Below are 461,373 nucleotides of genomic sequence, written 5' to 3'. Positions count from 1 at the left end.
ACTTTTTCAAGATCTGCGCTTGCATAATAATTCACAAAAGGCAAGTATTCTCCTTTTCTGGTTTTAATTTCATTTTTAGACATTTCAATTTGCTGTAACATAATACGTAACTCTTGATTGTTTTTTAAAGCAGTATCAATTAATGAAATTAAATTTTCATCAGAAAAAAAGTCTTTCCATTTTATTTTTGCAGTATTTAGGGTATCTAAAGATTCATTTTTAAAAGTAACAGGAACATTTTTGTTTTCTTGTATGATTCCTTTTTGAGTTGGAGCACAAGAATAAAATGTAATTACTGAAATGCTCACTACAAAAAATATTCTTTTAAATATTTTATTTTGATTGATGCTATTTTTCATCTTTTTTTCTTTTAGTAAGATTTTTTAAACGTTTTTTAAGTTCGCTAATTTTAGAAGCATTTTCTTTACTTAAATGCTCGCTTTCAGACATTCTCATCATTTCTTCTGAAATAGGCTCGCTAGCTTCGTCTTTAATAAGATTTTTTCCTTCTGACATTTTAGCAAAAATGTAATACAAACCAGGGATGACAAGAACTCCGAAAATGGTACCAATAAGCATGCCTCCCATAGCAGAGCCTCCAATTGTTCTGTTGCCAATTGCACCTGCTCCAGTTGCAAAAACCAATGGAATCAATCCTGCAATAAAGGCAAAAGAAGTCATTAATATAGGTCTAAATCTAGCTTTAGAGCCTTCAATAGCCGCTTCCAAAACGGTAGCTCCTTGCCTTTGTTTTTGCACAGCAAACTCTACAATTAATACCGCATTTTTCCCTAATAGACCTACCAGCATAATAATTCCAATTTGTGCATATACATCGTTTGCTAATCCCATTATTTTTAAGAGAGCAAAAGATCCATAAATGCCCACAGGAAGCGAGAGAATTACAGCAAGAGGCAATAAAAAACTTTCATATTGTGCCGCTAAAACTAAGTATACGAATATTAAAACAATTATAAAAATAAGTACAGATTCATTGCCTCTGTTTGCTTCATCAAATGATAATCCTTCCCAAGCAATATCATAGCCTTTTGGTAATTCTTTTGCTGCGACTTCTTTGATGGCTTTTATGGCATCATCACTCGTGAAATTTTTTGAAGGCAATCCCCTTATTGATGCTGAATTGTATAAATTATATCGTGTAATTTCATTTGGACCTAATTTTTTTTCGACACTCATAAATGCAGAATAAGGCACCATTTCACCGGTTTCATTTTTTACAAACAATTTTTCTAAATCTGATGGTAAACGTCTGTATTCAGGAGCTGCTTGAGTATATACTTTAAAGAATCTTCCAAAACGAATAAATCCTTGCTCGTACGTACTACCAATTAAAATATTGAGATTTTCCATAGCTTTTCCAATGGAAACGCCTTTTTGCATCGCTATTTTATTATTGATTTTTAACTCATATTGAGGGTAATTTGCCGAAAAGAAGGTAAATAAACCAGAAAGTTCTTCGCGTTTTGACAAAGCATCCATAAAATCATTATTTATTTTTTCAAATTGATGATAATCAGTAGCGTTTGTTTTATCTAATAAACGAAGTGCAAATCCTCCTGAAGAACCAAATCCAGGCACTGCTGGCGGCTCAAAATATTCTATTATAGCGCCTAAATTTTTGGTTTTTTCTTCCAATTCTTCCATTATTTCATGAACTGAATGACTTCGCTTAGACCAAGGTTGTAAGTTAATTAAACAGGTACCAGCGTTTGAACCACGTCCTTCTGTCATGATTTCGTAACCAGCTAAAGACGAAACAGATTCAACACCCTCAGTTTCTTCACAAATTTTTTGAAGTTTTTCAGCAACATCATTGGTGCGCTCTAAGGTTGCTCCTGGAGGTGTTTGAATAATTGCATAAATCATTCCTTGATCTTCATTTGGAATAAAACCTGCAGGTAACACTTTGTTTGTAAAAAAAATACCTGCACAAAAAATGACTAAAATCCCAAAAGTTACAATTCTTCTAGCAACAATTTTGTTTAATAAGATGATGTATTTTCCTGTAAGTTTTTCAAAACCATTGTTAAACCAGCTGATAAATTTATCAACTAAAGACTTTTTCTTAGGTTTGCCATGATTGTTTTTTAGCATCATTGCACACAAAACTGGAGTCAACGTAAGTGCTACAATTGCTGATATGATAATAGAACCAGCCATTGTAATGGAAAACTGACGATAAAAAACCCCAACAGGACCTGTCATAAATGAAATAGGGATAAAAACCGAAACCATTACCAATGTAATTGCTACAATGGCTCCGCCAATTTCTCCTAAAACAGCATACGAAGCTTGGTAAGGTGTTACGTTTTCTTCTTCCATTTTAACATGGACAGCTTCTACCACAACAATGGCATTATCAACTACAATACCAATTGCCAATACTAGTGCAAAAAGGGTGATTAAGTTAATGGACAACCCAAATAGTTGCATCACAAAAAAAGCTCCAATAAGCGAAACAGGAACCGCAATAATTGGAATTAACGTAGAGCGCCAATCACCTAAAAACAAGAAAACAACAATAGCAACTAAAATAAATGCATCTCTTAATGTGTGCAAAACTTGCTCAATTGAAGCATCTAAAAAGTTAGATACATCATAACTAATTTGAAAATCAATATTTGGAGGTAAATCAACTTTTAGCTCATCTAATTTTGCTTTTACCTCTTTTATAACATCACTACCATTGCTTCCAAAGGTTTGTTTTAATACAATTGAAGCAGATGGTTTCCCATCAAGATTTGAATAAATATCAAAAAATTCACTGCCTAATTTTACATCTGCAATTTCTTTAAGTTTGATAATTTCACCTTCTTTATTTGCGCGAATAATAATATCTTCATATTGTTCAGGTTCATTATACCTGTCTTGATAGGTTAATACATACTCTAATGATTGTGATGTTATTCCTGAGCTTTGCCCCAAACGGCCTGGTCTTGCCAAAACACTTTGTTCTTGCATAGCTTCTAAAACTTCTTCTGCTGAAATATTATAGGCACGCATACGATCTGGTTTTAACCAAACTCTCATGGCATACTTACGACTTCCTAAAATTTGTGCACTTGCAATACCATTTATACGTTGTATTTCTGGAATAACCTTGGTGTACGCATAATTATAAAGAAATTTTTCATCATTATTTTTATCTGAACTAGACAGGTTCACATACATTAACATACTTGGCTGAACAGGAGTAATGATAACGCCTTCACGTTGAACCAATTCTGGTAACAAAGGCATTACTTGGTCAACACGCGTTTTTACTCGAACTACAGCTTCATTTGGATCCACACCAGGTTCGAAAATAATTCTAATAGTTGCTTCTCCAGCACTAGTTGCATCCGAAGCTATATAACGCATATCTTGCACGCCATTTATAGCGGTTTCTAGGGGATTAACGTTGAATTCACTAACACCTCAGCACTTGAACCAGGATATGCAATAAATATATTTACAGTAGTTGGCGCAATTTGGGGAAATTGTGAAATAGGCAATTGTTTAATTGCAAGACTACCAATAAAAACTATAATAACCGAAATAACAATTGCTAGAACGGGTCTTTTTATAAATTTACTAAACATGTTTTTTAGATTTTAGAGTTGTTATTCTGCATATAGATTTAAGCTTGATAAGACCGATTCTGGAGCAACATATTCTGTATGAATTTTTTCTTTATTTTTTACCATTCTTATCCCATCAAGCAATATTTTATCGCCTTCAGAAAGTCCTTTTTTAACAAGGTATAAGTGGGGTAATTCTGCTTCAATAATAATTTCTCTTTGAACAACTGTATTGTTTTTATCAATCACAAAAACATATTTTTTGTCAAGAATATCAAAAGTTGTTTTTTGAGGGATGATGATTGCGTCTTTATAAGGAACTTTCATTAAAATACTGCCTGTTTCACCGTGTCTTAAAACACCTTCAGGATTTGGGAATGTTGCTCTAAATGCAATGTTTCCAGTTTCGTTATTAAATTCACCTTCAATGATTTCAACAATTCCTTTTTGATTAAAGGCTTTGTTATTTGCCATTAAAAGCGTTACGGCTTTTTTAGTGTTTTTATCATTACTCATTATGTAGTCTAAATATTCAGATTCAGGCACATTAAAATACACCCACATTTTACTATTATCAGATAGGGTTGTTAATAATTCACCTTCATCTAAAAGACTACCTTGTCTTACATGGAGATGGTTCATAATTCCACTAAAAGGCGCTTTTATATCTGTAAAACTCAAGTGAGTTTCTGCCAAGGAAACCTCAGCAAGTGCTTTTTCATAAGTTGCTTTTGCTTTTGCTAATTCGTTTTTTGACACTACATTCCCTTCTTCTAAAAGTTTGGTATTTTGGTATTCAATTTTAGCAATTTTAGCTTCAGCAGTGGCTTTTTGTAAATCTGCTTTGTAAATATTTGGCATAATTTTAAACATTTTTTGCCCTTGTTTTACAATTTGTCCTTCATCTACAAAAACAGTTTTCAAATATCCTCTTTCAATAGCTCTTAGCTCAATGTGTTGAATGGAATGAATTTGACTCACATAATCTTTTGTAATTGAAGTATCTTTTTTAATAGGATTTGTAACTAAAAATTTTATAATTTCTTCTTTATGTTCTTTTTTTGTGTCGCAACTTGTAAGGATTGATAGAGTTATTAAGCTGACGAATAGGAGATTATTTCTCATAATATAATTTTATTAGAAAATATTTTTAAATGTGAGTAAATAAGAGAATTGACCCGTTTTTGGGAATCAATTTCTTTGTTTGAATTTTGTTAATTAAAATGTAATCAATTAGAAAGGTTAAATAAAAATCTAACCAATTTTAAAGAAGTATCAAATGATAAAAACCTCAAATATAACGTGTAGTCGTAAAGAGTTTTTGTTGAGGTAATTTTTAAAGCGTTGTCTATTTCCTTTGGGTATGTATAACCAATCTCTATATGAATATGATTGAGAAATAAATGAAATAGAATCTTTGTGTTTTGGATGTTTTTGACTAAAAACTTCTTCTTCATTCTCTTCAGTATTTTCAATATTTATATTTTCAGAAAATTGAAGTTTTTTACCTTCTTTTTGATAAGGACTGTAAAAAGGTTGAATGAAATCTTGAGAGGAATGAACTAATGCTTCAGTAAAATGAGTAGAAAATATAAATGACTTATTGTTATTGTTCGCATTCAGGTTTGTTAAAACCAGCAATAAAGTAATAAATACAAATAAATGCTTCTTAAACATCGTGCTCAATTTCGGTGGGCAAAAGTATACTAATCCAACAACACTAGCAATATGATATTGTATATAATTTTTAAAACAGAAAATTTTTACGAATCTTGATTTTTTTTACACGTGTAATTTCATTATTGCAATATTTTTTAATTTGTTTTTATTGTTTTCAAAAAAACATTTTTGTAAAAAGTTTTTTTATGACAATTGCAAGATGTTACGAAAGGGAAATATTCAAATAAATTAACATAATGTTATGAAATTAGGGAGGTACATTTGCCTTCCAGTTTAAAGCAATTCTAACGCTTTTTTTAATTCAAACAAATTTTAACATGAAATTTGCCTTCAGCTTCTTTTTAGTCTTTCTTTTTTTATCAACATCAACTTTTTCGCAAGAAGTTTTAGAAAATAAAGTTCCAAAAAGGATTTATACAACTAAAAAACTAACAAAAACACCAATTATTGATGGTGATGTTTTTGATGAAGCTTGGAATGTAGTTGAATGGTCATCAGATTTTACTGAAAAAGATCCAGATGAGGGAACTCCTCCAGCATTTCAAACCTTATTTAAGGTCATTTATGACTCAAAATATTTATATATAGCAATTAGAGCCTTAGATGATCAACCTAGTTTAATTCAACAAAGATTAAGCAGAAGAGATGGTTTTGTAGGTGACAGAGTAAATGTAAGTATTGATAGTTATCACGATAAACGAACTGCTTTTGTTTTTACCACAACAGCAGCAGGAGTAAAAGGCGAGGAAATTGTCACGCAGAATGGCCAAAATTGGGATGATAGCTGGAACCCTATTTGGTATACAGATGCGAAGGTCGATGATAAAGGATGGACTGCCGAAATGAAGATTCCCTTTAGCCAATTACGATTTGGGAATGCTAAGGAACAAATTTGGGGATTTAATATTAATCGCACTATTTTTAGATTGCAAGAAAAATCGCTTTGGCAAAGAATCCCAAACTCTCAATCTGGTTCAATAAGCGAAGCTGGTGAGTTGCATGGTCTAATAGATTTGGTTCCTCAAAAGCAATTAGAAATTCAGCCTTTTACTGTTTTACAGTATGATCGTTATCCGGCTGAAGCTGGCAATCCTTTTAGAGATGGAAGCGATTTTAAAATAAATGGAGGTTTAGATGCAAAAATTGGAATTACAAACGATTTAACTTTAGACCTTACAATTAACCCAGATTTTGGACAAGTAGAAGCGGACCCTGGTGCAATTGCATTAGATGGATTTCAAATATTTTTTAAAGAACAGCGTCCGTTTTTTGTTGAAAATAAAAACATCTTCGATTTTGAATTTGCTAACGGAAGAGATAATCTTTTTTACAGCAGAAGAATTGGTAGAAATCCGCACAGAAGAGCCAATTTATCAACAGGCGAATATTCAAAAGAACCCATAAATTCAACAATTTTAGGCGCAGCAAAATTCTCTGGAAAAACTCAAAATGGTTGGTCTATTGGTCTTTTAGAGAGTGTAACTTCAAATGAATATACAGAAATAAGGGAAGTAAATGGAAAAACTAGAAAAGAAATTGTAGAACCTTTAACCAACTTTATAGTAACAAGAGCTCAAAAAGATTTTAATAAAAGAAACTCTTTTATTGGCGGAATTTTTACAGCTACTAACAGAAATTTAGATGGTAATTTTTCAGAATTACATAAAGCTGCTTATACAGGTGGGTTAGATTTTCAACATAACTGGAAAAATAGAGAATTTTATTTTCAAGGAAATGTAATTTTGAGTCATGTATTAGGTAGTAAAGAAGCTATTACAGAAACTCAACAAACTTTACGTCATAATTTTGGCAGAGTTGATGCGGGTCATGTAAGCATAGACCCCAATAAAACTTCATTAACTGGTACTGGGGGAAGAATTGAAATAGGGAAACAAGGAGGAGGAAATTGGCGTTATGATGGTGGTTTTATTTGGAGATCTCCAGAATTAGAGTTAAACGACGTTGGTTTTTTACGTCAAACAGATGAAATGATTCAGTTTTTTAATTTAAAATATTTATGGCAGGTTCCAACTGAAATATATAGAGATATTGATTTGAGTTTGGAACAAAATTCAACCTATGATTTTGATGGGAATCATAATAGCTCTGAGTATAAATTAGAGGGTAAAGTAAATTGGATAAATAATTGGTGGACAGAATTAGGTTTTGGCCATAAACCTGTTAATTATGAAAACGCTTATCTTAGAGGTGGTCCACGCTGGCGTTCTCCAGAAAGGAACTATGTCTACTTCTATTTTGGTTCTGATAAAAGTAAAAAAATGAGTTTCACACTTGGTTATGTTGATAGTAAAACAAAAGAAAGTGTAAGAGATTTTAAGAAATATATTTTTAGAATGGATTATCAACCATTTGATGCGCTTAGTGTATCTCTAAATACTGAATTTGAAAAAGTAATAGACAAATCTCAATATGTTGATGAAGCAGATTATAATTCTGTAAAACGGTATGTTTTAGGAACAATTGATAATCAAAGTTTATCGACAACTTTACGCTTAAACTATAGCTTAAACCCAAATTTTTCTATTCAACTTTATGGTCAACCATATATTTCTAGAGGAAGATATTCTGATTTTAAGGTTGTAAATAATTCAACAGCATCAAGTTTTAATGAAAGAGTTTCTATGTATAATCAAAATGAAATATCCTTAACGAATGATATCTATAATGTTGATGTAAATTTAGATGGAAATATAGATTATACTTTTAACAAACAAGATTTTTCTTTTGTACAATTGCGTGCAAATTTAGTTGCAAGATGGGAATATATTCCCGGCTCAGAGCTGTTTTTTGTTTGGGCCAGAGGAGGTGTTACTTTTGATGATCCAAGAACTTCTTTAACAAATAGTTTAAGAAATCAAATTACAAGTAACAAACTAGAAGACACTTTTTTAATAAAAGCTACTTATAGATTTGTGAAATAATTAGGTTTAAAAATTCTAATCTATCACCTTTATTGAACTCGCAATAAATCGCCCGTTTTTAATATTTCCTGAAATTTCGCCTTTTCTGATTACCTCACAAAAACCGGTATGCTCCTCATGTGCATCGCCAAAATCATCAATACCAAAACCATCAACAAAATAAGCTTTGTCATCAATTTGAATAGCCAAACTACATCCATTTTCCGAATCTAATCCAAATTGACATTGTCCACAAGAGACTTCTGCATTTTGTTTGATTTCATTTTTGTTTCCACAAGAAGCTAAAATCAATAAACTTAAAACGATTATTTTTTTCATGATGTGCTGTTTTTAAAATTAATATTTATTTTGTAGACAAAATTGCATTTCTGAAAATAGAGACAATCTGTTATAAGTTTTATTATCTGGATGCTAATTCACTTTTAATTCTTTTCATCAGCATAAACTGCAAAGGAAGTATGCCACCGCAGGAAATACCAACTACAAATAATGCGACGGAAGTTCCAGTATCTTCTTTCGTTACCATTCCATAAATAGCCATTGATAACAATAAAGTGATGACAGAAATTAAAGCAATTGTAATCATTTTTATTGCTCTTAAACTCGCCTTTAATTGACCTGTTGTCTTATTTTTAAAACCGTCGTCTTTCATATTTTCTTTTTATTCACAAAAGTGCAAACTGCCAACTTATTTCCCATCCCAAGAATCGCGCAATCCAACAGTTTTGTTAAATACTAAATTGGTGGTAGTAGAATCATTATCAATATTAAAATATCCCAAACGTTGAAACTGAAAACGTTCGCCAATTTTTGCAGATTGCAAACTTGGTTCTACAAATGCAGTAATGATTTCTAAAGAATTAGGATTGATAAACTCCATATAATCTTTGTCTTTATGTGAATCTGGCGCTTCGTCTAAAAACAATCTATCATAAGCTCTTACTTCTGCTTTTATAGCGTGTTTTACAGAAACCCAGTGCAAAGTGCCTTTTACTTTTCGTTTGCTTTCTTCGGTGTCCATTCCAGATTTTGTTAACGGATCATACGTGCAGTAAATCACCGTAATTTCTCCGTTTTCATCTTTGTCACAACTAGTTGCTTTAATGAAATAAGCATTTTTTAAACGAACTTCTCCACCTAATTTTAATCTAAAGAACTTTTTATTAGCTTGCTCTTTAAAATCTTCACGTTCTATATAGATTTCTCTAGAAAAAGGAACTTCTCTGCTTCCAAAACCATCTTCATAATCATTATACTCAGCGGTTAAAAACTCTTCTTTTCCTTCAGGATAATTGGTGATTACCACTTTTACAGGATCTAAAACGGCCATTACTCTGTGTGCAGTTTTGTTTAAATCCTCACGAATTTTAAACTCTAAAAGCGCCACATCAATACTATTTTCACGTTTAGATACTCCAACAGTTTCTATAAAGTTTTTAATAGATTCGGGTGTATAACCGCGTCTTCGTAAACCAGAAATAGTTGGCATTCTCGGGTCGTCCCAGCCAGAAACAATTCCGTTTTCTACCAAAGTTAACAATTTACGTTTGCTCATAATTGTGTAACTCAAATTCAAACGAGAAAATTCACGTTGTTTTGGCACAAAAGGATATTCAGCTTTACTATAATCGTGCACATTATCTTTAAACCAGTCGTATAATTCTCTGTGAGGTTTAAACTCTAAAGAACACAAAGAATGCGAAATTTGTTCAATATAATCACTTTCACCATGCGTCCAGTCGTACATTGGGTAAATGCACCAATCGTTGCCAGTTCTGTGATGCGTTTTAAACATTACCCGATACATTAAAGGATCACGCAATAACATATTTGGCGAGCTCATATCAATCTTTGCTCGCAACGTATGTTCCCCTTCTTTAAACTTTCCATCTTTCATCCCTTGAAATAATTCTAGGTTTTCATCCACAGAACGATTTCTAAAAGGACTGTTTGATCCAGCTTCGGTTGGCGTTCCTTTTTGAGCACGCATGTCTTCCGAAGATTGAGAATCTACATACGCTTTTCCGTCTTTGATCATCAAAATTGCCCAATCGAACAATTGCTGAAAATAGTCTGAAGAATAACATTCATTTGCCCAAGAATAGCCAAGCCAAGAAATATCATTCTTAATGGCATCTACATATTCTTGTTCTTCTTTTGCAGGGTTTGTATCATCAAAACGCAAGTTTACAGGCGCATTATATTTTAAACCCAAACCAAAACTAATTCCAATTGCTTTTGTATGACCAATGTGCAAATATCCATTTGGTTCTGGTGGAAAACGAAAACGTAAATTCTCTTTTGGCATTCCGTTTGCCAAATCCTCTTCAATAATTTGCTCTAAAAAATTGAGCGATTTCTTCTCTTCAGACATCATTTTATACGAAAAAATTAAGGTGCAAAATTACATATTTTTATGCAGTCACCTTCTTCAATTTGTAACAAATTCGTAAATTAACCATCTAATAACCAAACACCATAAACTATGAGCGATCAAATACGAAACTACACCTGTCCAAAATGCGAGAATAAAACCTACAAAGTTGGAGAATTAAGAGCAACAGGAGGATTTTTCTCAAAAATCTTCGATATTCAAAATCAAAAATATACGAGTGTAACTTGCAAACGTTGCACATACACAGAGTTTTATAAGACTAAGACAAGCGGAATTAGCAATGTTTTTGATTTTTTCACCTAATAATTTTGGTTTTTAGCGATATTTCATCCGTAAGGGTCCGTCGCGAAATAAAGTGTATAAAATATGCGAAGTAATTTTGTTGTTTTTAAAGGCACAAAATGTGATAATAGCAGTAGTTACTTGAATATTTTGTAACAAAGAAAAATAGCAAAAGAACAAGTATAGATGTATAGGTTATTTCGTGACAGACCCTAAGTAAAGAAGTTACTATTTAATTTGGGCGTTCCCTTGCAGGTCGTGCTTTCCGTTCTATCTTTTTAGTTTTTTTTTCTTCGCTCAAAAAAAACAACTAAAAAGGATGCCACTGCAATCACTAACGCGGACATTCTTGTCAGTTAAAGTTTTCTAAAATGGAATTTAATAATTGTTTTTTATCGTATTTTTGCAGTATATGAAAGACGATGCTAAAAAACCAGATTTGGTTGTTTTTAACGAAGAAACGCAAAAATACGATGCTGCTTTAAAACCTTACGGAACATCCGCAAGTTCACCCGTAATAAAGCCAACAAATACAGCTACTTGGACGGCAGATGGTGTACGACGTGTAAATAAAATACTCAAAGGTAAGTTTGACGAAGTAAAAAAAGAGTACGAATTATTGATGGAAAATTTCAATATAATGACATGTTATACAATGCTAAATTTGGTTTTGAACCAATTATAGGCGAAACATATCATTTGTATGTAAATAAAAAAGAAGAATTATTTTTATCAATTATAGAACCTAATCAATGGGATTTAGAGCACAAAGGATCGTTTAGATTAAACTCTGATAAAATGTGGGAAAAGGTTGAGAATAGTATAAATGAAGAAGACTAAATGGGCATTATACAAGTAAATAATATAAAACTCTATGCAAACCATGGATGTCTAGAGGAAGAAGAGAAAATAGGATCAGAATATAGGGTTGATGTCGAAGTAAAAGCCAATTTAAGAAAATCTTCAAAAACCGATGATTTGACGGATACAGTAGATTATGTCCATTTAAATCATATTGTAAAGGAAGAAATGGCAATTCGTTCTAAACTGCTAGAAGAAGTGGCACAAAGAATTTTAAATCGTTTTTTCAAAGAATTAAAAATGGTTCAAAAAGCAACAGTTTCTGTGGCAAAAATAAATCCACCAATTGGCGGAAACGTAGAAGAAGTTGTTATAATTCTAACAAAAAAACGATAAAAGCAAAAAACACTTGCAATAGTTGTAAATTTGCGTAAATTTGCAATCCTTAAAACAGCGTCTAAAGTATTAGAATATTGTTTTAAAATTTAAAAGGTGTCTTGGCCGAGTGGCTAGGCAATGGTTTGCAAAACCATCTACAGCGGTTCGAATCCGCTAGACACCTCAAAAATAAAAACCCTAATTTATATTAAATTAGGGTTTTTATTTTTACCCACTTTTTTGAACACATCATTTGAAAGTCTCTTTTTTGTCTATTTCGTCGAGGGCTCTTATATTCTGTAATAACCTGATAAACCTTTAGATTTTTCTTAACAAAAAAACATCTTTTTTTTCTTCATCTTTGTAAATATCAAAATCTATTTGAGTTTGATGCTTTCAAACATTGTTAATTGATTATTTTTATAGATAATTATGAATGATTTAAATTTTTAAGATGAAGATATATCGTATAGAAACAGGTAATTTTAAATTAGATGGGGGTGCAATGTTTGGAGTTGTACCAAAATCAATTTGGCAAAAAACGAACCCTGCAGATTCTAACAACTTGATAGAAATGAGTATGCGTTGCTTGCTTGTTGAAGATGGAAATCGGTTAATTTTAGTAGACACTGGTTTGGGCGAAAAACAATCCGATAAATTCTTTAGTTTTTATTATTTATTTGGTGGTTTTTCTTTGGATGCTTCGCTTGCCAAACTTGGTTTTCATAGAGATGATATTACAGATGTTTTTTTAACACATTTGCATTTTGATCATTGCGGAGGTGTTATCCAAAGAGATAAAAATGATATGCTTATTCCGGCTTTTAAAAACGCAAAAGTTTGGTCTAATGATAACCATTGGAAATGGGCAACGGAACCAAATCCAAGAGAAAAAGCCTCGTTTTTAAAAGAGAATATAAATCCTATAAAAGAAAACGGACAATTAAATTTTATCCATAGAAACGCAAAAGATCAAGTTGGTTTTGATGTTTTGTTTATGGATGGTCATACAGAAAAACAAATGTTGCCAAAAATAGAATATCAAGATAAAACCTTGGTTTTTGTGGCAGATTTGTTGCCTACAATTGGGCATATTCCGTTGCCTTATGTAATGGGTTATGACACAAGACCTTTGTTAACGATCAACGAAAAAGCTGCTTTTTTAAAGGAAGCTGCAGATAATAACTACTACCTTTTTTTAGAACATGATGCAAACAACGAAATTTGTACTGTAAAACACACAGAAAAAGGGGTGCGATTAAATGAAACTTATAAATTTACGGATATATTTAATTAAATAGAATGAAAAGTACAAAACAAATTTTATATACTGCTTTAGCAGTTTTGGCATTTACAGGGTGTAAATCCATTGCAAATATTTCTGTTCCTACAGGATCCACAGTCGCTATTTCTGCAACCGCAAAACAAATGCCATTAACAGATGATGAAAGTCAAAATTGGCAGCATCTAGACTTACTAAAAGATTCGATTCCGGGAATGAGCGTAGAGAAAGCATACGCTTTTTTAACAGGAAAAAAGGGGACAATTGTTGTTGTTGGTGTCATCGATTCTGGAACCGATTTAACACATGAGGATTTAACTACAAATGCCTGGATTAACCCAAAAGAAATTGCAGGAAACGGGATTGATGACGATAAAAATGGTTTTATTGACGACATCAATGGATGGAACTTTTTGGGATCAATTTATATAGAGAATTCTGAGTTGAGTCGTATTATTGCAAATCCGTCAATTGTAGATGCAGCAACAGCAGAAAGAGCAAAAACTGCTTTTGATATCAAGGTTAAGGAAGCAGAAATGAATAAAGAAAGATATGGCCAAATGTTAGCTGCGGTTTCAAACGCAGATAAAACCATAAAAACGCATTTAAATAAAACAGCGTATACAAAAGAAGATGTTTTAGCAATTACATCAACAGAAGAAACCATTGCACAAAGTGCAGCAGTTGCTGGCCAGATGTATAGTTTTGGATTAAGTTCTTTGCAACAAGCGATTGATGAACTTACAGGTCTTGTAGAAACTGCGGATGGTTTGTTAAGTGCTACTGCAACTCAAAATAATTACAGAACTGTTTTAGGTGATAATGAAAACACCATGGAAATTACTATCTATGGTGATAATAAAGTAGGTAATACCATAAAATCTGAAGCTCACGGTTCTCATGTTTCTGGTATTATTGGTGCAGTTAGAAACAATGAAGTGGGTATGAACGGAGTTGCAAATAATGTAAAAATTATGGCAGTAAGAGCAGTTCCTGACGGCGATGAGTATGATAAAGATGTTGCATTAGCAATTCGTTATGCAGTTGATAATGGCGCAAAAGTCTTAAACACAAGTTTTGGCAAAGGGTATTCGCCTAAGAAAGAATGGGTTTGGGATGCCATTAAATATGCAGCTTCTAAAGATGTTTTAATTGTAAATGCAGCAGGAAATGATGGTAAAAATATTGATGAAGAACTAACTTTCCCTAACGATTCTAAAGATTTAAAAACTGAAATTTCAGACAATGTAATTACAATCGGCGCAATGAGCGAATATTACAACGAAAACTTACCAGCCAATTTCTCTAATTACGGAAAAATAAATGTTGATGTTTTTGCGCCAGGAGTTCAAATTTATTCTACAACTCCAGAAAATGAATATCAGAAATTTAGCGGAACTTCAATGGCTGCTCCTTCAACAGCAGGCGTTGCAGCGTTAGTCCGTTCTTATTATCCAAAGTTAACAGCAAGTCAAGTAAAACATATTTTAATGAATTCTGGAACCTTAATTACTTTTGATGTTATTAAGCCAGGTTCACAAAGTAGAGAAAATCCGACAGGAGAAAAAGTTCCGTTTACAGATTTATCAGTTTCTGGTAGAGTTGTAAATGCTTACAATGCTTTATTAATGGCAGACAAAATGGTAAACGGTAAATAATCAATTTAAAAAATAATCAATTATGAAATTTTTTTATCAATAATTTTTGCTTTTATGGTCCTTGTTTCTTGCAGTGAAACAAAAAAACTAACCTACATGCAAAGTGATTCAAATGTAATACCAGCGTATTGGCAGCAACATGTAGCTTACACTATGGATATTGACATGGATGCAAACAACTATCAATATAAAGGAAAACAAAAGTTAGTCTACACAAATAATTCACCAGATGAATTAACTAAAGTTTTTTATCATTTGTATTTTAACGCCTTTCAACCAGGTTCTCAAATGGATGTTCGCTCTTTAAATATTGCAGATCCAGATGGAAGAGTTGGAGATAGAATTAGTAAATTAAAGCCAAATGAAATTGGGTACATAAAAGTGAATACATTAAAACAAAACGGCGCAGCGGTTACTTTTGAAACTGTAGGTACAATTTTAGAAGTTACTTTAAATAAACCAATTAAATCTGGCGAAAGCGTAACTTTTAATATGGATTTTGATGCGCAAGTGCCTGTTCAAATTCGTAGATCGGGAAGAAACAGTAAAGAAGATGTGGCATTTTCTATGGCGCAATGGTACCCAAAAATGGCAGAATATGATTTTCAAGGATGGCAAACGCCACCTTACATTGCAAGAGAATTTCAGGGAGTTTGGGGAGATTTTGATGTAACACTTCATATTGATAAAAGTTTCGTTGTTGGTGGAACAGGATATTTGCAAAATCCGCAAGAAATTGGACATGGCTATGAAGATAAAAACAAGGAATTAAATTTGCCAAAAGGCGATAAATTAACTTGGCACTTTAAAGCACCTAGAGTTCATGATTTTGTGTGGGCTGCAGATCCAGCGTATATTCATGACATTTTTAAAATGAAAAATGGCATTGATTTACATTTCTATTACAAGAAAACGTTAGATGAGAAATATTTAAAATACTGGAAAGACTTGCAACCAAAAACAGCTGAGTTAATGACATATTTTAGTGAACATGTTGGGCAATATCCATACAAACAATACTCTGTAATACAAGGTGGAGATGGTGGAATGGAATATGCAATGGCTACTTTAATTACTGGTCAAAGAAGTTATGGTAGTTTATTTGGTGTAACTGCGCATGAAATGGCACATACTTGGTTTCAATTTTTGTTAGCCACCAACGAAAGTTTTCATCCTTGGATGGATGAAGGTTTTACTTCTTATATTTCTAATAAGGCAGAGAATGAAATTTTAGAAGAAGGTAAAGAAAATCCACATTCAGGTTCTTATAAAGGTTATAAAAATATCGTAAATAGAGGTTATGAAGAATCATTAGCTACTCATGCAGACAGATACAATACAAATTGGGCATATAGCACAGCTAGTTATTCTAAAGGAAATATTTTCTTATCGCAATTAGAATACGTAATTGGGGCAGAAAATGTTGCAAAAGGAATTAAAAAATATTTTATTGATTTTAGCTTTAAACATCCAACGCCAAATGATATAAAACGTACCATGGAGAAAGTTTCTGGTATTGATTTAGGTTGGTATTTAAATGAATGGACTCAAACTACCCATACCATAGATTATGGTATAAAATCGGTTGAAGAAAATGAAATCACCCTAGAAAGAATAGGGCAAATGCCAATGCCAATTGATGTAGAAGTTACTTATACTGATGGTACAAAACAAAGCTATAACATTCCTTTAGAAATGATGAGAGGCAGCAAACCAACAACTGCAATAGTTCTAAAAGATTGGGGTTGGGCATACCCAACATATTCATTTAACGCTGTAAAAACAGTGAAATCGGTAGCGATTGATACGTCTAAATTAATGGCAGACGTAGATGATGATAACAATGTTTTTGAAATAAAGTAAAAAGACTCTAAAATACAGATAAGACCTTTCAGATAGTATAATTTGAAAGGTTTTTTTATTGAATAAATTGATTAATTCTTTCATTTGGGATGAATCCTTTTAAGATTAGAAAAACACCACAAACGACTAAAATAATGCCCATAATTCTTTTTATTCTGTAGGTTAAAATAGGTGTCATCTTATTTTTTAGCTGTTTTGCTAAAAATATTTTACCTAAATCAGTTACAAAATACGTTAAAATAATTACTGCAAAATAACTAAATATTGCATTCTGATTCATATTTAACGTGGGGCCAATTAATAAAACAGTTCCCAGCCAGAAAGCTAAAACGCCAATATTTATAAAGTTTAAAAAGTATCCTTTTAAGAATAATTTTAAATAGTTGTTTTTGATACTAGGAACTTCAATGTCTTTTACAGAGGCTAAACTTTCTTTTTTACTTTCTTTATCAAGGTACGTAATTAAACCGTAAATAATCATCACCAAACCACCAATAAAAAACAATCTTGGATCGTCTTTAATTTTTTCTAGCAAGGATCTGCTGCCATAATACGCAATTAAAATAAAAGAAATATCACCTAAAACAACACCTAAATCAAAAGTAATTGCAGCTTTAGCACCTTTTAAAATACTAGTTTGAATGAGCATAAAAAAAACGGGGCCAATCATAAAAGCCATGAAAAACCCAATAAGAATAGCGTTTTTGAAATCGTAAATATCCATTGGCTAAAAATACTATTTTTTAATTAAAGGATAAAAAGAAAGGATGGAAAAACCATCCTTTCTTATTGAAATGTATTTTTAGAAACTGTTTGTAAATTTGTTTAAAACCTAGATCAAACAATTTCCCAATTCAAGAATTAAACGGTTTTAAACGTCATCAAAATCAATTGTTATTTTTGATGTTGTTGGATATGCTTGACAGGTTAAAATTAAACCTTCTTCAACTTCACTATCCGTTAAAATAGAATTCTTAACCATCACTGCTTTTCCTTCTGTAACTTTACCTAAACAAGAACTGCAAACTCCGCCTTGACAAGAGTATGGTGCATCCAAATCATTACGCAAACTAGCAGCTAAAATACTGTCTGTTTGCTGCATTGTAAATGTCGTTTCTTCATCATCTAAAAGAACTGTAATTTCTGTGGTTCCTTCTTTAATTGCTGATGTTGCATCTTCGTCTACAGAAACTATAAACAATTCGGAATGAATATTTTCTTTGTCTATTTTGTGATTTTTTAACGTTTTAGAAACTTCTTGAATCATTTCTTCTGGGCCGCATAAAAAAGCAGCGTCAAAAGTAGTTTCCTTGTACATGTTTTTTACAAAATAGGTGGTCACATTTTCGTCAATTCTACCTCTTAAAACATTTTTTACATTTTCTCTACTTAAAATATAATGCAATTTAAATCTGTCAGAAAAAGATTCTTTAAGCGTATTTAATTGCGTGTAAAAAATAGTATCCGCAATAGATTTATTACCATAAATTAAGGTAAAATTTGATGTTGGTTCATTTTCTAAAACAGATTTCACCATTGATAAAATTGGTGTAATTCCCGAGCCAGCAGCAAAAGCTATATAGTTTTTGTTCGTTTCTGGGTTGAGTAAAAAGCGTCCTTCCGGAATCGAAATTTCAATTTCATCACCAACTTTAAAATGAGAATTTGCGTAAAAAGAAAAAACTCCTTTTTCAACTGCTTTAATAGCGACTCTAAGTTCGCCACTTTGTGGAGTGGAACAAATAGAGTAGGCTCTTCTAACTTCATCTCCTCTAATTTCTTGTTGTATTGTTATATATTGCCCCGAAATAAAATTAAATTCTGATTTTAAATGTGGAGGTATGTTAAACAAAACAGAAATCGCACTTGCGGTTTCTTGTTTTACTTCTTGTATCTTTACTTTGTAAAATGTTGCCATTAAGAATGTTTTACACCAAATTATTTTCTATTAAATATTCGGCTATTTGAACTGTGTTGGTTGCTGCTCCTTTTCGCAAGTTATCAGCAACAATCCACAAATTTAAGGTATTTTCTTGAGATTCATCCCTTCTTATTCTACCAACAAAAACTTCATCTTTATTATGCGCATTTATTGGCATCGGATAAATGTTGTTTGCTAAATCATCTTGCACAATAATTCCCGGAGTTTCGTTTAATATTTTACGAACTTCTGTAATCTCAAAATCACTATGAAACTGAACATTTACAGATTCAGAATGTCCACCAGCAGTAGGGATTCTAACCGCAGTTGCAGTTACAGAAAAAGAGTCATCACGTAAAATTTTCTTAGGTTCTTTTACCAATTTCATTTCCTCTTTTGTGTATCCGTTTTCTAAAAAAACATCACAATGCGGAATTGCATTTCTTCCTATTTTATAATGATACGCCATTTCGCCAATTATACCAGCTTCTTCATTTTCTAATTGTTGAACCGCTTTTACACCAGTTCCCGAAACAGATTGATAGGTAGAAATTACCACACGTTTCATTTTATATTTTTTGTGCAAAGGCGCTAAAGCCATCACTAACTGAATCGTTGAACAATTAGGATTCGCAATAATTTTATCATCCGCAGTTAACACATCACCATTAATTTCTGGAACCACCAATTTTTTAGTAGGATCCATTCTCCAAGCCGAAGAATTGTCAATAACCGTTGTGCCAACTTCCGCAAATTTTGGCGCCCATTCTAAAGAAGTATCACCTCCAGCAGAAAATAAAGCTATATCTGGCTTCATCTTTACAGCATCTTCTAAAGTTACAATGGTATATTCTTTCCCTTTATAGGTCAATTTTTTACCAGCAGATCTCTCAGATGCAACAGGTATTAATTCTGTTATCGGTAAATTACGTTCTTCTAATACTTTTAACATTACTGTGCCTACCATTCCGGTTGCACCAACTACAGCTATTTTCATTATAAATGTATTTAAAGTGCAAAGATGCTAAAAAAAGAACCGAAATAAATTACTTAAGATGTTATAAATAAGTCAAAGTTTAAAATTTCAGCAATTTTTTTTTTGATGTTTAGAATTAAACTTTTTTGAAGCTATTTCCTGCTTTCCGCACTCGCTTTTTTTGCTGAAAAAGCAAAAAATAGCTCAAACAAATGCTTCAATCAGGGCTAGACTTGTTTACTAGCTTTTCGTTTTTGCCTGCAATTATCAGAAAAATCTGTTAAATCTGAGTCAAAAAAACTAACTTTGCAATCAATAAAACAAATCGTTAAACCTAATTAGTATAGCATGCAACTGTACAATAAGTTAAGCGCTATAGAACGCGCTGCATTAATTGATGAAGCAGGTAAAGACCGCATCACCATTTCTTTTTATCAATATTACAAGATAGAAAACCCACAATTATTTAGAAACAAGTTGTTCTTAGAATGGAATCCATTGGATGTTTTAGGAAGAATTTACGTTTCTTACGAAGGCATCAATGCGCAGCTTTCTGTTCCTTCCGAAAATTTTTACGCATTAAAAAATCAATTAGATACCATTTCTTTTCTAAAAGATATTCGTTTAAATGTAGCTATAGAACACGATAACAAGTCGTTTTTAAAACTCAAAGTAAAAGTTAGAGACAAAATTGTTGCGGATGGTTTACATGATGAAACTTTTGATGTTACCAACAAAGGCGTTCATTTAAATGCCAAAGAATTTAATGAAATGTTAGCAAATCCTGATACTATTTGTGTGGATATGCGAAATCATTATGAAAGTGAAATTGGTCATTTTTACGGTGCAATTACGCCTGATGTTGATACTTTTCGTGATTCTTTAGCTATTATTGAGGAAGATTTAAAAAATAACAAAGAAGATAAAAATTTATTGATGTATTGTACTGGCGGAATTCGTTGCGAAAAAGCATCTGCATACTACAAGCACAAAGGTTTTAAAAATGTTTTTCAATTAGAGGGCGGAATTATAGAATACACGCGTCAAGTAAACGAAGAAGGTGTAGAAAATAAATTTATTGGTAAGAATTTTGTGTTCGATCATAGAAGAGCAGAAAAAATTACAGAAGATGTGCTTTCTAATTGTCATCAATGTGGAAAACCTTGTAATACACATACCAATTGCGCAAACGAAGGCTGTCATTTATTATTTATTCAATGTGATGGATGTTCCGAAAAAATGGAAAACACCTGTTCTACAGCTTGTCAAGAAATTATTCATCTAACTTATGATGAACAAAAAGAACTTCGCAAAGGAAAATACGCAAGTAATAAAATCTTTAAAAAAGGACGTAGTGAAGTTTTGAAGTTTAAGAAATAGCACTTTCATATAATATTTTAAAGACCTCAATTTTGAGTTTTTTTTTGTCAAAAATTTAAGTTTTGCCTCTCAATAAGATTTCATATATTTACTGATTAGACTTTATGAGATTGTGTTTTTATATCAATCTGATAATCAATTATTAATCCAAATAGTGGTTCGTTTTATGGTGTTCGTTTCTAGTAGCAGGTTACTAAAAACTATCAACCAACAACTAACAACTAATAATATATAATTACATGGCATGTGGAAGTTGTGGTACAACAGAAAATGGAGTACCAAAAGGTTGCAAGAGTAATGGTAATTGTGGTACAGGAACTTGTGGAAGTGGTAGTGAAAAACTAGCTGTTTTTGACTGGCTTTCTAACATGACCTTACCCAGTGGAGAAAAGCGTTTTAATATTTATGAAGTCCGTTTTAAAAACGGAAGAAAACATTTCTTTAAAAATACAGAGAATTTAACCATTTCTATGGGTGATGTTGTTGCTGTAGAAAGTTCTCCCGGTCATGATATTGGTATTGTTTCTTTAGGCGGAGAGCTGGTTAGGGTGCAAATGAAAAAGCGCAATATTACTGAAGATCATGAAGATGTTAAGAAGATTTACAGAAAAGCCTCTCAAAAAGACATCGATATTTGGCAAGCGTCCAGAGATAAGGAGGAAGAAACCCAAAGACGGGGAAGAGAAATTCTTGGAAGATTAGGTTTGCAAATGAAACTTTCTGATGTAGAATATCAGGGAGACGGAAACAAAGCTACTTTTTATTATACGGCAGAAACAAGAGTAGATTTTAGACAATTAATTAGAGATTTAGCAAGTGCATTTTCTATTCGTGTAGAAATGAAACAAGTTGGTGCAAGACAAGAAGCCGCAAGATTAGGTGGTATTGGTTCTTGTGGTAGAGAATTATGCTGTTCTACTTGGTTAACAGATTTTAGAAAAGTGTCAACATCTGCAGCACGTTATCAACAATTGTCATTAAATCCTTTAAAATTAGCAGGACAATGTGGTAAGCTTAAATGCTGTTTAAACTATGAATTAGATAGCTATTTAGATGCTTTAAAGTCGTTTCCAAAACAAGAATTGGTTTTAAAAACCGAAAAAGGAGAGGCTGTTTTTATTAAGATGGATATCTTTAAAAAACACTTGTGGTACACGTATAAAGAAGAGCGTTTTAAATGGTTTAGATTAACGTTAGATCAGGTTCAAGAAATTATTGAATTAAATAAAAAGAACGAGAAATCTATTTCGTTAGAAGAATACGAATCTGAAATAGAAATTCCTAAAACGGTCAATTTTGAAGATGCAGTTGGTCAAGATAGTTTAACACGTTTTGATGAGCCAAAAGCAAGTAAGCGCAGAAAAAATAATAGGAATAAAAAACCAGTTGTAGCCGCAGTAAATTCACAACGAGAAAACACGAACAAACCGCAGCAAAACAGAAATCCAAATCCGAATAGGAAACCAAGACCAGCTTCTTCGGACGCAAATGCTGTTCAAGATGTGGTTAAAAAGAAACCACAGAAAAGAAAACCTAGACCTGTTGCAGAGGATGCAAATACAACAAAAGATAGTGTACAAAAGAATCCTCAGCCTAGAAAGCCAATACCCGCTGTAAAACCAAAAGGTGAAGTAAAATTAAAAACCGAAGTAAATCCGAAGGTGGCAGATTCGTCAAATCAGCCAAATCAACCAATAGGAGAAGGTGCTAGTGCAAATAAACCAAGAAGAAACAATAGAAATAGAAAAAATAATAAACCTAAAAATGGAGAGAATCCCCAAGAAAAATAGAAGTTTTGGGTTTTTAATTCTGCTTCTTTTCTTTGTTTCTTGTAATGATAAAATTGAGTTTACCCAATATAAATCAGTACCAGGATCTTCTTGGCAAGCCAATAAAAACATTTCTTTTGAGTTTACTGTAGAAGATACAATTTCACCAAAAGATTTGTTTATTAATATTAGAAATAATTATGAATATCCTTTTAGTAATTTGTATGTGATTACAGAATTAAATTTCCCTAATGGAAACAAAATTGTAGATACTTTGCAATATGAAATGACCGATGAAACGGGTAAATTTTTAGGAAAAGGATTTGCAGAAATTAAGGAAAATAAATTATTTTATAAAGAGCAAAAAGTGTTTCCTACGTCAGGAAAATATCTACTAAACATACGTCATGCAATGCGTAAAAACGGAGAAGTCAAAGTAATTCCGTTTTTAGAAGGTGTGCAAGATGTTGGTTTAAGTATCGAAAAAATAAAAGGAGATGAGTAAAAAAGAAACAATAAATTTTAAAAAGTACCTACTATGGTTTTGGGGTATAATATTTGGCGGATTTACAATTATCATATTTATCTTTTTGTTTGCATCTTGGGGCTATTTAGGGGAGCTACCAACATTTAAAGACTTAGAAAGTCCGGAATCAAATCTTGCAACAGAAGTAATTTCTTCAGATGGTGTTACCATTGGTAAATATGCAAAAGAAAACAGAACCCCTGTAAAGTTTAATGAGTTGCCAGATAATTTAGTGAATGCACTAATTGCAACAGAAGATGAACGTTTTTACGAACATTCTGGAATAGATTTTAGAGGCTTAACAAGAGCAGTTTTAAAGCCAGGAAGTGGCGGTGCGAGTACCATAACGCAGCAGTTGGCAAGAATGTTATTTACTGGCGAAAAATCTAGAAATAAAGTTAAAAGAGTACTTGAAAAAGTAAAAGAATGGGTGGTAGCCACAAAATTAGAAAGCCAATATACAAAGCAAGAAATTATTGCAATGTATTTAAATAAATATGACTTTTTAAATCAGGCAGTTGGTATTCGTTCTGCAGCCAGAATTTACTTTGGTAAAGAACCGATAGCTTTAAAGTTAAATGAATCTGCAATGTTGGTTGGGATGCTAAAAAACTCATCTTATTTTAATCCTTTACGAAGAGCAGAGTTGGTGAAACAAAGAAGAAATGTTGTTTTATTGCAGCTGTCTAAAAATGATTTTATTACTGAAGGAGAGAAAGTTAAGCTTCAGCAATTGTCTTTAGGTCTTAATTATACGCCCGAAAGGCATGATGTTGGTTTAGCGACTTACTTTAGAGCACATTTGCAAAAAATGATGCGAACTTGGGTGCAAGAAAATCCAAAACCAAATGGCGAGCAGTATGATATTTTTAGTGATGGATTAAAAATTTTTGTAACCATAGATTCAAGAATGCAAAAATATGCAGAAGAAGCTGTAAGTGAGCATATGGCTAATTTACAGAAGCACTTTTTTGAGGAACAAAAAAGAAATAAGACAGCACCTTTTTATGATTTAGATGCTGACGAAATTGAAAGAAGTTTTGAAAGAGCTAAAAAGAGTTCAGAAAGATATAGACGTTTAAGAGTAGTAGGGAAATCATCCAAAGAAATAGATAAAATTTTCAATACAAAAACAGAAATGAGCGTTTTCTCTTGGAAAGGAGATAAGGATACAATTATGTCTCCTATGGATTCTATAAAATATTATAAGTTCTTTTTACGTTCAGGATTATTATCAATAGAACCACAAACAGGTCATATAAAAGCGTGGGTTGGTGGTATTGATAATAAACATTTTAAATACGATGCGGTAGCCCAACAAAAAAGACAAGTAGGCTCTACTTTTAAGCCATTTGTATACGCAACAGCAATAAATCAATTAAGAATGTCTCCTTGTGATGAGTTGCCAAATACTCCGTATACAATTCCAAAAGGAAAATATGGAATTCCGCAAGATTGGATGCCAGAAAATTCCAATGGAAAATATGGAGGAATGATTACTTTAAAGGATGCATTAGCAACTTCTGTGAACGTAATTTCTGCAAATTTAATAGACAAAGTTACACCAGAAAATGTTGTGCGTTTAGCAAAAGCGGCAGGTATTGAAACAGAAATTCCGGCAAATCCATCACTAGCACTTGGTGCTGTGGAATTATCATTATTAGAAATGGTAAGCGCTTACAGCACATTTGCCAATAAAGGTTTGCGCGTTAGACCTATGATTATTACAAGAATCGAAGATAAAAACGGAACAGTATTAAAGGATTTTACGCCACAAACTCAAGAAGTTTTAAGTGAAGAATCGGCATATGTAATTTTAGAATTATTAAAAGGGGTAACAGAATCTGGATCTGGTATAAGATTGCGATCAACGTACACTTCAGGTGGAACGGCTGTTACAGGTTTTCCTTATTTATTTACAAATCCTATTGCGGGTAAAACAGGTACAACTCAAAATCAATCTGATGGTTGGTTTATGGGGATTGTGCCAAATTTAACAACGGGTGTTTGGACGGGTGGTGAAGATAGAGCGGTGCATTTTGCAGGTATTTCAAAAGGTCAAGGAGCAACAATGGCACTGCCAACTTGGGCTTTATTTATGAAAAAATGTTATGAAGATAAAACTTTAAAAATAAGTAAAGAAGATTTTATAAGACCAGAAGAACTAACTATTAATTTAGATTGTGCAGGAAAATCGGAAGAGGAAAAGAATACAAATACTGGTGGGGACACCAATTTTTAAAGGATATAGACTTAGATTAGTATTGCATAAACTACTTATAAAATATTAAAATATGATAAACAAAAAAGTAAACAATGTTCAAGAAGCTTTAGTAGGTGTGAAAAACGGAATGACTTTTATGTTAGGAGGTTTTGGTTTGTGTGGTATACCTGAAAATGCAATTTCTGAATTGGTAAAATTAGATGTTAGAGAGGTTACTTGTATTTCTAACAATGCTGGTGTTGATGATTTTGGTTTGGGTTTATTGCTGCAAAATAAGCAAATTAAAAAGATGGTTTCCTCTTACGTTGGTGAAAACGATGAATTTGAGCGCCAAATGTTATCAGGAGAATTAGAAGTAGAGTTAACGCCACAAGGAACTTTAGCAGAAAAATGTAGAGCTGCTCAAGCGGGGTTTCCTGCATTCTACACCCCTGCAGGATACGGAACAGAAGTTGCGGAAGGAAAAGAAACGAGAGAGTTTGACGGGAAAATGTACGTGTTAGAGCAGGCATTTAAAGCAGATTTCGCTTTTATAAAAGCTTGGAAAGGCGATGCTGCTGGGAACTTAGTTTTTAAAGGAACATCAAGAAATTTTAATCCGAATATGTGTGGCGCTGCAACAATTACTGTTGCAGAAGTAGAAGAACTAGTTCCCGTTGGTGAGTTAGACCCTAACAATGTTCATGTTCCAGGAATATTTGTACAGCGCATTTTCCAGGGTAAAAATTACGAGAAAAGAATTGAACAACGAACAGTTCGTGTTTAACTTGAAAATGCTTTAGTTTGGTAATTTGATAATCTGAGGAATGATAAAAAAGGTTATTTTAGATTTTATCTTCAGATTTTCATTAAAAGAATTACTTATTCTGAGTTCGTTAGAAGTAATAACAGATTCGCGATCTCTTCTCAGGTTTTTAGAAGTAGAGCTTCTATTGGGGCAAATAATAGAGAAGCAAAAAATGCAGAGAGTAAAATAGATTTTATTCAAAAATTTAAAATTGCAGCAAAAGAAAATGACGAAATAGAATACTGGTTATAACTTTATGAAACATCAGAGTTTTGCCCAGATCTAGATGAAAAAATGTTTAATTATTTAACGGTAATTATTAAGATTCTAAATAAAATTATTTCAACTTTTAAAGGTTAATTATCAAATCTATTAATTATCAAGTTAATATTATGTTAGACAAAAACGGTATTGCAAAACGAATTGCACAAGAAATTCAAGATGGTTTTTACGTAAACTTAGGAATCGGAATTCCGACTTTGGTTGCAAATTACGTTAGAAATGATATTGAAGTAGAATTTCAATCAGAAAACGGAGTACTTGGAATGGGACCTTTTCCGTTTGAAGGAGAAGAAGATGCAGATGTTATAAATGCCGGTAAGCAAACGATTACCACAATGCCAGGTGCCAGTTTTTTTGATTCTTCAATGAGTTTTGCGATGATTCGTGGCAAACATGTGCATTTAACAATTCTTGGTGCCATGGAGGTTTCAGAAAATGGCGATATTGCCAACTGGAAAATTCCAGGGAAAATGGTAAAAGGAATGGGTGGTGCTATGGATTTAGTGGCATCCGCAGAAAATATTATTGTTGCCATGATGCACACCAATAAAGCAGGTGAATCTAAAATTTTAAAACGATGTTCATTGCCTTTAACAGGGGTTAGTTGTGTAACCAAAGTGGTTACGAATTTAGCAGTTTTAGAGGTTAAAAATAATGAGTTCCATTTATTAGAGAGAGCTCCTGGGGTTTCTGTAGAAGAGATTAAAAATACAACAGAAGGTACTTTAATTGTAAATGGAGAAATACCAGAAATGGTGCTATCTTAAATTTTTTTGCTAAAAGAAAGAAACGTTACTTTATGAATAAAAAGCGATAAGATGAAACTATTTAAACAAATATATTGGTTAATCAATCCATTATTAATAGTTGTTTTTATGCTGATAACTGAAAATTTTTTCGAAATTGATGAAATAGTAATTAGTACTTCAATAGCAGTAATATTAGCTTATATTTTGTCACCAAGAGTAAAAGTTGTAGAAAAACAGCATGGAGCAGAAGAACAAATAAAATGGCTGCTTTTCAAAAAAGTATTCATTAATAAAATTTAACGAGCGAACTAAAATAAGAGTATTTCTTCCTTCTGGGAAGAAGTAAAGACAGGCCTTCATGAAAATAATATCATACAACGTAAACGGAATTAGAGCAGCCTTGAAAAAAGGTTTTATTGATTGGTTACAAGCTGCAAATCCAGATGTAATTTGCATACAAGAAACCAAAGCTCATAAAGAACAATTAGAGCTTTCTGAATTTGAAAATGCGGGCTATCCTTATCATTATTGGTTCTCAGCACAGAAAAAGGGGTACTCTTCAGTAGCTATTTTTTGTAAAGAAAAACCAAATCATGTTGAATATGGAACAGGAATTGAATCTATGGATTTTGAAGGTAGAAATTTACGTGTAGATTTTGACGAAGTTTCTGTGATGAGTTTGTATTTACCTTCGGGAACAAATTTAGAAAGATTAGATTATAAGTTCAACTATATGGATGAATTTCAAGAATACATCCATAATTTAAAGCAAGAAATTCCGAATTTAGTTATCTGTGGAGACTATAATATTTGCCACGAGGAAATAGACATTCACAACCCGAAAATGAAAGGAGTTTCTGGGTTTTTACCCGAAGAGAGAACTTGGATGGGCGCTTTTATCCATAACGGATTTATAGATAGTTTCAGGTATGTGAATCCGGATGCACAAGAATATTCTTGGTGGAGTTATAGAGCAAATTCTAGAGCTAATAATAAAGGTTGGCGTTTAGATTATGCTATGGTTTCTAGTCCTTTGAAGGATAAAATTTCTAGAGCTTATATTTTATCAGAAGCCAAACATTCAGATCATTGCCCAATAGTATTAGAATTAGATATATAATTTATGAAAATTTTTTTATTTCTGCTACTTTTTAGCCTTTCTATTTTTTCTCAAAAAGAAAAAAACAGTACAGTAAAGGTCAAAATTGATACTTTATCATTAGTTAAATCTGAAACCAAAAAAATTATTGAGCCAGATTTGTTTTCTAGCGAGGATTTAATAACGATGGATAGCTTGTTGGTTGATGAAAAATTTAATTCTGCATTAGTAGATAGTTTGGAATATGTTATTGATGATAAGGATATTATAGGCACTACTGCATCAATTTTAACGACAGATTTATTAAAGCAACGCTTATTAATTTTAAACCAGAAAACGCCTTTTAATTTAGCCTATAATCCGGGTTTAGAAAAAGTAATTAATAGTTATTTGTCATCCCGAAGAAAGTATTTTCCTCAGTTGTTAGCGAGAGCAAAGTATTACTTTCCGATTTTTGAGCAATATTTAGATGAGTATGATATTCCTTTAGAAATGAAGTACTTAGCGATTGTGGAATCGGCATTGCATCCTCAAATAAAATCAAGAGCAGGTGCGACTGGTTTATGGCAATTTATGTATGGCACAGGAAAACAGTTTGATTTAAATGTAAGTTCTTATGTTGATGAACGTCAAGATCCTGTAAAATCAACAATTGCAGCTTGTCAATATTTAAGTCAGTTATACAAGATTTTTGGCGATTGGGATTTAGCATTGGCAGCTTATAATTCTGGACCAGGAAACGTTTCAAAAGCGATACAAAGATCTGGAGGCAATAAGAATTATTGGAATATAAGACCTTATTTACCAAGAGAAACAGCAAGTTATGTTCCTGCGTTTTATGCTACTATGTATATTTTTGAATATGCAGAAGAACATGATATATATTCAGAACTACCTCAGTTTTTTAACTTTGAAACAGATACAATTCGGGTAAAAAGAACAATTGGTTTTGATCATATTACAGAAATACTAAAAGTAGAAGAAAACGTAATTTCTTTTCTAAACCCTGTTTATAAATTAGATATAATTCCTTTTATAAAAGATCATAATTATGCGTTAAGGTTACCAAAAGATAAAATTATTGAATTTTTAGAAAAAGAAAAAGAAATTTATGCATTAGCTGAAGCTGATGAAGCTTCAAGAGAAAAACCTATGCCTAAGTATTTTGAAATGGATAATAGTATTCGTTACAGAGTGAAAAATGGTGATTTTTTAGGGAAAATTGCAGAAAAATTTAGTGTGAGAGTAAGCGATATTAAACGATGGAACACGTTAAAAAACAGTCATTTAAGAATAGGTCAAAGGCTTACTATTTTTTCAAGGAAGGCCTCTGCAGCACAAATAGAAACAACAAGTAAAAAAAAGACATCGGCAACAGGAAAAGACGACTATGAAGTGTATATTGTGAAAGAAGGTGACTCACTTTGGACTATTTCTAAAAAATTTAAAAATGTTTCTATTGAAGAAATTAAAAAGTGGAACAATATTTGGAGTGCTAAGAGTTTAAAAACCGGAACTAAACTAAAAATTTATAAAAGCTAAACCCATGAAAAAAATATTTTCTATTCTAGTAATCACTATTTTGTTATCCTCTTGTGTAGGTAATGACAAGGTTATATTAAAAGAATCTATTGGTAAATTAAATAAAGTGATGGTGGTTGCTAAAATTAGCGATTGGACAGGTGATGTGGGTAAAGAAGTGCGTAATTCTTTTGGAGAATTAATAGTGGGTTTACCACAACCAGAGCCTATTTTAGATGTTTCTCAAGTTGCGCCAAGTGGATTTAGCTCTATGATGAAAGCGAGCAGAAATATTTTAATTATTTCAGAAAGTAATAACGAAGGTTTTTCTGTAAAAAACAATATATATGCGCAACCACAGACGGTTGTTTACGTTCAAGCAAAAGATGATGCCGGTATTATAAAACTCTTACAGAAATACAAAAAAGAAATTAAAAGTATTTTTTTAGAAGCGGATGTAAAATTTACGCAAAGTATCTTCGAAAAAGACAAACAGGATAATACGCATTATAAAACACTTCAAAATTTAGGCATTTCTTTAACCATACCTACGAAGTTTAATATTGTAGATGATACAGGAGAATTTCTGTGGTTAAGAAATCATTTAACAAGCGGAATTGCAAAAACAGGTAGCAATAATATTTTAGTATATTCAATTCCTTTGACTGATGAAAGTAAAGTTGCAGATAATATTGTTGCGGTTAGAGATAGTATTGGAGAAAAATATATTCCTGGTACGGATGCAGAAACACAACACATGATTACAGAAGAAGCCTATACGCCTTTTACTTTTGATGCTGTTATTGATGGAAAAAAAGCGTATGAAACTCGTGGAAAATGGGAGGTAAAAAATGATTTTATGGCTGGGCCTTTTCTAAATTATACTATAATTGATAAAAAAAACAATAGATTAATTATTTTTGAAGGATTTACATACGCACCATCCGTAAACAAAAGAGCTTTTCTTTTTGAATTGGAAGCCATTGCAAAATCGATGAAGATTAAATAGTGGAATTTAAAATATAAATATAGAAAGTCTAAAACGTTAAATTTTAGACTTTTTTTTATGTCCTATTTACAGTCAAAAGCTTATTTCCTATATTTGAAAATCAATCAATAAACAATTTTAATTATGGAAATGAATTTTTATATCTTTTTTTTAGCGGCTTTAGTTCCGTTAGTTATTGGTTTTGTTTGGTACGGTCCTTTATTTGGGAACGCTTGGATGAAAGAATTAGGATTCACTAAAGAATCTTTAGCAAACAAAAACATAGTATTAACTTTAATTTTGAGTTACGTGTTTAGTTTATTTCTAGCAATTTTTTTGTTACCTGCAACCATACATCAAATGGGTGTGTATTCCACTTTAGCAGGAGAACCAGGTTTTGCAGAAAGTACAGGAGAAGCATTTACGTATTTCCAAGATTTCTTATCAAATTATGGTGATCGTTTTAGAACTTTTAAACATGGCGCACTTCATGGAGTATTATCAGGGTTGTTTTTAGCCATGCCAGTAATTGCAATCATCGCAATGTTTGAGAGAAAGAGCGTAAAATATGTGGCGATTAATGCTGGATATTGGATTGTAACGCTAGCAATTATGGGTGGTTTAATTTGTCAATTCGGAATGTAGTTTTATATTTAAAAATAAAGAATGCCGCTTTTAACGGCATTCTTGATAAACTTATAATTTGTATTAATACCCAATTTTTGCTCTAACTCTTTTTAAAACTTCATTTGCTACAATTGTAGCTTTTTCTGCTCCAATTTTAAGTGCATCATCAATTTCATTTTTGTTTTCCATAAAATGAGTATATCGTTCTCTAACTGTGGTGAATTTCTCTACAATTAATTCATAGAGTGCTTGTTTTGCATGACCATACCCATAATTTCCACCTTCATAATTTGCTCTCATTACAACAATTTGTGCATCCGAAGCTAGTAATTTATAAAGCGCAAATACATTATCTATATCAGGGTTTTTAGGGGCTTCTAAAGGAGTACTATCCGTTTTAATCGCCATTATTTGTTTTCTTAGTTTTTTATCCGTCAAGAAAATATTAATGATATTATTTCTAGATTTACTCATTTTTCCACCATCAGTTCCAGGAACTAATTCTGTGTGTTCTTGTATTTTTGCATCAGGAGCAACTAAAGTTTCGCCAACAATGTTATTAAATCTGTTTGCTACATCACGCGCCATTTCTAAATGTTGTAATTGATCTTTACCAACAGGTACAATTTCTGCATCATATAATAAAATATCGGCTGCCATTAACATTGGATATGAAAATAAACCCGAATTCACATCTTCTAATCGATCTGCTTTATCTTTAAAACTATGTGCTAATGTTAACCGTTGATACGGAAAAAAACAGCTTAAATACCAAGTTAATTCTGTTACTTGAGGAATATCACTTTGTCTGTAAAAAACAGTTTTATTGATGTCCAAACCGCAAGCTAGCCAAGTAGCAGCAGTACTATACGTATTTTCTCTTAATTGCTTTCCGTCTTTAATTTGAGTTAAAGAATGCATATCAGCAATAAATAAAAAAGCTTCATTTTTAGGATCATTTGCCATTTTTATGGCGGGTAAAATAGCCCCTAATAAATTTCCTAAATGTGGTGTTCCGGTACTTTGTACTCCAGTTAAAATTCTAGACATTAAATTGTGTGTTTTGAGATCTATTTGCACAAGAGTCATATAATTAAACGCTCTGCGAGCACAAAAATAAGGTTTTGTTTAAGAAAATCAATAAACAAAAGAATATTCCTATTTTAGCTCTTTGTTACAAATAATAATTAACCTTTAATAATTTGTGTGAAGTATCTAAAAATACCTTTTCTTTTAATTTGGCGAATTTGGTTTTACACTTTAATGATTGTAACGATTTTAGTTTTGTCTCCTTTTATGTTGTTGTTCTCTTTTAAAGAAGAACAGTATCATCTCTTTTGGAAAGTTGCCAGAATTCTGTCTAAAGTTTTAGTGTACGGAATGGGTTTTCGTCTAAAAGAACAAAATGATCAAATTACGGAAATTGATAAAAGTTATATGTTTTGTCCAAATCATGCCTCATTAATGGATGCTTTTGTGTTAATTGCCTTAAGTAAAAACCCAATAGTTTTTGTTGGGAAACATGAGTTGATTAAAATACCTGTTTTTGGTTTTTTTTACAAGAAAGTTGTAATTGTGGTAGATAGAAGCTGTTCTGAAAGTAGAAAAAGAGTATATGAATTGGCTAAGAAAAGATTGCATAACGGTACAAGTATGGCTATTTTTCCTGAAGGATTAGTACCTACAGAAAACATTGTTTTAGCGCCGTTTAAAAATGGTGCTTTTAGTTTGGCTATTGAATTTGAAATACCAATAGTTCCGCAGGTTTATTACGATTGTAAACGATTATTTTCTTGGGATTTTTTTAAAGGAAGTCCAGGTATTTTTAGAATTCATCAGCATGCATTTATAGAAACTAAAGGGTTGACATTGCAAGATATGGAGAAACTGAAACAGCAAGTTTTTAACATCATTGAAGACGATTTATTGAGTGATAAAAAATATATGAACGATACAAATAGACCAAATAATGAGCGAGAGTTTAAATCACCGTTATAGTACTACAGAAGAGAAATTAAATGTGCTTTCTCATGGTTTAGGATTGGTTTTAAGTGTCATTGCTTTTCCTTTTTTAATACTTAAATCGATAGAATTTACAGGTTTTTGGGAACCAATAAGTTTTATTATTTACGGTTTAAGTTTAATTATTTTATATGCAGCTTCTACTTTTTATCACGCAGCAAAAACTCCAAAGAAAAGAAGAAGACTAAATATTTTTGATCATTCTGCAATTTATGTCCTAATCGCGGGTAGTTATTCTCCGTTTTGTTTAGTTGGCTTAAATTCTAATTTAGGCTGGTATATGTTTTTATTTGTGTGGCTTTTTGCTTTAACGGGTGTTATTTTAAAACTCTTTTTTACTGGCAGATTTGATAAAGTTTCTACAGCAATGTATTTGTTAATGGGTTGGCAAGTGTTATTCTTTATTAAACCCTTAATGCAAAGTTTAACACCGGAAGGCTTGCAGTTTTTAATTGTTGGAGGTGTTTTTTATTCTATCGGTGCTATTCTGTACTCCATAAAAAAGATACCTTATAATCACTTTATTTTTCATGTTTTTGTTTTGTTAGGAAGTCTCAGTCATTTTATAGCGATCTATAATCTTTAAAAATTACCATTTTTTAAAAGGATTTTTGCTTAAACTTGAGTTGTAATATTTTATATTCCCTGTAACTTCTTTGCCTAACCAAGAGGGTTTTTTAAATTGCTCGTTTTCAGAATTTAATTCGATTTCTGCAACAATTAACCCTTGGTTATCGCTGTAAAACTCATCAACCTCAAAAATATGATGTTCACTTTTTACATAAAACCGTGTTTTATCAATAATTGAAGGTTCGCACAATAAAAGTAGTTGTTCGGCTTCTAAAATATCAATTTCTTTTTCCCATTCAAAACGTGTTGTACCTGTTGTATTCGATTTTCCTTTAATTGTTATAAAACCTTTATCATCTGCAATTCGAATTCGTACGGTTCTATTTTTATCAGAATTTAAATACCCTTGTTTTAGCAGTTTTTTCTGATAAGCTTCTGTTTTAAAATCTTCATTTTCCACTAAAAATTTTCTTTCAATTTCTAAACTCATAAACTCTTTTTATTTTCGTACACACCAAATATAAAATCAGAATTATTTTTTTCAAATATTCATCTTCCAATTTAAAAAGATTATCCAAAATTTTCTCTTTTTCATCATTTAATTCATAAAAGTGATGTGATATATCTCTCAGGGCACTCATTAATAGATTTCCCCCATAAGGTTTTTCTAGAATTGTATTATAATTTTTATGGATTGAAAGCATTATACTCCCAGAATCAATGCATTCGGAAGGATCTGCTATAATCATTCTTAATATACCAACTCCTCTGTATTTATTTTTATAAAATTTACTTCTAAATCTTGTTCTAAATTTTTTTGGAATTATAGCAATTGCATCATTTATTGCATTAATTTGATTCCTAGGGAATTGGTGTCTTGTGGTGCCAACAAATTCATTAATTATTAATAGTCCGTCTGGTTTTAAACTATGTTTCATTTTACCTGATAAAAAATATTCAATATTATCAAAATGATGTAAAGAAGATTTAAAAAATATGATATCAAAATCATTCTCTTTAAAATCAAAAATGTCAATGTTCTTTGCAATAAATTTGATATTTGTAATGTTTTTTCTTTTGCACTTTTAGCAGCAATTTTTAATAGATTATCCGCAATATCCACACAAACAATTTCTTTAAAAATAGTGTTATGTTCTGCTAATTCTATTTCTCGATTACTGATACCAGAACCTAAAGAAAGGAGTCTTAATCCAGATTTATCCTTTAGAAAATCTTGAGTTAGAAAATCTATATAGTTTTGATCTTTTTTTCCTGTAATTAAAAGATTCCAACGTTCTAAAACTTTAGGGATTGACCAAAAATTTGAAGAAATAAAAGAAGTATTATCAAAAGCACTTTTTGTCCTTTTTTCGTTATTAAAATTAAATTTTGAAAATAAAAAACTACTTCCTCTTTGTCTTATTTTGAAATATGTATCTATAAAATCGTCTAACGTAATTAGCTTCATTGTTTATATTTTTCTTGTAAAGAACAAATTTTTATTCTTCACAAGTATTAAAAATCTGTAAATAAATATAAAAATACATTTTTTTAAATTTAGTTTGTTTCAAAATTAGTATTAATAATTTTATAAAAAACTATCTTAGTATTTCTAAATGATTTATAATTTGTACTAATATCAGTATTAGTGAGTTTTGTTTTAATTAATAAATATCTTTGGGAATTAAAATTAAAATAATGAAGAAACTTTTATCAATATACATCTTGTTTTTCTTTGTAATTACAAACGCTCAAATAAATTACAGCAATTCTTGGGAAGATTTCTACTCATATAATAATGTAAAAGATTTTGTAAAAGTGGATGCTATTATTTACGCTTTGGTGGATAATGCTATTTTTACTTTTGATGAAACTACGTTAGAAATTAAAAAACTTTCGTCAATTCAAGGTTTATCGGGTGAAACCACTTCCTCAATTCATTATAATGCTACTTTTAAAAGATTGATTATTGGCTATCAAAACGGATTAATTGAAGTAATTGATGAGAATGAAAGTGTTACAATTTCATCAGATATTATAAATTTTAATCAAACAGGTGAAAAAAGCATCAATCATATTTCTGAATCTGGAAACACATTATACCTTTCTACACCTTTTGCAATTGTGGAATATGACATAGAAAAGCTAGAATTTGGAGATACTTTTTTTATAGGAAACAGTTCAACATCTTTAATTATAAATAAAACAGTCATTTCTGATGGAAAAATTTATGCGGTTACAGAAGATGGAATTTTTAATGCAACTTTAACTAGCAAACTTTTAATTGATTTTAAGAATTGGCAACAACAATTTATAGGTCGTAATTTTAACGACATTTCACTTTTTAATAATAAATTATATGTTTCAGAAGGCTCTAAATTGTTTCAATTCAACAATGGTATATTAACGCTAGTAAGAGATTTCTTTGAACGAATAATTGGCTTAAAATCTTCGAGTACTAATTTAACAATTGCTTTAAATAAAAAAGCGATCGTTTTAGATTTAAGTCAAAATGAACTTGCTGAATTTACTTCAAACCTAGAATTCGATTTTACATTATTAAATGCTTTTTATGAGAATAACACTATCTATTTAGCGACCAAAGAATTCGGAATTTTAAAAACCAGTTTTGCTCAAATCAATACGTATCAAGAAATTCATCCGGAAGGTCCTTTATCAAATGATGTTTTTTCAATAGCAGTAAAAGATAATAATCTTTGGGTTGTATATGGTGGTTATGACGGAGTTTATGGACCTATGCAAAAAAAACAGGGGTTTAGTCATTTTGATGGAGAAAATTGGATAAACACAAAATTCAATCCAGCATTTCCTGTTACTGATTTAAATTATATTTCTATTGATCCTGCTGCAGAATACAAAGTATATATAAGTTCTTTTGGAGACACAGGCGCTATTAATAGTGTTTCTACAGGTGGTTTATTAGTCGTAGAAAATGATGAAATTAAAACGTTTTATAATCATTTAAATAGTCCTTTGCAAGATATAGAACCTTTATTACCAAATAGAGTTACTTTAAGAATTAGTGCATCGGCTTTTGATAGTCAAGGTAATTTATGGGTTACTAATATTGGTGTATCAAATGAGTTGAAAAAGTTTTCGGCTTCTGGCCAATGGTCTAGCTATGATATGTCATCCGTAAAAACAAGCAGCGCTTTTGGTCTAAGTGAAATGGCTATAGATAGATCAAATAGTATTTGGTATGGTTCAAGAAGAAATGGCGTTTTTGTGTTCAATGAAAATGGCAATAGAAAAAGAGCATTAACTGCAACACCAAATCTTGGGAATTTGCCAGATACAGATGTGTTAACAGTAGCTGTAGATAAAAGTAATAGAGTTTGGTTGGGTACAAGATCTGGCATGGTTGTCTACAGAAATGCTGCTGGTGTTTTTGATGCAGATATTTTAAATGCTGAACCTGTTATTATTGAAGAAAACGGAGTAGGAGAGCGCTTGTTGGGAGATCAAAGAATTAATACAATAACGGTTGATGGTGCCGACAATAAATGGTTTGGAACGGATAGTGGTGGTGTTTTATACACAAACCCATCAGGACAAAAAACTTTAGCAAACTTTAGCAAAGTAAATTCTCCTTTACCGTCTAACAAAATTTTAAAAATTAGAACAGATACCTCAAACGGAAAAGTATATTTTGCTACAGAAAAAGGCATTGTTGCATATAATAGTAAAGTTGCAACTTTTGGTGAGGTTTTAGGTGATGTTTACTCATACCCAAATCCTGCGTTAAAAAATCATGAAGTCATAACGATCGATGGTAGAAATGGAACCCATTTACCAAAAGGAACAAATGTAAAAATACTTGATGTTGCAGGTAATTTAGTTTATGAAACCAATGTTGTAGAAGGGCAAGAATTGCAAGGTGGTAAAGTAGTTTGGAACAAAAAGAACTTAGCGGGTAAAAAAGTGGCATCGGGTATTTATGTTGTCCTTTTAGTAAATGATGATGCTTCGGAAACAACAACAACTAAAATAGCGATTGTAAATTAATGGCAGTTGTAACTACGAACGCCATTGTTTTAAGTTCACTAAAATATGGTGATACCAGCTTAATTGTAAAATGCTACACACAAGAAGAAGGTGTTAAAACCTATTTAATAAGAGGTGTTTTAAAACCAAAAAAATCCGGATTAAAAGCGGCATACTTTCAGCCTTTAACGCAACTAAGAATTGTAGCCAATCATAACTCAAAAAATACTTTAAATTCTATAAAGGAATTGCAAGTAATACATCCGTATAAAACATTTCATACAGATATTGTAAAACAATCAGTAGTGCTTTTTTTATCAGAAGTTCTGTCTAATTCAATTCAAGAGGAAGAGCAGAATTTAGCGCTTTACGAATATTTAGAAACGGCTTTTATCTGGTTAGATGTGCATGACAGAGTTGCAAATTTTCATTTATTATTCTTACTGAATTTAAGTGGGTTTTTAGGTTTTTACCCTGATACATCAGATAAAAACAAAAAAGGATTTGATTTGCTAGAAGGTATTTTTTCTGATAACATTCATGAAAAAAATGTGATTTCAAAGAACGATTTTTATCAATTTAAAAAGCTGTTAGGCATAATTTTTGATACACTAGAAAATGTTATTTATAGCAAAGAGGAAAGGCAGCTTGTTTTAAAAGTAATCATACAGTATTTTAAATTACATTTAGACAGTTTTAGAAACCCAAAATCTTTACAAGTCTTAGAAACCGTTTTTAGTTGATGATGAAGTTTACCGTTTTAGTATTTGTTGTTTTTTTTAGCAGTGTAACCTTTGCTCAAAAAATAAAAGTTTTAGATAAAAAAACCGGAAAAAAAGTAAACAATGTTACTATTTATAATTTCGACGCAACCATTAGTTTAACCACAGGTTCTGACGGTTTAGCTGATGTTTCTTCATTTAAAGACGATGAAATAATTCTGATTTCTCATTTGTCTTATTCGATGATTAGTATAAAAAAATCAAATTTAGAAAAGCAAAATTTTATTATTTATTTAACCAAACAGTCAGAACAATTAGATGAAGTTGTAATTTCTGTTTTTAAGAAAGAAGAAAAAACGAAAAGAATTGCAGAGCAAATTGCTGTACTTTCATCCAAAGATATTCAAAAAATTTCTGCTCAAACTTCTGCGGATTTATTAGCAACGATTCCTGGAATTAAAGTTCAAAAATCGCAATTTGGGGGAGGAAGCCCTGTAATTCGAGGAATGGAATCGAACAGAGTTTTGTTGGTGGTTGACGGCGTTAGAATGAATAATGCTATTTATAGAAAAGGACATTTGCAAAGTTCAATTACCATTGCTCCAAATTTATTAGATAAAACCGAAGTAGTTTTTGGACCGTCATCTGTAATTTATGGTTCAGATGCTTTAGGTGGTGTAATTCATTATTATACAAAAACACCTAAATTATCTGAAGAAGATAAAGTTTCCAGTCAATTATTTTCAAGATTTTCAACCGTAAATCAAGAAATTACAACCAATGTTTCGGCAGAATTAAGTTTTAGTAATTGGGCGTCTTTTACAAGTGTTTCGTATTCAGATTTTGGCGATTTGAAAGCGGGTGAAAATAGAAATCACGGATTTGCTGATTGGGGAAAAGTGTTTTACTATTCAGAAAATGTAAACGGAAATTACGAGGAAAACCCTACGAAGAACGAAAACCCAAATTTTTTAAGAAATACAGGTTATAATCAAACGGATGTGTTGCAAAAGTTCTTTGTTCCATTGTCTAAAAATACCGATTTAAAAATTAATTTACAATATTCAACATCTTCAGATATACAAAGATTTGATCGGTTAACAGAGTTAAAAGATTTAACGGATGTATCGTCTTTAAAGTTTGCAGAATGGTATTATGGGCCTCAAAAAAGATTGTTAATTTCATCGCAATTAGACATCAATCCTTATAAAAATTGGTTAGAAAGAGGTACCATAACTATTGCTTATCAAAACCTTCAAGAAAGTAGAATTCAAAGAAAATTCGGGAGTTTAGATCGTTCTTACAGAGAGGAGAAGGTAGATGTTTTTAGTGTAAATGGAGATTTTTCTGTGCCTTTAACAGATGATGATAGAAGAACATTATCTTATGGTTTTGAGTTTGCTTATAATGATGTTTCTTCTAATTCTTATGGTAAAACTTTGAATATTTCAAACGGAGAAATTAATGGTTTTTCGAATGATTTTAAGGTGCAATCTCGCTACCCTGACGGTGGAAGTGAGTACTTAAGTTCTGCATTTTATATCGATTACAGGCAAGATATTAATCCGAAATCAACTTTAAATTCAGGAATTAGATTTACGAATACAAATTTACATGCAACTTGGGTAGATCAAACGTTTATACAACTTCCAGAAACAGAAATTAGCTCAAATAACTCTGCGGTAACAGCAACTTTAGGCTACGTTTACAAGCCTGCTAGAAATTGGCAATTAAATAGTGTTTTGTCTTCTGGGTTTCGTTCCCCAAATATTGATGACGTTGGTCGAGTTCGTGAAAAAAGTGGGGACGTAACTGTACCAAATATCGATGTAAAACCAGAGTTTGCCTATAATGCAGAGGTTGGGATTCAGAAATATTTTAATAATAGAAAATTCCGTTTAGGAGCAAATATTTTTTATACATTATTAGACAATTACATCATTAGAGATCATTTTACCCTCAATGGAAGTGATCAAGTTTTATTTGATGGCGAATATGGCAATGCAGTTGCCAATCAGAATAGAGGAAATGCTTTTATTACAGGATATACAATTAGTTATTTAGGAAAAATTTCTAATAGTTTTAACACATCAGGATTCATCACTTATACAAAGGGAAGAACCTATGATACGAGAGAACCGATGTCTTCCATTCCGCCTTTATTTGGTCAGTTTGAGGTTAATTATATAAAGGATAAAATAGAAGTTGGTGCCGCTTTAAGGTTTAATAGTAAGAAAGATATTGCAGATTTTAATTTTACTGAGGGAATTGACAATCACGATTTAACTCCGGTTGTTGATGCCAATGCAAACAATGATGAGGACATTTATTCTGGTACGCCAAGTTGGGTTACTTTAGGCATAAATGGGCGTTATTCCGTAACTGAAAACTTTTCAGTACTAGCAAGATTAGATAATATTTTTGACGAACATTACATCGAATTTGCTTCAGGAGTTTCATCTCCAGGAAGAAATTTATCGCTTTCTTTTGTGGCTAATTTTTAAACTATTTTTTCCTGTCACCTTCTTCGGTAAAATTATCAGATAAAGATTTTTCTGTTTTTATAACACTTACAAGAAGTGATAACATAACTAAAATCATAGGCTGCCAAGTTAATTCTTGCACAGAAATAGAGGCTAAAATTAGAGCAGCTAAAAAGGAAATACCTGCGTAAATAAGAAAATTTTTGTTAAATGTGCTGTTAGCGAAGCTCCAAATATCTTCATTTAGCATTGCTTTGAAAGTTCTGTAACCATATATTTTGTTGATTTTTTTTGGCGGAAATTTCCAAAAAATAATACTCAATAAAAATAATAAACCATTTGTGGTTAAAACGTATGTAACTGGATTCATCTATTCTAAGTTTTTTAATTTTGCTACTGCTACTGCTACTGCTACTGCTACTGCTGCTTACTATTTCTTCGGTCTCATTAAACCTTCTTGCGCAAAAGAAGCAATTAATTTACCTTTTCTTGTATAAATATTACCTTTACTTAAACCTCTTGCTCCAAAAGTATTTGGGGATTCGGCAGAAAACAACATCCAATCATTAAACTCAAAATCTCTAAAAAACCACATAGAATGGTCTAAACTTGCCGTTTGTGTATTGCCAAAATTATGTTCTTTTGCATTTGGGTTAAAGGCCGCGTTTAGTATATTATAATCCGAAATATAGGTTAATATTTGATGTTTTAAACGCAAATCCATTTTAGGGATATCGCCTTTTAATTTAAACCAAATCTCTTCTTTAGCCGGTAAGTTTTCTGGTTCTAAAGGATTAGGAACTCGAACAGGTTTGAAATCTATTGGACGCTCAATACTTAAAAAATGCTTGATTCGTTTTGGTAAAAAATCTCCAAATTGAGCAACCATATCTTCCCAGCTTACTAATTCTTCTGGTTGTTTTATGTTGCTTCTCATTGCTGTTTGATGCTCAAAACCATCTTCTTTTTTGTGAAAAGAAGCAGACAAAATAAATATAGTTTTATCATTTTGTTTCGCGGTTACTCTTCTAGTGGAAAAACTACCACCATCTCTAATTTCTTCAACATGGTAGTTTATAGGAATCGTTAAATCGCCCGCTTCTAGAAAGTAAGAATGCAATGAATGTAAAAAACGATTCTCCGAAATTGTTCTATATGCCGCGTTTACAGCCTGCGCTAAAACCTGACCTCCAAAAACATTAGGACTACCAATTGTAACACTATCCCCAGAAAAGGTATTGTTATTAATTTTTTTTAAATTTAAAAGATCTATAAGCTCTTTGCTATTCTTCATTGGGATTGTTTGCGTTTTTAAATGGAAATTTTTGATGAAAAGGCGTAGGTTGTATACGTTGCAAAAATAGCTTTAAAATTCTGTTTGTGATGCTTTTTTTGTGACGAAAATACATGGTTAAATCTCTTGGTTCTGCACCAACTGAACTTTTAATTTCGCTGGCAGTTCTGCCAAAATTGATGGTTTTTAATCTTTTACTGATGGCAATTTCGATATAATCGTATAACATTCTTTGGTAAATTGCATACTCTCTATTTAGTTCGTAGTCAATACCAACAAAATGTGCATCTAAAGAATTTTGATTGATAACCCCGGATATAAAACCAACGATTTTATGGTTTAACCAATAGGTTTTTAAAATATAGTTTTCGCCAAACTTTTCTTTGAGGTTTGTATAGGTTTCCAAATTAAAATTGCCCAAATTAAAATCGGCATTCGAAGCTACTTTTTTATACAAAGCAGTCATTTCTGGCAATTGATTTACTAGGTCTTCTTTGGTTACTTCTTCAATTGTTATAGCGGCACTTTGCTTATGCGCTTTGCGTGCTTTTACTCTAAATTTGGTTTTCATTGATGCTAAATAATCATCAAAATTTTGCCAATTTTCATCCAAAGTTAAAACCATATTTGGTTCTACAGAAAAAGGATGGTAATTAAAGTCTTTCAATTCATCGGTAATTAAAAGCGATTCGTTTATAAAATCCTTTAATAGAAAAGCATCAATTTTTAGTTTTTTATCAGCATTTGAAAAATGTAAAATTGCTTTCGCTAATTTTTTAATTAGGAGTTTTTTATCTTGCTTTTGTTTGATAAAAATTCCATGTTCCCCGCTAACAAAGGTATTACCGCAAATTAATAATTTTAGCGGTTTTTTATCTGGAATGATATGAAACTTTCTTCCTATATTTTTTAATTTTCGTATTAAAATTTCAATATCATTTTTGATGGTATCGATATAAAAATCAACAATTTGAATGGAAGCAAACGCGATTGGTTTTTTATCCTTATCAATTAAAATAATGTAAGAAAAAATGATGTCAGGATGATTTTCTTCAATCGCTTTTAAAAAACTTCGATGAAAATAAACGTTACTTTCACAATCAAGATTGCGCCAGATTTCATCAGAAATTTTATCAACTGAAGAAAAGAATAATGCGCTATTTGTATTTGAGCAGAAATTCAATATTTATTTATAAGAGTGTTAAATTTTCTAAAATGATTGTTTTCTATATGATCAGCTTTTTTGTTTTTTCATTAAATTTTGACAGACAAAAATCAAGAAACATTCAAATTATTTTAAAGTTATAAAGATGATGAAAAAAACCGATTTTAGAAATTTTAGTTTTCAATAGAAGTATTTTTTTTTATATGTTCTGCCGTACCATAATAATATGCCAGTAACGGGTAAACTTGCAGATAGTAAACTAGCAATAAAAGCGATAATTTTTCCGACAATTCCTCCAGTTGTATCAATATAAATGTCATAATTCATCCTTACTATTTCATCCAGAATTATAGCCTTTTCGTACTTGCTATAAATAGCTTCAGTTTCTATTTCTTATAAGAAGTTTTGATTAAAAAAACGAAAATCAGCATCATAAAACAACCGTTTTCTTTAAGAAATTTCTACATAAATACTTTGTGCTTTTGTTTCTGGGTAATGAAGCTCAAAACTAATTGCATTCGGATTTTCTTTTTGTAATCTTGGAAGTAATTTTATAAGAATACGAGTTGTTAATTTTATAATTTAAAAACAGAAAAGGATAAATTACTTAAATTCACCTCTAGTTTCTTGGATCAACGGCACAATAATGATTGGTGTGCTTGTTTGGTGGTTATTGGTTTAGTTGTAGCTGTTTTTCTTTTGATGAATAGCTATAAACTTAAGAATTAATTGTGTACTTCAATCTAATTTAGATTCACTTTATTATTAGACTTTCTTTGCTTAATTTTATCGAAATCATTCTAATAATACCCGTTGTGCATTTAAACAATATTGACTTTTAAATTGTTTATATTCCTATTAAAAACAAATTTGTTAATGTATTGAATGATAGTTAGTGCTGTTAATTTTGAGAGAATTCTTGTCTTAAAACCTTCAAAAGTTTTCGCATAATTATTCCGTATTTTAAACTGGTCACAAAGTTGAGAAAACAAGGTCTCAATTCGTTTTCTTTTCTTCCTAAAAATATACGTTTGTTTTTTGTAATTCTGTTGATTTTTACGCATTGGAACTTCTAATTTAATTTGTTTACTCTCAAATAAATCTAACTGATAGTCAGCACTTAGGTATCCTTTGTCCCCTAAAACCACACAGTTATTAAACTGATTTTTAATGTCTTTTAAATAATGAATATCATGTACAGAAGCTTTGCTAATATCAAAACTTTTAAACACGCCATCAATAGAACAAACAGCATGTATTTTATAGCCATAATAATGCATGTTTTGACTAGCACAATAACCTCTATTTGGGGCTGAATAAAAGTACTCTTTACAAACTTTACTTCTCCCGCTTCTTGAGAGTTTTACAATCTCCAAAGGCATACTATCTACTACATAATAGTTTTCAAACTCCGTGAACTTATTGGAGAGTTGAGTTCTTATAAATTCAATGGCAAAAAATAATTTTCGCTTCCGTTTATTGTAAACTGATCGCTCTATTTTAGCAAACAAATATTCTGGAATATCCCGAAACAACTGACATTCACTGTCTATACCCATATATTCTGCTGTTAAATTCATAGCGATTAATTCAATGTCTTTTAGTTTTGGTTTCCTGTTTTGACGTAAAAATTGTTCCTTTTCTGTAATTGTGGCTAAGACTTCTAAAATTTTATCGTAATTTGCTCTAAAGTTATTCATCGTATTTAATCGATTGATTGTCAATTAAATATACGACTTTTAATAGTCAAATGAATAACTTTTTTTAACTATTTATAATGCACAACGGGTTAATAATAAAACACGCTTAATGAATCAGTTTAATGTTAATTTTGGATATTTATTTGAAGACGCCCTTATCGACGAAATAAAACAAATAGGTGTTTACAAAGAGTTTGTTGCTGATACAACAATAATTGAAATAGGAGATTATATCAAAACAATGCCATTATTACTTAACGGAGCCATCAAGATTTTACGAGAAGATGAAAATGGTGATGAATTGGTGTTGTATTATTTAGAAAAAGGAGATACTTGTGCCATGACACTTTCTTGTTGCATTAGGCAAACTAAAAGTAAAATTAGAGCTTTAGCAGAGACAGATGTAGAAATACTTTTGTTGCCAAAAGAAAAAATGGCAGAATGGTTAAGCGCTTATAAAACCTGGCAATCTTATATTTTGCAAAGTTATCATAATAGAATGGATGAACTTTTAGATGCGGTAGATACGATTGCTCTTTTAAAAATGGATGAACGCCTTTTTAAATATCTAAAAGACAAAGCAATGGTTACCCGTAGTGATGTTTTACAATTAACCCACAAACAAATTTCGGAGGATTTACATACTTCTAGAGTCGTTATTTCTAAGCTTCTAAAAAAGCTTGAAAATGAAAGTAAAATTCAGCTTTTTAGAAATAGTATTAAAGTTTTAGAATTGTAACATAAGTATCCGTATATTAATTAAATACATCTTATTTTTGTAAAAAGAAAGATGAAAACAGTTACTCTTTTAATTGTATTTGATTTCTTATCTAGTTGTAAAGATGCTCAAAAGCCATTTTATGATGCAAAAAAAACAGTTTTAAACGCGCAAGATTATACAGGTAAAAAGTTAATGCAAAAGAACTGTTATGTTTGTCACAGTCCTACTACAACTTAATAAAATATTCTTAGACATGAGCAAATTTTTAGAAATCATACAGCAAGATAAACCAGTATTAGTAGATTTTTTTGCTGAATGGTGCGGACCTTGTAAAATGATGAGTCCGATTTTAAAAGAAGTAAAAGATGTTCTTGGTGATAAAGTGTCAATTATTAAAATTGATGTTGATAAAAACCAACCGTTGGCAGCTAAATATCAAGTTAGAGGTGTACCAACTTTAATTTTGTATAAGTCAGGCAAACAAGTTTGGAAACAATCTGGAGTTGTCCAAAAAAAGGATTTAGTTTCAATTATAAATAGTTTTAGTTAATTTCAGTCAAAAATCACTTGTATTTTTACAGTTGATTCTTTTATTAATTTAGTTGTACATGATAGATTTAACCGAGGATTTTTGGGATAATAAGTACAAGGGCAATAAAATTGGATGGGATTTGGGTGAAATTTCGCCGCCATTAAAAACCTATTTTGATCAATTATCTAACAAAGAAGTAAAAATTCTAATTCCTGGTGGAGGTAATTCTCACGAAGCAGAATATCTTTTTAATAAAGGTTTTACAAATGTTTACGTTGTAGATATTTCTAAAACAGCGATTGAAAATATTAAAAAAAGAGTTCCTGCTTTTCCAACAAATCAATTAATACAAGCCAATTTTTTTGATTTAGAAATGCAGTTTGATTTAATTATAGAGCAAACTTTTTTCTGTGCAATCAATCCTAATTTGCGAGCAACATATGCCTCAAAAATAAATGATTTATTAACTGAAAAAGGAAAGTTGGTTGGGTTGCTTTTTGATGCAAAACTAAATGAGGATCATCCACCTTTTGGTGGAAATAGAAAAGAATATATTCCTTATTTCGAAACTTATTTTACACTAGATGTTTTTACAAAATGTTATAACTCGTTTCATAATAGACAAGAAATGGAGTTGTTTGTAAAGCTTGTAAAGAAATAAATAGAATATTTTAATCCAGGCCTCAAAGGTTTTTAAAACCTTTGAGGTCTGGATTTTAAAAGCTAAAAAGTATACTGTGAAAAGCAGAGAAATTGCGGCCAAGTTTTGTAATTGGTGTTTTTCCAAAGTCTGCTTGGTTTGTAAACGAAAAGTTTAAATGACTGTTATACCTAGTGTTAAAAACATTTAAAACAGCCAATCCTAAAGTTACATTTTTTAGCGGTTTTCCTCCAAAACGAATATCTAAAATTTGAGACCCATTTGTTGCAGTTTCTCCAAAAATTTCAGAAATGTGATCTTTTTTATTAAGTTTTACGTTAACTAAACAAGCGCAAAAAACAGTGCTAATTACAAAGGCAGCATTGTTATTAAAAGTATCAGAAAATAATATTGCTATTAAAATTTCTGAACAAGAGTTTAACAAAGCAAAAGCAGATTATAATCAAACAAATGCGATGTTTTTACCAAATATTTCTGCAAGTTATACAGGTATTTCTAAAACAAATCCATTGATGGCTTTTGGAAGTTATGAAATATATGATAATAATGTATTTCAAGGCGATGCAAATGGTTATGTAATTGGCGCTCAATTAAGTTGGGATATTTTCAAGGATCTAAGTGTTTTGGAATGGCTCAAAAAAGTAAAGCGTAGTTTGAGGAATCTAAATTGGAGTACAATTACTTCAATTAAGTGGTGATATTTTAAATGTTACCTTTTAATACATGACTTTTATCATATTTTAAAATAGATGGAATTATTAATTTTCGACATTAAATTAATTGTTGTGAATCTATCTTTTTAATTATGTCTGCTTCTGCTTTGAGGCTCAAATTTTGAACCAGCATTTCCTAAGCTATTAAATTTCCATGTAAAACTTAACATTGCATATTGATTTAAAACAGTACTTGAAGAATCCTGAATATAATCTTCAGTAGCAACTCTTCTTGCATTTGTGTTTTGATCTAAAATATCATAAATTCTTAGGCTAATTGCGCCATTATCCTTTAAAATAGAATAACGTAAGGTAGTGTTCCAAAACCAAGCACTTCTTTGAAAGCCAGTGGCAATATTTGGATTGTAATTATAATTTACATCATTCAACCATTCAACTTTCTTAAAAAAATTGGTCGACGTTGCTACTGTTACGTCATGATTAGTGAAATTTCTATTGCTAAAACTTTCAATATCATAGGTGTTTTTACTGAAAGAGACCGTGTAAGAAGGTCTTATTGTTACTACTCCATCCCAAGAAAAGTCGAAACCAATATTCGGAGAAATAGAGGTTATTTTACTAGAATATTGTACGCCATTATTAAAGTTGATGCTTTTATTATAATCACCAAAAACTCTAAATTCTGTTTTTAAGCTTCCAAAATCTTCCCATTTTTTTGTAGAACTATAACTTCCGCCACCTCTTATATTCACAAATCCATCTGCGTTTGCATAGCTAGTTTCTCTAATTAATGTATTCGGATTAATAATTGTATTTGCAACAACATTATCATTCGTAAAAGAAATATTTCCATAAGACCAAAAACCTGTTCTACTTTGCCAATTAAAGTTAGATGCACCTAGTCGAATAGTATGTGTTTTAGAGGGCGATAAAGCAGGATTACCCGTAATGATATTTAGAGGATTTGATTCATCTCTAAAAGGTTGTAATTGAGATAAACTTGGGGTTGCGTTTCTAAAATTATAACTCAGCCTATAACGACTTGTTCTATCTTTTTGATATCGCGTACTAAAACCATACTCTAAATTATTAAATTCTCTTACTAAGTTTGTTTCAGGTCTTAAATAATCCCTGTTTTCAAGCGTTCTATTATTAAAGGCAAGTTCTGTTGACGCTGACCATTTTTCATTTTTAAATTCTAATTCTACACCCGGTCTACTTATTTTATCAGAGTATTTAAAATCGGTGCTTAAAAGGTTGCTGAAACTTGTGTAATCATTTGTAGTTTTGTCAAAATCGAATGTGCTTCTTTTACTTGTTGTTTTTGTGTTTCCAACAGTATAATCAATATCTAAATATAATTTTCTTGCTATAATTGGGAGGCGATACGTAACTTGACTAGCAAGTTCTTTAATATCTGAAATTCCGTCTGAATATTGATCTCTAATGATTTGATCTGGATTTGATCCATAAATGTTGGTTTCTGATTTCACAAAATCGTCCGTTAAAGTCTTTCTTAAATTTGCAGTTAATTCAACTCTTACAAAGGCTCCTTTGCTACCAAATTTTTTAGTTAAGTTAATTTCATTGTCAAACCTTTCTCTGTCAGAATCTGCTATTGATCCAATTTTAGAGTCATTTGTTAAGGTTTTACTATTATTTAAAGTTTCAGATTGGCTGTTAAATCTGTTGGTGTTTAAATTTCTATTCAAATCAGTTTCAATATCAATTCTAAAGGTACTATCTATTTCAATTTCAAAATCGATACTTGCATCATGACTATCACTATCGTTTAAAGAAGTATTTTCAGAACGTCTAAAGAAGCTTGTTCCGTCTGATAAAAAAGTTTCTCTATTAGAAGTAGATTTATTATCAGAAGAACTGTTTTTGTAAAAATAATCACCAGAAACTTCAAATATTTTCCCAAAGGAATTTATATAGTTTGCACCATAATTATTGGAAGTTACGATGCCTTGTCCGCCACCAAAACTTCTACTATTTCCGCCAAATTGCAATCGCTGATTTCCAAAACTAAAACCAGGAGAATTAATATTATTACCACCAGCTAAAATACCAATTCGTTCACTTTGTTTGAAACGAGTAATCATTCCTGCATATTCATTTCTGTTGTTTGTACCGGCACCTGCTGCAACTTTACCAAAATACCCTTGGTTATTTTCTTTCTTTATCGTAAGATTTATGGTTTTATTTTCACCATCAGCATCTTCACCAGAAAAAGCTTCAGCATTGGTTCTTGTATCCGTAATTTGAATTTTTTCTATAATATCTTTCGTTAAATTTCTAGTTGTAATCGTTGGATCATTCCCGAAAAAAGGTTTTCCATTTACTAATATTTTATTTACTGATTTTCCGTTTACAGTAATATTACCCTCTAAATCGACTTCTAAACCAGGTAATTTTTTAAGCAAATCTTCAACATTTGCATCTGCTTTTGTCTTAAATGATTTTACATTAAACTCTAAGGTATCTTTTTTGATCGTAATTGGTGCGCTAGATTTTATAACTACGCCGTCTAGAAGGCTCGAATTTTTTAAAAATAAAGTCTCAATATTTTGATTTTTAACATCAATAATTTTCACGTATGGTTTAAATCCGATAAAAGAAACCACTAGTTTTATTTTTGAATCTGATGTTTCTCCTGTAAGATCAAAAACACCTTTTTCGCTAGTAATAGTAAAAGAAACGATGCTACTATCTTTTATTCTTTCTAGATGAACAGTTGCAGATTGTAGCAGTTCTTGGTCATCTTCCGATTTAACGATACCATTAATTGTGAATTTTTTAGTTTGAGAAAAGGCAATTGCGCTTATAAATAAGAAGCTTATAAAAAAAATCTATGCATAATATACATGTTGGGTTTAAGAGTATAAATACTCCGCTGGGCAAATATTTAATTAATAAAGGAACATTGCCTCCCCTTTAACAGAACTTTATGAGTTTTTTAACGAAGTTAAACAGGCTTTTTTCCCGCAAATCAGGGCAGTCTGCATTAAACTAAAAATTTAGAATGAAGGTTTTTGGAGGTTGTAGAATATTAACTTTATTAATGTCTTTTTTTAAATAAAACCAGACAGTCTCTTTCTATAATAAAGTTGATCATACAATTCTAGGTATTTTAAATTCAACCAAAACTTTGAAGTAAATCGTAACAGAATTTATTTTTGATAATTTATTTTTTATTTCCGCATTAATTTTTCGAAAGCAAGAGGTAAAAGTCTTTCTAAAAATTTAGGGTATGCCTCTTTGGATGGATGCAAACCACCATTTGCAACCAAAACATGATTGTTTAATCCTTGTTTCATGATGTCTGTAATATTCAAAAAAGTAATATTTGTTTAATTTCAATAAGGTTTGGCAAAATCATTGTATTTTTTTACACCATCAGAAATAGAGGTGTTTCCGTTCCCGAAGTAAGATTTTCTAAATCTATGGCGTCTATAAGTGTTAAAGTCTACCTCTTTTATATCATCAAAATTAGGAGTGTTTATAATGGTGTAATAGACAATGATAATTTCACCATTATAAAGCTCTTCTTCGAATTCTGATATACTTCCGCAAGAGAAAAAAACAGAAATAAATAGGATTAAATTTTTTCTTCATTAAAATTTTATCACATTTTTAATGATTTAATTACAAAAAAGAATTTAAAATTATTTAAAAGCGTTCAATCCTGTTACATCAAAACCGGTAATTAGTAGATGAATATCGTGTGTACCTTCGTAGGTAATTACACTTTCTAAATTCATCATGTGACGCATAATTGAATATTCGCCGGTAATTCCCATTCCGCCTAACATCTGTCTTGCTTCTCTAGCAATATGTATTGCCATATCTACATTATTACGTTTTGCCATAGAAATTTGAGCAGAAGTAGCTTTTCCGTTATTTTTAAGAACACCTAATCTCCAAGCTAATAATTGAGCTTTTGTAATTTCGGTAATCATTTCTGCTAATTTTTTCTGTTGCAATTGAAACTGACCAATTGGTTTTCCAAACTGTTCACGTTCTTTACAATAACGCAAAGCGGTATCATAACAATCCATTGCAGCCCCAATTGCGCCCCAAGCTATTCCATAACGAGCTGAATCTAAGCATCCTAAAGGTGCTCCTAATCCAGATTTATTTGGCAATAAATTTTCTTTTGGTACTTTTACGTTATCAAAAATAAGTTCACCTGTTGATGAAGCGCGTAAAGACCATTTATTATGAGTTTCTGGTGTAGAAAAACCTTCCATTCCGCGTTCTACAATTAACCCATGAATTCTACCTTCTTCATTTTTAGCCCAAACAACCGCAACTTGTGCAAACGGTGCATTAGAAATCCACATTTTTGCGCCGTTTAAAAGATAGTGATCTCCCATATCTTTAAACTTCGTTTCCATTCCTGCAGGATTTGACCCATGATTTGGTTCTGTTAATCCAAAGCAACCCATCCATTCTCCAGAAGCTAATTTTGGTAAATATTTTTTGCGTTGCGCTTCATTACCATATGTATAAATAGGATACATTACTAAAGATGATTGTACAGAAGCTGTAGAACGAACTCCAGAATCTCCGCGCTCAATTTCTTGCATAATTAATCCGTAAGAAATTTGATCTAAACCTGCACCACCGTATTCTTCTGGAATGTAAGGTCCGAATGCACCAATTTCTGCCAAACCACCAATAATTTGTTTCGGGAATTCTGCTTTTTGAGCGTATTCTTCAATAATAGGAGAAACATCGCGTTTTACCCAATCACGGGCAGCTTCACGAATTAATTTGTGTTCTTCGGTTAATAAATCGTCTAAATTATAATAATCTGGAGCTTGAAATAAATCAGGTTTCATATAGTTTGTCTGTTTAAAATGATGGTTTTAAGAAATTACAATTTTTATAAATGTATAATTTTTAACAAATTTATTAAATATTGTTTAATTCTATAACATTTTTTAGTTAAAAATAGAAATTAATTTTTCATTAAAAATACGTAATTTTTGAAGTTCATGGATATAAACTGCTAAAAAGTTATTGATTTGATTTAAGTTTGTATTGATGAAGTTTACCTTAGGAAAGCAAGAGCGATTAAAAAGCAGAAAGTTGATAGGACGGTTGTATGCAGAAGGCAATTCTGTAAAAGCTTTTCCGTTGCGGATGATGTATTTGCAAACGTTACATACGTCTAATTTCCCTGCACAAGTTGGCGTTTCTGTAGCTAAAAGGAATTTTAAAAAAGCGCCTGATAGAAATCGGTTAAAAAGATTAATGCGTGAAACGTATCGATTGCAAAAAGGAATTGTGTACGATAATTTAGAGAATCCCTATATTTTTATGATTTCTTATATTGGGAGAGAAGAGATGCCCTATGAAGAACTCTTTTCTAAAATGAATAAATTACTAACTTTATTTATTGAAGAAGTAAAAAATAAATCAGATGAAAAAATTTAAAATAAAAAAGGGAATACTTATAACTTTGGCAGTTGGAGCGATTTTTTTGTCATTTTCATTCCAGTCTAAATTCTTTGAAATTGCTAAGCAGATAGAAATATATAATACACTTTTTAAGGAATTGAATATGTATTATGTTGATGAAATAAATCCTGCGGAATTAACCAACAGAGCCATTAAAAACACCTTAAAAGATTTAGATCCGTATACTAACTTTTACAACGAACAAGATGTAGAAGATGCAAAAATTAGAAGAGAAGGAGAATATGCAGGAATTGGAGTTGGCGTTTACTATACTAAAAACGGCATTCAAATAAGCGAGGTTTACAAAGGATATGCTGGAGATAAAGCGGGTTTAAAAGCAGGCGATATCATTACTTCTGTAGATGGCCAAGCGCTAAAAGATATGGAAAGGGAGCAACTTTCTATGTTTTTAAAAGGAACGCCGGATACAAAAATGGCAGTAGAAATTGAGCGTCAAGGAAAAATTCTTAAAAAGGAAATATTAAGAGAACAGGTTGAAATTAATCCCGTGCCTTTTTATGAAATGATTGATGCAGAAACAGGGTATATTACATTGACTCAGTTTAATGAAAAAGCATCATCCGAAGTAAAAAAGGCGTACCGAGAATTAAAGAAAAAAGGGATGACAAAATTGGTTTTTGATTTACGCTCAAACCCTGGTGGTTCTCTTCAAGAAGCTATAAATATATCAAACTTTTTTATTCCGAAAGGAAAAGTAATTGTGACCACAAAGGCGAAGATTAAAAAATGGAGCAACACCTACAAAACTACAAATGATCCTTTAGATTTAGAAATTCCGCTGGTTGTTTTAGTAAATGGGCGTTCTGCATCGGCATCCGAAATTGTAAGCGGTTCTTTGCAAGATTATGACCGAGCGGTAATTATGGGGCAACGTTCTTTTGGCAAAGGATTAGTGCAACGCTACAGAACTTTAACATACGGAACGCAATTAAAATTGACAATTTCTAAATATTATACACCAAGTGGAAGATGTATTCAGGAGTTAGATTATACAAATTGGGATGATAAAACAGGCAAAGTTCCTAAGTTTTCTGATAAAGGAATTAATGTTTTTAAAACGGAAAACGGAAGAAAGGTGTACGATGGCGGTGGTGTTTTGCCAGATATAGAAATTGAAATATCAAAAAAAACGGAAGCTACAGAAGTTTTAGTAGGCTCTAAAGCTCTTTTTAATTTTGCGATTGATTATTTTTATAAAAACCCAAAAATTGAAACCGTAGAAAAGTATCAGTTTTCAAATGCTGATTTCAAGAATTTTACAAATTATTTAGTTTTAGATACCACTTTTGTGACCAAGCAAGAACGTTTGTTTGAAACCGCATTTTTATCGATAGAAAACACAAGTATTTCTAAAGAATATCAGAAAATAAAAGAAAAATTGTTTGAAGATAAAGTTGAAGAAATATCTAAAAATCAAGATATAATTCAAGTATTGTTAGAAGAAGAAATTCTAGAGAAATATTATTACAAAGAGGGTGTTTATGAGCACCATTTAAAAAATGATTATACAATAAAAGAGGCCGTTAAGTTGCTTCAAAACCAAGATAAATACACCCAAATTTTATCAGGGAAATAATTTATATTTACACCATAAAATTACAGATGTTAGAAACTAAAAATATTGAAAGAACAAGAGCTCAGGAATCTACAAATGCCATAGAAAAATTATATATTTCTATGCGCCACTTATTTAGTAGAGGCTTTTACAAGCCCATGGGAATTTCTGGAGAAACTTTACGAAAATCACTTTTACAACTAAGACCAGAAATTTATGGATCTATTGCAGAAGATAGAGCAGAATTAAATGGATTAATATATATTATAGAAAGGCTACCAGAAGGAATTGAAGAATGCCAATTTATAAATTTAACCGCAGATGAAGGGTATAAAAACTCTCATTTTGAGGCTATAATTCCGCCAAAAAGAAGAAGAAACTGTTATCGAATAGACAAAGATCAAATGAATATTGAGATAACAAGAGGAAGATCTGAAATCTACGATATTCTTACACATTTAACTTTTTTGTTTATAGAATCGCATAAAATTCAGGCAAGAGTTTCTTTGAATGAGGGCGAAGACTTTATAAGAGAATGGAAACATTTAGAAGATATTGTTTTAAATAGAAAGGTAATATCAGAAAAAGAGAAAGAAGTTTTAATTGTTCATTTAGGGAATATTCTAGGCAGAACCTACGAAGAAGTCTCTAGAATTTACAAAGTTTTTAGTTCAGAGAAAAATCCACATAAATTTTTAATCTAATTTATTGGTTAGGTAAATTAGCAATAAAAGAAGTTTTTGAAGATAAAAAGAGAACTGTAACTTTTAGTTCTGTTTTAATTGAAGAAATTGGACATCATATTTATGGAGAAATTTGGGCAAATGAGATAAAAAGTACCTTAAAAAAACATGACCTTTTAAAAAGACCAATTCACATAATTAGTGCAAATATGCACAGTGTGTTAAATTCAATTTATGCAAAAGGTGCTTTGCCAAAAGAAGCAAAAAATCTTAAAGGCTTTGAGTTATTTCAGTTATTAAGTAATGTAGATAGCAAACCGTTACAGAAAAAAGTAAAAAATTACGCTTCCCATAATGGCTTAATTTATATAGAAGATACATCAGGAACAAATATTAATGTACAAATAATAGATACTGATAAAATAAACTTTGATGTTTCTTCGTTTACAAAAGAGCACTCTTTAAACGAACATGCTGTAATTATAGTTATGGATTACGCTTTTGGAGAGCAAGCGTATGAAACTATGGATGAATTATTGAAGCCGTATAATACTGATAATGATAAGATTTTTTTAGATGTAAAGTCGGTTTCAATTATGGGTAAAGCGGGTATCTTAGAAGGCGGAAAAGGAGATATTATGATTCCTGATGCACACATCTTTGAAGGAACAGCAGATAATTATCCGTTTAAAAACGAACTTTCTAAAGAAGATTTAGAAGGTTTTGGTGTAAAGGCGTTTGATGGATCAATGGTTTCTGTTTTAGGAACATCGTTACAAAACAAAGATCTTTTAAAGTTTTTTCACGATTCTACATGGAATGTAATTGGTCTAGAAATGGAAGGAGCACATTATCAAAAAGCAATACAATCTGCGTCTAGGATTAGAGGAAATATATCCGAAAATGTAAAAGTGCGTTATGCATATTACGCTTCTGATAATCCATTAGAAACAGGTGCTACATTGGCTTCTGGAGGCTTAGGGATGACTGGTGTTACCCCAACCTATGCAATTACACAAAGAATATTAGAGCAAATTTTTTAATACTAAATATTGATTTTTCAACCAAACTAAACAAATGTCAACAAATCAAAAGAGCAACGAAGAAGAGGTAGATTTAGGCTCTTTATTTGTAATTATTGGAAAAGGTTTTTCTAATTTTTTTAATTTTATAGGAAATATCTTTAAAAGTTTATTTCATGGTATTGTTTCTAGTTTAATTTTTTTAAAAGAAAACAGTATAAAAATAGGTATTGCAGGAGTTATTGGTTTAACTGCCGGTATCTTTTTAGAAACTACAACATCTTCTAAATATGGTTCAGATTTACTTTTAGAACCAAATTTTAAAAGTTCTAGACAATTGTACAACAACATAAATTATTACAATGACTTAGTAAAACAAAAAGATACAGCAACACTTCAAAAAACCTTTAACTTAGATAAAGAGTCCGCAGCTTCCCTAAAGAAGTTTGAAATTGTGCCTTTAAAGATTGATAGCGATCTAATTGATGCTTACAACGATTTAATATTATCTGTTGATACATTAACGATTAAGAGTTATGAGTATAAAGATTTTAAAGCTGCATTTACAGATTATGATTATAAAGTTCATAAAGTAACGGTTATTGCAGAAAAAAATAATGTTTTTGATAAATTAGATGATGTTATAATTTCATCCGTGGTTGATAATAAATATTTTAATAGATTAAAAGTTTTAACTAACGAAAATTTAGATAGAACAGATTCTTTATACCGAGAAAGCTTAACACAAATAGATTCTTTAAGACAGGTTTATATGCAAGTAATGCTTGAAGAAGCAAAAAAATTAACTACAGGCACAAGTATAGATTTAGGTGGTGAAAAAAGAACCACAAAAGAATTAGAATTGTTTGAAACCAATAGAAAAATAAATCTTGATTTGGAAAAAATTGCCAAAGAAAAATCTCAAAAATACGAAGTTATCAATGTCATCTCTAACTTTCAGCCAGTTGGTTATGAAATAAAAGGAGTAACTAAAAACAAAGGGTTTTTATTAGGTATTGTTGGTGCAGGATTTATGATTATTTTTCTTCTTTTGCTAAAAGTAAATACTTTTCTAGAAAACTACAAAAAATAAAAAAGATGCAAACAGTTCTCATAACTGGTGGAGCAGGTTTTATAGGTTCTAATTTTATTCCTTATTTTCTTGAAAAGAACCAAGAAATAAACATTGTAAATTTAGATTTATTAACATACGCCGGAGATTTATACAACTTAAAAGAAGTAGAAAATTCCGATAGGTATTTTTTTGTAAAAGGAGATATTTGTGATAGAGTTTTGTTAGAACAACTTTTTAGTAAGTATAATTTTTTAAGTGTTATCCATTTTGCAGCAGAATCTCATGTAGATAACTCAATTAAAAACCCGGATGCGTTTGTGAAAACAAATGTTTTTGGAACGTTTAATTTGATTGATGTTGCAAAGAATTATTGGATGGAAGCACCATTCAAGTTTAAAAAAGGGTTCGAAAACACTAGATTTCATCATATATCTACAGATGAGGTTTATGGATCTTTAGGAGAAACTGGTTTTTTTACAGAGTTCACTCCTTATGCCCCCAACAGCCCGTATAGTGCTTCAAAAGCATCATCAGATTTTTTAGTAAGAAGTTATTTTCATACCTATGGTTTAAATGTTGTAACGACAAACTGTTCTAATAATTACGGCCCAAAACAACATGATGAAAAGTTGATTCCAACCATAATTAGAAAAGCAATTTCAGGAGAAAAGATTCCTATTTATGGAGACGGAAAAAACATTAGAGATTGGTTGTATGTTTTAGACCATTGCAGAGGTGTAGAGTTTGCTTATAGCTGGGGAAAAGCTGGAGAAACGTATAATATTGGTGGCAAAAACGAGCGGAATAATTTAAATATTTCAAATACGATCTGCGAAATTTTAGATCAAGAAAAACCTAAAGAAAAATCGTATAAAGAACAAATTAGTTTTGTAAAAGATAGACCAGGACATGATTTTAGATATGCTATTGATGCAACAAAAATAGAAGAAGAATTGAGCTGGGAAGCCCAAGAAAATTTTGAATCTGGAATTAGAAAAACAATTAAGTGGTATCTAGAAAAATACAATAAATAATGAAAGGAATCGTATTAGCAGGAGGATCAGGTACTAGATTACACCCATTAACATTAGCTATTAGCAAACAATTAATGCCGGTGTATGATAAACCAATGATTTATTACCCCATTTCTGTTTTGATATTGTCAGGAATAAGAGAAATATTAATTATATCTACACCTCAAGACCTACCACTTTTTGAAAGATTATTGGGTGATGGAAAAAAATATGGTTGTGATTTTCAATTTAAGGTTCAAGAAAAACCAAACGGTTTAGCAGAAGCCTTTTTAATAGGTGAGGATTTTATTGGTAAAGATAGCGTTGCGCTTATTTTAGGAGATAATATTTTTTATGGATCAGGATTGCCAAGTTTATTAAGGTCAAATAACAACCCAGATGGAGGTGTTGTATTTGCTTATCATGTTACAGATCCAGAACGTTATGGAGTTGTGGAGTTTGATGAAAATTTTAAAGCAATTTCTATTGAAGAAAAACCTTTAAAACCAAAATCTAATTTTGCCGTGCCGGGTATTTATTTTTATGATAATAGTGTAGTAGAGATAGCTAAACAGATACAACCAAGTATAAGAGGAGAGTTAGAGATAACAGATATAAATAAGACATATTTAGAAAAAGAAAAACTTCTGGTAACAGTGCTAGATAGAGGAATTGCTTGGTTAGATACAGGTACTTTTGATTCTTTAATGCAAGCCGGTCAGTTTGTGCAAGCTATTGAACAAAGACAAGGGTTAAAGATTGGCTCTTTAGAAGAGTCTGCTTATAGAGCGGGTTTTATAACCAAAAAAGAAATGATAAAAATAACAAAGCCCTTTTTAAAAAGCGGTTATTCACGTAATTTATTAAAAATTTAATGATAGTTAGAGAAACAGGATTACAAGATTGTTTTGTAATAGAACCCACAATTTTTGATGATGGGAGAGGAAGTTTTTTTGAATCATTTAATTTGCAAAAGTTTCAAGAAAAAGTAGGATTAAATATCAATTTTGTGCAAGATAATCAATCAATTTCTCAAAGAGGAGTTTTACGTGGGTTGCACTTTCAAAAAGGAGAGTTTGCCCAAGCAAAACTAGTAAGAGTAATTAAAGGAAGGGTGCTTGATGTTGTTGTAGATATTCGAAAAAACTCCGAAACATTTGGACAGACATTTTCAATAGAATTAACAGGTGAAAATAACAAACAGTTATTTGTACCAAGAGGTTTTGCACATGGTTTTTCTGTTTTAGAAGACGATACTATATTTTTTTACAAGTGCGATAATTACTATCATAAAGCATCAGAAGGTGGAATTTTGTTTAATGACAAAACTTTACAAATTGATTGGAAACTAAAAAAAGAGGAAATTTTGTTGTCTGAAAAAGATACGTTTCTAAATAGCTTAGATCACTTATAAGACAAAGGATATTTCAAAATTAATAGTGTTTTATTTTTGAAATTAATCGGATAAAAATAATTACTAAATGAAAAAAGCATACTGTTTAACGCCTGTTTACGATGATTGGGAGAGTTTTGAAGTGCTTCTCATGCACATAGAAAAGTTACAGGAAAAATATTCTAAAAAATATACATTTTCAATTGTAGTTATCAACGATGGTTCTACTAATGAGAAAAGTATAAATTCTTCAAAAATTAATATTTGTACCCTAAATCTTAAAATTAATATTGGTCATCAAAGAGCCATTGCAACAGGACTTCAATTTATTTACAACGAAGTAGACCAAAAAGATTATGTGATTGTAATGGATAGTGATGGTGAAGATAAACCCGAAGATATGATGCTCTTACTTGAAAAAGCTGAAAAGGAGCAAAATAAAAAAATTATTTTCGCACAACGAAAAAAAAGGCAAGAGTCTGTTATGTTTAAGCTGGGATATATTGTTTATAAAAAGTTATTTTATTTTTTTACAGGTCAAAAAATAAATTTCGGAAACTTTAGCATTATTCCTGAAGCACTTTTATCAAAAGTAGTGCATCAAAAAAATATTTGGAACCATTATTCTGGAGGAATAATACAGTCTAGAATTCCGTTTGATAAGATTTTATTAGACAGAGGAAAAAGATATCACGGCGTTTCAAAAATGAATTTTTATAACCTTACGATTCATGGTTTGAGTTCTATTTCTGTATATTTCGATTTTTTATCTTTAAGGATATTAAAATTTACTTCGTACGGAATATTACTTTGTTCTGTTTCAATTGCATACATATTGTCCCAAAAAATATTTACAAACAATGCAATTCCAGGATGGGCATCAAGTTTAACCCTTATTCTTGCAGGAATAATGCTTCAATTATTTACGGTAACTTTAATAGTATTATTATTGCAATTAAGCTCTAGAAAAAACATTTCAGTACCAAATTCAAAAATATATTTAGATTTTATTGAAAGCATTTGTTATGGAAAAAAGAAATAAAAAAAGTATCTAATAATATCAGTAGCTTTAATTTTATTGATGTTTCATTTATCCTATGGTTTTGAAATTATTTTACCTAGCAATATAAATTGGTTGATGACTGTTTATCATGATTGGGGACAACATTACTTAGGTTGGGCCTACTTTCAAAAAGAACCATGGCATTTGCCCATTGGTGCAATTGAGAACTACAATTTCCCAGCAGGAACCAATGTTGGTTTTACTGACTCTATTCCATTATTAGCAATATTCTTTAAAACGATTTCCTTTTTATTACCTGAAACATTTCAATATTTTGGAATTTGGTTTTTATCATGTCACTTGTTAATGGGTTATTTTACTTTCAAGGTATTTAATTTATATACAAAGAACTATTGGTTAATCGTATTGGCTGTTCTTTTAATATCTTTTAATCCGGTATTAATGTATAGAGTTATGCACCCAGCTCTTTGCGCCCAATGGCTAATTATGGCCTCAATTTATTACTACTTAGTAAAGCCTTTAAAAGAAAATGTTCAAAATATTAATAAAAAACAATTATTAATTCTTGTTTTAAGTGCTCTTATAAATCCGTATTTATTTTTGATGATTATTGGATTTTCTATTATACTACCTTTCAAAAACTATTATTTTGATAAATTGATTTCCTTAAAACAAGTTTTTTACTACATTTTTTCGGGACTTTTTATGGTGTTTGTTTGTTGGTTTTTAATTGGAATGGTTTCATTTAGTACTGCTAAAACTATGGAAGTTGAAAATAGTTATGGACTTTATGGTTTTAATTTAAATTCATTTTATAATTCTTTTGGTTGGTCTACTTTTTTTCCTACAATAAAAATATTTTCACCAAGCCAATATGAAGGTTTTTCTTATTTGGGATTAGGTTTTTTTATTATAATAATTATAGGTGTGATTTACCTGTTATACTCAATAATCAACAAGTCAGTTCAAATAAAAAAACAGTACAAATTTATTCCCTTTTTCTTGCTTTTGTTGGTGACTATTATTTTTGCAATAACAAATAAAGTAACAATCAATGATTCTTTATTATTTGAATATTATTTACCTGAGTTTATCGTTAAAATAGGAAACATATTTAGAGCTAGTGGAAGGTTTATTTGGATTTTTTATTACACTCTATTTTCGTTTTTTTTAATTGTATTTTTTAAAATAAAAATTCATAACAGAATTAAAGTGTTTTTGTTAATTGTTATTACTTTAATACAGTTTTATGATATTAAATTATTTTTAAATAAGCAGATTGTTTCAGGTAACTATGAAATTAAGCCTCTAAATGAAAAGAAATGGACTGAAATTTCTTCAAATTTTGATAAAATTATTACTTACCCTCTTTACAATAATAGTTTAGGATACAATTTAGACTATCAGGATTGGTGTTTTATTGCATTAAAAAATGACTTACCAATTACCAACGGATACGTAGCAAGAGAATCTGGTGATAAAAACGTTATTTTTCAACAAAAAATAAAAGACAAAATTAAACAAGGAGAAATTAATAGTAACGAACTTTATATCACTACATCTCAATATTTATCAGACTTTAATTCCTTAATTTACAATCAAAAAGTTCATGTCGGTTTTTTAAATGAATTTTATTATATCTACTCAAGAGATAATAAGAATATGCTTAATCATGAATTTGAAGAAATAGAATTGTATAAAGCGGATTCTTTATTCAATAAAATCAAAGAATTAAGTAAAATACAAACTATAATCAAACCAAATATTCAAGAAGATATTATTCAATATAATATTGAAAACCTCTCGTTTAGCAATAATATTTTAAGTATGCAAGGTTGGGCTTTTTTAAAAAATAATTTAGCTAAAAATGATAATTCTGTTTTTATTTCATTAACAAATAACCATAAATCCTATTTATTTAATACTATTAAAAACGAAAGACTAGATGTTGCCACTCATTTTAAGAATGAAAATATTAAAAATACTGGTTTTAAAACTGTTTGTTATACAGATAAATTAATACTAGGGATGTATTCAGTTTTAATTGGTATCGCTTCAGATGACAATATTTTATTTCAGTCAGCAAGTCAACAAATAATTGAAATTAAAAAAGAAATACAGGCAATCGTTTTAACATCACTTCCAGAAAATTCTGATAATATGAAGTATAATATTGAAGGGGTTTCTATGGATCAAAATATGATTTCAATAAATGGTTGGGCTTTTATAGTAAACAAGTCATCTGTTGATTCTAATATTAAAATTATATTAGAAGGTGAAAATATAAATTATTCAATAAATGTTTTTAACATTAATCGTCCAGACGTTACATCTCATTTCAATCAAAATATTAATTTCGATAATTCCGGTTTTAAACTAGTGATTAAAAAGAAAAATTTAACAAAGGGAATTATAAAATTGGGATATTGATTACTAATGAAAATGAAAATTCATATTTTATGAGTACCAATAAAAAATAAAAATTTAGAAGGATTCTTGTAAGTTTGGTAATAGTTTTTAAAAATTATCTGCGTTAGAATTGTAAGTAATCATAAAGAATGGCTCTTAAAAAAAATTCGGTCGACTTAAAATATTTTATTTCTGGTTCTTTTTACACAGGACTTTCAAGTGTTTCGGGCTTAATGGTGCCCTTGCTCGTGGTTCCTTATATTATTAGCAAAGTAGGCTTAGTAAATTATGGAATATCTGCGGTTGCGTTTTCAATTTCGTTTTTTTTTCTATGATTATTGATTACGGTTTTTACATCACTGGCGTCAATAAATTATCAAAAGAAGAAAACAGTACCAATGTTTCAAATATTATTACCAATATTATCTACACCAAAAGTTTTATCTTTCTTCTAATTCTTCCTGTAATTTTAGGTATTTATTTTTTTACTATTACAAAAAATCTAGAATGGGGCGTTTATCTATTTTCTTTATGCATTCCATTATCATCAATACTAAATTTAAGTTGGGCACTTCAAGGCTTGCATCAAATAAAAGCATGGAGTTTACTTACAATTCTTGGTCAGATATTTTATATAATTTTGATCTTTCTTTTTGTTGATGAACCAAATGAAGTAAAAAACATCAATCTGTTTTATGGTTTTGGTGTTTTATTGACTGGCTTTACCTCAATTTTTTATTTAAAGAAAAAATATAAATTAAAATTTAATAAAATTAATTTTAATTCAATTTTGTTGAATTAAAAGAAGGATATCATTTTTTACTTTCAAATATTGGAAACTATGTATCATTATATTTTTTAAGTCCATTATTAGGTTTTCTTATTTCTTATGAAATGGCGGGTGTGTACTCTATTATCGAAAAGATATATAATTTAGCAAGAAAGCCATTCTCAATTTACCAAACTTTTATGCTTCCAAAAATATCGCAACAAATTCAAATTGACAAAGAAATTGCCAAGAAAACTATAAAAAACACTTATTTTTTTGTCATCCTTTTTATGTTCATTGAGGTTGTTTTAATTTACTGGTTTAGAGAAGAAATTATCGAATACTTTACTTTAACAAATGTGAGTCTTTTAAAAAACTTACTAATTTTTTCTTTAATTGGTATTGTTTTGGTCATTGTAAATTGTCCAATATTCTTATATTTAACGGCTTTGGATAGAAAACAAGTTTTAATGAGAATCTCACTTACTGCTCCTGTATTTGGAATTATTTTTGGGGTTGCTTTTATTTATACATTTGGAATTACAGGATCTATATTTACAGTTATTTTTATAGAACTCTATTATACGGTAAGTTTGTTGTTAATTTACAAAAAAGATAAGTTGACGAAATAGAAAGCCGGATACACCCAATAAAAACCAATTAAAAGATATGAATTACGAAGAAAAGTCAAAAATTTATTATTCAAATATTAGACACGATCTTATTGCGTTTTTTGATGAAAGAAAATATTCAAAAGTCCTCGAAATTGGAGCGGCATATGGAGAAACTCTTTATTATTTAAAAGAAAAATCTCTTGCAGATGAAGTTATAGGAATTGATTTGTTTGAAGACCAAGAAAATAAAAACAATTACAAAAAAATTGATAAATTTATTTTTGGAAATATAAATGAAATTGACCTTTCTGCGTATAATAACTATTTTAATTTTATTTTGTTACCAGATGTGCTTGAACATATTTACGACCCTAAAAAAACATTGAGTATTGTTTTGGATTTACTAAAAGAGGATGGCGAAATTTGTGTTAGCATGCCCAATATACGTCATTATTCAGCATTTGTTAATATATTTTTAAAAGGTGATTTTAAGTATGATGAAATCGGAATTTTTGATTACACCCATGTTCGGTTTTATTGTAAAAAAAACATACAACAATTGTTAGAATCATCTAATTTCCAGGTTATTAAATCAGAGGGCTCTATTAGGAATTTTAAAGGTAAATCATTTGCTAAAACGATCAACAAGCTGACTTTTGGATTGTTTGAAGAATTTTTATCAACGCAGTATTTTTTTATGATTAAAAAGCGATAATTATCATATTTATAAAATCAGAAATAATTATCTGTGTTTCCCATTTAGACCTTCTTAAAAGTCTTAAAAGAACCAATTAAAATATACGTTTATGTCTTTACCTAAACTTTCAGTAATCATTGTAAATTATAACGGACTACCTTTTTTAAGGGATTGTTTTAATTCGTTAAAAAATCATTTAGTTGGAATCTCTTATGAAATTATTGTAGTTGATAACGATTCAAAAGATGAAAGCTGTAACTTTATAAAAACAAATTTTCCAGAAGTAAAACAAATTGAAAGTAAGATAAATTTAGGGTTTGGAAAAGCGAACAATTTAGGGGTACAAAATGCATCCAGTGAAACTATTTTGTTGCTCAACAATGATACCATTCTTCTTGATAATCTACTTCCTGCAATTGATACTTTATATTCTAAGCCAGAAAATGGAATTGTCGCAATTAATATGGTTGATGCTACTAAAAAATACATTTGTGCTGTAGGAAGATTTCCTTCTCCATTAAGATTAATAAAAATTTCATTTTTAAATGACCTAAGGAAAGAGTTTAAAGTAGGTCATTTTGACAAAATAGTATACGAAGCGGATTGGGTTTCAGGATCATTTATGTTAATGCGAACAGCAGATTATAAGGCTGTAAACGGTTTTGACTCCGATTATTTTATGTATGTTGAAGATGTTGATTTGTGTAAAAAAATGAAAAATTTAGGCAAAAACTGTATATTTCAATCAAACCTGAGCTACATTCATTTTGTTGGTTTTAATCAATCAAGAGAAATAAATTTAATTAAAGGTTATAAATTATATAGTGAGAAGCATTTTAGTTATTTAAATAGTATTTTAGCCAAAATTTGTTTGAAAATTAATTATGTCTACAAAAAAAACTTTAAAAATATTCGTTGATGGGTATCTGTTAAATAAAGAACATCAAGGTACAAAAACCTACATACGAGAGTTATATAAAGAGTTTTCAAAGCAAAATAAAGATGTATTAATTTATATTGGATGTTTTAAAGATATAGCTTTAGAAAAAGAGTTCTCAACATTTAGAAATATAAAGTTTATCTATTTCAAACAGTCAAGTAGGGTTTTAAGGATGTTTTTTGAAATTCCAAAAATTATTTCTAGTAATAAATTTCAATATGCTCATTTTCAATATGTAATTCCTTTTATAACCACAAAATCATGTAAATATATTGTAACAATTCATGATATCTTATTTAATGATTTTAAACATTATTTTTCTGTTACCTACAGATTAAAAAGAAATTTTTTATTTAGATATAGTGCAAAAAGAGCGGATTTTTTGTTAACCGTGTCAAATTATTCAAAAGATAGAATTAGGTCTTATTACAAGCTAGATACGAAAGAGATTTTAGTTACGCCAAATGGAGTTAATTTCGAATATTTTCAAGAATTCAATAAAAATAAATCAATTAAATATATTGAAGATAAATTCGGAATCAAAAATTATATACTTTATGTAAGTAGAATTGAGCCTAGAAAAAACCAACAAAGTTTGTTAAAAGCTTTTTTAGAAATTGATTCAGAAGATATTCAACTTGTTTTTATAGGAGTTAAATCAATAAAAAATAAAGAATTTGATGCTGTTTTAGATAACATGAATTCAAAATATAAAAGCAAAGTTCATGTATTGCAAAATATTTCTGACAAGGACTTATTCTTTTTTTACAAAGCTGCAAAAATATTTGCATATCCATCTTTGGCCGAAGGTTTTGGAATACCTCCCCTTGAAGCTGGAGCTTTAAAGATTCCAGTTGTTTCATCAAATAAAACATCCATGAAAGATTTTGATTTCTTTTCTCCAAATTTAATAGATATTGATAAATTTGATGCTTTTAAAAAACGTTAAAGAATGTTTTAATCGAAAAAAATGAGCTTCACTTAAATGAAGTTCAAAATGCAATTAAAAAAAGATATACTTGGAAAAAATCATCAGATATTATTACTGATATTTTGAATAATAATGTAAAATGAATCGAAAACTAAATAAGCCTCATTAAAAGGTTTATTTATTGTTGATTTTAAAATAATTTTGTAGTAAAATGAAATCTTTTTAAAAATAAATATTAATAAAACGTATTTTGCTTTAAGTTTATTCTTGTTAATTCAAATTTCAATTTTTGAAGTTCATTATGGTATTTTTCTTTTATTAATTTTTATTTGCTTCTCAAAGGTTTCTAACAATTTATTGAACATCCTTTCATACCTGCTGATTATACTTTTTATCACTGTTATTTCATCGTTTTTTCAAAAACCTACCCTCTATAATTTTATTAAAGATTTTGCCTATTTTACTAAGCCTATAGTAGCTTTAGTAGCAGGATATTTATTGGCAAAAAAAATGTATGACTTTTCAAGTTTTTTAAGGGTTTTCATATATTTAACTACTGTTATTTCAATTTATCACATTGTTTCTATTTTAACTAGTGTGGATTTTTCTTCGGCATCAGTTAGCAAAATTAGAACGATTGGTGGAATTTCTAATTTGGCTGAAGTGGTTGTTTTAACTATTATTATAAGCTCTTACAAATTTAACTTTTTAGACGTTATTGAAAACAAATTAGTAAAAAAAATAGTTTTCAGCATAGTCTTAGTGTCGTTTTTTCTATACTTTTCAAGAACAATGGTCGTTGCTTTAATTATTTTATTATTAGCTGTTTACGGATATGTAAAAATTACCTCAAAAGGACTCAAATATGGATTGCTTGTTTTTTCTAGTTTTCTGTTGTTTTATATTTATTTATTTAACGCAAATATTCAACGTGAAAAACCAGGATTAGAGTCATTTTTATATAAAATGAAAATCGCTCCTTCAGAGATATTTACACCTGTTAGGAATATTGACCCCAACAATCATGCGTATCTCTGGGATCATTGGAGGGCATATGAGGCAACATTAGCAATAGATCAAATAAACACTCCCGTAACTTTTTTTATTGGAAAAGGAGCGGGTTCTATGGTTGATTTAAAATTTAAAGTATATCTCGGAGATTCCGAAATGAGATATATCCCAGCAATTCATAATGGCTATGTAAATATTTTTTTTAAAACAGGTATCATAGGGATTGTAATTTATTTACTTTTTCTTCTAAATATTTATTTATTTGCATACAGTAAGCATTCATCTCAAAAAACAAGAACAATAAATAATTTAATTGCTGGTTTTGGTATTTATTTTATATTTTCTTCGCTAATTATTGGGGAATATATAATATTGAGGATTTTTATATGTTTATAGTTGGGGCATTACTGTTTTTTAGAAATGAAGTTGAAATTGAAATTGAAATTAATTTGGTAGAAGAATGAAAATAGGAATTATTGGCACAAGAGGTATTCCAAATCATTATGGTGGTTTTGAGCAGTTTGCAGAAAATTTGGCAACTTTTTTAGTAGAAAAGGAGTGCGAGGTTTACGTCTATAATTCTTCTAATCACCCCTATAAACAAACCGTATTTAAAGGGTAAATATTATACACTGCAATGATCCAGAAAGTAAAATGGGCACGATAGGACAGTTTGTGTATGATTTAAATTGCATTTTAGATACAAGAAAACGAAATCTAGATATTATTTTACAATTGGGGTACACGAGTAGCTCCATTTGGTCTTTATTTTTCCCTAAAAAACCATTAATTATTACTAATATGGATGGTTTAGAGTGGAAAAGAAGTAAGTATACTTATTTTGTAAGGGTTTTTTTAAAATATGCCGAAAGGTTGGGTGTAAAATATAGTGATTTTCTGATTTCAGATTCTGAAGGAATAAAAAAATACATAGATAACAAATATCAGAAAGACTCGAAGTTTATAGCATACGGCAGTGCAGTAGTTTCCGAAATTGATGAAAGTGTACTGGCTAAATATAATTTAGAAAAGTTAAATTACAATATGTTAATCGCTAGAATAGAACCAGAAAATAATATTGAAACCATATTAGACGGCGTAGTTCTAAGTGAAATAACCAGTCCTTTTTTGGTAATTGGTAATTATAATAGCAACAGTTTTGGCAATACACTAAAAGATAAATTTAAAAATCAAAAAAACATTAGATTTTTAGGTAGTATTTATAATAATAATGAATTAAACGCTTTAAGACATTGCTGTAATCTTTATTTTCACGGACATTCAGTAGGTGGTACAAATCCATCTTTATTAGAAGCTATGGGTTCTGGGAGCTTAATAATTGCACACAATAATATCTTTAATAAGGCAGTTCTTAAAGAAGATGGATTTTATTTTTACACGCCAGAGGACGTTAGTTTTTATTTAAAAAATAAAAATAAAGAAAACGAGAGTCTAAAAGTTGAAAATAATAAGTTAAAAATAAAAGACCAGTACGATATTAATAAAATAAATAACACCTATTTTACTTACTTTCATGAATGCCTTTCAAAAAATTAAAAACTACAATATTTTTGAGGTTTTACTTGCCTTAATTCTAATAACAATGCCTTTAGGGTTTGCTGTTAATAGCATTTCAATAATTTTATTTTTATTGATAACAATATATTCTGCAATAGTTAAGGGGTTTAAATTAGAATTTAATACATTAAATATATTATTTTTAGGCTTCTATATTTTATGTTTGTGCTCTTTGTTTTGGACAAATAATCTCGAAACCACTAAGGAAGGTCTTATCCGATTTTTATCCTATTTAACAATACCCCTAGCCTTTATTTTAAATAATACGAAGATTAGAAGTAACGTTGTTTTTAATGCATTTTCAAAATCATTAGTTGTGAATGGGGTTTATGCTTTAGCACTAGGTGTCTTAAAAGCTATCCAAAATAAAGATATTGGTTATTTGTTTTACCATAAATTAAGTAATAATTTAAGCAACATGAATGCAATTTACCTATCTGTATTTATGAGTTTTGGAATAGCCTATTTCTTAAATAAAAAAATAAAATCGAAACTTGATGTTTCTTGTATTATATTTTTGAGCTTGTTTTTAATCTTATTATCTTCAAAAACAATTATAACAATTACCTTATTTTTATCTTTAACTTTAATTTTTAAAAAGTTTAAATTCAAAAAGATTAGTTTACAAAACAAGGTAATTATTGTTGTTGGTTTTTTGGTTTTATCAATAGCATCTTTAAATTTTTTAAATAGATTTAAATCAGAATTTGATACCACTAAAATAGGTGAGGTTTTACATAAAAAAGATTTCGGACATGTATATCTTTGGTCAGGATTAGGTTTAAGAATTTTTCAAATTAAAGCCTTTACGGAAATTTTAGTTGAACAAAACAATTTTTTCTTAGGTTCAGGATTAAATAATTCTCAAAAGAGTTTAAATGAAAAATATTTAGAATATAATTTATATCCAGATTTTCTTAATTATAATTATCATAATCAATATGTACAAATTTTTGCTGAACTCGGTATTGTTGGTTTGGGTTTACTCTTATTAATTGCATTTTTAATTTTAAAAGATGGCATTAAACATAAAAATTATTTTTTAATATCTTTTATTATATTGATATTAGTGGTTTGTATTACAGAATCATTTTTGTGGCGACAAAGAGGAATGGTTTTTTTTATTACAATAACTTTACTATTTAATCAAAGAAAAAAATATTCTATTTGAAACAGAAAAGATCCACACTAATTAGACCTATAATAATCGTTATTGATTTATTTTTAATTAACGGTGTAATCTTAATTGTTTCAGATTATGAGTATTTAAATTCCCCCTTTTTATTATATATTATAATTTCATGGTTATTTATTGCGTATTATACAAAATTCTATAACGTATATAGATATACGCATATTACAAGGTTAGTCACATTAATAGTATCACAGTTTTTTATTTTTTCATTAGCATACCTTAGTTTTTTTAGTCTTTTTAGAGAAGGAGAGGTTATTGATAATCAGTTGGTTATCTATCTGATGATTATTTCCGCAATAATTTTTTTTAAGTTTTTTATTTTCTTTCTTCTAAAAAAATATAGATCTGAAGGTAAAAATTATAGGAATATAATTCTTTTTGGAGGTATTAATTCTGCAAGAATGCTAGAAAATTTATTTCACAATAAAAATGATTTGGGCTATAAGTTTTATGGTTTTTTTTCTGATAAATCATTTGAGTCAAAAAAATATCTTGGTTTGTTAAAAAATGGATTTAATTATGTTTTAGATAATAAAATTGATGAAATTTATTGCGATTCATCACAAATTTCTGAAATCTTTTTAATTAAAATAAGGCAATTTACAGAGAGTCATAAATTAGAATTAAGGCTAATACCAAAAAATAAAGCTATCTATAGTAAAGGTTTTATTTTAGAATATTTTGGAACTATACCTATTTTAAAACCAAAGCCACTGCCTTTTGAAAGAATTGAAACTCATCTAGTAAAAAGAATTTTCGATATTTTTTTTGCTTCAATTACGTGTTTAATTATCTTATCCTGGCTGCTTCCTATTCTTTGTGTAATTATTAAATTTGATTCAAAAGGTCCGTTATTTTTTAAACAAAAAAGAGATGGCTTAAATGGTAAACAATTTCTTTGTTACAAGTTAAGGTCAATGAAGATAAACAGTGAATCAGATAAAGTGTCAGCGTCTAAAAATGATAAGAGAATTACAAAAATTGGTTTCTTTTTAAGAAAATCTAGCTTAGATGAGTTACCTCAGTTCTTTAATGTGCTATTTGGAGACATGAGTGTAGTTGGACCAAGACCCCATATCAATATTCAGACTAAAAAGTATGAAAATGAAGTTAAAAACTATTTAGTAAGAAATTCTGTAAAACCAGGAATTACAGGATTAGCACAAATTAGTGGTTATAGAGGAGAGGTGGTAAAAAAATCTGATATAGAAAATAGAGTTCGTTTAGATATCTTTTATATAGAAAACTGGTCTTTTTTTTTAGATATTAAAATAATAGTACAAACTTTTTTAAATTTTTTAAGAAAGAAGAAAAAGCTTATTAAAATAATGAATGAAAAACTAGTATTAACATGTTCAATAGTTCTTTTCGAAGAAAGCTTATCGGATTTGCAGAAAACAATAGATTCTTTTTTGCAAATGCCATTTAATAAAAAACTTTATTTAATAGACAATACTTCAACTAGGTTTTTTGAACATGTATTTGCAGATAAAGACATAGAGTATATTGCTGTTGAAAAAAATGTTGGGTTTGGTTCCGCTCATAATAAAATTATAAATAATATTAAATTTCTTTCTAAATATCATTTAATTTTAAATCCAGATGTTTCATTTGAAGAAAAGGTTATTCCAAATTTAATTATTGAGTTAGAAAAAGATAAAAACTTGTCTATGATAGCCCCAAAAGTTTTGTTCCCTAATAAAACTCATCAATATTCATGTAGAAGATATCCTTCTTTACAAGAATTGTTGGCAAGAAGGTTTACTTTTTTAAAATCGATATTTAAAAAAGTTATTTTTAAGGGCACTTATAGGGATAGAGACTTGAATGAACCTTTCTTTGCAGAATACATTACAGGTTGTTTTCATCTTTATAAAACAGACGATTTTGTAAAACTAAAAGGTTTTGATGAACGGTATTTCTTGTATATGGAAGATGTAGATATTTGTAAAAAAATAGACATTCTAGGGAAGAAAAAACTATACTATCCAAAAGAAGAAATTATTCATGTATTGAAACAAGGTTCTTCAAAAAGTTTAAAACTATTTTTTTATCACCTTTCATCTGCCATCAAATATTTTTTAAAGTGGGGTTTTTAATTAAAAAACAAAATTGACATTCTTTATAAATTGAGTATCCAAAGAATTTAAAATATATTTGCAGACACATCAACACAACAAACATGAATGTACTTATTTTAGGTTCTGGAGGCAGAGAGCATGCTTTTACTTTAAAATTATTAGAAAGCAAGAAAATTAATCAAATTTTTGTAGCTCCAGGAAATGCAGGAACTCATAAAATAGCAACAAATTTACCTGTCAGTGTTTCTGATTTTGAAGCGATTAAAAAAGCTGTTTTAGAAAACGATATTAAAATGGTTGTTGTTGGTCCAGAAGTGCCCTTGGTAGAAGGGGTTCACGACTTCTTTTTAGCCGATAATGAGTTGAAAAATATTTCTGTAATTGGTCCTAAAAAAGATGGAGCTTTATTAGAAGGCTCAAAAGATTTCTCAAAACAGTTCATGCAAAAGCATGGAGTGCCCACAGCGCGTTATAAATCATTCACAAAGGAAAACCTAACAGAAGGTTTTACCTTCTTAGAAACATTAGAACCTCCTTTTGTTTTAAAAGCAGATGGTCTAGCGGCAGGAAAAGGTGTGTTAATTCTGAATTCTTTATCCGAAGCAAAATCCGAATTAAGAGAAATGGTTTCTAACCATAAATTTGGCGAAGCGTCATCTACAGTGGTTATCGAAGAGTTTTTAAAAGGAATAGAATTATCTGTTTTTGTGTTAACGGATGGTAAAAACTATAAAATTTTACCATCAGCAAAAGATTACAAAAGAATAGGTGAAGGAGATGCTGGTTTAAATACTGGCGGAATGGGTGCAATTTCTCCCGTTCCGTTTGCCGACGAAGCTTTTTTACAGAAAGTGGAAGAATTAGTTGTAAAACCTACAATTGCTGGTTTACAAAAAGACGGAATTGATTACAGAGGTTTTATTTTTATCGGATTGATGAATGATAATGGTAATCCTTCTGTGGTTGAATACAACGTAAGAATGGGAGATCCAGAAACGGAAGTTGTGTTGCCAAGAATTGAATCTGATTTATTTGAGTTGTTTGAAGGAGTGGCTAATCAAACTTTAAATGAAAAGTCGTTTTCTGTAAGCGATAAAATAGCAACAACGGTGATGTTGGTTTCTGGTGGATACCCAGAAACGTATGAAAAAAATAAAGAAATTATAGGTTTTGATACCGTTCATGAATCTATTGTTTTTCACGCAGGAACCACTATGAAAGAAAGTAAAGTGGTTACAAGTGGGGGCAGAGTGATGGCTGTAACTTCTTTTGGAGATACGATAGAAGAGGCTCTAGCAAAATGTTATAGAAGCATCAATCAAATCCATTTTGATAAAATGAATTATAGAAAAGATATTGGTTTTGATCTGCTATAAATTTTAAAACTATCTTGCTTTTTCAACCGTAAAAGAAAATTCTGAGCCTTTGTTGTACGTGCTTTTTAGCAAGATGTTTTGGTCATGGGCTTCAATAATATGTTTTACAATAGAAAGACCCAATCCAGAGCCACCTTGTTCTCTAGACCTACTTTGATCAACTCTATAAAAGCGTTCGAATAAGCGCGGAAGGTGTATCTTTTTAATGCCTTCGCCGTTATCTATAACTTTAACGATAAACTTTTGATTCGTATAACTTTCTGCGCCAACAATAGTTGTTCCGTTTGGTTTTCCATATTTTATAGAGTTCACAATTAGGTTGATAAGCACTTGTTCTATTTTTTCAACATCAGCTTTTACAAAAACAGGGAACTCATAAACTTTATCAAATTGAAGTGTAATATTTCTTTTTTTAGCTTTCATTTCAAACAAATCAAATACATTTTGGATGAGTTCAAGAATATTAAAAACTTCGAAATTTATCTTCATACCATCATTTTCCAATTTGGAAATCATGTCTAAATCTTTAATTACAGCTACTAATCTTTCTACACCTTTATTAGCTCTGTCTAAATACTTCATGCGTATTTGTTTGTCGTTAACGGCACCTTCCATTAAAGTTAAAATATAACCTTGTACCGTAAAAAGAGGTGTTTTTAATTCATGAGCAAGGTTTCCTAAAAAGTCTCGTCTAAAGGAATCTCTGTCGGTTAAGCTTTTAATTTCCAATCGTTTACCTTCCACGAACTTTTCCATTTTTTTAGAAAGTATTTCTATATCTGTTGTGGCACTTTCTTTTTTAAGATCCTTTACATTTAAGAATGAAATATCTTCATATATTTTTTTAAACGACTGTAAATAAAGTGTTCTGTTCTATATTGGATGATGAAAAAAGAAATTAGGAAAAAAGAAAGTATAGAAATAATAATCGTAAAAACACCAAAGTATTCGCTTATTATAAAGTAGGATATTACACCTATAATTACAGAAAGCGATGTTAAATAAACTGCAGACCAAAGAGCATATGAATATGTTTTTTTTATTTTCAAAATTTGTTTGTTAATCTGCGCCTTCTAAAACAAATTTATATCCAACTCCTTTTACCGTTTTAAAGTGGTCATCACCAATTTTTTCACGAAGTTTTCTAATGTGCACATCAATTGTTCTGCCTCCAACAACAACTTCATTTCCCCAAACGGTATCTAAAATTACTTCTCTTTTAAAAACTTTTCCCGGTTTAGAAGTTAGCAAAGAAAATAGTTCGAACTCTTTTCTTGGAAGTGCAATTTTTTTGCCTGCTTTATAAACAACATATTCATCTCTATCAATAACAATATCACCAATTTTAAAAGTTTCCTCACTTTCTGTTTCGGTTTTTAGTCTCCTTAATAAAGACTTTACCTTACTTACTAAAACTTTAGGCTTAATAGGTTTTGTAATATAATCATCTGCACCAGCTTCAAAACCTGCAACCTGAGAATAATCTTCGCCTCTTGCAGTAAAGAATGTAATAATTACATTTTCTAATGATTTAATTTTTCTAATTTTTTCGCAAGCCTCAATGCCATCCATTTCTGGCATCATGATGTCTAATAAAATTAAATGGGGGATATTTTTTTTCGCAATTTTTATAGCTTGCTGGCCATTTTCGGCAGTAAAAACTTGATATCCTTCATTCTTAAGATTATACCCAACTATTTCTAGAATGTCTGGTTCATCATCAACTAATAAAATTTTAATTTCACTTTTATTCATAATCTTTTTGAATGTTGAATATCAAAAATACAGATAATTCTAGTATAAAGTTAGGTTCTTAACAATCATTTAATCTTGGCTTTTTTAATTTACTTTTAAATAACATAGGATATTCTAAAAAAAAGGCAGTTACTTCTATTAAATTAACAATTAATTAATGGGTTGTTAATCAGTGTAAAAGTTAATTATTTGTTATATTTACAGCCAATTCAAAAATCAAATCACACATGAAAAAAAACTACATTTTTACTTTATTGATTGCACTTTGTTTAACGGCAGTTTCTTTTGGGCAAGTATCTCTTCCTCATTATGATGGGTTTGATTATACTGTAGGAGCAGATTTAGGAGCTCAAACAAATTGGGAGAATTTTAGTGGTACTGTAAATGAAATTGATGCAGTATCAGGGAGTCTTTCCTATGAAGGATTAGAATCTTCAACAGGTAATTCAGTTTATTTAGAAGGATTGTCGTATGACTCTCAAATTTTGTTTTCGGAAGTTACTTCTGGAGAAGTTTTTTCTTCATTCATTATTAAAGTTACAGATATATCTAAAATGACTGATTATACTGATGGTGGATATTTTGCTATGTTTGCTTCGGGTACAACTTCTTTTAATGCTCGTTTATGGGTACATCCTGCTACTAATCCAGTGGCAAGTACTTTTAATTTTGCAATAACTAATGGGAGCTCAGGCACAGGTTTTGGCTCTGATTATAATGTAGATGATGAAATATTAATTGTGATGAGTTATAATACAACATCAGGGGTTATGAATGCTTGGATTAATCCTTCTTCTTCAGATTTTGAAGGAAGTACAGCTCCTACTGTTACATTAACAGATACAGATGCAACTCCCAATGCAACAAATAGATTTATTTTAAGACAAGATTCTGTTGATGAAACACCAGGAATGATTATTGATGAACTTAGACTTGGAACAACTTGGGCATCAGTTACACCAGCTGCTGCTGCTGCATCCGTAAAAAACAATTCAATCGAAGGTTTTGCAACCTATCCAAACCCAATTACAAATAATAGATTTACTATTTCTAGCAATAGCAATGGTAAAAAAGAACTTGTTATTTTTAATGTTTTAGGTAAGAAAGTACTTTCATCTAGTTTTTCTGGAGTAAAATCTACTATTGATGTGTCTGCTATTTCTGCGGGAATCTATATTTTAAAAGTTACAGAAGCGGGTAAAACAGCTTCTAAAAAGTTAGTAATTAGATAATATCTTACATTATTACATAAGTATTCTTATTTTAAAAGCTCCAAATTAATTTTTGGAGCTTTTTTATTTAGTATCTTTATCTTGGAAAAGAAAAATAATTTGCTATGAATCTTACCTACAACATAAACGATATCCTTTTTTTAGATATAGAAACGGTGCCTCAAGAAGAAAATTGGAGTTTACTTTCTAAAAGTACTCAAGAACTTTTTGAAAAAAAAACACAGTACCAAAGAAAAGATGAATATACTGCTGCACAGTTTTATGAACGTGCGGGGATTTGGGCAGAATTCGGAAAAATAATATGTATTTCCGTTGGCTATTTTGTGGACATAAAGGAAGTGAAGCAATTTAGAATTACCTCTTTTTTTGGAGATAACGAACACCAACTTTTAACTGATTTTAAAGTGTTGTTAGATAAACATTTCGCTAAAAAAGCGAATGTTTTATGTGCGCATAATGGTAAAGAATTCGATTTTCCTTTTATAGCTAGAAGAATGATTGTGCATCAAATAGAATTGCCTAAAAAACTAAATTTATTTGGTAAAAAACCATGGGAAATTCCGCATTTAGACACGCTAGAGCTATGGAAATTTGGTGATTACAAACATTATACATCACTAAAGTTATTAACTTCTATTTTAGGAGTTCCCTCGCCAAAAGATGATATTGATGGTAGTGAAGTTGCAGGTGTTTATTACAAAGAAAAAAATATTGATAGAATTGTTACCTATTGCGAAAAAGACACCATTGCCGTTGCACAAATTTTATTACGTTTTAATAATGAAGCCTTATTAAAGGACGAAAATATTATTCGAGTTTAGTTGAAAACAATTGTATTATGAGAATTGTATGGAATCAAAACGCTTTAGATAGTTTAGATAAAAATATAAATCATCTTAAAAAGAATTGGTCGACAGATGTACTTGTAAATTTTTTAGATATTGTAGATGAAAAGGTTGAGCTTTTAAAAACTTACCCTGAAATGGGAATAATTTGTGAATTCAAACCAATATTTCGTCAATTGGTCATTACAAAACACATTACACTATTTTACGAAGTAGAAACTGATGAAATTTATTTACATTTATTTTGGTTAAATTTCAGCGATTCATTAGAATTACAAATGCTTCTTTCGTAACATTTTCATTGCTTCACTGTGTTCTATTATCCTACCTGCTTTTTTATCTGCATTAGATTTTTCTAACTCCATTATCAAAGCTTCACTAGGAAATAAGATTTTTGAAATTGTAAAAACCTCATTCGCGGTAAATGTTTTAGTTTTTAATTTTCGGTAAAAAACTTGTTTTGACATTCCTAAATTTTGGTAAATAAAACTTATCTTAAAAGGCGAACTGTCTAAATAGTCTTTTAATTCATCTAAAAAAGTATTATATTTTGATACTATTTGTAGCATATTTTAGTATATTTTTGTGTTGTTATTAACAAATATAGTAAATATATTTAATACAATTAATTTAAAATATGCGATTTTTATTAGAGTTAAATAGAGGTTTTAATCTTCCTGTTTCATAGAAAGTTCAAACCAGCGCTCTTCTTTTTGTTCAATTGTAGTGATAATTTCTTGTAACTCTTCAGATTTTTTTGCAATATCATCAGGCTCAATCTCTACATTTAAAAATTGGTTCTCGATGGATGCTTTCCTTTTTTGAAGTCTTTCAATTTCTACTTCTAAAGCACCAAATTCCCTTTTTTCATTAAAAGTTAAGGTACTTTTGGTTGCTTTCTTTTCGGTTTTTTCAACGACTATTTCTACAGGTTTCTCATCTATTGTTTCAACAGGATCAGAACTATCATATGCTCTAAAATCAGAATAATTTCCAGGAAAATTTTCTACAATTCCTTCGCCTCTAAAAACGAATAAAGCATCTACAATTTTATCCATAAAGTATCGGTCATGCGATACTACTAATAAGTTTCCAGGATAATCTAATAAGAAATTTTCTAAGACGTTTAGGGTTACAACATCTAAATCGTTTGTTGGCTCATCTAAAATTAGAAAGTTAGGATTCTGAATTAAAACGGCACATAAATAAAGGCGTTTCTGCTCTCCACCAGAAAGTTTTTCAACAAAATCATATTGTTTCTTTTTATCAAACAAAAAGCGCTCTAAAAGTTGTGAAGCAGAAATTTTTCTTCCTTTTGTTAAAGGGATAAATTCACCAAATTCTTTAACAACTTCAATTACTTTTTGACCTTCTTTTATGTTGATTCCAGATTGTGTGTAATACCCGAATTTAACAGTTTCTCCAACTACAACTTTACCTCCATCAACTTCGTTTTGTTGTGTAATAATATTTAAGAAAGACGATTTTCCCGTTCCGTTTTTACCAATAATTCCTATACGTTCGCCACGTTTAAAAATATAATCAAATCCGTCTAAAATCTTTTTATCACCATAAGATTTGTACAATTTATGAAGCTCTAAAACTTTGCTTCCTAAACGTTCCATATTTATTTCTAGTTGAACTTTATGGTCTAGTCGTCGTTGACTAGCTTTTTCTTTTATCTGATAAAAATCATCAATTCTAGATTTAGATTTAGTAGTTCTCGCTTTTGGCTGTCTGCGCATCCAATCTAATTCCTTTTTAAAAAGGTTTTTAGCTTTGTCAGTAGTAACTTGTTCTAGTTGAATTCTTTCTTCTCTTTTCTCTAAATAATACGAATAATTACCTTTGTATTTATAGATTTTACCTTCATCTAATTCTAAAATTTCATTACAAACACGTTCTAAGAAATAACGGTCGTGGGTAACCATAAAAAGGGTTATTTTCTCCTTAGCAAAAAAGGATTCTAGCCACTCAATCATTTCTAAATCTAAATGATTGGTTGGTTCATCCAAAATTAAAAAATCGGGCTTACTAATTAAAACAATAGCTAACGACAAACGCTTTTTTTGCCCTCCAGAAAGGGTAGATATTTTTAGCGATAAATCATCTAATTTTAATTTAGATAAAATTTGCGTGTATTGCGTTTCAAAATCCCATGCATTGTATTGCTCCATTAACTCAAAAGCATTTTGATATGCTTCTGTATCATCAAGATTTTTTAATGCTTTTTCATATTTATTAATAACAGAAAGGATAATATTATCCGTAGCAAAAATAGTTTCTTCGATGGTTAAATCTGGATTTAAAACGTCATTTTGCGCTAAATAAGCAATAGAAACATCTTTTCTGGTTACAATTTGTCCAGAATCTGGCACATCCAAACCGGCAATAATATTAAGGATAGATGTTTTTCCTGTTCCGTTTTTAGCAACAAAGGCAACTTTTTGGTCTTTATTTATTCCAAAAGAAATGTCTTGAAACAAAATACGTTCACCGTAAGATTTAGAAATGTTTTCTACTGAAAGATAATTCACAAGTAATATTTTTTGCAAAGAAACAAAATCAACAGCTAATTTTAAGGATTTAAAAAAATCATTTTTTAAACCGTTATTTTACAACAATAAAGCATTGTTTTTGTTTTGAAACTATTTTTAAAATCTCTTAATTAATACTATCTTGCACGTACTTAATTGAAAAAATAGTATATGAAAATTATAGTACCAATGGCCGGAATTGGATCTCGTTTAAGACCACACACACTTACGGTACCAAAGCCTTTAACCGTTATTGCAGGCAAGCCAATTGTACAACGTTTGGTAGAAGATATTGCTTCTGTGATTGATGAAAAGATAGATGAAATTGCTTTTGTAATTGGTTCAGTTGCAAAAGGTTTTCCAAGTGATACCAAAGAAAAACTATTAAAAATAGCAAAAGAGTTAGGTGCAAAAGGGGCTGTTTATATACAGGATGAAGCTTTAGGAACGGCACATGCAATTTATATGGCCAAAGAATCTCTAAGCGGCCCTTGTGTTGTTGCCTATGCAGATACTTTATTTAAAGCAGATTTTACGTTGGATGTAAATGCGGATGGTGCAATTTGGGTAAGTAAAGTTGATAATCCAAGTGCATTTGGAGTTGTAAAGGTACAAGATGGTTTTATTACCGATTTTATAGAAAAACCAAAAGATTTTGTTTCTGATTTAGCGATTATCGGAATTTATTATTTTAAAAGTGGTGAAAAATTATTAGAAGAAATTCAATATCTAATTGATAATGATTTAAAGGAAAACAACGAATACCAATTAACAAATGTTTTAGAATCTTTAAAACTACAAGGGGCAAAATTTATTCCAGGAACTGTAAGTGCTTGGATGGATTGTGGTAAGAAAGATCCAACTGTAGATACAAATAAACAAACTTTGGGTTTTGAATATGCAGCAGGGAAAAATTTGGTTTCTTCGGATGTTGTTTTAAATAATTCAGAAATAATTCAACCCTGTTATGTTGGTAAAAATGTGGTGTTAACAGATACTAAAATTGGCCCATATGTTTCTATTGGTAAAAATAGTATTGTAGTCAATTCTACTATTGTAAACTCGTTGATACAAACTAATGTAGAAATTTTGAATGCCAACTTAAACAATGCGATGATTGGAAATTATGCAAAATACAACGCGAAATATTCTTCTGTAAGTATTGGTGATTATACCGAGTTAATGTAAGTGATTCAAAGAAAAGAGAACATAGAACACAAAAAAGACAGGCTGTTTAACTATTTTAAATTGGCTCTTTTTTCTTTTTTTATTTTTCTTTTTTCAATTGATAGTATCGCACAAGATAGTATTCCTGAAAAGGAAGATGTAACTGAAGAAACTGAATTAAAGTTTCAACAATTCTTTTTTAAAGCATTGTCAGAAAAATCGATTGGAAATTATCAAAAAGCAATTGAAAATTTAGAAAGCTGTAATCAGATTTTATCCAACGATAGTGCTGTTTTTTTTGAGTTTTCTAAAAATTATTTATTTTTAAATAATACATTTTTAGCAAAAGAATATATAGAAAGATCTTTAGCAGAACAGCCTACTAATAGATGGATGCTTTCGCATTTGGTAAAGATTTATCTAAAGGATAACAAGTATGCAGAAGCTATTAAAACGCAGCAAAAAATAGTTGCAATCAATCCGAAGGAAAGAGTCTTTTTAGCAAGATTGTACGTGTATAATGGTCAAATTAAAGAAGGAATTTCTTTAATGAATACTTTAGAAAAAGAGTATGTATTGCCCTCTTATTTGAAAAAGTTAAGAGCAAACTTAGAAAGTAAAAAAGAATATTCTGTAAAAAAAAAATCAGATGATCAAGAATCAGGCGAAGAAGATGTAGAGGAAGAAAATCCTATTAAAGAAGAAGCACTATCAGCAGATTTAAATGTTTTAATCAATCAATTTAAAACTGATAAATCATATAAAATAGTAGAAGAAATTTTAAAAAAATCTATCGAAAATTATGATGATTTATTGAGGTTTAGTGAAGAAGGAATGGCGCTTTTTCCTGCACAAGCCTATTTGTATTTTGTAAACGCCAAAGTTTTAAATGATACCAAAAATTATAAAAAGGCGTTAACCATATTACAAAGTGGTATTGATTTTGTTATCGATGATAAAATGGAAGCCGCTTTTTATTTAGAAATAGCAAAAGCCAATAAAGGTTTAGGAAATGATAAAGAAGAAATGAAATACCTGCAAAAAGCTAAAAATTTAAAAAATTAATACATGAAGTTTTTAAAATATATTTTACTTTTAATGATTGTTTTAACCTCTTGTAAAACAAAAAAAAATATGATTGATGCCAATGCAATTGCAAAAGAAATTTCTGCGAAAAAAGTAGCAAAAAAACATATTGCCGCCAATTTTGATAAAAAAACGGTAGACGCTAAATTAAAAGTAAACTTTAATAACGGCAAAATAAATCAAAGTTTAACGGTTAATTTACTAATTGAAAAAGACAAGGTTATTTGGTTAAAAGGCACTAGGTTTATAACTATTTTTAAAGCGAAGATTACCCCTACTTCAGTAAGTTATTATTCCCCTTTTGCTAAAAATTATTTTGAAGGAGATTTTTCAATGATTAAGCAATTATTGGGCGTAGAAATTAATTTCGAGCAATTACAAAATCTATTCTTAGGACAATCTTTACTTAATGTAAAAGAAGAAAATCAAGAATTACAAATTGTAAATAATAGGTATATTTTATCGCCAGAAAAACAAGCAGAATTGTTTGATATTTTCTTTACAATTAATCCTTCGCATTTTAAATTAGATGAACAATCTGTTATAAATGTTGCTAAAAACTTACGATTAGATGTAAAATATCCTTCGTATAATTTAATAAATAAAGTTGTTTTTCCGTCAGAAATTAATATAAGAGCCAATACATCAGATTCTTTTACAGATATTGATATTATTTATAAAGCGGTTGAATTTAATACCTATTTAAAAATGAGTTATGATATTCCTAATGGTTATAAACGTTTAGAATTTTAATGAATACTCGTAAATTTCACCTCCTCTTTTTGTCAGTCTTTCTGATGAATATTACTGTATTTAGTCAAACTCGATACGAGTTAGAATCTAAGCGGATAAAATATAAAACAGCAATTGCGCAGCTGAATACATTACTTTTTAATGAAAAGAAAAAAGAAAAAAATGCATTAGAAGATTTAAGAGATATCAAACTAAAAATTGATGCTAGAAACAAGCTTATCGCAACGATTAATTTAGAAGCAAAACTTTTATCAAGAGGGATTGTAACAAATCAAAGGAAAATAAACAAACTCAATAAAAAACTTACAGATTTAAAGGCGGATTATGGTGAAATGATTTTTAAATCATACAGAAGTAAATCGCAACAAAGTAGAATGATGTTTTTATTGTCTTCACAAAATTTTTATCAGGCATATAAACGATTAGAGTATATGAAACAATATACTTCTTTCAGAAAAAAACAAGGCGACGAAATTATTGTTCAAACAAATGTTATCAAAGTTTTAAAAGATTCCTTATTGTATCAGAAAAGGGTAAAAGACACTTTAATCTTATCAGAATTAAATGAAAAAAAGGAAATAGAAAAGGATAAAAGTGAACAAGAAAGTTTAATTACAGAGATAAAAAGAAAGGAAGGCAAGTATAAGAAAGAATTGCAAAATAATATAAAAGAAGATAAAAGAGTTGCCGCTAAAATTGATAAAATCATAAAAGATGAAATTGATAAAGCAAACAGGCTTGCGTTAGCAAACGCTAAAAAGAATAATGTTTCTGCGCCCGTTAAAACTTCTAAAAATGAATTTATTTTAAGTCCGGAAGCAAAAGCGCTAGCCGCCGAGTTTGAACAAAATAAAGGCAGGTTACCTTGGCCAGTTAAAGAAGGTTTGGTTGTAAGAAGGTTTGGAGAGCAGCCACACCCAACTTTTCCGGGAATTTCTATAAATGGCACAGGCTTGCACATTGTTACCAGCAAAGGAAGCAATGCTGAGGCTATTTTTAGTGGCGAAGTTTTAAATATTTTATTAGGTTCTGGAGGGACAAAAAATGTACTTATTAGACACGGTAATTATATTACTTCTTATAATAATCTAGAAAATACCACTGTTAAAAAAGGTGATAAAATTGTAACAGGACAAATAATTGGTAAAATTTTTACTGATAAAGTTACGGCAAAAACAACTTTAATTTTTGTACTTTTTAAAAACACAACACGCTTAAATCCTGCTTCTTGGATGTTATCGAGATAACTAGCTTTCTTGCGGGTAGTATTTGATATTTTTTTGTAGAATTATGGAATTCGGCACCGTTATAAATTCGTTTTTAGCCGTTTTTAGAGTGATGAAAAAAGCGCCGATATCTTTAATCTCTCCATCAATATTATAGTCTTTTTCTAGGATGGTAATTTTATCTCCAATTTTTACAGGGTAATTCACAAATAAAATGATACCTGCTGTAATATTTGATAAAATAGACCATTGTGCAAAAAAGGCAATTCCTAAAATGGTTAAAAAAGAAGAAATATAAATTAATAATTGTTTTTCATCAACACCCCAAATAAAAGCAGTGATCACAATTAAAGTTATGTAAATAAGTATGCTTATTACTTTATTTGTTAGTAAAATTCTTGCTTTTTGAAAACCAAATTTTAATTGAATTTTACCAAGCGATTTTGTAATTAATAAACGCAGTATAAATGCTAGAATAAAAACAATAAAAGATTCTATAATTTTATATTGATTTAAAAGTTCCATTTTTTATATTATTAATTAAATAAAGCCTTTAAAGCTGTTGCTTCACTTGGATTTAATTTACCTGCTAAAATTAAGCTTAATTGTTTACGTCTTAAAGCGCCTTCAAAACGTTCTATTTCTAAAGGGGTTTCTGGGTTAATTTGGGGTATAGCAACCGGTTTACCTATTTCATCTACTGCAACAAAAGTATAAATACCTTCATTTACCTTTGTTCTTTGTCCAGATTGTCTGTCTTCTATCCAAACGTCTACATAAATTTCCATTGACGATTTAAACGCTCTCGAAACTTTAGCTTCTATAGTTAATACACTTCCTACGGGTACAGATTTATTAAAGGCAACATGATTTACAGAGGCTGTAACCACAATTCTATTAGAATGACGCCTTGCAGCAATACTACAAGCTCTGTCCATTCTTGCTAATAATTCTCCACCAAAAAGATTGTCTAAATAATTAGTGTCTCCAGGTAAAACTAAATCCGTTAGAACTGTTAATGATTCTTTAGGTGTTTTTGCTTCCATATAAAAATTTCTGCAAAGATAGGTATAGCGCCTAAATAATAGTTACTTTTTCACTAATAACCAGGCGTCTGCAGAAACACTTTTTTGTATTCTATACAAACTATTAATTGCGTCATTTCTGTCTGTAAAACTTTCAAAAGAAACCTCTGTTAATCCCCATTTATTAACACCAATAATTTTGGAATTATACCCTAGTTCTTTAAGTTGAGTTACTTTCTTGTCTGCATTTTCGGTAAACTGAAAAGCACCAGCTACCACATGAAAAGGTTTTAAAATTTCTATTTCTTTAACGACATTTAATTCTATCGTTGGCAACGGATTTGCTATTACAAAAGTAGCAGATTGAATTTTTTTCTCAAGTGCCTTTTCTTGATTCGCTAAAATTGATTGTTTTTCGTTTTGTTGATATAGGTTATTACCAACGAAGCTTAAGGTTAATAAAATAGCTGCAGTCGCCGCATACTTTATAAATGTAGGAATCCCTTTTTTATCCTCTGTATTTTGAACAGGAATTAAAGTTTTTACTTGTTCTTGATATCTTTTTATAGATACGGGTTCAATAGGCGATAAACCAAAAGATGCCGTTAAATAATTAACGGTTTTATTTGGCTCAAAAATAATTTGCCCTCTTTCATTTAGTACTAAAACACCAACAGAACCAATTTGTAAAGGTATTGTTTGTATTTCGTTTTTCCATTCAATAACAGCTAAATCGATGACTTTAGAGGCTTTTTCAAAAGAAATATTTTCTGATGTAGCAATGTAATTAGCCAATAAACCGTCATTTTCTTTTAGATGACTATTAAAAGTAATCTGTTTTTTTGGTGGATATAAGGTATTAGAGGCCTCATCTATTTTTGCACTAATTTTATTGGTAACAAAACCTCCAAAATTTGGAATAATAATACAATTGTATCTATATAATAAGTCGTTTATGTAGTTGGCTATATTCATATTAACAAATATAGAAGTTTTGATGTTTTGTAAAACGGATTCTCGTAAATTTTATTAACAATTATGTTATATATTAGTACTCAAATTGTTAAATATTGAAAGAAGAAAAATTACTTGCAATTCTAAGATTGCAAAGAAGCAGAGCTATTGGCGATATTTTAGCTAAAAAGCTCATTGTTAAGGTGGGAGACGTTGAACAAATTTTTAAAGAAAAATCAACTAGTTTATTAAATATTAACGGCATAGGAAGTCATGCAATAACTCATTTATTTGATAAGAAAAATATAGAGCTTGCAGAACAAGAACTTGCGTACATCCAAAAAAACAAAATAGGATATACTTATTTTTTAGAGGATGAGTATCCTAAAAATCTTCTTAATTGTATAGATAGCCCCATATTATTATTCAAAGACGGAAATATCAACTTAAAAAATGATAAAATTATTTCGATTGTTGGTACAAGAAATATGAGTTCTTATGGACGGGATTTTTGCAATAAACTGATAGAAGATATAGCAGAGTTTACTCCTATAATTGTGAGTGGTTTTGCATACGGCGTCGATATTTGTGCGCATAAAGCGGCTGTAAAAAATAAGTTGCAAACTATTGCAGTTTTGGCACACGGTTTTGAGCAAATTTATCCAAAAGTGCATAAAAAATATATTAATGAAGTAAATGAAAATGGGGGTTTTTTAACCGAGTTTTGGCATGAAGAGGATCCTTTAAGAGAAAATTTTTTAAAGAGAAATAGAATCGTTGCAGGTATTTCTAAAGCAACAATTGTTATAGAAAGTGCAGAAAAAGGAGGTTCTTTAGTTACTGCGGATATAGCCAATTCTTATAACAGAGATGTGTTTGCTTTGCCAGGAAGAGCAACAGATATTTATAGTAAAGGATGTAATAATTTAATAAAAAGTAACCAAGCAAATTTGCTCACATCATCAAATGATATTATAAAAATGCTGAATTGGGATTTATCAGAAAAACCAAAAAAATCAATTCAAAAACAATTATTTATCGAGTTAAATGCGAGCGAACAAATTATTTATGAGTATCTCCTAAAAGACGGAAAGCAATTACTAGACATTATTGCTATAGATTGTAATATTCCGCTATTTCAATTGTCATCAACTTTATTACAAATGGAATTAAAAGGAATTATAAATCCTTTACCAGGTAAAATGTTCGAAATAATCTAAACAAAATCCTTACTTTTGAGGAAATTCAGCAGAGAAGATGGTGGTAAATAAAAAATTGATGTCCAAGAAAAAGCCCACATTTCCAGTAAATGAAATGCTTCATGAGTATCTAAAGAAATACAACAGAAATATAGGCACTTCTCTTTATTATGACGATTTATTACGTTTTCAAGGCTCAATTATTGTCTATGATAAGAATGACGAAGACACCCTTTGGGTACGAACCTATTATTCTCAGTATGATAGAGAAGAGATCGATCGAAATTTAAAGGAAATTTACGCAAGGTTGCATTCAGACGGTAATTTAGAGAGTATTCCCTTTTTAACGGTGGATGCTATTGATTATTGTACGTTTGGGAATTCAAAACCATTTAGAATAAAAATCAGAAATATTTTAAATGATAACTTTACGTATTTCTATGTAAAAAAGGCCGATGCGTCTCGTATTTACGGTTTGGAGTTAGAGCATATTTTGTCGCCACATAATATGAACTTTTTAGTTTATAAAGATACGTTAATAGAAGAGCACATTGCAGGGATTCCTGGAGACGATTTTATTAGAGATATTTTACCAAAATGTACAGAGCTAGAAAAAGCTCAAATCGCCAAAGAGTTTGTGAAATTCAAGGAACGTTGCTTAATACGCTTGCTCGGCGATATGCGTTCTTACAATTACGTAATTACCCCAATACATGATTTTGACCAGATTATATATAAAATTAGAGCCATAGATTTCGACCAGCAATCTTTTGAAGGAAACTTAAAAGTGTACAACTTGCAGTTTATGAAAGAGAACTTTAAAATGATAGAAATGGTGGGTAAAAAATTACAAAACGATTCTATCCGACAATATAAAATAGAAGAACGTTCTTTTATGGCCAAAAGAATGATAACAGCACCAAGAAGAACTACACGTTTAATAAAATGTATGAAAGCAGACACGATTTCTTTTCCTGAAAATGTGGACCTTTTAAAAAAACAATTAGTAAAATATGTTGGTGATGTTAAGTTTAAAGATTGCAAAAATATGGGTGAAATTTTAGAAGCTATTTTAGCTTTTGTAAAACGTAATTACCTAAATATTAGTAATAAAGACTTGTTTTGATTCGCAGTGTATTTTTGTACTTCTTTATCCTTCTTGTAAAAACAGAAACCTTAATTTTAAAATAAATACTTTTTGAAGCTATTTCCTGCTTTCGCTACTCGCTTCACGCCCAGAAGCGAGAGAGCTCAAACAGGCCGATCAATCAGGGCTAAGCCTATTTACCAGATTTTAGTTATTTCTTACTTCGAATGCTTTCAATAACAACCGTCAACAAAATTAAACTTCCCCCAATAAAAGTATTGAAACTAGGAATTTCATTTACAAATATAAAGGCTATTATAATTCCGAAAATAGGTTGAACACTGCTTATAATACTTGCTGTAGCCACAGAGAAATGTTTCAAGGAATGTACCATCATCGTATGGCCAATTGCTGTAGTTAGTAATGCAACTAATACTAAAAGAGGCAACTGACTTTCAAAATTCGAAAAATCGCTAAAAAATAAAACAGGAATTAATAACACAGAGACGATGATCATTTGATGCAACATTAACATGCTGCCATTGTACTTTTTCACATGTTTTTTTAAAGTAAGATTTCTAAGAGAATAACAGAAAGCAGATGAAATTCCGAATAGAATTCCTTTTAAATGATCATTTTCTAGAGATAAATCGGGTACAAGAATATACATACCAGTTAACACTAAAACAGCAAGAAAAATATGAATAGGATTTAACTTTTGCTTTGTAAAAAGAGGTTCCAGTAAAGCTGTAATTACAGGAAAAGTAAATAAAGAAAGCATTCCTAAAGCTACGTTAGATAATTTTAAAGCAATAAAATAGGTAATCCAATGTGCACCCATAAAAACACCGCTGACTACAAAAGAACAAAAATCTTTTTTAGACTTTATCTTTAAGTCTACCTTTTTAATCCTGCAAAAAATATAAATAAAAACAGTGGCAAAACTAGCTCTGCAAAGGATAATAACTTCTGTTGGCAAAGCAATATATTTTCCTAAAACTCCAGAAGTACTTATAAAAAGAGTTGCTAATAGTAAAAGTAATAAATTATTATTGTGTGAGTTTTCCATTAAATTTTATTTCTTTTTTTTCTGATAAGAAAAGCAATAATTATATAAATAAATCCGGGAATTCCAATCCAAACAATTTCACTGCGAATAACTTGAACACCTTGTTCACTAAAAAATCGAAAAATCCCTATCGGTGAAACTTTTATAGGTGTAAAAGGGAAAAAATAACGAGTATTATCAAAGGGAGAAAAAAAGGCGACTCCATATCCACCATTTGTCAAAGCATCCAAAATTGAGTGAGAAGCTCCACTTAAAAAGAAAAAAAATAGTAAAAAAATTCCTTTTTTACTAAAAAATTGTTTCCTGTAAAAAATAGCGGTCATTAAAGCACTAAACAACAATGCAAAAAGAAACGAATGAGAGAATCCTCTATGTCCCCAAAAGCTGCTGTAAGGAACTTCAAATAGAAAGCCAATGATATCTGCATCTGGAATTATAGCACAAACAATTGCAATTAAAATTAATTTCCAAGTTCGCTGGTTTCTAGAAAAACTTTTTCCTAAAGCGATAGCGATAAATGCATGCCCAAATAGTGAAGCCATTCTATATTTTTTGCAAAATTTCTAATGCTATTTTTACAGTATCAATTTTAATGAAAGTAATCAGTAAACGCAATCCGTTATTTGTTTCTTTCTCTTTCATCACACAGTTTTTACCGTTTTGCTGCACATATTTTAGCATTTTTGAAAAAGCTTCTGTATGATAAAATTCACTTTGCTGGTTCGCAACAAAGTAGCCCATCATTCTTTTTTGCTTAAGAATTACTTTCTCTAAACCTAATCCTTTTGCGATCCATTTAATACGAACTGAATTTAGTAAATCTTCAACTTGTTTTGGAATTTTTCCAAAACGATCTATAATTTCAGTTTCAAAAATTTGTAGTTCTTCTTCTGTTTCTAAATTCGATAATTTGCTATACAAACTCAATCTTTCTGTGATAGAATTGATATAATTATCAGGAAATAAGATTTCGAAATCAGTATCAATAGTCACCTCTTTTACATATTCTTTTGGTTTTAAAGTATCGGTTGGATACAATTCTTTAAATTCATTTTCTTTCAATTCCTCAATAGCTTCTTGTAATATTTTTTGATAGGTGTCAAACCCAATATCGTTGATAAACCCGCTTTGCTCGCCACCTAATAAATCTCCTGCACCACGAATTTCTAAATCTTTCATGGCAATGCTAATTCCGCTTCCTAAATCAGAAAATAAAACCAACGCTTCGATGCGTTTTCGTGCATCATCGGTCATCATATGAAAAGGCGGAGTTATGAAATAGCAGAACGCTTTTTTGTTAGAACGACCAACTCTACCGCGCATTTGGTGTAAATCAGACAATCCAAAATTATTTGCATTATTAATGAAGATTGTGTTAGCATTTGGTACATCTAATCCACTTTCAACAATAGTTGTAGAAACCAAAACATCAAATTCATTATTCATAAAACCAAGCATTAAACCTTCTAGTTTTTTGCCTTCCATTTGCCCATGACCAATTCCGATTTTTGCAGAAGGCACCAATCGTTGAATTAAACCAGCAACTTCTTTAATGTTTTCAATTCTATTATGAATAAAGAAAACCTGTCCTCCTCTAGAAATTTCATAAGAAATTGCATCACGAATCGTTTCTTCCGAAAAACGAATTACGTTTGTGTCGATTGGATGCCTATTTGGTGGTGGGGTTTTTATAACTGATAAATCTCTTGCGGCCATCAAACTAAATTGTAAAGTTCTTGGAATCGGAGTTGCAGTTAAAGTTAGCGTGTCAACATTTTCTTTCAGTGTTTTTAATTTATCTTTAACGGCAACACCAAACTTCTGTTCTTCATCAATAATTAATAAACCCAAATCTTTAAATTGTAATTTTTTATTGGTGAGTTGATGTGTTCCTATAATAATATCTATACTTCCGTCATTTACGCCATTAATTGCCTCCGATTTTTGTTTTGCAGTTCTAAAACGGTTTAAATAATCAATTTTGATTGGGAAATCTTTTAATCTTTCTGTAAATGTTTGGTAATGTTGAAAGGCCAAAATTGTAGTCGGAACTAAAATGGCTACTTGTTTGCCATTATCAACAGCTTTAAAAGCGGCTCTTACTGCAACTTCTGTTTTTCCAAAACCAACATCGCCACAAACCAATCGATCCATAGGTTGTTCCTTTTCCATATCATTTTTTACATCCTGCGTAGCTGTAAATTGATCTGGCGTATCTTCATACATAAAACTACCTTCTAACTCGTGCTGAATATGGGTATCTGGACCAAAAGCAAACCCTTTTTCAAGTTTTCGTTTGGCATATAACTGAATTAAATTAAACGCAATATGTTTAACTCTCGCTTTTGTTTTTTGTTTGATTTTTTTCCAAGCACCAGAACCTAATTTGTAAATTTTTGGTGCTTTGCCGTCTTTACCATTAAATTTAGAAATCTTGTGAAGCGAGTGAATACTTACATATAAAATGTCTCTTTCTCCATACACCAACTTAATGGCTTCTTGCTTTTTGCCTTGGACATCAATTTTTTGCAGACCACCAAATTTTCCAATTCCGTGATCCATGTGCGTCACATAATCGCCAATTTCAAGTTTGTTTAATTCTTGCAAAGTGATGGCTTGCTTTTTAGCGTAGCCATTTTTTAATCGGAATTTATGATAGCGTTCAAAAATCTCGTGGTCTGTATAACAAACTAATTTTTGCTCAATATCTACAAAACCCTGGTATAAAGGAAGAACCAATGTTTCATAATGCACTTCTTGGTCTGCATCATCAAAAATATCGTGAAAACGTTTAGCTTGTTGGTCATTTGCACAAAAAATATAATTGGTAAAACCTGCTTTGTGATGCTCATTTAAATCTTCAATTAACAAATTAAATTGTTTGTTAAATGCAGGTTGAGGTTTTGTTTTGAAAGCAATTTCTAATTTTTCATCAGATTTTGAGCCTCCAAAATTCACTAAAGAAAAGTCTTTTAATTGATTTTTGATAAAAGTTCCATCACAAAATAATTCTTCTGGTTTTCCGTGTTTTACTTCTTTGGAAACATCCGCAAAAGCTTCTTCTGCCTTTGTATAGAATTTATCTAGTTTTCCGGAGATTAAATCTATATTTTTAGCAAAAACAACCGTTTCTGACGAGATGTATTTTAGAAAACTTTCTCTGCTTTCTTTTAAATTTTTGTTCTCAACATTGGGCATGATAGCCATTTTTTTTAGCTTTTCTTTAGATAGTTGTGTTTCCACATCAAACGTTCTAATACTATCAATTTCATCGCCAAAAAATTCAATTCTGTAAGGTTCATCATTAGAGAAAGAAAACACATCAATAATTCCTCCCCTTACAGAGAAATCGCCAGGTTCTGTTACAAAGTCTACACGTGTAAATTTATATTCGAATAAAATTTCGTTTACAAAATCGAGAGATAAGTTCTCGCCAACAGCAACTTTTAAAGTATTCTTTTCAAGTTCTTTTTTAGTTACTACTTTTTCAAATAACGCAGTTGGATAGGTAACAATGATTGCTGGTTTTTTACGAGAATTAATTCTGTTTAAAACTTCAGAACGCAAAAGAACGTTTGCGTTGTCTGTTTCTTCTATCTGATATGGTCTTCTGTACGAACCAGGATAAAAAAGCACATTTTTTTCACCTAATAATTGTTCTAAATCATTTAAATAATAGGCAGCTTCTTCTTTATCGTTAAATATTAAAAGGTATGGTTTTTCTGATTTTTTAAAGGTCTCAGAAATCACAAAAGACAACGATGAGCCTACCAAATTCGTAATTTGAAAATGGTTTTTGTCTTGTTGAAGTGCTTTAATTAACTGCGAAACATTCGCAGATTTTTGGTATTGATTTACAATGTTCTGCTTACTCAACGTAAAATATTTTATGCAAATGTACTATGTAATTGCATAAAAAGCCAAATTGAACTTTCTTTTATTAAAGAATACAATATATTTGTTAATTAAGAAGTTGTCATTTTAACAAATCCCCATTAAGAATGAAATCAAAATTATCGATCGTTTTTTTATTTTTTTTCTTGTCCACATTGGTGATGAAAGCACAAAATAGCGAGAACAAATGGACTTTTGGTTTAAGCGCTGCTTCTGCTTTGTATTTTGAGCAAGATGGAAAAAAGGTTGGAGGTACTTTTATAAACCAAACACCTAGAGTTAGTATTTCTAGATATCTTTTTAATAATTTAACGATGGATGCATCTTTTTCTACTTCAGTTTTAGATACTCAAGAATATACTTCATTAGATGGTACGATGCGTTACGATTTTGGCGCTTCGTATGAGAATGTTGTGCCTTATGTGTTGCTAGGAGGAAGTTTTATAACTGCTGACCAGCTTACGCCTACATTAAATTTTGGAGTTGGTAACACGTTTTGGTTTTCACCTAGTTATGGTGTTAATTTTCAATTGATGTATAAATTTTCTGAAGCTAGATTTACAACTCAGTTTTCTCATTTTTATTCTTCAATTGGATTGGTTTATAGTTTTAAGCCAAGAAATATGAGCATGAGATTGTGGGATAGAAAACACTAGGTTTTAGTGGTTTCATTTCAAATACTTTTTTAAAACAATACTCATTTTATTGCTGTTGATATACCCGTTTACTTGAGCATCAATTTCAAAATCTGAATTTAAAATAGTTGTTGTTGGATAACTTATTTGTCCATTAATCGACCCTAATTCTTTTGCCAATTCATGCATTCCTGATTTAGTTCCTGATGGTTTGTAAACAAAAGTTTTTCCTAAAAACGTAATGTTGTTTTTACCTTCCGCATTTAGGTTTACAAAATAGAAATGATCGTTTAAAAAACTAATTATTCTTTCATTTTTAAACGTTTTATTTTTCATACCATAACAAATATTACACCAATCGGTATAGATAAATACGACGATTGGTTTTGGATTTTGTTGCTGTAATTTTTCCACTTCAGGAAACGTAAATATTTGCAAGTCTATATTTTTAGATTGGGCGTTTGTTGAAAAATACCCAAAGAAAAAAATAAGAAGAATAGTTTTTTTCATCTGTTAAATATCAAAAAATGGTGTAACGAATACCCGCAAAAGCTCTAATGCCTTGGTTGGATGCGTATACGTAACTTGGGTCAAAAGCGAGTTCTGGGTTCTGCTTCGTATCCACACCAACATCAAAAGGATTGCCTGCACTGTTAATACTATTTGCCGCTGGTGTAAAGTTTAAGAGATTTTTTACGCCACCATAAATTTCCCAACTATTCGAAAACTTTTTGGTGATTTGTATATTTTGGATGCTATACCAAGTTGAATATGCTGCTCTTTTATCATTTTTGCCCAATAAAGGCAATCGCATTGGGCCGTATACATTTCCTGTATAATCGAATGAAAAGCTGCTATTAAACTTGTAAGAAATACTCCAAACTCCACTAAAACTTTCGGTTAATAATTGTCTAGTTTTTATGCTGTTTTCAGTGACAGAAACATCCATTAAGGTAGCGCCAGCATTGACTGCTAAACCATTTGTGAATAAAATATCAGTATTTAAAGAAATTCCTTTAGAAATTGAAAATCCGTTTAAATTTGCATAAATTATCTTATTCGAATCTGTTTCGTAGTCTGGCAGAATCCTGTTATTAAAATAGGTGTAAAAAGTACTTGCATCTAAGGTGATAAATGCGTTTTCTGTATTAATTTTTTTTACATAATTTAAATTTGCATTCCAAGAAGTTTCCGGTTTTAATTCGCCTTTAAATTCAACTTCTCTAGCGCCTGTTAATGCTGCGTGATCTTCTGTAAAAACATTGGCAACTCTAAAGCCGTTGCCAATGCTTGCTCTAAAAATATCTGCATTATCTTTAGAATTCCATTTATAATTTATCCTTGGCGAAAAGATATTTCCATGCACACTATTGTGATCCCATCTAGTGCCCAAAAGCAGTTTATTTTGTTTGTTTAAACTGATTTCATCCTGCAAGAAAATCCCTGGTAGATGGGTTACAGAAGGCTGATTTACAACTCCATTTTCATCAATGGTTGCAAAAGTGTTGTCATCATAAAAGGTATATCTGTAAGCTAAGCCCACTAATAAATCGTGGTTTTCTTTAATTTGTTTGTTGTACACAAATTGCCCAAAACCAATTAATTGTTCTGCAGTATACATATCCGATCCGTAAAAAGAATCTTGATAATGGCCATTTGCGCTAAACTGAAAATTAATATTTTCTGATGTTGGCAATTGATACGTACCAAAAGTTTCCCAACGATTTGTATAAATACTTTCCCCGTAAATTTGATCAGATCCTCTAAATTCTTTATCCCAATCCATCTCTCCACCCCAACGATCTTCGTATACATACCTGGCTGCAATTGTAAAAACTTTGTTACTTTCTCTTTCAAAATTAATTTTATTGAAAAAGGAGATTCTATTTTGTAGTGTTAAATCTGTAAAATTGTCCTTATTATTGTCAATTCTATTCTGAAAATTAAAATGATTAACACCTAAAAGACCTTGAGTTTTTTCTGATAAATTATAGCGTAAACCTATATCTATATTTGTTTCTCCCCAAGAACTAGCAAAAGTATCTGTTGTTAACTTTGGTGAATTTGATGGTTTTTTAGTGATGATATTTATAATGCCACCAACTGCTTCAGAACCGTATAAAGTAGAAGCAGGGCCTTTAACAACTTCAACTCTTTCAATTAAAGCTTGTGGAATTCCGGTTAAACCGTAAACTGTAGAAAGTCCGCTAACAATAGGCATTCCGTCAATTAAAACAAAAGTATAAGGACCTTCTAAGCCGTTTATGTGAATATCGCCTGTATTACAAACGTTGCAATTTAATTGCGGCCGAACGCCGTTTACATTTTGCAAAGATTCAAAAATAGAAGGAGTGGGGTTTTTCTTAAAAAATGTTTGGCTATAGACTTCTACAGGCACAGGACTTGCTGTTTTTGAAACAGGTCTTAAAGTTCCGGAAATTACTATTTCATCCAAAGAATTGTCTTCGGATAAAGAAAAATTTCTAGTTAACTTTTGATTATTTCCAATTGCTATTCCTACTGATTTTGTTTGATACCCAATGCTACTAATTACCAGAATGTAGTTGCCTTTTGGAATATTTTTTAGTTCGTAAAATCCATTTTTATCCGAAGTAATGCCAATTTTAGTTTTTTTTAAATAAATATTTACAAAAGGTAAAGCTTCAGAATCGCTAGAAATCGATCCTTTAATAGAACTATTTTGAGAAAAAATAATACTTGAATTTAGTATTCCTATACATAAAATAATTTTTTTAGTTTCATTTAGTTTTACATATTTGACAAATATAAAATAATTTTTAGTCTTACCTAAAAAATGTTTTATATAAATCAAAATATTGTATCTTTGTAGTATAATTAAAGAAATGTTTAGTCAATCAGAAGAAAATTACCTAAAAACAATTTATCATTTAAGTTTAATTTCAAACAAAGGAATTACTACAAATGCGATTGCTAAAAAATTAGAAACCAAAGCTTCTTCTGTAACGGATATGGTTCAGAAATTATCAGAAAAAGAACTGATCATTTATAAAAAATACCAAGGCGTAACGTTAACTGAATTCGGAAAAAAAACAGCCGCAAACATTGTGCGAAAACACCGATTGTGGGAAGTTTTTTTGGTGGAAAAATTAAATTTTTCTTGGGATGAAGTGCACGATGTTGCAGAACAATTGGAGCATATAAAATCTCCAAAATTAATTAATCAATTAGATGCACTTTTGGGTTTCCCAACACATGATCCTCATGGAGATCCAATTCCTGATAAAGACGGGCATGTAAACATAGTTGATAAAATTCTTTTATCAACCTTAAATAAAGATGAAAGTGGTGTTTGTGTTGGAGTAAATGATTCTTCATCAGAATTTTTACGGTTTTTAGATAAGAAGAAAATTATGCTAGGAAAAAAAATTAACGTTCTAGAAAAAGAAGATTTTGATGACTCTTTATCCATAGAAATTGATGGAGAAAAACTGTCAATCTCAAAGAAAATAGCAAATAACTTATACATAAAGAAGTAAAAGAAAGATGAAAAAATATATAATTTTAATGTTCTTTATAACCATTTTTTCCTGTAAAAAAGAGGCTAAAAAGAACGGGAAATTACAAGTGGTTACTACAACAACTATGATTACCGATTTGGTAAAAAATATTGGTGGCGATAAAATAGACATACAAGGATTAATGGGAGCAGGTGTAGATCCGCATTTATACAAAGCAAGTGAAGGAGATGTGAGTAAATTCTTTAATGCAGATGTAATTGTGTATAATGGATTGCATTTAGAGGGAAAATTAGAAGATGTGTTCGAGAAAATGCGTCAACAAAATAAACAAACCATTGCAGCTTCTGATGCTCTTGATACCGCTACGTTAATCGGCTCAGAATATTTTGCATCGAATTACGATCCGCATATTTGGTTTAGTATTACCAATTGGGAAATTATTACACAGTATATTACAGATAAGTTATGTGAGCTAGATGCTGAAAATGCAGCAACTTATAAATTAAACGGATCAAACTATTTAAAAACATTGGCGTCTTTAAAAACGGTGATAACCGCACAAGTAAATTCTCTTCCAATAGAAAAGAGAATTTTAGTAACAGCGCATGATGCTTTTAATTATTTCGGAAAAGAATTTCAATTTAATGTAGTTGGCTTACAAGGCATATCTACGGCAACAGAAGCAGGCGTAAAAGACGTTCAGAGAATAGCGATTTTTATTGAAGAAAAAAATGTGAAAGCCATTTTTGTAGAAAGTTCAGTGCCAAAAAGAACTGTGGAAGCTTTGCAAGAAGCTGTAAAAGCAAAAGGTAAAGAGGTATTGATTGGAGGAACTTTATATTCTGATGCTTTAGGAAGTTTAGGATCAGCTGAGGCTACGTATGTTGGAATGTACAAACACAACGTTAAAATTATTGTTAGCTCTTTAAAATAAAACGAATGGAACCACAAAAAATAGCGATCGCTGTAGATGATTTAACGGTTGCATATAATTATAAACCTGTTTTATGGGATATTGATTTAGCGATTCCTGAAGGTGTTTTAATGGCAATTGTGGGTCCGAATGGTGCAGGAAAATCAACTTTGATAAAAGCTATTTTAGGAATTATTGATCCAATTGCAGGAAGTGTTTCTATTTATGGAAAACCGTACGACAAACAACGAAAATTAGTAGGCTATGTTCCTCAAAAAGGAAGTGTAGATTGGGATTTTCCAACCACAGCTATAGATGTGGTAATGATGGGAACTTACGGAAGTTTAGGTTGGATTAAAAGACCTGGCAAAAAAGAACGAAAAACAGCATTGGAGTCTTTAGAAAAAGTAGGGATGCTTTCTTTTAAAGACCGACAAATCAATCAATTATCCGGAGGGCAACAGCAACGTGTATTTTTGGCGAGAGCTTTAGCGCAAGATGCTGAAATTTATTTTATGGATGAGCCTTTTCAAGGGGTAGATGCCACAACAGAAATCACGATTATCAATATTTTAAAGGAATTAAGAAAATCAGGAAAAACAGTGGTGGTTGTGCATCATGATTTACAAACCGTGCCAGAATATTTTGATTGGGTTACGTTTTTAAATGTAAAAAAAATAGCAACAGGTCGCGTAAAAGATATCTTTAATGATGATAATTTGACAAAAACGTATGGGATAAATTATAAGGTGAGTGTACAAAAGTAGATTTTTTTAGAATGGAGACAAGAAACAAGAGATAAATTTTAGCGTTTATAAATTAAATATTTATGTTTTATAGACTAGTAGTAATTATATAAGTTATTAGCAAAAAATTAAAAACCAAAAACTAAAAACCTAAACCATCGATTTTTCAGAATACATAAAGCTCGTTTTTACAGATTACACCTTACGGACAATAACCTTAGGGACGGCAATATTGGGTGCAATTTGCGGTATGTTAGGTAGTTTTGCAGTATTAAGAAAACAAAGTTTATTGGGCGATGCTATTTCACACGCAGCTTTACCAGGAATTGCAATCGCTTTTTTAATTACAGGCACAAAAGAAACCAATGTATTATTAATTGGCGCTCTAGTAAGTGGTTTGTTAGGGGCATTTTGGATTCGGGGAATTACCAAAAGAACGCATTTAAAATCAGATACGGCATTGGGTTTAATTTTATCCATTTTCTTCGGATTTGGAATGTTATTACTAACCTATATTCAAAAGTTGCCAAATGCAAACCAATCTGGCTTGGATAAATTTTTATTCGGACAAGCAGCAACTTTGTTGGCAAGAGATGTTTGGTTTATGGCGATCGTAACTTTTATCTGTTTAGTGGTTTTGCTGTTGTTTTGGAAAGAGTTTAAAATTTTATTATTTGATGCCGATTATGCGAAGACTTTAGGCTTTAATATCCAACGAATTGATATTTTAATAACCTCATTTATTGTAGTTGCAATTGTTTTAGGTTTGCAAACTGTGGGGGTTGTATTAATGAGTGCAATGCTATTAGCGCCAGCTGCAGCCGCAAGACAATGGACGAATAGTTTAGGAGTTATGGTAGTTCTGGCGGCGTTTTTCGGAGCTACTTCTGGAGTTGTAGGTACTGCAATTAGTGCAAGTCAGAATAATTTATCAACCGGACCCGTAATTGTTTTGGTTGCAGCAGTTTTTGTGGGATTCTCTTTTATTTTTTCTCCGTCGAGAGGATTATTATTCAAACAAATCAGATTTATTCAGAATAGAAAAGATTTACAGTTACACAAAACATTAGCTTTTATGTTTGAGATTGTTGAAGGTCACGAGAATATTTCGCATCCACATGCCGTGAAAATATTAAATAATTTTCAGGGTTATACAAGAAAATCACTGGGAAAATTAGAAAGAAAAGAATATATAAATGTAGAAGGTTCCATGTGGTCTATGACGCTAAAAGGATATCATTTTGCAGCAAATTTATACAATCAACAAGGAAACGAAAATGAGTAGTGCTCAAATAGAAATACAATTAATTGCGAGTATCGTAGCTATTGCCTGTGCAATTCCGGGTACCTTTTTAGTGTTGCGAAAAATGGCGTTAATTAGCGATGCAATCAGTCATTCTATATTACCTGGTTTAGTGTTGGGTTTTTTCATCACACACGATTTAAATTCGCCGTTATTAATTGTTATGGCAGCATTATCCGGTGTAGTTACAGTTATTTTAGTTGAGTTTATTCAGAAAACTAAATTGGTAAAAGAAGATACTGCAATTGGTTTGGTTTTTCCAGTGCTCTTTAGTATTGGCGTTATTATGATTGCAAAAAACGCCAATGATGTTCATTTAGATACGGATGCCATTTTATTAGGAGAATTAGCTTTTGCTCCTTTTGATCGGTTTTTAGTTGATGGATTCGATCTAGGTCCAAAATCTCTCTGGATCATAGGAACTATTTTATTAATAACCATAGGTTTATTATTTGCTTTTTTTAAGGAATTAAAAATTAGCACGTTTGATGCCGGTTTGGCAACAGCTTTAGGTTTTTCGCCAATCATGATTCACTACGGATTAATGAGTGTTGCCTCGATAACGATTGTAGGTTCTTTTGATGCCGTTGGCGCAATTTTAGTAGTAGCCTTGATGATCGCGCCAGCAGCAACCGCCTATTTATTAACCGATAATTTAAAGAGAATGTTAGGTTTATCGGTGGTATTCGCCGTTTTTTCAGCGATTGCGGGCTATTGGTTAGCGCACTGGTTAGATGCTTCTATTTCTGGCTCTATGACTACAATTTTAGGATTTGTATTCTTAATGGTGTATTTATTCGCTCCCAAAAGAGGTTTAATTTCTGTGTTATATAGAAATAAACAACAGCAAATAGAAGTCTCATTATTAACTTTTTTATTACACTTAAATAATCATCAAGAAGTAAGTGAACGTCATATAAATCATTTGAATGAACATATTAATTGGCGACGTGTAAAATCAAAATCTGTGCTAGATTTAGCTTTAAAAAACAACATGATAATGATCGAGGAAAGTGTTATTTCTTTAACGGATAAAGGAAAGAACTTTACCGATAAAGCAATTGATTATATTATCACCAATGATCATTCTAAAATAGAATCTATAAAAGATAATTTCTTTTTATTTAGAGGATAACAAACGCTATATTTTGTATTTTGCAGTAAAAATAGTACTGTGCAACAACCATCAACCTTTCAAGTTTACAATGCTTCTGCCGGAAGTGGAAAAACATTTACACTTGTAAAAGAATATTTAAAAGTCTTATTGAATTCTGAGGATATTTTCACGTTTCAGAAAGTATTGGCAATTACTTTTACCAACAAGGCTGCTGGTGAAATGAAAGAACGCGTACTTTCTAATTTAGAAGATTTTGCGGACGGAAAAGAAAATGATTTACTCAAAATTATTCAGCAAGAAATTACGATCGATAAAGCTACAATTCAAGTTCGGAGTAAAAAGATTTTAGAGGTAATTTTACAAAATTATTCGGCTTTTTCAATTACTACGATTGATAGTTTTACGCATAAAATCATTAAAAGTTTTGCCTACGATTTAGGTTTACCGCTTAATTTTGAGGTTGAAATGGATGCAATTTCTCTTTTAAATGAAGCCGTAGATGTGTTGATTTCTAAAATAGGCACTGATAAAAAACTCACAAAATTACTAATAGATTATTCTTTAGATAAGACGGATGATGACAAATCTTGGGATATTTCTAGAGATTTAAATGAATTTGCAAAAGTACTTTTAAATGAAGATGATATTAAGCATTTTAGGGTTTTAGCGGATAAACAATTAGAAGATTTTACGAATTTAAAATCGAAACTTTTTACACATCAAAAAGATTTAAAAGTAGCTTTAAAAAATATTGGAATAGCTTGTTTAGAGTTAATTGAAAACCATGGTTTAGAGCATAAAGATTTTATGCGTGGAACGATTCCTAAATTCTTTTCAGATTTGAGTGCAGTTTCTGTGAAAATCGATTTTCTAAAACGAGGAGAAACTATTGAGAATGCGATTGAAAACAATCAATATTATTCAAAATCAACATCCGATGTTATCGCTTCATCTATTGAAAATATTGTTCCAGAAATCATCAATTTATATAAAAAAGCAAATGATATTTTTAGTCAGTTTTTAATGAATAAATTGGCCTTAAAAAATATTATTCCGTTAGCGGTTTTAAATAATATCAACCTAGAGTTAGAACAAATTAAGGAGGAGAATAACATCAGATTAAATGCAGAATTTAATCAACTAATTTCTGATAATATAAAAGAACAACCTGCGCCATTTATTTATGAAAGAATTGGGCAGCGTTTTCAGCATTATTTTATTGACGAAATGCAAGATACTTCCGTGTTGCAATGGCAAAATTTAATTCCTTTAATTGATAATACATTAGCGCAAGAAAACGGTAATTTATTGTTGGTTGGCGACGGTAAACAAGCAATTTACAGATGGCGAGGCGGAAAGGCAGAACAGTTTATAGCCCTTGGTTCTGATGCCGAAAACCCTTTCTATATTCCAAAAGAAATTAAGAATTTAGAAACTAATTTTAGAAGCTATTCTGAGGTTATTAATTTTAATAATTCTTTTTTTCAGCATACCTCAAATTTTCTTCAGAATGAATCGTATAAAACCCTCTTTTTAGAAGGAAATAAACAAGTAGAAAATAGTAAAAAAGGCGGATTTGTTTCACTTACTTTTCTGGATAAAGAGGAGGATAAGGATGCTAACAAAGTAAAATATCCGAAGAAAGTTTTAGAGAAAATTAATCAACTAAAAGATCGTTTTGCTTTAAATGAAATTTGTGTTTTAACGCGAACGAAAAAAGACGGAGTAGCAGTTGCAAATTATTTATCAGAAAACGGAGTTGATATTATTTCATCAGAAACATTACTGATACAAAACAGTATAAAAGTTTGCTTTATTATTGACGTTTTAAAGGTTTTACAAAACCCTAATGATGAAGAAACACGTTTTGAAATGCTGTATTTTTTACATCAACATTTACAAGTAGAAAAACCAAAACATGTTTTCTTTAAAGAGTTTGCAAAATCTGATAATGCAACTATTTTAGAATCCTTAAAAAATTACGGAGTTTCTTTTGAAATTTCAACGTTTCATCAATTGCCTTTTTACGAGAAGATAGAAGAAATTATTAGGGGTTTTAACTTGGTAAATTCTTCGGATGCGTATGTGCAATTTTTCTTGGATGTGGTTCTAGAACAGCAAAGAAAGTCTACAGACATTGGTGCTTTTTTAGAGTTTTGGGAAATCAAAAAAGAAAAATTAAGTATTGTTGCGCCAGAAAGTGCAAATGCGGTTCAGATTATGACGATTCATAAATCGAAAGGATTAGAATTTTCAGTGGTTATTTTTCCTTGTGATGTAGATGTTTATAGACAAATAAATCCGAAAGTTTGGTTGGATGAATTGCCAGAAAATTATGACAATTTCAAAGAATTGTTGGTCGATTTTAGTAAAAGCTTAAGCGAAGTAAATAGCAGAGGTTTAGAAATCTATAATCAGCAGAGAGAAGAGCTAGAATTAGATAATTTTAATTTGCTATATGTTGCTTTAACGAGAGCTGTAGAGCAATTGCATGTAGTTACAGAAAAGAGAATATCTATAAAAGGAGAAGAAAATACAAATTTTTATTCGGGTGTTTTTATCAATTATTTAATTCAGAATAATCGTTGGGATGAGGATGTTTTAGAATATTCTTTTGGTAATGAAATGCGAGTTAGTGAAAGAAAGCAAGAGATTTCACTAACAGAAGTGCATCAGAAATTTATTTCTACTCCGTGGCAAGAACACAACGTTGTTTTGTTAGCAAGCGCTTCAAAATTATGGAACACAGCGAAAGGAGAAGCTATTAATTTTGGAAACTTATTTCATGAAATGTTGGCGAAAATTACCATTAAAAATGACGTCGAAAAAGTGGTTGAGCAATATCAGAAGCAAGGATTCATTGATGAAATGCAATCCTTGATTATAAAAAAGACTATAAATGCGGTTGTAACGCATCCAAAACTAGAAAACTATTTTTCAAAAGATGTCATTATATACAATGAGAGAGAAATTGTAGATGTGGACAATCAAGTTATAATTCCGGATAGATTGGTTTTTACTGATAAAAATGAAGTTGTAATTATAGATTATAAGACTGGGAATCCTTCAAACGAACATCATCAGCAGTTATTAAAATACGAAAGAGTTTTAAAATCAATGAATTTTAAAATTGATAAAAAAATATTAATTTATATGAATGATGAAATTGATGTTGTTGAAGTATAATCAGAAAAAATAAACTTTGTAACTTTGTAATTCCTAAATAAATAATAAATGTACGGTAAAATTAAAGATACTTTAAATAAAGAAATTCAAGAACTAAAAGACGCAGGTTTGTATAAGTCAGAAAGAATTATAATATCGGCTCAAGATGCTGTGATTAAAATTTCTACTGGCCAAGAAGTAATTAACTTTTGCTCAAATAATTATTTAGGGTTATCAAATCATCCAGAAGTAATTCAGGCTGCAAAAGATACAATGGATACACATGGTTTTGGGGTGTCTTCTGTTCGATTTATTTGTGGTACTCAAGATATTCATAAAAGATTAGAGCAAAAGATTGCTAGTTTTTATAGAACAGAAGACACCATCTTGTACGCAGCAGCTTTTGATGCAAATGGTGGCGTTTTTGAGCCTTTATTATCCAATGAAGATGCTATAATTTCTGATAGTTTAAATCATGCTTCTATTATAGACGGAGTTCGTTTGTGCAAAGCAGCTCGTTATAGGTATAATAATAATGACATGAGTTCTTTAGAAGAGCAGTTAATTGAAGCGAATAAACAAAATCATCGTTTTAAGATTATTGTTACTGATGGTGTTTTTTCTATGGATGGTATTGTCGCGAAACTAGACGAGATTTGTAATTTAGCTGATAAATATGACGCTATGGTGATGGTTGATGAATGTCATGCAACCGGTTTTATTGGTAAAACAGGCCGTGGAACTGTCGAACTTAAAAACGTAATGGACAGAGTTGATATTGTTACCGGAACTTTAGGAAAAGCTTTAGGTGGCGCAATGGGCGGTTACACAACAGGGAAAAAAGAAATTATTGAAATTCTACGTCAACGTTCAAGACCTTATTTATTTTCAAACTCCTTAGCGCCTGCAATTGTTGGGGCTTCATTAAAGGTTTTTGATTTAATTTCTGAGGACACTTCTCTTCGTGATAAACTAGAATGGAATACAAATTACTTTAGAGCAGAAATGGAAAAAGCTGGTTTTGATTTAGTTGGGGCAGATGCAGCGATTGTTCCTGTGATGTTATATGATGCAAAGCTTTCACAGACGATGGCGAATAAATTATTAGAAGAAGGTATCTATGTAGTTGGTTTCTTTTTTCCAGTAGTTCCTAAAGAAAAAGCTAGAATTAGAGTACAGCTATCAGCTGCTCATGAAAAAATACATTTAGACAAAGCTATATCTGCATTTATCAAGATAGGAAAAGAATTGAAAGTTATTTAAAATTAATAAAAATTTGTAGTTTTATGAATATTTTGTATGTTTGTTAATAAGTTTTAAGAACTTATTTTGGTTATAATGGTAATAAATAACTTTTAATTTAAAAAATTGGATAATGAAACAATTAAAAATAGCTGTGATAGCTTTACTTATGCTTGCTTTAGGTAGTAACGTAAATGCTCAAGACGAAAACAACCCATGGGCTGTAAGTTTTGGCGTAAATACTATAGATTTTTATGCAGGATCTGATTTTGGTGATCAAATGAAAGACTTGTTAGGTAATAGTGACTGGAATGTTTTGCCGAGCATTTCTAGAATTTCTGCTGAAAAGTATCTAGAAAAAGGCTTTTCTTTGCAATTAGCAGGATCTTTGAATAAGATTTCTACCTTTAAAAGTAAAGATGATTCTGATTTTCTTTACTATTCAATCGGAGCTAATGTAAAATATGATGTAAATAATTTAATAGGAGATACTTCTCAGTATTTTGATCCGTTTGTTTATTTAGGAGGATCTTATGTTTCTGTAGATTCAGAAAGTGAAGGTATGCTTAATATAGGCCTTGGATTTAATACTTGGTTTAATGAAAACGTAGGTTTGAGTTTTCAACATGCAACGATTACTGGTTTTTCTGACCAAGTTGCAAGGCATTACCAATCTTCTTTAGGCTTAGTTATTAAATTTGGAGGAACTGGTGCTGATGGCATAAATAAAAATTTGTAATTTTATAAATATTTTGTATGTTTACCTTTGTTAATAACTTTTAAGAACTTACTTTTGCACGTAATAATAACGAACTTTTAATTTAAAAATATGATAATGAAACAATTAAAAATAGCTGTGATAGCTTTATTTATGCTTGCTTTAGGTAGTAACGTAAATGCTCAAGACCGAAACAACCCATGGGCTGTAAGTTTTGGCGTAAATACTATAGATTTTTATGGAGGAACTGATTTTGGTGATCAAGTGAAAGACTTATTAGGTAATAGTGACTGGAATGTTTTGCCTAGCATTTCTAGAATTTCTGCTGAAAAGTATCTAGAAAAAGGTTTTTCTTTGCAATTAGCAGGATCTTTGAATAAGATTTCTACCTTTAAAAGTAAAGATGATTCTGATTTTCTTTACTATTCAATCGGAGCTAATGTAAAATATGATGTAAATAATTTAATAGGAGATACTTCTCAGTATTTTGATCCGTTTGTTTATTTAGGAGGATCTTATGTTTCTGTAGATTCAGAAAGTGAAGGTATGCTTAATATAGGCCTTGGATTTAATACTTGGTTTAATGAAAACGTAGGTTTGAGTTTTCAACATGCAACGATTACTGGTTTTTCTGACCAAGTTGAAAGGCATTACCAATCTTCTTTAGGTTTAGTTATTAAATTTGGAGGAATTGATACTGATGGAGATGGAGTATATGATAAAGATGATTCGTGCCCTGAAGTTGTGGGTTTAATAGAATTTAATGGTTGTCCAGATGCGGATGGGGATGGTATAAAAGATTCTGATGACGCTTGTCCTACTGTTGCTGGTTTAGCAGATATGAACGGTTGTCCTGATGCGGATGGTGACGGAGTTGCTGATAAAGATGACATGTGTCCTAATTCTAAAGGAACAAAAGCTAATAAAGGTTGTACAGATACTGATGGTGACGGTGTTGTTGATAAAGATGATAAATGTGCTAATGTTGCAGGACCTTCTGCTAATAATGGATGTCCTTGGCCAGATACGGATAATGATGGTGTTTTAGATAAAGATGATAATTGTAAAGATGAAGCTGGACCAGCTTCTAATAAAGGTTGTCCTGAAGTACTTATAACTCCAAGTCAAATTGCTGCTTTAGCAGAATACAGTAAAGGTCTTGAATTTGCTTTTGATAGAGCAGAGGTAAACAAGTCAACAGCTGAGAAATTAGATAAAATATATGACTTAATTAGTCCCGTAAAAGATGTAATCTTTGTTATAGAAGGTTATACTGATAGTATTGGTAATGCTGGTTATAATCAATATTTATCTGAAAGAAGAGCTGTATCTGCAAAAGCATATTTAGTTGAAAAAGGTTTTGATGCTAAAAGATTAGAAACTTTAGGATTTGGAGAGAAAAATCCTCTTACAAGTAATAATACTAGAGCAGGTAGAAAAGACAATAGAAGAGTTGATGTTAAGTTAACTGAATAAGTTTTTTGATTTTACTTAAAAATAAATTAAAACTCCGCTCATCTTGAGCGGAGTTTTTTTTAGAATTTTTTTAACTAAAAAGAATTTTTAATTAAAAAATAAAGTACCTTTGCACCTTAAAAATTAAAGTGTAAATTTCACAACTAAAATGTGATTTTAATATAAATACTAATAATTTAATTAGATACAAAATGTCTACAGCTAGAGGTAAAGTTTCTCAAATAATTGGACCAGTTATTGATGTTGAATTCAATACTGAAAACAACGAACTTCCAAAAATTTACGATTCATTAGAAATTAAAAAAGCAGATGGTTCTATTTTAGTTTTAGAAGTACAACAGCACATTGGTGAAGATACTGTTAGAACAATTTCTATGGATGCTACTGATGGGTTACAAAGAGGGGCAGAAGTTATTGCTACTGGTAGTCCTATTCAAATGCCTATAGGAAATGATATCTATGGACGTTTGTTTAATGTAACTGGAGATGCAATTGATGGTTTAGGTAATTTACCAAAAGAAGGAAAAGATGGATTGCCAATTCATAGATCTGCACCTAAGTTTGAAGACTTATCTGTATCTACAGAAGTTTTATTTACAGGTATTAAAGTGATTGACTTAATTGAACCATATGCAAAAGGTGGTAAAATTGGTTTATTTGGTGGAGCAGGTGTTGGGAAAACTGTATTAATTCAAGAGTTAATTAACAATATTGCAAAAGGACATGGTGGTTTATCTGTGTTTGCAGGTGTTGGAGAAAGAACTCGTGAAGGAAATGATTTACTTCGTGAAATGTTAGAGTCAGGTATTATCAAATATGGTGATGATTTTATGCATTCTATGGAATCAGGTGGATGGGATTTATCTAAAGTGGATAAAGAAGGGATGAAAGCTTCTAAAGCTACTTTCGTTTTTGGTCAAATGAACGAACCTCCTGGAGCTCGCGCAAGAGTTGCATTGTCAGGTTTAACGATTGCGGAATACTTTAGAGATGGAGCAGGAGAAGCTCAAGGTAAAGATGTACTTTTCTTTGTTGATAATATATTTAGATTTACACAAGCTGGTTCAGAAGTGTCTGCACTTTTAGGGCGTATGCCTTCAGCAGTAGGTTATCAGCCAACATTAGCAACAGAAATGGGTGCAATGCAGGAGCGTATTACATCAACTAAAAAAGGTTCAATCACATCTGTACAAGCAGTTTATGTTCCTGCAGATGATTTAACAGATCCAGCACCAGCAACAACATTTGCGCATTTAGATGCAACAACCGTATTGTCTCGTAAAATTGCAGAATTAGGTATTTATCCTGCTGTAGATCCTTTAGATTCTACTTCAAGAATTATGTCTGCTGCTATTTTAGGGGATGAGCATTATAATACCGCAACAGCTGTAAAAGAAATTTTACAACGTTATAAAGAATTACAAGATATTATTGCAATTCTAGGAATGGAAGAATTATCTGAAGAGGATAAATTAGTAGTTCATAGAGCAAGACGTGTACAACGTTTCTTATCTCAGCCTTTTCATGTTGCTGAACAATTTACAGGTATACCAGGGGTTTTAGTTGATATTAAAGACACTATAAAAGGTTTTAATATGATCATGGATGGTGAGTTAGACAAATATCCAGAGGCAGCATTTAACTTGAGAGGATCAATTCAAGATGCAATTGATGCAGGAGAAAAAATGTTAGCTGAAGCTTAAAATTAAAAGATATGTTTTTAGAAATTGTAACACCAGAAGCTGTTTTATTTTCATCAAAAGTTGATTCTTTTTCTGTACCGGGTTTAGATGGTGAATTTCAAATGCTGAATAATCACGCACCAGTAGTTTCAATTTTAAGAGAAGGTACTGTTAAGATTCATTTGCATACTCTAGAACATTTGGAGATTGATATAATTAGCGGGAAATTAGAACCTCATATTGATGATGATAAAATCTTAACGCTGGCAATAAAATCAGGAACTTTAGAATTAAAAGATAACAAAGCTATTATTTTGGCTGATTAATAAGTTTAAATTATAAATTATAGAATCTCAAAACAGACATGTTTTGAGATTTTTTTGTTTTAAAAAATAATACAAATAAAAAAACATCTTTAAAAAGTAAAAATGTTTTTTCTTAGAAATCTTCCCAACGAAAGGAAGTATTATTTCAAATAATTCATATTTCAAAATTCGCAAATATTATGAGATTTATGATCAGGTAAAACACCCTAAATCAAGCTGGTAAAACACCTGTTTTTCTGATTTCACATATAAATATATTGTATTTTATATCGTATTTTAGTTTTAAATTAATCCAAAATTGTTACTTATGAATTCTAAAATAAGAAAATTTTGTTTACAAAGGTATCTTTAATTGTAATGATAGCGCATTTTATATTTATTGGAGGTTTAATATGGAGCAATCGAATTCAGAAGTAATAATTATAGGAATTTCTACAATTTTAATATTGTTGATTACTATAGGTATTGTGTTTCTTTTTTCAGTTTTTCAAAAAAGAAAGAACGAACTTTTAGAAGCACAAGAAAGAGCAAAAAAGGCCTTTGAAAGAGTAATAACTGAAACTCAAATAGAAATTAGAGAATAAACTTTAAGAAATAGTAGTTGGGAGGTGCATGATAATATTGGTCAATTATTAATATTGGCAAAAATTCAATTGTAGAGTGCTACTGAAGAATATATTAAAGAAGTTTCCGAAACAATAACAAGAGGTTTAACAGAGGTATGTTCTTTATCAAAGTTAATAAACCCCGAAGCTATAAATAATATTCAATTGAAAGACGCTGCTCAATTGGAAATAGATCGTTTTAACCGTTTAAATTTTTTAGACTCGAGCTTAGCTGTTTTAGGCGATGAAAAGAATATTGATAAAAAACACGGGATTATTATTTTTAGGATTTTACAACAATTCTTCTCAAAATGCAATTAAGCACTTAAAAGTATCTACTTTAAGAGTTATTTTAGATTTTAAGGGAGATACTTTAAATATTATGGCAAAATATTATGGAATAGGTTTTTCTTCGGATGCTAAAAAAGACGGAATAGGTTTGATAAATATTAAGAAAAGAAGCCAATTAATAGGTGCAGAAATTAATTTTGAGTCAGAAAAAAATAAAGGAACATCATTAGAAATACATTATAAATTATGAAATAATTTACAGCAGTTATTGTTGATGATCATACACTGTTATCGCAAGCAATTCAAACCATGTTGAACACGTTCGAAAAGTTTAATGTGTTGTACACTTAAAAAAATGGACAAGAATTATTTGATATATTTTCTGATTATGAAAATATACCACATATCGTTTTAATGGATATTAATATGCCAATTATGAATGGTTTAGAAACTACGGAATGGGTGACTAAAAATCATCCAAAAGTAAATGTAATGGCACTTTCTGCAGAAGATGAGGAGTTTACTATTTTAAAAATGTTAAAAACTTCTGCTGCTGCATATTTATAGAAAGGCACGGAAAAGCTTCTTTTAGAAAAGCCTTAATTGAAATTGCAGAAAACAGATTTTATCACACAAAAAACGTAACAAATATTTTAATGAATTCTCTTTTAGGGAATGAAGTGAAAGAAATTGATATTACCGATAAAGAACATCAATTTTTAAAACTTTCGTGTACAGAATTAACCTACAAAGAAATTGCTTATAGAATGAACTTAAGTCCCAAAACAATTGATAATTATAGAAATAGTTTGTTTTGTAAATTAAATGTAAAAAATAGAGTCCGGATGGTTACATATGCTATAAAAAATAAAATTTACACTCTCTAAAAATGTCGTAAATTTACATCATGGAAGAAACTAATAGACAAAGAAAAATTGCAGGAGTTTTGCAAAAAGATTTGGTAGATGTGTTGCAAAAAGCGGCGCAAGATGGTATGAAAGGAGTTATTATTTCTGTTTCTAAAGTACATGTTACTTCAGATTTAGGAGTTGCAAAAGTATATTTAAGCATTTTTCCATCAATCAAAAGAGATGAAATAATAAAAGGTGTTGTTTCTAATACGGTTTTAATTCGCCATGAAATGGCAAAAAGAACTAAAAATCAATTGCGTAGAATGCCGGAATTGTTATTTTTTGGTGATGATACACTCGATTATATAGAAAAAATAGATAATTCTTTAAAAGGAGGAAACGAAGATCCTATTAAAAATCCAGAAGTTTTACCAAGACGTAGAAAACAATAAATTCAAACAATTTAATTGGATTTTTCTCTATACATAGCCAAAAGATATTTATTTACCAAGACGAGTAATAATGCCATAAACATCGTTACTATCATTGCTTCATTTGGCGTAATTGTAGGCTCTTTGGCGCTTTTTATTATTCTTTCTGGTTTTTCTGGTTTGCGAACTTTTAGTTATACTTTACTTGATTCATCCGATCCAGACATTAAAATTACATCAGTAAAGGGCAAATCTTTTTTTATTACGGATGATATTAAGCAGATCATAAAAAAAAATCAATCTATAGCAGCAAGTTCTAAAGTTATCGAAGAACGTGTTTTTTTAGAATATACTGATAAAAGTGAAATTGCTTACATTAAAGGGGTTGAGGATAATTACTCAAAAATTACACAAATAGATGCTGTTTTAAGTCAAGGTATGTGGCTAGATACTGCCTATGTAAATACGGCAGTAATTGGCAGAACAATTGCAATAAAATTATCTTTAGGCGTTAGAAGTTATGGCGAGCAATTACAAATTATGGTTCCGAAACCCGGAACGGGATTTATAAACCCCACGAACGCATTTTATAAAACGGAAGTTCAAATTGTTGGTTTGTACACGGGTACAGAAGAATTTGAAAGTAAGTTTGTCTTTGTAAATTTATCTCAGGCAAAAGAGTTATTAAATTTTAAAGAAAATCAAATTACAGGGTTGGAATTAAAATTGTTTGATGCTACACAAGCATTTGCAATTTCAGAAGAACTACAAGTAAAACTTGGAGATTCTTTTAAAGTACAAACCAAAGAACAATTAAATGAAGTGTTTTACAAAGTTATAAATACTGAGAATTTTGTTTCTTACCTTATTTTTACCTTGATTGTAATCATCGCATTATTTAATGTCATTGGCGCCATTATTATGATGATTATTGATAAAAAAGATAATTTAAAAACGCTTTTCAGTCTGGGAGCAACTGTAAAAGAAATCAAAAAAATATTTGTGCTTCAAGGTTTTTTATTAACTTTTTTTGGGATGATAATAGGTTTAATAATTGGAGTAATTTTAGTTTTTCTACAGCAAAAATTCAGCTTGTTTATGATTACTCAAGATTTGGCTTATCCTATTGAGTTCAGATTCTCAAACCTATTAATTGTGATGATGACTATTATAGTTCTAGGTTTTATAGCTTCAAAGATTGCAAGTAGTAGAATATCAAAAGAGTTTATTGAAAGGTAAAATTAATGAAAAAATATTTAATTTTTATTACTTTCTTTTTTTTTGCTTCCAAAATGACTGGACAGCAAAAACAAGAATATTATAAAGAAGTAGATAAAAAGAGTGTTGAAAGTTATTATTTACGATATTTTGTTGAAGTACCAGATTATTGGTTTTCATATAAAACGGACCCTAATTTAATGGCGCATTCACCAATTGAATTTAAAGATAGCATTAATTCTAAAGATATTTTTCCTTCTGTAATTATTAGAAAAAATATTTTTAAGGGTAGAACTCTTGAAAAAAATTTAAAAGCGTTTTTGAGATTTTATAAAAATACGTACCCAAAATTTCAATATATTTTAGTAGAAGCAAATCACAAAATGTATGGAAATATTATAATATAAAATTTAGCTTAATAAAGATAAAGGGAATAGAGGTCATAATGGCAAGTGTTTTTAGTATTAAGAAAAAAAATTATATTTTCTTTTATTCAAGTTCCGATTCTAATTTTGATAGATATTTAGATGAAGCATTAAACATGGTAAATTCTTTTAAAATTATTGAAAATTGATAAAAATAAAGAGTGTTTAATATTGAGGAATAATCAGATTCCCAAACATTTCTTCTACTCCATCAAAAGCTGCAAATACATCCTTTGCATCATCAGAAGTGACCATTTTTGTTCTATATTCTTTAAAATGAGGAATTCCCTTAAAGTAATTAGTATAATGTCTTCTAGTTTCTACAACACCTAAATGTTCACCTTTCCAGTCAATTGCCATTTGTAAATGTCTTCTTGCCATTTCTGTTCTTTGAGCAATTGTAGGTTTTGGTAAATACTCTCCGGTTTCAAAAAAATGTTTTACTTCATTAAAAAACCAAGGATAGCCAATAGAAGCTCTACCAATCATAGCGCCGTCTAAACCATATGTATCGCGCATTTCCATCGCTTTTTCTGGGGTCGTAACATCGCCGTTTCCAAAAACAGGAATGTGCATTCGTTGGTTGTTTTTTACATCAGCAATTGGTTTCCAATCTGCATTGCCTTTATACATTTGTGCACGAGTTCTTCCATGAATAGAAATTGCAGCACAACCAACATCTTGCAAACGTTCGGCAACTTCTACAATTCTTATAGAATCATGATCCCAGCCCAAACGTGTTTTTACAGTAATTGGTAAATTTGTGTGTTTCACCATAGCTTCTGTGAGAGAAACCATCAAGTCGATGTCTTTTAGAATTCCTGCGCCAGCACCTTTTGAAACTACTTTTTTTACAGGGCAACCAAAGTTGATGTCAATAATATCTGGATTCGATTTTTCTACAATTTCAATAGTTTGTAGCATCGATTCTAAATTAGCGCCAAAAATCTGAATTCCTACAGGTCGTTCTTTTTCGTAAATGTCTAATTTCATGATGCTTTTTGCAGCATCTCTAATCAATCCTTCAGAAGAAATAAATTCTGTGTACACAATATCTGCGCCATTTTCTTTGCACAAAGCTCTAAACGGAGGATCTGAAACGTCTTCCATTGGTGCCAATAATAATGGAAAATCTGGTAATTCTATTTTGCCTATTTTTACCAAGGTAAATTATTTTTGTGCAAAATTAGTGTTTTTATTTGTTAGAACCCAAATTCCGTAGCATCCTAAAAATAATTCTTCAAAAGGGCCAAATTCATATCCGAAAGTAGGAGTTCTGTCAATACAAAAACTTATTATCCGCCCAAAACCTAAACCTAACAGAAAAATCATATTTGTTGGTATAGCTGTTTTTAAGTAAGGGTTTTTAAAAACACCTAATATCCAAAGAATAGAAAAGCCTACATACAAACCCATAATCGCTTTAAAGAAATTATATTTGTCAATGGTATTTTCATCAAACAGAAATAATGGAGGAGGACGTGATACAAATCTATTTATAACAGAGTGGCAAGATTAAAATGGCTTGGACTAAAGAAAAAATATTAGAGAATATAGAAGTTTTAATGCGCAGCAAATTTGAAACTCCGCAACAAGCTTTCATGTATTATGATAGTGATAAAGACGGTTTATTATCGAAAGCTGATTTTAAAAATTTATTAAAAGAAGCCAAAGTCAGTGTTATAATCAGAGGTTTGGTTGCTGAGTTTATGATGAAAAGTTTTGATCAGAATAACGATAATACCGTAAGTTGGGAAGAATTTCAAGAAGCAATTAAAGAATCAGGAATAAAAAAGTAAATAACACCCTTTTTAAATGTATTATTCTCTGTAATTTTTAATCAACTTGATTAAGTGATAGGAACTTAAAGATTAATAAAATGGGTGCAAAAGAAAATATTTTAAAAGACATTCATATTTTAATCAATCAAAAATTTAAATCGCCAGAAGAAGCATTTACTCATTTTAATAAAGACAAAGATGGTCGTTTAAACAGAGACTAAATTAAAGCGCTCTTAAAAGATGCCGGTTTTAGCGTGCTTTTAAGAGGAGTTGTTGCTGGCGAAATGATAAAAGGCTAGGATAAATCTGGAGACGATACCAATAATAAAGACCAATTTAAAGTTGCTATAGCAGAATTGGATAGCGTTTACTAATTACTCTAATTCCACAATAACTTCATTTTTTCTATTTAGCAATTCGAAGGGTGCGTTGTATCCTAAAAAGTAAAAATTGGCAGTATATTTTATCCCGTTCTTGTCTAGAGCTGCCATCAATTTTTCTTTGTAATCTTTTATTTTATCATCATTTGCCCAGCCATTAAATGTAATTGCAGCAACTTTTTTGGCAGGCATTTCTGTAAATTGGATAGCACCATTGTTTGGCTTAGGTAAAGTCTCTTTCGTGTATTTTTTTGGCACTAAGAACATCATTGTGGTTGCATCATCAATTGTCATAGCTACAGGGGATGTCATGGCTATTTTTTCATTTTTGTTATTTCCTCCAAAAATATAACCTGCTAAAATCGAAAACCCTTTGCTGGAAGTTTCTTTATAGGTGTTGTTTGAAAGCTTTACAGATGTAAAAAGCGATGCTTCATAAATTCTAATTTCGAAATCACTATAGTTTTTCACCACTTTATAAGGATACTTTTCAATATTTTTTTGACTGTTCATAAAATACAGTTGAAATATGATGAAAAGGATAGCAACTAGGCCTAAAACTATAAATAAAACTTTCATTTTCATGGTGCTTAATTAAGTACTAAAAATAGTGATTATTTAACATATATTCGCTTATTTCTTAAGGAAAAGGCATTCGTTTATAAATCTATTATTTTAATATTAATTGTGCAATATAGACTTGTTTTTCCCTTCTATAAATTTGAATATTTTGCAAAAATGTTTTATTGCTTCTGCTTTTTAATTAGCTTATATTTGCGGACATTTTAGAAATCAAATTTAACAAATGAAGAATATTAGAAACTTTTGCATTATCGCGCATATTGATCATGGTAAAAGTACGTTAGCAGATAGATTGTTAGATTTTACGGGCACTGTAACTGATCGTGAAAAAAAAGAACAGTTACTAGATAGTATGGATTTAGAGCGAGAACGTGGTATCACCATAAAATCGCATGCCATTCAAATGGATTATACGCACAATGGCGAACAATATATTTTAAACTTAATTGACACTCCAGGTCACGTAGATTTTTCTTACGAAGTTTCGCGTTCTATTGCCGCTTGTGAAGGTGCTTTATTAATTGTGGATGCAGCGCAAAGTATTCAAGCGCAGACAATTTCTAATTTATATTTGGCTTTAGAGAACGATTTAGAGATTATTCCGGTTTTAAATAAAATAGATTTACCATCAGCAAATCCTGAAGAAGTTACAGACGATATTGTCGATTTATTAGGGTGTAATCCAGAAGACGTAATTCATGCGAGTGGAAAAACAGGTTTTGGAGTTGAAAATATTTTAGAAGCAATTATTAATAAAATTCCTGCTCCAAAAGGGAATCCAGATGGACCATTGCAGGCTTTAATTTTTGATTCAGTTTACAATTCCTATAGAGGGATAGAAACTTATTTTAGAGTTTTAAACGGAGAAATTAAAAAAGGACAACAAATTAAATTCATGTCAACCGGCAAAAATTATTTTGCGGATGAAGTTGGAACGTTAAAGCTGTCTCAGGTTGTAAAGAAATCGGTAAAAACTGGTGATGTTGGTTATTTAATTACAGGTATTAAAACTGCAAAAGAAGTAAAAGTTGGTGATACAATCACAGATGCTTTAAACCCAACTACAGAGAGAATTGATGGTTTTGAAGATGTGAAACCAATGGTTTTTGCGGGTATTTATCCGGTGGACACCGAAGACTTTGAAGAATTACGTTTTTCGATGGAAAAACTACAATTAAACGATGCTTCTTTGGTTTTTGTTCCAGAAAGTTCTGCCGCTTTAGGCTTTGGATTTAGATGTGGATTCTTAGGAATGTTGCACATGGAAATTATTCAAGAACGTTTAGAACGTGAGTTTAACATGACCGTTATTACAACGGTACCAAACGTTTCTTACCACGCGTATACAAAGAAAAATCCGGAGGAAATTATTATTTTAAATAATCCAACAGATTTACCAGATCCATCAAGATTAGATAGGGTAGAAGAACCATTTATAAAAGCTTCAATTATTACAAAATCAGATTTTATTGGTCAAGTAATGAATTTGTGTATCGAAAAACGTGGACAAATTATAAATCAAACGTATTTAACAACAGAAAGAGTTGAACTTACTTTTGAAATGCCTTTGGCAGAAATTGTATTTGATTTTTACGATCGTCTAAAAACAGTTTCTAAAGGATATGCTTCTTTTGATTACCATCCAATTGGTATGAGAGAATCGAAATTAGTAAGAGTAGATATTTTATTAAATGCACAACCTGTAGATGCACTTTCTGCACTTTTACATGCCGATAACGCCTTTACAATTGGTAAAAAAATTGTAGATAAGTTAAAGCAATTAATTCCGAGACAACAGTTTGATATTCCTATTCAGGCCGCAATTGGAGCTAAGATTATTGCAAGAGAAACTACGAAAGCGTTGCGTAAAGATGTAACTGCAAAATGTTATGGAGGAGATATTTCTCGTAAACGTAAACTATTAGAAAAGCAGAAAAAAGGGAAGAAGAGAATGCGTCAAGTTGGGAATGTAGAAATTCCGCAAGAAGCATTCATGGCGATTTTAAAGTTGAATGATTAAAATTTAGAGTGTAAGAAGCTTAGGGAAGATCCAAAACTTTAAAAACATACTATTAGAAAGAAACCTTTTTTGAGAAATCAGAGAGGTTTTTTATTTGAAGCTTTTTACTGCTTTCCATTATATATTTTTTTGAAAAACAAAAAAAGGATGTCTTTTTAATCTGGGCTAAACTTGTTTTCAAACGCATTAGCAAGAACCCATCATAAGAAGTAAGTTTAGACTATTGACTGCGCAATAATGACAAACATGTTTAATTTTAATGATCCAACCATTTTCTAAAATCTGAAGTTGTATTAGAACTGGTTATTACTTTTTCTTTGTAGTTTTTGATAGAAATTAATAATCGATTTTTAAAATGACTTTCTATTTTCTCGATAAAATCGATATTTATTATTTCACTTCTATTGATTTTAAAAACTTTTTAGGGTTTAATTGTTGATGTATACTTCCTAGATTTTGTGAAATTGTATGTCGTTTTCCTATAGCATCATTTACCAAGCAGAAATCTCCAGAGGCAGCAATTAAAGTAATATCAACAGCATTTAATAACTGAATTCCTGATGCTTTTTTAATCACAAATCGTTTTTTGTAAGTTGTATATTCTTCTTGTAATGCAGATTTTAAAGCATCAATGGTTGAAGTATTTAAAGTAGTATAATCACCTTTATTAAATAAAGATTGATATTTTAAAATGGCCTTATTAAAATCGTCTTGAGAATAGGGTTTTAGAATGTATGCTATTCCGTTTGTGTTAAATGCTTGGAATAAAAACTCAGCGTGAGCAGAGCAAAAAATAATAGGCGTATCAATTTCTATTTTAGTGAATAAATCAAAAGACAAACCATCTAAGAGTTGAATATCAGACAAAATAAAATCATAAGAATTTTCTTGAAGTAACTGTTTACCGTCAACAATAGTGCGTGCCCAGTCTTGTGAGATTTTTATATCAAAAAAAGTATCTAAACACTTGGTTAGTTTTTGATATGCAGGAATTTCGTCTTCTAAAATTAATATTTTCATTTTTGTTCTTTTAAGTCATTGCAAGTTTACGAAGCAATCGTTTAGTTTAAAAAAAAACAGATTGCTGCAATTGTTCCACATTCGTAATGACGCTTAACTACTCAATTCAATTATTGGAATAAAAACTTCAAACTTTTTGTCCATATTATGTACTTGTATTTTTTCATCCGAAAGTAATTTGTAACGTGCTTTTAAGTTTTCTAAACCTGTTCCAAAAGATTCGTTTTTAGATGCTAATGTAGCTTTTGGGTTGGTAATAATTAACCATCCTTCGTTTATTAAAATAGCTGTTTTTATTACATTTTTTCCATCAGATTTATTGTGTTTTACTACATTTTCTAACAAACTTTGCAAAGCGCCTGTTGGAATGTATTTATCAACTAAAGAAATATTTTTCTCGATGACAAATTCATAATCTTCTCCAAATCTGGTTTTCATCAGAAATATATAATTTTCTGCGAATTCAATTTCGCTAGTAAGTTCCATAACTTCAGCGTCTTTTGTTTGGATTAAATACCTATATATTAAGGACAATCTATTAATATATTCTTTTGCTTTGTTAGGATTGCTATCAATTAAACTATCTAACGTATTTAAATTATTGAATAAAAAATGAGGATCTATTTGTGAACGTAATAATTTTAATTCGTTTTCTTTTTGCTGTTTTTCAGCTTCAATAATTTGTGTTTGACTTTCGTAGAATTTTTTAATTAATAAAATCCCCAAAGGAAAACTAGTCATATCAACAGCATTATACAAGCCACCAATTAAATAAGAGCCAATATTTTTAATTGAGCTTAAATTTGCACCTGCAGTATATCTCCCAACAATATTATCTAAAGTTCCTATAACTGTTAGTAATATAAAGCTAGAAATAAAAAACAGAAAGTAGTTTTTTTATCAACCAAAAAACTGGGGACTATTTTTTGAATAAAAACCAAAATAATTACAATCGATAAAATGGTATCTGTTGGAAAATCAACTAAATACTCTATCAATTTATTATCTTCTTTATAGTAATCGTAACAACCTAAAATTACAGTTGTTCCATAAACGATGGCAAGAATTATCCAATCAGATTTATTTAATTTTGTGTTCATAATTTAATTTTTTTTGATAAAATAACATAGAAAATCCTATAGCAGTTAAAGCATAGCCATAAATTAATCTATGAGGAATAAACCTTCCAAAATAAATAATAAGCGTTGCTAAAATTATAATAAGAATACCTAATTTATTTATTTTTAAAAAGTTAAAACTCAAAATTAGTAATCCAAAATTTAAGATACTTGGTCCAAAAGAAATAAAAGGTTTCCAAATGGATGGCACTTTAGCAATTTGATTCGCAAATTCTTGACGAATTTCTTGTGTTGGTTGGCTCCACCAAATAAAATCTAAAACACACATACCAATTAAACAAACAATACCAATTAATGCAATTGGAGTTCCAACATAACTAAAAATTTTGTTAGGAAAATTTATCACTTGTGGAATCATAAAAACAACACCAATTAAAATAAACCAATGTGTAAAATCGATTGGTTTTAAGGAATAGACAAATTCATTTCCTTGTGCCAATAGAATTTGTGCAGCAACTTGGAGTATCAACCCTATAATAAAAAGTGTTTTATAAATCATTTTTACAAACTTAAAGATTATTTATTTTACATTTTTTAACTTCCAACTTTAACTATCATCATTTATTCTATCTTGTTCATCTCTATTGGTTTTTCTTCCAGATTTTTTCTTTCCGAATTTATCGCCAAAACTATAGGTAAAACGCAATTGAATATTTTGTCTAGAACCATTGCTCTCTACTGCTGCTGTTCCATTTCCATAATCTATAGTACCTACAAAACCTCTATTTAGCATTTTATTAAAACCAAGATTTGCTTTTAGTTTATCGTCTAAAAAAGTTTTACCGAAAGAAAAATCTAGCTCTGCAAACCAATCTACTTCAATTTGATCTTCTAAAGCACCAGTTCCATAATTTCCACTAATTTCAAAATTAATATCCCAAGGTAATTGGTAGCTTGCTTGTAAAAACCAAATTAAGTTCCATTTATTTAAATCTACGCCAAAAGATGACGATTGAAAATCGGTATTGGTAACAATAATACCTGTGTAACCATCTAAACCATCTACAAAATTTACAGGTGCAAACAACCTAAAATTCCAATTGGCATTGTTTTCTACATTTACAACTTGTTGCCTTATTTGCGCAGTTTCATTGTCTTGTTTTATCAAATCGAAAATAACATCATCAGTTTTACTATACCCAATTGTAAAAAAAGGTTGTCCTTCGTAAGTTAAATTAAATTGGTAATTATTAGTATAAGAAGGAGTTAATCTTTGGTTTCCTTGACTTGCAGAAAAAGGATCTAAAAATGTTTGAAAAGCATTTAAACTACTATAAGAAGGTCTTTGAATTCTATAGCTATAAGATAAACTTGCGCCTAAAACATCTGTCATTTTTCTGCTGATAGAAGCACTTGGAAACAATTTTTGAATTGGTCTTTTTAAAACTTCTGTAGTCAAAGAGCCATTTTCCGTAAATATTGATGTGCCATCTGTATCACTATCTTCGTAACGCAAACCTCCAGAAAAAGACCATTTACCAGCTGTAGCATTTATTTTAGAATATGCAGCAAAAATAGTTTCATCAATTAAAAACTGGCTACTTAAACTATCAATTTTTCTAAAATTTCCAGTATTATTTAAAATTTGAGATTCTAAATCGTTGTCTGTTGCTACATCTGCAAAACGAGAGCCAGCACTTATTTTAAGATTGTCTGAAAACGTTTTTGTATAATCTAAACTATAGGTTTTTATGTTGTATGTTCCATCTTGTATATATTTTCTGTCAGTAAAAGGAATTGTGCTTCCTGCAACATCATATAGTGTGTTGGTGTTGTCACTTACAAAATCGATGTACGTAAAATCAACTAACAATCTATCAGTTTCAGATTTGTATTCGTAATAAGGATTGATGCTATAATTGCTCCTTTGTCTATTAAAACTATTTTCAGAAAATAATGTATTTACTGAGTTTTCATCAGAAATAACAGTTTTACTAGAGGCAATTCTGGTAGAGTTTCTTGTGTTTAAACTTGCGCCAATTCCAATAGAATTTTTATCATTTAAATAATAATCCATACTGCCGCTAATTCTAAAATTATCAGGATCATAAGGTTCTTTAGTAACTTGGTCATAGGTTTCATTACCAACAGTTCTTAGCAAAAATAAATCTTCTCTAGAAGTTGGCTGAGAATACCCAATGCTTGTTTGCCAATTTAGTTTGTTTTTATAACTAGCAATTGAAAACCCAGAACCCCACTCAAAACCTTGGTCTTCTCCAACCCAAGTATTTGCACTTCCATGAGTGCCTAATTTTACGTTTTTCTTTAAGATAATGTTGATAATTGCTCCAGATCCAGAAGCTTCATATTCAGCACCAGGTTGTTCTACAACTTCAATTTTTGATATATTATCTGCAGGAAAATCACGTAAAAGTGTTTCTACATCCATATATTCTGTAGTTTTTCCGTTGATAAGGATTCTTACGCCTCTATTTCCAGCAATTGAAATTCCGTTATTTGTAACCAAAACTCCAGGAACTTTACGCATAACATCTTGTAGGTTTGTGTTTATCATTTCTGAATTTTCTAAATCTACGATTAGCTTTTCTGCAGTTTGCCTAATAATTGGTCGTTTGCTTTTTACAACTATTTCATTTAAAGTTTGACTTTCCTCTTTTAAAGTGATGTTATACGTTTTGTTTTCATTTAATGTGAATTCATCAATATTTTGAGTTTTAAAACCCAACATCGAAAATTGAATTTTATAGTTCCCTGCTGCTATTTTATCAAAATTAAATTCTCCTTTATCATCAGAGACAGTTCCTTTTGGATTTGCTTCCTCGCCAATTTGATACAAAACAATATTTGCGAATGGCAGAGATATGTTTTGGTCATCAACAATTTTTCCTGAAATAGCGTGTTGAGAAAAGGTCGTTAAAATTCCGAAGAATACAATAAAAATACTGGTTGTAAAAAGTTTCATTTGGTTGGTTTTTAAAAATGGCTCCTCAATTTTTTTTAAGTTGAGGTTTCTATTAGTTTGTCATTCCTGTGGAAACAAGAATCTAAAAAGAATTGCTTTTCTTTTATAACACTTCAAAAGTGGCTATTTTGTTACAAAAGAAATATCAAATTCTGATGAAGTGGGTTAAATTTCGGTTAAACCAGAATTTCTTTTCTATAAAAGTTAAGACGCTTAAAATCAAAAAAAAGTTTCCTGCATAAAAAAATGCTTCGAGAAATTCGAAGCATCTTTGAAATTATTAACGTAAAACACTAATTAAAGTACATCAATTTATAAGTTATAGTAGACACAAAAGTGCGATAAAAAAGTGTTCACGACATTTAATCTCTTCCTCCTAAAACTTGCAAACCCCAATATAAAAGCATTGCTAAAGAGCCCAAAGCAGCCACTAAATAGGTTCTAGCGGCCCATTTTAAGGCGTCTGTAGATCCTGCTAATTCTTCTTGAGAAACCATATTTTTATTTTTTAACCAAGCCAAAGCTCTGTTGCTTGCATCATATTCTACTGGTAAAGTGATAAAGCTAAAAATTGTACCTAAGGCCATAAAAACTAAACCAGCAACCGCAACCATAAAGCCAATTCCCGTTTGCCCTGAACCTGCGCCTAAAATAAGACCACCAAAAACCATCCATTGTGAAAAGTTTGAAGTAAGGCTTACAATTGGGACTAATTTTGAACGCATTGTTAGCCATTCGTATGCTTTTGCGTGTTGTACAGCGTGTCCACATTCATGGGCTGCAACAGCCGCAGAAGCAGCGTTTCTTTGGTTGAAAACAGCTTCACTTAAATTTACTGTTTTATCAGCAGGATTGTAATGATCTGTCAATCTACCAGGAGTAGAAATTACTTTTACATCATAAATACCATGATCTGCTAACATTTTTTCAGCAATTTCAGCGCCACTCATGCCGTTTCGTAACTGAATTTCAGAATATTTTTTAAATTTCTTTTTAAGTTTATTACTCACTAACCAACTTAATAAAGAGATTACACCTATTAAAATATAAAATCCTATCATAATATATACTGTTTTAAAAATTTAGTTCATTTTTGTTCTGCAAAATTATAACATAAAGTATTCCAATTTTAATTTGGATAAAAAAAATGCCAAAATGTCAAAAAAACCGAACATATTAATCGTTTATACAGGAGGAACTATCGGAATGATTAAAGATTATAAAACAAATGCATTAAAAGCGTTTGATTTTAGTCGTATTTTGGAGAAAATCCCTGAATTAGAGCAGTTAAATTGTGTCATAAAAAGTATTTCTTTTGATGTTCCTATAGATTCATCCAACATGAACACTCGATATTATAAAGATATTGCAGTCATTATTGAAACTAATTACAATGATTTTGACGGATTTGTAATTTTAACAGGTTCAGACACGATGTCTTATACTTCTTCTGCCATAAGTTTTATGATAGAAAACTTACAGAAACCAATTATTTTTACAGGATCTCAATTGCCAATTGGAGATTTAAGAACAGATGCAAAAGAAAATTTAATTACTTCTATAGAAATTGCCAGCGCCAGAAAAGACGATAAACCAATTATTTCTGAAGTTTGTTTATATTTTGAATATAAGTTATATAGAGCGAATAGAACTACAAAAATTAATGCAGAACAATTTGAAGCTTTTGCTTCTATGAATTATCCGCCTTTGGCAGTAAGCGGTGTGCATTTAAACTTTAGTGATCATTTTATTTATAAACCATCAGAAGAAAAAAAGAAATTAATTATTAGAAAAAATCTTGTAACAGATATTTTAATCTTGAAACTATTTCCGGGGATTACAGAAAAGGTTGTGAAAAGTGTTTTAAATACAAATGATTTAAAAGGAGTTATTTTAGAAACGTATGGATCTGGAAATGCGCCAGATGAAATTTGGTTTTTAAACCTATTAAAAGAAGCAATTTCTAAAAATATTAGAATTATTAATGTTACCCAATGTTCTGGTGGAAATGTAATACAAGGTCATTATGAAACCAGTATTGCATTAAAACAAATAGGAGTTGTTAGCGGAAAAGATATTACAACAGAATCTGCGGTAGCAAAATTGATGTATTTGTTAAATGAAAATCTTACGTTAGAAAACTTTACTTTTTACTTTGAAAAGTCTTTAAGAGGTGAAATTACGAATAAATGAAGCTCTTAAATTCAATCGATTTAATAAAAAAGAAACATTTCTACAATAAAAGTGCTAAAAAAACAGAAATTGAACAAAATAAATTTTTTTATGCATAACATTTTTTGTTACTTGGCAGTCTCTTATATAAAAGGGTCTAGTTTCTTAAAATTAATAAAATATTAAGAATCTTAATTTTTCTTTATTTGAGACGAAAATTATATCTTTAACCCGTTAACTATTAAAATTAATTTATAACAGAGATGAAAAAAGTAGTAAATGCCTTATCTGTAACAGGATTTATGTTTTTTGGAGCTATTCAATCAACTTTCGCTCAAGAAGCGGCAACAGAAGCAAAAACATTTCACCAAATCTTAAAGCAAAACTTTATAGACGGTGGCCCAGGATTCATGGGAATTGTATTAGTAGCATTAATCCTAGGGTTAGCTATCGCCATTGAAAGAATTATTTATTTAAACATGGCAACTACAAATACTAAAAAATTATTAGCAAGTGTAGATGACGCCCTAAGTTCAGGTGGCGTAGAAGCAGCAAAAGAGGTTTGTAGAAACACAAAAGGACCTGTTGCATCAATTTTTTACCAAGGTTTAGACAGAGTTGATGAAGGTGTAGAAGAAGCTGAAAAAGCAGTTGTTTCTTATGGAGGAGTTCAAATGGGACAATTAGAGAAAAATGTTTCTTGGATTTCTTTATTTATCGCCTTAGCACCAATGCTTGGTTTCATGGGTACTGTAATTGGTATGATTGGAGCATTTAATGATATTGCGGTTGCGAATGATATTTCTCCAGCAGTTGTTGCAGGTGGTATTAAAATTGCATTATTAACTACAGTATTTGGGCTTATTGTAGCTATTATTCTTCAAATTTTTTATAATTACATCGTTGCAAAAATCGATAGTATTGTAAATAGTATGGAGGATGCTTCTATCTCTTTGGTAGATTTATTAGTAAAGTATAAAAAATAAAACTCAATATGAAAAGTAATAAAATTTTAAATATTTTAATTGCTGCCATTGCTCTTATTGGAGGTGTTCTTTTTATAAGAGTTCTTATGGAAGATTCTGTAGCAATAGAAGAGAGTGTAGATTTACAAAATAGTTTAGTAAGTCCATTAATATCTTTCTCTTTTTGGTTATTCATAGCAGCTGTTATAGTAACAATTGGACTCGCTTTTTGGAGTTTAATTAGAAACCCAGAAAATTTAAAGAAAACTTTAGCAGGATTAGCTGTGTTGTCAGTTCTTTTGCTTGTCGCTTATTTCTTGTCTGATAGTGATGTAGTTTATGATGCAGCAGGAAAGATACAGCCAGGAGGAGAAGAAGGGTCATCAATTAATCGTTGGGTAGGAGCAGGAATATGGTATAGCATTATCTTAGGTGGTTTTGCTAGTATATTCTTTGTCTGGGATTTAATAAAAGGATTAATCAAATAATAAAAATATGGCAAGAAGAGAAAATCCAGAAATTAACGCAGGTTCTATGGCAGACATTGCTTTTCTGTTATTAATTTTCTTCTTAGTAACAACGACAATGAATGTAGATTCAGGTGTCTCTAAGAAGTTATCAGAAAAACCGCCACCAGATTATGTACCACCAATTATTAAAGAGAAAAATATATTTATAGTTCTTATCAACAGAAACAATGAGTTATTGGTTGAAGATCAAAGAATGGATATAAATGACTTGAAAGCCGCCGCTATGGACTTTATTGATAATGGTGGTGGAATTGGAAATGCAGAAGAAGATGGTACACCAGGTAAAGATTGTGACTATTGTGAAGGAGAAAGAAGTGACTCTTCATCAGATCATCCAAATAAAGCGATTATATCTGTGCAAAGCGATAGAGGTACCGAATATGGCACCTATATTAAAGTGCAGAATGAGCTTCTTAGAGCATATACAGATCTTAGAAATAGATTGTCTAAGAAACGATACAATGTCTCATATGATGAGCTAGAAGAAGCTTATGATAGTGATAAGACGAATGAAGCTTTAAAGAAAAAAGTTGAAGATATTAAAACATCATATCCTCAGATTATTTCTGATGCGGAACCAACATCTTAATTAATATTAAAATTTAATATATGTCTAAATTTAGAAAGAAGAAAAAAGGAATGCCAGCTGTAAATACTGCTGCTTTGCCGGATATCGTTTTTATGTTATTATTCTTCTTCATGGTAACAACTACTATGAGAGAGACAGATTTAAGAATTGAAAACCCAAGATTACCAAGTGCTTCTGAAGTTAAAAAATTAGAACATAAAAGTTTGGTATGTACTATTTATGTTGGTAAATCTAAAGATCCTAACAGAGATGGAGTTGGTTATAATAAAATTCAATTAAACGATAAAATTGCTTCTGCAGATCAAGTGCCTGCATTTATTATAAATGCAAGAACTAAAGTATCGGAAGCAGAAGTTCCTTTTATGACAACTTCAATCAAAGCTGATAAAGAATCTAACGTTGGTACTATTACAGATATTAGATTAAAATTAAGAGATGTTAATGCTCTTAAAATTAGTTATTCTGCATCGAAAGGCGGTGGAAATTAACTATAAAATAAAGTTTTTGAAAGAAAGGGTAGTTCTTACGAATTACCCTTTTTTTGTGCTTTGAATTTTAAAAATTGCTAGATTTAAAGTTTTAATTTTTTTCATAAAAACTATATTTTGTTGTGAATATGGAATTTTTTTAATGGTTAAAAAATGTATTTTTTAATTAAGTAAAGAAGATTTATTAACAGGTAATTATCTAAACTCTATTTGATAATAGTAGCGAATTTAGAAGGGAAAATTCTTTTTGATGCATAGTTTTATGTTTTATAGTGTTCCTTAATTTATGTAATCTGATAAATTTGCTTTGAATTCAGGATGTTTTTAAAATGGAATTACATGAAAATTTTATTTATTATGATGAGCTATTATTTTTAAAAATGATAAAACGACTATAAGTCAAACTGAATAAACAATAAAGGAGTATTTTTTATATTTTAAAGTGTGTTAAAACTTTAAGTTAAAAAGTATTTATTCTTATAAAATCGATATATTTGAGAACTTAAAATAATCTGACTTTTAATGAAGTTAATGCACTATATATTTTGTTTATTAATTTTTCTCCTTTTTTCAATAAAAAGTAATTCTCAAGAAACGTTGCCTATTTACCAAGACTATCTTTCGGATAATTTGTATTTAGTTCATCCATCTGCAGCAGGAATTGGTAATTCTAGTAAATTGCGTTTTACAGCAAGACAGCAGTGGGCGGGTATGCTAAATGCTCCAGCTTTACAAACGATGAGTTTTCATACAAGACTGGGTGAAGATTCTAATGCGGGTTACGGTTTTGTTTTATTTAATGATAAAAATGGATTTCATTCTCAAAAAGGTTTGCAAGGTTCGTATTCTTATCATTTGCCAATGAGTAACGGTGCAGTTTTTAACCAACTTTCTTTTGGGTTGGCCTTTACATTTGTGCAAAATCAATCAGATCAAAGATCCTTTACTGGAGATAGAGCAATTGCAGCAATTATAGAGAGCACAAGTTATTACAATGCGGATTTTAGTATGGCATATCATTTAAGTGGTTTTTCATCCTATTTTACAATTAAGAATTTACTGTTAACAGCTAAAAATAATTTGAATGTTCAAGAACCTTTAGATTTAAGAAATTATGTTTTCTCTACGGGATATTATTTCGGAGAAGATCTTGCTGTACAATTTGAACCTTCCGTGATGTTTCAGTTTAGGGAGGGAATAGGTGAAAGGATTGCTGATTTTAATGTTAAAGCCTATAAAAATATTTCGAAATCTCAACTATGGGCAGCACTTTCGTATAGAAGAAGTTTTGATTCTAATGCTATTGAAAATTCTCAATTTATATCTCCAATAGTTGGTTTGAATTATGAAAATTTAATGTTTTCTTATACGTATACAAACCAGATGAATGAGACAGTGTTAACAACATCAGGCTTTCATCAAATTTCTGTGGGGGTTAATTTATGGACAAAAGAACCAAGAGCAGCGGCCTGTCCTAATATTAATTCTTCGTTTGGAGGATTTTAAAATTCCTTTTCATCAATTGTTATATACATATTCTCTTTAGATAGAAGTGTTTCTAAAACGTCTTTAATTTTATTGATGTAAAATTGATTGGTTCCGTTTATTAGATCAATATTTAATAGTTTATATTTTTCTAAAATAGCTTTGGTTTGTCTTGCCACGGCTTCTCCTGAATCTATTATTTGCATTTTATCACCAACAATTTCCCGGATGTGAGGTATTAAATAAGGGTAATGGGTGCACCCCAGAACTAAGCAATCTACGTTTTCCTCTAGCATTGGTTGTAAATAAGAGGTTAACAGTTGTTTTATTTCTGCTGAATTAATTTCACCGCTTTCGATCAATTCTACTAAACCTGTACCTATTTTTTCTTTAATTACTATTTGCTGCCTAATGGTACTAGATGTTTTTTCAAATAACTCGCTAATTAGCGTACCTTTCGTTGCTAGTATCCCAATAATATTTGTTTTTGTTTTTAAGGCTGCAGGTTTAATCGCAGGTTCAATGCCAATAAAGGGAACTGTATATTTCTTTCGCAGTATTTTTATAGCATTTGTAGTGGCTGTATTGCACGCTACAACAATTAATTTACAGTTTTGTTGTAAAAGAAATTCGGTATTTTTAATGGACAAATCTATAATTTCTTGTGTACTTTTTTCTCCATAGGGAGCGTTTTTACTGTCAGAAAGATAAATAGTGCTCTCCTTCGGTAAAAGTGCCTTAATTTCTTTCCAAATTGAGGTGCCACCAATCCCAGAGTCAAAAATGCCAATAGGTAAATTATTTGATTTCATAATACTGTAAAAATAAAAAACCTACTTTAAAAAGTAGGTTTTTTATTTTAATTAATCCGTGGTTTCTTAGAAACCTAATTTTGTTTTTACAGCTCCAAAAAGATCATCTCCTTTAGAAACTAATAAACCTTTACCAAGTGAAGCATCTAAAACATATAAAATACTTTTAGCGGCTGCGACTTCTTCAATAGCTTTCTGAGCTTTTTCTATGATAGGTTCTAGGCCTTCAGCTTGTTTCTTTTGCATTTCTTGATAGGCAGTTTGTCTTAATTGCTCATATCTTGCTCTCTCTTGTTGAACTTCTTGCGCTCTAGTCTCATTTATTTCTTGAGTTTGAGTGTTTTGTTCAGCTGTATACTTCTTCATTTTGGCATCTAATTTTTTCGCCATTCCTTCAATCTCATCCTGATAAGTCTTACCAAGCTTTTCGATATCTTGTTTTAATTTTTTAGTTTGAGGCATTTCAGCTACTAGTTTTTCAAAGTCAATATGACCCGTCTTTTGTGCATTTGCAACACCACCCAAACCTAAAGTAAACACAGCAATTAATAGTAACGTTTTTAAATTTTTCATTCTTGTTTTAATTTAATTATTATTCCTTTTTTGATTTAATTATTTTCTTTTTTTCCTCTTCTTTCTTTTTCTAAGCGCTTCTTTTTCTCTCTTAATATTTTTCTTTGTTCTTCTCTTTTTTTAATCAGATCGGCTCTTTTTTCTGCAATAGCTACCTTTTTAGCTTTATTTTCTTCTACTCTTTTTTCAATAGCTTCTACTTTTTTATCTTTAGCTTCTTCCCTAATCTCAATAAGGTCTTTTTGTCTTTCAGTTAAATCTTCAGTAGGAATTTCTGACCTTTTGTTTATCTTTTCCTTTTTTTCCTCTGATAATCGAGTTCTATCTATCGAGGATAAAACAAGTTCGCTAATATCGTATTTTTTATTTGAATAGAGCATAACCAATTCACTTGATTTGTCAAATACAAAATCATATTTTTTCCTTGCAGCTATACTTTGTATTGCATTATAAACTTGGTCTTGAATAGGCTTAACTAATTGTTTTCTTACCAAAAACATGTTACCATTTGGACCAAAATATAGCGATTCTAATCTCCTTAATTCAACTTGTTTTATTTCAATTTCTTCTTCTTTCTCTTCAATTAAATCTTTCGTTAAGATTGCTTTCTCGTTGGCTAAGTCAGATTTTAAAACTTCAATATGACGTTCTTGTTTATCCAAGTTATTTTTCCATTTAGCTATCTTGGTATCTAAAGTGTTCTGGGCTTGCATATATTCTGGAACATTTTCTAGAATATATTCCATATCAATATATGCTATAATTTGACTTCTCTGCGACCAAAAATTTGTTGCTGTAAATAAAAGAACTAGTACTGTAAATATTTTTTTCATTTGTATGATGTATTAGAAAAAACCGTGCCAAAAAAACGATGACATTACAAATGTACAGTTTTTCTAGAATTGTCTTCCGATGATAAAATGTGTTTGCCAGCCAGATTTTTCAGTGAATCCTGGCAGAGGGTCGAAACCATGCGCAAAATCTATACCCAATAAACCAAATGCAGGCATAAATATTCTTACACCTACTCCTGCTGATCGTTTTATTTCAAACGGATTAAATGTTTCAAAATTGTCATAAGAATTACCACCTTCTAAGAATCCAAGAGTGTAAATAGAAGCGGAAGGAGCATCCGTTATAGAATACCTTAATTCTAATTGAAATTTATTGAAAATTGTACCCCCTTCGGCAGATGATAATCTATTGTTTTCATACCCTCTTAAACCTACAGTTTCTCTACCATCTAACTGAAACTGAGCAATACCGTCTCCACCAACAAAATATCTTTCAAAAGGATTTTGACCTAGTTCAGAATTATAGAATCCTAAATATCCCATTTCTGCATTGGTCATTAAAACTAATTTATCCGTAAAAGCAGTATACCACTTACCTTTTGCGGTAAATTTATAGTATTCTAGCCATTTATATTTTTCTTGAGTTTCTAAATTATCATAATCTTTATTACTGAATAATGAATATGGTAAAGTTGCTTTTACCGCAAAAGAGAATTCTGATCCATAAGTAGGGAAAATTAAACTTGGTCCTGCCGAATTTCTAGTAAAAGCAGCACTATAAGACAAATTATTTAAGGTACCATTATTCAAAATATTTGCACCTACTCTAAAGCCATAATTACTTAAATTAAAACTTTGGTAACTGACCGTTTGAGATAGTTGAAAATAGTCATCTGGCCAATTTAAACGCTGCCCTAAGCCTAAAGAAGCACCGATAATACCCAAACTTTGACTTTTATCTACATCGCCAGTTTGAAAATTAAATTGGTATTGATTTGAAGAATAAACAGAAAATGATAATGATTTCGGTTTTCTACCTCCTAACCAAGGTTCTGTAAAAGAAAAGCTATACGTGTTAAATGTTCTGCTTGTTTGCAAACGTAGCGCTAAGCTTTGACCATCTCCCATTGGTAGTGGTTTATATGCTTCTTTGTTAAAAATGTTTCGGATAGAAAAATTATTAAATGACAAACCCAAAGTACCAATAAAGGATCCACCACCATAACCACCTTGTAATTCAATTTGACTACCACCTTTTTCTACAACTGTAAAATCGATATCCGCAGTCTTATTTTGATAATCTGGCACTACATCTGGCGTTACATTTTGATCGAAGAAACCTAATTGACCAATTTCTCTAATAGACCTTATAATTGCACTTCTACTAAATAGGTCTCCCGGTTTTACACGTAATTCTCTGAATATTACATGATCATTAGTTTTATCATTTCCTGAAACTGTAACTTTCTTAATACGTGCTTTTTCGTCTTCTCTAATTCTAATTTCTACGGTTATAGAATCATTCTGTACCCTTGTTTCAACCGCATTTACTTGAGAGAACAAGAAACCATTGTCTTGATATAACGTAGATAAATCTTCGGATGTTGGTTTCCCATCACCTTTTACACGTTCTTTTAAAACAGCACCGTTATAAACGTCACCTTTATCTATTCTTAAAACAAGTCTTAATTGCTCATCGGTATATTCTTTATTACCAACAAATAGAATATCAGCAAATCTATATTGTCTTCCTTCTTCTAAATCAATATTTATATTAATAGTATTATCATCATTCCAAGATATTTTATCACTTAAAATACGTGCATCTCTAAAGCCTAATCTACTGTATCTATCTAAAATGCTTTCTAAATCTTCTTGATACTTTTCTTCAATATATTTTGATCCTTTCCAAAAGCGACCAAAAAACTTTCTTTTGGTATTAGACATTTCTTTTCTAAGGTTTTTGTCTAATAGTTTTTTATTACCTGTAAAAACAATGTCTTTAATTTTTATTTTAGATCCTTTATCTATGAAAACCTTCATATTAACAGTGTTAATGTCTGAAGTATCCGGTTGCACGTCTAAATTAACTTTTGCTTTTAGAAACCCTTTGTCTGTATATTTTTTTGTTATATAGTTTTTAGTGGTTACTATTAAATTATCGGTAAGCATCGCACCTGTTTTTAACTCAGCATCCTTTATAAGCTCTTTTGCTTTCGATTTTTTTATACCAACAATTTTAACCTTATTTAACTGAGGTAATTCTTGCACATCAAACTGCAGGTATACAGCATTCGAATCTATTTTTGCTAAATAAACATCTACGTTGCTAAATTGTTTGCTTTCGTATAATTTTTTTATAGCGCTTGTAAGTTTGTCTCCTGGCAATTTTATTGCCTGACCATCTCTTAAACCCGTAAAAACCTTTACAGTTTCTTCGCTAAATTTTTTTAATCCGGTAACAGTAATCCCTCCCAAAATATATTCTTTTCCTTTTTCAAAGGACATATTTTGGTTCGAAGTCGTATCTATTTTTACAATTGATAAACTGTCTTTTTCTATTTGTGCGTTTGCATTAAGATTAAAAAAAAGTGCAAAAAGCACTAGTGTTGCAGAAAATAATTTCATGTAAAATTTATTCTGTAAGTTGTTCGCTTGTTTTTCCAAATCGTCTTTCTCTATTCTGGTACTCTATGATTGCTTCATAGAAATGTTCTTGTCTAAAATCTGGCCAAAGTGTATCTGTAAAATATAATTCGGCATACGCCATTTGCCATAATAAGAAATTACTAATGCGTTGTTCTCCACTAGTTCTTATCATTAAATCAACGTTGGGCAAATTAAACGTATATAAATGGTTATTTATAGTATTTTCATCAATTTTTTCTAAATCAAGCTCTTTATTAACAACTTTTTTAGATATGTTTTTGATTGCTTTAACAATTTCCTCTCTAGAACCATAACTTAAGGCCAAAGTTAAAGTGATTCGAGTATTGCTTTTGGTTAGTTCACGAACATCTTCTAAAGTTTTTTGAGCTTTCTCTGGTAAACTTTCAATATTACCAATTGCATTCACTTTTACTTCGTTTTTTTGAAAGGTAGGTAGTTCTTTTTTGAGTGATTGTATAAGTAGTTTCATTAAAGCATCTACTTCCATTTTAGGGCGACTCCAATTTTCTGTTGAAAAAGCATAAAGAGTTATTGCTTCAACTCCTATTTCAGCAGCAGTTTCTATAGATTCTCTTACCGCGGTTAGTGCATGCTTATGACCAAAAATTCTGCTCATTCCTTTACTTTTAGCCCAACGGCCATTACCATCCATAATAATGGCAACGTGTTTTGGAACTCTTTGTAAATCAATTAGTAGTTTTTTATCCATATATTATAATCCGTTTGTGTAACAGGCTGGTCTTCCAAAAGTGTAAATTAATGAAAAACCTGTAAACATATACCAATCATTCCCTGTGCCCCCAAAATTTAGTTTTGCTATTTTCTCGTTGTTGTAATCTAAATCATCTTCAAAAGTATATCTAAATTTTGTTTCTAATGCAAAAGCAAAAGAACCAGATAATTTTGATTTAAATCCTACACCAAATGGAATTGCAAATGAGTTTTTAGAATTGTATTCATATTGATCTGGCTGTGGCTCAGAAGTTATATACTTATAGTCAAAAGCTGCGAATTCTAAAAGAATATATGGTGTCCAAGTTTTACCAGGTGTTGATAAATCATACTCGTAAAAATTATATTCTAAACCCACTGCCAATTCGTTTATTGTATTTTTAAAATTTAAGCCTCGATCTCTTCTAAAATCTGTGTCTGCATCTAAATCATTTGCTTTTATAGGCAAATAACTGTAGGTTGCTCTTAATGCCATTCTTGGGTTCTTATTGTATTTAAAAAATGCTGCGCCTCCAATTTTATTCGGATAGATATAGCTAGTTCTACCGATATCTCCAGCAAAATTAGATCCACCAACAGAGATTCCTACTTCATACATTTGCCCCAATGAAACATTAGAAAAGCTTGTTAAAATCACTAATAAAATACAGTTTTTCATCCTAAAAAATAGCGAGCAAATATAAGTATTTCAATTTGCTTTAAAAAGTTAATATTCAGTCTTTTTTGAATAACAACAATTTTGGTGTTTTATTGCAATTAGTTTGTTAAAGATTGGTCTCGTTTCTAGTATCTTCTCCCCATAATAATTTACTTCTTAAAGTTTGTAAAAAAGACTGATTGTTTGGAGTAATCGTCTTAATACTAAAGTTTGCTTTTTCTATATATACCTTTGTGTTTTTTGGTACAGAAGTGATTCTAGAATCTAACGAAATTAAAAAATCTTTTTCTCTAGAATCTATGGTTAGTTGAATGCTAGTTTCATCAGAAATCACCATAGATCTTGCATTTAAATTATGAGGAGCAATGGGTGTAATAACTAAGTTTTTGGATCCTGGCGACACTACAGGTCCGGCACAACTTAAAGAGTAACCTGTAGAGCCTGTAGGTGTTGCGATTATTAAGCCATCTGCCCAATAATTTGTTAGATATTCTTTATTTAAACAGGTTCGAACACCAATCATAGAGGTGGTGTTTTTTCTGGCAATTGTAACCTCGTTCAATGCAAAATTAAGTTCGTTAAATTCCTTTAAAACGGGCACTGTTTTTATTGAAAGTAAAGTTCTTTCTTGAATTGTGTATTCGCCTTTTAAAACTAGCTCGACACTTTCTTTTATTGCTTTTTTGTTGATAGTCGCCAAGAAACCTAATCGGCCAGTATTAATGCCTAGAATAGGAATTCCTAAGTTTCTTATATAGGTTACCGCTCTTAATATTGTGCCATCTCCACCTAAAGTAAAAATTGCATCAAAAGAGTTATTTAAATCAGAAAAATGTGAAAAGGTTGGATATTTTTTTTCTAAAACATTTCCTTCAATCAATAAATCGTAAAACTGTTTTTCAATAAAACAGCTAATATTGTGGTCTAGAAGAACATCCAGTAAAATCTGAATTTCTTTCTCTGCAGAAATTGAATAGGATTGACCGTAAATTGCAACTTTCTTCATTTTTTTTATTGATTGTCTTTGAAAAAATACTAGAATTAAATTTTAATAAAACCAACTGATGTGATTACATTTCTAGGTATTTTTGTAAATATTCAGATCTATTTTTTAAATCCTCTAAGTAAATGTCATTTTCGTGCGTAGAAATAATTTCATAATTATATCTTCTAAAAGTATGCATGATTTCATTGATTTCATTAGAAATTACTTTTAAAGTTATCTGTACAAAATCATCTTGTTTTTCAGAAATATAGATTCCTAAAATTTTGCCTCCATTTGTTTCTACAATTTGAGTAACTTCACTCATAGAATAATCATTTTCTAGTTTTTCTACAATTAAAGTTTCGCTTTCTTCATGCATAAAAGGGCTTGCCGAAAAAATTTCTATGACATCGGTCAATTCATAATAACCGATGTAATTTTTATCAGCATTTAAAACCGGAATTATCGTTGCATTATTATCCGCAAAAATCTTTATCAGTTCTAAAGCAGTTGCCTTTTCTTTAGCAAAAAAAGAGCTAAATAAATAACTATAGCTTTCTAAAACATCCTCTTTATTTTCGATAGTTTGTGCGTCATCCTCAGAAAAAGAGCCTAATAATTTATCATTTTCAACAACAGGAAAATGCGTTATTGGAAGGTTTTTAAATAGATTTTGTGCACTTTTTACACTGTCGTTTAAACGAAGTGCTGTGATATCTTTTAATATGTAATCGTTCGTGTTCATTCTTTACGAATATAGGATAAAATGATTTAATGAGTTACCTTTACAGCCTAATTTTATAAAATGACAAAGTTAAGCGTAAATATTAATAAAATTGCAACTTTACGTAATTCTAGAGGTGGTAATGTGCCTAATTTACTAAAAGTTGCTGCAGATATTGAAGAATTTGGCGCAAACGGAATTACCATTCACCCAAGACCAGATGAGCGACATATTCGGTATCAGGATGCACGGGACCTAAAACTAACGGTTAAAACCGAGTTTAATATTGAAGGGAATCCGGTGAAATCTTTTATGGATTTGGTTCTAGAAGTAAGGCCAACGCAAGTTACTTTAGTGCCAGATGCTATAAATGCAATCACGTCTAACGCTGGTTGGGACACAATTAAACATCAAGCTTTTTTGAAAGAAGTAATTGCCGAGTTTCAGAAAAACGGAATTAGAACTTCTATTTTTATTGATACGGATGCAAAGTTGATTGAAGCTGCTGCGCAAACAGGTGCAGATAGAATTGAATTGTATACAGAATATTTTGCAAGCGAGTTTGATAAAGGAAATAAAAATGCGATAAAACCTTACACGGATGCAGCAATTTTAGCTCACAAATTAGGTTTAGGAATTAATGCGGGTCATGATTTGAGCTTGGATAACATTAAATTCTTTAAAGAAAACATTCCTAATTTGGCAGAAGTTTCAATTGGTCATGCATTAATTACGGAAAGTTTGTATCTTGGATTGGAGAATGTTGTAAATATGTATTTGCATCGATTGAAGTAATATTAGTAAGCAGTTTTCAGTCTCAGTTCTCGTTAGCAGTTCTTAGCAAACCTAAGAATCTCTGTTTTTTTATCAGTGAAACGCTCTGCAATAATTATAAAAACAAAAATGTCAAAAAACCCAATATTACATTCTATTATTCAAGGAGAAGGTTTTCCGTTATTAATTTTACATGGTTATTTTGGTGCAAGCGATAACTGGAAAACATTGGGAAATCAGTTTGCTGATGATTTTCAAGTTCATTTAATTGATCAAAGAAACCACGGAAGAAGTTTTCATTCGGATGAATTTAATTATGAAGCTTTGGTGGGTGATTTGTATGACTATATTCAATATCATCAATTAGGAAAAATTTATTTAATTGGCCATTCTATGGGCGGAAAAACAGCGATGCTATTTGCTGTAACGTATCCTGATTTGGTTGATAAACTAATTATTGTTGATATTTCGCCTAAAGAATACCAGCCACATCATAACACAATTTTAGCAGGTTTAAATTCGGTTGATTTTGCAATTCATACTTCTAGAAACTTAGTTGAAGCACAATTGGCTGACTATATTCCAGAGATTGGAGTTCGTCAATTTTTGATGAAAAATTTGTATTGGAAAGAAAAAGGACAATTAGACTTTAGATTTAATTTACAATCGTTAACAGAGAATAATTTTGAAGTTGGTAAACCGTTGCCTGTAGGTTTAACTTTTAAAAACCCAGCCTTGTTTTTAAAAGGAGAGAAATCTGGTTATATTATTTTATCAGAACAAATAATTATTGACAATTACTTCTCTAACAACAAAGTTGTAGAAATTTCAAATGCGGGTCATTGGTTGCATGCAGAAAATCCGAAAGATTTTTATAAGGAAGTTTGCGTTTTTTTAAAATAGAAAAAAAGAAAGAGCTATTAAATAATTATTGACTCTTTTTTTTGGTTGAATTTTTTTAAGGATTTGTAGACCACAAAGCAGCACTTTTAAGCATTGCTCTTCTTGGTAATTTTAATCCGGCAAGAATTAATTCGGCAAAATCTTCTGGTTGTAAAACACTTTCTTCAGAATCTTTATTTGCAATTCCTAAATCTATAGACATATCCGAAGCAATTGTACTTGGTGTTAATGTGCAAACTCTAATATTATTTTTACGCACTTCTTTCATTAAAGATTCCGACATGCCAATTACTGCAAATTTTGATGCAGAATAAGCAGATGTATTTGCGTTACCAGTTAAACCAGCCGTAGAAGAAATGTTAATAATATCTCCTTCATTTTTGGCAATTAAATAAGGTAAAACTTCTTTAGTAACATAATACATGCCCATTACATTAGTTTGAATAATTTGGCTCCATTGCTCAACTTCCATATCATTAAACGTTCCGAAGGCAGCAGTTCCTGCATTATTTACCAAAATATCTACAGTCTCAAATCGTTCTATAATACTTTGTATTCCTGCTTTTACTTCTTCATAATTACCAACATCAAATACTGCATAAATAGCTTTAACGCCAAGTTTTTCTATTTCAGAAACCGTAGTTTTTAAAGTTGCTTCATTTCTGCCAGTTATGGCAACATCAATACCTTCTTTTGCAAATGCGATAGCTGTAGCCTTACCTAAACCTCTACTGCCTCCAGTTATTATTGCTTTTTTATTTTTTAAATTTTCATTTTTATATTATTTTAGTATCCGTTTTATTTGTAAAACCCCTTGTAAAGTTAAGTCGTTTATATACTATTTAAGAATTTTTGGGATGAACTTAACAGTATTTTATTATTGAAGAAATGAAATTTTTTTAAGCAGGTTGTGTTTGTGACATTGTAATGAAAAGAAATCTTTAAACTTAAACCTGTTTTACATTTACTTTAAATTCAGGCGCTTCCACGAATTGAAAAGTTACAGAAGCAAATTTAAGTTTGCCATTAGAACCTTCTGTTTTTTCTAAAATATTTATAGATAAAGCTGTTTTTGTGGCTCTTTGTTTGTTATAACTTACAACATATCGCAATGTAAGTTTAATCCAGTTATCATTAGCAATTAAAGAAACCATAGGGTCGGTTTGTGGGCGTCTTCTAATTTATATTTTTGTTGTAAAACAGCCTATTCTTCTTTAAATCGCTATTTTAAACTAGCTTCAATTTCCTTTCCCAAATTTTCTAAAATTTCGGTTTCTTTTTTATAATTACTTCCAAACTGAACAGGTGCTTTTATTTCATTCCATAAAAAAGGAAAATCGCCACTGTAATTAAAAACAAGTACTTTATCCACAAAACTGTTGGCAACTATAACAATTCGGTCCTTGTATAAATCGCAATCATCACATTGGTCAGTTTACATAATTATGGTTTTTAAAACTCCAATATCTATAACATCACCTTTAATTTAGCCTAATTGAACTCTATCTCCGGTTTTATAAAAATCTCCAAATATAAAGGTAAGCCATCCAACAAAAGAACCAATCACTTCTTTCAGGGCAAAAGAAATTCCCGTTCCTTCCAACCACAAGCGCTAATGAAAAACCGCCCAATTTATCACTAAAAGAAATTCCGATTAAAATGATTGAAAAAAAATAGCCAACAAAACTCCCAATTTTTTTGGCTTTGTATGTATTATCAATCTCACTAATTTTATTAAAAAGTTTTTTATGGTAATTTTACTATATACCAAATAACTAAAACACTTATAACAATCGTTAAAAGTTTTACTATTAGTGGGTTATCAAATAATAATTCTAGTTTTTTCATTATTTGTTTTCTTCTTTATGAATGCTTACCTTAAATCTTGGTGCTTTGTAGTTTTTATCTAAATAATTGGCAGGTATTGTAACCATATTACCATCTCTTGCAGCTCTGTAATGTGGAGATAAAATTTCGATACCAACTTCATTACAACAATCTTGTATATTTTGATGCAAATCTGAATAAATACCTGCTTGTTTATTAGGGTTTTTTGTGTAGGCATTAATTTGATAAGAAACGTAAAAATCGTCTAGACTAGTTTGCAACACAAAAGGGTTTGGGTCTTTTAACAGCAAATCTGTTCTATCTGCAGCTTTTAAAAGTGTTTCGTGCATTAATTTCCAAGGAACATCGTAACCAATTGTAATGGTTGTATGTAAAATTAAACCATCGCCATTTTCGCTTTCGTTACTATAATTAATTGTATGACTGCTCATTACAGTAGAGTTTGGAATAGATATGATTTCGTTTTTCGTAGTTTTTACACGGGTTACCAACATCGATTTTTCTATAACATCACCAAAAACTTCACCAATTTTTACACGATCGCCAATTTTAAATAAACGCATATAGGTTAACACAATACCTGCAATTATGTTAGACAAAGAACCTGCAGAACCAAAAGTAAATAAAAATCCTAGAAATACAGAAACGCCTTTAAATATTGGGGATTCACTTCCAGGTAAATAAGGAAAAATAAGCACAAACATAAAAGCATATAAAATTACTTTTAAAATTTGAAAAGTTGGGTTAGCCCAATCTGGATAAAAACCAGAAAGTTTTAAATTTTCTCTTTCAATTTCTAATTTTAAAAAACGAATTCCTTTAATTGTATAATTAAAGACTAAAAAGATTACAATAATTGTAAAAAGATTTGGTAAAAAAGCCCAAATACCATAAAGAACATTTTTAAGAGGATTTAAGAAATAGCCAAAAAGAGTTTCTGCAAAATTTTTGGTCCATGGGAAAAAACCAAAAATAATTGGTAATGCTATATAAATAAGTAATATTATAAAACCCATTTTAAAATAGTGTTAATGCTAATAATAAATTTTACTAAACTTTTTGCATCAAAAAGAGTGTAGGTTTTTATATTAAACCCATTTATTTTTTATTTTCTTGTTCAAGTATTTTGTTTGCAGACCATTTAAATAATTTAACACAATATTTTATTAAAAATAAAAAGATAACAATTATTAAAAGTGCTAAACCAATTTCTTTTAAAAGCGTTATTAAGCTCGTTTCCTTTTTATAATTTAAAACGGCATTTTCTATAATGTTTTTGTAATGTATTGCTAAATCTTCTTTAGTGGTGTTATTCCAGATAGCATCATTATCGGAAATACTTAAAATAATTTTTTCATTATCAACAATGTCTATAATTGTTTCAATTTCTATTATTTTTAGTGAGGTGTTATTAAATTTATTATTATCAGTAAGTTTTTTTATTCTTACAGAAATGGCTTCAGCTCTATCTGAAGCAGAAAAACTTCCAAGTCTACTATAAATAATAAATAAAGTGTCTTTAAAAAAACCAGTTACAGGAAACCCTTTAGCGTTCTTTTTTAAAGATGCTATTTTTTCTTTTTTATCACTAATTCTTTGGTTTTCTTGGTCTTTTAAATCTTGTAATTTCTTTAATAGTTCTTCTTTTTGTAAGTTATCAGCAGTAGTTAAGGAGTTTAATTTATCTTCTAATTCTATTTTTTTTAGAGAATCATTAATTCTTAGTTGCTCTATTTGTTTAATTTTTGTACTATAATCTTTTAATAAACTAGTGTTTATAGAATCTCTTTTCTTTAAAGAATCTTTTTTTACAATTTGTAAGCTATCTATTTTTAGATTGTTTTCTTGGGCATTAGCAGAAATACTAATAAAAAAGAATATTCCTAAAAAAGCAATTGTAATATTTTTAAAATATGACATTATAAAATAAATATTAATTCGTGGTTTGTTAATTTAAATAACTGATATAAAATAGGTTAAATTCATTTTAAATCGCAGCAAATATATATAATTAACATCAATAAATTAAATTGTAAAAACGTTAAAAAGTATTATTTTTCTTTGTTTTTATAGAAATTAATATAGCTGTTAAAAGAGATATAAAGATAAAAGTTAAAGAAATCCGTTCTGATATTTTAAGCCAATTTGCAACAATTAATTTAAAAGACACAAAAAATACGATACTTTAATAATTTATACTTTTCTATCATATTTGCTAAAAAAAAGTATTTAGATCGCAAGCCTATAATTGTAAAAATATTAGAGCTAAATATAATAAAAGGGTCTGTTGTAAATGTATAAATTGAAGGAATACTATCTAAAGCAAAAAGAATATCTCTAAACGCTATAATTATTAAACACTCAAATAAGGCAGTAAAAACATATTTACCATTTATTTTGGTTAAATATTTATCACCATCTAAAATAGTTGATATTTTAAAGAATCTTGCAACTTTTTCACCGTTTTATTTTCATTTGCTACATCTTCTTCTTTTAACATTTTAAAAGCTGTAAATAATAAAAACAATCCGAAAAAGACGGCAATACGGTTAGTTTTATCTATTAATAATAAACCAAAACTAATTAAAATGGCTCTAAAAATAATGGCTCCTAACGTTTTGGAGATTAAAGAAATATGGAGTCGGGAAAAATAGAATTAGAATTTATAGATGTGTTTTTTTTAGTTCTATTTTTGGAAAATCAAACAGAACGGCTTTTTAATATGATTTTTAAAAAAAAAATAAATGCGAAAACAAAAACGATGCGAAAATCGTCATTTAAATAACCAAAAATCAAAATAATTTATGATCTTAGTTTTTTGATAATTTTTTCTAATACTTCAGCTGAAATAGGTTTTGTTATAAAACCTTTAATCTCAGTGTATTTTTTTGATCTTTCCAAATCTATAGGGTCAATTGAAGAAGTAACCATATAGATTGCAATTTCTTTATTAATTTCGTGCTTTATCTTAGTGTATTCTTCTATAAACAGAAAGCCATCCATCACAGGCATGTTAATATCTAAAAAAATTATATCTGGCAACAAATTTGGGTTTCCTCTATTTTCCTTTATATAATTATAAGCTTCTTCACCATCAGGAAATGTTAATACATTATCAGCTAGCCCCTTTATTTCTAATATTTTTTTTACAAAAAATTTGTAAATTTCATCGTCGTCTACGATACAGATACTTTGCTTTTGGGACATATTTTATTTTTAAAATGTTACAGTAATCGTTGTTCCTTTATTAACTTCGCTATTACATGAAATAGTTCCTTTTAAAGATTCAATTTGATTTTTTATAATATACAAGCCAACTCCTTTTGAGTCTTTATGTCTGTGAAAAACTTGATTTAATCCAAATAATTTATGTCCATGTTTTTTTAAATCAATGCCAAGTCCGTTATCTGTGATTTTTAATTCTATTTTCCCTTCATTTATTGTAGTTGTCACTTCTATTTTTGGAGGTCTTTCTGGTGACGAATATTTTAAAGAATTGCTAATTAGATTAATAAATATACTTTCCAAATAAGATTCATTATATTTAATTGTATCTGTAGCTGAGAAATTTGAAGTAATCACCGCATTTAGTCTACTAATTTCTTCGGATATAATTTCTTCTGTTTTTTTTAATTTTTCACTAAAATACAAGGTTTTAATCTCTATTTTAGATTGTTTTGTCTCTTTTATTTTAATTGCTTCAATTAATGTATTTAACGTTTCAGATAAATGAGCAATTACAGTTCTAAATTTACCGAACGTAAACTCTTTTTCCTCTGTTGTTTCACAAGTATCATATAAATCTAATAGAGAATTTAAATTACTAACAGGTGCTCTTAAGTTATGTGAGGCAATTTGAGCAAAATTTGCCAATTGGTTATTTTGTTCTGTTAGTTTTGTAATGTCTACCCCAACACCTAGAATGGCAATAATATTATTATCTTTATCTTGTATAGCGCTAATACTAACTTGCATAATTAAAGAACTTCCGTCTTTTTTTATACACCTCCATTTTTTGGGGTGAACATTGTTTTCTTTAGCTATTGTAGTAAAAATATCAAAACCATTAATTTCTTTATTGTATTCTGTAGAAAACTCTTTACTTAGTTTTAAAATTTCTTCTTTATCATGAAATATAGCAGGAGTTTCTTTATTTACTAATTCTTCACTTTTATATCCTAACAATGTTTCTGCACCTTCATTAAAATAAGTAATTATACCATTTGTATCTGTTCGTATAATTGCAATAGTCCCCGAATCCAATATAGCATTCAATTCTTCATTTACTTTATTTAATTCAATTTGCGCTACTTTAACAGTATTAATGTCTTGAAAAATTCCATAAAATCGAACGCATTTATCATTTATAAATTCAGCTTGCCCAATAGCTCTAACCCAGATGTCTTTTCCTTTTGTAGTTACTATTTGTAGCTCCTCATCCCAAGGAATGTTGTTTTCAATACAATTAGCAACTACTTCTGTAATTTTATTTCTACTATAACCTTCCTTGTAAAATTTTATAGCGTTTTCTAGAGAGGGAATATAGTCGTCATCCGTATTGTGAATTTCTTTAGTTATTTTGCTCCAGAAAAGTTGTTGATTGACTAAATCTACTTCCCAGACTCCAATTCTTGCCACCGAGTTCGTTCTTAGTAAATTTTCTTCAATTCTTTTTTTTCTACTTCTTTTTTTCTACTTCTTTTTAAATTTCTTTAATTCTATGTTTAAATTAGTTAGTTCTTTGTTTTTTTAAATATTGGCCGAAACATAAAGAAGACAATGGCAAAAAGTGAAATGGATGTTAACCAGAGAAAAAAGTATTCCAGTTTTTTAAAAAAAGATAATCTATTTTCAGAAAATTTTTTGTTATACTCATTTACTATTGCATCCATTGTAATTAAAAATGGCTTCTCGTTATTTTCTACCGTTTCTAAAAATTGAGTATAAACAGCTTCATTATCAGGGTTTTCTATGAACTCACTATAAGAAGTAATGATCTTATTAAAATAGGATGTATTTTTTTTAAAAAGAATATTTATAGACTCACTATTATTAAGTAGTAGGTTTTTTTGTTTAAGGTAAACATCTGCTTTTTTAAAGCTTTCTATAGCTTTTTGCAAATTTGATATATCTTGGATGCGAGAAGGACTTCTGTTTACATCATTCAAATATAAAGTCAATTTAGTAATTTGTTGGCTGTACATTCTTTGTTTACCTGCAATATTTATCGTTTCTCCATTAGAACTTTGTTCAGAAATGGAAATACTAACAATTATCTGATTAGCAATAATTATCAGAATAAAAAAAACAAGCAGTATGTTATATTTGTTCTTTCCCAATTTTATAGGGGTCTTTTGGATTTATACTAAATTTATAACGTTTGATAAAAAAAAAAGAGACTTGCTGTGTTTTTTTGTGGAAAACGTTAGTATTCAAAATTAGAATAATTGTTTAAATAAACTATTATTTAAATAAATATTTTTGCAAAATGGTTTAAAGATGAAAAAATGGTTAAAAAAGAGGTTGTTAACTATAGCTACCTAATGTAGTTTTATAAAATTGGTATTTGTTTATTTCTAAATAGTGCAGCAGTTAAGATTAATTTTTATTACTTATTTGATATTTTAAAAATCAGAATTAAAACAATTAAAGTAAGAAACTTTATATTTGATGCGTTGTAACTTTACAACTTTACAATTACAATAAAATGAACATAGAAAACGCACAAAAACAAGTAGATGATTGGATAAAAAGTCACGGAGTACGTTATTTTAACGAATTAACGAACATGGCGCAATTAACAGAAGAAGTTGGTGAAGTTGCTAGAATTATTGCAAGACGTTATGGAGAGCAAAGTGAGAAGGAATCAGATAAAAATAAAGACTTAGGAGAAGAATTAGCAGATGTGGTTTTTGTAGTGTTGTGTTTGGCAAATCAAACCGGAATTAATTTACAAGACGCTTTCGAAAAGAAATTAGATATTAAAACAAAACGCGATCATGATCGCCATCAAAATAACCAAAAATTAAAATAATGAGCTTTATTCAAAATTTTACAGCAGGAGCAAAGATCGTTTTTGAAAGAGTACAGACCAGAATTTTCTGGCAAAACTTTGCAAAAGTTGCGATTCCCTTTTTTATAGTTGTTACGTTAATTTCATTGCTGATAAATAGCTGGGCAGAAATATTTTCAGGTGATTTTACAGCCGTAGCTGAAGCTAATTTTAATGACGGAAAATGGGAAACCTTCTTTGGTTCTAAACTATTTTTTAGTGCTTTTTATGCGTTGTATGTTACCAATAAAAAAATGAAGTAATGTATTTGTTAAGATAAGTAACACATTACATTTCGTTTTAAAAATCAACTTTTTTTTGTAGTAAACTTAATTTAACTCGAAGACACATTTCTAAAGATAGATGTCTGTTTTAGCTTGGTAAAGACCAATAAAACTTATGGTAATCAAGGTTCATTTAAACTTATTTCCAGAATAGTTGAGATAGTTTTATAGAATATTTTAATAATCTACCTATTGGCTTTTAATATTCTTTTAAAGTAAAAATCCATCGCTTTTGACGATGGGTTTTTTATGCTTGTAAAATTTTATTAACGAATTTGACTGCGTAATAAACCAGAAGCTACTTTTGTAGAATGGATATTTACATATAATGCATCATTTGTAACTTTCGTTTGGTTTTCTGCACTTAGCGTTAAACTTTTTGTGCTAATTAATTGAGCAGTATTTGTCATGTCTAAATTCAATAAAACTCCGCCATTTGCACTAGAAGCACCGTTATGAATATGACCAGCGGCAATTGCATCCGTAGGGTCTAAATCGTTTATAATAACTTTATAAAACATTTTTGCCCCTACAAGTATAATGTAAGCAGTTCCTGTTTCTGTTCTATCCATCACCATCGGTATTGAATTGGAATTATCTAAATTAATACTAAAAGATTCTCTTAACATTTTTAATTCGGTATCATTGTTATTACTGTAGCTAACCAAAAATAAACTGATATTTAGCATTAAAAATAAAGTTTTCTTCATAATTGAATTATTAAATGGTGTTGTCTACCTCTTTTTCAAGTCTTTTTTCGACTTGTTAAGGTTTTTATTATTTTGTTGAAATAAAAGTTAAACAATAAAAACATGTGCTATGGAATGTTTATCTCTGTGTTTTGGAAAATAGAGATATTTTTAAATCGAAAAAGCTGAAGTAATTTGTCTAAAGTAATTATTTAATATGATTATAGGTATTTGTTTATATAATTCAATGAAATTTATCTGTAGGTACAGATTTAGGCATAAAAATTATTTTTAAAGATTCCAGAATTAGAATTTATATGCCTTTTTAAAAGAATTACACACAAAAAATGACTCTAATCCAACTTTAAGAAGGAAAAGAATCATTTTTTAGGAATTTAAAAAATTTATCTGAGCAAACTGCTCATTTTTAAAGTTAGTCTATTTGAATCAAATCAATAGTACTTTCTTTTACTTTCTGATTCAGCTCTTTTACGCCATTGTCAAACAATGAATACAATTTCTTTAATTCAATATCAATTTCTGCAACAATTTCATTTTTAAAATCGATTGCTGGCTGGGTAGGAGCGAAGTTGCCAATACTTGTAAGTGAATTTAAATGTGCTAATTTATTATTTAAACGGATAGGGAAATTTAAAGGATCTTGCCCACTTTTAGATTTTGTTTGATACAAGGTTTCCTCAATCTTAGTCATATCTTTTAACAAAGTATCCGCAAAATCTAGCAATTCCTTGTAAGCTTCCTTGTCTTTAATCGCTTTCTTTAAAACAGCAACCTGACCTCTCACTTTTTGTACGTTTTTTAGGCCTTTATGAATCTCTGTCATTTTTGTATTGATGTCGTTTATAAAATCAAATTGCGCTTTCATTTCACTTTCAGTAGCCTCAGAAACAGGGTTTTTTAAAATAGTGAAAAGTTGTGTTTCTTTAACTCCGTTAACCGCTAATTCAACTTTGTAATTTCCTGGTAAAGCCATTAAGCCGTCTAAAGAAGCCCACCACAAAATCATTCCTTCTACTTTTTCTGCCCCAGGATGCGTCATATCCCAATTAAAAACATTGTTTCCATCTTCTATTTTTAATTCTTCTTCCCCTTTTTCTTTGTCGGGTTTTGAAGCATATTTTTTGATAAGCACATCATTCAAACCAAAGAAAGAAATAGAAATAGAATCCTTTTCATTTACTTTCTTGATAAAATAATTTACAGCTACTCCGCCTGCATGATTTGTTCCTGCAGTTCTCGATGTTCTTCCATTTCCGCCAGATAAATTATACGCATCTTTTGGCTTGTATAAAACCATTTCTTTCTTTAAAGTTGCTTCGGTTAGTTGATGTAAAGGCGTTAAATCATCAATAATCCAAAGTGAACGACCTTGCGTCGCTGCAATTAAATTATCGTCTTTAATGGCTAAATCCGTGATTGGTACAATTGGTAAATTTTGCTGAAAATTTTGCCAGTTTTCACCGTCATCAAAAGAAACATACATACCTCTTTCTGTACCAGCATATAGCAACCCTTTTCTCTTTGGATCTGCTCTTAAGGCACGCGTAAAATCTTCATCTGCAATTCCGTTTGTAATTTCTATCCAAGTTTTACCATAATTTTCTGTTTTGTAAATATATGGTCTGTAATCGCCTGTTTTATATTTTGTACCAACAATATATGCGCTACCTTTTGTAAAAGGATTTACCTCAATACAATTAATCATCATCCATTCTGGCATTTTTTTAGGAGTTACGTTATCCCAAGTTGTTCCATTATTTTTACTGATATGCACTAAGCCATCATCAGAACCCGTCCAAATTAGACCAGGTTCTAAAGCTGATTCTGTTGCGGCAAAAATAGTTCCGTAATATTCAACACCTGTATTGTCTTTTGTAATCGGACCTCCAGAAGGACCTAATGTTTTTGGGTCGTTCCTAGTTAAATCCGGACTGATAACTGTCCAAGATTGTCCTTCATTTTCAGTTGCATGCAAATGATTAGATCCTGCATATAATTTCTTTTTATTATTTGGAGAAAAGAAGATTGGAAAATTCCACTGAAAACGATATTTAAAATCTTCTGCGCCATGGCCCATTGGGTCGTCTGGCCAAACATTTATAGCTCTAGTTTCATTTGTTTTGTGATTTACTCTTGTTAAAAGAGCACCATAACTCCCTCCGTAAACAATATCATCATTTAAAGGATCTACAGCAATATGAGCACTTTCTCCACCAGCAGTTTCTTGCCAATCAGATTCTGTAATAAATCTTCCAGAAGTTCTATGAGAAATTCGAATAGTAGAATTGTCTTGTTGCGCAGCTAAAATTCGATACGGAAAGTGATTATCTGTAGTAACTCTATAAAATTGTGAAGTGGGTTGATTGTTCATTGTGCTCCAGTTTTCGCCTGCATCAAAAGAAACTTGTGCGCCACCATCATCACCAATAATCATTCTTTGATTATCCTCTGGGGCAATCCATAAATCATGATGATCTCCATGCGGCGCATTGTAAGTTTTATAGGTTTTACCACCATCCGTAGATTTGTGATAATTTACATTTAAAACATAAAAAATATCTTGGTCTTGCGTGTCTGCATAAATACGTGTGTAATACCAAGCTCTTTGACGTAATTTCCTTTCAGAATTGATCAGCGACCAAGTTTTTCCTGCATCTGTAGATTTGTAAACTCCGCCTTTTTCGTTTTCAATTAACGCCCAAACAATATCAGAATTTACGGGCGAAACGGTTACACCGCTAATTCCCCAAATGCCTTTTGGCAAACCTTTGTTTTCAGAAATATTCGTCCAAGTTTCTCCACCATCAGTACTTTTATACATTGCAGAACCTTTACCGCCAGAAGATAAGCTGTAAGGAGTTCTTCTAACGTCCCAAGTGGTAGCATATAAAATTCTTGGGTTATTAGGGTCGATAACTAAATCAATTGCGCCAGAATTTTCATCAGAAAACAAAACACGTTTCCAGTTTTCGCCGCCATCAATAGATTTATAAACACCTCTTTCTTGCGTTGGTTTGTATAAATCGCCCAAAACTGCAGCAAAAACAATATCCGCATTTTTTGGATGAATTCTCATTCTTGGAATGTGTCTTGAGTTCTTTAAGCCGATATGTTTCCACGTTTTACCTGCGTTTTCAGATTTCCAAATACCGTCTCCAGAAGAAACATTTCCACGAACTGTTTTTTCTCCCATTCCAACATAAATTACATTATTATCAGATTCAGAAACGGCAACTGCACCCACAGAACCTCCAAAATAATCATCAGAAATATTCTGCCAAGTATTCCCAGCATCCGTAGTTTTCCATACACCACCACCAGTAGCACCCATGTAAAATAAGTTAGCCTTATTAGCAACACCAGTTACAGTGGCACTTCTTCCGCCTCTAAACGGACCAATATTTCGCCATTTTACGGCACTAAAATATTCGTTAGAAACTTTGGTAGATTTTTTTTGTGCAGTAACTTTGGCATTCGCAGATAAAAAAATGCAAATTGCTAACAAAAAAATTTTTTTCATGTTGGTTCGTTGTAAGTTTGAATGTTAAAAATAAGAATTAAAATTGGGTTACAGAATGGACATATTGTTAAATGTTTTAGCGGATAAAAAAATAAACGAAAGTATTACCATTTCTGGTTCTAAGAGCGAATCGAATAGATTGCTGATTTTACAAAAACTATTTCCAGAAATTTCTATTGAGAATTTGTCAGATTCTGATGATTCTGTGCACATGCAACACGCACTTTCTACAAATGATGAAATTGTAGATATTAGTCATGCAGGTACAGCAATGCGTTTTTTAACCTCTTATTTTGCGGCAAATAATGGCAGAGAAACGGTCCTTACAGGTTCTGAAAGAATGCAAAACAGACCCGTAGAAATCTTGGTAAATGCACTAAAAGATTTAGGTACAACTATTACTTATGAAGACAAAGTTGGGTATCCGCCGATTAGAATTCAAGGAACAAAAATTACCAAAGATAAAGTTCAAATTCATGGTAATGTAAGTAGCCAATATATTTCTTCATTATTGTTGATTGCTGCTAAACTTGAAAACGGATTAGAAATAGAATTGATTGGTAAAATTACTTCTGTGCCTTATATAAAAATGACCTTGAGTCTGTTAACGCAATTAGGAATTGAAAATTCTTTTGAAGGGAATATAATAAAGGTTTATCCGAAGAAAGAAATACAAAAACAAACAGTTGTTGTAGAATCCGATTGGAGTTCAGCAAGTTATTTTTATTCAATTATTGCGTTGGCCGATGTTGGTTCAGAAATTAATTTATCAGCCTATAAAAAAGAAAGTTTACAAGGCGATTCATGTTTGGCCGAAATCTACCAACATTTTGGGGTGCAAACTACTTTTGGTGAGAATTCTATCAACCTAAAAAAAGTAAAAGTAAGTGCTAAAGAAACTTTAGAAATAGATTTAAAAAACGCGCCCGATATCGCTCAGACAATTGCAATAACTTGTTTTGCCGAGGGTATTGCTTGTAATTTATCAGGTTTACATACGTTAAAGATTAAAGAAACAGATAGATTAGTTGCTTTGCATGATGAATTATCAAAATTAGGAGCTATAATTTCTGTAACGGATATAAGTTTACATCTAGAAAAATCATTAGTAATTAATGAAAATATTGCTATAAAAACCTACAATGATCATAGGATGGCGATGGCTTTTGCACCTTTGGCTTTAAGAGTTCCTATCAAAATTTTAAACGCTGAGGTTGTTACCAAATCTTACCAAAAATTTTGGGAGGATATGCAACAAATAGGTATTAAAATAGGTTCACTATAAATATAAAGTACCAAACACTTGACAACGCCTATTCCGATATCGTATATTTGCCTCTTTTATAGCTAAATATACATATGAAATTATCACAATTTGATTTTGAATTGCCAGAGGAATCCTATGCAGTGTATCCTGCAGAACATAGAGATGAATCTCGTTTAATGGTGTTAAATAGAAAAGACCAAACTATAGAACATAAAATGTTTAAAGACATTATTGATTACTTTGAAGAAGGTGATGTAATGATGTTAAACAATACAAAAGTTTTCCCAGCAAGAATGTTTGGAAATAAGGAAAAAACTGGCGCAAGAATTGAAGTTTTCTTATTAAGAGAACTAAATGCAGAGAATAGATTGTGGGATGTTTTGGTAGATCCAGCAAGAAAAATTAGAATTGGTAACAAATTATTTTTTGGAGACGACGAGAGTTTAGTAGCAGAAGTTATAGACAATACCACTTCTAGAGGTAGAACTTTACGTTTTTTATATGACGGAAGTTATGAAGCTTTTAGAGAAAAATTACTAGAATTAGGGCAAACTCCTTTGCCAAAATCAATCAATAGAGAAGTAGAAGCTATAGATGACGAACGTTATCAAACAATTTATGCAAAACATGAAGGCGCAGTTGCTGCACCAACAGCTGGTTTGCATTTTTCTAAACACTTATTAAAGCGGTTAGAAATTAAAGGAATTGATTTTGCAGAAATGACGTTGCATGTTGGTTTAGGAACTTTTAGTGCTGTAGAAGTAGAAGATTTATCGAAGCATAAAGTAGATTCTGAGCAAATTGTAATTCCTGCTGCAGCTGTTGCAAAAATTAACCAAGCAAAAATTGATAAAAGAAGAATTTGTGCAGTTGGTACAACCGTAATGAGAACGGTAGAGTCTTCAGTTTCTTCAAAACAAGAATTAAATGCTTTTGAAGGATGGACGAATAAATTTGTTTTTCCTCCGCATGATTTTAGCATCGCAAATAGCATGATTACAAATTTTCATCCACCAAAATCTACATTAATGATGATGGCTGCTGCATTTGCAGGATACGATTTTTTAATGGATGCTTACAAAGTTGCCATTAAAGAAGGTTATAAATTCTCTACATATGGAGATGCAATGCTAATTATATAGGTAGCTTTTATCAATTAAAATTCAAAAACTGACAGTTTATAATTGTCAGTTTTTTTTTATTTTGGGCGTTCCCTAAAAAGGTCGCGCTCAATGTCATTAAGTTAACGATTTAAATAACTGATATTCAGATAATTAAATTAGTTATATTCAAATTAATTTCGTATATTTAACTGATAATCAATTAGATGTAAGATGAAAAAAAACACCTATTTTTATTTTTAAAAAGATCGGTAAAGAAATTTTTAGTAGTCAACTTAAAGAAAGCTTTAGAGTTTCAGAAAAAGATTTTACAAGAACAAGAAAACAATCCTTTTCTACAACCTTATTACTTATGATGAATTTTTTAACAAAAAGCCTTTCTATAGAAATAGAAAACTTTGTAAATCATTTAAGACGAGACTGCGGTCTATTAAGTTTAAAATCTTTTACAAAAAGTGCTTTCGTGCAATGTCGTAAAAAAATACAACCAGGAGTTTTTAAAAAATTAAGTGAGATGCTCATTGATGAATTTTATACCGATAATGAACTAGGAATAAAATTATGGAATGGATTTAGAGTTTTAGCAGTTGACGGTTCTTCCATTACGCTTCCCTTTACAGATGAGTTGAAAGGTATTTACGGTCTTGTAAAAAATCAAACAGATACAGGCGTCGTTCAAGCAAGGGTTTCTGTACTCTATGATGTTTTAAATAAGTATGTTTTAGATAGTCAATTATCACCAAAAAAAGAGGGAGAAAGGGCCTTAGGATTGCTACATTTGGTAAAAACTAAAGCACGCGACTTGATTATTTATGACAGAGGATATCCCTCTTATGATTTTATAAATACGCATTGCATAAAAAACATCGATTATTTGATGCGAATTAAAACAAGTTTTAGTGGCGTTACTAAAACTTTTATAGCCAGTAATAAAACAAGTCAAATTGTAGAAATTTTCCCAAGTAAAAACGCTGTTGTATCTGATAAACAATATGATAGAAATACCCCGATAAAAGTGAGATTACTTCGTGTGAAATTACCCAGCGGAGAAACAGAATTATTAATCACCTCTTTATTAGATAGCAAGAAGTATCCTAATAAAATATTCAAGGAACTATATTTTAAAAGATGGGGTGTAGAAATTTTTTACGATGAATTGAAAAACAAATTAAAAGTAGCGCATTTTTCAGGCTATTCCAACCAAAGTATTTTACAAGACTTCAATGCAGCTATATTCATTAGTAACGTACAGACACTAATCGTCAGCGATTTAGAAGATGAAATAATAGAGCAAACAAAAAACAGAAAGTTAACTTATAAAATAAACACCAATTTATCTTATGGCTTTTTGAAGAATAAAATAGTATCCTTATTTTTCTCTAATACAGATATGGAAGCTATTGTGGAGCAAATTAAAATACTGTTCAAACAAGAACTAGTCCCTATAAGACCCAATAGATATTATCAAAGAAATATAAGGAAATATGTTAGAAGAGAGAAACCGAAAGTTACTAAAAATCAAAAAGATAGCATATGAAAATCCCTTAACTTAATGACATTGAGGTCGCGCTTTGCGTTGTACCTCTTTATAACTGCCATTGTTTAGTTTATTTTTTTGTAAACTGTGGCAATCTCATAAAATCTAGCAATGATGCAGATTTAAAAAGGTTATAAAAAGGATGCCACTTCAATCGCTAACGCAGAGGTACTTGCAAAAGACAATCATAAGCTCAAATTATATGCGTATTTTTGCAGAAATAAATCTTCAATTTTTTAAAACTTTAAAGTAATATTTTGGACAACAAGAAAGACATTAGAGCCTTAACTAAAGAACAATTACGCGATTTTTTTGTAGAAAATGGCGATAAATCATTTCGTGGAAATCAAGTTTATGAATGGCTTTGGAGCAAGTCTTTGCATACCTTCGAAGACATGACCAACATTTCTAAAGAAACCAGAGAAATGTTAGAAGCAAATTTTGTAATCAATCATATTAAGGTTGATTCCATGCAAAAAAGTGCAGATGGTACGATCAAAAACGGAATTAAATTACACGATGGTTTTATAGTTGAATCAGTTCTAATTCCGACTAAAAAAAGAACAACCGCTTGTGTTTCTAGCCAAGTTGGTTGTAGTTTAGATTGTAAGTTTTGTGCAACTTCTCGTTTAAAAAGGATGCGTAATTTAAATCCGGATGAAATTTACGATCAGGTGGTAATTATTGATAAACAAAGTAGATTATATCACAATCGTAAACTAACAAATATTGTTTTTATGGGCATGGGCGAACCCTTAATGAACTATAAAAACGTGATGAAATCTATAGAAATGATCACTTCTCCAGAAGGCTTAGGAATGTCCTCAAAAAGAATTACAGTGTCTACTTCTGGCGTGCCAAAAATGATTAAAATGATGGCAGATGAAGAAGTGAAATTCAATTTAGCCGTTTCTTTGCATTCTGCTATTGATGAAGTTAGAACATCTATAATGCCTTTTAATACCAACTTTCCTTTAAAAGACTTGAAAGAATCTTTAGAATATTGGTATGAAAAAACAAAACGAGAAATTACCTACGAATATATTGTTTGGGAAGGAATTAATGATAAAAGAGAAGACATCACGGCATTGGTTGAGTTTTGTAAAGCTGTACCTTGTAAAGTTAATTTAATAGAATACAACCCTATTGATGATGGTGAATTCCAACAAGCTAGTTCATCAGCCATAAATAATTATATTTCTAATTTGGAAATGAATGATATTACGGTAAACGTAAGAAAAAGTAGAGGTAAAGATATTGATGCTGCTTGCGGACAATTGGCAAATAAATCATAAAAATTTTAGCTATGAAAAATTTTATTATTAGCATATTAATTTTAGGTTCATTTAGCTTATCTGCTCAAGATAAAAAGAAATCTTTTTGGGAAACAATTAAGGGTGAAGAATTAGAAACGTCGATAACATTTTTACCTGTTGGAAGTCATACAAAAGACTTTGATTTTTTAGATGTTTGGTATACTAGTTATAATTATAAAAGTATAGAATTAGCTGTTTTTAAAAATTCGTATGACTTTTTTACAATTGCTCTTATTTACAAAAGGCAAATAAAATTAATAGAAAAGCTTAATTTTATTTATGGGTTTGGAATTATGCATGGTTATGGTGGTCGACTTCAAGATGTAACAGGAATACCATTTAGAAATACTTTTATATTTAATGGTGAAATAAATGGTACTGGGGGTATAAGTTTAGATTATAGAATTGCTAAAAAAATTAGCGTTCAGCTAAATGTTTCTCCTGTTGTTCTAGTTTATGGTGTACGTTTTATACTTTAATTATATTTATAAAAAAAACAGGATGAAACCAGTAGAACTTATAAAACTTCCCATTAAAAAGGAGATGGAACTCTTTGAAAGAAAATTCAAAGATTCTATGTTGTCTAAAGTTCCGCTTTTAAATAGAATTACTTTTTATATTGTTCGTAGAAAAGGAAAACAAATGCGACCAATGTTTGTTTTTTTAGTGGCAAAAATGGTTTCTGACGGTGGTTTTGACGAACGAACCTATCGAGGCGCATCCGTAGTAGAGTTAATTCACACAGCAACTTTAGTGCATGACGACGTAGTTGACGATAGCAACAGGCGTAGAGGGTTTTTCTCTGTTAATGCACTCTGGAAAAATAAAATCGCAGTTTTAGTAGGCGATTTTTTATTGTCTAAAGGATTATTATTATCGATCGATAACGAAGATTTTGATTTGTTAAAACTGATTTCTATCGCAGTTCGTGAAATGAGTGAAGGCGAATTATTACAGATAGAAAAAGCAAGAAAGTTAGACATTACAGAAGATGTTTACTTTGATATTATCCGCCAGAAAACAGCTACTTTAATAGCTGCTTGTTGCGGAATCGGCGCTGCTTCTGTTGGCGCAAAACAAGATACTGTGCAACAAATGCGAAAATTTGGAGAATACATAGGTATTGCTTTTCAGATAAAAGACGATTTGTTTGATTATACAGACGATAAAATTGGCAAACCTACCGGGATTGATATCAAAGAACAAAAAATGACCTTGCCTTTAATTCACACTTTAAATACCTGTACTTCTGAGGAAAAAAGCTGGTTGATAAATTCAATTAAAAAACACAATAAGGATAAAAAACGTGTAAAAGAAGTGATCGATTTTGTAAAAGAAAATGGCGGTATAGAATACACTACAAATAAAATGTACGATTACAAAAATCGAGCTTTGGCTACTTTAGAAAGCTACCCAGAATCACCTTATAAAAGTTCTTTAATAATGATGATTAATTACGTTGTAGAGCGAAAGGTTTAGTTTTATATTTTGGCTATTTAAGTGTTTTTAATTTGATAAATTTTTATAAATTGGTGCAAATTAAATGCTATGAAAAAAATACTTTTTGCTATTTTAATTTCCCTCTTTTGTTTTTCTTCCATAAAAGCTCAAAATGCTTTTGATATAATTTTTACACAAAATTCAAATCAAGATAATAAATGCTCCTATTTTAATAGTTATTTCAAAAACAAACCTAAAGAAGTTGGTTTTTCTATCGTTCGGGAAAATGATAAATTATATTTTAAGGTAACAGATGAAGCATGGGCAATGAACTTGTTTAAAAAATCTGGTGACGGAATTGCCATCGATGTGGTTGCGAAATCTAGATATGAATGCGATAAAAATATAGATGATACTCAGATAAGAGGTGTTATTTTAGAGCCTGTTTATGCGCAACAATTAGTTAGAGGGTTTAAACCTACTAAAGGCGATCGATTTGAAACGTTTGTAGGCACTGTTCCGGAAAACTTGAGGGATGAAGAATTAGAATTTAACATACTGTTTTTAAACAATAAAGTGCTTTGCAGATATCAAAGTGTCTACAATCTAGAATCGTATCCTTGGGGTTTATTAGATATGGGTGTTTATTTGGATTCACTTACGTATAAATCAGAAAGAATAACAAGTAGCAATGATAAATTTAGCACGAAATACAAGAAATTAAATTTTGTAATTCCGTTTCAAAAAAACAAATCATCGTATTTACCAGAAGATATAAAACCCTTATATGATTCTTTAAAATTGACTAATTTTAATATTAAAAAAATAAATATAAAAGCATATTCTTCTATTGAAGGCAGTTTAGAAAGAAACTTAGAATTGCAAAAACAACGTGCAAATAGTATTGCTAAATCGCTACAATCCTTCCAAAAACCGGATATAGTTACAGAAATTTCATCATCAGAAAATTGGGTGGAGTTTTTAAATGATATTACTACAAGCAAGTATGAGTATCTAAAAGAACTCTCAAAAAAAGAAATCAAACAAAAATTAATTGGTGCACTTTCTGCTGGTTTAGAAGTGTATTTGCAAAATCATAGAAAAGCAGTTATTATTCTTGATTTAGAAAAGAAAGATAAATACAAGGAGATGACCACTAGTGTTTTAATTTCTACTTTTAATAAACTGATTGAAGATGAGAATATTGAAGAAGCATTAGTTGTACAAAACTCACTTTTTGAGAAATTAAAGGATGAAAATTCACCAGATAAATTAAGAGAATTAAATGTACCAAAGCAAGTAAAGTTTATACCTGTTTTAACAAAAAACAGTATGTTTAAATATTTGTTGAATGTAAGTTATGCTAAAATTGCTTTCGATGAATTAAAATCACTTGAAAAAATAGATCCAAAAAACGGAAGAATAAAATATAATTTGGTGGTTTTAAAATTTGTTATTTGGAGAAATAATTGGGAACAAATCAAAGATTCAGATTTTAAAAACGAAATTATAGGTCTTAAAAATCATGAAGTTAGTACACCTTTAATTGACAGAATGTTGGTAAACTTTCATATTGTAAAAGCAGAAAAAAACTTGAAAGCAAGAAAGTATGACGAAAAAGATGTCTCTGTAGAATTTATAGTAGACAGCTATGAAAACTTTAATTTATCCGATTATGATTATTTAAGCTTAGCGCAATTTCTAACGTATTATGCTAATATTGATGATGCTACAGATTTGTTAGAAGAAAAAGTAAGAACCATTACTATAGATGAAGATTTATTGTTCTATTATCTAAATTTAACAATCACTAACAAATATAATGTTGCTTCAAAAAATTACAGAACAATTATGTTAAACTCAATTAATATGAACAGAGAAAGGTTTTGTAAATTGTTTAATTCTTCTTTAGATAACGGTGTTACTTTTCAACTATTAGAGAATGAGTATTTAAGAAAAACATACTGTGAGAATTGCGAAAAGGAGTAGTTTATAACTCTAATAATTCCTCAACAAACTCTCTAGAATTTGATAATCTTGGTACTTTATGCTGTCCGCCAAGTTTGCCTTTATTTTTTAGCCAATCATAAAACAAACCCTCTTTTGCCACATGAATTTTTGGCATTGCAAGTGTTAAAGAGTTGTACCGTTTTGCTTCATAATCAGAATTGATAGACTTTAAAGCATTGTCTAATAATTCGGTAAAATAGTTCATGTTTTCAGGTATTTGATTAAACTCAATTACCCATTCATGACCACCACTTTTTTTATCCTTCATAAAAATAGGACCTACCGTATAATCCGTAATTAATGCATTTGTTTTTTCACAAGCTAATTTTAAAGCATCTTCTACATTTTCTATATTTAATTCTTCGCCAAATACATTTATATAATGTTTTGTTCTTCCTGTAATTTGAATTCTAAAAGGGGATAACGAGGTAAACCGAATCGTATCGCCTATTAAATAGCGCCACAAGCCACTATTGGTAGTAATAATTAAGGCGTAATTAACTCCTATTTTTACTTTTGATAAAGGAATTGTTTTAGAACTTTCTCCTTTATATTTTGACATCGGAATAAATTCATAGAAAATTCCATAATCTAACATCAACAATAATTCTTTAGAATCGTTTCTATCCTGAATTGCAAAAAATCCTTCGGAAGCATTATAGATTTCATAATACTTAAAATCCGCTTTCGGAATCAGTTTTTTATACTGTTCTCGATATGGATTAAAGTTTACGCCGCCATGAAAATACACCTCCAAATTAGGCCAAACTTCTGTAATATTATTTTTACCTGTTCTTTCTAAAACCCTGTTTAAAAGCACCAACATCCAACTTGGTACGCCAACCAAACTTGTAATATCTTCATGGATGGTTTCATCAATAATAGCTTCCATTTTGGTTTCCCACTCGGCCATTAAAGCAACTCCTTGACTAGGGGCAGAACTATAATCTGCCCAAAACGGTAGGTTTTCTGTAATAATTGCAGACAAATCGCCAAAGTAAGAATTGTTGTCTTCGTAAATTGCAGAGCTTCCGCCTAATTTTAAACCTTTGCCAGTAAACAACTGTGTTTCCTCATTGTTGTTGATGTACAAACACAACATGTCTTTACCGGCTTTCATGTGGCAATATTCTAACGCTTCATCACTTACGGGTATAAATTTACTTTTTGCATTTGTAGTTCCGCTAGATTTTGCAAACCATTTTATAGCTGTTGGCCAAAATAAATTTTGCTCCCCTTTTCTGCAACGTTCTATTAAAGGCTCTATACTTTCGTATTTCTGAATTGGAATGTTTTTAGCAAAATCTTTATAATTTTTGATGGATGAAAAATTATATTCTTTTCCAAATTCAGTATTTTTTGCAGTTGAAACGAGCTTTAATAAAAGTTCTTCTTGCACATTAATAGGGTATTTTAAAAATAGCTCTATTTGATGCACTCGTTTTCTTAAAAACCAAGAAATTATAGAATTTACAATGGGAAAAGCCATGGATAAAGTTGTGTTTTTTACGTACGTTTGTGAGGCATTAAAAATACTAAAAATTGGTTATGGAATATCAAGGAGTCCTAAAAAAAATGAAAACTGAAAATTTAGCGGAAATTCAGTATTATTTAGATATGAAATCTGATTTTTTGAATGTTAATCAGTTGTTAAATAAAGAGATAACTATACGTTTTGTTACCTACGAATGTTTAAATTGTCACTTAGAAAAGAAAATTTACAGACAAGGTTTTTGTAAAAATTGCTTTTTTGAGATTCCGAATGCCGCAGATTGGATTATGAGACCGGAATTAAGTACCGCACATTTAGATATTGAAGACAGAGATTTGGCTTATGAAAAATCGGTACAATTACAACCGCATATTGTGTATTTGGCAAATTCTAGCAATGTAAAAGTTGGTGTAACTAGAAAACAGCAAATACCAACAAGATGGATTGATCAAGGAGCGCATGAAGCCATCGAAATAGTTGAGGTGCCAAACAGATATTTAGCAGGAATTACAGAGGTTGCCTTAAAGAATTATGTTGGCGATAAAACCAATTGGCGCAAAATGCTTAAGAATGATATTGAAGATGAAAACTTGGTGGAGTGGAGAGAGAAGTTAAAAGAGTTTATTCCTGATGAAGCAAAACAGTATTTTATTGAAAATAATTCGGAAACTCACATAAACTTTCCTGTTTTAAAATATCCAGAGAAACCTAAAAGTTTAAATTTAATTAAAACGCCAAGTTACACGGGTAAATTAGTTGGAATAAAAGGTCAATATTTAATTTTTGAGGATGAAACTGTTTTTAATGTGAGAAGTAATGAAGGTTTAGTTGTTTCCATAGACGTGTAATTTTTCTTCTACGCACACAGTAACAAAGAAAGCATAGTCTTTGTGCGAGATTCTGCGGCAAAAATCCAGAAAAGAGAGTTTTAATATCAGTGAATAAATGGAAATAAAAAACGCTGTTGAAAAACTATAAAGAAGCAATCAGTTTTTCTAAAATAACTTCAACCCCAAAATTATCATTGTTTTCCGTTTCGTAGTTTGCAAGTTCTTTAATGTCTTTGTGCGCATTTTTCATAGCAAAACTAAAGTCAGCTTCCTGCATCATTTCTATATCATTATGATAATCACCAAAAACCATCGTTTCTTCTTTGGTAATATTTAAAAGCTTTTGAAGCTCCCTTAAAGCATTTCCTTTGTTCGCTTTTTTATCAGAAATATCTAACCAATTTTGACCAGAAATTTTTAACAAATAATCATCTTTTAAATGCTGTATTGCCGGATAAATAAATTCTTCTGAAGAATCAAAATGATAAATTGCAATTTTTAAAACAGGTGTTGTTTTTGCAACTTTCATTAAGTCATCAACTACTTGAAAACTGTAATAATATTCTTGAAATAAAGAAATAAAACGTTCGTCTTTACTCTCTATAAACGCAGAATTTTGTGAACACAAAACCAAATTGGCATCTTTTATGCTTCTTAAAACCGGAATAATACTGGTAATTTTTTCTGAGGCTAAAGAAGTTAATAATAGAATTTCTTCACCCTTCTTCGCAATTGCACCATTTTCTGCAATAACATGAATATCATTTTTTATGCTAGCTAATTTATCAACAATACTATTGTGTTGCCTACCACTTGCGGCGCAAAAATAAATGTTACGTTTTTGTAGTTCTTTAAAAAGATTAAAAAATTGCGGACTCACTTTACCCTTTGAGTTTAACAAAGTTCCGTCCATATCAGAAACTACTAATTTCACTTTAGAAAAATCCATCATTTTATCTTGAGGAATCTCTAATTACTAAATCAGTTTTTATCACTTTAGTGACAATTTCTGTATGTTTTTTCTCTAATTTATCAATCAAAATTTTAGCAGCAGTTTCTCCCATTTGTTCTCCATGCTGACTAATAGTTGTCATTTTTGGGCTGGAGTGTCTTGCCAGAATTCCGTTAGAAAACGCAATTACAGATAAATCCTTTGGTATTTCAAGACCAGATTTTAAACCTGCTTTCATAGCAGCAACTGCTGCAGATTCACCAGTTGTAATAACTCCATCAATTTTATTTTCTTTATAAAAAGGAATCAAAATAGCTTCGTATTCTTTGTAATCTTTGTCTAAAATATTAACTACCAACTTCTCATTAAATGGTAAACCAACATTTTCTAACCCTTTTTTGTAACCCAATAAACGCTGTTCGCCAATATGTAAATTACTTAATGTAGATACAAAAGCAATATTTTTATGCCCTGTTTTGTATAAATGTTCAACAGTATTTAAAGCACCATTAAAATCATCAGTAATGATTTTATCACAATCTATTGGCGCTGCAACTCTATCAAACATCACAATGGGAGTGCCATTTTCTATTGTTTCTTTAAAATGATTAAATTCTTTTTTAAGTTCGGTTTCTTTAGACATCGACAAAATAAAACCATCGATACTTCCATTAGAGAGCATTTCTATAATTTCAACTTCTTTAGTATAAGATTCATTTGAGATACAAGCAATTACTTTATATCCTCTTTCTAGAGCAGTTTTTTCAATTCCTTTAAAAACCTGTGCAAAGAAATACTTTAACATTGTAGGAATAATTATTCCAATAGTTTTGGTGCTTCTATTTTTTAAACTTAAGGCATTAAAGTTTGGTTTATAATTATGCTCTTTGGCATATTTTTGAATTTTTGATTTGGTAGCTTCGCTAATTTCATAGCTGTCATTCAGTGCTTTAGAAACAGTAGAAATAGAAACATTAAATTCTTTTGCAATATCTTTTATCGTAAGCTTTCCCATGTAAACAAAATTAAATACGAATATATAAAAATATACTCACTCATTTTTCAATAAATTATTAAATTGTAAGCTTTGTCACTCTTATTTTTTTTATTTCATAAATTAAAAAAGAAAATACTACAAAATATTCAATAGCTACCAACCATAAATTTTCTTTCCAAGGGAAATTAGAGTATCCTTGATAACTTAAAATAATTACTAAACTCCAAACTATAGGGAATTTATATTTTGTAAAAACCGATAAAACTATTGGTGTTGCCAAATACCAAGGGTGAACGGTTGTTGCTGTAAAGTAATAGAAACACAAACCAAATAAAAGGGCTGTTATCAATTGAACTAACGTTATGTTTTTTCTGAATAAACTAATTGTAATTATAAAAAGGATGGTTAAAATTGTCGTGATTTTTCCGATTAATACAATTTCATTCCAACCTCTAAAAAGGAAACCAATAGCTCTAAAAAGGTAATAAAAACTTGCGTTAAATTCAAATTCTGTAAACCATAAACTAACCGAACTTTTGTAGTTTGTAATTAATTTTGATGTGTAAAAAGGAAGAAAAAATAGTGCTGTTGTTCCTAGTGTTATAGCATAAAATAACAAGAGCTTTTTCATTTCTGTAAAGGCCGAAATCCATTTTTTTAGAGGTGTTTTTATTACTATTATTTCTTTTTCGTCAACCGGTTGCTTTATGTTGTTCGCCAGGATGCCCCCTTTTACAAACCATTGATAAAACAAGGGTAAAAATAATAACGGAATTAATTTTATAGAAATAGAACAAGCGATTAAAATTGCGGCTAAAATCCATTTTTGTTGCTGTAATTTGTATAATCCCCAAATTAAAAAGAAAATCATTACAGATTCAAAATGTAAATTCCCCGTTAATTCTATAATAACAAACGGATTTAAAGCATACCAAAAAATATTTTTTACAGGAAGGTTTAGATTTTCTAGAAGTTTTTTTCCAAAATATAAAATTCCAATATCAGCAAGAATAATGAGCAACCTTAAAATGATAACTGAACCAAAAATGCTTTTACTAGAAAATAATGCTGCAATTAAAAAGCACAATTGATTTAAAGGTGGATAATTTGTATAGTGGCTTCCATTTAATTCGCCCATTCCATGATACAATTCTGACGCATCAGAAATTGGGTAAAACCCTTGTTGAATAAAGGTTTCGGGCAAAGATAAATAAGGGTTAAAACCTTCTAAAATCATCCTTCCATCCCAAATAAATCGATAAAAATCTTGTGATAGATTCGGAATTGAAAACAAAAATATCAGCCTAAAAAGAATAGAAATACTTGCTAAATTAGTAAAAGAAAGAGTGTTTTTTTTCATTAAAAGATAAAAACATCCAAAGAGAAAAACCCACAAAAATGTGAGTTCGTAAAACGCTGTTCTTTCTAAAAAATAGGCAAATAAAAAATAAAGAATTGTGCTTATTAAAGATAGTAGCGTAACTTTATTTTTTGAGACAAAAGACATTATGCTTTAGAAAAAACCGACTTGAAAAAGACATAACCAAACCCCACAAAAAGCATAAAGTGAAAAGGAAATAGTCCAAAATCTCCTCCTTGATCACCAACAATAAAGGCGCTGTACATTCCAAAAACAAAATATAAGGCTAACATTCCTTCTAAAATTACGTGAATAGATGGTTTTTTCTTGATGTATTTGTTGTTTTTCCATCCATCTTTTAAAGTGATAATATTGAATTTTGGTGTTCTAACAAATTCGCTTTTTTTGCCAAAATGACCCTCTAGAACTGCAATTGTATTGTGTAATGAAAATCCCATTGCAACAGAAAAGAATGTTAAAAAAGCAAATATATATTTAAGGAAATTTTTAATTCCGTTGCCAAAAATGTTTTTGTACATATACCAATAGCAAACAAAAAATATTAATGAACTCATTACAAAAAAACTCATTATATAAAAGTAATTTTTTAAATGTGCGTACTCATTTTTAATATATAACATTGGTATACTTAAAATGGCCACTAGAAAAATACAAATAAACATAGAGCTATTCAATAAGTGTAATAAACCATGAATTTTTGTTTTGACAGAAATATTTTTACTAAGAAGAATGCGTTTTGCCATTTTTTGAAAATTCTCAGCTCCACCTTTATTCCATCGAAATTGCTGAGTTCTTGCCGCGCTAATAACTACTGGAAGTTCAGCAGGAGTTTCTACTTTCTCAAGATATTTGAATTTCCAATTTTTAAGTTGCGCTCTGTAACTTAAATCGATGTCTTCCGTAAGTGTATCCCCTTCCCAATTGCCCGCGTCGTATATGCATTCTTTACGCCAAACACCTGCAGTTCCATTAAAATTTATAAAATGGCCTTGGCTATTTCTACCTACTTGCTCTAAGGTAAAATGCGCATCGAGCATAAATGCCTGAATTTTTGTAAGTGTAGAGTAATTTCTGTTAATATGACTCCATCTTGTTTGAACAACTCCTATTTGGGGATCTTTAAAATACGGAACAGTTTCATACAACCAATTTGGTTTTGGTAGAAAATCTGCGTCAAAAATGGCAATAAATTCGCCTTTTGCTGTTTTTAAGCCTTCTTTCAAAGCCCCAGCTTTGTAACCTTGTCTATTTGTTCTTCTAATATGTTGAATGTCAATCCCTAATTCTTGAACTTTTTTAATATACTTAGAAGTCATTTCTATAGATTCGTCTGTAGAATCATCTAAAACTTGAATTTCTAATTTCTCTTTAGGATAGTCTATTTTAGCTATGTTTTTTAATAAACGTTTCATCACATACAACTCGTTAAAAACGGGTAGTTGTATTGTTACATAAGGAACCTCTTCTGGATTTGTGAAGTCGAATTTAACTGAGTTATCTTGTTTGTTTTTGTATTTTAAATAATTTATAAGTAAGTTTAATTGCGCAACTGCATACATGAAAATGAGCAGTAGCGAGACCGTGTAGACGATAATAATAAAATATTCTAAAAACATTATTTAAAACTGTATTTAAAAATCCAACCTAAAATTTTAATTCCTGCAAATATAGTACCTTTTATTGTACCGGATACTTTAGAAACACCAATTCTGTTTCTATATTTCACAAAAATTTCTGTATATGTCAATTTTTGCTTTAATGCTTTTAATTGCATCTCCACAGTCCAACCATACGTCTTATCTTGCATATTTAATGCTAGTAATTTATCATATTTAATAGCTCTAAATGGGCCTAAATCTGTAAATTTTGCTCTAAACAAAAGCTTCATTAAAAAGGTTGCAAGCCAGTTTCCGAAAATTTGTTGTGGCGTCATTGACCCTTTTTCACGTAATTTTTTTACACGAGCTCCAACTACAAAATCAATATTGTCATTTATAATCGGTGCAATAATTGCTGTTAATTGTTCTGGGTAATCGGAATAATCACCGTCCAAAAATACAACAATTTCTGGTTTTATTTTTTGTTTTTCAATGTAATCAATTCCTTTTAAACAAGCATAACCATATCCTTTTCTTGATTCTTTTAAAACCGTTGCACCTGCATTTTGTGCATTTATTTCTGTATTATCAGTAGAATTATTGCTAATAACAATTATTTCATCCACTATTTTGGGGATGTCGTTAATAACTTTTGTAATAGCATCTTGCTCATTATAAGCAGGAATAATAACTTTTATGATTGGTTTCATTTAGCTTAAATCACTCAGGGTGTTTTCTTTTTTAAAGGATGATAAATCTTTCCATTCACGTAGCTTTTTTCCGTCCTTAAATTTGGAAGCTTTTATTAATTTACTTTTCTGATATATTAAACAATTCCCATTTGTCTAATTATTTTGCAATTAATATTTATGATGTACTTGTCCGTTTTTATCATAAAATAACCACCAATCATCTTGTTTCTCATATTGAAATGACCTTTTTTTTGAAAGAATTCGGACTGTAAAAGTACCAATATTTTGTTTCTAAATTATCTTTAAAAAGACCTTCTTTTTTCAGGTTTCCGTTTTTGTAATAGAATTTTCAATAATCAATTTTACTATTGTTTAAAATACAACCTTCTTTTTCTATTTGTCCGTTTGCATAGAATTCTTTTTGATATTTCTTTTGATCAGAAAAAAAATAGTGACTATGATATAAATGATAAAAAAATGTTTCATTTTTAGGAGTTATTGCAGGCAGATAACCTGAGTTTTCTCATAGATGCACTCAGAATTTTAAGCGATGTTAATTTTGATTAGAAACTGTTAACTAAATACTTATTTTTTATTAATTAGATTCATTAAATCAACATCATTTCCTAATAAAATTTCTGTAGGATTTATTCTCCCGTCTTCTGGCCCATTTTCTAATTTTAGAACTCCTCTTGGGCAAACCGCAGAACAAATTCCGCAACCAACACAGCTAGAACGCACAATGTTTTCACCTTTTTGTGCATACGCTCTAACATCAATTCCTTGTTCACAATAGGTAGAACAATTTCCGCAAGAAATACACTGTCCGCCATTGGTTGTAATTCTAAAACGCGATTTAAAACGTTGCACAAACCCTAAATAAGCAGCTAAAGGACAACCAAACCTACACCAAACACGGTTACCAAAAATAGGGTAAAACCCTGTACCAATTACACCTGCAAACCAAGCACCAATTAAAAAACTATAGGTATCTTTTATCCATTGAGATTTAATGCCTAAAAAAGATTGTGCTCCAGAAAAATAGCAATACAAAGTAACTACGGTCATCAATAAGGAAAATGCTAAAACAGAATGAATTAACCATCTTTCCAATTTCCATGATTTTAATGTTTTGTCTGAGTTTTGTCTGTAAGGATCACCTAAAGTTTCTGCCAAACCTCCACAACCACAAACCCAAGAGCAGTACCATCTTTTACCAAAGAAATACACCATTACTGGCACAATTACTAAGGTTAATACAATTCCCCAAACTAAAATAAAAATCCCAATTCCGCCGCTATTCTTAAGGCTTTCTATATTCCATTCGAAGAAAAAATCATAGTCTAAAGGAAAGGCATTTTTAAAATCGTATCCCGGCATATTTAAGCTAGTCATTATTTCCGGAATTAAAAAAGCAAATACGATTTGAAAAAATAAAACAGAAGTTGTTCTTACAATTTGATATTTATCATGTCTGTATTTAATGTACATCCTTGCACCCATAACCAACATAATGGTACAATATAAAAATCCGTAAACAAACCATTGACTAGCATCACCGCCATTTAAAAAGTTGCTAATTGGATCAAAAATAAACGTCCAGTTTACCACGTAATCTGGTCTAAAATACAGCACTAAATAAAAAGTAACTAAATAAACAAGTACCAACCAAGCAATCCAGCCGCGATTTGTGGCAGATTCGTGGTAAATTCCGTCGTTTTTTATACCCGGTTTTCCTAATAAAATTAGATTTGGAAGGATAAATAATAACGCTCCGATAATTCCCAATCCAAAAGTTAAAAACCAAACGAGACCGGGGTTTTCTTTAATAAACCCTTTGCCTGATTTTTTAGCTAGTTCGTAACTTAAAGAATGAGGTTTTCCAAAAATTTTATATGCATATTGCTCACTTTTTTTAGCCCAATTTTTTTCTGCGCTATATTTTGCAATTTGTGCATCATAATAATTATTAGAGGTTTCAAAAGCCGCTCTTACTTTGCTTGAAAATTCAAAAATATTAATATCATTAGTAATAACGATTGCTTTAGAAAGTTCTGCTTTTATGATTTCACTTTTATATCCTTTATCAGAAATATAAGAATTTAATTCCGGTTGAGTTAAGTTAAAAGAGCCTGTAAAAACGGATGCCGTAAAGATCGTTAATCCAATAATAAAGATTATTAAACCTAGGTTTTTTATAAATTTCACAATAATATTTTAGTTTTATGATAAATTGATTTGGTTGATTTGGTTGATTTTTCACTAATTAATACCCTTAAATACTGAATATTCTTTTCCAACTTTTCTTTTTTAATTGGATATTTGTATTGTTTTCTTGATTGAATTTCGCCACAATTTCCGCTTCGTGTAATTTGTAAAACTCAGGGTCAAAATTTGCATCCGTCAGAAATTCTAGAACATGTTCTATAGGTTTATTTTGGGAAAGCCATTTGTCAAAAATTTCATGTCTCATTCGAATCCCGAAGGTATTAATCCCTAAAAATTGTCTAGAAGTTGCATCATAAGAAATTGTAATACATTTATTTTCTTTTGGATGCTGCCACTGAAAATAACTTTCATTTTCTTGCTTAGTTACTTCACTAAATACCCAGCCATACGTTTGGTATTCAATGTCTAAAAATTTGGCTGAATTAAACCAATGACCCGGTTTGTACTCGGTTTTATTGTCGCAGATTGTTTGTGCAACCGTTTCTCCCATCATTCTTCCTGTGTACCAAACCGCTTCAATAGTTCTTCGTTGTCCAATCGGTTCTTTTTGTTCTGCACAATCGCCAATTGAAAAAACATCAGCAATATTTGTTTCTAAAAAACGGTTGACTAAAACACCCTTTTTTGTTTCAATTTTTGAATTTTTGAGAAAATCTATATTCGGTGTAACGCCGGCAGTTAAGCCAACAACATTACAGGCAATTTCTTCGCCAGTTTCTTCAATTATCACGGATGTTACTTTGCCATTTTCATCCGCTTTTATTTCTTTTAAATTGGTGCTTAAGCGCAAATCTATATGATGTTCTAAAATATGTTTATTAATCATTTCTGATTCTTGCGCAGGTAAAACTCCGTTCCAGAAACTATCTTCTCGAACTAAAAAAGTAACCGGAATTTTTCTACTTATTAGCATTTCTGCTAGTTCAATTCCTATTAATCCACCACCAACAATTACGGCTCTTTTACAAACTTCATTATTAGGTGCGTGTTTTTCTAAGTTTTCTAAATCTTGTTTATGATACATGCCCATAACACCCACTGAATCTTGACCTTTCCAACCAAATCTATTAGGTTTCGAACCTGTGGCAATAATTAATTGGTCATAATAAATTGTTGATAAATCTTTAAATTCTAATCTTTTTTGATCTGTATTAATGGTTTCTACCAAACCTTCTTTTAGATCGATGCGGTTTTTATCCCAAAACCAATTTTCATAAGGTTGCGTATGCTCAAATTTTTGATGGCCCATATACACATACATAAGGGCAGTTCTGGAAAAAAAGTATTTGGTTTCGGCAGAAACTACCGTAATTTTTTTATCAGAATTTTTTCTAATATGTCTTGCAGCAGTAATTCCGGCAATTCCATTTCCAATAATTACAATATGTTCCATAGTTGGTTAATTTCTACTTTTAAGTCGATGTTAAAGTTAAGACCTTAATGGTGAAAACTAATTTAGAATAGTTATAAATAAAAAAATACCTAAAAACATGTAAGTATTTAGCTATTGTAAAGACTTGTTTATACTAATAGTTAAGTTATAAATTTATCCTAAGAATGAAAAATAGATTTTTTAAGAGTATCTGTATTGCAACCTTACTTATTAGCTTTAATACTGTTGTTCAATGAGATGATACTATAAAAAGTAATATACAAACCGATACGCCGTTAAAATGATTAAGCAAAGGACAGTGAGATATTAAGCTTTTTAATATCTTATATAAGGAAACAAGAGGAAGTTATATTGGAGTGAATTCTGATAAAGCAAAAGAAACTTATTTTACATCAACCGTAAATGTTTTTACAGGAATTTCTGATAACAACCGCTTAAATATTGGTTTGTTGTTAGAATATAGATCAAATACGATAAACGGAAAAAGTATAACCGCTGTTTTTAATTTGGCGCAGGATGCTAGTTCAATAAATGGCTTGTCTTCTTTTGCGCCGGCTGTAAAATGGCAGCCAATTTCAACTATTGGCAATTTCTCTATTCAAAGTGCGTTTCATATTCCTTAAATTGAGGATGAATCTGATGTGAATGGTGTATTTTTAGATAAAGCTGCATTTACATTTTAAAATCGTTTTTTCTATGATCATATCTATCCAAACGGAAAATGGCAATTATTTATGGAGTTAAATACCGAGTATAATTTTGGCGAGGAAGCTAGTTTTGCAAATAATACTTTTGTGCTAGCTCCGGGTGTTTTTATGAGTTATTTTCCAAGGGATAAAACGACTGTTTTAGGTTTTGTGTAACATTATTAGCGAATAGGAGACTTTATGCAAGACCATACATCCGTTGGTTTAGTAGAGAAATATCAATTAAATACCACCTTAAATCTAGAAGTTTTATTCAGCAAGTTTATAAGAGGAGATGATACCGGTTTAAGGCAAAGTTTTAACGTCGGTTTGAGACCGTTGTTTTAATTAAAATTAGTATTTTTAGGAGATTTATGAAAACAACAAAACTTCTATTTTTACTACTCATCTTTTTGCAAATATCCTGCAAAAGTCAAACGAAAAAAATTAACGGATTAAGTTTTGTGGCTTCAAGAGATAAAATTGATACTACACACACAAATCCGGTTTTAAAGATTCAAAGCAATTATGTAGCTTTGATGCCTTTTGGTTTTATAAAAGAATTAGCATCACCCAAAATTACACACAATACAGACAAACAATGGTTTGGAGAAACCAAAAACGGTTTATTGCAATATGCACAAGAGTTTCAAAAGAATGATGTAAAAATTATGGTGAAACCACAAATTTGGGTTTGGCGCGGAGAATTTACGGGTTTAATAGAAATGCATTCTGAAGAACAATGGAGAATTTTAGAAGAATCATATTCAGCATTTATTTTAACATACGCAAAAGCTGCACAAGAAATACATGCTGATATTCTTTGTATAGGAACAGAACTAGAAAAATTTGTGATCAACAGACCTAATTATTGGCAAAAGCTGATTAAAGAAATTAGAGAAATTTATAAAGGAAAATTAACCTATGCCGCAAATTGGGATGAATTTAAAAGGGTTCCTTTTTGGGGTGAAGTCGATTTTATTGGCATTGATGCATATTTTCCGTTAAGTGATAAAAAAAACCCAACCGTGGCAGAATTAGAAATTGGTTGGAAGTCTCATAAAGAAGAAATTATGAGAATCCAGAAGCAATACAATAAACCAATTTTATTTACAGAATTTGGTTATAGAAGTGTCGATTACAATGCAAAACAACCGTGGTTTGTAGATAGGTTAGAAGGCAATGTGAATTTACAAGCACAGGTAAATGGCTTGCAAGCAATACACAATCAGTTTTGGAAAGAAGATTGGTTTGCTGGCGGCTTTGCTTGGAAATGGTTTCATAAACACAGCGAAGTTGGCGGCGGAAATAACAATAGATTTACACCACAAAATAAACCAGCAGAAGACCTAATTAGAAAATTATATCAACAATAATTTATTTGTGAAGCTGAAACAGTTACTTTAATTTTCTTTCTTTTTTGGAATCTTCTTTTTCTCTTCTTTTCACAAGAAATAATTCCCTTATTAGATTAAAATTTAAGGAACAATAAAGACTAAAACTTCCATTTTAAGAAAAATCTGAGAGATTAAAATAATGTGCTTGGTTCTTAGGGATTTAAATTAATAATAATCAAAACAATTTTAAAGTAGGCTTAGGTTTTTCGGATTGACTAGTGTTTTTGATCTAAATTTAATATAAAATTCCTTCCTTCTTTTTGATAAAGCCTTAATTTTGCAAAAAATAAAATTTAGATGAGCACTTTTGCAATTGGCGATATTCATGGCGGATTAAAAGCCTTACTTCAGGTTTTAAATAAGTTAGAAATTAAGGAAGAAGACACACTTATTTTTATGGGCGATTATGTAGATGGTTGGAGTGAATCTGCCCAAGTCATCGATTTTTTAATCAATCTTTCAGAGAAGTTTAACTGTATTATACTTAAAGGAAACCATGATTTTTGGTGTCAAAATTGGTTGAAAAGTGATGTGGTGCATCCGTCCTGGTATATGCATGGTGGCAAAGAAACGATGGAGAGTTATGAAGGCTTTCCGGATGAAAAAAGGCACCAACATCTACTTTTTTTAGAAAATTTGCCTTTGTATCATTTAGACGTTCAAAATAGGTTGTTTTTACATGCCGGTTTTACTTCTGTTCATGGTGTTGAAAATGAGAAATTTAAAGAACTTTTTTATTTAGACAGATCGCTGTGGGAGATGCTTTTGGTGATGGATAAAAACATCCAAAAAGTCTCCATGTTTTATCCGAAGAGATTGTTGCATTACAAAGAAATTTACATTGGTCATACACCAACAACGAACTACAACGAGCCTTTGCCAATGAACATTGCCAATGTATGGAATATTGATACAGGTGCTGCCTTTAAAGGAAAAGTAACGGGAATAAATATTGATACAAAGGCCTTTTTTCAAAGTGATAATTTACCTAGTTTATATCCTGGGGAAAAAGGGAGGAATTAGTAATTTAATTTTTTTCTAAAGTATAAAATTCTTGTTTGATGAAATTTTTGGGGAAATGTTCATCACCGTCAAAACCTAATTCTAGATCTCTACCAGAATACGGAATGTAATTTATTTTGAAAATATAATCCCGAATGCTTAAAGTTATTGCATAATTAACACCACTGATTATTTCTTTTGACAACTCTTTTGCATGATGTCAAATACGCATTTTTGTGTTTTTTAAAAAATAGTTTAAAAAACTATAATCCCAATTAATATTTTGCGTGATTTAAATGACCATTGGTAATGTTAAAGAAATGAACTAGCGCAACATCTTGTGCACAAAAGCCGCCAATAATTGCTAACGGAATGTATTTTATAGAACCGTAGATTAGCGATTCCATCCAACGATAACGCAAATGAGCGGCAAAACCTATATGTTTTACAGAGTGATGCACTTTGTGGAAACTCCAAAGAAATTCGAATTGATGCAACAATCTGTGCGTACATCATTGCACAAAATCCACCACCACAAAAAAGATTAAAATTCAAGCCCAAAAAAGAAGCGCGTTGATTTGTACTAATTGAAAATTAGCAATTGATATATTTACAATTCCTAAAATATCATTAAACAATTGTGCCGCTGAATTTGACAAGGCAGGCAGTACAATTAAGTTTAATAAAAATAACATCTTTAACAACAATACAATATATCAATAAGTTTATTTTTAATAGAAATATAAACAATATTAAAATTAGTTTAATTTAAAATGCACAAAGGGTTTATATAGTTTTAAAATATGTGCCTACTCTAATTTGGTTTTCGGTTTACCCGTATTTTTTTAAATAGCAACCAATAATTAAGAAGCAGTTTTAAATAGATGCTTTTTAGATTCTATTATTTTTTATATTAAGAGCTGTTGCTTTAAGTATCAAATTATGTATTTTTAATTTAGTGAAGTGCAAAGTATTCGTATTCAGTTTTATAACTTTCGAAAGCTATTCTTTTTTTTGGATTGGAATGTTCTTTCTGAAAAAGTAGAAACAAGCTTAGATCTAGGCTAAGCACGGGGAAAGAAGAAAATAGAATACTTTTAAAAGTCGGAAGTTATACTAGTTTGCAGTTGTAAATAGGCATACTACATAAATAATGTTTAGAAAAACACCTATCAGTTTTTTGAAACGGTAAGTGTCCTTTTGGATTATAAAACTTTTATTACTTCTTTAAAAAGTGTAATCATTTTAGGTTCTGCTTTACCTGCGATGGCAATAATTTCTGCAATATTAACAGGTTGTAAATTTTTAGGATCACATTCGTCTGTTAAAACGGAAATAGCAGCACAAGGCAAATTAAGTTGCTTGGCAACAATAACCTCTGGCACAGTGCTCATACCAACAGCATCTGTTTCTAAAATTTGCAACATTCTGTATTCTGCTCTCGTTTCTAGTTGAGGTCCTAAAACACTCGTGTAAACTCCTTCATGCAAAAGAATGGTATGTTCTTTAGCAATGTTTTTTATTTTTTGGTTGATTTCTTTCGAGTACGGTTCTAATAAATCGGCAAAAATGTTACCAAAATCATTAGCGCCTTTAAAAGCCAAAGGCGAACTTCCTTGTAAATTTATGTGGTCGTTAATCAGCATTAAATCGCCTTTTTTGTAGGATAAATTAATTGCTCCTGCCGCATTCGAAATTAGTAAGTTTTTAATTCCTAAACCGTGCATTGTTCTAATTCCGTAAGTAATTTCCCAAGCATTATAACCTTCATATAAATGAAACCTACCGGCCATTACAAGTACTTTTTTTCCTGACAATTCTCCATAAATTAATTTTCCAGAATGGAATTCTACTGTTGCCACAGGGAAATTGGGAATGTCAGCATAGGCAATTTCTTTTTCAATTGAAATTTCTTGCACTAATTTTCCTAAACCTGTTCCTAGCACAATCCCTATTTCTGGCTGTGTAATTCCTTCGGATTTTAAAAAATCGATAGTTTCTTGTAATTGTTGTTTTTTCATTATTTTAAAAATTGTTGAAAAGCAGGATGGTGTTCAATATCTTCAAAAACATCCACATCATTCAGTTCTTGTAACAAATGTACTTTTTTATCTTTTAAATCTGCTAAAGTATCTTTTCTAACAGATGAAGTTCCCCAATCTTTATTTTTAAAAATAGCTGTATGCAAGGAATTCATTCCTAATAAATAGTAACCGCCATCTTCTGCAGGGCCAATAACAACATCATTAGTATCTAATTCTACAAATGCACTTTCAATAATTTCTGATGTTAAATCACACAAATCACTTCCAATAATTAGTACTTTTTGATACCCAGCATCAAATCCGTTTTTAAAAGCATGTAGCATTCTAATTCCTAAATCTTCTCCAACTTGTTGGTGTTTCTGATAACTGTTTTCATCCCAAATATCTTCATATCTGACTTTTACGGAATAATATACCGCTTTATCAGCTGTAACTTTGGCTGAAACATTACACGTTTTTTCTAATAAAAGTTTATAGATTTCTAAAGCAGTTTCATCACCAACAGTTTTTGCTAAACGTGTTTTTGCTTTTCCTAATTCAGGATTTCTAGTGAAAATTAGTAATAGATTTTTACTTTTTAGATTTTTTATCATTGATAAAATAAATTGTGTTTTAAATTTTTTACCACATAGAAACATAGGTTTTATGTTCTGCACCTATGTATGATAATTTTCATTTGCTTTTTTTATTTATAGTTTTAATACGTAACAGTAATCACTAAAAACTGCTAATGCTAAATGCGGACTATTTTACTGCCAACAACTAATACACTTTCTCACCTTCTTTCAACCATTTACTCCAACCTTCATTAAAAGTATGCACTTTTTCTGTGGCGTTTCCGAACGCATCAATCACCTGAAAATCGGCATTTTTCCATTCAAAAATTCCACCGTACAAATTATAAACATTCATGTAACCTTCTTTGATGAGTTTGTCCGCAATTTTTTCTGAACGAATACCCAAAGAGCAATACACCACAATTTTAGTGTTTTTATCTTTTGGTAATTTTTTTAAAGTCTCTTGGATTTTAAAATCATCGTAACCAACAAAAAGAGCATCTTTTATATGACTGACATTATACTCTTTTTCTTCTCTAGCATCTAACAAAATAGCCTTCGTTTTTGGCATTGCTAGTGTTTCCACAGACATATAAGGAACATTTTTGTTGTTCCATTTATTTAGCAGTTTATCTAATTTTTTCTGCGCAAAAGTAGTTGAACTAACGACTAAAAAAAGTATTAAAATTTTCTTCATTTTAAATTTATAATTGAATTCCGAATCCTTGTAAACCACTTTCAAATGTGGGTAAAATTTCTGTATTATCCCAAATTCCGGTAACAATGGTTCGCGAATATTCTTCTGGAAGCAATCCATTTTGCATCAACTTACTTGTTAGTTTGAAATTGTAATTTAATGTGTGATGTGTAAAGTTAAACAAATCATTCGAGTCTTCTAAAATTACATACCAAACATTAGGATTTCCGTCATTTGCAGGCATTCCAATAACACCAGGGTTTAACCAAAGTTTATTTTCTTCTTGATGGTAAAAAGGCAAACCACAATGACCAGCAATGAGAACATCAGAATCTGTTGCATCAAAATTTGGTTTTTTAACTTCCCAGTCGGTGGATTTAAATATAAATTCTGATACATTAAAATACGAACCATGAACAACAGTTATATTTTTACCAGCATATTGAAAATTGATATGATTTGGTAACGTTTTTAGAAATTCTAAAGAATTTTCTGATAATTTACTTTGCGCATACGGATACCATAATTGTGAAAAACCATCACATCTAGAACCTTCTTTAAATTCACAGCCACAATCTTGAGCATTTTCTCTTAATTGGATTTCTACATTACCAACAATACTTTTTGCGCCCCATAATTTAAACAGTTGCACGGTTTCTTCTGGTTGAGCGCAATAGCCAACAATATCTCCTGTACAAATACAGTTTTCTGGCGCAATATTCTCTTTTTCTGAAATTTGTTTCAAAGCCTCTAAAGCTTGTAGATTGCTGTAAATTCCTCCAAAAAGGATTATTTTACCTGGTATTTTACCTAAATTCTCTATTTTCTGACCCATTTCGGAATAAAATATAACATGTTACAACTTAAAATTCCCCAAACATTTACCCAAAGTAAATCTGCGTACTTCCCTTTTGTGAAAATCAAACTTTCTGGAAATTGATTGAAAATTAATAAAATTCCGAAGATTAATCCGCAGAAAACACTTAAATAAAAGCTAATTTTTGGTACTTCTACATTCCAAAAAATAAAAATAGGCGTGAGGCCAATTACCATTGTTCCAGAAATGGTCGTTGCTGATAAAATTTCTGCTCCAAAAAATACAGGAAGCGTTCCTAAGACAGCAATTACAATCATTGCAATTCTTCCAAAGGAAACTGTTTTTTTAATCTTTAAATCGATTGCTAATAGTTTAGAAAATGACGAAAAAGTGGAATCTAATGTGGAAGCCGCAGAGGTAATCATAATAAAATTAATGACTAATAAAATAACGACGCCAAGGGCTTTTCCAACTTCAACAGCAGCCTGTCCTTGCATGCCTTTTTTTTGTGCGTAAATCCCTATAAAACTGAATAAAATAATACAAATTGCACCTAAAAAACTCGCCCATAAAAAACTTTTTCTTGTTACTTTGGGTGATGAAATAAAACCTCTGTCTGTTAAAACAGGATCATGAAATGGATAACTAAAAGATTGAATAATCGCTGCGAAAAATAGGTTTAATCCCAATTCAAAGCTCCAAGTTCCTGAGTCTATAACCTCTTTGGATGAAAAGTCATCCGTAGAAAAAATAGTTCCTAAAATAATGATTAATAAAACAGAGAATAATACCATTTGAATAACATCCGTGAAAATAGAGCTACTTAAACCGCCTTTTATAGCGTAGGCTAAGGTTAAAACTGTAAATACAATAATTGCCCAGTAATAAGGTGTACTTCCTTGTTCTCCAAAATAAGTACCAATAACCATGGTATTGCTCCAAACTTCATTAAATAACCTAAAAGCTATTAAAATAGAAAAAATTGCCATCGCATTTTTTCCGAATTTAGAGATTAGAAATTCGTGGATGCTTTTAAAACCTCCTTTTGTTCTTAGTTGATAAATAATAATTCCGGCAACGGCAAACGAAAGATAATATGCAGCATACGCAACGCCTCCAACTAAACCAAAACTTAAACCAAGATTTGCTGCATTGGTAATACTTTTAGCAAAAATCCAAGAGATGATTAAGCTGCCCATTAATACCAACGTATTTGGAGCCTTTTTTTGATTCACAGCTTTAAAGAACTGGTCGGTTGTTTTTGCTAGTGGTGATAAAAAGAACAAGATTAAACTTGATACTATAATCAACGCCCATTGAAAAGCCCACCCCAAACCTGCCGAAGGGAGTGAGTTCTCACTCATATGAATAATTGATGTTATCATGTTTTCTCTTTTTATTTATTTTTTTCACAACAGTTTCACTCCTTTGGAGCAATTAAGGGAGGCTTTTTATTCGTTCCACCAAACTTTTACGTCTAGACTATTTCCATTTGTGGTCGTTTCTGCCACTTTATAATTTTCTTGATTTAAGGTTGCTTCTTCAGCAGGATAAGGCATTCTTGCCGGAATATTGCCGTTGTTTAAACTTGCTGAAACTTTTTTTAGAGCAGGGAAACCTGTTCTTCTATATTCAATCCAACCTTCGTAGCCGTAAATTACAGAAGCAATCCATTTTTGGGTAATAATTTGTTGTAAAGGGGTTTTCCCAATAGCATTAAAATTAGCATTCCCAGTTAAATAGTTTGTCGGTAAGTTGGTATTCCAATAGTCAAATGCTTGTGTAACGCCTAAATTATATAAAGTTTCTGCGTTGGCATTTATCAATCCTTTTTCAGCAGCTTCTGCCAGTAAAAAACTAGTTTCCCAAGCAGTCATAAAATTAGCGTCTAAAGAAGAGGTGTCTTCTCTAAAAGCATTTCCTGCTAAAGAATAATCAGACAAAGCTATTGAAGTTGATGATGCATCAATTCCGTTAATTAAGCCATTAAACTCATTGGAAGTTGAGTTTGAAAACGGTCTAAAAAAAGTAGTAATTCTAGCATCATTTAAATTGATCAAAATTTCTTCCATCGTTTCAGAGAGTACAAAATTATTAAAATCGCCTACTCGCAATTGTGCTAGTCTAAAACTGTTTGGTTCTGTATTTGTAAAATCAAAAATGGCATTTTCTATATTATTTTTGATATAATTTCCCTCAGTAAACAATGTTTGCAATTCGGAAGAAACATTTACTTTACCCGAAATTCTGATGAGATATTTTATTTTTAATGAGTTTGCAAATTGTATCCAGCCGTTTAGGTTTCCATTGTATAAAATATCTCCTTCTAAAGGTATAGAACCAGTATATGCATTTATTGCTGCAATTGCTTTATCTAAATTATCTAAAATTCCGTTTTCATTTTGATAAATAGCTGACTGTAAATCATACGCTGGTGTTACCGATCCTTCAATTCCGTTGAAAGCTTCAAAATAAGGAACATCACCAAATAAATCTGTTAATCCAGCTGCCATATATGCTTTTAAAATCAAGGCAGGTCCTTGATAAACGGCAAAAGCCTGATTTTCTTTGGCTTGTTTTAAAATGATTTCAGTATCGCGTAAATTGGTGTAAAATATTGGCCAAGGATTACCGCCTAATTGTGGACTTTTTAAATCGTGTCTGTCAAATAAATTAAAGTCTAATGCGGTTCTGTGTTGCGCTAATAAATCGCCCGCAACAAAACCTTCATAGCTCATGTTTTCGCCAAAATCGTAAATTACTTGTCTTAATAATAAATTGGGTTGCACAAAAACAGGTGCATTCGGATTAGTATTTATTTCTTCAAAATCTTTGGTGCAACTGATGAAGTTAACTCCTAGAATTGCAAATATGTATATAAATTTTTTCATGTTTTTTAAAAATTAAATGCTACTTTAAAACCTAAACTTCTGCTGGTAGCGTAACTCATATCTTCCACTCCGCTTACAAAACCATTTCCTTGAACCGCTAATTGCTCTGGATCAAAATGTGGATTTTCTGTAATCACAAACAAATTGTTTCCTATAAAAGAAAAGTTCATTGTAGAAACATCTTGTAATCCTAAAAAACCTTCATTTAAATTCAACGTATAACCAATTGAAAACTGACGTACTTTTAAAAACGAAGCATCATAGACATTATTTTCTTCGTGATTTCTATCGTAAAATTTTCGGTAATAGCTTTCTGCAGAAACAGCAATGGTGTTTGGTTGTCCTGTATTTACGTTTACTCCTTGCGCTACAATTCCAGTATCTGGTCTAAAAGAAGTTTCTGCTAATTGGCCGCCAACATTACCTAAAGCGCTAGTTCTAGAAACAATTTCGCCTCCTTGACGCCAATCAAACAAAAAACTAGCATTCCAATTTTTGTATTGAAAAGAATTACTCCATCCTAAAGTAAAATCAGGATTGTAGTTTCCTAATTTCTGTAAAGTATTGTCTGCAATATAACTTCCATTATCATCAATTAAAAACTGACCTTCAGCATTTTTTTTATATCCTGTTCCGTAAAAATCTCCAACCTCTCCGCCTTCTTCTACTTGAAACCAAACTGTTTGATTTGCGCTGTCATAAATTCTGCTATACGCTAATGTTAAACGACCGTTTTCTTGCGGCAAATCTTTAATGACCGATTTGTTTGTTGCAAAATTAAAAATAGTATTCCATGTAAAATTTTTGTTTTTAATAGGTGTTCCGCCTAAAATAATTTCTACACCCGTCGTATTTACTTTTCCACCATTTACAACTTGTTGATTGTATCCTGATGAAATTGGAATGGGTAAAGAAATAATTTGATCTTTTGTAGTTGCATTATAATACGTAAAATCTACACTTAATCGATCTTTAAAGAATCTTACATCTGCACCAAATTCATACGAAGTAGTAACTTCTGGTTTTAGGTTTGCATTCGGGATAAAATTTTGATTGCTAAAAGTAGGTTGTCCGTTAAAGGTTGTTTGTGATACAAAAGCACCCGAAGTTTGATATGGATTCGTATCATTACCAACTTGTGCAGCACTGGCTCTTAATTTTGCAAATGAGATGTTTTCTGGTAATTTTGTATAGTTTGATAAAATAAAACTCGATGAAATTGATGGATAAAAGAACGAAGTTCCATCCACAGAAAATGGAGTTGCTAATGCACTAGACCAATCATTTCTGCCAGTAATATCTATATATAAATAATCTTTGTAACCCAATTTTGCAATTCCGTACAAAGAATTAATTCTTTTTTGAGAATTAAATTGAAAAACTTCTATTGGAGACGCTGCATTGTTTAAACTAAAAATACCAGGTTGCGCCAAGTTTGTAGTTTGACTCTGTTTGGTGGATGCTTTTTGGTCTAATCTATTTCCTCCAAAAGAAGTATCAAAAGAAAAATAACCAAAATTATTTTTATAGTTGAGTAAGAATTCGGTGTTTATTTCTCTATAAAAAACATCGTGTTCTGCATGGGCTCCGTTTTTAAAGCGATTTGAACTAAAATTACGTTTAAATTCTCTTTTTTCTGATGAATAATCCATTCCAGAACGTAGAGAAATACTCAGGTTTTCAGTGAATTTATGGTTTATAGCAACATTTCCAAAAAGACGGTCTCTATTAAAAGAATTGGTGTTTTCTTGTAAAATAAAAAAAGGATTATCAAAATACGTATAGTTAAAAGAATACTGCTGAACACCTTCTAAACCAGGTTGCCAATAGTTTCTTAAACTGTTGATATTTAAAGAACGCGGACCCCAGGCAACCAAAGAGTAATTTACATTTTCACTTCCGTAACCATTTGCAGGTCTATTGTCACTACTAGAATTTACGTAGCTCACAGAAGAAGTTATTTTTGTCGTTTCTGTCGGATTAAAATTCATCTTTAAAGCCACCGTTTTTCTATCTAAATTTACTCCAGGAATAATAGATTCACTGTCTAAATTTGTAAAAGATAGGCGATAGGAGCCGCTGTCAAATTCATCATTTATAGAAATATTATTACTCGTTGTAATTCCTGTTTGATAGAAATCTTTTAAATTATTAGGGTTTGATTTAAATAAAGTGGGCGTAATTGGCAAACCATTATATAGAGAAGTGTCTCCACCACGAACAATAGTTCCATTTGGCAAGTTAACAGGAGAATCAAATTGCGCAATCAAGTTTCCTGTGTCTAATCTTGGTCCCCAAGAATACGTAATATTATCATTAATTCCGTTGCCTAAACCATTTCCATATTTAAAGTTATCAGAATTTCCTTGTCCATATTCATTTTGAAAATCAGGCAAACGAAAAGCAGTATCAAAAGTAATAGAAGAATTGATGCTAATTCCTAAACCTTTTTTTTTCGTTCCGTCTTTTGTTTTAATCACAATCACACCGTTAGAAGCTCGAGTGCCATAAAGCGCAGCAGCACTTGGTCCTTTTAAAACCGTAACAGATTCAATATCATCGGCATTTACTTCCATTGCGCCGTTTCCAAAATCTATTTCTTGAAAACCTGCAGCAGCTTCATTGGTAAAATTAAAAACGGTGTTGTTGTTTATGGGCGTTCCATCAACCACAAAAAGCGGATTATTATTAGAAAAAGAAGCTTCACCCCGAATGGTTATTTTTGATGATGAACCAACACCTGTTGCACCCTGAGAAATGGTAACTCCGGCTAATTTACCTGCTAAATTATCTAAAAAATTGGGTGTTTTTATTTCGGAAATATCTTTAGATTTTATTTCTTGAACTACATAACCAAGTTCTTTGGTGTTTCTATTTACACCCAAAGCAGTAACTACAATTTCGTTTAAATTAGTTTCTATTTCGTCTAATTGAATGTTAATAACTGTTTGATTACCAATGGCGATTTTTTGAGTTTTATATCCTAAAGAAGAATAAGTTAAATAAGTGTTTTTCTCTAAAATTTCGATGCTATACTCTCCGTTAATATCAGAAGTTGTTCCGTTTCTTATTGAGGACGAAATACTAACATAAGGAATTTTTTCTCCTGTATTTTTCTGTGTAATTGTACCCGTAATTTTTATTTGTGAAAAGCTATTGCTCGCAAAAAGCAATAGAACCCACATAAAAAAGTGTTTCATTTAATCTTTTTTTGTGTAAAATAAATTTGATTTTTTATTGATTTTAGAAATCAATATAGACCCGAATTACGCAAAAATAGATGGGGAGCCTTTGTTGAAGTTTTGTGAAAAAGAAGTTTTGTAAATGTAGATTTTGTACTCAAAAAAGATATTTTTAATACTAAAGAATAATTGATATAAAAGTTTTAAAATTGATAATGAAATTCCTTTAAAACTATTGATGATGCTCTCTATATCTTCCTTTGAGTCAAGGTCCATTAACAGTTCTAAAAACTGTATTTCTAAATTTTTAGAATTTGAAATCGAAACAATTGAGGCATGCAAACGATTGGTTTGCCAAGGTAATTTCAAGAAAGTTTCTGTATTAAAATGCTCTTTTTTAATTCCCATTAAATAGAAACCACCGTCTTTTGTAGGACCTAGAACCAAATCGGTTTTTTCTAATTGATGCAAAGTATCAATTAAATGATGGGTTTTTAAATGCGGCGTGTCGTTACCAATAGTAATTATATTTGTAAATCCCTTTTTAAAGACTGATTCAATAGCGTTTGAAAAACGTTCGCCAAAAGAGCTTCCAATTTGTTGCTTTTCGGTAAAATGAAAAAATGTAATTCCAGATTTTTCTACCGTTTTTAAGATTTGACGATTCAATGCAGAAAAAACATCCACAGAAAGAAACGATTTTCTCTCTGCTTCTTTTTTAGCAGAATTTGCAAATAATAATATGGCAGTTTTGGTTTTCATTTTTATTTTAACAACAGCGTATGCTCCTTAAGCAATTAATTAAGCAACAACTCCTTGACAGCTGCTTCCTGCGCCAGCAGTGCAACCATAACAATGTTGATTGATTATGATATTTCTGTCTTGTAATAATTCTTCGTTATAATCTGAAATATGTTTAACTTTACTCGCGACTTTTAAATTTAACATCTGATTAAAATCGCAGTCATATAACCAACCATCCCAACTTATAGAAAGCGTATTTGTGCACATTACATTTGCAACGGCGGCAGGATTGTATGCATCTACCAAAGAAATCATATAATCTTCATAATTTTCTGAAGCAATTAAATAATCTAAAAAACGACTAATTGGTAAATTGGTAATTGCAAAAAGATTATGAAAATTAATATCAAAATCACCTTTTAGCGCTTTTTTGAAATCATTTTCTAACGCCGTTTGATCTCCAGGTAAAAAAGCTCCTGAAGGATTGTATACTAAATCTAATTTCAAATCAGAACCTTCTAATCCATAACCAACGGCATTTAGTTCTTGTAATGCTTTTATTGATTTATCAAAAACACCATCACCACGTTGTTTATCTGTTTTTCCACGTGTCCAATGCGGCATAGAAGAAACCACATGCACCTTATGTTTTTTGAAAAACTCAGGCAAATCGTGGTATTTTTTATTTGCTCTAATAATTGTTAGGTTAGAACGCACAATGAAATCTTTAATTCCGGCTTTGGATGCTTCTTCTACAAACCATCTGAAATTAGGATTCATTTCTGGTGCGCCACCAGTTAAATCTAACGTATGTGCTTCTGTTTTTTTAATGACTTCCAAACATTGTTTCATGGTGCCTAAAGTCATGATTTCTTTCCTGTCTGGGCCAGCATCCACATGACAATGAGAACAAACTTGGTTGCACATATATCCCAAATTTATCTGTAAAATTTCTAGTTTCTTAGGGCGTAAAGGAAACTGATTTGTTTCTTTAATTTTTTCAGCAAAAGTTGGTAATTCTCCGTTTGCGAAAATTCCTTCAGAAAGAATTTCCATTTGACGAGATGTATTTGCGATATCGTTATTTCTTGCTTTTAATGATTTTGTAGCCATATATGCTGAACTTGTTTCAGTATCTTTTTGATGAAATTCTGAATTTATGTTTTAATTCTTTACTTTATTTAAGTAGAAAACTTTGGTTTGGTTTTTTTTTGATGGATTTATTCTAATGATTTTTTTTATTTTCGAAAAATCGATTTTGAAGAAGAATTCCTCAGAGTTTGTCTATGTATTTTTTTAGAAATTAATTACTTTAAGATCCTTCGTAAAAACTCAGGATAAGCGATTCATACATTTTTGCTAAAAACAAAAATGGTTCTCTGCTTACATTTCTAACTTGTTTACCTTATTCATCATTTGAACACCGTGAACCAAGGTTGCACCACTTTTAATTGCTGCACCAACATGAATCGCTTCCATCATTTGTTCTTTGGTAATTCCGCGTTGCAAACCATCTTTTGTATACGCATCAATACAATATGGGCATTGTTCTGTATGCGCAACTGCCAAGGCAATTAAAGACTTTTCGCGAGCCGTTAAGGCTCCTTCTTCAAAAACTTTTCCGTAATAATCAAAAAACTTATTTCCTAGTTCCTCGCTCCATTCTGTTATTTTCCCAAATTTTCTTAAATCAGCAGCATCGTAATATGTTTTTGACATGTGTTTTTTTCTTTTTAAAAAGCGAAAGGTAATAATTTATTTGCTGTTTAAACTCCAATCATATTTCAAATAAGAGATTTTAGCATTTGCGTTTATTTTAGTTTTAGAATAGGTATTTAAATACGCTATTAAAGAACTTTTTTTGGTAAAATCATCTTTAAACCAATCAAAAATTGAAGAAATCTCAAGGGTCTCTTTCGAAATTTTATTTCTTGATGAATCGTTGATGAAGTCTTTCATTAATCTCGATAATTCTGAATCTATATTTTCTTCTGTAAATGCAATATTTGATAACTTCGGACAAGAACCAGAAGCGCAATTTACACCCACATGAATTCTTGGGTCGAATACTGTTTTACGTAAAATTTTGTGCTCTATATAATCTAGCGTATAGATTTTGTTTCCAACTTTTGCAAACGGAATTTTCCAAGCCGAATTTCCTTCTTGTTTGATATCCATAATTGATTTTAGTGGATAATTTTCTATGATAATTTTAATTGTGTATGCGTTATAAGCATTTATCCAAAAGGCTCTTTGTTTATTTTCTGACCAAGTTTTTTCTGGAGAAGTTTTTTCTAAATAGGAAATATAGCTATCTAATTTAGCCTCGTCAATTTTGAAAGATTTGTAATCTACAATTCCGTTTTTAGTTAAATTTTTCTGTAATAAATCATCAAAAACAGTAGTTTGTGCATGTAGTTTTAATACAAATAAAATGACAACTAATACTAAACCTATTTTTTTCATTCTTATTTTCATTTCTAAATATATAGACGAAGCTAGTTTGAGTTAATTACAAAAATTACTCTAAAATTTCTTCACCAACTTTTAAGTTGAATCTTTTTCTAAAAAGAAAAACAACTCCATATAAAATAGGTGTATCCAAAATCGCAATAATTACTTTAAAGAGAAAACCACTTATTAACAAAGATGTAAAAATATACCAAGGAAGAATGTTAAAAGAGCACAATAAAACGAGTACTGTAAAAGTGTCTATAAATTGAGATGCAAATGTAGAAAAGTTATTTCGCAACCATAAATGTCTGCCTTTTGTGATGTTTTTCCAGAAATGAAATATTCTTATATCTATAAATTGAGCAAATAAATAAGCAATCATAGAAGCAAAAACTGCCAAAGGTGACAAACCAAAAACTTGATGAAATATTTTGTTATTAATTGGTGAATTTTCAATTGCAGGAGTAAAATCTGCAATTAAAATAATGGTTATTGAAAAAAAGGAAGCAAAAATCCCTGCAATTACTACTTGATTTGCTTTTTTCTTTCCATAAATTTCTGATAGAATATCTGTAATTAAAAATGTAATTGGATACGGTAAAATTCCTACAGAAATTTCAAAGCGATACAATCCAAAAGGTTCCCAAAAAAAAAATTTTTGAAAGATTAAATTTGATGCTACTAAAGAAGCTATAAATAATGCAGCAAGAATTAAATAAATACTATCTGCTAATTGTTTGTCTTTTATTGTCATTATGCGAATTTAATACATATTTTATCAGCTTTAAAGACCTAAAAGTAAATTGATAGGTGTAGCCCCGATTGCAGCAATTGTTTGAGCTCTTTTTGTTTTTACAAAAAAGCGAGTGCGAAAAGCGGGATTAGCTTCCAATAAAAATGATTATTTTTGCCGATAATTAAATGAATAAATAGTTGTTAAAATACATATTTTATGAAAGCATATATTTTTCCTGGACAAGGAGCACAATTTACAGGAATGGGATTGGATTTATACGAAAAGTCTACTTTAGCGCAAGAATTATTTGAAAAAGCTAATAAGATTTTGGGGTTTTCAATAACCGATATTATGTTTGAAGGAACTGCAGAAGATTTAAAAGAAACGAAGGTTACGCAGCCAGCAATTTTTTTACATTCGGTAATTTTAGCCAAAGTTTTAGGGGCGTCATTTCAGCCAGAAATGGTTGCAGGTCATTCTTTAGGAGAACTTTCTGCTTTGGTTGCAAATGGAGTTTTATCTTTCGAAGACGGCTTAAAATTAGTTTCTAAACGTGCTTTAGCAATGCAAAAAGCATGTGAAATAGCACCTTCTACAATGGCCGCTATTATTGGTTTAGAAGATAATATAGTGGAGGAGGTTTGTGCTGCAATAGTCGGAATCGTTGTTGCTGCAAATTACAATTGCCCAGGTCAATTAGTGATTTCTGGAGAAATTGAAGCGGTAGAAAAAGGGTGTGTAATATTAAAAGAAAAAGGTGCGAAAATGGCAGTAATATTACCGGTTGGTGGAGCGTTTCATTCGCCAATGATGGAGCCAGCAAGAGAAGAATTAGCAGCTGCAATTGAAGCGACTACATTTAGTAAACCCACGTGTGCGGTGTATCAGAATGTAACTGCAAATGCTGTCACAGATCCTGATGAAATTAAGAAAAACTTAATGCTACAATTAACTGCGCCTGTAAAATGGACCCAATCTATACAAGCAATGATTGCTAGCGGAGCAACTGAGTTTATAGAAGTTGGACCTGGTAAAGTTTTACAAGGTTTAATGCGCAAAATTGATAGAAGTGTTGCTGCTACTGGAGCTAGTTTTGAGTAGTTTTAGAAACAAGACTTAAAAGAGACAAGAATTTTGATGCAAAATTTATTGCGGTAGTTTTATATTATTGGATATCAAAAAAATCCCAATTTCAAATTTGAAATTGGGATTTTTTAAAAAAACAGAACCATTTTAGTTCGTTAGAATTAAGTCTAGGTTCTCGATTTTAAAGGCGAAGCTGTCTTATTTCTTTATCTTTTTCTGTCTTTCATTCAACAAGATAGGTTCTCCATACCCTAATTCTTTCATGCGTTCTAATTGCGTTTCGGCATCACCCACAACTAGCCAAATCATTTTATTAGGATTCACATATTTGTGAGCCAATTCTTTAATTCGCTCTTTCGTTATGTTGTTAACTGTATTTTCTTGGTCTTTAACATAATCAGATTTTAAACCATAAGCACTCATGTCAGATAGCATTCGTAATTTTGCTCTATCAGTTTCAAAAGCTCTAGCATTACTTTTAATTAAGAAACTTTTGGTAGTTTCTAAATCTTTATCAGAAAAAGTAGTTGGGTATTCTTCTAAAATTTTCTTCACTGCTTGTGCAGATTCTAAAGTAACATTACTTCTTACACCGCTAGAAATTGTAAAATTTCCTTTTGCTTTTGTGCCAGAAAAACCAGAACGAATTCCGTAGGTATACCCTTTTCCTTCACGCAATTCTTGCGTTAGTCTAGAAGCAAAACCACCACCGCCTAAAATATAATTCATTACAGAAGCCGCGTAATAATCTTTATCCGTTGCTGCTAAGGCTGGTGCACCAAATTGTAAAACAGATTGTTTTGCATTCGGAATGTCATAAAAATAGACGACAGGTTTTGTTGGAGCATCAGGAGTTTTATAAACAGGAATTTTAACTTCTTTGGCCATCCAATTTTTGTTCAAACTTTCTAAAGAAGCGACTACTTTTTCTTTTGATATGTCTCCAACAACCAACATTTTGGCAGCAGAAGGAGAAATATAATTTTTATAAAATGCTTTAAGATCTTCAATAGTTATTTTTTCTACGGATGTTAAAGTTCCTAAAGTATTTTTAGAACGAATATTGTCTTCTCCGTAAATCAACTCATTGTACGCATTGTTTGCAACAGCATTCGGATTTCCTTCTTCTTGACGTAAATTTGCAATTGTTGCTTTTTTTAATAAGTCGAATTCTGTTTCATCAAACCTTGGTTCTAACAGCATTTCTTGCACTAAAGCCAATGTTTTGTTGTAGTTTTTAGCTAAAGTTGTTCCGCTTAAAGTAATGTTTTCAGTATCAGAAGAAATATAAATTAAAGCGCCTAATTCTTGAGTTGCTTCTTCTAGTTCTTTAACTGTTTTATTTTTAGTTCCTTTGTTTAATAGACCTGCAGTTAAATTGGCAACGCCTAATTTATCGAAAGATTCTAATAACTGGCCGCCATCAATAGTAATATTAAAACGCACAAGTGGTACTTCGTTGCTTTCAATTCCGAATATCTTTAAACCATTTTCTAAACTACTTTCATATACTTTTGGAACCGCTAAAGAAGGAGTTTCACCATAAGGAGGTTCGATGCTTCTATCAAAAGTTGAAGGAGTTTTTTCATACGTTGCAGCAATTTTCGGGTCAAATTTTTCCTCAGCTCCCGTTACAATTACTTCTTCCACAACATCCGCTAAAACAGCACCTTTTAAAGCTAAATCAGCCACGTTTTTAGGAACAAAACTAGTAGCAATGTAATTTTTATTTTTGAGGTATTGGTTATAAACACGCATCACATCTTCTTTGGTTACAGCGATTGTGTTTTTTAAATCTTCCGTTACAAAACCAGGATTCCCTGTATAAGTATTGTAGGAAGCTAAACCCGTTCCTTTGCCTAAAGCACTAGATAAACTGCTGTAAAAATTAGTTTCTTGACCCGCTTTTATTCTGTTTAAATCTTTTTCGGAGATTCCTTTTGCTTCAAATTTTTCAAACGCTTTTTCAATTCCGGCTTTTATTGCGTCTAATTGTATGCCGTCAAAAGCTCTTACTAAAAGTTGTGTTTGTCCTGCTAATTCAGAACTGTAATTATACATTGTTGTGTTTGATGTTAATTTTAAATCATCAACCAAAACTTCATTTAATGGAGCAGATTTACCGCTGGATAAATACTCAGTTAAAACCTCTAAAGGATAAGAATCTGGATGATAAGAAGCTACCGTTGGCCAAGCCATTGTTAATTGAGGTACTCTAGCAAAGTTGTCTTCATAATAAAAAGACTTAGTTTCATCTACTTTTCCGGCTCTTTTAACAAGCGCAGGAATTTCTTCTGTTCCTTTAGGAATTTCTTCAAAATATTTGTGAACCCATTTTGTAGCTTGCTCAATATCAATATCTCCAGATAAAACTAAAGTAGAATTATTTGGAACATACCATTTTTTAAAAAATGTTTTTACATCGGCTAAAGTTGCATTTTGCAAATCTTCTAAAGATCCAATTACTTGCCAATTATAAGGATGATCTTTCGGATATAAATTTTTGTCAATTACATATTGATTATGTCCATAAGGTCTGTTGTCATAACTCTGCCTTTTTTCATTCTTAACAACTTGCTTTTCTTTTGCCAAAACTTCGTCTGTAACGGTGTTTATAAACCAGCCTAATTTATCGGCTTCTGCCCAAATCATTTTTTCTAAACCATCTTTTGGTACCGTTTGCAGGTAATTTGTTCGGTCTCTAGAAGTAGAGCCGTTTGCACCAGAACCACCAATTCTTGCGCTCATTTTATCTAAACCTCCTTTTCCTAAATTTTCTGATTCTAAGAATAATAAGTGTTCAAATAAATGTGCAAATCCAGTTCTACCTTCAATTTCTCTAGCAGAACCAACATGAACCATCAATTCTACGGCAACCACAGGATCTGATGTATCCACATGAAAAACGACCTCTAGACCGTTATCTAGTTTTATTTTTTGTAGTTGATGCTTAATTCTGGCGATTTCTCTCCTTTTTTTTCTTCGGATGAATTTTTACATCCTATAAAAATAGTGGTGAGTATAAAAGTAATAAGTATTTTTTCATTTGAGTTTGGTTTTTATTGATGAAAGTTACTAAAATGAAAAGGAGAATTGCATTCTATTTTGTTAAATTAAATTTAAAAATTATTTAAACAGTTAATTTCTGATTTTTTATTCAGAATTCCAATTTACTGTTAACAAGAATAAACGTAAATTTGCAGCTTCTTAAAAAGAAAATAGATGCAATACAATCACTTAGAAATTGAAAAGAAATGGCAGGAATTTTGGGCAAAAAACCAAACTTTTAAAGCCAATAATGAATCGGAGAAACCTAAATATTATGTGTTAGATATGTTTCCTTATCCGTCAGGAGCAGGTTTACATGTTGGCCATCCTTTAGGCTATATTGCAAGTGATATCTATGCGCGTTACAAACGTCATAAAGGTTTTAATGTATTGCATCCGCAAGGATATGATTCTTTTGGTTTGCCAGCAGAACAATATGCAATTCAAACAGGGCAACATCCAGCGCAAACAACCGAAGAAAATATTAAAACATACAGAAGACAATTAGATCAAATTGGTTTTTCTTTCGATTGGAGTAGAGAAGTGCGTACTTCGAGTCCGGAATATTATAAATGGACGCAATGGATTTTTATCCAATTATTCAATTCTTGGTATAATAAAGACACAGATAAAGCAGAAGATATTTCTACTTTAATTTCTGTTTTTAAAAAGGAAGGAAATACAACTGTAAATGCCGTTTGTGATGAAGAAATTAGTTCTTTTTCTTCGGATGAATGGAATGCGTTTTCAACCAAAGAACAAGAAGAACTTTTATTACAATATCGTTTAACTTTTTTATCGGATACAGAAGTAAATTGGTGTCCTGATTTAGGAACCGTTTTAGCAAATGATGAAATTGTAAACGGAGTTTCCGAACGTGGCGGTTATCCTGTTGTCAGAAAAAAGATGACACAATGGTCGATGCGAATTTCTGCATACGCGCAGCGTTTGTTAGATGGTTTAGAAACGATTGATTGGCCACAACCATTGAAAGAATCTCAAAGAAATTGGATTGGTAGAAGTCAAGGTGCAATGGTTTCTTTTAAAGTAGATTCAGGTGCTGCAAAATTAACATCCGAAGTAAAATTATCGTACAAAGAATTAGAAGCTTTAAAAGAATTGCGTTTAAATTTATCAAAAGCAGAAGCAATTCTTTGGGATGAATTAAAAAACAAAAAAGGCGCAGCAAAATTCAGAAAAAAATATACAATTGGTACATTTTTAGTGGATTATGTGTGTTTAGCAAAAAATATAATTGTTGAGTTTTCTGGCAAAGAAGAGGAAGCCGCAAGATCAGAGTTTTTTACAAGTGAAGGATTTAATTTTCTTCGTTTTACCAATCAAGAAGTTATTGATAACGTACTGGCTGTTGTTGCTAAAATAAACAATACAATTCAGTTTTCAAAACCAATTGAAAAGTTAGAAAGTAAAGACGATGCTACTCCGGTCGCAGTAGAGAATTCTTATAAAATTGAAGTTTTTACAACAAGACCAGATACTATCTTCGGAGTAAGTTTTATGACATTAGCTCCAGAACATGAATTAGTTGCAAAAATTACTACGGATGCACAAAAAGCAGCCGTTCAAAATTATATTACAGCAACTGCAAAACGTTCTGAGCGTGATAGAATGGCAGATGTAAAAACCATTTCTGGCGCGTTTACTGGTGCGTATGCAATTCACCCTTTTTCTGGTGAGAAAGTACAAATTTGGATTGGAGATTACGTCTTAGCAAACTACGGAACAGGCGCAGTTATGGCAGTTCCTTGTGGTGATCAGCGTGATTACGATTTCGCAAAACACTTTAATATTCCGATTCCGAATATTTTTGAAGGAGTTGATATTTCGGAAGCTGCGCATACTGATAAAGACGGAACGAAAATTGCAAATTCAGATTTTTTATCAGGATTAAAATATAAGAAAGCATTAAAATTAGCCATTTTTGAAATGGAGAAACGTGGTTTTGGTTACGGAAAAATAAATTACCGTTTGCGTGATGCTGTTTTTAGCAGACAACGTTATTGGGGAGAACCTTTTCCGGTATATTATAAAGATGGAATGCCACAAATGATTGACGAAAAACACTTGCCAATTGTGTTGCCGGAAGTTGAAAAATACTTACCAACGGAAGATGGGAAGCCACCTTTAGGAAATGCAACAGAATGGGCGTGGGATTCTCGTGGAAAGAAAGTAGTTTCTAATGAGAAGTTGAAAAACAAAACAGTTTTTCCTTTAGAATTAAATACAATGCCAGGTTGGGCAGGAAGTTCTTGGTATTTTAATAGATATATGGATGCTACAAATTCAACCGAATTTGCAAGCGAAGAATCTTTAGAATATTGGAAAGAAGTAGATTTATATATTGGAGGTTCTGAACATGCAACTGGCCATTTATTATACGCACGTTTTTGGCAAAAATTCTTGTTTGATAAAGGAATTGTGCCTGTAGATGAGTTTGCGAAAAAACTGATTAACCAAGGAATGATTTTGGGAACATCTGCTTTCGTGTCTATTTTTGAAGGCAGTTTTATCGCTGAAAACGACGATTTAATTAGTACTACGGATACAAAAATACTTTTTAGTAAATCAGTTATTGATGTTATCAATAAAAACAGCATTCTTTATTATGATTTCTGGAATGAACCTACAATAAATGATGATGGAATTATAGAAAAATATCACGTAGCTGAGGCGGATCTTTTAAAAGTGAAGAATTTATACGGAACTCTTTTAGAGCTTGCAAAAAAACTAGGCTTTAAATCTATTTTATGGAATAAAGAAGTTTTAAAAGTGCGTTCAATTCATGCGGATGTTTCTTATGTAAATTCTTCGGATGAATTAGATTTAGAAGCGTTTAAAAATTGGAGATCAGAATTTAAAGATGCAGAATTTATTATAGAAGAAGATGGTGCTTTCGAAGTTTCTCGTGAAGTAGAAAAAATGTCTAAGTCTAAATATAATGTTGTAAATCCTGATGATATTGTAACTCAATATGGTGCTGACAGTTTGCGTTTATTTGAGATGTTTTTAGGTCCTTTAGAGCAAGCAAAACCTTGGAATACGGCAGGTATTTCTGGAGTTTCTTCTTTCTTGAAGAAATTGTGGAAGCTATATTATAACGAAGAAGTTTTTGAAGTTTCAGAAGAAAAAGCAACATCAGAAGAATTAAAAGTTTTACACAAAACAATTAAAAAAGTAGAAGAAGATATCGAGAATTTCTCTTTTAATACGTCTGTTTCTACCTTTATGATTGCTGTAAACGGTTTAACTGCTTTAAATTGTAACAAACGTGAAATTTTAGAACCTTTATTGGTTTTATTATCGCCATATGCACCTCATATTTCAGAAGAGTTATGGAGTCAGTTAGGAAATAAAAAATCGATTTCAACAGTTGATTTCCCTGTTTTTGATGCAAAACATTTGGTAGAAAGCGCTAAAAATTATCCTATTTCTTTTAACGGAAAAATGCGTTTTACGCTAGAGCTTCCGTTAGATTTATCAAAAGAAGAAATAGAAAAAGCAGTTTTAGAAAACGAAAAAACGATTGCACAACTAGAAGGTAAAGCTCCTAAAAAAGTAATTATTGTTCCTGGAAAAATCGTAAACATAGTAAGCTAGAGGCGCAGCCTTTTCAGGTTATTAGTTTGTTTGTAAAATGTCATTTCGAGGCATGAAGCGATCTGCTAGTCGGTTTCTATAATTTATTTGTCATTTCGAAAAGTGTCTTTTTAGGCGATTGAGAAATCTCATTTAAAAAAATCGAAAGATTATTACTGAAACTTGATTTAGTAAGATCGGAATACATCAAAAAAAAATAAAAAATAGTGATTGATTTTTACGAAGTTATTGGTTTAGTTGCTGCGTTTATAACAACAGCCTCATTTTTGCCACAAGTTTTTAAAACCTATAAAACAAAAGATACTTCAGGACTTTCTTTAACAATGTACACAACCTTTTTTATCGGGATTGTTTTATGGTTAATTTACGGCATTCATTTAAGGAGTTTGCCAATGATTTTAGCAAATTCAATTACAGCAATATCATCTTTGTTTTTAGTGGTTATGAAATTGAAGTACAAATAAGAAATGAATTTTTTATAAAAAAAATGAAAGTCATTGCAAATTCTGTGATGACTTTTTTTATTCTGCATAACTTCATAATTTTAGATTGATTTTCTATCAATAAAAAGCTACTTTTGAACAAACTTGAATTTAATGACAACTACTAGACAAAATGGAAGTTTATACACCAGCTTTCAAAAGAATATTGCGACTATAGAATTTGGGCATCCTGCAGGTAATTCTTTTCCAAGTGAATTGTTAGAAAGACTTACAAAAGAACTGAATTCAATTGCGAAAAACGATATTATTTCTGTAATCATTTTAAAATCCGAAGGAGAAAAAGCGTTTTGCGCGGGTGCTTCTTTTAATGAATTAGTTGCTATTTCAAATTTAGAAGAAGGTAAAAGATTTTTTGCTGGTTTTGCGAACGTACTAAACGCCATGAGAACTTGTGGTAAACTTATTATTGGTCGAGTTCAAGGAAAAACTGTAGGAGGAGGAGTTGGTTTGGCTGCTGCCTGCGACTATGTGTTGGCAACAGAAAATGCAGCAATTAAATTGTCAGAATTTACGATTGGTATTGGTCCTTTTGTAATTGAACCAGCCGTAAAACGTAAAATAGGAGTTGCAGGTTTGTCAGAATTAACTTTAGATGCTACCGATTGGAAAAATGCTTATTGGGCAAAAGAAAAAGGGTTGTATGCTAAAGTTTTTGAAACGATTAAAGAATTAGATGAAGAAGTAGAAATATTTGCATCGAAATTAGCATCTTACAATCCATCGGCTTTAGCGGAGATGAAAAAGGTTTTATGGGAAAATACCCAAAATTGGGATGATTTATTAGCCGAAAGAGCTGCTGTTTCAGGAGAATTGGTTTTATCAGAATTCACTAAAAATGCGTTGGCCAAATTCTCTAAAAAGTAAACTTGAAAAGTTTATGCTGAACTTGATTCAGTATCTAAAAATACTGAAAGTATTTAAAAAAATATAAATGAAAATTGTATCTACAAATATTGGTGAACGAAAGGAAATCATTTATATGAGGGAGAAGGTAACAACGGGTATTTTTAAATTTCCTATTAATACGCCTGTTTTTTTAGATAAGGAAGAAGTAAAAGGAGATGCAATTTGTGATCGTGAAAATCATGGAGGAATTGAGCAGGCTATTTATGGATATTCTCTAAAACATTATGATTTTTGGAAACCTTTGTATCCGAAGTTAGAATGGAGTTTAGGAATGTTCGGAGAAAATTTAACAATCGATGACCTTGATGAAACAAAAATTCATGTGGGTGATACTTTTAAAGTTGGCGAAACAATTTTAGAAGCAACCTTGCAAAGAAGCCCATGTTATAAATTGGGAATTCGTTTTAACACTATGAAAATTGTAAAACAATTTTGGAATACTACTTTTTGTGGCGTGTATTTTAAAGTGCTACAAACAGGTTTTGTAAAGGTTGATGATGAGTTTATACAAATAAAAAGCTGTCCAGAAAATTCAACAATTGCAGACTTATTAATAAAAAGAAAAAAAGAAGAAGGTATCTAATGAAATTCGAGAAAACACATTTAGTACTTATTGTATATGCATTTTTACCCTTTTTAAATCTAATTTATTTGGTAGATTATTGCTTTGAAGTTGCAAATTTATCAATAATTACAGGACTTACAATTTATTTGCCATTGCTTTTCTGGTAATCACTTTTTATGATTTGTATAATTTTTCTATCAAAAGATTGTCGTTTAACTTTATGCCTTTGCTAATTATTCTCATCTTTCATATTTCTTTATTTGCATAAAATATCAAAGAAAATTTTTGTTTAAAAATAAGAAAATATTCTTTAAAAATTCAATGGGAGTAGAGATAACCTCAAAAATTATACTATTTACTGATAAAACTCTTGAAGTTAAACAAGCTTTAAAAAATGAAGTTTGTACTAAAAAAGGAACCTATTATTTTAAAAATGATTCACTTTTCTTAAATAAAAATGATGGATCTTTACATGATGTAGTTTTTGATAGTATTTATTATTTTATTTTTTAATAAAAACAGAAAATTTATGAATTCCGAATAATAAAAAATTACTAAATTCTGAATTAGAGAAATAGGTTTTTCTTTAAATTAGGCTTATTAATTGCGGTTAAAAAATAAAAGAGCAAAAAAAAAGGATGAAATGCAAAAATTATAAAAAAAATATAATTTAATGTTTTTTTAAAAAATATTAAATTACCTTTACTTGTGATTTTTAAGTAAGTCACACTTTTTCTTTTTCATAGCAATTTTCCCACTCAATTTATTGAGTGGGTTTTTTAATTTTTAACAAACAAAACCTCAAAATTTCTATGGTAAATTGATATTTATAAAATATCTTTGCAGTCGATTACAAGAACTATGGATTCAATAGCAATTTCAGAGACAAGAACATCAATGAGTGCACTTTTTTCAGACTTAAAACAACTCACAAAAGTTGGTCTTTCTTTAAGTGTGGTTTTTTCTTCGGTTGCAGGTTATTTATTAGCAGTAGACACTATTAATTACACTACGCTTTTATTACTAGCTTTAGGGGGTTTCTTTATGGTTGGTGCATCTAATGCTTTTAATCAAATTATTGAGAAAGATACAGATGCAATTATGCTTCGTACCCTAAACAGGCCTTTGCCAACGGAAAGAATGTCTGTAAATTTTGCAATGGCAATTGCTATTCTATTTACGGTTTTAGGAATTTCAATTCTATATAGTATCAACCCAAAGACCGCTTTGTTTGGTGCAATTTCAATTTTCTTATATACTTGCGCTTACACTCCTTTAAAATCGGTAACACCATTGGCTGTTTTTGTGGGGGCAATTCCGGGTGCTATTCCTTTTATGTTAGGTTGGGTTGCAGCAACAGATCATTTTGGTATAGAAGCAGGGTTTTTATTTATGATTCAGTTTTTCTGGCAATTCCCACATTTTTGGGCAATTGGTTGGTTGCAATTTGAAGAATATAAAAAAGCAGGATTTAATATGTTACCCATGAATACCAAGGATAAAAGGGCTGTAAAACAAATTATTTTTTATACGCTTATAATGATATTGGTTTCAATCGCTCCAGTATTAAAATTATCAGGAAATTTTTATATTTATCCAGCAACCGCAGTAATTGTTGCTTTATTAGGGGTAGTAATGTTATATTATGCAGTTCAGTTGCATAAATCAGAAAAAAATACAGATGCGCGAAAACTAATGTTATCTAGTGTTTTGTACATTACTGTTGTGCAAGTTATATATGTAGTAGATAAATTTTACATTAAAATATGGTAGGAGAACAAGTTTTAAAACAAGAGTATATAGTCGCTAAAAAGAAATCTGCAAAACCAATGTTATGGATTTCTATGATTAGCATGGTGATGTTTTTTGCAGGATTAACAAGCGCATACGTAATTAGTATGAATCGTAATGATTGGGTTTCGTTCGATTTGCCACAGTCATTTTATGTAAGCACAATTTTAATAGTAGCAAGTAGTATTACATTATTTTTATCACAAAGGTTTTTAAAACAAAACAAAAGGCAATTGTCATTAATTTTGTTAGTTGTAACATTACTTTTAGGGATCGGTTTTGTTTGGCAACAATATGTTGGTTTTAATCAGCTTAAAAGTATTGGGTTGTTTTTTACAGGTCCGGAAAGTACAGTTTCAACTTCATTTATAATTGGGATCACTTTTATGCACGTTTTGCATTTGTTTGCCGGTCTAGTTGTACTTTTGGTTGTTATTTATAATCATTTTAAATACAAATACAAACAAGACGATATGCTTGGTTTTGAACTAGGTGCAATCTTCTGGCATTTTGTAGATCTATTATGGATTTATCTATTTTTCTTTTTCTCTTTTATTAAGTGATGAAAAATAGTTATTTTTACAATCTAAATTAAGCATTAATTAACAGAGAATATTTATGGAAGCAAATATTGCTACACCTTCAGACGGGAAAAACACTTGGAGCGGCGGAGGAGTTAGCCCATTTGGGTCAAGTTATGGTAAAATGATGATGTGGTTTTTTATCGTTTCTGATGCGTTAACCTTTTCAGGGTTTTTAGCAGCTTACGGTTTAACCCGTTTTAAATTTATAAATTCATGGCCAATTGCAGACGAGGTGTTTACGCACGTGCCATTTATACATGGGAATTATCCTATGTATTATGTGGCTTTTATGACATTTGTACTGATTTTTTCTTCAGTAACGATGGTAATGGCTGTAGATGCTGGTCATAAAATGCAAAAAAGTAAAGTAGCTTGGTATATGTTTGCGACAATTATTGGAGGTTTAATATTCGTAGGTTCTCAAGCTTGGGAATGGAATACTTTTATTAATGGATCTTATGGGGCCGTAAAAACGACCAATGGTAAAGTTTTGCAATTTGTAAAAGATGGTCACCAAATAGCGTTATCAGACTTTGTTGTTGGAAATAGAATGGACGAAAGAGTAACGCACACCAAAAAGAATGGTTTATGGTTTGTTAGTGGTGAGGAAGTTCCTGAATATTCATTAGCTCAAATTACAGCTTCTTACAAAGCAGATCCTTCTGTACAAATTAGGATAGAAAAAATTGATTTAGATACTAAAAAGAAATATATTCTTTCTAGAGAAAAAGGTCTGGCTGAATTGGCAAACGGCCAAAAGGTTGTGGAAGGAGCTGACTTAAATGCAAATGAGTACGGAAAGACAATCTTCGCTAACTTCTTTTTCTTTATTACTGGTTTTCACGGTTTTCACGTGCTTTCAGGAATCATAATTAATATCATTATATTCTTTAATGTTTTGATCGGTACTTATGAAAAGAAAGGGCACTACGAAATGGTAGAAAAAGTAGGATTATATTGGCACTTTGTAGATTTAGTTTGGGTATTTGTATTTACTTTTTTCTACTTAGTTTAATTATAAAATAATAGCAAAAGATGGCACACGCACACGAATCTAATGTAAAAAGGATATGGATGGTATTTGGTTTACTATCTGTAGTTACAATTGTTGAAGTTTATTTAGGAATTGTAAAACCAGAAGTTTTACATTTAACAAGTATTTTAGGTACAAGTCCGTTAAACTGGATTTTTATTATACTTACGCTATTAAAAGCATATTATATTACTTGGACTTTCATGCACATGGAAGGAGAAAAGAAATGGTTTAGACGCGCAGCAATTTGGACTGCTCTTTTTCTAATCTGTTATTTAGTAACATTGTTTTTAATAGAAGGCGGTTATCTGCACAGTACATTAGCACCACTTGTAAAATGGTAATTTAAATACAAAGAGGTGGTTTTAACCACCTCTTTGTATATGCTACATGTTGTAAAATAAATGCCCAGAAAAAACATAAATAAAATAGTGTTATTTTATTCTTGTTAGCGGTAAAAGTTTATTTAACACAAAAATTAATTTGTATTATAACAACAAACTAATGAAATTCTTAACAAAAAAAAGAGTAGTTCTATTTTTACTTTTTATTTTCCCTTTAATCTGTTTTTTACTCCTTTCTTTAGGTGAAAATAATTTCAAAAAATTACCCATTGTAAAGGCTAATATTATTGATGTATATGAGATTGACGCAACAAAAAGTACTCAATTAAAAGAGAATGTAACGATTGTTTGTTTTTTAGGAAATGATGTAAACTCGAACAGGTCTGGTCTTTTTAATTTAAATGAAAAGATTTATAAAAAGTTTATAGAGTATAAGCAGTTTCAAATCTTAGCAATTTATCCAAACGGAAAAGAAAAAGAAGTAGAGAATCTTAAACAAGAAATTGGTGCTTTTACGGATATGCAAAAATGGGTTTTTATGGCGAGTTCAAAAGAAGAAATAGAAATTTTTTATGCAAGTTTTTCGTATGATAAACCACTTGTTGATTTGGCCTCTTCGAATGCTTTTTTAATCGATAAAAAGGTTAATTTACGAGGGAGATTGAATGATGAAGACAGTAAGGATGGAAAACTTATTGGGTACAATATGAATTCAGTTTCTGTTTTAAATGGAAAGTTAAAAGATGATTTAAAAGTGCTTTATTATGAGTATTATGCGGCTTTTAAAGAGAGAAACGAGAATAAAGCGGATAGAAAAGAAGTAGGTTTATGAATAAAAAATATTCTTATATAGGTATTGCTTTTATCATATTGCTGTTTGGTATTTATACGGTTCCAAAGGTAGTAGATCGTTTTAAAAAAACTGATTTGCATACTTTTAATAAAGTACCAAACTTTGAATTTATCGATCAGGAGGGGCAAACGATCACGAATAAAACCTATGAAGGTAAGGTGTATGTTGTTGAGTTTTTCTTTTCTACGTGTCCGTCTATTTGTCCATTAATGAATCAAAAAATGTTAACGATTCAAGATTCATTTTTTGGAAATCCAGAATTCGGAATTGCTTCCATATCGATTACTCCAGAAATTGATACTCCAGATATTTTAAAGGAGTATGCGAAAAAAAATGGAATTACGCATAAAAATTGGCACTTATTAACGGGTAAATCAGAAGAAATTGTATATGCTTTATCAAATCAAGGTTTTAAATTATATGCAGGAAAAGGAGATGCAGATCATGCGGGCTTTGAACATTCAGGCTTATTTGCTTTGGTTGATAAAGAAGGTAATATCCGCTCTAGAAGAGACGAATTTGGAAATCCGATTATGTATTACAGGGCTTTACAAGAGCAAACATTTCCAGATCAAATAAAAGAATTAAAAGAAGATATTAAATTGTTGTTGAATGAATAAGCTAGCGCAAGAAAGAAAATATAAAAAAATTATTACCACTTTATCAATTATAATTCCAATTGCTGTGGCAGCTTTGTTTGGGGTTAATTTAAAGGATTTAGGTTTTAATGTGGAACCTCTTACTTTTTTACCTCCAATTTATGCCTCTATCAACGGGCTAACTGCGGTTCTTTTAATTGCTGCTGTAATCGCTATAAAAAAGGGAAACAAAAAATTACATGAACAATTAAACACTTTTGCAATTATTTGTTCTTTGCTTTTTTTGTTGATGTATATCGGATATCACATGACTTCTAATTCAACAGAATTTGGTGGTGAAGGAACCATTAAATACGTGTATTATTTTATTTTAATTACTCATATTATGCTGTCAATAATTATAATTCCTTTTGTATTATTAACTTACATGAGAGCTAAATTAGGTAACTTTGCAGCGCATAAAAAAATAGCGAAAATTACTTTTCCTATGTGGCTATATGTTGCTGTTACAGGTGTTGTGGTTTATCTAATGATTTCTCCTTACTATGTTTAAAAAAAGAATACTTAGTTGTTTTTTAGTGTTTGTTTTTACTATAAAATCATCTTACTCGCAGTGTGCCATGTGCAAAGCAGTTTTAGAGAGTGGCGATTCAGGTTTGGCTGAAGGTGTTAATAATGGAATTTCTTATTTAATGGTTTTTCCTTACTTATTAATTGGTGGCTTATTTTTTACTTTATATCGATACAAAAAAACCAAGCTAAAAATTAACAATCTAATAAGAGTAAATTTATGTAACATAATTTACTTTCGGTCGTCTTATTTATAATACTGCAATAATTTTCTTTTTAGACGGTATGTAAATATAAATCAATCAAAAATAAATACGTTTTGAAAATTAAACTTATTCTATTAGTAGCTCTTTTCATTTCTGTAGCTACCTTTTCGCAAAAAAAATGGACTCTAAAAGAGTGTGTCAACGAAGCTTTAAGAAAAAACATTTCTATACAACAAAACAGGCTGAGCCTTGAACTGGCTAAAAAAGATGTAGAAATAGCCAAAGGAAATTTTTTGCCAAATTTAAATGCAAATACTGGAGGTAATTTAAACTTCGGAACTGGTTTTGATCCTGTTTCTCAAAATAGAATAAACACAACATTTTTTGGGGGTTCTGTTAATGTTAGTTCGGGAATTACCGTCTTTAATGGATTTAGAAATACAAATACATTTAAACAAGCCCAATTAGGCGTTGAATCCGGTTTGTTAGATTTAAAGAAAATTGAAAATGATATCTCTTTATTTGTAGTAAATGGATATTTAAATATTCTTTTTGCAAAAGAAAATTTAAACGTAGCTGAAGTTCAATACCGAATAAGCAAAACACAAATTGAAGCAGCACAAAGTAGATTTAATTCAGGTGTAATTCCTAAAGGCGATTTATTAAACACCCAGTCTACTGCAGCTACAAATTTACAATCAGTAATTGAACAAGAAAATTCTTTAGATCTTGCATTGCTAAATTTAGCACAATTGTTACAAGTAAATGTTGCGGGATTTGATATCTCACCTATAAATGTTGGAGCACCTTCTGCAGATTTATTTTATAAAAATTCAACATCAGTTTATGATAAATCTTTACAAACCATGCCAGAAATTGCAAGGGCAAAATTAGCAATTGAGAATGCGGCTTTAGGAATTGAGATTACTAAATCTTCTTTTTTACCAACCGTTACAGCGTCTGTAGGATTATCTACAAACTACGGATTTAGTCTAAAGTTACCTGACGGATTTTCAAATACACCAATTATAGATCAATTTAATGATAACTTTGGATATGGATTGGGTTTTAATGTAAGTATCCCTATTTTTAATCGTTTTCAGACTAAAAATAGGGTAGCACAATCTGTGATCAACAAAGAAATTTTTGAAACAAGATTAGAGAGCGAAAAATTATCTTTAAAACAAACTATAGAGCAATCTTTTTTAGATGTTAAAACAGCTTTAAAATCTTACGAGGCAGCAACTATTTCTTTAGAAGCACAAAACGAAGCATTCAAAAATGCACAAGAACGTTATAATTTTGGTGCAATGACACAGTTTGATTTTGATCAAGTAAGAACGCGTTTGGTAAATGCCGAAGGAACATTAATACGTTCCAAATACGATTATGTTTTTAAAACAAAAGTATTACAATTTTATTCTGGAGATTTAGTTTTAGAATAACAATTATAAAAATATAGCATGTAAACCTCACTAATTTTAGTGAGGTTTTCTTTTTAATTTATCTTTGTAAAAATAGTATAGATTTTGAGTATAATTTTAAACATAGAAACAGCCACAAAAAATTGCTCTGTAAGCATTGCTGATAAAGGCAAGATTTTAGCAATTAAAGAATTAAATAATGGAAATTATTCTCATGCAGAAGTTTTACATCCATTTATTGTAGATATTTTAAGAGAAGCTAATATAACTTCAGATCTTATTGATGCTGTTGCCGTAAGTAAAGGGCCAGGTTCTTATACAGGTCTAAGAATTGGAGTTTCTGCTGCAAAAGGGCTCTGTTTTGCTTTTGATAAACCTTTAATTTCGCTTGATACTTTAACATCTCTATCGCATTCAATCGCTATTGATAATGGTTTTATTGTACCTATGATAGACGCACGGCGAATGGAGGTATATGCCGCTGTTTTTAATCAAAAAAATCAATTTATTAGAGAAATTAAAGCAGATATAATTGATGAAAGTTCCTTTTCTGAATATTTAAAAATCGGTAAAGTTTATTTTCTTGGCGATGGATCTCAGAAATGTAAAGAAACAATACTACATGAAAATGCTATTTTTGTGGATGATAAATTTCCATCAGCAAGAGAAATGGCACAATTGTCTTATGATAAATTCAAAATAAGCGACATGGAAAATGTCGCTTATTTTGAACCTTTTTATTTAAAAGATTTTGTTGTTATACCGGAAAAGAAAAAGAAACCTACCTTCTAATAATTTTTATTTGTTGATGTTTACTCTGTGCGGATATGGAATATCAATTCCTGCAGCGTCTAATGCTTCTTTTACTTGTTCCGTAACATCAAACTTTACAGTCCAATAGTCTTCCTTTTTAACCCAGCCACGCGTAAATAAATTAATAGAACTATCTTCCTAATTCTGATAAAATTACGCCAATAGCAGGCTCTTTTAAAACTAACGGATGAGAATTGAGGATCCCAAAAAGAATCTCTTTTGTCTTTTTGATATCAGAAGCATAGCCAACACCAAAAGTAAAATCTACGCGACGTGTTGCTTTCGTGCTATAATTAACAATATTGCCATTAGAAAGAGCTCCATTAGGAATTATAATCTCTTTATTGTCTGTTGTATTTAGTTTCGTAGTAAATATTTCAATTTCTTTGACAGTACCACTTTGACCTTGTGCTTCTATAAAGTCGCCAATTTTAATAGGTTTAAAAATTATGATTAGAACACCACCAGTAAAATTAGCAAGAGAACCTTGTAAGGCCAAGCCAATTGCTAAACCACCGGCAGCTATAATTGCAGCAAAAGAAGTTGTAGTAATTCCTAGTTGAGAAATTACAGTAATAAATAATAGTATTTTTAAAATCCAACTTCCAAGATTTCCTAGAAATTTTTGAAGTTTAAGATCTACACCCTTGTTTGCCATTATCCTTTTTGATGAACTTATGACAATACCAATTAGAAATAAACCAACGACTAAGATAAAGATTGCTACAATTACACTTGGTATATATTCTAATAATGAATCCTTTAAATCGGCTATATATTTCTCCATTTTATAAATTTTAATCAGTAAAAATAATAGAATATTTAAAATTGTCTAAATTTACGAAGTTAGATTTTTTTATAAAATTAATATTTCGAAAATAGCTATGATGGCAAGAATTGATTGAATGTATAAAATAAACTTATTTTTTGCAGAATATGCTCCGTATATTTCTGTAGCAAAGGCACAAACTAGTACTTAGGTGGTAATATCTGATTTTTGTGTTTTGATAGATCAAAATAAATCTGCAGCTAAAAAATCATCATATAAACCTTAAGTTTGCGACTAGAACTTTAATTTCTTCAGCGATCTCTGTGCTTTTTAAACCAAATTCTTAGATACCTTTTGGGTGGTTAGACCAATATTTATTGCCATAAATTATATAGATGGAGGAGGACAATAAAGCCAATAAGTAGTATTTGTGTAATTTCCATAGTGTAGGCTTGAAATAAATTATTGAATAAAAGAGATCAAAGCCAATTAATAATATTTTGGTTTACATTCTTACTTAAACTTAAAAGTACTATGAATAGAAATATTTCATTTTCTATTAGAAATCCGTTTTGTGATTTTACATAATTGGATTTTATCTTTCGTATTAAAATAAAATCTGTTAAGGTGGTTAGAACTTTGTAAAAGGAACTAAGTTTGGATTACCTTTTAACGGATATTAAAAATTTATTGAAATAAGCTGCAACTATTTTTTTGATTTAATTGGCGGATATTAACTTTATATGTTAAATTAATGTTACCAAATTGTTTGGAAATTGTAATAAATGTGTTATATTTGTAAAAGTAATGTTAACTCTAAAATTAAATCTTTATGAAAAATATAATCACAATCTGTATGCTTAGTATAGCAGCAATAGGATATACTCAAGAAAAACAACCTACTTTTAAAGCAGAAGGAGATTTAGTAAAAGCTACTTACTATTATGAAGATGGATCTGTGAAAACAGAAGGTTATTTTAAGGATAAAAAATTACTGGCGAATGGATTCGTTTTGATAAAGATGGAACTAAAACAGAAATAGCTTTTTATAAGAGTGGTAAAAAAGTAGGAAAGTGGTTTATATGGTCGAAAGATTCTTTAAAAGAAATAAATTATGAAAATAATTCGATTGCATCTGTTAAAGATTGGAGAGCAGAAACTAGTGTTGCCTATGGTAACGAGTAAGTAAAGTTATAGAATATTTATAAAAAGGCTCATTAAAATTTTTAATTTTAATGAGCCTTTTTATTTGCTAGAATTTACGTTTTAACTATTTAATCAAAGTTTAACTTTTTAGTTCCTCTGGGTGAATCTTTACTTAGATTGAAAATGTTGGTGTTGATCTTTTACAGAATTATTAAAATAGTATGAGGAGTAGCTATCGTTTAAAAGTATTGTTTTTAGAAATCATAAGATTCCCGATAGATAGACATGATTTTATATGAAAATAAAGAGCGTAGACTTAATTTTTTAGAAGAAATTTGGATAAAGAGAGACTTCTTTTAAACGGTTAGATTGTTCTTGATACAGAGATAGTTTTTATGATAACTCATAATGAATGCAGATTAGAATTTAAATAGACTTTTGATAATTAATATATTTATAAACCATTTGTAATAATTCCATTTAAAACTCTAGTTGACTTTATTATTACCTAGAATCAAGTCCTGTTGAGCTAAACGTTATCTTAATATTATTAGCATCTATAAAGTTAAAGCTACTCATAAAAAAGAGGAGTTACTTGTTTATAAAGCAAAGAAAAAGGCGTCTAGAAATAATTTCTAGACGCCTTTTTCTTTGTGTTTTCTTTTACTCTACAATTAAAGTAAACGGAATACTATATTTTACGCCTACTGGTTTTCCTCTTTGTCTACCAGGTTTCATCTTTGGTAATTGTTTCATCACCTTTATTACCTCATCTTCAATTTTTGGATGTGGCCCTCTAGCCTGTACGTTTACAATATTACCATTTTTATCAATTTTAAATCCGATAAATACTCTTTTTCTACCTGAAGATAAACCTAATTCATTCGGTAATTCAGCATCAAATTTTCTAGAGAAATGCTTCTGCACCATTTGGCTAAAACAATCTTTTAATTCATCTTTACTTCCTTTACAACCTGGGAAAACAGGTACATCTTCTATGATCATGAAACTAACGTCCTCTATAACTTCTTCACCCTCGTCAATTTCTACGATTTCTGTAATTTTTACAGCTTTCGTTTCATCCGTTTCGGTAGTTTCTATTACAGTTTCGATAACTTCTTTTTCATCCTTAACAACCTCAATTATCTCTGGTGCCGGTGCCGGTGGAGTAGCTGGTTTTACAGGTTCTACTCTTTCAGTAATCGGAATATCTTCTTCCATTTCTGCATTCATATTAACAGTACCTAAGTCACCATAGGATTTGTCATATGTTTTCTGTTCTATAGCAGCGTAAGCAACAAAAAGGGCTAAAACAAGACCAATTTGCATAAAAATTTTGCTGAAATTTTCTAAATTCGATTTAGGATTTTTCTTAATTTCCATTCTTAAAAAGTTTTTAATAGGTTGCTAATTTAATTAAATTATTGTGTAAAATACAAGTCTTATCGTTAATTAATCTGTTTTTTTTTAACAAATAGATTAAAAATCAATAAAGCCAATAGAACTCCGCATGAATTTGCAAAAGCATCTACATAATCTCCTGTTCTGTAACTTGTTAATCTACTCTGTAGTACCTCAATTATTATGCCGAAAATAATACAGCAAATTACAATGAAATATTTTTTTCTGGTTTTCTGTAATAAGCAAATAACCAGGAGATTCCTAAAGCAAAATATGCAATACTATGATACGCTTTATCAATATTAATAATGTTTATCTTAGAACTAGGTAATTTTAGAAGACTTAAAACAACAATAGTGATACTAATGATTAATGCAATTATAAAAATACTACCCTTTAACAAGTTTTTGATACGCTTCAGCATTTAGTAATTTTTCAATTTGGGAGTTATCAGAAATTTCTATTTTTATCATCCAGCCTTTGCCATAAGGATCTGTATTTACTAATTCTGGGGCATCTTCTAATGTTTCATTAAAGGCAATAACTTCACCAGACAAAGGCATAAATAAATCTGAAACTGTTTTTACGGCTTCTACAGACCCAAAAACGTCTCCTTCCCCTACGGTGTCGTCTAAACTATCAACATCTACATAAACAATATCTCCTAATTCTCCTTGAGCAAAGTCTGTAATTCCTACAGTTGCAATGTTTCCTTCAATTTGAATCCACTCATGATCTTTGGTGTATTTTAATTCAGCTGGAATATTCATTTTATTTTAATTTTATTGATTTATTTTTAATTTCCTCCTAAGTTGTAAACTATGTTAAACCCACCATTAATTGCCTGTCTAGGAAAAGTGGTAGAAATAGCATATTTAGATGTTTGATGATTGTAATAGAACGATGCGGTTAAATTACTATTCAATCTATAATCTGCGGTAAATTTAATCGAAAATAATTTCTGACCACCACTAATTTGATCATTATCTTCATCTACATATCTAATTTGTGTTAAATTGTCTCGTAAAGAAACATCTGCTCTAAAATTTATATCACCTTTTAAGGTTGTTTTTTTACCAGTAAAACGGGTATTCATTTTAACATCTTTAAGTACATATCCAAAACCAAAAATATATTCGGTGCCTGCAATATCGGTTAAGGTACTATTGTTAAAATTCATGGTTAAAGTTCTGTCTTTTTTGATTTCTCCTCTTAAAGAAAAGGAGTTTTTCATTTTCATATCCAATTTTATTAGGGGAGAAAATTCGTCAACCAAAGTAGCTGCCGCAACTAATCTTTGCGATTCGTAATTACCCGCGGTATTTGTTTCTGTATACGCGGTTGCATCAGTATACTGCAAGTTATTTGTAAAACTAGAAATAGTATAAGACGATCTATAACCATGCGAAACTACAAATGTTGCAAAATTCTTCTTAAACCAATCAAATTTCATTAATCCGTTATAGCGTAAAGTCCAGTTTGGTATTGGTATGTTTCTAAATAAACTTGTATTTATTTTAGTAGGACTTTTTCCGGAATAAGCAGCCATAAATGAAGGTAATAAAACTTGTTGACTGTTTGCACCAAAACCAGCAATTGGTGCGCCAGTTTCGGCAGCTAATCGATCAGAAATAATACTTCTATAATCTTTCATTTTCTGAAACAAAGCATCTCCATTTGTAAATACTGTTGAAAGCATAGAGTGACTTGTACTGAAATTTCCTGTTTCAAAAGCAGGTGTTTCTTCAAAAACATTTTTACCTTCTATTAAATCTATTTGTTGAGAAATATCTGAAGTATTAATTTTATTACCAATTACATCTATATTTAAATCTTCAATTGGTTTAAGTGTTAAGGTATAATCTAATTTATTATAATGTGTTCTGCTAAAAGTTTTATTAAAATACTCGCCACCATCAGCTCTTGTAACTAACCAGCCATTTTCTAAAGCTTTGTTTCTAATATCAACTTGGCTACCAAAAGCGAATGAGGTTGGTGCGCCACCAAAAAAACCAATATCTTCTTTATAACCTTGCAAGTATTGTCCGTTATTTTCGGCATAACTTATTTTACCTTGTTTAACGGAAGTAACAATATCCCAAGTTGTTTTTAAAATTTTCTTACCAACAGGCAATTTTTTGTCAGGTTTTATTCTTGCGGTATTTTTATCTTTTGCGTTTTTACGCTGCACTTTTGTAAGTAACAATTTTTCAAAACCTACTTTTTTGTAGAGTTTATCAAAAGTAAAGGTGGTGTTTATATTATGCGTATTCGCATTCTGAATTACATTTCCAATTTGTTCTACAACTGTTTCATCTTGGGATGAAACTTGCCAATCAAAATCTGCTGTATATGCATAATCTGCTTTCATAAAGCTTAAAAAAGGAAACTTTTCTAAAGGTAAATTATAGGTTGTATTTAATTTTTGATGATAATGGTTTGGTCTTCCTGTATTGAAGAAATCGTCAAAAATTTGTAAATCTTCTCCGTTTCCAAACGCATCATACATGTAACTATTGGTGGCATTAAAGTTTAATTGTAAAGATTTTGTTAAATCGAAACCAATAGCATAATCCCAATCGAATAAAAATCTACGTTGTTTTAATTCTGGCTGAGCAGATAAACCTTCAACTAAATTTCTAGATTGTTGTTCATTATAACTTCTATTAATTCGAGAGTTTACAGCTAATGTTTGCGGAACAGGATTAAAGTTTAAATCTTTGATAAATTTCCAATAGTTACTTTTAAAACTTTCCGAGTTTTTAAAGAGTTCAATAGATTTTGAGTTAAAGTTGAAATTATAACCTGCAACTGCACTAACATTTTCGCTAATATATTTTTCTATATTATAATCTCTATGAAATTCTGTGTTATGAGAATATGAAACGGCTAAGTTTTCTACATCATAAAACTTAGATTTTTTGGTAGAATTAGGATTTCTATTCTTTTTAACATTGATAAAACTAATGCTTGTTCTTTTGGTATAATCCTGAGAATTATTGATGTTTTCTAGCGCCTTTTCTTTAGCAGTTCCCGCGGGCAGGTTTTCAAGAAAAACTTTTGCATCTGTATATTGTACATCTTGGTATTGAGGATCGAACTTTGGATCAATAAATTTTTCTCCAATACTATAACTCATAGGCAGTTGAATTCCCCATTTTTGCGGAGTTAAAACTTTGCCTAAATTTATGGTGGTTGCCACATCGTATTCTTTGGTTTCATCTAGGCTACGCTGGTTTACTCTGTCTTGTACATTACCAAAACCAATTGTTCTTACACTTCCGGAAAGCGATACGTTTGCAACATCCGCAAAATTAGCATCCGCACTCATAACAGCAGCCCAACCAGCCTTATTATCAAAACCAGATGAACGCAATTCATTAAACCAAACCTCACCGCTTTTAGCTACAACACCGTTGTTTTTTAAACCAAGCATTATAGTTCTTAATTGCGCTAAAGTTGGGTTCCCTTTTACACTAATTTTGTAAGGTAAACCTTCAGTTTGAGAAGTAGAAGTATACAGTACATTTATGGCGGCACCAATACCATCTCTTTCTAGTTTTACGCGACCAAAAGTTTCTATTAAAGCATCTAAGTTGTTTGCTTCTGGCCAAATATCAAACTGTCCATTACCACCAGAACTTACCGTTAAGGGTACTTCTATTTCATAATAGTTGTCATTTAAATCTGTACCTAATCTTATTACACCATTAAAACCTGGATCACCTTGTAAATGCATAAACATTTTAAGATTTTTAAAACGTCTTAAATCTACACTCATGTTTTTATAGATAGCTCTTGTTGTATTTGGTTCTAAATTAGTTACTTTTAAAGTTACAGATTGTTCATTTTGCAATTGCACAGTAGTACTACCTTGCAAACGTTCTCTTTCAATTCCAGGCGGCTGAACATAGCTGCCATTATTTTGCTCAATACTTACAACACCAACTTCAAAACCTTCTAATTCTGATTGCGTTAGTTCTCTATCAGGATTTATTGTTGGATCGATCGTTCTGGCATAACGTCTCCAATCTCCACGAACCAAATCTAATTCGCCAAAACGAACTACAATCGGAATTTTAAAATTAGTTAAAAACATTCTTACAAAACGGATGCTATTAAAATCAGAAATTCCCCCTACAGAAGTTCCATTTCTAATGGGTACTCTAAATTGATACCATTTTGTTTGCTGTGTATTTCCGTTTTCTAAAGTTACAGAAGTTGTTTTTTCATCAACAATATAATTTCTACCTTTTACTAAATTAGCCTGATTCATAGAAATTTTATACTCATAATAACTCTCAACAGTATTCATTGTTTGATCTCTGTTGATGTCTTCTACATCTGGATATGTTGTAGAGGATATTGGGTATGTTTCTGGCGATTGATTTAACGTTGGCGAATTCCCTTGTGTATTATTATAGTCTTTATATCTTTTAAGTACGGATGCATCAATTGCATCTAAATCTGCACCTCTAAAAAATTTAAAGTTATCAGAAGCGATATCATTTGGGTTTAGACGATTAAAATTAATATTTAGATTTAATGAGTCTGATAATTTCTGTAAATGTTGTTGTTCTTCAAAATCATTTAAACCATCAAAACCTAAATCTTGATTCGTTCTTGGAGCATCTTCTTCGTTAAACGCATAAATGATCGATGGATTTCTTGGCACATCGCCCCAGATTGTACTATTTACATTTGATCCGTTAACTTTAAAACCATCTTCTGGTAAACCGTTTTCGAACATTTTACGATTATCCTTTACGATGTCTTCAGAAATGTTTCCTAAATTAATATATAAATCTCCAACTTGATTATTTAAATTAGTAGGATTTATATTTTCAGGCAAACCTTCTGCAGTTGTAATAGAATAATTTTGATAAGGATCCATGATCCAAAACTGAATAAATTCAACATTGGCTTGGTCAAAGTTATTTGTGTTTAAAGGGCGCATAACTCCACCCCAGTTTTCATTCGGTCTTTTAAAAGTCCCGTCAGTATTAACGTCGTTCTCTAATGTATTAAAATTATAAGAACCTCTTTCTTGCGGAAAATAAGCTAAATCTAAAGTTCTTACCAAAGAATTTTGCGTAATATCTAATTGCACATTTGGGAATAATTCTCTATAATTAATCTGTCTTGTTTCGGCTCTAGATAATTCGTCAGCATCAATACTTGCTGGCGTTTGGCCTATTCCATAAAAAATTTGATCAATACTATACCAGGCTAATTTTCCTCTTTTATAATTGTATGATAAATCGCTACTTTTTCCATTAAAAGTATCATTTGCGTCGTTTCTAGGTGTGCTTGCTTCATACCAATCTAAAGGCGATAATAAACTTATAGGTATTTGAGATGCTTCAAAATCATCTATATAAGAAGTCGCAGCGCCCGCAACATCAATTCCACTTGGAGTTCCTGGCAATAAATAAGCCATATCTGCTCTCACAGAAAAATTAGACGGAACATCAGTATCCACAAATGGCAACTTATTTACCATTTTTGTAAAATAAGGAACCTCTGAAGAATAATCGATATTAAAACCTAACATGGTATTATCTATGGGCTCAGCGCCAAAATTCACTTTAGGTGTTAATGGTCTTTCATTAATATTTAAAATTGTTGCTCCAACAACAAAATCATCAGAAAATGTATGCTCAATATCTACACCCATAAAGGTTTTTCTTTGCTGATTAAATACGGCATTATTTTCTGTAGATACATTTATGGGAGTTCCAGAAGCTTGTAAACCGGGATCTATAATTTGTACACGTCCTAATTGATAATCTACAACAAAATCGATCCCTTCTACTAATTGTTTTCCTCCTGCAGTAACTTTTACAGAACCTCTAGGCACGTTGAAAGCATTAATAGAAATTCCTCCAGAATTTTCTGATTTAAAATATCCTTTCAAGAAATATTTATCTTTATTCTGAAAGTTATTTTGAATATGGATTTTGGTGTTTAAATACAGCTCTTTAAATAAGTACGTTTCATCTGCTGTATTTGTTAATTTATCTGCTAAATCATTTCCAAAAGGCTCTGGATTCGGGAAAATAACATATCCGTTTTGTGAGTTAACGGTTATTCCTTCTACATAGTCAAAGAAACCATCCGCAGTTCTAAACTGACTTTGGTCTAGTTGATCTAAGCTTAAAACCTGAATTAAAGGCGTGTTTGCAATATCTGTAGTTTGTGCATTTTGCAACACATTGGATGGTATGCCTGTTGCATCGTCTCTATATTGAATTTCAAAACGAAAACCGTCTTGTGTTAAGGGATAAGCACCTAAAGCATAGATGTTTTTCATCATTAAACGCCACGTAGGGAAAGATTCTTCACCACCATTTGCAGCATCTCTTTTAGTGGTTAATATTTCACTTCGTAATAATTTTACTGCTAAATTTTGTGGTGCTTGAATTCCATCATTCGAAAATTCACCTACTTTAAAAGATTTTTTTGTACTTCCGGTTACACTTCCTGCAACCGTATATTCGTAGGCAACAGCTAAAACTTCACCATCGTTTAATCTTCTATTTAAAGAAATATATCCTAATTGCGAATTTAATGTGAACTCATTTGTACTTAATCTTCTTGCATTTTCAAGGATAGAAAAATCGGTTCCTTGTTCCATTTGAAATGAACCAGTTAAAGTGTTGTCAACTGCAGAAACATCTCTAATTCCGAATAAAATAGATGGGTCATAAATATTGTTAGCATTGTTTTGAGGCAGATTTAATACTTGACCGTTTGTACTAATACTTACAGGATTCGTGTTTATCACAGTTCCCTTATCATCCACTAAATTTTTATAAGTAGAATTTACATTATTAGATTCTCCAATATCTGCAAGCGCAACAATACTTCTAAAACCTTCTGTGCTGGCGTTTCTGTTAGTTACCCAAACTTCAATTCTTGTAATATTAACTTGACTACTTATTAATGGGTAGTTTTTTAGAGAATTTGAATAATTATCGATAAAAAATTGTGATAAGAAAAAGTGCCTGTCCGTATCGTAGTCTGTTGTTCTTAGCTCAAAAGGTTGAATGGATGCACCTGCTTGTGCAACTATCGTTTTGCTTTCAGAATTTTGCTGAGAGAAAACGGCGGTAATGTTTGTGTTTCCAAATTTTAATTTTGTTTTAACACCAAATAAACTTTGAGCACCATTTATTAAAGAGTTTTTAATGGGCATTTCAACATTACCAGCTTCTATTCCTTGCAAAATTGCATCTTCTGAGTAATTTACATCACTTAATGATGGAGGTATAAACTCTACTCTTACTAAATTTTGAAAATCGAATGTAGATTGTGTATCATAATTTGCGGTAAATGTTAAGCGTTCTCCTACTTGGGCTCTAATACTTACATTAATTTGCTGATCAAAATCAAAGGTAAAACTACTTCTGTTTTCTTCTGATATTTGAGGGTTTTCTGTATTCTGATAAATAAAACCAAGTTTTAAATTTAAACTTCCAGTTGGTGTAAATTTTACAGTATTTCCACCAAAAATAGTTTCAAAGAACTTAGAATTTATGTAATAAGAGGGCAATAAATCTTTTTGTGCATCTAAAGAGCCTTTCTTTTTACCATTTGTTGCACTTACTTTATCTTTAAAGTATTGCAACATATCTCGCTTTAAACGATATTGTTGATACTCTTTTTGTGTTAAAAATATAGGTATTTTTGTATAATAATCACCAATTTTCTCAACGATTACGTATCTGTTTAACTCTTTATCAAAAATGACTTCCTTTTCTGCTAAATCATCTAAAAAAAGGCTTCCGCTTTGCGTGTGATTAAAATTGTATTTTAATTCTAAAGTGTCTTTTTTCACCTCAGTAGAATCTTTACCTTGGGTGCTTTGAGCATAAGTAGACGCCTTTACTGCGAAAGTAAAAAGTACTAATAAAAGTATTTTTTTTAATGATTTAACCAAATTACTATAAGTTTTTTAAAGCTAATTTTATGATTTTTTCTACAGAAGCATCTGGGTTTTCTTTTAAAACAGCGGTAATAATTTTATCAGATTGTTTTCTTTGAAACCCTAAAACCTCTAAAGCAGATAACGCTTCATCCCTATTCGTATTGCTCGTTCTCACAGAAATTTCATCAATATTAAACGTTTTTAAAATTTTATCTTTTAAATCTACAATGACTCTTTGTGCAGTTTTTATGCCAATCCCTTTTACAGATTGAATTAATGGTACATTTTCTGATGCAATTGCATTCTGTATTTCTTCGGATGTCATAGAAGAAAGCATTGTTCTTGCAATGCTTGGACCAACCCCAGAAACAGAAATTAATAATTTAAAAATTTCTCTTTCTGTTTTATTGATAAACCCAAAAAGTGTGTGGGCATCTTCTCTTATTGATAAATGCGTATATAAAACCACATTTTCATCCGAAGGTAAACTAGAAAAAGTATTTAAAGAAATATGTAATAAATACCCAACACCATTGCAATCTACAACAACTTCTGTTGGACTTTTTTCCACTAATCTTCCTCTAACTTGTGTAATCATAACTTATTTTTCTGGGCTAAAGTAATAATTTATTTTAGGTTTGTTGTATTCAGCTATATAAATGACAGAAAAAAGGTGCTAAAAAAGGAGCAAATAGAATAGGGAATAGAAAAGACAATAGAAAAAGAGAATAGAGTAGGAGTCGTTTTTCTACTCTCTACTCTTTAGTATTGTTTTTTACCTCTAGAATCTATACTCTTTGATTTTGTCTTTAGAATCTATCCTCTACAAATTATTTATTCTTTTCTCTTTGTTGGGCATCTACACAAGCTAAGGCTGCCATATTTACCATTTCGTCGACACTAGACCCTAATTGTAAAATGTGTACCGCTTTACTTAATCCTAAAATCATCGGACCAATAGATTCAGCTCCTTGCACTTGTTTTAATAGTTTATACGTAATGTTTGCAGATTCTAAATTAGGAAAAATTAATACATTTACTTTTTTACCATTTAATTTAGAAAAAGGAAATTCTTTTGCTAATAACTCTGCGTTAAGCGCAAAATCTGCTTGCAATTCTCCGTCTACAACTAAATTAGGATAATGTTTATGCATAAAAGCAACTGCCTCTCTAATTTTTTTGGATGTTTCTGTATTTGAAGAACCAAAATTAGAAAAAGACAACATAGCAACATTTGGTTTCATACCAAACATTTTGACCAAACCTGAAGCCATTTGAGTTGTATTTATCATGTCTTTAGCCGAAGGATTTATATTGATTGTGGTATCTGCTAAAAATAAAGGACCTTGTTTTGTTAACATTAAGTTACAAGCGGCTATTTTAGAAACTCCTTTGTCTTTTTCAATAAGTTCTAAAATTGGTTTAACCACACTTGGATAAGGTCTCGAATACCCAGTTATTAAAGCATCCGCTTCATTTTCATTTACCATCATTGCAGCAAAATAAGTACGCTCGCGCATTAATTTTGTTGCTTCCGATAAAGTTCTTCCTTTACGTTGTCTGTTTTTCCAATACGCTTCTCCAAAACGTTTTCTACGTTCTTCTTCTTCGTCTGTTTTTGGATCAAAAATTGGCACATCATCAGTAAAACCAATTTCTTCTTTTAGTTCTAAAATCGACTCTTTTCGGCCTAATAAAATAACTTTTCCAAGTCTTTCTTCATGCACTCTTTGAGCAGCTTTTAAAACATCTAGATGATCTGCTTCTGCAAAAACAATTCGTTTTAAATTGCTTTTAGCGCGGTTATGAATCATTCTAATTTCTTTGCTTCCAGAACCAGCTCTTTCCATTAATTCCTCGCGGTATTTTTCCCAATCTGTAATTGGCTCTAGCGCAACTCCGGAATCCATTGCTGCTTTTGCAATTGCTGGCGGAATTTCATAAATTAATCTTGGATCAAATGGCTTCGGAATGATGTATTCTCTACCAAACGACAAGCTAACTTCATCATATACAATATTTACTTTTTCTGGCACAGATCTTTTTGCCAAATCTGCTAAAGCATGCACGGCAGCCATTTTCATTTCTTCGTTAATCTTCGTAGCTCTAACATCTAGTGCACCTCTAAAAATAAACGGAAAACCTAATACATTATTTACTTGATTAGGATGATCAGATCTTCCTGTTGCCATAATAATGTCTTTTCTTGTTTTAATAGCTAAATCGTAGTCTATTTCGGCAACAGGATTCGCCATAGCAAATACAATTGGGTCTTTTGCCATTGATAACAACATTTCTGGAGAAACCACATTTCCTTTAGATAAACCAATAAAAACATCTGCATTTTGCATAGCATCTTCAAGCGAGTCTAAATCTTGATCTGTTGCAAATTCTGCTTTTTGAGAAGTTAAATTATCTCTATCTTTTCTGATAACACCTTTGCTATCGCACATTACAATGTTTTCTAATATTGCACCTAATTTTACATACAAACGGGTACAGGAAATTGCAGCTGCACCTGCCCCATTTACTACTATTTTTACCTTAGAAATATCTTTATTGGCAATTTCAATAGCGTTTTTTAAAGCAGCCCCAGAAATTATAGCCGTTCCGTGTTGATCGTCATGCATTACAGGAATATTCAATTCCTCTATTAATCTTCTTTCTATTTCAAAAGCTTCAGGAGCCTTGATATCTTCTAAATTAATTCCGCCAAAAGTAGGCGCAATCGCTTTTACAATTTCCACAAATTTATCAACATCCGTGGCATCAACTTCAATATCAAAAACATCAATATCAGCAAAGATTTTAAAAAGCAATCCTTTTCCTTCCATTACTGGTTTTGATGCTTCTGGGCCAATATCTCCCAAGCCTAAAACAGCGGTTCCGTTAGTAATTACAGCCACTAAATTTCCCTTAGAGGTATATTTGTAAACGTTTTCTCTATCTTTTGCTATTTCTAAACAAGGCTCTGCAACGCCAGGTGAATACGCAAGTGCTAAATCATGTTGAGTAGCGTATTTTTTAGTTGGTACAACTTCAATTTTTCCAGGTTTTGGTTTTGCATGGTATAATAACGCCTCATGTCTTTTTCTAGAATCGCTCATAAAATATTTGTTTCCTTATTTATAACTTACAAATATATGCTTTTCAGCGACGGAGAAAATTATTATTTGCTTCTTTTAAAGAGTTTTGTCTATAAAACAGGGGTTTAAAAGTTTAATTCTTTTGTGATATTATTTTCAGAATATCTAATATTAAAATAATAAGTTGTTAAATTGACTTCAAGTTGTGCAAAAGAATCATTATTTGTCCAACTAATATTTAATTCGTTTTTTTCGGATTCTTGAATGCTAATAGTGCCAGAAAATGCTTTTAGGGTATTTCTTAAACGCATTAATTTAAGCTGATTTTTTAAAAGATAGTTAAAGTGATATAAGTACCTAAAAGTAATTTCATACAATCTTTATTTTTCTTAGAGCGTCTTAAGATTAAGGCCTTATTATATCTTGTTTAACAAAATTTATTCCTTTTATTGTAATAGAAACTTTATGTTTGCGTCTGTTAACTATAACGAGCTATGAAAAAAATCACTTTTCTATTCTTCCTTTTTATTTCGGTAACTTTTGTTGGTCAGGTAAAAGGAAAAATTACAGACTTAAATAATAATCCGCTTTCTTTCGTAAGTGTGTATTTTGATAAAACAGTTACGGGTACAACCTCTAATGATAATGGAGAATATATTTTAGAACTTAAAAATAAAGGGAAACATACAGTTGTTTTTCAGTTTTTAGGGTACAAAACTTTAAAAAAGGAGGTTGATATTTCTTCTTTTCCTTTTGAATTGAATGTGAAACTAGATGAAGAAAATGTAGAATTGACAGAGGTTTTAATTTCTACAAAAGACAACCCTGCAAATGCAATTATTAGAAATGTAATTGCGAATAAAGATAAAAACACTGATAAATTTGCCCAATATACAGCCAAGTTTTATTCGCGTGGTTTGTATAGAATTAAAGACGCACCAGAGAAATTTTTAGGTCAGAGTTTGGGCGATTTTGGCGGAGGATTGGATTCTACAAGAAGCGGAATTATTTACCTCTCTGAAACTATTTCCGAGATCAAATATCAGAAAAAGCCAAAAAATTTTAAGGAGAATATTATTGCATCAAAAGTTAGTGGGCGCGATAATGGCATTAGTTTTAATCGAGCAGAAGATGCAAATATCAATTTTTATGAGAATAGTGTGGAGTTTGGTAATGATTTAATTTCGCCAATTTCTACAAATGCTTTTAGCTACTATAATTACAAATTAGAAGGTACTTTTTATGATAAAAATGGCAAGCTCATCAACAAAATAAACATCATTCCGAAACGTAAAAATGACCGCGTTTTTAATGGCTCTTTGTATATTGTAGAGAATGATTGGGCTTTGTATGGCGCAGATGTTACAGTTACAGGTGCTCAAATTAATATTCCGGTGGTTGATGTTTTAAAGCTGAAACAAAACTATAATTATTCTGATGAAAATGACGCATGGGTTTTAATCAGTCAGAGTATCGATTTTAAAGTAGATTTCTTCGGATTTAAATTTGATGGTCGCTTTTCTTCTGCATTCTCTAACTATAATTTTAAACCCAATTTCACAGAGAAAACCTTTACAAATGAAGTCTTAACTTTTGAAAAAGAAGCAACAGAAAAAGATTCTGTGTATTGGAACAAATTAAGACCGGTTCCTTTAACTATAGAAGAGGTGCAAGATTATGTAATTAAGGATAGTATAAAAATGGTACGTAAGTCTAAAGTGTATTTAGATTCTATAAATAAAAAACAAAATAAATTTAGTTTTCTTTCGCCTATTATGGGCTATACGTTTCGTAATTCGTATGAAAAATGGTCTATTTCTTATGACGGATTGATCAATGATTTAGGTTTTAATACGGTGCAAGGTTTCAATACTTCAGTTGGCGCAAGTTATTTTAAAACGCTAAATGATACTGGTAAATGGTGGAATGTTGGCGCAAAATTAAATTACGGTTTTTCTGATGAAAGGGCGAGACCTATTCTCTTTTTTAACAAAAAATGGGACAATATTACAAAACCTAGATTGGCTATTTCTGCGGGTGTTACAACTGCCCAATTTAATGATAGAGAACCAATTTCGGGGTTAGATAATATGATTCGTTCTTTGGTAAGAAGACAAAATTTTATGAAGATTTACGAAAAAGAATTTGCTAAAATTGGATATTCAGAAGAAATTAAAAACGGAGTTTATCTTTCATCTTCTTTAGAGTATGCTAATAGAAAGCCACTTTTTAATACGAGTAATTATTCTTTTGCACGTCAAAGTATGACCGATCCTTATACTTCTAATAATCCTATAAATCCGCAAGATTTTACAAATGCGAGTTTTACTGAACACAAAATTGCAACTCTAAATATTGGTGCAACTTTTATCTTTAATCAAAAATACTTATCGTATCCGGATAGGAAATTTAATGTTGGCAATAATAAGTATCCAACGTTAAATGTGAATTACAGAAAAATCTTTGGAGCTTCGAATTCTGATTTAAATTCTGACTTATTTCTAGCCAACTTATCACAAGATGTAGATGCAGGTAATTACGGAAAATTAGTCTATAATTTAAAAGGAGGAATGTTTCTAAAGCAGAAAAACATTGCTTTTATGGACAATTTGCAGACCAACGGAAATCAGCTGGTTTTTATTACAGGCAATCAATTAAATAATTTTGGCTTGTTAGAATATTATAAGTTTTACACCAACGACAAATACGCAGAAGCACACGTAGAACATAATTTTAAAGGCGCTATTTTAGGTAAAATCCCGTTACTTAATAAGTTGAATTTCCATTTAATCGGTGGCGCAAAAACGTTGTTTATGGCAGATAGAAATCCGTATTCAGAATATTCTGTAGGTTTAGATAATGTTGGTTTTGGTAAATGGCGTTTTTTAAGAGTCGATTATGTAAAATCGTTTCATGCAGGAATTAAAAATGACGGATTTTTATTCAGATTGAATTTATTAAACTAAAACTTTATCTTTGTTGCTGATGAACATAAAAACACTTTTTTTCGGAATTACAACAGATTTTGCTGGCGCATCAGAATTGCAAATAGTTGTTGAAGAAAATATATCCATAAAAGATTTTAAATACGTTTTAAAAGAAAGATTTAATCAATTAGAAAATGTTAATACGTATGCAATTGCTGTAAATGAAGCCTATGCAACTGATGATGTAATCATCAAAACTGGTGATGTTGTTGCGGTTATTCCGCCTGTAAGTGGTGGATAGGAAGTTGGTACTACTCTTTCTAAAGGTAAGAAAATTTTGTACAGATTTACACAGTGAATTTCTGTGTTTTTCTTTTTGAGGAGCAGTGAAATAAAAAATCTACTTCTTTAAATACTTATAATCCATATAAAAAGTTCCAAAAGGAAGAATAGAACAAAGTAAAATGATTCCTAAATCTTTGACATTCCAATTCATTTCTTTTTTAAGCATGATTGCTAAAATAATATAAAGCATAAATAAAACGCCGTGAGGCATTCCAAACATTTTTACATAACTAGGGTCGTTTAAAGCATATTTATAATACAAGCCTAAACTCATCAATAATAAGTAAGAAATTCCTTCTAAAAAACTAACAACTCTAAAGATATTTTTCATGTATTTGTTTTTCGTCATTAAGAGCTTGACCCCTACAATTGGGTTTAAAAAGCAATCTGTTTAATTTAGAAGCAGGTTATTTACCCTAAAACTCTTATACAGACGTTTTATTTTTTTTTACAAAAATACAATTTTGTTTTCCTATTTTTGTATGAAATATACCGAAACTGATTCAGTTTTTCTTAAAATAATGAGAACTTCAATTAAAATAACAACAGAAAAGTTAGATTTACAAGAATGTTATCAATTTGTAGAAGACGATTCTTGTGGCGGAATTTCTGCATTTATTGGTACTGTTAGAAATGATACGCAAGGAAAAGAAGTTGTACAACTAGATTTCTCGACTTATAAGCCAATGGCAATTAAAGAAATGCAAAAAATTGCAGATTTAACGTTATCAAAATTTGATATAAAAAAAATTGCTATTCATCATGCCGAGGGAATGCTTCAAATTGGTGATATTCCTGTAATCATCACTGCATCCGCAAAACATAGAAAAGCCGCTTTTTTAGCCTGCGAATTTGCAATTGATATTTTAAAAGAAACAGTTCCTATCTGGAAAAAAGAACATTTTTCTGATGGTGAAATTTGGGTAAATGCACATCCGTAGGGTTAGTCTTCAGTTATCAGTCTTCAATTATCATTTTTCAGTCTTTAGTTTTCAGTCGCGGTGCTCAGTGTCAGCAGGCAGGCGTAGTTTACGTAACAGTGAGAAACTGCTACCTGATAGTGAAAAATGCTAACTAATTTACTTACTACTAGAAACGGTCCTTCTACTCTGTATCCATAAGTAAAATTGCAGTCCAAATAAAATTGCTCCAGCCAATAAGTGTGTTGCTTGTGTTCCTATAGGGAATTCTGCATAATACATTAAAATTCCTGTTATGGTTTCTAAAAAGATTAGGAAAACAATCCAATTTACCAGTTTATAACCTAGATTTTTAATTTGATTGATGTAAAACAGTCCGAAGTTTACAAGTACAATTGCAATGGTAAAAGATCTATGAAAATAGAATTTAAAACTAGGATTCATCAAGCTATAATTCTTGTTTTCAAAACCAAACTGTTTTACTTGTTCGTCTATAAATTGTCTTACTTGCGTACCCATGGCAACCTGAATTAAAGAGAAAATTACAGAAATAATTAATAATTTATTAAATAACGAGTTGTAGTTGTATTTCTTTTTATCAGTAGAAATGATGAATTTTAATTGTAACAGAAGACCTATAATTATCAAACCAATAATCATGTGAACGGTTATTAATCCTGGTTTTAAATTGGTGTCAACTACGATTTTGCCCATTACAGCTTCTACCAACATTAAGAAAAAAGCAGCGTAGGCTAGTAGCGGTATTCTTTTATCTTCTTTCCAGAATTTAGATGCGGCATAGATTAAAAACAAGAATACAAAACCAGAAAGTACGGTTGCTAGTCTATTTATATATTCTGTCCAAGTATGAAATTTATTAAAAGTAGCATAATCGTGTTTTACGTACCTTTTCCAGAGTTTTATGTTGAATTCTGCTTCAGTTTTAATATCTTTTTCAGCAACAAATAAAACTTCGTCTTTTATAATAATATAGCCTTTTTTAAACGTTGTATTTGGTTTCCATATAATTTGGTCTTCCGAAGTGGGCGGTATGTAATACCCAAAACATTTTGGCCAATCTGGACAGCCCATTCCAGAACCCGTCATTCTTACAATAGAGCCTGCCAAGAAGATTAAATAAACAGAAATAATAGCAATTTGTACAATTTGTGGGAACCTATTTTTCATCATTTATAATATTTCTACAAAAATACGGCAAAAAAAAATCGTCTAAAAATAATTTAGACGATCTTTTTTCTGTAAAAAATTTTAAAATAATTAGATTACTCTAACGTCTACTGCATTTAAACCTTTTCTACCTTCTTTAAGATCAAATTCTACTGCATCGCCTTCTCTAACCTCGTCGATTAAGCCTGATACATGTAAGAAATACTCTGTTTTTGTTCCATCTTCGATTACAAATCCAAATCCTTTAGATTCATTGAAGAATTTTACTGTTCCGTTTTTCACTTTGATAAATAATAAATGTTAATAATATTCAAATATACATATTTTAAGTGTTTTTTTTTAATTTTTAATAAAATCAATGTTTTTTTTGAATAAAATTTTTTTAAAAAATTACAAAAAATTTATGAGATGACTATTTTAAGAATGTCAATATAATCAGGACTTTAAGCTTTTTTTTTATTTTAAAACACTGTAAAACAGTTTTTTGAAAAAAAAATTAAAATCACTAAAAAATCAAAAAAGTTCCATTTTGTTAAAAACTTCATGGGTTTTGTGGATAAGTATGGCTTTCATTTTGGAACAAAAAAGTCCATCTTTGTAGGAGTCGTTTTATAGCGATTTATTAAGTTTTAATAACACTCAAATTTCAACAATAAATGTCTTTTAAAGAACCAATTTTACAACCAAATGATAATCGCTTCGTGATTTTTCCTATTCAACACGATGATTTATGGGAATGGTACAAAAAACAACAAGCTTGTTTTTGGACTGCAGAAGAAATCGATCTACATGCTGATATTGTAGATTGGAATACCAAATTAACGGATGATGAGCGTTATTTTATCAAACATATTTTAGCATTTTTTGCCGCTTCAGACGGAATTGTAAACGAAAATTTAGCAGAGAACTTTGTGAATGAAGTACAATACTCTGAAGCAAAATTCTTCTACGGATTTCAAATCATGATGGAAAACGTTCATTCTGAAACTTATTCTTTATTAATAGACACCTATGTTAAGGACGAAGTAGAAAAAGATAGATTATTTAGAGCAATCGAAGTTTTTCCTGCAATTAAGAAAAAAGCAGATTGGGCTTTAAAATGGATAGAATCTGATTCTTTTGCAGAGCGTTTAATTGCTTTTGCAGCCGTTGAAGGAATTTTCTTTTCAGGAGCATTTTGTTCAATTTTCTGGTTAAAGAAAAGAGGATTACTACCAGGATTAACTTTTTCTAACGAATTAATTTCTAGGGATGAAGGAATGCATGCTGATTTTGCGGTGCATTTGCATAACAATCATATTGTAAATAGAGTTTCTCCAGAGCGTATTAGAGAAATTTTAATCGACGCCTTAAATATTGAGCGTGAGTTTATTACAGAGTCCTTGCCTGCAAGTTTGATTGGTATGAATTCTAAGTTGATGACGCAATATTTAGAATTTGTTACAGACAGATTGTTATTAGAATTTGGATGTGAAAAAGAATATGATGCTACAAATCCTTTTGATTTTATGGAAATGATTTCTTTGGAAGGAAAAACGAATTTTTTCGAAAAAAGAGTTTCTGAGTATCAAAAAGCGGGTGTAAAATCGGGCGGAACAGGGAGTATAAGTTTTGATTCTGATTTTTAATTTAGTTCCTTTTTAGAAACTAAATTCCCTATGAAAAGAATTCTGTAAATTCTGATATGCACTATTAGGATTATAAAGTTAAACTGCCAAAATGTGGATGTTTTGGCGGCTATCATAATTAAGTTTAAAATAAAACCAAACAACCCAATGTACGTATTAAAAAGAGATGGCAAACAAGAACCAGTGATGTTCGATAAGATCACTGCAAGAGTTAAAAAAATGTGTTACGGATTAAACGATATCGTTGAGCCCGTAAAAGTTGCAATGCGTGTTATTGAGGGCTTGTATGATGGTGTAACCACATCCGAATTAGATAATTTAGCAGCAGAAACTGCCGCTACAATGACAACTGCACACCCAGATTACGCAAAATTAGCAGCAAGAATAGCCGTTTCTAACTTACATAAAAACACCAAAAAATCATTCTCAGAAACCATGGATGATTTGTATTATTATGTAAATCCACGTACAGAAAAGAAAGCGCCATTGTTGGCAGACGATGTGTATAAAATCATTAAAGACAATGCAGAAAAATTAGATTCTACTATTATTTATAATAGAGATTTTAGCTACGATTACTTTGGTTTTAAAACTTTAGAGCGTTCTTATTTGTTAAAATTGAACGGTAAAATTGCAGAACGTCCACAACATATGTTAATGCGTGTTTCTATCGGTATTCATAAAAATGATATTGATGAAGCAATTGAAACGTATGAGTTAATGAGTAAAAAATATTTTACACATGCAACGCCAACATTATTTAACGCGGGTACCCCAAAACCACAAATGTCTTCTTGTTTTTTACTACAAATGCAAGACGATAGTATTGAAGGAATTTACGATACCTTAAAACAAACTGCAAAAATATCACAATCTGCTGGTGGTATTGGTTTGTCTTTGCATAATATTAGAGCAACAGGTTCTTACATTGCAGGAACAAACGGAACATCTAACGGAATTGTGCCAATGTTAAAAGTATTTAATGACACGGCACGTTATGTAGATCAAGGTGGAGGAAAACGTAAAGGTTCTTTTGCAATGTATTTGGAGCCTTGGCATGCAGATATTTTCTCCTTTTTAGATTTAAAGAAAAATCACGGAAAAGAAGAAATGCGTGCAAGAGATTTATTTTACGCAATGTGGATTTCAGATTTATTTATGAAACGTGTAGAACAAGATGGGGATTGGACGTTGATGTGTCCTCACGAATGTCCTCATTTATATGACACCTATGGTGAAGAATTTGAACGGTTATATACAAGTTACGAAGTTGCGGGTAAAGGAAGAAAAACGATTAGAGCACGCGAATTATGGGAGAAAATCTTAGAATCTCAAATTGAGACAGGAACTCCTTATATGTTATACAAAGATGCTGTAAACCGTAAAACAAATCAGAAGAATTTAGGAACTATTCGTTCTTCTAACTTGTGTACAGAAATTATGGAATTCACAGCAAAAGACGAAGTTGCTGTTTGTAATTTAGCATCTATTGCATTGCCAATGTTTGTTTCTGAAAAAGAAAACGGAGAGAAATTTTTCAATCACAAAAGATTATTTGAAATTACTAAAAAAGTAATTCGTAATCTAGATACTGTGATTGATATGAATTACTACCCTGTAAAAGAAGCAGAAAACTCCAACTTTAGACACAGACCTGTAGGTTTAGGAATTCAAGGTTTAGCAGATGCTTTTATTCAATTGCGTTTACCATTTACCTGTGATGAAGCTAAAAAATTGAATCAAGAAATATTTGAGACCATGTATTTTGCGGCTGTAACTTCTTCTATGGAATTAGCAAAATCAAAGGGACCGTATTCTACATTTAAAGGTTCGCCAATGTCTGAAGGAGAGTTTCAGTACAATATGTGGGGAATTAAAGATGAAGAGTTAAGTGGAAATTGGGAGTGGGCTAAATTGCGTAAGCAAGTAATGAAACATGGAGTTAGAAACTCATTGTTAATGGCGCCAATGCCTACTGCATCTACTTCGCAAATTTTAGGAAACAATGAAGCTTTTGAGCCGTATACTTCTAATATTTATACACGTAGAGTTTTATCTGGAGAATTTATTGTTGTAAACAAACATTTACTAGAAGATTTAGTAGAACTAGGTTTGTGGGATAATGATATGAAAGAAAACATTATGCGCGCAAATGGTTCTGTGCAGCATATAGAGTCTATTCCTGCGGATTTAAGAGAATTATACAAAACAGTTTGGGAATTGAGTATGAAAGATATTATAGATATGGCGCGTCATAGAGGTTATTTTATAGATCAATCTCAATCTTTGAACTTGTTTATGAAAGATCCAGATTTTGGTAAATTAACTTCAATGCATTTCTACGGATGGAAATCTGGCTTAAAAACAGGAATGTATTACTTAAGAACAAAATCGGCAGTAAATGCAACGCAGTTTACAGTTTCTAAAGAAAAAACAGAAGAGGTAATTGAAGAAAAACCAATGAGTCCAACCGAATTTAAAGCAATGGTGGATGCTTCTAAAAACGGAGCGCCAGACGATGATTGCGAGATGTGTGGTTCTTAAACTAAAACTTCATTGCGAGGAACGAAGCAATCTATTTATTATATTATGTTGTGATTTTTTAAAATAAAATTTCATCAAATTAAAACTTGACAAAAAGAGAAGTAGAAATACTTCTCTTTTTTTGTAAATTCGATAAAAATTAAAAGTGATGATGAACTGGGAACAACTTCTTTCTTTAAAACGTTTTGGCGATACACAAAAACGCCTAAGAATTGCGCAAGACGAAACTCGTTTAGGTTTCGAGGTAGATTTTGATAGAATTATATTTTCATCGGCATTTAGAAGTTTACAAGACAAAACACAAGTAATTCCGTTATCAGAAACCGACTTTGTGCACACACGATTAACACACAGTTTAGAAGTTTCTGTGGTGGGTAGAACTTTAGGCAGAAGAGTAGGGAAAGTGTTGTTAGAACGGCATCCAAATTTAGTAGAATTGGGTTACACTTTTAACGATTTTGGAGCTATTGTTGCAGCAGCTTCAGTAACGCACGATATTGGAAATCCGCCTTTTGGCCATTCAGGAGAAAAAGCAATTGGTGAGTATTTTAAATCCGGAAAGGGTGCAAAATACAAAGACCAATTATCAGCCAAAGAATACCAAGATCTAATTGATTTTGAAGGAAATGCAAACGGATTTAAAATTCTTACTGAATCTAGAGAAGGTATTTCTGGAGGATTGCGTTTAAGCTATGCAACTTTGGGAGCGTTTTTAAAATATCCAAAAGAAAGTTTACCAAAGAAGCCCACAAATCATATCGTTGATAAAAAATACGGGGTTTTTCAATCAGAAAAAACAGAATTTTTAGAAGTTGTTCAAGAGCTAGGTTTGTTGCAAAAATCAGTTGAAAATAATTCATTTTACAGACATCCTTTAGCCTATTTAGTAGAAGCAGCAGACGATATTTGTTACACCATTATAGATTTTGAAGACGGAATTAATCTTGGTTTAATCGAAGAGGAATTCGCTTTAGAATACATGATAAAGTTGGTAAAAGACACGATTGATAGTAAAAAATACCACTCTTTAAAACACAAAAAGGACCGAGTAAGTTATTTGCGAGCTTTGGCAATTGGCGTTTTAATTAATGAAGCTGTAGAAATTTTTCTAGCAAATGAAGTAGCAATTTTAAGCGGAACTTTTGATAAATCTTTATTAGATAAATGTACCTATGAGGCACAGATTAACGATATTATTAAAATTAGCGTTGATAAAATTTACAAAAGTAAAGAAGTTGTAGAAAAAGAAGTTGCTGGCTATAGAATTATTGCCGACTTGTTAAATATTTTCGTAAATTCGTTAAACAATAAGTTTGATGGTACTGCTTCAAATTATGATCAATTAGTTCTGAATTTATTACCACAAGAATATCAAATAGAGCGTGCTAATCTGTATAACAGAATTATGTTAATTTGCAGCTACGTTGCAGGAATGTCTGATAGTTATGCTATTAGAATGCATAAAAAATTAACAGGAAATAGTATGTGAAATTGGGTAATTATTATTAATTTTATATATTTGTTAAGCAATGTGTAAAAACAATGTGTAAAATTATGAACAAAAAGTAAAATATATTTTTATGAGTACTACTATAAAATGTATGCTATGTTCTTTGTTTTTATCTTTTTTTTTAAGCTGTAAATCTAAATCTTTACATAAAATAGAAGAGGAAAACAAAATAATATTTAAAGAAAGAGAGGTTGTCAAAGAGATTTACAATCAAAAAAAAACCTTGCTTTTAATTTTAAAGCATAACGCAGATGGTAACTTGCCGATAACATTTCATTATAAAGTTATTGATGTAAAAACCAAAAAAGAAAAGAAAGAAGGAGTTTTTATTGGAAGTAAAATAGAATGGCAAGATAATACCAGTTTAAAATGTTTTGCACACGTGGGAATGATACGAAAAGAGGATTATAATTTCTCTGAGAAAACAAAAAAGAAACCTAGTACCAATTATACAATAATAGAAATTAAATAAATTAATATATGAAGAAAATTTACGCAGTAATATTTTACACAATTTTATCAGTAGCTTTTTTAAGTTCTTGTCAGCAACAAAGTAAGAACAAAAAATTTACAGTGAAAGAAGTAAAATTTAAGAAGAAAAAGAAAGACCTTAATGCCGTTCATAAAAAAGGAATAGAACATATTGCTGATTATCAAAAAGAAATTAGAAAACCTTTTGGAGCACAAAAATCTACCTACAAAAAAGGATATTTAGTAGAAGAATACAAGAAAGCAAAAAAGCAAGTTTTATTTAGTAAAAGTGCAAATGTTATCGCTCCTATATTTACAGAAAGAGGTCCAGCAAACGTTCCCGGTAGAACTAGAGGAATTGCTGTAGATCCTACAAATGCGAACAGATGGTATGTTGGTACTGTTGGTGGAGGTGTTTGGTTAACGGAAGATGCAGGAACAACTTGGGAAAATCTAACAGATCTTCAAATTCCGAACCTAGCGACTTCTACTATTGTAATTAGTCCAACAGATGCTAATACGTTATATGTAGGTACAGGCGAACCTTTTGGAAATTTAGGTGCGATTGGTGGCTCAGGTGTTTTTAAAACAACAGATGGAGGAACTACTTGGCAACACTTAACAGCAACTTTGAATTATGGAGACATTGGTAGAATAATTATCAACCCAAATGACAAGAATAATGTTTTAATAGGAACAGAATCTGGTATCTATAGAACGATTAATGGAGGAACTTCTTGGACAAGAGTTTATAATTCTTCTCGAACAGTGCAAGATTTAGATGCTGATCCTGCAGATTTTAATATTCTATATGGATCAGTTGATAGTGTTGGAGTGGTAAAATCAACAGATGGAGGTTTAACATGGAAACTTGTTTTTGATAAAGAATCTAAAAACACTAACCATGGAAGATTTGAGTTATCTGTTTCTCCCGTAGATTCAAGGGTTTTTTTAAGCGTTTTTAGCAGTTCTGGAGCAACTGTGGGGGTAAATACAGATTTTTACTATTCTACAAGTAAAGGATTCTTTTGGACAACTTTAACTACTGAGGGTACAGCTACATCCGCAAATTTATTAACAGGTCAAGGATGGTACGATAATGTTATCATGGCACATCCTTATGATGCTAATGTGTTTTATGTAGGTGGTATAGCCGTTTTTAAAGTTACTATTTCTGGAAATAATTTTACTTCAGAATCAATTGCTTCAGGCTATGATAATAGTAAAATAAATACGTATGTTCATGTAGATCAGCACGGTCTGTATACAGTTTTGGGAAATAACCAAGAATTTAAAATTTTGTTAGCAAATGATGGTGGTGTGTATAGTACTTCCTCTAAACAAGATCCAGGTGTATCTCAAGGTGATTGGTCTAATACTGTGATGGGGAAAAATAGTACACAATTTTATGGTGCGGCAAAACAAAATGGGCAAGACAATTATTTAGCAGGGGCACAAGACAATGGCTCGTGGTCTTCTGGTGGAAATAATTCTTCAAAATCAAAAATATACAGTGGTGTTAGTGGCGGTGATGGTTTTGAAGTTATTTGGCATTACAATAAACCTGGAAGTTACATAACTACATCTCAATATAATAATGTTAATAGATTTGTTAACAATATTAGCGTAGGATCAAGTAATTTTACTGACTCTAATGATCAGGATACATCACCTTTTTATTCAAAAATAGCAAATGCAAATAATAATCCAGATGCCGTTTTTGCAGTATCTACAAACGGGGTTTGGAGATCTACAGATTTTGGAACCACATGGAATTTAACACCTATTACTAGTAATTTTACATCAAATGCTACAAGTTCTCTAAATGTTAAAGTATCTTCTGCAGATCCAGATATTATCTGGGCGGGTGCAGTAATGACAGAAAATGGTAGCTTTACTATGCACGTTTCTCAAGATAACGGTCAAACATTTACAAGCACAAATGTTTATGATGATCCGACAAAAACTCATAGTTATAATATTTCTGGCATGAGTACTTCTTACACAGAAAAGAATAGAGCTTACCTTGCTTTTTCTGGTCAAGGAGCCGCTAAAATTTTAAAGACAGAAGACTTAGGAAATACTTGGACAGATATTTCAGGGTTTAGTGCAGGATCAAATACAGGGTTTCCTGATGTGGCTGTGCATAGTATTTTAGAAATGCCTTTTGATAAAGACATAATTTGGGCTGGTACAGAAATTGGTATTTTTCAAACAGAAAACGGAGGTGCTAATTGGAGTTTAGTTTCAGATTTTATACCTGTTGCTGTTTATGATATGGAAGTCGTAAACGACCAAGTAGTGATGGCAACTTATGGTAGAGGAATCTGGTCTGCAACCATTTCTGAGCTGAATAACTTTACTTTAGCACAATATTTCGCAAAACCAAACGTTGCGTCAAGGCAAAAAGCATTAGACAGTAATAAAGCAATTATTAGTTATAATGTTACAACTGATAAGGTAAATAGGGTTAAAGTTTTTATAGATGATGTAGAAAAAGCAGAAGTAGTGCAAGATTTTAATACTGGAATTACATATAATTTTGAAACTTTAGACTTAACAGAAGGAAGGCATACCGTTTCAGTACAATTGTTTGAAGATTCGAATAAAAGAGAAACTGATAAAGAGAATAAAAACCTTGATATTGTATCTTACAAATCTCCAAGCACATTTTTAAAAATCACAGAGTTTACTGAATCAGATGTTTTTGCTTTTAATGCTGGGTTTGTAATAGATAATTTGAGTAATAATATTACCGGTAATGTTCTAAATAATTCGGGTCATCCTTATAGTAGTAGAACTACCTATTCCGTAGTACTAAAACAGCCTTTAACTATTTCTGAATCAAATAAAAATTTCATGTACGAAGATTTTGCTATTGTAGAGCCTTATACAACTGATTTAAATGATTTGTCTCAGTTTTATGATTATGTAATTATTGAAGCATCTACAGATCTTAGTACATGGAAAACAATAGATAAATATGATTCTCGAAGATTTACTGAATGGTTGGCTGAATCAACGAAAGTTGATGTAGGTTCAATTCCAATCAATGATGCGTTATTTAAAGAGCAAACAATAGATTTAACAACAAAAGGATTCTCAACAGGAGAAACGATAGTACTTAGGTTTTCTTTAGTTTCAGATCCATTTACCAATTCTTATGGTTGGGCAATTAGATCAATAAATAAAGAAGCGACGGCTTCTGTAGAAGAGGTTTTAGCTGGTCTAAAAGCATTTACAATATATCCAACAGTTTCTAATGGTAATTTTACGATTCAGGCAAAAAACGAGTTGGGGAAAGCTAAAATGAATATTTTTGACATTCGAGGAAGAGAAGTATTTAAAAAACAGGTAGATTTTTCAGTTAATGAAAAACAAAGTATTTCTGTTAATTTAAAAGCGGGAGTTTATTTTGTAAACATTTCTCGCGAAAACAATAAAACATCTTCTAGAAAAATTATTATTGAATAATTGTAGAATAGTTAAATTGAAATAAAAAAGACGCCATTTGGCGTCTTTTTTTTATGATCTTAAATTAAAATAATTCACTAAACTTTCAGCATCTAAACCAACTTCTTTTTGAAGTTTTTCACTACTTCCGTGTTCTACAAATTCATCAGGGATGCCTAAAATTTTAATATTGTTTTTATAGTTAAATTTTGATGCAAATTCTAAAATTGAGGAACCAAATCCCCCTTTAATTGTTCCGTCTTCAATGGTAATTATAGTTTGATGTTTTTTAAAAATTTGATGTAATAAGTTTTCATCCAAAGGTTTTATAAAACGCATATCATAATGTGCAAGTTCATCCCTTTTTACTGACGAAATAATTGCTTCAGAAACGGTGTCAGCAACAGTTCCAACAGATAAAATAGCGATTCCTCCCCCTTCTTTTAAACAAATTCCTTTTCCGATTTCAATTTTTTGAAAAGGTTTTTCCCAGTCAATAATTTTTCCTTTTCCTCTCGGATACCTTATTGCAATCGGATTTTTCAATCTTAATTGAGCCGTGTATAAAATATTGCGCAATTCAATTTCATTTCTTGGTGCAAAAATAATCAAGTTAGGAATGCATCTTAGATACGCCAGGTCAAAAACACCATGATGCGTTGCGCCATCTTCACCAACCAAACCAGCTCTGTCCAAGCAAAAAATAACCGGTAAATTTTGCAAAGCAACATCATGAATTACTTGATCGTAAGCACGTTGCAGAAACGTTGAATAAATATTACAAAACGGAATTAATCCTTGAGTTGCCATTCCGGCAGCCAAAGTAACTGCATGTTGTTCCGCAATACCAACATCAAAAGTTCGTTTTGGGAATTCTTGTAACATCAATTTTAACGAACTTCCGGTTAACATTGCGGGTGTAATACCCACAATATTCTCATTTTGTTTTGCTAATTCTACAATTGTTTTTCCAAAAACATCTTGATACTTTGTATATAAACTCTCTTCTTTTTTTATTCTTTCCCCAGAAGTTTTATTAAATTTTCCTGGTGCATGATAGGTAACTTGGTCTTCTTCAGCTTGCTGTAAACCTTTGCCTTTTGTGGTAATTACATGTAAAAACTTTGGACCTTTTACAGATTTTAATCGTTCTAATTCTGATACTATTTTTGTTAAATCATGACCGTCAATAGGCCCCGAATAATCAAAATTCAAAGCTTTGACAATATTATTTTGCGCAGCTAATCTTTTATCAGTTTTAACTTTGGTTAAATATTCCTTTAACGCGCCAACCGAAGGATCAATTCCGATAGCATTATCATTTAAAATAATCAATAAATTGGCGTCAGAAACTCCTGCATGATTCAAGGCTTCAAAAGCCATTCCGCTTGCAATAGAAGCATCGCCAATCACAGCAATATGATGTTTTTCTGCATGGCCTTTTAAGTTAGATGCAAGTGCCATTCCTAAAGCTGCAGAAATAGAAGTGGAAGAATGCCCAACTCCAAATGCATCAAATTCACTCTCTTTTCTAGAAGGAAAACCAGCAATTCCGCCAAATTGTCTATTGGTATGAAAAATGTCTTTTCTGCCCGTTAAAATTTTATGTCCGTATGCTTGATGTCCAACATCCCAAACCAATAAATCATTTGGTGTATTAAATAAATAATGAAGTGCAATTGTGAGTTCTATAACACCCAAACTTGCACCTAAATGGCCTTCTTTTGCAGCAACAATATCAATAATAAATGCACGCAATTCCTTTGCCAATTGTGGCAATTGGTCAGTATTTAATTTTCTTAAATCTGATGGGTTTGATATGTTGTTTAATAAATTATTCATCCGAATACAAAAATACAATATAACTTTTTGTAATATTGATTTGTAAAAAGAATAGTTATGGTGAAAAAAGAAAATTTACCTTTACTAATATTGATTGCAAGTTTTAAACTCATCATATTAAACATAATAACTTCGGATGCCTTTTATTTTCTGGGGACGAATTATAGCAAATATTTTTATAATATTAGGTATGATGGGCATAGTCAAAAATAAATAAAGAACATAATTCACAAAAAATGATACAACCTTTTGACGATATTTATTTCATGAAAAAAGCTTTGCAAGAAGCAGAAGCAGCTTATGATAAAGGCGAAGTACCTGTGGGTGCAATTATTGTTCATAAAAATCAAATTATAGCGAGAGCGCATAATTTAACAGAAACCTTAACGGATGTAACGGCACATGCAGAAATGCAAGCTTTTACAGCAGCAGCTGATTTTTTAGGAGGAAAATATTTAAAAGATTGTGTATTGTATGTTACTTTAGAACCTTGCCAAATGTGCGCTGGCGCAAGTTATTGGGCACAAATTGATACAATTGTTTATGGAGCTTCTGAACTAGAAAGAGGTTTTGTGAACTTAAAAACTACGTTACATCCAAAGACAAAAGTTATAAGTGGTGTTTTAGAAAAAGAATGTTCGCAATTGTTAAAAAGATTCTTTGTTGAAAAACGGAATCTTAATTAATTGTTAAAAAGCGATAAACTTTTAATATAAATTACTTTATAATTTGTAATATAATTTGTTTTCGAGAACTTTAGATTTTAATTCAAATTAAACAAACACTACAGATGAAAAATAGTATCTTATTTTTTGTGTTTTTATTTACTGTATCAGTAATTTCTGCGCAAGAAACTCCAACGCCAAATTATAGGCAGGCCGCCAAATATGCGCCAGAGAACTTGGCAAAAATGGTGCATTCAACGGATGTAAATCCGCATTGGTTAAAAAAGGGAAACCGTTTTTGGTATGCCTACAAAACATCGGATGGGTCTAATCATTATCTGGTTGATCTTGATAAAAAAAGCAAAAATGAGCTTTTTGACAATGTGAAGATGGCGAAATGGTTAACAGAAATTACCAAAGATCCTTATGATGCTAAACATTTACCGAAATTGGATTTTAAATTTAATGAAGCTGAAAATGCGATTCATTTTAGAGTAGAATCAACCGAAGAAGTGGAGTTCGTTGATGAAAAAGAAGATATAGAAAATGATTCCATATCCACTAAAAGTGAAAAAACGAAGACACCAAAAATGGAGAAAAAAACCTACTATTTAGAATATAGACTAGGTAGTAATGGTTTGAAAATAATCAACACTAAAAAAGAAGAGAAAAAACCTTGGGAAAAGTGGGCAAATATTGCTCCAGATAGTTCTATCGTTTTATACTCAAAACAATTTAACTTGTATTGGATGGATAAAATAAACTTTAAAAAGTTTATTAAAAACGAAAAAGATAGCACTGTTGTAGAAAATCAATGGACAAAAGATGGAGAAGATAACTACGGTTACGGCGGTAGTTCAAGAGAAGATAATGTTGATAAAGATGAAAATAAAGACAAACGTAAAGGTGCGTGGGGAACTTGGTCTCATGATTCTAAAAAGTTTGTGTTCGAAAAATCAGATTCTAGACACATCAAAGATTTGTGGGTAATTAATTCTACAGGTAAAAAAAGACCAACTTTAGAAACCTATAAATACCATATGCCGGGAGAGCAAGAATATTACAAATCAGAATTATTAATTTTTGATATTCCAACAAAAACGCATGTAAAAGTTCCTTTAGATACGGTTCGTCAACAAAGTTTAAATGTTTTTAGAGCACCAAGAAAACAATCTGATCGAGATGATGATTTTACCCCTTCTTTGCTTTTGTCAAAAAAAGGAAAACTTTATTTTAGTGTAATTTCTAGAGATAGAAAAAAATATGATGTTTGTGTAGCTGATATAAATACGGGTGAATACAAAGTGTTGATTGAAGAGCGTTTTAATACCTACATAGAGTCTGCACCCTTAATTTTATTTAACAATGAAACAGAAATGTTGCATTGGGCAGAGCGCGATGGTTGGGCACATTTTTATTTATATGATGCCAACGGAAACTTAAAAAATCAAGTTACAGAAGGTGATTATCATGTGGCAGGATTTGAGGGTTTAGATGAAAAAAGTAGAACCTTATATTTTACAGCAAACGGTGTCAACAAAGAGCACGACCCTTATTATGCCCATACGTATAAAATCAGTTTAAACGGATCGGGAATGAAGACCTTAGATCCTGGAGATTTTACAACAACTTCTTCGATGTCTGATTCGAATCAATATTTTGTAAATAATTTTTCTAGAGTAAATACCACTCCAAAATCGGAAGTGAGAGATACGAACGGAAAGTTAGTTCTAGATCTAGAAACTGCAGATTTATCGCAATTATTAGCATCAGGATATCAATTTCCAGAACCTTTTAAAGTAAAAGCGGATGACGGAATTACAGATATTTACGGTGTGATGTACAAGCCTTTTGATATGGATTCTACAAAAGTATATCCGCTTTTAGAATATGTGTATCCTGGACCACAAACCGAAGCTGTAAACAAATCTTTTTCTTATAGAATGGATCGTTTAGATAGAATGGCGCAAGTTGGTTTTGTGGTAATTACCTTGGGAAATAGAGGTGGTCATCCAGACAGATCTAAATGGTATCACAATTATGGTTACGGAAATTTACGTGATTATGGTTTGGCTGATAAAAAATATGTAGCACAACAATTAGCGAATAAACATCAATTTATAGACATTGATAAAGTAGGGATTTACGGTCATTCTGGTGGTGGATTTATGTCTACAGCAGCAATGTTAGTCTATCCAGATTTCTTTAAAGCCGCAGTTTCATCCGCAGGAAACCATGATAATAGAGTGTATAATTCTTGGTGGAGTGAAACGCATCACGGTGTAAAAGAAGAAATTGACGAAAAAGGAAAAATTTCTTATAAATATGATATTGATTACAATCAATCTTTGGCAAAAAACTTAAAAGGACATTTAATGTTAATTCATGGCGATATGGATAATAACGTGCATCCTGCGGGAACGATTAGAATGGCCGAACAATTAATTAAAGCACATAAGCGTTTTGAATTTATGATTATGCCAGGCCAAAGACATGGTTTTGGAGACATGACAGAATATTCTTTTTGGCTAAGAGCAGATCATTTTAGTAAATATTTATTAGGAAAAGAGGCTACAGATATTGATATATTATATATGAATATGGATGATCCAAAGAATAAATAAATTATTAAATTCTATGTCAGTTCTAGTGTAGTCAGGAACTGATTAAAATAAAAGAAAAAAACTCCGAATGAAAATTCGGAGTTTTTTTATGCTTTTTAATCTTGCTGATATTCTAAAATATCTGCAGGTTGGCAATCTAAAGCATCACAAATAGCTTCTAAAGTTGAAAACCGAATTGCCTTTGCTTTTCCTGATTTTAAAACGGATAAATTTGCGGTAGTAATTCCGATTATTTCTGCCAATTCTTTACTCCGCATTTTACGAGTTGCAAGCATTATATCTAAATTTACTATGATTGCCATATTATATAGTTAAGTCGTTTTCTTGTTTTTGATTCTTGGCTATTTTAAATATTTCACTTAAAATGATAAAGAACAAGCCTAAGCAAATAATTACTATATGCTGGTTTAATCCGAATTCTAAAGATATTTTTTGTTCAAAATAAATTTTACTAATCATTGCGATTGTGAGAGAAATAATCCCGGAAACAGCTAATAAATTTCCTATTTTTTTGAAGGATGTTATAACCGTTTCTTCAAATATTTTTACTCTTATAAAGTGGTTTAATACTTTTCTAAAAAAATATAAAGCTGTAATAATTAGTAAATAATTTAGTGCTGAAATAACAAGTAATGTTTTTGATAATAAGGCATCGCTATTAAAATTTACTGAATTTATTTTGATATTTAATTCACCTAAATCAACAAAGAAAATTGCAATAGAAAAACCAATAATTACTAATACTATTGGCATAGAGAATATCCAAAGTACATCTACAATGCCTTTTAAAATATTAATTTTTCTCATAATTATATGGTTAAGTCATTTTCAGATTGAATTTCAATGCCTCTTTTTACAATTTGCGCAAAAATAAAGATGATTAGAGAAAGGAAAACGAAATCACTAGAGAACAAATCCATTTGAAAATCATATTTTTTTCCAATCAATTGCATGTGCGTGTTGTGCACAATTGCCAAAATCCACAAATAGAAAATACCTTTGCTTATTTGTTGCATTAATTTTTGAACATCCATATTAAAGGGTTGTTTAATATTTAATTTTCGCAGTAATTTAATCACTAAAAACGCAATATAAGCTTCAGTCGCAAATAGTAAAATTTTATAAGATATAATAAAAGAATACTGTGTAAAGCTATAATTTCTGTATTCAAAGAGGTTGATGCCGTCATATAAACTTTTTGAAATCGCTGCATTTTCTATGCTTAATAAATAGGTGACTAGAATTCCTCCTGATTTAATCATTAATCCGATAAAAGCAAACCATGAAAAGAACTTCATGACTTTTAATAATTTCTCTGTTTTCATTTTATAGTTTTTAATACATATAAGTAGTTTCATTTATCCAGTGAAACTTTCTGTTGAGAAGCCTAAATTGAGATGTAGGTACTTTTTTAAAAGAAATATTTAAATGGTCTCCTTTTAGTTTTAATTGATTTGAATTCGAAATAGAATAGGTAAATTTTTGAGATATTGAATCTGTTGAGCTTTTAAGAATAAGTTCTTTTGTTTCGGTATTTTCTTCAAAAGAATATCTTTCTATAGTGTCGTTCATTTTCTTGACAACAGCTTTCTTTTTATAATCGATGATCAAATACCTCCATCGAAAAGAATCGGTTAAAAGTGGCGCCAACGTATCGTTTTGTTTTGTAAAGGTTTCTACTTTCCAGATACCACGAATTTCAGAGTTAGATCTAAGTTGTTCTGTGGCTTTGAAATTGATAAAGCATTGTAGTATTACAAGTATGGTAACTATAATGATTGTTGCTTTTTTGAAAAAACGAATTACTTTTAAAAACGATTTGTTTTTGATGTAATTTATATAGAGTAGCTTCTCTGTCGCTTCATTTTTAAGAAAGAAGTTGAGTACTCGTTTACCATTTGCAACTAGTAAAATGAAAGCCATTAATACCAGGTGAATAGAAAATAACTTTACAGGAATGTCATAGGTAAGATTCATAATTGTCACGTTCATCATAATTCCTAAAATAAGAAGACTTCCTAAAGTACTTGTTTTACGATATAGTAACAGGAGTCCGCCCAATATCTCTAAAGAACCAAGAAAGATATTATATACCATAGAATGCCCCATAAATACCCAGGCCAATCCCATAGGAGACAATTCGCCAACAGGTTGTAATAAGAACTCTAAACTTGGATCAGCAAATTGGCCTTTAAATACTTTTGCCAAACCATAAAGAATCATTGCAATGCATAAAAATAGTCTTAAAACACTTTGAAACCAATAGAATAACGTTGTGTAAGAAGTTCTTTTTTTATCTAAAATTGACCAGACAATACAGGTGAAAAAAGCTAAAATAAGATTCAAGAAAAAGCGGACATAATCAAATGATCTATCGCCACTACCTGTACTTTCCATTTTAAAATCTGCTCCCCAATTAAGGATTGTGTCAGCAAACCAGCGTAATGGGGTTTCTATAAAAAGAGCTAAGAATAATAGAAGAATGAATACTGTGAAATAGCTAAAAGAAAATCGAAAGATTATTTTAGATATTAAACTCCAGTTTTTTGATTGTATTTGATTAGAATTCACTTTTTATAATTTTGTTTTGATGCAACAAATATATAAAAATTATTGATAAACAATAATAAAATATTAAAAAAGGTAATTTTAAACTTTTTTGATAACGTTTGTTACAATCCCCCAAATCACAAAATCATTATCTGCTGTGATATTTATTATAGGATAATTAGGGTTTTCTGGTTGCAACCAAACTTCATTTTTTTCAACGCGCAAACGTTTTACAGTAAACTCACCATCTAAAAAACAAACCGCAATTTTGTTGTTTGCAGGTTCCAAGCTTCGGTCAATTACTAATAAATCACTATCATCTAAACCAGCGTCAATCATAGATTGTCCCTTAACTTTTGCGAAAAAAGTAGTGTCTTTATTTCTGATTAATTCGTCATCTAAAGAAATTCTAGTTTCACAAATATCTTCTGCGGCTGAAGGAAAACCAGCAGAAATACCTACGTCAACTAAGATTGCTCCATTTCCAGTTGAAGTTTTTGGTGTATAAAAAGTTAGTGTTTCTGATATTTTCATTTGATTGCAAATTATAACTTTTCTTTAAAATTATCAGTATTTTATTTCATAATTAAAACTACATAAATATGGAAGCCAAATTATTCTGTTACTCTTTTTTGAAAGGTTTTCAATTGGACGCTTATCTCTACTTAGCACTTCATTGGTTTTATTAGTGTGTTTTTAGATTAAAAACCGATCCATAATGTGTATTAGAAGAATGTAGGTTACGATTACAAAAGTAGTTTTGAAAGATAGAGTTTTGACGGTTTTTATGCTGCTATTTTTTCTTGAATTCTTAGCAAATCATTCCCCTTGTTGCGTATTTTTGTAAAAAATCAGAATTTTTATATGGATAAAGAAATTTTAGTTGTTTTAGGATCTCCAAATTCACCAACAGGAGAATTAGGCATGATGGCAAAGTAGAGGTTAGATTTTTGCTTAGAAATTTATGAAAAAAACACACTAATTCTTTGCACTGGTGGTTGTGGAGCGCTTTTTAATACAGCTAGTAAACCACATGCTTTTTACACCAAAAAATATTTAATGGAAAGAGGAATTTCTGAAGATTGTTTTTTGGAATTTGCTTTATCAACAAACACGGTTGAGGACGCTGTAAAAACTAGAGATATTATTTCAACATTAGAAAATATACATTTAAAAATAATTACTTCGGATTATCATTTAGAACGTGTAAAACTAATTTTTAGTGAAGTTTTAAAAAACTATAAAATCAAATTTATCGGCGTTAAAAGTAATTTTGAAGAAGAAGAATACAATGCTTTACTGAATCATGAAAAGAAAGCTATAAAAGGAATAATTAAAAACAGATTATACTATTAGTGTTTTAAAGACACAAAACGAATCTTTAAGCTATTTCATTGACCTTATTATAAGCACTTTTTAATTTTTGAATTACAGGTTCCATTTCTTCTTTATTTAAATGCCCAAAACCAAAACGAATCGCACAGGTGTTTTTATCTTGATAAAGAATCGTTTTTGGCAGAAATAAATTATTTTTTTCGGCTTCTTCGGCGAGTTTTACTAAGGATATATTCGCTTGAAATTTTAACCAAATAGCCAATCCACCGGCGGGGATATTCCATGTTGCTATTTCTGAAAGATATTCGGTCAGAAGTTCGCATAAACGATCGCGTCGCCCTTTATAGATTATAATATTTTTTTTCATCAGGCGATGAATTTCTCCTTCATTAATTAATTCAGATAACATTTGTTCTTGTATTAAATCGCCCTGTTTGTCTAGTAATTGCAAATAGTTTGTTGCTTCCGAGATTATATTCTCAGGTGCTATTACAAAACCGGTTTGAAAACTCGGAAATAACGATTGTCCAAATTTTCCTAAATAAATAACCATTCCGTTTGCATCAGCGGTTGCCATGGGTAACATTGCAGAACCTTCAAACTGAAAATCATAATCATAATCATCTTCAATAATAGCAAATTCGTAGTCTTTAGCTAGTTGTAACAAGGCTAAACGACGTGCCGTGCTTAACTTCACTACTGTTGGGTATTGTCTATGGGCGCAAATGTAGACGCATCTGATGCTGCTTTTAACAAAATGGTTTTTTATGTAATCAATATTTAAACCATCAGCATCTACAGGAACTGTCTTAATCGTTGCGCCCGCTTGTTGAAAAATCATATTAGATGCATAATTACTTAAATTACCTACCAATACGACATCGTTTTGTTTTATCAATAATTGAGATACGATGTACAAACTCATTTCTGTACTTCTCGTACTTATGAGGTTATTTGGTTTTATGTGAAAACCTCTCGTTGCATTTAAATAATTACATAGCTGAGTTTGAAATAAAGAATAGGACGACTCGCTTGGTCGGTTCCATTTTTTTAGTACCGTTTTTCTTTTCATGGCAGCGCTGTACCACCTTGTAAACTCATGAACTGGGTGTAAGCGTAAATCAGGTTTGCCTTCATTAATAGTGTAATTAGCGGTTGTTAATTGAGTTGTTGATGCTAAATGAAATGATTTTTGAAAAGGAAACCCTGTTGTTTTTGCATAGGTGTATGCTTGATTTATTTTTTGCGAAGTTGCTTTTATTTTTGCTGTTTTTAGCTCTGGTTCTAAAACAAACGTGCCTTTATTTGGTATGATTTCTACCCAACCTTGCGAAGCCAATTCTTCATAAATAGCAACCGCTGTATTTCTGTGAACTTTTAATATTTTGCCTAATACTCGAGTTCCTGGTAATAAAGTACCTTTGGTTAAATACCTACGTTGTATAGCGTTTATAATTTGTTGTGATACCTGTATAAATACAGGTTGAGACATTGATTTATCAAAATCAATTAGTTGTTTAAAGAGGGTATTAACCGGACTATCTATCATTTTGAAACTGGACTAGTTTAGTCGTCCGGAAAGTTAGCACTTTTGCATCGTTTTAAATCAATATCTATGAAAATTAAAATTACGTTATTTATTGTTCTATTATTTTATGCTTTACAAGCAAAAGCACAAGTTGAAACTATAAAAAGAGACACTTTAAAAGAAGTGATGATTACTTCTTCAAGAATCGATTTACCTTTTAAAGAAAACTCACGAACTATAGTTGTCATCACATCTAAAATAATAAAAAACAGTGCAGCAACAAATGTGGCAGATTTGTTACAACAAGTTGCCGGTGTAGACATTAGAAGAAGAGGAACTGCAGGTAGTCAGGCAGATTTATACATTAGAGGTGGTGGTTTTGACCAAACTTTACTATTGATTGATGGCATAAAAATGGATGATTCCCAAACTGGGCATCACACTTTAAATGCAGCTTTACCGTTAGAAGTTATTGAAAGAATAGAAATTATTAAAGGTCCAGCAGCAAGAGTTTTCGGGCAAAATGCATTTACAGGAGCAATAAATATTGTTACTAAAAATAAGTTGGATAATAATGTTTCTATTAATGTTGAAGCTGGTTCTTTTAGTCAGTTGAATTATTCTCTAACAGTTGGCAAAGAAACTGAAAACACATCTGTTATTGCACATATTGGTGCATTAACATCAGACGGATATAGAGAAAATTCTGATTACAATAATTATAATTATTTTTTAAAAGGAATTTTTAATAAGAAAAAGCAACCTATAGAAATGATTGCTACTTTTTTTGATAAAAAATTCGGCGCACAAAATTTTTACACACCTCCTTCTTGGGGTTTTAATGAATATGAAGAAACGCAGAGTAGTTTATTTGGCGTTTCTACGACTTTTAATACAGAAAAGTTTAAAATTATTCCAAGAGTTTATTGGAAAAGAGGTCAAGATATATTTTTGTTGAAAAGGGATGATCCAAGTTTTTATAGAAACTTACATATTACAAATAAAGTAGGTGCAGAAACAAATGCATCTTATAAATCTAACTTCGGTATTACAGGTTTTGGTATAGATATTTCTAGAGTTTTTATAAGTAGTAATAATTTAGGAAATAGAAACAGAACGATGGCAAATTTGTTTTTAGAACACCGTTTTAAATTAGCTGATGATAAATTAGATATTACTCCTGGAGTTGCGGTTACCTATTTTTCTGATTTTAAATTTCATGCATTTCCAGGGTTGGATATTGGATATCAACTGTCTGATAATTTAAAAGCATACGGAAATTTAGGGATAACTTACAGAGTCCCAACGTATACAGATTTGTATTATAATGATAGCAGCACCAGTGGAAATCCTAATTTAAACCCAGAAGAAGCGTTTGCACAAGAAATAGGGTTAAAATATAATTCTGATAGGTTTACAACTTCTGTGGCAATTTTTAACAGAAAAGCAACTAATTTAATAGATTTTGTGAGGCCAGATGCTACAGCAACTAAATTTGTAGCTACCAATTTTGCAGAAGTGAACACGAAAGGTTTTGAGCTAAATGCAGATTATCGTTTTAAAATAAATGAATTTAATCAAACGTTATCTTTTGGATATAATTTTTTAGAAGATGATATTTTAGATCAGAATAAAGATTTGTCTCGTTATTCTTTAAATACTTTAAAACATCAATTTATAACTCGTTTTACAAGCAAATTGTTTAAAAATGTAAGGCAAAATATTATTTATAAACATGCAGAAAGAACTGTTGGTACAAGTTATAATGTTTGGGATGCTTCTGTAATTGTTGATGTACATAAATTTAACTTTACACTAACAGCTAACAATATTTTTGATGCAGATTATATAGAATCTGGTTTTGTGCCAATGCCACCAAGTAATATTTTATTTGGATTACGATACAGCTTTTAATAAAAATCCCCAACATACTTTCATTAAAGTCTTGATAAATTTTTATCAAGGCTTTTTTTGGTTTTTTAAAGGAATAATATAAATAGGTTTATTTGGTCTGAAAAATAAATAGTATGATCAGAAATTCTATTTTTTTACTACTTCTTTTACGTTTAAGTTGTGCTCAAAATAATCCGTTAGAGATAGTTTTAGCTTTAAAAACAATTAAATAAAAAGAGTCATTGATAGTTAAGAAAAATATGAAGTAAAGCTTCAAAAAAGAGGAATTATTTCAATAATTTTTCATCGATTTTCAGATCTAAATCCGCGAAATTTAGAAACAAAAGCACTGTGTTTTCACAAAAATAATCGTATCATTTTTCATCAGAAACTACTAAAAAATAGGCTATAAAACCCTTATATTTAAAGAAAGTAATAACAAGGAGTTGGTTCTATTTCTGTATATAGTTTGATACATCAGCCAATGTATTTTTCTCTAAAAAATTACATTTTCATAACTTCATTGCATACTCTGATGAAGCAATTGCAATTTCCAGAATTATTTCCTCAGGATAAAAGATTTAACATATATAACGATGACAGAATGTTTTTTTTAAATTTGATGAAAAATTTACCTAGAGAAGGTAATTATAATATTTTTCTTTTTCTGTAACAAAATTAATTTTTATACTACTAATACAATAGAAACAAAGATTATATTTTAGAGCTTTTCAAAATAATCTTAGAGTTTTTATTTTGACAATATAAAACGTTTTATAAAGTCAAAAACCTTTATATTTAAACACTTTAAAATTACATGCTATGATGGAATGGTTTACTGAGTTACCCTCGTTTTTAAAAACATATTGGATTATTACATTAGTATCAACTTTGCTGTTTTTAATTGTGTTAATTTCTACAGTTATGGGAACAGATTCTGACGATATTGGTGATATTGATGCAGAAATAGATGCGGATACAGGAGCAGGTTTTCAGTTTTTTACAATCAAAAATTTGGTTGCATTCTTCACTATTTTTGGTTGGAGTGGAATTGCAAGTTCTGATGCAGGATATTCTAATTTGGTAGTTATAACAATTTCTATATTTTGTGGTTTAGCAATGATGACAGTAATGGCAGCAATGTTTTATTACATCAGTAAATTAAGTTCTAGCGGAACTTTAAAAATGCAAAATGCCTTAAATACTATCGGTGAGGTCTATTTAACTGTTGGTGCAAACAGGTCTAAAATAGGTAAAGTGCAAATAAAAGTGCAAGGAACTTTAAGAGAATTAGAAGCTTTAACAGATTATGATAAAGACTTAAAACAAGGAAATGTTATAAAAGTGGTAGAACTTACCAATAACGGAATATTAATTATAGAACCTCAAAAATAAAAATTACGATGCTAAATTTAATTGTATTACAAAGCAGCCCATATGCTGGATTAGTTGGAATAGGAATCGCAATTCTATTCATATTTATAGTGTTAATGACACTTGTAAAACGCTATAAAAGATGTCCTTCGGATAGAATTTTAGTAGTGTATGGAAAAGTAAGTGGAGGTGGATCTGCTAAATGTATTCATGGTGGAGCCGCTTTTATTTTTCCTGTAATTCAAGATTATCAGTTTTTAGATTTAACTCCAATTTCTATTGAAGTTAATTTAGTAAATGCACTTTCTAAGCAAAACATTCGTGTAAATGTGCCTTCAAGATTTACGATTGGGGTTTCTACAGAACCAGGAATTATGCAAAATGCTGCAGAGCGTTTGTTAGGTTTAGGTCAAAGTCAAATTCAAGAATTAGCGCAAGAAATTATATTTGGTCAGTTACGTTTGGTTGTAGCTTCTATGGATATTGAAGAAATTAACAATGACCGTGATAAGTTTTTAACGAATATTTCTCAAAGTGTGGAAACTGAATTAAAGAAAGTGGGTTTAAAATTAATCAATGTAAATATTACTGATATTGTTGATGAATCTGGATATATTCAAGCTTTAGGAAAAGAAGCGGCTGCACATGCAATTAACGCTGCAAGAAAATCGGTTGCAGAAAAAAATAGAGATGGTTCTATTGGTGAAGCAAATGCTTTACAAGATGAAAGAACGCAGGTTGCTGCGGCAAATGCGAAAGCCGTAGAAGGAGAAAATATTGCGAAAATTAATGTAGCAAATTCAGATTCTTTACGCCGTCAGAGAGAAGCAGAAGCAGAACGTGTAGCAATTGCATCAGAAAAAGTACAAACAGCAAAAGCATTAGAAGAATCTTATGCCGCAGAACAGCTAGCAGAAACTGCAAGAGCAGAAAGAGAGCGCTCGTCTCAGTTAGCAGATATTATTGTTCCTGCAGAAATTGATAAGAGAAAGGTTGAAATTGATGCAGAAGCTAAAGCAGAAAATATTAGAAGAATTGCAAGAGGAGAAGCGGATGCAATCTTATTTAAAGCACAAGCAGAAGCACAAGGTTTGTATGAAGTTTTAACAAAACAAGCAGCCGGTTTAGATGAAATTGTAAAAGCAGCTGGTAATAATTCTAAGGATGCAGTATTACTTTTAATTGCGGATAAATTACCTGAATTAGTAAGATTACAGGCAGAAGCTATCAAAAATATTAAAATTGATAAAATTACAGTTTGGGAAAATGGAGGAGGAAAGGATGGGAAATCTTCTACTTCGAACTTTATTTCTGGCATGTACAAATCCGTACCGCCTTTGCAAGAAATGTTTAATATGGCAGGTATGGATTTACCAGAATATTTAAAAGGAAAAGATATTCCTGTTGATTTAATTGATGGTAAAAAAGAAAAATCAGAAGAATAAAATAAAAAACAAGTTTAAAAATTGATTCTTAAATCGAATCTTTCATAACTATTAGTGTAAAGTCATCCTCTATTTTGAGGGTGGCTTTTTTTAGTTGGTTTGTGAAGAGATTCTTACTTAAATAGGGGTTATTATTTCGGCTCGATGAATAGATTTTTATTAAATTTTGCGCCTTTCTAAAAATATTAACAGGAATGAAAGCTTGCCCCAAATGTAAATCAGTTTCAAAACAAAAACTGAAAAGAAGACCGATTGTAAAATTATATATAGGTACTATAGGCACCCGTTGTGCATTATAAATAGTTAAAAAAAGTTATTCATTTGACTATTAAAAGTCGTATATTTAATTGACAATCAATCGATTAAATACGATGAATAACTTTAGAGCAAATTACGATAAAATTTTAGAAGTCTTAGCCACAATTACAGAAAAGGAACAATTTTTACGTCAAAACAGGAAACCAAAACTAAAAGACATTGAATTAATCGCTATGAATTTAACAGCAGAATATATGGGTATAGACAGTGAATGTCAGTTGTTTCGGGATATTCCAGAATATTTGTTTGCTAAAATAGAGCGATCAGTTTACAATAAACGGAAGCGAAAATTATTTTTTGCCATTGAATTTATAAGAACTCAACTCTCCAATAAGTTCACGGAGTTTGAAAACTATTATGTAGTAGATAGTATGCCTTTGGAGATTGTAAAACTCTCAAGAAGCGGGAGAAGTAAAGTTTGTAAAGAGTACTTTTATTCAGCCCCAAATAGAGGTTATTGTGCTAGTCAAAACATGCATTATTATGGCTATAAAATACATGCTGTTTGTTCTATTGATGGCGTGTTTAAAAGTTTTGATATTAGCAAAGCTTCTGTACATGATATTCATTATTTAAAAGACATTAAAAATCAGTTTAATAACTGTGTGGTTTTAGGGGACAAAGGATACCTAAGTGCGGACTATCAGTTAGATTTATTTGAGAGTAAACAAATTAAATTAGAAGTTCCAATGCGTAAAAATCAACAGAATTACAAAAAACAAACGTATATTTTTAGGAAGAAAAGAAAACGAATTGAGACCTTGTTTTCTCAACTTTGTGACCAGTTTAAAATACGGAATAATTATGCGAAAACTTTTGAAGGTTTTAAGACAAGAATTCTCTCAAAATTAACAGCACTAACTATCATTCAATACATTAACAAATTTGTTTTTAATAGGAATATAAACAATTTAAAAGTCAATATTGTTTAAATGCACAACGGGTTATAGGCTATTCTTGTAATAACTGCAATACTGCGTATACATGGTTTCCTATTATTAATGGTTCTTTGAGAATTTAAAAAATAATCCTCATAATTTTATATTATGAGGGTTTTTCATTATTGTTAGGTTGTGAAAAAGTATTTAATTACTAATTAAACACAAGAAAATTTTCGACAATGTATAATATGTAGCATAAAATGTTAAAAGAATATTGACTTGGTGAAAAAAAATAGTTTTGTACTTGTTTTATTTTTAGCCCAAAGAAAAATTACTAACTATGAAAAAGTGCCCAAAAAGTAAGTTTGTGTCACGACACAGATTAAAAAGAAAGACTTTTCTTAAATTAATGCCAAGAGCTAAAACTTATGTTGGGATACATGCAACACAGTGTATAAAAGGTTTCCTTTGATCAATCCTTCTTTAAGAATTTAAAAAAAATCCTCACAAATTTAGATTGTGAGGATTTTTTAATTACTATTTTACTTTAAAATTAACTCTTTTTTATTGGAACAATCGAAATACATCATTTCCGTTTGCAAAAAGTAGCAATGCAATTAAAAGCATAAAACCAATAACTTGTGCATATTCTAAAAATTTATCACCTGGCTTTTTGCCTGTAATCATTTCCCATAAAGTAAAAACTACGTGACCACCGTCTAAAGCAGGAATTGGTAATAAGTTCATAAAACCTAGCATTATTGATAAGAATGCTGTAATATTCCAAAAAGATTCGGCACTCCATTCATTAGGAAAAATACTCCCAATAGAAATAAAACCACCTAAACCCTTATAAGCTCCCGTACTTGGATTAAAAATCTTTTTCAATTGTTTTACATAATCTGTTAACGTTTTCCAAGATTTATTCCATCCGGCAGGTATTGCTTCTGAAAATGAATATTTAATGTCCGCTAAATCGTAATAGCCTAATTTTTCTAAATCTTTATGGTTTAATTGGCCTAAGGCGACTCCTAATTTACCATCTTCTGTAATTTTTACAGGTATTTCTATTATTTCGTTTCCTCTTTTTACAGAAATTTTAACGTCTTGATTTTTTACCTTATTAAATTCGGCTTCCGCCTCATCAAGATACTTTATAGCATTACCATTTATTGCAACAACAATATCTTTTGTTTTTAAATCGGAATTTAGATTAGGAGAATCTTCAGAAACACTAGCTATTACAAATGGGATTCTTGGTAATAAAACAGGTCCAGCCTCTTTGCCTCTTTCCATTAGTTGAGAGATAAAATCAGTAGGAATTTCTTTATCTATTACTTCTCCATTTCTTTCAACTTGGAAGTTGTTGCCGTTGATAAATTCTAGAGAGAGGCCGTAGAATTTTTTTATTTTTTGGCCATCAACAGTTAAAATTTTATCTCCTGTTTGTATGCCTAAGTTCATGGCTAAAGAATCTTGCACCCAAACACCATCTTTTACGTTTTCGTTAGGCAAATACTCTTCGCCATAAGACCACATGAGCATAATGTAAATAAAAATACCCAATATAAAATTCACAAAAACGCCACCTAACATAATAATTAAACGTTGCCAAGCTGGCTTTGATCTAAATTCCCAAGGTTGTGGAGGTAATTTCATTTGCTCTGTGTCCATGCTTTCATCAATCATTCCAGAGATTTTTACATAACCTCCTAAAGGAATCCAGCCAATACCATAAACGGTATCACCAATTTTTTTCTTGAAAATTGAGAACTTGTAATCAAAGAATAAGTAGAATTTTTCTACTCTAGTTTTAAATAACTTTGCGGGGATAAAGTGCCCTAATTCATGCAAAACAATTAACAAAGATAAACTTAGAATAAATTGCGATGCTTTTATTAATATTTCCATTCAGTCTTAAAATCAAAATTTAAATAGCTACAAATGTACGTCTTTTAAAGAGAGTTTAAAATGTACAAATAGAAGATGATTTTTTTTAACAAAGATTTTGTATCAAATATACTTTACAAGCCTTTTCTAAAGGATATTTAAGCCGTAAATTTGCATAAATAAATTAGTTTTATGGACTTTAATTTTTTTATAAAAAGTAAATTAACCATTATTTTTTTACTTGTTTTTTCAGCAATTTCAATCCCTGTTTTTTATCATTTAGTAAAGGTTGATAAAAAACTAAAAATTTATAATCCTGCTGATGTGAACCCAAGCTTGGTAGATGTTTCAATAAAGCATGTTACAAAAGATCATAGGATTGCGGATTTTGAGTTGACAAATCAAAATGGAGAAATCATTACCCAAAAGAATTACAAAAATAAAATTTATGTAGCAGATTTCTTTTTTACACGTTGCACAAATATTTGTATAGCAATGGCTTATAATATGAGCGAACTACAAGAATATTATAAGAATGATGATGATATTATGTTTTTATCTCATTCGGTAACACCGGTTATAGATAGTGTTTCTGTTTTAAAGGAATACGCCATAAATAAAGGAGTTATTGATGCAAAATGGAATGTAACAACGGGGTCTAAAAAGCATATTTATGAACTAGCAAGAAAGAGTTATTTTGCTGTTATTGAGGATGGTGACGGCGGTGAAAACGATTTTATTCATACAGAACAATTTGTATTGATTGATAAAGAGCGACGTATCCGCGGATATTACGATGGTACAGAAAAAAAAGACATGGAAAAACTAAAGAAAGATATGTCTCTTTTAAAAGAAGAATATACTAATAAATAACTTGTTTAGAATCATTCTAAATTCCTATCTTTGTAAATCTAAATAGAAATTTTGAGCACAATTGCAGATTTACATATCGGAGAAATAGGCTATATTTCTGAAGAATCATTAGATTTTATTCCACTAAAATTATTAGAAATGGGTTGTTTGCCTGGGGCAGAAGTTCAGTTAATTCAGCTTGCACCCTTAAAAGATCCATTATATATCTGTGTTAACGGAAGTCATTTGGCAATTAGAAAAGAAACTGCAGAGATAATTAAAATCCTTAAAAGCGAGTAAATAGAATGTCTAAAAATGATATAAAAGTTGCTTTAATAGGGAACCCAAATACAGGAAAAACTTCACTTTTTAATCAGCTTACAGGTTTAACTCAAAAGGTTGGAAATTACCCAGGGGTAACCGTAGATAAAAAGGAGGGAATCAGTAAATTGTCTGCAACTCAAAATGCAGTTATTACAGATTTACCCGGAACTTACAGCATAAATCCTACTTCTTTAGATGAAAGTATTGTTTTAAAAACATTGCTTAAAAAAGATATCAAAGAATCTCCAGATGTAATTTTGGTGGTTGCAGATGTTGAAAATTTAAAGAGAAATTTATTGTTATTTTCCCAAATTAAAGATTTAGAAATCCCAACAGTTTTGGCAATTAATATGGTTGATCAAATGCATAGAAAAGGAATTTCTATTGATTTATCGCTCCTTAAAAAAGAACTAAATACAGAAGTAATTTTAATAAGTGCCAGAAAAAACGAAGGAATTAAAGAAATAAAGGAAGCAATTATACGTTGTCATGTAGCAGCAAAAGCGTCACCTTTATGCGGTATAAATCATAAAATTGATCCTGATTATTTTCATAAATTAAAAGAAATTAGCTCTAATTATACGTTGTATGAATTATGGTTAATGGTTACTCAAAATAATTTTCCAGAAACGATTACCGTAGCGGAAAAAGAGAAACTTTTAGCTTTTAAACAAGATACTTTTAAGTTGAAGAAATATCAACATAAAGAAACCATTTATAGGTATCAAGAAATTAATAAAATTTTAAAGAAAACCTATATTATAGATAAAACAAAAGCAACCGATTTACGTGGTAAATTAGATAAAATATTTACGCATAAAATTTTTGGTTATGTACTGTTTAGTTTGATTTTACTGGTAATTTTTCAATCTATATTTGATTTGGCTTCTGTTCCTATGAATTTTATTGATGCCACTTTTGCACAAATATCAGACTTTGCAAAAACCAATTTACCAACAGGAGTTTTAACAGATTTGCTAACAGAGGGAATTATTCCGGGAATTGGAGGCGTTATTATTTTTATCCCACAAATCGCAATTCTATTTTTATTCATTGCCATTTTAGAGGAAACGGGTTATATGAGTAGAGTTGTCTTTTTAATGGATAAAATTATGAGACGGTTTGGGATGAACGGTATCAGTGTAATTCCGTTAATTTCTGGAACAGCATGTGCAATTCCTGCAATTATGGCAACAAGAACTATCGCTAGTTGGAAAGAGCGTTTAATAACTATTTTAGTAGTACCATTTACAACCTGTTCTGCAAGATTGCCTATTTATGCAATTTTAATTGCCTTGATAATTCCTGATAAAAAAGTCTTAGGATTTTTAAATCTTCAAGGATTGGTGTTGCTTTCTTTATATGCATTAGGATTTGCATCCGCAATTATAGGCGCATACATTTTACATAAAACCTTAAAAGTAGAATCAAAATCATTTTTTGTGGTAGAAATGCCAAACTACAAATTACCATCTCTAAAAAATGTATTTTTTGATGTACTTGAAAAAACGAAAGCTTTTGTTTTTGGTGCAGGAAAAATCATTTTAGCACTGTCTATTGTATTGTGGTTTTTGGCTTCAAATGGCGGGGATAGCTTCAAAAATGTTGAGAATTCCGTTATTGAAAATGTAGCTAATCAGCAATTAAATGAGGATGAAATTCAACAAATAATTTCATCAAAAAAATTAGAAAACTCTTACATCGGCATTCTTGGTAAAACCATAGAACCTGTTATTCGACCTTTGGGATATGATTGGAAAATAGGAATTGCATTAATTACATCATTTGCGGCAAGAGAAGTTTTTGTGGGTACCTTAGCAACTATTTATAGTGTAGAAGCAGATGATGAAAATACCACAACGATTAAAGAAAAAATGGCATCTGAAGTTAATGAAACAGGAGGTAGGCTTTTCAATTTTCCTGTAGGCATGTCTTTAATGGTTTTTTATGCATTTGCAATGCAATGCATGGCAACCTTAGCCATTGTAAAAGGCGAAACTAAAAGCTGGAAATGGCCTTTAATTCAGTTATTTGGCATGACATTTTTGGCGTATGTTTGTTCATTTTTAACCTATCAAATTTTAAGCTAATGCAAGAAATTATAGCCTACGTTTTAGTAATTTTAGCTGTTGTTTTTTTACTGAGGAAATTTGTATTTCCTTCAAAAAAAGACAAGAGTTGTAGCACAGATTGTGGTTGTCATTAAAACCTTAACAGAAAATTAGTAGTCATTAATTGTAAGGTTTTTTAACTTTGTTGACCAAGTTTTAGTAGAATTAAAAAATTAAAATATAAACACATGAAAAAAACTTTTTTATCCATTGCAATTTTTATAATTGCCTTAATTTCATCAGTAGATAGTGCTGCGCAAAAATTTGCTAAAGTAGATGTAAGTCCTATGGATGGGGCAGCGTATCCAAGTAACTGGAAAGAATCGAATAAGTTAATTAAAATTATATACAGTAGACCACAATTAAAAGGTAGAGCTTTAGATAAGCTAGCTCCAAATGATAAAGTTTGGAGAACAGGCGCAAATGAGGCGGCGGAAATTACTTTTTATAAAGATGTAACTTTTGGCGATAAAGAAGTAAAAGCTGGTACTTACACTTTATTTACAATTCCTACAGAAGGAGATTGGACTATTATTTTAAGTAAGCAAAAAAATGTTTGGGTTCTTATTTTTATGATATGAAAGAGGATGTTGTTAGAGTGAGCGGTAAAGTGTCAAAATCTGATGAAGTTATAGAATCGTTTTCTATTGTTTTTGAGGGTGAAGAAGAAAATGCTACCATGTATCTAGGATGGGCAAACACAATCGTTTCTGTATCGATAAAAGTATAAAATTTATTGGTATAAATTAAAAAAACCTCAAAAGTTGAAAAGCTTTTGAGGTTTTTTTATGAGTTTAAAAGAATTTAAATACTTAGACAGATTGGCTTTGTTGCCATTTCCAAGCAGATTCTAGTGCTTCTTCAAGGCTTATTTCTGTTTTCCAATTTAGCTCTTTGTTTGCAATTGTAGTGTCGGCGTAAGCGGCAACAACATCACCTTCACGTCTTTCAACAATTTTATAATTTAGTTTTAAATTAGTTGCTTTTTCAAAAGTGTTAATAATCTCTAAAACAGAACTTCCGTTTCCTGTACCAATATTAAAATATTCAAAAGATTTTTTATTGTTCTTTTTTATAAGTCTTGATAAAGCAGCAATGTGTGCTTTTCCTAGATCTACAACGTGTATATAATCACGAACAGCTGTGCCATCTACTGTTGGGTAATCATCACCAAAAACAGATAATTCTTTACGGATTCCTGCAGCCGTTTGTGTAATAAACGGAATTAAATTTTGAGGAACACCTAAAGGTAATTCTCCAATTTTTATTGAAGGATGCGCTCCTATAGGGTTAAAATATCGTAAAGCAATACAGTTTAAACCATGTGCATTACTTGCGTCTCTAATTATTTCTTCTCCAATTTGTTTAGTATTTCCATATACGGATTCTGCTGCTTTTATGGGCGCTTTTTCTGTTATGGGTAATTCATCAGCTTGCCCGTAAACAGTGCAAGAAGAAGAGAAGATAAAATTATCTAATTTTCTATCTCTCATTTCTTGTAAGATATAAATTAATGAGCTTAAATTATTTTCATAATAATCTAAAGGTTTACTCATGCTTTCTCCAACCGCTTTAAAGGCTGCAAAATGAATAATTCCATCAATTTTATGCGCATCAAATACTGCTTTTACTTCACTCTTCACTCTAACATCTACTTTATGAAAAGCTGGTTTTATGCCAGTAATTTCTGTAATCTTATCTAAAACATCAATAGTTGTGTTAGATAAATCATCTATAATTACTACTTCAAAACCTTCGTTTTGTAATTCTACAACGGTGTGAGATCCTATAAAACCTAGCCCTCCTGTTACAAGTATTTTTTTCATTTTTGGTAATTGGTAACTGTTAATTTGTTTTTTATTTTAAGAAACCTATGATGGTTTTGGTAATAAAATCTAGCTGTTCGTTGTCTAATTCTGTATGCATAGGTAGAGAAATTACTGTTTTTATTAAATTATTTGTAACGGGAAAGTCTTCTTCTTTATATTTTGCATCTGAATATGCTTTTTGCGAATGGAGCGCAACAGGATAATAAATTGCATTCGGAATTCCGTTCTCTAATAAATGCTTGTGCAATTCATCGCGTTTTCCGTTTGTAATTTGCAAGGTATACTGATGAAAAACATGACAGTCACAAACATCACAAATAGCATTACAGTTTTTTGTTTTGTTAGATTTTGCGCTTGGTGTTATAATATTTGGGTTGTTTGCTAACGCATTATTATAAAAACGAGCGGCATTTCTACGCGCATCACAATACTCATCTAAATTAGGTAATTTGGCTTGTAAAACTCCGGCCTGAATAGAATCTAACCTAGAGTTTACACCCACAACATCATGGTAATATCTTTCGTACATTCCGTGGTTTACAATACCTCTAATAGTATGTGCAAGTGCATCATCATTTGTAAAAATTGCGCCTCCATCTCCATAACAACCTAAGTTTTTAGAAGGGAAAAAAGAAGTAGTTCCTACATTTCCTATGGTTCCTGCTTTTTGTGTTGTTCCGTCTTCAAATGTGTAATCGGCCCCAATTGCTTGTGCATTGTCTTCAATAACAAATAAATTATGTTCTTTTGCAATTTCCATAACTGCAGCCATATTTGCTACTTGTCCGAATAAATGAACAGGAACAATAGCTTTTGTTTTTGGCGTAATTGCCTTTTTTAAAGCTTCAATATCAATATTAAAGGTCTTTGCATCAACATCCACTAAAACAGGAGTTAATTTTAACAAAGCAATCACTTCTACAGTAGCTGCAAAGGTAAAATCTGCTGTAATAATTTCATCACCTTGTTCTAAACCTAAAGCCATCATTGCAATTTGCAAGGCGTCTGTGCCATTTGCGCAAGGAATTACATGTTTTACGTTTAAATAGTTCTCTAAATCTGCTTGAAATTTTTGAACTGCTGGTCCATTAATGTAGGTAGATGAGTTTAAAACCTCTTGTATCGAGTTGTCTACCGTTTCTTTTATTTGTTGATACTGACTTTGTAAGTCAACCATTTGAATTTTTTTCATAAACGAGGTACATATTAATACTTCAAAAATACGATATAAATCTAGTATCTTTGGCCAGATCAAAAAATTTTTCCAATGAAATTCCTTAAAAAAGCACTAAAAATTACAATTGTTTTACTTGTATTAATTCTAGTTGGTGGCTGGCTGTATTCTAAAACCTATCATCCAAAGTATGACGGTGAAATAGAAATTAAAAATCTATCAGAAAAAGTGACTGTTTATTTTGATGACATGGGCGTGCCTCATATAAATGCCCAAAATCAGCAGGATGCTTATATCGCTTTAGGATATTTACATGCGCAAGATAGGTTGTGGCAAATGGAATTAATTAGAAGAATTGCGGCAGGACGATTATCAGAAATTTTTGGAAAAGATTTATTGAAAACAGATGTGTTTTTTGCAGGATTAGGCATCGAAGAAGCGGCTGAAAAAACGATTGCAAATCTAGATAAAAACTCAGAATCATATATTTTAACACAAGCCTATTTAGAGGGTATAAATCAATTTATTGAAGAAGGAAAAGAACCCTTAGAGTTTACTTTAGTAGGCGTAAAGAAAGAAAAATATACCATTAAAGACATTTATAATGTATTTGGGTATATGGCATTTAGTTTTGCAGCGGCGCATAAAACAGATCCTCTATTAACAGAGGTTAAAGAGAAATTAGGAGAATCTTATTTCAATGAATTAGTAAGTTCAAGTAGCAAAAATTTAACCATTATTAAAACGAGTATTCCTGATAAAATGAATGCAACTATTTCTAAATCGGTTGCCGCTATTATGGATAATTTACCGGTTTCTACTTTTATAGGCAGTAACTCGTGGGTAATTGCACCAGAAAAAGCTAAAAACGGAAAAGTAATTTTTGCAAACGATCCTCATATTGCTTTCTCACAACCTTCTGTTTGGTATCAAAATCATATTAAAACACCCGATTTTGAAATCTACGGATTCAATATTGCGTTAATGCCTTTTCCTCTATTAGGTCATAATAGTGAGTATGCATATGGTTTAACGATGCTAGCAAATGATGATTTAAACTTTTATATAGAAGAAAGTAATCCTGATAATGCTGCACAATACAAAACATCCGAAGGATATAAAAATTATAAAATTATCGATAAAACAATTCGTATCAAAGATGAAAAAGACACTACTTTTCAAGTAAAAGTAACCAAACATGGGCCAATAATGAATGGTTTAATTTCTCATTTGGATGATGAGCGACCAATTGCAATGAATTGGATTTACACTCAGTTGCCAAATGAAATGGTAGACGTTTCTTATGGACTTTCTCATTCTAAATCGTTGAGCGATTTTAAAAACTCGGTTTCTAAAATTCATGCACCGGGTTTAAATGTAATGTATGGTGATGCAAAAGATAATATCGCTTGGTTTGCATCTGCAAAATTGTATCAATTAAGAGATAGTTTGTTCACGAAAACTTTTCTAAATGGAGCTTCAGGAAAGGATGAAATTATTGAATACTTGCCGTTTGAAGAAAACCCGCAAGCCATAAACCCACCCTGGCATTATGTGTATTCTGCTAACAATCAAATAGATTATGTGCGAGGTAAACTATATCCTGGCTATTATCAACCGCAAGATAGAGCAAAAAGAATTGTAGAATTATTAGAGGAAAAAGATGATTTCACAAAAGAAGATGTTGCTAAAATGATGTTTGATGTAAAATCTTCTGCAGTTTCAGAAATCGCAAACGATTTGTTAAAAAGTTTAGACCAATCTAAATTCTCAGTTTCAGAGAAAAAAGCAGTTGAAACGCTCGAAAATTGGGATGGGACGTATCTAAAAAACTCAGTTGGTGCAACAATTTATAATCGTTTTTTATATGAATTTTTAAAAGCGACTTACAAAGATGAATTGGGTAATAATTTCGAGTTGTTTATCAATTCGCAAATACAAGATGAGGTGTTGCCAATTCAAATACTTAGAAAGCAATCTGTTTGGTGGGATGATATTACGACTACAAAAAAAGTAGAAGGAAGGGCAGAAATTATACTAAATTCCTTTAAAGAAACGTTTACTTTTTTAGAAAATCAATTAGGAGAAAATGTGGATGATTGGCATTGGAGCAGAGTACTATCTGTTGAACATGAGCATGCAATTGGCAAAGCTGGCGGTCTATTAGGTAAAATTTTTAATGTAGGTCCTTTTGAAACAATTGGCGGTAATGAGGTGATTAATAATCAAATTTTTAAATTAGACAGCACCGGATACTATAAAGTAACTGCCGGGCCATCAACTAGAAGAATTGTAGATTTTTCTGATGTAGAAAATAGTTTGGCAATTTTACCAACTGGGCAATCTGGAAACGTGTTTAGTGAACATTATAAAGATCAGGCTCAAAAATTTTTAAATGGCGAGTTTGTAAAAATGAAACTGAATAGAACTCAAATTGAAAGGAGTAAAAATATGCTGATTTTGATACCTAAAAATAATTAGATTTCGTCTAACCCGAAATTACTTCAATTTAAGACAAAGTCTCAATGATGAACGACAAATTCATCTCTCTTAGGGGATAAGTTGCTAAATTTTGGATGAAAGCCAACTAATTTAGAAGCAATGTTGTATTTTTTTTGGAAATTCATTAGTTTTTGATAATAAGCAAGCAGTATTAGGTGAAATTCTAGGACAAATTACCAAAAAGTGACAGGAAGCAAGAAGGTTTTCTTTTGATTAGACCTCCCTGTAAACGTCTTCAAAAGGAATTCTAAAACGCTCACCATAAACGCCTTCTGGTTTTCTAATTCCGCAAGAAACAATCATATTTATCTCGGATCCAAAAGGCAAACCCAATAAATTTTTTACACGCCAAGTATCAGAACCTTCCATTGGGCAAGTATCGTAACCTTCTGCAGCCATCGAAATCATAAAATTTTCAGCAGCGAGACCACAAGTTTTATGAGCAACAATTCGCATGTCGCTGTGTCTAACTTGTCTGTAAATAGGTTTAAAAAGACCGATAACAAGAATCAATAAGAATTTAAAGTATCCAAAGATTCCAAAGAAATCAGCGTAGGCAAAGGGGATAATTTTCCCGTAATAATTCCGTGTCACTTTTTCTCTACTACTTTGTTTAGACTTCGGATTGTTCGCGCCAAAAGTAGTATCCAAAAAACTTAAATTCGCTTTGGCTCTTTTTTTCCATAAATCTTTTCTCGAAACAAAAATAACTAATTGCTGTGCCGTTCTTGCTGCATTTTGATTGAAACAAAAAGGCACAATTTTATCAATTATATCTTTTGATGTAATATGATAAAACTCCCACAATTGCATGTTGCTGCTATTTGGGGCTAAAGCAGCTTGCAGGATACATTTTTTCACAATGCTAGTATCTATTGGTTTTTGTGCATCGTAAACTCTTACGGAACGTCTATAATGTATCGCTTCTGAAACCGTTTTTTCTTGTGACATAAATTAATTATGATATTTTTTAAGATTTTTATTCATCACTAAAAACCAAAGAGGAGGAAAGAATGAAAGTAACATCATTCCTGGGTAGCCTGTTGGCATTTGTGGACTTTCTGGATCTGTTTTTAAAAGTTGATAGTGTTTAGATCCGTTATAATGATGATCTGAATGGCGCGATAAGTTGAACAGTAAAACTTGCCCTACTTGATGATCTGAGTTCCAAGAATGATTCCGTTTTACACGTTCATAACGTTCCTGTTCGTTCTTTTTTCTCAACAAACCATAATGCTCTATATAGTTTACGGTTTCCAGTAAAGTGATTCCAATAATAGCTGAAATTATAAAGTAAATGAGCACTATTTTTCCGAAGAAAAAGAAAATCAGACTTAAAAAAAGCAAATTGAAAATGGTGTAAACAAGCATTCTGTTTTGAAAGTGAAACCAACTTCTGCTGTTTTCATTCATTCTTTTGTTTTCTAGTTTCCAAGCTTGCAGGTAACTGGAGAAATGAGAGCGAATCCAAAAAGTATACAGAAGTTCATTTTTTCTGGCAGTTGCTGCGTCATCTAGGGTTGCAACATTAAAATGATGACCGCCATTATGATATGGTAAAAAGTGTGTATCTAAAGAAGTAAGTAATAAAAATTCGCCAATAAATTGATCAATTCGACTACTTCTATGTCCGAGCTCATGGCCCACATTTATGCCTATAATTCCGCACATAATTCCCATAGAAAATATGCGTCCGAAAATTTCTACATTTGTTAAATTAATTTCTTGAATCGCATTAAAAAAGAGCATCAGAAAACCCAATTGAATGGGCAAAGTAACATATAAAAGATAGGTGTAAAGTTTGTTCTCTTTTGCGGCTTTCTCTTCTTCTTTAGTGAAGTTTTCTTTATTTGGTTTGACAAAAAACTCTAACAAAGGCACAAATCCGAATATGAAAATTGCGGGTAAAAATGTAAGCCAACCTTTGCTGTTGAAAGAAATGTATACCAAAAAAGGAATGAGTAATACCGAAAAGTATTTTAGTGCTTTCATGATTTAAGAAGTAATTATTCTCTAAATATATGAATATCTAACAAGCGTTCCAAATAACTTCATCTGGAGTCGGTGCAATTAAAGAAACTTCGTCTCTAGTAACGGGATGTATAAATACTATTTTTCTGGCGTGTAAATGAATACTTCCATCTTTATTACTTCTATTAAAACCATATTTTAAATCACCTTTTATTGGGAAACCTATAGACGCTAATTGCGCTCTAATTTGATGATGTCTACCAGTTTCTAAATCAATTTCTAACAAAGAATAATTGTCTAATTTTTTGATAAGCTGATAATGTAAAATAGCTTTTTTAGAATCTGTAATTTCTTTAGGATACACAGAAGATTTATTATTTTTGGGATTTTTTTTTAGGTAATTAATTAACGTATCTTTTTCTTTCTTCGGATGGTCTTTTACTATTGCCCAATAGGTTTTGCTAATGTTTTTATCGCGCAACATTTTATTTAAGCGCTCTAAAGATTTTGAAGTTCTTGCAAAAATAATAACCCCAGAAGTTGGTCTGTCAAGTCGATGAACAACCCCTAAAAAAACGTTGCCAGCTTTGTTGTATTTCTCTTTAATATATTCTTTAACAACATCACTTAAAGGCTTGTCGCCCGTTTTATCACCTTGGGTAATATCACCAGAACGTTTGTTAACAATAATGATATGATTGTCTTCAAATAAAACGCGTAAGTTGTCTTTGTTAGAATGCATTATCGATTATTTGAAATCTTTTGCAACATCTTCATTTATGCCACCAATAAAATCTAAAAATTCTTTACGACCTAAACCCGTTGAAGATGAGGTCAAAAATGTCATTGGTAAAGTTTCCCAAGAATCTAGTAATATCTTTTTGTATGCAGAAATTTGTTTGTTCAATTTAGAGCTTCCAAGTTTGTCGGCTTTGGTAAAAACAAGGCAAAAAGGAATTTGATTTTCTCCTAAAAACTGCATAAATTCAATATCAATTTTTTGAGGATCGTGTCTGCTATCAATCAAAACAAAAGTGCAAACTAATTGCTCTCTTTCTTTAAAATAGTTTTCTATAAAATATTGAAAAATAGTTCTTTTCTTTCTTGATATTTGAGCGTATCCATAACCAGGTAAATCGACCAAAAACCATTCATCATTTATTTTAAAATGATTAATAAGTTGGGTTTTGCCAGGTTTTCCAGAGATTTTTGCCAAATCTTTACGCTCCATTAACATATTAATTAATGAAGATTTACCAACATTTGAGCGACCTATAAAGGCATATTCTGGAATTCTTTCTTTTGGAGCATTGATAACGTTGCTATTGCTCATCACAAAATCTGCAGATCTTATTTTCATAATCGCAAGTTTATTTATAATATTTTCAGAGTGTTATTATAGGTTTTTGGATAGTAACCATTTATGAAGAATTGCGTTAAATTCTTCTGGTTGTTCCATCATTGCTGCGTGCCCACATTTATCAATCCAAAATAAATCTGAATTTGGTAATAATTTTTGAAAATCTTCAGCAACTTCAGGAGGTGTTACGGTATCTTGTTTTCCCCAAATAATACAAGTTGGTTGACTCATTTTTGGCAAGTCGGCTGCCATATTATGTCTAATAGCGCTTTTTGCAATCGCTAAAGTTCTAATTACAGAATTTCTTTCATTCACAATTTTAAACACATCGTCTACCATTTCTTTAGTTCCAATTGCAGGATCATAAAAAACAGCTTTTGTTTTTTGCTCTATATATTCATAGTTTCCTCTTTTAGGAAAACTATCACCCATTGCTTTTTCATACAAACCAGAACTTCCTGTAAGCACTAATGCAATTACTTTTTCTTGGTAATGTTTTGTGAAATATAAGCCAATATGTCCTCCTAAAGAGTTACCCAATAAAATTACTTTATCTAATTTTTTATGTTCTAAAAATTCTTTCAAAAACTTTGCTAAATTTTTAACATTTGTATCTAACAGAGGCAGAGAATATAAAGGTAATTCAGGTATTAAAACGGTGTAACCATTCTTAGAAAAATGATTAAATGTGCCTCCAAAATTACTTAAAGTACCCATTAATCCGTGTAAAACAATGATTGCAGGACCTTCCCCAGCTTCTGCATATGTAAACTTACCTTCAGTTTTTAATGTATCAATCATTGATTTTTTTTTGATTTTCACTAAGCGCAAATGTAGTACTTTTTTATAACATAGAAATCCATTTCTAAATAAGCAGATCTTAGTTTTTAACAATTTTAGGAGCTGTATAAATAACTAAAATTTCTAATACTTATTAACAATGTGGTAATATGTGGTAAAAAGTGGTAATTTTTATATATTTTTGATATCTATAAAATAGTTTTTTGTGATAAACCTAATTGGTACATATGAATGTAGGGCAGATGCTAAAGGAAGGGTGATGATTTCATCAGCTTTCAAAAAGCAATTGTCTTCTGTGTTGCAAGATGGTTTTGTGGTAAAAAGAGCTGTTTTTCAGCCTTGTTTAGAGTTGTATCCAACACAAGAATGGAACTTGATGATGCAGAAAATTAACAAACTAAACAAGTTTAAGAAGAAGAATAATGATTTTATTAGAAGGTTTACGGCAGGTGTTCAACTTGTTGATATAGATGCAACTGGTAGAATTTTAATTCCTAAAAATCTAATGGATTTTGCAGGAATTGAAAAGCAAGTTGTCATGTCCTCATCAGTAAATATTATTGAGATTTGGGATAAAGATAAATATGAAAAAGCAATTGATGATGCAACGATAGATTTTGCAGATTTGGCTGAAGAAGTAATGGGAAATACAGATGTAGATGAAGTATCATAATCCAGTTTTATTGCAACAAAGTATAGACGCCTTGGCTATTAAAGAAAATGGTGTTTATGTGGATGTTACTTTTGGCGGCGGTGGTCATTCAAGAGAAATATTAAAAAGATTAGGAGCCAAAGGAAAATTATTCGCATTTGATCAAGATCCAGATGCTTTAGCTAATATTATTGAGGATGCCCGTTTTGTGTTGATTCCAGAAAACTTTAGATACATTTCTAGATTTTTAAGATTTCATGGTGTTCGAAAAGTAGATGGTGTTTTGGCAGATTTAGGAGTTTCTTCTCATCAGTTTGATGAAGCGGATAGAGGTTTTTCTACCCGTTTTGATGGCGATTTAGATATGAGAATGAATCAGAAATCTAAAACATCAGCAAAAGAAATTATCAACACGTATACGGAAGAGAAATTAGCGGAAATATTGTTTCAATATGGTGAGTTAAGAAACTCGAGAAATATTGCAAAAACGATCGTTGAAGAAAGGGTGAAAGAAAAAATTGAGACAAGTTTTCAATTAAAAAGCGTGTTGAAAAAATATTTACCAAATGCAAAAGAGCATAAAATTTTAGCACAAATATTTCAGGCAATTCGCATTGAGGTAAATGAAGAGTTGGAGGCTTTAAAAGAATTTTTAAATCAGATACCTAATTTGTTAACGAATCAAGGTAGGCTAAGTGTAATCTCTTATCATTCATTAGAAGATAGATTGGTAAAAAGGTTTATAAGTTCAGGTTTGTTTAGTGGTGAACTAGAGAAAGATGTGTTTGGGAATACAGACGAACCTTTAAAGAAAGTAGGGAAGTTGATTGTTCCTTCATCGGAAGAAATAAAAATAAACAACCGCTCTAGAAGTGCGAAATTAAGAATAGCAACATTAAAAAGTAATACCCAAAAAGGCTAAAACAACGAGCGTATAATGTCTAAAGTTAAAAAAGGTATTTATGATTTTTTAAGAGGAAGTTTTCTAACAGATGATTCCGCTTTTCAAAACTGGCGAATACTAATTTTTGTTGTTGCGCTTTTATTGATCATTATTTCTAGCGGACATAGTGCTGATAAAAAGGTAATTAAAATATCAGAATTAAATAAAAGGGCAAGAGAATTACGAGCAGAATATGTGGATACGGGCACTATTTTAATGCGAATGAAAATGGAATCTAGCATAAGAGAAAAAGCAAAGGCAAGAGGATTAAAGCCTTCAGAAACACCTCCGAAAAAAATAAAAGTAACGTATAAAGACTAATAAATTGGCAACTCACAAAAAAAGCATACTTACCAAATTCTACATAGTAGCTGCTTTTATGACGCTTTTTTTGTTTGCCGTAATTTTTAGGGTGATCAATATACAGTACGTTCAAGGAGAAAAATACAAGAAACTTTCAACAGAATTAACGATTAGGCAAGATACAATTCGCGCTAATAAAGGAAACGTATACGCTGTAGATGGTAATTTATTGGCAACTTCAATGTCTAAATTTACTATTAGAATGGATGTTGTTGCGGTTGATGGAAATATATTTGAGAAGAATTTTGTTGGATTATCTGCTGAGCTTTCTAAGATGTTCGGAAAGCCTGTTGCTCATTATCAGAATAAATTAAGAACAGCAAAGAAAAACGGAAACAGGTACTTATTAATCGCCAGAAATGTTGGGTATAGTGATTACTTGAAGGTGAAAGAATTCCCTATTTTTAATTTAGGAGTTTATGGTGGCGGTTTTATTGCAGAACATAAAACAGTGCGAGCACATCCAATTGGTAAAATTGCAGAACGCACCATTGGTTACGACGATTTTAGAGGAGGGGCTGGTATTGAAGGTGCTTTTGCTGATTTTATGCAAGGTGAAAACGGTTTGCGTTGGAAACAGAAATTTGCAAAAAACCAATGGAAACCAATTTCGGATGTAAATGAAAAAGAGCCAATTGATGGTCATGATATCATTACAACCATAGATGTAAATATTCAAGATATTACACATCATGCTTTATTGAGTCAGTTAGAATTTTATGAAGCAGATCACGGTTGTGCTGTGGTTATGGAAACTGCAACTGGTGAAATTAGAGCAATTTCTAACTTAGGCAAAACATCCGATGGAAAATATTTTGAAAAAAGAAACTATGCAGTTTGGGAAAGTCATGAGCCAGGTTCTACTTTTAAACTAGCAAGTTTAATGGCTGCTTTAGATGACAAAGTAATTGATACTTCTACGGTTGTTGATACAGAAAAAGGAATAATCTATGTCAATAATAGAAAGGTTGAAGATTCTCATAGAGGTGGATATGGTAAAATTTCTGCAGCAAGGGTTTTTGAGGTTTCGTCTAATGTTGGAATTGTAAAAATAATTAAAGAGCATTATGATGACAATCCGCAAAAATTTTATGATAAAATTGAAAAATACGGATTTACAAAACCAATTGGTTTTCAGATAAAAGGAGAAGGGATCCCATATGTTCCAAATCCGAAAGACAAAAATTGGAGTAAAATTTCATTAGAGTGGATGTCGTGGGGTTATGGAATCTCTGTTACACCAATGCAAACACTAATGTTTTATAATGCAGTTGCTAATAACGGAGTAATGGTGAAGCCTCGTTTTGTAAAAGAATTAAGGAGACACGATAAAACAGAGAAAATCTTTGAAACAGAAATTGTAAACCCTAAAATTGCTTCTGATGAGACGATAAAGAAGCTTAGAAAAGTAATGGAAAATGTGGTTACAAAAGGTACTGCAACTAATATTTATTCTCCTAATTTTTCTATGGCAGGCAAAACAGGAACTGCTAAAAAATACATGCCAAGAATTAAAAATGAAAAAGGTGAATGGGAAGGCGGCTATTATTCAACAAAAAATTATGTAGCGTCATTTGTAGGTTTTTTCCCGGCGGATAAACCAAAATATTCTTGTATTGTGGTGGTGCATAATCCTAATAAAGATACAGGTTATTATGGTGCATCCGTGGCAGGGCCAATCTTTAAAGATATTGCTCAAAAAATATACACAACAACACCTATAGATAATCAATCTGTAGAAGATAAAGTGGCGTTTGCGTCTATAGATAATCAATATAAAGAATATAATAAAGCCATTGTTAAAACGTATACAAATGTGCCAAATGTAGAAGGTATGTCTGGTATGGATGCCGTGTCTTTATTAGAAAATATAGGATTAAAAGTAAAATTCTCTGGAGTGGGTAAAGTAAATTATCAGTCGATAAAAAAAGGAGAAAAATTAGTAAAAGGAACAACCATTATTTTAAAACTTTCGTAAGCTGAAGAATTTAAAAGACATATTATATAAGGTTTCAATTCATCAAGTATTTGGTAGTACAGCTATTGATGTAAATCAGCTTGTTTTCGATTCTAGAAAAATTGAAAAGAACGACGTTTTTGTTGCTCAAAAAGGAGCGTCTGTAGATGGTCATTTATATATTGATAAAGCAATTTCTTTAGGTGCAATTGTTATTATTTGCGAGGATTTTCCTTCGGATAAAAAACAAGGAATTACCTATATTCAAGTGGAGGATGCCAATGCAGCTTTGGCTATTATGGCTTCTAATTTTTACGAAAACCCTTCATCAAAATTTGCGGTAGTTGGGGTAACTGGTACAAATGGTAAAACCACAATTGCATCACTTTTATATCAGTTGTTTCATAAAGCCGGTTATAAAGTTGGATTACTTTCTACCGTTAAAATTTTGGTTGATGAAACCGAATTTAAGGCAACACATACAACACCAGATTCTGTAACTATCAATATGTATTTAGATAGGATGTTAGAGGCAGGAGTTGAATACTGTTTTATGGAAGTGAGTTCTCACGGAATTCATCAGAAAAGAACGGAAGGTTTAACTTTTGCTGGCGGAATTTTTACAAACCTATCGCACGATCATTTAGACTATCACGACACTTTTGCAGCTTATAGAAATGTTAAGAAATCGTTTTTTGATTTCTTGCCAAAATCGGCTTTTGCTCTAACAAATATCGATGATAAAAATGGCGAGTTTATGTTGCAAAATACCAAGGCAAGAAAGAAAACCTACGCTTTAAAAACGTTGGCAGATTACAAGTCTAAAATTTTAGAAAAGCAAATATCTGGAACTTTAATTTCTGTTGATGGAACAGAAGTTTGGACCAAATTAATAGGTGTTTTTAATATTTACAATTTAACGGCAATTATTGCTACGGCAGAATTGTTAGGCCTAGAAAAACTAGAAATCTTAACAATTGTAAGTCAGTTAGAAAGTGTAAGTGGTCGTTTTCAATATGTAATGTCTGATGACGGAATTACTGCAATTATCGATTATGCGCATACGCCCGATGCATTAAAAAATGTGTTAGAAACCATTAATGATATTAGAACCGGTAACGAAAAAGTAATTACAGTTGTGGGTTGTGGCGGCGATAGAGATAAAACAAAAAGACCAAAAATGGCACACATTGCTGCGCAATTAAGCAATCAAGCAATTTTTACTTCAGACAATCCAAGAACAGAAAATGCACAAACCATTTTAGACGAAATGGAAGTTGGCGTTTCTTTAGAAAATTATAGAAAAACATTAACAGTTTTAGATAGAAGGCAAGCAATAAAAACTGCTTGTAAAATGGCTGAAACCGGAGATATAATATTAATAGCCGGAAAAGGACATGAAAATTATCAAGAAATAAAGGGAGTTCGCGCCCATTTTGATGATTTGGAAGAAGTAACATTCTGTTTTAATCAATTAAAAAAGAACTAAAATGCTATATTATATATTCGAATATTTGGATGGTCAATTTAATATACCTGGGGCAGGAGTGTTTCAATATATTACTTTTAGAGCAGCAGCAGCTTTTATTTTGTCTTTGTTGATTTCAACAATTTATGGTAAAAGAATTATAAATTTTTTACAAAATCAGCAAGTTGGTGAAACCGTAAGAGATTTAGGTTTAGAGGGTCAAAAGCAAAAAACGGGTACTCCAACAATGGGAGGGATTATCATCATTTTAGCAACTTTAATTCCTGTTATTTTATTAGCAAAATTAGACAATATTTATGTAGTAATTCTTCTAATTACTACAGTTTGGATGGGTTTTATCGGTTTTTTAGATGATTATATTAAAGTCTTTAAAAAAGATAAAGATGGTTTAAGTGGCAAGTTCAAAGTTTTGGGGCAAGTTGGCTTAGGAATCATTGTAGGTTCGATGTTATACTTTAATGAAGGAGTAACTATCAAAGAACAATTACCGTTAAATGAGCAGATAGTTCAGGAAAACGGTAAAAATAATGTTTTTGGTGAAGCTCATAAATCGACAAAAACAACCGTTCCTTTTTTTAAAGATAACGAACTTGATTACTCGAAAGCGTTTAATTTTTTAGGTGAAGGGTCTGAAAAATATGGATGGATATTTTTCATTTTTGTTACTGTTTTTATTGTTACAGGAGTTTCAAACGGAGCCAATTTAACAGACGGAATTGATGGCTTAGCAGCAGGTTCATCAGCAATTATTGTTATTACACTAGCTGTTTTTGCGTGGGTTTCTGGTAATATTATTTTTGCTGATTATTTAGATGTGATGTACATTCCAAATTCTGGAGAAATGACGGTTTTTATTCTGGCATTTGCAGGAGCATTAATTGGCTTTTTGTGGTACAATACCTATCCTGCTCAAGTTTTTATGGGCGATACAGGAAGTTTAACAATTGGCGGAATTATAGCAGTAATTGCGATTTCTATACGTAAAGAATTATTGTTACCAATATTGGCAGGAATATTTGTGATAGAAAATTTATCAGTAATCATGCAGGTTTCTTGGTTTAAATATACTAAAAAGAAATATGGAGAAGGTAGAAGAATCTTTAAAATGGCGCCTTTACATCATCATTTTCAAAAAAAGAGTTACCATGAAAGTAAGATTGTAGTACGTTTTTGGATTATTGGAATTTTGCTAGCAGTGTTAACAATCGTAACGCTAAAGTTGAGGTAAATGAAAAGACTTGTAATTCTTGGTGGAGGAGAAAGTGGTGTAGGAGCTGCAATTTTAGGAAAACAAAAAGGATATGAAATTTTTGTTTCTGATAAAGGCAATATATCAAAAAAATATAAAGAAGTTCTTTTAAATAATGAGATTGATTTTGAGGAAAATCAGCATACAGAAAGCAAAATAGTAAATGCTGATGTTGTGATGAAAAGTCCTGGAATTCCTGATAAGGTTGAGTTGGTTAAAAAATTGAAAGAAAAAGGAATTCAGGTTATTTCAGAAATTGAATTTGCAGCACAATTTACCGATGCAAAAATTATTGGAATTACGGGTTCAAACGGCAAAACAACAACAACATTATTAGTACATCATATTTTAAGAAAAGCGGGATTAAATATAGGAATCGCAGGGAATATTGGAGATAGTTTTGCGCAACAAGTAGCAGAAAATCAGTATGAAAATTATGTATTAGAATTAAGTAGTTTTCAGCTAGACGGTATTGAAAATTTTAACAGTCATATTGCAATTTTAACTAATATAACTCCAGACCATTTAGACAGATACGAGTATGATTTTAATAAATATATAGCATCAAAATTTAGAATTACCAAAAATCAAACAGCAACAGATTATTTAATTTATGATGCAGATGACGAAGCTATAGATAATTGGTTAAAAGTAAATAAAACGCAAGCAAAATTAGTTCCGTTTTCGCTTGAAAAAGAATTAGAATATGGAGCTTATATCAAAGATAATAACATAATAATCAACATTACTAAAGATAAAATTAACATGCCTATATCAACTTTATCAATTAAAGGGAAACATAACACAAAAAATGCCATGGCTGCAACAATGGCTGCTCAATTATTAAAAGTTCGTAAACAAATCATTATGGAAAGTTTAGAGGATTTTGAAGGTGCAGAACATCGTTTAGAAAATGTTGCGAAAATTAGAGATGTAGAATATATAAATGATTCTAAAGCTACAAATGTAAATGCAACTTTTTATGCCCTAGAATGTATGGATAAACCTACAGTTTGGATTGTTGGTGGTGTAGATAAAGGAAATGATTATAATGATTTATTGGCTTTAGTTAGAGAAAAAGTAAAGGCAATTGTGTGCTTAGGTCTTGATAATGATAAAATTAAGGAGACATTTGGAAATGTGGTAGATATTATTGTAGAAACCGCTGGAGCAGAAGAAGCTGTAAAGGTTTCTCATAAGTTAGCAGATAGAGGCGATGCAGTTTTACTATCTCCTGCCTGTGCGAGTTTTGATTTATTTGATAATTATGAAGATAGAGGTCGCCAGTTTAAAGAGGCGGTTAGAAGTCTTTAGATTGTTTAATCATGTAATTGTTTATTCGTTTAAATAAAATAAAATTAATTCATCCAATAATCTAAAAGATTTAAGTAGAAAGAAAGCTAAAATGAAAACCATTTTTAAACATATAAAAGGAGATAAAACCATTTGGGCAATTTTTGCTGTTTTGGCGATATTATCATTTATGCCGGTTTACAGCGCAAGTACAAACTTGGTATATGTTGTTGGTTCTGGTTCTACCTTAGGTTATTTAGTAAAACATATGGTTTTATTAATTATGGGTTTTGGTATTATTTACGGAGTTCATAAAATTCCGTATCGATATTTTTCCGGTGCATCTGTTATCATGCTGCCAATAGTAATTATTTTGTTAATTTTTACATTAACACAAGGAACGACCATTGGTGGGGCAAACGCAAGTAGATGGATTAATATTCCTTTTGTTGGTATTGGTTTTCAAACATCAACTCTAGCCGGTTTAGTTTTAATGGTTTATGTGGCAAGATATTTGGCTAGAAACAAAGAAAAAGAAATTAAATTTAAAGAAAGTTTATTACAACTTTGGTTGCCAGTTGCTGCTGTTTTAATATTGATTTTACCCGCAAACTTTTCTACAACAGCCATTATTTTTGTGATGATTTTAATGGTAGCTTTTATAGGAGGTTATCCAATAAAATACATCGCATTTATTTTAGGAATGGGGCTTTTAGCGCTCACCTTTTTTGTTTTGGTTTCAAAAGCTTTTCCAGATGTAATGTCAAATAGAGTGCAAACTTGGGAAAACAGAATTGAAAGTTTTTCTAATCCGGATGAAAAAGATGCGTATCAAGTAGAGAAGGCTAAAATTGCAATTGCAACAGGAGGTCCCGTAGGAGTTGGTCCAGGTAAAAGTGTTCAAAAAAACTTTTTACCTCAATCTTCATCAGACTTTATATATGCGATTATTATAGAAGAATATGGTTTGGCAGGTGGCCTTTTAATTATTTCGATTTACTTTTTATTATTCTTTAGAATGTTTGTGGTTATTAGAAAAACAACCACCATTTTTGGAACATTATTAGTAGTTGGAGTTGGTTGTCCTATTATATTTCAAGCAACTATAAATATGGCAGTTGCTACCAATTTATTTCCGGTAACAGGGCAAACGTTACCACTTATTAGTAGTGGAGGTACTTCTATTTGGATGACGTGTTTTGCACTTGGAATGATTCTAAGTGTAAGCGCATCAAAAGAAGAAACAGAAGAAGATATTTTAGATGATAATCCTTTAAATATATTGCATGAAACCATATAATATACTAATTTCTGGAGGGGGAACAGGCGGTCATATTTATCCTGCAATAGCAATTGCGAACGAAATTAAAGTTCGGTATCCAGATGCGAATATTTTATTTGTAGGTGCAAAAGATAGAATGGAAATGGAGAAAGTTCCACAAGCTGGTTATGATATAAAAGGCTTATGGATTTCTGGGATTCAAAGAAAATTAACAGTTGACAATTTGTCTTTTCCTTTTAAACTGATCAGTAGTTTATGGAAAGCAAATATAATAATTAAGCAATTTAAGCCAAATGTTGCTATAGGTACAGGAGGTTTTGCAAGTGGCCCAACATTGATTATGGCAAATAGAAAAAGTATTCCTACTTTAATACAAGAGCAGAATTCTTTTCCAGGTATTACCAATAAAATATTGAGTAAAAAAGCAAGTAAAATATGTGTTGCGTACGATCATTTAGAACGTTTTTTTCCTTCGGATAAAATAATAAAAACGGGAAACCCTGTTCGTCAAGATTTGTTAACAATTCATTCAAAAGAAAAAGAAGCAATTGACTTTTTTAATTTGAATACAACAAAAAAACAATTTTGTTTTTAGGCGGAAGTTTAGGAGCAAGAAAAATAAATCAATTAGTAGAAAGCAGTTTAGAATTTTTTAAAAGCCAAAAAGTTCAAATTATTTGGCAATGTGGAAAACTCTATTTTGATGAATATAAAAAGTACGATGAATTAGAAAACGTGCAAGTTCACCAGTTTTTAAATAGAATGGATTTGGCGTATGCTGCATCAAATATTATTATTTCTAGAGCAGGCGCAAGTTCTGTTTCAGAATTATGTATTGTTGGTAAGCCGGTTGTATTTATTCCGTCTCCAAATGTGGCAGAAGATCATCAAACAAAAAATGCAAAATCAATTGCAGACAAGCACGGCGCTATATTATTACATGAAAGTGAATTAGAAACTTTTCCTATTGTATTTGAAACGCTTTTAAAAGACAGAGGAAAACAGGAAGATTTATCAAAAAATATAAAGGAATTAGCATTACCAGGCGCAACAACTGCGATTGTTAATGAAATTGAAAAATTATTAAAAAAGTGAATTTAAAAAATATACATAACATCTATTTCGTCGGTATTGGAGGCATCGGAATGAGCGCAATAGCGCGTTATTTTGCAACCAATGGCAAGCTGGTGGCAGGTTATGACAAAACTTCTTCTCAGGTAACGGATGATTTAGAAGCGTTGGGGATTGAAATTCATTTTGAAGATAATGTAAAACGTATTTCAGCCTCTTTTTTAAATACGGATGAAACTATGGTTGTGTACACTCCAGCAATTCCTAAAAATCATACAGAGCTTAATTACTTTTTAGACAACAAATTTACTGTTTTAAAAAGAGCAGAAATTTTAGGGAAAATAACCGCAAGTACTTTTTGTTTGGCCGTTGCCGGAACTCACGGAAAAACGACAACTTCTTCTATTTTGGGTCATATTATGCAGCAAGAAAAAGCGACTTCTTTTTTAGGCGGAATTGCAGAAAATTACAACTCCAATTTAATTTTAGGAGATGATAAAATTTCTGTGGTAGAAGCAGATGAGTTTGATAGATCGTTTATGCAATTGAGTCCTAATATTGCATGTATAACTTCTATGGATGCAGATCATTTAGACATTTATGGTGATCCAAAAGAATTAGAAAAAACGTTTTTAGATTTTTCTAAAAAAGTTTCTAATACTTTAATTGTTGCGAAAGGTCTGCCTTTAAAAGGATTAACGTATGCTGTAAACGAAGAAGCAGATTACAAAGCGTTTAATGTAAAAATTGAAAGCGGAAAATATATTTTTGATGTACAAACACCATCAGAGATTATAAAAAATATTGAGTTCCATTTACCAGGAAAACATAATGTGATGAATGCGTTGGCTGCTTTAGCAATGGCGGATGCTTATGGAGTTCCGTTAGAAAACATTAAACAACGTTTAGTAACTTTTAAAGGCGTAAAACGCAGGTTTTCGTATAAAATAAAAACAGCTGATTTTGTGTTGATTGATGATTATGCGCATCATCCAACAGAAATAAATGCGGTAGAAAATTCAATTAGAGAAATGTATCCAAATGAAAAAGTGTTGGTTGTTTTTCAGCCACATTTATTTTCTAGAACCAGAGATTTTATTGATGATTTTGCTTCAGCACTTTCAAAATTTGATGAAGTTATATTGTTAGATATTTATCCTGCAAGAGAATTGCCAATTGCTGGAGTTGATTCTGATTGGTTATTAAGTAAAATTAGTAATAGGTGTAAAAAATTGACGCAAAAAAATAATTTAATAAAAGATATTAAAAATTCATCAGCAAAAGTAGTGGCAATGTTAGGTGCTGGTGATATTGGTTTACTTATAAATGAGATAACAAATCAACTTTTAAAACCTGAGGAGAATGGCGCTTAAAAAGTTTTTAAAATACCTAGTATTTGTAATGTTAATAACGGCTTTGGGGTTTTTATATAGTTTTTCATCCGCAAGAAATCATCAAAAAAAAGTGTCAGAAATTAGTATAGAATTTGAACAGGGAAACAATAACTTTTTGACACATTTAATGGTTAACAAATTGTTAATACAAAATGAAGAAACTGTTAAAAACAGAACAAAATCTAAGCTAAATTTATACGGTTTAGAAAATAAAGTTTTAAAAAATCCTTATGTGGAAAGTGCAACGGTTTTTTTAACCATTGGCGGGCAATTAAAAACAGTGATTAAACAGCGTGTACCAGTGGCAAGAGTTATAGTTAAAAATGATTCTTACTATGTTGATAAACAAGGAGTAAAAGTGCCTTTGTCGAACAATTATTCGGTAAGAGTTTTGTTAGTTTCAGGAGTGAAAAATGATAAAGAAATTAACGAAATTTTGCCTTTGATATCTTTTATTTTGGGAGATAATTTTTTGCAAAAAGAGATCGTTGGAATAGAGAAATCTGACGTTAATGAATATCAGTTCGCTGTTAGAAGTGGAGATTATAAAATTGATTTCGGAAATTTAACCGAGGTGGATGTAAAATTTAAAAAGTTAAAAGCGTTTTATAATAAAGCATTTGAGGATAAAACCATTCAAAATTATAAAGCAATAAATTTAAAATATCACAACCAAGTTGTGTGCACTAAATAATTCAAAAATGGAAAACAACAAAATAGCTGTTGGTTTAGATATCGGTACCACGAAGATTGTTGCTATGATTGGTCGTAAAAACGAGTATGGCAAAATTGAGGTTGTTGGTATTGGTAAATCAAAAAGTTTAGGTGTAAAGCGTGGTGTTGTAAGTAATATTACGCAAACAATACAATCGATACAACAAGCTGTTGAGGAGGCAGAAAGTGTTTCTGGACTAAAGATAGAAGATGTTATTGTTGGTATTGCCGGTCAGCATATTAGAAGCTTACATCATAGTGATTATATTACCAGAGATAATTCGGAAGATGTTATTAATGAAGGAGATATAGATAATCTAGTAAATCAAGTGCATAAGTTAGTGATGTTGCCTGGTGAAGAGATTATACATGTTTTGCCACAAGAATTTAAAGTAGATTCTCAAGCAGATATTAAGGAACCAATTGGTATGTATGGCGGACGATTAGAAGCTAATTTTCATGTGGTTGTTGGGCAAGTTTCATCCATCAGAAATATTGGACGATGTATAAAAAGTGCCGGCTTAGGGTTAAGTGATATTACTTTAGAACCTTTGGCATCCGCATCCGCAGTATTAAGTCAAGAAGAAAAGGAAGCAGGTGTTGCTTTGATTGATATTGGGGGCGGAACAACAGATTTAGCTATTTTTAAAGATGGAATTATAAGACACACGGCAGTAATTCCTTTTGGGGGAAATGTAATTACTGATGATATAAAAGAAGGTTGTTCAATTATAGAAAAACAAGCCGAATTATTAAAAATTAAGTTTGGTTCTGCTTGGCCAGGAGAAAATAAAGAAACAGAAATAGTTTCAATTCCGGGGTTAAGAGGCAGAGAACCAAAAGAAATTACCCTAAAGAATCTATCAAAAATTATACATGCCAGAGTTCAAGAAATTATCGAGCATGTTTATTTAGAAATTAAAAATTACGGACACGAAACTGCAAAAGGAAAACTAATTGCGGGTATTGTGTTAACAGGTGGGGGAGCTCAATTAAAACATTTGCGTCAATTAGTAGAATATATTACTGGTATGGATGCAAGAATTGGTTTTCCTAATGAGCACTTAGCGGGCGATTCTGATGAAGCTTTATCTAGTCCGGCGTACGCAACAGCCGTTGGTTTGTTGATGGTAGGTTTGGAGAAGAAGATTAAAGTACAAGAAATTAAACAGGTGGTTAAGGAAATTAAAAATGAACCAGAAACAACAGCCGAAGTTGAGCCAGAACCAATAATTGAGGAAAAATTAAAGCCAAAAAAGAAATCTTTTTTCGAAAAATTTACCGAAGGATTAAAAGATTTTTTAGACAATGCTGAGTAAGTATTCAGTATGGACATCAATAAATTAAGAAAAAAACAACAATAACAATTTAAAAAGATAAACGTTATTATGAGCGCAGAATTCGATAACATTTTATTTGACATGCCAAAAACACAATCCAACACCATAAAAGTAATTGGAGTTGGTGGTGGTGGAAGCAATGCAGTAAATCATATGTTTACCCAAAGCATAACAGGCGTAGATTTTGTAATCTGTAATACAGATGCACAAGCTCTAGAAAATAGTCCAATACCTAATAAAATTCAGTTAGGTGCAAATTTAACTTCCGGTTTAGGGGCAGGTGCAAATCCAGAAATAGGAGCACAAGCAGCTAAAGAAAGTCTGCAGGAAATTCAGAAGATGTTAAACACACAAACAAAAATGGTGTTTATAACTGCAGGAATGGGCGGTGGAACAGGAACTGGAGCGGCACCAATTATTGCAAAGATTGCAAAAGATATGGATATCTTAACGGTTGGTATTGTAACCATGCCTTTTGCTTTCGAAGGAAAAAGACGTACAAAACAAGCTCAATTAGGAATTGATCAACTGCGCCAAAATGTAGATTCTTTAATTGTTATTAATAATAATAAATTGCGTGAAGTTTATGGAAACCTTGGTTTTAAAGCTGGTTTTTCTAAAGCTGATGAAGTTTTATCTACTGCGTCTAAAGGAATTGCAGAAGTAATTACACATCACTACAAACAAAATATTGACTTGCATGATGCTAAAACGGTACTTTCTAATAGTGGAACTGCAATTATGGGTTCTGCAAAAGAAGAAGGAGCAAGTAGAGCAAAAAATGCCATAGTGAAAGCATTAGATTCACCTTTATTAAATGATAATAAAATTACGGGAGCTAAAAATGTATTGTTGTTAATTGTTTCTGGTAAAACTGAAGTTACACTCGATGAAATAGGAGAAATTAACGATTACATTCAGGATGAAGCGGGTTATGATGCTAATATTATTATGGGAATTGGCGAAGATGAAGCATTAGGCGATGCCATTGCTGTAACAATTGTAGCTACAGGTTTTGCGCCAGATCAACAAAGTTCAATTACAAATACAGAGGTAAAAAAAGTAGTTCATATTTTAGAAGACGATCAGAAAGCGACGTATAATTTTACTGAAAATAAAGTAACTAAATCAACGGGAATAGAGGATACAACATTGTCAAATGCAGCTCAGCAAAAAGTTGTACATGCTTTAGGTGATGAAATTCAAGACAGCAAACCAATAATGGATTTGGTTGCTACAAACCCAATTATTGCGAGTATGCCAGTAAGTTTTGAAGAGGTTTTTTATGGAGCGGTTGCTGAAGACGATTTTATAATTACGGATGTTGCAAAGGTTGTAGAAAAAATTGAAGAGGCACCAAAGCAAATACAAGCAGATTTATTGTTTGATATGCCTTTAACTTCTCTTAGAGAAGTGAAATCTGAAGAAGAAATTAGATTTAATTTAAATATTGAGAAAGAGTTAAATATTCATGAAATTCAGGTTTATGGAGCTCAAGAAATCAAGTTTGAAAGAAAAGAAGTTGAGAAAAGATATGTTTTAGAAGACTTTGATGCACAACCAACAATTGGTAAAAGTTCTGGTTTTGTAGACAAGAAAAAAATTGAAGAACCAGAAATTCAATTTGAACTTAAAACTAGAAAACCTCCAGTAGAAGTTAATGATATAGATACGATGAGTGAAGAAGTTTCTCCTTTAGATTTAACAATTTCTGAATTGCAAAAAAGAGCAGAAGAACGACGTAGAAAGATGAAAGGCTTCAATTATAAGTTCAGTGATCAAATGAACAAGAATGTAGATGAAATTTCACGTCAGCCAGCTTATAAAAGATTGGGTGTAGATTTAGATAAAAACACTTCATTAAGTAGGGCTGAAACTGCATTGAAAAAAGAAGATGATGGATTAGATTTTAAATCGAATAATTCATTTTTACACGATAATGTAGATTAGTTTTTACTTGAAATTTAATATAAAAATCACGTCCTAAAAAGATGTGATTTTTTGTTTTTATAACTTTTTTTTAATTGGCGTAAACCATCAATCCTATAAAAACAATGTTTTCTAATTGATATTATGAGGTTTAGCTTGTAACAATGTTTTTTATGTCTCGTCTAAGGTACATAATCAATTACACTAAGTATCATGAAATATTTAAAAACAGTAACAAAAGAAAGAGGAATTTTAACATCGCCTTACAAACAAGAAATTAAAAAGAATATGAGGTTAGAGAAATCTAAATCTATTTCTCAAATTAAATCTATGGTTATAAATCATGAAAGAAAAATAGAAAGTGCGACAGGAGTTATTTTACAGGTTTCATTGTTTACTTTTGCAATTATTTTATTTACCTTTTAACTGCAAATTAAAGAATAAAAAAACGGCATAAAAAAAATCCATCTTTTTTAGATGGATTTTAAAATCATTAAACGTTATGCCTTTTAGCATGTAAACCGAGGTCTAAGTTTGCCTTTATCCGGCAATTAATTCAGATAATAATTGCTTAAAAGTAGCTATAGGTTGAGCACCTGTTACGCCACTTTTTCTATTAAATATAATTGTAGGAACAGAAGTAACACCTAAATTTTTCCAATAATTTTGTTTCGTTCGTATTTCTTTTCGAGCTTCGTAGTTGTCTAATTTTGCTAATCCTTCTTCAGAATTTAAACCAACAGCTTGTAAAGCTTGTTTTAAAATATCTCTTGTAGATACATCTTTTCTTTCACTGAAAAAGGCGGTCGTTAAACACATTTTTAGTTCGGTTTGCTTTTTAAATTCTTTAGCATATTCTAATAAAATATGTGCCTCAAAAGTGTTTACCATTCTCATTTCGTCAAAATAATCGAACGTGAAATCAAGTTCTTTTCCAACGTTCGTCATATTTTGTTTTGACTCTTTTTGCTGCTCTAAAGTAGATCCATACTTTTCTGTAAGGTGCTCGGTTACATTTTGACCTTCCGCAGGCATATTGGGATTTAGCTCAAATGGTTGCCATTCAATTTCTACTTGGTCTTGAATACCAAGTTCAATAATAGCTTTTTCTAAGCGTTTGTATCCGATAGTACACCAAGGGCAAACTACATCTGAAACGATATCTATTTTTATTTTTTCTTTCATTTATATACTTTTAATAAAACCTTTCTAATAAAACGAAAGGTATATGATTTTGAAGTAACCTTTTGTAATAATAAGTAAGAAATTAGAATCTATTTAGACCAAGCAAATTTCTTAAACGTGGCGTCAACGGGAGTATTTGCAATATGGTTTGTATAGTTGCTTATTATTTTTTGGGATAATCCTAGAATAATATCTAACAAGTGTCTTTCTTTATAACCCGTTGCGTAAAATGTATTTAACTCGTCTTGAGTTACATGTCCACGAGTACGGACAATCGATAAAGTCATGGTGCGTAATGCTTCTAATTTTGGATTTTTAAGAGGCGTTTCGTTGCGCAGTGCTTCCGTAATAGCATCATCTACTTTCATCATTTTAGCAATTGCTGTATGTGCAGGTACGCAGTAATGACAAGCGTGTTCTACGTTTATAGTTTGCCAAACGACCGTTAATTCTTCATTGTTAAATGATGAATTTACAAATAGCTCATGTATTGTTTTGTATGCTTCAAATAAACCAGGGGATTCGGCTAATACGCCATGTAAACCAGGAATCATTCCGTAGTCTTTTTGTGATTTCTCTAATAAATCTTTGCTCTCTTTTGGTGCGGTTTCTATGTTGTGAACTTTTAATGTTGTCATAATTTCTGTTTTAAAATTTAGTACTGTTAAATAACTCAATAATTGGTTAGTTATAGTTTAAAAAACGTCACAAATTTTGAAATGTTATTTCGATATAATCTTCAATTTCTTGCTTGCTGTTTACTCTGGATGCGGCTGCTAAACCATGTTTTGCCAATAGTAAGAAATTCGCTTGTTTTAGTACTGTTTCCTCATTTTTAGTGGTATCCATTTTTAATTTTTCAATGAATAGGTCTTTTAGACGATTCATAAAAGAAGTCATTTGTTCTTTTAATACTTCATCTTCACTATTTGAAAATTCATTATATGTGTTAGTTACTAAACACCCATTTTGATTGTTATCTCCGTAATTAGAAGCTACCGAGTCATAGAAAAACTGTTTAATATCGATAATACCATTGGAAGCTTTACTTAATTTTTCAAAGACATTATTTATTTGTGACTTGTAAAGGTTTAAGCTTGCAACAAAAAGACCGTGTTTATTGCCAAAACTAGAATATATGGAGAATTTATTGATGCCCATTTCTTGCTCAAGCATTTGCATAGAAGTAGCCTCATAACCATTTTTCCAAAACAAATTCATTGCTTTGGTGACTACTTCTTTTTCTATATACTGCTTTCTTCTTGCCATTATTTTTAGTTACACTACAAAACTAAACAATCGGTTAGAAATAAAAAAATAATTTGTCTCTTATTTTAAATCTATTAATAGTTTAAAAATAAAGAAAATAATATTCATAAATTTAAGGATATGTAAAAGATGTATCGAAGAAATTAGCTTTAAACAAGGCTGCGTGAGCGATAGAAACGGCATCCTTTTTTGCTTTTGTTAAGTATTCTATTCCTAATTTTATAGTTAAAAGTCACAAAACATTGAAAGAAGTTTAGGGTTGCTTTGCAAAAAAGATATAGTGAATAGCGCGGTTACGCTTTTGTGCGTAACATGCCCAAACAAAAAAATCCATCTAAAAAAGATGGATTTTAAAATAGTATTCTCGATTGTGTTCGAGCTGACCCTAAAGTTTAACTCAAAGCTTCTTTAATTCTTTTTATAGCTTCTCTAATTTGTGATTCTGAAGCTGCATACGATAAACGAATACAACTTGGTGCTCCAAATGCATCACCAGTTACAGTAGCAACGCCAGCTTTTTCTAATAAATAGAAAGCAAAATCGTTCGCATTTTCAATTTTTACACCTTTAATTGTTTTCCCGAAGAAATAAGATATATCTGGGAAAACATAAAAAGCACCTTCTGGTACATTTACTTTAAAGCCTTCAATTTCTCTTAACAATCCAACAACGATATCTCTACGAGTTTTAAACTCATCGACCATATATTGTATTTTAGAAACGGGTGCTAAAACAGCAGTAATAGCTGCTCTTTGTGCGATACAATTTGCGCCAGATGTAATTTGACCTTGCATTTTTGTACAAGCTTTTGCAATCCATTCTGCTGCACCAATATAACCAATTCTCCAACCTGTCATCGCAAATGCTTTGGCCAAACCGTTAACGGTAATGGTTCTTTCGTACATGCTTTCTATACCTGCAAAACTAAATGGTTTTGTTTCGTAGTTGATATGTTCGTAGATTTCATCTGATAAAATAAAAATCTTTGGATATTTTTCTAAAACTACAGCCATTGCTCTGTATTCTGCTTCACTATAAATAGTTCCACTAGGATTGTTTGGCGAGTTAAAAAACACCATTTTCGTTTTTGGTGTAATTGCAGCTTCTAATTGTGCAGGCGTAATTTTAAAATCATCTTCAATAGAAGAAGGAATTTCTATGTACTTAGCTTCGCAAAGAATCGCAAGTGCAGAGTAACTTACCCAATATGGAGAAGGTAATAAAACTTCATCTCCAGGGTTTAACAATACTTGCATCACATTTGCAATAGATTGTTTTGCACCTGTAGAAACGACTACTTGACTTGGTTTGTACTCTAGAACGTTATCACGCTTGAACTTTACGCAAATAGCTTCTTTTAATTCTAAATACCCGTCTACTGGCGAATAGGAGTTATAGTTTTGATTGATCGCTTCAATTGCAGCGTCTTTAATAAAATCTGGTGTATTAAAGTCTGGTTCCCCTAAACTTAAACCAATAATATCTTTTCCTTCTGCTCTTAATTCTCTTGTCTTAGCAGCCATTGCTAAAGTTTCAGAAACTGGTAAGCTGTTAATTCTGTCCGATAATGGATGTGTCATTTTGCTGATAGTTGTTGTGTTTTATATTATGCTAATTCAGGTTTTTGCCCTAAAACACCTAAATGTCTAAAATGCTCTACAATAGCTTTACGCATCGTTTCGTACTCATTGTATGGTAAATTAAACTCTTGAGCTGTTTCTTTAACAATTTTAGCTAATTTATCATAATGAACATGAGAAATATGCGGAAAAATATGATGTTCAACTTGATGATTTAAACCGCCTGTATAGAAATTTACCAATCGGTTACTAGGTGCAAAGTTAGATGTTGTGTATAATTGGTGGACTGCCCAAGTGTGCTCTAAATTTCCTTCTTTATCAGGAATTGGCATTTCTGTGTTTGGTACAATATGTGCTAATTGAAAAACCAAACTTAAAATCATGCCAGCAGTGTAATGCATCACAAAAAAGCCTATTAAAACTTTCCACCAAGAAACGTCTAAAATTAATAATGGCAAAACAATCCAGAGTACATAATACACAATTTTAGAAATTATTAATTTTGTCCATTCTGTTGCAGGATTTGGAAACTCACCGTAAGATAATTTGCGTTTTAAATAGCCGTGCATTTGTTTTACATCCGTAGTTATTGCCCAGTTAATGGTTAATAATCCGTATAAAAATATGGAATAATATTTTTGAATTTTATGAATCTTTAGCCACTTTGAGTGCTGCGAAAAACGGATAACTCTGCCCGCATCAATATCTTCATCATGCTCAATAATATTGGTAAAAGTGTGGTGTAAAACATTGTGTTGCACTTTCCAATTATACACATTGCCGGCAAGAATATAAATACTACTTCCCATTAATTTGTTTACCCATTTTTTACTAGAAAAAGAATCATGATTACTGTCATGCATTACATTCATACCAACACCAGCCATTCCAATTCCTGTAACAACCATTAAAACAGCCATGAGCCATTGAGGCATAGAAATCGTTAAAATTAAAATAAACGGAACTAAAAATAACGAAAACATAATAATAGCTTTCGTATACAATTTCCAGTTACCAGTTCTTTTAATGTTATTTTCTTTAAAATATAAGTTGACTCTTTTGTTCAAAGTTCTAAAAAACTTTGCTTTGTCTAAGTTGGAGAATTTAATTGTTTTCATATAGTATCAAATAATAGTGCAAAAATAAACTATTTAAATTTGCTTAATATGATAAACGTACATTTTTGTTAAGAATTGTTGATTACAAATAACTATTTTTGCAGCCTAAACTATATTTATTGATGGAAATTATACACAAGTATTTTAAAAATTTATCGGACATTCAAATTGAACAGTTTTCTAAACTTCAGGATTTGTATGAAGATTGGAATTTAAAAATTAACGTAGTTTCTAGAAAAGATATTGATGAATTGTATCTGCGTCATGTTTTGCATTCTTTAGGAATTGCAAAAGTGATTCAGTTTAAACCAGGTTCAAAAGTCTTAGATGTTGGAACTGGTGGAGGTTTTCCTGGAATTCCGTTAGCAATTTTATTCCCAGAAACCCAGTTTCATTTGGTAGATTCTATTGGTAAAAAAATAAAAGTAGTAAATGAAGTTGTTTCTGGTTTAGGGCTGTTAAACGTAAAAACTACAAATGGTAGAGTAGAAGAAGATAAAGATACGTATGATTTTATTGTAAGCAGAGCCGTTGCGGAAATGGAAACTTTTGTGCGTTGGACAAAAGGTAAAATTTCTAAAAAACAAAATCATTCGTTAAAAAACGGAATTCTATACTTAAAAGGAGGAGATTTAACTGAGGAATTAAAGCTTTATACGTCTGCTATAATTTATAATTTGTCAGATTATTTTGAAGAAGAATTCTATGAAACCAAAAAAGTGGTTCATTTAGGGATGAAGTTTAAGTAAGTGAGGGTTTTATAAATTAACAAATAATCATCAAACGATTCTCTCCATTTTTTTCAATAGGTGCGCGATGAAGACAAGGAAGCACTTTACTCTCTGGATGATCAATTGCTAATTTCCATAAGTTTCCGATACCTAAACTGATAAGACTTGCATTCGGTTTAGGTTGATAGTGTAAATCAAAGAAATATTCACTTAAAAAGGATTCAAATCCTTCATCCACTCCGTTATATAATTTTTTGAGCTCAGCACGTATTTCTGGAATCAGCACTTTTTGGATCGCTTGCGAATTTGGCACTATATCACTCGGCTCTCCATGATACGTGCATAAAAAAGTATCAGTAGAAATAGGGGAACGATCTACATGAAATGAATATACGTCCGTAGGGAAAAATGGATACGCATCGTCTCTTTCATAGTATTTAATCAGATTTAGTGTGGGAGATGCTCCGTGATCTTTTAAAATTTTCAAGTCATTTAAAAGGATTTGACGAGCTAGTTGGCCTTGTTCACTTAATTGAAGTTTAAAAAGTTCTTCTGGATGAAGCTCCGCCATATTTCCATCTAATTCTATTTTTCTAACAATCTCAGAAAAGTCACCGATAAGTTTACGACGATAACAAATTGCATTTACTTCTCCTTGAAAAGATGTGGAAATAAGGTCTTGAAAGTTAGTTACATATTGAATTTGATTCTCAGCCTGAGGTACATCTATCATAATGGGTTACAATTTCATGCTGATTCTACTTCGTTTAAATATTTAAAACAGTTTCGAACATGGTTTTAATTTCTAATACAAATCAACATTTTTAAAAGGAATTAACGCTAAAATTACAGCTTCTGTGTAATATTTAGTCCTATCTGTTATATTTCCAGTTAAAATTCCAACCGCACCGTTTTCTTGTTTAGAGTTATTGCGGTTAAAAACAATATCGTCTGCATCGCCGAGTTCTTTGCCTTCTTTGATTAATTTAACCACCTGTTTGGGTATAAAAAATGTTGCTGTTCTTGATTTACCATAGGTATCAGCAGACTTTACAACAACCCAAGCAAACGCTTCCATTTCATTATCCATAGGTTCAATACCACCTTCTATCCCACAATAAAAGTGAGCATCTTTTATTTCTTTTGAAGCATTATCGGCTCTGTTTTTTGCACCGCGAAAGGTCTCATTATTACTAAGTGGTTGGTCTGCAACACCGGAAGGAACCGAAACACTTATAAACTTGAAATCTTGGTTTGGAAACATTTTTTCAAACCCATTTTTCACTGCTTTTATTTTCACAGGATTTTTAGATGCAACAATAATTTTTATCATGGTAATTAAAATTTACTCTTTTAAAACTGTAACAAGTTCAGCATAATTTACATGTATGCGTTTTTATACTAACTTTTTTCCTCGTATTTATTGTGTATTGTTAGTATTGTTAGTCCAAAAAGAACAGCTAGAACAATCAAAATAGTGGTTATTAATCCGTCTACTCCAAAAGACATTCTTATTAAAATCGTAGAAATCACAAAACCAGAGTTTCTGATAATTTTATGAAACTGATCTGTGTAAAAAAATGAAATTAAAAGGAGTACCACATCCACTAAAATTAGTGCCGTAAAAAATTGATCAAAAAATAGATTGTTGATACTTTTAAAGGTTGGTAATTCGTAAGATGAGCTAGAAATTTCGATAGACCAATTAACAAGAGTATATACAGCCATCACAAAAAATAATGGCACTAAAATAATGGCTATTAACTTTTTCTTTTCAACAAATTTCTCAATAATTGGTTTACTATCTATATGCAGAATTGTTTTTAATTTTCCTTGCTTTTGAAACAGAAAGATTAAATAGAAAAGTAAAAGAGAAGCGACTAAATCATAAGTAAACTGTATATCTCCTTTTATGTCAAACCAATCTGTAGAAAGTTCTAAAGCTGATAAATCCTTAAACAATTTACGGATTATAATTAGTGTTATAATTTCGTATTGTTTGGTTATATAAGTCGTAAACGATTTGGGTAAGTAGTAAATTAAGAGATACACTTCGTAAATAAGAATAAAAGAAAATGGAGTGTAAATAGCTGATATTGGGCTTCTTAGTAGTTCTGAGTTTGCGGGAAAATCGATAAAATTAAATTTCATAAAATAGATTACCGCCAAATGGATAAAAAAACTAAAAATCGCTATTTTAAGAATAATTTTTTCAGTTTTCTCGCGAGTTCTTTCTGACAGAAATATATTGTAAAGCAATGGTACTATTTTATTTTTTTTAATCATACTCATAGATTTTTATTTTTCTTGATTTATTTAACTATCTCAGAATAAACAGGCTAAGTTCAATTATTTTCTTCTTAGAATCAATCTAAATTATAATAAAATAAAATTTAAAAAACCTTTCTTTTCAATTAAATAAAGCCTTTTTAAAAAACATAATTATGTGCAACTATTTTATTTATATTAAAATATATAATAATAAATTCGTTTTATATGTATTAGATTTAAATAGTATTTCACGTAAAATTACAATTTTATTTTTAGTGAAAATGGAAGTATATTTTGTATATTGTATACTTAATTAAATACAATACACTAAAAGATGAAAAATTTTATTTTAAAATGGTATCCAATTATTTTAGCCTTCCTTTGTTTATTATACTCCGTAGGATATGGGATATTAGGTATGACGGCGGAAGCTCAATACTCAGCTCATTGGCCAGGTACAATCTTATTATTTGCAATAGCAATTAGACAAAGAAGAACAACATGAATATAGGGTTTTTTATTGTAGGTGGTATAATATTTGCCGTTTACATGGGGTTAACTATATATAATATACAGTACTCCAATCGAAAACAAAGAGAAGAGAACTACCCAGAGAAAAAGAAACCTAAGTTATAAATGCACCTTCGAAAGTTGGTTAAGTTTAGGTTGGTGTTTAGCTGTATTAGAAGAAACTAAGTATTCTCTTCTACTTTTTTTTGATGTTTTAATGGAAGACATCTTAAAAAAGTAGATAAGAATATCGTTTTTTAAATATAAAACAGTAAAAAACTTCTAAATTTTTTTAACAAAAAATTAAAAAATAGAAGAAGCAGTTTTGGTTGTAAACTTTTCTAAAAATAACATTCCTTTAAAAGAATTTCCTTTTACATTTAGTTTCGGACTCCAAACAGCAATACAATATTTATCTGGATGAATGGCAACAATTCCGCCACCAACGCCACTTTTACCAGGTAAACCAACTCTAAATGCGAACTCCCCAGATTCATCATAAAAACCACAAGTAAGTAAAATGGCATTTATTCTTTTAGCTTGACTCATAGTAAGAACTTTATTTCCTTTATGAGTTGTAAAATTATCATCGGCTAAAAAAAGAGCTATTTCAGAAAGTTCTTTGCAGCTCATTTCTATAGAACAAATATGAAAGTAAAAATCTAACACTTGATCAACATCGTTTTTAATGTTTCCAAAAGATTTTATAAAATTACATAAGGCAATATTTCTAAATCCAGAAATTTTTTCTGACTGTGCAATTTTTTCAGAATAATTTAGATTTTCATTATTAGAAAGTTCTCTGCAAAAATTTAAAAAATCTTCCTTCGGATTTTTTAAATGGCTAATTAAAACATCGCAAACAACAATTGCACCAGCATTTATAAAAGGATTTCTTGGTTTTCCTTTATCAGCTTCTAATTGCAAAAGCGAATTAAAAGGATTACCAGAAGGCTCAACATCGACTCGTTCCCAAATTTTTGTACCTTCTAATTTATACGCTAAGGTTAACGCAAAAATTTTAGTAACACTTTGTATTGAAAATTTCTTATCAAAATCGCCCACGCCAAAGGAATCCTTATTGATATTTGTAATGTTTATACCAAAATTATCAGGACTTACATTTAATAATTCTGGAATATAATCTGCAACTTTACCAAAATCTTCAACGTTTTTTACTTCAAAATAAATATCTTTAATTATTTTTTTATAGTTTTCCACTTTTTCTTATTTTAATGGAATTATTTAGGAAAAACCTAAATAACAGATTTAAAAAAGAGTACGATTTAAATAATTTCTACAAACAAGCCTTCATCCGTTTTAGAAACTTTTGCAAAGTTGTTTTTAGTTAAGTGTTTTAAAGACTTATCCCATTTTTTGTTTGATAAACCTGATTGCTCTTTTAACGCATTCAACGCTATTTTTTCTATTTTTTTGATGATAGCGAGTAACTCCTTTTCACTGTCATTTAACTCTACAGCAACTATTCGTTGTTCTGGTCTCATTTGAGGAAAGAAAAGCACTTCTTGTATCGATTGATTATTGGTTAAAAACATAATTAATCGATCCATTCCAATTCCCATTCCAGAAGTTGGCGGCATTCCATATTCTAGCGCACGTAAAAAATCGTGGTCTATAAATTCAGTCGCTTCATCATCGCCTTTTTGAGCCAATTTTAGTTGATGCTCAAAACGCTCACGTTGATCTATTGGATCATTTAATTCGGAATATGCATTGGCAATTTCCTTACCGCAAACCATCAATTCAAAACGCTCAGTTAATTCAGGGTTTTCTCTGTGTTCTTTACAAAGAGGAGACATTTCTTTAGGGTAATCAGTAATAAAAGTAGGTTGAATGTAATTTCCTTCACATTTTTCACCAAAAATTTCATCAATCAATTTTCCTTTCCCCATGGTTTCATCCACAGGAATATTCATTGATTTTGCAGCAGCTCTAATTTCATCCTCAGTTTTATTATTTATATCAAAACCAGTAAAATGTTTAATAGAATCGGTCATCGTTACTCTAGCATATGGGGCTTTAAAATCTATTTTATGTTCGCCAAAAGTAGCTTCGGAAGTTCCGTTTACAGCAATTGCACAATGCTCTAAAAGTTGCTCACAGAAATCCATCATCCAATTGTAATCTTTGTAAGAAACATAGATCTCCATAGCTGTAAATTCTGGATTATGAGTTTTATCCATTCCTTCATTTCTAAAGTTTTTAGAGAACTCATAAACGCCATCAAAACCACCAACAATTAATCTTTTTAGATACAATTCATTGGCAATTCTCATATATAAAGGAATATCTAAAGAATTGTGATGCGTTATAAAAGGTCTTGCAGCTGCGCCTCCAGGAATTGGTTGTAAAACTGGTGTTTCTACTTCAAAATAACCGGCATCATTAAAAAAAGAACGCATTGCGTTAAACAATTTTGTTCGTTTTATAAACACTTCTTTAACATGTGGATTTACAACTAAATCTACATAACGTTGTCTAAAACGCATTTCTGGATCTGTAAAAGCATCAAAGATTTTACCATCTTTTTCTTTCGGAAAAGGCAAAGGTTTTAAAGCTTTGCACAGTAATTTAAAATCTTTAACAAGTACTGTTTTTTCGCCTACCTTGGTAGTAAATAACACACCTTCAACACCAATAAAATCACCTAAATCTATTAAGTTTTTAAAAACAGTATTGTATTTCGTTTTGTCTTCGCCAGCACAAATTTCATCACGATTAAAGTAAATTTGTATTCTACCTTCGCCATCTTGCAATTGACCAAAAGAAGCTTTTCCTTGCAAGTTTTTTACCATTAATCTTCCGGCAATAATCACTTTTTTTCCTTCCGTATAATTTTGTTTTATTTCGGTCGAATTTGAATCTACTGGAAATAAATCTGCAGGATAAGGGTTGATGCCCAAAGCACGTAATTTTACTAGCTTCTCTCTACGTACAACTTCTTGTTCTGATAATTGCATTTGCTGTTTTTTTTCTGATGTTTATTAAAGAGTGCGAAGATACAATCAAATGAATTAATAGGCAATTCAGAAAATAGTAAAAAAGAAACTATTTATTTGAGGATTATTAAAAACGCCGTATATTTGCAAACTGTTTTTTTAGTAAAAACAGTATTTAGTTGTGTTGTTTTGGTACTTTAGTAAAAGTGCCATGGTTTTGTTAACCAATGGAAAGCTTCCCTGAAACGGGATGCTTTTTTTATTTTAGTAAAACTCAATATTTAAAATAGTGAAGCATTCATTCAAAATTCATAGTTGAACTAATCCCGATTTTCAGCGGGATCCATAGTATGATTTTCGAATGCTCTGCATCAAAAGTTAAAACTTTATTCCATTTTAATACTTTGATTTCTCTTTTAGAACATATGAATTACAACATTTTTTGTTGCTTTTTGTAAAATGAGTCTGCTTGAAGTTTCATTAAATCTCTGGCTATTTTCTGTTTATAACTATACAATTCTTCTTCTTCAGAAATGTCTTTGTATACTTTATTGTCTATAATAATATTCGCTTTTAGCATTTGTGCTCTTTGTTGCACTTGCTGCTGTACCCAAGTTTCTATAGCAGTTTCCGTATCTTCTAATTTAAAATCATATTCTCCTTTTGGTGCTATTAATTTTGCGATTATTGGTGATGTTTCTATCGCCAAAAACAATAAAAAGATGAAGAATGAAGGGAGCCAAGGTAATTTACCAAGTGCAGTTACTCTTGCCATTAATCCGTCAAAATTAGATATAATAGGTTGTGATGTTGTTTCTGCTAATTTTTGATTTTCAACTAGCGCAGCGATTGTAGTTTCTTTACTTTCTATTTTTTCTAAATTATCTTTTTTAAGTTGATGTAAAGCTGATAAAGAAGCATCGTGTTTTTCTCTTTTTTCTTGATAAACAGGTCCTTTTCCTAATTTTTTAGTTCCTTTTGTGCCTTCTGCTTCTGCAATATAAGTTTCATATAATGTATTTGTTGCTGCTTCTTTTTGATTAATTTCTTGTTTTAATACATCAATTTCTGAATTTATTTTCTCAATTTCAGGAGTAAATTGTTGTGCAATTTGGGCCTTCGTATCTATCGTCATTTTAATTTTTTCGGTCAATAAAACTTGATTGATTTCTTTCTCAAACAATTTCAACTCTAAAGGTTTAGAAATAACAACTGCAATAATTACTGCCAATATAATTCTTGGCGAGGCTTGTAACAATTCATTGAGTCTAGAACCTGTTTTTTTGATTGTAGAAACTATAAATCGATCAAGATTAAAGATTAATAAACCCCAAATCACTCCGAAGAAAATAGCCGCGTATAAATTATCAAAAACAGTATACAAAGCATAACTCCCTGCAATGGTTGCCATAACTGCTGTAAAAAAAACAGTGGCTCCAATACCAACAAACTTGTTTTGTTCTCCATTACCACAATTTTCTATAATATTTTTATCAGTCCCGGCACACGTAATAAAGAAATTTTTAAGCACGATTATATATTTTATTATAAAACGTATAAACTTTAAAATTGTTACAAAAAAAACCTCGAATTTTCGAGTTTTTTAAAATTTATTATTTTTTACTAATAATGTAAACAGAACCAGCACCATTTTTATCTTTTTTAACATCAACAGATTCAATTTTATTTGCTGGTATTAATTCCATTTCTTTTTTGCTAATAAGCTTATGATCTAGATAGTATTTGATGTTTTCTTCCTTTTTTGTAGTATCTATCCCTTTTTTAGAAATCCAAACTTCATAAGTACTATCGTCTTTATTTTTAGATTCAATTGATAATTTTTTATTCTTTTTAAATAAATCAGAAGCGGTATCAGCATCTATTTCTTTTCCTTCAAAATAAAATTTTGCTCCTTTTTTATTCATGTCCTTAATGTGCTCTATGGCATTTATTGGAGGTGGAGGTGGTAGTCTATTATTGCTACTTCTCTTTTTCCAGTCGTTTAAAGCTTTTTCAGCCTCTATAATTTGTTCTTTAGATGCGTTTGGAACTGGCGGCGGCGGCGGTAAATCATTTCCGCTTCTTTTTTTCCAATCACTGTGAACTTTTTCAGCTTTTAAAATTTGTTCTTTTGATGCATTTGGAGCTGGTGGTGGTGGTGGAATTAATAATTCATCTTCGTTTGTTAATTCGCTTCTTAATTTATAAAAAACCTTATTGTTTTTCATCAGTTTCAAATAAGGATAATGAGGATGAATTGGTCTTTTGTTTTTCTTTTTATTTTCTTTTGAAAGGTCAAAATAAATACTGCCTAAATCAGAAAATAAGTCATTTAGCTCTTTTTGTCTTTCTGTAGAACTTTCTATAAAATGTGGTTTTTTGTTTCTTTTTGATTCGTAGGTTTTATTTAAGGCATCATAAGCACTAATATCTTTTTTTCTCCTATTCTTTCTATTATCTCTCTAACTTCATCGTCTCTTATTTGATTTTGCTCATTTTTCTCTAAATACTCTTTAAATTCTTGAGTTCTTTTTTCATTTTGAGTATTAAAATATTTTGTAGTTTCTAAATGCGCTTGATGTTCTTGAGGAAAACGTTTACTTCTTGCATTTTTATAAATAAAACTCACAAAGTGACTCGAAAAATCAGACGCTTGGTAATTATTTAAAACGTCGTTTTTTACCACTTTTCCATCAATCCAAACTGCATATTCTTTACCATCTTTTAATTTTTCAATTAATTCTTGGGTTGGTATTTTCTTCTTCGATTTTAAAGGTGGAGGAGGAATTATTCTTTTCTTTTCTTCTATTGTTAATTCATTATATTTCTTTGATATTTGTTTACCGTTTTTATCCTTAAACATAAAAAGGCCTTTACTATGAAAATATTCTTGATAGATTTCTGTTTCTGATAGATCTCCTTTTTTAAACGAAACATCTTCAACTATTTCAGTAATTTCTTCGTTTTCTTGTGCTTCAACTCTTTCTGCAAAGAGGAAAACAAATCCTGCTAATAACGGAATTACTGCTAGTTTTTTCAACCAAATTTTGGTTTGTGAACTTTGTGTTGTCATCATTTTTAATCTTTTTTTAGTAAGTGAATAATTCAAATTACTGGCCAAGTAATAGTCGTTTTTCCAAGCAGCTTTATTTACTAATAAATGTTGATATTGGATGGTATTTTTATGTTCGTTAATAACAGTTTCGTCAGCTAAAAATTCATGATTTAATTGAACCGCTTTTTTAAGTATAATAAAGAATGGATTAATCCAAAAAATGCTCTGAATCAATTCTAAAATTAAAACGTCTAACGTATGTCTTTGGGTAACGTGTGTTAGCTCATGCGTAAATAATTCTTGTTCAATTTTTTGATTTTCATAATCATTTTTGTTGATGAAAATATAGTTCCAAAAAGTGTGGGGCAATATTTTATCAGCAACTAACACCAATACTGCTTTTTGATATTTAATATTTTCGTTACTTCTTATTTTATGAATAAGATGAAATAAATTCTTTCCAAAACGGATTAATAAGATGGTTGTAATAAAACAATAAATAGCAATAAATATTGATGTGTAATGAATTGGTTCTTCTACCATAATTTCCGATGTTATTTCTGTCGGATAAGAAGTAGTTGATGTTTGAGCAGTTCGTATAATTAAAGAAGCAACATCAATATAAATAATATATAGAGGTGCTAGAAGTGAAAAAAGAAGGCTTCCCAACAAATAGAAACGATTAAAAGTATGCATCTTTTCTTTTTCTAAAATAAAATGATAAAATACCAATAGTAATGCTAAACAAGTTGCCGATTTTAAAAAGTAGGGTATCATAATGGTTGCTTTTTAATTTGAGAATCAATCACTTTCTTTAATTCTTCTAATTCTTCTCTTGTAAGATTGGTTTCTTTTGTAAAAAATGAAGCAAACTGACTCGCAGAATCATTAAAGAAGTTTTTAATCAAACCATTAACATGGTTAGAAAAATAATCTGTTTTTTTTATTATTGGATAATATTCTCTAGATTTTCCAAACAAATTATATGCAATAAAACCTTTATCATTAATTCTCTTTAGCAAAGTAGCAACGGTTGTTGTTGCTGGTTTTGGCTCAGGGAAATCAGCTATTAAATCTTTTAAAAATGCTTTTTTACGTTTCCATAAATATTGCATTAATTGTTCTTCGGTTTTAGATAATTGCATCGGTTTTCGATTTTGTTCTACAAACATAGAGTAAATATTTTAATTCTACAAATGTAGAGTTAAAATATTTTTAAGATTTTCCATACATTTGTTTAAAATCAAAAAAGAAGACCATGAAAAAAATAGTTTTAGTAATAAGTATCATTTTATTAAGTTCTTGCGCTGCAGTTAAGTTTAAAGAAAAATGGTTACAAACAGAAGCGCCAAACACGTTTACAGCAAGATTTGAAACTACCAGTGGTAATTTTGATATTGTAGCAAGAAGAGCTTGGTCTCCAAAAGGCGTGGATCGGTTACATCAATTGATTAAAAACGAATATTATACAGATGTTGCTATCTTTAGAGTAGTTCCAAAATTTGTAGCTCAGTTTGGCATCCACAACGATTCAATTATAAATAAAAGTTGGGAAAAAGGGATAGAAGACGAACCTGTTTTGGCAAAAAATGATTCGATGTCAATTTCATTTGCGAGAGGCGGAGTGAACACAAGATCGAATCAAATATTTATCAATTTAAAAAATAATAATAGGTTAGATTCACTAACTTATTCTGGTGTAACTGGATTTCCAGTAATCGCAAAAGTAATTTCAGGTCAAGAAAATGTATTGAAATTTTACAATGGTTATGGAGATAAATTGGGCTTTAAACAAGATTCTATTACAAAATTTGGAAACAAATTTTTAAGAGAAAAATTCCCGAAAGTAGATTATATTATAAAAGCATATATACTAAAGTAGAAATGGGTAAAAATGAATAAATTTAGAATACTAATAGTACTATTTAGCTTCCATTTTTCCTTTCTTGCCAGACAAAAATTTGTGATTTTTTTTAAGGAATAAATTATTATATCCTTCGTCTATTTTTTAAGCTTAATTGTTTGGTTAAACAGTTAAATTAGGAAATCTATGTTTTTAACTCATAAAAAAACCTCAAAATGAGGTTTTAAATGTTATTTAAGTAGAAATTCTTTTGGAGGTTTTGCATCTAAAAGATGAGTTACAAAATAATCCCAACGTTTGCGCGTCATATAATTAGTCATATCTCCATAACCATGTCTTTTATTCGGGAACATAATCATATCAAAATCTTTGTTTGCTTTTATCAAAGCTTCAACAACTAACATGGTGTTTGATGGTGGCACATTATCATCTACAGAGCCGTGGGTAATTAGTAATTTTCCTTTTAAATTTTGAGCAATTAGTTGATTTGCTTGATTGTCATAATTTGTTGTTCCATCCGCTTTTCCTTCTATATTTCCTTCAACCAAAAGGCCTTGCCATTTTTCGCCCCAATCTGCTTCGTAATTTCTATTATCGTGATTTCCTGAACCCGAAACCGCAACATCATAAAAATCTGAATATTCAAAAACAGCTCTGGTAGAAGCAAATCCGCCACCAGAATGACCCCAAATACCAACTTTTTCAAGATCCATTCCTTTATATATTTTTGCTAATTGTTTAATTGCAGTAATATTATCTGGCAAACCATTATCGCCCATATTGCCATAATAGGCGTCATGAAAAGATTTAGAGCGCATTGGTGTTCCCATGGCATCGACAGCAACTACTATAAAACCTAGTTCAGAAACTGCTTGAAAATCTCTTCGGATAGGACTAAAATTATAAGTACCAACACTACCAGATTGTGGTCCAGGATAGATATAGTTTAAAACAGGATATTTTTTGCTTTCATCATAATGACTTGGTAAAAATAATAAACCATAAACGTCCGTTTTATTATCTCTTGCTTTTGCAGAAAACTCAACGGGTTCTTGCCAATTCTTTGCTTTTAAATCAGAAATATCAGCAGTTTCTAAATCCATTATTTTTTCGCCATTTCCATTTCTTACAAGACTAATAGGCGGATTTTTGATGGTAGAATAGGTATCTACAATTGTTGAATAATCACTAGAAAAAGTAGCAGTATGTGTTCCCTTACTTGGCGTGAGGTTGATAAGATTTGATCCGTCAAAATTTACTTTGTAATAATAATTATGATACGGATTTCCTTCTTCCTTTCCACCAGCTTTAAAATAGATTTGTCTATTTTGTTGATCAATATTTATGGTTTCTTTTACGATCCAATCTCCTGTGGTAATTTGATTTTTTAATTTTTTCGACGTTAAATCATACAAATAAAGATGACCCCAATTACTTTTTTCTGAGTACCAAATAAATTCATTAGAATCAAATAAAACACTCCAATTTTCTGAATCTACTCCAGATTCATAATAGGTTGTAACTTCTTCTTTATGAATCGATTCAACAGCACCGGTAGTTGCATCTGCTATTTGTAAATGTGCTATTTTATGATCTCTTGAGCCAGAAACAAAGGCGAATTTTGTACCTTCTTCATTCCATTGAGCATCTAATAAAATGCTATTTCTACCTGCTATATGGTCTGTGGTAGATCCTCTTTGAAAATCCTTATCCATTTTTAAACGAACAGTTTTAGGTTTGTTTCCTAAGTGAATAATCACTCTTTCGATTGTAAAAATTATTTTATCACCAGGAAGTGGATGTTTCCAAGCTTCTAATGTTGGATGACCAACATTTGTAGAAGTTAAATACATCATACCAACACCGCGAGCATCTTGCTGAAAAGTAGCAATTTTATCAGAATTTGGAGACCATTTTAAAACTGCACCATCACTTTTTGTCCAGCCAGCGTTATTTGTTGCATAGCCGTAATCTTGAATTCCGTCAAAAGTAAGTTGTGTTTTTTTATCGCTTTCTAAATCACGAACCCAAAGATTGTATGTGTCTATATATGCCGCTAATTTTCCGTTTGGAGATATACTTTCATTTTCTAAGGCTTTTTTGATCCTTTTGTTGTGCTTTCTACTAATTTTTTAGGATCTAAAACTGCTTTTTTATTTTTTGAAATGGCATCAACCATGATATATTTTTTACCATCTTTCGTATTTGTAGCATACCTAAAATTGCTAGTATCCGTAAAAGTAATTTCAGAAACCTTATTGTAGACCAAGTCGTTTAAGCCTTTGTCCATTTGGGCTGCAGCAGCTTCATATTCTGCCGTTGTAAATTCTTTTTGTTCTTTCGTGTTTGAACAAGAAACAAAAAAAGTACCGATGCATAAAAATGCAATAAGTTTTATATACGCTGTTTTCATAAAGAGATTGTTTAATTTATTTTTACTTTGATAAGGCTGTAAAATATTTATAAAAATAAGGAATCGTTTCTATTCCTTTTAGATAATTCCAAACTCCGAAATGTTCATTTGGTGAGTGAATTGCATCAGAATCTAAACCAAAGCCCATTAAAATAGTTTTACTGTTCAATTCTTTCTCGAATAAGGCAACTATTGGGATACTTCCACCGCTTCTTTGAGGAATGGGAATTTTTCCAAAAGAAGTTTCATAGGCTTTGCTTGCCGCTTTATATTCAATAGTATCAATAGGCGTAACATAACCTTGCCCACCATGATGCGGTTTTACAAGTACTTTTACAGATGCCGGAGCGATACTTTCAAAATGTTTTTTAAACAACTCAGTGATTTCTCTCCAATCTTGATTAGGTACTAATCGCATAGAAATTTTCGCAAACGCTGTGCTTGCAATTACTGTTTTTGCGCCTTCACCCATGTAACCACCCCAAATTCCGTTTACATCTAAAGTTGGTCTAATTGAATTACGTTCGTTGGTAGAATAGCCTTTTTCGCCATAAACTTCATCAATTTTTAAAGAATCTTTATATTTATCCAAAGAAAAAGGAGCTTTTGCCATTTCTGCTCTTTCTTCGGATGATAAATCTTCTACGTTATCATAAAAACCGGGAATGGTGATGTGATTATTTTCATCGTGCAAAGAGGCAATCATTTTAGTTAAAATATTGATAGGATTTGCAACCGCACCACCATATAATCCAGAATGTAAATCTCTATTTGGCCCGGTAACTTCAACTTCTACATAACTTAAACCCCGTAAACCAGTTGTTATTGACGGAATATCGTTTGCTATCATTCCTGTATCAGAAATTAAAATTACATCATTTGCTAATTTTTCTTTATTTCTAGGAACGAACCAAGACAAGCTTTCTGAGCCAACTTCTTCTTCACCTTCAATCATAAATTTTACATTACAAGGTAAATTACCTGCTGATGTCATGTATTCTAATGCTTTTACATGCATAAACATTTGGCCTTTATCATCGCAAGCACCTCTTGCAAAAATGGCTCCTTCAGGATGAATTTCTGTTTTTTTAATAACGGGTTCAAAAGGAGGAGAGTGCCATAAATTAATAGGATCTGCTGGTTGCACGTCATAATGGCCATATACTAAAACGGTTGGTAAATTTTTATCGATAATTTTTTCTCCATAAATAATAGGATAACCAGGAGTTTCGCACATTTCAACTTTGTCGCAACCTGCTTTTTTAAGGCTGTCTAAAATAAAATCCGCAGTTCGTAAAACTTCTTTTTTATAGGCAGAATCTGCACTTACAGAGGGGATTTTAAGCAACTCGATCAATTCATTTAAAAATCTTTCTTTGTTGTCTTTTATGTAGGTTTGAATCGTATTCATCTATGAATTTTTAATTTCTTTCCCAAAAATAGAAAAATAATAATGAACTGCTTTGTAGTTTCTGATGTTTGTTTATATTTGCACTCGAAATTGCAGGCGTGGTGGAATTGGTAGACACGCTAGACTTAGGATCTAGTGCCGCGAGGTGTGAGAGTTCGAGTCTCTCCGCCTGTACAATTGAATAGCCTATAACCACTAGGTTTGGGCTATTCTTCTTTAAAAAATGGGTTAAAATTGGGCAACTCTTAGTCATTAATATTTTACAACTGATATAAAACAGGTGTAAAAAAAAATGTCAAAACTTCAAAATCCTAAAAAAATTATATTTGTAGATTATGTTCCCGCAGAATTAAGAGAAAATTCTGAATGGAGAATTATATTTTATGCACTCAATCCTTTTTCTGAAGAACTAGAAATTAAACGAATAAGAGTTAAACCACTTTCTTCAATTACTGAAAGAAGAAAATACGGAAAAAAACTTGCTGCAAATATTAACAAGCGTTTAGAAAACGGGTGGAATCCTTTTTATGAAGAAAAAGGAGGGAAGCAATTTGTTTTATTTAAAAAAGCAGCATCTATTTACCTTAAAGAAATTAATTTAGAATTTAAAGACAAAAATTTAAGTCTAGATACCCAGAAAACCTATACTTCTAGAATTACAAACTTTAATTTTTACTTAAACCAAATAGGAAAAGAAGAAATTAATTGTTATCAAATAGACGTAGATTTTATTAATGATTATTTAGATTATTTACGCTATGAAAAAGGAGTAAGCTCTAGAACTAGAGATAATTATTTTACTTTTTTGTTTACGCTCTTTGAATGGATGAAAAAAAAGAAATATATAATACTGAACCCTTGTAATGGAATTAAGAAAATACATAAAAAGAAAAATGATAAAATTGTAATCCCTTTAAATGTTAGAGAGCAAATTTTTAATTATTACCAGAAAGTAAACTTACCTTTTTTAACATTCTGCATGTGTTGTTACTACTGTCTTATAAGAAGAACAGAACTTTCTAAGATTAAAGTTAGTGATGTAAATATAGAAAAACAAACTATTTATGTTTCATCTGAAGATTCTAAAAACAATAAATCTGCTCATGTAACAATACCAAATTCTTTAATTATTTTATTAAAAGAACACATTTCTACTTCTGCAAAAAATAATTACCTTTTTAGCAATGATAATTATAAACCAGGTAAAGTACAGTTTTTACCAAATAAAGCAACAAGTAATTGGTCTAAAATGCGTAAAAAACTAAAAATTGATCAATCTATTAAGTGGTATTATTTAAAAGATACGGGTATTGTAGATTTAATCATTGCAGGTGTTCCTCTAAATTCTGTTAGAGATCAAGCAAGGCATCATTCTATTTCACAAACAAATGAATATATTCCTCGAAATATGAAAAATGCAGATGAAAAAATAATAAAAGCAAACCTTCTTTTTTAAATAAGCATAACTAATTTTGTTAATTCATTAGAAACAAAACCATCTGCTTTAACTGTAACTGTCCAACTTCCAGAAGAAGGATAAACGACTTCAAAATTTGCAGGAGTAAAATCTGAAATTGCAGTAATAATTGGCAAACCAATATTTAATTGTGTGCTTATATCAACCTTTTGTAAATGTATTTCTGCTGCTGCAGGTGTAAAGTTTTCAAAAGCTAACGTAAAAATTATCTTCTGTTCTTCTAATAATTTGGCCACAGAAAGAGGTTTAATTTGTTTTTATAAATAGCATCAATTCGGTGATTATTTGGGGTTTTCAAAATTATTAAAATCTTCGATTGACGAAAATCCAGAGGCTATATGCACTTGTGCAAAAGCTATTTAGGGAGCAACTTTTTTGTAATTTATTGATAGAAGTTGTAATAAATATTTTTATTTTTTTGATAACATTTCGGCTGTAGTAACCGTTCTAAACCCCATGTGATCTGAGCCAGAATCTGCTGAGACTCCCATTTTTGCAGAAATTCTAAAACTTGCACAATATGAATCATGGCATAAAAAAGAACCACCTTTCATAATGTTTTCTGTTTGATATGGATTGTTTGGGCTATACGATTTATTTGCGCCTTTAGGGTTTAGTAGAGGTTTAGAAGTGTCTATTTCTTTGTAGTAATTTACGTTGAATAAATCAGACGTAATTTCCCAAACATTACCTGTCATATCGTATAAACCAATGCTATTTGGAGGATACGATTTTACGGGCGAGATAAATTCAAATCCGTCTTTAGAATCATTTCTTGTAGGAAAAACGCCTTGCCAAGTATTTGCATTTGCATTTAAAATTGTAGCATCATTTCCCCAAGTAAAAATAGCATCAGAATTTGTTCCTTGAGCAGCAGATTCCCATTCAGATTCTGTTGGTAAACGTCTTTCTGCCCATTTACAATATGCCATAGCATCCTCTAAAGCGATATGAACAATGGGGTAGTTTTCTTTTCCTTCCAAATTAGAATCTGGGCCTTCTGGGTGTTTCCAATTTGCACCAATTTTCCAGGTCCACCATTGACCATAATTATTCATATCTGCAACAGCGCTTACATCTTTGTTAAAAATTAAACTTCCCGGTTGTAAAATGGAATCATGAGGTTTTGCCGTATTTGCAGGAAGTTGTGTTTTCATTTCTTCCCAATCTATTTTTCTTTCTGCAACAGTTACATATTTTGTGGCATCTACAAAGGCTGTATATTGTTTGTTGGTAACTTCTGTAGCATCGATATAAAAACCATCAACTGTAACTAAATGCCCAGGTTTTTCTCTTGGCATTACATATTTATCGGTTTCTTTTGCACCTTGTAAAAAGGTTTTACTAGCTACCCAAATCATACCTTCAGGAGTTTTTATTTCTGATGTTTCTTTTGTTTTTGCGTCTTCACTTTTTATGTTTTTACAACTATAAAGCGATAAAAATGCTAAAAGAACGAATGAAAAATAGTGTAAAGATTCGCTTTTACTTTGATGTAACATGTGTCTATTTTTAATTTTTGCAATACAATGATTATTAATAAATACGAAGGTAAGAACTCTCTTCTATATTTCTGTCTTTTCATTGAATTTGATGTTCAACAAAAAAAATAGAAATCATGTTAATTTATTAATTAATAATTAGAATCAAAAGTAATAAAATTTATTTATAAACATACTAGTTCTTACCAGTTGTTTATTTGATGTTTTATTTTATATTTGTAGAATGGAAATTGTATCGATACAAAATGATTCTGGAATGCCTAAATACAAACAAATAGTTACTTCTGTTGAGAATGCTATTGTTAATGGTTTGCTAAAAAAAGGCGATAAATTACCTTCATTAAACGCCATAAAAAACGAACATTCTCTTTCTAGGGATACTGTTTTAGCAGCTTTTAATGAATTGAAAAATAGAGGAATTATTCACTCAATAGTAGGTAAAGGCTATTATCTTTCTACAGAAAATATACTGGTTGAGCAAAAAATATTTTTATTGTTTGATGAATTAAATTCCTTTAAAGAAGATTTGTACAATTCTTTTTTACAAAATTTAGGAGAAAATATTCAGGTTGATATTTTTTTCCATCACTTTAATCAAGATATTTTCGCAAAACTGATTAATGATAATGTTGGCAATTACAGTTCTTATATAATTATGCCCGTAAATTTAGTTGGCACAGAAAAAATAATTCATAATCTACCAAAAGATAAAGTCTATATTTTAGATCAGGTCCATAAAGGTTTAGAAGAATATCCTGCGATTTATCAGAATTTTGAAAAAGATATTTTTAACGGACTTTCTTCTGGATTACTGAGTATCAAAAAATACAAAAAAATAGTTTTATTATTTTCTGATGAAAAGCAACCAAAAGGTATTTTAAAAGGGTTTCAATTATTCTGTAATCAGCATACTATTGTGTATGAAGTTGTATCATCCATAAAAGACAGAATTCTAGAAATAGGGGAGTTGTACCTAGTCTTAGATGATAAAAACTTGATTAGAATCATTAAAAAATAAAAGAAAACAGATTATTTTTAGCAAAGGATATTGGTATAATTTCTTTTAATGATACCATGTTGAAAGAAGTTGTAGAAGACGGAATTACCACAATTTCTACAGATTTTAATCTGATGGGAGAAAGATTGGCGCAGATGATTTTGAACAATGAACAAGTTAAAATAGAAAATCCGAGTAGTTTAATTTTAAGAAAATCTATTTAAAAGAATGTATAAAGTTGAAGAAATAACAGATGAAAAAGGTAGTTTTTTAGTGTTAAAAAAAGCAGATAATACATCGGAAGCACGGATTTCTTTGGAGGAAGGAGGAAGGCTTCAAGAATTAATATTTAAAGATGTTTTTTTAATAAAAGAACAGCCAAATTTCAACTATAAAGATTCGTATGCATCCTCGATTTTGTTTCCTTTTGCAAGTAGAATTCAGGAGGGAAAATATTCGTTTCGGGATGAAGAATATCAGTTTAATTTAAATGAAACAGGTAAAAACGCATTACATGGTTTGGTGTATAACCAAAAATTTGAGTTGATAACTAAAGAAGAAAATACTAATTTTTGTTCAGTTACAATCGCTTATAAAGAAATCAATGAAAGTGTAGGTTTTCCATACAGGTATGAGATTTACGCAACCTATGCACTTTCAGAAAATAATCTTAGTCTATCCCTAAAAATAAAAAACACAGATTCAAAAGCATATCCTTTTATTTTAGGCTGGCATCCTTATTTTTTAAGTGATGATCTCAGCAAAAGTTGTTTGCGTTTTAAAAGTGATAAAAAAATTGAATTCAATGAAAGTCTAATCACAAAAAAAGTGATTGACCATAAAACTGAAGAAGAATTTAAAATTGAAGATAAACAATTAGACGATTGTTTTATTTTAAACTCGGATATTATTGAATTTAATACACCAAACTATCAAATAGAAATTTCTACAAATAAAATAGAAAATTATCTACAATTATATACCCCAAAGGGTTTTTCGATGATTGCAATAGAACCGATGACAGGTGTTTCTAATAGTTTTAATAATAAAATAGGATTGCAAGTTTTAGAACCAAATAAAACCTATTCTATAACTTGGAATGTAAAATTGAAAAACAATTAAACTTAGAATTATGAGTGCGGCACTAATTAAAGAGGTAAAAATACAGTTTATAAAAATTTTTAAAACCGATCCAATTTTGGTTTTTTCTCCGGGAAGAATAAATATTATTGGAGAACATACAGATTATAACGGAGGTTTTGTTTTTCCTGCGGCTGTTGATAAAGGTATTGCAGCAGCAATTCAAAAAAGCGATGCAGGTTTTTGTGCTGCAATTGCGTTAGATTTAGAGAGCACTATTGAGTTTGAATTAGACAAACTGAAACCGTCTAAAGAAGGAAGTTGGGAAAACTACGTTTTTGGTGTGGTGGCAGAAATACAAAATAGAAATAAAGTTGTTGGCGATTTTAACATCATTTTTAAAGGAAATATTCCTGGAGGAGCAGGGATGTCGTCATCGGCAGCTATAGAAAATAGTGTAGTTTTTGGTTTAAATGAATTGTTTGATTTAGGTTTAACAAAGATAGAAATGATTTTAATTTCACAAAAAGCAGAACACAATTATGTGGGTGTAAAATGTGGAATTATGGATCAATACGCAAGTATGTTTGGTATTAAAAACAATGCATTATTGTTAGATTGTAGAACGATTGAATCTAAACCTTATGAAATTGATTTCAAAGACCATCAATTACTATTGATAAACACAAACGTGACACATAGTTTGTCTGATAGTGCTTATAATGATAGACGTTCCGCTTGCGAAAGCGTGGCCAAAATCTTAAAAATTGAAACATTAAGAGAGGCATCAGAGGAAGATTTAGAAAAAATTATCGACAAAGTTACGCCAGAAAATTATCAGAAAGCATTGTATGTAATTCAAGAAACTGAAAGAACTCAAAGAGCAGCAACTGCAATTGAAGAAAATGATTTGGTAACTTTAGGTGCTTTAATTTACGCTTCTCATAATGGTTTGCAACATCAATATAAAGTAAGTTGCGCAGAGTTAGATTTCTTGGTGTCACAAGCCAAGAAAAATAAACATGTTTTAGGCGCAAGAATGATGGGCGGTGGTTTTGGAGGTTGCACGATTAATTTAGTAGCAAAATCGGAAGCAAAAGCATTTGCAGAATCTGCATCAAATGCATTTAAAAATAAATTCAACAATGAATGTTCCGTTTATTTTGTAGAACTTTCTGATGGTACACATTTAGTAAAATAATCAACTAAAAAACATATAATGGAAAACACTAATTTACAGGATTACTCGCATAAAAGATTTAATATATTAACTGGCGAATGGGTTTTGGTTTCTCCGCACAGAGCAAAACGTCCTTGGCAAGGTCAAAATGAAGAAATATCCGCAGAAAAAAGACCAGCGTATGATGAAACTTGTTATTTGTGCGCAACCAATACAAGAATTAATGGCGAATTAAATCCTGATTATAAAGACGTTTTTGTTTTTACAAACGATTTTGCAGCACTTCAAAAAGATTCACCTTCTTTTTCTGTAAATGACGGTTTGTTTAAAGCGCAAAGTGAAACTGGTATTTGTAAAGTAATTTGTTTTAGCCCAGATCATTCTAAAAGTTTAGCACAAATGGAGGTTGAAGACATTAAAAAAGTGGTAAGTGCTTGGCAAAAAGAATACAGAGAATTAGGCGCAAATGAAAGCATCAATTATGTGCAAATTTTTGAAAACAAAGGCGCTGCAATGGGGTGTAGTAATCCGCATCCTCATGGACAAATTTGGAGTCAATCTTCTATGCCAAACGAGGTTTATAAAAAAGAGCATCAGCAAAAAGAATATTTTGCAAAAAATAAATCAAGTCTTTTAGGTGATTATTTACAGCAAGAATTAGCGGCTAAAGAACGAATTATTTTTCAAAATGATGATTTTGTGGTGTTGATTCCGTTTTGGGCAATCTGGCCTTTTGAAGCTATGATTGCTCCTAAAAAAGCACAAAAAAGTATTTTAGAATTATCAGATGCTGAAGCTAAAAATTATGCTGAAGCAATTTCTGTAATAACCCAATTGTATGATAAGTTGTTTAATACTTCTTTTCCCTATTCAAGCGGAATTCATCAAGCACCGACAAACGGAGAAGAAAATGACCATTGGCATTGGCACATGAGTTTTTACCCGCCTTTATTAAGAAGTGCAACGGTTAAGAAATTTATGGTAGGGTATGAGATGTTTGGTTCTCCTCAGAGAGATATTACCGCAGAAGTTGCAGCTAATAGATTAAGAGAATTATTATAATAAAGATAACAAGAGAGGGATTTTAAATTTTAAATATTGCATATTATCATGAGATTATGTAGTTTATTTGGTTTTTATGCAATAAAAACAATTGTATTTGTAATATTCGTAAAACTTTACAAAGTTTTTTAATAATATTTGTAAATACCAATTTAATCTTTAGATTTGTCGCTCACAAAGAAAAATTAAGATGTTAAATAACAGTTTTACACGTTTCTATTTTTACTTTTATTTTTACAATAAAAGCAGAGACTTTGTATCATGTTATTAAGTAACACATATAAAATATAAAGTCTCGAATTAATTCGAGGCTTTTTTTTTGATATTATTTGTAATTAATGAATAAAATTATTGCCATACAAGGAGCTCGAGGCTCAAATCATCATAAGGTTGCGTGCGATTTTTATGGAGAATCTGTAGCATTAAAAGAATGCATGTCTTTTGATACTTTGGTAGATTGCCTTTTAGACGAGTCTGCAAATCTTGGTGTAATGGCTTTAGAGAATACGATTGCAGGTTCTATAATTCCGAATTATGCATTAATAGATAATCATAATTTGCATATTATTGGCGAAGAATATTTAAATATTCATCATCATTTAATGGCTTTAGAAGGTCAAAGTATTCAAGATATCAAAGAAGTTTGGTCGCATCCAATGGCATTGTTGCAGTGTAAACAATTTTTTAAAAAGTATCCGCATATAAAATTAGTGGAAGATGTAGATACTGCGGATGTTGCAAAGAGAATTTCTAAAGAAAATTTAGTTGGTATTGCAGCAATTGCGCCAAAAATAGCAGCAGAAATTTTTAAATTGGTTGTTCTTGAAGACGATATTCAAACGATAAAAGACAACTCAACACGATTTGTAATTGTGCAAACAGCAAAGCCAGCAGAAGATTTTGATGTTAATAAAGCCTCAATTAAATTTCAATTAAGTCATAAAAGAGGAAGTTTGGCAGCCATTTTAAACGCCATGAGCGACTGTAAAATGAATTTAACCAAAATACAATCTTTACCAGTAATTGATACACCTTGGAAATATTCATTTTTTGTTGATGTAACTTTCGATGATTATAAAGAATATCAAAAAGCGTATTCTTTAGTAGAAATAATGGCAGAAGAATTTAAAGTTTTAGGAGTTTATAAAAATGGTAGAAAATAACGAAGTTATTATGATACAATCAGCAAAAAGGTTAGATATAGTTCAAGAGTATTATTTCTCTATTAAATTAAGAGAAGTACGAAATTTAGTGGCTGCAGGAAAACCAATTATCAATATGGGAATTGGTTCTCCAGATTTGCAACCGCCAGCAAAAGTAATTGAAGCAATTCAATCTAGTTTATTGGATGCAAATGCACATAAATATCAGTCATATCAAGGTTTGCCAGAGTTAAGAACAGCAATTGCTGATTTTTATAAAAATAAATATAATGTAGTTGCGAATCCAGAAAACGAGATTTTACCTTTAATGGGAAGCAAGGAAGGCATTATGCACATTTCGTTAGCTTTTTTAAATGAAGGCGATCAAGTGTTAATTCCGAATCCTGGGTATCCAACATACACATCGGTTACCAATTTAGTTGGTGCAGAACCACTTTTTTATAATTTAAGTGAAGAAAACAACTGGCAACCAAATTTTGAGGAATTAGAAAATCAAGATTTATCAGGTGTAAAAATAATGTGGGTAAATTATCCGCACATGCCAACGGGCACAAACGCAACTTTAGAAACATTAGAAAAATTGGTTGCATTTGGTAAAAAGTATCAAATATTAATTATCAATGACAATCCGTATAGTTTTATTTTAAACGATAATCCTATCAGTATTTTACAAGTAAAAGGTGCAAAAGACATTGCTTTAGAGTTAAATTCTTTAAGCAAAACTTTTAATATGGCAGGTTGGCGAGTAGGCATGGTTTTAGGAAATGCTACTTATTTAAACGAAATTTTAAAAGTAAAAAGTAATATGGATTCTGGTATGTTTTACGGAATTCAAAAAGGTGCAATAGAGGCGTTGCAATTATCGAATGATTGGTTTGCGGTTCAAAATAAAATCTATGAAGACCGCAGAGCTTTAGTCTGGCAATTAGCAGACAAGTTAAATACAACATATAATAAAAATGCAACAGGTTTATTTGTTTGGGCAAAAATTGCCGAAGGAAAAAAATCAGAAGAAGTTACAGATTTTGTGTTATATGATAAAGATATCTTTATTACGCCAGGAACTGTTTTTGGTTCTCAAGGAGAAGGATATATTCGTTTTTCTTTGTGTGTAACATCAGAAATTATTAAGGAAGCGATTCGTAGATTTGATAAGTAAGTGGGCCGTTTTTCACTAGCAGTGACCAGTTAGTTAGATTGTGGAAAAAGGTTTTGGTAAGTAGTTGTAGTTTATAAGTTTTACCATTTACAAAAGGAGAGAACTAGCAGTATAAAATTAAAAGAGTTAAGAATAAAATGAACGTATTTGTAATCGGAGTTGGTTTAATTGGCGGAAGTATGGTTTTAGATATTCAGAAAGAATATACTGAAGCTGTTATTTACGGAATCGATTTGAATGATAACAACCTAACAGAGGCGGTAGAATTAGGTGTAATTCATAAAAAAGCAACGTTCGCAGATTTAGAAATTGCAACGATTGTAATTGTTTCAATTCCGGTTGATGCACAATTAGAAGTAATTCCGAAAGTTTTAGATCATATAAACGACCATTGTTTGGTAATTGATGTAGGTTCTACAAAACAACAAATTTGTAAAGTGTTAGAAAACCATCCAAAGAGACGAAATTTTTTAGCAGGACACCCAATTGCAGGAACAGAGTTTTCAGGCCCAAGTGCGGCAATTACAGGTTTGTTTAAAAACAAAACAAATATTATTTGTGAAGTAGAAAAAACAGCTTTTAAATTACAAGAAAAAGCGTTAGAAATCTTTGCTAAATTAGGGATGAGAATTCGTTACATGGATCCGATTTCGCATGACAAACATATTGCATATGTATCGCATTTATCGCACATAAGTGCATTTATGTTGGGTAAAACCGTTATCAACAAAGAAAAAAATGAACGTGATATTTTTGATATGGCAGGTTCAGGGTTTGCTTCTACAGTTCGTTTGGCAAAAAGTTCGCCAGCAATGTGGACGCCAATTTTTAAACAAAATAAAGAAAACATACTAGAAACGTTAGAAGAATATATCAGTAATTTAAAGCACTTTAAAGAGTTGATGGAACAAGATAATTTCTCTGAAATTTTTAACGAAATGGAGAATACAAATTATATAAAACAAATTTTAAACGGCATAGATTAAAAGCCAAAATAAGTAGAAAAATGAAGAATACAAAAGAATTAAGAACATGGTTGGATGACATGAAATTAGAGCATCCTCTAGTAATAGCAGGGCCTTGTAGTGCAGAAACCGAAGAGCAGGTTTTAAAAATTGCACACGAATTAAAAGATTCTGATGTAAATTATTTTAGAGCAGGAATTTGGAAACCAAGAACAAGACCAGGAATGTTTGAAGGTGTTGGAGAAATTGGTTTGCGATGGTTGAAAAAAGTAAAAGAAGAAACAGGTATGAAAACCTGTACAGAAGTTGCAAATGCTGCACACGTAAAATTAGCAATCGAAAATGATGTAGATTTATTGTGGATTGGCGCACGTTCTACAGTTTCGCCTTTTATTATGCAAGAAATTGCAGATGCGTTGCAGGGTACAGACAAAATTGTGTTGGTTAAAAATCCGGTAAATCCAGATTTAGCTTTGTGGTTAGGCGGAATTGAAAGATTATATACGGCAGGAATTAAAAATCTTGGCGCAATTCACAGAGGATTCTCTACCTACGAAAAAACGAAATACAGAAATATTCCAGAATGGCAATTAGCTATTGAGTTTCAAAATAGATTTCCAGATTTACCATTAATTTGTGATCCATCACATATTACAGGAAACCGCGAAATGATTTTTGATGTTTCTCAAACAGCTTTAGATTTAAATTTTGATGGTTTAATGATTGAAACTCATTTCGATCCAGAAAATGCTTGGAGTGACGCTGCACAGCAAGTTACACCTACAAAATTAAAGCAAATTATGGAGGATTTAAAAATTAGAAAAGAGACGAATACAGAAGTAGAATACCAAAGTTCTTTAGATAATTTACGTGCGCAAATTAATGTTGCTGATGATCAACTAATAGAATTATTAGGAAAAAGGATGAAAGTTTCTGATCAAATTGGTGCTTTAAAGAAAGAAAAGAACGTTGCTGTTTTACAATCTAAACGTTGGAATGAAATTCTTGGAAACATGATTTTAGAAGGTGAGAGTAAAGGTTTAAGTGAAGAATTTATTTTAAAAATGTTTAAAGCAATTCATCAAGAATCTATCAATCATCAAGAGAAAGTGATTAACGGATAATTTTTTAGTAAAAATTTTTATATAAAATGCCTTCAAGTTTTTAAAATTTGAAGGTATTTTTTTTGGGCGTTCCCAAGCAAAAAAGCTTGGTCAGGCTTTCGCACTCGCTTCACGCTAAAAAGCGTGAGAGCTCAAACAATTGCTCAATCCTTAACGCAAAGCGCTCACTTACATTTGGTAATTCGTTAAAATTAGTATCAGAATATTCAGATTCTTTAGGTTTTAGAAACTTTGATGTTTAATTATCACTCAAAAGCTATATTTCTATGTGGTAAAAAAAGATATTAGCTTATTTCGTAGCTATATTTTAAGGCTGCTACTTCTAGTGAAATTTCTTTTTCAGAAATTTTGTTTCGAGAAGTTGTTTTTTTAATTCATGAATTCGCGCCAATTTTAAAGCATTTTTTCATAATTCAATTTTAATTCAGCATCTTTGTAGCAATGACAGGAATTGTATATAAATCTACAGGAAGTTGGTATCACGTAAAATCGAAAGATGGTGAGTTTCATAAATGTAGAATGAAGGGTAAATTTAGAATTGAAGGCATCAGAAGCACTAATCCCATTGCGGTTGGTGATAAAGTTGTGTTCGATTTAGAAAAAAAGGGAGACGAAGAAACTGGTGTTATTAAAAAGATTTTAGACAGAGATAATTTCATCGTTAGGAAATCTGTAAATCTGTCTAAACAGATTCACATTATCGCGTCTAATATAGATCAAGTTTTTTTGCTGATTACCATTGATAATCCGCCAACTTTTCCTGCTTTCATAGATCGTTTTTTAGTTTCTACAAGAGCATACCGAATTGAAACTATTCTAGTTTTTAATAAAATAGATTCGTATGAAATTGAGCAAAGAGCAGAGGTTTTATACTTAAAAGATATTTACGAAAAAATTGGATATACTTGTGTAGAAGTTTCATCAACAGAAAATAAAAACGTAGACACGATTAAGGAATTAATGATCGGTAAAACGTCTATGTTTGTTGGTCATTCTGGAGTTGGGAAATCTACTTTAGTTAATGCAATTGAACCCACTTTAAATTTAAAAACCAAACAAATTTCTGAGCAACACAAACAGGGTCAGCACACCACAACGTTTGCAGAAATGTTCGATTTAAGTTTTGATGCAAGAATTATTGACACTCCGGGAATTAAAGGATTCGGAATTGTAGACATTGACAAATACGAATTAGGAGATTATTTTCCAGAATTTTTTGCGTTAAAACAAGAGTGCAAATTCAATAATTGTATTCATACAAAAGAACCACATTGTGCTGTAAAAGATGCTTTAGAGAAAGACGAAATTTCTTGGTCTAGATATAAAAGTTATCTTCAAATTTTAAACGGAGAAGAAGAATCAGAGCATTATAGAACAGATACTTGGGACGGAGAAGAAGATTTTGAATAAGGAATGAAAATAGTAATTCAAAGAGTTTCCGAAGCAAGTGTTACAATTAACGAAATAAAAGTAGCATCTATTAAAAAAGGATTGTTGATTCTTTTGGGAATTGTGGACAATGATACGCATGATGATATTGATTTTTTGACAAGAAAAGTCGCAAATCTTCGCATCTTTAATGATGAAAACGAAGTGATGAATACTTCACTTTTAGATATTGACGGCGAAGTTATTGTAGTGAGCCAGTTTACGTTACAAGCATCCACCAAAAAAGGAAACAGACCAAGTTACATAAAAGCTGCAAAGCCGGTTATTGCAATTCCGTTGTATGAAAATTTTGTACAAACTTTAGAAAAAGAATTAAACAAAAAAGTACAAACGGGCGAATTTGGCGCAGATATGAAAGTAGCGCTCATAAATGACGGACCGGTTACAATTAGTATCGATTCTAAGAATAAAGAGTAATTTCTATGGATTTTTTTGATGTTCATACGCATACTTTTTCTTCGGATAAAAATGTATTTTCAATTGTAAATACTTACCCGAATTCATCAAATTTTTCGCAGCCTTTTTCAATAGGGATTCATCCTTGGTTTATCAATATTGATAAAATTGAAGAAGAAATTTTTATTTTAGAAAGTAAATTAGAACATAAAAATTGTTTCGCTTTAGGAGAATGTGGTTTGGATAAATTAATTGCTGTTGATTTTGAACGTCAAAAGGAGGTGTTTAAAAAACAAATTCAATTATCAGAAAAATATAAAAAGCCACTAATTATTCATTGTGTAAAGGCACATCAAGAAATTATTGAAATTAAAAAAGAAGTAAATCCCAAGCAAGTTTGGATTTTACACGGATTCAATAAAAACAAACAACTTGCGGAAAGGTTATTAAAGAACGGAATAATTCTTTCTTTTGGTTCGGCAATTATCAAAAATAAAAAGTTACAAGAAGTTTTTTTAGAATTGCCAATTTCATCAATTTTATTAGAAACGGATACTTCAGAATTGGAGATTCAAGAAATTTATCAAAAAGCATCAGAAATAAAAAATAGTAGTTTAACAGATTTGCAGTTAGCAATTTATCAGAATTTTAAAAGAATATTTATAGAATGAGTTGGTTAGAACGCACAGAATTATTAGTTCAAAAAGACGGATTAGAAAAACTAACAAAAGCCAATATTTTAATTGTTGGTTTAGGAGGTGTTGGTTCTTTTGCAGCCGAATTTATTGCTAGAGCCGGTGTAAACAAAATAACACTTGTAGATGGTGATGTTTTTGATATCACAAATAAAAACAGACAATTAACAGCGCTAGATTCCACAATAGGGAAATCGAAAGCACAAGTTTTGGCAAGCAGGCTAAAAGATATTAATTCAGCAATTGAGTTAACAGTTTTAGAAGAATTTTTATCCCCAGAAAGGGCGTATGAAATTGTATCCGAAGAATTTGATTATGTATTGGATTGTATCGATAGCATTACGCCAAAAATTAATCTAATAGTTGCAGCCCGAAGAAAAAAAGTAAAAATAATTTCTTCGATGGGCGCAGGAGGTAAGTTAGATGCAACCAAAATTAAGATTAAAGATATTTCGCAAACGAAAAATTGCACAATGGCAAGAACGGTGCGTAAAAGATTAAAAGAACGTAACGTGGACAAAGGAGTGAAAGCGGTGTATTCTGAGGAATTTCAAATAGCAGAAAGTTTAAGAATGACCGACGGAACAAATTTTAAGAAATCGTTTTATGGCACAATTAGTTATATGCCGGCAGCTTTTGGTTTACAAGCAGCAGCTTTTGTAATTAATGAAATTATAAAAAAGTAATATTTAGTTTCCAAGGGAAATAAATTATATGTACATTTACAATCTCAAATAAAAAACCATTAATTTAAATTTAATAAAATGAAAAAAATAATCTTATCATTAGTTTTAGTAGCATCAGTTTTAACTGCATGTAAGAGTGAGAAAAAAGAAAAATTAGCAGTAAATGAAGTTGTAGAATTTGAAGCTATTGCAGTAGAAAAGTATAACGTTGATATAGCAACATCTGTCTTAAACTGGAAAGGAACAAAACCTTTAGGTTCTCATGACGGTGTGGTTTCTTTAAAAAGTGGAAGTTTAGTTATAGAAAAGAATGAGTTAGTTGAAGGAGAATTTATTATTAACATGAGCTCTATTGCAAATGTTGATATGAAAGGGACTGATGGCGCAGGAAAAATTGAAGGTCATTTAAAGTCAGAAGACTTTTTTGATGTAGCTAAATACCCTACTTCAAAATTTGTAATTACAAATGTAGAGGAAAATGAAGACGGAAAATTAGCAGTTACAGGAAATTTAAAAATTAAAGATATTACAAAAAGCATTACCATACCAGCTACAATTTCTACAAAAGCAGGTGTAACTACTTTTAAAAGTGATACTTTTAACATTAACAGAACAGATTTTAATGTAAGATATGGATCAAAATCTTTCTTTGACAATTTAAAAGATAAATTTATTGACGATATCATGGAGATGTCTTTTGTTGTAAAAACAAAAGCATAATTATCATAAAAGAAAATAAAAGTTTACGAATTTAAAATCACAAAAACATGAAATCTAATAAAGCAGATAAACCTTGTGGATGCGGAAACACTCAAGACCCAAAAGGGAACTGTGATGGATCACATTCAAACAAATAGTAAAATAAATACTATTAAACATTTATTTAAACCCAAAACGTTCGTTTTGGGTTTTTCATTTTATATTATAATACTATTAAAAATACAAGTTAAAATATATTTCTCTACAATACCTTTCCCTAAGCAACTTCGATTGGCCATGGCGAATTTCAAAAAGGAATACCAATAAAAAAAAGCCAAATAGAATGTATAGAATATTATGTTTTTAACCCGTTGTGCATTATAAATAGTTAAAAATAGTTATTCATTTGACTATTAAAAGGCGTATATTTAATTGACAATCAATCGATTAAATACAATGAATAACTTTAGAGCAAATTACGATAAAATTTTAGAAGTCTTAGCCACAATTACAGAAAAGGAACAATTTTTACGTCAAAACAGGAAACCAAAACTAAAAGACATTGAATTAATCGCTATGAATTTAACAGCAGAATATATGGGTATAGACAGTGAATGTAAGTTGTTTCGGGATATTCCAGAATATTTGTTTGCTAAAATAGAGCGATCAGTTTACAATAAACGGAAGCGAAAATTATTTTTTGCCATTGAATTTATAAGAACTCAACTCTCCAATAAGTTCACGGAGTTTGAAAACTATTATGTAGTAGATAGTATGCCTTTGGAGATTGTAAAACTCTCAAGAAGCGGGAGAAGTAAAGTTTGTAAGGAGTACTTTTATTCAGCCCCAAATAGAGGTTATTGTGCTAGTCAAAACATGCATTATTATGGCTATAAAATACATGCTGTTTGTTCTATTGATGGCGTGTTTAAAAGTTTTGATATTAGCAAAGCTTCTGTACATGATATTCATTATTTAAAAGACATTAAAAATAAGTTTAATAACTGTGTGGTTTTAGGGGACAAAGGATACCTAAGTGCGGACTATCAGTTAGATTTATTTGAGAGTAAACAAATTAAATTAGAAGTTCCAATGCGTAAAAATCAACAGAATTACAAAAAACAAACGTATATTTTTAGGAAGAAAAGAAAACGAATTGAGACCTTGTTTTCTCAACTTTGTGACCAGTTTAAAATACGGAATAATTATGCGAAAACTTTTGAAGGTTTTAAGACAAGAATTCTCTCAAAATTAACAGCATTAACTATCATTCAATACATTAACAAATTTGTATTTAACAGGAATATAAACAATTTAAAAGTCAATATTGTTTAAATGCACAACGGGTGTTTTTAATATTAATAGCAAGGGGTTTTATTTTATTCCAATGAAAAAAACTTCTAAAAGAGGGAATGCTGGTAGTCTTAATTTTACAACAAATGTTTTCGCTTTTGAAGGCAATGATATTCCAGTTTTAAAGAATAGCGTATTTTTATTGCAAATATATTGCAGTTGTATTTTTTACTTGCTCTATCGCAAAAATACTATGCGTACTGCCAATATATTTTATGGCAGTTAATTTAGAAACCATAAAATTTCTATATTCTTCCATGTCTTTTACATAGATTTTTAAGATATAATCAAAATCTCCACTTACGTGAAAACATTCAGAAACTTCTTCAAGTTTTATAATTTCACGTTCAAAAGTGGTTACATATTCTCTAGAATGCTGAATGAGTTTTAAATGACAAAAAACTAAAAAAGACTTTTCAATTTTATTTTTATTGATGATGGCCACGTAATTATCAATCACCTTTTGATTTTCTAGCTTTTTAATCCGTTCATAAACAGCGGTTACAGATAAGTTGAGTTGTAATGACAGCTTCTTAGTAGTTTGTTTACTATCATTTTGCAATAAATTGATGAGTTTCTTGTCGGTAGAATCTAAGTGCATACTTAAAAATTATCTATTTAATTATTTTAATTGAATTTTTTTAGTTTTTAAAACTAGTATATGTATCAAATTTAATAAAATAATCTATATATTATGTATTATGTTGATATAAATTCTATTTAATTGTTGATTTGTTCTAAATTTAAAACTACTACTTATGAGCTTTAATCCAGCAGATAACATTCAAGATTTACAATATTTTGGCGAATTTGGGGCGTAAATCCTTCAATTTCAGATTCATCAACATATACTTTTATATCAGCAAAAACAATGTTTGATACGTTTGAAGGAAATGCAGATGGCTGTTATTTATACTCTCGCCATTCAACACCTAGTAACTTATATTTAGGCAAAGCTTTGGCAGCAATGGAAGGTACAGAAACTGCGAATGTTGCAGCTTCAGGAATGGGGGCAATTACGCCTGTTTTATTGCAAATCTGTGGCGCAGGCGATCATATCGTTTCTAGTAGAACCATTTATGGAGGAACTTACGCATTCCTAAAAAACTTTACGCCAAGGTTAGGGATTCAAACTACATTTGTAGACATTACAAAATTAGATATCGTAGAAGCGGCTATTACAAAAAATACTAAAATATTATATTGCGAATCAGTAAGTAATCCTTTGTTGGAAGTTTCAGATATTAAAGGTTTATCAGCGTTAGCAAAAAAATATAATTTAAAGTTAGTGGTTGATAATACTTTTTCTCCATTATCAATTTCACCAGCAAAATTAGGAGCAGATATTGTTTGCCATAGTTTAACTAAATTTATAAATGGTTCTTCGGATACTGTTGGAGGTGTGGTTTGTGGAACGCAAGAATGCATCAACGAATTACGAAGTGTAAATAATGGCGCTTCAATGTTATTAGGTTCTACAATGGATAGTTTAAGAGCTTCATCCATCTTAAAAAATTTGAGAACTTTGCATATCAGAATGAAGCAGCACAGTTTTAATGCAGCTTATTTAGCTGATAAGTTTCAAGCTGATGGATTAATAACGGTATATCCAGGGTTAGAAGCTCATCCTTCTCACCAGCTTTTTAAAAGTATGATGAATGCAGAATATGGTTTTGGCGGAATGCTTACTATTGATGTAGGTTCTCTTGAAAAAGCGAATGAATTAATGGAACGAATGCAGCACAAAAATTTAGGATATTTAGCGGTAAGTTTAGGGTTTTACAAAACATTATTTTCTGCGCCAGGAAGTTCTACTTCTTCAGAAATATCAGTAGAAGAACAAAAAGAAATGGGTCTTACAGATGGATTAATTCGTTTTTCTATAGGTTTAGATAACGACATTTCAAGAACGTATCAAATGATGAAAGCTTGTATGATTGAGGTTGGCGTTTTATAGATTATTTTCAAAGTTTCAAAGTTAAAGAGTAAAAGGTGTGACGAGATCAATGTCACACTTTTTTAGCCTATATATCGAGAAGTTTTCATTTTTGCCAACAGCCAACAATTAAATCCCTTTTAAACGCTCAATAAATTTGGTAAAATCTTCTTTCGTTGGTGTCGCTCCATCAAAAGGTAAAATATCCCATTCATTATCTTTATTGTAAATTATAAAATTAAAAATAGAGGTATTTGGATCCTCAGGATTTAACATCGGATATCTTAAATCTACATACTTATAAGTGCCTACTTTTTCCTTTTTTGAAATGTTGTAATACTTATTGCTAAACCAAGTGAGCATTCGCAAATTAACATCGTTCATGTCAAGTAGATCATGATTTTTCTTAACAGTAAGTATTTTTTCTGATGTTGATTTTTCATCAAATAAAGAATAAAAAGTTAAGTGATAATTTTCTTCAGTTTCTGCAACCGCATACCATAAAAAATTATTAAAGATTGTTGGCTGAGCAGAAAAACGGGTAAAATTAATACTTGCTTTTTCAAAGGATTTTTCAAAAACAGCATCCATATAAAATTTATTGAAGATTGTAAAAATCATATAGGCTGAGCTTATATAAACTCCTGCTTTTAGCCACAAAAGTCTTTTGGTATTTATTCTATTGAAAAACATTAAAACAATTATACACAGTAAAAACGGAACGGTATAAAAAGGATCAACAACAGAAATATTGTTAAAAGCAATTCTATAATTAGAAAAAGGTGCAAATAATTGTGTGCCATAAGGCGTAAAGCAATCTAAAAGTGGATGTGTAAAAATAGCCCAAAAGAACAACCATATCCAATTTTTTAATGTGGTTGTTTCTTGTCTTTTATCCGTATTATAAAGTTTATAAGTGATCCATCCAAAAACAAAACATCCTAAAAATGCAAATAAGAGCGAGTGCATAAAACCTCTGTGAAAAGCCATCGCTTGTATTTCATTGCTATATAAAAAACGACCTATAAAAACATCTAAATCCGGAATTGTACCGCCAATTGCACCAAATAAAAGTGCTCTATTGCCAATCTTTTTTCCAAGAACGGCTTCACCACAAGCAGCACCTAAAACAATTTGAGTTAATGAATCCATAAGTGCAAAAATAAGTGAAGAAATTTGATTTGCATAATATTCTGTAAAATCGTAACATTACAAAACAAAATTTTATAGAATGCAAGACCATAAAAATTTATCAGAAATAAAAGTTGAAGATCAAAAAATTATTGAAAATAAGGAATTAAATCTTCTAGAGTCTTTAATTCCTGTTGTTATTTTGATGAGTTTGCTGGCATACAACATCTTTTTTGTGGAAGATCAAGAATGGCTTGGAGCCTACACAAATCAATACATTTTGTTAATGGGTGGTTTGGTTTCTGCAGCTGTAGGTTTTTTAAATAAAGTACCCTTAAACACGATGATCGCCGAAATCTGGGAAAACTGGAAAAGTGTTTTTGTACCCATTATAATTTTGTTTTTAGTAGGTGCTTTAGCAGGAACTTGGTTGGTGAGTGGCATTATTCCTGCAATGGTTTATTATGGACTGCAAGTGTTAAGTCCGGCAATATTTTTGCCCGCATCTGTAGTAATCGCAGCAATTATATCTGTTGCAACTGGTAGTTCTTGGACTACGTCTGCAACTGTAGGTATCGCTTTAGTCGGAATTGGAAGTGCTTTAGGTATACCAACCGGAATGATTGCAGGAGCAGTAATTTCTGGCGCTTATTTTGGTGATAAAATGTCTCCATTGTCAGACACAACAAATTTGGCGCCAGCAATGGCAGGTACAGATTTATTTACACATATAAAATATATGGCATACACAACGGTACCAACAATTATAATAACATTGATTGTATTTGCTATTTTAAGCGGAACAGTTGAAACAAATGGAAATACGGATATTAGTAGTTTACTAACTTCAATAAACAATACTTTTTACATTTCTCCTTGGTTGTTTTTAGTGCCAGGAATTGTAATTATAATGATTGTAATGAAAACAAAACCATTAATTGCCCTAGGAGTTGGTGTTATTTTAGCAGCTATTTTCGCATTTATTTTTCAAGGTGATGTTTTAAGCGAAATCTCTGAATCTAATTTTGGAGCGATAGGGAAGTCAATATTTACAGATGTTACAATACAAACGGATGATGAAAAACTAACCGAATTATTTTCATCAGGCGGAATTGCAGGAATGATTTGGACGATCTTGTTAATTGTCTGTGCAATGGTTTTTGGCGGAATTATGGACGCAATTGGTGCATTGGCAAAAATTACGAAAGAATTATTATCAGTAGCAACCTCCGTTTTTGGCTTGTTTGCAAGTACAGTTGTAAGTTGCTTGGGTTTAAACGCAATTGCTTCAGATCAATATTTGGCATTAGTAATTCCGGGTAAAATGTTTAAAAAAGCATATCAAGATAGAGGTTTAGCACCAGAGAATTTAAGTAGAACTTTAGAAGATTCCGGAACTGTAACTTCGGTTTTAATTCCTTGGAATACTTGTGGGGCTTATCAATCTGGAGTTTTAGGTGTTTCTGTTTCTGATTATTTTGTGTATGCAATTTTTAATTATTTAAGCCCTTTTATGACCTTGCTATTCGCCGCATTTAATATTAAGATTAAACAGTTGGTTAAAAAATAAGTCTCTATATAATTTTGTTGATACTAATCACTTAAAATGGATATTTATATTAGATCAGTCGAATTTTTGAATAAGAAGAAAAAGGCTATAATGAAAGAGCAGAAAAGTATCTCTAATAAAAAATTAAGGAAACCTTACAAAGCTAAATGAGATTGTTAAAAGAAAAATTTAAACTGTTTAACAGCAATAAAGGTTTGAGTCTCAACTTAAATTTAGGTAAGAGCACAAAGCGTTTTTTTGGACAATGACAATAAAGTATAAATTTTTGTTTTTAAAATTTATACTTCATCCCTAAACGAATAATTTGAGTTTCAAAATTGTTTTCATACAAAGCTGTAAAACCTTCTCCATTGATGCGTTGTCTTAATCCAAAATTATTAAACAAATCACTGGCTGATAATGTAATTTCTCTTTTTTTATTCCAAAGAGATTTCTATAATCCAAAATCGATAGATGATTTTGCTAATTATTCCTCTTATGGGTTATTTCTTTTTGAATAGTATAGACCTGTAATTTGAGCTTCAATTTTTAAAAACTGATGAATTGTGCATTGGTTGTGATGACGAAACAAAAAACATCTTAAATAAAGACTTAATTCTTCACACAAATCCTTATGGTTTTATAACGCGACCTAGAGGAAATGCCGGAAGAAGAGTTGCTTGCTATATAATAATTCGTTGAGATTAAATTTTTCTTTGTTACCAATTAAACAAGTTTACAACTACTGTTTCCTCACAAAGAATTTAGTTTGATTTGTGGAAATTTAATTAAAAATTTGATCTTTCAGTCAAATCCTATTTTTAAATTCCAAAATAGCATTGTGTGGTTTCAGCGTAATTAATGGTTTTATTTGAATAGGGGATTCCTTTTCAATAATTTCGAATTGTTCTACCAAAGCAATAATTGCTAAAATCATTTCATACATGGCAAAATTATTGCCAATACACATTCTAGGTCCCGCACCAAAAGGAAAATAATTTTTTGAAAACTTAATATTTTCATCTAAAAAACGCTCAGGAATAAATTTATTTGGCTGTTTCCAAAAGTCTGAATGACGATGAATTTCATAAATTGAAAACAACAAATTCGAGCCTTTGGGTAAAACAATTCCGTTGTAAGTGTCTTCCTCAATATTTACGCGGTCCATAAAATAGGCTGGAGGAAACAAACGCATAGATTCTTCAATAACTAATTTTGTATAACTCGCATTTTTTATCCAATGCATGCAATCCGTAGATTCACTTTTTATTTTTTTGATTTCAGATGCTATTTTTGATTGTGCTGCAGGATTTCGGGCCAACAATTCGCAGGTAAAAGTAAGTGAATTTGAAGTTGTTTCATGACCCGCTGCAAATAAAATCAATATTTCATCTACCAATTGATTTTCATCCATCTTAGAGCCATCCTCATATTTTGCACTTAAAAGCATGTCCAATAAATCATGATGATCTCCGTTGCTTTGCTTTCTTTTTTCCACCAATCTTTTTAAAATTGTTCTCGAATTTTGAGTCAAGTCTAAATGCTTTTTCGTTTTTCCTGAAAGGTTAAACCACCAAACAAAAAAAGGTTGTCTTAGTTCTTGAACCAACATTTTTTGAGTAGCTTCTGTGGTATGTTGCAATGAATCAATATCAGCATTAGAAATGTTTATATTGAAAATTGATTTGATAACAGTTTGAAAAGCCAAATCATTAAAAACAGGAAAAACATCCATCGGTTTTCCAGTTTTAATATTTTTTAATTCTGCTAAAATGGTTTTTTGAATGGTATCAACCAACAGCTTAAGTTGGCCTTTATGAAAAGCTGGCTGAATTAATTTTCGTTGTTTTTGCCAATGTTCTCCCTCAGCAGTTAACAATCCTTTTCCAACATATTTTGCTAAATCTTTGGTTTGAATATAAGATTTGGTATAATTTTTTTGATTCTTTTGAAGCGCATGTTGTAAAAGTCCAGCATCTCTACAAAACAAAACAGATTTTCCAAAACCAATTTTTAAACGAAAAATATCTCCTAAAGTATCAAAGTTTTTTGCGTGAAAAGGTAAAGGATTTTGTAAAATAGCATTGGCATGCTTTAGAAACTTAAAAAAAGAAACTTCTGGAATTTTATTGGATACACTCATTTTTAATTTTATTTGCACTCATTAACAACCCGTTTTGAAGAATCTATAAAAGTTGACTTGTTGTATTTATTTTGTACAAATTTAAGCATATTCGCTTTTGTAATTGGTTGTATTTTTCATTAAATTTATACTTATAAAACATCATTCTAAAGTTTTTAACTAAATAATACAATCCTGTCCTAAATAAATTTCATGTGCCTAAAATTTATTTAGAATAGGATTGTATCAAAATTTATAGTTGCTGAATAAAATCTTTTTTTGATTAAATCGCTATTATAATTTAAAGTTATTTGTTTGTTTACAAATACTTATTGGGAACCTTTTTTTGTCAACAACCCAAAAATATTTAACAGTATAGAGATCAATAATAAAACCCAAGGCAAACCGTGCAACAAGACATCAAACCAATCTTGTCCTTGCATTCCGTTTTCTGCAGAAAATGCATTTCCGCCTAAAACCCATTGAATTTTGCCTAAAATATGTGGCGGATTAAAAGGTGCGAATCCTAAAGTTAAACTTGCAATTAAAAAAAGTTTCCAGTTATTTTTAAGTTGACTTTTCATATTTGGTTTTTTCATTTGAGTTAAATTCTTTTTTAGGAAATTTATTTCAATATGGTTTCCATATCGCTTTTAAAGATTTTCTTTTCGGGAAGGGTTTAGAATATTTTTTTTAAATAAACCAATTCCAGACTAACCCAAAACGTATGGTAAAATCTCGATAAGGATAATTTGGAGCCGAAAAATAATTTTTGTCAGAAAAACCAGAAGTTACATTATCAACTTTAAAATACATACGTGTTCTTCGAACTTGTGCGTTAAAAAAAACATCAAAAGTGGGGTACCCAATTTGCTGATCGTTCTGTAATATAAATTCTGCTAATAAAGGATTGTAAGCATTTGCCGCATATTTAGTAAAATACTTAAAAGTAACGCCAATATTTACCAACATTGGTTTCCCTTTAAACCAATAATCTGTGTAGTAAAAAGTATTTCTGGTTACAAACTCTGGAACTCTAAAAACAGAACTTCCGCTGCTTACGTTTTGATACATAACTGTATTGTCTAAAGCTAATTTCCAAAATTTAAATTCTCTATTTGCTTTTACTTTTAAATACGTAATCTGATTTGCAAATTGTTGTGGCGCATTGTTTTCATCAAAATAAGTATAGTTATCAATATTGGTAAAATTAAGAGCAGCATTTATCCATTTAGAATTAAAAGAGAAACCTAAATCTCGAGTGTTTACACTACTAAAATTGTTTTCCCAATTGTAATTGTCATATTTACTTTGATGTAATAATGTGTTAAAATTTGATGATTTCGAACTAATTAATAAACTTCCTTTTACCGTAAAAAGGCTGTCATTTTCGTAAACAGCTTCCCCTTTTAAAAAGTTACCCGATAATATTCCAGAACCAGGAGTTACAGAGGCATCAGCATTTAATTTAAAATTTTTAATTTTAGCATTCCAATCTGCACCAAAAGAAAGCGCACTTCCTTCTAATTTTAATGTTTGAATTTGAATAGTGCTATTGCTATTTAAAATAGTGTCATATCCATAAGAATAACTTGTGTAATTTGCTTTCGCTTTAAATTTTCCTAAAACATATTTTGAATTAAATTCAAGGTTAATTTCGTTGTTGGTAATTTTACTTTTTGCAGTATTATCTGTTGCATCGGTTCCATTTATAGCACCGAAAATAGCGGTAGTTGCGGTTGCTTGCGTAAAATTATAGCTCTTATTTTCACTGGTAAAAATATGACCAACTTTTAAATTGCTAAAATCTTTGTTGTTGATGGTGTCTTTGCTAGAGATCAACTTATAGCTATGTTCTAAATACGTTCTATTACTATCAAACTGATTTTCTGCATCCGTTAAATTCACATCCAATCGTTCACGGGATTGAAAATCGGGGTTATCAGAAATAAAATTTTCTAAAGCAGAAGTTGTTAATCCACCGCTTTCTTCATTAAAAAAATCTTGGCTTGTTAAATGGCCTTTAATTTCATATTGATTTTCTTTGGTTGTGTAATGAAAAGTTCCTCTAAAATTGCCATTACTTGCTAAAGATCTTCTGTAAGCACCCAAAGAACGTAATCCTTTATAAGAAGCAGAAACGTTTAATCTTTTAGAGAAATTTAATGTAAAAAGCGCATCTACAACTTGTCCTTGTTGCAAGCCAGTTCTGTACAAAATTTCGGTTGTTGGTGTAGGAACTTCATAGTAATCAATGTCTTCAATTTCAAAATAACTAAACTGTTTTGCAGTAAAACCTATGTCTGTAAATTGTTTTAAATTATCGAAACTATACCCTAAATTATTAAAGGTTTGTCCTTGATTATGAAATTCTAAAAGCTCAAAATTATCTTTTCTTAAATAATTGAATTGATATTCTTTTAAAATCGTTAAAGTAGTATCGATGTATGCAGTATCTCCTTTATGAGAAAAAATTTTATAGTCGGTATATTTTGTTTTTCCTGAAAGTTCAATTTTGGTTCTTCCAGAAATTAAAGAATCATTTTCTATTCTGTTAAGAGTTGTGAATTCATTCTCTGCAAACCTTTTTTGAGAAAAAATAGTCGCTGCACTGAATAGAATCAATAAAAAAAAGAAAAAAATTTGTTTGTTCATCATAAATTATACAAAGGCAAATGTAAAATAATTAAACGAAAATAATTACTAATAATTATGATGAAATCTGTTTATTTAAAAGTGGCTCTTCAAATTTAATTGAAGTATTAAAAGAAGTATCATTATGATGAAATTTGTGTTTAACTTGTCTAGATATTAGAAATCTATAAGAAAAATTTTTCTTTTCTTTGTACTATGTTGAAACCTAATTATAGTGAGTTTTCTTTAGAGGCGGGCACAGAGGAGGCAGGAAGAGGCTGTTTATGTGGCCCCGTTGTAGCTGCAGCTGTAATTTTGCCCAAGGATTTTATACATCCTTTTTTAAATGATTCTAAGCAATTATCAGAAAAAAGGAGGGAAGAATTACGACCTTTTATTGAAGAAAATGCTATCGCATTTGGCGTTTCTTTTGTTTGGCAAGATGAAGTTGATGAAATAAATGTTTTACAAGCTTCAATTACAGGAATGCATAGATCGATTGATGCGTTAAAAATTATCCCAGAATTTATTATTGTAGATGGTAATAAGTTTAGAGATTATAACGAAATTCCGCACCAAACGATTGTAAAAGGGGACGCAAAATATTTGAGTATTGCGGCAGCTTCTGTCTTAGCAAAAACTTACAGGGATGAATATATGGCTAAGATTCATCAGGAATTTCCGATGTATAATTGGAAAAAAAATAAAGGCTACCCAACCAAAGAACATAGAAATGCGATTCGTGAATTTGGGGCAAATATTCACCATCGAAAAACATTCCGATTATTGCCAGAACAATTAAAGCTAAAGGGTTAATTTTTTTTGAAGCTACTTCCTGCTTGGAATTTTACTTGAGCGAGGTCTAAAGGTTATATCTTTTTTCTGAAAAAGAAAAAGGATGCCATTTCAATCAGGGCTAAGATTATATAAAAAGTTTTAAATAATTTATAAAATTCATACATTTTTACAAAATAAACTACTTCATCAGTATAAATCTGTGAAAGCTGTATCTAAATTTATTTTTTGAGTTAGTCATTTAATTTCCATATATTATAACCTTTAAAACAAGAGATATGGAACAATTTGAAGGTCAAGATATACTAAACTTTATAAAAGAATTACCAAATGATGCTGCGTGTAAAGCATATTTAGCCAAAATAAAATGGCAAGATGGATTTACTTGTATGAAATGTGGTCATACCAAAGGCTGTGAAAAAGTAGATTATAGATACCATTGTTATAACTGTCAACACGTAGAAAGCGCCACTGCAAACACCTTATTTCATAAAGTTAAATTTGGATTGCAAAAAGCCTTTTGTGTGGTTTTTGAAATGAGTACAAGTAGTAAAAGTATTTCAAGTATTCAAATGGGAAAACGTTTTAGCATTCGCCAAGGAACAGCGTGGTATTTCATGCAAAAAGTGCGTAAAGCAATGAAAAGCAGTCAAAAATATCCTTTAGAGAAATTAATCCATGTTGATGAATTTACTGTTGGAGGGAAAGAAGAAGGCAAACAAGGAAGAAGTTATGATACGAAAAAGAAAAAGGCTGTTATCGCAGTAGAATTAACAGATGGCAATAAAGTTAAAAGAGTTTATATCAGATCCATCAAAGACTATTCTGCAAAATCATTAACCCCGATATTTGAAGAGCATATAAGCACATCTGCTAAAATAGTAACTGATAAATGGAGAGGTTACCAACCTTTAAAACAGATGTATGACATTGACCAAATATATAGTAATAATGGTGCTAATTTCAAACAATTACACATTGTGATTATGCAAGTTAAGTCATGGTTGAGAGCAATACCAACTCATGTAAGTAAATGGCATATTCAAGCATACTTTGATGAGTTTTGTTTTAGAATTAATCGCTCTCAATTTAAAACCAGCATATTTCATAAAACGATTAATAGAATGGTAGAAAGTAAACCAATATATCAAAATCAAATAAAACAGACGCTAAGCGTATAACTCAATTTATTTTTATAGAATCCTCATTTATATAAAAATCCTACACAAACTTTTTCTATTTTTACCGTCCAAAATTTTAGATAATGATTAAAAAAACGAGGGCAGAAATTACCAAATGCATTCTTCATAAAGTAGCGAATAAATTTAATAGCGGACACAACGTGTTTTCCGAAGATTTAATACGTTTCGATCAAGAAAGTTACGATTTAATGAAAAATTTCTTGTTAAAACCTTTTGGGAGTTTAACGCAAAGTTATCGTTTTTCTCATCATGCAGATGTGCGTTTAAATGAATTGAATAATTATGCTTCGGAAGTTTTTAAAGAAGAAAGTTCGTTTGTAGAATATTCTAAAAATATGGTAAACCATTTGTACGAACAATCTAATTCTTCACAAATAAAAACGGGCGATGTTATTGTCGTTTTTATTGAAGGCATTGAATATAAAGATGTTTTAACAGAAGCAATTGGTGTTTTTAAAATTGAAAATAAAGTTGATTTTTTTCAAACATATTTAGATGATAATGAAAGTTTTGATGTGGTTGTTCAAAAAGGAATTTCTACTAAAAAAATAGACAAAGGTTGTTTAATTCTAAACACTTCTGATACTGAAGGAACTGTTGTTTTTTCTGTGGATAACAACAATTATGATGCGCAATATTGGATTAAAAATTTCTTGTCTGTAAAATTAGCGGATGATTATAATGCGCATACACAAAACTATTTAGAGCTGTGTAAAGAGTTCTCTGAAGAAGTTATAAAACCAGAACTTGGTAAACACAAACAAGGTAATTTTTTAGCAAATACGGTAGATTATTTTAAAGAGCATGAAGCGGTAGATTACCATGAGTTCAAAGACAAAGTTTTTGAAGATGAAAAACATAAAGAGTTGTTTGAAGATTACAAAAAACATTATGAAACGTTAAATGATGTGTTAATCAGAAATAACTTTGATGTTTCTGGGGTAGTCTTAAAGAAAGCAAAAAACAAATTAAAAACGGAAATTAAGTTAGATACAAATATCATTATAAAACTAGATGTTGATGCGCCAGATGCAGCGTCAGAATATTTAGAAAGAGGGTATGATGAAGAGAGAAAAATGAAATTTTACAAAGTATATTTTAACGAAGAGAAATGATTTCAAACGTCATTGCGAGGAACGAAGTAATCTGTTTATAAAAAAAGTAGATCGCTTCGTCTTTTCTTCCTTAATAATAAAAAAATTAAGAAACGATAAACTCTTCAACTTCGAAGAGTGTTTTAAAATGCTTTAAGATTTTTTGTTTTACTTCTTCGGTATCTACTTTTTTGCCTAATTCAACTTCCATAGAAGTCACTGCTTTTCCGCGAATTCCACACGGAATGATATGATCAAAATAACCAAGATTTACATTTGCGTTTAAAGCAAAACCATGCATGGTTACCCAGCGTGAAGAACGAATACCCATGGCGCAAATTTTACGAGCAAAAGGCGTTCCAACATCCAGCCAGACACCAGTTTCGCCGGCACTTCTAATTCCTTTTAAACCATATTCTGCAATCGTTAAAATAATCATTTCTTCTAATAATCTTAAGTATTTATGAATATCGGTAAAGAAATTTTCTAGGTCTAAAATAGGATAGCCAACAATTTGCCCAGGTCCATGATATGTAATATCACCACCTCTGTTTATCTTATAAAATGTAGCATTTTTTTCTTTAAGCTGATTTTCGTTTAGCAATAAATTACTTAGATCTCCGCTTTTTCCTAATGTGTATACGTGCGGATGTTCAACAAATAAAAAGTGATTCTTGGTTGTTTCTTGCAGATCATTTCTCCTGTTTTGAATCTTAACATCAACAATTTTTTGTAATAATTGAGATTGGTAATCCCAAGTTTCTTTATAGTCTTTGCTTGCTAGGTCGGAAAGTAATATTTTTCTATTCATAATTTCAAAAGACAAAGGTAAATAATTCGTTATATTTGAAACCATTCAATCGTGTTTTAAATATATTTTATGAGATGTAAATTTCCTCTTCTATTTTTAGTAACCCTTATATTTTTAAATGTTGATGCTCTTTATTCTCAAAAAATTTGGACAAAAGTTCAGAAATCAACTTATGTAGTTCAAAAGAAGGAAATTTATCAGAAGAAAAATTTTCCTTCAAGTTATGAAATTGTATCACTAAATTTAAATGCTTTTTCAGCGAATTTAAAAAGTAGCACTTTTAATCTAAAGGAAATTATGACGTTGCCAAATTCAGATGGGACATTCTCTACCTTTTCTGTAAAAGAAACCTCAAATTTTGAAGCGAAGTTACAGGCTAAATTTCCAAATATAAAATCGTATTCTGCCCAAGGAATAGATGACCCTACCGCTGTGGCAAAAATAAGTATTGGAACGGATGGTTTTCACGCAGTAATTTTTTCTGGAAAGCAAGAAACTACATATATAGATCCATATTCTAAAGACAAAAAAGACTATATCATTTATCAAAGAAGTAGTTTAAGGAAAGCAGGTGCTGATTTTAAATGTCAAATGGAGGAAACTGTTAAACAAGAGTTTGCGATAAAAGATTTTGAGAAAAATGCGAATGATGGCAAGTTAAGAACTTATAGATTGGCTTTAGCGTGTAGCGCCGAATATGCACAGTTTCATTTAGGAACTAGTCAACAAAACATACCAGATACAGCAACGGATCAAGTAAAAAAAGCTGCGGTTTTATCAGCCATGAATACCTCCATCACAAGAATAAATGGAATTTTTGAAAAAGATTTATCAGTAAAACTTATTTTAGTTGCTGATAATGATAAACTTATTTTTTTAGATGCAGATACAGATGGCATTACAGATGGTTCGCCAAGTACAATGATTAATGAAGTGCAAACCATATGTGATAATGTTGTTGGAAATGCCAATTATGATGTTGGTCATGTTTTTAGTATTGGGGGCGATGGATTAGCACGTTTAGGCGTTGTTTGTAGTCCTGGTCAAAAAGCTAGAGGTGTTACAGGGAGATCTCAGCCAGTTGGAGATCCATATGATATTGATTTTGTTGTACATGAATTAGGACATCAATTTGGTGCCACTCATACTTTTAATAATTCATGTTCAGGCAATAGAACTAATTCCTCTGCAGTAGAGCCAGGAAGTGGATCAACCATAATGAGTTACGCCGGTATTTGTTCACCAAATGTGCAAGCTGGAAATGCAAACGGGAATAGTGATGCTTATTTTCATGCAGTGAGTATTGCTCAAATGTGGAATGTTATTCAATCTTCTGCAACGTGTGGTTTAGTTACAAATACAAATAATAAAGCACCGGTGGCAAAGGCTGGTTTAGATTATAGCATACCAAAATCTACTCCTTTCAAGCTAAAAGGGACTGCCACAGATGAAGACGGTTTACCGAGTTTAACCTATAATTGGGAGCAATTAGACAAAGAAATAGCAACGATGCCGCCAGTAAGCTCAAATGTGGTTGGGCCAATGTTTAGATCTTTATCATCAAAAACAACATCCGAAAGATATATGCCAGCGTTAGCCACTGTTGTAGCAGGAAATACTTCTTCAACTTGGGAAGTTGTTCCTTCGGTAGCTAGAGAATTAAATTTTTCATTTTTTGTAAGAGATAATAATGCTGGAGGAGGCGGTTCGGCTAGAGATGACCTTAAAGTTACCATTACAGATGCCGCAGCTTTTACAGTAACTTCTCAAAACACAATCGAAACTTTAAATTCAGGACAAACAATAGCAGTAAATTGGAATAAAGGAACTACAGATATTGCACCTATTGAATGTGAAAATGTAAATATTAAATTATCTATTGATGGCGGAATTACGTTTCCTATTATAGTAAAAACCAACACTCCAAATGATGGTACAGAAAATATTATTGTGCCAGATAATGCGACAACTAATGCCAGAATTATGGTAGAAGCAGCGGATAATATTTTTTATAATGTAAATGCATCAAAGTTTACGATAGTTTCAACTACCCCAACTTTTTTAATTTCTGATAAAACGGGTGAAAAACCTGTTTGTAATACAGACGGTCAAAGTGTCAGTTATATTTTAGATTTCGATTTTATAAATGGTTTTACAGAAACGGCTACTTTAAGTGCAACTGGACAGCCAACGGGTTCTTCAATAGCATTTAGCTCTGAAACTATAAATGCGGACGGAACGGTAACTTTTACAATTTCTAATTTAGAAGGTAAAGAAACAAAAAATTATGATATAAATGTTATTGGTACATCAGCAACAGTTACTCAAAGTATAAACTTGGTTTTAAAATTGAGAGGCTCAGTTTTTAATACTTTAGGGTTAACATCGCCAACAAATGGAGCAAAAGCTACTTCTATCAATGAAACGCTTACTTGGGTTCAAGACATAAATGCATCTTTTTATGATGTAGAAATAGCTTCAGATTCTAATTTTTCTAACATTGTTTCAAGTGCAACTGTTGCAGAAAATTCTTTTAAAGTAACTAATTTAAGTGGAGAAACTCAATATTTTTGGAGAGTAAAGCCTAAAAACGATTGTGGAGAAGGAAGTTTTTCAACTGTATTTAGTTTTACAACAGAAAGCCCCTCTTATTGTACATCTGCTTTTACAGACGAAGCTGGAGGTACAGAACATATTACAAATGTTACTTTTGGAGGCGTAAATAATGACTCTAATAATGATACAACAGACGGTTATCAAGATTTTACGGCAATAAATGCAAATGTTTTAAGAGGACAAACAGAGCAAATTAGTGTAACTTTTGATACTGGTGGTTATCAAGATCATTGTTTTGTCTTTATAGACTGGAACAAAGATTTTGTTTTTGATTCAGTTACAGAAAGATATGATTTAGGCTCAATTACAGATGATGTTGGTACAGCTACTTTTAATATAACAGTGCCTGTTGATGCTCAATTTGGGAAAACAACAATGAGAGTTCTTATAGAATATGATGATCCAGATGATGATTATGGTTTAGGTGCTTGTGATACTGATCATTTAACAGAGTGGGGAGAAACTGAAGATTATACAGTAATAGTAGACAATACGGCATCAATTGATGATGCTTCGTTTTCTAATTTTAACTTATTTCCAAATCCTTCAAATGGAGCATTTACTTTAAACTTTAACATGGAAAATGCAGAAAACGTAAAACTACAATTATTCGATGTTAGAGGAAGATTGGTAGAAGAAAAAAACTATGAGAATACAAGTTCTTACTTTACAAGAAAAGTTGTTTTTGACAAAGCTTCTTCTGGTTTATATCTATTAACCGTCAGTAACGGAACTAAACAAACTACTAGAAAACTAGTGATTAAATAGGTGGTTTTTTACAAATAAAAAGAGCCATATTATTTTAATAACATGGTTTTTTTGTTTCTAATTTCCAAAAAAGAAAGTATGTAAGTACCTTCCTGGCGTAAACGTAAATCCGCCAGCAATAATGATTGCTCCAACATACAAAAAAATCATTTTTAGTTTATGCTTTTTTACTTGACCTTTTCTTATCGCAATAATTGCAGTTGGAACGCTGTACAGGGTTAGAAAACTAAAAAGATGAATATATCCAAAATGATTAAAAAATTGCGGACCAACATCCGCAGGCATAAACAACGTTATTATTGCAGTAATCATCATTAAAGACATGTAGATTTTTCCTAGTGATTTATGAAACCTAGTGCCTTTTTTTACTGATAGAAGATACGCGCCCATAAAAAAACAAGGAACTACGGTTATTAAATGCGCATACATTAAATATTTATAGTCCATTTTTTTTGAAAAGTATGTATCTAAAGTAAGGAAATAAAAAAAACCGTATCAAATTTGATGCGGTTTTTTTCTAAAATAATAATTTAAGATTTATCCTAAAAAAGGATATTTATAATCTGTAGGTGTTACAAATGTTTCTTTTATCAATCTAGCAGATGTCCATCTCAATAAATTCTGAGCAGAACCAGCTTTGTCATTTGTTCCGGAAGCTCTTGCGCCTCCAAATGGCTGCTGACCAACAACTGCGCCTGTTGGCTTGTCGTTAATATAAAAGTTTCCGGCAGCATTTTCTAATGCTTTAGACGCTTTTTCAACAATGTATCTATCATTAGAAAAAATAGCTCCTGTTAATGCATATTCAGTAGATTCATCCACTAATTTTAAGGAAGCTTCCCATGCTTCGTCTTCGTATATAAAAACGGTCATCACTGGGCCAAATAACTCAGTTGTCATGGTTGTATATGTTGGCGATTTTGCTAAGATTACAGTTGGTTCAATAAAATAACCCACTGATTTATCATGGTTTCCACCAACAATAATTTCCGCATCTTTACCTGCTTTTGCAGCATCAATAAAGCTAGCGATTTTATCAAAAGAACCTTCGTGTATAACAGCATTTACAAAATTATCGGTATCTTCAGGAGAGCCCATTTTAATTTCATTCGTTTGCGCTATAACGTGTTTTTTCACTTCTTCCCATAAGGATGCAGGAACATAAGCTCTTGAGGCAGCAGAACATTTTTGACCTTGATACTCAAAAGATCCTCTTACAATTGCAGTTGCAACTTGCAATGGGTTTGAAGAGTTGTGTACCCAGATAAAATCTTTTCCACCCGTTTCTCCAACAATTTTTGGATATGTTTTATAATTGTGAATGTTATTTCCTATTTGTTTCCATAAATTTTTGAAAACTTCGGTAGAACCTGTAAAGTGCAATCCAGAAAAATCTCTAGAAGCTAAAACAGTATCAGAAATCATAACAGGATCTCCGAAAACTACATTAATTACACCATCTGGTAAACCAGCTTCTTTAAATAAATCTACAATAACTTGTGCAGAATATACTTGATGGTCCGAAGGTTTCCAAACCACAACATTCCCCATTAAAGCCGCAGAAGAAGGTAAGTTTGCAGCAATAGCTGTAAAGTTAAAAGGAGATATTGCATAAACAAATCCTTCTAAAGGTCTATACTCAACTCTGTTCCAAATTCCTGGAGAAGATGCTGGTTGATCTTTAAAAATATCAATCATGTATTGTACATTGAAACGTAAAAAGTCAATCGTTTCACAAGCCGCATCAATTTCAGCCTGGTGTACATTTTTAGATTGTCCAATCATCGTTGCAGCATTCATTTTTGCCCTGTAAGGTCCTGCTAATAATTCAGCCGCCTTTAAAAAAATGGTTGCTCTTTCTTCCCAAGACACACTAGACCAAGCTGCTCTTGCAGCAAGCGCGGTAGAAATTGCTTCATCTATATGTTTTTTTTCTGCTGTATGATATTGCCCAACAACATGTTTATGGTCATGAGGAGGTGTAATATTTTTAGTTTTCCCTGTTCTAACCTCTTTACCATTAATATGCATGGGCACATCAATATTGCTGTTAAACATGGTTTTGTACATTGCTAATAATTCTGCTTTTTCTGGAGAACCAGGTGCATAAGTTTTAACAGGTTCATTAATTGCTGTTGGAACATTAAAAAATCCTCTTGCCATTTTGTGTGTTTTTAAATTTGAATATACTAATTTTGAAAGGCGTAAAGTTACAAATTTTTCAGCCGTTTTTTATGATTTTGAAAACCTAAATTTAGAAGTTATAAATGTGTACCGTAACCTATCTTCCTTTAAAGGATAATAATTTTATTTTAACATCTAATAGAGATGAAACTCCGTTAAGAAGAGCAACTTCTCCAAAAACATATCTGGAAAATGGGATAGAATTAACCTATCCAAAAGATGAATTAGCCGGCGGAACATGGATTGGAACAAGCAATAAAAACAGATTAGTTTGCCTATTAAATGGGGCGTTTACAAATCATTCAAGAAATAAGTATTATAAAATGAGTAGAGGTGTTATTGTAAAAAATATACTTTCTACGGAGGATGCTGTTGGGTACATTAATGAGTTTGATTTTATAGAAATAGAACCTTTTACGCTAATTTTGGTTGATTATCAGGGTAAATTAGAAACGTATGAATTGGTTTGGGATGGAGCACAAAAACACTTTACAAAACTTGCTCAAGAAGCTAAAATTTGGTCTTCATCCACTTTATATTCTGATGATATGAAGGAATTCAGGAATGGTTGGTTTGCAAATTGGTTAAAAAAAAATGAAGATTTTAAGCAAAACAAAATCATCCAATTTCATCAAAATGAAAATTTAGGGAATGCAGAAATTTCGCCAAAAATGAAACGTGCTTTTACAGAAACCGTGAGTACCACATCCATCAAAAAAGAAAATGAAAAAATAGTCATTACATATTTTGATTATTTAAAGGATGTTGTTAAAATAGTGCAAACGAAATAAGTAAAACAAAGACAATTCCGATACTTGAAACAATCGAGTAGCTTAAATTTAGTAGTAAAAACTTTACTGTAGTTTTAAAATATCCCTGTTGATAAAACTGCTTTAAGGCAATAAATAAATACACTAAAAATAGGATTGTAAAAACCCAAGGTTGCGGATTTGCACCAACTATTTTTAATATATAAAAGATTGAAAACAGCATAAAAAATACTGTTTGTATATGAAAAACAAAAATTAAATGAGCTACATAGGTGTATTCTTTTCTAATGTAAAAAAGTTTAAGAAATAAAGTAAAAATAGGTAGTAAAATAAATAAAGTGATAGAGCCGGAAGATAAAAGCTGATTTACAAACTGCGCTCTACTTTCTTCACTTTCTGAAAACGAATACAAGTTTACTGCTTTAGTATATAAAAATCTGTTAGTGAAGTTTTTATTATATCCTAAAGAATCTAAAGCTACGTCAATTTTAGAATTAGGATGTTTTTTTGCAAAAGCTGCAAATATCTCTATTTTAGATTCACCTTTGCCAAAGGCATAATTTATAAAACCACTATTAGTTTTAAATTTTGTGGTATCTCTTGCATTTTTTTCTACTTCCGCTAAAATTTTTTTTCTTGCTTCTTCTGGAACTGGAATAAATGATTTTTTCATTTCATAATCTAATTCCTTTTTAATCGAATCTATCTTTTCATCTGTGCTATCTTCTTTTGTTTTTGAGGTTTCGTCCTCTATGATATCAATAATTTCGTCCGTACTTTCTTGCGCTAAAGATTCGTATTTTTCTTTGGTGTTATGCAAACCAATCAATAAAAAAAACACAATGGAAACTGTTAAATAGAAACGAAATGGATTTGTGTACCGTTGTCTTTTGCCATCAACATAATCTCTAGAAACTTTACCAGGATTTATTAAAAGCGGAATAATAGTAGTCCAAAACTTAGCATCAAAATTAAAAACACCATTAAAAACTTCATGAATAAAACTCTTAAAAGTAATTTTATTACCTTTGTTTGCTTGTCCGCAATCTGGGCAAAATTTTTCTTGTCCGTTAAAAGGATGCCCGCAATTTAAACATTCTGCATCTTTAACAATTACTACTTTATTTTTTGTTTTTCTTAGTTTGATAATATGTGAGTTGTTAGTTGAAAAGTGGGTATAATTACCTTAAATTGTTCTAAAGTTCTACAATTTATCATGGTATAAAAACCTTTCATTGCGCCAATTGAGGATTCTAAAAAACAGCCAGAACTGTAGGTGTAATTGCCGTTAGGTTTTAAAACAGGTTTTTGCCCAACGACGCCTTCTCCTTCTACAACTTCAATGTTGTTTAGGGAATCGTAAATTTTCCAAAAACGATCAGTTAATTGCACAGTTTCAGAAGATTTATTTTCGATAGTTATAAAATAAGCAAAAATATAGTAGAGCTTATTATTTCGATAGCTCGTGCCATTATATTTCGTTTTTACAGAAATTTTAATTCCTTTAGTAATTTGCTCAATCATAGTAGTAAATATAGTTTTTTTTTAAATAAAAGTTCAAATTAAAACTTTTTAATTATCGACTTTGATTATAATAACCAGTACCAACGCCAACAACTCTGTCATACAAACCGCCAAAAGGTTTGTAATAAACCAAGACTGTATATTCGTTTTCAGTTTGAAAATAAGTGCCATTAATTTCATTTGTGTCTACAATTCCATTTTTATCAACAGTAGCAAAAGTGTAATTATAAAAACCTTGTTTTAGTAAAAATGCTCCTTGATAACTTTTATCTTCAAAATTATAAAAGAGTTTATTTTCTTCCTTAATTTCAAAATTATTATAGGCTCCGTAAACGTAAACTTCTTTTTCAGCAAAAGGCTCATCAGCAAATAAAGTAAAGTGCATCATTGCGTAGTCTGCCTCTGTGTTTGGGTTTGATGCCTCTAAAGTTCTAATTATAAACTGCCCATTAATATCAGGATTGTATCTGTATCTTCCATTTTCGTCATAAGTAAAAGGATATAAGTAATGATGAAAAATATCTCTCATTTCTATTTTTACAACATTTAAACTTTTATTTCTGATAAATTTACTATCAAAATTTAAATATTCATTTCCTCCCCAAAAATTAGTTTTATTCGCATAGGTATACTGCAGTTGATTTTGTTTGAAAAATGTAGGTTGTAAATCGGTTATTTTTTCGTTCCAATTTTCATTTTTTAAGATAACAACATTTATTTCTTGTGATGGATTATTAATTCGTAAATTAGGATGGTTTACAGTAAACTCAACAGTTTGTTGCGTATTTATGGTTTTTGTATTTCTACTTCTAGAAACATTAACGGCAACTTTCGTTTCGTTTTCATACAATACAAGTTTTCTAAAAAAAACAACTTCATCGTAATCATTGATAACCGATATTAAATAATTTCCGCTTTTGGTAATCACGGAGTTTACATTAGGAATTTTAACAGCATAATGCGTATAATTCTGAAACGTATTAAAAGAATTGGTCACACTTAAAATTGAGTTTTCATCAAAACCATCGATAAACTGACTAGAAAGTAGTCTGCTTTTTTGCCAATCATATGTCATGTGCTCAATTCTATACTTGTAATCTTTACCGTCTGCATCTAAATCATCAAAAGAGAGCTCTAAAACACTTCCTAAAGGCACAATTGAAGAATAATTATTTTCCTGCAAAGTTCTTAATTGTATAGATTTTATGTTTTGAGCAAAAAAACTAGTGGTAAAAAATATGAAAACAAATATTATTTTTTTTGACATCTTATTATTTTGTGCTTTGTAAAAGTACTGAATTTTGAACTCTTAAAACGAATGCAAACACTGTTCCTTAATTTCTCATTTAAAGTAAGTTTTAAAAGGTTGATCATAATTTGGATCTTTCGCTAGTTTAAATTAAGCCAAATAATATTCTTTTGAAGATTGAAATAAAGAAACTGCTAGTTTATGTATTCTGTATTTTTTTAATACAATTCTCTTGTGCTCAAAAAGAAACTGAATCTGTAAAATCAACAAATATTGATGTTATAAAATCGAACTATAGAATTGGTTTAGAATTGCTGTCAAAAGAAAAATTTGAGAAAGCTTATCTTAATATATTCAGGATTAGAAGCTTCAAGAAAAATAAATACTAAAAATTTAAAAGCAGGTCTTTATATTCTCAAAATAAAATAGGGTAAAAATTTTTATTAAAGAAGATAATAAAAATAAATGGGGAATTTAAAGGTGTTTTCTTTATTTTTATTAAAGAAAAGAAAATATTATTTTGTGAAATATTAATTGTCAAGTATAACATAAATTTTGGTAAAGTTCTTTAACTTAAAACAAAATTTGTCAGTACTTTAGCAGGTAAAGTCAAAAAAAACTAACCGAACTTTTTAAGGATTAATTGCTGTGAAAAGTGAGAATTACGGAATTAAGTTTCCTAAACCTCATATCTTTTTAAGGTACTTTTTTTTTATATCCTAGAACTAAAACTTTTTATTCAGTATTCTTCTATTTAGAGTAATTATAAATAAGATTTTTAACTTAATATATAATTCAAAACATGTCATCAATACTAGCCAAAAACATTAAATTTGCATGATTTTTTTAGATAACTAAAATTCCGAATTTACTATGTCAAAAGACATTCGTATTAAAAAAGGCTTAGATATTAAGCTTGTTGGTATTGCAGAAAAAAACACTACAAGCGTTTCTTTGAGTGGTGTTTACGCAATTAAACCAGGAGATTTTCATGGAATTACACCTAAACTTATTGCCAAAGAAGGCGTGAAAGTAAAAGCTGGTGAAGCACTTTTTTATTCAAAAAGTGATGAGCGCATTTTATTTTCTAGTCCGGTTTCTGGTGAAGTTGTAGAAGTAATTCGTGGAGCAAGAAGAAAAGTATTAGCAATGAAAATTGCTGCTGATGCAATTCAAGAATATAAACAATTTGAAACTAAGGATGCGGCACAAATGTCCGCAGATGAGGTTAAAGATTATTTATTTGCTGCAGGTTGTTGGCCATTTATAAAACAGCGTCCGTATGATGTTGTTGCAAATCCGAATCAAGCACCAAAAGCTATTTTTATATCTGCCTATGCAAGTGCGCCTTTAGCTGCTGATTTAGATTATACGTTGGCGGGTAAAGAAGCAGAATTACAAGCGGCAATTACTGCTGTTTCAAAACTTACGGAAGGCAAAGTTCATGTCTCTGTTGGCGTCAATTCTAATTCCCCTTTCGTAAAAGTAACTGGTATAGAACTTCATAGAGTTTCTGGCCCTCATCCTTCAGGAAATGTTGGAACTCAAATTGCAAAAATTGATCCTATTAACAAGGGTGAAGTTATTTGGGTGATAACTCCGCAAGATTTAGTAATTATTGGTGAGTTGCTTTTAACTGGTAAGTTTAATCCTACAAGAACTGTTGCTTTAACAGGTTCTAAATTTAAAAAACCACACTACATAACTGCTATTGCAGGAGCAAATATTGCTGATATTGTTGCTAATAATTTAGAAAACGATAATACTAGAATTATTAGTGGTAATGTTTTATCTGGAGTAGAAGTAAAAGAAGACGGTTATTTAGGATTTTATGATAACCAAATTACGGCAATTCCAGAAGGAAATGACTACGAGTTGTTTGGATGGACTAAGCCAATCTTCAATAAGATTTCTATATCAAGAGCCTTAACTTTTTCTTGGTTAAACCCAAAGAAAAAGTACGATTTAAGCACCAATACAAATGGTGAGCATAGAGCTTTTGTAGTTACAGGTTCTTATGAGCAAGTATTTCCTTTAGATATTTATCCAATGCAATTGTTAAAAGCATTTATGTATAAAGATTTAGATGAAATGGAGGCTTTAGGAGGTTATGAAATAGCTCCAGAAGATTTTGCACTAACAGAATTTATATGTGTATCTAAGCAGCCTCATCAGAAAATAATAAGAGAAGGTTTAGATTTAATGAGAGAAGAATTAGGATAAGATTATGGGCTTAAAAGACAACTTACATAATTTAAAAGAGAAGTATAAAGGAACAAAAATGGCTCCTGCATTTAATGCAATCCATACTTTTTTATATTTACCAAATGAAGTTACTCATGGAGGAACTCATATAAAAGCAGCAGACGATTTAAAGCGTACGATGAATACGGTAATTATGGCTTTAATTCCTTGTTTGATTTTTGGAATGTTTAATGCTGGTTATCAACATTATGCGGCAATAGACGGTTCTTTAAGAGCGGATGTATTAGCAAACTTTTTTACTTTTGATAATCTTTGGATAGGTATTATAAAAGTATTACCACTAGTAATTGTATCTTACGGTATTGGTCTTTTGGTTGAATTTATTTTCGCTGTTATAAAAGGACATGAAGTAGAAGAAGGTTATTTAGTAACCGGTATGTTAGTACCGTTAATTGTACCTGTAGACACGCCACTTTGGATGTTAGCAGTCGCGGTTATTTTTGGAGTTATAATAGGTAAAGAAGTATTTGGTGGTACAGGAATGAACATCTTAAACCCGGCTTTAACAATTAGAGCATTCTTATTTTTTGCATATCCAACGTGGATGTCTGGAGATAAAGTTTGGGTATATGATGCGGTAGAAAGAGCAGGAACAGCAGATGCTATTTCTGGGGAAACTATTTTAGGAAGTTATGCACAAAATCAAGAAGTAATTTATTCTACTTTTGATAAATTTATGGGATTTATTCCGGGTTCGGTAGGTGAAACATCAACATTCTTAATCCTTTTAGGAGCAGCTTTTTTAATTTTTACAAAAATTGGAAGTTGGAGAATTATCTTGTCAACTTTTGCCGGAGCCGCAGTTATGGGTTTAATTTTTAATCAAATTGTAGCAGCAGATATTATTACAGAATCTAGTAAGTTTTACGGATTAATGAATACGGTTTGGTGGGAGCATTTAATGATTGGTGGTTTGGCTTTTGGAGCAGTTTATATGGCTACAGATCCTGTAACATCATCACAAACAAATAAAGGAAAATGGATTTACGGTTTCTTAATTGGTTTTTTATCCATTATGATTCGTGTATTTAATCCTGCATATCCAGAAGGCGTCTTTTTAGCAATTTTATTAATGAATGTTTTTGCACCAACTATAGATCATTATGTATTGCAAGGAAACGTGAAGAAAAGATTAAAACGTATTACAGTTAAAACAGCCTAAATATGAGTAAGAGAACAGATAGTAATGGTTATACGATGATTTTCGCTGTGATAATGGTGTTAATTGTTGGCTCTTTATTAGCCTTTTTAGCATCGTCTTTAAAGCCTACAATTAAAGAAAATGAGAGAATAGAAAAGCAGCAAAATATTTTGTATGCGATGGGTGTAAATGAAAATGACGCGTCTAATGCTAACTTTGTTTCTACAAATGTGGCAGGTCAAGAGTTTCAAAAATATATTAAAAAACAATTGGTAATTGAAGGTGATAAAATATCTGAAAACGAAGATGCATATCTAATTGATATTAAAAAGCAAAAAGTAAATGCAAAATCTGGTCAGGTAAGAAAGTTGCCTTTATTCGTTGGTGAAAAGGATGGTGAGACATTTTATGTTGCGCCAATTTATGGAAAAGGTTTATGGGATGCTATTTGGGGTATATTTCTATGGATGAGAATATGGTGATTCAAGGAGCTTATTTTGATCATAAAGGAGAAACACCTGGTTTGGGAGCAAACATCACACAACGTTTCTTTATGGATGATTTTATTGGGGAACATTTAATGTCTGATTCAGGAAATTTTAAAGGAATTACTGTTGCCAAAGGAAATAACGACCCTAAGAACGAAGATAAAACAGATTATGAAGTAGATGCAATTGCTGGTGCAACCATTACTGGTGATGGAGTTTCTACGATGATAAAATCTGATTTAAAATTATACGTACCTTATTTTAATTCATTAAAAAAATAATTTATGGCACTTTTATCAAAAAAAGATACCGCATTACTTACAGATCCATTAGCAGATAACAATCCTATTACAATTCAGGTATTAGGTATTTGTTCGGCACTAGCAATTACAGCAGAGTTAAAAGCTTCTATTGTAATGGCCATATCGGTAATGGCAGTTTTGGCTATTGGTAACGTAGTAATTTCATTATTACGTAATGTTATTCCATCAAAAATTAGAATTATTGTGCAGCTTATTGTTGTTGCAGCTTTAGTGATTATTGTTGATTTAGTTTTAAAAGCTTTTGCTTACGAATTAAGTAAAACACTATCCGTTTTTGTGGGATTGATTATAACAAACTGTATTATTATGGGACGTTTTGAAGCTTTTGCTTTAGGAAATAAACCATGGAGATCTTTCTTAGACGGAATAGGAAATGCAGCTGGTTACGGTTTAATCTTGATTATTGTTGGTTTCTTTAGAGAACTTTTAGGCTCTGGTACTTTATTAGGATTTAAAGTTTTAGGAGATCCAATAGAAAAAACAGGATTATATGCGCTAGGATACGAAAATAACGGATTTATGTTGTTATCACCGATGGCATTAATAGTGGTTGGAATCATCATTTGGATTCAACGTTCTAAAAACAATTCATTAATAGAAGAAAATTAAATTTAGGTTTTAGTTAATAGTTGTTAGTATTTAGTACTAACCACTATTAACTAACCACTAAAAACTATAAAAATATGGAACATATAGAATTATTTTTCAAATCGATATTTATAGACAACATGGTTTTCGCAACCTTCTTGGGGATGTGTTCTTACCTTGCTGTGTCTAAAAAAGTTGCTACTGCTGTTGGTTTAGGAGCTGCAGTAATCTTTGTATTAGCAGTAACTGTGCCTTTAAACTGGTTGTTAGATCAGTATATTTTACAAGAAGGCGCATTATCTTGGTTAGGTGCGGAATATGCACAATACGATTTAAGTTTCTTATCATTTATTATGTTTATTGCAACGATTGCAACCATGGTGCAATTAGTAGAGATTATTGTAGAAAAGTTTTCACCTGCACTATACAATTCCCTAGGAATTTTCTTACCCTTAATTGCGGTAAACTGCGCTATTCTAGGAGGAAGTTTATTTATGCAATCTCGTGAAATTCCTTCGTTAGGGTTAGCGCTTACGTACGGTGTTGCTTCTGGAATTGGTTGGTTTTTAGCTATTTTAGCGATTGCAGCAATTCGTGAGAAGATCCGTTATTCAAGCGTTCCTCCTGCATTAAGAGGATTAGGAATTACCTTTATTACTACAGGACTAATGGCAATTGGTTTTATGAGTTTTGGAGGAATGTTAACAGGCGGCGATGAACCGGTAACAGAAAAACCAAAAGTAGAAGCTAACATTGAAAAAAAGGAAGTAAAAAAAGCAGCTAAAGAAATTGTAGCTGAAAATACAAATATAAAATTAGTAGAAGAATGATATTAGCAGCAGGTACAACAGGAACCATTTTTGCAACAGTCGCAGCTTTCTTATTAATAACACTTTTATTAGTGTCGTTATTATTGTTTGTAAAACAAAAATTATCTCCATCAGGTCCCGTAACAATTACAATAAATGGAGAAAAGAAAATAGTAGTGGGTTCTGGAAACACACTTTTAACTACATTAGGAGGCGAGAAAATATTTTTACCGTCAGCTTGTGGTGGTGGTGGATCCTGTGTACAGTGTGAATGCCATGTTTTAGAAGGTGGAGGAGAGGCATTGCCAACAGAAACGCCTCATTTTACGAAGAAGGAGTTAAAAACAGGAATTCGTTTAGCATGTCAAGTAAAAGTAAAACAGGACATGAACATTACAATTCCGGAAGAAGTATTCGGAATTAAAAAATGGGACGCAGTTGTTGTAAGAAACTACAATGTAGCGTCATTTATTAAAGAATTTGTGGTGGAAATCCCCGCAGATATGGGATATAAAGCAGGTGGTTATATTCAAATTGAAATTCCTCCTTGTGAAGTTAAGTTTGCCGACATGGATATTACAGCACATCCAGAAGAGCACGATACTCCGGATAAATTTAAAGCAGAATGGGATAAGTTTAAACTGAGACCATTAGTAATGAAAAATACTGAAGTTGTTGAAAGAGCATATTCTATGGCTTCTTATCCAGCAGAAGGAAGAGAAATTATGTTAAATGTACGTATTGCTACGCCACCTTTTGATAGAGCAAAAGGCGGATGGATGGATGTAAATCCTGGAGTAGCATCTTCTTATATTTTTAGTTTAAAGAAAGGTGATAAATGTACTATTTCTGGGCCTTATGGAGAATTCTTTATAAATGAGTCTGATTCAGAAATGTTATATGTAGGTGGTGGAGCAGGTATGGCGCCAATGCGTTCTCACTTGTATCATTTATTCAGAACATTAAAGACAGGTAGAAAAGTAACGTACTGGTATGGAGGGCGTTCTAAAGCAGAATTATTCTATATAGATCACTTTAGAGCATTAGAAAGAGATTTCCCAAACTTTAAATTCTTTATTGCATTATCTGATCCTTTAGAAACTGATAACTGGAAAGTTAAAACAGACATTAATGATGAAACTGGAGACGGTTTTATGGGATTCATTCACAATTGTGTAATTGAAAACTATTTAAATCATCATGAGTCACCAGAAGACTTAGAACTGTATTTTTGTGGACCACCGTTAATGAACAATGCTGTTCAAAAAATGGGTGAAAATTTTGGTTTAGCAGACGAGAATATTCGTTTTGATGACTTTGGTGGATAGCCTATACAATACTGAATTTATTTCAGCAGCATGTAAAATAAATAATGTAAAAAACCGATTCAATTTTGAATCGGTTTTTTTATTGTACGATGTATGGTCCGATAGAAGACGTACTATACTAAAAAAGTTTCTAAATGATAGACAGGCTCCCCATCTTCTTGTTCAAATAGTTTCGAGTAGTCTAGTATATAAGGAATTCCATCTAAATTACACAATAATTCAACAACGTTGCATAAGCCATCAAACAAAACTTCTTGTGACGTTGGGCTTTTAGGTTTAGCGTTATAATGACATAAAGGAGTTTTAAATCCGCAAGATTCTAAAAATACTTTCTCAATTTGTAGGATTTCTTGGGGCGAATACCCGTTAAATTTTCTTCCTAGATTTTGATGCACATTACCAACATAATTCAATTTTAAAGAACCATGTTGATCTGATAAATGTTTCCAACTATCATGATTGTCAAGAATATTACCAACAGCGCATGCTGTGCAATCTTCGGGATTTAATCTGTTAGCATGGTAGGCATTATATAGCTTTATCAATGCAGCTTCTAGTCTTTTTGTTGTTTTCATCAGTAACTAATTTATCTTACATAAAAGTACTGATTATTTATAACTAGTGCAAATTCGTTTATGAATCCTTTATATTTAGAATAATATTAAATAACACGGCCCTAGATATTTTTTTTAAATGATTAAGGCGTATTTTTGAGAACTCAATTTCTAGAATGAAAAGGATTCAGAAAATTTTAAGAAAGAATAGCTATATTAAAATTAAATTAAAGAAGATTGCCACTAATCATTTAGAATTAAAAGCTAAAATAAATGGAGTTAAAGGTCGGTTTATTTTGGATACTGGCGCTTCTAACTCTTGTGTTGGTCTAGATAGGATTGCATATTTTAAGTTAGATGCCCAAGAAAGCGAAACCAAGGCTGCTGGGGCAGGAGCTATAGATATGGAGACGCAGCAATCAGAAAATAATAAACTTAAAATTGGCAATTGGAAAACAAACAAATGTCATTTAGTTTTGTTTAATTTATCGCATGTAAATACTGCTTTAACACAGCATAATGCAAACGAGGTTCATGGAATTATTGGAGCAGATATTTTACATAAAGGGAAAGCATTTATAGATTATCCTAACAATATTCTGTATCTGAAAAAAATGAAAAAGGACAGAAAATAAATTAATATAAACAGAAAACATAAAAAAAATGAGTTTGCAAACACAGGTAATGGATAAAATGAAAGAAGCAATGAAGGCAAAAGATACCATTGCTTTACAAGCTCTGAGAGCTGTAAAATCTGCTTTTTTATTAGCCAAAACAGAAACAGGAGTTAAAGAAGAATTAACGGAAGAGCAAGAAATAAAAATTATTCAGAAGCAGGTAAAGCAAAGAAAAGACAGTGCCGCTATTTTTATACAGCAAAACAGACAAGATTTGGCAGATCCAGAATTGGCGGAAATTACTGTTTTAGAACAATTTTTACCAAGAGCATTGTCTGAAGAAGAAGTAGAAGTAGTTGTGTTAGCAACCATTAATAATATGGGAGCTTCTGGAATGAAAGACATGGGGAAAGTTATGAGTGCTGTCTCGGAGGAGTTATCTGCCAAAGCAGATGGAAAAGTAATTGCTACTTTGGTGAAAAAGAATTTGATGAGTTAAAGTATAGATTCTTACCTTTGCCAAAATAGTATAATGGCTGCGTAGTTCAACTGGATAGAATATCAGATTTCGGCTCTGATGGTTGGGGGTTCGAATCCCTTCGTGGTCACGAATAAATAGTGCAATTAAGAAAAAATGCAAGCTTGCTTGGGCGTTTTTTTGTTTGGGCTATTTTCAAAGCGGAGCTTTAAGGGATCATGAAATAATCCCTTCGTGGTCACTTAAGAATAGAAAGTCTGCATAATTGCAGGCTTTTTGCTTTTAATGGAGAATCAAATTTATTTGAGTTTTTAAGCAGAAACAAAACTAAAAATTTATGATTTTGACTTTCCATTTAAACTACCGAGCTTTGTTGAGATTATGTGATAATCCCTTCTGGATTGCTAAATTTGAGAATTAATTAATTGGAATTGGTTCTCCTTTTTTTATGCTGGATATTTCCTTCGATAAAATGGGAATTGAGTATAAATGAGCTACCGAGCTACTAAAGCGTGTTAAATGTATTTTGAAGATGATTTAGTTGTAATTGTTTTAGGGCATACGAGCTATAATGCTTTAAAATTATTGAATAGAAAAATAAAGAAGATGGTTACTGATAATTTTAGAGTTTAATTGTAAGAATAAAAACCTCAACTCTTAAATTTTAAGTATATTGAGGTTTTTTTTACTAAGTTAAATCTCCTTTTTCAATTGAGTTATTTTTTTATAAATTTTAAATCAGAGCTATTTTCGTAAGAAGAAACTCTCAATATATAAACTCCTTTGCTTAAGTCTTCTGCATTTATAGAAAAGGTTGGTTGTTAATCTTTACTCACTGAACTAAATATTTTTATAATTATATGAATAGAAACTCCTTATTTAATTTATCTATTTTAACTTTAAATGCATTCTGTGAAAAGAGTGATAAACTAAAAAAAGAGCAAAAAAAATAAGGGCTTTATTCATTATAATATGAATTCCTTTTTTCCAAAAGTAATACTAAATAATATTTATTTTAGCCCGTATTTAGCCCATATTTTTTAAATAAAACTAGAATTTTTATGAAGAATATTCAGAAGTTAATTCGTCTGTAATTGAACCGTCTTCTAAAGTTTGAATAACACCCATAGCAGCTCTTTCTCCAGCAATCATAGCGGCATTTAGAGAACCATTTAGTAATTGATCTCCAGCTAAAAAGATAGTAGATTTTAATTTAGTTTCTGTGCTAGAAATTTCATATTGAAGGTTCGTTAACATAGGTAATGCTTTTTTAATTTGATATCTCTTTAAAAAAGAGATATCAGAAATATTACATTTAGAATGGAGTTCTTCCACCACTTTATCAATTAAATCTTTTTCATTTAATTGATGCCTTTTAACAACTGTTACAGACAATAACTCCTTTCCTGTTTTGTTTAAAGTTGCAACACTCGTATGATAAAAAATATTATTAACTAGCATGTTGTCATCGCATATTAACCCAATTAAAGGTTTATTTATTGCTCTCTTTTTAGTTTCAAAATATAAGGTATTGCAGCTTTTCCAATCCGTTTCCTGGTTCTTTAAGTTTGAAATTAAAGCACTAGCATCTGTTGCAATAATGGTAATATTACTTTCTAAAATACTTTCATCTTCTAAAATAATACGCTTATCTTTTACTTCTTTTACAGGGGAATTAAATTTAAAATGGGTGTTTTTTAAGTTACTTTTTAATTGATTGGGGATTGCTTGCATTCCTTCTTTTGGAATTACCGCCAAACCATTACCAAACATTTTGTAGACAAATTCAAACATTCTGCTAGAAGTTTCTAATTCGGTCTCTAGAAAAATTCCACTAAAAAAAGGCGTGAAAAAATCTTTAATTATTTCATCAGAAAAACTAAAGTCTTTTAAATATTGAAGTGTTGTTTTCTCCTCAGTTTTAAAAATAGCAGTTATTTTCTTTTTTTTAAAAGCGTATTAAGCTTTAAAATTTTTACTTTATCAGAAAGCGTTCCGACCTTGGAAAGTAACGTTGGAAATAATAAAGACAAGTTTCGGAGCGGATCTCCAATAGTTTGTGCTTTTCCGTTTTTAAAGAGTGTTGCTCCAGGTAAAAGCTTTTGTAAATCTAAAGCCTCATAGTTTAAATATTTTTTTGCTGCAGGATAGGAAGTAAGTAGCACTTGAAATCCGTGATCTAAAGTATATCCATTCACAATATCAGATTTTACACGACCACCAACAGTCGCAGAGGCATCTATAATTGTTGGGTGATAGCCATGATTTTCTAAAATTTGAGCCGCAATTAAACCACTAATTCCTGCTCCAATAATATGTATTTTATATGCTGATTTCTCCATGAACGAAAATTTTACAAATATAATACTTGATTTTTTAATGATTACAAAACAAAATATTTTTTAAAGTAATTTTTAGCACTATGTTTGTTTTGTTATGAGAATTACAAAAACAAAATTTCTATTTATTTTTCTATTGGTACTTTTTAATAAATCCTTTAGTCAGTCACTAACGTATGAAATTTATGGAGGAATCAATATTTCGAACTTAAAATCATCCGTAAATCACAATGGAAATCATTCACGAGTATCTTTGGATCCTCGAACGGCGTATTTTTTCGGAGGAAGTATAGAATTTCCTATTAACATTGTAAAAGAGTATAATTTCTTATTAAATATTCAACTGCAATATTCTTTACAAGGGAGCTCATTTTATTTTATGCACGATGGAGGACGGCAATACGATAAAGTAAATCAAATTAATTTACCCTTCAGAATTAAATTCGAATTATTAAAAAATTTTTTTATTGGAGCAGGTGGTTATGTAGGGTACTTGGTTCATGTGGACGATTATTTGTATGAAGATGAAAATAATTATAGTGATTTCGACGCAGGTATTGCAACTTCAATTCAATATAAAATATTTAAAAAATTAAGTATTGAAGCGAAGTACTTATTTGGATTGACAGATATTTTAAATAGAGAATTTGATAGTGGTGAATATAAACATGATGATTTTAATAGCGTTTTTCAAATTGGATTAAACTACAAGATTTAATTATAAAGAATTAATACTTAAGGACTTTTTCTTTAGGTAAGAAGCGATGATTCTTTGAATATCTCTGTTATCTTTTTTTGGTTCAACAAAAAATTGATAGTCCTCAGGATTTTCTAAAGCTGCATCTTGAGACGCATCTAAATAGCCAATCCCTTTGTAGATTCCGTCTAAAATGAGTGCAAAGCCAATTTCGTTTTTAGTTCTTCCTTTTTCTTTTATGACTAAGTTTTCTGCCCCAATTCCTATAGATTTGATAGCTTCTTTTACTCTTTTATTATAGGCTTCAACTTCTTCTTTATCGCAGCAAATACCTTTGCATTCTTTTAATTGATAATGAAAACAGCTAGACATGTTGGTTTGCAAATGACAGTATTTAGGGCAGAGTTGAAACGTTTCACACAAAGCTTCTAAATGTGTTCTACATTCTGCAACAGAATAGTATTTCATGATGGCATTTGGCGCCAATTTAAGTCTGTTATATGCCAAGTGTATAATTCCCTTTTGATCTTCATAGGAGAATAATCCGATGGCTTCTCCTGCTCTTCTTTGTGCTCTGTTAAATTTGGGGTAAATATGTTTTATTTCGGATGATTCTAACAATAGTGCCAATAGCTCACTCCCTGTTCTTGTAAAGGAAATATCGGCAGTTTCTAAGCACATTGTTTGTTCTTTTTTCTTTTTATCGTAAAAATGACTGATTACGCGCTGCTTTATATTATTCGCTTTACCAATATAAATAACTTCTTTGGCTACGTTTTTAAAGTAATAAACACCATGTTTTTCAGGTAATTTATCTACAACAACCTTGTCTAAAAGAGGTGGCAATGTAGCTTGTCTAGATTTTAGATTTAAAAAAGAATTGATCGTAAAATTATCATCTCTTTCTATTAATCTTCGAAACAATTCTGTAGTTGCTTCTGCATCTCCTTTTGCTCTGTGTCTTCCGTTTATTGGGATGTTTTCTGATGTACAAATATTCCCTAAACTATAGGAGTTTAAACCAGGGATAATTTTTCTAGTCAACCGAACAGTGCATAGTTTTTTTCGTTTAAAATCGAAACCTAGATTTTTAAACTCTTCGTGAATAATATTGTAATCGAAATTAACATTGTGTGCTACAAAAATAGTGTCTTTGGTAAGTTCTTCTATTTTTTTTGCAATTTCATAAAACTTAGGGGCATTTCTAACCATGGCATTTGTAATACCCGTTAGATTGGTTATAAATGTAGGAATATTTTGCTCAGGATTTACTAGTGATGTAAACTCATCAACCACAACTTTGCCATCAAAAACAAAAATGGATATTTCGGTTATTTTAGAACTTTTATATCCATTTCCTGTGGTTTCTATGTCTACAACTGTATATAACAATTATTCTATACTATTTTTTAAGTTTGCAATAGTTCCTGTTGGATCCTCAGAACCAAAAACATAACTACCCGCAACTAGCACATTTGCACCAGCTTCTATTAATTTATTTGCGTTTAAGTCTGTAACACCACCATCAATTTCTATCTGGCAATCAGAAGCTGTAAACTCAATTAAATGTTTTAACTGACTAATTTTTTTGTAGGTGTTTTCTATGAAAGATTGCCCCCAAAGCCAGGATTTACACTCATGATACAAACCAAATCTAAATCGGCAATAATATCTTCTAAAACAGCAACTGGTGTATGTGGATTTAAAGCAACTCCGGCTTTCATTCCGGCAGCTTTTATTGCTTGAATAGTTCTGTGTAAATGATTACAAACTTCATAATGCACTGTTAAAATATTAGCGCCTAAAGCAGCAAAAGTTTCTATGTATTGATCTGGATTTACGATCATTAAATGTACGTCAATTGGTTTTGTAGCGTGTTTAGTTATCGCTTTTAAAACAGGCATTCCAAAAGATATGTTGGGTACAAAAACGCCGTCCATAATATCAATATGAAACCAATCTGCTTCACTATTGTTAACCATTTCTATATCGCGTTGTAAGTTTGCGAAATCTGCTGCTAAAATTGAAGGAGCTATTAAAGAAGTTTTCATCGTAAAGTTTTAAGTTTTAAGTTTCACAAAGGTAAAGTTTAGAATGTTAGCAAAGAAAATATGTGATAAAAAAAACCTCGATAATTTATCGAGGTTTTTAAATAGTTTGATTTTTTAAATTTATTTCTGTTGTAAATCAATTTGTTGTTGAATGATTCGCCAATCGTAAAAATGAAAAGTCATTCCATTACTCATGGCAACAAATAATCCATCAGGAAATTTTGTGCCTAAATTTATGGATGTTACATCAGCCCCATCACATTCAATCGTTGACGTTGGAAATTCAGCAATTTTTTGATGTTCATTGATGTTCTTTTTAGAGCCTTCTCTTGAATACACTAAAAAAGTGTTTTTTTGTTGATTAGATATCAAAATATATCCTGTTGTATCCGTTTTTTTATAAATTGCAATTCCTTCATTGTCTGATTTAAAATCATTTTGACCAAAAAAAGCCAATTCGGTATTGTCATTTTTAGCAGGATCTGCATAATATTTTCTCATTCCAGATTGTTCATCAGAACAATAAACAAATCCCATTTCGTTGTCAACAGCAATTGCTTCAATTTCTTTTTTTTGACTAAACTTACCAAATTTTCTAACCAATTTAGCAGTTACATTGTTGTTTTCTGATGCAGATAATTGGTATTGCCAAAGATAAGAACCTGAAGGGCCAAATTTTCTGCCAACAATAGCAAAAATAGCACTGTCTGAAGGTCTTGTGTATAGTGAAATTCCCATTGGATCTCTGTCTTTTTCATTCACAAAAATTTCAATACCACCGTTATCAATTGGTTTTAAATCTGGTAAAGAAAAAATTCGAATCCTTTTTTTCTCTCTTTCAGTTGTTACAGCAATATCTATTTTTTGATCACCAATTTTTAATCCGTAAGCAATATCAACATTATTAGGACGGCCCATATTTGTAAATTGATTTACAATTTTCCCTTCTAAATCATAAATATATAATCCACCACCAGTTTCTTTGTCTGTGCCAATAATCAAACTTTTTTTAGGATCCGTTGGATGAATCCAAATTGCAGGATCATCAGTATCATGAGGTGTTGGTTGTGTTATAATACTTGGTTTTAAAGCATTTTTTGCAACAGGAGCTAACTTGTCTTTACAAGAAATTAATAATAAACTTGCAAGAACAATTTTGTAAATGATTTTCATGTTTCAAATTAGTTTAATTGAAATTATTTTTTTGTTTAAAAGAGGGTTTTAATTTTTTTTCGAATTGTAAATTTTAAAGAAAATTAATATAAAAAAGAAAACGGGAAATGACCCGTTTTCTTTTTTATAAATTTAATAAACATAAAATTATAAATCAAATTTTAAACCTAAGTTAAAACGTGCTTGGTAATATTCTACTTGCATTGTTCTAGAACTAATACCTTGGTAATAGCGCAAAGGCTGATTTGTTAAATTGTTTGCTTCAGCAAAAATTCTTAACTTACTTGTTAATTTATAGGATGCATTTGCGTCTACAAATAATTGACGATCATAAAATCTATCTTCAAATTCGTCTCCACCCAATTCATCTAAATAATCTGCAGCGTAATTTAGTGAAACTCGTGCTGAGAATTTTTTGTTTTCCCAAGATAATGAACTGTTAAACATGTGAGGAGCAGTTCCTGGAAGTGTAACATTTGCTCTTTCATCTCCATCAGAATTTGTGATTCCTTTTGCTTCAGAATCTGTATATGTATAGTTTACGTAAAGACCTAATCCTTTGAAAAATTTGCCTGGAATAAAATCTAGCTGTCTTTGAAAAGCAACTTCAAATCCGTAAACATTTACGCTTTCACCGTTACGTTGTTGATTTAAAGACCAGTTTCCAGGGTTTGTTGTAGGGATTGGATTTATTTGATTTGGAAAATCAGTAGCAAATTTTGCATTTGTATATTGATTATCACGATACGTATAAATAAAATCGTTTAATTTTTTATAAAAAACACCTCCAGAAAGTAAGCCTACAGATTTGTAATATTTTTCAATCATTAAATCAAAATTATAAGCAAAAGTTGCATTTAAATTAGGATTTCCTGCAGCAATTTCAGAATCATCGTCAGGAACAACGCTAATAAATGGAGTTAACGCATAATAATCTGGTCTTGCTAAAGAGGTTGTAAATGCAGCTCTGTAAACCCAATCTTTTTCTCCATTGTATTTAAAAGAAATACTTGGTAAAAGATTAGTGTAAGAGTTCGTATTATTAATTTCTCCAATTAATTCATTTTCATCTAAAACATAGTTTGCAGTATAATCGATATCAGTAACTTCAACACGTAAACCAGCAATCATAGAAAGTTTATCGTTAAAATCTTGATCCCATCTTAGATAAGAGGCATAAATATTTTCACTTGCTTGGTAGTTTAAACCAAGATATTCTGCCGGGATTGCTTCTTTATCAAAAAGAGCTGAATTATTTAAATTTAAACCACCTAAGTATGAGGCGCTTGCAAATGTTCCAGCTATATATTGAGAACCTACTTGCCAATTTTCTCCACTATAAAATGAATTTGCAATCGTATTTAAATTTCCAAAAGCTGCAATAGGGCTATATTCGTAAAAAATATTGTCTCTTTGTTTGTCTTTAATTCTCATTCTAGCTCCAAAACGTAGTCTTCCTTTTTGATTTTCTACGAATGAAAGAGGAATTCTAAAATTCAATTTCACTCCAAGTTCAGTTTCATCAGTATAATTGAAATTATCAGTTATTTCTCTTAAGCTAAAATTACTTACTGAATTATCGTTAATACCTGTTATTAATGGAAATCTTGAGTTATTTAAATTCATATCTAAGTCAAGTCCTTTATTTTGAAATTCAATATATCTCTCATTTGGTCTGTCTTCCGCAGCTTTTGCATAGTTTACAGACCAATCCATATCTAATTTCGAACTTAATAAATGTTCCCCTCCAATAGCATAATTTTGAACAGTTTGTCTTTCTAAACGTCTGTTTTCGTTTTTCTTATCATCAATTCCACCTTTTGTTTGTCTTCGAACATCTCCTGTGTATGCAATAATATTATCATTGGCACCATAAACAGGTTTAATTCCTCTATATCTGGCACGATAACGATTTTCTAAATCATCTCTAGAATTGTAAATGGCATTAAAGTAAATAAAGACCGTTGCAAAAAGCGAACTTAATTAATTTTACTTTTTAGAGTTCCCTTTTTTTTAGCTAAAACATCGATTATGCTATTTTTTTTCTATTTTAAGTGAGTAAATGCCTTTTTTAGGCTTCATTTTTCCTTAATTTTTACAATTAGACGCAAATATCCCTGGACTTCGATATAAATTGTAGCACATTGCCTCCATCAAATTTTGTGTATGCATTTTTTTCATCCCTCTGTATCTTGCAATTCCACCTTTAAACCATAATTTTATTCCTCCAAAAGTACGTTCAACTTTAAACCTTGTTTTTCCTATTAATTTATTGAATCTAGTTTCCCATTTTGTTAACGGTTTATTTTTTACCGCCTTTTTAAGGATATGATTCTTTAAATTACGCTTCTTTAAAATCGCAACATTTTTCTTTGATTGGTACCCTTTATCTGCCTTTAGAGGGATGTCTTTTGGTAATACCACATTTACAGTTTCTAGAACTTCCTCCAAATTTGCAATCTCATTTTTGCTGGCAGTTGTGGTTAGTACTCCTAGAACAAGTCCTTCGTTATCCGTTACATGATGCTTTTTAAACCCAAAATGGTACTTTCCTCTTTTCTTTAACCAAGTACCCTCTTTATCGACACTATTTGGATATTCTTTGTGTACTTCTACTTGGTCTGCAAAGCGGTCTTCGGTTACCTTAAAATTTGTTTTTCCTTTTGGTCTAAGTGGCGTATCTATTACACTAGCGTCTATTATTAAACCTGTTTTTACAATGATATTATGTGCTTCTAGCTGTTTGTTTATGGAGGTAAATAATTTTTCGAAGGTTTGTGTTTTGGTTAATGCGGTTCTAAACCTACTTAAAGTACTATGATCTGGAGCAACCTGTTCAATGGTCATCCCACAAAAATAACTAAAGGAAAGACTGTCATTTATTCGGTCTTCAACTTCATAATCGCTTAAACCATACCAACTTTGTAAAAGACACATTTTAAAAAGTAATGTCCCATCATAAGAAGGCTTGCCAGTAGCACTTTTTCCTTTTAAATAATCATTATTTATTAGGATAGAGATCGTATCCCAATCGATAAGGGTGTTTATTTGGGTGAAAAATGTCTTTTTAATTTTTCTTGCTCGTAAATCACAAATGCTATCGGCTAAAGTTGGTTGTTTTTGTATTTTCATACACTAAATTTACAACTTAATATACTTACAATCATATATTTAACATAAATAATTACGTGTTATTTTTGTGCTTTTTATTAGGTACTTCCTTGCAACGGTCTTAAATAGTGTTACTTTCATTAAATTTATAATCAGCAGCAAAAGCAAAAGAGCTTCTGATACGTTTTACGTCATATTTTCTAATATCATATTCTTCAATATAAACTTGATCATTTCTTCCTTTTACCCAAGCTGCTTCTAAATTGTCAGACCCAAAAGTATTATTGTTGTATGATGAACTTAGCACCATTCCAAGTTTATTGTCTAAAAAGCGATCTCCGTAAACAAATCCTGCTGTATAGTTTCCATGATCTCTAATTGGACTATAACCTCCTGCTAAAGTTCCTGAAATACTTTGTCCATTTGGAGTAGCTCTAGTTATTAAATTTACAGAACCACCAATTGCATCAGCATCCATATCAGAAGTTAATGTTTTATTTACTTCAATTGTTGATATCATATCAGCTGGAATTAAATCCATTTGTACGTTTCTGTTGTCTCCTTCTGCTGACGGAATTCGATTTCCATTCAAAGTAACTGAGTTTAAAGCTGGTGCTAAACCTCTAATAATTATATTTCTGGCTTCACCTTGGTCATTTTGCATGGTGATTCCTGGAATACGTTTTAAGGCGTCTCCAATATTTGCATCAGGAAAACGACCTACTTGATCTGAAGAAATAACATTGGTAATGTTTTGATTTGTTTTTTGCTTGTTAATAGCTTTTGCTTGACCTCTTAAACGATCACTCATAATGACAATTTCAGATAATTCTTCTGTTCCTGGTAAAAGCACTAATGAAACTTGAGTGTTTTTTCTAGCTTCAACTTCTACTTCTTTAGAGAATTTTTGATAACCTATATAGGTTATTTCTAGTTGATAGGTTCCTTCAGTAACATTTAAAAATTCAAAATCTCCATTGATGTCTGAAGTGGTGTATTTATTTGTTCCTGTTAATTTAATTGTTGCACCAGGTAAAGAAAAGTTACTTTCATTTTCGGTTACTTTTCCAGAAATAACTCCTTTTCCTTGAGCATTGCTGTAGAGCGAAAAAATAATTGATAAAAATAATACTAAATTCCTCATAATTTTGTTAGTTTTTTTACCACAATATTATGATAGGTTTTATCTTTACTTGTTAATTGTAGATTAAATTAATAATTAAATCATATTAATAACGTGTTTAAAAAGCACCTCATTTATTAAATTAAAGCCAATTAAAAGTTAATTTAAATAAAAAAACCTTGGAAAGTAACCAAGGTTTTTTTAAGTAATTAAAAATAAGGGATTTGAAGTTTATCCCAAATAAGTCATCAAAATTTTACTTCTAGATGTATGTTTTAATCTTCTAATTGCTTTTTCTTTAATTTGACGAACACGTTCTCTTGTTAAATCAAACGTTTCACCAATTTCTTCTAAAGTCATTGGTTGGTGTTCTCCTAAACCAAAATATAGTTTTACAACATCTGCCTCACGCGGAGTTAATGTTTCTAAAGCTCTATTAATTTCGATTCTTAATGATTCGTGTAATAATTGTCGATCAGGGTTTGGAGATTCTCCAGAGTTTAAAACGTCGTATAAATTTGAATCCTCACCTTCAATTAAAGGCGCATCCATAGATACGTGACGGCCAGAATTCTTCATAGATTCTTTTACGTCATTAACTGTCATGTCTAGTTTCTTAGCAATTTCTTCTGGACTTGGAGGTCTTTCATTTTCTTGTTCTAAGAACGCATACATTTTGTTAATTTTATTGATAGAACCAATTTTATTTAACGGTAAACGTACAATTCTAGATTGTTCTGCTAAAGCTTGTAAGATAGATTGACGAATCCACCAAACGGCGTAAGATATAAATTTAAAACCACGAGTTTCATCAAAACGTTTTGCAGCCTTAATTAAACCTAAGTTACCTTCATTAATTAAATCGGGTAACGTTAATCCTTGATTTTGATATTGTTTTGCAACAGATACAACAAATCTTAAATTGGCTTTTGTTAATTTTTCTAATGCTCTTTGATCACCAGCTTTAATAAGTTGTGCTAATTCTACTTCTTCATCAGCAGTAATTAAATCTACTTTTCCTATTTCTTGTAAATATTTGTCTAATGATGCAGTTTCTCTGTTAGTAACCTGCTTGGTAATCTTAAGTTGTCTCATCTAATTCTCTATAACTTTTTAAAGTATTATTGTAATAGCTACAATTCTTTATACGCAAGAACTTATATAAATGTTACAAAAAAATAAAAAATATTTTATTTTTTCTTAAAAGTAAAAATTAGACTTTCTGACGATGAATTGTAACAGTTTATCTTTTTAAATAAAAAAATGTGACTTAAATAATTATTTTGTGTCCAAAATATTAGAGGTATTGAAAAATAGTTGCGTACAAAAATTATCTGATGAAGATTTAGTCTTTAAAATAATAGAAACAAACAACTCACAATTGTTTGCTGTTTTTTAGGATAGGTTTTCTAGAGTAGCTTATAATAAATGTCATGGTTTCTCTAATAATAAAGAGGAGGCAGAAGATTTAACACATGATGTTTTTATTCAATTATTCGTAAAACTAAAATGAAACTCTAAGTTTTCTGCTTGGTTGTATTCATTTATCTATAATTTCTGTGTAAATTATGTACAAAGAAATGATTATAACAAGAAAGAAAGGCGATCTCATCGATGTTTTCATCTTTAGAATTAACGGTAGGTAACTTAGTTGGGAATATTGTTTTTTATGTCATGGCAATAGTTTCAAGTATTACTGCATTAAATCAAGCAAATGTTGAAACAGATTTGATTACTAACAATTTATCTATTATATTTGTATCAATCTTGTTGGCTTTTGCATTAGCTTTTGGTCTAGGATCTACAGATGTAATTAAAAGATTATTATTTAGTTAGTATTCTAGAAAAAACTTGCAAGTTGGTGATAAGATTAAATTAGATAATTTTGAAGGTGATATAGAATCTATAAATAACATATCTGTATTTTTATCATCAGAAAATAAAACAGTTATAATTCCTATTAAGGAAATTGTACATAACAAAATTGAAATTTTGAGCTAAAACTCAATTAAAGATTTGATAGAAAGTTGGGGGACTTCCTATCATGAGTGATTTTGTCACGAAAAAAGAGACCGTTTTCACGGTCTCTTTACTTTTTTATAGCAGTTATATCGGTTATATCTCTTAGAATAAACCATTTATTTGAGCATCTATTCTATCAATAACATAGCCTAAATCTTCTTGATTTGTAACAAAATCTAAATTATCAACGTCAATAATTAGTAATTTCCCTTTTGTATAGGTGGTGATCCAAGCTTCATAACGTTCATTCAATCTGCTTAAATAATCGATACTTATAGAGTTTTCATATTCTCTACCGCGTTTGTGAATTTGCCCAACTAAAGTTGAGATATCTGCACGTAAATAAATTAATAAGTCTGGAGGAGAAACTAAGTTTTCCATTAAATCGAACAAAGAGCTGTAATTGCCGTAATCTCTATTTGTCATTAAGCCCATTGCATGTAAATTAGGTGCAAAAATGTGTGCATCCTCATAAATGGTTCTGTCTTGAATAATATTTTTACCAGATTCTCTCAACTCTAAAATTTGACGAAAACGACTGTTTAAAAAATAAACTTGTAAATTAAAAGACCACCGTTCCATTTCTGCATAAAAATCGTCTAAATAAGGATTTTCATCAACAGATTCAAAATGAGGTTTCCATCTATAATGTTTGGCTAAAAGTTGAGTTAGTGTGGTTTTACCAGCACCAATATTTCCTGCAATTGCAACGTGCATATGTTTAAAAATTGTAAAATTAAAAAGTGACGATAAAGGTAGTAAAAAATATAGTTACGAAATGGTTAACAAATTAATTTATATCCGAAGCTTCTTATATTTATAATTTGCAGTGTATTGTCTTTTTTTAATTTTTTTCGAAGTCTACTAATAAATACATCCATACTTCTGGCGTTGAAAAAATCATCACTTCCCCATAGTTTGTTTAAAATAAAAGTTCTGTCTAAAACTTCATTTTTCTTTTCAAATAGATGAAAAACTAGTTGCGCTTCTCTATGTGTAAGTTGCGCAATTTCGGATGTATATTCGAGTGTTTGTTTGGTTAAATTAAAGGAGTATTCTCCTATTTTAATAGTGTCAATATTTGTTTTTAGTTCGATTCTGTTTAGTAAAGATTTTATTCTAACGATCAATTCCTCCATCGAAAAAGGTTTTTTTAAATAATCATTTCCACCATGATTAAAACCCTCTAAAACATCCACAGTTTGTGATTTTGCAGTCAAAAATAAAATCGGAATTTTCTTGTTCTCTAAACGTATTTCTTTGGCTAAGGTAAATCCGTCTTTTTTTGGCATCATCACATCTAAAACCAAAACATCTGGCTTTTCTTTTTGATACATTTCAAAAGCTTCGTCGCCATTTTCTGCATGAAAAACAATAAAATCTCGGGATTCTAAGCTTTCTTTTACAATCATCCCTAAACTGGCTTCATCTTTTGCCAATACTACTTTTATCTTATTCATTAGGGATGGTTATTTTAAAAATTGTTTTCTTTTTTTCTGATGAAAGTGCAATAGTTCCTTTATGTTTTTCGATGATTTTTTTGCAGTAATACAACCCAATTCCGAAGCCTTTTACATCATGCGTATTTCCCTTTGGAACTCTGTAAAACTTATCAAATATTTTTTCTTGCTGATTTTTTTCAATTCCGTCTCCGTCGTCGGCAATGGTGATTTCTGTCGAACTTAAAACCGAGTTGATATTAATTTCAATTTGATTTCCACCGTATTTAACAGCATTATCAATTAGATTAGAAATTGCATTTTCAAAATGAAAAACATCAACATGAATATAAATAGGTTGCAAATTTGTAGAGAAAATCAACTCTTTATTTTTGCTTATTAATTTATGCTTGCTAACTAGCTTTTCAGTTAACTCAACAACATCAATAGTTTCTTTTTCTAAAAGTAATTGTTCACTATCTAAAGTCGCAGTTTCCAATAATTTTTCAACCATTTGATGCAATTTTTTTAATTGGATTGATGACATGGATAAATACTTTTTAGTTTTCTCTTGATCCACCAAAACATTAAAACTCTCAAGTGCTTCAATGGCTGCAGAAACAGTTGCGATTGGTGTTTTAAATTCGTGGGTAATATTACTAATTAAATCGTTTTTTATAGCGGCTAAGTCTTTTTGCTGATTGATGATTTTTAATAAATAAAATAAGCACGAGATAATTAAAAGTGATAATAAAATTCCTGATGAACTTCTTTTTAGAGCTTCTAAATTAGAGTTGTTAAAAAGTAATTTAAATTTTTCGCCTTTTCTTAAATACGTAGATTTTGAAGAAATACTTTTTACTAACTTTTTAGAAAACAATGAGTCTTGAGAAGTGAAAGAAATAGTATCATTTTTAAAATGTTGAAGTGTATAATCTATAGTAATTTTTTTTGTTGTAACTGATTTGTAATCAAAGAATCTAATTGGTCGTATTCTATAAAAGTAGATGTTATGGAGATTACAATTGGTTTTAAATTATTGATTAATTTTAAACTGTCAGCAGCTTTTTGCCCCGTAAAATATTTTAAATTCTCTTTTTTATGAGATTGATTATTTTTAAAAGCATGAACACTTTTTATGCTTTTTGGATTGATCTCTTTTGTTAATTCTTTAATAATTGAATCTGTTTTTTTAGCATCATTTTTGTAATCCGAAGAAATAGAAATATTGGTGATTTTAAATTTTGGTTTTGCTGAGGAAGTATCTTCTTTTACGAGAGATTTAATTTTTTGAAAGCTTTTAGAGGTTTTAAAAATAGAATCAAATTTTATGTTTTTACTAGCGTTAACGTTTTCTTTAATTCTATTATAATCAATAATGGTTGTAACTTCTTCTTTTGCTAATTTGGCATAATATTCTTCAATAGCATTGTCTAAACTTAACTGAATTTCATTAGTAACTCTTTGTTTTCTTGGTAATTATTGTAATTCCAATAAAATTGCACGGCAATTGTAGCTATAATTGTAGCCGTAATAAAGTAAAAAAGCCAACGATATCTTTTGGTATTCATAATTCAAATATAGGTAGTAAAAATGATAAAAAGAGACAGTTAACACTCGTTAACACTTATTAACTAAGCAAAGGATGTATTAGGTTCATCTTTGTAAAGAATTTAAAATCAAACTTTATGAAAAAAATACTAATCTTATTTTTGTTAACCCTTTCAATATTTATATACGGACAAGAAGAAAAAACAGATGCAACCTATTTCAAAGATATAGTAACTAAAGTTACCTCGTTAAAATTTTCTTCTAGCTCGATTAAGGATTTAGAAAGTATTGTTTGGGAAGATGTGAAAAGTATTTTTGACAAAAATAGTCCAGAAGAAAAAGTAGCACTTAGTTTTGAAATTGATTTAAAAGAGTCAAAAAATAAATTTAAAGGTTCCTTGACGGTTTCTGGTCCAACTAAAAATTTAGACTCTTTAATCATAAGCGCAAAGAAAACAGTTAAATCATTAATTAGAATTTCAAAAGGGTATCAAAATAAATAAGTCATGAAAACAATAATAACAGCACTTGCATTTTTTATAGTAGCTACTATAACTGCGCAAGAATTTTCTGGAAAAGCGATTTATAAAACCAGTAGAAAATCGAATATTAAAATTGGCACAGAAAATTCAACAATGTCAGAGCAACAAACAAAAGAGATTGAAGCCAGATTGCAAAAAATGAATCAAAAAACATTCATTTTAAATTTTGATAAAACTACTTCTATATATAAAGAAGAAGAAAAGTTAGAAGGGCCAAAGACAAAAATTGGTTCTAATGGAATTAATATGATTTCTTTGGGAGGTTCAGTAAGTACAGCTATTTATTATAAAAATATTCAACAAAAAAGGTTTGCCAATAAAACTGAAATTCAAGGAAAAGCTTTTCTAGTAAAAGATAAATTAAAAGAGTATGAATGGGAATTGTCATCAGAAACAAAAAAACATAGGGACTTATACATGTTACAAAGCTACGTATACAAAAGAAATAGAGAATACAACTATGAGCATTGTAAATGGAGAAACGAAAGAAGTTAAAAATAAAGAAACGATTGTTACTACTGCTTGGTATACCACTCAAATAGCGATAAGTAATGGTCCTAAAGATTACCAAGGTTTACCTGGTTTAATTTTAGAAATTAACGACGGTAAAAACACGATTGTTTGTGTATAAATTATTTTAAATCCAGAAAATGCAGACAAGATTGAAGAACCAACAAAAGGAAAGGTAGTTTCTTTAAAAAAATACTCAAAAATTCAGAAAGAAAAAAACGCTGAATTGATGGAGAAAATGAAAAGTAGAAATGGTATGGATATAGGAAATGGTATTAACATAAAGATGGGAGGCTAGTTTTTGTTAAAGTTTGTTAAAGTTTAAAAAGCCCATGTAACTTTTTAATTTTCCAAAGTCTAACGTTATATAATAAGATTATTTTTGACGAAAACTAAAACAAAATTTATGAAATCAATTTTTACGCTATTTATAGCATTTTTAACGGTTACCACATTTGCACAAAAAGATTTTCAAGGAAAAGCAATCTATATGTCTAAAACGACCATGGATATGAGCAGTTTTGGCGGTCGTGGAGGAGGACAAATGACGGAAGCTAGAAAAAAAGAAATTGCAGACAGAATGAAATCTATCTTAGAAAAAACATTCATATTATCTTTTGATAAAACTTCATCTATCTATAAGCAGGATGAACAATTAGCGTCGCCAACGGCCGGAGGAGGTTCTGGATTTATGGCTATGATGGCGGGTAGTTCTGTGGAATATAAAAACACAAAAGATCTAATAGCGCTAGAAGAGACAGAGTTTTTTGGTAAAAAGTTTTTAGTTTCTGATAAAATGGAGACTCCTAAATGGGAATTAGGAAGCGAGACCAAACAAATAGGAAACTATACTTGTTTTAAAGCTACTTTAATGCAAGATGCCGATCCTACAGATTGGACGAACATGAGAAGAAGAGGAAATGATGAAGATAAAAAAGGTGAAGCAAAAAAAGACTCATCTAATGTTGTAAAAGTTTCTGAAGAATTCGAAAGACCAGAACAAATAGAAGTTGTTGCTTGGTACACACCACAAATACCGGTTAATAATGGTCCAGGTGAACATTGGGGTTTGCCAGGTTTAATCTTAGAAATTAATTCAGGTAGAACTACAATTCTATGCACAGAAATTATTTTGAATCCATCAGAAAAAGAGGTGATAGAAGCACCATCAAAAGGAAAAGAAATTACGAGAGAGAAGTATAACGAAACCGTTAAAACTAAGATGGAAGAAATGAGACAGAATTTTCAAGGTGGTAGAGGAAGTAGAGGAAGAAATTAGTATTCAGAAACAAAAAATAAATCAAATTTTATAGATGAAAAAATTACTACTATTACCCATTTTTATGGTTACATTTATTATGAATGCTCAACTTAAACTAAGCGGTGTTGTTAAAGATAGTATTGGTGAACCTTTAGAAATGGCAAATGTTTTAGCGATCAATAAAGTTACAAAAAAAATGGCTTCTTATGGATTTACAGATGCAAAAGGAAATTACAAATTAGAGCTTGGTGTAAACGCTACTTTTGATGTAAAAATAAGTTATGTTGGTATGAAATCGGCAGATTTTGTTTTAGAAACGAAGTCTGAGGATATTGTTAAAAATATCATTTTAAAATATGATAACTCTTTAGACGGAATTAATATTGTCTCTAAAATGCCAGTTACTGTTAGAGGAGATACGATTATTTATAATGCAGATTCATTTCAAAATGGTACAGAACGTAAACTTGAGGACGTTTTAAAAAAACTACCAGGAGTAGAAATTAATGCCGCAGGAGAGATAGAAGTGGAGGGCAAAAAAGTAGAAAAAATAATGATAGATGGTAAAGAGTTTTTTAGTGGTGACACTAAATTAGCGTCTAAAAATATACCTTCTAGTGCCGTAGATAAAATTCAGGTTTTAAGAAATTACTCTAATGTAAGTCAGTTAAGCGGTGTTCAAAGTAATCAAGACCGAGTTGCAATAAACATCAAATTAAAAGAAGGTAAAAAGAATTTTTGGTTTGGAGATGTTACGGGTGGTGCAGGAGATTCTGGAGATACTGGTTTGTATTTATTTCAACCAAAATTATTTTATTATTCACCTAAATACACTTTAAATTTTATTGGTGATTTAAATAATATTGGCGATGTTGTTTTAAGTAGAAATGATGCTAGAGGTTTTGGAGGAAGCTTTCAAAGTCAGAGTCCATCAAACGGAACAAACATAAATATCGCAGATGCAGGAATCGGTTTCTTAAACGCAGGTGCAAGAAATGCAAATAGAATTGAAACAAAGCTAAGTGCTTTAAACTTTAGTTATTCGCCAAATCCTAAACTGGATGTAAGCGGTTTTTTAATTTGGTCTGGTAATAGCAACGGACAAAGAAATATTAAGAATATTGATTATGTAGATCCAAATACTCTAGATGACATTGTTGATAATCAAACAAGTCAAACAAGCAATACAGGTTTATTTAAGTTTAGCACAGCCTATAAAAAAGATTTTAGGAATCAATTAAACTATAATGTGGCTGGTCGTTTTTCTAATGAGTTTAAAACGGATGCTGTCAATTCATTTGTTTTAAGTGATATTACTCAAAACGAAAGTTCAACTCCATTTACTATAAATCAAGATTTAAGTTATTTTTATACAGCAAACGAGAACAATATTTTTGCTTTAGAAGTAAAACATTTGTTACAAGATGAAGATCCTTTTTATATTGCTTCTTTAGAAAATGATCCCAATAATAATAATGAACCAAATCTTACTGATAGAGATGGTTTTGATGATGCTGCAATAGCTTTAGGTTTAGATAGAAATTTAACCTATTACGACTTAGAACAAGATAGACGTGTAAAATCAAATCAATTAGATGCCAAGCTAGATTACTACTATATTTTAAATAAAAAAAGTAATTTAAACTTTGTTGCAGGTACGATTTTGAGCACTCAAAACTTTAATTCTCGCTTTTATCAACTTTTGGATAATGGTGCTGTCCTAGATCCAAGTCCAGATGTTATTCCTGATCCAGTCCCAAATCCAAATCCAAATAGAGATTATAATAAAACTACGAACGACACAGAATATAACTTTACAGATATTTATGCAGGAGTAAGATATCGACTAAAAAATGGTATTTTCACATTCACTCCAGGTTTTACATTACATTCTTATAATTCGAATAATACTCAATATGGTACAGAATTTTTTAAGGATAAATTTGAGAAATTTTTACCAGAATTTCAAGTTGTTGCGCAGTTTAAAACAAGTGAAAGTTTAACCTTTACTTACAAAGAAGAGGTAAACTTTACAGATGTAAATCAAATTGCCAGAGGTATTGTGGCAAATAGTTATAACTCTTTCTTTGCAGGAAACTCAGATTTAGTGAATGCTAGTTTGCATAATTTAAGTTTATTCTATAGAAGCTTTAACTTATTTAATGCGAGTAATGTTTTTGCAAGAGTAAGTTACACAAAAACGGCAGATCAGGTAAATAGAAATACTATTTTTCAACCAAACTCTGTAGTTTCTAGTAGTACAAATTTTAATTCGCCTTTAGATAACGAGAATCTAAATGCTTTTGCGCGTATCGGTAAAACAATTAAAAAATTAGAATGAGTTTAGGAGGTAATTTTTCATATACTAAAAGTTATCAATTTATCAATTTTAAAGAAAATACAAATCAAAACATCTCACGAGGTTTAAATTCAAGCATTGGTACTAATTTTATAAAAGCACCCAATGTAAGTTTGCGCTATAATCTGAATTTTAATGACCAAAGCACCACGGCAAGAGCAGAAGATAGAAAAACAGTATCGCATGCACCTTCTATTAATTTTGATGCTTATATCTGGAATTCATTAACCGTAAAATCAGATTTTTCTTATAATGAAACGCGTGAAGAAGGTAGTGTTATTAATTCGTTTCAAATTTGGAATGCTAGTTTAGCCTACAGAAAAGATAGAGATGCCAAGTTCGAATACGAATTGGTAGGTAGTAACTTATTAGATACAAGTTCGGAGGTTTCTGTAAATCAAAATATTATTTCATTTAATATAAATGAACGATTTATTTTACCAAGATTTTTAAGTTTAAGAGTTCGTTATCAACTATAATATTTATTTTAAAGTAGTGTCCGATTAAAAATATTTTTAATTTGATAAACTTTTTTGAAATAAAAGAGATACGAATTTTATAGAGGAGACCTTGCTTTTTTAAAATAATTTTATCGATAAAGGAAACAATTTCGTTTTAAGATTTATTTATGAGCTAGTAGGAATCTAGTCTTCCTTCTTAGTTCTAAAAGTGAAGCGGTCTTGAGTCTTTTATCGAACAACAATGATTTTAAATATAATTAAATGGCTCTTTATTGAGCCATTTTTTATTTAGTTTACTTATTTTTACGATATGAGTTTATTAGCTACTAAATCTCCCTTCATTGCTGCTTTTAAAAGTTTGGGAGCTCTTTTTTTGTTTATATTTTTTGGTTTGTTTTTAGATAGTTTTTATATGATAAAAATTACTGAAAACGCTCAGTTTTATGCTAATATTAGCATGTTTATTGGGTTTTTAATCGCTTTTTCACAAGTAAATAGAAGAGTAAAAGAACAAATGATTACCGCCGTAATCATTGCCGTTTTGGGCGAATATTTGTTGTCAATTGGATTAGGAATGTATACGTACAGATTAGAAAATGTGCCCCATTATGTGCCTCCAGGTCACGCTTTAGTGTATGTCGCTGTTTTGTATTTTTCGAAAGCAAAATCAATCATTAAACACAGAATAAAGTTAGAGAAATTTTTTTCAATTTTCATTTTTATATACGCCACTATTTTTTAATTTTTAAAAATGATGTTTTTGGTTTTGTATTAACAATTGCCACACTCTTTATCCTTAGAAACAAACCAAGAGAACGTCTTTTTTATGTAACCATGTATATTTCTGTTGCCTATTTAGAAATAATTGGCACCAATTTTTTATGCTGGAAATGGCCAACTACAGCTTGGGGAGTTTTTGATTTCTTGCCAAGTCATAATCCGCCAAGTGGAATTAGTTTCTTCTATTTTTTATTAGATTTAGGCTGTTTGTGGTTGTATAAAAAACGTCACAAGATTGCTTGGTCAAGGATGAAAAGTATTAGAAAAATTCGTGAAGAATCTGTTACTTCTATGCACTAAAAAAGTAATAACTTCGTTCAGAAAGTAAAACTAACTACAATTAAAGAATGTCAATAAAAGTAATAGCTATTTCAAAAATTTATAAAACTCAGAAAGCATTAAATGAAGTTTCTTTTTCTGCGGATAAAGGACAAATTATTGGATTTTTAGGTCCGAATGGAGCTGGTAAATCAACGATGATGAAAATCTTAACAGGATTTATAAAGCCAAATTCAGGCCAAGTTTTTGTTGATGAAATTGATGTTTTAAAAAATCCGATAGAAGCACAAAAAATAATTGGGTATTTACCAGAACACAATCCATTATATACAGATATGTATGTGCGTGAATATTTACAATTTCAAGCATCAATTTTTAAAGTTGATAAATATGAAATAGAAACTTGTATAGAAAAGGTTGGTTTAACCGAGGAAGCACATAAAAAAATCAATGAATTATCTAAAGGATATCAGCAAAGAGTGGGTTTGGCAGCTGCAATTTTACACAATCCAAAAGTGTTAATTTTAGATGAGCCAACAACGGGTTTAGATCCAAATCAAATTGTAGAAATTAGAGAATTGATTAAGGAGTTAGGCAAAGAAAAAACAGTGTTATTTTCTACTCATATTATGCAAGAAGTAGAAGCTATCTGCGATCGAGTTATCATCATTAAAAAAGGCGAAATTTTGGTTGATAAAAAACTAACTGAACTAAAACAAAACAATCAACAAATTATAGAAGTTACTTTTAATTCTAAAATCGAAGAGCAACTTATTCAGCAATTAAAGAATATTGTTTCTTGTAAAAATAATAAAGATAATAGTTGGTCCATCACTTTTGAAAGTAAAGAAGACATGCGTCCTAAAATCTTTGATTTTGCCCAAGAAAACGGATTAAAGATTCTTGCTTTAAAGGCGAACAATAAAAGTTTAGAAACGCTTTTTAGAGAGGTTACATCTTAGTTTTTTTGCTGGTCATTCCTGTAAAAACAAGAATCCAAAATAGGCTGATAGAAAAATAATTTTTATTTCGATTGGATAATGTTATTTTTAAAAATATCTGATAAAAATTATTTCGTCAAGTATTCATAAGCTTCCAACAAAGTAGGAAAGACCAAAACACTGCCAGCTTTTTTCAATTCTTCTTCGTTATATTGAGTTGAAATTCCTATCGGAATCATGCCAGCTAATTTTGCAGCTTTTGTGCCTGTTAAGCTATCTTCAAAAATCCATATATCTTTAAAATCATTATTTTTAAAACCCAATGCTTTTGCTAATGTAATATAGGCTTCTGGAGAAGGTTTTGGCTTTACGTAATCTTCTACCCCAAAAACAGTGGTGAAGTTTAAGTTTAAATGATGAATGCTATTTTTTAGAAACTGTTTTGTAGCATTGCTGGCAATTCCGTAAGGGATTTTTTCTTCGGATAAAAAAGAAGTGAATTCTACAACTCCAGGCAATAATTTTGGTACTTTAAAATGAGTGTCTAAATGAGAATCCTTTAGAAAAAATAATTCTTCAGTTTGTACTTCTTTACCAATAACACTGCAAAAATATTCGGCAATTATCATCGGCGATTTCCCAATATGACGTTTAGGTAATGGCGCTATTTTGGTATCAAATAATTCTTTAAATGCAGAAGTCCAAGCCGAATAATGGCTCTCAAAACTATCTACGATAACGCCATCAAAATCAAATAAAAATCCTTTGGGAAACACCATTAATTCTCTTGTTTTTCGTTGAATAATTCAGTTAAATAAGGGTTTAAGAATTTATTAGTTGGATCTAATTTTCTTCTTAGCAATTTAAAATCATCCCATTTTTCATAGACTTTAGAAAGTTCTGCATCTTTAGCCATAAAGCGTTTTGCCCAATGAGGTTTACCACCATGTTTAAGAAAAATATTTTCAATACTTTTAAAAGCTTCATACGTATCTGCGGTAGCAGCACTTCTAGAAACGCAGCCCATTGTAACAATATCTTTGCCATACGCATAACTTAACCAAGATTTGTCTTTATGTACAAAACGAATATCCATAGGAATATGAATAAATGATTTATTACTCCATTTGTTAATTTCTGTTTTTAACTCTTCAAAGACTTCTGAAAATTTATCCAAACCAATGGTCCATTCTGCTAATTCTAAAGTAGAACCTCTAGATTTTGTTACAGTAGCTTGGTATAAGGAACCTTTATATTCTTTAGTTGAGCTAAAAAAACCTCTGTATAAAAGCTTGTTTGCAATAGCAGTAAACCAAGGAAAAATATGGGTATATTTATATAATATTTTAGAAGTAGTTCGTCGATGTTTTAAATAAGTCGGACCTAGATTTTCCTTAATGTCTGTATTTGAATTAATTTTATCACCCGTAATTACATAGCCTTTATCAGTATGAGGAAGCCATAAAATTCTCAGGAAATCGTGTTTTTGTAGGCGTTCTTCAATTTTATGCAACCAAATTTTATCTGCTTCCGGGCCTTCTTTTATATGTAATGTATAGATTGGTTCACATTTAAAAGTGATTTCAGATAGCACTCCTAAAACACCTAAAGAAACTCTAACAGCGTCTATTAATTCATCCTTAACAGTTATTTCTTTTACAGAACCATCCGCTAAAATAATGCTACAATTTGTGATGTATTCACATAATAAATTTCCGCTCGTGCCATGAGTTCCTGTTGCTAAAGCGCCACCAATCGTAACTGTATTAATATCTGGTAAACAAGGAATACACCAACCCTTTGCTTCAATAGCTTCCAATAAATCCCCTAAAATTACACCGGATTGCACTGTAATTGTTAGTTCTGCATCGTTAAACGATAAAATTTTATTGTAAGAAGTACTATCAATTAAAGTTTCTGCGCCAGAAGCAATATCTGCTGAAGATTGCTTGCTTCCGAAAACTCGAATTTTTTCTGATGATGCTATTACTTCTTGTAATTCTTTTTCGGAAGTAATTTTATAAAGGGATTTGTAGTTGTGCGTAAGATTTTCGTTCCAACTTACCCAAAGGCCATTTTTATCTTGTTTCATTTATAGTTTAAAATATTTAACAAAAACAAGCATTTACTTTTTGTCTTATTGTACTATTCATTTTCATTTATTCAATTAGCTATTATATTTAGCTCTAAACCATACTTTTTTCCAAATTCTTTTTAATATTAAAAAAACGATATGCTCTGAATAGATATCAACATCTGAGGATTCTATTTTTTTTATGCTTTCTTCAGAAATATCAACGATGTATAAAAGAGTATTATAAGTATTAAAATCGTTAAGTATTAAATTTTTATCACTTTTTTAAGCTCCTTTTTTAAAGCTAAAGGAGTACTATTTTCAGAGAGATGAAAATCAAAATTTGCCAAATGGAAATCTTTATTAAGCTGTTCTATAAGCTTACTATATAGCTTGTTTTCAGTTACATTTACCAATAAATCTGCACTGTTTTGGTAGCTCGGTAGCATTTTAATTCAATTTAAAATTGATCTGTTGTTTTTCTAAAATTGATAACAGCTCATTTGAGATTTTTACTTTCGTATTTCTACTTGGTAAATTCACTTCAATTTTTTCTTTGGCATCCCAAATAGTAAATTTTAAGCTTTGTTTACCAAGATTGTTTTTTAAAATACTTTCTAGATCTAAAATTGTTTTTTCGTTGATAGCATCCACAGAAATTTTGATGGTAATTTTTTTACAGAGTTCATCCATAATGTCATGCAGTAATTTAAAATCTATAAATTTCATTCTAGGTTCACCAACCACGCCTTCTTTACTCGTCCAACCAACCTGAATGGTGGTTCTGATAAATAAAAATGAATTGGGGACAAAAAAGTGTTTAAACTTTAAATATTCTTCACCAAAAACCCGAAACTCATAACTATCAGCATAATCTTCAATGGTAAATAAAGCCCAGCCTTTTCCTGCTTTTGAAACTCTGTGTTGCACATCGGTTACAATACCTGCAAAAGATAAATTATTACCTACAATTTTTTGCAAATCGCCTTTAAAATCTTTGAGTGTTGCGTTGCAAAAAATCATTTCATTTTTAAAATCATCTAAAGGGTGCGCAGAAATATAAATGCCGATGACTTCTTTTTCTTGCGATAAAAGTTCCATCGTTCCCCAAGTTTCACACGTAGGAATGTCTGGTTCTGGAAATTGGATATTTGATGCTTCGCCAAACATAGAAACCTGAGCCGAATTTTCGTTTTCTTGGTATTTACTTCCAAATTTCATAGCGCGTTCTAAAAAGGTAATGCCCTTTTCATCCACCGTAAAATATTGTGCTCTGTGCGTATCCTCAAAAGAATCAAAAGCACCCGCTTTCACCAAACTATCAAAAGATTTTTTGTTGGCTGCTCTTAAATCTACACGCTTTGCCAAGTCAAAAATAGAAGTATAATTTCCGTTTTCTTTTCTTTCTTCTATAATTGCTCGCACAGCAGATGCGCCAACACCTTTAACGGCAGCCATTCCAAAACGAACAGCACCTTCTTTATTTACAGAAAATTTTAAATAAGATTCATTTAAATCCGGACCTAAAACAGCCAATCCCATTCTTCTACATTCTTCCATAAAGAACGAAACGGACTTTATATCATTCATGTTATTTGATAACACAGACGCCATATATTCCGCGGGATAATGTGCTTTTAAATATGCCGTTTGGTAGGCGATCCAAGCATAACACGTGGAGTGAGATTTGTTAAAAGCATAACTAGCAAAGGCTTCCCAATCTTTCCAAATTTTTTCTAACTTTTCGGCATCATGACCATTTGCAGCAGCTTGTTCTACAAACTTAGGTTTCATTTTATCAAGAACTGAAATTTGCTTTTTACCCATCGCTTTACGCAAAACATCGGCTTCACCTTTGGTAAAATTTGCCAACTTTTGCGAGAGTAACATTACTTGCTCTTGGTACACTGTAATTCCGTATGTTTCAGCTAAATACTCTTCCATTGCTGGTAAATCGTATTCAATATCTTCTGTTCCATGTTTTCTTTGGATAAAAGACGGAATATATTCCATCGGTCCAGGTCTGTACAAAGCATTCATGGCAATTAAATCGGCAAAAACAGTAGGTTTTAAAGAGCGCATGTGTTTTTGCATTCCTGGAGATTCATACTGAAAAACACCCACAGTTTCTCCTTTCTGGAATAATTCGTAGGTTTTATCATCATCCAAAGGAAAACTGTCTGGATCTAAATCTACATTGTGTTTTGCTTTTACAATTTTAACCGTGTCTTTAATTAATGTCAAGGTTTTTAATCCCAAGAAATCCATTTTTAACAAACCTGCGGATTCTACTACAGAGTTGTCAAATTGGGTAACGTACATGTTCGAATCTTTTGCCAAAGCAACAGGCACGTAATTGGTAATATCACCCGGAGTAATAATTACCCCACAAGCGTGAATACCAGTATTTCGGACAGAGCCTTCTAAAATGGTGGCTTTGTTGATGGTTTCTGAAGTCAAATCATTTCCAAAAGACATCGATCTTAATTCTTCTACCATTACCTTTTCTTCCGAACGTAAACCTGCTATTTTGTCTTTGCTTTTTTCATCATTTCCAAAAATATTTTGTAGTTTGATGTTCGGAATTAACTTGGCAATTCTATCTGCCTCAAAAAGAGGTAAATCTAAAACTCTCGCTGTATCTCTAATAGATGATTTTGCAGCCATCGTACCATAAGTAATAATCTGTGCAACTTGATTTGAGCCATATTTATTTATTACATAATCCATAACGCGTCCACGGCCTTCATCATCAAAATCGATATCAATATCTGGCATAGAAACACGCTCAGGATTCAAAAAACGCTCAAAAAGTAAATCGTATTGAATAGGATCGATATTGGTAATCCATAGACAATATGCAACCACAGATCCCGCTGCGGAACCACGTCCAGGGCCAACGGCAACATCCATGTTTCTCGCTTCTCTAATGAAATCTTCAACAATTAAAAAATAACCAGGATATCCCGTTTTTTCAATTACGGATAATTCAAAATCCAATCGTTCTTTGATGGATTCTGTAATTTCTCCGTAGCGTTTTTTTGCGCCTACAAAAGTTAAGTGATTTAAATAACTATTCTCTCCACGTTTGCCTCCATCAACTTTATCTTCCTCTGATTGAAACTTCTCTGGAATATCAAAAGCAGGTAATAAAACTTCTCTGGCAAGTGTATAAATTTCAATTTTATCTACAATTTCTTGAATGTTACTAATAGCTTCCGGTAAATCGGCAAAGAGTTTTTTCATATCTTCAGTAGATTTGAAATAATACTCATTATTTGGCAAACCATATCTGTAACCACGACCTTTACCTATAGGTGTTGCTTGTTTTTCGCCGTCTTTTACACACAATAAAATATCATGCGCATTTGCATCCTTTTTCTCTAAATAAAACGTGTTGTTTGTCGCGATAATTTTAACATCGTGCTTTTTAGAAAACTTTAGTAATGTTTCATTTACAATATTTTCATCTTGCTGATTGTGTCGCATCAACTCAATATAAAAATCATCTTTAAATTCTTCTTTCCACCAAAGTAAGGCTTCTTCGGCCTGAACTTCTCCAAGATTTAAAATTTTACTAGGAACTTCTCCATATAAATTCCCTGTTAAAACAATGATATCGTCTTTGTATTTTTTGATGATTTCTCTGTCAATTCTTGGCACGTAATAGAATCCATCAACAAAGGCAATCGAAGACATTTTTGCTAAATTATGATATCCTTTTTTGTTTTTAGCTAATAAAACAATTTGATAACCATTGTCTTTAACAGACTTGTTTCTATGATCTTCACAAACATTAAATTCGCAACCAACAATTGGTTTAATTGGCGTTTCCGCAGTTTTATTATGATTTAAAATAGCAGCTACAAAATGAAAAGCTGCCATCATATTCGCAGTATCCGTCATGGCAACAGCCGGCATATTGTCATTTGCCGCAGCTGCTACAATTTGACTAATTTGCATGGTAGATTGCAAAACAGAATATTGCGTATGATTGTGTAAATGCGAAAATTGAATATCTTTTAATTCCGATAAACCAACAGAAGTAGACTTTGTGTTTTCAGTATCTTTTAATTTATCAAGACGTTTGCGAATTTTATCACTTTCTTTTTTTAGGTTGATATGTTTTAAACCGATTAATTGAATCGATTTCGGATTTTTTTCTGAGTAATTTTTAAAATAGTTGGCATCAACATCTAATTGCTCTTTGGTAAATTCATGTAAACGAATCAACTCTAAAAAACAACGTGTTGTTGCTTCAACATCGGCAGTAGCATTATGCGCTTCACCAAAACCAACACCAAATAAATGATTGTGTAATTCGGTTAACGTTGGTAGTTTAAATTTGCCATATCTTCCGCCAGGAAGCTGGCACATTAGCGCCGTTTTTTCTGTACAGGTATCTAAAATTGGCAATGAAGAAAGAATGCTTTCAATGCCTAAACGATGAAATTCACAGCCCATTATATTAAGATCAAAATTTAAATTCTGACCAACAATAAATTTAGTTTTACTTAATGCTTCATTAAATAATTCTAAACTTTTATCCAAAGAAATACCCTGCTCTTGCGCTAATTCAGTAGAAATTCCGTGAATTCTCTCCGCATCATACGGAATGTTATATCCGTCTGGTTGAATTAAGAAATCATTGTGTTCTATAAGATCTCCCATTTCATCATGCAACTGCCATGCAATTTGCACACATCTTGGCCAATTATCTGTATCTGTTATTGGAGCGTTCCAACTTTTTGGTAAACCGGTAGTTTCTGTGTCAAAAATTAAGTACATAAAATGGTTGTTTTTGTTGCTGAATTTGGGCTGTTAAAAATACAAAAACATAAAATATTTTTGGCCTTTAATTTGTCTTGACTTATCAACAAAAACAATGTTTTTAACCCCCTTAAAAATAAGTTGATTTTAAATAATATCAATTAAAATAAGTTGTATATTTGCGCCCACTTACCACGAGATGGTGAGATTTTTAATAATCTAGGTCGAGAACCTTAAAAAATTAATACAAAATGCCAGTAAAAATTAGATTACAAAGACACGGAAAAAAAGGGAAACCATTCTATTGGATAGTTGCTGCTGATGCACGTGCAAAAAGAGATGGTAAATACTTAGAAAAAATAGGTACTTACGATCCAAATATCAATCCTGCAGTTATTGACTTAGATGTTGATAAAGCGGTGACTTGGTTACAAAATGGTGCACAACCAACTGATACTGCTAAAGCAATTTTATCTTATAAAGGAGCTTTGTTAAAGAATCATTTAGCCGGTGGTGTAAGAAAAGGAGCCTTAACAGAAGCGCAAGCAGAAGCTAAATTTACTGCTTGGTTAGAAGAAAAAGGTGGTAAGGTAACTGTGAAAGAAGAAGGTTTAACAAAATCTCAAGCAGATGCAAAAGCAAAAGCTTTAGCAGCTGAAAAGGCAGTTAATGAAGCAAGAATTGAAGCAGCTAAGCCAGTTGTTGAAGAGGTTGTAGCAGAAGAAGTAGTTGCAGAAGTTGAAGCAGCTCCTGAAACAATTGATGAAGCAGCAGCAAAATCAGCAGAATAAATTATAAATTTATACGACAATGCGTAAAGAGAATTGTTTTTATTTAGGCAAAATCGTTACAAAATATAGTTTTAAAGGTGAAGTTGTTATCAAATTAGATACTGACGAACCTGAGTTGTACACAGAAATGGAATCAGTTTACGTCGAATTCGGCGCAAACTTGGTTCCATTTTTTATTGAAAAAAGTTCTCTTCATAAAGGAAATCAATTGCGTGTTCAATTTGAAGATGTGTATTCTGATGAAGAAGCAGATTCAATTTTGAAATGCGGCGTTTATTTACCTTTAGATTTATTACCAAAATTAACTGGGGATAAATTTTATTTTCATGAAGTAATTGGTTTTACCGTTATTGATGAAAATTATGGCGAAGTTGGCACGTTAGTTCATATAAATGACAAAGCAGCACAACCACTTTTTGAAATTGACAGTGATGGTAAAGAAGTCTTTATACCAATGATTGATGATTTTATCAAAGAAGTAGATAGAGCAAATAAAACAATACACGTTACTGCTCCTGAAGGATTAATAGAATTGTATTTATAAATTAAATTAGAAAGGTGGCCGAGTGGTCGAAGGCGCACGCCTGGAAAGTGTGTATACGGCAACGTATCGAGGGTTCGAATCCCTTCCTTTCTGCTAAGTTTTACTTACCTCTTTAAATATAGGTGTTTTAGAGGTTTCTACCTAAAAACGTGTCAAATTCTCGTCAAATGAAAAAAGGAATAATCTTTGTTGATTTTTATCCTGCTGAACTAAAAGAAAATTCTGTTTGGGAAATAGTTTACTATGTTAGAAACCCAGAAACTAACAAGATGGTAAGGAAAAGGAATAGAGTTAAACCCTTGCAAAAGGTTTCTGACAGGAGGAAATTGGCAACAAAAATGATTATTGAAATCAATAAACGTTTAGAAACTGGATGGAATCCCTTATTCCAAGATAAAGGAACTAAAGAGTTGATTGGGTTTAAAAAAGCTTGTAAAATTTACAGCAACAGAATTTCACAAGACACTTCCGATGGGAATTTAAGACCAGACACAAAAAGAACTTATGACTCTCAAGTTCAGCAACTTTACAAATATTTAATTGTGTCTAAACAGCAAGACATGCTTTGTTATAAATTTAACGGAGATTTTGTTTCTGAATATTTAGATTATATAAGGTATGAAAAAAAACTATCTGCAAAAACTAGAGACAATTACCTTTCTTGGTTAACTACATTTTCCACTTTTTTACTCCTAAAAAAATACATTGTAATAAACCCAACTGTAAACCTTCATAAAATTAATAAGCAGAAGAAAATTAGAATTCTGATAAATACCACTACTAGAGATTTGATTTTCGAATATTGGAAACATAAAAACAATGGATATTTAGTGCTTTGCTTACTTTGTTACTATTGTTTAGTAAGAAGAACAGAAATAACCAAACTAAAAGTAGCGGATATTAATTTTTTAAACCAGACTTTATTTATTTCTGCAGAAACCGCTAAGAATAGAAAGAATTCTTTTGTAACAATACCCGATCAGTTAATAGGTATTTTAAAAGACTATATAAAAGGCGGTTTAATAACTGATTTTTTATTTTCTCCAAAATATGTTCCTGGTGTAACACCTGCAAATCCAAACGCAATCACTAAAAAATGGTCTTACATGCGTATAAAATTGAAAATTGACAGTAATATTCACTGGTATAGTTTAAAAGATTCTGGAATTACAGACTTATTAAAAGCAGGTGTTCCTTTGCTTTCTGTAAGAAATCATGCTAGACATCATAGTTCTGCACAAACAGACACCTACACTCCAAAAGAGATGAGAGAAGCTGATCCGAAAATTCTTCATTCTTCTGTAGTCTTTTCTTCGTAAATTAAATAAGCATAACTAATTTTGTTAATTCATTAGAAACAAAACCATCTGCTTTAACTGTAACTTTCCAACTTCCAGAAGAAGGATAATCGACTTCAAAATTTGCAGGAGTAAAATCTGAAATTGCAGTAATAATTGGCAAACCAATATTTAATTGTGTGCTTATATCAACCTTTTGTAAATGTATTTCTGCTGCTGCAGGTGTAAAGTTTTCAAAAGCTAACGTAAAAATTATCTTACTATAAAAGAACACTCCTGGTTGTGCAACTTCTGTAATTATTATTTTTTCTGATATTGGCGCCACTTCAGCAGCTACATCTACATAAATTATATTGGATGTAATTCCGTTATCAACTAAAGAAATCTCATAAATACCTGCAAGGCCTGTCATATCATACCCAAATTGAAAAATTGAAGAACCATTGATAGTATTTACAGCATTTGTATATTCTAGACCAGAGTAAGAAGATCCAATTGCACCTGTTAATTGTTTTGCAGTAATTGTACCGTTATAAGCAGAAAAGTCTACATAGTTAAAGTTTACAACAATTTTCCAAGGTAAAACCCAAAACCCATTATTCTCTGCAATTGCATATCCTGTAATATTAATTGCAGGAGTTACAACAGGAGCAGTAATTGTTGAACCTTTTGATGGAATAATATTTTCTAACTCAAAAGTTACTTCATTTAACTTGGTTTTTATTTTGGTGGTAAAACCTTTTACAGCAAACATTCTAGTGTCAAAATAAATTTTTCTTATTTTTTTAATTTTAGAAATTTCTAAAGTATTTAGATATGCAACCGCTGTAATTTGTTTTGCTTTTTGTCTGAAATTAATCCATTTTTTCCAATAATTATTTACAATTCCAAAATCTCCATGCATTCCTAAAGTTTGGGTATTATAAGAGTTTGCAAACTCATTAGTATCTGATAAAAGTATTAATGTAACACCTGCTTCTGCTAAATATTCTTTTGATGTTGGATTGCCAATACTGTTTTCTGTAAGTGCTTTGAATTTGTTTGTAATACTAACAACATCTTCTGTAACAACACCATTTATAGTTTGATGACCATCCTCTATAAGTACATTGTTTTTATTATCTGCATACGTAAGATTATACTTGTTTTTAAAGGCATTTTCTTTGTCTGAAATTGCAATTACTTTGTCTGATAAATCTACATGATCGGTTGAATTTAAAAATTCAATATTATAGTTTAGGTAAATAGTTTTAGTAACTTCATCTAAAACAATATCTAAATTTTGCCAATTCTTTAAATTATTAATTAATTCTCCAATACTCCAATCTGGCACGTATCTGCTTAAATCTACTGTTGGATGAATCAAATGTAATACTGTTTCTTCTGCTTCTGGATTTATATTTATTGTGCTTTCATCTGGCAAAACATTATTACTATGTTGATATTGAATACATAGAGCACTATCTGTTATATTATCTTCAGTAACTTCAAAAGAAATGCTTTCTATAAATTGTGCATTGCTAACAAAATCAAATTCTGTGATTTCTTTTTCAAGAAAAAACTCTGTTTGTGAAGCTTCATTGTATATTCTATACACTTTTACTTTGGTAGTTCCTGAAGTTGTTGGTTGTTGAATATTAGTTAATGCAATATTTATGTTATGAATGCCGATACCAAAATTAGCATATACAGAAACGTATGAATAAAACTCCCCAATTGTTAAAATTTCTGCATCAGCAAAAGAAAAATAAATCCCTGTGTTCTCTAAATATGCGGTGTTGTTATGAGTCTCTTTTGGCACAATAACAATTTTACTATTAAAAGGATTGTCTACAAAAGAGCCGGCTAATTTGTAACCATTATTTAAAATTGGGTTTTTTAATAACGCCATTAAATAAGGCATTGGCACAAAAGAATTAAAGTTTTTTACATTATAAGAAAAGTCTGCAATAATTGTTTCTCTTCTATTTACTAAAAGAGTTGGTAGTTTTTGATTAAATCTTTGTTGAAAAGATGACCATTCATCATCTGTGTAATATTTTCCTACATCTAAAGTAGGTGCTGCATAATCTATTTGTGGATATGGTTTTGCAATATCTGTTTTTATAGCCTCTATAAAAGTGCTTTGATCATAATAAGCTGCTACTGTTTCTGTATAAGGAGTTTCACCATTATACTTGTAAACAGGCATATAGTCTGCAATCTTTTTATCTAATATTTTAATAAATTCGTTCCCAAATTTTAGAACACAACTTCTTCTGTTTTTTAAATATTTTAAAACTTTTAACTTCCCGAAAAAAACGCTAGCCCCAAATATAAAAGTGATCTCTATTTCTTTTTTAGAGGTTAAACTGTTTATTTCTGAGCTACCTAACTCTTTAATTACGTCTTCATTTTCTTCAATAATAAAAGGAAATTCTGCATGTGTTAGCGTTAAAGAATCATTAAACGCATCATTTACATCTTTTAAAGAAAGTGTTTCTTTTAAATAAGGTAGTTCTATGCCGTTTTTTGTAAGGATTTTAATCATTATAGAACGTTATATTTTGTAGTTTCATCTACTGTATTAATATGGTTGTACTCAAAAGAAATTGTATTATTTGCAGCAAATACGTCAGTTTCTTTTAACAATGCTTTTGGTGTGGTAATAAGCACTTTCTTAAAAACTGCATCTTCAAAAAAGTAACTTTCTTTAGATTTGTTTAACGCATCTACAGAGTCTCTTTGCACTTCAGATAAATAACCAGTGTTGATTTTATAATCTATATCATGATTTTCTTCTACAATAGATTTAACGTCTTTATAGTTTTCTTTTACAACTCGTTTATATTTTGGTTCAATAGAAATTTTACCGAAAAAGGAAACAAATTCAAAAAAACCATACACATTTCTAATTGCAAGTTGATTTTTATCATATCTAAAGTGATCCTTTAGATAATACACCAACTCTATTACATCGTTAATTATTACTGTAATAAACAACAAACCTGCAGTATTAATTTCTGATATAGGTATTTTAAATTCATACAAACCTTTGGTTGTAGCTTCTGAACTTGCAAACATTTCTAAACCATTATTGTCTTTTATTTTAAAAGAAACAGGAGTTGTATTGATCCAGATAGGAATGGATATTATAGAGCTTTCATCTATTTTATTTAAATTGTTTAATTCGCTAAATAATTGAATTGTTTCTGAAGCATCAAATGTATTTGCAGTGGTGTTTTGTAAAATATAAAAATCTGGTAATTGTTCTGTAGAGACTATTAATAAAGAATCTACATGGTATTCTTTAACAATTACATTAATCTTTTTAAATAGATTTTCATTTTTTACAATTTCTATTACTGTTGGAGCAGAAAATATATTGGTAAAAATATTATTGAACTGGCCCCGTAAATTAATAAAACAATCTACATTGTTAATTTTTGCCCATGATTGTGTGTCAAAAACAACATCATTTACTAATATTTCTACTTCAAAAAAATGGTTTTTACCAAGTTCTGATTCTATGTGCAATTCTATTTCATTGTTAGAAAAGAAAACGCTGTCTAATTTTGGTGTTTTTTTTAGTATCATCTTACGCTATTTTACCATAGTTTTCTGATTGTGCAATTTCATCTTCTGCTTCTTTTAGATCCTTAATTTTATCATAAGGCAATATTAATTTTGCATTAATGCCAGCTTCTAACAAACCGTTTAAGGTGTTTATAGATTGATAAATACTGATCATAATATTATTTTCCTCTAAACTTTCTGAAACTAAAGTTTTTGGAGAACCTTCTTGAATAGTATTAGCAGAAGTAGGTCCTCCATTAAAATACCCATTTTTAAGTCTTTGCCTTTCTGCTTCTAAAAATCGGAATGTTTCTGCATAAACAGGATTGCTAGTCATTATCTCTGGTGCAACCCATTCATTTTGATGAACATAACCAGTTATTGCTCCATCTTTATCGCTTCCAATTTCTGCCTTTCCTGTAAAACCACCAGAAAAGAACGTTGGCATTTTCTCTTGCTTTGTGTTTTTTATTTCTGAAACTCTCCCTAAACCAGCCTTTGTTGCGGCAATGGCTGCAGCAATACCTAATGGAACTCCTATTATTGGAATCTTTGATAAAGAAGTAAAAGCAGATTGTGCTCCTTCGTAAGTACTCATTAAAGCTTCAGATATTTTCATTGCTTTCCAAGCATCAGAACCTTTATTAAATGCATCGGCCGCCTGTCCTAAACCTTGTTGAATTAAACCAAACTTTTGTTGTTCAGTCATGTCAGTCCATTCTACTTCCTTTTTCTTTAAAGCTTTTTTAGATTTATCAAAACCGTTGTCAGTAACTTCTTGTTTTAACCCGTACTTTTTTCTGATGGCATCTTTTAAAGCTTCTGCTCCTTCTACAGCTTCTACTTTAGCAAGTTCTTTGTCTAGCTCTATTTGTAATTCTGCATCTGCAATAAACTTTGCTTTACCTAATAAAAGAAGTTGTTTTTCTTCATCAGTAATTGCTTTTTCTGCTTCTCTATCTAATTTTAAAGCTTCTTTTGCAATTCTATTTTCTTCCTCTATTACATTTGCTGCCGCTAAATATTCTGCTTTTTTAGCCTTTTTTAAATCTTCTTTCTCCTGGTCTTTTAAAACTTCTAATTCTTTTAATTTATCTGCATGACCAATATACTTTTCTTGTAAAGCAGCATATTTAGAATCTATAGTTGCAAGTTCTCTCGCTAAACCTTTTATTTGTTGGTTCTCTCTTTCTGCAGTTTTCTTTGCAATAAGTTTATCTAATTCTTCTTCTGCTTTTTTGTAGATTTTGGCTTTTTCGTTTTCAAGATTGTTTTTATTAGAGGAAAAATCTGTTGTTTTACTAGTTGATTTTGTATCATCTGCTAAAAAATCTTTTAAATCAATCTTTTTAGCTTTATTTTTCCCTTGAAAAGCATCATAGATTTCGTTAGTATCTTTTACTACTTGATCTTTTAAGTCTTTAACTAAATTTGGTAATATCTCAAAACCTTTTGAAAACCCCTTTTCTATTCTAGCTGTATCTAATGTAAAAATACCTGCAACAATATCTCCTAAAGATTTAAAGCCATCCCAAGCGTTACTTAATAAAATACCCAAAACTTGAAAAGTAGTTGTTGCAGATATTCGCATACCTGTTAGGATTGCAGAAAATGCACCACTTTGATTATTTAAATCAACAAACCAATTATACAAAGCAACACCACCTTTTAATATTTTTAAAAGAGTTTCTGTAGCAAATATTTTTCCTTTTGCAATTAAATTAGAAAATGTACTGTTACTTGATGCAAATAATTGAGTATAAACACCACTTAATTCTTTGTTTAATTCTAATTGTTTTGCAGTTAGTTCTTGGTTTTCTGTAAGTGGTTTTTGTTGCCCATTTAAAGCAATATTTACAGATTCAAAAATTTTAAGAGCTCCACCGGCATCTTCTCCTGCACCTTTAAATAAATCTGCAGTTAATAATTGTGCTTGTTGGGCATTTAAACCAATATTTTGCGCCTCTAAAGCAATAGATTGCAATGCTTCTTTCGGTGATTTTACACCCGTTTTAATATCTCTAAATAATTGGTCTGTAAACTTCTTACCAAAAGCATTAGACATTGCTTCTTTTGCTGCAGGTGTTTGCTCTGTAATTGCTAATGTAAATTCTTTTAAAGCATCTGGTAATTTGTCTTTATAAATAGATAAATCGATCCCTGTGTTTACAATATTTATAAATTCTGTTGCAGAAAAACCTGCATTTTTAAACTGAATAGGATATTCTTCTATTGATGCAAAAAATTCTTCGTTTTTATGTTTACCTCTTACAGCAGATTTTTCTATTAAATTAAAAGCTTCATCATAAGAAACACCAAAAGAGTTTACAAGAGATTTTGCTGTAGCAATACTTTTATTAATATCTATTTCAAAAGTATCTCTTAAAACTTCTGCTCTAATTCTAATTCCATCTACAGAATCACCTGTTGTATTTGTTAATTCTTTTACTAACTTATTAGTTTCAAAAACCTGTAAATTAAAATCCACCCATTGTTTAGCAGCCAAACCAATACCTGCCAAAGCTGTTAGAAATATACCAATAGGTGTTGCAATAAAAGCAAGAGCTGCTTTTGTTATACCTTTTAAACCTCCTTTTATTCCTTGTAAACCAGACTGCACTTGTTTTATATCCCCAGATAAAAGACCTGCAAAAATGTTAGAAAAATGACCTTTTGCTTCTTCTAAAGAAACATTTGTATCATTAATTTCTCCTTTAATTTCTGCATAACGTTTTTTAGTGTTTGTGAGTTCTGCATTTAGTTTTTTACGTTCTGCAGGATCAGAAGTTTCTTTTAGTTTTTTGTTAATTTTACCAATTTCACGACCAACACCGCCTAAGGAATCTATGACTTCTTTATCATTTATAAATATGGAAATCTTTCTTTTTATATCTTCTGCCATTGCTTAAAAATTTATTTGTGCTAAAACTTCATCTGCTCTTACAGACCCAATTTCTTTTGCTAAACCATTTAAAACATAAGTAGAGCGTACACCACCTAAATGATTTCTGTCTTTCAAATTTAAATACCTACTATTAGAACGTACACCCTCAAAACCATAATGATGCACGAATGAATGTTTTGGAGACTCTAAAACCAACCTTTGCAAACGTCCGTTTTTCATTTTATGAGTAACTTTTGTTTGTAAAGCCAATCTTGAAAACGACTTACTTTCTCTTTGTATGGTATGTCTAATTGCAGACTGTAAATGAGAAGCGTGTTTTTTTCCTATCGCTCTTTCTAATTGTGTATTGGTTTTTAGCTTCATAATAGGTGCAATTTAAAGCAGCCTTATAGCTAAAAATAGGACAGAAAAAAACCACTCAATTTTGAGTGGTTTTTATATATTTTATTTGATAGAATTTTCTAATAATAATTTTCTTCTACTGTAATAGATGCAGAACGATTATCTGGAGAAAAATCAATGGGAGTTTCTTTTTTAATAAATGTAATAAGCCTTATATCAACTCCTTTATGCTTTAAAAAATAATGGGTTTCATTGCCTTCTAAAACTGCATGAAATTTATTTAAATTTTCTCTGGACTGATCATCAATATTAAAGTCTGGTAAATATTCTTTTATTCTGGATACAAACAAATTTATTTTCTTCTTCTGAAATTCATTGGTTTGTTCAAAAATGTAACTTTGGAGTTTTCTAGTATGAAGATTTTCTAGCATAGAAATATCTATATATGTTGCTTCATCAAGCCAAAAATTCTGCGTGTTTTCCATACTCAAATTTACGGAATTAATTTCTAATGAGAATCCATCTTCTAGATCTGGCATAAAATTTTCAAAAGGAGGTGCTTCAATATTAACTGTTGGTGTTGTGGCTAAAAAATCTGTTGTGCTAAAGATTGCTAATACTAACAATAGTTTAAATAGGTTTTTCATGATAAATGGTTTAATTTTTTAATTAGTTCAAATATTGTATTTTAACAATTGTTTAAATAGGACAGATTTAAATTACACCCATTTATCACCATCTACAACCAAGCTAAATTTAGGATTTAAAACAAACTCGCAACGATAACCATATAAATAGTGTGTTGTTACAGGGCCTACTTTTGTAAGTGAAACCTGTAATAAATCGAAAATACCATACCAGTTATTTTTAACGCCATCTATAAAAGGAGTTGCAGAAAACTCTTTTAATTTTCTAACTACTTCTAAAGCAATTACTAAATTGTTGTTTAAAACTTGGTTTTGTGCAGCTTCATCTAAAACATCAGAAGTATCTACATCCTGCATTCCTAAAATATTAAATGCGTTGGTAAAATTTAATAAAGGAGAACTTTCTGAAACAGCAGGTTGCACATCTGGACCTTCATACGTCATTAATGGAAAAACGGTGTCTGGTCTTACATCTCCATCAAACTCAGCAAAATTCCAACGATAATTTGTTTTAATATCTACATGAGAATCTCCTAATTCTTTTAGCTTGGCAATAATATCATTAAATGTAATTTGGCTCATTATTTCTGGTCTTTTGGCAGGTTAGACAATGCCATTTCATACCCATCTAAAAAGGTGTATAAATTGGTTTTAAATGTTTTGTGATAATCTCCAAAAACCTTATTAGAGAAACTTAAAATAACATCAGAGAAACCAGAAGATTGTGGTATCTCTGATATTTGTTTCGTTTCTTCTTTTTGTTTTGGAAATATATGTTTGTATTTTTTGTTACTAGAAATTGCATCTCTACAACCTTTGTAACTTAATAGTGCAGCAAATAAATACTTGGTTTTAACATTTTCTGTTTTAGCAACCATTTCTTCTAACAAGTCTTTGTTAAAGATGGGTCTTACTTTATTTTTAGAGTTAATATACAGTACTGCAAATAGATACTGCAAGTAACTTTCTCCGAAATTAGCCTCTTTATTATTTACATTTCTTAAATAACCAAGATATAAATCTTCACAAACAGAAAACTCTCCAATTGTGAAATTTGTTAATCTATCTGCAGGAGCAAAATATTTTTTGCTTTTTATTTTCACAACAGGTATAAACCTGGTTAAATCTTGTTTTTTATAAAAAAAATAAAAGTGTTTTTTAATTTCTGATACTTGCCTTACTTTAAAAAGCAGTATTATTTTTTTAAGGATTTTAAATTTAAACCATTTGTAATTTACAAATACTTTAAAAAGCTTATAGTCTAGTAATTTTGTGTTCTGTTTAGAAAACAATAACAAACTTATTTTTATCAGTTGATTATTTGATAAACTATTCCAGGAAGTAGGTATTTTAAAAACTAAGTTTTGCATTTGTTAGTCGTGTTATTTTTTAAATTTAAAGACTAGATAAATTATAAGGATAAAAAAATAGAAGATGCAATTGCAATAAATATACCTTTGTATTGAACAGTATCTGAAATAGAGGATGCTGTTTCCTTTATTTTTGATTTGTCTATACTATTTTCTGATGATTCTATTTTATTTGAAACTAAAGAATCTTTTTTTTTATTCTTTACTGATTTGATTGTGATGCTTTTTACATTTTGAAATTTTTGTTGATGGCCATTTGCATCTGTGATGGTGGTTGGTTTTTTTGGATCTGCTGTTAATAATACTATTTCTTTAGAATTTAAATCCACTTGTGAAAGTTGAAAAGTATTTTCTTTTTTTTCATTCTTTACAGACGTAACATCTAACTGATTATTTTTTGTTTGTTGCGTAGATTTACAACCAATTAATAAAACAATTAACACAATCTGTAAATAATTTTTCATCAACTTATAGATTTATTTTTTCAAACCAATATTAATTTCATCAACACAAATTGATCTTAGCCATTCACCAACATTAAAGCCAGGACAATCTTTTTTAGATACTTCATTATGGCCTATAACTTTAATATTAGGATGCCTTAAAATCATAAATAAAACATATAATTGTAAAGATCTATGTTGCTCAAAAGTTCTGGTATCTTTTGACTTTTTAATATCATTTTTTTCAGTTCCGCCTACATAAACAACATGCGCTGAATTACCATTAAAACCATGTGCACCATTAGAAATTTCCCAAGGATCTATTGTATCATCTTGATTATAATCAATCAAATTTTCTAGACCACCATTTAAATGTATTATATCTCTATAACCTACCCTAGACCAACCACGCTCAACTAAATGCCATTGTTCAATATCTTCTTTTGTAACTTCTCTACCTTCTGGTGTAGCAGTGCAATGAATTATTAAGTATTTTAATTTTGACATAATTAAATTTTTATTTTTTCCTTTCTTTTCGTTTTTAATTTTTAAAAAGTACAATCTAATTTGAAGAATTAAAAGAATTATTGCTCCCGCAAATAAAAGAAGGCTTTTTAAGCTCTCTAAATCCATAGCTATGTATGAACCGGTAAAAGCATAAGCGAAAATATTTAATAAAAAAGTTTTTGTATTTTCCAATTTGTTTAAATTTTATTTGTTTTATTCTTTTTAAGAAACTTTCCATTTTATCTATCGCAATTTTTACAAAAATTTCATAAAAAGAAGTTGCTAATAAATAGGTAATTAAATATTTTATTACACATTCAGCTTTGCATTCATTGGCAAAATAAAAGATCACAGAAAAAATAATAGAAGAAAGAAGTACTTTATAAACAGCTTTAATTTTTATAAAATCTGTTGTGTATTTAACAATGTAAATTCCCGAAAGAATTATTATTATAAAAAGTTTAAAATCTATGTAATTCATAAAAAAATGTTCCATTTTGTTAGTTTTTATTTTTAAGTAATTCAATTTCTGCTTTTAACTCTTGTATCGCTTTTATTAATAAAGGCACTATCTTAGAATAGTCTACACCTTGCATTTCTTCTGCATCTTTTTCCCCACTTACTGCTTGTGGTAAAACCTCTTGTAATTCGTGAGCCATTACACCGTAACTTCTGCTTTCGTCTACTTTCCATTTGTAATCATAAACAGGAATATTAGAAATCATTTCAAGACCGTTAAAATCTTTTAAATCTTCTTTTAACCTGTAATCAGAAGAAGTGTTGTAAGATGTTGCAGAACCTGTCACAGATATACTACCAACTTGTGTTCCTGCTTGTCTAAAAAGAACTAAGCTTCCTGTACTAGAATTTCTGTTAAATATTCCTGAAACGTTTCCTGACCTTGAAGCAGATATTAGTCCAATTTCTTTAACTGTAGCTCCGTTTACATTGTCGTCAGTTACTGTTTTACCAATTAAAACATCTCCACTAAATATCCCACCCGTAGCACTTACACTAGAAGCGAAGGTGGCTGCGCCTGTTGCATCAGAAGAACTAAATACTACTTGTGCTCTATCAACATCGTAGAGATAAAAACCCTGTGAATTAATACCAACTTGCCTTGTATTATATGTATCTCTTTCAAATCTTAAAACTTTACCGTTTTGAAAAGTTGCATCATTGTTTATATCTCCACCATTCCAATTTCCTGTAAAATCCGTTGCACTTACACTAGAAGCGAAGGTGGCTGAACCGTTACTTTCTATTTTAAACCTATTAACTCCGTTTTGTATTAAACTAAAAGTTTGACTAGCACCATTAAAACTAATTGAACTTGTGGTTAGGTCTGTAAAATATGTTGAGTTAAACCTAGTCCTAAAAATATTTCCTGTAGATTCTATTGTTCCTCCTGCACTTACACTAGAAGCGAAGGTGGCTGCGCCGTTTACTTGTAGTTTAGAACCGTTGTTTGTGCTACTTCCAATCATAATATTTCCACCGTAAGGATTAAGTGAAACATTTTTTACAGCGTTAGTGCTACTATAACCTTGTATTAAAGGAATATCCGCAGAATTATAACCTATACCTAATTTAACCGAAGGATTTGCAAGGCTAAAAACTGTATTTGCATTGCTTCCAAAATTAGAGACTTCTGTTATTGTAGCACCTCCATTTATTGTTGCCTTAGTTGCACTTACACTAGAAGCGAAGGTGGCTGATTGGTCGGAGTTTAATCTTAAGGCTTCTACATCTCCTGTTGAAAAATGTAAAGAAGGCAATTGTCCGTTTGGAGCATTTTGTTTATAATAAATTTTAGCTTGCCTAGAAGGTGTATCATTTTGACCTAAAAGAATAGCTCTTTCGTTTCCTACTCCTGACCCAATAACAACAGAAGTTAAATCTAAAAGAGTTATATCAGATAAAGTTGATGTTGTATTATTTACGCTTATTTTAGCATTAGCCCCACTAAACAACCCATCCGTTGCACTTACACTAGAAGCGAAGGTTTGAGCTACACTAAAGTTGTTATTTACATTAGTAAACGCTACATTAGACAAAGGAGCTTGATAGTTAGTGCCTGCAATAAAGTTTGCAGTATTTAACATTTTATACCAAGTACCAGCACCATTAATATCAGTACCTCTATTATAAACGTCACTACTATTTAATTTAGAAAATAACTGAAAATTATATCTTTGAGAAGAACTTAAATTCCCTTGCCAAGAAGGCATATTAAGTAATGCTGCATCTCCTGTACTTGGAACATTAGAATTAAGACCACTTAAAGCATAGAATCCTGCTTTATATATAGTATTGACATCAATAGCAGTACCTCCTGGACTCAACCATCTACTAGAATTACTTCCTTGAACAAAGTGGTCTGAATTTAAACCATTTAAGTTTCCAATAAAATTAGTTGCACTTACACTAGAAGCGAAGGTGGCTGCTCCTGACCCTTGAACATCACCTTTTAAGTAAGTATCTGTAATAATATCGTTTCCTATAGTAACCGTATTGCTACCGTTTCCTTTAGCAGAATAACCAATGACAATTTGGTTGCTTTCTCCATCTGCATTTGCTCTTGTATCTTGACCTATAAAAATAGAGTTTGACCCTGTTTCGTTTGCAGTTGTGCCATCTGCAATATTTCTTCCTGACCTATTTCCAACACCTATATTAGAGCTTCCTGTCGTAATTTTACTTAAACTTTGAACGCCTAAAGCTGTGTTTTCATTTCCTTCTGTATTAGAAAATAAAGCAGATGAACCTATGGATAAATTTTCATCACCACCTATATTTGAACGAAGTGAAGCATAACCTATTGATATATTTGTAAATCCTGTTGTATTAGAAAACATTGATGTATGCCCTAGAGATACATTGTTTACTCCTGTTGTGTTATTGGTTAAACTTTGATACCCTAAAGATGTATTTCTAGCTCCTGTTGTATTATCTATTCCAGAATCTTCACCAATAAAAGTATTATCTAAAGAATCATTTAAATCAAGTCTATTAGTCATTACAACAACATCTGTAAATGTTTTTTCACCTGCTATACTTTGGTTTCCTGTTAATTTAACGTTTTGGGCATCTAAAGCAGTAGCCCATAACAATGTAGCATAATCACTAAAATAATTACTTCTGGGCACATACTTTAACAAACCATCATTCCCTAAAACAGCAACACTATCTGCTTTTGTGCCTAATGTTACATCAATAAATTTTGGAGGATACGCTGTATCTTGTCCGAAGATTTTACTAATGTTTATTAGTAATAAAATTAAAATTATTTTGCTAATTTTTTCATTTTCTTTATTTTAAAAATTTCTATATTCTACTTTTTTATAACTCCCATCTTTAAAAAAACCCGCTAATGTTCCGAATGCATTTATATCTCCAGAAACATATTCTGCTGATTTTATGTGTATGGTGTCCGAAATTCGTCCGTTTGTAATAATTTCTGTTGCTGCTAATGTTGCTGTGGCATTACTTGGTTTTTTATGCCATGCAAATACTGCACCCGAAGCAATTATTTCTTTTGCACTAATTCCTAAATTTGTTAAGGCGTTGGTTTTTTGGGTAGTTGATAGGTTTTGGCTGTTAATATCAAATCTTAGTCTGTTTGCTAAGGCAGTTAAAATACCTGTAATATCTTGATCGTTTTCAGATATTAAATCAAACAACTCTAGTAAAGTGTCAAATGCATCACCTGCTCCTCCTAAAATTTTATTTTCTAATAAATCTAGCTTATCATCTACATCTGTAATGTTTTCTTTTGCATTGATAAGATTTAAAATAGTTTGTGTAAAATCTACATTAGATCCTTTTATTAATAAAGACCATTTACCTTCAGTAAATTCTGTTGCAAAATCTATCGTTGTAAAAGGTATCGGTGTATTTAGCTTGTAAAGGTTATTGTCTTTTACTCTAAAATGTGCTACATCTGCATTTGTAATATTCTCTGCTAACCATATTTTTAAATCTACTAATGCAGTAGCAGAAGCTTGTGCAGCTTCTTCTTGATGTGTAACATTATTTGCAGAAAGTATCAGTGTCATATTTCAAATATATTTTAGTTAATGGTTTTTAAATAGGACAGATTAAATTGCAACAACTCCTTTACCATTAATAAATGGAGTTGCTCTTGTAACTGTTAATTCTGTGTAACTAAACAATATTGGGTTTTCTTTAATCGTTTTTAAAGCTGTTTTTAAAAACTCTTTTGCTTCATTCTTTTTTTCTTTTCGCTGTTTTATTAAGTGCGTAGAAATTTCTTTTGCATTGGTAAAGTTTCTCTCATAATCTAAAATGTCGAAACGTAATTCGAAACCATTAGAAGATTGATAAAACAAACCGGATCCTAAATTTTTTGAAACTGTATATAATACTGCTGCTTTAGAAACTAGGTTTTTTACTTCTGTAAAAATTGGATCTACGCTTATAGAAGTTTTTAATTCTTTTAAAGTTGCAAGGGTTACACCAGGAATTAAATATTGCTGTTCTACTATTTTTAATTCTGGAACCAAATGGATAAATGTTTGTCTGGAATTAAAAATGTTATAATGTTCTTGAAATTCTGCAGTATTGTTTACCAGTACATCTTTAAACTTTGTGTACTGCTCTGATGTTTTCCATGAAGTAAACTTGTCTTCGTTTTTATCGAAGAGCGCCAAAACATTATCAATTGCTTTGTAACCTTTCTTTTTATACAAACGCAATGCATCTCGTTTATCTACTTTTTCTGCGGGTTCTTGGTCTTTCGGTGTTAGAACAGAAATGCCTCCTTTTGTAATTTGAAGACCACCTACAGCCATGTAATTAAATAAAGCTAAATTGATTTCTGCTTTTTTAATAAACTCGATTGCTTGTTTTACAATTACGTCTAAACCTGTATAAGCATCTAAAATTGCATATTCTTCTAAAGAAATAGCTTTTGCAATTTGGTTGTCTGCTACGTCTGAAAGTTCTGGAGATAACAAAGCATAAGTAAAAGAGGAACTTACTTTTGCATATTTTTGGATGTCTGTAATGTCTTTGGTTATCATATGTTTGCAGTTTTTTTAGTGCCAGTTGGATTTACATCTAGTGTGGTAATTTGAGTATTTTGAAAAGCACCTACTAAAGTTTCATCCCAACCATTATATTGTTGAATGAATTCAAAGGGAGATAAATAATATTCTCTTTTAGGAATTGCTCTTGCAGACAGAATATCCCAAGCAACTCTTTTATCAGAACCAGAACCTGCACCAATTCCTCCAACTTGGCCAGAAGAAATAATACAACCATCTACAGAAATTGCAGAAAGTATTTCATCATTTGCAACAACGCCGTCTGGCAAAAAGGCACCGTCTTTTAATTTATCATCTATAGCAGTAATTTTTAAACCAGGTATTTCTTTTCCTTCAATATCTCTATAAATCATGGACCAAATAGACTTCCCAGTATTTTTAGTATCTCTTAAACTGGTGTCTATAAAATCTACAAACTCTTTTCTTACTTTTTCTTTTTCATCTACAGAAAAATCATCCCAGGCATCTTCATATTTTGATATAAAATAATCGTTGTCTACTTCTATGTGATATTTTATTGTAGATTGATTTTCAAACAACGCTTTTTTAAATTCTGGTATTGAATTGGAAACGTGGATCCATTTACTGTAATATGCCGAATGCCAAGGTGCAACTGGATAGTAATTTTCATCTAACATAGGATAATGAACAGGTCTTATAAACCTGGTTATCTTATATTTTTTACAGTACTCTTTTACTGTTTCTGAAGACCACGCAGGATTTATATATCTAACAGGTTTTGCAAAAGTGCCTTCTGTTAAATCTGCTTTTTTATGCCACTTTGTAGAAATCCAAACATTTTTTATAACGCCTGTTTTTTCATCCATTAACTCAAATCTACATTGTGCAGATTTTTGTCTGTAAATTTCATTAATAGCATTGTAGTCATTAGAAGTAACATATTCTGGAAAAGCAATTGCAAAGTATTCTAAATCGGCAATACTTTCTTTAAAGAAAGTTTTCATCTGATTGCTCTTAAAAAAAGCATTAATCTTAGGGTGTTGTAAAAAAGATTGTTGAACTAGCTTTCTTTTTGTGTCTCCGTTTTTTTCTTCTTCGTATTTTTCTTTAAAAAGAATGAAACCGCCTCCGTAATGATTATCTCTAACAGCATTTAAACCAGAAGTTGCAGCTCCGTTTTTTCTAACATCTGCTAAAAGTTCTTGAGGAAATTTATTACTTGTACCCCAAGCAGCTATTTTGTTTTGCTCTTTGTCTTCTGTAAATAATATTACTTCTGTAGGTTTAGCAGTGTCTTTTTTTGTTGAAGAACTTTTATTATTAACCTGTAAGACAGCTTGACCATCTCCAACAACACCTATATAATTATTGTTAAATGTTTTTTTCTTTGTCATTATGGTAAAACTTTCTTTGCGTTAATACTATCAATAAGCCTTAAATGGATTTTTTTAATTTCTCCGTTAGCTAATTCAATGTTTCGAGTACGGTTGTTAAAATGATTAGGATTTCTTTTACTTCTAACTTCAGTAGATGCAGCTTTAATTTGACCTCTTAAAGTTCTTTCCTGCTTTTCCCAAGCAAGTAATTTTACATTTCTGTAAATTTTTAAAACACCACCTTTTTTAGAATTTTTGTTTAATGAATAAACATCAGCATCAAAAGGAACAGAGTTTCCTCTTTTATCTTTTTGATTAATGATTGCTAAACATTCAGAAAAACCAACTGTACTCATAAGGCTAAAGTATTGCCATGTACAATTTTAAAATAGGACATATTTAAATCTATAGAATTTCTTTAAAAACTCTACTTTCTTTTAAAAAATGCAGTAGGAATACTTTAAAACATGAAAAAAGGTGTGGTTTTTAATGTGAATTCTCATTTATTTTTAGTTAAAATTCTGATAAACAAATTATTAACCTTTAAAATTTAGCTTAAATTATTGTTTTTTAAACAGAAACTCACGCCGACACCTTTGAATTTTGACAATTGTTATTTAATAAAAATAAGGATATATGAAAATTACTTCTTGGATTGGTACAGATCCCAGTTCTCCTTGTCTTTTTTCAAAAGAGATTTAAACAAGTCATAGATTGGTATGTCAAATGCATCTGAGTAGTGCGTTGTATGCTGTTGCTTTAAAGATTTGTTCTTCTCATCTTTCTTTAGCTTTTCAATACCATTTCTTCCTTCAGTAGCTTCGGCTCTTTCTAATGAGATTATTAAGTCCGGACAATTGTATTCGTTAATAGTTATATTCTTGTATCTTGATGCAGATGACTTAAACATTAGATTAATCAACGCATACTTTGCATTGTGTGGAGCTGCAGGTTTACCTTTAGATTTATCAATAACAGTCCAGCCTCTTGCTTTTAGTAGACGTTTAACTTCATCTCCATAGGTTTCATTCTTTCTGTCTGGCTTAATCTTATTACCATCATGGCCATAATAAAGATGCACTTTCTTATTCTTTAAAGGGGCATAGTAATCACAGAACTTCTCTATTAAATCATCTATAATATCCGGCTGTTGTGTGTGGAAACCTTTTAAGTTTCTATACTCTTTCGCTAGATTTTGAGATACAACAGCACATAGAAATAAACCCCAGTCAATAGATAGTATCAACGGTTTATCCCTTACAATATCATTATCTTGCTTACATGTTAAGTCTTTAAGTGAATAGCATTTTATTAATTCTTCTTGATATTCCTTGTCATAATCAGTATAAATATTCTCCTGGTTAAATTGTGGATAGAATCCGTTTAGGATCTCTTTAGGTCTTATGTTTAAGATCTCTGCATTATATATTAATTCAGAAGGACATTCATCAAACATTTCATCAAACCAATCTGCTCTTAGATTTAATTTATTAACTAATGCAGATGCTTTTAAGAATAAATATATCTCTGGATTTTTTACTTCCTTATTCTTAATCTTATCATTCATGTCCGTAAACCATTTCCCTTTTTTAGATAGTGGAGTAGAAGAAGCATAAATTTCACAACCTAATAAAGAAGCTTTTGGAAAACGTTCTGACTTAGCTCTATTGGTAGTTTTAACATTGTAGTATAATTTCTCTGGATCAAACAATGCAGCCTCATCTCCAAGAACACCAAATAGATTAAAACCACGTCCACTATTGGCTGTATCTAAAGAAATAAGATGAAATATTGCACCATTACTAAAATGGATAACATTGTTCCATTTATCTGGAGTTTCAAAAGGCATTTCAAAACCATATTTTTCTCCACTTTTTCCAACTACATAATCTACATTTTCATAGATTCCTAAAACAGCTAAACCTTTCTTGGTACTTGGTAATGTTCTTGCTAGTATTTGTTGATAAGAAGAACCAACCAAACCAAATGCAGCACCAGGCATTTGCTTTACCATTTTCTTCATAAAAAAAGCCAACATAAAACTCTTACCGGTTCCACGACCCCATTCTAAATAGATTTTTTTAAAACCACCAATTGTAACAGCAAAGAATGCCATTAACTGAATACCGTTTAAAACAATCCGCCTGTAAATTTTATTAGATTTACTACTCATTTTATTGAATTTCTTCATGAGGAATATCCTCTATTTCTAAATTATTAAAGTCTATTTCACCTTTTTTAAACTGCTCTTTAATTGCTTCTAAAACAATAGCCGGTACAGAATAATGATCTGGTTTATCTTCTAATTTAGCAGGGTTAAAGTTGATAGCATCTATTCTATCAATCTCCATATATTTTTCCATTTTGGTAAGTGCTGCAGATGCTGCAAGTGGGTTTTTCTGTTTTATAGCCATTAAAAAAACCTTGTGGGCATATTCTTGTAGAATTACTAAAGAAGCTTGTCTATCCGCCTTATGAACATCACCAAACAAACGCAAGGCATTAGACATGTCTTTATAAGCTTGAGATTCTGATATTTCAATTTCTTTTTGCTTATAAAGATCTATATAGGCATTAATTGCCTGCAGTCTAGAATGGAATTTTAAACGTAAACTAAAGAGCGTTAACCATCGTTCGCGCTTTTGTTCTTGCTTTGGAGTTAAAGTTACTTTACCAGGAGTTTTATAATATGCCCAGACTTTATCAAAAGTGGTATCGTTAAGAGTTATTCTAGGAAGTGAATTTGACATTGTATCATTTTTATCTGTGTAAAAATGACAATTGTTAATTCTTTATAATAGGACATATTTAAATTACACTGATGTATTAGATATTTCCTCCAAACACCAAACAAAACTGATATAAACAGTTTCTTCTTTACCTTCAGAAGTAGAACTTTGTTTCAATGGTTTGTATCCAAGAGTAGTTAGAATATCAAACAAATCATAATCATCAATAGAATCTTCTGGAAATACATTAAAAAGCAAGGATAATAAAGCAGAAGAAGATAGTTTATGAGTTGCGTGTTCTAAAGTAGATGATTTAAAATTACTTCTAAGAAATGCAGTTACTTGTGGTTTAGTGTCAATCATGATAAGAAAGTTTTAAATACCCACGTAAGGTTGCGAAACATTAACCAAACAAGGAAAATACAGGCAAAAGCCTGTACTTACGTGGGATGTACTTTCCTCCTTGTTTTTAATAAAAAATGTTTCGCATTGTAAAGATAAAAAAAAGCTCCTTATTAAGGAGCTTTTTTATTAATCTATATCAGGAATATAAGATTTACCATTTATTTTTATTTGAATAGAATTATCTAGTTTAAACATTCTGTCAATAGTTACTTGACAATATCTAGGTTCTAATTCTATTAGATATGCATTTCTTTCTAATTGATGGCTAGCAACCATTGTTGAACCAGAACCACCAAAACCATCTGCAACAATATCTCCAATCTTACTACTGTTATTAATTTGATAAGAAATTAAAGGAATTGGTTTCATTGTTGGATGTTCTGCATTTCTAAAAGGTCTGTCAAACTCTAAAACTGTTGTTTGTTTTCTGTCTGTGTACCAATTATGCGCTGCTCCTGGTTTCCATCCATATAAACAAGGCTCATGGATCCAGTGGTAATCTTGTCTAGACATTACTAGAGAATTCTTTTTCCATATTAACGTCTGTTTATATAGAATACCTGCAGCAATCATTGCTTTCATAAAATTAATAGTTTCTGAAGTAGCAAACCAAACATAAAAACCACCTCCTGGTTTAGTAAAAGAACCAATTGCAGTAAAAAAATCATATAAAAATTGATAAAAAGAATCATTATCCATTTTGTCATTTTGTATTTTTAGTTTTGCTTTTGTTTTACCTTCATAATTTACATTATAAGGAGGATCTGTATTTACTAAATCAATTTCTTTGCCATCTAATAATTTACTCCAACTATCAACTTCAGTAGAAGAACCACATAAAAGCCTATGTTCTAAATTGTCTTTTGTAAATGTTATTATATCACCTTCAATAACATCAATTTTTAAGTTTTCTGGCTCCTGATAATCATCTTCAACAGCTTCTAAAATCTTTGGCATTTCTTGCACATCGGCAGGTAACTCATAATTTTCGATATCTAAACCTAAAGACAATAAATCAATATCATCAAAAGCTTCATCTAGTTTTTCAATATCCCAAAAACCAACAGGAACATTCGAAATAATATTGTATTCCTTAAACTCTTCTTTTGTTAATTGTCTGTTTGGTAGTCTTACATCAATAATATCTTCTCCTCTTCCTAAATCAATCAAAGCTTTAATTCTTTGATGCCCTGCAATAATTATTCTGTCTTTATTTACTGCAGGGATTTCGGCAACATTGTATTTCTCAATACTTTTTTTTAGTTTTTCTAATCTTTCCGGAGTAATTTTTCGAGGATTATATTCACAAGGAATTAACTCGTTTACTTTCATTTTTTGAGTGGTCCACTCTAATGGTTGCGAATCATTTTTCATTATCTCTTAAGTTTATTAATTTAATTTTATCCTGGTTTAATTGCATTAGTTTAGCGGTGCATTTTGCTAAATCACGTTCGTATTTTATAACAAACTTTTTAGCAATGGCAGCCTCTAAATTTTTGGTTAATATTTTGTGTCTCGTGGTTTGTCTGGTAATAGAACCACGAACAGAGTTTAGTTTTTTATAAACGTCTACTCCAGTTATATTTTCAAAAGTCTTTTCTTGAAGAATAACAACTTCTTTAGTTTCTAAGTAGTGATCTATAATTTGCCAAGTTTTATCAATAGCATCAAACAATGTTTCTATTTTTAGGCAGATTACTCTTGCTTTTTCAATATCTAAATCAGTTTGTGGCTTTGTCTTAGGTTTGGCATCCCTGTCTAAAATAACGTTGCCAAATTGGTCTTTAACTGCGTTTATTTCATTCAACTGCATTTTTAAACTGCAGTAAGTAGTGTAGTCAAATTTTTGACGAATATAGAAAGGGTGCAATTCTATTGGTAATTGATTAATTAATAATTTTCTAAAGAATTTATTCTCTGTAGGTTTACTTTTTGGTGATGCATCAATATTTATTTGAATAATTCTTTTAAGTGTTTTGGGTATCGCAGAATTTTCAGCAATTCCAATTGTTGGGGTAAGATTTTTCTGAAGCTCATATTTAAGCTTCATTCTGTTTTGAGGGGTTTCTTTTCTAGAAAAAACGGTTGCTAGGTTTTTATTGTGTTTTGGAAGAGAACTATATAAAGCAACACCCTCTTTATAATTACAACCATTATTAAACCAATCATTAACTGTCATCTGGCTAAATAAAGAAATAACAATTGTTAAAATTAGGACAGAAAAAAACCACTCAATAAAGAGTGGTTTTTCAACAAATTCAAATTCAAAAAAATAATTATGAAAAGTAATTATGCTGTTGGTTGCATTGTAATTGTACCTGTATAAAAAGGTGCAGCAACATGATTTTTATCTCTTATAACAAACATAGTTGTATTTTCTCCTTCGTATTCTGGAGCAACTTTTGCGTTTGCTTCTATAATTTCTGCAGCATATTTAGAGTGGCCTAATTGTCTGTAACTTCCAGAACCTGCTTCTCTAGCTAAAACAATTAATCTTTCGTTTTTATACAAACGTAAAGCACCAATTACTGCTGCATCAGAACCTTTAACAATTACATTAAGTTTGTTCTCATGCACTTTTGCATCTCCAATTAACGGAGATTCTAAACCGTTTTTATCTTGAATTGCAGTAATTCTAGCAAATCCAAATCCTACAGTAAAAGCATGATCTCCTGCAATTGTTGCTGCTTCAATAGCTGATGTTGCTAAAACACCATCTCCTTCAATACCAGGTACATCTTGGATGGTTGCAAAATCGCTAAAACGAGCAATTAATATATCTATATGAGAAAAACCACCAGAAGCTTCTAGTATTGCTCCTCCAATTTCTTCTACTTTTATCGTATGTTTTGCCATTGGTTTTTATTTTAAACGTTTAATGAAACAAGAATTACCAACAATAAGAAACTCCATTGCATCTTTGTTTTGCAGTAATTCTTCTTGAGTGTACACATCATCTAAAACTTTTAAGGTTTTAGGAGTTAAATCTGATAAACCATAAGTTTTACCTTCATGAGTAAAAGCAGTGGCTAATTCTTTTGTTTTAGCTTCTACAACTGCTTCATCTACTAACTTAGATTTTGCAGAATCTGCAATTGCTTCTTCTAACTGAGCAACATTTAATCCCTCAGTAGCTATACCAAGAGATTCTGCTGTTACTATTAATTCATCTTTTTTTGCCATGATCTATATCTTATACGGTTGGTAAATTCTGAGATGCATAATACAAGGCATTTAATGCATTGTCTTGTAAACCTGCGGGTGTTACACCATCAAAGTTTGCAACAAAAATAACTTCATTAATTGCAAAGTCATAACCTAAAGAAAACTCAACAAAGATTTTTAAATCATAATCTTGCACTTGAGTGTCAGTAATTGTAGCAGGATTGTCAATTACATCAATTAACTTCAACATATTTTCTTCATGAGTACAAAAAACTACATTATCATTTAAATCTGAAATTCCTACAATAGGCATTTTATGAGTTTCAGTTTGTGTAGTTCTAGATTCGTTGTAATTAGTATGATCTCCATACTTTTCTATAATTGCATCTGCATACATTAAAGCAACATTATCAGATACAAAAATTTGCTTCAATTTTTTTCTACTCTTTTTAGGAAGAGATCTTTCATAAACTTTCATCTGATCTAAAACATTTACAGAAGTAATTGCAGCTAAAGGAATATGATAACAAGGGTTAACGGTATTAACCAAAACTAAAGACAGTAATTTGTTAAATCCGTTTATTGAGTACCCAAAGTTACCATCTGCAGTACCACCACTTCTATCTCCAATAATCGATAAATCTGAAACATCATCAATAATTTTTTCTAAAAGCTCTTCAATAATTACTTTTGCAATTGGTTGCTCTTCTGGAGTCTTCCCTTCAATTTTTAGATCACTTAACCAAGAACCATAAATCTCATCTACTTTAATAGGTAAGTTTACTTTTTGGCGGAAGTTTTCTAAAGCCTTAGCTCTAAATTGCATTTCTCCAAGAGCTTGCCATTCAGATTTAAAACCCTGTACCACTCGAGTCATCACTTTATGAAACTGCGGATACTTCCCTTTTACTTTTGATAACTTTTTACAGTACTTATCAATTTCTATTTCACCTGCATAAACGCCTGTAGAAATAACTGATTTATTTTGTGCTACGTATTCATCTAATTCAGATTTAATACTTGCTACGGTCATTGTTGCCATGTTATATAAAATTTAATTGTTTAATAATTTATTTGCTTCCTCATTATGAGCGTACACTTTTTGTTCAGCAGCACCATCAATTACATCATCTCCTCCATTAGGAACACCGGTTTTTCCGCCACCAGATTTACCTGCAAATTCTTTGCGTTGGTTTTCTAAAAGTGTCACTTTTTCTGAAACACTCATTTCTGGAGTAAACTTAATTTCTGCTCCTGTTAAGGCTGCATCTATTGTAGTATTTGCAGCAGCTACATTTGTATTTGCTGTGTCTCTTTCTGCAGTAATGTTGGTTACATTAGTATTTGCAGTTGTTAAAGCTGCTTCTACTGTAACTACTTCTGCTTCTTGTAAAAAAACACCTTCATCAGTTGATTGAAAAGGAGTTTCATAACCTAAAGCATTTTGAATGCTAGGTGCTTTAATTTCTTTACTCATATTATTGGAATTATTGTTAGTATTTGAAGAAGTACTTGCTAATGCAAATACTTTATCGATTGCAGTTTGTAGTGTACCTATCTCATCAATTAAACCATTGTCTAAAGATTGTTGTGCTTTATAAACACCACCAGTTAAAACCGAATCTTTAATATTAGGTCTAGAACCTTTCACATCTTTATGAAACTCATCTGTAATTGGATCTAATTGATTTTTGATATATCCTTCTGGATTACCTTTTAAAAGTTCTTCGTAATCTTTATTCTTATCTGTAGATTTGGTAGCATACTCAGAAATTAATTTAGCACCTTTCTTTTCATAATAACCTGTCATATCTAAAAAAGAAACCATAGTTCCTATAGAACCAATTGCATCAACTCTTTTATTTGCTATTATATGATCTGCTGCACAACCTATGTAATAAGCTGCAGAACACATTAAACCATCTGTATATGCTACAACTGGTTTGGAAAAATTTTTAATAAAATCATGAAATTCTGGTGTTCCAGAAACTTGCCCTCCTCCAGAATCGATGTCTAATACAATTCCTTTACAGTTTGGGTCTGATTGATAAGAAGCTATTAAAGATTGCTTAGACTTAGTTCCTCTAGGACCACAACTTTGATTATACTTATAAATAGGATTTTTTAAGGAAACTATTAAAACATAACTTTCGTTACTACTATTAGAATTTTGATTAGAATTAGAAACATTAACACTAGAAGCTGAAATTTTTAAATGTTCTTTAGATTCTTTTTTATTAAAATCTAGAGTGTTACCATTTAAAATGGTAATTAAAGAAGGCATTAAAGAAGAAGCATACGCTTTTTCTATAAACCATTTTCCACTTAATAAAGAATGTAAATTATTAATACTCATCTGTAAAATGCTTTTTGCACCTTACAAACATATTTTAATAAGTAGTTTTTAAATAGGACAGTTTTACACAGGTATCTTAAACCTTTGCTAATACTGGTTTTTGTGGAGTTTCACCAATTATAGAACAAATATACTTGCTAGTAGTTTCAATCTTTTTAGCATGTTGAATACTATAATTAAAGGTTAAAGGAAATTCTAGAGAACCATATATTAAAAAACTCTTATTATTCGTGTACGCTTTTATAATAATATTTTCCTCCTGGTAATCTTGCAGTAAATTATCTACAGCAACATCTAAATACATAACTTCAAAACCACCTTTTATAGTATATAAAATTCCTCCTGCAGTCTTTTTAGGAGTACCAATTAAATTAATAGTTTCTCCAACCGGAGTAATTATAGCATCGTTAGTTTGGTTTGTATTATATGTAAAATCTGATGTATTTTGATTTGTTAATACAACCGGGCAGTTTAAAATATCTTTTACACGAATAATTTCTAGAGATTGAAAACCTCCATACTCTTCTTTTTTGGTCTGTGAAATTATTACCATATTGGATAAATATTTATTTTAAGCTAAACTATCTAAATTAAACCTTTGCTGTTAAAGACTTAATTAGTGCCTGTTTTAATTGAGTTATTTTTATATCTAAATTTAGTTTCTTTTTCAATGGCTCTTTGAACCAATTTATAAACATAATCTAAACTTAAATCTGATTCAGAAATAGAATAGAATGTGTAAAAATTATGAATGCTTTTCATAATGTTACCATGTTTTTCGATACGATTATTAATTAAGATATGATCAACTAATAATTCTTTGAAAAGCTTTTCTATTTTCTTTTGAAAATTTGGGATCTTAGTATAATCGACAAAATGACCATGTTTTTTACATATTTCATACGGAATCTTTAAAGTAAAAAAATTGCAGTCAATAATTTTTTCTGGCTTAGAATAATTACTAGATAAAATTTCTATAGCCTCTAAACCTAACAAACTCCATTTTGTAGCCTTATGATAAGTACCATATTTTTTAGTCAAAAAACTAACTAAATAAGGTTTTATTGGAATTTTTACAATTAACGGTTTTCGATCTATAATTATTTTAACACCCATTCTCAAATATAATTATTTTTTGAGCATTTTTGTCGTTATTACATAATTGTTTCCGTTGAAAGTATGTGTTTTTTCAACAGTCTTTTCAACAATTTTAAAGGATGCTTTTTTGCTTTTAAGATCTGCAATTTCTTTTTCTACAGAAGAAGCCCCATCAACATTTACAACCTTCCAATAATTAACAACTCCGTTTTTAGTTTTTTTGGTACCTACTACTTTTAATATAACCTCCATGAATTCTAATTTTTGATAAAAATAAATTTATAGGACCATTCTAAATAGGACAGAATTAAAAAAACTAAGAAAAATAAAATTTTAAAACTGCTCAAAGGCAACAAAAAACTGTAATTCTGTAATTTTTTCAGAAAGTATTAGGTAACTATTTGAAAATTAAAATATTATAGATTACAAAATAGGGGTTTCTTTTTTGTAATTACTGCTTTTTGGTTTTGTAATTTTTGTAATCGAGGAAAATAGTTGTAATTTAATTACAGTTTTTTTGTAATCTTAAAATATTAATTACAAAAATAAAAATAAAACTGTAATGCTCTAATCCTCCAATATTCAGCACTTTAAACCTATAATTTGTTAAAAATTACAAAATTACAGTTTTTTTCTATTTATATTTTTTTGGGGTTTGGGGTAAAAGTCCGATATTTCGGAATCTAAATACTCCAGTGAAAACCAAAAAAAAAGAGCAGCAGAAGTACAACTCTTTTTAAATTGAAATAAATTAGTTACTTAAAACACGTAACAAACCTTATAGAATAACGTTGGCAAAAAAAAAGCAACACCTGAAATATGCTGATTTTTAGGTCAATTTTTATTAAAGTTGTAGTTTATACGTGTTTTTGGAATATAACAGCAATAGAATTGTGTTTAAACAGTTGTTACCTGTAAGCTGAACAAAAAGAACATAAATGAAAATAAACGAATATTATATAAAGGCTAGATTGTTTCCGACAATTTTGACTTCAATTCCAATTCTCAGTTTGTATTTTTTTGGCTTCAGCGAAAAAATAATTGAGTTTATGACTTTTTTAGAAAGTTATAAGTGGGCTAGCGATATAACGCTTTCGATTGCCATAATTTATTTTCTCGTACAAATCAACAGACTAATTTCAAAAGAATTATTTCAAAATATATTTTTCAAAGAAGAACTACATATGCCAACTACAAATTTTCTGCTTAATTCGGATACCACTTTGGCGAAATCAATTAAATCTCAAATAGTTCAGAAAATAGCTACTGACTTTGATATTCAATTACTTGACTCAAATTCTGAAAACGAAAATGAAGAAGAAGCTAGAAAAATTATTTCAAGTGCTGTGGCACAAGTTAGAAATGTAACTAGAGATAATTCAATGCTACTTCAACACAATATAGAATATGGATTTGTAAGAAATTTGATTGGTGGTTGCGTTTTAGCTTCGTTAATTTCAATATTAAATATCTTTCTATTTCAATACACTTTCCCAAACCCTTTTGCGTTCAAACTTAATTTAGCCTTTTTAGGTGTTTTCATTTTACCGATCGTTTTGAGTAAGTTTCTAATTAACAGATATGGAAAGTATTACGCAAAAATTTTATTCGAACAATATTTAAAAAAATAAAGGAAATGGATTTTAGTATCGATATGCTATCGCTTGGCAATGCAGATTGCAATATAATATGGACAAAAGCAGAAAACGCTGACTTTGTAACAATAATTGATGGTGGTAACCCAAAAGACGCAAAAACAATTATTGAGCATTATGAAAGCTATATAAAACCACATATCTCTGACGATAGTCCAATATTAATAATTAATACCCATCCTCATTCCGACCATATCGGTGGCTTGGTAGATTTAGTTCATTATTTTAAAAATAAGATTGCTCGATTCTATTACAATGACCCAACAGACTACATTGAAGAAGCAAAAAGAATTGAAATAAAAAGCTTAAATGAATCATTTTTGTATTCGAACCAAAGAGTTAAAAAGCTTTTTGCCTCGTTACGACAGTCCGATGACCTAAGTGATATTCTAGCACAATATAAAATTTCCAAATTAGAAGCCTTTTCAGACAATAATCTAGACCATAATTTATTTGATTTTGTTGGTCCGTCAAAAGCATTTTATTTAGAGCAACTTGGATATTTTACAAACATTGACAATCTAAGAACTTCAGGTTCAAACATTCAACCTGAAAGCGATATTAATGAAGTACAAGAAGGATTAAATTCTTGCGATATAGTTGATGAAAAAAATGATGCTTCCGCAGAGAATTTGACATCAGTCTTGACAAAATTTATTGATTCCAGTAATCGAAAGTACTTATTTACAGCTGATGCTGGAGTTGATGCTTTTGAAGCAGCAGTGAGTAATGGATATGATATTAAAGATTTACATTTTTGCCAATTACCGCATCACGGAAGTAGAAGAAATGTAAGTACGAATTGGATTAGTAATTTCAATCCTAAACGATTTTGGGTTTCCGCAAATGGAAGCAAAAAACACCCTAGAAAAGCTGTTATCAGTTGTATAAAGAAAAACTTGCCTGACTGCAAAACATATAGTACTCATAAAACAGGAACTATACATATTAATTCTAAATCCAATGTTTTTCCAGAGCGAAATTGGAGCACAGCAGAAGAATTATAAAAAGCCAGCAGGTAACAATGTATATAAAAAATAGGCGAAACAGTAATAAAATATAGGCTTATGGCTCGTATCAAAGTTCGTGCTTATCCGAAATTTTCGGTGCTTAAAAATCGCCTACTTTTCATATACTAACCGTTAGCAAAAAGCGAAAACAAAATCACGAACAAAAAGAAAAAAACAAGAAATATGAAGTTAGAAAAGATATTAGACAAGCTCGGTTCTCTAGAAAAGAACTCTTTTATTAAAATAATTGACAATATCATCTCAAAAAACCCTAAAAACGCAAAGGAAATTGAGAAAACATTGAGTTCGTCTGACAAGAGTTTGAAAACAGTTGACAATCAAAATATTTCTAACATATTTGAATTAATATCTACAGAATTCATCGACCACATCAACTGCGAATTTCAAGAAGCTAATTCACAATTAGACATTCTAATTGACATTATTATTCGTGACGGAAATTGTATAATGCGACAAGATTGGTTTTCAAGATTGTATGAAAATGAAATGAAGAGCCTAAAAATCAAGATTAAAACACTTAACACTGAATTAGAAAATGATAAGTCCGAACTGAGTGATTCAAGGAAAAGAGATTATAAAATTTATAAGTCTTGTTTATCAGTCGCTTATACAAATGACATTACAAACAACCGAGAAGCCAAAATAACTTCTGACGAGTTATCTATCATTTTGAATTTATCCAAACAATTAGGTTTGTCTCAAGAAGAAATTAAGCTAATAAATTATTCTATCCTACCAGTTAAAAAAGTTGAAATACAAGATGTAATTAATAATCTCAAAAATCTTGGTATAGCCTTTTATTCAAAAAAAGAAAATACAATTTATGTCGCAGACGAAATGGTAAGGCTGTTAAGAAAAGTAAGACGAAAAGAAGTTGCCGACAAATTCTACCGAAGAACTTTGAAACTTCTTAGAGAACCAATAATCAACCAAATAGCTAAAAATCATAACATTGATAGAAAATTAAATACCTCTCAAAAAATTGAGAAAATAATAAAAGGAGGAATTTCCTTTACAGAGTTACTTTCAAATGACATCTATAAAGAAGGAATTACCCTAACTGAAAAGAAAAAAACGCTAAACGAACTTTGTGAAAAGAGTTTAAATATTCAAAATTTAAAGGGAAGTACATTAGAAGATAAAATTAGCAGCTTGATTGAATATTTTGAAAATGTAGAGAAAGACGAAAAGGTTGGTATTTCGCTTGACGGCTTCGACAAAATGCTAACCGAGTTAAATATTTCATTACCAAATCTAAATAAGGACTTGAAAGAGAGATTTGAATTACAAGACGAATATGTTTTAACAGCAGACTACCTATTAGATTACAATTTAAAACCCCGAGATATTTTAGATTTACTTGAGAAGTCTGACTTGACAAAATTCATAAAAGACAACGGAATAAAACAGCGAGGGGACGACACTTTAAATATTCTTGACCATTACAAAGATGTTGAAAACCTTTACCTAGAAAATTATGAAAATGTAGCTTACAGAAATCTGAATCTACTAAAGGAAAACGGAATCATAATAAAGGAAAGTGAGCTTGGACTTAAGTTTGAAGAATTAACTAAAATCATTTTTAAAGGTTTAGCATTTAATGTAGATGATAAGTTTAAAAATCAACTGAACACACAAAAGGATATGATGGATATTCTTTTGAATTTAGGCAAGAATGAAATTATTATTGTAGAATGCAAAACAAGTAAAGAAAAGGGCTACAACAAATTTAGTTCTGTTTCAAGACAACTTAAATCATATCAAAATTTAGCGTTAAAAAACAACTTGCGAATAGTTAAAATTTTACTTGTTGCTCCTGAATTTAGTGATGATTTTGTTTACGACTGCGAAATGGATACAGAAATGAATCTATCATTATTGACAGCTTCTACACTTTCCAAAATACACGAAGCATTTAAATCTTCAAAATACGAGGAATTTCCACATGTACTATTTAGAGATATAGTAATTAACGAAGAAAGAATTTTAAAGGCATTAAGCAAATAAAGCCAGTTGCTAACAATGTATATAAAAAATAGCGTAAGTCATCGCTAACACTAAGGCTTGAGCATTTTAGGAAGTCGCCAAATTTTTAAATTTGACAAATTCCTAAAAATAAAATAATTAGTAAAATTTAAAAATTCGGCTTGTGTATTATCCCAAAATCATCGCTTATTTTAAGCGCTACTTTTCATATACGAGACGTTATATACAAGCACTACTTATCGTATCCTAAACGAACTGCTGTGTTTCTCATAATGTCGCAAAGCTGTTCAGATAATTCAAAACGCCCTTTATTTATTTCAATAGATTTCATTATGTTGCCGTCAGCGTGTCGTTCTGTTGACGCCTTCCAATCAAAGAACATTTCTATTAAATCAAATAAATCAAAGCCATTTACACCGTTCTTGTAATGTTCGGGGTGGTGGCTATTATTTTGGTAATGATGGTCAAGGGCTACTTTCAAACCCTTCAAAAACTCTTTATATTCATCACTTCCGTAAGTACAGTCTTTTAACTTTGGCGTGTACTCATCAAACAATTCCTTTTCGGGGATTTCAAGTTTTGAATTATCGTGAACATTGGCACGTTTTATCAATTCACTTGCTCCTTCTGTTAATAGTTGGTTTACTCTTTTAATGTGCAGTAGAGTATCTGATTTGCTATCGTATTTCATAATTAAATTTTTACTAGTTAAACCGTGCCAGTATATAACACGGTATATATTTTATTTCGTTCCTCAACAAATCATATACAATTCGTTACCACATTCCTAATTCATAAATTCATAGTTTTTTAAATTTATGATGTATAAAAATTCTGCCTGCATCTAAAAAAATTTTTAAATCTTTCTGGTTTGTATGATCATCTAAAAAGTAGCATTTTGTTTCAATTTCATTATTAACCATACTTTTGATCCAGAAAGGCATGTTCTTTTTAATCTTGTAAACTGGTTTAAATTCATCATTTGGTAATTCTTTTATATAATCGATTTCTTTTAAATCAATTGCTGTAGCCATCACCAATTCTAATGAAATATTCGCTTTTTTTGATTCTTCCTGGATTACTTGGTTCATAGTTTTTATTTAAATGATGATTTAATAGAGAAGTTCATTATCTTCTAATGTGTCTGTAGGATTTGTTTCTTTGGTTTTTATATAAAAACATTCTTGAGATTTACCCTCTATATTTTTAATGATTCTTCCATTTTTAGCTCCTGCTTCTTTAGGATCTAAAACATAATTATTTAGCGTACAAAATGCCTTTACAGATTTTTTAAAGTTGTTAGAAGATTTTTTACCTCCAGATACTTTTTTATAATCGTCAAAAGCAGCAGTTCTAATAACATCAGTATCTAATCTGTATGTATCAGCATGGAAGTAAACACTGGCCCAATTTCTAAAAGCATCGCCCATTTCTGCCATTAAGTTTCGTTTGTTAACGTTATCCATAGGAGGATCTATTTTATCCGAACAAGACAGGTAAAATTGAACTGTTTGCGCGCAAAAAACATAGAAGTCTAAATATTCTGATTCCGTAAAATCATTAAATAAATCTTTACCATTAAAATCATCAGAAACACGCCTTGTTTGTCTGTACTCATTGTCTTTATTATGATGATAATAATCAGAATTTACAGTAAATAATATTCTTCGGGAGCTTGATGGATCTAAATTGTTTGGCGGAAAATTAGAAGTGCCACAAAGCTTTGGAGAATCTTCGAAATTAATTGTAAAACCAGAAGTTCCTTTCGGGTTTACTTTCATCTTACCGGTTATTTCTGAAAAGAATTGTTGGAAAGGAAAATACTGGTTCATGTCATCTATAAAAACATAATCTGTTTCTTTAGAAACGCCATCAAATAAGAAATCAGAATCCACCGCTTTTTTACTTCTTCCTGGTATAAAGAATTGTGCCTTCATTATTTTCTCTAAATAATCGTACATCAAAGATTTACCAGAACCACCATGACTTTCTCCTATGTCAGATAATTTATTATCAATTCCAAAAACAAACCAGGCTTTACTTTTCACTTTATATTTGTGTAGTAAATATCCTATAGCAAACAGCTTATTTATTAAATGTTGCTTTTGCTCTAAAATTTCATCTTCTTCTAAATTCGGTCCTGCTATATTAAATTGATTCTCTTTAAAATACGTTGCAGCTTCAGATACTTGACTTGGTTTAAAAGAACCTTCTAATTCTTTTTGCCAATGAATTCTAGAAGCATTAATTAAGTAGTTAAACCATTTATTGTCTTTCTTTAAAACCGTGATATCTAAATCTCCATCTAAATCTTCACCTATTTTAAAGTGTGGTTGTTTAAAAGCTGCTTCAAATTGTCTTTCTGTAGTTCTTTCTGGAAAATCGATTACTTTTTCATCAATAACCATTTTATCTACAACACCGTTTTTATGAATATTAATAACGTCTTTTCTAATTTCTACAACATTTTTTTTGAAAAACCAATATTGGGAGTTGGCATCACAATCCACAAAATCAACTTCAACAACTGGCAGTTTACTTAACATTGATTCTTTTAAATAAGGTGTCTTTTTTACCATATTTCTTAAAGGAATTGGCATTTGTCTTTCCTCTAAAAAGTTATTTACAAAGTTTTCTATTTTATTTGGAGACGTTCTTTTCACAATATTACCATCAATATAGATGTAGCAATACTCCTCTTTTTCAAATGGAGTTTCCATTCTGCAAAAACCTTGATGTTTTAAAAAATGTTCTGCATGTACAATATTGTAGTGGTATTTTGTGCCGTTGTCTGTGATTTGCTCATCCCAAAACTTCATTGGCAATGAGTTTACAATTAGTTTTTTAAAGGCGTTCTTAACAATTACAGGTCTTTGTTTGTTGTATTTAAGATTTACAAAATCTAAAAAGTCTTTTCGTGGGTTTCCTCGCCAATCTTTAGTTTGCAGTAAGTATTTAGGCAACCAGATTGTTTTAATATCTAAATGATCTAAACCAACTTTTACAGCTTGTTTTACGCCTGTTTTATCGATATCGGGTAAATTATAAATATGGTTAGCTAACTTTTTAAGCCTGTTGTATAAATCGTTTGTTAAAGAAGCTGTTTCGCTGTTTAGCCAAATAACATAATATCCAAAAGAAGCAACATTTATGGCGTCTCTATCTCCAGAGCAAACAATTATATTTTCTAGTTTTAATTCTTTGTCTGTAGGAAAACTATCTTCTCCTGCTTCTTTTAAAACTCTTTCTTTGTGTTTTTTTGCTGCGTTTTCAACATCATCTAATCCAAAAATATAATCTTTAGGTCTGCCACCTGCATATCTAAACCGGAATGATTTATCAGCAGATTTAGGTTGATAAATTTTTTGCCAACTCCCAAAATCATAAACAAGAACAGGGTATTCTTCTGTACTTTGGGTAACCGTTACTTCATTTTCTTTTACATAACTGTAGCTTTTTACAGCTTTTAAATGAAAACGAGTTGCAATCTTATCTGACACTTCTGGACCAATCACTAATAACTCTTCTGCAGATAATTCTTCTTTGTAATCAAATAAATAAGATCCTGGTACTTCGTCTTTTGTTTTAGCTCTTTTTGTGATGATTGGTTTAGAAGCGTATGTTGTATTTTGATATTGTATTTGATACAACTTTGCCAACTTTTTACAGGCTTCACCAAAAGTTAAATTGTCTTCGAACATACAAACGAAAATTCCGTTTTTTGGTTTATCCCATTGTCCCCAATCGATAACCAACCAAGTGCCATCTTCTGTTTTCTTTAAAGCTGCAGATGCTGTTTTTTCATCTGCACGCATTTTAAATTTTTTAGTGCTATTTTCTCCAACACTTGCAGCTTCTGGATAATAATCTTTTATAATCTGTAAGCCACCATCTGTTTGATGTAGTATTGCCTCTGCGAACGGGAAATTGCTCATTATTTAATAGTAGTTTGTATTTGATAACCTAATTTTTGCAATCTTTTTAAAGAGCTTTGCGTTCTCTTTGGGTAATTTGTTGGTTTGAATTTATCTGGCACTAAAACTGCAGTTTTATCAAAAGAAATTTCGAAATGAATTGAAACCGTATTTAAGTGATTTATGAGTGTGGATTCTTTAATCATTCTGTAAGTTTTTGTTCATGATAAAATGAAAAGGTGGCATCCACTTGTTTTTTGCATTCTGGGCAATGGTCTGGTGGTGCTTTTAATTGTTTTTTAATGTCGGATATTTTAAAATCTACAGGTACATCTAAAATTTTAGCATCTTTATAAAACGTTTTTTGACACCCTGTGCAGATTTGCTTTATAGTGATGAACTTTTGGGTGTTTTCTGACATCTCTTTTTGTGTTTTATATAATACTCACCAACTGTTTTTGGTATTCTTTTTTGTGTAAAAATGAATTTCTGTTTGGCAAAAATTTCATCAACTATTTTAGTAGCTTTACTTTCCGATTTCAATTGCTGCTGTAACTGTGCAATCATTTGCTCTTTGGGTGGTAATTTTTGCGAGTTGGTTTTCATAACTTGTAATTCTTTCGTTGTAATATTTTAGTAAATCTGTTCTTTTTTCTTCATGATTAGCATAGTTTTTATCATCTGCATTTAATGCTAATACTGCATCTTTAAAACGTTGCAATTGCGTTTGTAGGTAACTTTCTCCTTGTGTATTCATAGTTATTTTTTTACAGGTGTATAATGATTTATGGCTTCAAACTGAATTTTAATATTGTTTATCACTACCATTTCATCATCTATCGGGGTAATGATTTTATTTACAGTAATAATTACTGTAATGTATTTTCCATCAGAATTAGCTATTAAATGATACTTATAGCCTTCTAGTTCTTTTTGAAAATCCTCGAAAACAGGTTCGTGTTTTATGCAAAAAACAATGCGTGTATGCGTGTGTTTCATTACTTAAAAGATTTAGAATAAAGGTTAATTCTAGAAAAACTACGGTTTGTTAAATAATTTCTGGAGCCATCTTTATTAACTCTACTATTTTTTTGAAATTTCCATATTTCTGCAGTTGGGTCTAATTCATGAAAATTAAAATCAATGTGCAGATTTGCTGACGAATATATTTCCAATGCTTTTTTCATTGTTTCTGTTCTAAGAGCAGCTAAAGCTTCATATTGTTCTTTATTCATAACTATATTACTTTTTGAGTTTTCGCTTTCAATAATAGCGCGTGTTTAGAACGTGTGTTTGTGTAGGTAAATAGTTTACGTTTTAAGGTATCGTAATGAGAATGAGATACACCAATAGCCTCTGCTATAACACCATCTATATAATCGTTAGAATCTGCCATCATATCAATCATAACAATATCTCTGGGCGTTAAAATGTAATTGTCTATTGTTATATTTTTAGCGTTCCAACGTAAAGAAGGGCAGTCTCTTTTTTCTCTAAAATTTTCTGAAGGTGCTAAAACTCCGTTTAAAATATCTGGAGTAGCATCTACATCTCCCCACATATAGTACGCGTATAATTCTACTTGATCTTTTAATTCTGAATGAATTTTAGAGATAAAATCAACTGCTTTATGATCTAATAAATAAGCGGTTTTTATAAGATTGTAGATTTTAGCAGGTAAATCTGTAAAATAGTGTGTGTTTCCATGTTGCATCCATAGAGTGGTCTTTTTACCTTTTACTTTTATGCCCATTAATTCTATGCCAGAATCACCAGGAAGCATGCCTGCAATTTGTGGGGTTCTGAAGTTTTGATTATTTTTGCTGTTGTTAATCATTGGTTTAAGATTTAGTGATTAATAATTATTAAGATTCGGTTGTTGAAGCAATCGAATTTTTTTGTTCTAAAAAAGCATCTATCTGTTGTTGTGCTTTTTGGATTGTCTTTTTTGTAAAATTTTCTTTATTTCTAATTATTACTTTGCATTTTAACAACGCTACTTCTTCGATAGAGAGTTTTGGTGTAGATTTCTTTTTTAGAAAAAGAAATACATAAATTAAAGATGCAGTTACTATTAAAAAAAATGCTGTGATAAAGAGTATCGTATTCATCTGTTGGGTTTTTAAAACCTCACTCCACTTTTGCAGAGTGAGTAAAATTGCTATGAAAAAGAATAGTTTTTTTTTGTGATTGGAAACTGTAAAGGGAAAAACCAATGAACGTGCGTTTTAAGTTCGACAACTTCTAATAGCCCCCAGCTATTATGTTATTCTGGTTGCTGATTAAAATCTAATTTTATTTGAAGCTTTTTAGCAGCCTCTTGGTATATAAATTGGGTGGATTTTGTTTTCATTATGAGGCAGATTTTAAAAGTTTGTCTTTTTTGCGTTTTAATATTGCTGCTTTCTTTTTTTCAATTTCTACAGCTTCTATAATTGCTACTTCAATAGGTAAAAATGGTAGGCCATTCATCACATTTATAATCATAGATGCAGAATGCGTGTTTCCTTTAGCATCCTTAATGCTATTTTTAATTAAGACAGGTTTTACTTTAGAAGTATAGTAAGCTCCTAAAATTTCAATAAATGCGTTTTTGTCTTCTGGTGTTATCATAGAAATCTATGTTTGTTTGTATTGTTTTTATTGCTAACTTGCTGATAAGTTATTGACAACTTACTGATGCAAATATAGTGAATAAAGTTTCATATAATCAAGTTATAAGTGAATAAAGTTTCGAACATAAAGGAAAGAATTAAAGAATTTGCCGAAAACACTGGGGAAAACAAGGATGTTTTTTTTCAGAAAATAGGTGTTACTTCCGCTAATTTTAGAGGAAAGAAACTTTTAACAGGAGTAAATGCAGATTTAATTGAGAAAATAGTTTCACTATATCCAGATGTAGATCTAAACTGGTTAATAACAGGAAAAGAAGCTAATAAAGAAGAAAAAGAAAAAACTGTTATGAATGAACCACCCGAAAATTATGGCAATAGCTATAAAGACAAGTACATAGAAGTACTTGAAGAAAACAAAGAATTGCAAAAAAAAGTCATTAATTTATTAGAGATTAAAGACAATTTAAAAAAATATAGTTAACAGCTTTTTGCTAGGTAAAAATTGAAAAAGAAAAGAATTATGAAAAAGTTGTTTAAAGGATGTCTAGTAATTTTCATTGGATTTTTTGTTATTGGAGGCGTTATTACAATGTTTACCAATACAGAAGATGTTGATAAAACTGAAAAAACGGAAAAAAAGAAGTAATTATAAAAGATTGGGGTAAACAAACTTTTGAAGAAAAAAACGTAACTCTAAATCTTTTTACAAGAAGCAAAGAAAAACCTTATTCTTCTGATAGATTTAGATTGAGACTTTTACTTATTGAGGCATTTCCTAAAATTATTAAATACCCTGAAACTTTAGAATTTCAAGATATATATGATTTAAAAAATTGGGTAGAAAAAGACAATTTGTCTGCAAGACTTGTTGAGCCTTCAATGTTTACCATAAAAAACATTGATAAAGGTATTTTAACAGTAAACGTTCCTTTTAGAAGTGAAAGTTCAGTGGGATTGAAAATTAGAAAAACATTGAAACTTGAATTTCAATATAATGCTTCTAGTAATTTTAAAGTTCTAAAATCAAAAATATATTAAAAATATAGTTCTAAAAAAGATGATTGGTAAAAAAGATGAATTTATTATAGAAATCACAGAAAACGAGGACAGCCAATTAAGCAAAGACCTAGAAAGTATTGAGGTAAAACAGAGTAGGAGCGTGTCAAAATCCCGTCAAAATAAAACAAAGTTATCTAATAATTAAAAGTTAACACACTGATTTTCAGGTTTAAAAAATATAAATTTTGTTAGATTGGAGTCCCTTCCTTTCTGCAGAGAGAATCTACAATTCTCAAACAAAAAGCCCATAAACATATTGTTTATGGGCTTTCTGTTTTTTATAAAAATCCAATGAAAGTACTACAATGTTAAAAATTGGGTCTTAGTTTTCAATGGTATAGTCAAAATTTATAGAGGCATAAATACCTTCTGAACAAACAGTTCCTTCTTCTAAGACGAGTTCTCAATTAATAAAAATTTCAGCTTTTAACGTATAAGGTAAATCGTTATTTCTATTCGCATTCCCAACAATTTTTTGTTACGTATACTCTGGAAATGAAATGATTATTGGCTCTTGATTTCCATTGCTATCGTAGTTAAATTGTCTGGGTCAATAGATCCATTCCTTTTCAATATCAAAATCTTTGCAGGAAACAACTATTTCGTCAAATTCTGGAGTATTAGTTGTTATTATAATTTCTACATTTTTAGTAATAATCTGAAATTTTTCTATTAATGCCGTATTTGTGGTAGTGCAAGAAATAGAAACTAATAGGATTAGTATGGTTATTAATTTTTTCATAATATTATCTTTGCACTCCAACAAAGTTCGTTAAAATAGAATTCCTTAAAGAATTATCCGTCGGAAATACCCTTTTTACTTGGAAATAATGCAGAATATTCAAAACTATGAAACCATTCAAATTTAAAGAATTTACAATTCATCAAGATAAAACAGCCATGAAAATTGGTACTGATGGCGTTTTACTTGGTGCTTGGTGTTCTGTTGAAAAATATCCCGACACTATTTTAGATATTGGTTCTGGTACAGGAATTATTTCTTTAATGTTGGCGCAACGAGCTGATGCAATGAATATCGATGCTGTGGAGATTGACGAAAATGCCTATGAACAAACGGTAGAAAATTTTGAACAATCAGACTGGGGAGATCGTTTGTATTGTTACAATACTACTTTTAAAGAATTTGCTGATGAAATTGCTGAGGAAGAAGAAACTTACGATTTAATTGTTACTAATCCGCCATTTTATACGGATGAGTTTGAATCTGACGATGCAGCAAGAAATAAAGCCAGATTTACATCTTCATTATCTTTTGAAGAATTAGTTTCTGGAGTGGTGAAAATACTTTCTTCGGATGGTATGTTTGCATTGATTATCCCTTTTAAAGAAGAAGAAAATTTCATCAATTCAGCAAAAACGAAGGGTTTATTTTTAAATAGAGTTTGTCATGTTCAAGGAAATGCAACATCAGAAATAAAAAGAAGTTTATTGGAGTTTTCTTTCCATTTATTAGAAATAAAAAAAGAACATTTAATTATAGAAATTGAACGTCATAAATACACAAAAGAATATATGAATTTAACGAAAGATTATTACTTGAAAATGTAAATAATGAACCTTGAAGTTCGCAAAGTATTTTGGCAACGCACACAAAGAAAAGCATATCTATGTATCTCTAAGAAAAACTGCTATGAATCTCTGCTTAACACATAGTTTACCCAACTACATTATGCGGATTGTAACCTAAATACTCGACGTCTCTTTCAGTAAATTGAACTCCGTAATTTTCTAGTTCTTTCAAAATTGGTTCATATACTTCTTTTGATATTGGCAATTGAACTCCTGGTTTTTTTATTTCTCCTTTTAAAATCTTTAAGGCTGCAATTGCAACAGGTAAACCAACGGTTTTCGCCATGGCTGTATAGGTTTGGTTTTCGCCTAAAACAGTTAAACTACTCTCAATTTGATACTTTTTGCCATTCATTTCGTAACCAAACAAATGCTGCATTACTATCATATCCTTATCATATTCTTGAAGAGTCCAAGAATCTTCTAAAATCTTTTGAAGCATTTTAGCCGGAGTTGCATTTACAAGGTTAATTTTTTTCTCCGGATTAAAAAGGTCTAGCTCAACTAATTTTTCCCACATAATATCATCTTGATCAATTTTTAAATAAGATCTCAGTTTCAATTCAACAGAATCCGATGGAGAATATGCTAAAAATAAGTTTACAAAATCACGGTAACTCATGTTTTCGGAATCTTCGATGATGTATGAATCATCCGTCATTCCTAATTGCACAAAAATATTCCAAGCTCTAGAAAAACCAACTTTTCTAATGGTACCTCTATACATGGTTGGTATATTATCTAGACCATAAATAGTTCTATATTTTAAAGAATCTCTGTTTGCATACGCTTCAAATTTACCAGTTCCGCGAACGTTTAGAAACTCGGTTCTTCTAAATAATTTATGGTAGGGAATGTACTTGTAAGTGCCTTCTTGTTTAAACATTGCCGCGCCTCCTTGACCTGCCAAAACAACATTTCTAGGATTCCAAGTAAATTTATAATTCCATAAATTATTATCACTTTCAGGAGCCACTAAGCCTCCACAAAAAGATTCAAACAAAAGCATTTTTGCGCCTTTTTCTCTAATTCTGTCAATAATTTTCATGGCACTCATATGATCTAAACCTGGGTCTAAACCAATTTCATTCATAAAAACTAATCCTTTTTCTTTGGCAGCTGCGTCCAATGTTCTCATTTCTTCGGAGATGTAAGAAGCAGTAACCATATGCTTATTAAATTTGATACAATCCTTGGCAACTTCAATATGAAAACTAGCAGGTAACATAGAAATTACGATATTTGATTTTTTGATTTCTTGTTCACGCTGCTTTTCGTCAAAAATATCTAAGCTAATAGCTGCACCATTTATGTGATTATTTAGTAATTTTAGTGCGTTTTCTGTAGAAATATCAGCAATAGTTAGTTGTAAGTTTTCTTCATCAGATTTATCTAATAAATATTTTATTAAAGAAGAACTCGATTTTCCTGCGCCAATAATCAATATGTTTTTCATAAAAATTGTTTTTTATTTCACCACGAATATATTAATTTTAGTTATAAATTAAACATATAATCATATATTTGTTTAAAATTAAACTGCACTTAAAGAGTTTTGAGATAATATATTTTTAATGTATTTAGTTTGTTGTAGATTTAAAACAAATTATTAAAAATTAGGAGTAATGAAAGTTTTAGATGAAGTTTTAAAGGGATTAATGGATCGTTATAAAGAACGAGTTCCTGATGTATCAAAAATTACAAATGCTTTAATTATAAATCATTTAATTGAAAATCAGGAGGATATTGAGAATGATCATATTGCCTTTCGTACAATGGGAGTTACTAATTTAGGTATTGCTTCTTTTGAAAAAATATTTTTACACTTTGGTTATACTGCGGAAGATAGATACCTCTTTGAAAAAAAGAAACTAAATGCACGCTGGTATAAGCCATTAAATAATAAATATCCAAGAATTTTTATTAGTGAACTTAATGTTTCAAGTTTTTCAGAAAATATTCAAAATATTATTAAATCTTATACGAATGAAGTAAATTCTGATCCAGTTGATGCTTTAAATTTAAATAAATCTAACGAAATAGATGCGTATTTACATGCTGCTTTATGGCGAGTACCAACTTGGGAGGATTACTGCACATTAAAAGAAGAGAGTGAATATGCAGCTTGGGTTATTTATAATAGATATTACTTAAATCATTACACAATTACTGTTGATGGATTGCCAGAAGGATACAATTCATTGGTCCAGTTTAATACGTTTGTTAATAGTATTGGTGTAGAATTAAGTGATGCTGGTGGTTTTATAAAAACAAGTAGTGATGGTTTACTTTTGCAAAGTTCAACAATTTCACAAGTAGTTGAAGCTATATTTTCAGATGGAGACAAACATCCAATAGCTGGGAGTTATGTAGAGTTTGCAGAAAGAAAAATACTTCCGGAATTTAAAAATCTACCAATAAAAAAAATTAAAAGAGAGCATAGAAGAGAAGGTTTTGAAGCTTCTAGCGCAGACAAAATATTTGAAAGCACATTTTCTAGTCAAGTAGATAGAAAAAAATAAAAACACCTATTTAATCAAAGCACATTTTTATTGATTATTAAATTTTTCTAATTCTATAATCTTCAAAAACTTATTTTGAAATCTCTTTGATGTAAACTTACAGATAAAATTAATGTTTAAAAATTTAGTTATTACCAGTTTTTTAGGAATGTTTGCCATTGTTTTAGGCGCTTTTGGTTCGCATGCATTGAAAGAATTATTAACATTAGATCAATTATTGAGTTTTGAAACGGCGGTTAGGTATCAAATGTATCATGTACTTGTGTTGTTATTTGTAAATACTTTTGAGGGCTTTACTGCAAAGCAAAAAAATAGAATTAGTTATCTTTTCTTTTTAGGGATTCTTTTCTTTTCCTGCTCTATTTATGCAATTCAATTAACATCAATTACAGCAAAATCAATTTGGTTTATAACACCTTTAGGAGGCTTATTTTTTATAATTGGATGGTTGTCAATGATTATGATATTCGTAAAGAAAATTAGAGAACACGTGAAATAATAATAATTTTCATATAAAAAGATTCCTATTTTAAAATATTGTTTAATTTTGTTCTTTAATAAAACACAAAATATATTGACATGATAGATACGAAATCCATTTCGTTAAATAGTCTAGGAATTAAAAATGCAACAATTCGTTATCAGTTAACTTCTAGCGAATTACACGATGAAATCATTAAAAAAGATCAAGGAGTCGTATCTTCTTTAGGGGCAATTGCTGTTAATACGGGAGAGTTTACAGGACGTTCGCCATTAGATCGTTTTATTGTAAAAGATGCTGTTACTGCCAATGAAGTTTGGTGGAGCAAGATAAATTTACCTTTTGAAGAAGATAAATTTGACAGACTTTATGATAAAGTAGTTGACTATTTATCTGAAAAAGAAATATTCGTAAGGGATTGTTATGCTTGCGCGGATGAAAAATACAAGTTAAATATACGAGTTGTAAACGAATATCCGTGGAGTAATATGTTTGCTTATAACATGTTTTTACGACCAACTGCAGAGGAGTTAAAAGATTTTTCTCCAGAATGGACGGTAATTAATGCGCCAGGTTTTATGGCGGATCCAGTATTAGATGGAACTCGTCAGCATAATTTTGCAATTTTAAATTTTACTAAAAAAATTGCCTTAATTGGTGGCACAGGATACACAGGAGAGATTAAAAAAGGAATTTTTTCTGCATTAAATTTTATCCTTCCAATGTATAAAAATACGTTGCCAATGCACTGTTCTGCAAACGTTGGTAAAGACGGCGATACTGCTGTTTTCTTCGGATTATCAGGTACTGGAAAAACTACGTTATCTACAGATCCAAACAGAAGTTTAATTGGTGATGATGAACACGGTTGGACAGAAGAGAACACCGTTTTTAATTTTGAAGGTGGATGTTATGCAAAAGTTATAAATTTATCGCAAGAACAAGAACCAGAAATTTATGCTGCTATAAAAAAAGGAGCGATTTTAGAAAATGTAGTAATGGATAAAGATGGAGTTATCGATTTTGAGGATACTTCAATTACGCCAAATACAAGAGTAAGTTACCCAATTTATCATATAGATAATATTCAGCAGCCATCAACGGGAAAAAATCCTAAAAATATTTTCTTTTTAACTGCGGATGCTTTTGGCGTTTTGCCTCCAATTTCTAAATTAACACCAAGTCAAGCTGCGTATCATTTTATTTCTGGGTATACGGCAAAAGTTGCAGGTACAGAAGCGGGCGTTACAGAGCCCGTACCAAATTTTTCAGCATGTTTTGGCGCACCTTTTATGCCTTTACATCCTGCGAGATATGCAGAAATGTTAAGCAAAAAAATGAAAGATGCAGATGTAAATGTTTGGTTGGTGAATACCGGCTGGTCTGGTGGTCAATATGGCGTCGGAAAAAGAATGTCGTTAAAATATACCAGAGCAATGATTACGGCAGTGTTAAATGGCCATTTGGGAGATTATAAGTATGAAGATTATCATATTCATTCTGTATTTGGAGTTGCGCAGCCAAGATCTTGCCCTGGAGTTCCTTCAGACTTATTAAGTCCGAGGTCTACTTGGAATGATGATGAGGCTTATTACAAAGCTGCTTTTCAATTATCAAATGCATTTAGAGTGAATTTTAAACAATTTGAAGAATTTGCAAACGAAGAAATTCGCAGAGGAGGTCCTCAACGATATGCCCTTTAAGGAATTATAAGTTTTTTTATTTTTATGAAAAGTCGTCTAAAAAAGAAATTTTTTAGACGACTTTTTTTGTCCTATTATTTACTTGAAAATAACAGTAGCTTTTTAGTTTTTTGGTAATGATGATTTTGAGTAGTAACTTTAAGGCAAATATAAATTATAAATATTTTTTAGATTTAAAAATCTTATATTTAAAAAATAATAATTTAGGGTAATAAAAGTAAAATAGTTATTCCTTATTTAGAACGACCAAAACGAACTAAAACATGAAAATTGTAGTATCAGTATTTTTATTATTCGGATGTGTTTTCAATTCTTTCTCACAGACAAATGACTTGAAAATAAGTAAATTATCAAAAGAAGTAGAGTCTAAAGTGATAGAGTGGAGAAGACATTTACATGAAAATCCAGAACTATCCAATAGAGAGTTTAATACGGCAAAATACATTGTTAAACATTTAAAAAAATTAGGAATAGAAGTACAAGAAGGTGTTGCGAAAACGGGAGTCGTTGGTCTATTAAAAGGAGATTTACCTGGAAAAGTAGTGGCGTTAAGAGCAGATATGGATGCATTGCCAGTTACAGAAAGAAATGATTTACCTTTTAAATCTTTAGTAACTTCTGAGTATAATGGTAAAAAAACGGGCGTAATGCATGCGTGTGGTCACGATTCTCACGTTGCTATTTTAATGGGAACTGACGAGGTACTCTCTAAAATGAAAAGCGAAATTAGAGGAACTGTTAAATTTATTTTTCAGCCGGCTGAAGAAGGCGCTCCAAAAGGTGAAGAAGGTGGTGCAGAATTAATGGTGAAAGAAAATGTCTTAAAGAATCCAGAAGTAGATGCAATTTTTGGACTACATATTAATTCGGGAACCGATGTAGGAACTCTAAAATATAAAACGGGTGGAATCATGGCGGCATCTCAAACTTTTGAGGTTAATATAAAAGGTAAACAAGCTCATGGCTCTAGACCTTGGACAAGTGTAGATCCTATATTAACAGCTGCAAGTATTATTCAAGGACTGCAAACCATAATTAGTAGGGAAGCAGAATTAACGAAAGAAGGTGCTGTTATTACTGTAGGTGTGATAAATGCAGGAATAAGATCTAATATTATTCCGGAAAGCGCAAAATTAATTGGAACGATAAGAACTTTAGACTATGACATGCAAAAATTCATTAATAAACGGATGCAAGAAATGGTGCCAGCCATTGCAAAAGTGCATCGGGCAGAAGCAACTATAGAAATTTCGAAAGGACTTCCAATTACCTATAACCATATTAAATTAACAGAAAAGATGTTGCCTACTTTACAGCGAATTGCAGGAGCTGAAAAGGTGATTAAAATTAGTGCTACAACTGGCGCAGAAGATTTTTCTTTTTATCAACAAAAAATTCCCGGAATGTATTTCTTTTTAGGAGGAAAAACTTTAAATGTAAAACCAGAGGACGCAGCAGGGCATCATACTCCAGATTTTATTTTGGATGAAAGCGGTTTTATTTTAGGTGTAAAAACAATGACAGCCTTAACACTTGATTATTTAGATGATTAAAAAATTGTTTAGAAACTTTTGGTAGTTTCAAATGCGGTAATTCTTTATTCTCTTAACTGGTGGAAATTTTGAACTCAATCTGTTATGGGTAATGTTTCTGATATTATTGATATTATTGTTTTGTAGGAAATGACTGTGAGGTTGTTTTATCCACTAATTTATGGAACTGGTAATACGTATGTAATTTTCTATTAAGGCATTTATTATAAATTAATTTACTGATTTTTAGTGAAATACATGTTTTTTTAAAGCTTAAATCAGAATATAAAATAGGTGATTAATATTTATTAATATGAAAAATATCGTTTTATTTCTTTTTATAATACTATTTGTAAATTGTAAATTTTCTGAAAAAGAGAATTTGAATAAAGTATTAAAAAAGGTTTCTTCTCCTACTTTACATATAGAAGAAGCATCAAGATTAGCTTCATTGCCAATACATTGTATTAATGTAGAATATCCTAATAAATTAAATCAAACTATTGGGGGAAATGAAGATTTAAAATCCCCAAAAGAATTACATCCAGCTTTTTATGGTTGTTTTGATTGGCATTCTTCAGTTCATGGTCATTGGAGTTTGGTTTCTTTATTAAAACAATTTCCAGATTTAAAAGAAGCTTCAGAAATTAAACAGAAATTATTAAAAAATATATCTAAAGAAAATATAGAAAAAGAAGTAGCTTATTTTTTCGAAAAATATAATAAAAGTTACGAGCGTACTTATGGCTGGGCTTGGTTATTAAAATTAGCTGAAGAATTACATACTTGGGATAATGAAACAGCACGTCAACTAGAAAAAAACTTACAGCCTTTAACAGATTTAATGGTTCAAAAATATGCAGATTTTTTACCAAAATTAAAATATCCAATTAGAGTAGGAGAGCATACCAATACCGCTTTTGGATTAACTTTTGCTTGGGATTATGCAAATACCGTTGGTGATAATAAGTTAAGAAATTTAATAGAAAAAAGAGCTAAAGAATTTTACTTAAAGGATCAAGGTTGCCCACTTTCTTGGGAGCCAAGTGGATATGATTTTTTATCACCTTGCTTGCAAGAGGCAGCAATTATGAAACGAGTTTTAATGAAAAGTGAATTTAAAAATTGGTTTGAAAATTTTTTACCACAATTAAAAGATGAAAATTTTAAATTTCCTGTTGGGGAGGTTTCTGATAGAACTGATGGTAAATTAGTTCATTTAGATGGTGTTAATTTTTCTAGGGCATGGGCATTAAACAGAATTATTAAGGACATGCCGGAATACAATTATTTAAAAAATATTGCAAATCAACACATAAATTATTCATTGCCAAATGTTGTAGGTGATAGTTATGAAGGTGGTCATTGGTTGGGTAGTTTTGCTATTTATGCATTAAATTCTATAGATAATGATTAAAAAATTATTTCAAAACATAGGTCCAGGAACTCTAATAGCCGCTGCTTTTATAGGTCCAGGAACCGTTACTCTTTGTACACTTGCGGGAGTAAACTTTGGCTTTAATTTATTGTGGGCAATGTTACTTTCTATAATTGCAACCATTGTTTTACAAGAAATGGCTGCACGATTAGGAATCATTTCTCAAAAAGGATTATCAGAAGTTATCAGAGAAGAAATTAAAATCCCTTTTTTAAAATGGTTTGTGACGATTTTAATTTTATCAGCAATTGTTGTAGGAAATGCTTCTTATGAAGCAGGAAATATAAGTGGAGCAATTTTAGGATTAGAAACAATTTTCGGAAAATTAATTTTAAATATTGATAGTTTATCTATCAATTTAATGAGTTTAGTTATTGGAGTTATCGCATTTATATTGCTCTATATTGGAAATTATAAATTTTTAGAAAAAGCATTAGTAACTTTAGTTTTAGTAATGAGTGTTTCATTTTTAATAACGGCAATTGTTACAAAGCCAAATGTCTTGGAACTATTAAAAGGGATGCTTATTCCTAGATTCCCAGAGAAAAGTTTGCTAACTATTATTGGTTTAATTGGCACAACTGTAGTGCCCTATAATTTATTTTTACATGCTTCTTTAGTTAAAGAACGTTGGAATAAAACTGAAGATTTAAAACTAGCGAGAAAAGACACAATTATTTCTATTATTTTAGGAGGGTTGGTTTCAATGGCAATTATTGTTTCTGCTGCTGCAGTTCCGTTTAAAGATATTTCTAACGCTGCAGATTTAGCAGAAGGATTAGCACCTTTATATGGTGAATTTGCTAAGTATTTTTTAGCATTGGGTTTATTTGCAGCAGGAATTACATCTGCAATTACAGCACCTTTGGCAGCCGCTTATGTGGCAAGAGGGTGTTTAGGTTGGAAAGGAAATATGAAATCAAAATCATTTAGAATGGTTTGGATTGTTATTTTGTTTTTAGGTGTTTTATTTTCATCCATAGGCATTAAGCCAATTGAAATTATAAAGTTTGCTCAAATTGCAAATGGTATGCTATTGCCTGTTATTGCCGGAATTTTATTGTGGATTATGAATAAGAAAAATATTTTAGGGGATTTTGTAAATACAAAAACACAAAATATTTTAGGTTTTATAATTTTAGCAATTTCTATTTTTTTAGGAGCGAAAGGAATTTTAAAAGTATTTAATTTTATATAAAATGAGAATTGATCTCAATTGTGATGTCGGTGAAGGTTTAAATAATGAGCATTTATTAATGCCTTATATCTCTTCTTGCAATATTGCTTGCGGTGGTCATTTTGGCAATAAAAATACAATAGATGAAACTATTGAGCTTGCGATTCAAAACAATGTTTTAATAGGAGCGCATCCTTCTTTTCCTGATACAGAAAATTTTGGCAGAAAATTAATAAATATTTCTGATGCTGCTTTTAAAGAAAGCATACAAAATCAGTTGAATTTATTTATGAATAGGCTTTCTTTCTTTAATGTGAAATTACATCACATAAAACCCCATGGTGCTCTATATAATGCTATTGCTCTTGATGAAAACTTAGCGATTTTATTTATTGATACCATTAAAAGGTATGCTATTGACGCTTATTTATATGTTCCTTATAGTTCTGTTATTGAAAGAGTTGCCAAAGAAAATAATATAAAAATTAAGTACGAAGCCTTTGCTGATCGAAATTATAATGATGATTTATCATTAGTTTCTAGAGCGTATGAAAATGCATTGATATTAGATAAGGAAAAGGTATTTCAGCATGTTCATAGAATTATAAAAGAAGGTAAAGTAAAAACAATTTCAGGAAAAGAAGTAAAAATAAAAGCAGACACTTTTTGTGTACATGGAGATACTAAAAATGCAATTGAAATTGTAGAATATGTGTCAAAAAAGTTAAAAAATCAGAAAATTATTGTTGGGTAATATGCATATATATAAACCTTTTGGAGCGAAAGCAATTTTGATAGAATGGAAAGCTATCATAGAGGAAGCAACTTTAAAAGATATATTAGAATTTAAGGATAAAATTAACTCTCAAAAAAGCGAATCTTATCTTGACTTTAGTGTTGGGTACAATTCGTTAACCATAATTTTTAAGGATATCATTTTAGACTTTAATCAAGAAGTTGAAAAATTAAAATTAATATATACTTTAAATTCGACGATTAAACCCGTACAAAAGTTTCTATGGGAAATTCCTGTTTGTTATGATTTGGAATTTGGAATTGATTTAGAAGAAATGTCAAAATCTTTAAATTTAGAGATTTCCGAGATTATTAAAATGCATTCAGAAGGTATTTATACGGTCTTTTTTATTGGATTTTTACCTGGTTTTCTTTATTTAGGAGGACTAAATTCGAAATTATTTTTTGACAGAAAACCAAATCCAAGATTAAATGTTGAGGTAGGTTCTGTTGGAATAGGAGGCGAACAAACAGGAGTCTATCCTGTGAATTCTGCCGGTGGTTGGAATATTATAGGAAAAGCTCCAATTAGTTTTTTCGATTTGGAAGCAAGCAATCCCTGCTTTGCAAAATCAGGAGATCAAATAAAGTTTAGTGCAATTACTAAAAAAGAATTTTTAGAACTCGAAAACGTAGTATCAAAAAAAACATATCAACTTTTTAAAACTGTAATTAATGATTAAAGTTTTAAAATCAGGATTTTACACAACCATTCAAGATAAAGGAAGGGTTGGTTTTGCTTCTTTAGGCGTTCCGGTTTCTGGTGCTATGGATTCGTATTCATCAGACTTAGCGAATCTTATTTTAAACAATTCTTTAGATTGTGCACTTCTAGAAATTACTTTAGGAGGCTGTAAATTTCAGTTTTTATCAGAAACCAAGATGTGTATTTCTGGAGGAGATTTTTCACCAACAATCAACAGCCAGCCGATTTTATTAAATTCTAAAATCAGTATTCAAAAAAACGATATTTTATCCTTTGGAAAAGTGAATTTTGGAGTTCGCTGTTATGCAGCTGTTAAAGGAGGAATCCTATCAGATATAAAGTTAGGTAGTAGAAGTTTGTTTAAAAATATTACGAGTAATTTTCTCTTAAAATCAGGAGATTACTTGCCCATTTCTAATCTGAAAATAGATCTAGAAACCTCAAGAACTTTGGTAAAGGTGAACAAAAATCATTTCGAATCTAAAGTTATTGAATGTTTTAGAGGACCTGAATTTAATACATTAGATATTCATCAACGGAAAATACTTTTTGAAACTGAATTTAGTATTTCAAAAGATATAAATAGAATGGGATACAAGCTAAATGAAATTTTAGAAAATAATATTCCTTCAATTTTAACCACAGCAGTGCTGCCTGGAACTGTACAGTTAACACCTTCAGGGAAATTAATTGTATTAATGAGAGATTGTCAAGTTACAGGTGGTTATCCAAGAGTTTTACAAGTATCCGAAGCAAGTATAAATAGATTGTCTCAGAAAATGACAGCAGACAAAATTCAGTTTGTGTTACAATAAAAAAGCACCTCAGTTGAGGTGCTTTATATATTTTAAAATAAGAGTTTAGATATTCTTCTCTATTTCAATTTTCACCATTTTACTTTTTTCTTCTTTAGAAGCATCCATTTTAAAGTGAGGTTTTCCATGAACACCTTCACCTTTTAAAGCAGCTACTTTTGCTTCAACTTCCTCTAAAGTTCCTTTAATAACTTCTTCTTTGGTTTTTTCAACACCATTTTCAACATATACCGTTGTTATGGTAGCTTTCGCCATTTCATCAGTATTTTTAAGGACAATTTCTTTTGTGATTTCTTTGCTTGAATGATTATTATCTGCATGACCTCCTAAAATAGGAGCAATCACTAATCCAATTAAACAAGTTAATTTAATTAAAATATTCATTGATGGTCCAGAAGTATCTTTAAATGGATCTCCAACAGTATCACCAGTTACAGCTGCTTTATGAGCTTCAGAACCTTTATACGTCATTTCACCGTTAATAACAACTCCAGCTTCGAAAGATTTCTTAGCATTATCCCAAGCTCCACCAGCATTGTTCTGGAAGATTGCCCAAAGTACACCAGAAACTGTTACACCAGCCATATAACCACCTAACATTTCTGCAATTGCTAAATTATCCATTCCAAAAATCATTGGAACAAAAGCAATAATTAATGGAAAACCAATTGTTAATAAACCTGGTAACATCATTTCTTTTAAAGAAGCTTCCGTAGAGATTGCTACACATTTGTCATATTCAGGTTTTCCTGTTCCTTCCATAATTCCTGGAATCTCTCTAAATTGACGGCGAACTTCTTGCACCATTTCCATAGCAGCTTTACCAACAGCGTTCATTGCCAAAGCAGAAAACACTACAGGAACCATTCCACCAACAAATAGCATTGCTAAAACGGGTGCCTTAAAAATATTAATTCCGTCAATTCCTGTAAAAGTTACATAAGCAGCAAAAAGTGCTAATGATGTTAACGCAGCAGAAGCAATGGCAAAACCTTTACCAGTTGCCGCAGTTGTATTACCAACAGCATCTAAAATATCTGTTCTTTCTCTAACTATTGGTTCTTGTTCACTCATTTCTGCAATACCACCTGCATTATCAGAAATTGGTCCAAAAGCATCAATTGCTAATTGCATAGCAGTTGTTGCCATCATTGCAGATGCCGCTAAAGCAACACCATAAAATCCTGCGAAAGCATAAGAGGTCCATATTGCACCAGCAAATAATAATACTGATGGAAACGTAGAAATCATACCTGTTGCTAAACCTGCAATAATATTTGTTCCTGCTCCTGTAGACGATTGTTGTACAATTTTTAAGATTGGAGGTTTTCCTAATCCTGTGTAATATTCAGTTACAGATGAAATTACAGCTCCAACAACTAATCCAACTAAAGTTGCATAAAATACTCTCATCGAAGAGATTTCTTGCAAACCTTCGCCAAAGAACTCCATTTGCATGTTTTCTGGTAACATCCATTTACATAATACATAACAAGCAATTGCTACTAAACCAATAGAAACCCAGTTCCCTAAGTTTAAGGCTGTCATAACTTGTGATTCTTTAGCGTCGTTACTTTTTATTTTAACAAGCATTGTACCTATAATAGAAATAATAATTCCGATCCCGGCAATAGACATTGGTAATAAAATTGGACCAATTCCGCCAAAAGCATCAGAAATACTTCCGCCCATATCTTTAATTACGTAGTTACCTAGAACCATTGCTGCTAAAACTGTAGCAACATACGATCCAAATAAATCAGCTCCCATACCAGCAACATCACCAACATTATCACCAACATTATCTGCAATAGTTGCAGGATTACGAGGATCATCTTCTGGAATACCAGCTTCTACTTTACCAACTAAATCAGCTCCAACATCTGCTGCTTTTGTATAGATTCCTCCACCAACTCTTGCAAATAAAGCAATTGATTCTGCTCCTAAAGAAAATCCAGCTAATGTTTCTAAAACGATCGTCATTTTGTCTACAGAAAAAACTCCTTCTGCACCACCCATAAAGTAGTTATAGAAAATAATAAAAAATATTGTCAAACCTAAAACGGCTAAACCAGCAACTCCAAGACCCATTACGGTTCCGCCACCAAAAGATACTTTTAAAGCATTTGGTAAGCTCGTTTTTGCAGCCTGAGTTGTTCTAACGTTTGTTTTGGTAGCTATTCTCATTCCTATATTTCCTGCGAAAGCAGAAAAAACAGCTCCGAATATAAAAGCAACTACAATTAAAATATGAGTTGTAGGTACAATAAAGGATACTGCGGCTAAAGCAACACTTACGATAACAACAAAGATTGCTAAAAGTTTATATTCTGCACTTAAAAAAGCTAAAGCTCCTTCATAAATGTAATCAGAAATTTCTTTCATTTTACCATCTCCTGCATCTTGCTTTAATACCCAAGATCTCTTAACCCACATATAGATTAAGCCTAAAATTGCCATTACAATTGGCATGTAAATCATCATTGATTCCATAAATAATATTTATTTTGATTAGTTTAAAACGGGGGTAAAAGTAATAAATTCATAATGAAATAAAAAACCTCTTAAAAAGTTAATTTTAAGAGGTTGATAAAATATTGTTATTCTTTCTGCTAAATTTTAAATTTATCGGTCTTTTTGTAATCACTCTTGTGATATCTTTTTACAGATTCATGATAAATTTTTAATGCTTCTGTTGCATCTCCCCAGCCACCAACATCAACTTTTTTCTTTTCTAAATCTTTATACACTTTAAAAAAGTGTTCTATTTCTTTTAATCGATGAGGATTTAGGTCAAAAATATCTTTTTTGCCATTCCAAATAGGATCAGAAACAGGAACACAAATAATTTTTTCATCTGGTCCTTTTTCATCTGTCATATGAAATACACCAATTGGTTTTACTTGCATTACGCACATTGGGAACGTTGGCTCATGTCCTAAAACTAAAACGTCTAAAGGATCATCATCTAGGGCCAAAGTTTCTGGCACAAAGCCGTAATCTGCAGGATACATCATTGAAGAAAATAGCATTCTATCAAAACGGATTTTATGCAAGTCAAAATCGTACTCATATTTATTTCTGCTCCCTTTCGGTATTTCTATTAAAACATCAAAAGTAGTTTCGTCTTCTCTTACCATTTACTTATTATTTCATATTTAGACCGCAAAAATACTGAATTAATGAGTTTTTATAAGAATAATTTACGGAAACCTTTTCGACTTTAACCGAATTGATCATAAATAAAAGGGTGGTTAAATCGAAGATTCGTTTTACAATTCGGCTATAAAGTTTTTTATCTTTTAAAAAGAAAGTATTTATTCTTTAGTTTGATTGCCTAGAAATTAAATCTTAAGCCTGCTGTTGCAACAAATTTTCTTGCATTTGTATTCTCTAAATAATGCTCTAATAGAATGATTTTTTTTATTTATAAGCCATTTTGTTTGATATCCATAGTTAAATTATTCGTCCTTTAAACCATAGGCAGTTTAAGTTTTAATCTAAATAAGTCATTAATTGTTTTAAATGTTCTACCACCAACTCGAATTATTAATCCTTCGACATCGTTATACTAAAAAGCAGAAAAAATTGGGCCATAATCTAAATTTAGTTTGCCAATTTCAAAATATACTGATTACAGTGTTTCTGCTATTTTAAACTAGAATATTATCGAAAATAACACCCTTAACAACAATACATCAATAAGTTTATTTTAATAGAAATATAAACAATATTAAAATTAGTATAATTTAAAATGCACAACGGGTTATTTCTATTTCATTCCATAATTTTAGAGACTCAATATAAAACGTACCATCTTCATTTCTAACAGCACCTTACGTCGAGCCTTTAAATTGAGCGCTACAATAAGGGATTGGCTCCTTGTTTTTATCAGTAATTATAACGCTAATTTTTGTTTGCCATAAAGAAATACAGGAAGTAAGTATTTAAAAAAATGTTATTATTTTGTTCATGTAACTATGACGTACTAAGTAAGATTATTTAACAAAATCACTCCTCTTTTTTGAAAGAGAAAATCCTTTTTGAAATTCATCAAAAAGGATTTTTTATTATTAAAAAGAGCGTTTACTTATTTTTTTAAGTACAACACGTCTTTTACAGCTTTAATTACGTCTTTATAATTAGGTATCCATTTCTCTAATAAAACTGGAGAATACGGGGCTGGAGTATCCGCGGTTGTAATCCTTTTTACAGGCGCATCTAAATAATCGAATGCTTCTTCTTGAATTCTGTAAGTAATTTCAGTAGCAACACTTCCAAAAGGCCATGATTCTTCTAAAACCACTAATCTATTTGTTTTCTTTACAGATTTAACAATTGCTGCATGATCCATAGGTCTAACAGTTCTTAAATCGATAATTTCTACAGAAATATTTTCTTTTGCTAATTCCTCAGCAGCTTTATATGCTTCTTTAATAATTTTTCCAAAAGAAACAATAGTTACATCTGTGCCTTCTCTTTTAATTTCAGCAACACCAATTGGGATAATATATTCTCCTTCAGGAATTTCCATTTTATCTCCATACATTTGCTCAGATTCCATAAAAATAACTGGATCATCATCTCTAATGGCAGCTTTTAATAAACCTTTTGCATCATAAGGATTAGATGGCACAATTACTTTTAAACCAGGTGTGTTTGCAAACCAGCTTTCAAATGCTTGCGAGTGTGTTGCGCCTAATTGACCAGCAGAACCTGTTGGTCCTCTAAAAACGATAGGGCAATTGAATTGACCACCAGACATTTGTCTAATTTTAGCAGCATTATTTATAATTTGATCAATACCAACCAACGAAAAGTTAAAGGTCATATATTCAACAATTGGTCTATTGCCATTCATAGCAGAACCAATTGCAATACCGGCAAAACCAAGTTCTGCAATAGGAGTATCGATTACTCTTTTTGCGCCAAACTCATCTAACATTCCTTTACTAGCTTTGTAAGCACCATTATATTCGGCAACTTCTTCACCCATTAAATAAACGCTTTCATCTCTACGCATTTCTTCGCTCATTGCTTCGCAAATTGCCTCTCTGAATTGAACTGTTTTCATGTATTGTTTAATCTAAATTTGTTATTTTGATATGCAAAAGTAAGGAATTTATGAGTAAAAAAAATGTACTTTTATATCAAAATTAGAGAAGTTTTTATTTTGAACATATTTCCTTGCTTGGTTAGTCCTAAAGAAATATTTTTTACTGAATACATACTTACAAATACACTTTTTGTTTTAAAATATTTAGAGAGAATAGAAATAATATCAAGCTATGTTTCAGCCTGTATCTACACGATCTTTGTTATTTCGGTTTTCTTTTTTTATCAGAAATTAAATTTTTTTAAATAATTTAAAAAAATGAACTTTATTCGCTTAGGATTTTCTTTGATATTTTTTAATTTACTAATAGTTATTAATCTAAACATAGTTGTTTAAAACTAAATTCCTATAGATGGTCTGCTTTAGAAGTTCTTATAAAAAGTATTTTGGAAATAAATTATCCTTATGCAGTTTTAGATAATTTAGGCAATACTACCTCTAATTTTCCTGGTTTGTTTTACTTAGGAACCCCTTTTTATCTGCGGGGCGATGTTGGCTTTTTACAACCTTTTGACTTTCTGTTTTTTTATTATTTGTTATTTTTTCAAAAATTAAAAACCATGAGAAAGTTTTTCTAATGTTGTTGATACTTTTAGCGCCATCTTATTTTATTTTATGCTTTTTGTAATTCTCATTTCGCCATCTATTTTAATAAGTTTACCGGATATTGATTTCATAAAGAAGCACAATCCTTTTAATGATCAAACAAGTTATGCTCCTAAAATTTTAATAGTTGTATCGTTACTTCTTCCTTTTTTGTGTTCCTTTAAAGTGAAAAAAATTGGAGATATTTTTAGGTTCGCTGCCTATATTTTTTGAGGGTTAATGGTCGTTACTTTTATTTGATATATCCTACTTGTCCATGATAATTCCCTTTATCATTTTCTGTCTTACAGAAAAATTTAAGAATAAAAATGCAATTTTTTTCGATAAATGTTAAATATTTTAAAAAATACTATGCATGCATAGTATTTTTTAAAAAAAAGACGTAATTTCGTACCATAAGAAATGATTAAAAAGAGAATTTATGAAAATATTGGTATGTATTAGTCATGTTCCTGATACCACTTCAAAGATTAATTTTACAGAAAACGATACAAAGTTTGATACAAATGGAGTTCAGTTCGTAATTAATCCTTATGATGAGTTTTGCCTTACAAGAGCAATGTGGTTTAAGGAAAAGCAAGGTGCAAGCGTAACGGTTGTAAATGTAGGAAACGCTTCAACAGAACCAACTTTACGCAAAGCTTTAGCAATAGGTGCAGATGATGCAGTTCGTGTAGATATGGAGGCTACTGATGGTTTGTCTGTTGCAAAACAATTGGCAGAAGTTGTAAAAAGTGGAGGGTACGATTTGGTTTTAGCCGGCAGAGAATCTATAGATTACAATGGCGCAATGGTTCCCGGAATGCTAGCAACTTTACTAGATTTTAATTTTGTAAATGGTTGCATAGGAATTGAGGTTGACGGAAATTCAGTTTCTTTATCTCGAGAAATTGATGGTGGAAATGAGTCTTTAACTACTTCTTTACCATTAGTTGTGGCAGGTCAAAAAGGAATTGTCGAAGAAAAAGATTTAAGGATACCAAATATGCGTGGAATTATGATGGCTCGTAAAAAACCTTTAAATGTTGTTGAACAAATTGCTTCGGATAATGCAACTTCAATCGAATCATTTGAAAAACCAGCTCCAAAAGGAACTGTAAAATTAATAGATGCAGATAATGTAGATGAGTTGATAAACTTGTTGCATAACGAAGCTAAGGTAATATAACCAGAGAATTATTAAAATGTTTAACCCTGCAGTTGTTAGAGCTCTTCTCGTCAATTAAAAAGTTAAACTTTTAAACAGTTACACAATAAAAAATAAAAGATATGTCAGTATTAGTTTTTGCAGATTCAGCAGAAGGAAAATTCAAAAAGAGCGCTTTTGAAGTGGTTTCTTTTGGGAAAAAAGTTGCTGAACAATTAGGAATCAATTTAGTTGTTTTAACAATAAATGCGAATAAAAATGAAGAGTTATATGTTTATGGAGCAGAGAAAGTAATTGCTGTTACAAACAATTCTTTAACAATTTTTAATGCCAAAGCATATGCATCAGTTATAAATCAAGTTGCTGCTGCACAAGATTCGTCCGTAGTAATTTTAGATTCTAGTATTGATGGCTTATTTGTTGCTCCAATGGTTGCCGTTGCTTTAAATGCGGGGTATGCATCTAATGTAGTTGCATTGCCAAGTGCTACAAATCCTTTTACAGTAAAGAGAAAAGCGTTTTCTAGCAAAGCATTTTCAAACACAGTAATTTCTTCGGATAAAAAAGTAATAGGAGTTGCCAAAAATGCATATGGAATTCATGAAAATCCAGTTTCTGGAACAACAGAGAGTTTTGATGCTTCAATTTCTGATGCAGATTTAAGCGTAAAATCTGTAAAAATTGAAAAAATTTCAGGCAAAGTAACCATTGCCGATGCAGATATCGTTGTTTCTGCAGGTAGAGGTTTAAAAGGACCAGAAAATTGGGGAATGATTGAGGAGTTAGCAGGTGTTTTAGGCGCTGCAACTGCTTGTTCTAAGCCAGTTTCCGATTTAGGATGGCGTCCTCACGGAGAGCACGTTGGGCAAACAGGAAAACCAGTGGCTTCGAACTTATATATTGCAATCGGAATTTCTGGAGCAATTCAGCATTTAGCTGGAATTAACGCATCAAAAGTAAAAGTAGTTATTAACACTGACCCTGAAGCACCTTTCTTTAAAGCGGCAGATTATGGTATTGTTGGTGATGCTTTTGAGGTAGTTCCTAAACTAATAGAGAAGCTAAAAGCCTTTAAACAAGCTTAATTCAAATATTCAAATAATGTTTCAAAAACCTATCTAGTTTAAAACTTGGTAGGTTTTTACTTTTAATAAAAACTAGAGAAATAAAAGTTTTCAATCTATTATTTTTATTAAATTGTGCCCTTGATCAAGAATATCAAAATATATAATTTTTTTCATTTTTAGAAACCAAGCAATCTTTAAACTAGAGATTATTTAGATTTGGTTTAGAATGATACTATTCAATTTTAAATATTCGTACTTTTTTTTGTAGAGAGATATATGAGTTTAATACCACTTACCATAAAAGGAATTTCTTACAGTCAAACACAAAGCGGTGCCTATGCATTAGTTTTGAGTGAGATGGAAGGAACAAGAACCTTACCCATTATAATTGGAGCTTTTGAGGCACAATCTATTGCAATTGCTTTAGAAACAGAAATTAGACCTCCAAGACCCTTAACCCATGATTTATTTAAAACGTTTTCTGATACTTTTGATATCAATATAAAAGAAGTAATTATTCACAAATTGGTGGATGGTGTTTTCTTCTCTAGTCTAATTTGCGAAAGAGAAGGTAAAGAAGAGGTTATTGATACAAGAACTTCGGATGCAATTGCAATTGCAGTTCGTTTTAACGCGCCAATTTATACGTACGAAAACATTTTAGATAAAGCAGGTATTTATTTAAAAGTGGAGGAGGAAATGGCATTTGAAAATAAACAAGAGGCCACAGAAGTTACTATAAAACTAGATGAAGTTCTTAAAAATGATACTAAAAATAAATTTTCTAGCTTAACTTTAAAAGAGTTAAACTTACAATTAAACAATGCGGTTACTGATGAAAATTATGAACTTGCTGCAAAAATTAGAGACGAAATTAGCAATCGTTCTTAAAATTCTTATCATATGAAAAAACTTTTTATACTTCTATTCTCTATCGTTTCATTAGTCTCATATTCTCAAGAAATAGAAAAAGATTGGAGCTTTTCATCCATCAAAAAAAATGACGGAAAAGAATTTATTAAAACAGATTCTACTGATGTTTTTAATCTAAAGGATGGCAAATTTACCTATTCTTTAAAAGGAAAAGACAATTTAAAAGCTTCTGGAAATTATATTCATCAGAATAATTTATTGATTTTTAACTTTAAGGAGCCAAAAGACACCGTTCGCTATTTTAACATTGTGTCTTTTAACAGCGCAAATTTAGTACTTTCTGAGAATGATGTAATTTATAATTTATCATCAAAAGGACTTGCAAATATCGCAAATACTCAAGTCGAAGCTAATTTGATTGCAGATGATGCGTCAGCTTCCGAAGAAAAATCATCGGTTATTTTACCAAGTCAGGGGTTTTCTATAAATACTTTGTGGCGTGGCGTTTTAGGAATGATTTCTCTAATACTAATTGCGTTTTTATTTAGTTCAAACAGAAAAGCAATTGATTGGAAAAAAGCAGGAATTGGTTTGGCTTTGCAGTTAATAATTGCAATCGGAGTTTTAAAAGTAACATTTATTCAAAAAGCATTCGAATTAATTGGAAAGCTTTTTATTGAAATTTTAGAATATACAAAAGCAGGAAGTAAGTTTTTGTTTGATGGGTTAATTGCAGACATGGATACTTTTGGATACATTTTTGCTTTTCAAGTTTTACCAACAATTATCTTCTTTTCGGCTTTAACATCCTTATTATTTTACTTAGGAATTATCCAAAAAGTTGTAAAAGTATTAGCAATTGTTTTATCTAAATTTTTAGGAATTTCTGGTATGGAAAGTTTATCTGTTGCAGGTAATATTTTCTTAGGTCAAACGGAAGCACCACTTTTGATAAAAGCGTATTTAGAGAAAATGAATAAGTCAGAAATGTTGTTGGTAATGATTGGAGGAATGGCAACAGTTGCTGGTGCAGTTTTAGCCGCATATATTGGGTTTTTAGGCGGTGGAGATAAAGAATTAGAACTAGTTTTTGCCAAGCATTTATTGGCAGCTTCTGTAATGGCAGCTCCGGGAGCAATCGTTATTTCTAAAATTTTATATCCTCAAACAGAAAAAGTAAATACAGATGTAACGGTTTCTCAAGAAAAAATAGGATCTAATCTTTTAGATGCAATTGCAAACGGAACAACAGAAGGGTTGCGTTTAGCAGTAAATGTAGGCGCAATGTTGTTGGTTTTTGTGGCGATAATAGCCATGTTAAATGGTGGTTTAGGTTTAATAGGTAATCTTACTTCTTTAAATGAAATTATTGCAGCAAATACAGCTTATAACAAACTTTCTATAGAATTTATTTTAGGGTATCTTTTTGCACCATTAATGTGGTTAATTGGCGTTCCTTCTATAGATATGACTTTGATGGGGCAGTTATTAGGAATTAAATTAGCAGCTAGTGAATTTATAGGATATATTCAATTATCAGAGTTAAAGGATGCAACGAACAGCATTCATTTAACTTACGAGAAATCGGTTATAATGGCTACCTATATGTTATGCGGATTTGCAAATTTTGCGTCTATAGGAATTCAAATAGGAGGGATTGGTTCGTTAGCGCCAGGACAGAGAAAAACCTTATCAGAATTTGGTTTAAAAGCGCTTATTGGAGGTACAATTGCATCTTTAATGTCTGCAACGATTGCAGGAATGATAATCGGATAATTGGGTGTACTTGTTTAAACGGTTGAATAATTCACAAATAAAAAGTTAAACGCATACAAATTAGCATGAAACAATACCACGATTTAGTAAAACACGTTTTAGAAAACGGAAATGAAAAGGGAGATAGAACGGGCACAGGAACAAAAAGTGTTTTTGGGTATCAAATGCGTTTTGATCTAAGTGAAGGTTTCCCGATGGTAACTACTAAAAAGTTGCATTTAAAATCGATTATTTACGAACTACTTTGGTTTATAAAAGGAGATACAAATATTAAATATTTACAAGATAATGGTGTAAAAATCTGGAATTCTTGGGCAGATGAAAACGGAGATCTAGGTCCTGTTTATGGGCATCAATGGCGCAATTGGAACAGTGATGATATTGATCAGTTGCAAGAAGTGATAGATACTTTAAAAAAGAATCCTAACTCTAGACGAATGATGGTAGCTGCATGGAACCCTTCAGTAATGCCAGATACTTCCGTAAGTTTTTCAGAAAATGTAGCTAATGGTAAGGCAGCTTTACCGCCTTGCCATGCATTTTTTCAATTTTATGTTGCAGACGGTAAACTATCTTGTCAGTTATACCAAAGAAGTGCAGATATCTTTTTAGGGGTTCCCTTTAATATTGCTTCTTATGCATTATTTACCATGATGATTGCACAAGTTTGTGGTTATGAACCAGGTGAATTTATTCATACTTTTGGAGATGCACATATTTATAATAACCACAAGGAGCAGTTAGAATTGCAGCTATCTAGAAATGCAAGACCTTTACCAAAAATAAAAATAAATTCAGCTATAAAAAATATCGAAGATTTTAAGTTCGAAGATTTTGAGCTGTTAGATTACAATCCGCATCCATCCATAAAAGGAGCAATTTCGGTCTAATAAAAAAGAACTTTCAAATTAATTGGAAGCTCTTTGTTTAGTATAAAATTTATATTATAATTCTAAAACAGCGTTCTCTGAACCTGCATACTCATTCCATGTATAAGAATCTGCTTCTTCATCATTTACAAAAGCGCCATCAACTAAGTATCTAAATTCATAAGATTTTTTAGATTCTAAGTTAACAGTACCTTTAAATGTTCCGTTTTTTAATTTTTTAAGCAGTGTTGCTTTATCATTCCATTCATTAAAACTTCCTACTACTGCAACACTTTTAGCTTCTTCAGCAGCTAAAATAAAAGTTACTTTACAAACTGGTTTGCTTTTCAAAAATTGTTTTTTAATTGCCATAATTTATTAATTGTAAGTTCGTTAGTAAAAATATAGAACAATTTATGGTTGGCAAACAATATTCAATTGTATTGATGAAGAATTATTATATTGACAATTTAATACGAGTAAATATTCTATTTTCTTAGTAAAGCAAATTTAAAATTATTGGATAACCAAAATGATAAAGGTTTCTTTTTACTTGATTTTCAGATATTTTATCCCGAAAAGGTATTCATTAAACCTATTTTTTAGACTAAAAAGTGTCAAAAACATCAAATCTCAAAACATTTGACTTATTTTTGTATTAAATTGATACTATATTTATGATTACAATAATTGCTGCAATTTCAAATAATAATGCGCTAGGTAAAAACAATGATTTAATTTGGCATTTACCCGCCGATTTAAAACGTTTTAAAAAGATTACATCTGGTCATCATATTTTAATGGGTAGAAATACTTTTGAGTCTATTGGTAAACCTTTGCCAAATAGAACGACTATTATTATTACTAGAAATAAAAATTATTTTACCGATGGTTGTCTAATTGCTAGTAGTTTAGAAGACGCAATTGAATTGGCTAAAAAAGATGAAGAAATCTATATTATTGGAGGTGCACAAATTTATAAATATGCTATAGAAAATAATTTAGTGGATGCGTTAGACGTTACTTTAGTGCATCATGAATTTGAAGCGGATGTTTTTTTTCCAGTGATAGATTCAAAAATTTGGAAAGAAGTTTCTAGAGAAGATTTTAAAGCTGATGAAAAAAATAAATTCGATTATAGCTTTGTAAGCTATAGAAAAGTTAATTAATTCTGTTGGTCCTAAAACCACCACCTAAATTCATTTTATATTTTTGTTGTGCAAACAAGAAATAATTAAACAATTTATAATTTACTTCATAACCATAATCTGTATTTAATTGATAATCAATAGTGTTTTCGTAAATGCTTGTATTAAATTGTTGCGGATTTCGAACTCTTTGATTCCATTCAAAAACCCAAACACTATTTCTAGCTTCTAAATAATTCTGAGAATAAAAACCTTCTGGTTTTGCAATAGAGTTTAAAAAAGTATTAAAGCCAATATCAATAATTGTAATTTCGTATTCTAGACTATCGTTTGCAATCACTACAGGTTTTTCTTTTTCTACGTTTTGGTTATTTCTGGGTGATGAACCACAGGCCCAGAAGAAAATTCCAGCGGTAAATAGAAATATTACTTGTTTTAAAAGTTTCATAATTAGAAGTTTTATCTTAAGTAAAGTTGCAAAAATTATTCTTAAAACCATTGCTTTTTAAATCTTTTAACATTAATTTTAAAAATTAAAATAAAAAAATGAAGTTTAAAATTTTAGTAGTATTCATTTTATTGCTTTCTTTTTCTTGCTCAAAAAAAGCGGATCAAATAAATCAATATTCAATTTTAAATGAAAAGGATAGAGCAACTTTAAAAGATGAAATTTTAGAAGATAGGTTTACAAACTTGCTCCCTGAATTAATGGACAAATCAGAAATTGATATGTGGCTTTTAATATCTAGAGAATATAATGAAGATCCTGTTTTAAAGACGATTTTGCCAGCAACTTGGTTAAATGCCAGAAGAAGGACGATTATTGTTTTTTACAGAAACAAAGAAGAAAACACTTTAGAAAGACTAGCTGTTGCAAGATATGATATTGGTAAAAGCATAAAATCAGCTTGGAATAAAGAACAAGAACCAGATCAATGGAAAGCTTTAGCCGAAATTATAAAAGAAAGAAATCCGAAGAAAATTGGAATTAATTTCTCTAAACATTTTGCTTTGGCTGATGGTTTGGTGAAAACAGATTACGACGAATTAAAAGAAAATTTATCAGAAGAAATAGTTTCGAAATTAGTTTCTGCAGAAAAATTAGCAATTTCTTGGATAGAAACGAGAACAGAAAAAGAGCTTGAATTATTTAGAAATCTAGTAAAAATTACACACACTATTATTGAAGACGCTTTTTCAGAACAGGTAATTATCCCCGGAAAAACAACTACAGATGATGTCGTTTGGTTTTTACGTCAAAAAGTAACAGATTTAGGTTTGGAAACATGGTTTCATCCAACGGTAGATTTACAAAGAAATAAAGAAGCATTAAAGTCTCATATCGAATCTTTTTCTAAAGGGAAATCGAAAGAAACGATTCAAAAAGGCGATTTGTTGCATTGCGATTTTGGCATTACATATATCGGTTTAAATACAGATTGTCAGCAACATGCCTATGTTTTAAAAGATACTGAAAATAAAGTTCCTACATTTTTAGTAGACGCTTTTCAAAAAGGAAATAGATTGCAAGATATTTTAACAAGCAATATGAAATTAGGCAGCACAGGAAATGAAATATTAGCAGCTTCTTTGTCAGCAGCAAAAAAAGAAGGATTAGTTCCGTCTATTTACACACATCCTTTAGGGAAATACGGCCACAGTGCAGGCACAACTATTGGAATGTGGGATTCTCAAAATGGCGTTCCTTTTAACGGCGATTATCCTCTGCAAAAAAATACTGCGTATGCAATTGAATTAAATACAACGGTTACCATAAAAGAATGGCAAAAAGATATTAGAATTATGTTGGAAGAAGCTGGTTTTTTTGGTGACGGTATTTTTGAATATGTAAATGAAAGACAAACGGCAATTATACCCATAAAAACAAAATAAATGCAGCACAGATGTTTTTGGGTTACGGACAGTAAATTATATCAAGAGTACCACGATATCGAATGGGGACAACCTGTTTTTGATGATGAAACGTTGTTTGAGTTTTTAATTTTAGAAACTTTTCAAGCAGGTTTAAGTTGGATTACTATTTTAAATAAAAGAGAAAATTTTAGAAAAGCTTTTGATAGCTTTGATTACAATAAGATTGCAACATATCCAGAAAGTAAATACGAATCTTTGCTTTTAGATGCAGGAATCATTAGAAATAAATTAAAAATACGAAGTGCTATTATAAATGCTCAATTATTTATGGATGTTCAGCAAGAATTTGGTTCTTTCTCTGCATTTATTTGGTCTTATGTAGATAATGAACCGATTATTAACAAAGTCAAAGAAAGAAAAGACGCACCAGCAACAACTCCTTTGTCTGATAAAATTTCGAAAGATTTAAAAAAACGCGGATTTAAATTTGTAGGTTCTACTGTAATGTATGCATACATGCAAGCTGTTGGTTTGGTAAACGATCACACAATGGATTGTTTTAAATACGAAACAAAATGACTGTTTTAAAAATTCCCAAAGAAGATTTAAAAAAAATAGTTTCCGTCTTTATTAGAGAAATTGGACTTTTTATTTTTATGGTTGTTGTCTTGTTTTTTGATAGCATCTATTTTTCAGAGAACGTTCGGGAAGTTCAAAATATTCTTAATTTTTTAATGATTGTTGGTTTTTTCATCATGTATTTGAGAGCCGTTAAAAGAGTTCAAGAATTAATGATGTATGCTGTAATTATTGGGTTTTTAGGCGAATATATATTCTCTAAATATTTAGGTATGTACACGTATAGATTAGCAAATATACCTTTATATGTACCTTTTGGTCATGCTGTTTTATTCGCTAGGGTTTTTAGATTTAGTAAAGTATCATTGGTAAGAAAGTATCATAAAAGTATTGAACAATTTTTTGGCAGTATAATTATACTTTTTGCGAGTATTTATCTACTTTTTTTTGCTGATGTTTTTGGTTTTATAATGACCATTTGTGTATTTCTATTACTTTGGAAAAGACCAAAAGACAGATTATTTTTCTATACAATGTATCTTTTAGTAGCCATCTTAGAGATAGGAGGTACTGCTTTTGAATGCTGGAAATGGCCAAATACAGCTTTTGGTATTTTTGACTTTTTACCAAGTAACAATCCGCCAAGCGGTATTAGTTTATTCTATTTTTTGCTTGATATTGGTTCTTTTGTACTGTATACACAAAGAAATAAAATGATTTGGAGTAGGTTAAAGAGTATTAGAAAATTGAAATCTTAATTATTTACAAATGGCTAAAAAGACAAAAGACCCAAGTTTTATTTATTGTTTTAAAGAAAATGTTAAAAATAGTTTAAATCATGATCGATGTAGCATCGTATTTTACATCAGTAGAGGAAAGAATATACATTATTTATATACCTTTTTTATTGCTATTTCTTGAGGCTATTTTTCTTGTTTCTACTTGCTGCATGTATTCTAATCAATGTGTTCTTCGGATTGATTTAGGTTACAACTGATTTTGAGTAAATTACAAGATTTAGAGGCTTTTTTGTTGCCGATTTTTTAAAAATATTTTCTTTAGTACACAAAATTAACCGCTGTTGGTTCAGGTTTAATTACATCAGAAGGATGCACTTGAAATCTATTGAGGTTTAAGTCTATGTTTGGTTTATTAAGTTTTTTATTTAAAATAAATGTTTAATTTCCAAATATAAATCGGATAGCTATAAATACGGCAATGATTAATCCGCCATAAATAGCTACTTTTTTGCCAGCATTTTTATAATAACGCTGATGATTTTGGCCATCTGCTTTGTAGCTCCAAACAAGTAGTGCTGTAAAAGCAAGCACAAAGAAAATAATAAAAATGATTCTTCCTGTAGTAAAATATGCACCTAAAAACATAGCTTTTATCCTTTTATAAGTTTTGAATTATTAGATTTTATGAAGTTTCTAAGTATCATAAAATTTCTATATATTGTTACTTGCAAAATTACAAATTAAATGAAGAACGCCATCGTTTTTGGAGCAACTTCTGGTATTGGAAAATCAGTAACCAGAATTTTAATAAAAGAAGGTTATAACGTTGCAATTACCGGCAGAAGATTAGAAAAATTAGAGGAACTAAAAAAGGAATTTCCAGATCAAATTTTGGTAAAACAAAATGACATTCAGCAAATAGAAGATGTTGAAAAAGTATTTAACGAAATTGTTTTGGAATTTAAAACCATAGATTTAGTTATACAATCATCTGGCGTTGGTTTTGTAAACCCGAAGCTAGATTGGGATAAGGAACAACAAACAATTTTAACTAATGTTTTAGGGGTCACAAAATTATATGTGTTGGCCTATAAGCTTTTTAAAGAACAACAATTTGGACATTTGGTAGGTATTTCATCCATTGCATCGATAAGAGGAAGTAGGGCGGCACCAGATTATTTTGCTTCAAAAGCCTATCAGAAATCGTATTTAGAAGGATTGTATATCAAAACAAAATCTATCAAATCAAAAAAGGTTTTTATAACTGATATCCGTCCAGGATTTGTAGACACACCAATGGCGTTGGGCGATCAATTATTTTGGATGGTGCCTTTAGAAAAAGCAGCAATTCAAATTTATTCGGCGATCAAAAAGAAAAAAAGAGTTGCCTATATTTCGAAACGATGGCAATTAGTTGCCTGGGTTTTAAAAATTGTGCCGGCTTGGATATTAAAAAAAATGATGTAGTTGGCAGTAATAAATAATCAATAATCCGTGAGCATTTAGTAATTATCTCACAGAATTGCTGGATCTTATATTAAATAAAATGTTAGTTTTAGTGGTCACGCTTTTGGGCGTGATTGTAGCGATAAACCTATTAAATCAAAATAAACAATGAAAAGTAAAATAGCAGCAGTTACCAAATTTCACACAGCATTTAAATTAAATATGAATAGCAAACCAATAGCAGACATTGGTCAAGATCGGAATTTACTTCGGTTTAATTTGATGAAAGAAGAAAATGAAGAATATTTAGAAGCTGCGAATAATAATGATTTAATTGAGGTTGCAGATGCCTTAGGAGACATGCTTTATATTTTGTGTGGCACAATTATAGAACACGGAATGCAAGATAAAATTGAGGAAGTTTTTAATGAAATTCAGAAAAGTAATATGAGTAAATTAGGTGATGATGGCAAACCAATTTACAGAGAAGATGGTAAAGTTCTAAAAGGCTCTAATTATTTTAAGCCAAATATTGCTCATATTTTAGAGAAGTAATTTTTGATAATTCTTAAAATCTGTCAAGAAACAAAAATAAACAGGGAGGCGATTACCACCTCCCATTTAATTAAATTGTTTTAACAAAATTTAAAAATACTTTTTTATGATGTTCAAGATCTAAATTAGGTGAAAGTGATGCACGGATAATATAATCTTTATCCCCCTCTTTAGTTGTTCCTTGAGTAGATGTTGCGGGTATTGTCCAATAACAGCCTTTTAACTGTCCGTAGCTCACGCAGTACTTGCTTTCATCAGGGATTTCTGTAATCATTAAATTGATTAACTTTAAATTTAAAGCTCTCTTATACGTTTCTTTTTCTTCATCTGTAGCTCCTTTAGTAGGCAAGTCTAATGAGAAAACAGAAGGTGTAAATCCTTGTGATGCCAACTCTTCTGAAACAAAATTTATTTTAGCAGATGGTAAAGTTTCGTTTATAAAGTTTACAAATTCTCGGGTGTTTTTATAAGCATCAATAATTCTTTGATTCATTGACGGCAATTGTTTTGCCAATATTTCATATTGAAGGTTTGTAGCTTCGTTATCGCAAAGATTTAGGTGTAATTCAATCTTTGTCATTAAAGCATCTGTTTTTTTATTTCCAACGCAATAACCAGCAGTACATTCCCCACCACTTGGAAATTTAGATCCACTAGCATAGGAAATCGCTCGCACTGTTGATAGTATTTTACCTTCACCTAAAAAGAGAAAATTAGGACAAAATGTTTGATCTAAAATAAACACCGGATCAATTGCTAGTTCACCGTTTGCTGTTTTACGAGGCACGCTTAAAGCTTCTTTTAATTTTATAAGATCAGGAACTTCAACTCTTGGATTTGTTGGGATTTCGGCAATAATGTAAGGAATCGCATCCTCATTTGCAATTTTATCTAGAACGGTATGTATGCTTTTTACCATGTCATTATCGCCATCTACAGGTAAATCGACAACTTCAACAGTATCAATACAAGCAGCAACTCGTCTTGCTTGGTCATTTGTGCCTCCATAACAATTTGGAGGAACAATAAATTTTATAGCCTTCCCTTTATGATTTTCTTGCGCATGATGAATTAATCCCATCATAATTGCGTATTGAATAGACAATCCGCTAGATGCAACCAATGGCTTTGCAATGGTGCCGGTAACGTCTTTAATTGAATTTAAGACAGCTACTTTGTTTATCTCTTTATTACTTTTTTGATTTTCAAAAGTTGATTGTACTATTAATGAATTTAAGGCAACAAGACAATTGGCAGGAGTCATTGCGATGGTTTCTCGTCTTCTTACGTGTTGGATATCTGAGATATAGGTTTCATTTTGGTTGCCATTTATTACTAAAACACTTCCTAAAAGTGAATGTACATTGATAAAAAAATCAATATTTAGAACTGTATTGATACTACTAATTTTATCTTGGTGTGAAATTAAAACAGTACTGCCGTTAAACTTAGAAATGATATCTAATTCCTCAACTTTATTTAACTCAAATTTATAACCATAAACGTCTTTCACTATTTCAGCATCAAAAAATGCAGGTAACTCACCTGTATAAAGAATTCTAGTATTTTTATGATTTAATAAATTTTTTCTTAAAATTGCCAAAATCGGAATTGTCTTTGAAGAAAAGCTTATTACATTTTCTGATTTTAGATGGTTTAATTTAGCAATTCCCCATTCTAATACACAAGATAAAGGATGTCCTAACCGAATATAATCATATGCTGTAGGTAATTCATTTAATTCGGATGATTCAGAATTATTGGCCTGAAATAGGCTTTCAAATTGATTTAAGAATTGAGTTTTAGCCAATTTTTCATCATAAATATCTAGTCGATGCGTTGTTATGTTTAGCCAACTGGTTGGCATATTTTCTAATACATCTTTAATATAATCTAATACACTTTTGTCTTCCATAAATTCCATCTTTAGATAGATTGGTAAGATACATAAATTAGATTTTTTTAGATGTCTTGGATTGAAATATCTTTAGATAGGTGTAAATTTTTAGTCATCCTATTTTAGAAAAGCATAAACTTCTAATTACTAATTTACCTTTCCAAAGCACTATATAATACCTCACAGATAGCAGGGTCCATTTTATTTTCTAGAGTATATTTTTGATTAACTTCAATCTCAATACCTATGTAATTGCATTGAAATTGTTTGCGTAAATACGTTGTAAAACCATCCATTTTGCCCAAATAAGGGTAATTATAACGCACGTTTAAAAGCGAATTTTGTTGTAAAATATTTTTTCTAAACTCATGAGAAAACTCTTTTTCATTTATATTTGAGGAGTCGTACAGCAAACCAATATCGCAATTTCGTTCAATAAAATTTAAAATAGGTGTAAAGCAATGTACAGAAATATGCAGTACTTCATATCCTTCTTTGATATAGTTTCTGATGCTATCTTCTACTTTATTTCGATACACTAAATAATAAGAATTAATGAGCTCTTTTTTTTCGGATGTAGAGAGCGTTTTAGAAAATTCTGAAAATAAATTTTTATGATGTAAAGACCTGTTGAGTTCAATTAACAACCTACTCGTTGTGCTCGATATAGAAAAGTCAGCTAATGGTATTAGCTGATTATAAAGGTCTAGTGCGCCTAAATCTAGACCTTTATGAGTATGTAGAATTTGCTTTTTTGATGAAAATAAATGTTGCAGATGTTCCGGAACTTCATTTCCGCCATGTTCACAAGTCAGTACTATTTTCATGGATTAAAAACTTCGTTTTTCTGCAAACAAACGCTTAAATCAGTATATACTTTTTTGATATTCGCTTCAGAAAAATCAGTATCTAGCGCTTTTAATATTCGTGTAGCTAATGTTCCTTGGGTTAAAATAGTATTCAAGGCTTCTAAAGAACTTTCATTAATAGTGCCTTTTACTAAATTAAATAGGTGTTTCCATAAATTTTGCTGATTAGTAGCCTCTTTTAATCCGAATAATTGAAGATAGTCCAAGTTTGTAATTACCGAGTTTTCACCATTTTTAATCGCATCATTTAAAATATCAAAGAGAGGTTCTTTCTCCCATGTTTTCTGATGTTCTAAAGAAACTACACTTTCATTAACTAATAGTTTTAAAACTTCGATAATCAAAACACAAACAGCAACATCTGCTTTTGGGCATTCTTGAATATCTACCAAACGTATTTCAATCGCATTTCTATCAAAACGAGAAATAGCACCTCTAGAATTTAAAAAATGATGATCTAAAATATTTTCTGTATCAAAAGGTTTAATGGCTTTCTGAATCGGTTCAAATATCGTTTGATGATACTCCTTTTTCGTAAAAACATTTTCCGGAATTACTTTCCCAGTCATTTCTGGTATTTCCTTTTGATTGGTTTTGTAATACTCTAATCTGGTGTCTTTAAAGCCTGTATTTTGACCTTCTAAAATTGGCGAACTTGCACATAAACCTGGAATTAGCGGTAAAATAACACGAACTGCAGCATGTAATTTCTCGAACTCTTCATCATTAAAAAAAGGCAAATTGATGTGCGTACTTTGCACATTGCTCCAACCATGCCCTTTGCAATTAAAAATTCGGTTATAGAGCGCATACACTTCGCTATAACTATGTTTCCATAATTGCGTATCCGTATCCGGATTCATTAAAGGATGAGAAGCCGTAGGCATTAACTGTACCTTAAACTCTTTTAAAAGTTCGTTAATTTCAACAACATTCGCATGAAAGTTTTCGGATAAATTATTTAAATCATTCGTTGGGCCGTTTGTTTTCAATTCTAAAACATGTGCAACCAATTCATTACTCCAGGCAATTTTTCCGTTTTCAATATCCGAAGTTAAAGAACCATTTTTTTTGGTTAACAAAAGATCAACAATAGGTGCTACCTTAAAAGTATCCGTAGAAACAAGCATATATTCTAGTTCAATGCCATACACTTCAAATAAATGATATTTTTTGCCCATAATTAGTCTAATCTATTTTTTAAAGCGGTTAATATTTGGGTATAAATACCGTCTCCATAAAAAGCATCTTCCACACCAAAATCGATATTTGGGTTGTCGTTAATTTCGATGACCATGGGTACATCATTAACCACCTTAATGTCAATTCCGTATAAACCTTTACCCATTAATCTTGCCGATTTTAAAGCCATTTTTAAAACTTTTTTCGGTACTTTTTCGATTGGCAAACAATCTGCATTTCCGTCTTGATCATCTTTCTTTTTAGCATCCCAATTGTAAATTTGCCAATGTCCTTTTGCCATATAATATTTACACGCATAAAAAGGCACATCATCTAAAATTCCAATTCTCCAATCATAATCGGATGGGCAAAATTCTTGCGCAATAATCAAATCAGACTCTTTTAGCATATTTGTAACCAATTCGTCATATTCTTCAACCGTTTTTGCTTTTTTAACTCCGAATGAAAACGTAGAATCAGGGGCTTTTAAAACACAAGGCAACCCTGTTTTTGCCAAGACTTCATTTCTATTGTTTTTATGGACAATAATGGTTTTTGGCGTGGTGATATTTGCATTGTTTAAAGCCTCTGCCATATACACCTTATTGCAGCATTTTAAAATAGCATCTGGGTAATCTATAATGGCAATGCCGTTTTGCTGCGCTTTACGAGCAAAAGCATACGCTTCGTTATTAACCTCTGTACTTTGTCTAATAAATAAGGCATCAAAAGAGTTTAACCTACTTAAATCTTGCGGTTCTATAATTTCTGCATAAATATTCATTTTCTCTGCAACCTCAATCAATCTCTTTAAAGCTTTTGCATTGCTTGGTGGGGCAGGATCATTCGGATTTACTAAAATCGCCAGATCGAAATCAGATTTGGTAAGTTTTGGCGTGTCGTAGCGTTTTTTAGAGAAATATTGATTTGCAAATTCATGAACACTGTCTAAATGATCTGAAGGAATTTCTGATTCTGCTATTGCTCTAATACTCTGAATTTCCCATTTTGTAGTATGATTAAATTTTACACGTAAAAAAGGAACCTGAAAATGTTTGTAAAACAGCGCACTTAACTCTTTATATTTTTGGGCAACATTTTGACCAAAGTAAACACTTAATGTAAACTCTCTAGACTTAATGTTTCTTAAATTATTTTGTATGCTGTCATCAAATTCTTCGGATACAATTCGTACTAATTCTAAGGCTTTTAAATCTACAATATTTTTTATAGTTGGTATTGCCAAATGACCTCTAGCTTCGGCTAACAGAGAGACATAGTATCCTTTAGATTGATACGAATAATCTTTACAGAGGTTAAATATTCTGGCTTTTTTAAGTAACGAATAGGTAGGGTTGGTTAAATACTCTTGAGAAGAGATAACGTTAATATTTTCGATGGAAAAGTTCCATTTTTCTACTTGATTTACGACAACGTATTTATTCATTTTTGATTTTAAAAACAGTTTTAGACTAAAACAAAATTATAGCAATTATGGTTATATTTTACATCTGTAATAAAATATTTATTTGTAAAAACTACTTTACTTTCGAGGGTATTGTAAAGTACACAAAAAAATAAATTAATAAACGAACGCTATTGTATTTTGATAAAATTCTTTTTGTCTACGCCTATTAAATTATCACAGTATAGTTTTAACTTAAATCTAAAGCTCAAAATTGTCTCCTTCATTGGCAAAACGAAAACCAAGTTTTTCTAGCTCTTTTCGCTCTGCACTGTTTTCTTGAATCGCAGGATTTGTATGATTAAAATGTATAAAAATAATCTTGTTTTTAGTGGCGAAAGACTGATTTTTAAACAAATTGATAGTTTCTTTTATAAACGGATGTGGCACTTCTGTAATGGCTCTTTTTACTTCGTTTTCATCCAAAAAAGTGGCATCTAAAAAAGCGTAATCTACTTTTTTAACTTCAGCAATAATATTGCGTTTCCATTTGTGCCATTTATCAATATCCGGAATAAACAAAGCTACTTTTTGTATTCCTTCGATTCTATAACCAACAGTTTCAGAAAATTCATCTCGATGTGGCACTAAAAACGGAGTAACTTTTAGTTCCTTATTTAAGATCAGGGTAGAATCACTTTGCAAATCTTGAAGTACGATATTTTTTAAACTAACTAATTGATTCCAAGGTCCGTTATTTGTTAAAAAGGTTTTCATTTTAGGCAAAACAAAAACGGGTATATTTTGTTTCCCAAAAGCTTCTCGCCCAAAATACATTAAACCCGTATAATGCCCAATATGCGCATGTGTTAAGAAAACACCATCAATAATAGTTTCTTTTTTTAGGTGATGTTGTTCAAGCGCTGCTAATTGCGTGTGCATATCTGGGGATGCTTCAAACAACCATTTTTGTTGATTTTTTTGATCTATCAGACCCAAGGAAACGACACTTTTTTTTGAGCTCTTGCCGTTATAAAAAGAAGCACAACATGATTTCTGACAACCAATATGTGGAAAGCCTCCATCTTGCGCAATTCCTAAAACGGTAATGTATTGCTGGTAGCTATCTTTTTTAACTTCGGATGTTTTATCACATGAAAAAAAAGAAATCAAAATAAAGACTGCAGCGAAAAGTGTTTTCATAAAAAGTAAATATTTTCGAAAGCTACAAAAAAAAGCATCAACTTTTAAATTGATGCTTTTTTTAAAATTTATATATCTGTTTACTGACACAGCAAACTGAGACTGATACCTGTTTATTGAAAACTGATAATTGTTTAATATTACAAGAAAACTCTCCAACCATAAGGATCTTCAACCTTATTCGTCTGGATATCTGTAATTTTTTTCTTTAATTGAGATGCAAACGGATTCTCTAATTCTGGTAAATCATAAT

The 461,373-nt window shown here is 30.7% G+C and carries 425 protein-coding genes, 4 tRNA genes and 20 pseudogenes (2 of these 449 cut by a window edge); 235 read left to right on the top strand and 214 right to left on the bottom strand.

The window, feature by feature from the left end; translation table 11 throughout:
* The 4 genes and pseudogenes from BST83_RS15190 to BST83_RS15175 all read right to left on the bottom strand — a co-directional run.
* Window positions 1–359, bottom strand: the beginning of a protein-coding gene (locus BST83_RS15190) for a TolC family protein (protein ID WP_104810517.1). 1,093 nt of this gene lie to the left of the window's left edge; the window shows 359 of its 1,452 coding nt (coding positions 1–359); it begins with the start codon at window positions 357–359; its stop codon lies off the left edge, out of view.
* Window positions 349–3,602, bottom strand: a pseudogene (locus tag BST83_RS15185) (efflux RND transporter permease subunit). Before BST83_RS15185 ends, BST83_RS15190 begins: the two are co-directional and overlap by 11 nt.
* A 21-nt stretch (window positions 3,603–3,623) precedes the next feature.
* On the bottom strand, window positions 3,624–4,706 hold the full coding sequence (locus tag BST83_RS15180; protein ID WP_104810516.1) for an efflux RND transporter periplasmic adaptor subunit: 1,083 nt from the start codon (window positions 4,704–4,706) through the stop codon (window positions 3,624–3,626).
* 150 nt (window positions 4,707–4,856) lie between these two features.
* Entirely contained in the window at window positions 4,857–5,258 is a 402-nt protein-coding gene (locus BST83_RS15175) for a hypothetical protein (protein WP_104810515.1), read from the bottom strand.
* A gap of 320 nt (window positions 5,259–5,578) precedes the next feature.
* Between BST83_RS15175 and BST83_RS15170 the strand changes: the two genes are divergently transcribed.
* Window positions 5,579–8,203: a DUF5916 domain-containing protein gene (locus BST83_RS15170; RefSeq protein WP_104810514.1), complete on the top strand. Its 2,625-nt coding sequence runs from the start codon at window positions 5,579–5,581 to the stop codon at window positions 8,201–8,203.
* Window positions 8,204–8,218: 15 nt separating this feature from the next.
* Here the strand turns inward: BST83_RS15170 and BST83_RS15165 are convergent, their stop codons facing one another.
* The 3 genes from BST83_RS15165 to BST83_RS15155 form a co-directional block, all read right to left on the bottom strand.
* Window positions 8,219–8,521 carry a DUF6370 family protein gene (locus tag BST83_RS15165; RefSeq protein ID WP_104810513.1) on the bottom strand — a complete coding sequence of 101 codons (303 nt, stop codon included), beginning with the start codon at window positions 8,519–8,521 and terminating at the stop codon, window positions 8,219–8,221.
* Between the two features lie 82 nt (window positions 8,522–8,603).
* Window positions 8,604–8,855: a hypothetical protein gene (locus tag BST83_RS15160; RefSeq protein ID WP_104810512.1), complete on the bottom strand. Its 252-nt coding sequence runs from the start codon at window positions 8,853–8,855 to the stop codon at window positions 8,604–8,606.
* A 36-nt stretch (window positions 8,856–8,891) separates the two neighbouring features.
* Window positions 8,892–10,577 (bottom strand): glutamine--tRNA ligase/YqeY domain fusion protein, encoded by a 1,686-nt coding sequence (locus tag BST83_RS15155; RefSeq protein ID WP_104810511.1) that lies wholly within the window; start codon window positions 10,575–10,577, stop codon window positions 8,892–8,894.
* A 111-nt stretch (window positions 10,578–10,688) separates the two neighbouring features.
* Between BST83_RS15155 and BST83_RS15150 the strand changes: the two genes are divergently transcribed.
* The 7 genes and pseudogenes from BST83_RS15150 to BST83_RS15120 all read left to right on the top strand — a co-directional run bounded on the left by BST83_RS15150 (window position 10,689) and on the right by BST83_RS15120 (window position 16,862).
* Entirely contained in the window at window positions 10,689–10,901 is a 213-nt protein-coding gene (locus BST83_RS15150; protein WP_104810510.1) for a zinc ribbon domain-containing protein, read from the top strand.
* A 391-nt stretch (window positions 10,902–11,292) separates the two neighbouring features.
* Window positions 11,293–11,720, top strand: a pseudogene (locus BST83_RS15145) (DUF2452 domain-containing protein).
* Window positions 11,721–12,077: a dihydroneopterin aldolase gene (folB, locus tag BST83_RS15140; protein ID WP_104810509.1), complete on the top strand. Its 357-nt coding sequence runs from the start codon at window positions 11,721–11,723 to the stop codon at window positions 12,075–12,077. It begins immediately after the preceding pseudogene.
* Window positions 12,078–12,172: 95 nt separating this feature from the next.
* A tRNA-Cys gene (locus tag BST83_RS15135) sits at window positions 12,173–12,243 on the top strand.
* A 270-nt stretch (window positions 12,244–12,513) separates the two neighbouring features.
* The gene (locus tag BST83_RS15130; RefSeq protein ID WP_104810508.1) at window positions 12,514–13,356 is read left to right on the top strand and encodes an MBL fold metallo-hydrolase; all 843 of its coding nucleotides are present in this window, start codon (window positions 12,514–12,516) and stop codon (window positions 13,354–13,356) included.
* A gap of 5 nt (window positions 13,357–13,361) precedes the next feature.
* Window positions 13,362–14,999 carry a S8 family peptidase gene (locus BST83_RS15125; protein WP_104810507.1) on the top strand — a complete coding sequence of 546 codons (1,638 nt, stop codon included), beginning with the start codon at window positions 13,362–13,364 and terminating at the stop codon, window positions 14,997–14,999.
* Between the two features lie 96 nt (window positions 15,000–15,095).
* Window positions 15,096–16,862, top strand: a complete 1,767-nt coding sequence (locus tag BST83_RS15120; RefSeq protein ID WP_240614783.1) for a M1 family metallopeptidase — start codon at window positions 15,096–15,098, stop codon at window positions 16,860–16,862.
* A gap of 55 nt (window positions 16,863–16,917) precedes the next feature.
* Here the strand turns inward: BST83_RS15120 and BST83_RS15115 are convergent, their stop codons facing one another.
* The 3 genes from BST83_RS15115 to BST83_RS15105 form a co-directional block, all read right to left on the bottom strand.
* The gene (locus tag BST83_RS15115; protein ID WP_104810505.1) at window positions 16,918–17,586 is read right to left on the bottom strand and encodes a LysE family translocator; all 669 of its coding nucleotides are present in this window, start codon (window positions 17,584–17,586) and stop codon (window positions 16,918–16,920) included.
* Window positions 17,587–17,733: 147 nt separating this feature from the next.
* The gene (locus tag BST83_RS15110; RefSeq protein WP_104810504.1) at window positions 17,734–18,780 is read right to left on the bottom strand and encodes a ferredoxin--NADP reductase; all 1,047 of its coding nucleotides are present in this window, start codon (window positions 18,778–18,780) and stop codon (window positions 17,734–17,736) included.
* Between the two features lie 10 nt (window positions 18,781–18,790).
* Window positions 18,791–19,780, bottom strand: a complete 990-nt coding sequence (locus tag BST83_RS15105; protein ID WP_104810503.1) for an aspartate-semialdehyde dehydrogenase — start codon at window positions 19,778–19,780, stop codon at window positions 18,791–18,793.
* Between the two features lie 327 nt (window positions 19,781–20,107).
* Here BST83_RS15105 and trhO point away from each other — a divergent pair, with 327 nt between their 5' ends.
* From trhO to BST83_RS15045, 12 genes are all read left to right on the top strand, one after another.
* Window positions 20,108–21,139, top strand: coding sequence for an oxygen-dependent tRNA uridine(34) hydroxylase TrhO (trhO, locus tag BST83_RS15100; protein ID WP_104810502.1), 1,032 nt, complete (start codon window positions 20,108–20,110; stop codon window positions 21,137–21,139).
* A 239-nt stretch (window positions 21,140–21,378) separates the two neighbouring features.
* Window positions 21,379–22,929: a PSP1 domain-containing protein gene (locus BST83_RS15095; RefSeq protein WP_104810501.1), complete on the top strand. Its 1,551-nt coding sequence runs from the start codon at window positions 21,379–21,381 to the stop codon at window positions 22,927–22,929.
* A complete protein-coding gene (locus BST83_RS15090; RefSeq protein ID WP_104810900.1) occupies window positions 22,904–23,413 on the top strand; it encodes a gliding motility lipoprotein GldH in 510 nt (169 codons plus the stop codon). Before BST83_RS15095 ends, BST83_RS15090 begins: the two co-directional genes overlap by 26 nt.
* Entirely contained in the window at window positions 23,406–25,676 is a 2,271-nt protein-coding gene (locus tag BST83_RS15085; protein WP_104810500.1) for a transglycosylase domain-containing protein, read from the top strand. The genes BST83_RS15090 and BST83_RS15085 overlap by 8 nt, the downstream gene beginning before the upstream one ends.
* A gap of 52 nt (window positions 25,677–25,728) precedes the next feature.
* Window positions 25,729–26,424: a CoA transferase subunit A gene (locus BST83_RS15080; RefSeq protein ID WP_104810499.1), complete on the top strand. Its 696-nt coding sequence runs from the start codon at window positions 25,729–25,731 to the stop codon at window positions 26,422–26,424.
* Between the two features lie 33 nt (window positions 26,425–26,457).
* Window positions 26,458–26,697, top strand: a complete 240-nt coding sequence (locus BST83_RS15075; RefSeq protein ID WP_367889199.1) for a four helix bundle protein — start codon at window positions 26,458–26,460, stop codon at window positions 26,695–26,697.
* Between the two features lie 140 nt (window positions 26,698–26,837).
* Window positions 26,838–27,494 (top strand): 3-oxoacid CoA-transferase subunit B, encoded by a 657-nt coding sequence (locus BST83_RS15070; RefSeq protein ID WP_104810498.1) that lies wholly within the window; start codon window positions 26,838–26,840, stop codon window positions 27,492–27,494.
* A 51-nt stretch (window positions 27,495–27,545) separates the two neighbouring features.
* The gene (locus tag BST83_RS15065) at window positions 27,546–27,776 is read left to right on the top strand and encodes a hypothetical protein (RefSeq protein WP_104810497.1); all 231 of its coding nucleotides are present in this window, start codon (window positions 27,546–27,548) and stop codon (window positions 27,774–27,776) included.
* Between the two features lie 58 nt (window positions 27,777–27,834).
* The gene (locus BST83_RS15060; RefSeq protein ID WP_104810496.1) at window positions 27,835–28,596 is read left to right on the top strand and encodes an exodeoxyribonuclease III; all 762 of its coding nucleotides are present in this window, start codon (window positions 27,835–27,837) and stop codon (window positions 28,594–28,596) included.
* Window positions 28,597–28,599: 3 nt separating this feature from the next.
* A complete protein-coding gene (locus tag BST83_RS15055; protein WP_104810495.1) occupies window positions 28,600–30,117 on the top strand; it encodes a lytic transglycosylase domain-containing protein in 1,518 nt (505 codons plus the stop codon).
* Window positions 30,118–30,121: 4 nt separating this feature from the next.
* Entirely contained in the window at window positions 30,122–31,105 is a 984-nt protein-coding gene (locus tag BST83_RS15050) for a DUF4837 family protein (protein ID WP_104810494.1), read from the top strand.
* Window positions 31,106–31,228: 123 nt separating this feature from the next.
* Window positions 31,229–31,729, top strand: a complete 501-nt coding sequence (locus tag BST83_RS15045) for a DUF1761 domain-containing protein (RefSeq protein WP_104810493.1) — start codon at window positions 31,229–31,231, stop codon at window positions 31,727–31,729.
* Between the two features lie 63 nt (window positions 31,730–31,792).
* Here BST83_RS15045 and trpS read toward each other — a convergent pair whose 3' ends face one another.
* Window positions 31,793–32,761, bottom strand: coding sequence for a tryptophan--tRNA ligase (trpS, locus tag BST83_RS15040; RefSeq protein WP_104810899.1), 969 nt, complete (start codon window positions 32,759–32,761; stop codon window positions 31,793–31,795).
* A gap of 156 nt (window positions 32,762–32,917) precedes the next feature.
* On the opposite strand from trpS, the gene BST83_RS15035 reads away from it, so the two are divergent.
* Together BST83_RS15035 and trhA are read left to right on the top strand one after the other, a co-directional pair.
* Entirely contained in the window at window positions 32,918–33,709 is a 792-nt protein-coding gene (locus BST83_RS15035; RefSeq protein WP_104810492.1) for a lysophospholipid acyltransferase family protein, read from the top strand.
* Window positions 33,681–34,319, top strand: a complete 639-nt coding sequence (gene trhA, locus BST83_RS15030) for a PAQR family membrane homeostasis protein TrhA (protein WP_104810491.1) — start codon at window positions 33,681–33,683, stop codon at window positions 34,317–34,319. The genes BST83_RS15035 and trhA overlap by 29 nt, the downstream gene beginning before the upstream one ends.
* A 3-nt stretch (window positions 34,320–34,322) precedes the next feature.
* Here the strand turns inward: trhA and BST83_RS15025 are convergent, their stop codons facing one another.
* From BST83_RS15025 to BST83_RS20820, 3 genes are read right to left on the bottom strand one after another with little or no spacing between them, the layout of a single operon-like run.
* Complete coding sequence (locus BST83_RS15025) at window positions 34,323–34,793, bottom strand: CYTH domain-containing protein (protein ID WP_104810490.1); 471 nt, start codon at window positions 34,791–34,793, stop codon at window positions 34,323–34,325.
* The gene (locus BST83_RS15020) at window positions 34,777–35,334 is read right to left on the bottom strand and encodes a methyltransferase domain-containing protein (RefSeq protein ID WP_367889198.1); all 558 of its coding nucleotides are present in this window, start codon (window positions 35,332–35,334) and stop codon (window positions 34,777–34,779) included. The genes BST83_RS15025 and BST83_RS15020 overlap by 17 nt, the downstream gene beginning before the upstream one ends.
* On the bottom strand, window positions 35,238–35,771 hold the full coding sequence (locus BST83_RS20820) for a class I SAM-dependent methyltransferase (protein ID WP_146092182.1): 534 nt from the start codon (window positions 35,769–35,771) through the stop codon (window positions 35,238–35,240). Before BST83_RS20820 ends, BST83_RS15020 begins: the two co-directional genes overlap by 97 nt.
* A gap of 230 nt (window positions 35,772–36,001) precedes the next feature.
* Here BST83_RS20820 and porZ point away from each other — a divergent pair, with 230 nt between their 5' ends.
* Genes porZ through BST83_RS15005 form a run of 3 tightly spaced genes read left to right on the top strand, consistent with a single transcriptional unit; the run spans window position 36,002 to window position 41,534 of the window.
* Window positions 36,002–38,329: a type IX secretion system anionic LPS delivery protein PorZ gene (porZ, locus tag BST83_RS15015; protein ID WP_104810898.1), complete on the top strand. Its 2,328-nt coding sequence runs from the start codon at window positions 36,002–36,004 to the stop codon at window positions 38,327–38,329.
* A complete protein-coding gene (gene recO / locus BST83_RS15010) occupies window positions 38,329–39,051 on the top strand; it encodes a DNA repair protein RecO (protein WP_104810488.1) in 723 nt (240 codons plus the stop codon). The genes porZ and recO overlap by 1 nt, the downstream gene beginning before the upstream one ends.
* On the top strand, window positions 39,051–41,534 hold the full coding sequence (locus tag BST83_RS15005) for a TonB-dependent receptor (RefSeq protein ID WP_240614781.1): 2,484 nt from the start codon (window positions 39,051–39,053) through the stop codon (window positions 41,532–41,534). The genes recO and BST83_RS15005 overlap by 1 nt, the downstream gene beginning before the upstream one ends.
* 1 nt (window position 41,535) lies before the next feature.
* On the opposite strand, the gene BST83_RS15000 is transcribed toward BST83_RS15005, so the two are convergent.
* From BST83_RS15000 to BST83_RS14985, 4 genes are all read right to left on the bottom strand, one after another.
* Window positions 41,536–41,883: an SdpI family protein gene (locus BST83_RS15000; protein WP_104810486.1), complete on the bottom strand. Its 348-nt coding sequence runs from the start codon at window positions 41,881–41,883 to the stop codon at window positions 41,536–41,538.
* 60 nt (window positions 41,884–41,943) lie between these two features.
* Complete coding sequence (locus BST83_RS14995; protein WP_104810485.1) at window positions 41,944–42,807, bottom strand: acyl-CoA thioesterase; 864 nt, start codon at window positions 42,805–42,807, stop codon at window positions 41,944–41,946.
* On the bottom strand, window positions 42,797–43,990 hold the full coding sequence (locus tag BST83_RS14990; RefSeq protein WP_104810484.1) for a peptidogalycan biosysnthesis protein: 1,194 nt from the start codon (window positions 43,988–43,990) through the stop codon (window positions 42,797–42,799). Before BST83_RS14990 ends, BST83_RS14995 begins: the two co-directional genes overlap by 11 nt.
* An 803-nt stretch (window positions 43,991–44,793) precedes the next feature.
* Window positions 44,794–45,672, bottom strand: coding sequence for an IS982 family transposase (locus tag BST83_RS14985; protein WP_104808411.1), 879 nt, complete (start codon window positions 45,670–45,672; stop codon window positions 44,794–44,796).
* A 109-nt stretch (window positions 45,673–45,781) separates the two neighbouring features.
* On the opposite strand from BST83_RS14985, the gene BST83_RS14980 reads away from it, so the two are divergent.
* The 5 genes from BST83_RS14980 (at window position 45,782) to BST83_RS14965 (ending at window position 48,284) form a co-directional block, all read left to right on the top strand.
* Complete coding sequence (locus BST83_RS14980) at window positions 45,782–46,411, top strand: Crp/Fnr family transcriptional regulator (protein ID WP_104810483.1); 630 nt, start codon at window positions 45,782–45,784, stop codon at window positions 46,409–46,411.
* 51 nt (window positions 46,412–46,462) lie between these two features.
* The gene (locus BST83_RS19650) at window positions 46,463–46,630 is read left to right on the top strand and encodes a cytochrome c (RefSeq protein ID WP_146092181.1); all 168 of its coding nucleotides are present in this window, start codon (window positions 46,463–46,465) and stop codon (window positions 46,628–46,630) included.
* A gap of 16 nt (window positions 46,631–46,646) precedes the next feature.
* Complete coding sequence (gene trxA, locus BST83_RS14975; RefSeq protein WP_104810482.1) at window positions 46,647–46,943, top strand: thioredoxin; 297 nt, start codon at window positions 46,647–46,649, stop codon at window positions 46,941–46,943.
* 61 nt (window positions 46,944–47,004) lie between these two features.
* Window positions 47,005–47,586, top strand: coding sequence for a methyltransferase domain-containing protein (locus BST83_RS14970; protein WP_104810897.1), 582 nt, complete (start codon window positions 47,005–47,007; stop codon window positions 47,584–47,586).
* 341 nt (window positions 47,587–47,927) lie between these two features.
* Complete coding sequence (locus BST83_RS14965; protein WP_104810481.1) at window positions 47,928–48,284, top strand: TolC family protein; 357 nt, start codon at window positions 47,928–47,930, stop codon at window positions 48,282–48,284.
* Between the two features lie 101 nt (window positions 48,285–48,385).
* On the opposite strand, the gene BST83_RS14960 is transcribed toward BST83_RS14965, so the two are convergent.
* The 3 genes from BST83_RS14960 to BST83_RS14955 all read right to left on the bottom strand — a co-directional run bounded on the left by BST83_RS14960 (window position 48,386) and on the right by BST83_RS14955 (window position 53,110).
* Complete coding sequence (locus tag BST83_RS14960; protein ID WP_367889176.1) at window positions 48,386–50,890, bottom strand: outer membrane beta-barrel protein; 2,505 nt, start codon at window positions 50,888–50,890, stop codon at window positions 48,386–48,388.
* 567 nt (window positions 50,891–51,457) lie between these two features.
* Window positions 51,458–51,601 (bottom strand): hypothetical protein, encoded by a 144-nt coding sequence (locus tag BST83_RS20175; RefSeq protein ID WP_205853592.1) that lies wholly within the window; start codon window positions 51,599–51,601, stop codon window positions 51,458–51,460.
* Window positions 51,602–51,931: 330 nt separating this feature from the next.
* Window positions 51,932–53,110: an acyl-CoA dehydrogenase family protein gene (locus BST83_RS14955; protein ID WP_104810479.1), complete on the bottom strand. Its 1,179-nt coding sequence runs from the start codon at window positions 53,108–53,110 to the stop codon at window positions 51,932–51,934.
* Between the two features lie 205 nt (window positions 53,111–53,315).
* Here BST83_RS14955 and rnpA point away from each other — a divergent pair, with 205 nt between their 5' ends.
* The 20 genes and pseudogenes from rnpA to purD all read left to right on the top strand — a co-directional run bounded on the left by rnpA (window position 53,316) and on the right by purD (window position 75,119).
* Window positions 53,316–53,708, top strand: coding sequence for a ribonuclease P protein component (gene rnpA, locus BST83_RS14950; protein WP_104810478.1), 393 nt, complete (start codon window positions 53,316–53,318; stop codon window positions 53,706–53,708).
* Window positions 53,695–55,329 carry a S41 family peptidase gene (locus tag BST83_RS14945; RefSeq protein ID WP_104810477.1) on the top strand — a complete coding sequence of 545 codons (1,635 nt, stop codon included), beginning with the start codon at window positions 53,695–53,697 and terminating at the stop codon, window positions 55,327–55,329. Before rnpA ends, BST83_RS14945 begins: the two co-directional genes overlap by 14 nt.
* Window positions 55,330–55,355: 26 nt before the next feature.
* Window positions 55,356–57,034 (top strand): annotated as a pseudogene (locus BST83_RS14940) (DUF6909 family protein).
* A gap of 34 nt (window positions 57,035–57,068) precedes the next feature.
* On the top strand, window positions 57,069–58,106 hold the full coding sequence (locus BST83_RS14935; protein ID WP_104810476.1) for a hypothetical protein: 1,038 nt from the start codon (window positions 57,069–57,071) through the stop codon (window positions 58,104–58,106).
* A gap of 5 nt (window positions 58,107–58,111) precedes the next feature.
* On the top strand, window positions 58,112–59,122 hold the full coding sequence (gene rfbB, locus BST83_RS14930) for a dTDP-glucose 4,6-dehydratase (RefSeq protein WP_104810475.1): 1,011 nt from the start codon (window positions 58,112–58,114) through the stop codon (window positions 59,120–59,122).
* Window positions 59,122–59,976: a glucose-1-phosphate thymidylyltransferase RfbA gene (gene rfbA / locus BST83_RS14925; protein ID WP_104810474.1), complete on the top strand. Its 855-nt coding sequence runs from the start codon at window positions 59,122–59,124 to the stop codon at window positions 59,974–59,976. The genes rfbB and rfbA overlap by 1 nt, the downstream gene beginning before the upstream one ends.
* The gene (rfbC, locus tag BST83_RS14920; RefSeq protein ID WP_104810473.1) at window positions 59,976–60,515 is read left to right on the top strand and encodes a dTDP-4-dehydrorhamnose 3,5-epimerase; all 540 of its coding nucleotides are present in this window, start codon (window positions 59,976–59,978) and stop codon (window positions 60,513–60,515) included. Before rfbA ends, rfbC begins: the two co-directional genes overlap by 1 nt.
* A gap of 67 nt (window positions 60,516–60,582) precedes the next feature.
* Window positions 60,583–61,536 carry a glycosyltransferase gene (locus BST83_RS14915; RefSeq protein WP_104810472.1) on the top strand — a complete coding sequence of 318 codons (954 nt, stop codon included), beginning with the start codon at window positions 60,583–60,585 and terminating at the stop codon, window positions 61,534–61,536.
* Between the two features lie 36 nt (window positions 61,537–61,572).
* Complete coding sequence (locus BST83_RS14910; protein WP_496559617.1) at window positions 61,573–63,948, top strand: DUF6311 domain-containing protein; 2,376 nt, start codon at window positions 61,573–61,575, stop codon at window positions 63,946–63,948.
* A gap of 274 nt (window positions 63,949–64,222) precedes the next feature.
* Window positions 64,223–64,729, top strand: a complete 507-nt coding sequence (locus BST83_RS14900) for an oligosaccharide flippase family protein (RefSeq protein WP_302849491.1) — start codon at window positions 64,223–64,225, stop codon at window positions 64,727–64,729.
* 167 nt (window positions 64,730–64,896) lie between these two features.
* The gene (locus BST83_RS14895; RefSeq protein WP_146092179.1) at window positions 64,897–65,328 is read left to right on the top strand and encodes an MATE family efflux transporter; all 432 of its coding nucleotides are present in this window, start codon (window positions 64,897–64,899) and stop codon (window positions 65,326–65,328) included.
* A 37-nt stretch (window positions 65,329–65,365) separates the two neighbouring features.
* Window positions 65,366–66,025, top strand: coding sequence for a class I SAM-dependent methyltransferase (locus BST83_RS14890; protein WP_104810467.1), 660 nt, complete (start codon window positions 65,366–65,368; stop codon window positions 66,023–66,025).
* Window positions 66,026–66,116: 91 nt separating this feature from the next.
* Window positions 66,117–66,926: a glycosyltransferase family 2 protein gene (locus BST83_RS14885; RefSeq protein ID WP_104810466.1), complete on the top strand. Its 810-nt coding sequence runs from the start codon at window positions 66,117–66,119 to the stop codon at window positions 66,924–66,926.
* Entirely contained in the window at window positions 66,892–67,896 is a 1,005-nt protein-coding gene (locus BST83_RS14880; RefSeq protein ID WP_104810465.1) for a glycosyltransferase family 4 protein, read from the top strand. Before BST83_RS14885 ends, BST83_RS14880 begins: the two co-directional genes overlap by 35 nt.
* Window positions 67,897–68,388: 492 nt before the next feature.
* Window positions 68,389–69,285: an O-antigen ligase family protein gene (locus tag BST83_RS14875; RefSeq protein ID WP_146092178.1), complete on the top strand. Its 897-nt coding sequence runs from the start codon at window positions 68,389–68,391 to the stop codon at window positions 69,283–69,285.
* Between the two features lie 64 nt (window positions 69,286–69,349).
* Window positions 69,350–69,511 carry a DUF1972 domain-containing protein gene (locus BST83_RS20815; RefSeq protein WP_240614780.1) on the top strand — a complete coding sequence of 54 codons (162 nt, stop codon included), beginning with the start codon at window positions 69,350–69,352 and terminating at the stop codon, window positions 69,509–69,511.
* A gap of 32 nt (window positions 69,512–69,543) precedes the next feature.
* Window positions 69,544–70,446 (top strand): DUF1972 domain-containing protein, encoded by a 903-nt coding sequence (locus BST83_RS14870; protein ID WP_240614779.1) that lies wholly within the window; start codon window positions 69,544–69,546, stop codon window positions 70,444–70,446.
* Window positions 70,424–71,638, top strand: a complete 1,215-nt coding sequence (locus BST83_RS14865; protein WP_104810463.1) for an O-antigen ligase family protein — start codon at window positions 70,424–70,426, stop codon at window positions 71,636–71,638. Before BST83_RS14870 ends, BST83_RS14865 begins: the two co-directional genes overlap by 23 nt.
* Window positions 71,635–73,761, top strand: a complete 2,127-nt coding sequence (locus tag BST83_RS20810) for an exopolysaccharide biosynthesis polyprenyl glycosylphosphotransferase (RefSeq protein ID WP_240614778.1) — start codon at window positions 71,635–71,637, stop codon at window positions 73,759–73,761. The genes BST83_RS14865 and BST83_RS20810 overlap by 4 nt, the downstream gene beginning before the upstream one ends.
* Window positions 73,762–73,844: 83 nt before the next feature.
* The gene (gene purD / locus BST83_RS14850; RefSeq protein WP_104810462.1) at window positions 73,845–75,119 is read left to right on the top strand and encodes a phosphoribosylamine--glycine ligase; all 1,275 of its coding nucleotides are present in this window, start codon (window positions 73,845–73,847) and stop codon (window positions 75,117–75,119) included.
* A 9-nt stretch (window positions 75,120–75,128) separates the two neighbouring features.
* On the opposite strand, the pseudogene BST83_RS14845 reads toward purD, so the two are convergent.
* Window positions 75,129–76,168, bottom strand: a pseudogene (locus BST83_RS14845) (sensor histidine kinase).
* A gap of 10 nt (window positions 76,169–76,178) precedes the next feature.
* Complete coding sequence (locus BST83_RS14840; protein ID WP_104810461.1) at window positions 76,179–76,874, bottom strand: response regulator transcription factor; 696 nt, start codon at window positions 76,872–76,874, stop codon at window positions 76,179–76,181.
* Between the two features lie 227 nt (window positions 76,875–77,101).
* Between BST83_RS14840 and BST83_RS14835 the strand changes: the two genes are divergently transcribed.
* The 3 genes from BST83_RS14835 (at window position 77,102) to BST83_RS14825 (ending at window position 79,244) form a co-directional block, all read left to right on the top strand.
* On the top strand, window positions 77,102–78,106 hold the full coding sequence (locus tag BST83_RS14835; RefSeq protein ID WP_104808326.1) for a T9SS type A sorting domain-containing protein: 1,005 nt from the start codon (window positions 77,102–77,104) through the stop codon (window positions 78,104–78,106).
* Window positions 78,107–78,210: 104 nt separating this feature from the next.
* Entirely contained in the window at window positions 78,211–78,927 is a 717-nt protein-coding gene (locus BST83_RS14830) for a 3'-5' exonuclease (RefSeq protein WP_104808327.1), read from the top strand.
* 17 nt (window positions 78,928–78,944) lie between these two features.
* Window positions 78,945–79,244: a type II toxin-antitoxin system RelE/ParE family toxin gene (locus BST83_RS14825; protein ID WP_104808328.1), complete on the top strand. Its 300-nt coding sequence runs from the start codon at window positions 78,945–78,947 to the stop codon at window positions 79,242–79,244.
* Here the strand turns inward: BST83_RS14825 and BST83_RS14820 are convergent.
* The 4 genes and pseudogenes from BST83_RS14820 to BST83_RS21710 form a co-directional block, all read right to left on the bottom strand.
* Window positions 79,224–79,520 (bottom strand): hypothetical protein, encoded by a 297-nt coding sequence (locus BST83_RS14820; RefSeq protein ID WP_104808329.1) that lies wholly within the window; start codon window positions 79,518–79,520, stop codon window positions 79,224–79,226. The two genes, BST83_RS14825 and BST83_RS14820, sit on opposite strands and share 21 nt — an antisense overlap.
* Window positions 79,521–79,619: 99 nt before the next feature.
* Window positions 79,620–79,820, bottom strand: a pseudogene (locus tag BST83_RS21720) (ABC transporter C-terminal domain-containing protein); the annotation flags it as partial.
* Window positions 79,821–80,159: 339 nt separating this feature from the next.
* Window positions 80,160–80,474, bottom strand: a pseudogene (locus BST83_RS21715) (ATP-binding cassette domain-containing protein); the annotation flags it as partial.
* 192 nt (window positions 80,475–80,666) lie between these two features.
* A pseudogene (locus BST83_RS21710) lies at window positions 80,667–81,488 on the bottom strand (ABC-F family ATP-binding cassette domain-containing protein); the annotation flags it as partial.
* Between the two features lie 171 nt (window positions 81,489–81,659).
* Here BST83_RS21710 and BST83_RS14810 point away from each other — a divergent pair.
* From BST83_RS14810 to BST83_RS14795, 4 genes are read left to right on the top strand one after another with little or no spacing between them, the layout of a single operon-like run.
* On the top strand, window positions 81,660–82,676 hold the full coding sequence (locus BST83_RS14810) for a sugar phosphate nucleotidyltransferase (protein WP_104810459.1): 1,017 nt from the start codon (window positions 81,660–81,662) through the stop codon (window positions 82,674–82,676).
* Window positions 82,677–83,720 carry a tetratricopeptide repeat protein gene (locus BST83_RS14805; RefSeq protein ID WP_240614777.1) on the top strand — a complete coding sequence of 348 codons (1,044 nt, stop codon included), beginning with the start codon at window positions 82,677–82,679 and terminating at the stop codon, window positions 83,718–83,720.
* 3 nt (window positions 83,721–83,723) lie between these two features.
* Complete coding sequence (gene lolB1, locus BST83_RS14800; RefSeq protein WP_104810458.1) at window positions 83,724–84,494, top strand: lipoprotein insertase outer membrane protein LolB1; 771 nt, start codon at window positions 83,724–83,726, stop codon at window positions 84,492–84,494.
* 44 nt (window positions 84,495–84,538) lie between these two features.
* Window positions 84,539–85,741 (top strand): murein hydrolase activator EnvC family protein, encoded by a 1,203-nt coding sequence (locus BST83_RS14795; protein ID WP_240614776.1) that lies wholly within the window; start codon window positions 84,539–84,541, stop codon window positions 85,739–85,741.
* Here BST83_RS14795 and BST83_RS14790 read toward each other — a convergent pair whose 3' ends face one another.
* From BST83_RS14790 to BST83_RS14780, 3 genes are read right to left on the bottom strand one after another with little or no spacing between them, the layout of a single operon-like run.
* Window positions 85,742–86,245 carry a mechanosensitive ion channel domain-containing protein gene (locus tag BST83_RS14790; RefSeq protein WP_104810457.1) on the bottom strand — a complete coding sequence of 168 codons (504 nt, stop codon included), beginning with the start codon at window positions 86,243–86,245 and terminating at the stop codon, window positions 85,742–85,744. It lies immediately after the preceding gene.
* An 11-nt stretch (window positions 86,246–86,256) separates the two neighbouring features.
* A complete protein-coding gene (locus BST83_RS14785) occupies window positions 86,257–86,766 on the bottom strand; it encodes an acyl-CoA thioesterase (RefSeq protein WP_104810456.1) in 510 nt (169 codons plus the stop codon).
* Window positions 86,767–86,808: 42 nt separating this feature from the next.
* Window positions 86,809–87,720, bottom strand: a complete 912-nt coding sequence (locus tag BST83_RS14780; protein ID WP_104810455.1) for an HU domain-containing protein — start codon at window positions 87,718–87,720, stop codon at window positions 86,809–86,811.
* Window positions 87,721–87,815: 95 nt separating this feature from the next.
* Here BST83_RS14780 and dprA point away from each other — a divergent pair, with 95 nt between their 5' ends.
* Together dprA and BST83_RS14770 are read left to right on the top strand one after the other, a co-directional pair.
* Window positions 87,816–88,919: a DNA-processing protein DprA gene (gene dprA, locus BST83_RS14775; protein WP_104810454.1), complete on the top strand. Its 1,104-nt coding sequence runs from the start codon at window positions 87,816–87,818 to the stop codon at window positions 88,917–88,919.
* 37 nt (window positions 88,920–88,956) lie between these two features.
* Window positions 88,957–90,024: a hypothetical protein gene (locus BST83_RS14770; protein ID WP_104810453.1), complete on the top strand. Its 1,068-nt coding sequence runs from the start codon at window positions 88,957–88,959 to the stop codon at window positions 90,022–90,024.
* 172 nt (window positions 90,025–90,196) lie between these two features.
* On the opposite strand, the gene BST83_RS14765 is transcribed toward BST83_RS14770, so the two are convergent.
* The 3 genes from BST83_RS14765 to mfd are packed head-to-tail and all read right to left on the bottom strand — an operon-like array spanning window position 90,197 to window position 94,930.
* Window positions 90,197–91,054 carry a DMT family transporter gene (locus tag BST83_RS14765; RefSeq protein WP_104810452.1) on the bottom strand — a complete coding sequence of 286 codons (858 nt, stop codon included), beginning with the start codon at window positions 91,052–91,054 and terminating at the stop codon, window positions 90,197–90,199.
* Window positions 91,054–91,596, bottom strand: coding sequence for a metal-dependent hydrolase (locus tag BST83_RS14760; RefSeq protein WP_104810451.1), 543 nt, complete (start codon window positions 91,594–91,596; stop codon window positions 91,054–91,056). The genes BST83_RS14765 and BST83_RS14760 overlap by 1 nt, the downstream gene beginning before the upstream one ends.
* A 1-nt stretch (window position 91,597) precedes the next feature.
* Entirely contained in the window at window positions 91,598–94,930 is a 3,333-nt protein-coding gene (mfd, locus tag BST83_RS14755) for a transcription-repair coupling factor (protein WP_104810450.1), read from the bottom strand.
* A 125-nt stretch (window positions 94,931–95,055) separates the two neighbouring features.
* Between mfd and BST83_RS14750 the strand changes: the two genes are divergently transcribed.
* Window positions 95,056–95,604, top strand: coding sequence for a hypothetical protein (locus tag BST83_RS14750; protein WP_146092177.1), 549 nt, complete (start codon window positions 95,056–95,058; stop codon window positions 95,602–95,604).
* 12 nt (window positions 95,605–95,616) lie between these two features.
* Here the strand turns inward: BST83_RS14750 and BST83_RS14745 are convergent, their stop codons facing one another.
* Window positions 95,617–96,093, bottom strand: a complete 477-nt coding sequence (locus BST83_RS14745; RefSeq protein WP_104810448.1) for a thioredoxin family protein — start codon at window positions 96,091–96,093, stop codon at window positions 95,617–95,619.
* 10 nt (window positions 96,094–96,103) lie between these two features.
* Window positions 96,104–98,299 carry a TonB-dependent receptor gene (locus BST83_RS14740; RefSeq protein WP_240614838.1) on the bottom strand — a complete coding sequence of 732 codons (2,196 nt, stop codon included), beginning with the start codon at window positions 98,297–98,299 and terminating at the stop codon, window positions 96,104–96,106.
* A 148-nt stretch (window positions 98,300–98,447) separates the two neighbouring features.
* Here BST83_RS14740 and BST83_RS14735 point away from each other — a divergent pair, with 148 nt between their 5' ends.
* From BST83_RS14735 to BST83_RS14660, 18 genes are all read left to right on the top strand, one after another.
* Window positions 98,448–99,101: a metal-dependent transcriptional regulator gene (locus BST83_RS14735; protein ID WP_104810447.1), complete on the top strand. Its 654-nt coding sequence runs from the start codon at window positions 98,448–98,450 to the stop codon at window positions 99,099–99,101.
* Window positions 99,102–99,108: 7 nt separating this feature from the next.
* Window positions 99,109–100,017 carry a metal ABC transporter solute-binding protein, Zn/Mn family gene (locus tag BST83_RS14730; protein WP_104810446.1) on the top strand — a complete coding sequence of 303 codons (909 nt, stop codon included), beginning with the start codon at window positions 99,109–99,111 and terminating at the stop codon, window positions 100,015–100,017.
* 5 nt (window positions 100,018–100,022) lie between these two features.
* On the top strand, window positions 100,023–100,763 hold the full coding sequence (locus BST83_RS14725; protein ID WP_104810445.1) for a metal ABC transporter ATP-binding protein: 741 nt from the start codon (window positions 100,023–100,025) through the stop codon (window positions 100,761–100,763).
* A 190-nt stretch (window positions 100,764–100,953) separates the two neighbouring features.
* Window positions 100,954–102,027: a metal ABC transporter permease gene (locus BST83_RS14720; RefSeq protein WP_104810444.1), complete on the top strand. Its 1,074-nt coding sequence runs from the start codon at window positions 100,954–100,956 to the stop codon at window positions 102,025–102,027.
* Window positions 102,020–103,180, top strand: a complete 1,161-nt coding sequence (locus BST83_RS14715) for a metal ABC transporter permease (protein ID WP_104810443.1) — start codon at window positions 102,020–102,022, stop codon at window positions 103,178–103,180. The genes BST83_RS14720 and BST83_RS14715 overlap by 8 nt, the downstream gene beginning before the upstream one ends.
* Before the next feature lie 39 nt (window positions 103,181–103,219).
* Entirely contained in the window at window positions 103,220–106,348 is a 3,129-nt protein-coding gene (locus tag BST83_RS14710) for a UvrD-helicase domain-containing protein (protein ID WP_104810442.1), read from the top strand.
* Window positions 106,349–106,396: 48 nt separating this feature from the next.
* Entirely contained in the window at window positions 106,397–107,590 is a 1,194-nt protein-coding gene (kbl, locus tag BST83_RS14705) for a glycine C-acetyltransferase (RefSeq protein ID WP_104810441.1), read from the top strand.
* Between the two features lie 112 nt (window positions 107,591–107,702).
* Window positions 107,703–108,308 carry a hypothetical protein gene (locus BST83_RS14700; protein ID WP_205853590.1) on the top strand — a complete coding sequence of 202 codons (606 nt, stop codon included), beginning with the start codon at window positions 107,703–107,705 and terminating at the stop codon, window positions 108,306–108,308.
* Between the two features lie 96 nt (window positions 108,309–108,404).
* Complete coding sequence (locus tag BST83_RS14695; protein WP_104810892.1) at window positions 108,405–109,763, top strand: OmpA family protein; 1,359 nt, start codon at window positions 108,405–108,407, stop codon at window positions 109,761–109,763.
* A 191-nt stretch (window positions 109,764–109,954) separates the two neighbouring features.
* A complete protein-coding gene (gene atpD / locus BST83_RS14690) occupies window positions 109,955–111,466 on the top strand; it encodes a F0F1 ATP synthase subunit beta (RefSeq protein WP_104810440.1) in 1,512 nt (503 codons plus the stop codon).
* Window positions 111,467–111,477: 11 nt separating this feature from the next.
* Window positions 111,478–111,771 (top strand): FoF1 ATP synthase subunit delta/epsilon, encoded by a 294-nt coding sequence (locus BST83_RS14685; protein ID WP_104810439.1) that lies wholly within the window; start codon window positions 111,478–111,480, stop codon window positions 111,769–111,771.
* 392 nt (window positions 111,772–112,163) lie between these two features.
* A complete protein-coding gene (locus BST83_RS20805; RefSeq protein ID WP_240614774.1) occupies window positions 112,164–112,355 on the top strand; it encodes a hypothetical protein in 192 nt (63 codons plus the stop codon).
* Between the two features lie 265 nt (window positions 112,356–112,620).
* Window positions 112,621–112,917, top strand: coding sequence for a sensor histidine kinase (locus BST83_RS20800; protein ID WP_240614773.1), 297 nt, complete (start codon window positions 112,621–112,623; stop codon window positions 112,915–112,917).
* 164 nt (window positions 112,918–113,081) lie between these two features.
* Window positions 113,082–113,234, top strand: coding sequence for a response regulator (locus BST83_RS21540; protein ID WP_367889175.1), 153 nt, complete (start codon window positions 113,082–113,084; stop codon window positions 113,232–113,234).
* A gap of 89 nt (window positions 113,235–113,323) precedes the next feature.
* Window positions 113,324–113,554, top strand: coding sequence for a response regulator transcription factor (locus BST83_RS21535; RefSeq protein ID WP_367889174.1), 231 nt, complete (start codon window positions 113,324–113,326; stop codon window positions 113,552–113,554).
* Window positions 113,555–113,574: 20 nt separating this feature from the next.
* Complete coding sequence (gene rbfA / locus BST83_RS14670) at window positions 113,575–113,970, top strand: 30S ribosome-binding factor RbfA (RefSeq protein ID WP_104810438.1); 396 nt, start codon at window positions 113,575–113,577, stop codon at window positions 113,968–113,970.
* Between the two features lie 15 nt (window positions 113,971–113,985).
* On the top strand, window positions 113,986–115,188 hold the full coding sequence (locus BST83_RS14665) for an ABC transporter permease (RefSeq protein ID WP_104810437.1): 1,203 nt from the start codon (window positions 113,986–113,988) through the stop codon (window positions 115,186–115,188).
* A 5-nt stretch (window positions 115,189–115,193) separates the two neighbouring features.
* The gene (locus BST83_RS14660) at window positions 115,194–115,574 is read left to right on the top strand and encodes a hypothetical protein (RefSeq protein ID WP_104810436.1); all 381 of its coding nucleotides are present in this window, start codon (window positions 115,194–115,196) and stop codon (window positions 115,572–115,574) included.
* Window positions 115,575–115,757: 183 nt separating this feature from the next.
* On the opposite strand, the gene dusB is transcribed toward BST83_RS14660, so the two are convergent.
* Both dusB and BST83_RS14650 read right to left on the bottom strand, forming a co-directional pair.
* Window positions 115,758–116,756 (bottom strand): tRNA dihydrouridine synthase DusB, encoded by a 999-nt coding sequence (gene dusB / locus BST83_RS14655; protein ID WP_104810435.1) that lies wholly within the window; start codon window positions 116,754–116,756, stop codon window positions 115,758–115,760.
* 6 nt (window positions 116,757–116,762) lie between these two features.
* Window positions 116,763–117,008, bottom strand: coding sequence for a DUF4345 domain-containing protein (locus BST83_RS14650; RefSeq protein ID WP_104810434.1), 246 nt, complete (start codon window positions 117,006–117,008; stop codon window positions 116,763–116,765).
* A gap of 104 nt (window positions 117,009–117,112) precedes the next feature.
* Here BST83_RS14650 and BST83_RS14645 point away from each other — a divergent pair, with 104 nt between their 5' ends.
* A complete protein-coding gene (locus BST83_RS14645) occupies window positions 117,113–117,391 on the top strand; it encodes an EF-hand domain-containing protein (RefSeq protein ID WP_104810433.1) in 279 nt (92 codons plus the stop codon).
* Between the two features lie 80 nt (window positions 117,392–117,471).
* Window positions 117,472–117,594 carry a hypothetical protein gene (locus BST83_RS21175; RefSeq protein WP_302849467.1) on the top strand — a complete coding sequence of 41 codons (123 nt, stop codon included), beginning with the start codon at window positions 117,472–117,474 and terminating at the stop codon, window positions 117,592–117,594.
* Between the two features lie 153 nt (window positions 117,595–117,747).
* Here the strand turns inward: BST83_RS21175 and BST83_RS14640 are convergent, their stop codons facing one another.
* A complete protein-coding gene (locus BST83_RS14640; protein ID WP_240614772.1) occupies window positions 117,748–118,266 on the bottom strand; it encodes an SOUL family heme-binding protein in 519 nt (172 codons plus the stop codon).
* Window positions 118,267–118,558: 292 nt separating this feature from the next.
* On the opposite strand from BST83_RS14640, the gene lepA reads away from it, so the two are divergent.
* Complete coding sequence (gene lepA / locus BST83_RS14635; RefSeq protein WP_104810432.1) at window positions 118,559–120,355, top strand: translation elongation factor 4; 1,797 nt, start codon at window positions 118,559–118,561, stop codon at window positions 120,353–120,355.
* A 256-nt stretch (window positions 120,356–120,611) separates the two neighbouring features.
* Here the strand turns inward: lepA and BST83_RS21530 are convergent, their stop codons facing one another.
* The 7 genes from BST83_RS21530 to BST83_RS14600 form a co-directional block, all read right to left on the bottom strand.
* Complete coding sequence (locus BST83_RS21530; RefSeq protein WP_367889196.1) at window positions 120,612–120,722, bottom strand: hypothetical protein; 111 nt, start codon at window positions 120,720–120,722, stop codon at window positions 120,612–120,614.
* Between the two features lie 23 nt (window positions 120,723–120,745).
* Window positions 120,746–121,375: a LytR/AlgR family response regulator transcription factor gene (locus BST83_RS14625; RefSeq protein ID WP_104810431.1), complete on the bottom strand. Its 630-nt coding sequence runs from the start codon at window positions 121,373–121,375 to the stop codon at window positions 120,746–120,748.
* A 93-nt stretch (window positions 121,376–121,468) separates the two neighbouring features.
* Window positions 121,469–122,116: a sensor histidine kinase gene (locus tag BST83_RS14620; RefSeq protein ID WP_104810430.1), complete on the bottom strand. Its 648-nt coding sequence runs from the start codon at window positions 122,114–122,116 to the stop codon at window positions 121,469–121,471.
* Between the two features lie 113 nt (window positions 122,117–122,229).
* Window positions 122,230–122,475 carry a hypothetical protein gene (locus tag BST83_RS14615; RefSeq protein ID WP_104810429.1) on the bottom strand — a complete coding sequence of 82 codons (246 nt, stop codon included), beginning with the start codon at window positions 122,473–122,475 and terminating at the stop codon, window positions 122,230–122,232.
* Complete coding sequence (locus BST83_RS14610; RefSeq protein WP_104810428.1) at window positions 122,456–123,013, bottom strand: hypothetical protein; 558 nt, start codon at window positions 123,011–123,013, stop codon at window positions 122,456–122,458. The genes BST83_RS14615 and BST83_RS14610 overlap by 20 nt, the downstream gene beginning before the upstream one ends.
* A 48-nt stretch (window positions 123,014–123,061) precedes the next feature.
* Window positions 123,062–125,437 (bottom strand): TonB-dependent receptor, encoded by a 2,376-nt coding sequence (locus BST83_RS14605; RefSeq protein WP_104810427.1) that lies wholly within the window; start codon window positions 125,435–125,437, stop codon window positions 123,062–123,064.
* A gap of 362 nt (window positions 125,438–125,799) precedes the next feature.
* On the bottom strand, window positions 125,800–126,498 hold the full coding sequence (locus BST83_RS14600; protein WP_104810426.1) for a zinc metallopeptidase: 699 nt from the start codon (window positions 126,496–126,498) through the stop codon (window positions 125,800–125,802).
* A gap of 94 nt (window positions 126,499–126,592) precedes the next feature.
* On the opposite strand from BST83_RS14600, the gene BST83_RS14595 reads away from it, so the two are divergent.
* The 6 genes from BST83_RS14595 (at window position 126,593) to BST83_RS14570 (ending at window position 131,687) form a co-directional block, all read left to right on the top strand.
* Complete coding sequence (locus BST83_RS14595) at window positions 126,593–127,630, top strand: asparaginase (protein ID WP_104810889.1); 1,038 nt, start codon at window positions 126,593–126,595, stop codon at window positions 127,628–127,630.
* A gap of 242 nt (window positions 127,631–127,872) precedes the next feature.
* Window positions 127,873–128,595 carry a MotA/TolQ/ExbB proton channel family protein gene (locus BST83_RS14590; RefSeq protein ID WP_104810425.1) on the top strand — a complete coding sequence of 241 codons (723 nt, stop codon included), beginning with the start codon at window positions 127,873–127,875 and terminating at the stop codon, window positions 128,593–128,595.
* An 8-nt stretch (window positions 128,596–128,603) separates the two neighbouring features.
* The gene (locus BST83_RS14585; protein ID WP_104810424.1) at window positions 128,604–129,062 is read left to right on the top strand and encodes a hypothetical protein; all 459 of its coding nucleotides are present in this window, start codon (window positions 128,604–128,606) and stop codon (window positions 129,060–129,062) included.
* Between the two features lie 7 nt (window positions 129,063–129,069).
* Window positions 129,070–129,693: an ExbD/TolR family protein gene (locus tag BST83_RS14580; RefSeq protein ID WP_104810423.1), complete on the top strand. Its 624-nt coding sequence runs from the start codon at window positions 129,070–129,072 to the stop codon at window positions 129,691–129,693.
* Window positions 129,694–129,713: 20 nt separating this feature from the next.
* On the top strand, window positions 129,714–130,181 hold the full coding sequence (locus tag BST83_RS14575; protein ID WP_104810422.1) for an ExbD/TolR family protein: 468 nt from the start codon (window positions 129,714–129,716) through the stop codon (window positions 130,179–130,181).
* A gap of 531 nt (window positions 130,182–130,712) precedes the next feature.
* Entirely contained in the window at window positions 130,713–131,687 is a 975-nt protein-coding gene (locus BST83_RS14570) for a PorP/SprF family type IX secretion system membrane protein (protein ID WP_240614771.1), read from the top strand.
* Here BST83_RS14570 and murI read toward each other — a convergent pair.
* From murI to BST83_RS14530, 8 genes are all read right to left on the bottom strand, one after another.
* On the bottom strand, window positions 131,684–132,478 hold the full coding sequence (gene murI, locus BST83_RS14565; RefSeq protein ID WP_104810420.1) for a glutamate racemase: 795 nt from the start codon (window positions 132,476–132,478) through the stop codon (window positions 131,684–131,686). The genes BST83_RS14570 and murI overlap by 4 nt on opposite strands.
* A gap of 66 nt (window positions 132,479–132,544) precedes the next feature.
* Window positions 132,545–133,051: an OmpH/Skp family outer membrane protein gene (locus BST83_RS14560; protein ID WP_104810419.1), complete on the bottom strand. Its 507-nt coding sequence runs from the start codon at window positions 133,049–133,051 to the stop codon at window positions 132,545–132,547.
* A gap of 35 nt (window positions 133,052–133,086) precedes the next feature.
* On the bottom strand, window positions 133,087–133,884 hold the full coding sequence (locus BST83_RS14555) for an OmpH/Skp family outer membrane protein (RefSeq protein ID WP_104810418.1): 798 nt from the start codon (window positions 133,882–133,884) through the stop codon (window positions 133,087–133,089).
* Window positions 133,885–133,947: 63 nt separating this feature from the next.
* Window positions 133,948–136,473 carry an outer membrane protein assembly factor BamA gene (gene bamA / locus BST83_RS14550; RefSeq protein ID WP_104810417.1) on the bottom strand — a complete coding sequence of 842 codons (2,526 nt, stop codon included), beginning with the start codon at window positions 136,471–136,473 and terminating at the stop codon, window positions 133,948–133,950.
* 7 nt (window positions 136,474–136,480) lie between these two features.
* Window positions 136,481–137,224: an undecaprenyl pyrophosphate synthase gene (gene uppS / locus BST83_RS14545; protein ID WP_104810416.1), complete on the bottom strand. Its 744-nt coding sequence runs from the start codon at window positions 137,222–137,224 to the stop codon at window positions 136,481–136,483.
* Window positions 137,225–137,227: 3 nt separating this feature from the next.
* Window positions 137,228–137,905, bottom strand: coding sequence for a type IX secretion system protein PorG (porG, locus tag BST83_RS14540; protein WP_205853589.1), 678 nt, complete (start codon window positions 137,903–137,905; stop codon window positions 137,228–137,230).
* A gap of 106 nt (window positions 137,906–138,011) precedes the next feature.
* Window positions 138,012–138,911 (bottom strand): NAD kinase, encoded by a 900-nt coding sequence (locus BST83_RS14535; RefSeq protein ID WP_104810415.1) that lies wholly within the window; start codon window positions 138,909–138,911, stop codon window positions 138,012–138,014.
* A 64-nt stretch (window positions 138,912–138,975) separates the two neighbouring features.
* Entirely contained in the window at window positions 138,976–139,635 is a 660-nt protein-coding gene (locus tag BST83_RS14530) for a CBS domain-containing protein (RefSeq protein ID WP_104810414.1), read from the bottom strand.
* Between the two features lie 60 nt (window positions 139,636–139,695).
* Here BST83_RS14530 and BST83_RS14525 point away from each other — a divergent pair, with 60 nt between their 5' ends.
* The gene (locus BST83_RS14525; RefSeq protein WP_104810413.1) at window positions 139,696–140,409 is read left to right on the top strand and encodes a pyridoxine 5'-phosphate synthase; all 714 of its coding nucleotides are present in this window, start codon (window positions 139,696–139,698) and stop codon (window positions 140,407–140,409) included.
* Window positions 140,410–140,517: 108 nt separating this feature from the next.
* Window positions 140,518–141,291 (top strand): alpha/beta fold hydrolase, encoded by a 774-nt coding sequence (locus tag BST83_RS14520; RefSeq protein WP_104810887.1) that lies wholly within the window; start codon window positions 140,518–140,520, stop codon window positions 141,289–141,291.
* Between the two features lie 55 nt (window positions 141,292–141,346).
* Here the strand turns inward: BST83_RS14520 and BST83_RS14515 are convergent.
* The 11 genes and pseudogenes from BST83_RS14515 to BST83_RS14475 form a co-directional block, all read right to left on the bottom strand.
* Window positions 141,347–142,060 (bottom strand): annotated as a pseudogene (locus BST83_RS14515) (3-ketoacyl-ACP reductase); the annotation flags it as partial.
* A gap of 178 nt (window positions 142,061–142,238) precedes the next feature.
* The gene (locus BST83_RS14505) at window positions 142,239–142,445 is read right to left on the bottom strand and encodes a hypothetical protein (RefSeq protein WP_104810410.1); all 207 of its coding nucleotides are present in this window, start codon (window positions 142,443–142,445) and stop codon (window positions 142,239–142,241) included.
* A 68-nt stretch (window positions 142,446–142,513) separates the two neighbouring features.
* A complete protein-coding gene (locus BST83_RS19940) occupies window positions 142,514–142,663 on the bottom strand; it encodes a hypothetical protein (protein ID WP_170062797.1) in 150 nt (49 codons plus the stop codon).
* 114 nt (window positions 142,664–142,777) lie between these two features.
* Window positions 142,778–142,894, bottom strand: a complete 117-nt coding sequence (locus BST83_RS14500) for a mechanosensitive ion channel domain-containing protein (RefSeq protein ID WP_170062796.1) — start codon at window positions 142,892–142,894, stop codon at window positions 142,778–142,780.
* A 244-nt stretch (window positions 142,895–143,138) separates the two neighbouring features.
* Window positions 143,139–144,155: a mechanosensitive ion channel family protein gene (locus tag BST83_RS20795; protein WP_240614770.1), complete on the bottom strand. Its 1,017-nt coding sequence runs from the start codon at window positions 144,153–144,155 to the stop codon at window positions 143,139–143,141.
* Window positions 144,156–144,237: 82 nt separating this feature from the next.
* Window positions 144,238–145,059, bottom strand: a complete 822-nt coding sequence (locus tag BST83_RS20790) for a DUF8459 domain-containing protein (protein WP_240614769.1) — start codon at window positions 145,057–145,059, stop codon at window positions 144,238–144,240.
* A 239-nt stretch (window positions 145,060–145,298) separates the two neighbouring features.
* Window positions 145,299–145,487: a TerC family protein gene (locus BST83_RS21095; protein WP_496559622.1), complete on the bottom strand. Its 189-nt coding sequence runs from the start codon at window positions 145,485–145,487 to the stop codon at window positions 145,299–145,301.
* Between the two features lie 71 nt (window positions 145,488–145,558).
* Window positions 145,559–145,744, bottom strand: a complete 186-nt coding sequence (locus BST83_RS21090) for a TerC family protein (RefSeq protein ID WP_302849490.1) — start codon at window positions 145,742–145,744, stop codon at window positions 145,559–145,561.
* 197 nt (window positions 145,745–145,941) lie between these two features.
* Window positions 145,942–146,346: a response regulator gene (locus BST83_RS14485; protein WP_104810408.1), complete on the bottom strand. Its 405-nt coding sequence runs from the start codon at window positions 146,344–146,346 to the stop codon at window positions 145,942–145,944.
* Window positions 146,347–146,355: 9 nt separating this feature from the next.
* Window positions 146,356–147,777 (bottom strand): PAS domain-containing sensor histidine kinase, encoded by a 1,422-nt coding sequence (locus BST83_RS14480; RefSeq protein ID WP_104810407.1) that lies wholly within the window; start codon window positions 147,775–147,777, stop codon window positions 146,356–146,358.
* Between the two features lie 95 nt (window positions 147,778–147,872).
* Window positions 147,873–148,478, bottom strand: a complete 606-nt coding sequence (locus BST83_RS14475) for a type IV pili methyl-accepting chemotaxis transducer N-terminal domain-containing protein (protein ID WP_170062795.1) — start codon at window positions 148,476–148,478, stop codon at window positions 147,873–147,875.
* Between the two features lie 368 nt (window positions 148,479–148,846).
* On the opposite strand from BST83_RS14475, the gene BST83_RS14470 reads away from it, so the two are divergent.
* Together BST83_RS14470 and BST83_RS14465 are read left to right on the top strand one after the other, a co-directional pair.
* On the top strand, window positions 148,847–149,173 hold the full coding sequence (locus BST83_RS14470) for a nucleotide pyrophosphohydrolase (protein WP_104810405.1): 327 nt from the start codon (window positions 148,847–148,849) through the stop codon (window positions 149,171–149,173).
* Window positions 149,173–149,454, top strand: a complete 282-nt coding sequence (locus BST83_RS14465; RefSeq protein ID WP_104810404.1) for a hypothetical protein — start codon at window positions 149,173–149,175, stop codon at window positions 149,452–149,454. The genes BST83_RS14470 and BST83_RS14465 overlap by 1 nt, the downstream gene beginning before the upstream one ends.
* Window positions 149,455–149,741: 287 nt before the next feature.
* Here the strand turns inward: BST83_RS14465 and BST83_RS14460 are convergent, their stop codons facing one another.
* Together BST83_RS14460 and BST83_RS14455 are read right to left on the bottom strand one after the other, a co-directional pair.
* The gene (locus BST83_RS14460) at window positions 149,742–150,185 is read right to left on the bottom strand and encodes a CHRD domain-containing protein (RefSeq protein WP_104810403.1); all 444 of its coding nucleotides are present in this window, start codon (window positions 150,183–150,185) and stop codon (window positions 149,742–149,744) included.
* 412 nt (window positions 150,186–150,597) lie between these two features.
* Window positions 150,598–153,705: a WD40/YVTN/BNR-like repeat-containing protein gene (locus tag BST83_RS14455; RefSeq protein WP_104810402.1), complete on the bottom strand. Its 3,108-nt coding sequence runs from the start codon at window positions 153,703–153,705 to the stop codon at window positions 150,598–150,600.
* A gap of 55 nt (window positions 153,706–153,760) precedes the next feature.
* Between BST83_RS14455 and BST83_RS14450 the strand changes: the two genes are divergently transcribed.
* The 7 genes from BST83_RS14450 to BST83_RS14420 all read left to right on the top strand — a co-directional run bounded on the left by BST83_RS14450 (window position 153,761) and on the right by BST83_RS14420 (window position 162,375).
* The gene (locus BST83_RS14450) at window positions 153,761–154,990 is read left to right on the top strand and encodes a 3-phosphoshikimate 1-carboxyvinyltransferase (RefSeq protein WP_104810401.1); all 1,230 of its coding nucleotides are present in this window, start codon (window positions 153,761–153,763) and stop codon (window positions 154,988–154,990) included.
* A 74-nt stretch (window positions 154,991–155,064) separates the two neighbouring features.
* Window positions 155,065–156,114: a tRNA preQ1(34) S-adenosylmethionine ribosyltransferase-isomerase QueA gene (gene queA, locus BST83_RS14445; RefSeq protein WP_104810400.1), complete on the top strand. Its 1,050-nt coding sequence runs from the start codon at window positions 155,065–155,067 to the stop codon at window positions 156,112–156,114.
* Between the two features lie 208 nt (window positions 156,115–156,322).
* Window positions 156,323–157,630, top strand: a complete 1,308-nt coding sequence (locus BST83_RS14440; RefSeq protein ID WP_146092176.1) for an IS4 family transposase — start codon at window positions 156,323–156,325, stop codon at window positions 157,628–157,630.
* Between the two features lie 257 nt (window positions 157,631–157,887).
* Window positions 157,888–158,925 carry a dual-specificity RNA methyltransferase RlmN gene (gene rlmN / locus BST83_RS14435; RefSeq protein WP_104810398.1) on the top strand — a complete coding sequence of 346 codons (1,038 nt, stop codon included), beginning with the start codon at window positions 157,888–157,890 and terminating at the stop codon, window positions 158,923–158,925.
* A gap of 11 nt (window positions 158,926–158,936) precedes the next feature.
* Entirely contained in the window at window positions 158,937–159,425 is a 489-nt protein-coding gene (locus tag BST83_RS14430; RefSeq protein ID WP_104810397.1) for a hypothetical protein, read from the top strand.
* Between the two features lie 22 nt (window positions 159,426–159,447).
* Window positions 159,448–160,425, top strand: a complete 978-nt coding sequence (locus BST83_RS14425; RefSeq protein ID WP_104810886.1) for a polyprenyl synthetase family protein — start codon at window positions 159,448–159,450, stop codon at window positions 160,423–160,425.
* Between the two features lie 69 nt (window positions 160,426–160,494).
* On the top strand, window positions 160,495–162,375 hold the full coding sequence (locus BST83_RS14420; RefSeq protein ID WP_104810396.1) for a hypothetical protein: 1,881 nt from the start codon (window positions 160,495–160,497) through the stop codon (window positions 162,373–162,375).
* A 1-nt stretch (window position 162,376) separates the two neighbouring features.
* Here the strand turns inward: BST83_RS14420 and BST83_RS14415 are convergent, their stop codons facing one another.
* The gene (locus tag BST83_RS14415) at window positions 162,377–163,885 is read right to left on the bottom strand and encodes a GH3 auxin-responsive promoter family protein (protein ID WP_104810395.1); all 1,509 of its coding nucleotides are present in this window, start codon (window positions 163,883–163,885) and stop codon (window positions 162,377–162,379) included.
* Window positions 163,886–163,944: 59 nt separating this feature from the next.
* Between BST83_RS14415 and BST83_RS14410 the strand changes: the two genes are divergently transcribed.
* Entirely contained in the window at window positions 163,945–164,736 is a 792-nt protein-coding gene (locus BST83_RS14410; protein WP_104810394.1) for a DUF2797 domain-containing protein, read from the top strand.
* 124 nt (window positions 164,737–164,860) lie between these two features.
* Here BST83_RS14410 and BST83_RS14405 read toward each other — a convergent pair whose 3' ends face one another.
* The 7 genes from BST83_RS14405 to BST83_RS14375 all read right to left on the bottom strand — a co-directional run bounded on the left by BST83_RS14405 (window position 164,861) and on the right by BST83_RS14375 (window position 173,960).
* Window positions 164,861–165,670, bottom strand: a complete 810-nt coding sequence (locus BST83_RS14405) for an HAD family hydrolase (protein ID WP_367889173.1) — start codon at window positions 165,668–165,670, stop codon at window positions 164,861–164,863.
* Between the two features lies 1 nt (window position 165,671).
* Complete coding sequence (locus BST83_RS14400) at window positions 165,672–166,685, bottom strand: LacI family DNA-binding transcriptional regulator (protein WP_104810393.1); 1,014 nt, start codon at window positions 166,683–166,685, stop codon at window positions 165,672–165,674.
* Between the two features lie 58 nt (window positions 166,686–166,743).
* On the bottom strand, window positions 166,744–168,174 hold the full coding sequence (locus BST83_RS14395) for an MptA/MptB family glycosyltransferase (RefSeq protein WP_104810392.1): 1,431 nt from the start codon (window positions 168,172–168,174) through the stop codon (window positions 166,744–166,746).
* Window positions 168,174–169,664 (bottom strand): cellulose synthase family protein, encoded by a 1,491-nt coding sequence (locus BST83_RS14390; RefSeq protein WP_104810391.1) that lies wholly within the window; start codon window positions 169,662–169,664, stop codon window positions 168,174–168,176. Before BST83_RS14390 ends, BST83_RS14395 begins: the two co-directional genes overlap by 1 nt.
* Window positions 169,664–170,356: a glycosyltransferase family 2 protein gene (locus BST83_RS14385; protein WP_104810390.1), complete on the bottom strand. Its 693-nt coding sequence runs from the start codon at window positions 170,354–170,356 to the stop codon at window positions 169,664–169,666. Before BST83_RS14385 ends, BST83_RS14390 begins: the two co-directional genes overlap by 1 nt.
* A gap of 567 nt (window positions 170,357–170,923) precedes the next feature.
* Window positions 170,924–172,546: a 4Fe-4S binding protein gene (locus tag BST83_RS14380; protein WP_104810389.1), complete on the bottom strand. Its 1,623-nt coding sequence runs from the start codon at window positions 172,544–172,546 to the stop codon at window positions 170,924–170,926.
* A 67-nt stretch (window positions 172,547–172,613) separates the two neighbouring features.
* A complete protein-coding gene (locus tag BST83_RS14375) occupies window positions 172,614–173,960 on the bottom strand; it encodes an NAD(P)/FAD-dependent oxidoreductase (protein WP_104810388.1) in 1,347 nt (448 codons plus the stop codon).
* A gap of 356 nt (window positions 173,961–174,316) precedes the next feature.
* Here BST83_RS14375 and BST83_RS14370 point away from each other — a divergent pair, with 356 nt between their 5' ends.
* The 5 genes from BST83_RS14370 to BST83_RS14360 all read left to right on the top strand — a co-directional run bounded on the left by BST83_RS14370 (window position 174,317) and on the right by BST83_RS14360 (window position 177,066).
* Window positions 174,317–174,583: a hypothetical protein gene (locus tag BST83_RS14370; protein ID WP_104810387.1), complete on the top strand. Its 267-nt coding sequence runs from the start codon at window positions 174,317–174,319 to the stop codon at window positions 174,581–174,583.
* A 111-nt stretch (window positions 174,584–174,694) separates the two neighbouring features.
* Window positions 174,695–174,823, top strand: coding sequence for a hypothetical protein (locus tag BST83_RS21170; RefSeq protein WP_302849466.1), 129 nt, complete (start codon window positions 174,695–174,697; stop codon window positions 174,821–174,823).
* A gap of 24 nt (window positions 174,824–174,847) precedes the next feature.
* The gene (locus BST83_RS19935) at window positions 174,848–174,994 is read left to right on the top strand and encodes a hypothetical protein (RefSeq protein ID WP_170062794.1); all 147 of its coding nucleotides are present in this window, start codon (window positions 174,848–174,850) and stop codon (window positions 174,992–174,994) included.
* Between the two features lie 26 nt (window positions 174,995–175,020).
* Complete coding sequence (locus tag BST83_RS14365) at window positions 175,021–176,022, top strand: glycoside hydrolase family 113 (RefSeq protein WP_205853588.1); 1,002 nt, start codon at window positions 175,021–175,023, stop codon at window positions 176,020–176,022.
* Window positions 176,023–176,340: 318 nt separating this feature from the next.
* Window positions 176,341–177,066, top strand: coding sequence for a metallophosphoesterase family protein (locus BST83_RS14360; RefSeq protein WP_104810385.1), 726 nt, complete (start codon window positions 176,341–176,343; stop codon window positions 177,064–177,066).
* Window positions 177,067–177,070: 4 nt separating this feature from the next.
* On the opposite strand, the gene BST83_RS21525 is transcribed toward BST83_RS14360, so the two are convergent.
* Both BST83_RS21525 and BST83_RS21520 read right to left on the bottom strand, forming a co-directional pair.
* On the bottom strand, window positions 177,071–177,250 hold the full coding sequence (locus BST83_RS21525; protein ID WP_367889172.1) for a hypothetical protein: 180 nt from the start codon (window positions 177,248–177,250) through the stop codon (window positions 177,071–177,073).
* Window positions 177,251–177,320: 70 nt separating this feature from the next.
* Entirely contained in the window at window positions 177,321–177,506 is a 186-nt protein-coding gene (locus BST83_RS21520; protein ID WP_367889171.1) for a sterol desaturase family protein, read from the bottom strand.
* Window positions 177,507–177,724: 218 nt separating this feature from the next.
* Between BST83_RS21520 and BST83_RS14350 the strand changes: the two are divergent.
* Window positions 177,725–177,817: pseudogene (locus BST83_RS14350) on the top strand (IS982 family transposase); the annotation flags it as partial.
* A 433-nt stretch (window positions 177,818–178,250) separates the two neighbouring features.
* On the opposite strand, the gene BST83_RS14345 reads toward BST83_RS14350, so the two are convergent.
* The 12 genes from BST83_RS14345 to BST83_RS14290 all read right to left on the bottom strand — a co-directional run bounded on the left by BST83_RS14345 (window position 178,251) and on the right by BST83_RS14290 (window position 191,186).
* Complete coding sequence (locus tag BST83_RS14345) at window positions 178,251–179,066, bottom strand: purine-nucleoside phosphorylase (RefSeq protein WP_104810384.1); 816 nt, start codon at window positions 179,064–179,066, stop codon at window positions 178,251–178,253.
* Entirely contained in the window at window positions 179,066–179,683 is a 618-nt protein-coding gene (locus BST83_RS14340) for a TIGR04282 family arsenosugar biosynthesis glycosyltransferase (protein ID WP_104810383.1), read from the bottom strand. Before BST83_RS14340 ends, BST83_RS14345 begins: the two co-directional genes overlap by 1 nt.
* A gap of 169 nt (window positions 179,684–179,852) precedes the next feature.
* The gene (locus BST83_RS14335) at window positions 179,853–180,344 is read right to left on the bottom strand and encodes a rhodanese-like domain-containing protein (protein ID WP_104810382.1); all 492 of its coding nucleotides are present in this window, start codon (window positions 180,342–180,344) and stop codon (window positions 179,853–179,855) included.
* Between the two features lie 7 nt (window positions 180,345–180,351).
* Complete coding sequence (locus BST83_RS14330; RefSeq protein ID WP_104810381.1) at window positions 180,352–181,179, bottom strand: metallophosphoesterase family protein; 828 nt, start codon at window positions 181,177–181,179, stop codon at window positions 180,352–180,354.
* Entirely contained in the window at window positions 181,164–182,525 is a 1,362-nt protein-coding gene (locus tag BST83_RS14325; protein ID WP_104810884.1) for a sodium:solute symporter family transporter, read from the bottom strand. Before BST83_RS14325 ends, BST83_RS14330 begins: the two co-directional genes overlap by 16 nt.
* Window positions 182,526–182,612: 87 nt before the next feature.
* Complete coding sequence (locus BST83_RS14320; RefSeq protein WP_104810380.1) at window positions 182,613–184,052, bottom strand: SusD/RagB family nutrient-binding outer membrane lipoprotein; 1,440 nt, start codon at window positions 184,050–184,052, stop codon at window positions 182,613–182,615.
* A gap of 5 nt (window positions 184,053–184,057) precedes the next feature.
* On the bottom strand, window positions 184,058–187,252 hold the full coding sequence (locus tag BST83_RS14315; protein ID WP_104810379.1) for a SusC/RagA family TonB-linked outer membrane protein: 3,195 nt from the start codon (window positions 187,250–187,252) through the stop codon (window positions 184,058–184,060).
* Window positions 187,253–187,318: 66 nt separating this feature from the next.
* Complete coding sequence (locus BST83_RS14310; protein ID WP_104810378.1) at window positions 187,319–187,996, bottom strand: TIGR04282 family arsenosugar biosynthesis glycosyltransferase; 678 nt, start codon at window positions 187,994–187,996, stop codon at window positions 187,319–187,321.
* 39 nt (window positions 187,997–188,035) lie between these two features.
* Window positions 188,036–189,091, bottom strand: a complete 1,056-nt coding sequence (arsS, locus tag BST83_RS14305; protein ID WP_104810377.1) for an arsenosugar biosynthesis radical SAM (seleno)protein ArsS — start codon at window positions 189,089–189,091, stop codon at window positions 188,036–188,038.
* Between the two features lie 270 nt (window positions 189,092–189,361).
* The gene (locus tag BST83_RS14300; RefSeq protein ID WP_104810376.1) at window positions 189,362–189,697 is read right to left on the bottom strand and encodes an arsenosugar biosynthesis-associated peroxidase-like protein; all 336 of its coding nucleotides are present in this window, start codon (window positions 189,695–189,697) and stop codon (window positions 189,362–189,364) included.
* A gap of 36 nt (window positions 189,698–189,733) precedes the next feature.
* The gene (locus tag BST83_RS14295; protein ID WP_104810375.1) at window positions 189,734–190,444 is read right to left on the bottom strand and encodes a DUF547 domain-containing protein; all 711 of its coding nucleotides are present in this window, start codon (window positions 190,442–190,444) and stop codon (window positions 189,734–189,736) included.
* A 55-nt stretch (window positions 190,445–190,499) separates the two neighbouring features.
* Window positions 190,500–191,186 carry a queuosine precursor transporter gene (locus BST83_RS14290; protein WP_104810374.1) on the bottom strand — a complete coding sequence of 229 codons (687 nt, stop codon included), beginning with the start codon at window positions 191,184–191,186 and terminating at the stop codon, window positions 190,500–190,502.
* Between the two features lie 198 nt (window positions 191,187–191,384).
* On the opposite strand from BST83_RS14290, the gene fabD reads away from it, so the two are divergent.
* A complete protein-coding gene (gene fabD / locus BST83_RS14285; RefSeq protein WP_104810373.1) occupies window positions 191,385–192,269 on the top strand; it encodes an ACP S-malonyltransferase in 885 nt (294 codons plus the stop codon).
* 183 nt (window positions 192,270–192,452) lie between these two features.
* Here fabD and BST83_RS14280 read toward each other — a convergent pair whose 3' ends face one another.
* A complete protein-coding gene (locus BST83_RS14280) occupies window positions 192,453–195,152 on the bottom strand; it encodes a M16 family metallopeptidase (protein ID WP_240614768.1) in 2,700 nt (899 codons plus the stop codon).
* Window positions 195,153–195,476: 324 nt separating this feature from the next.
* Between BST83_RS14280 and BST83_RS14275 the strand changes: the two genes are divergently transcribed.
* The 16 genes from BST83_RS14275 (at window position 195,477) to tsaB (ending at window position 209,090) form a co-directional block, all read left to right on the top strand.
* Window positions 195,477–198,920: a leucine--tRNA ligase gene (locus BST83_RS14275; RefSeq protein ID WP_104810372.1), complete on the top strand. Its 3,444-nt coding sequence runs from the start codon at window positions 195,477–195,479 to the stop codon at window positions 198,918–198,920.
* Between the two features lie 206 nt (window positions 198,921–199,126).
* Entirely contained in the window at window positions 199,127–199,384 is a 258-nt protein-coding gene (locus BST83_RS14270; protein WP_205853587.1) for a SemiSWEET family sugar transporter, read from the top strand.
* 132 nt (window positions 199,385–199,516) lie between these two features.
* Complete coding sequence (locus BST83_RS14265) at window positions 199,517–200,287, top strand: enoyl-CoA hydratase/isomerase family protein (RefSeq protein WP_104810371.1); 771 nt, start codon at window positions 199,517–199,519, stop codon at window positions 200,285–200,287.
* Between the two features lie 67 nt (window positions 200,288–200,354).
* Window positions 200,355–200,912 (top strand): MOSC domain-containing protein, encoded by a 558-nt coding sequence (locus BST83_RS14260; RefSeq protein ID WP_104810370.1) that lies wholly within the window; start codon window positions 200,355–200,357, stop codon window positions 200,910–200,912.
* Window positions 200,912–201,061, top strand: a complete 150-nt coding sequence (locus BST83_RS19930) for a hypothetical protein (RefSeq protein WP_170062793.1) — start codon at window positions 200,912–200,914, stop codon at window positions 201,059–201,061. The genes BST83_RS14260 and BST83_RS19930 overlap by 1 nt, the downstream gene beginning before the upstream one ends.
* A gap of 154 nt (window positions 201,062–201,215) precedes the next feature.
* Window positions 201,216–201,407, top strand: coding sequence for a hypothetical protein (locus BST83_RS14255; RefSeq protein ID WP_104810369.1), 192 nt, complete (start codon window positions 201,216–201,218; stop codon window positions 201,405–201,407).
* A gap of 348 nt (window positions 201,408–201,755) precedes the next feature.
* Entirely contained in the window at window positions 201,756–202,667 is a 912-nt protein-coding gene (gene cyoE / locus BST83_RS14250) for a heme o synthase (protein ID WP_104810368.1), read from the top strand.
* Window positions 202,661–203,248, top strand: coding sequence for a cytochrome c oxidase subunit 3 (locus BST83_RS14245; RefSeq protein ID WP_104810367.1), 588 nt, complete (start codon window positions 202,661–202,663; stop codon window positions 203,246–203,248). The genes cyoE and BST83_RS14245 overlap by 7 nt, the downstream gene beginning before the upstream one ends.
* 55 nt (window positions 203,249–203,303) lie before the next feature.
* Window positions 203,304–204,284 (top strand): cytochrome c oxidase subunit 3, encoded by a 981-nt coding sequence (locus BST83_RS14240; RefSeq protein WP_104810366.1) that lies wholly within the window; start codon window positions 203,304–203,306, stop codon window positions 204,282–204,284.
* Window positions 204,285–204,304: 20 nt separating this feature from the next.
* Window positions 204,305–204,646, top strand: a complete 342-nt coding sequence (locus BST83_RS14235; protein ID WP_104810365.1) for a cytochrome C oxidase subunit IV family protein — start codon at window positions 204,305–204,307, stop codon at window positions 204,644–204,646.
* A 160-nt stretch (window positions 204,647–204,806) separates the two neighbouring features.
* Window positions 204,807–205,478, top strand: coding sequence for a hypothetical protein (locus tag BST83_RS14230; RefSeq protein ID WP_104810364.1), 672 nt, complete (start codon window positions 204,807–204,809; stop codon window positions 205,476–205,478).
* On the top strand, window positions 205,475–206,119 hold the full coding sequence (locus BST83_RS14225; RefSeq protein WP_104810363.1) for an SCO family protein: 645 nt from the start codon (window positions 205,475–205,477) through the stop codon (window positions 206,117–206,119). Before BST83_RS14230 ends, BST83_RS14225 begins: the two co-directional genes overlap by 4 nt.
* Window positions 206,112–206,651 (top strand): DUF420 domain-containing protein, encoded by a 540-nt coding sequence (locus tag BST83_RS14220; RefSeq protein ID WP_104810362.1) that lies wholly within the window; start codon window positions 206,112–206,114, stop codon window positions 206,649–206,651. The genes BST83_RS14225 and BST83_RS14220 overlap by 8 nt, the downstream gene beginning before the upstream one ends.
* Entirely contained in the window at window positions 206,644–206,925 is a 282-nt protein-coding gene (locus tag BST83_RS20785) for a hypothetical protein (RefSeq protein WP_104810361.1), read from the top strand. Before BST83_RS14220 ends, BST83_RS20785 begins: the two co-directional genes overlap by 8 nt.
* A gap of 62 nt (window positions 206,926–206,987) precedes the next feature.
* Window positions 206,988–208,319 (top strand): TolC family protein, encoded by a 1,332-nt coding sequence (locus BST83_RS14210; protein ID WP_104810360.1) that lies wholly within the window; start codon window positions 206,988–206,990, stop codon window positions 208,317–208,319.
* 84 nt (window positions 208,320–208,403) lie between these two features.
* Window positions 208,404–209,090, top strand: coding sequence for a tRNA (adenosine(37)-N6)-threonylcarbamoyltransferase complex dimerization subunit type 1 TsaB (gene tsaB / locus BST83_RS14205; protein WP_104810359.1), 687 nt, complete (start codon window positions 208,404–208,406; stop codon window positions 209,088–209,090).
* A 6-nt stretch (window positions 209,091–209,096) separates the two neighbouring features.
* Here tsaB and BST83_RS14200 read toward each other — a convergent pair.
* Window positions 209,097–209,898, bottom strand: a pseudogene (locus tag BST83_RS14200) (mechanosensitive ion channel family protein).
* A gap of 838 nt (window positions 209,899–210,736) precedes the next feature.
* On the opposite strand from BST83_RS14200, the gene BST83_RS20780 reads away from it, so the two are divergent.
* Window positions 210,737–210,922 (top strand): hypothetical protein, encoded by a 186-nt coding sequence (locus BST83_RS20780; RefSeq protein ID WP_240614767.1) that lies wholly within the window; start codon window positions 210,737–210,739, stop codon window positions 210,920–210,922.
* A gap of 767 nt (window positions 210,923–211,689) precedes the next feature.
* Here BST83_RS20780 and BST83_RS14190 read toward each other — a convergent pair.
* The 7 genes from BST83_RS14190 to BST83_RS14160 all read right to left on the bottom strand — a co-directional run bounded on the left by BST83_RS14190 (window position 211,690) and on the right by BST83_RS14160 (window position 223,754).
* The gene (locus BST83_RS14190; protein WP_104810358.1) at window positions 211,690–212,409 is read right to left on the bottom strand and encodes an energy transducer TonB; all 720 of its coding nucleotides are present in this window, start codon (window positions 212,407–212,409) and stop codon (window positions 211,690–211,692) included.
* A gap of 65 nt (window positions 212,410–212,474) precedes the next feature.
* A complete protein-coding gene (locus BST83_RS20775; protein WP_240614836.1) occupies window positions 212,475–212,624 on the bottom strand; it encodes a VanZ family protein in 150 nt (49 codons plus the stop codon).
* 192 nt (window positions 212,625–212,816) lie between these two features.
* Complete coding sequence (gene gcvH, locus BST83_RS14180) at window positions 212,817–213,197, bottom strand: glycine cleavage system protein GcvH (protein WP_104810357.1); 381 nt, start codon at window positions 213,195–213,197, stop codon at window positions 212,817–212,819.
* Between the two features lie 26 nt (window positions 213,198–213,223).
* The gene (sov, locus tag BST83_RS14175) at window positions 213,224–220,369 is read right to left on the bottom strand and encodes a T9SS outer membrane translocon Sov/SprA (RefSeq protein WP_104810356.1); all 7,146 of its coding nucleotides are present in this window, start codon (window positions 220,367–220,369) and stop codon (window positions 213,224–213,226) included.
* Window positions 220,370–220,373: 4 nt separating this feature from the next.
* Window positions 220,374–220,955, bottom strand: coding sequence for a Holliday junction branch migration protein RuvA (gene ruvA / locus BST83_RS14170; protein ID WP_104810355.1), 582 nt, complete (start codon window positions 220,953–220,955; stop codon window positions 220,374–220,376).
* A gap of 232 nt (window positions 220,956–221,187) precedes the next feature.
* Window positions 221,188–223,464, bottom strand: coding sequence for an NADP-dependent malic enzyme (locus BST83_RS14165; protein WP_104810354.1), 2,277 nt, complete (start codon window positions 223,462–223,464; stop codon window positions 221,188–221,190).
* 104 nt (window positions 223,465–223,568) lie between these two features.
* A complete protein-coding gene (locus BST83_RS14160) occupies window positions 223,569–223,754 on the bottom strand; it encodes a hypothetical protein (RefSeq protein WP_104810353.1) in 186 nt (61 codons plus the stop codon).
* A gap of 183 nt (window positions 223,755–223,937) precedes the next feature.
* Between BST83_RS14160 and BST83_RS14155 the strand changes: the two genes are divergently transcribed.
* Both BST83_RS14155 and BST83_RS14150 read left to right on the top strand, forming a co-directional pair.
* Window positions 223,938–226,409, top strand: a complete 2,472-nt coding sequence (locus tag BST83_RS14155; protein WP_104810352.1) for a DUF5686 and carboxypeptidase regulatory-like domain-containing protein — start codon at window positions 223,938–223,940, stop codon at window positions 226,407–226,409.
* A 19-nt stretch (window positions 226,410–226,428) separates the two neighbouring features.
* Window positions 226,429–226,671: a MoaD/ThiS family protein gene (locus BST83_RS14150; protein ID WP_104810351.1), complete on the top strand. Its 243-nt coding sequence runs from the start codon at window positions 226,429–226,431 to the stop codon at window positions 226,669–226,671.
* A 99-nt stretch (window positions 226,672–226,770) separates the two neighbouring features.
* On the opposite strand, the gene BST83_RS14145 is transcribed toward BST83_RS14150, so the two are convergent.
* The gene (locus BST83_RS14145; protein ID WP_104810881.1) at window positions 226,771–227,046 is read right to left on the bottom strand and encodes a DUF3817 domain-containing protein; all 276 of its coding nucleotides are present in this window, start codon (window positions 227,044–227,046) and stop codon (window positions 226,771–226,773) included.
* Window positions 227,047–227,233: 187 nt separating this feature from the next.
* Between BST83_RS14145 and BST83_RS14140 the strand changes: the two genes are divergently transcribed.
* Window positions 227,234–227,656, top strand: a complete 423-nt coding sequence (locus BST83_RS14140; RefSeq protein WP_104810880.1) for a molybdenum cofactor biosynthesis protein MoaE — start codon at window positions 227,234–227,236, stop codon at window positions 227,654–227,656.
* 138 nt (window positions 227,657–227,794) lie between these two features.
* Here BST83_RS14140 and BST83_RS14135 read toward each other — a convergent pair whose 3' ends face one another.
* Window positions 227,795–228,826, bottom strand: coding sequence for a COX15/CtaA family protein (locus BST83_RS14135; RefSeq protein WP_240614766.1), 1,032 nt, complete (start codon window positions 228,824–228,826; stop codon window positions 227,795–227,797).
* A gap of 87 nt (window positions 228,827–228,913) precedes the next feature.
* Complete coding sequence (locus BST83_RS14130) at window positions 228,914–229,105, bottom strand: cold-shock protein (protein ID WP_104810349.1); 192 nt, start codon at window positions 229,103–229,105, stop codon at window positions 228,914–228,916.
* Window positions 229,106–229,479: 374 nt separating this feature from the next.
* Here BST83_RS14130 and BST83_RS14125 point away from each other — a divergent pair, with 374 nt between their 5' ends.
* The 5 genes from BST83_RS14125 (at window position 229,480) to BST83_RS14105 (ending at window position 238,450) form a co-directional block, all read left to right on the top strand.
* Window positions 229,480–230,451 carry a ribonucleotide-diphosphate reductase subunit beta gene (locus BST83_RS14125; protein ID WP_104810348.1) on the top strand — a complete coding sequence of 324 codons (972 nt, stop codon included), beginning with the start codon at window positions 229,480–229,482 and terminating at the stop codon, window positions 230,449–230,451.
* Window positions 230,452–230,598: 147 nt separating this feature from the next.
* Window positions 230,599–232,995, top strand: a complete 2,397-nt coding sequence (locus BST83_RS14120) for a ribonucleoside-diphosphate reductase subunit alpha (protein ID WP_104810879.1) — start codon at window positions 230,599–230,601, stop codon at window positions 232,993–232,995.
* Between the two features lie 151 nt (window positions 232,996–233,146).
* A complete protein-coding gene (locus tag BST83_RS14115; RefSeq protein WP_104810347.1) occupies window positions 233,147–234,484 on the top strand; it encodes a deoxyguanosinetriphosphate triphosphohydrolase in 1,338 nt (445 codons plus the stop codon).
* Window positions 234,485–234,575: 91 nt separating this feature from the next.
* A complete protein-coding gene (locus BST83_RS14110) occupies window positions 234,576–234,977 on the top strand; it encodes a hypothetical protein (protein WP_146092175.1) in 402 nt (133 codons plus the stop codon).
* An 8-nt stretch (window positions 234,978–234,985) separates the two neighbouring features.
* Window positions 234,986–238,450 (top strand): T9SS type A sorting domain-containing protein, encoded by a 3,465-nt coding sequence (locus BST83_RS14105; RefSeq protein WP_104810345.1) that lies wholly within the window; start codon window positions 234,986–234,988, stop codon window positions 238,448–238,450.
* 51 nt (window positions 238,451–238,501) lie between these two features.
* Here BST83_RS14105 and dxs read toward each other — a convergent pair whose 3' ends face one another.
* On the bottom strand, window positions 238,502–240,271 hold the full coding sequence (gene dxs, locus BST83_RS14100) for a 1-deoxy-D-xylulose-5-phosphate synthase (protein WP_104810344.1): 1,770 nt from the start codon (window positions 240,269–240,271) through the stop codon (window positions 238,502–238,504).
* 236 nt (window positions 240,272–240,507) lie between these two features.
* Here dxs and BST83_RS14095 point away from each other — a divergent pair, with 236 nt between their 5' ends.
* Together BST83_RS14095 and BST83_RS14090 are read left to right on the top strand one after the other, a co-directional pair.
* Window positions 240,508–240,957, top strand: a complete 450-nt coding sequence (locus tag BST83_RS14095; protein ID WP_104810343.1) for a nucleoside deaminase — start codon at window positions 240,508–240,510, stop codon at window positions 240,955–240,957.
* 104 nt (window positions 240,958–241,061) lie between these two features.
* On the top strand, window positions 241,062–243,560 hold the full coding sequence (locus tag BST83_RS14090) for a S9 family peptidase (RefSeq protein ID WP_104810342.1): 2,499 nt from the start codon (window positions 241,062–241,064) through the stop codon (window positions 243,558–243,560).
* 95 nt (window positions 243,561–243,655) lie between these two features.
* Here the strand turns inward: BST83_RS14090 and BST83_RS14085 are convergent, their stop codons facing one another.
* From BST83_RS14085 to BST83_RS14065, 5 genes are all read right to left on the bottom strand, one after another.
* Window positions 243,656–243,862, bottom strand: coding sequence for a helix-turn-helix domain-containing protein (locus BST83_RS14085; RefSeq protein ID WP_104810341.1), 207 nt, complete (start codon window positions 243,860–243,862; stop codon window positions 243,656–243,658).
* Between the two features lies 1 nt (window position 243,863).
* Window positions 243,864–244,367, bottom strand: a complete 504-nt coding sequence (locus tag BST83_RS14080) for a DUF2975 domain-containing protein (protein WP_104810340.1) — start codon at window positions 244,365–244,367, stop codon at window positions 243,864–243,866.
* A 2-nt stretch (window positions 244,368–244,369) separates the two neighbouring features.
* Window positions 244,370–244,885, bottom strand: coding sequence for a DUF2975 domain-containing protein (locus tag BST83_RS14075; RefSeq protein WP_170062792.1), 516 nt, complete (start codon window positions 244,883–244,885; stop codon window positions 244,370–244,372).
* Window positions 244,886–244,895: 10 nt separating this feature from the next.
* Window positions 244,896–246,131 carry a hypothetical protein gene (locus BST83_RS14070; protein WP_104810338.1) on the bottom strand — a complete coding sequence of 412 codons (1,236 nt, stop codon included), beginning with the start codon at window positions 246,129–246,131 and terminating at the stop codon, window positions 244,896–244,898.
* A gap of 78 nt (window positions 246,132–246,209) precedes the next feature.
* Complete coding sequence (locus tag BST83_RS14065) at window positions 246,210–246,644, bottom strand: LexA family protein (RefSeq protein ID WP_104810337.1); 435 nt, start codon at window positions 246,642–246,644, stop codon at window positions 246,210–246,212.
* Window positions 246,645–247,061: 417 nt separating this feature from the next.
* Here BST83_RS14065 and BST83_RS14060 point away from each other — a divergent pair.
* A pseudogene (locus tag BST83_RS14060) lies at window positions 247,062–247,466 on the top strand (YdcF family protein); the annotation flags it as partial.
* A gap of 25 nt (window positions 247,467–247,491) precedes the next feature.
* On the opposite strand, the gene BST83_RS14055 reads toward BST83_RS14060, so the two are convergent.
* Window positions 247,492–248,994 (bottom strand): aminotransferase-like domain-containing protein, encoded by a 1,503-nt coding sequence (locus tag BST83_RS14055; RefSeq protein WP_104810335.1) that lies wholly within the window; start codon window positions 248,992–248,994, stop codon window positions 247,492–247,494.
* Between the two features lie 66 nt (window positions 248,995–249,060).
* Between BST83_RS14055 and BST83_RS14050 the strand changes: the two genes are divergently transcribed.
* The 4 genes from BST83_RS14050 to BST83_RS14035 all read left to right on the top strand — a co-directional run bounded on the left by BST83_RS14050 (window position 249,061) and on the right by BST83_RS14035 (window position 254,935).
* A complete protein-coding gene (locus BST83_RS14050) occupies window positions 249,061–250,887 on the top strand; it encodes a TonB-dependent receptor plug domain-containing protein (RefSeq protein WP_104810334.1) in 1,827 nt (608 codons plus the stop codon).
* 801 nt (window positions 250,888–251,688) lie between these two features.
* Window positions 251,689–252,261: a hypothetical protein gene (locus tag BST83_RS14045; RefSeq protein ID WP_104810333.1), complete on the top strand. Its 573-nt coding sequence runs from the start codon at window positions 251,689–251,691 to the stop codon at window positions 252,259–252,261.
* Between the two features lie 8 nt (window positions 252,262–252,269).
* The gene (locus tag BST83_RS14040) at window positions 252,270–253,685 is read left to right on the top strand and encodes a flotillin family protein (RefSeq protein WP_104810332.1); all 1,416 of its coding nucleotides are present in this window, start codon (window positions 252,270–252,272) and stop codon (window positions 253,683–253,685) included.
* A gap of 371 nt (window positions 253,686–254,056) precedes the next feature.
* Window positions 254,057–254,935: an IS982 family transposase gene (locus tag BST83_RS14035; RefSeq protein WP_104808411.1), complete on the top strand. Its 879-nt coding sequence runs from the start codon at window positions 254,057–254,059 to the stop codon at window positions 254,933–254,935.
* 513 nt (window positions 254,936–255,448) lie between these two features.
* Here the strand turns inward: BST83_RS14035 and rseP are convergent.
* Window positions 255,449–256,795 carry an RIP metalloprotease RseP gene (gene rseP / locus BST83_RS14030; RefSeq protein WP_104810331.1) on the bottom strand — a complete coding sequence of 449 codons (1,347 nt, stop codon included), beginning with the start codon at window positions 256,793–256,795 and terminating at the stop codon, window positions 255,449–255,451.
* A 171-nt stretch (window positions 256,796–256,966) separates the two neighbouring features.
* Here rseP and BST83_RS14025 point away from each other — a divergent pair, with 171 nt between their 5' ends.
* The 5 genes and pseudogenes from BST83_RS14025 (at window position 256,967) to BST83_RS14005 (ending at window position 260,791) form a co-directional block, all read left to right on the top strand.
* Window positions 256,967–257,647: an SCO family protein gene (locus tag BST83_RS14025; RefSeq protein WP_104810330.1), complete on the top strand. Its 681-nt coding sequence runs from the start codon at window positions 256,967–256,969 to the stop codon at window positions 257,645–257,647.
* A gap of 51 nt (window positions 257,648–257,698) precedes the next feature.
* A complete protein-coding gene (locus BST83_RS14020) occupies window positions 257,699–257,926 on the top strand; it encodes a FeoA family protein (protein WP_104810329.1) in 228 nt (75 codons plus the stop codon).
* Between the two features lie 5 nt (window positions 257,927–257,931).
* Window positions 257,932–260,040 (top strand): ferrous iron transport protein B, encoded by a 2,109-nt coding sequence (feoB, locus tag BST83_RS14015; protein ID WP_104810328.1) that lies wholly within the window; start codon window positions 257,932–257,934, stop codon window positions 260,038–260,040.
* Window positions 259,962–260,156, top strand: a complete 195-nt coding sequence (locus tag BST83_RS21515) for a FeoB-associated Cys-rich membrane protein (protein WP_367889170.1) — start codon at window positions 259,962–259,964, stop codon at window positions 260,154–260,156. Before feoB ends, BST83_RS21515 begins: the two co-directional genes overlap by 79 nt.
* Before the next feature lie 93 nt (window positions 260,157–260,249).
* Window positions 260,250–260,791 (top strand): annotated as a pseudogene (locus BST83_RS14005) (DUF2911 domain-containing protein).
* Window positions 260,792–260,873: 82 nt separating this feature from the next.
* Here the strand turns inward: BST83_RS14005 and galE are convergent.
* Together galE and BST83_RS13995 are read right to left on the bottom strand one after the other, a co-directional pair.
* A complete protein-coding gene (galE, locus tag BST83_RS14000; RefSeq protein WP_104810326.1) occupies window positions 260,874–261,887 on the bottom strand; it encodes a UDP-glucose 4-epimerase GalE in 1,014 nt (337 codons plus the stop codon).
* Between the two features lie 31 nt (window positions 261,888–261,918).
* Window positions 261,919–263,082, bottom strand: a complete 1,164-nt coding sequence (locus BST83_RS13995) for a DegT/DnrJ/EryC1/StrS family aminotransferase (RefSeq protein ID WP_104810325.1) — start codon at window positions 263,080–263,082, stop codon at window positions 261,919–261,921.
* Between the two features lie 75 nt (window positions 263,083–263,157).
* Here BST83_RS13995 and BST83_RS13990 point away from each other — a divergent pair, with 75 nt between their 5' ends.
* On the top strand, window positions 263,158–265,545 hold the full coding sequence (locus BST83_RS13990; RefSeq protein WP_104810324.1) for a penicillin acylase family protein: 2,388 nt from the start codon (window positions 263,158–263,160) through the stop codon (window positions 265,543–265,545).
* Between the two features lie 234 nt (window positions 265,546–265,779).
* Here BST83_RS13990 and BST83_RS13985 read toward each other — a convergent pair whose 3' ends face one another.
* From BST83_RS13985 to BST83_RS13965, 5 genes are read right to left on the bottom strand one after another with little or no spacing between them, the layout of a single operon-like run.
* Complete coding sequence (locus BST83_RS13985; RefSeq protein WP_104810323.1) at window positions 265,780–266,517, bottom strand: nitroreductase family protein; 738 nt, start codon at window positions 266,515–266,517, stop codon at window positions 265,780–265,782.
* Between the two features lie 3 nt (window positions 266,518–266,520).
* Complete coding sequence (locus tag BST83_RS13980) at window positions 266,521–267,558, bottom strand: alkane 1-monooxygenase (protein ID WP_104810322.1); 1,038 nt, start codon at window positions 267,556–267,558, stop codon at window positions 266,521–266,523.
* Window positions 267,559–267,595: 37 nt separating this feature from the next.
* Window positions 267,596–268,279: an RluA family pseudouridine synthase gene (locus BST83_RS13975; protein WP_104810321.1), complete on the bottom strand. Its 684-nt coding sequence runs from the start codon at window positions 268,277–268,279 to the stop codon at window positions 267,596–267,598.
* Window positions 268,280–268,285: 6 nt separating this feature from the next.
* Window positions 268,286–268,897, bottom strand: a complete 612-nt coding sequence (gene yihA, locus BST83_RS13970) for a ribosome biogenesis GTP-binding protein YihA/YsxC (RefSeq protein ID WP_104810320.1) — start codon at window positions 268,895–268,897, stop codon at window positions 268,286–268,288.
* Window positions 268,898–268,933: 36 nt separating this feature from the next.
* Entirely contained in the window at window positions 268,934–269,698 is a 765-nt protein-coding gene (locus tag BST83_RS13965) for an alpha/beta fold hydrolase (protein ID WP_104810319.1), read from the bottom strand.
* Between the two features lie 205 nt (window positions 269,699–269,903).
* Here BST83_RS13965 and mraZ point away from each other — a divergent pair, with 205 nt between their 5' ends.
* The 14 genes and pseudogenes from mraZ (at window position 269,904) to BST83_RS13895 (ending at window position 285,800) form a co-directional block, all read left to right on the top strand.
* A complete protein-coding gene (gene mraZ / locus BST83_RS13960; RefSeq protein ID WP_104810318.1) occupies window positions 269,904–270,371 on the top strand; it encodes a division/cell wall cluster transcriptional repressor MraZ in 468 nt (155 codons plus the stop codon).
* Window positions 270,358–271,272 (top strand): 16S rRNA (cytosine(1402)-N(4))-methyltransferase RsmH, encoded by a 915-nt coding sequence (rsmH, locus tag BST83_RS13955; RefSeq protein WP_104810317.1) that lies wholly within the window; start codon window positions 270,358–270,360, stop codon window positions 271,270–271,272. Before mraZ ends, rsmH begins: the two co-directional genes overlap by 14 nt.
* Before the next feature lie 15 nt (window positions 271,273–271,287).
* Window positions 271,288–271,614, top strand: a complete 327-nt coding sequence (locus tag BST83_RS13950; protein WP_104810316.1) for an FtsL-like putative cell division protein — start codon at window positions 271,288–271,290, stop codon at window positions 271,612–271,614.
* 58 nt (window positions 271,615–271,672) lie between these two features.
* Window positions 271,673–273,634, top strand: coding sequence for a penicillin-binding protein (locus tag BST83_RS13945; protein WP_104810315.1), 1,962 nt, complete (start codon window positions 271,673–271,675; stop codon window positions 273,632–273,634).
* A 1-nt stretch (window position 273,635) separates the two neighbouring features.
* Entirely contained in the window at window positions 273,636–275,102 is a 1,467-nt protein-coding gene (locus BST83_RS13940; RefSeq protein WP_104810314.1) for a UDP-N-acetylmuramoyl-L-alanyl-D-glutamate--2,6-diaminopimelate ligase, read from the top strand.
* A 1-nt stretch (window position 275,103) separates the two neighbouring features.
* Window positions 275,104–276,330 (top strand): phospho-N-acetylmuramoyl-pentapeptide-transferase, encoded by a 1,227-nt coding sequence (gene mraY, locus BST83_RS13935; protein WP_104810313.1) that lies wholly within the window; start codon window positions 275,104–275,106, stop codon window positions 276,328–276,330.
* Window positions 276,331–277,665: a UDP-N-acetylmuramoyl-L-alanine--D-glutamate ligase gene (gene murD, locus BST83_RS13930; protein ID WP_104810312.1), complete on the top strand. Its 1,335-nt coding sequence runs from the start codon at window positions 276,331–276,333 to the stop codon at window positions 277,663–277,665.
* A 91-nt stretch (window positions 277,666–277,756) separates the two neighbouring features.
* A complete protein-coding gene (locus tag BST83_RS13925) occupies window positions 277,757–278,944 on the top strand; it encodes an FtsW/RodA/SpoVE family cell cycle protein (protein ID WP_104810311.1) in 1,188 nt (395 codons plus the stop codon).
* Window positions 278,931–280,021, top strand: a pseudogene (gene murG, locus BST83_RS13920) (undecaprenyldiphospho-muramoylpentapeptide beta-N-acetylglucosaminyltransferase). The gene BST83_RS13925 and the pseudogene murG overlap by 14 nt, the downstream one beginning before the upstream one ends.
* Window positions 280,018–281,370: a UDP-N-acetylmuramate--L-alanine ligase gene (gene murC / locus BST83_RS13915; protein WP_104810310.1), complete on the top strand. Its 1,353-nt coding sequence runs from the start codon at window positions 280,018–280,020 to the stop codon at window positions 281,368–281,370. Before murG ends, murC begins: the two are co-directional and overlap by 4 nt.
* The gene (locus BST83_RS13910; RefSeq protein ID WP_104810309.1) at window positions 281,360–282,085 is read left to right on the top strand and encodes a cell division protein FtsQ/DivIB; all 726 of its coding nucleotides are present in this window, start codon (window positions 281,360–281,362) and stop codon (window positions 282,083–282,085) included. The genes murC and BST83_RS13910 overlap by 11 nt, the downstream gene beginning before the upstream one ends.
* A 7-nt stretch (window positions 282,086–282,092) precedes the next feature.
* A complete protein-coding gene (gene ftsA, locus BST83_RS13905) occupies window positions 282,093–283,424 on the top strand; it encodes a cell division protein FtsA (protein ID WP_104810308.1) in 1,332 nt (443 codons plus the stop codon).
* A 69-nt stretch (window positions 283,425–283,493) separates the two neighbouring features.
* Window positions 283,494–285,395, top strand: a complete 1,902-nt coding sequence (ftsZ, locus tag BST83_RS13900; RefSeq protein ID WP_104810307.1) for a cell division protein FtsZ — start codon at window positions 283,494–283,496, stop codon at window positions 285,393–285,395.
* Between the two features lie 192 nt (window positions 285,396–285,587).
* A complete protein-coding gene (locus BST83_RS13895; RefSeq protein WP_104810306.1) occupies window positions 285,588–285,800 on the top strand; it encodes a hypothetical protein in 213 nt (70 codons plus the stop codon).
* Between the two features lie 114 nt (window positions 285,801–285,914).
* Here BST83_RS13895 and BST83_RS13890 read toward each other — a convergent pair whose 3' ends face one another.
* The 5 genes from BST83_RS13890 to BST83_RS13870 all read right to left on the bottom strand — a co-directional run bounded on the left by BST83_RS13890 (window position 285,915) and on the right by BST83_RS13870 (window position 290,526).
* Window positions 285,915–286,559 (bottom strand): DsbA family oxidoreductase, encoded by a 645-nt coding sequence (locus tag BST83_RS13890; RefSeq protein WP_104810305.1) that lies wholly within the window; start codon window positions 286,557–286,559, stop codon window positions 285,915–285,917.
* An 89-nt stretch (window positions 286,560–286,648) separates the two neighbouring features.
* Entirely contained in the window at window positions 286,649–287,197 is a 549-nt protein-coding gene (locus tag BST83_RS13885) for a carboxymuconolactone decarboxylase family protein (RefSeq protein ID WP_104810878.1), read from the bottom strand.
* A gap of 67 nt (window positions 287,198–287,264) precedes the next feature.
* Complete coding sequence (locus tag BST83_RS13880; RefSeq protein ID WP_104810304.1) at window positions 287,265–287,828, bottom strand: TetR/AcrR family transcriptional regulator; 564 nt, start codon at window positions 287,826–287,828, stop codon at window positions 287,265–287,267.
* Between the two features lie 392 nt (window positions 287,829–288,220).
* Window positions 288,221–289,408 carry a pyridoxal phosphate-dependent aminotransferase gene (locus tag BST83_RS13875; protein WP_205853586.1) on the bottom strand — a complete coding sequence of 396 codons (1,188 nt, stop codon included), beginning with the start codon at window positions 289,406–289,408 and terminating at the stop codon, window positions 288,221–288,223.
* Between the two features lie 26 nt (window positions 289,409–289,434).
* Window positions 289,435–290,526, bottom strand: coding sequence for a fatty acid desaturase family protein (locus BST83_RS13870; protein WP_104810303.1), 1,092 nt, complete (start codon window positions 290,524–290,526; stop codon window positions 289,435–289,437).
* Between the two features lie 122 nt (window positions 290,527–290,648).
* On the opposite strand from BST83_RS13870, the gene rsmG reads away from it, so the two are divergent.
* Complete coding sequence (rsmG, locus tag BST83_RS13865; protein ID WP_104810302.1) at window positions 290,649–291,275, top strand: 16S rRNA (guanine(527)-N(7))-methyltransferase RsmG; 627 nt, start codon at window positions 290,649–290,651, stop codon at window positions 291,273–291,275.
* A 16-nt stretch (window positions 291,276–291,291) separates the two neighbouring features.
* On the opposite strand, the gene BST83_RS13860 is transcribed toward rsmG, so the two are convergent.
* From BST83_RS13860 to BST83_RS13820, 9 genes are all read right to left on the bottom strand, one after another.
* The gene (locus tag BST83_RS13860; RefSeq protein ID WP_104810301.1) at window positions 291,292–291,990 is read right to left on the bottom strand and encodes a hypothetical protein; all 699 of its coding nucleotides are present in this window, start codon (window positions 291,988–291,990) and stop codon (window positions 291,292–291,294) included.
* Between the two features lie 72 nt (window positions 291,991–292,062).
* Window positions 292,063–292,590 carry an inosine/xanthosine triphosphatase gene (yjjX, locus tag BST83_RS13855; RefSeq protein WP_104810300.1) on the bottom strand — a complete coding sequence of 176 codons (528 nt, stop codon included), beginning with the start codon at window positions 292,588–292,590 and terminating at the stop codon, window positions 292,063–292,065.
* A 68-nt stretch (window positions 292,591–292,658) separates the two neighbouring features.
* Complete coding sequence (locus BST83_RS13850) at window positions 292,659–293,543, bottom strand: hypothetical protein (RefSeq protein ID WP_104810876.1); 885 nt, start codon at window positions 293,541–293,543, stop codon at window positions 292,659–292,661.
* Between the two features lie 798 nt (window positions 293,544–294,341).
* On the bottom strand, window positions 294,342–295,259 hold the full coding sequence (locus BST83_RS13845; protein ID WP_104810299.1) for a glutaminase: 918 nt from the start codon (window positions 295,257–295,259) through the stop codon (window positions 294,342–294,344).
* 65 nt (window positions 295,260–295,324) lie between these two features.
* The gene (gene lysS, locus BST83_RS13840; RefSeq protein WP_104810298.1) at window positions 295,325–297,019 is read right to left on the bottom strand and encodes a lysine--tRNA ligase; all 1,695 of its coding nucleotides are present in this window, start codon (window positions 297,017–297,019) and stop codon (window positions 295,325–295,327) included.
* Window positions 297,020–297,428: 409 nt separating this feature from the next.
* Window positions 297,429–298,529, bottom strand: a complete 1,101-nt coding sequence (locus tag BST83_RS13835) for a DUF4407 domain-containing protein (protein WP_104810297.1) — start codon at window positions 298,527–298,529, stop codon at window positions 297,429–297,431.
* An 82-nt stretch (window positions 298,530–298,611) separates the two neighbouring features.
* Window positions 298,612–299,226: a hypothetical protein gene (locus BST83_RS13830; protein WP_104810296.1), complete on the bottom strand. Its 615-nt coding sequence runs from the start codon at window positions 299,224–299,226 to the stop codon at window positions 298,612–298,614.
* Window positions 299,227–299,405: 179 nt separating this feature from the next.
* Window positions 299,406–300,830, bottom strand: coding sequence for a M56 family metallopeptidase (locus tag BST83_RS13825; RefSeq protein WP_104810295.1), 1,425 nt, complete (start codon window positions 300,828–300,830; stop codon window positions 299,406–299,408).
* The gene (locus tag BST83_RS13820) at window positions 300,827–301,198 is read right to left on the bottom strand and encodes a BlaI/MecI/CopY family transcriptional regulator (RefSeq protein WP_104810875.1); all 372 of its coding nucleotides are present in this window, start codon (window positions 301,196–301,198) and stop codon (window positions 300,827–300,829) included. The genes BST83_RS13825 and BST83_RS13820 overlap by 4 nt, the downstream gene beginning before the upstream one ends.
* Window positions 301,199–301,311: 113 nt before the next feature.
* Between BST83_RS13820 and BST83_RS13815 the strand changes: the two genes are divergently transcribed.
* Window positions 301,312–301,935 (top strand): peptidylprolyl isomerase, encoded by a 624-nt coding sequence (locus tag BST83_RS13815; protein ID WP_104810294.1) that lies wholly within the window; start codon window positions 301,312–301,314, stop codon window positions 301,933–301,935.
* A 212-nt stretch (window positions 301,936–302,147) separates the two neighbouring features.
* On the opposite strand, the gene BST83_RS13810 is transcribed toward BST83_RS13815, so the two are convergent.
* The 3 genes from BST83_RS13810 to BST83_RS13805 are packed head-to-tail and all read right to left on the bottom strand — an operon-like array spanning window position 302,148 to window position 305,741.
* Window positions 302,148–303,965, bottom strand: a complete 1,818-nt coding sequence (locus tag BST83_RS13810) for a S9 family peptidase (RefSeq protein WP_240614834.1) — start codon at window positions 303,963–303,965, stop codon at window positions 302,148–302,150.
* A gap of 41 nt (window positions 303,966–304,006) precedes the next feature.
* The gene (locus BST83_RS20770) at window positions 304,007–304,330 is read right to left on the bottom strand and encodes a hypothetical protein (RefSeq protein WP_240614765.1); all 324 of its coding nucleotides are present in this window, start codon (window positions 304,328–304,330) and stop codon (window positions 304,007–304,009) included.
* A 22-nt stretch (window positions 304,331–304,352) separates the two neighbouring features.
* Entirely contained in the window at window positions 304,353–305,741 is a 1,389-nt protein-coding gene (locus BST83_RS13805) for a dipeptidase (RefSeq protein ID WP_104810293.1), read from the bottom strand.
* A gap of 92 nt (window positions 305,742–305,833) precedes the next feature.
* Between BST83_RS13805 and BST83_RS13800 the strand changes: the two genes are divergently transcribed.
* Window positions 305,834–305,915, top strand: a tRNA-Leu gene (locus tag BST83_RS13800).
* A gap of 118 nt (window positions 305,916–306,033) precedes the next feature.
* The gene (locus tag BST83_RS13795; protein ID WP_104810292.1) at window positions 306,034–307,197 is read left to right on the top strand and encodes a tyrosine-type recombinase/integrase; all 1,164 of its coding nucleotides are present in this window, start codon (window positions 306,034–306,036) and stop codon (window positions 307,195–307,197) included.
* Here BST83_RS13795 and BST83_RS13790 read toward each other — a convergent pair.
* Window positions 307,194–307,454: a hypothetical protein gene (locus tag BST83_RS13790; protein ID WP_104810291.1), complete on the bottom strand. Its 261-nt coding sequence runs from the start codon at window positions 307,452–307,454 to the stop codon at window positions 307,194–307,196. The two genes, BST83_RS13795 and BST83_RS13790, sit on opposite strands and share 4 nt — an antisense overlap.
* A gap of 174 nt (window positions 307,455–307,628) precedes the next feature.
* Entirely contained in the window at window positions 307,629–308,720 is a 1,092-nt protein-coding gene (locus BST83_RS13785) for a formylglycine-generating enzyme family protein (protein WP_104810290.1), read from the bottom strand.
* A gap of 223 nt (window positions 308,721–308,943) precedes the next feature.
* Between BST83_RS13785 and BST83_RS13780 the strand changes: the two genes are divergently transcribed.
* The 15 genes from BST83_RS13780 to BST83_RS13715 all read left to right on the top strand — a co-directional run bounded on the left by BST83_RS13780 (window position 308,944) and on the right by BST83_RS13715 (window position 322,710).
* Window positions 308,944–309,738, top strand: coding sequence for a GntR family transcriptional regulator (locus tag BST83_RS13780; RefSeq protein WP_367889169.1), 795 nt, complete (start codon window positions 308,944–308,946; stop codon window positions 309,736–309,738).
* Window positions 309,739–309,794: 56 nt separating this feature from the next.
* On the top strand, window positions 309,795–309,941 hold the full coding sequence (locus BST83_RS21510; protein ID WP_367889168.1) for a hypothetical protein: 147 nt from the start codon (window positions 309,795–309,797) through the stop codon (window positions 309,939–309,941).
* A gap of 4 nt (window positions 309,942–309,945) precedes the next feature.
* Window positions 309,946–310,839 (top strand): aldose 1-epimerase, encoded by an 894-nt coding sequence (locus tag BST83_RS13775; protein ID WP_104810289.1) that lies wholly within the window; start codon window positions 309,946–309,948, stop codon window positions 310,837–310,839.
* A 10-nt stretch (window positions 310,840–310,849) separates the two neighbouring features.
* On the top strand, window positions 310,850–311,998 hold the full coding sequence (gene galK, locus BST83_RS13770; protein ID WP_104810288.1) for a galactokinase: 1,149 nt from the start codon (window positions 310,850–310,852) through the stop codon (window positions 311,996–311,998).
* A gap of 18 nt (window positions 311,999–312,016) precedes the next feature.
* Entirely contained in the window at window positions 312,017–313,039 is a 1,023-nt protein-coding gene (locus BST83_RS13765) for a UDP-glucose--hexose-1-phosphate uridylyltransferase (protein WP_104810287.1), read from the top strand.
* Between the two features lie 338 nt (window positions 313,040–313,377).
* Window positions 313,378–314,202 carry a prephenate dehydratase gene (locus BST83_RS13760; protein WP_104810286.1) on the top strand — a complete coding sequence of 275 codons (825 nt, stop codon included), beginning with the start codon at window positions 313,378–313,380 and terminating at the stop codon, window positions 314,200–314,202.
* 10 nt (window positions 314,203–314,212) lie between these two features.
* Entirely contained in the window at window positions 314,213–315,361 is a 1,149-nt protein-coding gene (locus BST83_RS13755; RefSeq protein WP_104810874.1) for a pyridoxal phosphate-dependent aminotransferase, read from the top strand.
* Window positions 315,362–315,498: 137 nt separating this feature from the next.
* Complete coding sequence (locus BST83_RS13750; RefSeq protein ID WP_104810285.1) at window positions 315,499–316,347, top strand: prephenate dehydrogenase; 849 nt, start codon at window positions 315,499–315,501, stop codon at window positions 316,345–316,347.
* A 20-nt stretch (window positions 316,348–316,367) separates the two neighbouring features.
* Window positions 316,368–317,450, top strand: a complete 1,083-nt coding sequence (locus BST83_RS13745; protein WP_104810284.1) for a bifunctional 3-deoxy-7-phosphoheptulonate synthase/chorismate mutase type II — start codon at window positions 316,368–316,370, stop codon at window positions 317,448–317,450.
* 441 nt (window positions 317,451–317,891) lie between these two features.
* Window positions 317,892–318,860 carry a ribosome small subunit-dependent GTPase A gene (gene rsgA / locus BST83_RS13740; RefSeq protein ID WP_104810283.1) on the top strand — a complete coding sequence of 323 codons (969 nt, stop codon included), beginning with the start codon at window positions 317,892–317,894 and terminating at the stop codon, window positions 318,858–318,860.
* A gap of 3 nt (window positions 318,861–318,863) precedes the next feature.
* A complete protein-coding gene (gene dtd, locus BST83_RS13735) occupies window positions 318,864–319,316 on the top strand; it encodes a D-aminoacyl-tRNA deacylase (protein WP_104810282.1) in 453 nt (150 codons plus the stop codon).
* 5 nt (window positions 319,317–319,321) lie between these two features.
* Window positions 319,322–319,966: a TatD family hydrolase gene (locus BST83_RS13730; RefSeq protein ID WP_104810281.1), complete on the top strand. Its 645-nt coding sequence runs from the start codon at window positions 319,322–319,324 to the stop codon at window positions 319,964–319,966.
* On the top strand, window positions 319,963–320,676 hold the full coding sequence (locus BST83_RS13725) for a tRNA threonylcarbamoyladenosine dehydratase (RefSeq protein WP_104810280.1): 714 nt from the start codon (window positions 319,963–319,965) through the stop codon (window positions 320,674–320,676). The genes BST83_RS13730 and BST83_RS13725 overlap by 4 nt, the downstream gene beginning before the upstream one ends.
* A gap of 78 nt (window positions 320,677–320,754) precedes the next feature.
* The gene (locus BST83_RS13720) at window positions 320,755–321,396 is read left to right on the top strand and encodes a YceI family protein (RefSeq protein ID WP_104810279.1); all 642 of its coding nucleotides are present in this window, start codon (window positions 320,755–320,757) and stop codon (window positions 321,394–321,396) included.
* A 435-nt stretch (window positions 321,397–321,831) separates the two neighbouring features.
* Window positions 321,832–322,710 carry an IS982 family transposase gene (locus tag BST83_RS13715; RefSeq protein ID WP_104810278.1) on the top strand — a complete coding sequence of 293 codons (879 nt, stop codon included), beginning with the start codon at window positions 321,832–321,834 and terminating at the stop codon, window positions 322,708–322,710.
* Window positions 322,711–322,867: 157 nt separating this feature from the next.
* On the opposite strand, the gene BST83_RS13710 is transcribed toward BST83_RS13715, so the two are convergent.
* Window positions 322,868–323,329, bottom strand: a complete 462-nt coding sequence (locus BST83_RS13710; protein ID WP_104810277.1) for an Lrp/AsnC family transcriptional regulator — start codon at window positions 323,327–323,329, stop codon at window positions 322,868–322,870.
* Between the two features lie 157 nt (window positions 323,330–323,486).
* On the opposite strand from BST83_RS13710, the pseudogene BST83_RS13705 reads away from it, so the two are divergent.
* Window positions 323,487–324,685 (top strand): annotated as a pseudogene (locus BST83_RS13705) (aminotransferase class I/II-fold pyridoxal phosphate-dependent enzyme).
* 108 nt (window positions 324,686–324,793) lie between these two features.
* Here the strand turns inward: BST83_RS13705 and BST83_RS13700 are convergent.
* Window positions 324,794–325,816: a metal-dependent hydrolase gene (locus BST83_RS13700; RefSeq protein WP_104810276.1), complete on the bottom strand. Its 1,023-nt coding sequence runs from the start codon at window positions 325,814–325,816 to the stop codon at window positions 324,794–324,796.
* Between the two features lie 79 nt (window positions 325,817–325,895).
* On the opposite strand from BST83_RS13700, the gene nhaC reads away from it, so the two are divergent.
* Entirely contained in the window at window positions 325,896–327,365 is a 1,470-nt protein-coding gene (nhaC, locus tag BST83_RS13695; RefSeq protein WP_104810275.1) for a Na+/H+ antiporter NhaC, read from the top strand.
* Between the two features lie 271 nt (window positions 327,366–327,636).
* On the opposite strand, the pseudogene BST83_RS21165 reads toward nhaC, so the two are convergent.
* From BST83_RS21165 to BST83_RS13670, 4 genes and pseudogenes are all read right to left on the bottom strand, one after another.
* Window positions 327,637–327,786, bottom strand: a pseudogene (locus BST83_RS21165) (outer membrane beta-barrel family protein); the annotation flags it as partial.
* Window positions 327,787–328,152: 366 nt separating this feature from the next.
* Window positions 328,153–329,487 carry a cytochrome P450 gene (locus BST83_RS13685; RefSeq protein ID WP_104810274.1) on the bottom strand — a complete coding sequence of 445 codons (1,335 nt, stop codon included), beginning with the start codon at window positions 329,485–329,487 and terminating at the stop codon, window positions 328,153–328,155.
* A 308-nt stretch (window positions 329,488–329,795) separates the two neighbouring features.
* Complete coding sequence (locus tag BST83_RS13675) at window positions 329,796–330,065, bottom strand: hypothetical protein (RefSeq protein WP_240614764.1); 270 nt, start codon at window positions 330,063–330,065, stop codon at window positions 329,796–329,798.
* A gap of 94 nt (window positions 330,066–330,159) precedes the next feature.
* Window positions 330,160–332,124 carry a putative porin gene (locus BST83_RS13670; protein ID WP_240614763.1) on the bottom strand — a complete coding sequence of 655 codons (1,965 nt, stop codon included), beginning with the start codon at window positions 332,122–332,124 and terminating at the stop codon, window positions 330,160–330,162.
* Window positions 332,125–332,316: 192 nt separating this feature from the next.
* Between BST83_RS13670 and rnhB the strand changes: the two genes are divergently transcribed.
* The 3 genes from rnhB to BST83_RS13655 all read left to right on the top strand — a co-directional run bounded on the left by rnhB (window position 332,317) and on the right by BST83_RS13655 (window position 335,212).
* Window positions 332,317–332,916, top strand: coding sequence for a ribonuclease HII (rnhB, locus tag BST83_RS13665; protein WP_104810271.1), 600 nt, complete (start codon window positions 332,317–332,319; stop codon window positions 332,914–332,916).
* A gap of 257 nt (window positions 332,917–333,173) precedes the next feature.
* A complete protein-coding gene (locus tag BST83_RS13660; protein WP_104808150.1) occupies window positions 333,174–334,076 on the top strand; it encodes an IS1595 family transposase in 903 nt (300 codons plus the stop codon).
* Window positions 334,077–334,159: 83 nt separating this feature from the next.
* Window positions 334,160–335,212 (top strand): nucleoid-associated protein, encoded by a 1,053-nt coding sequence (locus tag BST83_RS13655; protein ID WP_104810270.1) that lies wholly within the window; start codon window positions 334,160–334,162, stop codon window positions 335,210–335,212.
* An 85-nt stretch (window positions 335,213–335,297) separates the two neighbouring features.
* On the opposite strand, the gene lipB is transcribed toward BST83_RS13655, so the two are convergent.
* The gene (lipB, locus tag BST83_RS13650; RefSeq protein WP_104810872.1) at window positions 335,298–336,002 is read right to left on the bottom strand and encodes a lipoyl(octanoyl) transferase LipB; all 705 of its coding nucleotides are present in this window, start codon (window positions 336,000–336,002) and stop codon (window positions 335,298–335,300) included.
* A gap of 69 nt (window positions 336,003–336,071) precedes the next feature.
* Here lipB and BST83_RS13645 point away from each other — a divergent pair, with 69 nt between their 5' ends.
* A complete protein-coding gene (locus BST83_RS13645; RefSeq protein WP_104810269.1) occupies window positions 336,072–339,386 on the top strand; it encodes a reprolysin-like metallopeptidase in 3,315 nt (1,104 codons plus the stop codon).
* Window positions 339,387–339,443: 57 nt separating this feature from the next.
* Here BST83_RS13645 and BST83_RS13640 read toward each other — a convergent pair whose 3' ends face one another.
* Window positions 339,444–339,833: a DUF2306 domain-containing protein gene (locus BST83_RS13640; RefSeq protein ID WP_104810268.1), complete on the bottom strand. Its 390-nt coding sequence runs from the start codon at window positions 339,831–339,833 to the stop codon at window positions 339,444–339,446.
* Between the two features lie 90 nt (window positions 339,834–339,923).
* Complete coding sequence (pruA, locus tag BST83_RS13635; RefSeq protein ID WP_104810267.1) at window positions 339,924–341,549, bottom strand: L-glutamate gamma-semialdehyde dehydrogenase; 1,626 nt, start codon at window positions 341,547–341,549, stop codon at window positions 339,924–339,926.
* 104 nt (window positions 341,550–341,653) lie between these two features.
* On the opposite strand from pruA, the gene BST83_RS13630 reads away from it, so the two are divergent.
* Window positions 341,654–342,361: an NRDE family protein gene (locus BST83_RS13630; protein WP_104810266.1), complete on the top strand. Its 708-nt coding sequence runs from the start codon at window positions 341,654–341,656 to the stop codon at window positions 342,359–342,361.
* Here the strand turns inward: BST83_RS13630 and BST83_RS13625 are convergent.
* The 4 genes and pseudogenes from BST83_RS13625 to BST83_RS13615 form a co-directional block, all read right to left on the bottom strand.
* Window positions 342,339–343,181, bottom strand: coding sequence for a hypothetical protein (locus BST83_RS13625; protein WP_240614762.1), 843 nt, complete (start codon window positions 343,179–343,181; stop codon window positions 342,339–342,341). The genes BST83_RS13630 and BST83_RS13625 overlap by 23 nt on opposite strands.
* 3 nt (window positions 343,182–343,184) lie before the next feature.
* Window positions 343,185–343,340 (bottom strand): annotated as a pseudogene (locus BST83_RS21505) (DUF3667 domain-containing protein); the annotation flags it as partial.
* A 137-nt stretch (window positions 343,341–343,477) separates the two neighbouring features.
* On the bottom strand, window positions 343,478–343,864 hold the full coding sequence (gene apaG / locus BST83_RS13620) for a Co2+/Mg2+ efflux facilitator ApaG/CorD (RefSeq protein ID WP_104810264.1): 387 nt from the start codon (window positions 343,862–343,864) through the stop codon (window positions 343,478–343,480).
* 52 nt (window positions 343,865–343,916) lie between these two features.
* The gene (locus BST83_RS13615) at window positions 343,917–345,131 is read right to left on the bottom strand and encodes a type IX secretion system plug protein (protein WP_104810263.1); all 1,215 of its coding nucleotides are present in this window, start codon (window positions 345,129–345,131) and stop codon (window positions 343,917–343,919) included.
* A gap of 855 nt (window positions 345,132–345,986) precedes the next feature.
* Here BST83_RS13615 and BST83_RS13610 point away from each other — a divergent pair.
* The 6 genes and pseudogenes from BST83_RS13610 (at window position 345,987) to nqrF (ending at window position 352,055) form a co-directional block, all read left to right on the top strand.
* Entirely contained in the window at window positions 345,987–347,336 is a 1,350-nt protein-coding gene (locus tag BST83_RS13610; protein WP_104810262.1) for a Na(+)-translocating NADH-quinone reductase subunit A, read from the top strand.
* 4 nt (window positions 347,337–347,340) lie between these two features.
* Window positions 347,341–348,540 (top strand): NADH:ubiquinone reductase (Na(+)-transporting) subunit B, encoded by a 1,200-nt coding sequence (locus BST83_RS13605; RefSeq protein ID WP_104810261.1) that lies wholly within the window; start codon window positions 347,341–347,343, stop codon window positions 348,538–348,540.
* A gap of 2 nt (window positions 348,541–348,542) precedes the next feature.
* A pseudogene (locus BST83_RS13600) lies at window positions 348,543–349,288 on the top strand (Na(+)-translocating NADH-quinone reductase subunit C).
* Window positions 349,289–349,291: 3 nt separating this feature from the next.
* Window positions 349,292–349,939: an NADH:ubiquinone reductase (Na(+)-transporting) subunit D gene (locus tag BST83_RS13595; RefSeq protein WP_104810260.1), complete on the top strand. Its 648-nt coding sequence runs from the start codon at window positions 349,292–349,294 to the stop codon at window positions 349,937–349,939.
* Between the two features lie 74 nt (window positions 349,940–350,013).
* Window positions 350,014–350,748: an NADH:ubiquinone reductase (Na(+)-transporting) subunit E gene (gene nqrE, locus BST83_RS13590; protein ID WP_104810259.1), complete on the top strand. Its 735-nt coding sequence runs from the start codon at window positions 350,014–350,016 to the stop codon at window positions 350,746–350,748.
* Window positions 350,745–352,055, top strand: coding sequence for an NADH:ubiquinone reductase (Na(+)-transporting) subunit F (nqrF, locus tag BST83_RS13585; RefSeq protein WP_104810258.1), 1,311 nt, complete (start codon window positions 350,745–350,747; stop codon window positions 352,053–352,055). The genes nqrE and nqrF overlap by 4 nt, the downstream gene beginning before the upstream one ends.
* Window positions 352,056–352,168: 113 nt before the next feature.
* Here the strand turns inward: nqrF and BST83_RS13580 are convergent, their stop codons facing one another.
* A complete protein-coding gene (locus BST83_RS13580) occupies window positions 352,169–352,630 on the bottom strand; it encodes a Na(+)-translocating NADH-quinone reductase subunit F (protein WP_104810257.1) in 462 nt (153 codons plus the stop codon).
* 155 nt (window positions 352,631–352,785) lie between these two features.
* On the opposite strand from BST83_RS13580, the gene BST83_RS13575 reads away from it, so the two are divergent.
* From BST83_RS13575 to BST83_RS13565, 3 genes are all read left to right on the top strand, one after another.
* The gene (locus BST83_RS13575; protein WP_104810256.1) at window positions 352,786–353,244 is read left to right on the top strand and encodes a retropepsin-like aspartic protease; all 459 of its coding nucleotides are present in this window, start codon (window positions 352,786–352,788) and stop codon (window positions 353,242–353,244) included.
* Window positions 353,245–353,272: 28 nt separating this feature from the next.
* Entirely contained in the window at window positions 353,273–353,725 is a 453-nt protein-coding gene (locus BST83_RS13570) for a GatB/YqeY domain-containing protein (protein ID WP_104810255.1), read from the top strand.
* A gap of 35 nt (window positions 353,726–353,760) precedes the next feature.
* Window positions 353,761–353,834 (top strand) — tRNA-Arg (locus tag BST83_RS13565).
* Window positions 353,835–354,420: 586 nt separating this feature from the next.
* Here the strand turns inward: BST83_RS13565 and BST83_RS21500 are convergent.
* Both BST83_RS21500 and BST83_RS13560 read right to left on the bottom strand, forming a co-directional pair.
* A complete protein-coding gene (locus BST83_RS21500) occupies window positions 354,421–354,510 on the bottom strand; it encodes a hypothetical protein (protein WP_146092195.1) in 90 nt (29 codons plus the stop codon).
* Between the two features lie 253 nt (window positions 354,511–354,763).
* Window positions 354,764–356,046: pseudogene (locus BST83_RS13560) on the bottom strand (FAD-dependent oxidoreductase).
* 94 nt (window positions 356,047–356,140) lie between these two features.
* Between BST83_RS13560 and BST83_RS13555 the strand changes: the two are divergent.
* Window positions 356,141–356,761: a porin family protein gene (locus tag BST83_RS13555; RefSeq protein ID WP_104810254.1), complete on the top strand. Its 621-nt coding sequence runs from the start codon at window positions 356,141–356,143 to the stop codon at window positions 356,759–356,761.
* On the opposite strand, the gene BST83_RS13550 is transcribed toward BST83_RS13555, so the two are convergent.
* The 7 genes and pseudogenes from BST83_RS13550 to BST83_RS13520 all read right to left on the bottom strand — a co-directional run bounded on the left by BST83_RS13550 (window position 356,762) and on the right by BST83_RS13520 (window position 365,293).
* The gene (locus tag BST83_RS13550) at window positions 356,762–358,132 is read right to left on the bottom strand and encodes an exonuclease domain-containing protein (RefSeq protein ID WP_104810253.1); all 1,371 of its coding nucleotides are present in this window, start codon (window positions 358,130–358,132) and stop codon (window positions 356,762–356,764) included. It abuts the gene before it with no gap.
* Window positions 358,133–358,791: pseudogene (gene rpe, locus BST83_RS13545) on the bottom strand (ribulose-phosphate 3-epimerase).
* A 120-nt stretch (window positions 358,792–358,911) separates the two neighbouring features.
* Entirely contained in the window at window positions 358,912–359,964 is a 1,053-nt protein-coding gene (locus BST83_RS13540) for a phytase (RefSeq protein WP_104810252.1), read from the bottom strand.
* Between the two features lie 147 nt (window positions 359,965–360,111).
* Complete coding sequence (locus BST83_RS13535) at window positions 360,112–361,680, bottom strand: TonB-dependent receptor domain-containing protein (RefSeq protein WP_240614761.1); 1,569 nt, start codon at window positions 361,678–361,680, stop codon at window positions 360,112–360,114.
* A gap of 372 nt (window positions 361,681–362,052) precedes the next feature.
* Window positions 362,053–363,096 carry an IS5 family transposase gene (locus tag BST83_RS13530; protein WP_104810251.1) on the bottom strand — a complete coding sequence of 348 codons (1,044 nt, stop codon included), beginning with the start codon at window positions 363,094–363,096 and terminating at the stop codon, window positions 362,053–362,055.
* 103 nt (window positions 363,097–363,199) lie between these two features.
* Window positions 363,200–364,219, bottom strand: a pseudogene (locus BST83_RS13525) (carboxypeptidase-like regulatory domain-containing protein); the annotation flags it as partial.
* Window positions 364,220–364,429: 210 nt separating this feature from the next.
* Entirely contained in the window at window positions 364,430–365,293 is an 864-nt protein-coding gene (locus BST83_RS13520; protein ID WP_104810249.1) for a sigma-70 family RNA polymerase sigma factor, read from the bottom strand.
* Between the two features lie 579 nt (window positions 365,294–365,872).
* Between BST83_RS13520 and BST83_RS13515 the strand changes: the two genes are divergently transcribed.
* Together BST83_RS13515 and BST83_RS21495 are read left to right on the top strand one after the other, a co-directional pair.
* A complete protein-coding gene (locus BST83_RS13515) occupies window positions 365,873–366,034 on the top strand; it encodes a hypothetical protein (protein WP_170062791.1) in 162 nt (53 codons plus the stop codon).
* Window positions 366,035–366,049: 15 nt separating this feature from the next.
* A complete protein-coding gene (locus BST83_RS21495; protein ID WP_146092173.1) occupies window positions 366,050–366,199 on the top strand; it encodes a mechanosensitive ion channel domain-containing protein in 150 nt (49 codons plus the stop codon).
* 123 nt (window positions 366,200–366,322) lie between these two features.
* Here the strand turns inward: BST83_RS21495 and BST83_RS13510 are convergent, their stop codons facing one another.
* From BST83_RS13510 to BST83_RS20765, 3 genes are read right to left on the bottom strand one after another with little or no spacing between them, the layout of a single operon-like run.
* A complete protein-coding gene (locus tag BST83_RS13510) occupies window positions 366,323–366,949 on the bottom strand; it encodes a deoxynucleoside kinase (RefSeq protein ID WP_302849489.1) in 627 nt (208 codons plus the stop codon).
* A 53-nt stretch (window positions 366,950–367,002) separates the two neighbouring features.
* A complete protein-coding gene (locus BST83_RS13505) occupies window positions 367,003–367,680 on the bottom strand; it encodes a response regulator transcription factor (protein ID WP_104810246.1) in 678 nt (225 codons plus the stop codon).
* Window positions 367,673–368,539, bottom strand: coding sequence for a sensor histidine kinase (locus BST83_RS20765; protein ID WP_240614760.1), 867 nt, complete (start codon window positions 368,537–368,539; stop codon window positions 367,673–367,675). The genes BST83_RS13505 and BST83_RS20765 overlap by 8 nt, the downstream gene beginning before the upstream one ends.
* A gap of 808 nt (window positions 368,540–369,347) precedes the next feature.
* Here BST83_RS20765 and BST83_RS13495 point away from each other — a divergent pair.
* The 9 genes from BST83_RS13495 to gldA all read left to right on the top strand — a co-directional run bounded on the left by BST83_RS13495 (window position 369,348) and on the right by gldA (window position 376,364).
* On the top strand, window positions 369,348–369,713 hold the full coding sequence (locus BST83_RS13495; protein ID WP_104810245.1) for a hypothetical protein: 366 nt from the start codon (window positions 369,348–369,350) through the stop codon (window positions 369,711–369,713).
* Between the two features lie 3 nt (window positions 369,714–369,716).
* A complete protein-coding gene (locus BST83_RS20760; RefSeq protein WP_240614759.1) occupies window positions 369,717–370,247 on the top strand; it encodes a GLPGLI family protein in 531 nt (176 codons plus the stop codon).
* The gene (locus BST83_RS20755; protein ID WP_240614833.1) at window positions 370,156–370,383 is read left to right on the top strand and encodes a GLPGLI family protein; all 228 of its coding nucleotides are present in this window, start codon (window positions 370,156–370,158) and stop codon (window positions 370,381–370,383) included. Before BST83_RS20760 ends, BST83_RS20755 begins: the two co-directional genes overlap by 92 nt.
* A 285-nt stretch (window positions 370,384–370,668) precedes the next feature.
* Window positions 370,669–371,541 (top strand): GLPGLI family protein, encoded by an 873-nt coding sequence (locus BST83_RS13485; protein WP_104810244.1) that lies wholly within the window; start codon window positions 370,669–370,671, stop codon window positions 371,539–371,541.
* 34 nt (window positions 371,542–371,575) lie between these two features.
* The gene (locus tag BST83_RS13480) at window positions 371,576–373,864 is read left to right on the top strand and encodes a carboxypeptidase regulatory-like domain-containing protein (protein WP_367889167.1); all 2,289 of its coding nucleotides are present in this window, start codon (window positions 371,576–371,578) and stop codon (window positions 373,862–373,864) included.
* Window positions 373,861–374,361 (top strand): hypothetical protein, encoded by a 501-nt coding sequence (locus BST83_RS21490; protein ID WP_367889166.1) that lies wholly within the window; start codon window positions 373,861–373,863, stop codon window positions 374,359–374,361. The genes BST83_RS13480 and BST83_RS21490 overlap by 4 nt, the downstream gene beginning before the upstream one ends.
* A gap of 394 nt (window positions 374,362–374,755) precedes the next feature.
* Window positions 374,756–375,085 carry a hypothetical protein gene (locus BST83_RS20750; RefSeq protein ID WP_240614758.1) on the top strand — a complete coding sequence of 110 codons (330 nt, stop codon included), beginning with the start codon at window positions 374,756–374,758 and terminating at the stop codon, window positions 375,083–375,085.
* A gap of 92 nt (window positions 375,086–375,177) precedes the next feature.
* On the top strand, window positions 375,178–375,423 hold the full coding sequence (locus BST83_RS20745; protein ID WP_240614757.1) for a hypothetical protein: 246 nt from the start codon (window positions 375,178–375,180) through the stop codon (window positions 375,421–375,423).
* Window positions 375,424–375,470: 47 nt separating this feature from the next.
* The gene (gene gldA, locus BST83_RS13470; protein WP_104810243.1) at window positions 375,471–376,364 is read left to right on the top strand and encodes a gliding motility-associated ABC transporter ATP-binding subunit GldA; all 894 of its coding nucleotides are present in this window, start codon (window positions 375,471–375,473) and stop codon (window positions 376,362–376,364) included.
* Between the two features lie 107 nt (window positions 376,365–376,471).
* On the opposite strand, the gene BST83_RS13465 is transcribed toward gldA, so the two are convergent.
* The 3 genes from BST83_RS13465 to dnaE all read right to left on the bottom strand — a co-directional run bounded on the left by BST83_RS13465 (window position 376,472) and on the right by dnaE (window position 383,205).
* Entirely contained in the window at window positions 376,472–377,122 is a 651-nt protein-coding gene (locus BST83_RS13465; protein ID WP_240614756.1) for an HAD family hydrolase, read from the bottom strand.
* Window positions 377,122–378,435, bottom strand: coding sequence for a D-arabinono-1,4-lactone oxidase (locus BST83_RS13460; protein ID WP_104810242.1), 1,314 nt, complete (start codon window positions 378,433–378,435; stop codon window positions 377,122–377,124). Before BST83_RS13460 ends, BST83_RS13465 begins: the two co-directional genes overlap by 1 nt.
* 432 nt (window positions 378,436–378,867) lie before the next feature.
* Complete coding sequence (gene dnaE, locus BST83_RS13450; protein ID WP_104810241.1) at window positions 378,868–383,205, bottom strand: DNA polymerase III subunit alpha; 4,338 nt, start codon at window positions 383,203–383,205, stop codon at window positions 378,868–378,870.
* Between the two features lie 233 nt (window positions 383,206–383,438).
* Here dnaE and BST83_RS13445 point away from each other — a divergent pair, with 233 nt between their 5' ends.
* From BST83_RS13445 to BST83_RS13430, 4 genes are all read left to right on the top strand, one after another.
* A complete protein-coding gene (locus tag BST83_RS13445; RefSeq protein ID WP_104810240.1) occupies window positions 383,439–383,978 on the top strand; it encodes a 30S ribosomal protein S16 in 540 nt (179 codons plus the stop codon).
* A 19-nt stretch (window positions 383,979–383,997) separates the two neighbouring features.
* A complete protein-coding gene (rimM, locus tag BST83_RS13440; protein WP_104810239.1) occupies window positions 383,998–384,522 on the top strand; it encodes a ribosome maturation factor RimM in 525 nt (174 codons plus the stop codon).
* Between the two features lie 8 nt (window positions 384,523–384,530).
* Window positions 384,531–384,615 (top strand) — tRNA-Ser (locus tag BST83_RS13435).
* Between the two features lie 74 nt (window positions 384,616–384,689).
* On the top strand, window positions 384,690–385,841 hold the full coding sequence (locus BST83_RS13430; protein ID WP_104810238.1) for a tyrosine-type recombinase/integrase: 1,152 nt from the start codon (window positions 384,690–384,692) through the stop codon (window positions 385,839–385,841).
* Window position 385,842: 1 nt separating this feature from the next.
* On the opposite strand, the gene BST83_RS13425 is transcribed toward BST83_RS13430, so the two are convergent.
* The 26 genes from BST83_RS13425 to BST83_RS13295 all read right to left on the bottom strand — a co-directional run bounded on the left by BST83_RS13425 (window position 385,843) and on the right by BST83_RS13295 (window position 412,000).
* Window positions 385,843–388,350 carry a hypothetical protein gene (locus BST83_RS13425; RefSeq protein WP_104810237.1) on the bottom strand — a complete coding sequence of 836 codons (2,508 nt, stop codon included), beginning with the start codon at window positions 388,348–388,350 and terminating at the stop codon, window positions 385,843–385,845.
* A complete protein-coding gene (locus BST83_RS13420) occupies window positions 388,350–389,396 on the bottom strand; it encodes a hypothetical protein (RefSeq protein ID WP_104810236.1) in 1,047 nt (348 codons plus the stop codon). The genes BST83_RS13425 and BST83_RS13420 overlap by 1 nt, the downstream gene beginning before the upstream one ends.
* A 1-nt stretch (window position 389,397) precedes the next feature.
* Entirely contained in the window at window positions 389,398–392,277 is a 2,880-nt protein-coding gene (locus tag BST83_RS13415; protein ID WP_104810235.1) for a phage tail tape measure protein, read from the bottom strand.
* A 3-nt stretch (window positions 392,278–392,280) separates the two neighbouring features.
* A complete protein-coding gene (locus BST83_RS13410) occupies window positions 392,281–392,643 on the bottom strand; it encodes a hypothetical protein (RefSeq protein WP_104810234.1) in 363 nt (120 codons plus the stop codon).
* A 98-nt stretch (window positions 392,644–392,741) separates the two neighbouring features.
* Entirely contained in the window at window positions 392,742–393,269 is a 528-nt protein-coding gene (locus BST83_RS13405; protein ID WP_104810233.1) for a hypothetical protein, read from the bottom strand.
* Between the two features lie 72 nt (window positions 393,270–393,341).
* Complete coding sequence (locus BST83_RS13400) at window positions 393,342–393,851, bottom strand: hypothetical protein (protein WP_104810232.1); 510 nt, start codon at window positions 393,849–393,851, stop codon at window positions 393,342–393,344.
* On the bottom strand, window positions 393,851–394,639 hold the full coding sequence (locus tag BST83_RS13395) for a hypothetical protein (protein WP_104810231.1): 789 nt from the start codon (window positions 394,637–394,639) through the stop codon (window positions 393,851–393,853). Before BST83_RS13395 ends, BST83_RS13400 begins: the two co-directional genes overlap by 1 nt.
* Before the next feature lie 41 nt (window positions 394,640–394,680).
* Window positions 394,681–395,103: a hypothetical protein gene (locus BST83_RS13390; protein ID WP_104810230.1), complete on the bottom strand. Its 423-nt coding sequence runs from the start codon at window positions 395,101–395,103 to the stop codon at window positions 394,681–394,683.
* 12 nt (window positions 395,104–395,115) lie between these two features.
* A complete protein-coding gene (locus BST83_RS13385; RefSeq protein WP_240614755.1) occupies window positions 395,116–395,781 on the bottom strand; it encodes a peptidoglycan recognition protein family protein in 666 nt (221 codons plus the stop codon).
* 308 nt (window positions 395,782–396,089) lie between these two features.
* Window positions 396,090–398,738, bottom strand: a complete 2,649-nt coding sequence (locus tag BST83_RS13375) for a tail fiber domain-containing protein (RefSeq protein WP_104810228.1) — start codon at window positions 398,736–398,738, stop codon at window positions 396,090–396,092.
* A gap of 168 nt (window positions 398,739–398,906) precedes the next feature.
* Complete coding sequence (locus BST83_RS13370) at window positions 398,907–399,647, bottom strand: hypothetical protein (protein WP_104810227.1); 741 nt, start codon at window positions 399,645–399,647, stop codon at window positions 398,907–398,909.
* A gap of 42 nt (window positions 399,648–399,689) precedes the next feature.
* Window positions 399,690–400,634 carry a DUF6712 family protein gene (locus BST83_RS13365; RefSeq protein WP_104810226.1) on the bottom strand — a complete coding sequence of 315 codons (945 nt, stop codon included), beginning with the start codon at window positions 400,632–400,634 and terminating at the stop codon, window positions 399,690–399,692.
* Complete coding sequence (locus BST83_RS13360; protein ID WP_104810225.1) at window positions 400,631–402,013, bottom strand: hypothetical protein; 1,383 nt, start codon at window positions 402,011–402,013, stop codon at window positions 400,631–400,633. Before BST83_RS13360 ends, BST83_RS13365 begins: the two co-directional genes overlap by 4 nt.
* Complete coding sequence (locus BST83_RS13355; RefSeq protein ID WP_104810224.1) at window positions 402,013–402,351, bottom strand: hypothetical protein; 339 nt, start codon at window positions 402,349–402,351, stop codon at window positions 402,013–402,015. Before BST83_RS13355 ends, BST83_RS13360 begins: the two co-directional genes overlap by 1 nt.
* A gap of 287 nt (window positions 402,352–402,638) precedes the next feature.
* Window positions 402,639–404,168 carry a terminase large subunit domain-containing protein gene (locus BST83_RS13350; protein WP_240614754.1) on the bottom strand — a complete coding sequence of 510 codons (1,530 nt, stop codon included), beginning with the start codon at window positions 404,166–404,168 and terminating at the stop codon, window positions 402,639–402,641.
* 1 nt (window position 404,169) lies between these two features.
* Window positions 404,170–404,745, bottom strand: a complete 576-nt coding sequence (locus BST83_RS13345) for a hypothetical protein (RefSeq protein WP_104810223.1) — start codon at window positions 404,743–404,745, stop codon at window positions 404,170–404,172.
* Between the two features lie 63 nt (window positions 404,746–404,808).
* On the bottom strand, window positions 404,809–405,087 hold the full coding sequence (locus BST83_RS13340) for a hypothetical protein (RefSeq protein WP_104810222.1): 279 nt from the start codon (window positions 405,085–405,087) through the stop codon (window positions 404,809–404,811).
* Window positions 405,088–405,255: 168 nt separating this feature from the next.
* The gene (locus tag BST83_RS13335; RefSeq protein ID WP_104810221.1) at window positions 405,256–406,503 is read right to left on the bottom strand and encodes a DNA modification methylase; all 1,248 of its coding nucleotides are present in this window, start codon (window positions 406,501–406,503) and stop codon (window positions 405,256–405,258) included.
* On the bottom strand, window positions 406,493–407,308 hold the full coding sequence (locus BST83_RS13330) for a hypothetical protein (protein ID WP_104810220.1): 816 nt from the start codon (window positions 407,306–407,308) through the stop codon (window positions 406,493–406,495). The genes BST83_RS13335 and BST83_RS13330 overlap by 11 nt, the downstream gene beginning before the upstream one ends.
* A gap of 110 nt (window positions 407,309–407,418) precedes the next feature.
* The gene (locus BST83_RS13325) at window positions 407,419–407,985 is read right to left on the bottom strand and encodes a hypothetical protein (RefSeq protein ID WP_104810219.1); all 567 of its coding nucleotides are present in this window, start codon (window positions 407,983–407,985) and stop codon (window positions 407,419–407,421) included.
* Between the two features lie 6 nt (window positions 407,986–407,991).
* Window positions 407,992–408,312 (bottom strand): hypothetical protein, encoded by a 321-nt coding sequence (locus tag BST83_RS13320; RefSeq protein ID WP_104810218.1) that lies wholly within the window; start codon window positions 408,310–408,312, stop codon window positions 407,992–407,994.
* A gap of 10 nt (window positions 408,313–408,322) precedes the next feature.
* Window positions 408,323–409,336 carry a hypothetical protein gene (locus tag BST83_RS13315; RefSeq protein ID WP_104810217.1) on the bottom strand — a complete coding sequence of 338 codons (1,014 nt, stop codon included), beginning with the start codon at window positions 409,334–409,336 and terminating at the stop codon, window positions 408,323–408,325.
* Between the two features lie 12 nt (window positions 409,337–409,348).
* Entirely contained in the window at window positions 409,349–410,650 is a 1,302-nt protein-coding gene (locus BST83_RS13310; RefSeq protein ID WP_104810216.1) for a S49 family peptidase, read from the bottom strand.
* Between the two features lie 76 nt (window positions 410,651–410,726).
* Complete coding sequence (locus BST83_RS13305) at window positions 410,727–411,203, bottom strand: hypothetical protein (protein ID WP_104810215.1); 477 nt, start codon at window positions 411,201–411,203, stop codon at window positions 410,727–410,729.
* A gap of 59 nt (window positions 411,204–411,262) precedes the next feature.
* Window positions 411,263–411,766 carry a hypothetical protein gene (locus BST83_RS13300; RefSeq protein ID WP_104810214.1) on the bottom strand — a complete coding sequence of 168 codons (504 nt, stop codon included), beginning with the start codon at window positions 411,764–411,766 and terminating at the stop codon, window positions 411,263–411,265.
* Window positions 411,767–411,778: 12 nt separating this feature from the next.
* Window positions 411,779–412,000 carry a hypothetical protein gene (locus BST83_RS13295; RefSeq protein ID WP_104810213.1) on the bottom strand — a complete coding sequence of 74 codons (222 nt, stop codon included), beginning with the start codon at window positions 411,998–412,000 and terminating at the stop codon, window positions 411,779–411,781.
* Between the two features lie 686 nt (window positions 412,001–412,686).
* On the opposite strand from BST83_RS13295, the gene BST83_RS13290 reads away from it, so the two are divergent.
* From BST83_RS13290 to BST83_RS13280, 3 genes are all read left to right on the top strand, one after another.
* Window positions 412,687–413,379: a hypothetical protein gene (locus BST83_RS13290; RefSeq protein ID WP_101014184.1), complete on the top strand. Its 693-nt coding sequence runs from the start codon at window positions 412,687–412,689 to the stop codon at window positions 413,377–413,379.
* A 5-nt stretch (window positions 413,380–413,384) separates the two neighbouring features.
* The gene (locus BST83_RS13285; protein ID WP_104810211.1) at window positions 413,385–414,410 is read left to right on the top strand and encodes an MBL fold metallo-hydrolase; all 1,026 of its coding nucleotides are present in this window, start codon (window positions 413,385–413,387) and stop codon (window positions 414,408–414,410) included.
* A 186-nt stretch (window positions 414,411–414,596) separates the two neighbouring features.
* Window positions 414,597–416,441 (top strand): hypothetical protein, encoded by a 1,845-nt coding sequence (locus tag BST83_RS13280; protein WP_104810210.1) that lies wholly within the window; start codon window positions 414,597–414,599, stop codon window positions 416,439–416,441.
* A gap of 211 nt (window positions 416,442–416,652) precedes the next feature.
* Here the strand turns inward: BST83_RS13280 and BST83_RS13275 are convergent, their stop codons facing one another.
* The 11 genes from BST83_RS13275 to BST83_RS13225 form a co-directional block, all read right to left on the bottom strand.
* The gene (locus BST83_RS13275; RefSeq protein ID WP_104810209.1) at window positions 416,653–417,111 is read right to left on the bottom strand and encodes a DUF5662 family protein; all 459 of its coding nucleotides are present in this window, start codon (window positions 417,109–417,111) and stop codon (window positions 416,653–416,655) included.
* A 109-nt stretch (window positions 417,112–417,220) separates the two neighbouring features.
* Complete coding sequence (locus tag BST83_RS13270; protein WP_104810208.1) at window positions 417,221–417,511, bottom strand: hypothetical protein; 291 nt, start codon at window positions 417,509–417,511, stop codon at window positions 417,221–417,223.
* A 21-nt stretch (window positions 417,512–417,532) separates the two neighbouring features.
* Window positions 417,533–420,355, bottom strand: coding sequence for a toprim domain-containing protein (locus BST83_RS13265; RefSeq protein ID WP_104810207.1), 2,823 nt, complete (start codon window positions 420,353–420,355; stop codon window positions 417,533–417,535).
* A complete protein-coding gene (locus tag BST83_RS13260; RefSeq protein ID WP_104810206.1) occupies window positions 420,355–420,540 on the bottom strand; it encodes a hypothetical protein in 186 nt (61 codons plus the stop codon). The genes BST83_RS13265 and BST83_RS13260 overlap by 1 nt, the downstream gene beginning before the upstream one ends.
* On the bottom strand, window positions 420,537–420,755 hold the full coding sequence (locus BST83_RS13255; protein WP_104810205.1) for a hypothetical protein: 219 nt from the start codon (window positions 420,753–420,755) through the stop codon (window positions 420,537–420,539). The genes BST83_RS13260 and BST83_RS13255 overlap by 4 nt, the downstream gene beginning before the upstream one ends.
* 105 nt (window positions 420,756–420,860) lie before the next feature.
* Window positions 420,861–421,091, bottom strand: coding sequence for a hypothetical protein (locus tag BST83_RS13250; protein WP_104810204.1), 231 nt, complete (start codon window positions 421,089–421,091; stop codon window positions 420,861–420,863).
* Window positions 421,092–421,093: 2 nt separating this feature from the next.
* The gene (locus BST83_RS13245; RefSeq protein WP_104810203.1) at window positions 421,094–421,333 is read right to left on the bottom strand and encodes a hypothetical protein; all 240 of its coding nucleotides are present in this window, start codon (window positions 421,331–421,333) and stop codon (window positions 421,094–421,096) included.
* Window positions 421,333–421,569, bottom strand: coding sequence for a hypothetical protein (locus BST83_RS13240; RefSeq protein ID WP_104810202.1), 237 nt, complete (start codon window positions 421,567–421,569; stop codon window positions 421,333–421,335). Before BST83_RS13240 ends, BST83_RS13245 begins: the two co-directional genes overlap by 1 nt.
* Window positions 421,570–421,571: 2 nt before the next feature.
* Window positions 421,572–422,171 carry a hypothetical protein gene (locus BST83_RS13235; protein WP_104810201.1) on the bottom strand — a complete coding sequence of 200 codons (600 nt, stop codon included), beginning with the start codon at window positions 422,169–422,171 and terminating at the stop codon, window positions 421,572–421,574.
* A 28-nt stretch (window positions 422,172–422,199) separates the two neighbouring features.
* On the bottom strand, window positions 422,200–422,445 hold the full coding sequence (locus BST83_RS13230; RefSeq protein WP_205853585.1) for a hypothetical protein: 246 nt from the start codon (window positions 422,443–422,445) through the stop codon (window positions 422,200–422,202).
* A 241-nt stretch (window positions 422,446–422,686) separates the two neighbouring features.
* The gene (locus tag BST83_RS13225; RefSeq protein WP_104810199.1) at window positions 422,687–422,947 is read right to left on the bottom strand and encodes a hypothetical protein; all 261 of its coding nucleotides are present in this window, start codon (window positions 422,945–422,947) and stop codon (window positions 422,687–422,689) included.
* A gap of 108 nt (window positions 422,948–423,055) precedes the next feature.
* On the opposite strand from BST83_RS13225, the gene BST83_RS13220 reads away from it, so the two are divergent.
* Both BST83_RS13220 and BST83_RS13215 read left to right on the top strand, forming a co-directional pair.
* Window positions 423,056–423,430, top strand: coding sequence for a hypothetical protein (locus BST83_RS13220; protein ID WP_104810198.1), 375 nt, complete (start codon window positions 423,056–423,058; stop codon window positions 423,428–423,430).
* Window positions 423,431–423,696: 266 nt separating this feature from the next.
* Window positions 423,697–423,987 carry a hypothetical protein gene (locus BST83_RS13215; protein ID WP_104810197.1) on the top strand — a complete coding sequence of 97 codons (291 nt, stop codon included), beginning with the start codon at window positions 423,697–423,699 and terminating at the stop codon, window positions 423,985–423,987.
* A 571-nt stretch (window positions 423,988–424,558) separates the two neighbouring features.
* On the opposite strand, the gene BST83_RS13210 is transcribed toward BST83_RS13215, so the two are convergent.
* Window positions 424,559–424,750: a hypothetical protein gene (locus tag BST83_RS13210; RefSeq protein ID WP_104810196.1), complete on the bottom strand. Its 192-nt coding sequence runs from the start codon at window positions 424,748–424,750 to the stop codon at window positions 424,559–424,561.
* 107 nt (window positions 424,751–424,857) lie between these two features.
* On the opposite strand from BST83_RS13210, the gene BST83_RS13205 reads away from it, so the two are divergent.
* Complete coding sequence (locus BST83_RS13205) at window positions 424,858–425,577, top strand: tRNA1(Val) (adenine(37)-N6)-methyltransferase (RefSeq protein WP_104810195.1); 720 nt, start codon at window positions 424,858–424,860, stop codon at window positions 425,575–425,577.
* A 106-nt stretch (window positions 425,578–425,683) separates the two neighbouring features.
* On the opposite strand, the gene BST83_RS13200 is transcribed toward BST83_RS13205, so the two are convergent.
* On the bottom strand, window positions 425,684–427,054 hold the full coding sequence (locus BST83_RS13200) for a saccharopine dehydrogenase family protein (protein ID WP_104810194.1): 1,371 nt from the start codon (window positions 427,052–427,054) through the stop codon (window positions 425,684–425,686).
* A gap of 169 nt (window positions 427,055–427,223) precedes the next feature.
* Between BST83_RS13200 and BST83_RS13195 the strand changes: the two genes are divergently transcribed.
* The 9 genes from BST83_RS13195 (at window position 427,224) to BST83_RS13155 (ending at window position 436,767) form a co-directional block, all read left to right on the top strand.
* Entirely contained in the window at window positions 427,224–428,120 is an 897-nt protein-coding gene (locus BST83_RS13195; RefSeq protein WP_104810193.1) for a DUF1338 domain-containing protein, read from the top strand.
* Window positions 428,121–428,232: 112 nt separating this feature from the next.
* Window positions 428,233–428,619: a DUF423 domain-containing protein gene (locus BST83_RS13190; RefSeq protein WP_104810192.1), complete on the top strand. Its 387-nt coding sequence runs from the start codon at window positions 428,233–428,235 to the stop codon at window positions 428,617–428,619.
* Between the two features lie 80 nt (window positions 428,620–428,699).
* Window positions 428,700–430,304 carry a phosphoenolpyruvate carboxykinase (ATP) gene (gene pckA / locus BST83_RS13185; RefSeq protein WP_104810191.1) on the top strand — a complete coding sequence of 535 codons (1,605 nt, stop codon included), beginning with the start codon at window positions 428,700–428,702 and terminating at the stop codon, window positions 430,302–430,304.
* Window positions 430,305–430,567: 263 nt separating this feature from the next.
* Window positions 430,568–431,857, top strand: coding sequence for an amidohydrolase (locus BST83_RS13180; RefSeq protein WP_104810190.1), 1,290 nt, complete (start codon window positions 430,568–430,570; stop codon window positions 431,855–431,857).
* Between the two features lie 292 nt (window positions 431,858–432,149).
* Window positions 432,150–433,253, top strand: a complete 1,104-nt coding sequence (locus tag BST83_RS13175; RefSeq protein ID WP_104810189.1) for a DUF2891 domain-containing protein — start codon at window positions 432,150–432,152, stop codon at window positions 433,251–433,253.
* Window positions 433,246–434,472: an Nramp family divalent metal transporter gene (locus tag BST83_RS13170; protein ID WP_104810188.1), complete on the top strand. Its 1,227-nt coding sequence runs from the start codon at window positions 433,246–433,248 to the stop codon at window positions 434,470–434,472. The genes BST83_RS13175 and BST83_RS13170 overlap by 8 nt, the downstream gene beginning before the upstream one ends.
* 1 nt (window position 434,473) lies before the next feature.
* Window positions 434,474–435,205, top strand: a complete 732-nt coding sequence (gene pxpA / locus BST83_RS13165) for a 5-oxoprolinase subunit PxpA (protein WP_104810187.1) — start codon at window positions 434,474–434,476, stop codon at window positions 435,203–435,205.
* A gap of 1 nt (window position 435,206) precedes the next feature.
* A complete protein-coding gene (pxpB, locus tag BST83_RS13160) occupies window positions 435,207–435,929 on the top strand; it encodes a 5-oxoprolinase subunit PxpB (protein WP_104810186.1) in 723 nt (240 codons plus the stop codon).
* Window positions 435,922–436,767 (top strand): 5-oxoprolinase subunit C family protein, encoded by an 846-nt coding sequence (locus BST83_RS13155; RefSeq protein ID WP_104810185.1) that lies wholly within the window; start codon window positions 435,922–435,924, stop codon window positions 436,765–436,767. Before pxpB ends, BST83_RS13155 begins: the two co-directional genes overlap by 8 nt.
* 45 nt (window positions 436,768–436,812) lie before the next feature.
* On the opposite strand, the gene BST83_RS13150 is transcribed toward BST83_RS13155, so the two are convergent.
* The 3 genes from BST83_RS13150 to BST83_RS13140 form a co-directional block, all read right to left on the bottom strand.
* A complete protein-coding gene (locus tag BST83_RS13150; protein ID WP_104810184.1) occupies window positions 436,813–439,260 on the bottom strand; it encodes a sodium-translocating pyrophosphatase in 2,448 nt (815 codons plus the stop codon).
* A 119-nt stretch (window positions 439,261–439,379) separates the two neighbouring features.
* On the bottom strand, window positions 439,380–439,907 hold the full coding sequence (locus BST83_RS13145) for an inorganic diphosphatase (RefSeq protein WP_104810183.1): 528 nt from the start codon (window positions 439,905–439,907) through the stop codon (window positions 439,380–439,382).
* A 950-nt stretch (window positions 439,908–440,857) separates the two neighbouring features.
* Complete coding sequence (locus BST83_RS13140) at window positions 440,858–441,841, bottom strand: pyruvate dehydrogenase complex E1 component subunit beta (protein ID WP_104810182.1); 984 nt, start codon at window positions 441,839–441,841, stop codon at window positions 440,858–440,860.
* Between the two features lie 1,069 nt (window positions 441,842–442,910).
* Between BST83_RS13140 and BST83_RS13125 the strand changes: the two genes are divergently transcribed.
* The 5 genes from BST83_RS13125 (at window position 442,911) to BST83_RS13105 (ending at window position 448,242) form a co-directional block, all read left to right on the top strand.
* Window positions 442,911–443,657, top strand: a complete 747-nt coding sequence (locus BST83_RS13125; RefSeq protein ID WP_104810179.1) for an electron transfer flavoprotein subunit beta/FixA family protein — start codon at window positions 442,911–442,913, stop codon at window positions 443,655–443,657.
* Window positions 443,658–443,758: 101 nt separating this feature from the next.
* Entirely contained in the window at window positions 443,759–444,721 is a 963-nt protein-coding gene (locus BST83_RS13120; RefSeq protein WP_104810178.1) for an electron transfer flavoprotein subunit alpha/FixB family protein, read from the top strand.
* Between the two features lie 258 nt (window positions 444,722–444,979).
* Window positions 444,980–445,594, top strand: a complete 615-nt coding sequence (locus BST83_RS13115; RefSeq protein ID WP_104810177.1) for a bifunctional nuclease family protein — start codon at window positions 444,980–444,982, stop codon at window positions 445,592–445,594.
* A 12-nt stretch (window positions 445,595–445,606) separates the two neighbouring features.
* The gene (locus BST83_RS13110) at window positions 445,607–447,352 is read left to right on the top strand and encodes a NupC/NupG family nucleoside CNT transporter (RefSeq protein WP_104810176.1); all 1,746 of its coding nucleotides are present in this window, start codon (window positions 445,607–445,609) and stop codon (window positions 447,350–447,352) included.
* 65 nt (window positions 447,353–447,417) lie between these two features.
* Window positions 447,418–448,242, top strand: coding sequence for a thymidylate synthase (locus BST83_RS13105; protein WP_104810175.1), 825 nt, complete (start codon window positions 447,418–447,420; stop codon window positions 448,240–448,242).
* 54 nt (window positions 448,243–448,296) lie between these two features.
* Here the strand turns inward: BST83_RS13105 and BST83_RS13100 are convergent, their stop codons facing one another.
* Window positions 448,297–448,593 carry an isoamylase early set domain-containing protein gene (locus BST83_RS13100; RefSeq protein WP_104810174.1) on the bottom strand — a complete coding sequence of 99 codons (297 nt, stop codon included), beginning with the start codon at window positions 448,591–448,593 and terminating at the stop codon, window positions 448,297–448,299.
* Between the two features lie 305 nt (window positions 448,594–448,898).
* Here BST83_RS13100 and BST83_RS13095 point away from each other — a divergent pair, with 305 nt between their 5' ends.
* Window positions 448,899–449,390: a dihydrofolate reductase gene (locus tag BST83_RS13095; RefSeq protein WP_104810173.1), complete on the top strand. Its 492-nt coding sequence runs from the start codon at window positions 448,899–448,901 to the stop codon at window positions 449,388–449,390.
* On the opposite strand, the gene BST83_RS13090 is transcribed toward BST83_RS13095, so the two are convergent.
* The gene (locus BST83_RS13090) at window positions 449,383–449,817 is read right to left on the bottom strand and encodes a DUF6146 family protein (RefSeq protein ID WP_104810172.1); all 435 of its coding nucleotides are present in this window, start codon (window positions 449,815–449,817) and stop codon (window positions 449,383–449,385) included. The genes BST83_RS13095 and BST83_RS13090 overlap by 8 nt on opposite strands.
* 98 nt (window positions 449,818–449,915) lie before the next feature.
* Between BST83_RS13090 and BST83_RS13085 the strand changes: the two genes are divergently transcribed.
* From BST83_RS13085 to BST83_RS13075, 3 genes are read left to right on the top strand one after another with little or no spacing between them, the layout of a single operon-like run.
* Window positions 449,916–451,262, top strand: a complete 1,347-nt coding sequence (locus BST83_RS13085; RefSeq protein ID WP_104810171.1) for a M24 family metallopeptidase — start codon at window positions 449,916–449,918, stop codon at window positions 451,260–451,262.
* Complete coding sequence (locus tag BST83_RS13080) at window positions 451,263–451,823, top strand: DNA-3-methyladenine glycosylase I (protein ID WP_104810170.1); 561 nt, start codon at window positions 451,263–451,265, stop codon at window positions 451,821–451,823.
* Entirely contained in the window at window positions 451,820–452,581 is a 762-nt protein-coding gene (locus tag BST83_RS13075) for a hypothetical protein (RefSeq protein ID WP_104810169.1), read from the top strand. Before BST83_RS13080 ends, BST83_RS13075 begins: the two co-directional genes overlap by 4 nt.
* Window positions 452,582–453,001: 420 nt before the next feature.
* Here BST83_RS13075 and BST83_RS13070 read toward each other — a convergent pair whose 3' ends face one another.
* Window positions 453,002–453,208, bottom strand: a complete 207-nt coding sequence (locus BST83_RS13070; RefSeq protein WP_104810168.1) for a hypothetical protein — start codon at window positions 453,206–453,208, stop codon at window positions 453,002–453,004.
* A gap of 99 nt (window positions 453,209–453,307) precedes the next feature.
* Between BST83_RS13070 and BST83_RS13065 the strand changes: the two genes are divergently transcribed.
* Together BST83_RS13065 and BST83_RS13060 are read left to right on the top strand one after the other, a co-directional pair.
* Complete coding sequence (locus BST83_RS13065) at window positions 453,308–454,030, top strand: SDR family NAD(P)-dependent oxidoreductase (protein ID WP_104810167.1); 723 nt, start codon at window positions 453,308–453,310, stop codon at window positions 454,028–454,030.
* Window positions 454,031–454,177: 147 nt separating this feature from the next.
* Window positions 454,178–454,564, top strand: a complete 387-nt coding sequence (locus BST83_RS13060; protein WP_104810166.1) for a pyrophosphohydrolase domain-containing protein — start codon at window positions 454,178–454,180, stop codon at window positions 454,562–454,564.
* A 70-nt stretch (window positions 454,565–454,634) separates the two neighbouring features.
* Here the strand turns inward: BST83_RS13060 and BST83_RS13055 are convergent, their stop codons facing one another.
* The 6 genes from BST83_RS13055 to BST83_RS13030 all read right to left on the bottom strand — a co-directional run.
* Window positions 454,635–456,479: a PLP-dependent aminotransferase family protein gene (locus BST83_RS13055; protein WP_104810868.1), complete on the bottom strand. Its 1,845-nt coding sequence runs from the start codon at window positions 456,477–456,479 to the stop codon at window positions 454,635–454,637.
* Window positions 456,480–456,613: 134 nt separating this feature from the next.
* Window positions 456,614–457,288 (bottom strand): N-formylglutamate amidohydrolase, encoded by a 675-nt coding sequence (locus tag BST83_RS13050; protein ID WP_104810165.1) that lies wholly within the window; start codon window positions 457,286–457,288, stop codon window positions 456,614–456,616.
* Window positions 457,285–458,511, bottom strand: coding sequence for a glutamate-cysteine ligase family protein (locus BST83_RS13045; protein ID WP_104810164.1), 1,227 nt, complete (start codon window positions 458,509–458,511; stop codon window positions 457,285–457,287). The genes BST83_RS13050 and BST83_RS13045 overlap by 4 nt, the downstream gene beginning before the upstream one ends.
* A gap of 2 nt (window positions 458,512–458,513) precedes the next feature.
* Entirely contained in the window at window positions 458,514–459,959 is a 1,446-nt protein-coding gene (locus BST83_RS13040; protein ID WP_104810163.1) for a RimK family ATP-grasp domain-containing protein, read from the bottom strand.
* A gap of 219 nt (window positions 459,960–460,178) precedes the next feature.
* Window positions 460,179–461,120, bottom strand: coding sequence for an MBL fold metallo-hydrolase (locus BST83_RS13035; protein WP_104810162.1), 942 nt, complete (start codon window positions 461,118–461,120; stop codon window positions 460,179–460,181).
* 140 nt (window positions 461,121–461,260) lie between these two features.
* On the bottom strand, window positions 461,261–461,373 hold the end of the coding sequence (locus tag BST83_RS13030; protein ID WP_104810161.1) for a branched-chain amino acid aminotransferase. It continues 943 nt past the right edge of the window; only the last 113 of its 1,056 coding nucleotides appear in the window; its start codon lies off the right edge, out of view; the stop codon is at window positions 461,261–461,263.

Source organism: Polaribacter filamentus (assembly GCF_002943715.1).
GTDB lineage: Bacteria > Bacteroidota > Bacteroidia > Flavobacteriales > Flavobacteriaceae > Polaribacter > Polaribacter filamentus.
This window is presented reverse-complemented; position numbering and strand designations above follow the sequence as displayed.

Bases quoted from the DNA above. Each gene is read 5' to 3' on its own strand.
- BST83_RS13195 (WP_104810193.1), top strand. From the start codon at position 427,224: ATGAAAGTTTTAGATGAAGTTTTAAAGGGATTAATGGATCGTTATAAA.
- BST83_RS13050 (WP_104810165.1), bottom strand. From the start codon at position 457,288: ATGAAAATAGTACTGACTTGTGAACATGGCGGAAATGAAGTTCCGGAA.
- BST83_RS14120 (WP_104810879.1), top strand. From the start codon at position 230,599: ATGTACGTATTAAAAAGAGATGGCAAACAAGAACCAGTGATGTTCGAT.
- BST83_RS13655 (WP_104810270.1), top strand. From the start codon at position 334,160: ATGATTAAAAAAACGAGGGCAGAAATTACCAAATGCATTCTTCATAAA.
- trxA (WP_104810482.1), top strand. From the start codon at position 46,647: ATGAGCAAATTTTTAGAAATCATACAGCAAGATAAACCAGTATTAGTA.
- BST83_RS14695 (WP_104810892.1), top strand. From the start codon at position 108,405: ATGAAACAATTAAAAATAGCTGTGATAGCTTTATTTATGCTTGCTTTA.
- rsmG (WP_104810302.1), top strand. From the start codon at position 290,649: ATGGAAATTATACACAAGTATTTTAAAAATTTATCGGACATTCAAATT.
- purD (WP_104810462.1), top strand. From the start codon at position 73,845: ATGAATGTACTTATTTTAGGTTCTGGAGGCAGAGAGCATGCTTTTACT.
- rfbC (WP_104810473.1), top strand. From the start codon at position 59,976: ATGATAGTTAGAGAAACAGGATTACAAGATTGTTTTGTAATAGAACCC.
- BST83_RS14385 (WP_104810390.1), bottom strand. From the start codon at position 170,356: ATGAAACCAATCATAAAAGTTATTATTCCTGCTTATAATGAGCAAGAT.
- BST83_RS13425 (WP_104810237.1), bottom strand. From the start codon at position 388,350: ATGATTAAAATCCTTACAAAAAACGGCATAGAACTACCTTATTTAAAA.
- BST83_RS13760 (WP_104810286.1), top strand. From the start codon at position 313,378: ATGAATAAAATTATTGCCATACAAGGAGCTCGAGGCTCAAATCATCAT.
- BST83_RS14040 (WP_104810332.1), top strand. From the start codon at position 252,270: ATGCTAAATTTAATTGTATTACAAAGCAGCCCATATGCTGGATTAGTT.
- BST83_RS13825 (WP_104810295.1), bottom strand. From the start codon at position 300,830: ATGATACCCTACTTTTTAAAATCGGCAACTTGTTTAGCATTACTATTG.
- BST83_RS14360 (WP_104810385.1), top strand. From the start codon at position 176,341: ATGAGCACTTTTGCAATTGGCGATATTCATGGCGGATTAAAAGCCTTA.
- BST83_RS14395 (WP_104810392.1), bottom strand. From the start codon at position 168,174: ATGTCTTTTGTCTCAAAAAATAAAGTTACGCTACTATCTTTAATAAGC.
- BST83_RS14460 (WP_104810403.1), bottom strand. From the start codon at position 150,185: ATGAAGAAAACTTTATTTTTAATGCTAAATATCAGTTTATTTTTGGTT.
- BST83_RS13720 (WP_104810279.1), top strand. From the start codon at position 320,755: ATGAAAAAAATAATCTTATCATTAGTTTTAGTAGCATCAGTTTTAACT.
- nqrE (WP_104810259.1), top strand. From the start codon at position 350,014: ATGGAACATATAGAATTATTTTTCAAATCGATATTTATAGACAACATG.
- BST83_RS13055 (WP_104810868.1), bottom strand. From the start codon at position 456,479: ATGGAAGACAAAAGTGTATTAGATTATATTAAAGATGTATTAGAAAAT.
- BST83_RS13145 (WP_104810183.1), bottom strand. From the start codon at position 439,907: ATGGTAAGAGAAGACGAAACTACTTTTGATGTTTTAATAGAAATACCG.
- nhaC (WP_104810275.1), top strand. From the start codon at position 325,896: ATGCAAGACCATAAAAATTTATCAGAAATAAAAGTTGAAGATCAAAAA.
- BST83_RS13795 (WP_104810292.1), top strand. From the start codon at position 306,034: ATGTCAAAACTTCAAAATCCTAAAAAAATTATATTTGTAGATTATGTT.
- BST83_RS14150 (WP_104810351.1), top strand. From the start codon at position 226,429: ATGAACATAAAAACACTTTTTTTCGGAATTACAACAGATTTTGCTGGC.
- BST83_RS14725 (WP_104810445.1), top strand. From the start codon at position 100,023: ATGGAACCACAAAAAATAGCGATCGCTGTAGATGATTTAACGGTTGCA.
- BST83_RS13670 (WP_240614763.1), bottom strand. From the start codon at position 332,124: ATGATGAACAAACAAATTTTTTTCTTTTTTTTATTGATTCTATTCAGT.
- BST83_RS14190 (WP_104810358.1), bottom strand. From the start codon at position 212,409: ATGGAAATTAAGAAAAATCCTAAATCGAATTTAGAAAATTTCAGCAAA.
- cyoE (WP_104810368.1), top strand. From the start codon at position 201,756: ATGGATTCAATAGCAATTTCAGAGACAAGAACATCAATGAGTGCACTT.
- BST83_RS15060 (WP_104810496.1), top strand. From the start codon at position 27,835: ATGAAAATAATATCATACAACGTAAACGGAATTAGAGCAGCCTTGAAA.
- BST83_RS14790 (WP_104810457.1), bottom strand. From the start codon at position 86,245: ATGGAACTTTTAAATCAATATAAAATTATAGAATCTTTTATTGTTTTT.
- dxs (WP_104810344.1), bottom strand. From the start codon at position 240,271: ATGAATAATTTATTAAACAACATATCAAACCCATCAGATTTAAGAAAA.
- BST83_RS13140 (WP_104810182.1), bottom strand. From the start codon at position 441,841: ATGAAAACAGTTCAATTCAGAGAGGCAATTTGCGAAGCAATGAGCGAA.
- BST83_RS19935 (WP_170062794.1), top strand. From the start codon at position 174,848: ATGCAAGACCATACATCCGTTGGTTTAGTAGAGAAATATCAATTAAAT.
- BST83_RS13175 (WP_104810189.1), top strand. From the start codon at position 432,150: ATGAAAAATATCGTTTTATTTCTTTTTATAATACTATTTGTAAATTGT.
- BST83_RS13660 (WP_104808150.1), top strand. From the start codon at position 333,174: ATGGAACAATTTGAAGGTCAAGATATACTAAACTTTATAAAAGAATTA.
- BST83_RS13335 (WP_104810221.1), bottom strand. From the start codon at position 406,503: ATGAAAAATGATTCGCAACCATTAGAGTGGACCACTCAAAAAATGAAA.
- BST83_RS21515 (WP_367889170.1), top strand. From the start codon at position 259,962: ATGGCCTTTAATTCAGTTATTTGGCATGACATTTTTGGCGTATGTTTG.
- BST83_RS14785 (WP_104810456.1), bottom strand. From the start codon at position 86,766: ATGGAAGCAAAAACACCTAAAGAATCATTAACAGTTCTAACGGATTTA.
- BST83_RS14330 (WP_104810381.1), bottom strand. From the start codon at position 181,179: ATGGGTCAGAAAATAGAGAATTTAGGTAAAATACCAGGTAAAATAATC.
- dnaE (WP_104810241.1), bottom strand. From the start codon at position 383,205: ATGTACTTAATTTTTGACACAGAAACTACCGGTTTACCAAAAAGTTGG.
- BST83_RS14365 (WP_205853588.1), top strand. From the start codon at position 175,021: ATGAAAACAACAAAACTTCTATTTTTACTACTCATCTTTTTGCAAATA.
- BST83_RS15150 (WP_104810510.1), top strand. From the start codon at position 10,689: ATGAGCGATCAAATACGAAACTACACCTGTCCAAAATGCGAGAATAAA.
- BST83_RS13225 (WP_104810199.1), bottom strand. From the start codon at position 422,947: ATGATAACACCAGAAGACAAAAACGCATTTATTGAAATTTTAGGAGCT.
- BST83_RS20805 (WP_240614774.1), top strand. From the start codon at position 112,164: ATGGAGCAATCGAATTCAGAAGTAATAATTATAGGAATTTCTACAATT.
- BST83_RS13910 (WP_104810309.1), top strand. From the start codon at position 281,360: ATGGCGCTTAAAAAGTTTTTAAAATACCTAGTATTTGTAATGTTAATA.
- kbl (WP_104810441.1), top strand. From the start codon at position 106,397: ATGTACGGTAAAATTAAAGATACTTTAAATAAAGAAATTCAAGAACTA.
- rbfA (WP_104810438.1), top strand. From the start codon at position 113,575: ATGGAAGAAACTAATAGACAAAGAAAAATTGCAGGAGTTTTGCAAAAA.
- nqrF (WP_104810258.1), top strand. From the start codon at position 350,745: ATGATATTAGCAGCAGGTACAACAGGAACCATTTTTGCAACAGTCGCA.
- BST83_RS15160 (WP_104810512.1), bottom strand. From the start codon at position 8,855: ATGAAAGACGACGGTTTTAAAAATAAGACAACAGGTCAATTAAAGGCG.
- BST83_RS14955 (WP_104810479.1), bottom strand. From the start codon at position 53,110: ATGAAACCTGATTTATTTCAAGCTCCAGATTATTATAATTTAGACGAT.
- BST83_RS14835 (WP_104808326.1), top strand. From the start codon at position 77,102: ATGAAAAAAAACTACATTTTTACTTTATTGATTGCACTTTGTTTAACG.
- BST83_RS13535 (WP_240614761.1), bottom strand. From the start codon at position 361,680: ATGGATTGGTCTGTAAACTATGCAAAAGCTGCGGAAGACAGACCAAAT.
- BST83_RS13040 (WP_104810163.1), bottom strand. From the start codon at position 459,959: ATGAATAAATACGTTGTCGTAAATCAAGTAGAAAAATGGAACTTTTCC.
- BST83_RS13155 (WP_104810185.1), top strand. From the start codon at position 435,922: ATGATTAAAGTTTTAAAATCAGGATTTTACACAACCATTCAAGATAAA.
- BST83_RS13715 (WP_104810278.1), top strand. From the start codon at position 321,832: ATGAATAACTTTAGAGCAAATTACGATAAAATTTTAGAAGTCTTAGCC.
- BST83_RS13305 (WP_104810215.1), bottom strand. From the start codon at position 411,203: ATGGTAATAATTTCACAGACCAAAAAAGAAGAGTATGGAGGTTTTCAA.
- BST83_RS13180 (WP_104810190.1), top strand. From the start codon at position 430,568: ATGAAAATTGTAGTATCAGTATTTTTATTATTCGGATGTGTTTTCAAT.
- BST83_RS14640 (WP_240614772.1), bottom strand. From the start codon at position 118,266: ATGAACAGTCAAAAAAATATTGAAAAGTATCCTTATAAAGTGGTGAAA.
- BST83_RS15080 (WP_104810499.1), top strand. From the start codon at position 25,729: ATGATAAACAAAAAAGTAAACAATGTTCAAGAAGCTTTAGTAGGTGTG.
- BST83_RS13395 (WP_104810231.1), bottom strand. From the start codon at position 394,639: ATGCAAAACTTAGTTTTTAAAATACCTACTTCCTGGAATAGTTTATCA.
- BST83_RS14155 (WP_104810352.1), top strand. From the start codon at position 223,938: ATGAAAAAAATCACTTTTCTATTCTTCCTTTTTATTTCGGTAACTTTT.
- BST83_RS13410 (WP_104810234.1), bottom strand. From the start codon at position 392,643: ATGAAGCTAAAAACCAATACACAATTAGAAAGAGCGATAGGAAAAAAA.
- BST83_RS13035 (WP_104810162.1), bottom strand. From the start codon at position 461,120: ATGAAAACACTTTTCGCTGCAGTCTTTATTTTGATTTCTTTTTTTTCA.
- BST83_RS14125 (WP_104810348.1), top strand. From the start codon at position 229,480: ATGTCTTTTAAAGAACCAATTTTACAACCAAATGATAATCGCTTCGTG.
- BST83_RS14110 (WP_146092175.1), top strand. From the start codon at position 234,576: ATGAGTACTACTATAAAATGTATGCTATGTTCTTTGTTTTTATCTTTT.
- trpS (WP_104810899.1), bottom strand. From the start codon at position 32,761: ATGTCTAGAATTTTAACTGGAGTACAAAGTACCGGAACACCACATTTA.
- BST83_RS14650 (WP_104810434.1), bottom strand. From the start codon at position 117,008: ATGGGTTTGTATGTAGGCTTTTCTATTCTTTGGATATTAGGTGTTTTT.
- BST83_RS14625 (WP_104810431.1), bottom strand. From the start codon at position 121,375: ATGAAAATATTAATTTTAGAAGACGAAATTCCTGCATATCAAAAACTA.
- BST83_RS15090 (WP_104810900.1), top strand. From the start codon at position 22,904: ATGGAGAGAATCCCCAAGAAAAATAGAAGTTTTGGGTTTTTAATTCTG.
- BST83_RS15095 (WP_104810501.1), top strand. From the start codon at position 21,379: ATGGCATGTGGAAGTTGTGGTACAACAGAAAATGGAGTACCAAAAGGT.
- BST83_RS14505 (WP_104810410.1), bottom strand. From the start codon at position 142,445: ATGGTTTCTTTAATTGCTAATGATAACTGGATTAAACTTACATTGCGA.
- BST83_RS13630 (WP_104810266.1), top strand. From the start codon at position 341,654: ATGTGTACCGTAACCTATCTTCCTTTAAAGGATAATAATTTTATTTTA.
- BST83_RS14980 (WP_104810483.1), top strand. From the start codon at position 45,782: ATGAATCAGTTTAATGTTAATTTTGGATATTTATTTGAAGACGCCCTT.
- BST83_RS14065 (WP_104810337.1), bottom strand. From the start codon at position 246,644: ATGAAAATATCAGAAACACTAACTTTTTATACACCAAAAACTTCAACT.
- BST83_RS14810 (WP_104810459.1), top strand. From the start codon at position 81,660: ATGAAAATTATAGTACCAATGGCCGGAATTGGATCTCGTTTAAGACCA.
- pxpB (WP_104810186.1), top strand. From the start codon at position 435,207: ATGCATATATATAAACCTTTTGGAGCGAAAGCAATTTTGATAGAATGG.
- BST83_RS13445 (WP_104810240.1), top strand. From the start codon at position 383,439: ATGCCAGTAAAAATTAGATTACAAAGACACGGAAAAAAAGGGAAACCA.
- BST83_RS21535 (WP_367889174.1), top strand. From the start codon at position 113,324: ATGAATTCTCTTTTAGGGAATGAAGTGAAAGAAATTGATATTACCGAT.
- BST83_RS13330 (WP_104810220.1), bottom strand. From the start codon at position 407,308: ATGACAGTTAATGATTGGTTTAATAATGGTTGTAATTATAAAGAGGGT.
- BST83_RS13965 (WP_104810319.1), bottom strand. From the start codon at position 269,698: ATGATTGATACATTAAAAACTGAAGGTAAGTTTACATATGCAGAAGCT.
- BST83_RS14295 (WP_104810375.1), bottom strand. From the start codon at position 190,444: ATGAAAAAAATAGGTTTAGTATTAGTTGTCATTTTATTTGTATTAAAA.
- pruA (WP_104810267.1), bottom strand. From the start codon at position 341,549: ATGGCAAGAGGATTTTTTAATGTTCCAACAGCAATTAATGAACCTGTT.
- BST83_RS14915 (WP_104810472.1), top strand. From the start codon at position 60,583: ATGAAAAAAGCATACTGTTTAACGCCTGTTTACGATGATTGGGAGAGT.
- rfbB (WP_104810475.1), top strand. From the start codon at position 58,112: ATGCAAACAGTTCTCATAACTGGTGGAGCAGGTTTTATAGGTTCTAAT.
- BST83_RS14875 (WP_146092178.1), top strand. From the start codon at position 68,389: ATGTATGACTTTTCAAGTTTTTTAAGGGTTTTCATATATTTAACTACT.
- BST83_RS14620 (WP_104810430.1), bottom strand. From the start codon at position 122,116: ATGACTAGTTTTCCTTTGGGGATTTTATTAATTAAAAAATTCTACGAA.
- BST83_RS14770 (WP_104810453.1), top strand. From the start codon at position 88,957: ATGGTGGTAAATAAAAAATTGATGTCCAAGAAAAAGCCCACATTTCCA.
- BST83_RS13270 (WP_104810208.1), bottom strand. From the start codon at position 417,511: ATGAACCAAGTAATCCAGGAAGAATCAAAAAAAGCGAATATTTCATTA.
- BST83_RS13095 (WP_104810173.1), top strand. From the start codon at position 448,899: ATGATTACAATAATTGCTGCAATTTCAAATAATAATGCGCTAGGTAAA.
- BST83_RS13350 (WP_240614754.1), bottom strand. From the start codon at position 404,168: ATGAGTAGTAAATCTAATAAAATTTACAGGCGGATTGTTTTAAACGGT.
- BST83_RS14880 (WP_104810465.1), top strand. From the start codon at position 66,892: ATGTCTACAAAAAAAACTTTAAAAATATTCGTTGATGGGTATCTGTTA.
- BST83_RS14685 (WP_104810439.1), top strand. From the start codon at position 111,478: ATGTTTTTAGAAATTGTAACACCAGAAGCTGTTTTATTTTCATCAAAA.
- BST83_RS13480 (WP_367889167.1), top strand. From the start codon at position 371,576: ATGAAAAAATTACTACTATTACCCATTTTTATGGTTACATTTATTATG.
- BST83_RS13240 (WP_104810202.1), bottom strand. From the start codon at position 421,569: ATGAATAAAGAACAATATGAAGCTTTAGCTGCTCTTAGAACAGAAACA.
- BST83_RS15110 (WP_104810504.1), bottom strand. From the start codon at position 18,780: ATGGCAACATTTTACAAAGTAAAGATACAAGAAGTAAAACAAGAAACC.
- BST83_RS13150 (WP_104810184.1), bottom strand. From the start codon at position 439,260: ATGGAATCAATGATGATTTACATGCCAATTGTAATGGCAATTTTAGGC.
- BST83_RS14230 (WP_104810364.1), top strand. From the start codon at position 204,807: ATGAAATTCTTAACAAAAAAAAGAGTAGTTCTATTTTTACTTTTTATT.
- BST83_RS14405 (WP_367889173.1), bottom strand. From the start codon at position 165,670: ATGATGGATTTTTCTAAAGTGAAATTAGTAGTTTCTGATATGGACGGA.
- BST83_RS21170 (WP_302849466.1), top strand. From the start codon at position 174,695: ATGGAGTTAAATACCGAGTATAATTTTGGCGAGGAAGCTAGTTTTGCA.
- yjjX (WP_104810300.1), bottom strand. From the start codon at position 292,590: ATGATAAAAATTATTGTTGCATCTAAAAATCCTGTGAAAATAAAAGCA.
- gcvH (WP_104810357.1), bottom strand. From the start codon at position 213,197: ATGAATATTCCAGCTGAATTAAAATACACCAAAGATCATGAGTGGATT.
- BST83_RS15070 (WP_104810498.1), top strand. From the start codon at position 26,838: ATGTTAGACAAAAACGGTATTGCAAAACGAATTGCACAAGAAATTCAA.
- BST83_RS13700 (WP_104810276.1), bottom strand. From the start codon at position 325,816: ATGGATTCATTAACTCAAATTGTTTTAGGTGCTGCTTGTGGTGAAGCC.
- uppS (WP_104810416.1), bottom strand. From the start codon at position 137,224: ATGGATAAAAAACTACTAATTGATTTACAAAGAGTTCCAAAACACGTT.
- BST83_RS14580 (WP_104810423.1), top strand. From the start codon at position 129,070: ATGGCAAGAAGAGAAAATCCAGAAATTAACGCAGGTTCTATGGCAGAC.
- BST83_RS19930 (WP_170062793.1), top strand. From the start codon at position 200,912: ATGAAATTCGAGAAAACACATTTAGTACTTATTGTATATGCATTTTTA.
- pxpA (WP_104810187.1), top strand. From the start codon at position 434,474: ATGAGAATTGATCTCAATTGTGATGTCGGTGAAGGTTTAAATAATGAG.
- arsS (WP_104810377.1), bottom strand. From the start codon at position 189,091: ATGGCTACAAAATCATTAAAAGCAAGAAATAACGATATCGCAAATACA.
- BST83_RS14660 (WP_104810436.1), top strand. From the start codon at position 115,194: ATGAAAAAATATTTAATTTTTATTACTTTCTTTTTTTTTGCTTCCAAA.
- BST83_RS14265 (WP_104810371.1), top strand. From the start codon at position 199,517: ATGACAACTACTAGACAAAATGGAAGTTTATACACCAGCTTTCAAAAG.
- BST83_RS20780 (WP_240614767.1), top strand. From the start codon at position 210,737: ATGCTTAGTATAGCAGCAATAGGATATACTCAAGAAAAACAACCTACT.
- BST83_RS14320 (WP_104810380.1), bottom strand. From the start codon at position 184,052: ATGAAAAAATTTATATACATATTTGCAATTCTAGGAGTTAACTTCATC.
- BST83_RS13265 (WP_104810207.1), bottom strand. From the start codon at position 420,355: ATGAGCAATTTCCCGTTCGCAGAGGCAATACTACATCAAACAGATGGT.
- BST83_RS14820 (WP_104808329.1), bottom strand. From the start codon at position 79,520: ATGCTACAAATAGTATCAAAATATAATACTTTTTTAGATGAATTAAAA.
- BST83_RS13985 (WP_104810323.1), bottom strand. From the start codon at position 266,517: ATGTCACAAGAAAAAACGGTTTCAGAAGCGATACATTATAGACGTTCC.
- BST83_RS13360 (WP_104810225.1), bottom strand. From the start codon at position 402,013: ATGACAAAGAAAAAAACATTTAACAATAATTATATAGGTGTTGTTGGA.
- BST83_RS13285 (WP_104810211.1), top strand. From the start codon at position 413,385: ATGGATTTTAGTATCGATATGCTATCGCTTGGCAATGCAGATTGCAAT.
- BST83_RS14795 (WP_240614776.1), top strand. From the start codon at position 84,539: ATGAATATTACTGTATTTAGTCAAACTCGATACGAGTTAGAATCTAAG.
- BST83_RS13530 (WP_104810251.1), bottom strand. From the start codon at position 363,096: ATGAAAATACAAAAACAACCAACTTTAGCCGATAGCATTTGTGATTTA.
- BST83_RS14080 (WP_104810340.1), bottom strand. From the start codon at position 244,367: ATGAGAAAAATTAATATTTTAAAAGGCATTGTAGATGTACTTTGGATA.
- BST83_RS13820 (WP_104810875.1), bottom strand. From the start codon at position 301,198: ATGCAATTATCTAAAACCGAAGAACAATTAATGCAATATTTATGGAAA.
- BST83_RS20770 (WP_240614765.1), bottom strand. From the start codon at position 304,330: ATGAAAACAGCGTATATAAAACTTATTGCATTTTTATGCATCGGTACT.
- folB (WP_104810509.1), top strand. From the start codon at position 11,721: ATGGGCATTATACAAGTAAATAATATAAAACTCTATGCAAACCATGGA.
- BST83_RS20760 (WP_240614759.1), top strand. From the start codon at position 369,717: ATGAAAACAATAATAACAGCACTTGCATTTTTTATAGTAGCTACTATA.
- BST83_RS15005 (WP_240614781.1), top strand. From the start codon at position 39,051: ATGATGAAGTTTACCGTTTTAGTATTTGTTGTTTTTTTTAGCAGTGTA.
- atpD (WP_104810440.1), top strand. From the start codon at position 109,955: ATGTCTACAGCTAGAGGTAAAGTTTCTCAAATAATTGGACCAGTTATT.
- BST83_RS14245 (WP_104810367.1), top strand. From the start codon at position 202,661: ATGGTAGGAGAACAAGTTTTAAAACAAGAGTATATAGTCGCTAAAAAG.
- BST83_RS13515 (WP_170062791.1), top strand. From the start codon at position 365,873: ATGGCAATAGTTTCAAGTATTACTGCATTAAATCAAGCAAATGTTGAA.
- BST83_RS14885 (WP_104810466.1), top strand. From the start codon at position 66,117: ATGTCTTTACCTAAACTTTCAGTAATCATTGTAAATTATAACGGACTA.
- BST83_RS13870 (WP_104810303.1), bottom strand. From the start codon at position 290,526: ATGAAAACAATTAAATTCTCCAACTTAGACAAAGCAAAGTTTTTTAGA.
- BST83_RS13245 (WP_104810203.1), bottom strand. From the start codon at position 421,333: ATGAAACACACGCATACACGCATTGTTTTTTGCATAAAACACGAACCT.
- BST83_RS13310 (WP_104810216.1), bottom strand. From the start codon at position 410,650: ATGAGTATTAATAATTTACATTCTTTATTAAGTGGAAAATGGTTTATA.
- BST83_RS13860 (WP_104810301.1), bottom strand. From the start codon at position 291,990: ATGATAGATGTACCTCAGGCTGAGAATCAAATTCAATATGTAACTAAC.
- BST83_RS13125 (WP_104810179.1), top strand. From the start codon at position 442,911: ATGAAAATATTGGTATGTATTAGTCATGTTCCTGATACCACTTCAAAG.
- lipB (WP_104810872.1), bottom strand. From the start codon at position 336,002: ATGAATAGAAAAATATTACTTTCCGACCTAGCAAGCAAAGACTATAAA.
- BST83_RS14745 (WP_104810448.1), bottom strand. From the start codon at position 96,093: ATGAAAAAAACTATTCTTCTTATTTTTTTCTTTGGGTATTTTTCAACA.
- rfbA (WP_104810474.1), top strand. From the start codon at position 59,122: ATGAAAGGAATCGTATTAGCAGGAGGATCAGGTACTAGATTACACCCA.
- BST83_RS14530 (WP_104810414.1), bottom strand. From the start codon at position 139,635: ATGAACACGAACGATTACATATTAAAAGATATCACAGCACTTCGTTTA.
- BST83_RS20820 (WP_146092182.1), bottom strand. From the start codon at position 35,771: ATGAAGCTAATTACGTTAGACGATTTTATAGATACATATTTCAAAATA.
- BST83_RS14750 (WP_146092177.1), top strand. From the start codon at position 95,056: ATGAAATCAAAATTATCGATCGTTTTTTTATTTTTTTTCTTGTCCACA.
- mraY (WP_104810313.1), top strand. From the start codon at position 275,104: ATGCTATATTATATATTCGAATATTTGGATGGTCAATTTAATATACCT.
- BST83_RS14390 (WP_104810391.1), bottom strand. From the start codon at position 169,664: ATGTTTTTAGAATATTTTATTATTATCGTCTACACGGTCTCGCTACTG.
- gldA (WP_104810243.1), top strand. From the start codon at position 375,471: ATGTCAATAAAAGTAATAGCTATTTCAAAAATTTATAAAACTCAGAAA.
- rnpA (WP_104810478.1), top strand. From the start codon at position 53,316: ATGAAGTTTACCTTAGGAAAGCAAGAGCGATTAAAAAGCAGAAAGTTG.
- BST83_RS21540 (WP_367889175.1), top strand. From the start codon at position 113,082: ATGGATATTAATATGCCAATTATGAATGGTTTAGAAACTACGGAATGG.
- BST83_RS14425 (WP_104810886.1), top strand. From the start codon at position 159,448: ATGAAACCAGTAGAACTTATAAAACTTCCCATTAAAAAGGAGATGGAA.
- BST83_RS13830 (WP_104810296.1), bottom strand. From the start codon at position 299,226: ATGAAAAACAATAAGGTTTTTTATAAATTAAGAAGCGAATTAACAAAC.
- BST83_RS13675 (WP_240614764.1), bottom strand. From the start codon at position 330,065: ATGAAAAAACCAAATATGAAAAGTCAACTTAAAAATAACTGGAAACTT.
- BST83_RS14085 (WP_104810341.1), bottom strand. From the start codon at position 243,862: ATGGCAATCATAGTAAATTTAGATATAATGCTTGCAACTCGTAAAATG.
- BST83_RS13615 (WP_104810263.1), bottom strand. From the start codon at position 345,131: ATGTCAAAAAAAATAATATTTGTTTTCATATTTTTTACCACTAGTTTT.
- BST83_RS13325 (WP_104810219.1), bottom strand. From the start codon at position 407,985: ATGGCAAAACATACGATAAAAGTAGAAGAAATTGGAGGAGCAATACTA.
- BST83_RS14895 (WP_146092179.1), top strand. From the start codon at position 64,897: ATGCTTCCAAAAATATCGCAACAAATTCAAATTGACAAAGAAATTGCC.
- BST83_RS13045 (WP_104810164.1), bottom strand. From the start codon at position 458,511: ATGGGCAAAAAATATCATTTATTTGAAGTGTATGGCATTGAACTAGAA.
- BST83_RS14945 (WP_104810477.1), top strand. From the start codon at position 53,695: ATGAAAAAATTTAAAATAAAAAAGGGAATACTTATAACTTTGGCAGTT.
- BST83_RS13815 (WP_104810294.1), top strand. From the start codon at position 301,312: ATGAAAAAAATAGTTTTAGTAATAAGTATCATTTTATTAAGTTCTTGC.
- BST83_RS13460 (WP_104810242.1), bottom strand. From the start codon at position 378,435: ATGAAACAAGATAAAAATGGCCTTTGGGTAAGTTGGAACGAAAATCTT.
- BST83_RS13785 (WP_104810290.1), bottom strand. From the start codon at position 308,720: ATGTTACATCAAAGTAAAAGCGAATCTTTACACTATTTTTCATTCGTT.
- BST83_RS14165 (WP_104810354.1), bottom strand. From the start codon at position 223,464: ATGAGCGATTCTAGAAAAAGACATGAGGCGTTATTATACCATGCAAAA.
- BST83_RS13400 (WP_104810232.1), bottom strand. From the start codon at position 393,851: ATGAGCCAAATTACATTTAATGATATTATTGCCAAGCTAAAAGAATTA.
- BST83_RS13570 (WP_104810255.1), top strand. From the start codon at position 353,273: ATGAGTTTGCAAACACAGGTAATGGATAAAATGAAAGAAGCAATGAAG.
- BST83_RS13730 (WP_104810281.1), top strand. From the start codon at position 319,322: ATGGATTTTTTTGATGTTCATACGCATACTTTTTCTTCGGATAAAAAT.
- BST83_RS13255 (WP_104810205.1), bottom strand. From the start codon at position 420,755: ATGTCAGAAAACACCCAAAAGTTCATCACTATAAAGCAAATCTGCACA.
- BST83_RS14290 (WP_104810374.1), bottom strand. From the start codon at position 191,186: ATGACAATAAAAGACAAACAATTAGCAGATAGTATTTATTTAATTCTT.
- lepA (WP_104810432.1), top strand. From the start codon at position 118,559: ATGAAGAATATTAGAAACTTTTGCATTATCGCGCATATTGATCATGGT.
- BST83_RS15170 (WP_104810514.1), top strand. From the start codon at position 5,579: ATGAAATTTGCCTTCAGCTTCTTTTTAGTCTTTCTTTTTTTATCAACA.
- BST83_RS14485 (WP_104810408.1), bottom strand. From the start codon at position 146,346: ATGTCCCAAAAGCAAAGTATCTGTATCGTAGACGACGATGAAATTTAC.
- BST83_RS13755 (WP_104810874.1), top strand. From the start codon at position 314,213: ATGATACAATCAGCAAAAAGGTTAGATATAGTTCAAGAGTATTATTTC.
- BST83_RS14595 (WP_104810889.1), top strand. From the start codon at position 126,593: ATGTCAAAAAAACCGAACATATTAATCGTTTATACAGGAGGAACTATC.
- BST83_RS13230 (WP_205853585.1), bottom strand. From the start codon at position 422,445: ATGAATACGATACTCTTTATCACAGCATTTTTTTTAATAGTAACTGCA.
- BST83_RS14375 (WP_104810388.1), bottom strand. From the start codon at position 173,960: ATGGAACATATTGTAATTATTGGAAATGGAATTGCCGGAATTACTGCT.
- BST83_RS13710 (WP_104810277.1), bottom strand. From the start codon at position 323,329: ATGCACTTAGATTCTACCGACAAGAAACTCATCAATTTATTGCAAAAT.
- BST83_RS14260 (WP_104810370.1), top strand. From the start codon at position 200,355: ATGAAAATTGTATCTACAAATATTGGTGAACGAAAGGAAATCATTTAT.
- BST83_RS13555 (WP_104810254.1), top strand. From the start codon at position 356,141: ATGAGAATTACAAAAACAAAATTTCTATTTATTTTTCTATTGGTACTT.
- BST83_RS15120 (WP_240614783.1), top strand. From the start codon at position 15,096: ATGCAAAGTGATTCAAATGTAATACCAGCGTATTGGCAGCAACATGTA.
- BST83_RS14465 (WP_104810404.1), top strand. From the start codon at position 149,173: ATGAGCTTTATTCAAAATTTTACAGCAGGAGCAAAGATCGTTTTTGAA.
- lysS (WP_104810298.1), bottom strand. From the start codon at position 297,019: ATGCAATTATCAGAACAAGAAGTTGTACGTAGAGAGAAGCTAGTAAAA.
- BST83_RS14765 (WP_104810452.1), bottom strand. From the start codon at position 91,054: ATGGAAAACTCACACAATAATAATTTATTACTTTTACTATTAGCAACT.
- BST83_RS20800 (WP_240614773.1), top strand. From the start codon at position 112,621: ATGAAAAGAATATTGATAAAAAACACGGGATTATTATTTTTAGGATTT.
- BST83_RS14780 (WP_104810455.1), bottom strand. From the start codon at position 87,720: ATGAATATAGCCAACTACATAAACGACTTATTATATAGATACAATTGT.
- BST83_RS15105 (WP_104810503.1), bottom strand. From the start codon at position 19,780: ATGAAAATAGCTGTAGTTGGTGCAACCGGAATGGTAGGCACAGTAATG.
- rsgA (WP_104810283.1), top strand. From the start codon at position 317,892: ATGACAGGAATTGTATATAAATCTACAGGAAGTTGGTATCACGTAAAA.
- porZ (WP_104810898.1), top strand. From the start codon at position 36,002: ATGAAGAAACTTTTATCAATATACATCTTGTTTTTCTTTGTAATTACA.
- BST83_RS14045 (WP_104810333.1), top strand. From the start codon at position 251,689: ATGATGGAATGGTTTACTGAGTTACCCTCGTTTTTAAAAACATATTGG.
- BST83_RS20750 (WP_240614758.1), top strand. From the start codon at position 374,756: ATGATAAAAATTACTGAAAACGCTCAGTTTTATGCTAATATTAGCATG.
- BST83_RS13260 (WP_104810206.1), bottom strand. From the start codon at position 420,540: ATGATTAAAGAATCCACACTCATAAATCACTTAAATACGGTTTCAATT.
- BST83_RS14935 (WP_104810476.1), top strand. From the start codon at position 57,069: ATGTCAACAAATCAAAAGAGCAACGAAGAAGAGGTAGATTTAGGCTCT.
- BST83_RS14255 (WP_104810369.1), top strand. From the start codon at position 201,216: ATGGGAGTAGAGATAACCTCAAAAATTATACTATTTACTGATAAAACT.
- recO (WP_104810488.1), top strand. From the start codon at position 38,329: ATGGCAGTTGTAACTACGAACGCCATTGTTTTAAGTTCACTAAAATAT.
- BST83_RS15045 (WP_104810493.1), top strand. From the start codon at position 31,229: ATGGAAATGAATTTTTATATCTTTTTTTTAGCGGCTTTAGTTCCGTTA.
- BST83_RS14985 (WP_104808411.1), bottom strand. From the start codon at position 45,672: ATGAATAACTTTAGAGCAAATTACGATAAAATTTTAGAAGTCTTAGCC.
- BST83_RS14035 (WP_104808411.1), top strand. From the start codon at position 254,057: ATGAATAACTTTAGAGCAAATTACGATAAAATTTTAGAAGTCTTAGCC.
- BST83_RS13280 (WP_104810210.1), top strand. From the start codon at position 414,597: ATGAAGTTAGAAAAGATATTAGACAAGCTCGGTTCTCTAGAAAAGAAC.
- BST83_RS13765 (WP_104810287.1), top strand. From the start codon at position 312,017: ATGGAAAACACTAATTTACAGGATTACTCGCATAAAAGATTTAATATA.
- BST83_RS14525 (WP_104810413.1), top strand. From the start codon at position 139,696: ATGACAAAGTTAAGCGTAAATATTAATAAAATTGCAACTTTACGTAAT.
- apaG (WP_104810264.1), bottom strand. From the start codon at position 343,864: ATGATTGAGCAAATTACTAAAGGAATTAAAATTTCTGTAAAAACGAAA.
- BST83_RS13990 (WP_104810324.1), top strand. From the start codon at position 263,158: ATGAAATTCCTTAAAAAAGCACTAAAAATTACAATTGTTTTACTTGTA.
- BST83_RS15000 (WP_104810486.1), bottom strand. From the start codon at position 41,883: ATGAATCCAGTTACATACGTTTTAACCACAAATGGTTTATTATTTTTA.
- BST83_RS20790 (WP_240614769.1), bottom strand. From the start codon at position 145,059: ATGTCATATTTTAAAAATATTACAATTGCTTTTTTAGGAATATTCTTT.
- BST83_RS20795 (WP_240614770.1), bottom strand. From the start codon at position 144,155: ATGGGTTTTATAATATTACTTATTTATATAGCATTACCAATTATTTTT.
- BST83_RS13950 (WP_104810316.1), top strand. From the start codon at position 271,288: ATGTCTAAAGTTAAAAAAGGTATTTATGATTTTTTAAGAGGAAGTTTT.
- BST83_RS14830 (WP_104808327.1), top strand. From the start codon at position 78,211: ATGAATCTTACCTACAACATAAACGATATCCTTTTTTTAGATATAGAA.
- BST83_RS13075 (WP_104810169.1), top strand. From the start codon at position 451,820: ATGACTGTTTTAAAAATTCCCAAAGAAGATTTAAAAAAAATAGTTTCC.
- BST83_RS13065 (WP_104810167.1), top strand. From the start codon at position 453,308: ATGAAGAACGCCATCGTTTTTGGAGCAACTTCTGGTATTGGAAAATCA.
- BST83_RS14645 (WP_104810433.1), top strand. From the start codon at position 117,113: ATGGCTTGGACTAAAGAAAAAATATTAGAGAATATAGAAGTTTTAATG.
- BST83_RS14700 (WP_205853590.1), top strand. From the start codon at position 107,703: ATGAAACAATTAAAAATAGCTGTGATAGCTTTACTTATGCTTGCTTTA.
- BST83_RS14870 (WP_240614779.1), top strand. From the start codon at position 69,544: ATGGGCACGATAGGACAGTTTGTGTATGATTTAAATTGCATTTTAGAT.
- BST83_RS13205 (WP_104810195.1), top strand. From the start codon at position 424,858: ATGAAACCATTCAAATTTAAAGAATTTACAATTCATCAAGATAAAACA.
- BST83_RS14310 (WP_104810378.1), bottom strand. From the start codon at position 187,996: ATGAAAACCAAAACTGCCATATTATTATTTGCAAATTCTGCTAAAAAA.
- BST83_RS15115 (WP_104810505.1), bottom strand. From the start codon at position 17,586: ATGGATATTTACGATTTCAAAAACGCTATTCTTATTGGGTTTTTCATG.
- trhA (WP_104810491.1), top strand. From the start codon at position 33,681: ATGAGCGAGAGTTTAAATCACCGTTATAGTACTACAGAAGAGAAATTA.
- rseP (WP_104810331.1), bottom strand. From the start codon at position 256,795: ATGGAAATATTAATAAAAGCATCGCAATTTATTCTAAGTTTATCTTTG.
- BST83_RS13170 (WP_104810188.1), top strand. From the start codon at position 433,246: ATGATTAAAAAATTATTTCAAAACATAGGTCCAGGAACTCTAATAGCC.
- dtd (WP_104810282.1), top strand. From the start codon at position 318,864: ATGAAAATAGTAATTCAAAGAGTTTCCGAAGCAAGTGTTACAATTAAC.
- BST83_RS14090 (WP_104810342.1), top strand. From the start codon at position 241,062: ATGAAAAATAGTATCTTATTTTTTGTGTTTTTATTTACTGTATCAGTA.
- galK (WP_104810288.1), top strand. From the start codon at position 310,850: ATGAGTGCGGCACTAATTAAAGAGGTAAAAATACAGTTTATAAAAATT.
- BST83_RS14715 (WP_104810443.1), top strand. From the start codon at position 102,020: ATGAGTAGTGCTCAAATAGAAATACAATTAATTGCGAGTATCGTAGCT.
- BST83_RS14575 (WP_104810422.1), top strand. From the start codon at position 129,714: ATGTCTAAATTTAGAAAGAAGAAAAAAGGAATGCCAGCTGTAAATACT.
- BST83_RS14590 (WP_104810425.1), top strand. From the start codon at position 127,873: ATGAAAAAAGTAGTAAATGCCTTATCTGTAACAGGATTTATGTTTTTT.
- BST83_RS14135 (WP_240614766.1), bottom strand. From the start codon at position 228,826: ATGATGAAAAATAGGTTCCCACAAATTGTACAAATTGCTATTATTTCT.
- BST83_RS15055 (WP_104810495.1), top strand. From the start codon at position 28,600: ATGAAAATTTTTTTATTTCTGCTACTTTTTAGCCTTTCTATTTTTTCT.
- BST83_RS13340 (WP_104810222.1), bottom strand. From the start codon at position 405,087: ATGATTGACACTAAACCACAAGTAACTGCATTTCTTAGAAGTAATTTT.
- BST83_RS14410 (WP_104810394.1), top strand. From the start codon at position 163,945: ATGGAATATCAAGGAGTCCTAAAAAAAATGAAAACTGAAAATTTAGCG.
- BST83_RS15065 (WP_104810497.1), top strand. From the start codon at position 27,546: ATGAAACTATTTAAACAAATATATTGGTTAATCAATCCATTATTAATA.
- BST83_RS13390 (WP_104810230.1), bottom strand. From the start codon at position 395,103: ATGAAAAATTATTTACAGATTGTGTTAATTGTTTTATTAATTGGTTGT.
- BST83_RS14240 (WP_104810366.1), top strand. From the start codon at position 203,304: ATGGAAGCAAATATTGCTACACCTTCAGACGGGAAAAACACTTGGAGC.
- BST83_RS13850 (WP_104810876.1), bottom strand. From the start codon at position 293,543: ATGATTAAAAAAAATAAAATAGTACCATTGCTTTACAATATATTTCTG.
- BST83_RS21175 (WP_302849467.1), top strand. From the start codon at position 117,472: ATGGGTGCAAAAGAAAATATTTTAAAAGACATTCATATTTTAATCAAT.
- BST83_RS13595 (WP_104810260.1), top strand. From the start codon at position 349,292: ATGGCACTTTTATCAAAAAAAGATACCGCATTACTTACAGATCCATTA.
- BST83_RS13060 (WP_104810166.1), top strand. From the start codon at position 454,178: ATGAAAAGTAAAATAGCAGCAGTTACCAAATTTCACACAGCATTTAAA.
- BST83_RS13080 (WP_104810170.1), top strand. From the start codon at position 451,263: ATGCAGCACAGATGTTTTTGGGTTACGGACAGTAAATTATATCAAGAG.
- lolB1 (WP_104810458.1), top strand. From the start codon at position 83,724: ATGAAGTTTTTAAAATATATTTTACTTTTAATGATTGTTTTAACCTCT.
- yihA (WP_104810320.1), bottom strand. From the start codon at position 268,897: ATGAAAATAAGATCTGCAGATTTTGTGATGAGCAATAGCAACGTTATC.
- BST83_RS13750 (WP_104810285.1), top strand. From the start codon at position 315,499: ATGAACGTATTTGTAATCGGAGTTGGTTTAATTGGCGGAAGTATGGTT.
- BST83_RS13420 (WP_104810236.1), bottom strand. From the start codon at position 389,396: ATGATACTAAAAAAAACACCAAAATTAGACAGCGTTTTCTTTTCTAAC.
- BST83_RS14600 (WP_104810426.1), bottom strand. From the start codon at position 126,498: ATGATAGGATTTTATATTTTAATAGGTGTAATCTCTTTATTAAGTTGG.
- BST83_RS13605 (WP_104810261.1), top strand. From the start codon at position 347,341: ATGGGCTTAAAAGACAACTTACATAATTTAAAAGAGAAGTATAAAGGA.
- BST83_RS15085 (WP_104810500.1), top strand. From the start codon at position 23,406: ATGAGTAAAAAAGAAACAATAAATTTTAAAAAGTACCTACTATGGTTT.
- BST83_RS13880 (WP_104810304.1), bottom strand. From the start codon at position 287,828: ATGGCAAGAAGAAAGCAGTATATAGAAAAAGAAGTAGTCACCAAAGCA.
- ftsA (WP_104810308.1), top strand. From the start codon at position 282,093: ATGGAAAACAACAAAATAGCTGTTGGTTTAGATATCGGTACCACGAAG.
- BST83_RS13090 (WP_104810172.1), bottom strand. From the start codon at position 449,817: ATGAAACTTTTAAAACAAGTAATATTTCTATTTACCGCTGGAATTTTC.
- BST83_RS13610 (WP_104810262.1), top strand. From the start codon at position 345,987: ATGTCAAAAGACATTCGTATTAAAAAAGGCTTAGATATTAAGCTTGTT.
- BST83_RS14555 (WP_104810418.1), bottom strand. From the start codon at position 133,884: ATGAAAAAAATATTTACAGTACTAGTTCTTTTATTTACAGCAACAAAT.
- BST83_RS13875 (WP_205853586.1), bottom strand. From the start codon at position 289,408: ATGACACATCCATTATCGGACAGAATTAACAGCTTACCAGTTTCTGAA.
- BST83_RS13575 (WP_104810256.1), top strand. From the start codon at position 352,786: ATGAAAAGGATTCAGAAAATTTTAAGAAAGAATAGCTATATTAAAATT.
- BST83_RS14420 (WP_104810396.1), top strand. From the start codon at position 160,495: ATGAAAAAAATACTTTTTGCTATTTTAATTTCCCTCTTTTGTTTTTCT.
- BST83_RS14585 (WP_104810424.1), top strand. From the start codon at position 128,604: ATGAAAAGTAATAAAATTTTAAATATTTTAATTGCTGCCATTGCTCTT.
- BST83_RS14115 (WP_104810347.1), top strand. From the start codon at position 233,147: ATGAACTGGGAACAACTTCTTTCTTTAAAACGTTTTGGCGATACACAA.
- BST83_RS13415 (WP_104810235.1), bottom strand. From the start codon at position 392,277: ATGGCAGAAGATATAAAAAGAAAGATTTCCATATTTATAAATGATAAA.
- BST83_RS13805 (WP_104810293.1), bottom strand. From the start codon at position 305,741: ATGAATACGATTCAAACCTACATAAAAGACAACAAAGAAAGATTTTTA.
- BST83_RS14535 (WP_104810415.1), bottom strand. From the start codon at position 138,911: ATGAAGAAAGTTGCAATTTACGGTCAATCCTATTCAATTTCTGCAGAG.
- BST83_RS14075 (WP_170062792.1), bottom strand. From the start codon at position 244,885: ATGAAAACAGAGAAATTATTAAAAGTCATGAAGTTCTTTTCATGGTTT.
- BST83_RS13495 (WP_104810245.1), top strand. From the start codon at position 369,348: ATGAAAAAAATACTAATCTTATTTTTGTTAACCCTTTCAATATTTATA.
- BST83_RS15050 (WP_104810494.1), top strand. From the start codon at position 30,122: ATGAAAAAAATATTTTCTATTCTAGTAATCACTATTTTGTTATCCTCT.
- BST83_RS14605 (WP_104810427.1), bottom strand. From the start codon at position 125,437: ATGAAACTTTTTACAACCAGTATTTTTATTGTATTCTTCGGAATTTTA.
- BST83_RS13645 (WP_104810269.1), top strand. From the start codon at position 336,072: ATGAGATGTAAATTTCCTCTTCTATTTTTAGTAACCCTTATATTTTTA.
- BST83_RS13885 (WP_104810878.1), bottom strand. From the start codon at position 287,197: ATGACAACATTAAAAGTTCACAACATAGAAACCGCACCAAAAGAGAGC.
- fabD (WP_104810373.1), top strand. From the start codon at position 191,385: ATGAAAGCATATATTTTTCCTGGACAAGGAGCACAATTTACAGGAATG.
- BST83_RS14275 (WP_104810372.1), top strand. From the start codon at position 195,477: ATGCAATACAATCACTTAGAAATTGAAAAGAAATGGCAGGAATTTTGG.
- murD (WP_104810312.1), top strand. From the start codon at position 276,331: ATGAAAAGACTTGTAATTCTTGGTGGAGGAGAAAGTGGTGTAGGAGCT.
- BST83_RS14315 (WP_104810379.1), bottom strand. From the start codon at position 187,252: ATGAAACACTTTTTTATGTGGGTTCTATTGCTTTTTGCGAGCAATAGC.
- BST83_RS14560 (WP_104810419.1), bottom strand. From the start codon at position 133,051: ATGAAAAATTTAAAAACGTTACTATTAATTGCTGTGTTTACTTTAGGT.
- galE (WP_104810326.1), bottom strand. From the start codon at position 261,887: ATGAAAAAAATACTTGTAACAGGAGGGCTAGGTTTTATAGGATCTCAC.
- BST83_RS13995 (WP_104810325.1), bottom strand. From the start codon at position 263,082: ATGAAAAAAATTCAAATGGTTGACTTACAAAGTCAGTATCAACAAATA.
- BST83_RS13405 (WP_104810233.1), bottom strand. From the start codon at position 393,269: ATGAAAAACCTATTTAAACTATTGTTAGTATTAGCAATCTTTAGCACA.
- porG (WP_205853589.1), bottom strand. From the start codon at position 137,905: ATGAAAAACTGTATTTTATTAGTGATTTTAACAAGCTTTTCTAATGTT.
- ruvA (WP_104810355.1), bottom strand. From the start codon at position 220,955: ATGATTACACAAGTTAGAGGAAGATTAGTGGAAAAAAGTCCAACAGAA.
- BST83_RS14520 (WP_104810887.1), top strand. From the start codon at position 140,518: ATGTCAAAAAACCCAATATTACATTCTATTATTCAAGGAGAAGGTTTT.
- BST83_RS13780 (WP_367889169.1), top strand. From the start codon at position 308,944: ATGGAAATTGTATCGATACAAAATGATTCTGGAATGCCTAAATACAAA.
- rsmH (WP_104810317.1), top strand. From the start codon at position 270,358: ATGAAGTATCATAATCCAGTTTTATTGCAACAAAGTATAGACGCCTTG.
- BST83_RS14455 (WP_104810402.1), bottom strand. From the start codon at position 153,705: ATGAAAAAAATTTTTTTGTTAGCAATTTGCATTTTTTTATCTGCGAAT.
- BST83_RS13120 (WP_104810178.1), top strand. From the start codon at position 443,759: ATGTCAGTATTAGTTTTTGCAGATTCAGCAGAAGGAAAATTCAAAAAG.
- trhO (WP_104810502.1), top strand. From the start codon at position 20,108: ATGCAACTGTACAATAAGTTAAGCGCTATAGAACGCGCTGCATTAATT.
- BST83_RS13085 (WP_104810171.1), top strand. From the start codon at position 449,916: ATGAAGTTTAAAATTTTAGTAGTATTCATTTTATTGCTTTCTTTTTCT.
- BST83_RS13895 (WP_104810306.1), top strand. From the start codon at position 285,588: ATGAAATATTTAAAAACAGTAACAAAAGAAAGAGGAATTTTAACATCG.
- queA (WP_104810400.1), top strand. From the start codon at position 155,065: ATGAAATTATCACAATTTGATTTTGAATTGCCAGAGGAATCCTATGCA.
- BST83_RS14105 (WP_104810345.1), top strand. From the start codon at position 234,986: ATGAAGAAAATTTACGCAGTAATATTTTACACAATTTTATCAGTAGCT.
- feoB (WP_104810328.1), top strand. From the start codon at position 257,932: ATGTCTAAAAATGATATAAAAGTTGCTTTAATAGGGAACCCAAATACA.
- BST83_RS13890 (WP_104810305.1), bottom strand. From the start codon at position 286,559: ATGAAAGAAAAAATAAAAATAGATATCGTTTCAGATGTAGTTTGCCCT.
- BST83_RS13320 (WP_104810218.1), bottom strand. From the start codon at position 408,312: ATGGCAAAAAAAGATGAATTAATAGTAACAGCAGAATCTCTTGGTATA.
- BST83_RS13105 (WP_104810175.1), top strand. From the start codon at position 447,418: ATGAAACAATACCACGATTTAGTAAAACACGTTTTAGAAAACGGAAAT.
- BST83_RS14730 (WP_104810446.1), top strand. From the start codon at position 99,109: ATGAAAAAATATATAATTTTAATGTTCTTTATAACCATTTTTTCCTGT.
- BST83_RS15125 (WP_104810507.1), top strand. From the start codon at position 13,362: ATGAAAAGTACAAAACAAATTTTATATACTGCTTTAGCAGTTTTGGCA.
- BST83_RS13315 (WP_104810217.1), bottom strand. From the start codon at position 409,336: ATGGCAACAATGACCGTAGCAAGTATTAAATCTGAATTAGATGAATAC.
- BST83_RS20815 (WP_240614780.1), top strand. From the start codon at position 69,350: ATGAAAATAGGAATTATTGGCACAAGAGGTATTCCAAATCATTATGGT.
- BST83_RS13190 (WP_104810192.1), top strand. From the start codon at position 428,233: ATGTTTAAAAATTTAGTTATTACCAGTTTTTTAGGAATGTTTGCCATT.
- BST83_RS14430 (WP_104810397.1), top strand. From the start codon at position 158,937: ATGAAAAATTTTATTATTAGCATATTAATTTTAGGTTCATTTAGCTTA.
- BST83_RS14470 (WP_104810405.1), top strand. From the start codon at position 148,847: ATGAACATAGAAAACGCACAAAAACAAGTAGATGATTGGATAAAAAGT.
- pckA (WP_104810191.1), top strand. From the start codon at position 428,700: ATGATAGATACGAAATCCATTTCGTTAAATAGTCTAGGAATTAAAAAT.
- BST83_RS20745 (WP_240614757.1), top strand. From the start codon at position 375,178: ATGTATATTTCTGTTGCCTATTTAGAAATAATTGGCACCAATTTTTTA.
- BST83_RS13345 (WP_104810223.1), bottom strand. From the start codon at position 404,745: ATGTCAAATTCACTTCCTAGAATAACTCTTAACGATACCACTTTTGAT.
- BST83_RS14145 (WP_104810881.1), bottom strand. From the start codon at position 227,046: ATGAAAAATATCTTTAGAGTTGTTAGTTTTTTAGAAGGAATTTCTTAC.
- BST83_RS13300 (WP_104810214.1), bottom strand. From the start codon at position 411,766: ATGGGTGTTAAAATAATTATAGATCGAAAACCGTTAATTGTAAAAATT.
- BST83_RS14160 (WP_104810353.1), bottom strand. From the start codon at position 223,754: ATGCGTTTAAGAAATACCCTAAAAGCATTTTCTGGCACTATTAGCATT.
- BST83_RS14610 (WP_104810428.1), bottom strand. From the start codon at position 123,013: ATGATTTATAAAACACTTTTTATTATAGGGTTGATACTCCAAGTTGCT.
- BST83_RS13110 (WP_104810176.1), top strand. From the start codon at position 445,607: ATGAAAAAACTTTTTATACTTCTATTCTCTATCGTTTCATTAGTCTCA.
- BST83_RS14235 (WP_104810365.1), top strand. From the start codon at position 204,305: ATGGCACACGCACACGAATCTAATGTAAAAAGGATATGGATGGTATTT.
- BST83_RS19650 (WP_146092181.1), top strand. From the start codon at position 46,463: ATGAAAACAGTTACTCTTTTAATTGTATTTGATTTCTTATCTAGTTGT.
- BST83_RS13115 (WP_104810177.1), top strand. From the start codon at position 444,980: ATGAGTTTAATACCACTTACCATAAAAGGAATTTCTTACAGTCAAACA.
- BST83_RS15130 (WP_104810508.1), top strand. From the start codon at position 12,514: ATGAAGATATATCGTATAGAAACAGGTAATTTTAAATTAGATGGGGGT.
- BST83_RS14340 (WP_104810383.1), bottom strand. From the start codon at position 179,683: ATGATAAAAAATCTAAAAAGTAAAAATCTATTACTAATTTTCACTAGA.
- BST83_RS15175 (WP_104810515.1), bottom strand. From the start codon at position 5,258: ATGTTTAAGAAGCATTTATTTGTATTTATTACTTTATTGCTGGTTTTA.
- BST83_RS13295 (WP_104810213.1), bottom strand. From the start codon at position 412,000: ATGGAGGTTATATTAAAAGTAGTAGGTACCAAAAAAACTAAAAACGGA.
- BST83_RS13520 (WP_104810249.1), bottom strand. From the start codon at position 365,293: ATGAGACAACTTAAGATTACCAAGCAGGTTACTAACAGAGAAACTGCA.
- BST83_RS14865 (WP_104810463.1), top strand. From the start codon at position 70,424: ATGAATGCCTTTCAAAAAATTAAAAACTACAATATTTTTGAGGTTTTA.
- BST83_RS20785 (WP_104810361.1), top strand. From the start codon at position 206,644: ATGTTTAAAAAAAGAATACTTAGTTGTTTTTTAGTGTTTGTTTTTACT.
- BST83_RS14095 (WP_104810343.1), top strand. From the start codon at position 240,508: ATGATACAACCTTTTGACGATATTTATTTCATGAAAAAAGCTTTGCAA.
- BST83_RS13540 (WP_104810252.1), bottom strand. From the start codon at position 359,964: ATGAAAATCATTTACAAAATTGTTCTTGCAAGTTTATTATTAATTTCT.
- BST83_RS14335 (WP_104810382.1), bottom strand. From the start codon at position 180,344: ATGAAGAAAATTTTAATACTTTTTTTAGTCGTTAGTTCAACTACTTTT.
- BST83_RS13945 (WP_104810315.1), top strand. From the start codon at position 271,673: ATGACGCTTTTTTTGTTTGCCGTAATTTTTAGGGTGATCAATATACAG.
- BST83_RS13250 (WP_104810204.1), bottom strand. From the start codon at position 421,091: ATGAATACACAAGGAGAAAGTTACCTACAAACGCAATTGCAACGTTTT.
- BST83_RS13725 (WP_104810280.1), top strand. From the start codon at position 319,963: ATGAGTTGGTTAGAACGCACAGAATTATTAGTTCAAAAAGACGGATTA.
- BST83_RS14325 (WP_104810884.1), bottom strand. From the start codon at position 182,525: ATGAGTGAGAACTCACTCCCTTCGGCAGGTTTGGGGTGGGCTTTTCAA.
- BST83_RS14345 (WP_104810384.1), bottom strand. From the start codon at position 179,066: ATGAAAAAACAACAATTACAAGAAACTATCGATTTTTTAAAATCCGAA.
- BST83_RS15180 (WP_104810516.1), bottom strand. From the start codon at position 4,706: ATGAGAAATAATCTCCTATTCGTCAGCTTAATAACTCTATCAATCCTT.
- BST83_RS13370 (WP_104810227.1), bottom strand. From the start codon at position 399,647: ATGACACTGATACTTTCTGCAAATAATGTTACACATCAAGAAGAAGCT.
- BST83_RS13640 (WP_104810268.1), bottom strand. From the start codon at position 339,833: ATGGACTATAAATATTTAATGTATGCGCATTTAATAACCGTAGTTCCT.
- BST83_RS14025 (WP_104810330.1), top strand. From the start codon at position 256,967: ATGGACTTTAATTTTTTTATAAAAAGTAAATTAACCATTATTTTTTTA.
- BST83_RS13290 (WP_101014184.1), top strand. From the start codon at position 412,687: ATGAAAATAAACGAATATTATATAAAGGCTAGATTGTTTCCGACAATT.
- BST83_RS14225 (WP_104810363.1), top strand. From the start codon at position 205,475: ATGAATAAAAAATATTCTTATATAGGTATTGCTTTTATCATATTGCTG.
- BST83_RS14825 (WP_104808328.1), top strand. From the start codon at position 78,945: ATGAGAATTGTATGGAATCAAAACGCTTTAGATAGTTTAGATAAAAAT.
- bamA (WP_104810417.1), bottom strand. From the start codon at position 136,473: ATGAAATTATTTTCTGCAACACTAGTGCTTTTTGCACTTTTTTTTAAT.
- BST83_RS13775 (WP_104810289.1), top strand. From the start codon at position 309,946: ATGTATAAAGTTGAAGAAATAACAGATGAAAAAGGTAGTTTTTTAGTG.
- BST83_RS13465 (WP_240614756.1), bottom strand. From the start codon at position 377,122: ATGGTGTTTCCCAAAGGATTTTTATTTGATTTTGATGGCGTTATCGTA.
- BST83_RS13210 (WP_104810196.1), bottom strand. From the start codon at position 424,750: ATGAAAAAATTAATAACCATACTAATCCTATTAGTTTCTATTTCTTGC.
- BST83_RS14300 (WP_104810376.1), bottom strand. From the start codon at position 189,697: ATGTCAAAAACATATTACGATGCTGCTGATTTAAGAAAATTTGGGAAA.
- BST83_RS13070 (WP_104810168.1), bottom strand. From the start codon at position 453,208: ATGTTTTTAGGTGCATATTTTACTACAGGAAGAATCATTTTTATTATT.
- BST83_RS15155 (WP_104810511.1), bottom strand. From the start codon at position 10,577: ATGTCTGAAGAGAAGAAATCGCTCAATTTTTTAGAGCAAATTATTGAA.
- rnhB (WP_104810271.1), top strand. From the start codon at position 332,317: ATGTTGAAACCTAATTATAGTGAGTTTTCTTTAGAGGCGGGCACAGAG.
- BST83_RS14400 (WP_104810393.1), bottom strand. From the start codon at position 166,685: ATGGGAAAGCTTACGATAAAAGATATTGCAAAAGAATTTAATGTTTCT.
- BST83_RS14055 (WP_104810335.1), bottom strand. From the start codon at position 248,994: ATGATAGATAGTCCGGTTAATACCCTCTTTAAACAACTAATTGATTTT.
- BST83_RS13430 (WP_104810238.1), top strand. From the start codon at position 384,690: ATGAAAAAAGGAATAATCTTTGTTGATTTTTATCCTGCTGAACTAAAA.
- BST83_RS14050 (WP_104810334.1), top strand. From the start codon at position 249,061: ATGAAAATTAAAATTACGTTATTTATTGTTCTATTATTTTATGCTTTA.
- BST83_RS14570 (WP_240614771.1), top strand. From the start codon at position 130,713: ATGCACTATATATTTTGTTTATTAATTTTTCTCCTTTTTTCAATAAAA.
- BST83_RS14450 (WP_104810401.1), top strand. From the start codon at position 153,761: ATGGACATATTGTTAAATGTTTTAGCGGATAAAAAAATAAACGAAAGT.
- BST83_RS14220 (WP_104810362.1), top strand. From the start codon at position 206,112: ATGAATAAGCTAGCGCAAGAAAGAAAATATAAAAAAATTATTACCACT.
- BST83_RS13485 (WP_104810244.1), top strand. From the start codon at position 370,669: ATGAAATCAATTTTTACGCTATTTATAGCATTTTTAACGGTTACCACA.
- BST83_RS13980 (WP_104810322.1), bottom strand. From the start codon at position 267,558: ATGAAAGCACTAAAATACTTTTCGGTATTACTCATTCCTTTTTTGGTA.
- BST83_RS13275 (WP_104810209.1), bottom strand. From the start codon at position 417,111: ATGAAATACGATAGCAAATCAGATACTCTACTGCACATTAAAAGAGTA.
- BST83_RS13925 (WP_104810311.1), top strand. From the start codon at position 277,757: ATGAAAACCATTTTTAAACATATAAAAGGAGATAAAACCATTTGGGCA.
- BST83_RS13745 (WP_104810284.1), top strand. From the start codon at position 316,368: ATGAAGAATACAAAAGAATTAAGAACATGGTTGGATGACATGAAATTA.
- BST83_RS14735 (WP_104810447.1), top strand. From the start codon at position 98,448: ATGTTTAGTCAATCAGAAGAAAATTACCTAAAAACAATTTATCATTTA.
- ftsZ (WP_104810307.1), top strand. From the start codon at position 283,494: ATGAGCGCAGAATTCGATAACATTTTATTTGACATGCCAAAAACACAA.
- BST83_RS14890 (WP_104810467.1), top strand. From the start codon at position 65,366: ATGAATTACGAAGAAAAGTCAAAAATTTATTATTCAAATATTAGACAC.
- BST83_RS13505 (WP_104810246.1), bottom strand. From the start codon at position 367,680: ATGAATAAGATAAAAGTAGTATTGGCAAAAGATGAAGCCAGTTTAGGG.
- BST83_RS13235 (WP_104810201.1), bottom strand. From the start codon at position 422,171: ATGATTAACAACAGCAAAAATAATCAAAACTTCAGAACCCCACAAATT.
- BST83_RS14995 (WP_104810485.1), bottom strand. From the start codon at position 42,807: ATGAAGAATAGCAAAGAGCTTATAGATCTTTTAAATTTAAAAAAAATT.
- murI (WP_104810420.1), bottom strand. From the start codon at position 132,478: ATGAAATCAAATAATTTACCTATTGGCATTTTTGACTCTGGGATTGGT.
- BST83_RS15025 (WP_104810490.1), bottom strand. From the start codon at position 34,793: ATGAGTTTAGAAATTGAAAGAAAATTTTTAGTGGAAAATGAAGATTTT.
- BST83_RS13365 (WP_104810226.1), bottom strand. From the start codon at position 400,634: ATGATAACCAAAGACATTACAGACATCCAAAAATATGCAAAAGTAAGT.
- BST83_RS13580 (WP_104810257.1), bottom strand. From the start codon at position 352,630: ATGAAAACAACAAAAAGACTAGAAGCTGCATTGATAAAGCTATATAAT.
- rimM (WP_104810239.1), top strand. From the start codon at position 383,998: ATGCGTAAAGAGAATTGTTTTTATTTAGGCAAAATCGTTACAAAATAT.
- BST83_RS14615 (WP_104810429.1), bottom strand. From the start codon at position 122,475: ATGAACACAAAATTAAATAAATCTGATTGGATAATTCTTGCCATCGTT.
- BST83_RS15165 (WP_104810513.1), bottom strand. From the start codon at position 8,521: ATGAAAAAAATAATCGTTTTAAGTTTATTGATTTTAGCTTCTTGTGGA.
- BST83_RS14760 (WP_104810451.1), bottom strand. From the start codon at position 91,596: ATGGCTTCACTATTTGGGCATGCATTTATCGCTATCGCTTTAGGAAAA.
- BST83_RS13975 (WP_104810321.1), bottom strand. From the start codon at position 268,279: ATGCATTCTAACAAAGACAACTTACGCGTTTTATTTGAAGACAATCAT.
- BST83_RS13200 (WP_104810194.1), bottom strand. From the start codon at position 427,054: ATGAAAAACATATTGATTATTGGCGCAGGAAAATCGAGTTCTTCTTTA.
- BST83_RS13355 (WP_104810224.1), bottom strand. From the start codon at position 402,351: ATGAGTACAGTTGGTTTTTCTGAATGTTTAGCAATCATTAATCAAAAA.
- BST83_RS13100 (WP_104810174.1), bottom strand. From the start codon at position 448,593: ATGGCAATTAAAAAACAATTTTTGAAAAGCAAACCAGTTTGTAAAGTA.
- BST83_RS14415 (WP_104810395.1), bottom strand. From the start codon at position 163,885: ATGGCTTTTCCCATTGTAAATTCTATAATTTCTTGGTTTTTAAGAAAA.
- BST83_RS13685 (WP_104810274.1), bottom strand. From the start codon at position 329,487: ATGAGTGTATCCAATAAAATTCCAGAAGTTTCTTTTTTTAAGTTTCTA.
- BST83_RS14840 (WP_104810461.1), bottom strand. From the start codon at position 76,874: ATGAATAAAAGTGAAATTAAAATTTTATTAGTTGATGATGAACCAGAC.
- BST83_RS21510 (WP_367889168.1), top strand. From the start codon at position 309,795: ATGTTGAAAGAAGTTGTAGAAGACGGAATTACCACAATTTCTACAGAT.
- BST83_RS21490 (WP_367889166.1), top strand. From the start codon at position 373,861: ATGAGTTTAGGAGGTAATTTTTCATATACTAAAAGTTATCAATTTATC.